At 41.8% G+C, this 450,398-nt stretch carries 459 protein-coding genes, 2 tRNA genes, 1 rRNA gene, 1 other RNA gene, 5 pseudogenes, 3 riboswitches and 1 other annotated feature (1 of these 472 only partly in view); of the genes and pseudogenes, 108 read left to right on the top strand and 360 right to left on the bottom strand.

Features of this window, described 5'->3' with window-relative positions:
* A 16S ribosomal RNA gene (locus EV579_RS14250) occupies window positions 1–98 on the bottom strand; the annotation flags it as partial.
* 434 nt (window positions 99–532) lie between these two features.
* A riboswitch (TPP riboswitch) is annotated at window positions 533–634 on the top strand.
* A gap of 97 nt (window positions 635–731) precedes the next feature.
* Here EV579_RS14250 and thiT point away from each other — a divergent pair.
* A complete protein-coding gene (gene thiT / locus EV579_RS14245) occupies window positions 732–1,307 on the top strand; it encodes an energy-coupled thiamine transporter ThiT (protein WP_024423228.1) in 576 nt (191 codons plus the stop codon).
* Window positions 1,308–1,399: 92 nt separating this feature from the next.
* A complete protein-coding gene (locus EV579_RS14240; protein WP_024423229.1) occupies window positions 1,400–1,588 on the top strand; it encodes a hypothetical protein in 189 nt (62 codons plus the stop codon).
* Here the strand turns inward: EV579_RS14240 and EV579_RS14235 are convergent.
* The 3 genes from EV579_RS14235 to EV579_RS14225 form a co-directional block, all read right to left on the bottom strand.
* Window positions 1,548–2,102, bottom strand: coding sequence for a GNAT family N-acetyltransferase (locus tag EV579_RS14235; RefSeq protein ID WP_133744661.1), 555 nt, complete (start codon window positions 2,100–2,102; stop codon window positions 1,548–1,550). The genes EV579_RS14240 and EV579_RS14235 overlap by 41 nt on opposite strands.
* A gap of 157 nt (window positions 2,103–2,259) precedes the next feature.
* Window positions 2,260–3,807, bottom strand: coding sequence for a flotillin family protein (locus EV579_RS14230; protein WP_024425881.1), 1,548 nt, complete (start codon window positions 3,805–3,807; stop codon window positions 2,260–2,262).
* A gap of 11 nt (window positions 3,808–3,818) precedes the next feature.
* A complete protein-coding gene (locus EV579_RS14225; protein WP_133744660.1) occupies window positions 3,819–4,349 on the bottom strand; it encodes an NfeD family membrane protein in 531 nt (176 codons plus the stop codon).
* A 207-nt stretch (window positions 4,350–4,556) separates the two neighbouring features.
* Between EV579_RS14225 and EV579_RS14220 the strand changes: the two genes are divergently transcribed.
* Window positions 4,557–5,036 carry a DinB family protein gene (locus EV579_RS14220; RefSeq protein WP_024423236.1) on the top strand — a complete coding sequence of 160 codons (480 nt, stop codon included), beginning with the start codon at window positions 4,557–4,559 and terminating at the stop codon, window positions 5,034–5,036.
* Window positions 5,037–5,075: 39 nt separating this feature from the next.
* Here EV579_RS14220 and EV579_RS14215 read toward each other — a convergent pair whose 3' ends face one another.
* Together EV579_RS14215 and betB are read right to left on the bottom strand one after the other, a co-directional pair.
* Window positions 5,076–6,284: an iron-containing alcohol dehydrogenase gene (locus EV579_RS14215; protein WP_133744659.1), complete on the bottom strand. Its 1,209-nt coding sequence runs from the start codon at window positions 6,282–6,284 to the stop codon at window positions 5,076–5,078.
* A 27-nt stretch (window positions 6,285–6,311) separates the two neighbouring features.
* Window positions 6,312–7,781 carry a betaine-aldehyde dehydrogenase gene (gene betB, locus EV579_RS14210; protein WP_133744658.1) on the bottom strand — a complete coding sequence of 490 codons (1,470 nt, stop codon included), beginning with the start codon at window positions 7,779–7,781 and terminating at the stop codon, window positions 6,312–6,314.
* Window positions 7,782–7,987: 206 nt separating this feature from the next.
* Here betB and cudC point away from each other — a divergent pair, with 206 nt between their 5' ends.
* Together cudC and EV579_RS14200 are read left to right on the top strand one after the other, a co-directional pair.
* Window positions 7,988–8,545: a choline uptake/conversion transcriptional regulator CudC gene (cudC, locus tag EV579_RS14205; protein ID WP_034284303.1), complete on the top strand. Its 558-nt coding sequence runs from the start codon at window positions 7,988–7,990 to the stop codon at window positions 8,543–8,545.
* Window positions 8,546–8,617: 72 nt separating this feature from the next.
* Window positions 8,618–8,689, top strand: a tRNA-Ala gene (locus EV579_RS14200).
* Between the two features lie 53 nt (window positions 8,690–8,742).
* On the opposite strand, the gene EV579_RS14195 is transcribed toward EV579_RS14200, so the two are convergent.
* The 21 genes from EV579_RS14195 to EV579_RS14095 form a co-directional block, all read right to left on the bottom strand.
* A complete protein-coding gene (locus EV579_RS14195; protein ID WP_024423240.1) occupies window positions 8,743–8,925 on the bottom strand; it encodes a hypothetical protein in 183 nt (60 codons plus the stop codon).
* 116 nt (window positions 8,926–9,041) lie between these two features.
* Window positions 9,042–9,845 (bottom strand): peptidoglycan recognition protein family protein, encoded by an 804-nt coding sequence (locus EV579_RS14190; protein WP_024423241.1) that lies wholly within the window; start codon window positions 9,843–9,845, stop codon window positions 9,042–9,044.
* 19 nt (window positions 9,846–9,864) lie between these two features.
* The gene (locus EV579_RS14185; RefSeq protein WP_019743388.1) at window positions 9,865–10,128 is read right to left on the bottom strand and encodes a phage holin; all 264 of its coding nucleotides are present in this window, start codon (window positions 10,126–10,128) and stop codon (window positions 9,865–9,867) included.
* 11 nt (window positions 10,129–10,139) lie between these two features.
* Window positions 10,140–10,352: a BhlA/UviB family holin-like peptide gene (locus EV579_RS14180; RefSeq protein WP_017367922.1), complete on the bottom strand. Its 213-nt coding sequence runs from the start codon at window positions 10,350–10,352 to the stop codon at window positions 10,140–10,142.
* Window positions 10,353–10,388: 36 nt separating this feature from the next.
* On the bottom strand, window positions 10,389–10,532 hold the full coding sequence (locus EV579_RS14175) for an XkdX family protein (RefSeq protein ID WP_034624530.1): 144 nt from the start codon (window positions 10,530–10,532) through the stop codon (window positions 10,389–10,391).
* Window positions 10,529–10,849, bottom strand: coding sequence for a hypothetical protein (locus EV579_RS14170; RefSeq protein WP_133744657.1), 321 nt, complete (start codon window positions 10,847–10,849; stop codon window positions 10,529–10,531). Before EV579_RS14170 ends, EV579_RS14175 begins: the two co-directional genes overlap by 4 nt.
* Before the next feature lie 12 nt (window positions 10,850–10,861).
* A complete protein-coding gene (locus EV579_RS14165; RefSeq protein ID WP_073207162.1) occupies window positions 10,862–12,247 on the bottom strand; it encodes a hypothetical protein in 1,386 nt (461 codons plus the stop codon).
* Window positions 12,248–12,295: 48 nt separating this feature from the next.
* On the bottom strand, window positions 12,296–13,423 hold the full coding sequence (locus EV579_RS14160) for a pyocin knob domain-containing protein (protein ID WP_073207165.1): 1,128 nt from the start codon (window positions 13,421–13,423) through the stop codon (window positions 12,296–12,298).
* Between the two features lie 7 nt (window positions 13,424–13,430).
* Window positions 13,431–13,604: a phage portal protein gene (locus EV579_RS14155; RefSeq protein WP_073207168.1), complete on the bottom strand. Its 174-nt coding sequence runs from the start codon at window positions 13,602–13,604 to the stop codon at window positions 13,431–13,433.
* Complete coding sequence (locus EV579_RS14150; RefSeq protein WP_073207171.1) at window positions 13,601–13,930, bottom strand: XkdW family protein; 330 nt, start codon at window positions 13,928–13,930, stop codon at window positions 13,601–13,603. Before EV579_RS14150 ends, EV579_RS14155 begins: the two co-directional genes overlap by 4 nt.
* Before the next feature lie 10 nt (window positions 13,931–13,940).
* Window positions 13,941–14,819: a hypothetical protein gene (locus EV579_RS14145; protein ID WP_076839872.1), complete on the bottom strand. Its 879-nt coding sequence runs from the start codon at window positions 14,817–14,819 to the stop codon at window positions 13,941–13,943.
* Between the two features lie 15 nt (window positions 14,820–14,834).
* Window positions 14,835–15,218: a phage tail-collar fiber domain-containing protein gene (locus EV579_RS14140; protein ID WP_024423249.1), complete on the bottom strand. Its 384-nt coding sequence runs from the start codon at window positions 15,216–15,218 to the stop codon at window positions 14,835–14,837.
* A gap of 11 nt (window positions 15,219–15,229) precedes the next feature.
* Window positions 15,230–16,153: a YmfQ family protein gene (locus EV579_RS14135; protein WP_133744656.1), complete on the bottom strand. Its 924-nt coding sequence runs from the start codon at window positions 16,151–16,153 to the stop codon at window positions 15,230–15,232.
* Window positions 16,137–17,186: a baseplate J/gp47 family protein gene (locus EV579_RS14130; protein WP_133744655.1), complete on the bottom strand. Its 1,050-nt coding sequence runs from the start codon at window positions 17,184–17,186 to the stop codon at window positions 16,137–16,139. Before EV579_RS14130 ends, EV579_RS14135 begins: the two co-directional genes overlap by 17 nt.
* Window positions 17,179–17,601 carry a DUF2634 domain-containing protein gene (locus tag EV579_RS14125; RefSeq protein WP_133744654.1) on the bottom strand — a complete coding sequence of 141 codons (423 nt, stop codon included), beginning with the start codon at window positions 17,599–17,601 and terminating at the stop codon, window positions 17,179–17,181. Before EV579_RS14125 ends, EV579_RS14130 begins: the two co-directional genes overlap by 8 nt.
* Before the next feature lie 14 nt (window positions 17,602–17,615).
* Entirely contained in the window at window positions 17,616–17,882 is a 267-nt protein-coding gene (locus tag EV579_RS14120) for a DUF2577 family protein (protein WP_024423253.1), read from the bottom strand.
* Window positions 17,879–18,889: an XkdQ/YqbQ family protein gene (locus tag EV579_RS14115; RefSeq protein ID WP_024423254.1), complete on the bottom strand. Its 1,011-nt coding sequence runs from the start codon at window positions 18,887–18,889 to the stop codon at window positions 17,879–17,881. The genes EV579_RS14120 and EV579_RS14115 overlap by 4 nt, the downstream gene beginning before the upstream one ends.
* Window positions 18,890–18,901: 12 nt before the next feature.
* Window positions 18,902–19,570, bottom strand: a complete 669-nt coding sequence (locus EV579_RS14110) for a LysM peptidoglycan-binding domain-containing protein (RefSeq protein WP_133744653.1) — start codon at window positions 19,568–19,570, stop codon at window positions 18,902–18,904.
* Window positions 19,563–23,690: a transglycosylase SLT domain-containing protein gene (locus EV579_RS14105; protein WP_133744652.1), complete on the bottom strand. Its 4,128-nt coding sequence runs from the start codon at window positions 23,688–23,690 to the stop codon at window positions 19,563–19,565. The genes EV579_RS14110 and EV579_RS14105 overlap by 8 nt, the downstream gene beginning before the upstream one ends.
* Complete coding sequence (locus EV579_RS14100; protein ID WP_095357030.1) at window positions 23,691–23,828, bottom strand: hypothetical protein; 138 nt, start codon at window positions 23,826–23,828, stop codon at window positions 23,691–23,693. It lies immediately after the preceding gene.
* 41 nt (window positions 23,829–23,869) lie between these two features.
* On the bottom strand, window positions 23,870–24,310 hold the full coding sequence (locus tag EV579_RS14095) for a phage tail assembly chaperone (RefSeq protein WP_012011040.1): 441 nt from the start codon (window positions 24,308–24,310) through the stop codon (window positions 23,870–23,872).
* A gap of 151 nt (window positions 24,311–24,461) precedes the next feature.
* Between EV579_RS14095 and EV579_RS19430 the strand changes: the two genes are divergently transcribed.
* Window positions 24,462–24,551: a putative holin-like toxin gene (locus EV579_RS19430; RefSeq protein ID WP_073207186.1), complete on the top strand. Its 90-nt coding sequence runs from the start codon at window positions 24,462–24,464 to the stop codon at window positions 24,549–24,551.
* Between the two features lie 283 nt (window positions 24,552–24,834).
* Here the strand turns inward: EV579_RS19430 and EV579_RS14085 are convergent, their stop codons facing one another.
* The 18 genes from EV579_RS14085 to EV579_RS14005 form a co-directional block, all read right to left on the bottom strand.
* Window positions 24,835–25,278, bottom strand: coding sequence for a phage tail tube protein (locus EV579_RS14085; protein WP_024423257.1), 444 nt, complete (start codon window positions 25,276–25,278; stop codon window positions 24,835–24,837).
* 1 nt (window position 25,279) lies between these two features.
* Window positions 25,280–26,626: a phage tail sheath family protein gene (locus tag EV579_RS14080; RefSeq protein WP_133744651.1), complete on the bottom strand. Its 1,347-nt coding sequence runs from the start codon at window positions 26,624–26,626 to the stop codon at window positions 25,280–25,282.
* A gap of 3 nt (window positions 26,627–26,629) precedes the next feature.
* The gene (locus EV579_RS14075; RefSeq protein WP_133744650.1) at window positions 26,630–26,842 is read right to left on the bottom strand and encodes a YqzN/YkzM domain-containing protein; all 213 of its coding nucleotides are present in this window, start codon (window positions 26,840–26,842) and stop codon (window positions 26,630–26,632) included.
* Window positions 26,829–27,284, bottom strand: a complete 456-nt coding sequence (locus tag EV579_RS14070; protein ID WP_039180991.1) for a phage tail terminator family protein — start codon at window positions 27,282–27,284, stop codon at window positions 26,829–26,831. Before EV579_RS14070 ends, EV579_RS14075 begins: the two co-directional genes overlap by 14 nt.
* Before the next feature lie 4 nt (window positions 27,285–27,288).
* Entirely contained in the window at window positions 27,289–27,786 is a 498-nt protein-coding gene (locus tag EV579_RS14065) for an HK97 gp10 family phage protein (protein ID WP_133744649.1), read from the bottom strand.
* Window positions 27,783–28,139 (bottom strand): YqbH/XkdH family protein, encoded by a 357-nt coding sequence (locus tag EV579_RS14060; RefSeq protein WP_133744648.1) that lies wholly within the window; start codon window positions 28,137–28,139, stop codon window positions 27,783–27,785. Before EV579_RS14060 ends, EV579_RS14065 begins: the two co-directional genes overlap by 4 nt.
* Window positions 28,136–28,519 carry a protein YqbG gene (gene yqbG, locus EV579_RS14055; protein WP_024423261.1) on the bottom strand — a complete coding sequence of 128 codons (384 nt, stop codon included), beginning with the start codon at window positions 28,517–28,519 and terminating at the stop codon, window positions 28,136–28,138. The genes EV579_RS14060 and yqbG overlap by 4 nt, the downstream gene beginning before the upstream one ends.
* A 13-nt stretch (window positions 28,520–28,532) precedes the next feature.
* The gene (locus EV579_RS14050) at window positions 28,533–29,456 is read right to left on the bottom strand and encodes a phage major capsid protein (RefSeq protein ID WP_024423262.1); all 924 of its coding nucleotides are present in this window, start codon (window positions 29,454–29,456) and stop codon (window positions 28,533–28,535) included.
* Between the two features lie 22 nt (window positions 29,457–29,478).
* Window positions 29,479–30,567 (bottom strand): XkdF-like putative serine protease domain-containing protein, encoded by a 1,089-nt coding sequence (locus EV579_RS14045; RefSeq protein WP_133744647.1) that lies wholly within the window; start codon window positions 30,565–30,567, stop codon window positions 29,479–29,481.
* 38 nt (window positions 30,568–30,605) lie between these two features.
* The gene (locus tag EV579_RS14040) at window positions 30,606–32,063 is read right to left on the bottom strand and encodes a phage portal protein (RefSeq protein ID WP_034624554.1); all 1,458 of its coding nucleotides are present in this window, start codon (window positions 32,061–32,063) and stop codon (window positions 30,606–30,608) included.
* On the bottom strand, window positions 32,060–33,361 hold the full coding sequence (locus EV579_RS14035) for a PBSX family phage terminase large subunit (protein WP_166644701.1): 1,302 nt from the start codon (window positions 33,359–33,361) through the stop codon (window positions 32,060–32,062). The genes EV579_RS14040 and EV579_RS14035 overlap by 4 nt, the downstream gene beginning before the upstream one ends.
* Window positions 33,362–33,369: 8 nt before the next feature.
* On the bottom strand, window positions 33,370–34,014 hold the full coding sequence (gene terS / locus EV579_RS14030; protein ID WP_024425907.1) for a phage terminase small subunit: 645 nt from the start codon (window positions 34,012–34,014) through the stop codon (window positions 33,370–33,372).
* A gap of 152 nt (window positions 34,015–34,166) precedes the next feature.
* Window positions 34,167–34,685 (bottom strand): sigma-70 family RNA polymerase sigma factor, encoded by a 519-nt coding sequence (locus tag EV579_RS14025; RefSeq protein ID WP_024423267.1) that lies wholly within the window; start codon window positions 34,683–34,685, stop codon window positions 34,167–34,169.
* Between the two features lie 127 nt (window positions 34,686–34,812).
* A complete protein-coding gene (locus EV579_RS14020; protein WP_024423268.1) occupies window positions 34,813–35,019 on the bottom strand; it encodes an XtrA/YqaO family protein in 207 nt (68 codons plus the stop codon).
* The gene (locus EV579_RS14015) at window positions 35,016–35,417 is read right to left on the bottom strand and encodes a RusA family crossover junction endodeoxyribonuclease (RefSeq protein WP_133744645.1); all 402 of its coding nucleotides are present in this window, start codon (window positions 35,415–35,417) and stop codon (window positions 35,016–35,018) included. The genes EV579_RS14020 and EV579_RS14015 overlap by 4 nt, the downstream gene beginning before the upstream one ends.
* Before the next feature lie 50 nt (window positions 35,418–35,467).
* Window positions 35,468–35,710, bottom strand: coding sequence for a hypothetical protein (locus tag EV579_RS14010; protein ID WP_103131536.1), 243 nt, complete (start codon window positions 35,708–35,710; stop codon window positions 35,468–35,470).
* Window positions 35,688–35,840: a hypothetical protein gene (locus tag EV579_RS19025; RefSeq protein ID WP_162860191.1), complete on the bottom strand. Its 153-nt coding sequence runs from the start codon at window positions 35,838–35,840 to the stop codon at window positions 35,688–35,690. The genes EV579_RS14010 and EV579_RS19025 overlap by 23 nt, the downstream gene beginning before the upstream one ends.
* Complete coding sequence (locus EV579_RS14005) at window positions 35,837–36,094, bottom strand: helix-turn-helix transcriptional regulator (protein ID WP_243837416.1); 258 nt, start codon at window positions 36,092–36,094, stop codon at window positions 35,837–35,839. Before EV579_RS14005 ends, EV579_RS19025 begins: the two co-directional genes overlap by 4 nt.
* Before the next feature lie 166 nt (window positions 36,095–36,260).
* Here EV579_RS14005 and EV579_RS14000 point away from each other — a divergent pair, with 166 nt between their 5' ends.
* From EV579_RS14000 to bioB, 3 genes are all read left to right on the top strand, one after another.
* Window positions 36,261–36,638 (top strand): helix-turn-helix domain-containing protein, encoded by a 378-nt coding sequence (locus EV579_RS14000; RefSeq protein WP_024423272.1) that lies wholly within the window; start codon window positions 36,261–36,263, stop codon window positions 36,636–36,638.
* A gap of 217 nt (window positions 36,639–36,855) precedes the next feature.
* A complete protein-coding gene (locus EV579_RS13995) occupies window positions 36,856–37,206 on the top strand; it encodes a hypothetical protein (protein WP_133744644.1) in 351 nt (116 codons plus the stop codon).
* Window positions 37,207–37,357: 151 nt separating this feature from the next.
* Entirely contained in the window at window positions 37,358–38,353 is a 996-nt protein-coding gene (gene bioB / locus EV579_RS13990) for a biotin synthase BioB (protein WP_133744643.1), read from the top strand.
* A gap of 34 nt (window positions 38,354–38,387) precedes the next feature.
* On the opposite strand, the gene EV579_RS13985 is transcribed toward bioB, so the two are convergent.
* From EV579_RS13985 to EV579_RS13970, 4 genes are all read right to left on the bottom strand, one after another.
* Window positions 38,388–38,861, bottom strand: a complete 474-nt coding sequence (locus EV579_RS13985; protein ID WP_024423274.1) for a hypothetical protein — start codon at window positions 38,859–38,861, stop codon at window positions 38,388–38,390.
* A 173-nt stretch (window positions 38,862–39,034) separates the two neighbouring features.
* A complete protein-coding gene (locus EV579_RS13980; RefSeq protein ID WP_025094210.1) occupies window positions 39,035–39,868 on the bottom strand; it encodes an undecaprenyl-diphosphate phosphatase in 834 nt (277 codons plus the stop codon).
* Between the two features lie 127 nt (window positions 39,869–39,995).
* Complete coding sequence (locus EV579_RS13975; protein ID WP_024423275.1) at window positions 39,996–41,138, bottom strand: AI-2E family transporter; 1,143 nt, start codon at window positions 41,136–41,138, stop codon at window positions 39,996–39,998.
* Window positions 41,139–41,203: 65 nt separating this feature from the next.
* Window positions 41,204–41,596 (bottom strand): DoxX family protein, encoded by a 393-nt coding sequence (locus EV579_RS13970; RefSeq protein WP_034622098.1) that lies wholly within the window; start codon window positions 41,594–41,596, stop codon window positions 41,204–41,206.
* Window positions 41,597–41,793: 197 nt separating this feature from the next.
* Here EV579_RS13970 and EV579_RS13965 point away from each other — a divergent pair, with 197 nt between their 5' ends.
* A complete protein-coding gene (locus tag EV579_RS13965) occupies window positions 41,794–42,786 on the top strand; it encodes a Gfo/Idh/MocA family protein (RefSeq protein WP_073207209.1) in 993 nt (330 codons plus the stop codon).
* Window positions 42,787–42,870: 84 nt separating this feature from the next.
* Here the strand turns inward: EV579_RS13965 and EV579_RS13960 are convergent, their stop codons facing one another.
* From EV579_RS13960 to EV579_RS19390, 9 genes and pseudogenes are all read right to left on the bottom strand, one after another.
* Window positions 42,871–43,395 carry a type 1 glutamine amidotransferase domain-containing protein gene (locus EV579_RS13960; protein ID WP_024423278.1) on the bottom strand — a complete coding sequence of 175 codons (525 nt, stop codon included), beginning with the start codon at window positions 43,393–43,395 and terminating at the stop codon, window positions 42,871–42,873.
* A 90-nt stretch (window positions 43,396–43,485) separates the two neighbouring features.
* A complete protein-coding gene (locus EV579_RS19425) occupies window positions 43,486–44,439 on the bottom strand; it encodes a methyl-accepting chemotaxis protein (protein ID WP_373393548.1) in 954 nt (317 codons plus the stop codon).
* A pseudogene (locus EV579_RS19420) lies at window positions 44,431–45,336 on the bottom strand (HAMP domain-containing protein); the annotation flags it as partial. The gene EV579_RS19425 and the pseudogene EV579_RS19420, both read right to left, overlap by 9 nt.
* A gap of 305 nt (window positions 45,337–45,641) precedes the next feature.
* Complete coding sequence (locus EV579_RS19415; protein WP_369880186.1) at window positions 45,642–46,589, bottom strand: methyl-accepting chemotaxis protein; 948 nt, start codon at window positions 46,587–46,589, stop codon at window positions 45,642–45,644.
* Window positions 46,581–47,477 (bottom strand): annotated as a pseudogene (locus EV579_RS19410) (HAMP domain-containing protein); the annotation flags it as partial. The pseudogene EV579_RS19410 and the gene EV579_RS19415, both read right to left, overlap by 9 nt.
* Window positions 47,478–47,791: 314 nt before the next feature.
* Complete coding sequence (locus EV579_RS19405) at window positions 47,792–48,742, bottom strand: methyl-accepting chemotaxis protein (RefSeq protein WP_370880890.1); 951 nt, start codon at window positions 48,740–48,742, stop codon at window positions 47,792–47,794.
* Window positions 48,737–49,627, bottom strand: a pseudogene (locus tag EV579_RS19400) (HAMP domain-containing protein); the annotation flags it as partial. The pseudogene EV579_RS19400 and the gene EV579_RS19405, both read right to left, overlap by 6 nt.
* Window positions 49,628–49,907: 280 nt before the next feature.
* On the bottom strand, window positions 49,908–50,735 hold the full coding sequence (locus tag EV579_RS19395) for a methyl-accepting chemotaxis protein (RefSeq protein WP_377923160.1): 828 nt from the start codon (window positions 50,733–50,735) through the stop codon (window positions 49,908–49,910).
* Window positions 50,736–50,849: 114 nt separating this feature from the next.
* Window positions 50,850–51,716 (bottom strand): annotated as a pseudogene (locus EV579_RS19390) (cache domain-containing protein); the annotation flags it as partial.
* 339 nt (window positions 51,717–52,055) lie between these two features.
* On the opposite strand from EV579_RS19390, the gene EV579_RS13935 reads away from it, so the two are divergent.
* Window positions 52,056–52,796 carry a protein-glutamine gamma-glutamyltransferase gene (locus EV579_RS13935; RefSeq protein ID WP_024423283.1) on the top strand — a complete coding sequence of 247 codons (741 nt, stop codon included), beginning with the start codon at window positions 52,056–52,058 and terminating at the stop codon, window positions 52,794–52,796.
* 21 nt (window positions 52,797–52,817) lie between these two features.
* On the opposite strand, the gene EV579_RS13930 is transcribed toward EV579_RS13935, so the two are convergent.
* The 6 genes from EV579_RS13930 to EV579_RS13905 form a co-directional block, all read right to left on the bottom strand.
* Window positions 52,818–53,066 (bottom strand): hypothetical protein, encoded by a 249-nt coding sequence (locus tag EV579_RS13930; RefSeq protein WP_024423284.1) that lies wholly within the window; start codon window positions 53,064–53,066, stop codon window positions 52,818–52,820.
* Between the two features lie 25 nt (window positions 53,067–53,091).
* Entirely contained in the window at window positions 53,092–54,120 is a 1,029-nt protein-coding gene (locus EV579_RS13925; RefSeq protein ID WP_133744641.1) for a nitronate monooxygenase, read from the bottom strand.
* 17 nt (window positions 54,121–54,137) lie between these two features.
* Window positions 54,138–54,539, bottom strand: coding sequence for a secondary thiamine-phosphate synthase enzyme YjbQ (locus tag EV579_RS13920; protein ID WP_133744640.1), 402 nt, complete (start codon window positions 54,537–54,539; stop codon window positions 54,138–54,140).
* Between the two features lie 113 nt (window positions 54,540–54,652).
* Window positions 54,653–55,945: a hemolysin family protein gene (locus tag EV579_RS13915; protein WP_024423287.1), complete on the bottom strand. Its 1,293-nt coding sequence runs from the start codon at window positions 55,943–55,945 to the stop codon at window positions 54,653–54,655.
* Window positions 55,946–55,994: 49 nt separating this feature from the next.
* Window positions 55,995–56,669 (bottom strand): zinc metallopeptidase, encoded by a 675-nt coding sequence (locus EV579_RS13910; protein ID WP_024423288.1) that lies wholly within the window; start codon window positions 56,667–56,669, stop codon window positions 55,995–55,997.
* Window positions 56,670–56,749: 80 nt separating this feature from the next.
* On the bottom strand, window positions 56,750–56,974 hold the full coding sequence (locus EV579_RS13905; RefSeq protein WP_024423289.1) for a YuzI family membrane protein: 225 nt from the start codon (window positions 56,972–56,974) through the stop codon (window positions 56,750–56,752).
* A 125-nt stretch (window positions 56,975–57,099) separates the two neighbouring features.
* Between EV579_RS13905 and EV579_RS13900 the strand changes: the two genes are divergently transcribed.
* The gene (locus EV579_RS13900; protein WP_024423290.1) at window positions 57,100–58,086 is read left to right on the top strand and encodes a potassium channel family protein; all 987 of its coding nucleotides are present in this window, start codon (window positions 57,100–57,102) and stop codon (window positions 58,084–58,086) included.
* Here EV579_RS13900 and EV579_RS13895 read toward each other — a convergent pair.
* The 5 genes from EV579_RS13895 to EV579_RS13875 all read right to left on the bottom strand — a co-directional run bounded on the left by EV579_RS13895 (window position 58,083) and on the right by EV579_RS13875 (window position 62,784).
* Entirely contained in the window at window positions 58,083–58,484 is a 402-nt protein-coding gene (locus EV579_RS13895; RefSeq protein WP_024423291.1) for a YugN-like family protein, read from the bottom strand. The genes EV579_RS13900 and EV579_RS13895 overlap by 4 nt on opposite strands.
* A gap of 30 nt (window positions 58,485–58,514) precedes the next feature.
* Window positions 58,515–58,733, bottom strand: a complete 219-nt coding sequence (locus EV579_RS13890; RefSeq protein ID WP_024423292.1) for a spore germination protein — start codon at window positions 58,731–58,733, stop codon at window positions 58,515–58,517.
* A gap of 111 nt (window positions 58,734–58,844) precedes the next feature.
* On the bottom strand, window positions 58,845–60,200 hold the full coding sequence (locus EV579_RS13885) for a glucose-6-phosphate isomerase (protein WP_103131545.1): 1,356 nt from the start codon (window positions 60,198–60,200) through the stop codon (window positions 58,845–58,847).
* A gap of 126 nt (window positions 60,201–60,326) precedes the next feature.
* Entirely contained in the window at window positions 60,327–61,499 is a 1,173-nt protein-coding gene (locus tag EV579_RS13880) for an iron-containing alcohol dehydrogenase (RefSeq protein WP_133744639.1), read from the bottom strand.
* Window positions 61,500–61,620: 121 nt separating this feature from the next.
* Window positions 61,621–62,784, bottom strand: coding sequence for an iron-containing alcohol dehydrogenase (locus EV579_RS13875; RefSeq protein ID WP_024423295.1), 1,164 nt, complete (start codon window positions 62,782–62,784; stop codon window positions 61,621–61,623).
* A gap of 144 nt (window positions 62,785–62,928) precedes the next feature.
* Between EV579_RS13875 and EV579_RS13870 the strand changes: the two genes are divergently transcribed.
* Complete coding sequence (locus EV579_RS13870; protein ID WP_003212952.1) at window positions 62,929–63,165, top strand: DUF378 domain-containing protein; 237 nt, start codon at window positions 62,929–62,931, stop codon at window positions 63,163–63,165.
* Window positions 63,166–63,405: 240 nt separating this feature from the next.
* On the opposite strand, the gene yugI is transcribed toward EV579_RS13870, so the two are convergent.
* The 3 genes from yugI to EV579_RS13850 all read right to left on the bottom strand — a co-directional run bounded on the left by yugI (window position 63,406) and on the right by EV579_RS13850 (window position 65,691).
* Complete coding sequence (yugI, locus tag EV579_RS13860; RefSeq protein ID WP_007500519.1) at window positions 63,406–63,798, bottom strand: S1 domain-containing post-transcriptional regulator GSP13; 393 nt, start codon at window positions 63,796–63,798, stop codon at window positions 63,406–63,408.
* 198 nt (window positions 63,799–63,996) lie between these two features.
* On the bottom strand, window positions 63,997–65,190 hold the full coding sequence (locus EV579_RS13855) for an aminotransferase (protein WP_133744638.1): 1,194 nt from the start codon (window positions 65,188–65,190) through the stop codon (window positions 63,997–63,999).
* Window positions 65,191–65,691, bottom strand: coding sequence for an Lrp/AsnC family transcriptional regulator (locus EV579_RS13850; RefSeq protein WP_003213765.1), 501 nt, complete (start codon window positions 65,689–65,691; stop codon window positions 65,191–65,193).
* Window positions 65,692–65,866: 175 nt separating this feature from the next.
* Here EV579_RS13850 and EV579_RS13845 point away from each other — a divergent pair, with 175 nt between their 5' ends.
* Window positions 65,867–66,691 (top strand): alpha/beta fold hydrolase, encoded by an 825-nt coding sequence (locus EV579_RS13845; RefSeq protein WP_044332465.1) that lies wholly within the window; start codon window positions 65,867–65,869, stop codon window positions 66,689–66,691.
* Here EV579_RS13845 and EV579_RS13840 read toward each other — a convergent pair.
* The gene (locus EV579_RS13840; protein ID WP_044332463.1) at window positions 66,688–66,948 is read right to left on the bottom strand and encodes a DUF1871 family protein; all 261 of its coding nucleotides are present in this window, start codon (window positions 66,946–66,948) and stop codon (window positions 66,688–66,690) included. The genes EV579_RS13845 and EV579_RS13840 overlap by 4 nt on opposite strands.
* Before the next feature lie 83 nt (window positions 66,949–67,031).
* On the opposite strand from EV579_RS13840, the gene EV579_RS13835 reads away from it, so the two are divergent.
* Complete coding sequence (locus EV579_RS13835; protein WP_133744637.1) at window positions 67,032–68,207, top strand: MalY/PatB family protein; 1,176 nt, start codon at window positions 67,032–67,034, stop codon at window positions 68,205–68,207.
* Between the two features lie 133 nt (window positions 68,208–68,340).
* A complete protein-coding gene (locus EV579_RS13830; RefSeq protein ID WP_034282546.1) occupies window positions 68,341–69,633 on the top strand; it encodes a sensor histidine kinase in 1,293 nt (430 codons plus the stop codon).
* Here the strand turns inward: EV579_RS13830 and EV579_RS19020 are convergent, their stop codons facing one another.
* Window positions 69,634–69,810 (bottom strand): hypothetical protein, encoded by a 177-nt coding sequence (locus EV579_RS19020; protein WP_162860193.1) that lies wholly within the window; start codon window positions 69,808–69,810, stop codon window positions 69,634–69,636.
* A gap of 91 nt (window positions 69,811–69,901) precedes the next feature.
* Here EV579_RS19020 and kapB point away from each other — a divergent pair, with 91 nt between their 5' ends.
* Window positions 69,902–70,297, top strand: a complete 396-nt coding sequence (gene kapB, locus EV579_RS13825; protein ID WP_133744636.1) for a kinase-associated lipoprotein KapB — start codon at window positions 69,902–69,904, stop codon at window positions 70,295–70,297.
* Here kapB and kapD read toward each other — a convergent pair.
* Window positions 70,294–70,911 (bottom strand): 3'-5' exonuclease KapD, encoded by a 618-nt coding sequence (kapD, locus tag EV579_RS13820; protein WP_133744635.1) that lies wholly within the window; start codon window positions 70,909–70,911, stop codon window positions 70,294–70,296. The genes kapB and kapD overlap by 4 nt on opposite strands.
* A gap of 218 nt (window positions 70,912–71,129) precedes the next feature.
* On the opposite strand from kapD, the gene EV579_RS13815 reads away from it, so the two are divergent.
* The 3 genes from EV579_RS13815 (at window position 71,130) to EV579_RS13805 (ending at window position 74,746) form a co-directional block, all read left to right on the top strand.
* A complete protein-coding gene (locus tag EV579_RS13815) occupies window positions 71,130–72,308 on the top strand; it encodes an MFS transporter (protein ID WP_279586126.1) in 1,179 nt (392 codons plus the stop codon).
* A 107-nt stretch (window positions 72,309–72,415) separates the two neighbouring features.
* On the top strand, window positions 72,416–74,317 hold the full coding sequence (locus EV579_RS13810; RefSeq protein WP_051170126.1) for a transglycosylase domain-containing protein: 1,902 nt from the start codon (window positions 72,416–72,418) through the stop codon (window positions 74,315–74,317).
* An 18-nt stretch (window positions 74,318–74,335) separates the two neighbouring features.
* Entirely contained in the window at window positions 74,336–74,746 is a 411-nt protein-coding gene (locus EV579_RS13805) for a thiol-disulfide oxidoreductase DCC family protein (RefSeq protein ID WP_024423304.1), read from the top strand.
* A gap of 247 nt (window positions 74,747–74,993) precedes the next feature.
* Here EV579_RS13805 and EV579_RS13795 read toward each other — a convergent pair whose 3' ends face one another.
* On the bottom strand, window positions 74,994–75,551 hold the full coding sequence (locus EV579_RS13795; protein WP_024423305.1) for a YufK family protein: 558 nt from the start codon (window positions 75,549–75,551) through the stop codon (window positions 74,994–74,996).
* A 185-nt stretch (window positions 75,552–75,736) separates the two neighbouring features.
* Between EV579_RS13795 and malK the strand changes: the two genes are divergently transcribed.
* From malK to EV579_RS13760, 7 genes are all read left to right on the top strand, one after another.
* Window positions 75,737–77,335 carry a malate sensor histidine kinase MalK gene (gene malK / locus EV579_RS13790; protein ID WP_024423306.1) on the top strand — a complete coding sequence of 533 codons (1,599 nt, stop codon included), beginning with the start codon at window positions 75,737–75,739 and terminating at the stop codon, window positions 77,333–77,335.
* Complete coding sequence (locus tag EV579_RS13785) at window positions 77,328–78,035, top strand: response regulator (RefSeq protein WP_024423307.1); 708 nt, start codon at window positions 77,328–77,330, stop codon at window positions 78,033–78,035. The genes malK and EV579_RS13785 overlap by 8 nt, the downstream gene beginning before the upstream one ends.
* Window positions 78,036–78,426: 391 nt before the next feature.
* Window positions 78,427–79,509, top strand: a complete 1,083-nt coding sequence (locus EV579_RS13780; protein ID WP_024423308.1) for a BMP family lipoprotein — start codon at window positions 78,427–78,429, stop codon at window positions 79,507–79,509.
* Window positions 79,510–79,668: 159 nt separating this feature from the next.
* Window positions 79,669–81,204 carry an ABC transporter ATP-binding protein gene (locus EV579_RS13775; protein ID WP_133744633.1) on the top strand — a complete coding sequence of 512 codons (1,536 nt, stop codon included), beginning with the start codon at window positions 79,669–79,671 and terminating at the stop codon, window positions 81,202–81,204.
* Window positions 81,197–82,243: an ABC transporter permease gene (locus EV579_RS13770; protein ID WP_025094189.1), complete on the top strand. Its 1,047-nt coding sequence runs from the start codon at window positions 81,197–81,199 to the stop codon at window positions 82,241–82,243. Before EV579_RS13775 ends, EV579_RS13770 begins: the two co-directional genes overlap by 8 nt.
* Window positions 82,244–83,203: an ABC transporter permease gene (locus EV579_RS13765; RefSeq protein WP_133744632.1), complete on the top strand. Its 960-nt coding sequence runs from the start codon at window positions 82,244–82,246 to the stop codon at window positions 83,201–83,203. It begins immediately after the preceding gene.
* 176 nt (window positions 83,204–83,379) lie between these two features.
* The gene (locus EV579_RS13760) at window positions 83,380–84,717 is read left to right on the top strand and encodes a 2-hydroxycarboxylate transporter family protein (RefSeq protein WP_024423312.1); all 1,338 of its coding nucleotides are present in this window, start codon (window positions 83,380–83,382) and stop codon (window positions 84,715–84,717) included.
* 74 nt (window positions 84,718–84,791) lie between these two features.
* On the opposite strand, the gene EV579_RS13755 is transcribed toward EV579_RS13760, so the two are convergent.
* Window positions 84,792–85,001 (bottom strand): hypothetical protein, encoded by a 210-nt coding sequence (locus tag EV579_RS13755; RefSeq protein WP_024423313.1) that lies wholly within the window; start codon window positions 84,999–85,001, stop codon window positions 84,792–84,794.
* Between the two features lie 219 nt (window positions 85,002–85,220).
* Between EV579_RS13755 and EV579_RS13750 the strand changes: the two genes are divergently transcribed.
* From EV579_RS13750 to mnhG, 7 genes are read left to right on the top strand one after another with little or no spacing between them, the layout of a single operon-like run.
* Complete coding sequence (locus tag EV579_RS13750) at window positions 85,221–87,626, top strand: Na+/H+ antiporter subunit A (RefSeq protein WP_103131552.1); 2,406 nt, start codon at window positions 85,221–85,223, stop codon at window positions 87,624–87,626.
* Window positions 87,623–88,054, top strand: a complete 432-nt coding sequence (locus EV579_RS13745) for a Na(+)/H(+) antiporter subunit B (protein ID WP_024423315.1) — start codon at window positions 87,623–87,625, stop codon at window positions 88,052–88,054. The genes EV579_RS13750 and EV579_RS13745 overlap by 4 nt, the downstream gene beginning before the upstream one ends.
* Window positions 88,054–88,395 carry a Na(+)/H(+) antiporter subunit C gene (locus tag EV579_RS13740; protein WP_024423316.1) on the top strand — a complete coding sequence of 114 codons (342 nt, stop codon included), beginning with the start codon at window positions 88,054–88,056 and terminating at the stop codon, window positions 88,393–88,395. The genes EV579_RS13745 and EV579_RS13740 overlap by 1 nt, the downstream gene beginning before the upstream one ends.
* Window positions 88,388–89,866: a Na+/H+ antiporter subunit D gene (locus EV579_RS13735; protein ID WP_024423317.1), complete on the top strand. Its 1,479-nt coding sequence runs from the start codon at window positions 88,388–88,390 to the stop codon at window positions 89,864–89,866. The genes EV579_RS13740 and EV579_RS13735 overlap by 8 nt, the downstream gene beginning before the upstream one ends.
* Before the next feature lie 6 nt (window positions 89,867–89,872).
* Window positions 89,873–90,352, top strand: coding sequence for a Na+/H+ antiporter subunit E (locus EV579_RS13730; protein ID WP_059375889.1), 480 nt, complete (start codon window positions 89,873–89,875; stop codon window positions 90,350–90,352).
* A complete protein-coding gene (locus EV579_RS13725; protein ID WP_024423319.1) occupies window positions 90,352–90,633 on the top strand; it encodes a Na(+)/H(+) antiporter subunit F1 in 282 nt (93 codons plus the stop codon). The genes EV579_RS13730 and EV579_RS13725 overlap by 1 nt, the downstream gene beginning before the upstream one ends.
* Window positions 90,617–90,991, top strand: coding sequence for a monovalent cation/H(+) antiporter subunit G (gene mnhG, locus EV579_RS13720; RefSeq protein WP_024423320.1), 375 nt, complete (start codon window positions 90,617–90,619; stop codon window positions 90,989–90,991). The genes EV579_RS13725 and mnhG overlap by 17 nt, the downstream gene beginning before the upstream one ends.
* A gap of 92 nt (window positions 90,992–91,083) precedes the next feature.
* Here mnhG and EV579_RS13715 read toward each other — a convergent pair whose 3' ends face one another.
* The 6 genes from EV579_RS13715 to degQ form a co-directional block, all read right to left on the bottom strand.
* Window positions 91,084–91,473: a hotdog fold thioesterase gene (locus EV579_RS13715; protein ID WP_024423321.1), complete on the bottom strand. Its 390-nt coding sequence runs from the start codon at window positions 91,471–91,473 to the stop codon at window positions 91,084–91,086.
* Between the two features lie 23 nt (window positions 91,474–91,496).
* On the bottom strand, window positions 91,497–92,138 hold the full coding sequence (gene comA, locus EV579_RS13710) for a two-component system response regulator ComA (protein ID WP_024423322.1): 642 nt from the start codon (window positions 92,136–92,138) through the stop codon (window positions 91,497–91,499).
* Between the two features lie 80 nt (window positions 92,139–92,218).
* On the bottom strand, window positions 92,219–94,510 hold the full coding sequence (locus tag EV579_RS13705) for an ATP-binding protein (RefSeq protein WP_133744631.1): 2,292 nt from the start codon (window positions 94,508–94,510) through the stop codon (window positions 92,219–92,221).
* 13 nt (window positions 94,511–94,523) lie between these two features.
* A complete protein-coding gene (locus EV579_RS13700; RefSeq protein WP_231730858.1) occupies window positions 94,524–94,655 on the bottom strand; it encodes a competence pheromone ComX in 132 nt (43 codons plus the stop codon).
* 19 nt (window positions 94,656–94,674) lie between these two features.
* Window positions 94,675–95,598, bottom strand: coding sequence for a polyprenyl synthetase family protein (locus EV579_RS13695; RefSeq protein ID WP_133744630.1), 924 nt, complete (start codon window positions 95,596–95,598; stop codon window positions 94,675–94,677).
* A 151-nt stretch (window positions 95,599–95,749) separates the two neighbouring features.
* Entirely contained in the window at window positions 95,750–95,890 is a 141-nt protein-coding gene (degQ, locus tag EV579_RS13690; protein WP_003213123.1) for a degradation enzyme regulation protein DegQ, read from the bottom strand.
* Between the two features lie 505 nt (window positions 95,891–96,395).
* On the opposite strand from degQ, the gene EV579_RS13685 reads away from it, so the two are divergent.
* Window positions 96,396–96,752 carry a YuzC family spore coat inner layer protein gene (locus EV579_RS13685; RefSeq protein ID WP_052503035.1) on the top strand — a complete coding sequence of 119 codons (357 nt, stop codon included), beginning with the start codon at window positions 96,396–96,398 and terminating at the stop codon, window positions 96,750–96,752.
* 35 nt (window positions 96,753–96,787) lie between these two features.
* Here the strand turns inward: EV579_RS13685 and EV579_RS13680 are convergent, their stop codons facing one another.
* From EV579_RS13680 to EV579_RS13640, 9 genes are all read right to left on the bottom strand, one after another.
* Window positions 96,788–98,014 carry an EAL and HDOD domain-containing protein gene (locus EV579_RS13680; RefSeq protein WP_073207248.1) on the bottom strand — a complete coding sequence of 409 codons (1,227 nt, stop codon included), beginning with the start codon at window positions 98,012–98,014 and terminating at the stop codon, window positions 96,788–96,790.
* Between the two features lie 137 nt (window positions 98,015–98,151).
* On the bottom strand, window positions 98,152–99,624 hold the full coding sequence (locus EV579_RS13675) for a nicotinate phosphoribosyltransferase (RefSeq protein WP_024423327.1): 1,473 nt from the start codon (window positions 99,622–99,624) through the stop codon (window positions 98,152–98,154).
* Between the two features lie 17 nt (window positions 99,625–99,641).
* Window positions 99,642–100,193 (bottom strand): cysteine hydrolase family protein, encoded by a 552-nt coding sequence (locus EV579_RS13670; protein ID WP_133744629.1) that lies wholly within the window; start codon window positions 100,191–100,193, stop codon window positions 99,642–99,644.
* Window positions 100,194–100,253: 60 nt separating this feature from the next.
* Entirely contained in the window at window positions 100,254–100,661 is a 408-nt protein-coding gene (locus tag EV579_RS13665; RefSeq protein ID WP_024423329.1) for a YueI family protein, read from the bottom strand.
* Between the two features lie 27 nt (window positions 100,662–100,688).
* Complete coding sequence (locus tag EV579_RS13660; RefSeq protein WP_024423330.1) at window positions 100,689–100,937, bottom strand: YueH family protein; 249 nt, start codon at window positions 100,935–100,937, stop codon at window positions 100,689–100,691.
* 96 nt (window positions 100,938–101,033) lie between these two features.
* Window positions 101,034–101,255 carry a spore germination protein gene (locus EV579_RS13655; protein WP_024425952.1) on the bottom strand — a complete coding sequence of 74 codons (222 nt, stop codon included), beginning with the start codon at window positions 101,253–101,255 and terminating at the stop codon, window positions 101,034–101,036.
* A 98-nt stretch (window positions 101,256–101,353) separates the two neighbouring features.
* Window positions 101,354–101,575 carry a spore germination protein gene (locus EV579_RS13650; protein ID WP_024423332.1) on the bottom strand — a complete coding sequence of 74 codons (222 nt, stop codon included), beginning with the start codon at window positions 101,573–101,575 and terminating at the stop codon, window positions 101,354–101,356.
* Between the two features lie 66 nt (window positions 101,576–101,641).
* Entirely contained in the window at window positions 101,642–102,745 is a 1,104-nt protein-coding gene (locus tag EV579_RS13645) for an AI-2E family transporter (RefSeq protein ID WP_024423333.1), read from the bottom strand.
* Window positions 102,746–102,928: 183 nt separating this feature from the next.
* Complete coding sequence (locus EV579_RS13640) at window positions 102,929–103,165, bottom strand: YuzF family protein (RefSeq protein ID WP_024423334.1); 237 nt, start codon at window positions 103,163–103,165, stop codon at window positions 102,929–102,931.
* 176 nt (window positions 103,166–103,341) lie between these two features.
* Here EV579_RS13640 and EV579_RS13635 point away from each other — a divergent pair, with 176 nt between their 5' ends.
* Window positions 103,342–104,829: an esterase/lipase family protein gene (locus EV579_RS13635; protein ID WP_243837414.1), complete on the top strand. Its 1,488-nt coding sequence runs from the start codon at window positions 103,342–103,344 to the stop codon at window positions 104,827–104,829.
* Here EV579_RS13635 and EV579_RS13630 read toward each other — a convergent pair.
* The 8 genes from EV579_RS13630 to EV579_RS13595 form a co-directional block, all read right to left on the bottom strand.
* Complete coding sequence (locus EV579_RS13630) at window positions 104,826–105,359, bottom strand: HD domain-containing protein (protein WP_044335785.1); 534 nt, start codon at window positions 105,357–105,359, stop codon at window positions 104,826–104,828. The two genes, EV579_RS13635 and EV579_RS13630, sit on opposite strands and share 4 nt — an antisense overlap.
* A 299-nt stretch (window positions 105,360–105,658) precedes the next feature.
* Window positions 105,659–106,402 carry a (S)-benzoin forming benzil reductase gene (locus EV579_RS13625; protein WP_243837426.1) on the bottom strand — a complete coding sequence of 248 codons (744 nt, stop codon included), beginning with the start codon at window positions 106,400–106,402 and terminating at the stop codon, window positions 105,659–105,661.
* A gap of 99 nt (window positions 106,403–106,501) precedes the next feature.
* Window positions 106,502–106,987, bottom strand: coding sequence for a type VII secretion protein EssA (essA, locus tag EV579_RS13620; protein WP_073207254.1), 486 nt, complete (start codon window positions 106,985–106,987; stop codon window positions 106,502–106,504).
* Window positions 106,977–109,871 (bottom strand): type VII secretion protein EsaA, encoded by a 2,895-nt coding sequence (gene esaA, locus EV579_RS13615; protein WP_133744626.1) that lies wholly within the window; start codon window positions 109,869–109,871, stop codon window positions 106,977–106,979. The genes essA and esaA overlap by 11 nt, the downstream gene beginning before the upstream one ends.
* On the bottom strand, window positions 109,868–114,343 hold the full coding sequence (essC, locus tag EV579_RS13610; RefSeq protein WP_133744625.1) for a type VII secretion protein EssC: 4,476 nt from the start codon (window positions 114,341–114,343) through the stop codon (window positions 109,868–109,870). The genes esaA and essC overlap by 4 nt, the downstream gene beginning before the upstream one ends.
* 51 nt (window positions 114,344–114,394) lie before the next feature.
* Window positions 114,395–115,708, bottom strand: a complete 1,314-nt coding sequence (gene essB, locus EV579_RS13605; RefSeq protein WP_133744624.1) for a type VII secretion protein EssB — start codon at window positions 115,706–115,708, stop codon at window positions 114,395–114,397.
* 14 nt (window positions 115,709–115,722) lie between these two features.
* On the bottom strand, window positions 115,723–115,962 hold the full coding sequence (gene yukD / locus EV579_RS13600) for an ESX secretion system protein YukD (protein ID WP_003213579.1): 240 nt from the start codon (window positions 115,960–115,962) through the stop codon (window positions 115,723–115,725).
* Window positions 115,963–116,057: 95 nt separating this feature from the next.
* Entirely contained in the window at window positions 116,058–116,351 is a 294-nt protein-coding gene (locus tag EV579_RS13595; protein WP_003213769.1) for a WXG100 family type VII secretion target, read from the bottom strand.
* Window positions 116,352–116,757: 406 nt separating this feature from the next.
* Between EV579_RS13595 and EV579_RS13590 the strand changes: the two genes are divergently transcribed.
* The 3 genes from EV579_RS13590 to EV579_RS13580 all read left to right on the top strand — a co-directional run bounded on the left by EV579_RS13590 (window position 116,758) and on the right by EV579_RS13580 (window position 119,948).
* The gene (locus tag EV579_RS13590; protein ID WP_039181162.1) at window positions 116,758–117,987 is read left to right on the top strand and encodes a PucR family transcriptional regulator; all 1,230 of its coding nucleotides are present in this window, start codon (window positions 116,758–116,760) and stop codon (window positions 117,985–117,987) included.
* Window positions 117,988–118,097: 110 nt separating this feature from the next.
* Complete coding sequence (gene ald, locus EV579_RS13585; protein WP_034282594.1) at window positions 118,098–119,234, top strand: alanine dehydrogenase; 1,137 nt, start codon at window positions 118,098–118,100, stop codon at window positions 119,232–119,234.
* A gap of 117 nt (window positions 119,235–119,351) precedes the next feature.
* Window positions 119,352–119,948, top strand: coding sequence for a biotin transporter BioY (locus EV579_RS13580; protein ID WP_133744623.1), 597 nt, complete (start codon window positions 119,352–119,354; stop codon window positions 119,946–119,948).
* A 39-nt stretch (window positions 119,949–119,987) separates the two neighbouring features.
* Here the strand turns inward: EV579_RS13580 and EV579_RS13575 are convergent, their stop codons facing one another.
* The 3 genes from EV579_RS13575 to EV579_RS13565 all read right to left on the bottom strand — a co-directional run bounded on the left by EV579_RS13575 (window position 119,988) and on the right by EV579_RS13565 (window position 123,883).
* A complete protein-coding gene (locus tag EV579_RS13575) occupies window positions 119,988–120,764 on the bottom strand; it encodes a sporulation protein (RefSeq protein WP_133744622.1) in 777 nt (258 codons plus the stop codon).
* 159 nt (window positions 120,765–120,923) lie between these two features.
* Window positions 120,924–122,252 (bottom strand): Na+/H+ antiporter family protein, encoded by a 1,329-nt coding sequence (locus EV579_RS13570; protein ID WP_133744621.1) that lies wholly within the window; start codon window positions 122,250–122,252, stop codon window positions 120,924–120,926.
* Between the two features lie 140 nt (window positions 122,253–122,392).
* Window positions 122,393–123,883 (bottom strand): leucyl aminopeptidase, encoded by a 1,491-nt coding sequence (locus EV579_RS13565; protein WP_133744620.1) that lies wholly within the window; start codon window positions 123,881–123,883, stop codon window positions 122,393–122,395.
* A gap of 324 nt (window positions 123,884–124,207) precedes the next feature.
* Here EV579_RS13565 and EV579_RS13560 point away from each other — a divergent pair, with 324 nt between their 5' ends.
* Window positions 124,208–124,684 (top strand): divergent PAP2 family protein, encoded by a 477-nt coding sequence (locus EV579_RS13560; protein ID WP_024423347.1) that lies wholly within the window; start codon window positions 124,208–124,210, stop codon window positions 124,682–124,684.
* 40 nt (window positions 124,685–124,724) lie between these two features.
* Here EV579_RS13560 and EV579_RS13555 read toward each other — a convergent pair whose 3' ends face one another.
* The 4 genes from EV579_RS13555 to EV579_RS13545 all read right to left on the bottom strand — a co-directional run bounded on the left by EV579_RS13555 (window position 124,725) and on the right by EV579_RS13545 (window position 127,337).
* A complete protein-coding gene (locus EV579_RS13555) occupies window positions 124,725–125,357 on the bottom strand; it encodes a 3D domain-containing protein (RefSeq protein WP_133744619.1) in 633 nt (210 codons plus the stop codon).
* A 99-nt stretch (window positions 125,358–125,456) separates the two neighbouring features.
* On the bottom strand, window positions 125,457–125,777 hold the full coding sequence (locus EV579_RS13550) for a YuiB family protein (protein WP_024423349.1): 321 nt from the start codon (window positions 125,775–125,777) through the stop codon (window positions 125,457–125,459).
* An 81-nt stretch (window positions 125,778–125,858) separates the two neighbouring features.
* On the bottom strand, window positions 125,859–125,984 hold the full coding sequence (locus EV579_RS19015; RefSeq protein ID WP_157840088.1) for a YuiA family protein: 126 nt from the start codon (window positions 125,982–125,984) through the stop codon (window positions 125,859–125,861).
* A 135-nt stretch (window positions 125,985–126,119) separates the two neighbouring features.
* Window positions 126,120–127,337, bottom strand: coding sequence for an NAD(P)/FAD-dependent oxidoreductase (locus EV579_RS13545; RefSeq protein ID WP_024423350.1), 1,218 nt, complete (start codon window positions 127,335–127,337; stop codon window positions 126,120–126,122).
* A gap of 391 nt (window positions 127,338–127,728) precedes the next feature.
* On the opposite strand from EV579_RS13545, the gene yumC reads away from it, so the two are divergent.
* Entirely contained in the window at window positions 127,729–128,727 is a 999-nt protein-coding gene (yumC, locus tag EV579_RS13540) for a ferredoxin--NADP reductase 2 (RefSeq protein WP_024423351.1), read from the top strand.
* A gap of 47 nt (window positions 128,728–128,774) precedes the next feature.
* Here yumC and EV579_RS13535 read toward each other — a convergent pair whose 3' ends face one another.
* Window positions 128,775–128,981: a hypothetical protein gene (locus tag EV579_RS13535; RefSeq protein WP_024423352.1), complete on the bottom strand. Its 207-nt coding sequence runs from the start codon at window positions 128,979–128,981 to the stop codon at window positions 128,775–128,777.
* 239 nt (window positions 128,982–129,220) lie between these two features.
* On the opposite strand from EV579_RS13535, the gene EV579_RS13530 reads away from it, so the two are divergent.
* Window positions 129,221–129,988: a MerR family transcriptional regulator gene (locus EV579_RS13530; protein ID WP_181950633.1), complete on the top strand. Its 768-nt coding sequence runs from the start codon at window positions 129,221–129,223 to the stop codon at window positions 129,986–129,988.
* Between the two features lie 297 nt (window positions 129,989–130,285).
* On the opposite strand, the gene EV579_RS13525 is transcribed toward EV579_RS13530, so the two are convergent.
* From EV579_RS13525 to EV579_RS13515, 3 genes are all read right to left on the bottom strand, one after another.
* Entirely contained in the window at window positions 130,286–130,648 is a 363-nt protein-coding gene (locus tag EV579_RS13525) for a HesB/IscA family protein (protein ID WP_024423354.1), read from the bottom strand.
* Between the two features lie 73 nt (window positions 130,649–130,721).
* Window positions 130,722–131,576: a diaminopimelate epimerase gene (gene dapF, locus EV579_RS13520; protein WP_024423355.1), complete on the bottom strand. Its 855-nt coding sequence runs from the start codon at window positions 131,574–131,576 to the stop codon at window positions 130,722–130,724.
* Window positions 131,577–131,846: 270 nt separating this feature from the next.
* Window positions 131,847–132,083, bottom strand: a complete 237-nt coding sequence (locus EV579_RS13515) for a YuzB family protein (RefSeq protein WP_008346813.1) — start codon at window positions 132,081–132,083, stop codon at window positions 131,847–131,849.
* A gap of 255 nt (window positions 132,084–132,338) precedes the next feature.
* Between EV579_RS13515 and EV579_RS13510 the strand changes: the two genes are divergently transcribed.
* Entirely contained in the window at window positions 132,339–133,406 is a 1,068-nt protein-coding gene (locus EV579_RS13510; protein ID WP_024423356.1) for an NAD(P)/FAD-dependent oxidoreductase, read from the top strand.
* Between the two features lie 50 nt (window positions 133,407–133,456).
* On the opposite strand, the gene EV579_RS13505 is transcribed toward EV579_RS13510, so the two are convergent.
* Together EV579_RS13505 and EV579_RS13500 are read right to left on the bottom strand one after the other, a co-directional pair.
* Window positions 133,457–133,687, bottom strand: a complete 231-nt coding sequence (locus EV579_RS13505) for a WYL domain-containing protein (protein WP_024423357.1) — start codon at window positions 133,685–133,687, stop codon at window positions 133,457–133,459.
* Between the two features lie 100 nt (window positions 133,688–133,787).
* Window positions 133,788–134,117, bottom strand: coding sequence for a YuzD family protein (locus EV579_RS13500; protein WP_024423358.1), 330 nt, complete (start codon window positions 134,115–134,117; stop codon window positions 133,788–133,790).
* A 121-nt stretch (window positions 134,118–134,238) separates the two neighbouring features.
* On the opposite strand from EV579_RS13500, the pseudogene EV579_RS13495 reads away from it, so the two are divergent.
* Window positions 134,239–134,538 (top strand): annotated as a pseudogene (locus EV579_RS13495) (NifU family protein).
* Between the two features lie 216 nt (window positions 134,539–134,754).
* Here EV579_RS13495 and EV579_RS13490 read toward each other — a convergent pair.
* From EV579_RS13490 to yutH, 6 genes are all read right to left on the bottom strand, one after another.
* Window positions 134,755–136,725, bottom strand: a complete 1,971-nt coding sequence (locus tag EV579_RS13490; protein WP_133744618.1) for a S9 family peptidase — start codon at window positions 136,723–136,725, stop codon at window positions 134,755–134,757.
* Between the two features lie 102 nt (window positions 136,726–136,827).
* Window positions 136,828–137,760 (bottom strand): homoserine kinase, encoded by a 933-nt coding sequence (gene thrB, locus EV579_RS13485; RefSeq protein WP_024423360.1) that lies wholly within the window; start codon window positions 137,758–137,760, stop codon window positions 136,828–136,830.
* Window positions 137,757–138,818, bottom strand: a complete 1,062-nt coding sequence (thrC, locus tag EV579_RS13480; protein ID WP_103131572.1) for a threonine synthase — start codon at window positions 138,816–138,818, stop codon at window positions 137,757–137,759. The genes thrB and thrC overlap by 4 nt, the downstream gene beginning before the upstream one ends.
* Window positions 138,818–140,119, bottom strand: coding sequence for a homoserine dehydrogenase (locus EV579_RS13475; protein WP_133744617.1), 1,302 nt, complete (start codon window positions 140,117–140,119; stop codon window positions 138,818–138,820). The genes thrC and EV579_RS13475 overlap by 1 nt, the downstream gene beginning before the upstream one ends.
* Window positions 140,120–140,342: 223 nt before the next feature.
* The gene (locus tag EV579_RS13470; RefSeq protein ID WP_133744616.1) at window positions 140,343–141,311 is read right to left on the bottom strand and encodes a 2-hydroxyacid dehydrogenase; all 969 of its coding nucleotides are present in this window, start codon (window positions 141,309–141,311) and stop codon (window positions 140,343–140,345) included.
* Window positions 141,312–141,385: 74 nt separating this feature from the next.
* Window positions 141,386–142,408 carry a spore coat putative kinase YutH gene (gene yutH / locus EV579_RS13465; RefSeq protein WP_133744615.1) on the bottom strand — a complete coding sequence of 341 codons (1,023 nt, stop codon included), beginning with the start codon at window positions 142,406–142,408 and terminating at the stop codon, window positions 141,386–141,388.
* A 132-nt stretch (window positions 142,409–142,540) separates the two neighbouring features.
* On the opposite strand from yutH, the gene EV579_RS13460 reads away from it, so the two are divergent.
* Complete coding sequence (locus EV579_RS13460; RefSeq protein ID WP_133744614.1) at window positions 142,541–143,041, top strand: phosphatidylglycerophosphatase A family protein; 501 nt, start codon at window positions 142,541–142,543, stop codon at window positions 143,039–143,041.
* A gap of 38 nt (window positions 143,042–143,079) precedes the next feature.
* Here the strand turns inward: EV579_RS13460 and EV579_RS13455 are convergent, their stop codons facing one another.
* Genes EV579_RS13455 through EV579_RS13445 form a run of 3 tightly spaced genes read right to left on the bottom strand, consistent with a single transcriptional unit; the run spans window position 143,080 to window position 144,601 of the window.
* Window positions 143,080–143,853 (bottom strand): TIGR01457 family HAD-type hydrolase, encoded by a 774-nt coding sequence (locus EV579_RS13455; RefSeq protein ID WP_122632077.1) that lies wholly within the window; start codon window positions 143,851–143,853, stop codon window positions 143,080–143,082.
* Between the two features lie 18 nt (window positions 143,854–143,871).
* The gene (locus EV579_RS13450) at window positions 143,872–144,306 is read right to left on the bottom strand and encodes a DUF86 domain-containing protein (protein WP_133744613.1); all 435 of its coding nucleotides are present in this window, start codon (window positions 144,304–144,306) and stop codon (window positions 143,872–143,874) included.
* Between the two features lie 19 nt (window positions 144,307–144,325).
* Window positions 144,326–144,601, bottom strand: coding sequence for a YutD family protein (locus tag EV579_RS13445; RefSeq protein WP_024423368.1), 276 nt, complete (start codon window positions 144,599–144,601; stop codon window positions 144,326–144,328).
* A gap of 120 nt (window positions 144,602–144,721) precedes the next feature.
* Between EV579_RS13445 and EV579_RS13440 the strand changes: the two genes are divergently transcribed.
* Window positions 144,722–145,357, top strand: coding sequence for a YhcN/YlaJ family sporulation lipoprotein (locus EV579_RS13440; RefSeq protein ID WP_133744612.1), 636 nt, complete (start codon window positions 144,722–144,724; stop codon window positions 145,355–145,357).
* Between the two features lie 39 nt (window positions 145,358–145,396).
* Here EV579_RS13440 and lipA read toward each other — a convergent pair whose 3' ends face one another.
* Window positions 145,397–146,293, bottom strand: a complete 897-nt coding sequence (gene lipA, locus EV579_RS13435) for a lipoyl synthase (protein ID WP_133744611.1) — start codon at window positions 146,291–146,293, stop codon at window positions 145,397–145,399.
* Between the two features lie 326 nt (window positions 146,294–146,619).
* Between lipA and EV579_RS13430 the strand changes: the two genes are divergently transcribed.
* Entirely contained in the window at window positions 146,620–147,564 is a 945-nt protein-coding gene (locus EV579_RS13430; RefSeq protein ID WP_243837425.1) for a M23 family metallopeptidase, read from the top strand.
* Window positions 147,565–147,590: 26 nt separating this feature from the next.
* Here the strand turns inward: EV579_RS13430 and yunB are convergent, their stop codons facing one another.
* From yunB to EV579_RS13410, 4 genes are all read right to left on the bottom strand, one after another.
* A complete protein-coding gene (gene yunB, locus EV579_RS13425; protein WP_024423371.1) occupies window positions 147,591–148,361 on the bottom strand; it encodes a sporulation protein YunB in 771 nt (256 codons plus the stop codon).
* 69 nt (window positions 148,362–148,430) lie between these two features.
* Window positions 148,431–148,736 carry a YunC family protein gene (locus EV579_RS13420; RefSeq protein ID WP_024425980.1) on the bottom strand — a complete coding sequence of 102 codons (306 nt, stop codon included), beginning with the start codon at window positions 148,734–148,736 and terminating at the stop codon, window positions 148,431–148,433.
* Between the two features lie 67 nt (window positions 148,737–148,803).
* Window positions 148,804–150,177, bottom strand: coding sequence for a bifunctional metallophosphatase/5'-nucleotidase (locus EV579_RS13415; RefSeq protein ID WP_073207289.1), 1,374 nt, complete (start codon window positions 150,175–150,177; stop codon window positions 148,804–148,806).
* 66 nt (window positions 150,178–150,243) lie between these two features.
* Entirely contained in the window at window positions 150,244–151,095 is an 852-nt protein-coding gene (locus EV579_RS13410; RefSeq protein WP_133744609.1) for a DUF72 domain-containing protein, read from the bottom strand.
* A 305-nt stretch (window positions 151,096–151,400) separates the two neighbouring features.
* Here EV579_RS13410 and EV579_RS13405 point away from each other — a divergent pair, with 305 nt between their 5' ends.
* Window positions 151,401–152,570 (top strand): PucR family transcriptional regulator, encoded by a 1,170-nt coding sequence (locus tag EV579_RS13405; protein ID WP_133744608.1) that lies wholly within the window; start codon window positions 151,401–151,403, stop codon window positions 152,568–152,570.
* A gap of 64 nt (window positions 152,571–152,634) precedes the next feature.
* The gene (locus tag EV579_RS13400; protein ID WP_133744607.1) at window positions 152,635–153,792 is read left to right on the top strand and encodes an oxalate decarboxylase family bicupin; all 1,158 of its coding nucleotides are present in this window, start codon (window positions 152,635–152,637) and stop codon (window positions 153,790–153,792) included.
* Between the two features lie 56 nt (window positions 153,793–153,848).
* Here the strand turns inward: EV579_RS13400 and EV579_RS13395 are convergent, their stop codons facing one another.
* Complete coding sequence (locus tag EV579_RS13395; protein ID WP_024423377.1) at window positions 153,849–155,039, bottom strand: tetracycline resistance MFS efflux pump; 1,191 nt, start codon at window positions 155,037–155,039, stop codon at window positions 153,849–153,851.
* A gap of 158 nt (window positions 155,040–155,197) precedes the next feature.
* Window positions 155,198–156,433: a pyridoxal-phosphate-dependent aminotransferase family protein gene (locus tag EV579_RS13390; protein ID WP_133744606.1), complete on the bottom strand. Its 1,236-nt coding sequence runs from the start codon at window positions 156,431–156,433 to the stop codon at window positions 155,198–155,200.
* A 171-nt stretch (window positions 156,434–156,604) separates the two neighbouring features.
* Between EV579_RS13390 and EV579_RS13385 the strand changes: the two genes are divergently transcribed.
* Entirely contained in the window at window positions 156,605–157,483 is an 879-nt protein-coding gene (locus tag EV579_RS13385) for an endonuclease I family protein (protein ID WP_133744605.1), read from the top strand.
* A 13-nt stretch (window positions 157,484–157,496) separates the two neighbouring features.
* On the opposite strand, the gene EV579_RS13380 is transcribed toward EV579_RS13385, so the two are convergent.
* The 4 genes from EV579_RS13380 to EV579_RS13365 form a co-directional block, all read right to left on the bottom strand.
* Window positions 157,497–158,240, bottom strand: coding sequence for an IucA/IucC family C-terminal-domain containing protein (locus tag EV579_RS13380; protein WP_133744604.1), 744 nt, complete (start codon window positions 158,238–158,240; stop codon window positions 157,497–157,499).
* A gap of 21 nt (window positions 158,241–158,261) precedes the next feature.
* Entirely contained in the window at window positions 158,262–159,299 is a 1,038-nt protein-coding gene (locus EV579_RS13375) for a FecCD family ABC transporter permease (RefSeq protein WP_103131581.1), read from the bottom strand.
* Window positions 159,292–160,308, bottom strand: a complete 1,017-nt coding sequence (locus EV579_RS13370) for a FecCD family ABC transporter permease (RefSeq protein ID WP_024423381.1) — start codon at window positions 160,306–160,308, stop codon at window positions 159,292–159,294. Before EV579_RS13370 ends, EV579_RS13375 begins: the two co-directional genes overlap by 8 nt.
* A 73-nt stretch (window positions 160,309–160,381) precedes the next feature.
* Window positions 160,382–161,335, bottom strand: coding sequence for an ABC transporter substrate-binding protein (locus EV579_RS13365; RefSeq protein ID WP_103131582.1), 954 nt, complete (start codon window positions 161,333–161,335; stop codon window positions 160,382–160,384).
* 242 nt (window positions 161,336–161,577) lie between these two features.
* Between EV579_RS13365 and EV579_RS19180 the strand changes: the two genes are divergently transcribed.
* Complete coding sequence (locus EV579_RS19180) at window positions 161,578–161,883, top strand: LCI fold-containing protein (RefSeq protein ID WP_243837413.1); 306 nt, start codon at window positions 161,578–161,580, stop codon at window positions 161,881–161,883.
* Window positions 161,884–162,151: 268 nt separating this feature from the next.
* Here EV579_RS19180 and psiE read toward each other — a convergent pair whose 3' ends face one another.
* The 3 genes from psiE to EV579_RS13345 are packed head-to-tail and all read right to left on the bottom strand — an operon-like array spanning window position 162,152 to window position 164,613.
* Window positions 162,152–162,580 (bottom strand): phosphate-starvation-inducible protein PsiE, encoded by a 429-nt coding sequence (psiE, locus tag EV579_RS13355; protein ID WP_133744603.1) that lies wholly within the window; start codon window positions 162,578–162,580, stop codon window positions 162,152–162,154.
* Between the two features lie 37 nt (window positions 162,581–162,617).
* Window positions 162,618–163,931 carry a HAMP domain-containing sensor histidine kinase gene (locus EV579_RS13350; protein WP_133744602.1) on the bottom strand — a complete coding sequence of 438 codons (1,314 nt, stop codon included), beginning with the start codon at window positions 163,929–163,931 and terminating at the stop codon, window positions 162,618–162,620.
* Window positions 163,912–164,613, bottom strand: coding sequence for a response regulator transcription factor (locus EV579_RS13345; RefSeq protein ID WP_133744601.1), 702 nt, complete (start codon window positions 164,611–164,613; stop codon window positions 163,912–163,914). The genes EV579_RS13350 and EV579_RS13345 overlap by 20 nt, the downstream gene beginning before the upstream one ends.
* Window positions 164,614–164,861: 248 nt before the next feature.
* Between EV579_RS13345 and EV579_RS13340 the strand changes: the two genes are divergently transcribed.
* Entirely contained in the window at window positions 164,862–166,067 is a 1,206-nt protein-coding gene (locus EV579_RS13340) for a DUF418 domain-containing protein (RefSeq protein ID WP_133744600.1), read from the top strand.
* A gap of 83 nt (window positions 166,068–166,150) precedes the next feature.
* Here EV579_RS13340 and EV579_RS13335 read toward each other — a convergent pair whose 3' ends face one another.
* On the bottom strand, window positions 166,151–167,083 hold the full coding sequence (locus EV579_RS13335) for a helix-turn-helix transcriptional regulator (protein WP_133744599.1): 933 nt from the start codon (window positions 167,081–167,083) through the stop codon (window positions 166,151–166,153).
* Window positions 167,084–167,165: 82 nt separating this feature from the next.
* Here EV579_RS13335 and EV579_RS13330 point away from each other — a divergent pair, with 82 nt between their 5' ends.
* Window positions 167,166–167,816: an FMN-dependent NADH-azoreductase gene (locus EV579_RS13330; protein WP_133744598.1), complete on the top strand. Its 651-nt coding sequence runs from the start codon at window positions 167,166–167,168 to the stop codon at window positions 167,814–167,816.
* Window positions 167,817–167,985: 169 nt separating this feature from the next.
* On the opposite strand, the gene EV579_RS13325 is transcribed toward EV579_RS13330, so the two are convergent.
* The 25 genes from EV579_RS13325 to EV579_RS13210 form a co-directional block, all read right to left on the bottom strand.
* On the bottom strand, window positions 167,986–169,602 hold the full coding sequence (locus EV579_RS13325) for a type I restriction-modification system subunit M (RefSeq protein WP_133744597.1): 1,617 nt from the start codon (window positions 169,600–169,602) through the stop codon (window positions 167,986–167,988).
* Window positions 169,603–169,620: 18 nt separating this feature from the next.
* Window positions 169,621–170,754, bottom strand: coding sequence for a restriction endonuclease subunit S (locus EV579_RS13320; protein ID WP_133744596.1), 1,134 nt, complete (start codon window positions 170,752–170,754; stop codon window positions 169,621–169,623).
* 42 nt (window positions 170,755–170,796) lie between these two features.
* The gene (locus tag EV579_RS13315; RefSeq protein WP_133744595.1) at window positions 170,797–173,853 is read right to left on the bottom strand and encodes a type I restriction endonuclease subunit R; all 3,057 of its coding nucleotides are present in this window, start codon (window positions 173,851–173,853) and stop codon (window positions 170,797–170,799) included.
* A gap of 4 nt (window positions 173,854–173,857) precedes the next feature.
* Window positions 173,858–174,436, bottom strand: a complete 579-nt coding sequence (locus EV579_RS13310) for a restriction endonuclease subunit S (protein WP_073979054.1) — start codon at window positions 174,434–174,436, stop codon at window positions 173,858–173,860.
* A gap of 647 nt (window positions 174,437–175,083) precedes the next feature.
* Complete coding sequence (locus EV579_RS13305; RefSeq protein ID WP_133744594.1) at window positions 175,084–176,946, bottom strand: alpha/beta fold hydrolase; 1,863 nt, start codon at window positions 176,944–176,946, stop codon at window positions 175,084–175,086.
* A gap of 57 nt (window positions 176,947–177,003) precedes the next feature.
* On the bottom strand, window positions 177,004–177,570 hold the full coding sequence (locus EV579_RS13300) for a TetR/AcrR family transcriptional regulator (protein WP_041115746.1): 567 nt from the start codon (window positions 177,568–177,570) through the stop codon (window positions 177,004–177,006).
* 326 nt (window positions 177,571–177,896) lie between these two features.
* Window positions 177,897–179,294 carry a Fe-S cluster assembly protein SufB gene (gene sufB / locus EV579_RS13295; protein WP_007500362.1) on the bottom strand — a complete coding sequence of 466 codons (1,398 nt, stop codon included), beginning with the start codon at window positions 179,292–179,294 and terminating at the stop codon, window positions 177,897–177,899.
* Window positions 179,295–179,311: 17 nt separating this feature from the next.
* Complete coding sequence (sufU, locus tag EV579_RS13290) at window positions 179,312–179,758, bottom strand: Fe-S cluster assembly sulfur transfer protein SufU (protein ID WP_012011181.1); 447 nt, start codon at window positions 179,756–179,758, stop codon at window positions 179,312–179,314.
* Window positions 179,748–180,968: a cysteine desulfurase gene (locus EV579_RS13285; protein ID WP_133744593.1), complete on the bottom strand. Its 1,221-nt coding sequence runs from the start codon at window positions 180,966–180,968 to the stop codon at window positions 179,748–179,750. Before EV579_RS13285 ends, sufU begins: the two co-directional genes overlap by 11 nt.
* Complete coding sequence (gene sufD, locus EV579_RS13280) at window positions 180,968–182,281, bottom strand: Fe-S cluster assembly protein SufD (RefSeq protein ID WP_024423399.1); 1,314 nt, start codon at window positions 182,279–182,281, stop codon at window positions 180,968–180,970. The genes EV579_RS13285 and sufD overlap by 1 nt, the downstream gene beginning before the upstream one ends.
* Window positions 182,282–182,299: 18 nt before the next feature.
* Window positions 182,300–183,085, bottom strand: a complete 786-nt coding sequence (gene sufC / locus EV579_RS13275) for a Fe-S cluster assembly ATPase SufC (protein ID WP_007500355.1) — start codon at window positions 183,083–183,085, stop codon at window positions 182,300–182,302.
* A 213-nt stretch (window positions 183,086–183,298) separates the two neighbouring features.
* Window positions 183,299–183,433 (bottom strand): YuzK family famiily protein, encoded by a 135-nt coding sequence (locus EV579_RS19295; RefSeq protein WP_254965641.1) that lies wholly within the window; start codon window positions 183,431–183,433, stop codon window positions 183,299–183,301.
* Window positions 183,434–183,648: 215 nt separating this feature from the next.
* Entirely contained in the window at window positions 183,649–184,017 is a 369-nt protein-coding gene (locus EV579_RS13270) for a carboxymuconolactone decarboxylase family protein (protein WP_003212803.1), read from the bottom strand.
* 111 nt (window positions 184,018–184,128) lie between these two features.
* The gene (gene metQ, locus EV579_RS13265) at window positions 184,129–184,950 is read right to left on the bottom strand and encodes a methionine ABC transporter substrate-binding lipoprotein MetQ (RefSeq protein ID WP_024423400.1); all 822 of its coding nucleotides are present in this window, start codon (window positions 184,948–184,950) and stop codon (window positions 184,129–184,131) included.
* Window positions 184,951–184,964: 14 nt separating this feature from the next.
* Window positions 184,965–185,633, bottom strand: coding sequence for a methionine ABC transporter permease (locus EV579_RS13260; RefSeq protein ID WP_024423401.1), 669 nt, complete (start codon window positions 185,631–185,633; stop codon window positions 184,965–184,967).
* Complete coding sequence (locus EV579_RS13255; protein ID WP_024426004.1) at window positions 185,626–186,651, bottom strand: methionine ABC transporter ATP-binding protein; 1,026 nt, start codon at window positions 186,649–186,651, stop codon at window positions 185,626–185,628. The genes EV579_RS13260 and EV579_RS13255 overlap by 8 nt, the downstream gene beginning before the upstream one ends.
* 154 nt (window positions 186,652–186,805) lie before the next feature.
* Window positions 186,806–186,914: riboswitch (SAM riboswitch) on the bottom strand.
* A 102-nt stretch (window positions 186,915–187,016) separates the two neighbouring features.
* A complete protein-coding gene (locus tag EV579_RS13250) occupies window positions 187,017–187,358 on the bottom strand; it encodes an SCP2 sterol-binding domain-containing protein (RefSeq protein ID WP_024423403.1) in 342 nt (113 codons plus the stop codon).
* 120 nt (window positions 187,359–187,478) lie between these two features.
* Complete coding sequence (locus EV579_RS13245; RefSeq protein ID WP_041088351.1) at window positions 187,479–187,781, bottom strand: thioredoxin family protein; 303 nt, start codon at window positions 187,779–187,781, stop codon at window positions 187,479–187,481.
* A gap of 12 nt (window positions 187,782–187,793) precedes the next feature.
* Window positions 187,794–188,138: a toprim domain-containing protein gene (locus EV579_RS13240; protein ID WP_024423404.1), complete on the bottom strand. Its 345-nt coding sequence runs from the start codon at window positions 188,136–188,138 to the stop codon at window positions 187,794–187,796.
* Window positions 188,139–188,269: 131 nt separating this feature from the next.
* Window positions 188,270–188,506, bottom strand: a complete 237-nt coding sequence (locus EV579_RS13235) for a YusG family protein (RefSeq protein WP_024423405.1) — start codon at window positions 188,504–188,506, stop codon at window positions 188,270–188,272.
* Window positions 188,507–188,550: 44 nt separating this feature from the next.
* Window positions 188,551–188,934 (bottom strand): glycine cleavage system protein GcvH, encoded by a 384-nt coding sequence (gene gcvH, locus EV579_RS13230; RefSeq protein ID WP_008347039.1) that lies wholly within the window; start codon window positions 188,932–188,934, stop codon window positions 188,551–188,553.
* Between the two features lie 66 nt (window positions 188,935–189,000).
* Window positions 189,001–189,357: an arsenate reductase family protein gene (locus tag EV579_RS13225; protein ID WP_024423406.1), complete on the bottom strand. Its 357-nt coding sequence runs from the start codon at window positions 189,355–189,357 to the stop codon at window positions 189,001–189,003.
* Between the two features lie 111 nt (window positions 189,358–189,468).
* Window positions 189,469–191,250 (bottom strand): acyl-CoA dehydrogenase family protein, encoded by a 1,782-nt coding sequence (locus EV579_RS13220; protein ID WP_025094137.1) that lies wholly within the window; start codon window positions 191,248–191,250, stop codon window positions 189,469–189,471.
* Between the two features lie 14 nt (window positions 191,251–191,264).
* A complete protein-coding gene (locus EV579_RS13215; RefSeq protein WP_024426007.1) occupies window positions 191,265–192,440 on the bottom strand; it encodes an acetyl-CoA C-acetyltransferase in 1,176 nt (391 codons plus the stop codon).
* 12 nt (window positions 192,441–192,452) lie between these two features.
* Window positions 192,453–194,840, bottom strand: coding sequence for a 3-hydroxyacyl-CoA dehydrogenase/enoyl-CoA hydratase family protein (locus tag EV579_RS13210; RefSeq protein WP_122632052.1), 2,388 nt, complete (start codon window positions 194,838–194,840; stop codon window positions 192,453–192,455).
* 199 nt (window positions 194,841–195,039) lie between these two features.
* Between EV579_RS13210 and EV579_RS13205 the strand changes: the two genes are divergently transcribed.
* The 3 genes from EV579_RS13205 to EV579_RS13195 are packed head-to-tail and all read left to right on the top strand — an operon-like array spanning window position 195,040 to window position 195,814.
* The gene (locus EV579_RS13205; RefSeq protein ID WP_003212904.1) at window positions 195,040–195,177 is read left to right on the top strand and encodes a YuzL family protein; all 138 of its coding nucleotides are present in this window, start codon (window positions 195,040–195,042) and stop codon (window positions 195,175–195,177) included.
* 44 nt (window positions 195,178–195,221) lie between these two features.
* Window positions 195,222–195,455, top strand: coding sequence for a hypothetical protein (locus EV579_RS13200; protein WP_224426662.1), 234 nt, complete (start codon window positions 195,222–195,224; stop codon window positions 195,453–195,455).
* A gap of 11 nt (window positions 195,456–195,466) precedes the next feature.
* Window positions 195,467–195,814, top strand: coding sequence for a spore coat protein (locus EV579_RS13195; RefSeq protein ID WP_024423410.1), 348 nt, complete (start codon window positions 195,467–195,469; stop codon window positions 195,812–195,814).
* A gap of 215 nt (window positions 195,815–196,029) precedes the next feature.
* Here EV579_RS13195 and EV579_RS13185 read toward each other — a convergent pair whose 3' ends face one another.
* The 3 genes from EV579_RS13185 to EV579_RS13175 form a co-directional block, all read right to left on the bottom strand.
* Window positions 196,030–196,281, bottom strand: a complete 252-nt coding sequence (locus EV579_RS13185) for a YusU family protein (protein WP_122632051.1) — start codon at window positions 196,279–196,281, stop codon at window positions 196,030–196,032.
* A 71-nt stretch (window positions 196,282–196,352) separates the two neighbouring features.
* The gene (locus tag EV579_RS13180; protein WP_008347057.1) at window positions 196,353–197,183 is read right to left on the bottom strand and encodes an ABC transporter ATP-binding protein; all 831 of its coding nucleotides are present in this window, start codon (window positions 197,181–197,183) and stop codon (window positions 196,353–196,355) included.
* A gap of 146 nt (window positions 197,184–197,329) precedes the next feature.
* The gene (locus EV579_RS13175; RefSeq protein ID WP_025094132.1) at window positions 197,330–197,776 is read right to left on the bottom strand and encodes a YusW family protein; all 447 of its coding nucleotides are present in this window, start codon (window positions 197,774–197,776) and stop codon (window positions 197,330–197,332) included.
* A 113-nt stretch (window positions 197,777–197,889) separates the two neighbouring features.
* Between EV579_RS13175 and EV579_RS13170 the strand changes: the two genes are divergently transcribed.
* A complete protein-coding gene (locus EV579_RS13170) occupies window positions 197,890–198,729 on the top strand; it encodes an oxidoreductase (protein WP_133744669.1) in 840 nt (279 codons plus the stop codon).
* Between the two features lie 46 nt (window positions 198,730–198,775).
* Here EV579_RS13170 and EV579_RS13165 read toward each other — a convergent pair whose 3' ends face one another.
* Window positions 198,776–200,176 (bottom strand): S1C family serine protease, encoded by a 1,401-nt coding sequence (locus tag EV579_RS13165; RefSeq protein WP_133744592.1) that lies wholly within the window; start codon window positions 200,174–200,176, stop codon window positions 198,776–198,778.
* A 326-nt stretch (window positions 200,177–200,502) separates the two neighbouring features.
* On the opposite strand from EV579_RS13165, the gene EV579_RS13160 reads away from it, so the two are divergent.
* Window positions 200,503–201,180, top strand: a complete 678-nt coding sequence (locus EV579_RS13160; protein ID WP_122632048.1) for a response regulator transcription factor — start codon at window positions 200,503–200,505, stop codon at window positions 201,178–201,180.
* Window positions 201,177–202,508 carry a HAMP domain-containing sensor histidine kinase gene (locus EV579_RS13155; protein WP_024423416.1) on the top strand — a complete coding sequence of 444 codons (1,332 nt, stop codon included), beginning with the start codon at window positions 201,177–201,179 and terminating at the stop codon, window positions 202,506–202,508. The genes EV579_RS13160 and EV579_RS13155 overlap by 4 nt, the downstream gene beginning before the upstream one ends.
* A 20-nt stretch (window positions 202,509–202,528) precedes the next feature.
* Here EV579_RS13155 and spxO read toward each other — a convergent pair whose 3' ends face one another.
* On the bottom strand, window positions 202,529–202,693 hold the full coding sequence (gene spxO, locus EV579_RS19010) for an anti-adapter protein SpxO (RefSeq protein WP_003212782.1): 165 nt from the start codon (window positions 202,691–202,693) through the stop codon (window positions 202,529–202,531).
* Window positions 202,694–202,886: 193 nt separating this feature from the next.
* On the opposite strand from spxO, the gene EV579_RS13150 reads away from it, so the two are divergent.
* Window positions 202,887–203,765: a TetR/AcrR family transcriptional regulator gene (locus EV579_RS13150; protein ID WP_133744591.1), complete on the top strand. Its 879-nt coding sequence runs from the start codon at window positions 202,887–202,889 to the stop codon at window positions 203,763–203,765.
* Window positions 203,766–203,812: 47 nt separating this feature from the next.
* Here the strand turns inward: EV579_RS13150 and fumC are convergent, their stop codons facing one another.
* The gene (gene fumC / locus EV579_RS13145) at window positions 203,813–205,207 is read right to left on the bottom strand and encodes a class II fumarate hydratase (RefSeq protein ID WP_024423418.1); all 1,395 of its coding nucleotides are present in this window, start codon (window positions 205,205–205,207) and stop codon (window positions 203,813–203,815) included.
* Window positions 205,208–205,296: 89 nt separating this feature from the next.
* Complete coding sequence (locus EV579_RS13140; protein ID WP_003213147.1) at window positions 205,297–205,464, bottom strand: YvzF family protein; 168 nt, start codon at window positions 205,462–205,464, stop codon at window positions 205,297–205,299.
* A 112-nt stretch (window positions 205,465–205,576) separates the two neighbouring features.
* On the opposite strand from EV579_RS13140, the gene EV579_RS13135 reads away from it, so the two are divergent.
* Genes EV579_RS13135 through EV579_RS13120 form a run of 4 tightly spaced genes read left to right on the top strand, consistent with a single transcriptional unit; the run spans window position 205,577 to window position 209,606 of the window.
* A complete protein-coding gene (locus tag EV579_RS13135; protein ID WP_133744590.1) occupies window positions 205,577–207,001 on the top strand; it encodes a spore germination protein in 1,425 nt (474 codons plus the stop codon).
* A complete protein-coding gene (locus tag EV579_RS13130) occupies window positions 206,988–208,082 on the top strand; it encodes a GerAB/ArcD/ProY family transporter (RefSeq protein ID WP_044331290.1) in 1,095 nt (364 codons plus the stop codon). The genes EV579_RS13135 and EV579_RS13130 overlap by 14 nt, the downstream gene beginning before the upstream one ends.
* Window positions 208,079–209,200 (top strand): Ger(x)C family spore germination protein, encoded by a 1,122-nt coding sequence (locus EV579_RS13125; RefSeq protein ID WP_133744589.1) that lies wholly within the window; start codon window positions 208,079–208,081, stop codon window positions 209,198–209,200. The genes EV579_RS13130 and EV579_RS13125 overlap by 4 nt, the downstream gene beginning before the upstream one ends.
* A 37-nt stretch (window positions 209,201–209,237) precedes the next feature.
* The gene (locus EV579_RS13120) at window positions 209,238–209,606 is read left to right on the top strand and encodes a hypothetical protein (RefSeq protein ID WP_041107739.1); all 369 of its coding nucleotides are present in this window, start codon (window positions 209,238–209,240) and stop codon (window positions 209,604–209,606) included.
* 42 nt (window positions 209,607–209,648) lie between these two features.
* Here the strand turns inward: EV579_RS13120 and liaR are convergent, their stop codons facing one another.
* The 7 genes from liaR to EV579_RS13085 all read right to left on the bottom strand — a co-directional run bounded on the left by liaR (window position 209,649) and on the right by EV579_RS13085 (window position 214,919).
* Window positions 209,649–210,284 (bottom strand): two-component system response regulator LiaR, encoded by a 636-nt coding sequence (gene liaR, locus EV579_RS13115; protein WP_024423423.1) that lies wholly within the window; start codon window positions 210,282–210,284, stop codon window positions 209,649–209,651.
* Window positions 210,281–211,345, bottom strand: coding sequence for a two-component system sensor histidine kinase LiaS (gene liaS, locus EV579_RS13110; RefSeq protein WP_024426016.1), 1,065 nt, complete (start codon window positions 211,343–211,345; stop codon window positions 210,281–210,283). Before liaS ends, liaR begins: the two co-directional genes overlap by 4 nt.
* Window positions 211,342–212,133 (bottom strand): cell wall-active antibiotics response protein LiaF, encoded by a 792-nt coding sequence (gene liaF / locus EV579_RS13105; RefSeq protein WP_185853824.1) that lies wholly within the window; start codon window positions 212,131–212,133, stop codon window positions 211,342–211,344. Before liaF ends, liaS begins: the two co-directional genes overlap by 4 nt.
* Before the next feature lie 3 nt (window positions 212,134–212,136).
* Window positions 212,137–213,006: a LiaG family protein gene (liaG, locus tag EV579_RS13100; RefSeq protein WP_024423426.1), complete on the bottom strand. Its 870-nt coding sequence runs from the start codon at window positions 213,004–213,006 to the stop codon at window positions 212,137–212,139.
* Window positions 213,007–213,110: 104 nt separating this feature from the next.
* The gene (gene liaH, locus EV579_RS13095; RefSeq protein ID WP_024423427.1) at window positions 213,111–213,779 is read right to left on the bottom strand and encodes a stress responsive protein LiaH; all 669 of its coding nucleotides are present in this window, start codon (window positions 213,777–213,779) and stop codon (window positions 213,111–213,113) included.
* Window positions 213,780–213,794: 15 nt separating this feature from the next.
* A complete protein-coding gene (locus EV579_RS13090) occupies window positions 213,795–214,187 on the bottom strand; it encodes a hypothetical protein (RefSeq protein WP_133744588.1) in 393 nt (130 codons plus the stop codon).
* A 162-nt stretch (window positions 214,188–214,349) separates the two neighbouring features.
* Window positions 214,350–214,919: a cob(I)yrinic acid a,c-diamide adenosyltransferase gene (locus EV579_RS13085; protein WP_133744587.1), complete on the bottom strand. Its 570-nt coding sequence runs from the start codon at window positions 214,917–214,919 to the stop codon at window positions 214,350–214,352.
* Window positions 214,920–215,108: 189 nt separating this feature from the next.
* On the opposite strand from EV579_RS13085, the gene EV579_RS13080 reads away from it, so the two are divergent.
* Complete coding sequence (locus EV579_RS13080; RefSeq protein ID WP_133744586.1) at window positions 215,109–215,855, top strand: SDR family NAD(P)-dependent oxidoreductase; 747 nt, start codon at window positions 215,109–215,111, stop codon at window positions 215,853–215,855.
* A 16-nt stretch (window positions 215,856–215,871) separates the two neighbouring features.
* Here the strand turns inward: EV579_RS13080 and pdxA are convergent, their stop codons facing one another.
* From pdxA to EV579_RS12980, 20 genes are all read right to left on the bottom strand, one after another.
* The gene (gene pdxA / locus EV579_RS13075; protein ID WP_025094125.1) at window positions 215,872–216,897 is read right to left on the bottom strand and encodes a 4-hydroxythreonine-4-phosphate dehydrogenase PdxA; all 1,026 of its coding nucleotides are present in this window, start codon (window positions 216,895–216,897) and stop codon (window positions 215,872–215,874) included.
* The gene (locus EV579_RS13070; RefSeq protein ID WP_133744585.1) at window positions 216,873–218,216 is read right to left on the bottom strand and encodes a four-carbon acid sugar kinase family protein; all 1,344 of its coding nucleotides are present in this window, start codon (window positions 218,214–218,216) and stop codon (window positions 216,873–216,875) included. The genes pdxA and EV579_RS13070 overlap by 25 nt, the downstream gene beginning before the upstream one ends.
* A 25-nt stretch (window positions 218,217–218,241) precedes the next feature.
* Window positions 218,242–220,023 carry a sigma-54-dependent Fis family transcriptional regulator gene (locus tag EV579_RS13065; RefSeq protein ID WP_181950627.1) on the bottom strand — a complete coding sequence of 594 codons (1,782 nt, stop codon included), beginning with the start codon at window positions 220,021–220,023 and terminating at the stop codon, window positions 218,242–218,244.
* A 147-nt stretch (window positions 220,024–220,170) separates the two neighbouring features.
* Window positions 220,171–221,346, bottom strand: coding sequence for a sialidase family protein (locus EV579_RS13060; RefSeq protein ID WP_133744584.1), 1,176 nt, complete (start codon window positions 221,344–221,346; stop codon window positions 220,171–220,173).
* Window positions 221,343–222,749, bottom strand: coding sequence for a sodium:solute symporter family protein (locus tag EV579_RS13055; protein ID WP_133744583.1), 1,407 nt, complete (start codon window positions 222,747–222,749; stop codon window positions 221,343–221,345). The genes EV579_RS13060 and EV579_RS13055 overlap by 4 nt, the downstream gene beginning before the upstream one ends.
* Before the next feature lie 64 nt (window positions 222,750–222,813).
* Window positions 222,814–223,986, bottom strand: coding sequence for an iron-containing alcohol dehydrogenase (locus EV579_RS13050; protein WP_133744582.1), 1,173 nt, complete (start codon window positions 223,984–223,986; stop codon window positions 222,814–222,816).
* 7 nt (window positions 223,987–223,993) lie between these two features.
* The gene (dapA, locus tag EV579_RS13045) at window positions 223,994–224,893 is read right to left on the bottom strand and encodes a 4-hydroxy-tetrahydrodipicolinate synthase (RefSeq protein WP_133744581.1); all 900 of its coding nucleotides are present in this window, start codon (window positions 224,891–224,893) and stop codon (window positions 223,994–223,996) included.
* Window positions 224,894–225,074: 181 nt separating this feature from the next.
* A complete protein-coding gene (locus EV579_RS13040; protein ID WP_133744580.1) occupies window positions 225,075–226,361 on the bottom strand; it encodes a heme ABC transporter ATP-binding protein in 1,287 nt (428 codons plus the stop codon).
* Window positions 226,358–227,416, bottom strand: coding sequence for a FecCD family ABC transporter permease (locus tag EV579_RS13035; protein WP_024423440.1), 1,059 nt, complete (start codon window positions 227,414–227,416; stop codon window positions 226,358–226,360). Before EV579_RS13035 ends, EV579_RS13040 begins: the two co-directional genes overlap by 4 nt.
* Complete coding sequence (locus EV579_RS13030; protein ID WP_024426031.1) at window positions 227,382–228,332, bottom strand: ABC transporter substrate-binding protein; 951 nt, start codon at window positions 228,330–228,332, stop codon at window positions 227,382–227,384. Before EV579_RS13030 ends, EV579_RS13035 begins: the two co-directional genes overlap by 35 nt.
* A gap of 147 nt (window positions 228,333–228,479) precedes the next feature.
* Window positions 228,480–229,895, bottom strand: coding sequence for a glycoside hydrolase family 28 protein (locus EV579_RS13025; protein ID WP_133744579.1), 1,416 nt, complete (start codon window positions 229,893–229,895; stop codon window positions 228,480–228,482).
* Between the two features lie 20 nt (window positions 229,896–229,915).
* Window positions 229,916–231,409, bottom strand: coding sequence for a UxaA family hydrolase (locus tag EV579_RS13020; protein WP_044331324.1), 1,494 nt, complete (start codon window positions 231,407–231,409; stop codon window positions 229,916–229,918).
* Entirely contained in the window at window positions 231,406–232,863 is a 1,458-nt protein-coding gene (locus tag EV579_RS13015) for a tagaturonate reductase (protein WP_044331326.1), read from the bottom strand. Before EV579_RS13015 ends, EV579_RS13020 begins: the two co-directional genes overlap by 4 nt.
* 58 nt (window positions 232,864–232,921) lie before the next feature.
* Complete coding sequence (locus tag EV579_RS13010) at window positions 232,922–233,932, bottom strand: LacI family DNA-binding transcriptional regulator (RefSeq protein WP_073207414.1); 1,011 nt, start codon at window positions 233,930–233,932, stop codon at window positions 232,922–232,924.
* A 66-nt stretch (window positions 233,933–233,998) separates the two neighbouring features.
* Window positions 233,999–235,426 carry a glucuronate isomerase gene (uxaC, locus tag EV579_RS13005; RefSeq protein ID WP_133744578.1) on the bottom strand — a complete coding sequence of 476 codons (1,428 nt, stop codon included), beginning with the start codon at window positions 235,424–235,426 and terminating at the stop codon, window positions 233,999–234,001.
* A 135-nt stretch (window positions 235,427–235,561) separates the two neighbouring features.
* Entirely contained in the window at window positions 235,562–237,316 is a 1,755-nt protein-coding gene (locus tag EV579_RS13000; RefSeq protein WP_133744577.1) for a HAMP domain-containing sensor histidine kinase, read from the bottom strand.
* 3 nt (window positions 237,317–237,319) lie between these two features.
* Window positions 237,320–238,042 (bottom strand): response regulator transcription factor, encoded by a 723-nt coding sequence (locus EV579_RS12995; protein ID WP_024423448.1) that lies wholly within the window; start codon window positions 238,040–238,042, stop codon window positions 237,320–237,322.
* Between the two features lie 174 nt (window positions 238,043–238,216).
* The gene (locus EV579_RS12990) at window positions 238,217–239,032 is read right to left on the bottom strand and encodes an ABC transporter ATP-binding protein (protein WP_103131611.1); all 816 of its coding nucleotides are present in this window, start codon (window positions 239,030–239,032) and stop codon (window positions 238,217–238,219) included.
* Window positions 239,033–239,052: 20 nt separating this feature from the next.
* A complete protein-coding gene (locus EV579_RS12985; RefSeq protein WP_048237425.1) occupies window positions 239,053–240,075 on the bottom strand; it encodes a FecCD family ABC transporter permease in 1,023 nt (340 codons plus the stop codon).
* Window positions 240,076–241,128, bottom strand: a complete 1,053-nt coding sequence (locus EV579_RS12980; RefSeq protein WP_133744576.1) for a FecCD family ABC transporter permease — start codon at window positions 241,126–241,128, stop codon at window positions 240,076–240,078. It lies immediately after the preceding gene.
* A gap of 259 nt (window positions 241,129–241,387) precedes the next feature.
* Here EV579_RS12980 and EV579_RS12975 point away from each other — a divergent pair, with 259 nt between their 5' ends.
* Window positions 241,388–242,326, top strand: coding sequence for an iron-hydroxamate ABC transporter substrate-binding protein (locus tag EV579_RS12975; protein WP_133744575.1), 939 nt, complete (start codon window positions 241,388–241,390; stop codon window positions 242,324–242,326).
* A gap of 250 nt (window positions 242,327–242,576) precedes the next feature.
* On the opposite strand, the gene EV579_RS12970 is transcribed toward EV579_RS12975, so the two are convergent.
* The 3 genes from EV579_RS12970 to EV579_RS12960 all read right to left on the bottom strand — a co-directional run bounded on the left by EV579_RS12970 (window position 242,577) and on the right by EV579_RS12960 (window position 245,128).
* Window positions 242,577–243,983, bottom strand: coding sequence for an amino acid permease (locus EV579_RS12970; protein WP_034623868.1), 1,407 nt, complete (start codon window positions 243,981–243,983; stop codon window positions 242,577–242,579).
* A gap of 191 nt (window positions 243,984–244,174) precedes the next feature.
* A riboswitch (Lysine riboswitch) is annotated at window positions 244,175–244,353 on the bottom strand.
* A gap of 121 nt (window positions 244,354–244,474) precedes the next feature.
* The gene (gene sspJ / locus EV579_RS12965) at window positions 244,475–244,618 is read right to left on the bottom strand and encodes a small acid-soluble spore protein SspJ (RefSeq protein WP_024423454.1); all 144 of its coding nucleotides are present in this window, start codon (window positions 244,616–244,618) and stop codon (window positions 244,475–244,477) included.
* Window positions 244,619–244,699: 81 nt separating this feature from the next.
* Window positions 244,700–245,128, bottom strand: coding sequence for a MarR family winged helix-turn-helix transcriptional regulator (locus tag EV579_RS12960; RefSeq protein ID WP_024423455.1), 429 nt, complete (start codon window positions 245,126–245,128; stop codon window positions 244,700–244,702).
* A gap of 171 nt (window positions 245,129–245,299) precedes the next feature.
* Here EV579_RS12960 and EV579_RS12955 point away from each other — a divergent pair, with 171 nt between their 5' ends.
* The 4 genes from EV579_RS12955 (at window position 245,300) to modB (ending at window position 249,316) form a co-directional block, all read left to right on the top strand.
* Complete coding sequence (locus EV579_RS12955; RefSeq protein WP_133744574.1) at window positions 245,300–245,785, top strand: metal-dependent hydrolase; 486 nt, start codon at window positions 245,300–245,302, stop codon at window positions 245,783–245,785.
* A 123-nt stretch (window positions 245,786–245,908) separates the two neighbouring features.
* Window positions 245,909–247,759, top strand: a complete 1,851-nt coding sequence (locus EV579_RS12950; RefSeq protein ID WP_133744573.1) for an LTA synthase family protein — start codon at window positions 245,909–245,911, stop codon at window positions 247,757–247,759.
* Window positions 247,760–247,874: 115 nt separating this feature from the next.
* Complete coding sequence (gene modA / locus EV579_RS12945) at window positions 247,875–248,651, top strand: molybdate ABC transporter substrate-binding protein (RefSeq protein ID WP_133744572.1); 777 nt, start codon at window positions 247,875–247,877, stop codon at window positions 248,649–248,651.
* Complete coding sequence (gene modB, locus EV579_RS12940) at window positions 248,651–249,316, top strand: molybdate ABC transporter permease subunit (protein ID WP_133744571.1); 666 nt, start codon at window positions 248,651–248,653, stop codon at window positions 249,314–249,316. Before modA ends, modB begins: the two co-directional genes overlap by 1 nt.
* A gap of 39 nt (window positions 249,317–249,355) precedes the next feature.
* On the opposite strand, the gene EV579_RS12935 is transcribed toward modB, so the two are convergent.
* The 7 genes from EV579_RS12935 to EV579_RS12905 form a co-directional block, all read right to left on the bottom strand.
* Window positions 249,356–250,201: an aldo/keto reductase gene (locus tag EV579_RS12935; protein WP_073207440.1), complete on the bottom strand. Its 846-nt coding sequence runs from the start codon at window positions 250,199–250,201 to the stop codon at window positions 249,356–249,358.
* A gap of 69 nt (window positions 250,202–250,270) precedes the next feature.
* The gene (locus EV579_RS12930; RefSeq protein WP_073208404.1) at window positions 250,271–251,140 is read right to left on the bottom strand and encodes an ROK family protein; all 870 of its coding nucleotides are present in this window, start codon (window positions 251,138–251,140) and stop codon (window positions 250,271–250,273) included.
* 64 nt (window positions 251,141–251,204) lie between these two features.
* On the bottom strand, window positions 251,205–253,220 hold the full coding sequence (locus EV579_RS12925; RefSeq protein ID WP_133744570.1) for a Na+/H+ antiporter: 2,016 nt from the start codon (window positions 253,218–253,220) through the stop codon (window positions 251,205–251,207).
* Between the two features lie 314 nt (window positions 253,221–253,534).
* Window positions 253,535–254,146 (bottom strand): trimeric intracellular cation channel family protein, encoded by a 612-nt coding sequence (locus EV579_RS12920; protein ID WP_024423463.1) that lies wholly within the window; start codon window positions 254,144–254,146, stop codon window positions 253,535–253,537.
* A gap of 149 nt (window positions 254,147–254,295) precedes the next feature.
* On the bottom strand, window positions 254,296–254,709 hold the full coding sequence (locus EV579_RS12915) for a disulfide oxidoreductase (RefSeq protein ID WP_133744569.1): 414 nt from the start codon (window positions 254,707–254,709) through the stop codon (window positions 254,296–254,298).
* Complete coding sequence (locus EV579_RS12910; protein ID WP_044331353.1) at window positions 254,706–255,392, bottom strand: DsbA family protein; 687 nt, start codon at window positions 255,390–255,392, stop codon at window positions 254,706–254,708. Before EV579_RS12910 ends, EV579_RS12915 begins: the two co-directional genes overlap by 4 nt.
* Before the next feature lie 141 nt (window positions 255,393–255,533).
* On the bottom strand, window positions 255,534–257,633 hold the full coding sequence (locus EV579_RS12905; RefSeq protein WP_133744568.1) for a heavy metal translocating P-type ATPase: 2,100 nt from the start codon (window positions 257,631–257,633) through the stop codon (window positions 255,534–255,536).
* A 412-nt stretch (window positions 257,634–258,045) separates the two neighbouring features.
* Here EV579_RS12905 and EV579_RS12900 point away from each other — a divergent pair, with 412 nt between their 5' ends.
* Genes EV579_RS12900 through EV579_RS12890 form a run of 3 tightly spaced genes read left to right on the top strand, consistent with a single transcriptional unit; the run spans window position 258,046 to window position 260,613 of the window.
* Window positions 258,046–258,789: a metal ABC transporter ATP-binding protein gene (locus EV579_RS12900; protein WP_024426045.1), complete on the top strand. Its 744-nt coding sequence runs from the start codon at window positions 258,046–258,048 to the stop codon at window positions 258,787–258,789.
* A complete protein-coding gene (locus EV579_RS12895) occupies window positions 258,789–259,661 on the top strand; it encodes a metal ABC transporter permease (RefSeq protein WP_024423468.1) in 873 nt (290 codons plus the stop codon). The genes EV579_RS12900 and EV579_RS12895 overlap by 1 nt, the downstream gene beginning before the upstream one ends.
* A gap of 13 nt (window positions 259,662–259,674) precedes the next feature.
* A complete protein-coding gene (locus EV579_RS12890; RefSeq protein ID WP_024423469.1) occupies window positions 259,675–260,613 on the top strand; it encodes a metal ABC transporter substrate-binding protein in 939 nt (312 codons plus the stop codon).
* 37 nt (window positions 260,614–260,650) lie between these two features.
* Here the strand turns inward: EV579_RS12890 and EV579_RS12885 are convergent, their stop codons facing one another.
* The gene (locus EV579_RS12885) at window positions 260,651–261,199 is read right to left on the bottom strand and encodes a hypothetical protein (RefSeq protein ID WP_041108485.1); all 549 of its coding nucleotides are present in this window, start codon (window positions 261,197–261,199) and stop codon (window positions 260,651–260,653) included.
* An 88-nt stretch (window positions 261,200–261,287) separates the two neighbouring features.
* Between EV579_RS12885 and EV579_RS12880 the strand changes: the two genes are divergently transcribed.
* Window positions 261,288–261,893, top strand: a complete 606-nt coding sequence (locus EV579_RS12880; RefSeq protein ID WP_133744567.1) for a TetR/AcrR family transcriptional regulator — start codon at window positions 261,288–261,290, stop codon at window positions 261,891–261,893.
* A 19-nt stretch (window positions 261,894–261,912) separates the two neighbouring features.
* Here EV579_RS12880 and EV579_RS12875 read toward each other — a convergent pair whose 3' ends face one another.
* From EV579_RS12875 to EV579_RS12835, 10 genes are all read right to left on the bottom strand, one after another.
* On the bottom strand, window positions 261,913–262,845 hold the full coding sequence (locus EV579_RS12875; protein ID WP_034280916.1) for a response regulator: 933 nt from the start codon (window positions 262,843–262,845) through the stop codon (window positions 261,913–261,915).
* A complete protein-coding gene (locus tag EV579_RS12870) occupies window positions 262,842–264,158 on the bottom strand; it encodes an ATP-binding protein (RefSeq protein WP_034623877.1) in 1,317 nt (438 codons plus the stop codon). Before EV579_RS12870 ends, EV579_RS12875 begins: the two co-directional genes overlap by 4 nt.
* A gap of 116 nt (window positions 264,159–264,274) precedes the next feature.
* Window positions 264,275–265,720 (bottom strand): aspartate ammonia-lyase, encoded by a 1,446-nt coding sequence (aspA, locus tag EV579_RS12865; protein ID WP_024426050.1) that lies wholly within the window; start codon window positions 265,718–265,720, stop codon window positions 264,275–264,277.
* Window positions 265,721–265,738: 18 nt separating this feature from the next.
* Window positions 265,739–267,016: a cation:dicarboxylate symporter family transporter gene (locus tag EV579_RS12860; protein ID WP_024423473.1), complete on the bottom strand. Its 1,278-nt coding sequence runs from the start codon at window positions 267,014–267,016 to the stop codon at window positions 265,739–265,741.
* 175 nt (window positions 267,017–267,191) lie between these two features.
* Window positions 267,192–267,326: a hypothetical protein gene (locus tag EV579_RS19290; protein WP_275426737.1), complete on the bottom strand. Its 135-nt coding sequence runs from the start codon at window positions 267,324–267,326 to the stop codon at window positions 267,192–267,194.
* Window positions 267,323–269,758: a heavy metal translocating P-type ATPase gene (locus tag EV579_RS12855; RefSeq protein ID WP_133744566.1), complete on the bottom strand. Its 2,436-nt coding sequence runs from the start codon at window positions 269,756–269,758 to the stop codon at window positions 267,323–267,325. Before EV579_RS12855 ends, EV579_RS19290 begins: the two co-directional genes overlap by 4 nt.
* Window positions 269,759–269,838: 80 nt before the next feature.
* Window positions 269,839–270,045, bottom strand: a complete 207-nt coding sequence (copZ, locus tag EV579_RS12850) for a copper chaperone CopZ (RefSeq protein ID WP_024423475.1) — start codon at window positions 270,043–270,045, stop codon at window positions 269,839–269,841.
* A gap of 72 nt (window positions 270,046–270,117) precedes the next feature.
* Window positions 270,118–270,423: a metal-sensing transcriptional repressor gene (locus tag EV579_RS12845; protein WP_012011272.1), complete on the bottom strand. Its 306-nt coding sequence runs from the start codon at window positions 270,421–270,423 to the stop codon at window positions 270,118–270,120.
* A gap of 106 nt (window positions 270,424–270,529) precedes the next feature.
* The gene (locus EV579_RS12840; protein ID WP_133744565.1) at window positions 270,530–270,985 is read right to left on the bottom strand and encodes a DUF6376 family protein; all 456 of its coding nucleotides are present in this window, start codon (window positions 270,983–270,985) and stop codon (window positions 270,530–270,532) included.
* A gap of 256 nt (window positions 270,986–271,241) precedes the next feature.
* Window positions 271,242–272,843: a histidine kinase N-terminal 7TM domain-containing diguanylate cyclase gene (locus EV579_RS12835; protein ID WP_133744564.1), complete on the bottom strand. Its 1,602-nt coding sequence runs from the start codon at window positions 272,841–272,843 to the stop codon at window positions 271,242–271,244.
* A 239-nt stretch (window positions 272,844–273,082) separates the two neighbouring features.
* Here EV579_RS12835 and EV579_RS12830 point away from each other — a divergent pair, with 239 nt between their 5' ends.
* The gene (locus EV579_RS12830) at window positions 273,083–273,322 is read left to right on the top strand and encodes a hypothetical protein (protein ID WP_133744563.1); all 240 of its coding nucleotides are present in this window, start codon (window positions 273,083–273,085) and stop codon (window positions 273,320–273,322) included.
* A gap of 60 nt (window positions 273,323–273,382) precedes the next feature.
* On the opposite strand, the gene ssrA is transcribed toward EV579_RS12830, so the two are convergent.
* From ssrA to EV579_RS12795, 7 genes are all read right to left on the bottom strand, one after another.
* Window positions 273,383–273,745: a transfer-messenger RNA gene (ssrA, locus tag EV579_RS12825) on the bottom strand.
* Window positions 273,746–273,919: 174 nt separating this feature from the next.
* On the bottom strand, window positions 273,920–274,390 hold the full coding sequence (gene smpB, locus EV579_RS12820) for an SsrA-binding protein SmpB (protein ID WP_012011279.1): 471 nt from the start codon (window positions 274,388–274,390) through the stop codon (window positions 273,920–273,922).
* 139 nt (window positions 274,391–274,529) lie between these two features.
* Window positions 274,530–276,872, bottom strand: coding sequence for a ribonuclease R (gene rnr, locus EV579_RS12815; protein WP_041107812.1), 2,343 nt, complete (start codon window positions 276,870–276,872; stop codon window positions 274,530–274,532).
* A 19-nt stretch (window positions 276,873–276,891) separates the two neighbouring features.
* The gene (locus EV579_RS12810; protein ID WP_133744562.1) at window positions 276,892–277,638 is read right to left on the bottom strand and encodes an alpha/beta hydrolase; all 747 of its coding nucleotides are present in this window, start codon (window positions 277,636–277,638) and stop codon (window positions 276,892–276,894) included.
* A 124-nt stretch (window positions 277,639–277,762) separates the two neighbouring features.
* Window positions 277,763–277,996, bottom strand: a complete 234-nt coding sequence (gene secG, locus EV579_RS12805) for a preprotein translocase subunit SecG (protein WP_003212746.1) — start codon at window positions 277,994–277,996, stop codon at window positions 277,763–277,765.
* Window positions 277,997–278,181: 185 nt separating this feature from the next.
* Complete coding sequence (locus EV579_RS12800; protein ID WP_024426058.1) at window positions 278,182–278,472, bottom strand: AbrB/MazE/SpoVT family DNA-binding domain-containing protein; 291 nt, start codon at window positions 278,470–278,472, stop codon at window positions 278,182–278,184.
* A 29-nt stretch (window positions 278,473–278,501) separates the two neighbouring features.
* A complete protein-coding gene (locus EV579_RS12795) occupies window positions 278,502–278,735 on the bottom strand; it encodes a helix-turn-helix domain-containing protein (protein WP_024426059.1) in 234 nt (77 codons plus the stop codon).
* Window positions 278,736–278,889: 154 nt separating this feature from the next.
* Here EV579_RS12795 and EV579_RS12790 point away from each other — a divergent pair, with 154 nt between their 5' ends.
* The 3 genes from EV579_RS12790 (at window position 278,890) to EV579_RS12780 (ending at window position 280,228) form a co-directional block, all read left to right on the top strand.
* Entirely contained in the window at window positions 278,890–279,294 is a 405-nt protein-coding gene (locus EV579_RS12790; protein ID WP_024426060.1) for a helix-turn-helix domain-containing protein, read from the top strand.
* A 130-nt stretch (window positions 279,295–279,424) separates the two neighbouring features.
* Window positions 279,425–279,826 (top strand): helix-turn-helix domain-containing protein, encoded by a 402-nt coding sequence (locus EV579_RS12785; RefSeq protein ID WP_133744668.1) that lies wholly within the window; start codon window positions 279,425–279,427, stop codon window positions 279,824–279,826.
* Between the two features lie 81 nt (window positions 279,827–279,907).
* On the top strand, window positions 279,908–280,228 hold the full coding sequence (locus EV579_RS12780; RefSeq protein ID WP_073207472.1) for a winged helix-turn-helix transcriptional regulator: 321 nt from the start codon (window positions 279,908–279,910) through the stop codon (window positions 280,226–280,228).
* A gap of 80 nt (window positions 280,229–280,308) precedes the next feature.
* On the opposite strand, the gene EV579_RS12775 is transcribed toward EV579_RS12780, so the two are convergent.
* From EV579_RS12775 to EV579_RS12760, 4 genes are read right to left on the bottom strand one after another with little or no spacing between them, the layout of a single operon-like run.
* Entirely contained in the window at window positions 280,309–280,998 is a 690-nt protein-coding gene (locus EV579_RS12775) for an ABC transporter permease (protein ID WP_024423486.1), read from the bottom strand.
* 21 nt (window positions 280,999–281,019) lie between these two features.
* The gene (locus EV579_RS12770) at window positions 281,020–281,937 is read right to left on the bottom strand and encodes an osmoprotectant ABC transporter substrate-binding protein (RefSeq protein ID WP_024423487.1); all 918 of its coding nucleotides are present in this window, start codon (window positions 281,935–281,937) and stop codon (window positions 281,020–281,022) included.
* 13 nt (window positions 281,938–281,950) lie between these two features.
* Window positions 281,951–282,604 carry an ABC transporter permease gene (locus EV579_RS12765; RefSeq protein ID WP_024423488.1) on the bottom strand — a complete coding sequence of 218 codons (654 nt, stop codon included), beginning with the start codon at window positions 282,602–282,604 and terminating at the stop codon, window positions 281,951–281,953.
* A 13-nt stretch (window positions 282,605–282,617) separates the two neighbouring features.
* Window positions 282,618–283,766 (bottom strand): betaine/proline/choline family ABC transporter ATP-binding protein, encoded by a 1,149-nt coding sequence (locus EV579_RS12760; protein WP_133744561.1) that lies wholly within the window; start codon window positions 283,764–283,766, stop codon window positions 282,618–282,620.
* A gap of 268 nt (window positions 283,767–284,034) precedes the next feature.
* On the opposite strand from EV579_RS12760, the gene EV579_RS12755 reads away from it, so the two are divergent.
* A complete protein-coding gene (locus EV579_RS12755) occupies window positions 284,035–284,571 on the top strand; it encodes a GbsR/MarR family transcriptional regulator (RefSeq protein ID WP_024423490.1) in 537 nt (178 codons plus the stop codon).
* A 55-nt stretch (window positions 284,572–284,626) separates the two neighbouring features.
* Here the strand turns inward: EV579_RS12755 and EV579_RS12750 are convergent, their stop codons facing one another.
* Window positions 284,627–285,259 carry a MarC family protein gene (locus EV579_RS12750; RefSeq protein ID WP_041107823.1) on the bottom strand — a complete coding sequence of 211 codons (633 nt, stop codon included), beginning with the start codon at window positions 285,257–285,259 and terminating at the stop codon, window positions 284,627–284,629.
* 118 nt (window positions 285,260–285,377) lie between these two features.
* Between EV579_RS12750 and EV579_RS12745 the strand changes: the two genes are divergently transcribed.
* Together EV579_RS12745 and EV579_RS12740 are read left to right on the top strand one after the other, a co-directional pair.
* Entirely contained in the window at window positions 285,378–285,842 is a 465-nt protein-coding gene (locus tag EV579_RS12745) for a hypothetical protein (RefSeq protein WP_133744560.1), read from the top strand.
* Between the two features lie 15 nt (window positions 285,843–285,857).
* Window positions 285,858–286,322 carry a GNAT family N-acetyltransferase gene (locus tag EV579_RS12740; RefSeq protein ID WP_133744559.1) on the top strand — a complete coding sequence of 155 codons (465 nt, stop codon included), beginning with the start codon at window positions 285,858–285,860 and terminating at the stop codon, window positions 286,320–286,322.
* A gap of 25 nt (window positions 286,323–286,347) precedes the next feature.
* On the opposite strand, the gene EV579_RS12735 is transcribed toward EV579_RS12740, so the two are convergent.
* The 13 genes from EV579_RS12735 to EV579_RS12675 all read right to left on the bottom strand — a co-directional run bounded on the left by EV579_RS12735 (window position 286,348) and on the right by EV579_RS12675 (window position 299,847).
* Window positions 286,348–286,629 (bottom strand): hypothetical protein, encoded by a 282-nt coding sequence (locus EV579_RS12735; RefSeq protein WP_024426069.1) that lies wholly within the window; start codon window positions 286,627–286,629, stop codon window positions 286,348–286,350.
* Window positions 286,626–286,994, bottom strand: coding sequence for a hypothetical protein (locus EV579_RS12730; protein ID WP_133744558.1), 369 nt, complete (start codon window positions 286,992–286,994; stop codon window positions 286,626–286,628). The genes EV579_RS12735 and EV579_RS12730 overlap by 4 nt, the downstream gene beginning before the upstream one ends.
* Entirely contained in the window at window positions 286,991–288,388 is a 1,398-nt protein-coding gene (locus tag EV579_RS12725) for a hypothetical protein (protein ID WP_133744557.1), read from the bottom strand. The genes EV579_RS12730 and EV579_RS12725 overlap by 4 nt, the downstream gene beginning before the upstream one ends.
* The gene (locus EV579_RS12720; RefSeq protein ID WP_025094039.1) at window positions 288,360–289,127 is read right to left on the bottom strand and encodes an ATP-binding cassette domain-containing protein; all 768 of its coding nucleotides are present in this window, start codon (window positions 289,125–289,127) and stop codon (window positions 288,360–288,362) included. The genes EV579_RS12725 and EV579_RS12720 overlap by 29 nt, the downstream gene beginning before the upstream one ends.
* Before the next feature lie 58 nt (window positions 289,128–289,185).
* Entirely contained in the window at window positions 289,186–289,455 is a 270-nt protein-coding gene (locus EV579_RS12715; RefSeq protein ID WP_024423498.1) for a hypothetical protein, read from the bottom strand.
* A gap of 258 nt (window positions 289,456–289,713) precedes the next feature.
* Window positions 289,714–291,006: a phosphopyruvate hydratase gene (gene eno / locus EV579_RS12710; RefSeq protein WP_003212752.1), complete on the bottom strand. Its 1,293-nt coding sequence runs from the start codon at window positions 291,004–291,006 to the stop codon at window positions 289,714–289,716.
* Between the two features lie 30 nt (window positions 291,007–291,036).
* On the bottom strand, window positions 291,037–292,572 hold the full coding sequence (gene gpmI / locus EV579_RS12705; RefSeq protein WP_024423499.1) for a 2,3-bisphosphoglycerate-independent phosphoglycerate mutase: 1,536 nt from the start codon (window positions 292,570–292,572) through the stop codon (window positions 291,037–291,039).
* On the bottom strand, window positions 292,565–293,326 hold the full coding sequence (tpiA, locus tag EV579_RS12700) for a triose-phosphate isomerase (protein ID WP_073207478.1): 762 nt from the start codon (window positions 293,324–293,326) through the stop codon (window positions 292,565–292,567). Before tpiA ends, gpmI begins: the two co-directional genes overlap by 8 nt.
* Window positions 293,327–293,356: 30 nt before the next feature.
* Window positions 293,357–294,541 carry a phosphoglycerate kinase gene (locus EV579_RS12695; RefSeq protein ID WP_024423500.1) on the bottom strand — a complete coding sequence of 395 codons (1,185 nt, stop codon included), beginning with the start codon at window positions 294,539–294,541 and terminating at the stop codon, window positions 293,357–293,359.
* 213 nt (window positions 294,542–294,754) lie between these two features.
* Complete coding sequence (gap, locus tag EV579_RS12690) at window positions 294,755–295,762, bottom strand: type I glyceraldehyde-3-phosphate dehydrogenase (RefSeq protein WP_024423501.1); 1,008 nt, start codon at window positions 295,760–295,762, stop codon at window positions 294,755–294,757.
* A 31-nt stretch (window positions 295,763–295,793) separates the two neighbouring features.
* Window positions 295,794–296,831, bottom strand: coding sequence for a sugar-binding transcriptional regulator (locus EV579_RS12685; protein ID WP_024423502.1), 1,038 nt, complete (start codon window positions 296,829–296,831; stop codon window positions 295,794–295,796).
* Window positions 296,832–297,140: 309 nt separating this feature from the next.
* Window positions 297,141–298,514, bottom strand: coding sequence for an amino acid permease (locus tag EV579_RS12680; protein ID WP_243837423.1), 1,374 nt, complete (start codon window positions 298,512–298,514; stop codon window positions 297,141–297,143).
* 139 nt (window positions 298,515–298,653) lie between these two features.
* Entirely contained in the window at window positions 298,654–299,847 is a 1,194-nt protein-coding gene (locus tag EV579_RS12675; RefSeq protein ID WP_133744555.1) for an ornithine--oxo-acid transaminase, read from the bottom strand.
* A gap of 209 nt (window positions 299,848–300,056) precedes the next feature.
* On the opposite strand from EV579_RS12675, the gene EV579_RS12670 reads away from it, so the two are divergent.
* On the top strand, window positions 300,057–301,493 hold the full coding sequence (locus tag EV579_RS12670; RefSeq protein WP_133744554.1) for a sigma-54 interaction domain-containing protein: 1,437 nt from the start codon (window positions 300,057–300,059) through the stop codon (window positions 301,491–301,493).
* Between the two features lie 30 nt (window positions 301,494–301,523).
* On the opposite strand, the gene EV579_RS12665 is transcribed toward EV579_RS12670, so the two are convergent.
* On the bottom strand, window positions 301,524–302,261 hold the full coding sequence (locus EV579_RS12665) for a FadR/GntR family transcriptional regulator (RefSeq protein ID WP_133744553.1): 738 nt from the start codon (window positions 302,259–302,261) through the stop codon (window positions 301,524–301,526).
* Window positions 302,262–302,432: 171 nt separating this feature from the next.
* Window positions 302,433–303,731: an RNA polymerase factor sigma-54 gene (gene rpoN, locus EV579_RS12660; protein WP_133744552.1), complete on the bottom strand. Its 1,299-nt coding sequence runs from the start codon at window positions 303,729–303,731 to the stop codon at window positions 302,433–302,435.
* A gap of 70 nt (window positions 303,732–303,801) precedes the next feature.
* Between rpoN and yvfG the strand changes: the two genes are divergently transcribed.
* Window positions 303,802–304,017: a protein YvfG gene (gene yvfG, locus EV579_RS12655; protein ID WP_024423509.1), complete on the top strand. Its 216-nt coding sequence runs from the start codon at window positions 303,802–303,804 to the stop codon at window positions 304,015–304,017.
* Window positions 304,018–304,038: 21 nt separating this feature from the next.
* Here yvfG and EV579_RS12650 read toward each other — a convergent pair whose 3' ends face one another.
* The 19 genes from EV579_RS12650 to EV579_RS12560 all read right to left on the bottom strand — a co-directional run bounded on the left by EV579_RS12650 (window position 304,039) and on the right by EV579_RS12560 (window position 324,413).
* Window positions 304,039–305,364, bottom strand: a complete 1,326-nt coding sequence (locus EV579_RS12650) for an MATE family efflux transporter (protein ID WP_133744551.1) — start codon at window positions 305,362–305,364, stop codon at window positions 304,039–304,041.
* 136 nt (window positions 305,365–305,500) lie between these two features.
* Window positions 305,501–306,316, bottom strand: coding sequence for a nickel import ATP-binding protein NikE (nikE, locus tag EV579_RS12645; RefSeq protein ID WP_044333927.1), 816 nt, complete (start codon window positions 306,314–306,316; stop codon window positions 305,501–305,503).
* Window positions 306,317–306,329: 13 nt separating this feature from the next.
* The gene (gene nikD / locus EV579_RS12640; protein WP_208300738.1) at window positions 306,330–307,145 is read right to left on the bottom strand and encodes a nickel import ATP-binding protein NikD; all 816 of its coding nucleotides are present in this window, start codon (window positions 307,143–307,145) and stop codon (window positions 306,330–306,332) included.
* 4 nt (window positions 307,146–307,149) lie between these two features.
* Window positions 307,150–307,983, bottom strand: coding sequence for a nickel ABC transporter permease subunit NikC (gene nikC, locus EV579_RS12635; protein ID WP_024423513.1), 834 nt, complete (start codon window positions 307,981–307,983; stop codon window positions 307,150–307,152).
* Window positions 307,980–308,924, bottom strand: a complete 945-nt coding sequence (gene nikB, locus EV579_RS12630) for a nickel ABC transporter permease subunit NikB (protein ID WP_024426083.1) — start codon at window positions 308,922–308,924, stop codon at window positions 307,980–307,982. Before nikB ends, nikC begins: the two co-directional genes overlap by 4 nt.
* An 18-nt stretch (window positions 308,925–308,942) precedes the next feature.
* Window positions 308,943–310,565 (bottom strand): nickel ABC transporter substrate-binding protein, encoded by a 1,623-nt coding sequence (gene nikA / locus EV579_RS12625; protein WP_034621455.1) that lies wholly within the window; start codon window positions 310,563–310,565, stop codon window positions 308,943–308,945.
* A gap of 149 nt (window positions 310,566–310,714) precedes the next feature.
* Window positions 310,715–311,893, bottom strand: coding sequence for an aminotransferase class I/II-fold pyridoxal phosphate-dependent enzyme (locus EV579_RS12620; protein ID WP_133744549.1), 1,179 nt, complete (start codon window positions 311,891–311,893; stop codon window positions 310,715–310,717).
* Window positions 311,893–312,579 carry an acetyltransferase gene (locus EV579_RS12615; protein ID WP_133744548.1) on the bottom strand — a complete coding sequence of 229 codons (687 nt, stop codon included), beginning with the start codon at window positions 312,577–312,579 and terminating at the stop codon, window positions 311,893–311,895. Before EV579_RS12615 ends, EV579_RS12620 begins: the two co-directional genes overlap by 1 nt.
* Entirely contained in the window at window positions 312,542–313,135 is a 594-nt protein-coding gene (locus tag EV579_RS12610) for a sugar transferase (RefSeq protein WP_133744547.1), read from the bottom strand. Before EV579_RS12610 ends, EV579_RS12615 begins: the two co-directional genes overlap by 38 nt.
* A 20-nt stretch (window positions 313,136–313,155) precedes the next feature.
* Window positions 313,156–314,670 (bottom strand): MATE family efflux transporter, encoded by a 1,515-nt coding sequence (locus EV579_RS12605; RefSeq protein ID WP_133744546.1) that lies wholly within the window; start codon window positions 314,668–314,670, stop codon window positions 313,156–313,158.
* Window positions 314,671–314,698: 28 nt separating this feature from the next.
* Window positions 314,699–315,727: a polysaccharide pyruvyl transferase family protein gene (locus tag EV579_RS12600; protein WP_133744545.1), complete on the bottom strand. Its 1,029-nt coding sequence runs from the start codon at window positions 315,725–315,727 to the stop codon at window positions 314,699–314,701.
* Between the two features lie 5 nt (window positions 315,728–315,732).
* Complete coding sequence (locus EV579_RS12595) at window positions 315,733–316,755, bottom strand: glycosyltransferase family 2 protein (RefSeq protein ID WP_133744544.1); 1,023 nt, start codon at window positions 316,753–316,755, stop codon at window positions 315,733–315,735.
* Window positions 316,756–316,782: 27 nt separating this feature from the next.
* Window positions 316,783–317,886 carry an EpsG family protein gene (locus EV579_RS12590; RefSeq protein ID WP_025094022.1) on the bottom strand — a complete coding sequence of 368 codons (1,104 nt, stop codon included), beginning with the start codon at window positions 317,884–317,886 and terminating at the stop codon, window positions 316,783–316,785.
* 14 nt (window positions 317,887–317,900) lie between these two features.
* Window positions 317,901–319,031, bottom strand: a complete 1,131-nt coding sequence (locus tag EV579_RS12585) for a glycosyltransferase family 1 protein (protein WP_133744543.1) — start codon at window positions 319,029–319,031, stop codon at window positions 317,901–317,903.
* On the bottom strand, window positions 319,024–319,863 hold the full coding sequence (epsE, locus tag EV579_RS12580) for a glycosyltransferase EpsE (protein ID WP_073207494.1): 840 nt from the start codon (window positions 319,861–319,863) through the stop codon (window positions 319,024–319,026). Before epsE ends, EV579_RS12585 begins: the two co-directional genes overlap by 8 nt.
* Window positions 319,856–321,004 (bottom strand): glycosyltransferase family 4 protein, encoded by a 1,149-nt coding sequence (locus tag EV579_RS12575; protein WP_133744542.1) that lies wholly within the window; start codon window positions 321,002–321,004, stop codon window positions 319,856–319,858. The genes epsE and EV579_RS12575 overlap by 8 nt, the downstream gene beginning before the upstream one ends.
* Window positions 320,970–322,844 carry a polysaccharide biosynthesis protein gene (locus tag EV579_RS12570; protein ID WP_044333948.1) on the bottom strand — a complete coding sequence of 625 codons (1,875 nt, stop codon included), beginning with the start codon at window positions 322,842–322,844 and terminating at the stop codon, window positions 320,970–320,972. Before EV579_RS12570 ends, EV579_RS12575 begins: the two co-directional genes overlap by 35 nt.
* A 164-nt stretch (window positions 322,845–323,008) precedes the next feature.
* Window positions 323,009–323,692 carry a CpsD/CapB family tyrosine-protein kinase gene (locus EV579_RS12565; protein ID WP_024423527.1) on the bottom strand — a complete coding sequence of 228 codons (684 nt, stop codon included), beginning with the start codon at window positions 323,690–323,692 and terminating at the stop codon, window positions 323,009–323,011.
* Window positions 323,682–324,413 (bottom strand): YveK family protein, encoded by a 732-nt coding sequence (locus tag EV579_RS12560; protein WP_024423528.1) that lies wholly within the window; start codon window positions 324,411–324,413, stop codon window positions 323,682–323,684. Before EV579_RS12560 ends, EV579_RS12565 begins: the two co-directional genes overlap by 11 nt.
* A gap of 257 nt (window positions 324,414–324,670) precedes the next feature.
* Here EV579_RS12560 and slrR point away from each other — a divergent pair, with 257 nt between their 5' ends.
* Window positions 324,671–325,141 (top strand): HTH-type transcriptional regulator SlrR, encoded by a 471-nt coding sequence (gene slrR, locus EV579_RS12555; protein ID WP_024426096.1) that lies wholly within the window; start codon window positions 324,671–324,673, stop codon window positions 325,139–325,141.
* A gap of 293 nt (window positions 325,142–325,434) precedes the next feature.
* Here slrR and EV579_RS12550 read toward each other — a convergent pair whose 3' ends face one another.
* The 4 genes from EV579_RS12550 to EV579_RS12535 form a co-directional block, all read right to left on the bottom strand.
* Window positions 325,435–325,659, bottom strand: a complete 225-nt coding sequence (locus EV579_RS12550; protein WP_024423530.1) for a phage holin — start codon at window positions 325,657–325,659, stop codon at window positions 325,435–325,437.
* Between the two features lie 144 nt (window positions 325,660–325,803).
* Complete coding sequence (locus EV579_RS12545; RefSeq protein WP_370880892.1) at window positions 325,804–326,703, bottom strand: iron-hydroxamate ABC transporter substrate-binding protein; 900 nt, start codon at window positions 326,701–326,703, stop codon at window positions 325,804–325,806.
* A 17-nt stretch (window positions 326,704–326,720) separates the two neighbouring features.
* A complete protein-coding gene (locus EV579_RS12540) occupies window positions 326,721–327,722 on the bottom strand; it encodes a FecCD family ABC transporter permease (protein ID WP_024423532.1) in 1,002 nt (333 codons plus the stop codon).
* Window positions 327,719–328,747 carry a FecCD family ABC transporter permease gene (locus EV579_RS12535; protein ID WP_197172951.1) on the bottom strand — a complete coding sequence of 343 codons (1,029 nt, stop codon included), beginning with the start codon at window positions 328,745–328,747 and terminating at the stop codon, window positions 327,719–327,721. The genes EV579_RS12540 and EV579_RS12535 overlap by 4 nt, the downstream gene beginning before the upstream one ends.
* Before the next feature lie 322 nt (window positions 328,748–329,069).
* Here EV579_RS12535 and EV579_RS12530 point away from each other — a divergent pair, with 322 nt between their 5' ends.
* Window positions 329,070–330,479, top strand: a complete 1,410-nt coding sequence (locus EV579_RS12530; RefSeq protein WP_133744539.1) for a polysaccharide deacetylase family protein — start codon at window positions 329,070–329,072, stop codon at window positions 330,477–330,479.
* A 216-nt stretch (window positions 330,480–330,695) separates the two neighbouring features.
* On the opposite strand, the gene abc-f is transcribed toward EV579_RS12530, so the two are convergent.
* From abc-f to EV579_RS12485, 8 genes are all read right to left on the bottom strand, one after another.
* Complete coding sequence (gene abc-f / locus EV579_RS12525) at window positions 330,696–332,255, bottom strand: ribosomal protection-like ABC-F family protein (RefSeq protein WP_208300741.1); 1,560 nt, start codon at window positions 332,253–332,255, stop codon at window positions 330,696–330,698.
* A gap of 332 nt (window positions 332,256–332,587) precedes the next feature.
* Entirely contained in the window at window positions 332,588–333,358 is a 771-nt protein-coding gene (locus tag EV579_RS12520; protein ID WP_024423536.1) for an ABC transporter ATP-binding protein, read from the bottom strand.
* The gene (locus EV579_RS12515) at window positions 333,352–334,170 is read right to left on the bottom strand and encodes an ABC transporter ATP-binding protein (RefSeq protein WP_024423537.1); all 819 of its coding nucleotides are present in this window, start codon (window positions 334,168–334,170) and stop codon (window positions 333,352–333,354) included. The genes EV579_RS12520 and EV579_RS12515 overlap by 7 nt, the downstream gene beginning before the upstream one ends.
* Window positions 334,133–335,020: a nickel/cobalt ABC transporter permease gene (opp1C, locus tag EV579_RS12510; RefSeq protein WP_024423538.1), complete on the bottom strand. Its 888-nt coding sequence runs from the start codon at window positions 335,018–335,020 to the stop codon at window positions 334,133–334,135. Before opp1C ends, EV579_RS12515 begins: the two co-directional genes overlap by 38 nt.
* A gap of 5 nt (window positions 335,021–335,025) precedes the next feature.
* A complete protein-coding gene (opp1B, locus tag EV579_RS12505; protein WP_024423539.1) occupies window positions 335,026–335,955 on the bottom strand; it encodes a nickel/cobalt ABC transporter permease in 930 nt (309 codons plus the stop codon).
* A 15-nt stretch (window positions 335,956–335,970) separates the two neighbouring features.
* The gene (nikA, locus tag EV579_RS12500; RefSeq protein WP_133744537.1) at window positions 335,971–337,611 is read right to left on the bottom strand and encodes a nickel ABC transporter substrate-binding protein; all 1,641 of its coding nucleotides are present in this window, start codon (window positions 337,609–337,611) and stop codon (window positions 335,971–335,973) included.
* Window positions 337,612–337,731: 120 nt separating this feature from the next.
* A complete protein-coding gene (locus EV579_RS12495) occupies window positions 337,732–338,901 on the bottom strand; it encodes a macrolide family glycosyltransferase (RefSeq protein ID WP_133744536.1) in 1,170 nt (389 codons plus the stop codon).
* A gap of 613 nt (window positions 338,902–339,514) precedes the next feature.
* A tRNA-Arg gene (locus EV579_RS12485) sits at window positions 339,515–339,590 on the bottom strand.
* 253 nt (window positions 339,591–339,843) lie between these two features.
* Here EV579_RS12485 and clpP point away from each other — a divergent pair.
* The gene (gene clpP, locus EV579_RS12480) at window positions 339,844–340,440 is read left to right on the top strand and encodes an ATP-dependent Clp endopeptidase proteolytic subunit ClpP (RefSeq protein ID WP_007500118.1); all 597 of its coding nucleotides are present in this window, start codon (window positions 339,844–339,846) and stop codon (window positions 340,438–340,440) included.
* Window positions 340,441–340,498: 58 nt separating this feature from the next.
* Here clpP and EV579_RS12475 read toward each other — a convergent pair whose 3' ends face one another.
* Window positions 340,499–341,077, bottom strand: coding sequence for an LOG family protein (locus EV579_RS12475; RefSeq protein ID WP_024423542.1), 579 nt, complete (start codon window positions 341,075–341,077; stop codon window positions 340,499–340,501).
* Between the two features lie 137 nt (window positions 341,078–341,214).
* Here EV579_RS12475 and EV579_RS12470 point away from each other — a divergent pair, with 137 nt between their 5' ends.
* Window positions 341,215–341,556 (top strand): MazG nucleotide pyrophosphohydrolase domain-containing protein, encoded by a 342-nt coding sequence (locus EV579_RS12470; RefSeq protein ID WP_024423543.1) that lies wholly within the window; start codon window positions 341,215–341,217, stop codon window positions 341,554–341,556.
* A 27-nt stretch (window positions 341,557–341,583) separates the two neighbouring features.
* Here EV579_RS12470 and EV579_RS12465 read toward each other — a convergent pair whose 3' ends face one another.
* Together EV579_RS12465 and EV579_RS12460 are read right to left on the bottom strand one after the other, a co-directional pair.
* Window positions 341,584–343,206 (bottom strand): SulP family inorganic anion transporter, encoded by a 1,623-nt coding sequence (locus EV579_RS12465; RefSeq protein ID WP_103131650.1) that lies wholly within the window; start codon window positions 343,204–343,206, stop codon window positions 341,584–341,586.
* 37 nt (window positions 343,207–343,243) lie between these two features.
* Window positions 343,244–343,825 carry a beta-class carbonic anhydrase gene (locus tag EV579_RS12460; protein WP_024423545.1) on the bottom strand — a complete coding sequence of 194 codons (582 nt, stop codon included), beginning with the start codon at window positions 343,823–343,825 and terminating at the stop codon, window positions 343,244–343,246.
* A 553-nt stretch (window positions 343,826–344,378) separates the two neighbouring features.
* Here EV579_RS12460 and EV579_RS12455 point away from each other — a divergent pair.
* A complete protein-coding gene (locus EV579_RS12455) occupies window positions 344,379–345,356 on the top strand; it encodes a 2-hydroxyacid dehydrogenase (RefSeq protein WP_133744534.1) in 978 nt (325 codons plus the stop codon).
* Window positions 345,357–345,533: 177 nt separating this feature from the next.
* A complete protein-coding gene (locus tag EV579_RS12450) occupies window positions 345,534–346,022 on the top strand; it encodes a ribonuclease (protein ID WP_044334262.1) in 489 nt (162 codons plus the stop codon).
* 53 nt (window positions 346,023–346,075) lie between these two features.
* Here EV579_RS12450 and EV579_RS12445 read toward each other — a convergent pair whose 3' ends face one another.
* From EV579_RS12445 to EV579_RS12365, 17 genes are all read right to left on the bottom strand, one after another.
* Complete coding sequence (locus EV579_RS12445; protein WP_044334260.1) at window positions 346,076–346,819, bottom strand: arylamine N-acetyltransferase family protein; 744 nt, start codon at window positions 346,817–346,819, stop codon at window positions 346,076–346,078.
* Window positions 346,820–346,857: 38 nt separating this feature from the next.
* Window positions 346,858–347,115: an HPr family phosphocarrier protein gene (locus tag EV579_RS12440; RefSeq protein ID WP_024423549.1), complete on the bottom strand. Its 258-nt coding sequence runs from the start codon at window positions 347,113–347,115 to the stop codon at window positions 346,858–346,860.
* 26 nt (window positions 347,116–347,141) lie between these two features.
* Entirely contained in the window at window positions 347,142–348,092 is a 951-nt protein-coding gene (gene whiA / locus EV579_RS12435; RefSeq protein WP_044334257.1) for a DNA-binding protein WhiA, read from the bottom strand.
* A 17-nt stretch (window positions 348,093–348,109) separates the two neighbouring features.
* Complete coding sequence (locus tag EV579_RS12430) at window positions 348,110–349,069, bottom strand: gluconeogenesis factor YvcK family protein (protein WP_024423551.1); 960 nt, start codon at window positions 349,067–349,069, stop codon at window positions 348,110–348,112.
* Complete coding sequence (gene rapZ / locus EV579_RS12425; RefSeq protein WP_024423552.1) at window positions 349,070–349,957, bottom strand: RNase adapter RapZ; 888 nt, start codon at window positions 349,955–349,957, stop codon at window positions 349,070–349,072.
* A gap of 39 nt (window positions 349,958–349,996) precedes the next feature.
* Complete coding sequence (locus EV579_RS12420) at window positions 349,997–350,461, bottom strand: 8-oxo-dGTP diphosphatase (protein WP_024423553.1); 465 nt, start codon at window positions 350,459–350,461, stop codon at window positions 349,997–349,999.
* Between the two features lie 357 nt (window positions 350,462–350,818).
* Window positions 350,819–351,769, bottom strand: a complete 951-nt coding sequence (trxB, locus tag EV579_RS12415; RefSeq protein WP_024427675.1) for a thioredoxin-disulfide reductase — start codon at window positions 351,767–351,769, stop codon at window positions 350,819–350,821.
* A 234-nt stretch (window positions 351,770–352,003) separates the two neighbouring features.
* Window positions 352,004–353,392: a C40 family peptidase gene (locus EV579_RS12410; RefSeq protein WP_024423554.1), complete on the bottom strand. Its 1,389-nt coding sequence runs from the start codon at window positions 353,390–353,392 to the stop codon at window positions 352,004–352,006.
* A 364-nt stretch (window positions 353,393–353,756) separates the two neighbouring features.
* Window positions 353,757–355,214: a tetratricopeptide repeat protein gene (locus EV579_RS12405; protein ID WP_133744533.1), complete on the bottom strand. Its 1,458-nt coding sequence runs from the start codon at window positions 355,212–355,214 to the stop codon at window positions 353,757–353,759.
* Window positions 355,215–355,345: 131 nt separating this feature from the next.
* Window positions 355,346–355,975, bottom strand: coding sequence for a bifunctional phosphoribosyl-AMP cyclohydrolase/phosphoribosyl-ATP diphosphatase HisIE (gene hisIE, locus EV579_RS12400; RefSeq protein WP_024423556.1), 630 nt, complete (start codon window positions 355,973–355,975; stop codon window positions 355,346–355,348).
* Window positions 355,972–356,730: an imidazole glycerol phosphate synthase subunit HisF gene (hisF, locus tag EV579_RS12395; protein ID WP_034281034.1), complete on the bottom strand. Its 759-nt coding sequence runs from the start codon at window positions 356,728–356,730 to the stop codon at window positions 355,972–355,974. The genes hisIE and hisF overlap by 4 nt, the downstream gene beginning before the upstream one ends.
* Entirely contained in the window at window positions 356,727–357,464 is a 738-nt protein-coding gene (gene hisA / locus EV579_RS12390) for a 1-(5-phosphoribosyl)-5-[(5-phosphoribosylamino)methylideneamino]imidazole-4-carboxamide isomerase (RefSeq protein ID WP_041107922.1), read from the bottom strand. The genes hisF and hisA overlap by 4 nt, the downstream gene beginning before the upstream one ends.
* Entirely contained in the window at window positions 357,461–358,099 is a 639-nt protein-coding gene (gene hisH, locus EV579_RS12385; RefSeq protein ID WP_122631965.1) for an imidazole glycerol phosphate synthase subunit HisH, read from the bottom strand. The genes hisA and hisH overlap by 4 nt, the downstream gene beginning before the upstream one ends.
* Window positions 358,099–358,683 (bottom strand): imidazoleglycerol-phosphate dehydratase HisB, encoded by a 585-nt coding sequence (hisB, locus tag EV579_RS12380; RefSeq protein WP_024423560.1) that lies wholly within the window; start codon window positions 358,681–358,683, stop codon window positions 358,099–358,101. The genes hisH and hisB overlap by 1 nt, the downstream gene beginning before the upstream one ends.
* Window positions 358,683–359,969 (bottom strand): histidinol dehydrogenase, encoded by a 1,287-nt coding sequence (hisD, locus tag EV579_RS12375; protein WP_133744532.1) that lies wholly within the window; start codon window positions 359,967–359,969, stop codon window positions 358,683–358,685. Before hisD ends, hisB begins: the two co-directional genes overlap by 1 nt.
* Complete coding sequence (gene hisG / locus EV579_RS12370; protein WP_024423562.1) at window positions 359,966–360,610, bottom strand: ATP phosphoribosyltransferase; 645 nt, start codon at window positions 360,608–360,610, stop codon at window positions 359,966–359,968. Before hisG ends, hisD begins: the two co-directional genes overlap by 4 nt.
* Window positions 360,603–361,778, bottom strand: coding sequence for an ATP phosphoribosyltransferase regulatory subunit (locus EV579_RS12365; RefSeq protein ID WP_133744531.1), 1,176 nt, complete (start codon window positions 361,776–361,778; stop codon window positions 360,603–360,605). Before EV579_RS12365 ends, hisG begins: the two co-directional genes overlap by 8 nt.
* Window positions 361,779–362,012: 234 nt before the next feature.
* Between EV579_RS12365 and EV579_RS12360 the strand changes: the two genes are divergently transcribed.
* The gene (locus tag EV579_RS12360) at window positions 362,013–362,801 is read left to right on the top strand and encodes a C39 family peptidase (RefSeq protein WP_133744530.1); all 789 of its coding nucleotides are present in this window, start codon (window positions 362,013–362,015) and stop codon (window positions 362,799–362,801) included.
* A gap of 15 nt (window positions 362,802–362,816) precedes the next feature.
* On the opposite strand, the gene EV579_RS12355 is transcribed toward EV579_RS12360, so the two are convergent.
* The 8 genes from EV579_RS12355 to hprK all read right to left on the bottom strand — a co-directional run bounded on the left by EV579_RS12355 (window position 362,817) and on the right by hprK (window position 368,643).
* Window positions 362,817–363,470, bottom strand: coding sequence for a DsbA family protein (locus tag EV579_RS12355; protein WP_133744529.1), 654 nt, complete (start codon window positions 363,468–363,470; stop codon window positions 362,817–362,819).
* Window positions 363,471–363,515: 45 nt separating this feature from the next.
* Window positions 363,516–364,157, bottom strand: coding sequence for an NAD(P)-dependent oxidoreductase (locus EV579_RS12350; protein WP_103131660.1), 642 nt, complete (start codon window positions 364,155–364,157; stop codon window positions 363,516–363,518).
* Window positions 364,158–364,244: 87 nt separating this feature from the next.
* Window positions 364,245–364,673, bottom strand: a complete 429-nt coding sequence (locus tag EV579_RS12345; protein ID WP_024423567.1) for an Rrf2 family transcriptional regulator — start codon at window positions 364,671–364,673, stop codon at window positions 364,245–364,247.
* Window positions 364,674–364,742: 69 nt separating this feature from the next.
* A complete protein-coding gene (locus tag EV579_RS12340; protein ID WP_024423568.1) occupies window positions 364,743–365,261 on the bottom strand; it encodes an acyltransferase in 519 nt (172 codons plus the stop codon).
* Between the two features lies 1 nt (window position 365,262).
* Window positions 365,263–365,913: a pyrophosphatase PpaX gene (ppaX, locus tag EV579_RS12335; protein WP_024427663.1), complete on the bottom strand. Its 651-nt coding sequence runs from the start codon at window positions 365,911–365,913 to the stop codon at window positions 365,263–365,265.
* Window positions 365,910–366,854 carry a nucleoside recognition domain-containing protein gene (locus EV579_RS12330; protein WP_133744528.1) on the bottom strand — a complete coding sequence of 315 codons (945 nt, stop codon included), beginning with the start codon at window positions 366,852–366,854 and terminating at the stop codon, window positions 365,910–365,912. The genes ppaX and EV579_RS12330 overlap by 4 nt, the downstream gene beginning before the upstream one ends.
* A 20-nt stretch (window positions 366,855–366,874) precedes the next feature.
* On the bottom strand, window positions 366,875–367,699 hold the full coding sequence (gene lgt, locus EV579_RS12325; protein ID WP_103131662.1) for a prolipoprotein diacylglyceryl transferase: 825 nt from the start codon (window positions 367,697–367,699) through the stop codon (window positions 366,875–366,877).
* Window positions 367,700–367,710: 11 nt separating this feature from the next.
* Window positions 367,711–368,643 (bottom strand): HPr(Ser) kinase/phosphatase, encoded by a 933-nt coding sequence (gene hprK / locus EV579_RS12320; RefSeq protein ID WP_024423572.1) that lies wholly within the window; start codon window positions 368,641–368,643, stop codon window positions 367,711–367,713.
* 177 nt (window positions 368,644–368,820) lie between these two features.
* Between hprK and nagA the strand changes: the two genes are divergently transcribed.
* Genes nagA through EV579_RS12305 form a run of 3 tightly spaced genes read left to right on the top strand, consistent with a single transcriptional unit; the run spans window position 368,821 to window position 371,480 of the window.
* Window positions 368,821–370,011 carry an N-acetylglucosamine-6-phosphate deacetylase gene (gene nagA, locus EV579_RS12315; RefSeq protein ID WP_133744527.1) on the top strand — a complete coding sequence of 397 codons (1,191 nt, stop codon included), beginning with the start codon at window positions 368,821–368,823 and terminating at the stop codon, window positions 370,009–370,011.
* Window positions 370,011–370,736 (top strand): glucosamine-6-phosphate deaminase, encoded by a 726-nt coding sequence (nagB, locus tag EV579_RS12310; protein ID WP_133744526.1) that lies wholly within the window; start codon window positions 370,011–370,013, stop codon window positions 370,734–370,736. Before nagA ends, nagB begins: the two co-directional genes overlap by 1 nt.
* Window positions 370,737–370,754: 18 nt before the next feature.
* Complete coding sequence (locus EV579_RS12305; RefSeq protein ID WP_133744525.1) at window positions 370,755–371,480, top strand: GntR family transcriptional regulator; 726 nt, start codon at window positions 370,755–370,757, stop codon at window positions 371,478–371,480.
* Window positions 371,481–371,509: 29 nt separating this feature from the next.
* Here the strand turns inward: EV579_RS12305 and EV579_RS12300 are convergent, their stop codons facing one another.
* The 5 genes from EV579_RS12300 to EV579_RS12280 form a co-directional block, all read right to left on the bottom strand.
* Window positions 371,510–375,364: a metallophosphoesterase gene (locus EV579_RS12300; RefSeq protein ID WP_133744524.1), complete on the bottom strand. Its 3,855-nt coding sequence runs from the start codon at window positions 375,362–375,364 to the stop codon at window positions 371,510–371,512.
* Between the two features lie 94 nt (window positions 375,365–375,458).
* Window positions 375,459–375,845, bottom strand: a complete 387-nt coding sequence (locus EV579_RS12295) for a phage holin family protein (RefSeq protein ID WP_024423577.1) — start codon at window positions 375,843–375,845, stop codon at window positions 375,459–375,461.
* Window positions 375,846–376,040 carry a PspC domain-containing protein gene (locus tag EV579_RS12290; RefSeq protein WP_024423578.1) on the bottom strand — a complete coding sequence of 65 codons (195 nt, stop codon included), beginning with the start codon at window positions 376,038–376,040 and terminating at the stop codon, window positions 375,846–375,848. It lies immediately after the preceding gene.
* 6 nt (window positions 376,041–376,046) lie between these two features.
* Window positions 376,047–377,138: a DUF4097 family beta strand repeat-containing protein gene (locus tag EV579_RS12285; protein ID WP_133744523.1), complete on the bottom strand. Its 1,092-nt coding sequence runs from the start codon at window positions 377,136–377,138 to the stop codon at window positions 376,047–376,049.
* Between the two features lie 11 nt (window positions 377,139–377,149).
* Window positions 377,150–377,485 (bottom strand): hypothetical protein, encoded by a 336-nt coding sequence (locus EV579_RS12280; RefSeq protein WP_024427655.1) that lies wholly within the window; start codon window positions 377,483–377,485, stop codon window positions 377,150–377,152.
* A gap of 197 nt (window positions 377,486–377,682) precedes the next feature.
* On the opposite strand from EV579_RS12280, the gene EV579_RS12275 reads away from it, so the two are divergent.
* Window positions 377,683–377,913, top strand: coding sequence for a hypothetical protein (locus tag EV579_RS12275; RefSeq protein ID WP_133744522.1), 231 nt, complete (start codon window positions 377,683–377,685; stop codon window positions 377,911–377,913).
* A gap of 30 nt (window positions 377,914–377,943) precedes the next feature.
* Here EV579_RS12275 and uvrA read toward each other — a convergent pair whose 3' ends face one another.
* The 3 genes from uvrA to EV579_RS12260 all read right to left on the bottom strand — a co-directional run bounded on the left by uvrA (window position 377,944) and on the right by EV579_RS12260 (window position 383,352).
* Entirely contained in the window at window positions 377,944–380,820 is a 2,877-nt protein-coding gene (uvrA, locus tag EV579_RS12270) for an excinuclease ABC subunit UvrA (RefSeq protein WP_133744521.1), read from the bottom strand.
* Between the two features lie 7 nt (window positions 380,821–380,827).
* The gene (gene uvrB / locus EV579_RS12265) at window positions 380,828–382,813 is read right to left on the bottom strand and encodes an excinuclease ABC subunit UvrB (protein ID WP_024423583.1); all 1,986 of its coding nucleotides are present in this window, start codon (window positions 382,811–382,813) and stop codon (window positions 380,828–380,830) included.
* Window positions 382,814–383,106: 293 nt separating this feature from the next.
* Window positions 383,107–383,352, bottom strand: a complete 246-nt coding sequence (locus EV579_RS12260) for a CsbA family protein (protein ID WP_044334235.1) — start codon at window positions 383,350–383,352, stop codon at window positions 383,107–383,109.
* A 281-nt stretch (window positions 383,353–383,633) separates the two neighbouring features.
* Between EV579_RS12260 and EV579_RS12255 the strand changes: the two genes are divergently transcribed.
* The 8 genes from EV579_RS12255 (at window position 383,634) to EV579_RS12220 (ending at window position 394,900) form a co-directional block, all read left to right on the top strand.
* Window positions 383,634–386,165 (top strand): PEP/pyruvate-binding domain-containing protein, encoded by a 2,532-nt coding sequence (locus tag EV579_RS12255; protein WP_133744520.1) that lies wholly within the window; start codon window positions 383,634–383,636, stop codon window positions 386,163–386,165.
* A 90-nt stretch (window positions 386,166–386,255) separates the two neighbouring features.
* Window positions 386,256–386,828: a TetR/AcrR family transcriptional regulator gene (locus EV579_RS12250; protein WP_103131667.1), complete on the top strand. Its 573-nt coding sequence runs from the start codon at window positions 386,256–386,258 to the stop codon at window positions 386,826–386,828.
* A 40-nt stretch (window positions 386,829–386,868) separates the two neighbouring features.
* Complete coding sequence (locus EV579_RS12245; RefSeq protein ID WP_133744519.1) at window positions 386,869–388,203, top strand: MFS transporter; 1,335 nt, start codon at window positions 386,869–386,871, stop codon at window positions 388,201–388,203.
* Window positions 388,204–388,476: 273 nt separating this feature from the next.
* Window positions 388,477–389,460 carry a YncE family protein gene (locus tag EV579_RS12240; RefSeq protein ID WP_103131669.1) on the top strand — a complete coding sequence of 328 codons (984 nt, stop codon included), beginning with the start codon at window positions 388,477–388,479 and terminating at the stop codon, window positions 389,458–389,460.
* Window positions 389,457–390,143 (top strand): response regulator transcription factor, encoded by a 687-nt coding sequence (locus EV579_RS12235; protein ID WP_103131670.1) that lies wholly within the window; start codon window positions 389,457–389,459, stop codon window positions 390,141–390,143. Before EV579_RS12240 ends, EV579_RS12235 begins: the two co-directional genes overlap by 4 nt.
* On the top strand, window positions 390,140–391,555 hold the full coding sequence (locus EV579_RS12230; RefSeq protein WP_133744518.1) for a HAMP domain-containing sensor histidine kinase: 1,416 nt from the start codon (window positions 390,140–390,142) through the stop codon (window positions 391,553–391,555). The genes EV579_RS12235 and EV579_RS12230 overlap by 4 nt, the downstream gene beginning before the upstream one ends.
* 206 nt (window positions 391,556–391,761) lie before the next feature.
* A complete protein-coding gene (locus tag EV579_RS12225; protein WP_133744517.1) occupies window positions 391,762–393,876 on the top strand; it encodes an ArnT family glycosyltransferase in 2,115 nt (704 codons plus the stop codon).
* A 31-nt stretch (window positions 393,877–393,907) separates the two neighbouring features.
* Window positions 393,908–394,900 (top strand): glycosyltransferase family 2 protein, encoded by a 993-nt coding sequence (locus tag EV579_RS12220; RefSeq protein ID WP_133744516.1) that lies wholly within the window; start codon window positions 393,908–393,910, stop codon window positions 394,898–394,900.
* Window positions 394,901–394,944: 44 nt separating this feature from the next.
* Here the strand turns inward: EV579_RS12220 and EV579_RS12215 are convergent, their stop codons facing one another.
* Together EV579_RS12215 and EV579_RS12210 are read right to left on the bottom strand one after the other, a co-directional pair.
* A complete protein-coding gene (locus EV579_RS12215) occupies window positions 394,945–396,294 on the bottom strand; it encodes an amino acid permease (RefSeq protein WP_133744515.1) in 1,350 nt (449 codons plus the stop codon).
* A 75-nt stretch (window positions 396,295–396,369) separates the two neighbouring features.
* Window positions 396,370–396,594: a binding site (T-box leader), on the bottom strand.
* Window positions 396,595–396,683: 89 nt separating this feature from the next.
* Complete coding sequence (locus EV579_RS12210) at window positions 396,684–397,358, bottom strand: NAD(P)H-dependent oxidoreductase (RefSeq protein ID WP_041115583.1); 675 nt, start codon at window positions 397,356–397,358, stop codon at window positions 396,684–396,686.
* Between the two features lie 227 nt (window positions 397,359–397,585).
* Here EV579_RS12210 and EV579_RS12205 point away from each other — a divergent pair, with 227 nt between their 5' ends.
* Complete coding sequence (locus EV579_RS12205; RefSeq protein WP_024423595.1) at window positions 397,586–397,951, top strand: winged helix-turn-helix transcriptional regulator; 366 nt, start codon at window positions 397,586–397,588, stop codon at window positions 397,949–397,951.
* Between the two features lie 10 nt (window positions 397,952–397,961).
* On the opposite strand, the gene EV579_RS12200 is transcribed toward EV579_RS12205, so the two are convergent.
* The 3 genes from EV579_RS12200 to ctpB all read right to left on the bottom strand — a co-directional run bounded on the left by EV579_RS12200 (window position 397,962) and on the right by ctpB (window position 401,364).
* Window positions 397,962–399,149: a PDZ domain-containing protein gene (locus tag EV579_RS12200; RefSeq protein ID WP_024423596.1), complete on the bottom strand. Its 1,188-nt coding sequence runs from the start codon at window positions 399,147–399,149 to the stop codon at window positions 397,962–397,964.
* Window positions 399,150–399,217: 68 nt separating this feature from the next.
* A complete protein-coding gene (locus EV579_RS12195; protein WP_007500014.1) occupies window positions 399,218–399,571 on the bottom strand; it encodes a swarming motility protein SwrAA in 354 nt (117 codons plus the stop codon).
* A 344-nt stretch (window positions 399,572–399,915) separates the two neighbouring features.
* Window positions 399,916–401,364: a carboxy-terminal processing protease CtpB gene (gene ctpB, locus EV579_RS12190; RefSeq protein ID WP_122631685.1), complete on the bottom strand. Its 1,449-nt coding sequence runs from the start codon at window positions 401,362–401,364 to the stop codon at window positions 399,916–399,918.
* 153 nt (window positions 401,365–401,517) lie between these two features.
* Here ctpB and EV579_RS12185 point away from each other — a divergent pair, with 153 nt between their 5' ends.
* Window positions 401,518–402,258, top strand: a complete 741-nt coding sequence (locus EV579_RS12185; protein ID WP_122631684.1) for a sulfite exporter TauE/SafE family protein — start codon at window positions 401,518–401,520, stop codon at window positions 402,256–402,258.
* A gap of 49 nt (window positions 402,259–402,307) precedes the next feature.
* Here EV579_RS12185 and EV579_RS12180 read toward each other — a convergent pair whose 3' ends face one another.
* The 5 genes from EV579_RS12180 to EV579_RS12160 all read right to left on the bottom strand — a co-directional run bounded on the left by EV579_RS12180 (window position 402,308) and on the right by EV579_RS12160 (window position 406,861).
* A complete protein-coding gene (locus EV579_RS12180) occupies window positions 402,308–403,570 on the bottom strand; it encodes a murein hydrolase activator EnvC family protein (protein WP_034623763.1) in 1,263 nt (420 codons plus the stop codon).
* A 110-nt stretch (window positions 403,571–403,680) separates the two neighbouring features.
* Window positions 403,681–404,571, bottom strand: coding sequence for a permease-like cell division protein FtsX (gene ftsX / locus EV579_RS12175; protein ID WP_024423600.1), 891 nt, complete (start codon window positions 404,569–404,571; stop codon window positions 403,681–403,683).
* Window positions 404,564–405,250, bottom strand: a complete 687-nt coding sequence (gene ftsE / locus EV579_RS12170; protein ID WP_024423601.1) for a cell division ATP-binding protein FtsE — start codon at window positions 405,248–405,250, stop codon at window positions 404,564–404,566. Before ftsE ends, ftsX begins: the two co-directional genes overlap by 8 nt.
* Window positions 405,251–405,634: 384 nt before the next feature.
* Window positions 405,635–405,964: a cytochrome c551 gene (gene cccB, locus EV579_RS12165; RefSeq protein WP_044335558.1), complete on the bottom strand. Its 330-nt coding sequence runs from the start codon at window positions 405,962–405,964 to the stop codon at window positions 405,635–405,637.
* A 48-nt stretch (window positions 405,965–406,012) separates the two neighbouring features.
* A complete protein-coding gene (locus tag EV579_RS12160) occupies window positions 406,013–406,861 on the bottom strand; it encodes a YitT family protein (RefSeq protein ID WP_024423603.1) in 849 nt (282 codons plus the stop codon).
* Window positions 406,862–407,050: 189 nt separating this feature from the next.
* Here EV579_RS12160 and EV579_RS12155 point away from each other — a divergent pair, with 189 nt between their 5' ends.
* On the top strand, window positions 407,051–407,785 hold the full coding sequence (locus tag EV579_RS12155; RefSeq protein ID WP_024423604.1) for an alpha/beta family hydrolase: 735 nt from the start codon (window positions 407,051–407,053) through the stop codon (window positions 407,783–407,785).
* Between the two features lie 216 nt (window positions 407,786–408,001).
* Here EV579_RS12155 and EV579_RS12150 read toward each other — a convergent pair whose 3' ends face one another.
* The 24 genes from EV579_RS12150 to degS all read right to left on the bottom strand — a co-directional run bounded on the left by EV579_RS12150 (window position 408,002) and on the right by degS (window position 430,101).
* Window positions 408,002–409,795: a M3 family oligoendopeptidase gene (locus tag EV579_RS12150; RefSeq protein ID WP_133744514.1), complete on the bottom strand. Its 1,794-nt coding sequence runs from the start codon at window positions 409,793–409,795 to the stop codon at window positions 408,002–408,004.
* A gap of 124 nt (window positions 409,796–409,919) precedes the next feature.
* A protein-coding gene (prfB, locus tag EV579_RS12145) for a peptide chain release factor 2 (protein WP_133744513.1) occupies window positions 409,920–411,021 on the bottom strand; the annotation gives its coding sequence in 2 pieces (ribosomal slippage) (window positions 409,920–410,948 and window positions 410,950–411,021; 1,101 coding nt in all).
* Between the two features lie 67 nt (window positions 411,022–411,088).
* Complete coding sequence (gene secA, locus EV579_RS12140; RefSeq protein ID WP_024423607.1) at window positions 411,089–413,614, bottom strand: preprotein translocase subunit SecA; 2,526 nt, start codon at window positions 413,612–413,614, stop codon at window positions 411,089–411,091.
* Window positions 413,615–413,812: 198 nt separating this feature from the next.
* Window positions 413,813–414,376 carry a ribosome hibernation-promoting factor, HPF/YfiA family gene (gene hpf / locus EV579_RS12135; protein WP_024423608.1) on the bottom strand — a complete coding sequence of 188 codons (564 nt, stop codon included), beginning with the start codon at window positions 414,374–414,376 and terminating at the stop codon, window positions 413,813–413,815.
* A gap of 188 nt (window positions 414,377–414,564) precedes the next feature.
* Window positions 414,565–416,250, bottom strand: coding sequence for a methyl-accepting chemotaxis protein (locus tag EV579_RS12130; RefSeq protein WP_133744512.1), 1,686 nt, complete (start codon window positions 416,248–416,250; stop codon window positions 414,565–414,567).
* Between the two features lie 33 nt (window positions 416,251–416,283).
* A complete protein-coding gene (locus EV579_RS12125) occupies window positions 416,284–416,664 on the bottom strand; it encodes a DUF8042 domain-containing protein (protein ID WP_024426250.1) in 381 nt (126 codons plus the stop codon).
* Window positions 416,665–416,677: 13 nt separating this feature from the next.
* On the bottom strand, window positions 416,678–417,019 hold the full coding sequence (gene fliT / locus EV579_RS12120) for a flagellar protein FliT (protein ID WP_133744511.1): 342 nt from the start codon (window positions 417,017–417,019) through the stop codon (window positions 416,678–416,680).
* The gene (fliS, locus tag EV579_RS12115; protein ID WP_024423612.1) at window positions 417,016–417,420 is read right to left on the bottom strand and encodes a flagellar export chaperone FliS; all 405 of its coding nucleotides are present in this window, start codon (window positions 417,418–417,420) and stop codon (window positions 417,016–417,018) included. Before fliS ends, fliT begins: the two co-directional genes overlap by 4 nt.
* Before the next feature lie 17 nt (window positions 417,421–417,437).
* Window positions 417,438–418,967: a flagellar hook-associated protein 2 gene (locus tag EV579_RS12110; protein ID WP_133744510.1), complete on the bottom strand. Its 1,530-nt coding sequence runs from the start codon at window positions 418,965–418,967 to the stop codon at window positions 417,438–417,440.
* Between the two features lie 20 nt (window positions 418,968–418,987).
* On the bottom strand, window positions 418,988–419,329 hold the full coding sequence (flaG, locus tag EV579_RS12105; RefSeq protein ID WP_024426252.1) for a flagellar protein FlaG: 342 nt from the start codon (window positions 419,327–419,329) through the stop codon (window positions 418,988–418,990).
* 161 nt (window positions 419,330–419,490) lie between these two features.
* The gene (csrA, locus tag EV579_RS12100; protein ID WP_008360181.1) at window positions 419,491–419,715 is read right to left on the bottom strand and encodes a carbon storage regulator CsrA; all 225 of its coding nucleotides are present in this window, start codon (window positions 419,713–419,715) and stop codon (window positions 419,491–419,493) included.
* Window positions 419,709–420,143: a flagellar assembly protein FliW gene (gene fliW, locus EV579_RS12095; RefSeq protein WP_024423615.1), complete on the bottom strand. Its 435-nt coding sequence runs from the start codon at window positions 420,141–420,143 to the stop codon at window positions 419,709–419,711. Before fliW ends, csrA begins: the two co-directional genes overlap by 7 nt.
* 28 nt (window positions 420,144–420,171) lie before the next feature.
* The gene (locus EV579_RS12090; RefSeq protein WP_024426253.1) at window positions 420,172–420,750 is read right to left on the bottom strand and encodes a DUF6470 family protein; all 579 of its coding nucleotides are present in this window, start codon (window positions 420,748–420,750) and stop codon (window positions 420,172–420,174) included.
* A gap of 46 nt (window positions 420,751–420,796) precedes the next feature.
* Entirely contained in the window at window positions 420,797–421,705 is a 909-nt protein-coding gene (gene flgL, locus EV579_RS12085) for a flagellar hook-associated protein FlgL (protein WP_024423617.1), read from the bottom strand.
* Window positions 421,706–421,714: 9 nt separating this feature from the next.
* The gene (gene flgK, locus EV579_RS12080; RefSeq protein ID WP_024423618.1) at window positions 421,715–423,235 is read right to left on the bottom strand and encodes a flagellar hook-associated protein FlgK; all 1,521 of its coding nucleotides are present in this window, start codon (window positions 423,233–423,235) and stop codon (window positions 421,715–421,717) included.
* A gap of 15 nt (window positions 423,236–423,250) precedes the next feature.
* Window positions 423,251–423,733, bottom strand: a complete 483-nt coding sequence (locus tag EV579_RS12075) for a flagellar protein FlgN (RefSeq protein ID WP_024423619.1) — start codon at window positions 423,731–423,733, stop codon at window positions 423,251–423,253.
* An 18-nt stretch (window positions 423,734–423,751) separates the two neighbouring features.
* The gene (gene flgM / locus EV579_RS12070; RefSeq protein WP_024423620.1) at window positions 423,752–424,015 is read right to left on the bottom strand and encodes a flagellar biosynthesis anti-sigma factor FlgM; all 264 of its coding nucleotides are present in this window, start codon (window positions 424,013–424,015) and stop codon (window positions 423,752–423,754) included.
* 79 nt (window positions 424,016–424,094) lie between these two features.
* Window positions 424,095–424,514 (bottom strand): TIGR03826 family flagellar region protein, encoded by a 420-nt coding sequence (locus EV579_RS12065; RefSeq protein ID WP_024423621.1) that lies wholly within the window; start codon window positions 424,512–424,514, stop codon window positions 424,095–424,097.
* A gap of 56 nt (window positions 424,515–424,570) precedes the next feature.
* Window positions 424,571–425,227 carry a ComF family protein gene (locus EV579_RS19070; protein ID WP_243837412.1) on the bottom strand — a complete coding sequence of 219 codons (657 nt, stop codon included), beginning with the start codon at window positions 425,225–425,227 and terminating at the stop codon, window positions 424,571–424,573.
* A gap of 26 nt (window positions 425,228–425,253) precedes the next feature.
* The gene (gene comFB, locus EV579_RS12055) at window positions 425,254–425,547 is read right to left on the bottom strand and encodes a late competence protein ComFB (protein WP_024423623.1); all 294 of its coding nucleotides are present in this window, start codon (window positions 425,545–425,547) and stop codon (window positions 425,254–425,256) included.
* A gap of 48 nt (window positions 425,548–425,595) precedes the next feature.
* Complete coding sequence (locus tag EV579_RS12050; protein WP_279586125.1) at window positions 425,596–426,993, bottom strand: ATP-dependent helicase ComFA; 1,398 nt, start codon at window positions 426,991–426,993, stop codon at window positions 425,596–425,598.
* 120 nt (window positions 426,994–427,113) lie between these two features.
* A complete protein-coding gene (locus tag EV579_RS12045) occupies window positions 427,114–427,956 on the bottom strand; it encodes a DegV family protein (protein WP_024423625.1) in 843 nt (280 codons plus the stop codon).
* Between the two features lie 215 nt (window positions 427,957–428,171).
* Complete coding sequence (degU, locus tag EV579_RS12040) at window positions 428,172–428,861, bottom strand: two-component system response regulator DegU (protein ID WP_008348273.1); 690 nt, start codon at window positions 428,859–428,861, stop codon at window positions 428,172–428,174.
* Window positions 428,862–428,925: 64 nt separating this feature from the next.
* Window positions 428,926–430,101, bottom strand: a complete 1,176-nt coding sequence (gene degS / locus EV579_RS12035; RefSeq protein WP_024719243.1) for a two-component sensor histidine kinase DegS — start codon at window positions 430,099–430,101, stop codon at window positions 428,926–428,928.
* 221 nt (window positions 430,102–430,322) lie between these two features.
* Between degS and EV579_RS12030 the strand changes: the two genes are divergently transcribed.
* Together EV579_RS12030 and EV579_RS12025 are read left to right on the top strand one after the other, a co-directional pair.
* Window positions 430,323–430,991: a YigZ family protein gene (locus EV579_RS12030; RefSeq protein ID WP_012011434.1), complete on the top strand. Its 669-nt coding sequence runs from the start codon at window positions 430,323–430,325 to the stop codon at window positions 430,989–430,991.
* On the top strand, window positions 430,976–432,067 hold the full coding sequence (locus tag EV579_RS12025) for an LCP family protein (RefSeq protein ID WP_024423626.1): 1,092 nt from the start codon (window positions 430,976–430,978) through the stop codon (window positions 432,065–432,067). Before EV579_RS12030 ends, EV579_RS12025 begins: the two co-directional genes overlap by 16 nt.
* 35 nt (window positions 432,068–432,102) lie before the next feature.
* Here EV579_RS12025 and EV579_RS12020 read toward each other — a convergent pair whose 3' ends face one another.
* The 15 genes from EV579_RS12020 to EV579_RS11950 form a co-directional block, all read right to left on the bottom strand.
* Window positions 432,103–433,170 carry a glycosyltransferase family 4 protein gene (locus EV579_RS12020; protein ID WP_024423627.1) on the bottom strand — a complete coding sequence of 356 codons (1,068 nt, stop codon included), beginning with the start codon at window positions 433,168–433,170 and terminating at the stop codon, window positions 432,103–432,105.
* A gap of 134 nt (window positions 433,171–433,304) precedes the next feature.
* Window positions 433,305–434,501: a teichuronic acid biosynthesis protein TuaH gene (gene tuaH / locus EV579_RS12015; protein WP_243837422.1), complete on the bottom strand. Its 1,197-nt coding sequence runs from the start codon at window positions 434,499–434,501 to the stop codon at window positions 433,305–433,307.
* Between the two features lie 19 nt (window positions 434,502–434,520).
* Complete coding sequence (tuaG, locus tag EV579_RS12010; RefSeq protein ID WP_133744508.1) at window positions 434,521–435,276, bottom strand: teichuronic acid biosynthesis protein TuaG; 756 nt, start codon at window positions 435,274–435,276, stop codon at window positions 434,521–434,523.
* Window positions 435,277–435,300: 24 nt separating this feature from the next.
* Window positions 435,301–435,978 carry a teichuronic acid biosynthesis protein TuaF gene (tuaF, locus tag EV579_RS12005; RefSeq protein WP_024426261.1) on the bottom strand — a complete coding sequence of 226 codons (678 nt, stop codon included), beginning with the start codon at window positions 435,976–435,978 and terminating at the stop codon, window positions 435,301–435,303.
* A 61-nt stretch (window positions 435,979–436,039) separates the two neighbouring features.
* Window positions 436,040–437,500 carry a teichuronic acid biosynthesis protein TuaE gene (gene tuaE / locus EV579_RS12000; RefSeq protein ID WP_133744507.1) on the bottom strand — a complete coding sequence of 487 codons (1,461 nt, stop codon included), beginning with the start codon at window positions 437,498–437,500 and terminating at the stop codon, window positions 436,040–436,042.
* Window positions 437,501–437,539: 39 nt separating this feature from the next.
* Window positions 437,540–438,469, bottom strand: a complete 930-nt coding sequence (locus EV579_RS11995; RefSeq protein WP_133744506.1) for an NAD-dependent epimerase/dehydratase family protein — start codon at window positions 438,467–438,469, stop codon at window positions 437,540–437,542.
* Between the two features lie 14 nt (window positions 438,470–438,483).
* Window positions 438,484–439,821, bottom strand: a complete 1,338-nt coding sequence (tuaD, locus tag EV579_RS11990; protein ID WP_044335396.1) for a UDP-glucose 6-dehydrogenase TuaD — start codon at window positions 439,819–439,821, stop codon at window positions 438,484–438,486.
* A gap of 79 nt (window positions 439,822–439,900) precedes the next feature.
* Complete coding sequence (tuaC, locus tag EV579_RS11985; RefSeq protein ID WP_133744505.1) at window positions 439,901–441,085, bottom strand: teichuronic acid biosynthesis protein TuaC; 1,185 nt, start codon at window positions 441,083–441,085, stop codon at window positions 439,901–439,903.
* Window positions 441,082–442,533: a teichuronic acid biosynthesis protein TuaB gene (gene tuaB, locus EV579_RS11980; protein ID WP_133744504.1), complete on the bottom strand. Its 1,452-nt coding sequence runs from the start codon at window positions 442,531–442,533 to the stop codon at window positions 441,082–441,084. The genes tuaC and tuaB overlap by 4 nt, the downstream gene beginning before the upstream one ends.
* A gap of 18 nt (window positions 442,534–442,551) precedes the next feature.
* Window positions 442,552–443,211 (bottom strand): sugar transferase, encoded by a 660-nt coding sequence (locus EV579_RS11975; protein ID WP_024423636.1) that lies wholly within the window; start codon window positions 443,209–443,211, stop codon window positions 442,552–442,554.
* A gap of 199 nt (window positions 443,212–443,410) precedes the next feature.
* Window positions 443,411–443,998: a prolipoprotein diacylglyceryl transferase gene (locus EV579_RS11970; RefSeq protein ID WP_133744503.1), complete on the bottom strand. Its 588-nt coding sequence runs from the start codon at window positions 443,996–443,998 to the stop codon at window positions 443,411–443,413.
* Window positions 443,999–444,136: 138 nt separating this feature from the next.
* Window positions 444,137–445,633, bottom strand: coding sequence for an N-acetylmuramoyl-L-alanine amidase (locus EV579_RS11965; RefSeq protein WP_133744502.1), 1,497 nt, complete (start codon window positions 445,631–445,633; stop codon window positions 444,137–444,139).
* Between the two features lie 127 nt (window positions 445,634–445,760).
* Window positions 445,761–447,251 (bottom strand): N-acetylmuramoyl-L-alanine amidase, encoded by a 1,491-nt coding sequence (locus EV579_RS11960; RefSeq protein WP_065214836.1) that lies wholly within the window; start codon window positions 447,249–447,251, stop codon window positions 445,761–445,763.
* Window positions 447,252–447,274: 23 nt separating this feature from the next.
* The gene (locus tag EV579_RS11955) at window positions 447,275–449,383 is read right to left on the bottom strand and encodes a SpoIID/LytB domain-containing protein (RefSeq protein WP_044335385.1); all 2,109 of its coding nucleotides are present in this window, start codon (window positions 449,381–449,383) and stop codon (window positions 447,275–447,277) included.
* Window positions 449,384–449,407: 24 nt separating this feature from the next.
* Window positions 449,408–449,731: a hypothetical protein gene (locus tag EV579_RS11950; RefSeq protein ID WP_024423640.1), complete on the bottom strand. Its 324-nt coding sequence runs from the start codon at window positions 449,729–449,731 to the stop codon at window positions 449,408–449,410.
* A gap of 182 nt (window positions 449,732–449,913) precedes the next feature.
* On the opposite strand from EV579_RS11950, the gene tagU reads away from it, so the two are divergent.
* Window positions 449,914–450,398, top strand: partial view of a polyisoprenyl-teichoic acid--peptidoglycan teichoic acid transferase TagU gene (gene tagU / locus EV579_RS11945; protein WP_133744501.1) — the 5' portion only. Its footprint extends 436 nt past the window's final position; only the first 485 of its 921 coding nucleotides appear in the window; it begins with the start codon at window positions 449,914–449,916; its stop codon lies beyond the right edge, outside the window.

Here is a 450,398-nt window from a genome sequence, read left to right as displayed (position 1 = left end):
CTAACATCCGGGAGCAAGCTCCCTTCTGTCCGCTCGACTTGCATGTATTAGGCACGCCGCCAGCGTTCGTCCTGAGCCAGGATCAAACTCTCCGAGGTATGCAGGATGCATATCACACATGCGTTGCTACACGATGTAGCGAACTTAGCATGTGATCACTTCCTGCCTCGCCAGTTTGACTGACTACCTATGAAGTATCATAGGATTTTTTATAAAAACTCGAATTAACAGGTACGTTTTGTCTTGTTTAGTTTTCAAAGATCATCTCCGCCGTCTCTCAGAGGCGACTTTATTAATATAACATTCTATCAAGATAAAGTCAACAACTTTTTTCTTAATGTTATTTATCAACCGCGCTGTTTCAGCGGCGAATACAAATATAACACCTTTTGAAAGAAGAAACAAGTATTTTTTCTAAATAATTTATTTTTCCTTATCTCTTCCTATATATTGATACAAATGCTGCTTATCTCGGGAATTATCTATTGTTGATCCTGCAGGTCTTTAGTATATTTATAATAGATTGAAACTAAATAACCGCAGGGGGAGCTTTGTGCTGAGAGTGAACATTCGTTGTTCTGACCCTTTGAACCTGTCAGTTAATACTGAAGTAGGAATGTGGAATCACTTGAATACATACGGTGTATTCAAATCGATATGTTTTCTATGAATAACATACTCATCCTTACACGGTCTCTCCTTGCTCAATTCATGAAAAAGGAGATTTTTTTATGCAGCAATCAAATCAATTGGTACGACTGATGGAAATCGCAATTATGACTTCACTTGCACTTGTATTAGATTACTTATCAGGTCTCTTTTTAAGAATGCCCAATGGCGGTTCTCTTGCGCTGATTATGATTCCCGTCATTCTCATGTCTATTAGATGGGGAATATCTACCGGATTTATCATCGGTGTGTTAATCGCAGGTCTTCAGCTGATGAATAGCCCGATCATCGCTACACCTGTTCAAGGATTCCTCGATTACTTCGTTGCATCTGTTGTCATTTCTTTAAGCGGCCTGTTTTCTGGACTGATCAAAAAAGCCATTCAGGATCAAAAGCGAAAACAGCAATTCTTCTATATTACCCTAGCTGTTTTTATTGCTAGTTTCTTCAGGCTGCTGACGTTCTTTATTTCTGGCGTCGTTTTCTTTTCTCAATATGCACCGAAAGGAACACCAGGATGGGTTTATTCTTTAGTTTATAACAGCACATATATGGTTCCTTCATTTATTATTTGCAGTATTGTTCTTTGTATACTTATCCCAAGTGCATCCCGTTTGGTTTTTCCTCATCAAAAATAACCGGCTGATTTCAGCTGGTTATTTTTTTATGCATAATTTGCTGCTCTATGGAATCTATTAATAGTAGAAGATTTCATGCTGGAGGTACGACAATGAGCCCTTACTCCATTATGCTGTGCTGTTATATTCTCAGTCTTGCTTATTTTTTGGCAGGCTTCTATGAAGCTTTAAAAATAGCAGGCGTGAAAGGAAAAGTAGAAGCTTCACCGTTTATTTCTTACATGTTGCTTGCTGTGCTCTTCACTTTTTTCTCTCATTATTACTGGAAGCTGACGATTTAATTCGCTGTACATGGTTATTCAATATAGACAGCTCCCATCCATACCCTATTTCATTATGGTTCTCGCCAGCCAGCTCGAACTGGCTGGTAACGACAAAACTAGGTTGAAGTTTTTGATAAAATTGTTTTGCCGAATTTTGTTCAAACACCCATAGCATCAACTTCTGATACCCTTTTTCTATTAAATAATCGACACCTTTAGCAATTAAGGCAATACCCGCACCTGATTTCTGTTTCTGTTGTAATAAATAGATGGCATATAGCTCTCCATCATATGTAGAATAACGTTCGTCACGTTGTTTTCCGAAAGAAGCAAAACCAAATACGCCATCCGCATCTTCTGCGACAAACGTCCCTTCAAGTGACCTTCTTCTCCAGCTCTCTTCTCGATCTTCTATATTTAAACCATCCAAATAATCCTGATTAATAATGCCTTGATAAGTCGTCTGCCAGCTCTTCACATGTATTTCGGCGATTTTAGGAATATCTTGATGTACAGCATGTCTCACCTTCATCCGCACCACTCCTTTTAGTTTTTTACACCCTATCTTCATTATCATAAATTCCTAATACGTAGAATTCAATGGCCTGTTTTTTGTGGGCATACCTTTCAATGGTTAAAACTTCTTCTATAAAAAATAGACACCTTCTGCTGGAAGGTGTCTTTTGATTTTATTCTTCTATTTGATGATTCGCTTTTTCGCTTTTTCTTGGTTGTTTGATCTCGTTTGTCAGCTCTTGAATGCTTTGCTTCACATTGCCTTTGCCAGAAAAGTTCTCAATAATTTCTTTCACATCTATTCCAGAGGATGCTTTCAGGCTTTCTTGCAGACTGGACATGAGGTTTGTGGCATAGCCAGTGACTTTATTAGCACCGCTGCCTTCCCCGTTACCGCCCGTATCCACAACAGTAATTTTATCAATGTTAGAAAGTGGTGCAGATACTTGCTTCGCATATTCAGGTAGCATTTTCACAATCATATCAAGAATGGCTGCCTGACCATACTGTTCGAACGCTTCCGCAATTTTCTCTTTCGCTTCCGCTTCCGCAAGTCCTTTTAGTCTAATGACTTCTGCTTCTGTTTCCCCTTTTGCACGATCCGCTTCCGCTTTGGCAAGCCCGTCAATACGGACTTTCTCAGCTTCTGCTTTGGCCATTGCTTCGATGCTGTATTTCTTCGCATCTGCTTCAGCGAGGCGTTTCGCTTTTTCCGCCGCAGCTGACTGCTCAACAGCATAACGGTCCGCATCTGCTTTCTTTTTCACTTCAGAATCGTATTGACGTTCACGACGCTGAATCTCTTTTTCTTCTAATTCAATTTGTTTCTGACGCTCAATGATTTTGACTTGCATTTCTTGTTCAGTTACGTGCTGTCGGTTACGAGCTGTTTCTAGATCGTACGCTTGGTCAGCACTTGCTTTCGCCGTATCCTGTTCACGTCTGAATTCTGCTCTTTTCAGCTCATTGATCTTTTCTGCTTCAGCGATTTCAGTAGCACGCTCAAGCTCAGATTTCTTCGCATCTTTATCTGCTTCCGCACGTTTGATACGTGTTTCTTTATCTGCTTCAGCTGTTGCAATATCTGCATCGCGTTTTACTTGGGCAATTCTTGGTTTACCTAGAGATTCTAAATAGCCATTTTTATCACGAACATCTTTGATCGTAAACGATACAATGACAAGACCCATTTTCGCTAAATCTTGAGAAGCGACACGTTGTACTTCTTGAGAGAATTTCTCTCTGTTTTTATAAATCTCTTCAACTGTCATTGATCCTAAGATGGATCGAAGGTGGCCTTCTAATACTTCTCTCGCTTCGTTTTCGCGGTCTTCTTTTGTTTTCCCTAAAAATTGCTCTGCAGCAGTCGCGATTTCTTCAATCGATCCGCCAATTTTAATGATGGCTGTTCCATCCGCCATGACTGGTACACCTTGTTCGGTATAGACTTCAGGTGTTGAAACGTCTAGCTTGCTAGATAGTAAGCTGAGCGGCTCTGCTTGTTGAAAGACTGGAAGTACAAAGGTACCGCCGCCTCTCACAATCTTAATCTTGTTTCCACCTTCATCCACGTGGACATTTTTACTTCCTAGGTAACTTCCTGTGACGATTAATGCTTCATCTGGACCTGCTGTCCGGTATTTAGAAACAAATACACCAATAAGTGCAATAAGAATCACAAGCACAATTCCAATGATCACTAAAATCGTTGTTCCTGGCATAGCATTCCCTCCTAGATTTCTTCATTTGGTATAACAGATAAGACGCCTTTGTTCACTTCGACAACTAGCACACGGGTTCCATATGGAATCTCCTCTTGGTCGAAACTGACAGCTGGCTTTGAGATTTTCCCGCTATTACTGATTAACAGCACTTCTCCAAATCCGTCTTTTGGAACAGATACAATGATCTCCCCAGTTCTTCCTTTTAAATCGGCCTCCGTATAAGAGAGAGATTCTTCAGCAGAGGAAAGCGGGACTAGTACAAATACATTCAAACAGGTCACAAGGATCACTGCGAGGATGGCAGATAATCCTGCGCCAAGTCCACTTCCTACAATTGCTGTTTTTTCAGAGATAAACCCTCCAGCCGAGAAAAAGGTAAGAAATGCGAGGATCAATGTTGGTTGAAGGAATGGAACAGGGAACGCTTCAAACAATCCATCAAATACATCGCCGAAAAAGACGAAAACAAGTGTCAGGATTCCTGATATCATTAATATGTATAAATACAGCGTCTGAAGAGGCAGCCCGAACACATCCATCTTCCTCACCCTTTCTTCATGAAATGAACATCTTTTGTTTCATTTAGACCTCACCCACCTCCAATGTATTCCTTCTAACAGGTAATACGAACCACTTTTGTAAAGGTTTCATATTTCATCACAATTCTTCAAAGGGATTTTCGGATAGCTCAAGAATGATTGTCATGTACCATTATGTTAAAATTTGATCTTGAGGTGATGAAGAAAATGAGTTTATTACATGAAGCGAGACAAGAATTGTGGCACGAGCTGCAAGGTTTGAGCGAAGAACAATTGAACCAAAAATTATCTGATGATACTTGGAGTATTCAAGAGGTAGCAGATCATTTAAAGAAAATGGACCTAGTTGCAGCAAAACATCTAGCAGCTGAGGGTAAAAAAGCACCAATTAAAGAATATGAACCAAAGCCGGTAGAAATGGCAGAGGACCGTTCGAAAAAAGCCACTGCGCCTAGTATTGTTGAGCCTGAGCGCAAGCATGTAACACCTACACATTTAAAGGATGAGCTCGATACTGCACGTGAGCAGCTCAATCAAATTTTATCAACATTTACTGAGGAAGATTTCAAACGCGTCATTGCACACCCTGTGTTTAAAGAGCTATCCCTTAAGCAATACCTTGATTTTATCGGTGCACACGAAAAACGCCATATTCATCAAATCAAAGAAATTAAAGAACAACTATAGACATAAAAAAGACTCCCTTTTGGGAGCCTTTTTTCATTGTTACACCGTTTTAGGTGTTAACTCAAAGCAGCGAGCATAAATCCATTTGTACGCTTTTTCGTTTAAATCTCTTGGGTTTCCAACTGTTTGCGGATCTTTCATCGCTTCTTTAGATAAACGATCAATCATATCTTTTGATACACCTTGTTCTTCTAATGAAGGAACTTCTAAATCCTCCACTAAATCATACATCCAGTTCACAGCTGCTTTGGCTGCTTCCTCTGTTGTCATTCTGCTTGTATCAATCCCAAACGCTTGCGCAATTCGAGCGAATTTTTCCGGATACCCTTTCCAGTTATACTCCATCACTGGTCCCATCAACGCTGCAACACACTGACCGTGAGCGACAGGAATAATACCTCCGAGTGTTTGACTCATCGCATGTGCAGCTCCAGCTGATTCACTTCCATAAGAAAGCCCGGCAAGCATCGCAGCTTGTGCCATTCCATATCTGGCTTCTAAGTCCTCGCCATCAGCAAAGGCACGGCGAATATAATGAGCAGCATATTCAATTGCCATGAGCGCTACCGCATCTGTAATCGGCTGAGCAAATTTCATCGTATAGCATTCAATCGCGTGAGCAAGCGCGTCAATTCCAGTCATTGCTGTCACATGAGGCGGCATGGACACATGAAGCTCTGGATCAATTACTGTTAGATGAGCTGCAATGAGAGGTCCACCAGTATTGAATTTGAATTCTCTTTCTTCATCAGTAATGACCGCCCACTGCGTTACCTCTGAACCTGTACCAGCTGTTGTCGGAATAGTGGTTAAAGGCGGGATTCTATTTTCAAGCGGTTTTTTCCCCTCTGCCGCTTCGTAATCAAGGACTGAGCCTTCATGGGTCGCTTCTACTCCGATTGCCTTTGCTGTATCCATTGAGCTGCCGCCGCCTACTGCGACTAATCCATTACAGCTTTCTTTTTCATATAAAGCAGATCCTTCGTTCACTAGACGGACTGGCGGATTTGGTTCTACTTTATCAAATAGTACGACATCGATTTGCGCTTCTTTTAATGAAGCAATGACTGGGTCCACCACGCCGGCTTGATAAATACCTGGGTCTGTTACAAGCAATACCTTTGAAACGCCGTATGCTTTCACTTCTTCCCCAACATGTTTCACTGCACCAATGCCGTGTTTGATAACAGTCGGAATTTCAAATGTGTGGAATTTCTGCATGCTTTCAATTTTCATATTTAGTGTCATAAAGAATCTCCTCCAAATGTTTAATTTTTATTTAAACCAATGAACCGCTTCAGGTTTTGTATTTCGATATAAATGCTTCAGCTCGGTATATTCTTCAAGTCCCGTGCGTCCTAATTCGCGCCCAATGCCTGATTGCTTGTAGCCACCCCAAGGTGCTTGAGCGAAATAAGGATGGAAGTCATTGATCCAAACCGTGCCCAATCTTAATTGTCGAGCCACTCTTTCGGCCTTGCTGATATCAGAAGACCACACAGCTCCTGCTAATCCATAAATCGTATCATTTGCCAGCTTGATGACTTCTTCCTCTGTACGGAAGGATTCGACTGTCAGGACAGGTCCAAAGACTTCTTCCTGTACAATCCGCATATCTGACGTGCAGCCTGAGAAAATGGTCGGCAAGTAGAAGAAGCCATTTTGCAGCTCCTCTGCGTCAGGTCTTTTTCCGCCTGTCTCTAACTTAGCGCCTTCTTCTAAACCGATGCTGACGTATTTTTCTACTTTTTCTCGATGCTCAGCTGAGATGAGCGGCCCGCTCTGGGTGTCTTCATCAAAGCCGTTGCCTAGCTTGATTTTTTTCGTACGCTTCACCAGTTCTTCTAAAAATTCATCATGAATAGATTCTTCCACCAGCAAACGTGAACCTGCTGAACACACTTGCCCTGCATGGAAAAATACAGCATTCATTGCCTGGTCAACCGCTACGTCTAAATCAGCATCTTGAAACACAATATTCGGATTCTTTCCGCCAAGCTCAAGGGCTATTTTTTTCACATTCCCGCTGGCTCCCTGCATAATTTTCTTTCCTGTTTCAATACCGCCTGTAAATGAAATCAGATCTACTTGATCATTTACAGCAAGCTCATCCCCAACGGTTGCCCCAGGTCCAAGCACTAGGTTTGCAACGCCTGCTGGAACGCCCGCTTCTTCCATGAGTTTAAATACTTTTATTGTGGTGAGTGGTGTGATTTCACTTGGCTTTAAAACGATTGTATTTCCCGCCGCAAGTGCAGGAGCGATTTTCCAGCTTGCTTGAAGCAATGGATAGTTCCAAGGAGTGATTTGTCCGCATACACCGACAGGCTCTCTGACTAATTCACTTTTCGAGTTTGAAATTGGTGATGCAATGATTTCCCCGCCATCTTTATCAGCCAGACCTGCGTAATATTGGAACACGTTCGCAATATCGTCCATATCTGCTTTGCTTTCCTCTAATGTTTTGCCTGTATCAAGCGATTCCAATTTGGCTAGTTCATCAAGATCACGTCTAATCAATTCAGCTATCTTAAACACAATATTTCCTCTTTCAAGTCCAGGCAGGTTTGCCCAGTCCCCTTGATCGAAGGCTTTTCTCGCTGCTTTAATGGCTAGCTGCGCGTCATTTCTAGATCCTTCGCTGACTGTCGCGATCACTTCTTGATTGAACGGATTGATGATATCCCGTGTGTCGGTACTTTTAGCGCCAACCCATTGTCCGTCTATAAATAGTGTTTGACTCATAGAAGGAACCTCCTCTGATTCTCTTTGGTAAGTTTGTTAAATAAAAATTTAACGTTTTGAACATAATTAACTTATCATGTTCAAATTTTTCTGTCAAAGGGAGATATGCTTCATTTATTTTGACATTTTGTATTCTTTCGTTAACATATAGTCCATAAAGATTTTTTTGAACGGATTGAATTTTCTTAATAGAAAGCAGGGACAAAATGAAAAAGCAGGAAAAACCGCAAGCAGAAGATCGTATTTTAGCTGCTAAAGATCTAGTCATTGATTCCATAGCTGAAACGATGGATCTCTACGGCATTACACGAAGTGCAGGTATTCTATATGGAACGATGTATTTAAATGAGGAAATGACACTGGATGAAATGCGTGAAGAGCTGCAAATGAGTAAGCCGAGTATGAGCACGGGTGTGAAAAAGTTGCAAGACATGAATATTGTCAAAAAGACGTTTCACCGTGGCCGAAGAAAACACAGCTTTGTTGCGGAAAAAGACTTTTTTAAGTTTTTCACGAATTTCTTTCCGCAAAAATGGGAACGTGAGGTCGAGGTCAATTTAGCGGCAATTGAAGAAGCGCAAGAGCGGCTTCAAGAGGTGTCGCGTGATGATCAGCTGGAGGAACATGTAAGAGAAGAAGCGCAGCAGCTCATTGAGCAGCTTGAAAGCTCAAAAGCCTATTATGACTGGCTGAGACGATTAGCCCATTCTGTTCATTCTGGTGAAATTTTTGACTATATTCCGATTGAACAGAAAGAAAAATAGACGATGTGATTACGTTTTACAGCTTGAATTCCACAGGAGGATTGATTATAATAAATTATGTCGTCATACCTCGGGGCGTTAGTTCAGTGGGAGAATATTTCGCTGGCAGCGAAAGGGTCAGGGGTTCGAATCCCCTACGCTCCATACGAAAACCCATTCTTGAGAAATCAAGGATGGGTTTTTTATGTACATATCTCTTACAGTTCTGTTTGTTCTTTGTTTTTTCTTAATACCTTTATGATGCGGTATGTAATCACAGAAAGATAAGTTAGGATGAGAATGATTGTGTAGGACACAGGGAAATCGCTCGTCATTCCGTGATAAATGAAATAGATGAGCAGCACTGACAGCATGATGATCTGGAACAGTTCCTTTTTCATTTTTCTCTCCTCTCATGATAGTGATTTGGTTGATTATATCACACATGATGTCATTTTTTGTTAGCTATCAGCAAGGAGGTATTTCCTCACTTGCTGATAGCTTTTTTTATAGATCATCACTTCTTCTGTAGTTGTTCGATTTTGTTCTTCGTCTTCGGTCCGTAAATTCCGTCTGCAGCTAAGCCGTTCATGAGCTGGAACCGCTTGACCGCATTCGCTGTTTTCGGTCCATAATAGCCGTCAATCCCGTTATTTTTTGCCCCTTTGTCTGGGTAAAAATAGAGAGAAGATAAGGCTTTTTGCACGGCTGTGACTTGAGGGCCTTTTGTTAAGGGCTTGGTGACTTTTAAAATGCCAGATGGCAGATTTGACGATTTCTTTTTGGAAATGGGTGCTTTGTGGCTCAAGCTTTCTGCCTGAACTGGTTTTCTTGTGCTTTTGCTGCCGGTATGCGCTGTGGCTATGCCAGCTTTAAACTGATCCCACCGTCCGAGAAGTTTCCTTGGACATTCTTTCCCGCTCCAATGTTTATGAGGCACTACATTTGATAAAGGAATCCCCAAATCTTCTATCAGCTTTCGAATGAGCCATTGGGCATTTTCAACTGCTTGTTCAAAATTGCCGTCTGCATTTTCACAAATTTCAATTCCAATTGATTTCATATTGCCGGTGCCTCTGCCATCCCCTGCGTGCCAACCGTTTTCGTTTAACGGTAAATGCTGATAAATCACCTGATCATCAACAGTGTAATGCCAGCTGACACCGGTACTTGAACGTGCAACAAACGCTGCATGACTGGCCGCATTAGCACCTTTTGCACTGTTTGAAGTATTATGCACCGTAATATAGAGCGGCTTCATCGTGTTTCCTGGTCTGTTGCGATGTTGTTTTGGGATCAATGCTTGAATGATTTTCACCATGTCGTTTCTCCTTCAAGTATTATTTTGTTAGCCCTCTTTGTTTCAGAGCATCTTTTTGTAATTGGCCTTTGTAGGTCACATAATTGTTTTTAAACCAAGCGATAACTGCTGTGACCATAGTAAAAATCGTAGAACCTGCCACATAAAGTGCTTCACCTGCGGTTTGTACTTGCTCCTCACTAATCGGCAGCACCGTCTGTCCAAACATGACAAGCGTTTGATTGATCAGAGCAATAAAAAGAAGCACTGTGCGAATCACAGTGCCTTTGTCGAATGTTTTCATGAGTTTTCCTCCTATTTTAAATTTCGTTCTATTTTGTCGAGTTTGTCGATCACGACGTCATACTTTTCACTAAACTTGGCTAGCACATCATTTTGCGCCTCGATTTGCTCATTGAGTTTGTTTTCTCGTTCCTTTGTGGTGTTGAGAACATAGAACAGAATCCAGCAAAAGAGAACGGCAAATGGGCCTTGGGTCATTAAGTTTTGAACAACATCTACTTCCATTGGAATCACCTTCTTTCCGACAAAAAAATAAAGCCATTAGGCTTCGTATTTGTCTCCTGTTATGTCTTGGTAGTCGTCTGCCGAGATCCAGCCGATGCTTACATAAAATGCAATGTCCTCTGGGCCGTAACATTGCCAGTCCCAAAATTGTTTGATATCTGCTACAGTTGGAAACATCATTCTGAAGTCCCCCCTGTCTGCATAGCCAATAGCTGCGTTAATTGTTTAGATAATAAAGCATTTTGTTTCTTTAACAGTTCTATATCACTTGGCGGGAGAGGGGCTGGTTTTAAGCTATCTATATACTCCTGTGTCGCTGATTCATACCATTGTTGTTTTTCCACATCAAAAGCTGCTTTATAAAAAGAGGGATTATTGGGTGGAGCAATTGTTGTGCATTGATCTGGAATGATATAATTTCCTTCATCATCCCTCTCAAACACTATTATAGGTCTGACCAATTCATTTTGATGATTGTACTCATAAACTTGTATCATACTATCACTTCCTTAATTTAATGGGACGACTGTGTCTAAATAGTAGCCAGTTACTGCACTTTCATTCGCTGCCAGTAAACCAGTTAGCTTTAGTTCTCCTGTCTTATATATAAGTAATTTACTATGACCCGTTGTACCTGATACGGGAACTGACACCACAAGACCTTTCTCTGGTAAACCTTCGGCTGGAATCCGTCCACAGATGATTTCTCTATTTGCTTTTAGATGACCTCTCAGCAACAACAAATTTCCCCATTTCACATATTCAACGGGTCTATCCCCTATAGATGAACTTTTGTCTAAGGTAACACTAAGCCACGTGACATGTTCAAACTCAGCATTTGTCACTAGCTGTTTCCAGCCCTTGAAGATTCCATCAGTATGAGTAGTTCCGTACCAATGGCTGTTATCATAGCTTCGACTCACATGAAAAGTTTTGCGGTTATTTCCCGTTTCTAAAATATCTACATTAAACCAAGAAGCATCGGTCGTTGATGGCATATTTACTGCATTCGTTCCAGAGACATAATAAAAACCAGAAGGCAGAGTGAGTATATCTGTACCAGTAGGAATAAGCATTCTATTTCCATTCGCTTTCAATAATGGGTGCTCGTTCAACCTCTTCCAGCCGCTCCATTCTTGCTGAGTACCGGTAACATCTGTCGTCGATCGATTGATGTATACATCGCCTGTATTATTCGCCCCAATGATCCAACCATAAGTATTTTCACTAAAGACTGATAAGGCCCTCATAGAACTTTTTGTAGGCAGATCGGGGTGTGCTTCATGAATATACCAAGAATGCACGCCCGGTAATTTGATAAGTTTATCTAAAATACTAGGATCGTTTGCATTAATTCTTTCATAAGCTTTTCCATCGTCAGCAGTGATTTTAGATAGTTGTCCTGCGTCCCATTTGTTTTTTTCATTTTGTGTCGGCAATTGGAGCCAGTTAATTACGACGTCATTCACATGATAGGAAAAACAAAATGCATTGCCTGATGTGTCAATCGCGATTCCTACGCCAATATTATTTTGACCTACAAGCTGAAAGCCTCTTAATGCAGCATTACCTATAGCAGGAGAATCGACTACTCCAGAACCTCCCGGAGCATAGAACGAGCAGGCACCTAACGATTTAATCCCGTTATAAATACTGCCGCCAGCAGGGATATTCACCAACTGGGACCCGTTATCATTTGTCATTTTATATAACTGAGATTGATCCCATTTCTGCTTTTCTGTTACAGATACATGAGATGTTGCATCATTTTTGTGTTGATTGATTTGATCCAAAAGTCCAACATCATTTTCAAGAATAACCTTGATCATGTCATTAAACAGATCTGCATGGGCTTTGTCACTGACTTTAAAAGAACGAGGTGTCTTTATCTCCATGAACATTCTCCTTTTATATTTCAGCTCTAAATATTGATTTTATTAGTTTCACCTTGTGCTGAACTTAAAACCAAATGTAATAAACTCAGTGGGATTGGCGTTATTTGAAGATGATTGTACACATACATTACCCTCTTTATCTATTAAGGTGCGATGGAATTGTGGTACTCCTGGAGTCCCTATACTAGAAGCGACTCCTACAAAATGCATTGCCTGTTTCGGCCGATATTCTTCAGGCAAATTAAACACTGCATTATTTCCTAATGTCCCACCTTTTACAGCTCCTACTATCTCAACTTCACCTAGGAGATTCTTGCGATATTTTACTGGTAAATTAATAGGGTCATATTCCTTCCAATTGCTTTTAATCTCTTTAGGTGTTTCCCAAGATCCTTCTAATAAATCTGATAGCGTGATTTGCTTCTCCCATGGTGTCCATGATTCTGCATTGTGTTTAAGAACTCTAAAGTATGTGTTCTTCCCATAAACAGATTCGTATGCTATTTGCACTAATGTACTGCCATAACTCATGACCAATAAAAACACTCGATTAAAGGATGATGGACCGTTTATACCTTGGTTATAAATGAGGTACATTCCTGTCTGAGTGAGGGTGTTATAGTCTGTTTCGCTAGCAAATCCATGATAAATGGGCTTTCCATTATCTTGTGTGATTTTTACTAATTGACCGTTATCCCATCTATTCATATCACTTTCTGTAGGCAGCTTTGTCCATGAAATCGAAGTATGTCCAGCATCATAATAGAAAAAATAAGCATTACCTGACATATCAATCGCAAAGCCAGATCCAATATTTTCTTGCCCTACTGTCTGCAGCCCTCTTATTGATAGATTCGGTAAGGCAGGTGAATCCTCCACGCCAGCAGCTGCATAAAATGTACATGTTCCTTTGTCTTTTATCGCATCAAATATGCTTTCCCCGGCTGACACATTGATAAGCTGTCTTCCACTATCAGCCGTGATCTTATAACTCTGGGATTCATTCCATTTTTTCTTTTCTGTTTCAGATGCATGTACTCCGCCATCATTTGTATGTTTTAAGAGATGCTCTAATAATCCAGTATCATTTTCAAGTAATACTCTGACCATGTCATTAAACAGATCTGCATGCGCTTTATCATTCACGTTAAATGGTTTTGGTTCTTTTATTTCCATTCGGTTTTCACTCCCTTGCCTTGAAATTTGGTTCTATCTCTTGCAGCTGCTCTATAGTGAGTATCCTTTGCTCGTATCCTTCATTTAGATCTTCCATTGAACAATCACCTAGTTCAATTGCCTGTTTGACCAATCCAGGTGTCACCCATTTGAAATATAATGCCATTACCCAATAATTCATGTTTCACTCTCTCCTTTAATGAAAAGGATGTCATTTTTTAGCGCTTTTAGTTCGTTTGATAGAAAATCACATTGATGTTCAAGCTGTTTTCTCATCAGTTTTTCTTTTGCTACTTCTTGTGCTAGATAATCTAGCGGGAGCGGTGGTTGATACCTTGGATTTGCTTGTGATTCCTCCCACCATTTTTTCAACTCTTTCTCTGTTGGTTTGGGCACATCCAGATACCATTCATCTATATACGAACCAGCACCGTCATTTCTTAGTTCAAAATCCTTTTGCGGATCCGCATCGGGATATTTATATTTAATGGCTTCATATAAAATCATTAAAACCCTCCTATACTCGCGGGAAATTTCGGCCGCCTACTTCTGTAATGTCAAAATAGTTGTACCAGCCTGAGTTATCTGATATATAACGACTAACGTCTCCGTCATATCCTGCGTACATGTAAATTTCTAAATAATCCCCTTTATTAGCCGGTACATTGGCAGAACCATAAAGTCCCATACTAAAACTCAACGTATCAGATGGGCTTGTCGGACTTTGTCTTTGATGTGAAATATTTTTATATCTTTTTCCATTTAAATAGATCGATAATTCAAAGTTTGCATACCGTTGAAAGCTTTCAATATACACACCAGCATTCACTGAATACATTCCGTTTTCAGGGCAGATGAAGCGATTATTTTTGATATCAAAATTGTTATGACTGTCTTTTATCTTTCGATTAAAAAGGACTTTTTGATACTCTCCCTTGGTTAATAACTGCTTCCCGGTTGTACCTATATTGGCATGACAGAACCCAGAGAGTTTATGCCACTCGGTCCACCCCGACCCAGTCCACCAATGACGGCACCACGTACCTGTGCTATCAAAATAGCTGCCTGCTTCGTTTCCAGTCCCATAATAATATTGAACAAATCGAAAGTTACTATATTTTTCATTTTTCACAAAGCCGAATCTTGTAGGGTATCCCGTATCATTGGCTTGACCAATATCCATGAATGTAATACCTATTGGATATTCCTCGCCGCTGACTGTTGCATCTTGAATGGCTTGATCCCCTGTTAGTTTGAATAAGCTTTCATTTGTGATCCCTGCTATTTGTTTACTAAGCGCATTGTCATTTTCCACAAGTGTGTCGACCATCCGGTTAAACAAATTGGCATGTGCTTTGTCAGAGGTTTCAAACGGTAAAGGTGATTTTATGTCCACTTCATTTCTCCTCCATTAATAAATATCATCAATCTCAAAAACAAATTCGATGTCGCCGTCTTTTTGTTTGTCTGTCATGGTGCGGATGGCGGTGAATTTACCGTCTTCGTCGACAAGTGCTAGTTCGTTGATCACTTCTCCTGCCAGTTCTCCCTCGGCGATCGTGCAGGTGTAGCGGATTTTTGCTGGTTCCATGAAAGTAAACGAATCAATATTTTTTTGAACTAGTTCTTTTTTGAGTTTTTGTTCAGTGCCGTCTAGAGAGATCGGTTTTCCATCCTTCGTTCCCCCATTTCCAAAGGCCATTTTGACGACTTTTGTGAGTTTTGTTCCTTCGGCTCTTGCCTTTGCCATTTGTTGACGTGCATACAGTGTTGTTACGGTTAATTGATCAGCCATTGTGATCCTCCTTATAAATCTATTTTTTTAGAAGTTGCTGCTAGCATTTTTGATCCGTCCAGCGGAACAGATCCATCGAGAATCCAGTAATGATCCTTGATCAGTAAGCTTCCATCCTGCTCAGTTTGGACATGTACTGGCAGACGGAACGTCATCTTCTTCTTTGTTTGATGCTGGAACTGATTTTTTGTGCGTAAAGTCAGTGCCTCTTTTTGCTTCGTTTCATGTACCGCTCCAGTCATGACATAGTTCATGCGATATGCTGTGTCTGACTGATGTTGAAGCGGCATTCTCATGTTTAATGAGTGCCGAAAACGAGCAGGCACATCCGTTGTCCCTCTTGTTCCGCTGAGATAAAACGTACCATTTAAGACAAATTCACCATTGAGTAAAATGGGAATATGATCGAAAAAACCCACTCTGCTGCGCAGTGTGAGCCTCCCGTGATGATCATTTTTTTCATGTACATCAGTATGATGAAAAGCCGTGAACGTATAAGCCAAGTGTGCGGGTTTTAACGTTTCAAGTATTTCTACAATATATCTCGTGTTTTGCAAATCATCTAGGTTCACACGTAAAGCGAAGTGATAGCGATTGGTTGTGAGACGGATGACAGCACTTGGATTCTTGAGAAAGCGATTCACTGATTTCTCTAATGAAAGGTACGTGATTGGGGGAATATTTGACATCATATTGAGTAAGCGTGCCCTGCGCAGTTCAATTGAATCATCTGATTCCCGCTGCACCTTCAGCATTCTTTCCCATCTATTCAATCCCCATGTCGCTGTTAAAGGAAAGAACTGATCCGTTAAGTCAAAAATAGATTCGTCCAATCCCTCAAATTCCGGTGCCTCTGTCTTGAGCAGGTGATCAACTTCATAAATCTCTGTAAAATATGGCGGCAGGTAGTTTTTCATTTCATCCTGTTTGCTCAATAACCTTCACCTGCCTAAGACGCGGAATCTCAATGTCCTGTAATACTAAGTTTTTCGACTCTCCATTCAATAACACATCTGCATAATCTGACACACTTTCTGAATGGTACAGAATATCATTTAAGGCGGACATTCGAATGGTACTCTTTTCAAATGCGATTGATTTCAACAGTGTCTTGACCTTTTCTTCTATTTCTTTCTGAGCGCCTTCAAGGGTCCAGTCCATTTGAAGTTCGACAGCCACTTCTATGTCGATATCCAGCCATTTGGCGCTTTCAACGGTTGCTTTCGAGCCTATAGGCGCTTGTCCTTCTCCTTCACCTGGCACTGGGTCGATATATTCCTGTACTCTTTTGACAAGAAGGTCTGATGCAACATCTAGATTGCCATCTGTGATGACAATTTTGACTGTCCCTTCTCCGTTCCAAAGCGGGAACACTTTCGCTCTGCCAACACCGGGCACTTCCTCAGCCCATTTTTTATAATGCGCCCTGTTGGCACTGACAGCCTCCCGCCTCGCACGTATTAAATATCGATCATATAAAGAAGCGTCATCTTCCTCCTCTTGACCTGGTATCACCAGTTCTTTCATCTTAATCGATTCAAGTCCTGGAATTGTATCAAGTGACAGCAGCGGCTGATCTGTTAATTGAACATTGCCGGCTTTACCAGGTGTCTCGCATTCTAGCGTACCATCCTTCGAATACTGGAAATAAACGTCTTCAATAAAAAAACGTGAGCCAGCTGGTATGTTGATATTGTCTGGCTGAATGACCGCTGACCAAACCGCTTTAGTGGCTGGTTTTCTTTCGATCCCTACTTCAGCAGCCCGCCGATCTAGAAACTCTCCTTGTGCTGTGTCTGCAAACACCAGCTCAAATACTTGGTCAAGCCAAATATAGGACTGGGCCAGTTCAGCGGCAGCAGGTGCCAAGGCATTCCAAATGACGCTGTTTTCTCTTTTATCTATATCATCTGGCAGTCTGTCCAGCATTCTTTCGATTAATGCTTCGTACGTCTGTTCCTCAAACATCGCCCTCCATCACCTCCTCTATTTCTAATGTGCCCTCATCTGTGACAATCGCTAGCTTGACATGAAACGAGTCATTTTGTTTTGTGACCTCTAACTCTTCAATATGATCAATCCGTTCGTCAACGAGCAGTGCTTCCTCTAGCAGCCTTGGAATCTCCATTTCTTTGTATTCATCCGTAGCTTCTGTATCCGTCAACAGCTCCTGAATTTCAGTGCCAATGTCGTGACTGTAGATAGGATGTGCATACCGCTCTGTCCTAAGTGTCATATAAATGAATTGCCGGATCGCCTCAATACCTGAAATGGTTTCGCCTGTCATTCTGCCAGTTTCAAAATCTATTCGATACGTCGTTGAGGTTTCGACCTCTTCATCTTCTTCTATTTCCTCGATTTCTTCCTCTGGTGAAAGTGCCACGTTCATCACCTCCCTTACAATTTGTCGATGATGTAAAAGGACTGGCCTCCTGCCATTGCAAGCACCATAATACTGTCTCCCCTTTTCAGCTCATCATCCTCACCCTTATTTAAGCGCTTCGGCCAAATCAGTAATTCTTCTGGAATGATCAGCTTATGATTTTCATTTAATCGGATGCTCAGAGGGGAAACTGCCGTGACTTCTCCGATAACAAGATCAATTGGCGATTCTGCGTCTACTGCATTCACTGCTAATCGTTTAATCGCTTCACTTAATCTCACGCTTGATCACCCTTTGGCATGGAATTTTTCTCAACAACATCAATGGTCATGGTGTGTTTCACCCCACTGAATTCATGTTTGTCTTGATCGATCCAGTAAGTTTTTTTTACGTTGATTTCAGGAATTTTCAAATAGATCGGGAGACCGCTTTGCAGCTCAGGAATTCCTAGGGCTTGGATGCTTTTGACTTCTTGTTTGACGCCTTTTTTCTCTGCCAGCCGTACTTTGGCTCTTTTTTGCAGCTGCGGCTGGTTGATTTGCCCAGTGACTGTCTCAACATGCTGTAAAATACCGTATTTATTCTGACCGGCTTTATCCTGTTCAATCACCACAATCTCGGATTTACTGCCTTTTTTCTTATTCTTCCCCTGTTCATCAGCAGACGTACGCATCTTGACACGAGTGGCTGTCTCTTCGATCGAGGTGCTGTATTGATAGCTGATGAGATTGACGCCTGATTCAATGACCCAGACGTCCTCTGGATCAGGCCAGGCTCTCAGTCCCATCTTGCCTTTAGCAGAATAGATTTGATAGTTTCTTCCTGTTTGCCGCTTCGTTTCTTTCAATGCTTTCAATATCATGTCATACAAGCTCGTATCATTTTTAAACACTAGTGATTTTATGACATGTCCTGTATTGGAGATGGAGGTCATCGGAATTTGAAAGTCAGCTCCAATCCGCCTTAAGATTTGATCTGCTCTTTGATTTGAAAAAACATAGACATCTTGGTTTTTCACCAAATATTGGAGCATATCGTATGCGGTAAAGGTCATCTTCCCTTCAACAGGTGTCCGGGAAAAAACGATGCCTCTAAACAGCTCTTTTCCTTTCCATTTAAAAAGAACCGTGTCCCCTTCTGAGACACGGTAATATGTTTGACTGCCTTGCTTTGTGATAATATTTGCCTGAATAGAGCGAGGGGCTTGATACCTTTGCCCCTGAAGTGTCACACTCTCTGTGACAAGCTCATACATGGTGCCGCTTCTGATGGCAAAAAGCTCAATCAATGCCAGCCCCCCTTATTGTGGTATTTTTAATTTTTGTCCAGGAAAAATCCAATGCCCTGGCTGCTTAATATTGCGTTTACTTCGTTTAATCATCGCTGCTTTATTGGCATTCCAAATACGCCGCCATTTTGTACTGTCGCCATAAAACCTGCCAGAAATGGCCCATAGCGTATCCCCTTTTTTGACGGTATACAATTTTGGTGGTGATTTTGATGGCCGTTTCTTTTTCGTTTGTTTTGCTTTTTTCTTCCGTTTGATTTTCCTAGGCGATGCAGTTTTGTATTCCTTTAACTCGATCATAAATTCACGATCTCCAATATCATATGACCCTTCCTTGTGGGTGAAGCTTTCAATGCTGCACGTCATATTGATTTTTGTCCCAGTTACAATCAACCGAACGGATTTCTTTGAACGCATCATTCGTTCAATTTTCGCGATCGCATTCTCTGGTGATGGAATGCTTTTATATTCAGCAATCGGCGAATATTTCTTAGGAAATAATGAGGTGAATGATACTTGTTTCGCCGATGGTACGTCAATAAAGGTCAGTTCTCCAAAAGAGGCGACCTTCACTGTTTCATTTTGTACGTTATTTGTGATTTCGAGTTCGGATGGAAGAACAGGGAATCGCAACTTGTCCTTTCCTTGGGAAATCCACAATTGATACACTGATTTACCCATCAATTACGACCCCCTTCGTTCCTGTATGAATCTCTACTTCTAGTTCATCAACAAGCATTTGTTTCATTTTTTCGACTAGCGATTGCTGATCTTGTCCATTATGGAAATGCTGATCTCCATTGAATTGAATCGTGATTTGTTTATTACCTGGCGATGTTGTACTGCCAGTAGACTGAACTGAGGTAACTTGCTGCATCTGTGCTTCTGGTAAAGGAGCAGATGCATTTGATGGATCATATACTTGCATCCCAAGTGCTTTAGCTGCCTGCGTCAATAAATACCTTCCGCGAATGCCTCTTTCCTCAGGAATAATCCATTCGCGTTTATTTCCTTCACCGACTCTAGCAACCTGCTCTTGAGTAATCAATCCGCCATTTGCATAGCCTTTATAAGGGCCGCCTCTTCTCATACTTCGTAATCCCGGCGTGTTGAAGACTGTTCCATATCTTCCCTTAATGTAGTTAATGGCTGCTACGGCATTATGAATTGGGTTCCAAATGTCATTCATGCCTTTGCCTTTATTGGAATTAAAAGTCGGTCCAATGGTTTGCATTAAGCCTTTAGAAGGTGTTCCCTTTTTGGCGTTGGAATCCCATAAGTTGATCGCTCTCGGGTTTCCATTTGATTCATGCTGCGCGATGGTCATCAAACCAGGTAGCCAGCTCATAGATGTGCCAGTTGCCATGAGAGCTGCCATGAGCCATTGCTGAACACTAAGACCTGAAGCTCCCATACCGCTGAAGGCACCGATTAATGAACCAGCCTGATTTTCAGCAAATTTTTTCACATCAACTGAGTCAAGCCCTTTGACAACACCGATTGACGCAAATTTCCCAAGACTCATCATGACGCGTGAAGGGGAATGAATGTCTAATTCCTCTCTAAACGCCTGTTCTACTTTCTTCGCCATTTCTTTGGCCGCTTGAGTAACTTCGCTTCCTTTGGAACGCATGCCGCTGTTAAAGGCGTCAATCATTCCTGAACCCCAGCCTGGTGATTCTTGTTTCGCTTGCAGGAATGGTTGTTTAATGTTTTGATCTACGTATTGGCTCGTGCCAATTGATGTAGCATTTTGACCTGCTGCAAAACCACTAACCGTTCCAGAACCCCAAGTGGGTGATGCTGTCATGACTTGTTGGTAGGGTGCTTTTACACGACTTTGTAAAAAGCTATCTGTTCCTGTTGGTGTCATCTGCTGGCCATTTGCAAAGGCAGAAACCGTTTGCTGACCATACTTTCCTGAATCTGATGTCAATTGACCAAAAGGCTGATGAATATTCTTTTGTTTCCATTGATCAAGAGAGATAACTTTACGATTTAACCCTTGTTCAAAATCGTTATTAAATTGCTCGCCAATGCTAGAGGCTTGAATGTCCCCAGTCATCGAGACCGATCCGTCTATTGAACCGACAGAAGATGATGCAGCTACAGCTGTAGGAGCTGGAGAGCTTGATACTTTATTTCCAGCTGCTCCGCTTGGCATAACAGACATTCCAAGTTGAGAAGCAGCCTGAGCAAGCAACATCTTTCCGCGTCCTCGGTTATTTTGAGTTGGAATAACAAATTCGTTACCTGCTTCACCGACCCATGATAAGGTTGGCTGGGTGATATAACCGCCTGTGGCGTTATTATCAGCACCTCCAAAGACATGTTTCAATACAAAATCAACCCCACTGCCAGCCTTATCAAAAATCTTTTTGACCCAGCCAAACGCTTTAGAAAACCCATCACCAATAGCTTCTGCTACTTTTACAATTGGCTTTTGAATGTTGTCCTCAAACCATTTGGATAATCCATCCCATATATCTGTCACGACTTTATACGCTTCTTCAAACTTTTTACCGAAACTGTCTTTAATGGTTCCTACCGTATCTACAAGTGGATTCCACACATTTTCCATAAACCATGTCGATACAACTCCAAAGATTGATTGTATCTTTTTCCATGCATTTGATAATGCTGTCCAAATTCCTGTAGCGACTGTAACAACTGTGCTGCTTAGTGGCGTCCAGACGTTCTCGATAAACCAGCCTGCGACTGCACTGAACGTTTCTTGAATCCATGTCCATGCATTGACTAGACTTGACCAAATGGTCGTGGCTACTGTAACGACTGTACCGCTTAACGGCGTCCAGACGTTCTCGATAAACCAGCCTGCGACTGTACTGAATGTTTCTTGGATCCATGTCCAGGCGTTGACTAGGCTTGACCAGATGGTCGTGGCTACCGTAACGACTGTACCGCTTAACGGTGTCCAGACGTTTTCGATAAACCAGCCTGCAACTGTACTGAATGTTTCTTGGATCCATGTCCAGGCATTGACTAGATTTGACCAGATGGATGATGCTACTGTGACAACCGTACTGCTTAATGGTGTCCAGACATTTTCTGTGAACCAAGTCGCAACTGTTGACCAAACTTCAACAATTTGGTCTTTGATTTCAATGGCTTTTTGACCAATCTTTTCAAATCCGCCGCCATCAAACCATTTTCCGATCGTTTCACCGATAGATTCGCCGCCCATACTTCCAGCGATGCCGCCTACTAGACCACCGATGGCTGTACCTACTCCTGGAACTACGCTTCCAATAGTTGCACCTGCTGCTGCACCTGCCATTCCGCCGGCAATACCGCCTCCAGTCGTACCGATCTTTTCACCAGCATTCTCTTTTTTCATACCGATTAAATTTGTTGCGCTAAGTAAACCACCTAGAATAGGTACTTTCTTTAATAATTTACCGCTCCCTTTACCGATATTTTTCACCGCATCTCCTAGTCCACTTAACCCCTTGCCACCTTTCATTAGACCCGTAAGTCCGCCAACTGAAGCTGCGATACCCGCACCTTTCTTTAGACCACTAGGGATTTTTCCAAATAATTTACCTGCATTTGATTTCAGTTTCCCTAATTTACTTGGAGGCCTTCTATTCATTTCGGTTCTTGATGTGGCATTTGGATTTGTTGATCGTCTCGATGAACGGCCATTTTTCGCTTTAGTAGATCCTCGGCTGCTTATACCTCTTGCACAACAAGGGCAACAACTACTGCGAAACAAACCTTTTCCACCTCGCGGCTTAGGCTGCGTTTTAGGAGCCGAATTAGATGGTGTTGATGTTGGTGCTGTTGTCGGTGCTGTTGTCGGTGCTGTTGTCGGTGCTGTTGTTGGTGCCGGAGTGGTACTGTTGTTTTCACTTGATGGATCACTTGTACCAAAGAGGCGATCTAATCCAGTCTTCACCAATTGATCTAGTTTTTTTTCAGGATTAAATTTGATCTTCTCTTTAATTCTTCCGATCACATCTTGTTTGTACTCTTCCATTTTATTTTCAACCCAAGGAAGTGCTTTTTCATCCCAAAACTTTCTAGGACTCAATTTTTCCTTTACTTTGTCTGCAACGTCACCTGCATATTTTTGAATTTCATTTAATCCTTTATTGGCAAAGTTTTGGATCCAACTCTGTTTAGGTTCATCCGTTTTAACTGACGGACTAGCAGTCTCAGGTTCTTTTTTTATGGTTTTTTCTTTCACTACAGACTCTGCCTGATCTCGTTTTTTCAACTTACTTTTTGCATTGTCTTGAACTGACACTCTGATTTCGTGTTTGGACATTGTCAAGCTTTTGAGTGTCTTTTTGATTCGTTGAATTGCAGCGGTGGCTTGGTCAACCATGTTTAATCTCATATAGTACGTTCTGTTGATGAGCTGAAGGATTGATTTTTTGATCGATGACATTTTCGCTGACAATTGATCGTTTAGTTTAAACGTCAGCATAATGGGACTTGTCCCCATTTGTTTCAAACGATCTATGTTGGATTTAATGACATTCATCCCCTTCGCTTGAAAGGATATGACCAGATGATTTGGAATCATATTTAACTGATTGTTCAATGCTTTTAGATCCCGATAGATTCCTTGATCCAGCCTCATAGAAAATACTGAAACTTTCCGCAGCGATAAAGTGAGGTTTCTTAATTTCTTTTCATCCATTTCCAGACTTATTTTCACTGGTTTTCTAAATGGTTTGAGCTGCTTCTCAAACGTTTGAAATCGTTTTTGAATGCGTAATAACTTCTTCGACACCCGGTCTTCTAATTCAAATCGTGCTGTAAGTTTCGCCATTTATTTACCTCCTTTCTTTGCTTCTTTTTCTAGCATGTCTAGCTTGTAGCTGATGAGTCCGAAAAGGAATGCTTTGAACGGTCTTGGTGATTCGTATAATTCCAGGAGTTCAGATGGGGAGTAGTGAAGCTCGTGCATCGCGTAATATAAAAACACCGCTTCTTTATCCCCATCTTTTATTAGTTTTTTGCTGCTTCTTCTAAATCTTCAATTTCATCTTCGAATCCGTTGATTTCGATCGCTTTATTTAACCAGTTCGCATATTCACCGCCGACTGACAGGACCCGTTTTGCTACTTCAACTGGATCTTGTGTGCTGTAGGCTTCTCTTAATTCCTTTGAGCGGAAATCTGGATAAATCGTCGATTCAATCGCAATACGTGCGTAGAAGCGCTGGCTGTCTAAGTCTTTCACACGTCCTCTGCCTTTGACATTTTTGAAGGTTGTGTTTTCTTTTTCCAGTTCATCAATACGTTCAGTTGTAATAGCTTTAAAGACAAAAGGAATGACATTCCCTTTTTTATCAACAAAACGCTTAGAAATCGGTACTTTGACTTCTTCCGCTTCTACTGTTTGTCCTGGCATAAAAAATGAAAGATCAAATGTTTGTTTTTCACTCATGTTTAAAAACTCCCTTTGTTATGTTTTTTTGAATGCAAAAAAGCACATCCATTTTTGAATGTGCTTTCCAATCTTTTCATGTATCATTTAAATTGTACAATTGAACGGCTTGCTCAAGGGCGTCTGGCTCATCCCCGATAGGAAGGGGGTGATGCATATGTCAACATTTGAAGCGATTTCCCTTATGCTTTTATTCGGGATGTTTATCTTTACTTTGTTGACGTATATAGACAAAAAATAGACTCCCCTTGAGCTGTGGAAGGTTAAAGGGAAGTCTACCTAAAGAACCTATTCGATAAGCCAGCCCCTTGAAGGGCCTCATTGTACATTGCCGGGATGTTAGAGCATCCTGGCTTCTTTTTATTTTATGCAAATTGCTTTGCATGTAAACATATTTTAATGAATCGAATACAAGACGTTACCAGACGAAATGAAGACGGCATCAAGACGGTTGTATTACAACTGCATTATAGCATATTCAGCTGTTATTTAGCTAATTAATTAGCTAATTTCCTCCACTTTTCTTAGAAAGTATTCTTTAACTTCTCAGGAAGATCAAAGTCTTCAAACGTGAAAGGAACTTCTTCTTCAAGTGCCTCTGAATCAACATCCAATCCAGCGATTTTAGCAGAATCAAAGTTGACATCAAATAATGTCACACGCTCAGTGCCACGGCCTGATGATTTATCGTCAATGACAGCTTGAAGAGTGAAATATGGATCTTCTCCTTTTTTCACATAATTGAGCATTAATTGAACGAAACGGGACGTAACTTTATAGAATGTTGCCGTTCCTGTTCCGTTTGCTCCCGTTGTTTTATGGCCAGTCATTCGGCGGCCCATGACGTTGACTTCTGATTTATTTTTCTCCACGTTTGCTTCGAAGGTTTTGATAAATGCAAGCTCCTCACCTTCTAAGAAAAGACGACCTTCTTTACCTGAAATTGTATTTTGCGCTTTAAAAGCCATCTTACTTCACCTCCACATTGAAATAGAATTTTTCTGCTGCATCTACTGGTTGAATCGCTAAATCGATGATAAATCCATCACGATCTTCATTGAGACCGATCACGATATCTGTTTCTGAATTAAAGCCTGTAATGCCGCTGCCATCTTGAAGCTGTGTGAGATACTGGGTAATCAGTGTTTTCACAAGCTGCACACCATCATCTGATGCTGGAATGTCATTGCCATTGGCTTTACGTAATTTAATCAGATTTTTTAATTCGAATGTTAAATCATTGTTGATCGCATCAAGCACACGAATGATTTTATTTTTCGCCAATTGCTGGCTCTTTTCAGCTGTAAAGCTTGTCAAGGAGTTAATATCTTTTTCAACACTCACGGTACGATCTCTCGCATCAAAGGTGAAAAGGAACTCCCCTTGTGATAATCGGTATTCTACTTGATCATTGTCAAGGCGTTCTAATGTATCGACTGCTCCTTCGTATTCAACAAAGGTCAATGACTGATTGAAATTTGCTCCAGCACTTGCACCTGCGACCCATGCTGTTGTTTGAGCAGGTGTTAGTTCGGTTCCATCTTCGAGTACAACACCGCTTGTCACATTGATGATTCCTTCTTGGTCAGCTGCATAATTCGCCACAACCCCTTGCACCTTACGTCCTTGCTTATCACGCAAACGCTCGATAAATGAAGCGAAGGTTGCTTTTAATTGCTCACTATTATCGACTGGAAGGGCAATGACATCGAAGTATTCTGTTTCTGCTGCTTCTAGGAAAGCTGTATAATCTGCGACACTTGCCACCCCGTTTTTACCGCCGCTTAGTGCCACACCAGCTGCGATAACAGCTTCACCTTCACCAGAAAATTGAACGTATTTGTTTTTCACAAGGTCTTTGACATCAGTGACGATTTGCTTATCCACAATATCCGTTCCAAGATAAGTGATCACATCGCGTTTTTTGCTATCAAGTACATTTTCGGCGACTTGTACTGTGATCTCATTTCCTTTTTGGCCGCCATAATTTGCTGTGACGACAAAATTTTCAGCAATTTCGGCTTTGGCCGGCTCTCCTTCATTGAGGCGGTAAAGCAAGACTGTTTGCGCTTTTTTCTTTGCTTCACGGAAAAGAAGAAGTGACTTATCATCAATGTTGAGTCCAACCTTTTTATTTAAATCTTCCATATTTGAAACGGAAATAAAGGTTTTTGGTTCTCCCCAGCTCATCACAAGGGGAAGTGCCACCGTACCTCGATCGCCTAAAGTAATTCGCTGCTCTGCTGTTGTTTTAAAATTAAAGTAAATGCCAGGACGCTTTTTCTCTGTACCTGGTGTAAAAGTGCCTCCGTTCATCCTTTAAACCTCCTTGGACAAAAAAGCATCAATGTGCTTTTTCGCTTCTGTTTTTGTAATTGGTTGATGTTTGATATAAAAAAGAGCACCTTCAAGGATTTCTGGTTTGACCCCAAAAAGATCCTTACTGTGCTCCTTTAAGGCTTCAAATGAAAAGCCAAATTCTTTTTCTTCGCCGGTTGTTTGAGCGGGCTGTGCATGTTTAGTCTTGCTCACGTTTAATCACCCCATCTGAAAAGTTGATATCTTCAAGGCTTGCCTGTTTGTCACGGTTGTACCAATAGCTGCTATCCCACGTCAGGACAATCGCTGCTACGCCTTGATCTATCATTCTTGTTTCCACTCTCTTTATGCGGACATAATCATCAAGCACCTCTCCGTCTTCACTCATCATCTGAATGATTTGACGATCAGCAAGCAATGCATCAACGATTGTTTCTGCCGCATCATGTGCTTTTTCTGTATCAATATGAAAGACTTTCACTTGCAGCGAATAAGATTTCATAAAGGTAGAGACCGTATCTGGACCACTGATCACTGTCACAGGCGGCACATAAACGGATGGCACTTGAAAGCGTTCTGGCAAAAGACGATCATACATTGTCACAGGAAAGTGTGTGTAGATATAATGCATGATTGCCCCGACTTCTTGATTCATTCCATCACCTCCCAAAATGTCGATCGAACCAGCTTTGCAGCTTTCGATCCAGCGACTGTTCAAACATTTGCTCATAGAGCATGACAGCATGATCCCAGTAGCCATTGCCATCAATCCATTGAGAGGCAAGCATCATTCCTGTACTTGCATTCGGATCATATTCAAAGCGGCTGCCAGTCCATCTGCCAGGCACCCATCTTCGCTCTCCACTTGAAGAAGTGGCATGTCCGTCATTGACATAGGAGGCATATTCAAGCTGCGTTCCCACTTCAAGTGTGAGACCGCCTTTTGACATGAGAAAATGATTCTCCTTATCGCCTTGTGTAAAGGATCTAAGAAGCCGGCCTGTATCGACAGCATTCTCCTTGATTAATTCATCCTGAATGATGTCTAAAAACTGCAGGCCCATGTCCTCCAGCCAATCTTGATATTCTGCCTTTAAGCCGCCATCACCCGCTGTCTGCAGCTGTGAAATCAGCCGGTCAAGTCCATCAATTTTCATAGATTTTCCTTCCTGACTGCTATCACTTCGATGTGATGATTTTTCACTTTTTTAGGCTGCTGTAATTTGAGTGGCACGCCATTCCACACCATTTTGTCATGCAAGCGAATATCACTTGCTAAAGGAAAATGGACAAGATAGGATTGATAAATGACTGTATTCGGCTCTTCTTGCACAAGTGACTGTTTTTTTTCTATGACATAACAAGCAAGATCGGTCAGGCTGGGAGCATCGGGATAGGAAAGTGTTATTTGTAAATCATCAGCTGGAATTCCAAATTTCCCGCGGACGGAATCCTGCTGTTCAAGGTGAAAAAGATCACAGCGATCTGTTAATAGAGATTGATAGCTCATAATGACCTCACCTTTAACTTGGCACTGCCGCCGGTCAATGTTGGTTCAATGTAATCTACAAGCAGGGCATATACATAGGGTCTGCCTTTCACTTGATCAGCTGCCTTCGCATATGAATAATCGCCCATTTTCTCTGACGTAAAGCCTTTCATCATAGATTCATCATCATTCAGCATGGCAAAATATTGGGCCATTTTTAATAATGCGATTCTTGCTTTTTCAGGGAGGGGCTGATATTTTTCGCTTGAGAAATCGTGACCTACGATCTGAAATACCGCAGCTTCTGCTTCGATAATATCTGCTGTCAGTCTTTCCACAGATCGATTTTTCACCCGATCAAACACAGAATAGGCTTGCAGTTCTTCAGCAGAAATGATCATGGCCTGCCGTCACCTACTCTTTCACTTTCATCACTTTTGCTACAGCATCCTCTTCCTCAAATTTGCTGTCTAGCTTCGCTGTGAGGACAATAATAAATTTACGGCTGCGAATATCTTTTTCTACTTCAATTCGAATATGACGAGAGAAACCTACGATAATATTTTTAGGGTGTGTCAGCAAAATATCTGATACGTCTGTTCCCGCTTCGTCATATGGCTGCATATTGGCAAGACCTTTGACCGGCACACCAAATGCAGAAGAAAGTCCGCCTTGAATGGCCGCATCTCCAAGGCCTGTCTGACGGTTTGCTACTTGATCCTTCCATTCAACTTCTAAGCTTGGGGATGTGTAGAAACGGAAATCCTGAGGTACACGTAAATATTTTGACGGCATCGCTTTATAGGCTTGCTTAAACATTTGGCGGCTGATTTCCGCTCCGTTTGCATCTACGATATGAGAGACTGCTTGTTTTCTCACGCCATCCATTTGAGCTAAAAATGGATCTGCTGAAGTCGTATCGCCATTGACAATGAGCTCTTCAATGTCAACGGCTGCTCGTTCAGCGAGCATTTGCATAATCGTCTGCTGAATTCCGTCTTTCTCAATATTGTTTTCAATGCTGTCATAGGTCATATGAATCTCTGCGATGACCTCTTTCGCATTTAGCTGGACAGTGCTTGTCGCTGGGACAACACGGTCTTTCGCATCAAGTGCTTTGCCTTCTTCTGCTGGGCGCAAAATACGCTGGCCAAAGCCGATTTTTTCGATTTTTTGTGAATCACTTTCCATTGGAATGATACGTGCATCATTTAAAACGGTTGGTGTATTTTGCATCATTCTAATGAATGTGTTAGATTGGGTTGCGTTCATGAGACCGCCGGTTTTTAAGCTGGCAAGTGTCATTTCGGCCTTGCGAATCAACTCTTGATTTCTCACACTGTTTCCTCCTTATTTAGGCTTATAGTAAGCCATCCCATATGGGCTTTGTACTGTCGTTTTGTGTATCGTGGATTGTTTGTTTTGACATGCCTCGTGCTTTTTCAAGCATGTGAATCCGCTCTGAAATAGGCAAAAGCTGCTGCTGAAGCACTTGTTCAAGTGCTGCTTTTTCTCTGCTGGCTGATTTCTCTAAGGAAGAAAGTTGATGACGAATCGGTGCAACGACTTGCTCAAGCACCTTTTGGACAGGTTCTTCCTCTGTTTGATCTGTTTCCTGCTGTTCAGCCTGCTGTAAGACATTTTCGATAGCCATTTTTGCTTTTTCAAGCTCTCGTACTTGCTCCGTCGTCAAAGCGGCATCTTGTTTTTGTACGGAGGCTGGCTTTTCACCAATCGTTTGAAGCACATCTTCTGTCTTCAAAATGTCCTGCACGATTGGCAGCAATTGCTCAAGCGCTGCTCTTACACCCGCCTCATCACCATCACTTGACTGTAAGGTTTCCAGCAGATGGTCTAAAACGCTCCAAAATTGTTGTGACATGTTTGCACCTTCCTCTTTCAAAAAGAAATTTTTCAGCAAAGAAAAAAGCCCTCTCTCATTCGTACTTTGAGATAGGAGCTGATCTTGTTCTTCTATTGCTACGATGTCCGCCGTTCCAGCCATTGAATACCCTGTAATGTGGCCTTTCTGAATTTGATCCCAAATCTCTTGGGAAGCCTTTGTCACAAGCACCCAAGATCCTTTTCGAATCAGCTCACCGCCTACCTCAAAATCAGCGGGGGCAATGTATGATTCAACAACCTCGCCCACACCATGTTGAAAATCATGCTGCTTGTCAATGTGGCGGGCATCCTTCATAAAACCATGTGCCGCTCTTTCAATTTCTTTTGCAGACATAAAGTCTTGGTGTGCATCAGGTGTATTCGGTTCATACACGACACCATACACAAGGCGATGAGCATCTTCTGCCTTTGTCAGCACACTAACCTCCTTTTGAAAGTCAGGCTGACTCTTCTTTGCCTTCATCAAAAAGAATTTCTTTTTGTTTGCGGCTCTATCCACATAGGAAACATGCGTAATTTTTGCGTTTTTTAATTCTCTTGGCATATGTTCACCCCCTTTCAAAAAAGCGCATGCGCTTCGGTTTATTTCTTCAGCTGATTCGCCTCTCGTTGAGGCTGTTGTTCGGCTGATGTCATGCGGCTTTCTAAAGGTCTGTGATAAAGATCCTCCGGCCATTCCTCTAACGTTTTCCCAAGGATACGTCCCGCTAGATCTCGCAAATCGTTTGGTGACACTGCCCCAGCCTGAATAAACGGTGTCAGAACCTTGGCAATCTCTAATGGATCTCTAAAGTCAGGACCATTTAATAGGAAACGAACATGCCAAATATCAAGATCCGGCAAGAAAAGGGTATTGAGCTTTCCTGTGATGAGATGCCGTTCAGGCTGAAATACCTGTTCTTCTGTTGTTTTTCGCGCCGTATCGGCTGTCGCTTTGTTATAGTCTTGAGACTCACCTGTGTAAATAGGCGGCAGGCGAAAAGCAGAGCGGATTTTGTTTCTTGTTTTTTCATCGTATTCTAAAAAGAGTGCATCTTCTTGCAAGATCTCTGCTAGGGATTTGAAGTTCACTTTGACATTTGAGACATCTTCTTCTCCAGTTAACCCTTTTTCCGTCGGGAGACCTTCTACTTCAAGCAATAGAAACTTATGTGCATGATCAGAGCCTTCAATATCGTCCATATAATCCTGAAGCTGCTGATAGGAAGACTCAGACAGCATTCCATTTTCGACAATGATGGCACCAGGTACATGCCGCCCTTGTTTAAAATAAAGATAGTTCAACTCTTCTGCCTTGCGTGCCCCATACATATTGACGATGTTGCCAATCCAGCGGGGAATCCCATACGTTCCACTGCCGATTTTAAAATGAATCACTTCTGTTGCGCGCAGCGGCTCTGGGGTGGTGTCATCGTATTTGCCTGTTTCACAATGTAAAATGCGCGGATCACCATACTCCTTGAAGAAGACTTTCTTTTCATTGATCACCTGCACATATTTACGGAATCGTTTCTTTCGATTCATTGTTTTCAATTCGCCGTTTTCTGTATACCGGAATTCAACGTCAACTGGCTCACTAAGCTTGCAAATACGGATATGGAGCGCATCTAAATACTCGATTCCTGCCGGCTTTCCCTGACCATCTCGGAGAACCTCTAAAAAACCATTCCCCGTTTTCTCCCGGTCTTCGATGACATAGCCAAGCACCACATCAGCAGACTCATCATAGTTCATGTATTTCGTAAACTCTTCAAGTCTTGTCCATTCCTTCTCTGCTGCTTTCTTTTTTGCCGGTTTCACACCTTCTGCATTAAAGTCAAAGGCATATTCTACACCAAAACCAAAGCCTAAAATATTGGTCTTATACGCATCAATACATTGCTGAAGAATGGTTGAATATTCTGCCATGCTTTTTAATTCATTGATATTGTAAGGCGGGGGAACAATGTCATCTTTTTCGTATGAAAATTCATCTGCATACATTTGTTTTGTATGATCAGACATGTTTGCCTTCATAATGGTTGCTTTCAATTGTTTCATTGTATGGACCTCCTCTCTCTGTTTGGACGGACACGCTCTGAGGCGGTCTGTTTCAAATTTGTCACTTCATAATCATCCAGCGCATACCAGATGGCTGATAAAGTGTGCGGATCGATTTGAAATTCATCTTCCTCTAGACGTCCATCCTTATCTGCCTTATAAGTTAGTGATTGAAGTTCATAGATGGTATATGGACAAGCATCAGAACAAATAATTTTCTTAAACCGTTTGATTTTTTTTGTATACTGCAAACGTGAGCCTTGGAACTTATGTGCCGCTACCATTTGAAAGCCGCGCTGCCGAAAATAGTGAATGGTTTTAGGTTCGGCTGCGTCGGCTTTAATCAGTTCCTTTGATTCAATGAACTCTTTCAAGTCAGTGGCTGTTTCATCATCTGTTTTCCCGCGGTCGTAATATTCCCAATAAATATATAAGTACTTTTTTTCATGATCGACAGCTAACCGAATGAGCGCATTGTATGATTCAACAAATCCAAAATCCATGCCTGCTCGTTTCAGCGGTCTGTCAATCTGCTGAATGGCTTCTAATACATCAGAATGGCTTCTCACCTCAAATTGAGGAAAAACCTTTGTGCCATTAATGCCGAAATATCCCTTCCTCGCAATGCGATAGAGATCTGGATCATACTCTTTCAGCTCATCCAGCTGCTTCACGTAGCTTTTAGGAAGGAATAGGTTATCTTCCGCCGTGGAGTGATGGTAATACGTATCCTTGATGACAACGGTTCGCTTTTTGTATAATGTTTCGTCATCTAAAACAAATCGCTTCAGCTGTTCATCTCGAAAAAAATGTCGGTACGTCCAATTATCCTGACCAACAGGATTCGTCGATAACATCATATAAAGCGGTAAGGATGGATGCCTCAGCCTTCCAAGCAGCTCTTTAAAGCCTTCATAAGAAACCTCTGAACATTCCTCAATCCAAATGATCGAGATATTATTGATCGATTTCAATTTTTCAGGCTTGTCCAGTCCTTTAAATAGGATGCTGCTGCCGTTTCGAAATGTTAGTGCAAGCGGCGAACTTCGGCACTTCACCACGTGGTCGATGCCGAGGTCGCTAACGATTTCTTGTAATAAAGAAAAGGTTGATTCGCGGTGCGTATCATACACTTCTCGAATGACAAGTGCTGTCCGCTTTTCTTCCAGCAGCTTTAAGACGAGCTTTAAAGCAATGTGATAGCTTTTAGAGGAGCCGTAGCCCCCTACTAAAAATTGAAACTTTTGATTCCAATCGAATAGAAAGTGTTCAAAATGAGGATTGACTTCTTTTTCAATCAATGGCGTCATGAGTCGTCCTCTTTTCGCTTGATCATGATTTGAAGATCTTCCTCTTTTTCTTCACGCACTGCTTTTTTCGTTTTTTCGATCGTCAGTTCAATTTGTTTCAGCCTTAATCTTCGTTCATCCTTCGCATGTGCGAGCTCTTCAAACTGTTTTATTAAACGCCTGAGTTCACCCATTGCACGGGATTGTGCATTTAAAAACGTCGCATGCCGATCCCATGAAAATTGAAACGAATATTCTTCTGAGGTGATGTCTAGTTCTGTCTGAATGCCTTCTCCTGTTTCTTCTAATGAAGAAGGCATGTATGCCGCCTTTTTCAGCTCTTTGATCATGTCCTCTTGATCTGCTACATACATGATTCGCTGCGCCCGAATAATGGCTGCATATTGAATTTGAATTTGATCCCAGATTAAATCAAGCGATGTACGTCCATCCATTTTCTCCATGATTTCAATCGTTTCATCTGAAAGAAATTGATTGAAAATCGAGTGTGCTTGCTTTGACGAAGTTTTTTGTCTTTGCCATCCGTATCGCCTTTTCCACGATTTGACGGTATGGATCGAGACATTGTAATGATCAGCAATTTGCTGGTACGTCATCCCCTTCATATAATCCTGCTTGGCCTCTATCCGTTTATCTTTCATTTACATTCACCTGCCGCCTCCTTTTAATTCGAATGATTCCCTCTGAAGGAATCATTTGTGTAGGGCTAGCAAACATCCGTTTGGTCTTTCTAACTATAGGTGGCAACTGTAAGACAAGCTTTCACTGATTTATTTTCGGATAGAAAAAACGCCTATTCAGCAGCTCTGAATAGGCGTTCTTGTACTTTTTTGGACATCTTCGTCCGCGCTCTTTCCATATGTTTTTGCACAGTTCCTTTTTTGACATCCAGCATAACCGCAATCTCGCTAAACGATAACCCTTGTGTTGTGTGCATAAAGAATACGTCCTTTTCTCGATCTGTTAAAACAGACAAAGCTTCATCAATTCGTCTTTTGTCTCTCTCACTCACTTCTCTTTCTTTCTCTTGAATAAGGGTATATTCATGTGATAAAGCCTCTAACACTTCTGGATTTGCAAGAATGGTACGCTGATAGACTGAACGTCTGTCTAATCCTCTGCGCGCACCTGGCTCTCTTCCGATTTGAAGCCATTCTACTACGTATTCCAGATCGCTTACCATACTGGCGATCATTTTTTTATCATGCTTGTCTTGAACGGACAGCTGATGTTCTTCTTTTTCTTTAAATGGTTCATATTGTTTTCTAGCATTCTTTAAAGCTCTTTTATATTCAATGAGTAAATCTTGCATATTGGCTCTCTCCCTTTTTTAAGAAAATAAAAAACGGACACCAATCAGGCCCCCTTTTATCAGGGTCTTGATCAGTGTCCGCAGGCTTTCCGTCTTGGACATATTGTGCTTTGATGTGTTCAGTCAGTTAACTGATTTTAAAACCAATCTCGTGGTCTACTCTTGCAAAATGACCTTTTGCCGTTTGAATAATGGTTTTTCCATGTTCAGGTACATCCATTTTATAAGCCGTTCCTACATTCCCATCTAACACGATGACTTGAATTTTTCCTTTTTCCATCTCACCGACAAATGTTTGGTTTTCTTGAATGAATAGTTGTTTTGGCTCGTTCATATGCTTGTCTCCTTTTTTGGTGATGGCCTCGTGCCACCACCTACCGTATTGATAATGATTTCAACTCTTGGACACATACTATAAAACTGGGAAACTCTTAAATCGACCATCTGCAGAGGGACTTCATCAGCTATAGAATGAAGTGCTTCTTGAATATGCTGTAGATTCGGCTGAAAGATGCTGACGTGTACTGGGCGTATCAACCCTTTTTCTGCGTATGTACGCTGTTTTTGGCAGTCAGCTATGTCAAACGGCATGTGATCAAATAAACGAATCTCAAGTGATAGTGCGCCTTTTAATTTTTGCGGGCATTGCCCTTTTGCAGCTGATTGTATTCTTTTCATCAATGTCTCTTTTGTTAACAAATGCTCATGTTCAATAATTAAATGGATGACCATGTTATGATCTCCCGTCATCCTTTGACCACTGGCGGATGTCTTGTTCGTTTTTACTCGCTTTGAGCAAGCATTTCAAAAATGTGATGATTTGCTTCCATCGTTTCACGTTGCCCTGATTCCTCCTTTTTTGTATCATCGACCTTAGCCTCCAGGAGGGTCATATATGTCTCTTTCTCTTCTGCTGTGGCAAAAACAAACATCGGTTTCTGACGATGAAAGGCGATCCAGCCGCCAGCTTGGTCTAAACAAAGCTGCGCTTCTTTTCTAGCATCAAACGTCAGCTGATGTCTCATCTTCTTCAGCTCCCTCCAAGCTGTCCTCAATTTCTGTTTGGTATCCATATCGTTTCATGTCATATAACCAATAGCTTTTTGGATAACCAAAGTCACTCATCTGAGTCACCATCGGATGTTCAATATTCATTCTGCTCGTCTCCCCTTTTCTAAGAACCGATCTTCTCTTAAACAATTACTCTTTTCGTGTAACTTTTGGCCAAAAAAAAGCTCTTGAACCCCGGTATTCAGCAGATCTGCAATATGCTTTGCTATTTCTAAGCTAGGCTTCGTTCTGCCCATTTCGATATTCGCATAGCCGCTTGTGTACTTATATCCCAATTTTTTCGCCATACTAGGTTTGTATTTTTCCTTGCAATATGCGCTCTTCTCGTAAATTTTCAAGTTTCATCTTTCCACCTCTTACTCAATATGTGTAAGTTATATTCATTATGATAATATACACGAAACGAGTAAGTCAATCACATTTTTATTCTTTTTGTGTATTTATTTATCTTTTCCGTGTAATTCATGATAAAATTTACTCATAACAAGAAAAAAGGTGTTTCTGATGGATAATTTGACTGGGAAGATTCTAACTGAATTAAGAGAGAAGCATGGATGGAGCAAGTCAACAGTTGCTAAAAAACTCGGATTAAAGGCAATGTCCACTTATGCAAACTGGGAATACGGCTTGAGAAAACCCGACGGTGAAATGATTGTGAAAATTGCCGAGTTATATGGGGTCTCAACCGATTATCTTCTCACAGGTAAGGACAAAGGCAGGCCCGATGACGATCTTGCAGACGATCCTGATTTGCAAATTGCGTTTAAAGCAGCCTCAGATTTTTCCGAAGAAGCACGAAGACAAACCATCGATTTTATTAACTACATTAGAGAAAAAGAGAAGCAAAAAGGTCGTCAGCCAAAAAAGCGTGACGACCATTGATCATCTCTTTTCATCTGCTTTACGCTGGGACGAACCCAGCTTTTTTTATACCTCTTTTTCCCTTAAAAAAGAAATAGCATATGAATAAAAAATCATATTTTTTCCAACAAATATGTGACAATTTTCGCCATAATTACTCTTTTTTTCATATATATTAATTGACAAATAATTCTATTATTATTAATATATGTATATACCAAAAAAAGGAGTGTTACCGATGAAAAAATTCATGAAAATCTGTACATTGTCTTTAGCTGCTGTAGGTGCTCTTACGTTCTCTCAAACTGAAGGTGCTCATGCAGCTGCACAGCCAAAAGAACCAGTCATAGCAAAAGCTCCTATTATGAATAAAGTAATTACGGTGAACCGTACACTTTCTGTAGGTTCTTCAATCGCCGTCTCTCTTCCAGCAAGCCAAATTTCTGTGTCGGGTGCAACGTATGCGATTCAATTAGATCAAACAGCTCCAAACTTTACTTGGATTCGCACTGTACAACGCGGTTCTGTAACAGTTTCCTACTATAATTCACTAGGCGAGCTTGTGATTAACTATATTACTGTTCGATAAACAATCTAGCTTTACATATCTAAAGGCGATGACATGAAGTCATCGCCTTTTGGTGTTTAGAGTCGGTTTCATCTGAATCATGATTGCCAACATCCGCCCAATATGTTAACTTTTAATAAAAATAAGTTAACATATTAAGGGGGCATTCATGATGAGAGAGCAGCTGTCTTTGTCTTGGGAAGCGATAGTAGAGAAAGCGCTGAAAAATGAACCGATCACGGCGCAAGAGGGTCTAGACATTCTAGAAGCTGACGATAGAGAATTGTTATCTATTATGCAAGCAGCCTATCAGGTACGATTTCATTTTTTTCAAAAAAAGGTGAAATTAAATATGATTTTTAACGCGAAAAGTGGATATTGCCCTGAGAACTGTGGATATTGTTCACAGTCGATGATTTCAAAAGCACCAGTTGAAAGATATACAATGCTTGATCAAAAGACCATTGTAGCTGGTGCGCGTGAAGCTCTTAAAAGAAAAGCCGGGACTTATTGTATTGTGGCAAGCGGGAGAGCGCCTTCTCATAGGGAATTAGATGAAGTCACAGCAGCAGTCAAGGAGATCACTGAAACGATGCCTTTGAAGGTGTGTGCCTGTCTTGGGTTATTAAATGAAGAAAAAGCGAAGCGGCTGAAGGAAGCGGGTGTTCATCGGTATAATCACAATATCAATACACATCATGATCATCATGCTCAAATTACGACAACTCATACATACGATGACCGCGTGTCGACCATTGAGCAGGTCAAACAGTCTGGCATGTCACCTTGCTCAGGGGTCATTATTGGAATGGGTGAGACCAATCAGCAGATCGTTGAAATGGCTTTTGCGCTTAGAGCACTTGATGCGGATTCAATTCCAGTCAACTTTCTTCATGCCATCGAGGGAACACCGCTTGAGCATCAAAAACGAACACATCCTATCAAAGCATTGAAAGTGCTGGCAATGATGAGATTTGTCAATCCAACAAAGGAAATTCGGGTATCCGGGGGCAGAGAATTTAATTTACGGACGCTCCAGCCGCTCGCACTTTATGCGGCAAATTCCATTTTCGTTGGTGATTATTTAACAACAAAAGGCCAGCAAGTCCAAATGGATCATCACATCATTGAAGATTTAGGGTTTGAAATAGAAGAATGTGCGTTATAAAAAAGTCTGCCGATTCACCGGCAGACTTTTAAGATTAGAATCTTTTATGAAAATCGACAGTTCCGCTTCCATCTTCTCGGTCAAAGCTGCCAACAAACGTCCAGTTAATATATCCACCGTCGCCATTATTGACAAACGTACCATCTTCAAATACCCAAATACCAAACGTAATACCGTCATATTCAACACTATCATAGTAAACAACATTGTTCAGACCGCTAAAGTCGTGGTCTTGGCTTAAGTTTTGGACAACTACGTTGTAGTTTTGACCTGCTTCATAGAACGCACTGTATGCTGCATTTTTTACGAATCCATCACGATTTTGAGATGACTTTACTGCTTGTTCAATTTTATCGGCAATAGCTACTGGATCAATAGAGACACTTCCATCAACCCCTGTTGTTGTAGCAGCTTCAGCCGTTTGACCAAAAGTCGTAAGAGATAGAGGGGCAGCAATCATTGATGTAGCGATGACAGAACCAACAAACATTTTGCTTGTTTTTCTCATTATTTCTAACTCCTCCTTTAATTGGTATGTTTATGTACTACCCCTTTATCTGTCTCTTAAACACTAATTTATGAAAAAAATTCTTATTCTACCAATTAAGAGGGTGTTTTTACTGTTTAATTAGGCGAAATAACAAAAAAACTACTCTTATAAAAGAGTAGTTTACAGCAGTATTACATGAACAGGATAAATAAAATCACACCTAGGATAATTCGGTATATCGCAAAAGGCACCAGTTTGATTTTATTGATCAGTTTTAGGAAGAATCGAACAACAAAGAGAGCCACAACAAACGCACTCACAAAGCCGACGATAAAGAATGGCAGCATGTCTGGTGTTAAATATTCGGCATTTTTCACAAGGGTTAACAAGCTTGCTCCTGCCATAATCGGCATCGCCATGATAAATGTAAAGTCTGCCGCAGCACGGTGATTCAAACCAAGAATAACCCCGCCTGCGATCGTCGAACCTGAGCGCGAAAAGCCTGGCCATAATGCTAAACATTGAAACAGTCCAATATAAAGCGCTTGTCTGTACGTCATGTTATCGACAGAGCTTGTTTCTGTTTTTCGTTTATTGATCCAGTCAGCGACAAGCATCAGCACTGCACCTAAAATCAAACCGACAGCGACCGTTCTGACGTCAAATAAGTATTTATCAATATAATCTTCAAATAAGAATCCTAAAATGACGGCTGGAACAAGTCCAACTGCAATTTGGGCGATGGTCAGTTTATGCCCGCTGCGCTTTTGCTCTTCGGTGATATTTTTCTTTAAGCCCAATAAGTTTAAAATACGATCTTTAAACACGATCATAACAGCTAAAATTGAGCCTAACTGAATCACCACTTTAAATGTGTTAGCCGCTTCTGGCGTAATAATTTCCTTTGATTTTAGCCAAAGATCATCGACAATGATCATGTGACCTGTAGATGAAACAGGTGCGTACTCTGTTAATCCTTCGACAATTCCTAAAACCAGTGCCACGAATAAATCCCATAGATTCATGATTTTCTTTCCTTTCAATTCTGATCTTTTGAACACGCCAAACATCTATGTCCACATAAAGACAAGCTTCCTTCATCGAAAGCTCGTCTTTATGATACTATATTTTTTTCAAAAAAAGATTATGACATCAAACCTTTTCTTCTTTATACAAATTGGACCGCATTTTGAACCAATCAAATAAGTGAGTCGTGATGACCTTCAGAACAGCATACGTCGGAATAGCGACAATGATGCCGACCACGTTGAACAATTTACCAGCTGTTAATATAACAAAAATAATCGTAATGGGATGAATATGAAGGTTTTTCCCCATCACCTGAGGAGAAATGAATTTCCCTTCAACTAGCTGAACCACTGTCCAGACTATAATGAGTTTTAACAGCATTACTGGTGACGTCACAAGTGCAATCACAATTGCTGGTGTAATCGCAATTGTTGGACCAAGGTAAGGCACTATGCTTGTACATGCAGCAATGATAGCGAGCAGCAGCGCATAGTCAAGTCCAATGATCATATAACCGATTAACAGAAGAACACCGATACAGAAGCTGACAATGATCTGTCCGCGAATATACGAGCTCAGACGGTGGTTCATTTCGTGAAGCATGATATGTGTATGTTCCCTCATTTTACTTGGGAAAAATTTCAATAGATAGTCAGGGAGCTTTTTGCCGTCTTTTAAGAGATAAAACAGAATAAACGGCACAGTCACGATCGAGATGATGACTTCTGTGAGCGCCCCTAAGAATGTTCCTACACCGGTAAAGGTGCTTTCCAAAATCTTCGTCGCTTGACTAGATGCTTTACTTACCAATTCAGACACGTTAAAGTTCATCGAGTTTTGCACTTGATTAATAAAGTTACTTCCTGTTAATTGTCTAATTTGATCTTCTACCGTATCGACGTATTTCGGAAGATTATGAAATAGGCTCATGGTTTGAGCTTGTAAAAAAGGAATAATGGACACGATGGTCACTGTAATAATCCCAATAATGACAATATATAAAAGCAAAATGGAATAGATCCGCTTGATTCTTGCTTTCTCTAACAAGTTGACAATTGGATTTAATAAATAATACACGACCCCCGTTAAAATAATCGGTAAGGCAATGGTTTTGACGAGTACAATGAGCGGTGTGAAAATAAATGATGTTTTCATGAAAACAAGGATATTCAATCCAATTAATAACAGGACGAGTAAAAAGAGAACAAACTTGTTATCAAGAAAAAATTTTCTAAATCGACTGCTCCACATTTGCATAGAGTTCATATCGTTCCTCCAAACACGGGCTATTTTATGAGTAAATTGTACACTACTTGATCATGTTATGGTGGTCATTGTTTCAGCTTTTTTTCCCATTTTGCAATAGACATCACCCATACAATGAGAATCGGCTGTCCAATAAGCCTTATCCATAGCAAGGCTTGTTCTGTATTTTCTTGACCTGGAAATGGTATTCCCTCACGAGCAGCAAATAAGTTTGCAGGGAAAATGAGTACAAGATAGACAGCAATGGATTTTGCCGCTGTAATCCTGACATTTGGCAAAAGCAGCAGCACGGCCAGCAGCCATTCAAAACATGCAGTCGCATAGACCATTACATATGGAAATGGCCAGCCTGGCATCATGCGGGCAAAGCCGCTCGGCTCTATCACATGAAAAATACCAGCCGCTATGAATAAAAGCGCAAAGGTGTATGTACTTCCTATATGCAGGACGCGCTTCATGTTTCCTCCTCTCCCTTCTATCCTGAGTATTACCCGAAGAAGGAAGAAACTACCCACTTTTCGTACATTTATATCCTTTATGTAAGACGCATCAGCCTATATAAAGGTTTCATCCGCTTATCAATAAAAAGAATATTCTTTCATACAAACGCTTTCAAAGCATGTATAATCAGAGAAAAGCAGAAGGAGGGAATCACATGATTCGATTTGCTGTCATCGGAACGAACTGGATTACAGATCGGTTCTTACAAGCTGGTGAAGAACTAGCTGATTTTACATGTACAGCCGTCTATTCACGGTCCGCTGAAAAAGGACAGGCCTTTGCCGAAAAATATGGGATTGATACGGTTTTTACGAACTTACAACAAATGGCGGAAAGTGATACGTTTGATGCCGTGTATATTGCGAGTCCAAATGCCCTTCATAAAGAGCAAGCCATGTTGATGATGGAGCATCAAAAGCATGTTTTATGCGAAAAACCATTCGCCTCTCATCGAAAAGAAGTGGAAGAAATGATTGCCGCAGCGAAAAAACATGACGTTTGTTTGATGGAAGCGATGAAAACGACATTTCTGCCTAATTTCCTTCAAATCAAACAGCATCTTGATCAGCTTGGACCTATCAGGCAAGTGGTCGCGCATTACTGTAAATATTCTTCAAGATACGATGCCTATCGAAGCGGCGAGCTTCCAAATGCCTTTAAGCCTGAGCTATCCAATGGTTCTTTAATGGATATCGGGGTGTACCTCGTTTACCCAGTCATATCCTTATTTGGTCTGCCGAATCAAATCACCGCGAGAGGCTATAAACTTTCTTCTGGTGTGGATGGGAACGGTTCAGTTCTTTTACAGTATGACGGGCATCAAGCACTTCTTTTTCATTCTAAAATTTCAACGTCTCATTTATCGGCTGAAATTCAAGGCGAGGATGCTACGATGGTGATTGATCAATTCCACCGTCCTTCACAAATTACGATATATGACCGTGACGGACATCAAACTGACATCTCTCTCAAAGATGATCAGCCAGCTATGTCTTATGAAATGAATCATTTTATTGAGTGTATTCAGCAGGGAATGGGGCAGTCTCCGGTCAATACATTTGCCTTATCTGTTCAAACCATGTCCGTCATGGACGAAGCGAGAAGACAAATGGGCGTGATGTATCCTGCCGACAGACAAAATGTATAGGGCATGGTAGGGCATGAAATGATGAACAAAGGGCGAATGATTGATTTGTTCGCCCTTTGTTTTTTTACGTTTTGTGTCAGTTATTTATTTTGCCGCTAACACATCCGCAAATGCTTTCACATACGGCGGAAGGTCAGGCGGGCGTCTGCTCGAGATGAGGTGGCCATCTGTGACGACTGCCTCATCGAACCAGTCCGCACCAGCATTTGTCATATCATCTTTAATACCAGGTGTACTTGTCACTTGTCTGCCTTTCAGGATTCCTGCTGATATCAGCACCCAGCCGGCATGACAAATCTGACCGATTGGTTTTGCCTTCGCATCAAATGTACGGACGATGTCTAATACTTCTGGATAACGGCGCAGTTTATCAGGCGCCCATCCACCAGGGACAAGCACAGCATCATAATCATCAGCTTGAATGGAATAAAAATCTGCATCGGATACCGCCGGCACACCATACTTCCCGATGTACTCATGATTTGCTTTTTCACCTACAAGATGGACAGTTGCTCCCTCTTCTCTTAATCGCAGAACCGGATACCACAGCTCTAAATCTTCAAAATCATCGCTGACAAACGCAATGACCTTCTTATCTGATAAACGCATACTATCTCTCCTCTTCTTTCGATTTCCTCTATTGTACGAGATGTCCTGTTAAAAAGAAAAGCGGTTCCCCTTGAGGAGAACCACTTAACCTTATTCACTAATCTTGAATTTTTTAATTAAATCACGTAATTCTTCCGCCATTTGGGAAAGAGTTGTGGATGAAGAACTAATCTCTTCCATAGAAGCAAGCTGCTCTTCAGCAGATGCTGCGATATCTTGGATACTTGCTGAACTCTCTCTTGATACATCTGCAATTTCATTCACTGCTTTAGAAATTTGCTCAGACCCTTTCGACAGCTCGCGCACCGTTGTATTCATTTCATTCATTCTTGCTGCGATTTCCGCTGTTTGTTCATTTATTTGTGAGAAGCTTTCTTTCGTTTGATCTGTAATTGTAAGACCATTCTTCACTTCTTCATTCACTGCTTTGAACATATTTTGAGATGTTTCAATTTCAGTGACGATTTCATTTACAAGCTTTTCAATCTCTTTTGCTGAATCCGATGATTGAACCGCTAGTTTACGCACTTCTTCAGCAACAACAGAGAATCCTCTGCCTGACTCGCCTGCGCGTGCTGCTTCAATGGCGGCATTTAGTGCAAGTAAATTCGTTTGATCCGCAATACCGTTAATCACGCCTAAGATGTTTGTGATATCTTTTGATTTATGCTCTAGCCCGTTGATCACGCCTTCAGCTTCTTTCACTGAATGGTCAATCGTCTTCATTTGGCCAACAGTTTGCTCTACAAGCTGTCCGCCTGTTTCCGCAACTGTTTTTGATTGAATAGATGACGCTGTGATGACATCAGACGTTTCGGCAACTTCGTTCAGACCCTCATTCATTTGTTTTAAATGAGCCGCGCTTTGCTCCACCATTTCGCTTTGATTTTCGTTGCCGTTTGAGAATGTTTCAATAGATGATGTAATATGTTCGGTTGCTTTTGTTGTTTGACCTGCGCTTGCCGTCAGTTCTTCAGATGATGAAGCGACATTCTCAACAGATGTTTGTACAGCTTGAATGACATCTCTTAGGGACTCACTCATTTCATTAAAGCTTGTGCCAAGCTGTCCAATTTCATCTTTTGAGCGGACATCAATTTTTTCTGTCAAATCTCCCTGACTGATCTTCTTCGAAGAAGAGACAAGAGTGGAAAGTGGTTTTGTAATGGAACGGATGATAAAGAAAATTAGAATCCCGCCAATGATAAGCGCGCCTGTTAAAATAATAGCAGCCATGTTAAAGACTGGCTGTGCAGCTTCTTCTACTTCACTGACAAACATCGTCCCGACAATCTTCCAGCCAGTCGCCTTGTTTGTGGTGAACTCCATTTGCTTTTCTTTTCCTTCAAACATATAACTCGTAGATCCTTGATCTTGTGAATACAGCTTTTCTAACCATTCACCACCAGATAATGTTGTTCCAGCTTTTTTCTTTGGATGTGCCACATATTTGCGATCTGGACTTGAAATAAAGGCATAGCCTTGTTTTCCAATATTAATACTATTTGATTCTTTTACAAGATTCGCAATGTCTAGGTTCATCGCAATAACGCCTGATCCATCCTCTAGTTTTTTAGAGATTGTGATTACAAGCGTACCAGTTGATGCCGTTGGATATGGTGCTGAAACAGACAGCTCACCGTTTTTCGCCCAGCCGTCTTTATACCAATCACGCTCAGTGGCGACATAATCGGCAGGCATTTTTTGATTAGGATATCTTGAAAACACTTTACCGTCACTTGAAGCGACAAAAATGCCTTCTGTGTCATCATTCATACTCATGAACTGCTCAAAGCGTTCTTGAATATCGGTCGTTCCTTTTTGCTTGAGCTTTTTCTCCGTGATCCATTTGCTAAAGAAATCGGCTGCGTCTGTTTTCACTTTTACAACCTTCGTAATATTTTTATCTAGCTGCTCTACGTTTTCCTTAGCACTTTGCATAATTTGATCATTTAAGGAAGTGCTTGCCGTATGGTATGAAGAGAATGCCAATACGATGATTGGACATAAAAGAATAAATAAGAAAGAGAATACGAGCTTTTTTGAAATAGATGGCTTTCTGAAATACTGTATGAATTTCATAAAAAAGAAAACTCCTTTTAGTAAGATAGTATATATATCGGAAGTACTACTAGGTTCTTTACTTTTTTAACTTATTAAAGTCTAAATAAGTCCAAATTACCCAATTTATATGCATCGAATGGAAAAACACCTGACGTTTTGGCGTCAGGTGCTTCGCTACTCTCTTACATTTTAAATTGTTTAATGAGCTCCCTTAGTTCTTCTGCCATCTGAGATAAAGTGGCAGAGGATGAACTGATCTCTTCCATAGATGCAAGCTGTTCTTCTGCTGATGCCGCGATATCTTGGAAGCCTGCTGAGCTTTCTCTTGAGAGCTCTTTGATTTGATTCACCGCATGAGAAATATCATTTGAGCCATGCGATAGCTCTTTGGCTGATCCGTTCATTTGTTTCATTTGTTCTGTCATTTCTGATGTTTTATCAGTGATTTTCTCAAAACTCACTTTCGTTTCATCTGTAATGTTTAATCCAGATTGTACTTCACCTGCTACTTGTTTAAACATTTTCTGCGATTTTTCTATTTCCTCCACAATTTCGTTCGTCAGGCTTTCAATTTCTTTTGAAGAGCTTCCTGACTGCTCTGCCAGCTTGCGGACTTCTTCTGCGACAACAGAGAAGCCTCTGCCTGCTTCACCTGCTCGTGCGGCTTCGATCGCAGCGTTTAAAGCAAGGAGATTCGTTTGATCCGCAATACCGTTGATGACCCCAAGAATGTTTGTAATATCCTTTGATTTTTGCTCCAAGCCTGCAATGACAAGCTCTGCTTCTTTTACTGCCTGCTCAATCGTTTGCATCTGACCTGCTGTTTTTTGAACGAGTTCTCCTCCAGCCTGAGCGGTTTTGCTCGATTCGATCGACGATTCCATCATATGAGAGGTTGTGTCGACCATATGCGATAAGCTCCGATCCATTTCGTTTAACTGGACTGAGCTTTTTTCGATCATATCATTTTGATGTTCAGTGCTGTTTGAGAACTGTTCAATAGATGATGTGATATGCTCAGTCGCTTGAGCTGTCTGTCCTGCACTTGCCGTTAACTCTTCAGACGAAGCAGCCACATTTTCAATGGAATTTTGGACAGCTTGAATGACTTGCTTCAGCTTTGCTGACATGTCGTTAAAGCTCTGCGCTAGCTTACCAATTTCATCGTGCGTACGAACTTCAATATGCTGGGTCAAATCACCTTGACTGATTTTCTCAGCCGATTCAGAGAGCTCTATCAGTGGCTTTCGAATCGATTTAATAATAAAATAAATCGCGATTCCGCCAATGGCAATCGCAGCCGCAAGGATAATCAATGTTAAGTCGAGCACTGGCTGTGCGGCTTCTTTTACTTCATTCACATACATCGTTCCAGCTAGCTTCCAGCCGGTTGCTTCATTTGTGGCAAAAAACATTTGCTTCGGCTGGCCATTGTATTCATATTCAAAGCTGCCTTCTTTTTTATCATATAGTTTTGAGATGAAGTCACCAGTCAGCTTTGTCCCCGCCTTATCGGTTTTATGGGCCACATAACGCTGATCTGATGTGGCGATAAACGCATAGCCTTCTTGGCCAATTTTGATGCTGTTTGTATCTTTTACAACCGTATTTAATCGAACATTCACCCCAATCACACCAGATCCATCTGCTAACTGTTCAGATATTGTGATAAGCAGGTCATCTGATGACTTGTCAGTGAAAGGATCTGAAATAATGAGTTTCTTCTCTCCCATCGATTGCTGAAACCATGGTTCATTTTTTGCGCTCTTTGCATTACCTTTGTGAATCTCGGAATATTCAGTTAGTTTACCATTTTGATCTGCAACAAATACTTCTACTACATCATCATCTGTTTCCGATAATTGCTCTAATTTCACTTTGAGTAAATCTTTGTTTTTAGCAGTCAATTCTTCCTTTTTGACCGATCTGGATAAATATGAAACAATGTCAATTTTAGGCTGTATATCTTTATTAATGAGTTCGTTTAATTGTTGAACACCATTTGCAGCACTAGACATAATCTCATCATTGAGAGACTTTGATGCCACTTCATAAGAAAATGCGGCCAATACGAGAATTGGCACTAGGAGAATCGCTAAGAATGCAGTAATTAATTTCTTCGACATCGTAAAGTGCTTAAAAAAGTTGAATTTTTTCATGACTCTACTCCTTTTGATTTATGATTTGTGGTCTTTCTCTTCTATTCTTAGGTAATATGAATTATTTTTCAAGGAATAATGTTCAATAAAAACAAAAAATAAGTATAATTGCCCATTTCTTTTGGTTTATCCAATAAAAAAGAGCCTCTAGCTAGAGGCTCTTTTCTTCCTGTCTACTCAACTTTAAATTTGCTAATTAAATCGCGTAATTCTTCTGCCATCGAAGAGAGTGTGGCAGAGGACGAGCTGATTTCTTCCATTGATGCCAGCTGTTCTTCAGCTGAAGCAGCAATGTCTTGAATATTTGCCGAGCTTTCACGTGATACGTCTGCAATCTCACGAACAGCCTCTGACACATGTGCAGAGCCTTTTGAAAGCTGAACAACGGTTTGATTCATTGTTTGAAGCTGGTTAGAAATTTCTTTTGTCATGTCAAAAATATTGTGGAAGCTTACTTTCGTTTGTTCAGTGAAGCTTAGGCCTGATTGAACTTCTCGATTCACCGCAGTGAATACTTCCTGGGATACGTCGATGTCTTGCACGATTTCTTTGATCAAATTCTCAATTTCTTTTGCCGAGTTGGCAGATTGAACCGCCAGTTTTCTTACTTCTTCTGCTACAACGGAGAAGCCTCTGCCAGATTCACCAGCTCTTGCTGCTTCAATCGCTGCATTTAGCGCAAGTAAATTCGTTTGATCGGCAATTCCATTGATGACACCGAGAATTTGGGTAATGTCTTTCGATTTACTTTCAAGTGCACTGATGACATTCTCTGCTTTTTTCACGGACTGATCAATGACATTCATTTGAGAAGCCGTTTTTTCAACAAGCTGGCCGCCTTCTCCTGCGATATCTGTTGACTTGATCGATGAAGCCGTAATAGATTCAGCCGATTCATTCATATGTTGAAGACCACGGTTCATTTCTTCTAACTCGACTGAGCTCAATTCGACTTTATCATTTTGGCTTTCATTTCCGCTGGAGAATTGTTCAATGGCTAGTGTAATATGCTCTGTTGCTTTACTTGTCTGTCCTGCGCTGGCAGTCAGTTCTTCTGATGAAGATGCGACATTTTCAACTGAAGTTTGAACGGCTCCAATGAGGGATCGCAATGAATCAATCATCGTATTAAAGCCTTTACCAACTTGTCCAATTTCGTCATCTGACTGAATCTGAAGCTTATCGCGTAAATCACCTTCGCTGACTTTTTTCGAGAAGCGGGCAAGATTGGATAATCTTTTTGAAATAGAGCGGACGATAAAGAAAATGAGGGTTCCTGCTACAATGAGTGTGACACTGAATACGATAATGGCAGTATTGAAAACGGGCTTTGCCGCTTCTTCTACTTCAGATACGAGCATCGTCCCACCAATTTTCCAGCCGGTTAATTCATTGGTGACATATGCAACCTTTTTATCTGTTCCTTTGAGGGTATAGCTGCCGCTTCCTTCTTTGTTTTTATAAATAATACTGGCCAGATTTTCATTGACCTGACTTCCTGACTTTTGGGTTGGATCTGCTAAAACCGTTTTATCTTTCTCCATCATGAAAGCATAGCCTTTTTGCCCAATTTTGATTTCTTTTAGTTTTTGGAGCAGGCTGTCAATTTCCATGTCAAGACCAATGACACCTGAACCATCTTTCGTTTTTTGGGCAATTGTGATCACCATTTTGCCTGTAGATGCTGCTACATATGGTTTTGTGATGACTTGTTTGCCGTTTTCTGCTTTCAATGCCTCTTGATACCATGGACGTTCTCTTGGATCGTAGCCATCTGGCATCTTTTGAACTGGGTATTGCATAAACAATCCCTTTTCAGAGCCTGCATAGATCGCGGATACATCCTTTTCATTAATTTTTCCAAATTGCTGTAATTCTTTAATGGTCGCATTTCTATTTTTTTCTTGAAGATTAGACGCTTTGAGCGAGTCTGAAAACAGTGTCACAGCATCTGATTTGTTGCCAATATTCTCATTGATTAAGGTATCAAATGCATTGACCTGACTCATCGCACTGCCCATAATCTGTTTGTCTAGTTCTGTCTTTGATGTAAAAAATGCACTAATTGTCAGTGCCACGGTCGGCAGGATAAGAACTACCAAGAAGGCAATGATTAATTTCTTTGAAATGGATGGTTTTTTGAACCATTGGATCATTTTTCCCATTTTACTTTCCCCCTTTACTTCTCTAAAGTTATTATCGGATGAAAGGTTTATTTTTAGAGGCTGGAAGTGACGTTTAAAAATAAAAAAAATATCCAGACAATTCTGGATATCTTTTCATCATCATTTAATTAATTTTAAATTGACTTGTGAGCTCTTTTAGTTCCTCTGCCATGTTGGCAAGTGTCACAGAAGAAGATGTGATTTCTTCCATAGATGCTAGCTGCTCTTCTGCAGAAGCCGCAATGTCCTGAATGTTTGCTGCGCTTTCTCTCGAGACTTGGCGCATCTCCTGCATCGCTTGTGAAACTAGCTTTGAACCGCTTGATAGGTCAATGGCTGTATCGTTTAATTGCGACAGTTTTTTCGACATTCCTTCTGCCGCCTCATAAATGTGCTGGAAGCTTTCTTTTGCTTCTTCTGTCATACCAAGCCCTGCGTTTACTTCTCGATTGACTGCTTTGAACATATCTTGAGATTTGGAAATTTCTAACACAATTTCTTGGATAAGCTTCTCAATTTCTTTCGCTGAATCTGCGGATTGGACAGCTAGTTTTCTCACTTCTTCTGCAACGACGGAGAAGCCGCGTCCTGATTCACCTGCTCTTGCTGCTTCAATTGCTGCATTAAGCGCAAGTAAGTTTGTTTGATCCGCGATGCCGTTAATGACATTTAAAATACTCGTAATATCTTTAGACTTGTATTCTAATTCTTTCATGACCTGTTCTGCTTCTTGTACAGATGTATCAATATGTTTCATTTGGCTTGCTGTGCTTTCAACAATTCGGCCGCCTTGACCAGCCGCCTCTGTTGATTGAAGTGAGACAGCAGCCACTTCAGATGAGGTTTGTGACATATCTTGTAATCCTTCGTTCATTGCCACAAGCTGATTCGTACTGGATTCGACTTTCTCGTTTTGTGCTTCATTTCCATTTGAAAATTGTTCAATTGACATCGTGATATGCTCTGTTGCTTGACTCGTTTGGCTGGCACTTGCCGTCAGCTCCTCTGAAGCCGAAGCGACGTTGTCGACAGATTGCTGTACAGCGCGAATGACGTCACGAAGAGATTCACTCATCTTGCTGAAGCTTCTTGTGAGATCTCCTATTTCATCCTTCGATTTGGTTTCGAGGGTTTCTGTTAAATCCCCTTCACTCACCTTTTCTGAGAAATCAACAAGCCTCCTCAATCCAATCGTGATCGAGCGAACGATGAAGAAGATAGCGACACCGCCAAGGATAAATGAAGAAATTAAAAGAATAATGGCAGAATTCCAAACTGGCTGTGCTGCTTCTTCTGTTTCTGATACAAACATCGTTCCAGCAATCTTCCAACCTGTTAAATCATTTGTGACAAAAACGATACGTTTTTTTTCTCCTTTATTCTCATAAGTTGATGTTCCTTCTTTGCCGCTGTAAAGGATTGATGAAATATTTCCTGTGACTTCAGATCCTGATTTTTCTTCTGGATGGGCTACAATTTGTTTGTTTTTATTTGCAATAATTGGATATCCTTCTCGTCCAATTTTAATATCTTTTATTTTATCTACAATGTCTTGCACATCAATGTCAATTCCGATCGCTCCCGACCCGTCCTTCAGGCGCTGGGCAATCGTGACTACCATGCCGTTTGTTGTAGCAGAGATGTATGGATTGGTGACAACCGGCTCTCCTTTTTCATTCTGCATTGCTTGCTGATACCAATCGCGTGTTGTTGGATCATAGCCTTTTGGCATGTCTACTTTAGGAAATTGAATGAAATCACGATTTTTACTTGCTGCATAAAAACCAACCACATCATCTTCATTGATTTTGCTGTATATCTCAAGATGCTCATACAGTTCGTCCTGGTTTTTCTTTTTAAAGTCTGCAGCAGTAGATGTTGCAGAAAAAAGTTTCACCGCATTTTCCTTATTCGAAAGCTTTTGCTCGATCATGTCATTCAGTTCATTGACTCTTGCATTTGCTCCGTACATGATTTCATGATCTAGTTCTTCTTTGGCAATCTGATATGAAATCGTACTGAGTGTAATAATGGGCAAGACGAGAACAAGTGTGAATGAAATAATCAGTCTTTTGGAAATCGATGGTTTTTTCAACCATTTTATTGCACTTTTCATGTTTTTCCTCCTTTTAAACGATATGTTTTATATCGGACATCTTCATAGTATTTTCATGTTTTTCAAATAAAAAGGATGCTATTTTGTTTATTTTCACAAATTGATTCCTTGCCCAAGCACCCTGCATACGCTAATACAAAAGGGGGCGCTTTTCATATGATTATCCTTTCAGGACAGCCAGTGACAAATGAACAGCTGGCATCGTTTCAGCTAGAGGGACAAAAGCGGAGCATTTTGATGCAGTTACAGGCCTCGAATGATACGTTCCGCTATAGGCAAGCATCTGATTTGCTATTTGAGGTCACTTTAAGATCAAACATTATGAATGCTGCAAGAGATTTGAATAAAAGTGGTGCCTCATTTGCCATCTTTCAAAGATCGCGTGCAAATGATGCGTTTTGGCGAGTATCGGAAGCAGGAGCACTAGAGCTGCGCTATCAAGTGGAGCCATCTAGAGGCATTAAAGACATTTTTGAAAATGGTTCAAAATATGCATTTGAATGTGCAACCGCAATTGTCATTGTGTTTTATATGGGGGTCTTGCAAACAGTAGGAGAGGAGAAGTTTAATCGAAGACTTCGCAGTTTAACATTGTATGACTGGCACTATGATACTTTGTCGATTTATACAGAGCGCGGGAATGATTTTATCTATGGGGATTGTCTATATTTCGAAAATCCAGAGTTTAGCTATCAGCAGTCGCAATGGCGCGGAGAAAATGTGATTTACTTAGGAGAAGATCAATATTACGGTCATGGGCTTGGAATTTTAACAGCGGCAGAAATTATCGACAAACTAAATAAGAGAAGACGGCCAGGTGCGGTTCAATCCGCTTATTTATTACCGCAGACTACACGGATGGATGTCATTTATCTCAGGCAAATGTTTGGCAGCTAAAAAAAGCCTCTTGTCTCTTGGTTATGACAAGGGGCTTTTGTATGCCTTGCGTTTACGATAATTTTGGAGTGTGCCAAGCATCGTGTTCGCGAGGACCTCCATTTCTTCTAAATCTTTTCTTGTAACCGGCGAGTCGTGCCGGCTCCATTTCACGTAGCGAACAAAATAGTAATGACGAATGGGCGTAAGGACAGCAGGAGAATGAGGGAAATCATCAAACCAAAATTCAATCTGGCCTTTTTTTCGGTAGGAATGTTTTAAGATGTCCATCCTGTCACACCACCCATCATGATTTTTATGTCTGCGTCAGTTCGTGCATGATGTCTTCAACGCTTAAAATCGAGTGAATACGTCCAATCCCCTGTCCTGCCCACAGAGCCATTTGATCAGGGTTACCGCCGGCAGCAGCTGCTTTTCGCATCGGTGTTGTGCATACATGCTGAACTGGATAAGGAAGAACCCGATCTTCATGCAGGCTTTCATCCTCCATCCACTGATTCACAATACCTCTCGCTCTTTTCCCAGAAAAAAGCCTGGTCACCTTTGTTTCACTGCCTTCTGCCTGTAAAATAGCCTTCTTATATACTTCTGCCGCAGCACTTTCCTTGCTGGCTAAAAACCGTGTACCGATTTGAACCGCATCTGCTCCAAGCGCTAGCGCTGCTTTGACACCTGATCGGTCCGCGATGCCTCCTGCGGCAATCAAAGGCACGCGGCAGACCAGTTTAACATCAGAGATCAGGCTGATGAGTCCCAGAAGAGCGTCTCCTTTTGTATGTAAAAATGTGCCGCGGTGCCCTCCTGCTTCACTTCCTTGCAGAACAATGGCATCCATTCCTTTTTCCTCTAAAAGCAGTGCTTCCTCTTTTGTTGTGGCCGTTCCGATTAAAAAGATCCCCTTTTGTTTTAGGCGGTGAATCGTTTGTTCTTTTGGACAGGCAAATGTAAAGGAAACAATCGGAACGTCTTCTTCCAGAAGAATGTTGATTTTCTGTTCAAAATCATCCCACAATTCTTCTTCGCTTGGCATCCTATGAGCTTCGGGCCATACAGGCAGTTTCCTCTCCCAAAATGCCACATCCTCTTTTTTCACATCAGGAATTGGCTCTGGTACAAACACATTGACCTGAAACAGGCGAGATGTCAGCTGTTTGACCTGTCTAATCTGCTGTCTCAAATCGTCAGGCTGCACATATCCACTTGCCAGGCTGCCAAGCCCTCCGTAATTTGAAACAGCGGCTGCCAGCTGCGGTGTCACAGCTCCTCCTGCCATTGGCGCTTGGATGATTCCATGTTCGATTTGCAACTTTTTGATATCCCCCATTTATTTCCCCCCATCTCTTACTCGTTTGACATCACTTGTACATAAAAATGACGCTGCCGCGGCCCGTCAAACTCACAGAAATAGATTCCCTGCCACGTGCCTAGCACAAGATCTCCATCATGAATGAGAACATGCTGAGACGCCCCCATATAACTCGCTTTCATATGTGCTGCCGTATTTCCTTCCATATGGCGATCCTTTGGATGTTTCCACGGAAAGACTTCATCCAGCCGGCGAAGCATATCCCGTTTCACATCTGGATCCGCATTTTCATTAATGATGATCCCAGCTGTCGTATGTGGACAATAGACGATGACAGTTCCGTTTTGTATGCCTGTTTCCCTGACATATTGGAGAACCTCGTGTGTGACGTCGATCATGTCATCGCGTCTGTCTGTTTGTACATTGATTTTTTTCATATGAGCTGCTCCTTTTTGACGTTTCTATAAAAACCATACCCTTTTTATGTGAAACAAATCTTCTTATCTAAAGTTTACCAAGCAAAAAAACCTCGTCAAGCAATGCGAGGTTTTTAAGAAAAGTGAACCTTTTTGACTTCAATGGTTCGAATATGGTGGTCTTCAGCATCAATGATCGTAAATTCACAGCCTTCAGCTTCAATCGTATCTCCAATGTCAAAATCAAATTTATGCGTCATCATCCAGCCTGCAATTGTATCAACATCATCATTTTCAATGGCTAAATCCAATAAATCATTTACTTCATCAATCAATGCTTTCCCATCCATCACATAATGAAAATCACCTTTTTTAACGATATGAGGTGTTTCATCCTGATCATATTCGTCTCGAATCTCTCCGACAATTTCCTCTAATATGTCCTCTACTGTGACAAGTCCCGCTGTACCTCCGTATTCGTCTACGAGCACTGACATATGGATTCGTTCCTTTTGCATCAAAATGAGCAATTCTTGAACAGGGGTGCTTTCAATCACTCGTATCACCGGACGCATTAAGTCTTCAATCGATACATCTTGATTTAGGAAGCTGGCCTTAAATACATCTTTGCTATTAATAACACCAATCACATGATCTTTGTCTTCTTTAATAACAGGGTAGCGTGTGTACCTTTCGTTCAGCATATAATGGGTCACGTCTTCTAAGGTCTGTTCAATCTCTATGGCTGAAATTTCTGTACGCGGGATCATGATCTCTCTCGCCACTCGGTTATCAAATTCAAAGATTTTATTCACGTATTTGTACTCAGATTGGTTAATCTCACCCTTCTCATAGCTTTCAGATAAAATGAGTCGCAATTCCTCCTCACTGATCGCCACTTCATGTTCTTTGACAGAATGATAACCAAATAATTTCACGATGCTTCGTGCAGCCCCATTTAATGCCTTAATAAACGGGTACATGACTTTATAGAAAAAGATGAGTGGTTTTGCTGTCACAAGGCTGACGGCCTCTGCCTTTTGAATGGCAATTGTTTTAGGCGCGAGTTCTCCCACCACGACATGTAAAAACGTAATGATCACAAATGCGATGATAAACGAAAGGATGTCAGTCAATGCAGAATGAAGCCCGATTTTTTCAAACAGCGGATGCAGAAAATGCTCCACCGTCGGTTCACCCAGCCACCCTAGACCTAAGGCCGTGATGGTAATGCCAAGTTGGCAGGCGGATAAATATTCGTCGAGATTTGATATCAGCTTTTGAACATGGATGGCTCTCTTATCACCGCTTTCGATCAGCTGGTTGATTTTAGAGCCCCTAATTTTCACAATCGCAAATTCAGTGACAACAAAAAATGCTGTCGCAGCAATGAGTAATATGACTAAAAATACGTTTAAAATATACAAAAAAAACCCTTACCTAACACTGGTAAGGGCTCACCTCCTCTGGCATCAATTAATCATTACGGCCATTTAGGAAGATCATTACAAAACGGAGCAATTCAAACAGGGAGACAAGGGCCGCTGCTACGTACGTCAGAGCTGCAGCATTTAACACCTTGTTCACGCCTCTTTCTTCACTGCTTCTAATGATTCCTTCTGAAACAATGATATCTTTTGCACGAGAACTTGCATTAAACTCGACAGGCAATGTCACAAGCTGAAAGAATACAGCTGCTGAGAACAAAATGATCCCAAGCCCGATTAAGTTAAGGCTGCTGAGCAAAATTCCACCAAGGAAAAGAAGCGGAGCAACACCAGATGCAAAGTTCACGACAGGAAAGATCTTATGTCTCAAAACAAGCGCACCATAGGATTCCTGATGCTGCAAGGCATGTCCAACCTCGTGTGATGCGACTGAAATGGCCGAAATGGAATGGCCGTAGTACACAGGTTCAGATAAACGAACCACACGCTGCGTCGGATCGTAATGATCAGTCAAAGTTCCTCTTACCGGTTCAACAGGCACGTCGTATAACCCGTTGCGATCTAAAATATATCGAGCGGTTTCAGCACCTGTTTTCATACTGGATGCTTCCACCTTTGAATACTTTTCAAAATTATTCTTCACTTTAAATTGTGCCCAAAATGATAATCCCAATGCGGCAAATGTTAAAAAATAAAAAAACAGCATGCTCATCAGCTTCCTTTTATTTTATATATTTATTTACAATTTTAATGACTTTTATGTACCATGTACAGCAAAAAGCACTAGGTCTTTTTCAGGGGGATAACCGCACCAATGAAAAAGAAGAACACACCTAAGCAAGCTGTATAAAAGGTTCCCGTACCATAAAGGTCTTGAAAAAAGTGCAGCCATGAAAAATCATTCATAAAATGATTCACAGCATTTAAATCAAACACGAGTAAGATGACAGCTGATGATAAAAAGTGCACACCAATAAAAAGAAGTACGGTCTTTTGAACAAACGACATTCGAATTCCCTCCTTCTTCTCCCTATTTTAAGATATGGGTTCTATTTCAATACATGACAAAGATGAAAAAATGTGTTCCCAATCGGGCATACTGACATTAGCAGTCTCCTGAAAGGAAGAGTCCGATGAAATCAAACCGTATCTTTATTGCTTGGCTAAGGTGGCCGCTTTATCTTCGAATTGCCATCATCATCTGTTTCTTGCTTCTCTTTTTTGGACAATTAATCGTTTTACTTGAACCGAAGCAGTATCATACGATCTTTGATGGAATCTGGTGGGCGCTCATTACAGTCTCTACGGTTGGTTACGGAGATTTTGTGCCGCAAACCATGCCAGGACAGGTGGCTGGTATGGCGCTCATCTTTATCGGAGCCAGCTTTGTCACCGCTTATTTCGCCACACTTGCCGCCGCTGTGTTCAGCAAGCAGCACCATTATGTTGAGGGCAAGGTAGCCTTTAAGGGAAAAGGACATCTCATTATCGTCGGCTGGAATGAGAAGACGAACAAACTTCTTCAGTCGTTTCAAACGATTGATCCAGCTATGCCGATTGTGCTGATTGATGATTCCTTGAAAGAGGGGCCTCTTTTAGAGAATGTTCATTTTATTAAAGGACACGGGACCGAAGACGTCACACTGCGTAAAGCCAACATTACCAGTGCAGATGCACTCATGATTACCGCGGATCAGCATGAAAATGAAGTGACAGCCGATATGCAGAGTGTTTTAACCTTACTTGCAGCAAAAGGATTAAACCCTTCGCTATATTGTTTAATTGAAATTTTAACAGATCGTTACGTGAAGAATGCCGAGCGTGCTGGTGCCAACCAAGTCATTCATACCTCTGATGCTGTCAATCATTTAATGGTTGAACATTTTCTGATAAAGGAACAACTCACAGCATTAACAAAAAAACGACAAATGACCTTGCATAAAAACGTTACCATCATACCTGTACCGGCTTCATTGGCTGGAGAAACCTTTTTAACAGCGCTGCATCATTTTTTAGAGCATCATGTGATCATCGTCGGCGTACAAAAAAAAGAAGGACCCATGATGAATCCTCCCTTTGGCTATGAGCTTCATCCAGAGGATGAACTGATCAGCCTTTAAAGCAGTGCGTCTTCTAATTCCTTGACGAGCGAAAAGCCAATCTCAGCATAAGCCTTTGATACATCCCCATCTTTCTCTTTTGGTTCTTGGAATTGGTTAAAGGATGCGCCCACATTTCCAACCATCGCATGATCATCTAACTTGTCTTGATATACATGCTTTAAGAGAAATGGATGTCCCATTTTCACCACAACACCAGGTTGATCGAGCTGGCCTTTCTCGGCTGTAAAAGGAACTCTGAGAAAGGTATAGCCATCACGGTTATCAATTTTATAATCAAAATACCCGTGATCATAATCCCAGTTCCCATTAATGACATAACCGAGCGGCTTCATCGTTTCTTCTAAATGGTAAAGTGAAAAGCTTTCACCAGGCAGCCTAGATGGTACATGAATCATACGAACCCCTCCTTTTTTTATTAGGGTTCGTTAAAGAGAGGAATTCATACATTTGCCTCTCGTGATTTGTACATTGTTTGTAAACGCGGCATCAAATAAGCTTTGATTGGTTGATTGATTCGTCTCGTTATCACTGCCGGAACCTGCTGTTTCCTTCGTAGCACTTTTAGAACAAATGCGTCCGACATTGCCAAAGTTCACGATTGCCTGGCCAGAAATATCATGAATATAAATATGATTCGTCCTCATTTTTCACCCTCCTCCATTCATTATTCTATGTACAGAACATAGGAAAGCTTGCACAGGAATCTGAAGAAAACAAAAAAGGCACACCTTTATGGGAAGGTGTGCTTTTTGTTCTTATGATTGTTTTAAACGGCTTTCAAGCTCTGCTTTTTTCTCTTCGAATCCTGGTTTTCCTAGTAAAGCAAACATATTCACTTTATAAGCTTCTACTCCAGGCTGATCAAATGGATTGACGCCTAGTAAATATCCAGACATCGCACATGCTTTCTCAAAGAAGTAAACAAGGTATCCGAATGTATAAGCATCCATCTCAGGAATTGTCACGATAAGGTTCGGTACTTTTCCATCTGTATGGGCAAGCATCGTTCCTTCAAATGCTTTTTTATTGACGAAATCAACCGTTTTTCCTGCTAGATAGTTCAAGCCATCAAGGTCTTGTTCTTCTGCTTCAATCATAAGCTCATGTCGAGGCTTCTCTACATTGACGATTGTTTCAAACAAGTCTCTTCTTCCTTCTTGAACATATTGGCCAAGTGAATGAAGATCTGTTGAGAAGTTAGCAGATGAAGGATAGATTCCTTTTTCATCTTTCCCTTCACTTTCACCAAATAATTGCTTCCACCATTCTGCGAAATATTGCAGGCCTGGCTCATAGTTAATCAGCATTTCAATCGTTCTGCCTTTATTGTAAAGGACATTGCGGACGACAGCATATTGATAAGCCGCATTTTCAGAAAGCTCAGATGAAGCGAAGTCTTCGCTTGCTTTTGCCGCACCTTCCATCATCTGATCAATGTCTGCACCGCTCACAGCGATTGGCAAAAGGCCGACTGCTGTTAATACAGAATAGCGTCCACCAACATCATCAGGGATGATAAATGATTCGTAGCCTTCTTCAGTTGCTAATGTTTTTAATGCACCGCGTGCCTTGTCAGTTGTCGCATAAATACGTTTTTTCGCTTCTTCAGCACCGTATTTTTCAATGAGGAGCTTTTTAAAGATGCGGAACGCAATGGCTGGCTCTGTTGTTGTACCAGATTTTGAAATCACATTAATGGAGAAATCTGCATCTTCCAATAGATCCATCACATCTGTTAAATAAGAAGAACTGATGTTGTTTCCAATAAAAATAATTTGCGGTGTCTTGCGCTTGCCTTTTGGCAAAGTGTTATAGAAAGAATGGTTCAAAAATTCAATCGCCGCACGTGCACCTAGATATGACCCGCCGATTCCCACAACGAGCAGGACGTCAGAGTCAGACTTAATTTTGTCTGCACTTTTTTTAATGCGGGCAAACTCTTCGCGGTCGTATTGCTTCGGCAAGTCCACCCAGCCTAAATAGTCACTGCCTGCACCCGTTTGTTCATGAATATTATGATGGGCTACCTTCACAAAATCTTTTAAATATGTAAGCTCATGTTCTTGAAAGAAAGGTAACGCTTTCGAGTAGTCAAATTGAATATGTGTCATCGCTTGTAAGCCCTCCATTACGTTAGTTCTGTCCCTTTCACTTTAGCGGAACTAGCTATTGAAATCAAGTGATCGTCACTGGCATAGCAAAAAGCCGCTTCTCTGGATGAAAAGCGGCAATCTGGATTATAAAGAAGCTTTCAAAATCGCTAGAATATCATCACGGTTAAGTTTCATAAAGTTTCCAAAACCACCGTATTCCATTTCTTTTGCTGCAATGTCGGCAATTTTGTCCAGCTGATCCTCACCAATGTCATAATCAGCTAAACGGCTTGGTGCACCAAGGCTAGTCCAGAAAGCTGACAGTTTGTCGATTCCTTCTAATGCGATGTCACGATCTGATTTTCCTTCAGTTTCGATGTCAAACATGTTCAGCATAAGGTTTTTAAAGCGTTCCACATTATGATCGAGCGTGTGGCGCATCCAGTTTGGGAAGAGAATAGCAAGCCCGCCTGCATGCGGAATGTCATAGACAGCCGATACAGCATGCTCAATCGTATGGGACGCCCAGTCGCCAAAGTAACCCATTTGCAGCGTGCCATTTAAAGCAATCGTTCCTGCATAGAGAATCGTTTCACGATGCTCATAGTTTTGTAAGTCCTCCAGCAGTTTTGGTGCTGTCTCGATGACTGTTTGAAGAACAGCAAAACACATCCGGTCCTGTAAAGGCGTGTTTTTTACATTATGGAAGTATTGCTCAAAAACGTGGCTCATCATATCGACCATACCATACACCGTCTGGTTTTCTGGCACAGAATACGTATGCTCAGGGTCTAGAATTGAAAAAGCAGGGTGAGTGACAGAGCTGCCCCACACATATTTTTCATTCGTTTCCCAGTTTGTGATGACTGAATCCGGGTTCATTTCTGAACCAGTTGCTGCAAGTGTCAGCACTGTGCCAAACGGCAGCGCTTTTTGAGCGGTTGTTTTCTTTGAAATAATATCCCACACATCACCGTCATACTCTGCTCCGGCTGCTATCGCTTTTGTACAGTCGATCACACTTCCGCCGCCAACGGCTAATAAGAAATCAATGCTCTCCTTTTGGCAGATATCGATTCCCTTCTTCACTGTTGTGAGGCGCGGGTTCGGTTCAACGCCAGACAGCTCAAATACTTCAGCATCTGCTTCTTTTAACGCACTGATGACTTTGTCATAAAGGCCATTTTTCTTAATGCTGCCGCCACCATATACAAGTAACACTCGTTTTCCATAACGAGCGAGTTCGCTTTTGAGTCCTTCTAGCTGTCCTTTTCCAAACATCAATTTAGTTGGATTATAGTAAATAAAATTCTCCATCTGTTGAAACATCTCCTTACAACGAATATATCCAAAAACATGAAAGACTACTGTAACATATGTACACGATGAACTCAAAAAAAGATAACTGCCCGCAAGCAGCTATCCCTTTGTTGTTCAATTATAAAGAAGCGTTCAAAATGGCTAAAACATCTTCTTTGTTCAGCTTTTTAAATTGACCAAATTCACCGCGTGCCATTGCACGGTCTGCAATTAAATCAATTTTCTCATCGTTGATGTCATAATCCGCCAAACGGCTTGGTGCACCAAGACTTGTCCAGAAAGCTGACAGCTTGTCGATTCCTTCTAAGCCAACTTCTTCGTCTGTTTTGCCCGCAGGATCTACATCGAATACACGCACCGCTAATTGTTTAAAACGGCCTGGGTTTTCTTGAATCACATGTTTCATCCAGTTCGGGAACAAGATCGCAAGACCGCCTGCATGAGGAATATCATAGACAGCAGATACTGCATGCTCAATGTTATGAGATGCCCAGTCACCACGTGCCCCCATTGAAAGCATGCCATTAAGTGCAATTGTGCCAGTGAATAAAATCGTTTCACGCAGCTCGTAGTTCTCTAGATCGTTGATCAGCTTCGGTGCCGTTTCAATGACAGTGCGAAGAAGTCCTTCACACATACGATCTTGATAAGGTGTATTTTCTGTGTGATGGAAATATTGCTCGAACACATGTGACATCATGTCAACCATGCCATAAATCGTATGATTTTTAGGCACAGTGAATGTGTTGACTGGATCAAGAATAGAGAATTTCGGGAAAACTGCTGGACTTCCCCAGCCATACTTCTCATTTGTTTCCCAGTTTGTGATAACTGATCCTGAGTTCATTTCAGAGCCTGTTGCGGCAAGTGTTAATACAGTACCGAACGGGATAGCTTCCATTGGGACGTGTTTGCGTGTCACGATATCCCAAGCATCTCCATCGTACTTCGCACCAGCTGCGATTGCTTTTGTGGCATCAATGACACTGCCGCCGCCAACTGCCAAAATAAAATCAATGTTGTTTTCTTTGCAAAGCTCTACCCCTTTTCTTACTGTTGTTAAGCGCGGGTTAGGCTCTACACCAGCAAGTTCAGTGATTGCAGCTCCTGATTCTTTTAGGATGCTGACAACTTGGTCATAAAGGCCGTTTCGTTTAATACTGCCTCCACCATATACAAGTAATACGTTTTTTCCGTAGTGTTTGAGTTCATCTGAAAGGGCTGATACTTCTCCCTTTCCAAAAATTAATTTCGTTGGGTTCCAATAAGTAAATCGATCCATGTGATCTCCTCCTCGCGCTACATTATGCGCCTCATTCATTCCAAAAGTAAAGTAATTTGCTTTCATCCATTTTCTTACGCATAGTTTGGCTAAAAATCTGCAAAATATAAATGTATTGATGCTGTAGCGAAAGGAGGAATCACGATGAGTGCTATTCAGCGTATTGCCCTCGTGCTCACGATTATCGGTGCTATTAACTGGGGACTAATCGGCTTTTTTCAATTTGACTTAGTAGCAGCGATCTTTGGCGGACAAGGTTCTGCATTATCACGTATTATTTATGGTCTTGTTGGAATTGCAGGTCTTGTCAACCTTGGTCTGTTGTTCAAACCAAGCGAAGAAGCTGTTCGCCGTGACGAGCCGAACCCAGAAGTTCGTTAAATAAAAGGACATAAAAAAAGGCTGCCTACATGAGGCAGCCTCAGCGTGTAGACAAACCCTCGCATTTTTTGTCAGGTCTGCGCGCTGGTGCTCACGAATTCTAAATTCGCTCCAGTGCCCGCCATTCCTAGACTTCAAAGGTTTTCTATTACGCTGAAAAAAAAGACAAAGGGCTAAAATAAAAATCATTTTAGCCCTTTGTCAACAATCTAAGGCACCGTTTGAAGCGGTGCTTTTTTATTATTTCTTGATAAGATCTTTACGGTTTGATTGCTCAATCCACTCTTCAAGTTTATCTTTAAGCGTATTGAAACCTTGTGGTGCAGCAGCTTCTTCTTTCACTTGCTGTGGTCTTTGTTTCTTTGGTTTGCTTTCTTTTCTTTCAGGTGCATCTTGTGTCGCACGGATAGAAAGGCTGATTTTACCTGCATTTTCATCAACAGAAAGAACTTTTACTTGTACTTCGTCACCAATTGAAAGGTGCTCGTTGATGTCTTTTACAAAGCCATGTGTTACTTCAGAAATATGCACAAGTCCTTGAGTTTCTTCATCTAATGCAACAAACGCACCATACGCTTGTAATCCTGTTACTTTACCAGTGTAAACACTGCCTACTTCAAACTTTGTCGCCATGATAACAACTCCTAAATAAATGTTTTAATATTCGTTTATACGCAATTAAAAACTATATCACAGAACGGGCAGTTACGCAAAATATTTTTTAAATGGGTTTAGATGAGATCAAAAGAGGGAATACCTGAAAACAAGAATGCTTTCTAGTATTCCCCCCTAATTTGTGAGGCATGAGTCCATTTGGATTGATGCCTTTTTTTATTTTAAGATGGCTGATGCTTCTTCCTTCACTTGTCGAGCCTGCAAAAAGCGCTGAATTCTTGAAAGTGATTCCTGAAGATGATCAAGTGACGAAGCATATGAACAGCGGATATGACCCTCACCGCTCGGTCCGAATACATTCCCAGGAACAACAGCGACTTTTTCACTTAGGAGCAGCTCCTCAGCAAATTGTTCTGATGTCATGCCTGTGCTTTTAATCGATGGGAACGCGTAAAACGCTCCGTTTGGCTGATGGCATGTCAGTCCTAGTTCATTTAAGGAGCCGACAAACAAATTACGGCGTCTTCTGTAGCTTTTCTTCATTTTCTCTACATCTTCAAGCCCATTTTTTAATGCTTCTTCTGCCGCATATTGTGCCATCGCCGGTGCGCACATCATAGAATATTGATGTATTTTCAGCATGGCATCCCGCAGTATAGGTGGTGCTGCCACATATCCTAAACGCCAGCCCGTCATGGCAAACCCTTTAGAAAAGCCTGAAATCAAGATCGTTCTTTCCTTCATATCTTGAATAGCCGCGACGCTTGTAAAAGCTTCATCGTACGTCAGCTCTGCATAAATCTCATCCGTAATAATAAGCAGGTCATGCTCTTTCGCAAATTGAGCAATATCTTCAAGCTCTTCCTTTGAATAAACAGACCCAGTCGGATTTGATGGCGAGCAAAGCAAAATGGCTTTTGTCTTCGGCGTCAGCTTTGTGCGAAGATCAGCAGAATCTGCTTTGAAATCTTTTTCAGCGGTTGTACTTAAATAGACAGGCACTCCGCCTGCTAGTGTCGTAAGGGCCCCGTATGCTACGAAACAAGGCTCTGGAATGATTACTTCATCCCCTCTGTTTAAAATCGCACGAAAGGCCAAATCAAGTGCCTGGCTTCCGCCAACTGTAATAATGAGTTCTTCTTCGGGACTGTAATCAATGTGAAACCGCTTATATAAATAGTGGCTTAGTTCTTTTCGCAAAGAAATTAAACCTGCATTCGCCGTATAAGAGGTCAGCCCTTGTTCTAATGACATAATACTTGCTTCTCTGACATTCCAAGCTGTCACGAAATCCGGCTCGCCGACACCAAGGGAGATAACCCCTTCCATTGTGGCAGCCAAATCAAAGAATTTCCGAATACCTGACGGCTGAATGCTTTGTACCGTTTCAGATAAATAAGACTTTTTCATTTACGGAGACACCACGATTCTTTTGTCATCGTCTCCTGTTTCAAACACTTTCCCATCATGTTTATATCTTTTCAAAATAAAGTGGGTAGTTGTTGAAACAACGGAATCAAGTGTCGATAATTTTTCAGATACGAAGCGGGCAATATCAGACATTGATCTTCCGCGGATCACAACGGAAAGATCGTAAACACCTGACATGAGATAGACAGACTCCACTTCCTGAAACCGATAAATCCGTTCAGCAATTTCATCAAATCCGACGCCTCTTTTTGGTGTCACTTTTACATCAATCATTGCTGTAACGCCTTCATGACCATCCACTTTTCGCCAGTCAATCATGGTTGAATAATCAATAATAACTTTTTGATCTTCAAGTTTTTGAATGATGGCTTCGGCTTCTTCTGTTGTCACGCCTGCCATTTTTGCAATTGTATTTAAATCGGCGCGGCTGTTTTCATCTAAAATCTCTAATATTTCAGTTTCTTTTTCTGTTAGTTTCATTTGATTTCACACCTCAGATTATAAAAGCTAGTTTTAAAAAATCTTCTGAACATTATAGCACGTTTTTCCCATTATGCTAAGCAGGGAAAAGATTCTAATGATAGCTTAAAATCCACTTTTTAGGGTACAATACAGTCACCTAACAGAGAGAGTATCAAGTATCGGAGTGAAGAATGTGGACATTGTTCAGCCAGCTTATATGAAAAGTGCATTCGGTTTAGATATCTATTACGAGCACTATCCAAATGAAGGCAAGAAGACATTGATCTTAATTCACGGTCTCTTCTCTTCTACCTTCAGCTATCGAAAGCTCATCCCGCTTCTGAAACAGGACTTCAATTTAATTGCGATTGATCTGCCGCCATTTGGACAGTCCGAGAAGTCGAATACGTTTATTTACAGCTATCGCAACATGGGGAAAATTATTATAGAGCTAGCTGGTTATTTACAGATTCAGCATGCAATTCTAGTGGGCCATTCAATGGGCGGACAAATCGCCTTATACGCTGCTACTGAACGGCCGGATCTATTTGAAAAGGCGGTTCTATTGTGCAGCTCAGGCTATTTGAATAAGTCAAAAAGATCACTTGTTTACAGCACATATATTCCTTATTTTTATCTGTATCTAAAAAGAAAGCTTTTAAAGCAGGGCATTATGAAAAATTTAACGGCTGTTGTGCATGATCATTCCATCATTGATCAAGAGATGGTCGACGGATATTTAAAGCCATTTTCAGATGATCAAATCTTTCGGGGGATATTTCGTTTGATTCGGCACCGGGAAGGAGATTTAACCTCGGACGTTTTAAAGAAAATGGAAACACCCGTGCTGCTCATTTGGGGCGAGGAAGATCGAATCGTTCCCATTCAAATAGGCGAAAGACTGCACAAAGATCTGCCAAATTCGACCTTACATGCATTAAAAAAAACCGGGCACCTCATTCCTGAGGAAAATCCGGTCTTTGTGTCTGATCAAATCGGACATTTCAGCCTGTCTTAGCGTGAACAGGAGCTGCTGTCTCGTATGACAAAAAGCTGATTTGCTATATGCTGACAGCTCTCTATCGGAAGAAGCTGTTCAAATGAGTGATGGTAGATGGCTTGAATCTCTTTTGCTAAAGAAAACGGGTCTTCTGCGTCGTATAATGCACTGATGACGTCAGCAGGCTCCGTTTCATAAAAATCCTCTCCATAATGAAAAGGGTCCCATGCCTTAATGAATTGAATCATCTCTTCTACAGCTTGACTATCTTTCATCGGTATCACCGCTTATAATAAATTTTGTGATGTTTATTTTAGCACAACCAAGAATGGTTGAAAAACAGCTAGAGGTGGGTTTCATGAATTTCGACGAACAGATCATACGTAAAGGTTCAAAATCAGTGAAATGGGATCAGGCAGAGTCTTTGTTCCTGACAACAGATGCCCTTCCGATGTGGGTGGCCGATATGGATTTTAAAGCACCGCAGGTCGTCCTTGATGCATTGAAAGAGCGATTAGATCACGGTGTATTTGGCTATGCATTTCAGGATCAGGATACGCAGCAGGCAGTCGCTGGCTGGCTCAAAAGAAGACATGGATGGACAATCCAGACAGATGCCGTCACCTTCACACCAGGAATCGTAACGGCACTTAGTTTTGCTGTTCAAGCCTTTACAGCACCGCACGACGAAGTAGTTATACAGTCACCAGTGTATACACCTTTTTATCAAATGATTGAGCGAAATGGACGTACAGTCTCAACCAATCCTTTAAAAATAGAAAACAACCGCTATATGATGGATTTTGATGATTTAGAGAAAAAACTGAGCAGACCACAAGCAAAGCTCATGTTCCTTTGCCATCCGCATAATCCGTCCGGAAGAGCATGGTCAAAAGAGGAATTAAAGCGAGTCGGAGACCTATGTGTAAAACATGGAGTCACAGTCGTTTCAGATGAGATTCACTCGGATTTGATGCTTTACGGGAAGCAGCATGTGCCCTTCGCCAGCCTTTCTGACGACATTGCACATATCACGGTAACGTGTATTGCGCCGAGTAAAACCTTTAATCTAGCGGGGCTTCAGGCATCTGCTATTATCATTTCAGATAAAGAAAAAAGAACCCTTTTCAACAATGAAGTGCAAAGAAACGGACTGTCCAAACTGAATGCCTTTGCGATTCCAGCGATGGAAGCAGCATACCGCCACGGGGATGAGTGGCTCGATGCCCTTGTTCTCTATCTCGAAGGCAATATGAAGACGGCGATGGACTATATCGACGAAAATCTTCCAAATATGCGTTATATGAAACCAGATGCTTCTTATTTATTGTGGCTGGACATTCGGGATTATCAATTCAGTCAAGCGGAATTGAAACGGAATCTGCTGAAAAAAGGGAAAGTGATCCTAGAGCTTGGCCACGTGTACGGACACGAAGGAGACGGCTTTATTCGGATGAATCTCGGCTGTCCTGCTGCAACAGTCAAAGAAGGACTGAAACGTCTCCACCAAGCGTTCACGCTATCAGCTGAATAAGACCTATACGATAGAAAGAACATCCTAACGGGTGTTCTTTTTAAAGAAAAAAACCCTCCTTTTATCATATCTACTTTGTACATGAAATGATATAATGAGAGGAATTACAATTATTTACGAGGAGAGCATTTAAATGGAAATGTTCAAGGATTTTCTGCTCCATGTATCTTTTATTCTATTTCCAATCTTTTTATATCATGCGCTATGGTTAAGCCGGACCCCTGCTCATTTCCCAAAAACGAATAAACTGCTCATCACAGTATTCGCATCCATCTCTTCAGCACTATGTATTATGTATCCAGTTGGTTCGATTTTAGATTTGCAGACTGGGCTTCAATCCATTCCCCTTGTACTTGCTATTTTATACGGAGGATATATGGCGGGGATCGTTGCCATCTTGATAAGCATCATTGTCAAATTCGTGATGTACGGCTCTTTCTTATGGATTGGACTTATCGTTGTCCCAATTTACTTTTTTATCCCATTCCTGTTCTACCGAAAATGGCATCAATATTCGAAGCCAAATAAGCTGTTTTACGGAGTGCTTATCGGTTTATCCAAAGGATTCTTTATTTACATTGGACTGCTTGCGGTCAGCTTAATGGCATACAGCCCAGCTTTTATTATGCAGCAAAAGCTCCTTGAGTTATTTTTCTCAACTCTTTACTACATATTCTTTCTTGTGCTCAGTATCTATTCCATTGAATTCGTTAAGGAAAATGCGGAAATGAGATCACAGCTTGTCCAGTCAGAAAAACTGACCATTGTAAGTGAACTTGCTGCAAGCGTTGCCCATGAAGTACGCAATCCGCTGACAGTTGTGAGAGGCTTTATTCAATTGCTCTTTTCGAGTGATAATACAAAAGAGCCACCTGCCAATAAAGATTATAAAAATCTCGTTCTGTCCGAATTAGACCGGGCGCAGGACATTATCACGAGTTATCTTGACATTGCAAAACAAAACTACTATCAAATTGAATCTCTCAATCTATCTAAATTACTTGAGGAATGTGCATCACTGATGACATCCTATGCGAATTTTAAATCGGTCACGATTCATCAATCCATTGAACCTGACTTATACATTCAAGGTGACGTAACGAAGATCAAGCAAGTCATGATTAATTTAATCAAAAATGCAATTGAAGCAGCTCCTGAACATGAAGGGAAAATTGAACTTTTTGCTTCAAAAGAAAATCATAAAATCTGCCTTTATTTCGTTGATAACGGTGTAGGTATGACAGAAAGTCAGATGAAAAAACTCGGCGAACCCTATTACACACTTAAAAATAAAGGAACTGGACTTGGGCTGACAGTGACTTTTTCAATTATTGAAAATCACCATGGAACGATTCGTTTCAAAAGCTCGCTGCAGTCTGGAACAACCGTCACCGTGAAATTTCCTGAAGATACAAGAAGAAAATGATTAATCCATTTTTTTTGTTCTTTTTTCATCTATCCGCTCCTGCTTCTTAGACGCACGAACGATGAGACGAAAACAAATAAACGCAGCAATAAAGAAAATCACCGTGGTGATAGCCGCTGGGATGTACTCCCTTTTATCTTCAGGAAAATATAGTAGAAAAAGTACGATGAATGACATCTCGCCATTCCCCCTTTTGCTCGTTTACTTCACTATATTGGCTAAAAGAAATGAAATACCTTCCTATGAGAAGGAAATGGAGGAATTTCACATGACAGACATTCAAATTGGACAAATTGTGAAAGGCTTTTATAAAACAGGTGTATACGTTGGGGAAGTGACAGCAGTGAAACCATCGACCTATCTCGTTCAAGTAAAAGCCGTTCTGACACATCCCACTCAAGGCGACCTGCATCATCCGAAAGAAGCAGACGTGCCTTTTTTCCAAGAGAGGCGGGCTTTGGCCTATAGAGAACAGACAAATATCCCTCATCATATGGTGAAGCCTTATGATGGCGATATCCCTGATTATGAAGAGTCACTGAAAGAAGCTGTAGATAAATTGAAACAAGCACTCCGTGCGGATGATTCCAAATGGGCTGAAAAATCAAGAGCATGCCTATCTTCTCTTGAGAAAGATTATTTTCCAGAAGACGTCCGCCGCTAATCAGCCGAATCAAAAAAATGTGAGAAATCGATCAGCTCACCAATTTTGGTTGTTTGCGGATTTTCCACATAGGCTCTGTCTTTTTCAAAAAGGGTGAACAGCTGATAAGTCGTCATGGCATCATCGAGTGCTTTATGATGCTTACCAGCTCCTTCACTGCCGTATTCCTTTGCTGCTTTTCGAAGCCCTGTCAGTGTGCGGTCACCAAAAAAGGTTTTATATTCAAAGGCCAGGTCCCTCAGCTTCCCCTTAAAAGGAAAGGCAATGTGATTGAGCATACAATTTTGCTTCAATACCTTCATGTCCATGTTGCCCCACGTAATAATTTCACAATTCTCTCCCCCATCAAGTGACACGAGCTTCTCGATAAATTCCTCAAATGAAATTCCGCTCTCTACATCCTCCTGCGTAATTCCGAGGAAAGATTTACAGCGCTTCGTCAGCTTCGGGAACTTTTTCGGTTTGACGTAGCTAGAGAATGAGTCTATGATCGTTTCATCTGCTGCTTTCACTACCCCAGCTTCAATAATTTCAGGAAAAAAATTTTGCGGATGATATTTTCCATCAGGCATCGTAAATTCAAAATCGACCACAAGCACCGTCTTCTGTTCCACCAGTTTCACCTCACTTTTTCGTCAGCTTTTCATTCTCATACCATTATATTAAGACGGACCTTGAAATCACTTCATTTTCGTGAAAATAATGCAGATTCACTATGCCCAACCTATTCATCTGATGAAAGATCGTTTATTTTCCTTTATAATTATTAAGGAACACGAAATAAATAAAGAAGGTGATCTCTATCACAAACAGGAAGAAAAACTTGTACATCATGTGGTTTGTGAACTTTTTTGTATCTGCGAGCATTACAATGATCGTCCCTTTTTTATCACTTTACATAGAATCTCTTGATAGCAGCTATTCAAATGAATTTGTTCAAAGATGGAGCGGCTATGTCTTTGGGGTCACGTTTTTAACGGCCTTCCTGATCTCTCCGATTTGGGGGCGGATTGGCGACCGGCATGGCTATAAAAAGATTTTATTAATTAACGGAATTGGCATCGCCACAAGTATTCTACTAATGGGGCTTGTGCACACTGTGTATCAGCTATTCGCACTAAGGCTCTTCATGGGGCTTGTCACAGGCTTTATCTCGACTTCAATGGCACTGATTTCTGCACAGACCGAAAAGGCAACTGCCGGTAAAACCCTTGGAACGATGCAGATGAGTAATGTTGCCGGAGGATTGTTTGGTCCATTAATGGGTGGATTCATGGCAGACAGCGTCGGATTTATTTATACGTTTTTCCTGACAGCGGCTGTCATTTATGTGTCAGCTATTGTGATTATCTTCGGAGTGAAAGAACAGCCGATCCGGTCAAAAGAAGCAAAGCGTGTTTCTTACTCACGGAAGGATGTACTCTTTCACATTTTCAAACAGCCTTTGCTTGTCGTCACGATGCTTTTAACATTTATTACACAAGTAGGGAACTTTAGCATTCAGCCGCTTTTGGCTTTATACATTCATGATTTACATGGTCCTGTCAATCTCGCTTTTTATGCGGGGCTTGCTTTTTCTGCAACTGGACTTGGCAATTTGCTGTTTACGCGAAAATGGGGAGATCTCGGAGATCGAATTGGTCATGACAAGGTGCTGCTTGCCCTTCTCATCCTCTCCTCTATTTTATTCATCCCGCAAGCGATGGCGGATTCGTACGTCATGTTAGTCATTTTCCGTTTCCTATACGGGATGGCACTTGGCGGAATTATTCCGTGTACGACGGCGTATATCCGGATTAAAGCACCTGCTTCTATGCAAGGAGAAGTGCTCGGATACAATGTCAGCTTCCGCTTTCTTGGGAATGTCGTCGGTCCGGTAATCGGCGGCATTGTGGCGAGTCATTACGGGATTCCAGCTGTCTTTTATGTCACTGCCGGCATTTTTCTGTTTGGCGCGTTATTTTTATGGGCGGTCCGCTCACATGCGAAAACAAAGGAAAGGAGTGGTTGATCATCTTCAGATACTCTTTTTTCTTGCGGAAAAGCCTGATTCACTAGACTTCACGCCCTTTCTTTTCTAAAAATAACCTTCTCGTATCCGCAAAAGAATGGTACGATATGGCTAGAAAATTGAAGAAAGTGAGTGACCTCATGTTTCGTGCAATCATTGGTTGGTTATTACTTGCTGCCCTCATCCCATTATTTGCTCTGACTTTTTATCTATCAAAGGAAGAAGCTGCAAGTGTAAAGCCTGTTAACGAAGTGCTTGATCAAAAAATCAAGCTGGAAAAGATAGATTTTTCCCAAAACAGTTATATGTATGACCGGGATGGTTCTCTTATCTCCGAGATCGTCTCAAACGATGAGAACCGAGTGTTCGTGAAATACGATAACATTCCTGAACCTGTGAAGGAGCTGTTCCTTCGTTCAGAGGACCGCAACTTCTATGACCATAAGGGAATTGACTTTATGGGAGTTGTTCGTGCCCTTGCTGCAAATGTCAAAAACCATGGCATCAGCCAAGGAGCGAGTACGATCACACAGCAGCTGTCCCGCAACTTATATTTAAGCCATGAACGTTCGTTCAGCCGAAAGTTTACGGAGCTGCTCTATTCCTATGAACTTGAGCGAAAATTCTCGAAGGATGAAATTCTCGAAAGCTATTTAAATACGATTTATTTCAGTAATGGTGTTTACGGTGTCGGTTCTGCGGCTAATTACTATTTTGATAAGCCACTTAGTTCTTTAACACTTGCCCAAATGGCATTTATCTCTGCTATTCCAAACAACCCAACACTGTATGACCCATTAAAACAGTTCAAGCACACAAAGAAACGCCAAGAACGACTGCTTGGTATTTTGAAGAAAGATGGCGTCATCACCAAAAAACAATACAAAAAAGCCGTCAAAGAAAAAATCAGCCTTTCTTTAAGTGAAAAGAAAAACCTATACCCTGACTATGTGACATATGCCAATGAAGAGTTTACAGATCTTGTGTCTGATCAGGAGGGCTTTACAAAACGATTGAAGAAAGCCAAAACAGCTGAAGCGAAAAAGGCGATTCAAAAGGAATTATCTGAAAAGGTCAGTGCCCTGCTCCAGGATGGTGTGAAAATTTATACGGCGCTTGATCCTTCCTTACAGCAAAGAGCCGTCTATCAGCTCAATGCTCAATTGCCTTATCAAGGTGTGGAAGGCGGATCAGCCGTCATTAATCATGAAACGCATCAAATTGTTGCACTTGCTGGCGGGAAAAACTATAAGAAATTTGATTTTAACTACGCTTATCAAGCGCAAAGACAGCCTGGTTCTGCGATTAAGCCGCTTTTAGACTATGCGCCTTATATTGATCAAACCGGTGCAACGGCTTCAAGCACCATCAGTGCCGGCAAGTTTTGCAGCAGTGGATACTGTCCGCAGAACTATAATCATAAAACGTATGGAACAGTCACACTTGAAACAGCCTTTAAAAATTCTTACAATACCCCTGCGATCCGAATGCTGGATACAGTAGGTGTCAAAAAAGGCTTCAGCTATTTAGAGAAGTTCTCATTCCAGCATATCGTAGCGGATGATTACCGCCTTCCTTCTGCACTTGGCGGATTTACGAAAGGCTTCTCACCGCTAGAAATAACAGATGCATATACCGTCTTTGGCAACCAAGGAGCCTACACACAAAGTCATTCGATCACAAAAGTGACAGACTTAAACGGTAAGACCCTTTACAAGTGGAAAGAGTCGCCAAAGCAAGTATATTCTCAGCGTACAAATGAAACGATGCGTAAGCTGCTTACCTCTGTTGTGAAGAGTGGGACAGGGAAAAAAGCGAATTTCAACGCCCCTTACATCGGTGGGAAAACAGGGACATCCAATGACTACAAAGATATTTGGTTTGTGGGACTGACAGATCAGTACACAATGGGTGTATGGGTTGGAAGAGATAGAGGAACGGTGGAATCGATTTATCATTCAAGCCCGCACTTACGTATTTGGAAAAATACGATGCAATACGCCAGATAAACAGGAGGTTTGATTGCGATGCATTCAACACATCCACCCCATTTAATCTTATTTGACGGTGTCTGCAACGTGTGCAGCGGCGCTGTTCAATTTGTGATTAAGCGCGATCCGAATGAACGGATGATGTTCGCTTCCTTACAATCAGATACAGGACAGCGTATTTTAAAGGAAAACGGTTTGCCTTTAGATGAGTTCAATTCATTCATTTATATCGAAAAAGGGACCCTTTATACGAAATCAACAGGCATCTTAAAAGCCGCGCGGCATTTAAAAGGGATATACAGATGGAGCTTTTTACTCCTTGCCATACCTCGCCCAATCCGTGATTGGTTTTATCAGTTGATAGCAAAAAATCGCTACAAATGGTTTGGTCAAAAAACATCTTGTATGATGCCTACACCCGATATTCAAAAACGGTTTCTTTCATAAAAAAAAGCATCCTCCATCATCGGAGGATGCTCAGATTGTTGAAAAAGAGCTAAAATGATCTTTATTTTAGCTCTTTTTCTTCTTTTCAGCGTGACCTGAAAACCTTTGCAGTCTAGGAAGGACGAGCACCGAAGCGGAGCGAATTTAACATTCGTGAGCATCGGCGCGCAGAACTGACAACGAATGCAAGGGTTTGTCTAAACGCTGAAAGCATCCTCCATCATCGGAGGATGCTTTCTTTGTCTGCTTATGAAGGCAGACTTGCCATCACACTGTTATAAAGCTTAATAAATAAGTACAAAATACCGATCAAAAACGTCGCCCAAAACAGCAGAATAAACATCATAAATCCAATCAAATTCAGCATAGAAAGCGATTGATAAATGCGAACCACAACCCAGATAAAATAGACAAGACTTGCTAATGCAAAAAGTCCGACTAGCAGAATGAGCTGCTGCGTCAACAGAAATGCAAGCAAGCTGGCAAATAAATAAACAACGGATGCAATCCGAATTTTCTTTAAGTTCTCCCCTTCAGGGTCCTTAGCGAAAAAGAGCAACGCCAGCTCTAATACCGTATCTGCAATCAGTTTTAAAGCAGATAAGATCATAAAATAAACAAGTGCAAAAGCAGCAAAGAGAGCAAGACGGATGCCCTGTTCTGAGAAAAATTCCAGCATTCCTTTTAAAATACCTGCTTGAGTCAAGAAATCAGTTGTGATACCTACTGTGAAAATCGAAAAAGCAGAGCTGAATAGTAAAATTGAAATCAGCGGAAAATATCCAGTCAAATATGTATTTTTCATAAATAGTTCCTTTCTCATAAGCTCACATTTATTATGGCTCACTTAAAACGGATTGACAAGATGCTTTCAAAGTAAACTGACAGCAAAATCAAATTTATGATTTTGCACGTACATTCCTTCACAAACTTACATTTTCCCGTTAAAGTATTACTGTTACGAAAAAATCGTGCGTTAGGGGTATACTCGTGAAAAAAACTTTAAGACTGCAAACACGACTGACGATCTTTGTGTGCATCGTTGTCCTGATCTCCCTTTGTATCACATTCTTTACGATATGGTCGGAAACAGCCAAGAACATCCATCAGCAGGAACGTGACATTGCTCTGTCTACTGCCAAAATGGTCGCAGAGGCACCGATCACAGCACAATCATTAGAAGATCATTCATATTCCGCATTACGAAAATATACAACAAGTGTTCAGCAAATCACCAAAACCGAATTCGTTGTCGTCATGGATATGAACGGTATCCGCAAAACACACCCGAATCCGCAGAAAATTGGAAAGCGGTTTGCCGGCGGTGATGAAAAAGCAGCATTACAGGGAAAAGAACATATTAGTACGGCTTCTGGAACACTCGGCAGATCCATGCGTGCTTTTGTTCCTGTTTATGATCAAAATGGAAAGCAGCTTGGGGCTGTGGCCGTAGGGATTACGTTAAAGGAAATTGACTTGATTATTCATCAAAGCTTACTTCCACTCTACTTCGTCACATCACTCAGCCTTCTATCTGGCATCATCGGAGCACTCATTGTGGCAAGAAAAGTGAAGAAGATTATGTTTGGACTTGAGCCGGATGAGATCGCCACATTGTTAAAAGAACGAAGTGCCATGCTAGAATCAACAAAAGAAGGGATTCTGGCCGTCGATCAGCACGGTAAAATCAAGCTGGCCAATGCAGAGGCCAAACGGCTCTTTCATAATATGGGCATTATGGTTGATCCTAGAGAACAAGATGTTCAAACTCTCCTCCCTTCAAGCGGCTTAAAACAGGTCATTGAAACACGCAAGCCGCTGCTTGATCGTGACGTGAGAATGAATGGACTGGAGCTCGTCTTTAATGAAGTGCCAATTACGGTAAAAGGTGAAATTGTCGGAGCCATCGCCACCTTCCGTGACAAAACAGAAGTGAAACATCTGGCTGAGCAGCTTAGCGGGGTCAAAATGTATGCGAATGCGCTCCGTGCCCAGTCCCATGAATTTATGAACAAGCTTCATGTCATTTTAGGTTTGGTCCAGCTCAAAAACTACGATGATCTTGGCACCTACATCAAAGATATTGCAATTTATCAGCAAACGGAAACAAATGAAATCATCAACCATGTGAAAAACTCTGTTTTAGCAGGATTTTTACTAGGAAAACAAAGCTATATCAGGGAACAAGGCGCTGCCTTAGAGGTTATTTGCAGCACACAAGTGCCAAATACGGAGGACCCGGCAGTGACGCATGATCTCATTACCGTGATTGGCAACTTGTTAAATAACGCACTCGATGCTGTTTCACATACTGATACGAAAAACATCTCAATCTCCTTCAGATATGTCCATGAGCAGCTTCACATTGAAATCACGGACACAGGTGTTGGTCTCACGAAAGAAGAACAAGACATCATGTTTGATCAAGGCTTTTCAACTAAAGGAGAAGACCGAGGGTTCGGACTCTACTTCGTTGACCAAAGCATCAAGAAATTGAACGGACATATGATTGTCACGAGTGAAAAAGGAGAAGGAACGACCTTTAGTCTCCGCATTCCGTATAAACAAAAGGAGGATTCACATGATTAATGTGTTAATAGTAGAAGATGATCCAATGGTTGGGGAGCTGAACAAACGCTACCTGACCCAAATCGACGGCTTTGAGTTAAAGGGGATTGCCACCTCCTTTCAGCAGGCACTTGAAGTGTTAAAAACAGAAGTCATACACCTCGTACTGCTCGATATTTATATGCCTGGACAAAATGGACTGGCATTACTAACAGAAATTCGCCAGCAAAATCATGCCGTTGATGTCATTGTCATTTCGGCTGCAAATGAAGTCGATGTTGTACAGCAAACGATGCGAAACGGAGCAGTTGATTATTTAATTAAGCCGTTTGAGTTCGAACGATTCCAATCAGCACTGGCAGAGTATAAACGGAAACACGCCCTGTATCAATCCATGAACAGCATTTCGCAAAATGATTTAGATGCGAAGCTTTTTCATAAAAAAGCAGAGGCGGAAAAAGTCCTCTTGCCAAAAGGACTGACCAAAAGCACACTTAAACTCATCTGGACAAGCATTCAATCATTTGGCCAGCAGGCTTTCACAACCGAAGACCTAGCCAACCATACAGAAATCTCTCAAGTCTCCATTAGAAAATACTTGAAATTCCTTGAGGATATCGAAGTGGTGGATGTTGAAATGGCATATGGGACAATAGGACGTCCTGTTTTCCAATATAAACTGAACACGAGCAATATGAATTTGATTCAGCAATATCTTTAAAATACTACATCTGACCTTTCACAAAGGCCAGATGTTTTTTTATGGCATACGATGTAACAAACCCCTTGATATCAGTGGTTCTGCTGTAGCGGAGCACATCACAAAAGCGGCATTATATCATATTTCAGCAGATAAAAAGACATCAAATAAAGCCATTTAACATTTTTTTAAAAATAAAACAAATTTCTATTTATTTATTCGATCGGAAATGATAAATTATGATTGATTAGTTCAACGAGATATAAGTCTGATGTCTTACATCTTCTCTCCTGCCCTCCATAAGTTTCATGAGAAAGCAGGATAAAATACCCTCTTTAGGGTGAGAAGAGATAGATCGGTCTTTTTTCGCGAGACTTTTCTGAAACTTTTAAATTTTATAGGGGGTTATGTTTTGAAGAAGCGCAAAATTGGACTAGCATTGTCCTTAGTCGTAGCAGCAGGAACCATCCTTGGAGCATGCGGCAACTCTGGCTCAAACAGCGGTGAAAGCAAAAAAGATAAAGATCAATTCACTGTTGCAATGGTAACTGATGTCGGTGGTGTCGATGACAAATCGTTTAACCAATCAGCTTGGGAAGGTTTACAAGCATTTGGGAAAGACAACAATCTAAAAAAAGGTAAAAACGGCTTTGATTACTTACAATCTAAATCAGATGCTGACTATACAACAAACTTAAATACACTTGCTCGTGAGAAATTCGACCTGATTTACGGAATTGGTTTCTTAATGGAAGATGCAATTTCTGAAATTGCGGATCAACGTAAGAAAAACCACTTTGCGATCGTTGATGCAGTCGTGAAAAAAGACAACGTAGCCAGCATTGTATTTAACGAAAACGAAGGATCATTCCTTGTGGGTGTTGCGGCTGCTCTTTCTACAAAATCAAACAAAATTGGATTCGTCGGCGGCGTTGATTCTGAATTAGTCAGAAAATTCGAAGTTGGCTTCCGCGCAGGTGTTGAAGCAGCTAACCCGAAAGCAAAAGTTGAAGTGAAATATGCCGGTGCATTCGATAAGGCTGACATCGGGAAAGCAACAGCTGAAAGCATGTACAAATCTGGCGTCGACATCATCTATCATGCTGCTGGCGGCACTGGAACTGGTGTCTTCACAGAAGCGAAAAACCTGAAAAAAGCGGATCCTAACCGTAAAGTTTGGGTTATCGGTGTAGATAAAGACCAGTATGACGAAGGAAAAGTACCTGGAACAAAACAAAGTGTCACCCTTACTTCTATGGTTAAGAAAGTAGACACAGCGGTACAAGACTTAACAACGAAAGCAAAAGATGGTAAGTTCCCTGGCGGCGAAGTGATCACATACGGTCTGAAAGAAGGCGCTCTTGACATTTCTCCATCTAAGGAAAACCTTGATAAAGATGTATTAAAGAAAGTTGAAGAATGGAAACAAAAAATCATCAAGGGTGAAGTGAAAATCCCTGCAACACGTGATGAACTAAAAGATTTTAAAGCTTAATTTGAGCAGCGGGATAAGCGCGCCTTATCCCCTTGCCTCTCCTTTACCTCCTCTTTATTCGTAAAAGGTGGTAAAAGAAAAGCTGCAGCCTCGTTTTGCAGCTTTTCTTTTGCTAGTTTTTATCTTCATCAGCACCCTAAAAAAGGAGCGGTTAAACCTGTGGATTATGTCATTGAAATGTTGAATATACGCAAAGAATTCCCTGGCATTGTAGCAAACGACAACATTACGCTGCAGCTAAAAAAGGGCGAAATTCATGCGCTGCTTGGTGAAAACGGCGCTGGAAAATCAACGCTCATGAACGTGCTTTTCGGACTGTACCAGCCTGAAAAAGGTGAAATCAAGGTACACGGAAAACCTGTGACCATCTCTAGTCCAAATGATGCTAGTGATTTAGGCATCGGAATGGTGCATCAGCACTTTATGCTTGTCGATACCTTCACTGTCGCTGAAAACATCATTTTAGGTAAAGAGCCCAAGAAGTTTGGAAAGATTGACAAAGAACAAGCCATACAGCAAGTACAAGAGCTTTCTGACCGCTATGGTTTGAAAATAGATCCTGCCGCAAAAGTATCTGACATCTCTGTCGGTATGCAGCAGCGTGCAGAAATCTTAAAAACACTTTACCGCGGCGCTGACATTTTGATCTTCGACGAACCAACGGCCGTTTTAACACCTCAAGAAATCAAAGAACTCATACAAATTATGAAAAACTTAATCAATGAAGGCAAATCCATTATTTTAATCACCCATAAGCTGAAAGAAATTATGGATGCCTGTCATCGCGTGACCATTATCCGAAAAGGCCAAGGCATTCGTACACTTGATGTGGAAAGCACAAATAAAGACGAACTTGCAAGCCTCATGGTTGGCCGTGAAGTGTCATTTAAAACAGACAAAAAAGCTGCTTCTCCTGCTGAGGAGGTTCTTCAAATTCAAGACCTCACAGTAAAAGACGCCAGAGGAATTGAAGCGGTCCAACAGTTGAACCTCTCAGTGAAGGCTGGCGAAATTGTCGGAATTGCTGGGGTAGATGGCAATGGCCAGTCTGAATTAATTGAAGCCATTACCGGTCTAAAAAAATCAGAATCTGGCACAATCATGCTAAACGGGAAAGCCATTCAAAATCTCCCGCCTCGCAAAGTGACCGAATCTGGGATTGGACATATTCCTCAGGATCGTCATAAACATGGACTTGTACTCGATTTTTCAATTGGAGAAAACATTTCCTTACAATCGTATTATCAGCGTCCTTATTCAAAATTCGGCTTATTGAATATGAAAAATATTTATCAAAAAGCAAAACGAATCATTGCGGAATATGACGTCAGAACACCGAGTGAATATACAGAAGCGCGCGCGCTGTCAGGCGGTAACCAGCAAAAAGCCATTATCGGCCGTGAAGTTGACCGCAATCCTGATTTATTAATTGCCGCTCAGCCGACACGAGGACTTGATGTTGGTGCGATTGAATTTGTTCATAAACGTCTAATCGAGCAAAGAGACGCAGGCAAAGCTGTTTTGCTCATCTCCTTTGAGCTTGATGAAATTATCAATGTCAGTGATAAGATCGCTGTTATTTTCGAAGGCAGCATTGTCGCCATTGTTGATCCAAAAGAAACAACAGAGCAAGAGCTTGGTCTATTAATGGCTGGAAGTACGCAACAGGAAGTGGGGAAAGAAGCAAATGTCTAATCGCTTAACAAATCTGCTGATTCCGCTTATAGCCATTGTACTTGGTCTTTTGGTTGGGGCCATTATTATGCTGGCAAGCGGTTATAGTGTCATCGAAGGCTATAGCGCCCTTTGGAATGGCGTTTTCGGTGAAACCTATTATATGGGAGAAACCATCAGGCAAGTGACACCTTATATATTATCAGGTCTTGCTGTTGCCTTTGCATTTCGGACAGGCCTGTTTAATATCGGTGTAGAAGGTCAAATGCTTGTTGGCTGGGTAGCTGCTGTATGGATTGGAACAACTGTCCATGCACCTATGTATATTCATCTGCCGCTTGCACTCATCACCGCTGCTGCTGCAGGTGCTTTATGGGGCTTTATTCCTGGTTTTTTAAAAGCTCGTTTTTATGTGCATGAGGTCATCGTTACTATCATGATGAACTACATTGCCCTTCATGTCACAAACTATTTAATCTCAAATGTCTTAACAGATAATAAAGATAAAACAGATAAAATCGATGCCACTGCCTCGCTCCGCTCTGGATTTTTTGAGCAGATCACTGATTTTTCCCGAATGCATAACGGTATTTTTGTTGCCATTATTGCTGCGGTCGTGATGTGGATCATTATTCAAAAAACGTCTAAAGGGTTTGAATTACGAGCAGTTGGAATGAACCAGCAGGCATCACAGTATGCTGGCATGAACGTTCGCCGCAATATCATTTATGCGATGCTTATTTCAGGTGCTTTTGCAGGTCTTGCAGGCGCTATGGAAGGTCTTGGTACATTTGAATATGCCTCTATTAAAGGCTCATTTACAGGCGTAGGTTTTGATGGAATTGCCGTCGCTTTATTAGGTGGAAATACGGCTGTTGGTGTTGTCCTTGCTGCATTATTGCTTGGTGGATTGAAGGTCGGTGCATTAAATATGCCGCTTGAATCAGGCGTACCGACTGAGGTTGTTGATATTGTCATTGCGATCATCATTCTTTTCGTCGCCTCAAGCTATATTATCCGTCTTGTGATTCAACAAATGAAGAAAAAGGGGGGAAAATAAGTGGGATTTCTGCAAATACTTGAAATCATCGTCCCAGCTACACTTGTTTATGCTGCACCACTTATTTTAACCGCTCTTGGAGGCGTCTTTTCAGAAAGATCAGGTGTTGTCAATATCGGTCTTGAAGGGTTGATGGTCGTCGGAGCATTTTCCAGTATTATCTTTAACTTATTTTTTGCTGATACGTTTGGAGCCTTGACCCCGTGGCTTGGGCTTCTCGTCGGAATGGCCGTTGGCGGATTGTTCTCACTGATTCATGCAGTGGCGACCATTACCTTCCGAGCTGATCAAACGGTCATTGGTGTGGCGATTAACATGCTGGCACTTGGCGCTACATTGTTTGTCGTCAAACTGATTTATGGGAAAGCACAAACTGATAAAATTACAGAGCCTTTCTATAAAGGAGATATCCCCCTTTTAAGTGACATTCCGATCATTGGTGATATTTTCTTTAAAGATGTTTATTATACGTCTATACTCGCCTTAGCTCTTGCGGTTGTTGCTTGGTTTGTTTTATTTAAAATGCCGTTTGGTCTTCGTCTTCGTGCAGTCGGAGAGCATCCAATGGCAGCTGATACAATGGGTATCAAAGTGTACCGTATGCGTTACATCGCTGTTTTCATTAGTGGACTGTTTGGCGGTCTTGGCGGAGCTGTTTATGCCTCAACGATCGCGCTAGATTTCTCACATGCCACCATTACTGGACAAGGCTTCATCGCACTAGCTGCGCTTGTATTCGGTAAATGGCATCCATTTGGCGCAATGGGCGCTGCTTTATTCTTTGGATTTGCTCAAAGTTTAAGCATCATTGGCTCTCTCCTGCCGCTGTTCCAAGATATACCGAATGTGTATATGCTCATAGCACCATATGTGCTCACCATTTTAGCACTTACTGGCTTCATCGGACGTGCCGATGCACCGAAAGCACTTGGTACGCCTTATCTAAAAGGAAAACGATAAATACGATGTATGATCAATCCCCTGAAGGACAAACTACCTTCAGGGGATTTTTGTATGATAAAAAACTCAAAAACTCCTGTTTATTTTACTTTTATTACACTTATTTTAGTTTAATAAATAGATGAGTGTCACAGAATCTTCTACAATTGAGACAAATAGCATTTGGGGGTGTTTATGTGGCTAATGCACAACAATTGAAATCGATTACAGACGATTCTGACAATAATAAAAGCGTTTTCCGTAAGATCATGTCTTGGAAAATTGGTGTTATTGATCTACCTGTGTATTTAGTACTTGCAGCGATTATTTTAACTGCCGCTTATTTTAATAAAATTCCAGCAAATATGCTTGGTGGTTTCGCTGTTATTATGATTTTGGGGATTTTCCTTGGAGATGTAGGACAACGTATTCCAATCTTAAAAGATATTGGTGGACCGGCGATTCTTTCTTTATTCGTACCATCGTTCCTGGTCTTTTTTAATGTTCTGAATCCGAACTCATTGGAAGCGGTTACGTCTCTTATGAAAACGTCGAACTTCCTTTACTTCTATATCTCTGCTCTTGTAGTAGGTAGTATTCTTGGGATGCAGCGAACTGTTTTAGTACAAGGCCTTATTCGTATGTTTGTTCCTCTCGTTGCAGGTACAATTGCAGCTGTGAGTGCTGGTATCCTTGTTGGCCTTTTAGTTGGTTACACACCGCATCATTCATTCTTCTTTATTATTGTACCGATTATTGCCGGTGGTGTTGGAGAAGGGATTTTGCCATTATCTATCGCTTATTCACAAATTCTTGATGTATCAGCAGAGTCATTAATTTCTCAATTAATTCCTGCGGCTGTCATTGGGAACGTCATTGCCATTATCTGTGCTGGCGCATTGAAGAAGCTTGGTGAAAAACGTCCTGAACTAAACGGAAATGGCCGTCTTGTGAAATCTAAAGAAGCAAACGAAATTTTCGAGCAGCCAGATTTGGATGCAAAAGTTGATTTCGGGTTAATGGGTGCTGGTGTACTTGTTGCTTGTACAACCTTCATCTTTGGTGGTTTGTTAGAAAGCTTTGTTCATATTCCAGGTCCAATCTTAATGATTGTTCTTGCCGCTTTAATCAAATACTTAAACGTGATGCCTCAACATCTTCAAAACGGCTCACAACAGTTCTACAAGTTTGTATCAAAAAGCTTTACATGGCCGCTAATGGTTGGTCTTGGTATTCTATACATTCCACTTGATGATGTAGCAACTGTCATCTCGATTCCATTCGTATGCGTATGTATCGCTGTTGTACTCGCAATGGTTGGTTCTGGTTACTTCGTTGGAAAACTAATGAACATGTATCCAGTAGAATCTGCTATTGTCACTGGCTGTCACAGCGGACTTGGCGGTACTGGTGACGTTGCAATTCTTTCAGCTTCTGGAAGAATGGGTCTTATGCCTTTCGCACAAGTATCTACACGACTTGGCGGAGCAGCAACTGTTATCTGTGCAACGATCTTACTCAGAGTGTTTAGTTAAACTACCACACATAAAAAGCATGGGCTCTCACATGGGCCCATGCTTTTTTTATATTTCTTTTCTCCTATAGGATCTTATTCATCAGCTAATACAATTCGTAAATATTCCCTGGGCTGAAAAGGATACAGCTTGGTTTCTTGATAGCTCATGTGAAGAAGATGCTCAGAAAACAGCGGCCATTCACTCCCGGCCTGCCACCTTTTTTGATCATTTCGGTCAATCAAGAATGCTCCTCCTAAAATCGTGCAGAATAGGCTTAAGCTGATGGCGATCTTTCGTTTCATTTGATCAGCTCCTTTAAGAAAAGCATGTACGAAAAACAAAACAATATACAATGAGTATCATTTTTGATAAAATTATTTTTGTGGTCAAAAGAACCTAAAACAAATACAGTTTGCTTGAAATCGTTTCAAACCAATGCACTATGGCTGTATTTACGCTATAATTTTAATTACCAGTTCTTTAGAACGTGAATTTATATTGATCAAAGGAGGTTCATTTTCTTGCAGCTTATTCACTTCGCCATCCTATCACCTTTTTTACTCGCTTTTGTTGTACCTTTCCTTTACAAATATGTGAGGCGTATACATACAGGATGGTTTGTTCTCATCTTGCCGATTCTTTTATTTACCTATTTCATCCAAATGTTACACATCACTTCGAATGGACGAACGCTTTTCTCACAGGCTGAATGGATTCCATCTTTAGGGATGAATTTCACTGTGTATGTCGATGGTCTCAGCCTGTTATTTGCTTTATTAATTACAGGTATCGGCTCACTAGTGGTGCTGTACAGTATTTTCTACTTATCAAAGGAAAAAGAACAGCTTGGCTCTTTCTACACGTATTTGCTCATGTTTATGACCGCGATGCTGGGTGTCGTTCTTTCTGACAACATGGTGGTTTTATACTTGTTTTGGGAGTTAACAAGTATCTCTTCCTTCCTCTTAATTGGGTATTGGTATAAGCGGGAGCGCTCTAGATATGGAGCAACGAAATCACTGCTTATTACTGTTTTTGGCGGATTAGCTATGCTTGGTGGCTTCATCCTCATTTACCTGATTACTGATTCATTCAGTATTCGTGAAGCAGTCAATCAGCTTCAGCTCATTATGGCATCACCTTACTTTATCCCTGCCATGATCCTAATCTTACTAGGTGCCTTTACGAAATCAGCGCAGTTCCCATTCTATATCTGGCTGCCTGATGCAATGGAAGCACCGACCCCTGTGAGCAGTTATCTGCATTCTGCTACGATGGTGAAAGCCGGTATTTATCTTGTTGCGCGCTTCAGTCCAATCTTTGCTATATCAGAGGTATGGTTCTGGACCATTTCCATCGTTGGGCTTGTCACATTATTCTGGGGATCATTCCACGCCGTCCGGCAAAACGATTTGAAAGCCATTCTGGCCTATTCGACAGTGAGTCAGCTCGGCATGATTATGCTCATGCTTGGCGTCGGTGCAGCTGCAATTCATGAAAACAATCCTGCCTTTTTTGGTGCAGCCGTTCTTGCAGCTATTTTTCACCTCATTAACCATGCTACGTTTAAAGGCAGTCTCTTTATGGCAGCTGGTATTATCGATCATGAAACAGGGACTCGTGACATTCGGAAATTAGGCGGATTAATGACGATCATGCCGATTACCTTCACAATTACGTTAATCGGTACATTTTCAATGGCCGGATTACCGCCATTTAACGGTTTCTTAAGTAAAGAGCTATTTTTCACAAGTATGATACGGATTTCTGATATCAGCTTTACAGACGTTTCAACATGGGGTGCCATCTTCCCAGCACTCGCTTGGCTCGCTAGTGTCTTTACGTTCATTTATAGTATGATGCTCCTCTTTAAAACGTTTAGAGGCCGTCTGAATATAGACCAATTGGAGAAAAAACCGCATGAAGCACCGATCGGCATGCTCATTCCGCCCATCATTCTAGCTGCACTTGTGGTCACCTTCTTCTTTTTCCCTAATATTCTTGCCTATTCTGTCATTGAACCTGCGATTGCGGCGATCATTCCTGAAGCGATTGAAACAGGAAGCCGTTTTTCTGTGAAAATTGAAGCATGGCATGGCTTCCAGCCAGAGCTCTATATGACAATAGGTGTTGTTGTACTCGGCACAATCGGCTACTTGACGCTTTCAAAATGGCGTCCAATGTACAACATCTTTAAGGAAAAGTGGTCATTTAACGCTTTATACGACCGCTCTCTTATCGGTTTAGAAAAAGGTTCATACCGCCTGACAAACAGTTATATGACTGGTTTTCTTCGTGACTATCTTGTCTATGTGTTTGGGTTCATGATTATTGTCATTGGCGGCGTGATGTTTTATCAGCAGGCCTTTTCATTTCAAACTGATCAGGCTGCCTCAATTGGCACGTATGAGGTGATTCTTTCACTTGTGATGGTGGCGGCGACGATTGCCACAGTATTCGCAAGTTCACGATTAACAGCTATTATTGCACTAGGTGTCATGGGCTACACGCTGTCATTATTCTTCGTGATTTTCAGAGCACCTGACCTTGCGCTAACGCAGCTGATTATTGAAACGATTTCTGTCGCACTGTTTTTGCTTTGCTTCTATCATTTGCCAAAGCTGAGCTTAAAACAAAAAACAAGAAGATTCAAAATGACCAATTTCATCATTTCATTAGGTGTTGGGGTTGTTGTCACTTGTCTAGCTTTCGCTTCCACAAGTCAGCAGTCACTTGACACCATCTCAACTTACTTTATTGAAAACAGCTACAAACTTGCTGGCGGTGACAATATTGTCAATGTCATTCTTGTAGATTTCAGGGGCTTTGATACCCTTTTTGAAATTACCGTGCTCGCCATTGCGGCACTTGGTATTTATGGGTTATTAAAAACCCAAGCAAAACGGAAGAGAGGTGTGCGGCGATGAGAAAGATTGATACGAATGATATGCTTTTGCAAGTCACCACAAAAATCACAGCATTCATCATCTTGCTTTTCTCCCTTCACCTATTTCTTGCGGGGCATAACAATCCTGGCGGCGGATTCATTGGCGGGCTGATGAGTGCTGCGGCTGTCGTTCTTCTGCTTTTAGCCTATGATCTGAAGACAGTAAGACGCATTTTGCCATTTGATTTTATTTATGTAACTGGAGCCGGTTTGCTTGTTGCAATCCTGACCGGTATGGGATCCTTTCTATTCGGTGCACCTTTTCTATCCCATGCATTTGATTATTTCCAATTACCGTTTTTAGGGAAAACAGAACTGGCGACAGCCGTCCTGTTTGATATCGGTGTGTATTTGGTTGTTGTCGGTGTCACCATGACCATTATTCAAATGATTGGAGAGAAGGAATAATGGAATTTCTAATGTCTATTATCGTCGGAATTATTTTTATGGCGGCGACCTATTTGATGCTGTCAAAGAGCCTTCTGCGGGTCATCGTCGGTACTGCTGTTTTGAGCCACGGCGTCCACTTGCTTCTTTTAACAATGGGCGGTTTAAAAAAAGGAGCGCCTCCAGTGCTAAAAGAGGGGCTCACATCCTATGTGGATCCATTGCCACAAGCATTAATTTTAACAGCCATTGTCATTGCTTTTGGTGTGACATCCTTATTACTTGTCATGGCCTTCCGTGCCTTCCAAGAGCTGCGAACAGATGACATGGATCAAATGAGAGGAAATGATCAGCATGAATAATCTCGTGATCCTGCCTATATTAATTCCATTACTAGCTGCTACACTATTGATCTTTATGAATAAAAACATCATGCTGTCAAGAGTCTTTAGTGTCTTGGCATCTCTTTCAGCCATTATATGTAATGCATATTTGGTTCAAACGATTTTCACAAATGGGATACAAACACTTTATTTGGGCGGCTGGAAAGCGCCATTTGGGATTGCCCTTGTGGCCGATCAATTTGCTGCACTCCTTGTACTGACCGCTTCCGTTGTCGGGCTTGTGACAGTCCTCTTCTCCTTTCAAACGATTGGGGAAGAAAGAGAGCGGCTCTTCTATTATTCTGGCGTACAGTTTTTGTTAGCTGGCGTGAGCGGAGCCTTTTTAACGGGAGATATTTTCAACCTGTTTGTATTCTTTGAGTTACTGCTGATGGCATCTTATATGCTTATTGTATTAGGCGGATCAAAGCCTCAGCTTCGTGAATCACTCAAATATATTGTGTTTAATATCATCTCGTCGGCCTTATTTATTGTTGGAGTCGCCTGTTTATATGCAGTGACGGGTACGCTCAATATGGCTGATTTAAGTGTGAAAATAGCTGAATCAGGACAAACAGGGCTAATCACTGTCATTTCCATCCTGTTCCTCATTGTATTCGGCTTAAAAGCTGGGATCTTCCCGCTTTATTTCTGGCTGCCAGGATCGTATCACGCGCCGCCAGCAGCGATTTCAGCTCTATTTGGTGCTTTGCTCACTAAGGTTGGCTTATATGCGATTGCCAGAGTCTTTACATTAATTTTTATACACGATACAGGCTTCACCCATACACTCATGGCGTGGCTTGCTGCACTGACGGTGATATTCGGTGTGATAGGCTCGATCGCCTATTCTGATGTGCAAAAGATTGTGATTTATAACATTGTCACAGCTGTTGGGGTCATTTTGTTTGGATTTGCAGCCAACACACCCGCATCACTCCAAGGTGCCATTTATTATCTCATTCACGACATGGTGATCAAAGGGGCATTATTTATGCTGGCAGGTGCCCTCTTTGTGTATGCTGGTACAAATCAACTGAAAAAAATGGGCGGACTGATTCAATCCCAGCCTCTATTAGGATGGATGTTTTTCATATCGGCTTTATCGCTTGCAGGAATTCCGCCGCTGAGTGGCTTTGTTGGAAAACTAAAAATTGTGGAAGGTGGATTTTCTGCTGGATACATGACGTTTTCTATCCTGGTCTTACTGTCCAGTCTCCTTGTCCTCTACTCTATTATGAAGATTTTCATGTCCGCATTTTGGGGCGAGGAACAGGATATGCGAAGAAGAAAGCCGTCAATTAAAGGAATGGTGTATCCTGGCGTACTGCTTGTCGTCTTATCGCTTGCCATTGGGTTAGGGACAGAGTTCATTGCCCCTTATATCAATCAAGCAGCGGAAATGCTCTCAACACCAGAAAAATATATTCAAGCTGTGCTGAAGGAGTAGATGAACATGGCCTTTCAAATATTACTAAACGCTCTCCTCGCCTTTACATGGATGTTTATGAATGATACATACAGAGCCGCAGACTTTGTATCAGGTTTTGCATTAGGAATGATCGCCATTTTTATGCTGCGTCGATTTTTCCCGCAGCGTTTTTACGGCTATGCCCTTTATGCAATTTTCAAGCTGATCATCATTTTCATTCGCGAGCTGCTTCTTGCCAATTTAAGTGTATTAAAGACTGTATTATCTCCAAAGCTCAAGATTAAGCCCGGTATTTTCGCCTTTCGTACGGACTTGAAAACAGATTGGGAAATCACCATACTGGCAAATATGATTACATTGACACCAGGTACACTAGTGATTGATATTTCCGATGATCGGTCCATTTTATACATTCATGCGATGGATATTGAAGATGCTGAAAAAGCCATTCACGATATCCGGGTTTCATTTGAAAAAGCGATTCAGGAGGTGAGCGGTAAGTAATGGAACTCATTTTGCAAATGTCACTTGGCATTCTGGCACTGTCTACCTTGCTTTTTGTGGTACGAGTGATCAAAGGCCCCTCTATTCCTGATCGTGTGAGTGCGCTTGATGCGATAGGAATCAATTTAATTGGGATGACAGCCATCGTTTCAATTTTACTGAAAACGACTGCATTCTTTGAAATTATTTTACTGCTCGGCATCCTTGCCTTTATCGGTACTGTCGCTTTTTCCAAATTCCTTGAGAAAGGGGAAGTGATTGAAAATGATCGTCATCGCTAAAGCCATCGTGATTTTCTTTATCCTGCTAGGCGCTATCCTTTGTTTGATTTCAGCCATTGGTGTCCTTCGCCTGCCGGATGTTTACACACGTATGCATGCTGCATCAAAAGCATCGACCCTTGGCGTTGTTCTGATTTTAGTAGGTGTGTTTTTTCACGAATGGTTTCTTGCAGGCGTTATTTCTGCAAAAATCCTTCTCGGCATCGTATTTATCTTCCTGACAGCACCAGTCGGCGCACACTTAATCGGAAGAGCCGCCTACAATACTGGTGTTAAGCTCGACAAACGCAGTGTCCAAGATGATTATGGCGGTTTCCGTAACTTTGTGATTAAGCGAAAAGAAGATTCTTATTTATAAAAAACAAAAAAGAATGGCCTGCCATGTTGGGCCATTCTTTTTTTACCGCACAACAGCATACAAAAAAAGCTTCCGCTGCACCGGGAGCTTTTTTATATGCGATCAATGACAGCAAGTGTGCATCTTGACGTACAGATGTGCCGGTCTCGATCATCTTTTATATCGATTTGAAATACCATTGTACGCCGTCCTACATGTACAGGAACAGCTGTCGCTGTCACAACTCCATCGCGTACAGATTTTAAATGATTGGCATTGATTTCAATACCTGAGCAAACTTGCTGCGTTAAGTCTAAATGAGCCGCAGCCCCCATGCTCGCCACTGTTTCTGCTAGAGCAGCAGATGCTCCTCCGTGCAGCAGTCCAAATGGCTGTTTTGTTCTGTGATCGACTGGCATTGTTGCAACGCATCGTGATTTATTGCACTCTACAATTTCAATGCCTAGTGCCTCAAGCAGTGTATTTGATCCGCTCACATCCATTAAGGCCCTCTCCCTTCACACGTTTACAGCACACTTTCAGACTTGGCAATTAACACCGCTTCTGTACGAGATCCAACATTCAGCTTATTAAAGATGGATGTCAAACTGTACTCAATTGACCGTTTGCTCAAATGAAGCACATCGGCTATTTCCTGGTTCGTGTATCCTTTTTCCACTTCTCTAAGAATCAAACACTCCCGTTCGGTTAAGAGATCGTGATCAGTCTGCTGCGCCTGTTCTGGCTTTTCTTGCTGCTGTGAAATTAATTTCTTTAAATAGGACAGCTGAATGACAACTTCCCCTTGCAATGTCCGGTGTATGTATTCAATAATTTTGTCTTTCGTCTCTGTTTTGCTAATTGCACCGTGTAATCCAGCCCGAATAGCCTCTTCAAAATAATCATCTACTTCATACCCTGTATAAATGATAATTTTCACTTGATGGTTGGTTTCTAAAATTTGTTTCGCAATGTCCATTCCATTGATATCCCCGAGATTTAAATCCATTAAAATCACATCATAGATGGAAAAGTCATGCGTCTTTAAAAAGGCGGCTTCTGCATCAGGACTTAAACAATCGACTGATAGCTGCTGGTCTGATTCTAATATGCTTTTTGTCCCTTCCATGACAGCCGGATGATCATCAATGACCAATATCTTCTTCATGTCTTCCTCCCTTTAAATCACTCACTTCCATTTTATATAAAAGACTTGGCTGATGCCAAGTCTTAATCCTTAATAAATCGTTACAATTCCATTTCAATTTTCACCTTAAGCCCTTTTTCCGGGGCTGTGTGAATTTGAAGCTTTCCATTTAACGCTTTCACTCGTTCTCTAATACCCGATAGCCCCATGCTCATCGTGTGCTGATCAAGATGACTGGCATCAAAACCGACTCCATCATCCTCATAGTGAAGAACAACCTGATCTTTAATACAAATCAGCATCACTAACACTTGAGTGGCTTTTGAGTGCTTCAGGGCGTTGGATAACAGCTCCTGAACAATTCGGTAAATATTCAGCTGTGAATCAATATCAATGTCCAATTCTTTATCAAAGCGTGTCGTATTCAGCCTAATATGAAACGGCGCTTCCTCCTGAATTTGAGAAGTCAGCTTCGATATCGCCTTTACTAAACCTAAATCATACAGCAGCTGCGGGCGAAGTTCATGACACGTTTCTCTCGTCGTTTGAATCACTTTGGACATTTGATCATTCCATGAGATAAGCGAATTTTCAATAGATGTCGGGCATTGGTTGTTTTGGAAATTCGTTAAAAACATCTCCGACTGCCTTTTTAGTGATATCAAGTCCTGCAGCACGGAATCATGAAGATCTCTCGCTAAATCTGAACGCTGCTTTTCTTCCATAGCAAACATGATTTTCTTCAGCCAGGCAGGATTGGCCTCACGCTGTTTCAAATCGTCAAGATGCTCCATCAATTCTTCGATTTTAACGACATTTTCTAAACTGACACTTGTATAAAAGGCCAATGTTTTTAGCCAAGAAATCTCATCACGCGACAATTTCGGTGTCCGTAAATTAGATAAACAGCAAATCACAAAAGAGTGACCGCCCCGCTCACCAATTTTCATCATGAATCCTTTATCAAGCGCAATGATTTTTCCAACTTCACCTAATAATTCTTGAAATTGGTCTACATACTTTTTCCATAGCTTACTGTCCTCTGTCGATTCATCAATCTCTTCAACCTGTCCATCTGCCTTCACTTCAAGCACAAAGGCTTTGTTCACAACAAGTACTTCTAAAATGGTGTATTTTAAATGATAGAACACTTGGTGAAGTGATGACGCCTCACGAATGAGCTGCGTGAATTTAAACACGCTATCTTGATAATTATGCTTCTCTGAAAAACGCTTCAGACGAAAACGGAAATCGATGATTTCTTTAAAATAGAAGACAGTGAGCATAAGAATATACGTGATAATCGTAAATTTCATTGTATAAAAGTTAGCACTTGGCTTCTGAATGAAATCAAAAATAACGACTACCACTATAGTAGGTGTGATGGCTAAAAGACTATAATATTTGATTCTCCCCAAGAAGAAATCAACATTATATAATTTATTTGTCATAAATTGATAGACTAAGAAAAACGGAATCAATAGAGCGAACGATGCAAGGATATAAGGTGAAATAAAATATTTATGAAACAAATAAGGAATAATAAAAAATAGCATAAATGGACTGAATGATGAGATCAAAATAAGTGCAAAGGCACTAAGGACATTTCCGATTTCAGTCCCTTTCAACTTTTTAGCAGCCTTTAAAGTGATAATAATCGTAATAAATGCAAGTGCAAAGAATGAAAGTAAGTTAAAAGCAGCTAAAACCATATCTTTAAACAGAATTTCTAATACAATATTTATAAAAGGGACGGCATACAAACAAAGAAGTACACGCCAACTAATAATTTCCGTTCCTAATTCCTTTATATATTGATACATAAAGTGCATATACAACGGCGGTACACAAGTCATAGTAGAAATGACGATAAAACCGCTAATATATTCCCCTTTACCAGAGCCGCCAGAACTTACATAGGCTACAGCAACAGCTAGCAAAAAGAGAGCAAGAATGTATGCAGACTCTTTTTTCCTAGATTTATTGATTTTTAAAATCATAAATATACAGAATAAACAAATCGAATAAAAAATGATAGGTATTAAATAAATAAACAGATTTTCTTGACTTAATAAGCTTACATTCTCTATTTCAATTTCATCACCATGTCTATCAACAACTAAGCTCTTGACATTCGCTAAATAACCTCGTCTTACTTCTTCGGTTGGTTCTTTATTACCGTTCACTTCAAGGATGATATCGCCTTTTCTCACACCAGCATAATAGCTGTCTGTAAAATCTACAACATCCTCTATTTCAAGTTGTCCGTCACTATTCACCGAAACGACTGCTCCTACAAAAATATTAAACACATTGATGTAGGAAATATAAATCACATAAATGAAGCTAAGGATCAGTAAAATAAAAGTTAATTTCGAGTAAAATTTTTGCATAGACCCTCTATACTCACCCAGCATCTCTCCATTTTTTTGATCTAATGGTGTCTTCTTTTTGAAAACCTTCAACAATAATGCTTGCAGTCACTTGATCAACGTGAAGTAACGATGCATTTCCATTTGCAACTTGCTTTAATGCCAAGGGATTCTCCACTAGATAACTAACTAGTTTCTGAATGTTCATCTTCTCCATCTCCAATTAAAAAGAGTATTAGCTTTTCCTTTTTAGAAGCATCTAAATGTAGTATTTTGAATGCTTCTTTAAACTTATTTCTGAGAAGGTTTCTCATAATAAATACATATTGTTGAACGCCAGATTCTTTTAATTTATCCTTTAATTCTTCAGAGCCAATGCTCTTATCCTCTGATTGATAATAACTGAGCAAGTCAGAACTGGATGGATTAAATTCATTTTTTAAATATACTAGCGGTAATGTTTGCATTCTTTTAAAATCAATATTTTTTTTATTAAAAAGAGCCACATAGTCATTTTCAAGCTGCTCTGCCATGCCTAGATAATAAGCATATTTTTCTACATTTTTTTCAAATGAACCTGTTGCCAAGATAACCCCTAACATACAGGGTAACACAAACAGTGATCCTGCCTTTAACTTCATGATATTTAAACAATCCTGCTCATTCTCCGGCTCCAGAGTCATATCCAAATGCTGTCCTTGCATTGACTGAATGGAATAGGAGTATACACTGTTTAAAAGCTCCGGTGCATGATCAAGCTTTGAAAAGACTCCAAAGCTCAATACAAAAAGAACATTTGCTGCATTCATTGCAATTCCGCTCTGACACTTCATCCAAGGATACGAATCTTTGTCCTGATCTTCAATATCATCTAATATATCGGCTGATAAGATGAGAAGTTCAATCCCTGCTGCCAGTTTTGTAATCGCTTGCTTGTCTTGACCGCCAAATGCCTCATAATGCTGGTAAGCCAATTGTCCAAAAGGGAATTCATTCTTTATATCTGTAAATTCCAGAAGCAGCTTTTGTAAATCATTCTGCCTGACTGCATGTTGAATAAAATCAGACATATTCTGCTTGATTTTTGTATTCTCTAGATAGTTTAGCATACTCGATCTTGTACCTCACCCTTTCGTCTTTTATTTTACTAAAAAGACATGAGCAAATGTCCACTGACATCACTATTTAACAATTATATAATAATATATCCTTTTTTTGTATGTATTTGGATAAAAAAAAGACTTGATGATTATCAAGTCTTTAAGAAATTTTCACATATTCATATTTGTCGTATTGATCAATGCTTTTGTTAATGTTATGAAGAGAAGCCGTTGTTTCTCTGATTTCGTTTTCAAGTTTCCATAATAATTGTTTAAGTTCTTCGATTTCATACTTTTCCATCGATTCCACTCTCCTTTTTTGGAAGATCAATGTATTTGTGTATGGTGATTGGGTCATAAGTATTTGATCTGTTACTAACAGTGTAAATGTAATTGAGTATTTTTTCACCGAAAAGTATGCACAAAACGTGTGCGTGATACCGCAAAATTCAATAGGTCTTTTTTCATCATTTTCTGACTTTTCAAATCATACTTTTATCTCAATTTCAAAGGAATTGCGTCATTTTTGCGACAGGAATAGGCATCATTCGTCACACTTCTCTCCCGATAGAACGTACGATCCCCTCTGTATCTTCGGTTTTGCGTGTCATAGGTCAGACGACAGACGCTATTGTGGACACCGCAATTTTTTGGCGACATTCACCGAAATTGACCGCAAAAGTACCTATTTTTATGCTGGAATTACAAAGATAGAAAGATCATTTTGATTCTTTATTCTGATTTTCTACATACATTTAGAACAGATATCCGTCCAATTTCACGTCAATGAGAGAAGAGGTGACCATGTGTTTTACTATGTTCCTTATCCTGCTTTGCAGGTTCCCGCAATGAGCCACGCATACCCGCCGCGCACGCCAATGACTTTTCCTCCAGTAGATGCCCACTCATTTCAACGAGCCGCAAAAGAATCAGCCCGCCTCGTTGCCGATGCTTCACTCATTACGCAACAAATTTCAAGCTCCCTTCCGTTTGCGCAGCGCATCATGGAGGCTGCTGAGCGCTCTGATTCCACAAGTGTGATCCGAATGCTGAAGCAAATCGGTGTGAAAAGTGGCATAGATATCCGCTTTAGTCCAGAAGGGATTCGAATCTACTTGTCTCTTGCCTCCAGCAGACTTTTTCTTCTTTTAAAATGGGCATGACAAAGAAAAAGCCGCTCTCACGCGAGCGGCTTTTCTTAAGATTCAAACATTTTATGACACCATTCAATGGCTTCTATATAACACCCATAGGCTTCCTGTTTCGGGAAATTTCCATCTAACATTTCATCATCCCATTCATTTCGTTCAATACGTTTGGCCACACCTAGCACAAAAGAATAATCATTTTCATAGCCAAGCAGTGCCTCACCAACTTCATCAGAAAGCGGCAGTTCCTTTACAAGTTCTGTGATATCTGCCCTGACAAGCGTATCAATGAGAGAAAACATACCTGTCAGCATATAAGAGGCGGGGTGCTCTCGTTCAGTACGAGAAGCAATCAGTTCACACGTTTTGGCACGAATGAATGACATTTTAATAATTTCTTTTTGGCTTGAGTTAGCTTGGACATTCAGTTCTTTAAATGAAAGGATAAAGATCCAGCGCCGAATTTCATTAAATCCAAGCAGGATAATCGCCTGCCGGATACTTTTAATTTGATAAAGACGTCTCATGCCGCCTGAATTCAGCATTTTTAATAATTGATATGATAGCGAAAGGTCACTTTCAATAAAATGGGTTACGGTCTGGATATTCGGCTGGTCCTTGCTTAACTCATTTAAAAGCTGATGGTACGCATGGAAGCTGGTCGATAATGCTCGTCCCGATATCACATGCGGCTCACTAAAGAAATACCCTTGAAACAAGTGGAAGCCCGCTTCTAGTGCCTCTTCATATTCTCTTCTCGTTTCTACCTTTTCTGCTAGGAATCGAAGGCGATACTTTTTATACGAATGCAGAATATCTCTTCGTTCTTGCGTTGTGGTTTTCAGAAAGTCAATTTTTAAAATATCTATGCAATAGAGGAGTTCCTCAAGCAGCTTGTCACTATAATGTGTTCCGTTTAGGAAGAAATCATCGAGTGCAATCGTATATCCCCATTTTTTTAACTGCTTACATCTCATAATAAGTGCCGGGGTAATCGGTACATTTTCTAATATCTCGATCACAAGCTGATGCGGATCAAAATAGGTGAGCAGATCAGATGAAAGCAAGCTTTCGGTGAAATTAATATAGCATCGTTTTCCTTCTGTCAGTGTTTCGATGCCGATATTTAGAAAACTATTGATAATGAGGTCCGTTGTCGCTTGATCACCGTCTTCAGCGCTATATGTATTGGTTTCACTATCTCTATAAAGCAGCTCATATGATACGACTTGTTCTTTTCTGTTAAAAATAGGCTGTCTCGCAACAAACACCCTCAACTGCTCCAATCCTCCTTTATGCCATGACAAACAAGATGTGCTTTCAGTATACCAAATGATTGCGCTTTTAGTTCAATTTCAATCGGTCAAAATAAAAAAAAGAGACCACCTGGCTTGATGGTCTCCCTTTCTTCAAATCATTCGCTTTCATAAAGCTCTTTTTTGATTTTATTTTTCACATCATGGATAAACTGCATTTTATTATCCCAGCATTTTTGACTCAAATCGACTGGATATTCTTCTGGTTTGCTGATTCGTTTGTATTCCTCCCAGAAGAGTCCAAGACTGTCCTGCACGTAGGCTTGAATCGTTTGAATATCTGGATTGTCATAGACAAGTTTTCCTTGCTCAAAAATCGGGACGTGAAGATCTTTCGCCACAAAGTTTGTCACGAATTTACTAATAAATGTATGCACAGGATGGAACATTTTTAGTTTATCCTCACTATGAACATCTTCCTCTTCAAGCGCAATGTAGTCACCCTCAGAATGATGATTCAATTGATTGATAATGCGGTACACACGTTTACGGCCTGGTGTTGTCACTTTCTCTGGATTGGATGAAATTTTGATGGTATCATTCATTTTGCCGTTTTCTTCAATGGACACCAGTTTATACACTGCACCGAGGGCTGGCTGATCGAATGCTGTGATCAGTTTTGTTCCAACACCCCACACATCAATTTTGGCGCCCTGTGCCTTTAAGTTCATAATGGTGTGTTCATCAAGATCGCTTGATGCAATGACTTTGGCATCATGGAATCCTGCTTCATCCAGCATTGTTCTAGCTTTTTTAGACAAGTATGCAAGGTCTCCGCTATCAAGTCTGACACCAATGAAGTTGATTTTGTCTCCAAATTCTTTCGCTACCTTAATCGCATTCGGAATACCTGATCTGACAGTATCATACGTATCGACTAAAAAGACACAGTCTGTATGTGTTTCAGCATATTTTTTAAATGCTGTATATTCATCGCGGTATGCTTGTACAAGTGCGTGGGCATGTGTTCCTGATACTGGAATGTTGAAGCGCTTCCCAGCACGAACATTACTTGTCGCCTGAAAGCCGCCGATGAGTGCCGCTCTTGCTCCCCACATCGCCGCATCCATTTCATGCGCACGTCTTGTTCCGAATTCTAATGCTGTCTCATCTTCAATGATTCCTTTAATTCGAGCCGCTTTTGTTGCAATCAGCGTCTGGAAATTCACGATATTGAGCAATGCCGTTTCAATTAACTGAGCTTCAACAAGCGTTGCCTCGATGCGCATAATCGGTTCATTCGCAAAGACAATTTCCCCTTCTCGCATTGAATGAAGTGTACCTGTAAAGGACAATCCGCTTAAATAGTCAATGAAATCGCTTTTATAACCGAGTTCATCTTTTAAATACGCCAGATCGCTTTCGGTGAAAGAAAAGTCCGATAAATATTCAATCGCTTTCTCTAAGCCAGCAAATACAGCGAAGCCATTGTCAAATGGAAGCTTTCTAAAGAAGAGTTCAAAGACTGCCTTCTTCTCATGAATGCCGTCTCTCCAATACGTTTCTGCCATGTTAATTTGATAAAGATCTGTATGCAGTGATAAACTGTCGTCATTAAACCGATGCTCCAACTTCCATTCTCCTTCCCTTACTTAACCACTTTCGCACCAAGCGACTGCTCAAAGTGAGAAAGTGCCCACTCGTGCCCCGCTTCATTAAAACTCGCCACAGCATTTTGGTGAATCACAAGTTCAAAGCCTTTATTGTACGCATCAACAGCTGTATGAAGTACACAAATATCGGTACATACGCCGGCTAAGTGAAGTTCCGTGATGCCGCGCTCGCGCAGTTTCATTTCTAATTGAGTGCCTGCAAAAGCAGAGTATCTTGTTTTTTCCATATAGTAGACATGTTTTATATGTTTTGACGTGTGAAATAGTGAACTTAGTTGTCCATAAAGTTCAATACCCTCTGTTCCGCGAATATTATGGGGCGGAAATAACTTTGTCTCTGGATGATAAGGGTCCTCTTCTTCATGATGATCGACAGCAAAGACGACAAAGTGGCCTTCATCAATAAATGAAGAAGTGATCTCTGTGATCTTAGACTCAATTGCCTGTCCAGGCTTTCCGCATGTCAGTTTTCCATCGTCTGCAACAAAATCAACTGTATAATCAATACAAATCAACGCTTTGCCCATCCGCATCTCTCCCATATGCTCTTTTGAATCATTATAGCTTATTCATTTCACTAGGGAAACCTATTCAACAGATTCATGAGAAAAAGCTTTTTGAAACAGCTCATCCTCTATATAGATATGCTCCTGATTGACCGCACCAGGCATCTCGATGACAAGACCAAAAGGAGAGTGTGCTTCGTGATGATTCACCACTTTAAAGGAACATCCAGCGGCATTTGCCATTTTCACATATTGAGAATAAGAAGCATAAGACAGTTCACCATTTAAAAGTAGGGAGGCCTGTCGATTGGCCTTCAATACTTGTTCCACCTCTTGATACGGTTTATTTCTTGATACCTGTCCCTTTGTCAGGGCGAGAAGCGCTCGTTCCCTTAATGAACCAAGAAACATCCTTCGTTCATCAGGTTTTGTTTCAGCATGTCCAAATATCCCTTGCTGCAAATAAAAGTCTACGGATTCTTCTTTCATCGCTGTTTTCACTCCTGGTTTCTAAATTTACATTTCTGTGACCCAGTGCACAATTTTGAGTGCGAGGTCACGGGCTTCGTCTGTTTCTACTCTTTCCATTAAGGATTGTTCAAGCGTATGGATGAGCTGCTCCTTTTCGTCCTCATACGCAATGGAAATACTCCATTCAATGTCAGGTACGGCTACAAGCGTTTTATATTCTTTTTTATTTTCATGTAAATATACATTGTAGGTCTTTGGTTGTCCGCTTGTGATGTGTGCTTTTCTAATTTTCATTTGACTCAGTTCACACCTCTTTTTTCTTCTTACATCCATATCTATTGTACCATAAAAAAAGACAGCTTCTGAAAAGGAATTCCCTTTCAAAGCTGGCTATGCATTAAAGCTCTTTTGCTGGCTGATCAGGTCTATATCCCACATAAACGTAACGTTTGGACTGCTAAAAAATTGGACAAAGTCCCCTGCATTATAGGTACCTGATCCACCGGCGGAGTGATCGACACTTTTTGGCGAAATGGCAAAAACATCACCGAAATGTGCAGAACCATTTCCAATCACACGGTCAATATGAATAGGTCCAACAATCGCTGGCATCTTTCCACCACCTTTTCTCCCCACATCATATGCCCAGCTCAAAAATACGTGTATGAAAAATAAAAAAGACAGCTGATCTGTGAGTATCAGCTGTCTTCCTATGCATTAAATGATTGAGGCTGGCCAAACAAAGTAAAGTCCCAAAGCATCGTGGCATTCGGATTACTTGTAAGCGACATATAATCACCTGAATTAAAGGCTCCCGCACCGCCAGTAGAGTGGTCTACAGCCAAAGGGGCAATGGCCAGGACATCACCGAAAGTAGCTGCACCGTTTCCTCCTAACGACTCGATATGAATAGGTCCAACGATTGCAGGCATCAGAATCTCCCCCTATCTGCTTATCTCAATCATCTTATGCAAGTAGGGAAAAGGTGTGCATCTGTCCTAGACGTTTAAATGCTGTTCTTTGCGAGAACGCTGACGCAGCTGCACCAATCTGACAATATTCAAGGTGATGGCTTTCAGCAGTGCATAGACAGGGACCGCAAAGATCATGCCAAGGATTCCGCCAAAGCTTCCTGCCCCAATTAATAGCAGGATAATGGTCAAAGGATGTGTATTGAGGCGTTTTCCAATGATCAATGGAGAAATGACATTTCCGTCAATTTGCTGAACGACAAGAATGACAATGACTGTCACCACCGCTTTTCCAGGCGAATCAAGAAACGCAATAAGCACAGCTGGTGCCGCGCCAAGATATGGCCCAAGGTACGGAATCACATTTGTGACCGCAATGATAATGCCGAGAATGAGCGCATATTTCACACCGATTAATAAGTATCCGATAAAACAAGCCACTCCAACAAATAAACAGACAACAATCTGCCCTTGTATGTAAGCCGCAAGTGTATCGTTTAATTCTTTAAAGATTTTCAATCCTTCCTTACGGTAAGGCATTGGCAAAAATTGAACGAGCTTGTCCGGAAACTTATGTCCGTCTTTCAACATATAAAACAAAATGAACGGAACTGTGATCACAGCTAAAGCAATATTGGCAATCACGCCAAACACAGCAGACATGCTTGAAGCAATATTTTCCGGCAAACCTTTTAATGTTGAAACAATTGTCTGTTCAAACTTCGAGACGGAGACATAATCTTGGTTCATCATCCAAGTAAATGTTTTAGAATGCGAGAAGTCGTTGATAAATTTCTGCATATCCGTCACATAACCAGGGAAGCTTTTGACAAGTCCACCGACCTGCGTGACAATAACCGGTCCCGCAGCATTCACAATGAACGTGATGAGTCCGATGAACAAAAGATAAATGATCAGGATAGCAAGTGTCCTAGGAATTTTCTTGGACAAAAATCGAACAATTGGATTAAAGATGAAAAAGAGAATCCCAGCCAGCAAGATGGGAACAAACAAGGTGGATGCAAATAAAATAATCGGCTGAAATAAAAACGAAACCTTTGTAGATACATAAACAATAAGTAAAACAAGTAATATTTGGAATGTCCAAAAATGAACTTTAGATTTTAACAAAGATGCTCCTCCTGTTACGTATTGATCTTATTAAAAAACTACTATTCAACCCACCTTCTGTCAACTGCTTCTTGTTTTAGAACCTCATTTTTTGTAAAAAAAAGAACAATTGGTATATCATGCACTTTTTCCAGATATACATTCTATAAGCGTGAAAAAAGCAGACACCTTTGCGTCTGCTTGTTACACTCTTTCACTGTGATCAGGCATCACCGATACAATTTGCTGGATCCGCACATAAAAAACTGATTTTGCCCCCGCCTCAATCACAATATGATCCGGCATGACTTCCTTCAATTTTCCGCGCACTGTATCTTTCACTGTTTGAACAATTAATCTCATACCGATCACTTTCTGCAATGTTTGATAAACATATGGATCAACTAATGAAACAAGCTGCGGACTTCCTTGTTGTGCCATCCTACCTGCCCCTTTACTTGTGTATTTACCCACAGCGTATGCAATGACCCATGTGAATGTCACTCAGGGCAAACCCACAACCTAAATACCATATTTTAACATTTTATGTAATTTTACATCTTTTGGAATTATAATAGATTGGTGCTGCCAACAATTTAAAACATTTGAAGAGGTGAATGATCTTGAAAAAACTCATCTGTCTCGCTGCTGTCATGCTCTTTTTTTCCTTTGCAAGTTATGCGTATGCAGGATCAATTGGGGATGCGCCTGGGACACCAGGGAAGTGGTTTAAAGGAGAAGAGCCGGTTCAAAAAGACGAGTCAAAACCGCCACTTGTTTTTGTTCACGGCATCAACAGCTCCTCCTCCACATGGTTCGACCGAAACGACATGGCAAAGCAAGCTGTTCTGAACGGATACGAAAGCGCATTCATAGATTTGTATCCAGATCAGGATACGAAAAAGAATGGCAAACTATTAGCAGAAAAGTTAAAAGAAATCTATGATGAGTTCGGTCGAAAACTCATTGTGATTGGTCATAGTAAAGGCGGGGTGGATACACAGTCCGCACTCGTGTATCACAATGCCCATCCATATGTAGAGAAGGTCATCACACTCGGCTCCCCTCATTACGGGACGCCGCTGGCAGATTTAGCGTATAGCAAGGGCGGAAGCTGGCTCGCGCAAATTCTTGGACAAAAAAGCGACGCGCTCTATTCTTTGCAAACGGGGCTCATGGCGGCTTTTCGAAGTGAAACCGACAAGCTGGAGAAGTTTCCTCATAAATACATCACGTATTCGGGATCGGAATGGGGAACATTTGGAGGGGTGCTGTACTTAGGAGGCATGTATTTAAAGAGCTTTGGCGCAAACGATGGCGCCGTCACGGTAAGCAGCACAAGACTATCATATGCAAACAATATTTTAACAGGGAAATGGGATCACAACTCAATTAAAAACGGCACAAGCATGTTCCCTGTGTTTCAGCATCAGCTGCTGGCAAATGCCGCAAGCGCTGAAAAAGAAAATATAGAGAGCCCGAACTCTACTGAGCTGAATACAGATGTTTATGTGAAAGGCGGTGAAAGTGAAAAGGAGAAAACAGAAGCGTTCTATGTAGAGGAAGGAACGAATGGCTTATCGATTCAGTGGTTAAATGAAAGTCATGAGGCGCGGCCGGAAATCATCGCCCCAAATGGAGACGTCTTAACAAATCTGAAGACATCGAAAGCATCTTTCCCATATGAAGGCGCATTTTCGCACCATGTACAAATCAATAAACCCGTTCCTGGAAAATGGACGATTCGATCAAATTCAGGAAAAAAGGCTCCTTATTTGCTGCTCGTATCCTTTGATTCACCATTAAATGACGAAATCAAAGCAGAGGCAGCGAAATCAGGGGATGATGCATCGACCCATTCAAGCGGTCTGATTAAACGATTAAGCAAGAAAGTAGAAACCTTTTACTTTAAGGATGCCCAAAAAGATCATCCTCTCAAAACAACTGCTTCATCCGCTGTTCAATTGAAAAAAGAAGGTGCTTATTCTGTCACGGTTCATTACACCGGACTCACTGCATCAGGTACATCCGCATTTAACCGTACCGTTATTCGCACATTGTATGTCGATCAGGATGGAAATATTCATGGAGACATTCCATACTAAACAGAACGTTTCATGGGCTGAAGTGCCTGCTCCACTTTCTGATCCAATTCCGTGATTTTTTTCATTGCAAGTGATTCGTCTATTTGTCTGTAATGGTGATGTCCGCCAGGCTCTTCATCCATTTCGTCTGCTTTCTTGACGATTTGCTGAAGTGTGTCCTTATGAAGGTCGCCCTCTGGCAAATATGAATCTGTATGAAGCAGAATCGCAAGCGCAATATCTTTGGCTGCCTTTGGTTCCTCACCGAGGCGTATGAGCAGTTTGTGAGCCCGCTCTGCGCCTTTAATGGCATGAATATCATTCCGTCTATATGTCTCGTAATCCCATTCTCCGCCAGCTGTATACCATTCATAGTGGCCGATGTCATGCAAGAGGGCTGCTTTCACAGCGAGATCTGGATTAATCCCAGCCTGCATCGCCAGTTTGAATGCGTGATAAGCACAAGCAATCGCATGGGCTTTTCCTGAACGATTTAAATATTTTTGAGCGACTGGATGGGTGTAAACATCCATTAATGTAACCTTTCTCATGGAAACCCCTCCTTATCTATATTTTTAGCATCCTAACATATTCTGAAAAGAAACTCAAATGTTCTGTTATATTTTCTATGAGTCTCAAGAATAGCTTATGTCAAATGAGCTGTTTTTGCTTGTACAATACGAAAAAAGCAGTCGCTATGACTGCTTTTTTTCCTCTTTTCAGCGTGTTATGAAAATCCTTGAAGTCTAGGAAGGCCGAGTACTGGTGCGGAGCGAATTTGAGATTCGTGAGCACCGGCACGCAGGCCTGACACCAAATGCGAGGGTTTTTCTTCACGCTGCAGCAGTCGTTATGACTGCTTTTTCCCATACTCACGTGCATCGTAGACACATCCGCCACCTGGATCATCCGCTAAAAGATCGAGCAAAATACTTGCGACTTCATCTGGACTCTTCAGTGTGCCTGTTTCATATAATTGCTGAAAACGGTCTATTTGTTCAAAGTCTTGTTTTGATGATTTCCGAATTTCCCCCTGCATATCTGTATCGATCGTGCCGGGTGAAAAAGAAAACGTGTTGATCGGATGCGCCTCGTCCTGTTGTTCCTCATGAAAAGTCCTCATAAACATATCGAGTCCTGCCTTTGAACTGCAATACGCACTCCAGCCTTTGTATGGGTTTTTCGCCGCTCCAGAAGAGAGATGAACGATCGTTTTCTTTCCGTTAAATGATTGAGTCTGCTTGGCAAACACATGGCTCAGCAAAACAGGAATGACAAGATTCAGCTTGTAATGCTGATGAAGTGTATCCTGTCCGCCTTGTCCAACACGCTTGATAGGTGTGACCATTCCTGCATTGTTGACAAGTAAGATGTCATCAGCATCTGCCAGAGTTTGCGGCGTAAGACTATGTTGAAGCCATTTGGCCGCTGCTTCTTCATCGGTCAGATCAACCTGGGTATGTGTAAGCTTCGGATGGGATATCGGCGATGCACTTCTTGCTGCCGTGTACACATGATCCCCGCGTGAAAGCAGCCTGTTCACAAGTGCTAAGCCAAAACCTTTTGATCCGCCTGTAACGATTGAAATTCGAATGACAATCTCCTCCCTTGATATCACTATTTTACGTAGTGAAACGGTATGACATCAAGCAATCTGCATAAAGAAAAGCCTGCCTCTATTAAAAGAGACAGACTATTTCTTTTCAGCCTTCACATTCACCTTTGGAATCAGGATGATCATCACAACGAGACCAAGGGCTATCAAGAAACCAAAGATCATCGGAAGCAGTGCCGATGTCTGCTTCTCATGTTCATCCTCAGAAGGTGCTGATACAGCCGAATCACTAAAAGAGATATTCATCTCTTTCATCATACGAGCTGGTGTTTTCGGCGGGTTCTCCTTTAGATCACTAAATAACTGCGGAGAAAGAGATCCCCCCGGGGCTTTAGGCGGTTTAGCAAAATGAATGTCTGTTTTGATTTTTGATGTCGTTTTGCTTTGTTCGTATTTCGTTTGATCCCTCAATATACTCGAGTTAATATTGAGTTCCTTTTCCTGATATTCATTCGGCTTGACATTCGTATCCGTATCTTCATCAGCAGCGAAAGCAGCAGGGATGAGGAGAAAAAGGGAAACGGCAACGAGTGCCGTCCCTTTCACGAATAGATTAAGCTTCATGAGTCACATCACGTTCCTCTGTTTTATCTTTCCATAGCTTTTTCACAAGGGGTACGACCATGAAAAGAACAGTTAAAATCACTAAACCTGTGACGCCCATTCCAAAGGTGTCTCCATTTCCATATTGAATCGACAGATACACGTCTGTCACTGGATTGGTAAAGTGGAAATTCGGCATCACCAAATCAATTAACGGTGCGACAAAGAAGAAAATCAGCGCTGTTGCTGCCATCCACCCGGCAATAGAACCGAATAGGAAGGCCGTGCGAATAAAGGCAGAGCACGCCACTAATAACAAAATGGTGAAGATCGACCATTGAATGGCTTGATCATCGGCAAGTTTGTAAATGTTCAGTCCAAACAAACTGATCATGAGTCCGACTAATAGATTCAAGATGCCAAACAGTGCACCTTTGACCAGCATCGGAGCTGACGCATAATACGAGCTGAAAAAGCCAATTAACAAACTGCTGATCATCACAATGACCAAAATGACGACCGGCGGTACAGTCTGCGTTTTTTCTTCCGGCACATCGCCGCTGATTTTCAGCGGATTGGCTAAATGGTTATACACATAGTTGCTGTTGCCTTGATCACTTAATGTATTTCCTAGAATCCCCTTTAAATCTTGCTGAACAAGCTTTGTAGAGTCGACATTCTTGCTCCAGTTTTCATTCAGCGTATCTGCTTTTTCTTGAACTGTTGTGACACTCTCTTCAATGTTATTCGTATAATCCGCCACCCCTTTTTGGCGGTCGGTTAACGAACTCATATTTTCAGAAAGACGAAGCACTTCCTGTCCAATTGAATCCTGTGCACTGACAACTATTGAACTGCCTGCAAGGTCTGCTGTATACACCGCATCTCCTTGATCAGCCATTTGCTCAGCTACATTGTCCGCACTTTCAGAAATTGTCTGTAATTCCTGTTCCATGCTTGCCTGCTGAGTCGTAATGTACTCCGCATAACCATCTGAAAACTTCTGCATCTCATCAATAAAAGTAGACACATCATCGTTTGATGTCAGCATCTGGTTTTTGAGCTTATCCCAGTTTTCTGTTTCTTCTTTTTTGATGGAGAGGATGGATTGGATATTCTCTTCTTTTGCGTCATATAGAGAAGAGTTATTAGATGGTTGATAGACATTTGCGATCATCAGCTCTAGCTGAGAGAGTTGATTTGAATAGTCCATTAATTTTTTAGTTCTTGTTGATTTTGTTTCGAACTTTTTCTCAAAAAGATGATCGCTAAAGGCATTACTAATCGGTGAGTTCCTGCGCTTCAGCTCTTTTACTTTGCTTACAATGGATGATTCTTGATTTTTGATTTCATTCGGAATGACGTTATATCGATCTTGTAACCGTAGGATAGTCTTTTCAAGCTTTTCTACTTTTTTCGTAAGGGTCTCAAGCTCTTTACTCATCTGACTCACTTTGTCTTTTAATTCGTCGTTATGAGCGTCCGCTTTTTCTTGTATTTTCTTTTTCACTTCATCTAAGCGAGTTGAGAGTGCTTTTAGATCATCCTTCGATGTATTCGTGCTGCCGGTATCTGGCTGAGCAGGATCATCACCGGTTTTATCATCATTGCCATCTCCAGTAGGCGGTGTCTCCTGTTCTACTAATTGATCCGCAAGGTCGTTCATTTCTATTGAAATCTGTGAGAGCTCATTTGTTTCTTCCTCTAGGTTAATCCCAATCTCTTGTGGGTTTTCATTATCTTGATCTGATGGCTCGTCTTCATCAGAGTCAGCTGGCGGTTCAGGCTCGTCCATTAACTCTTGCCTTTTTGCCAATAGCTTTGTCTGCAAGTCTGATATTTTATTTCGATAATCTTCTAAGTAACGATCTTCATAGTTTTTAATCAGTTCCTTCTGAGACGCTATCACAAGTTCCGTTAACCCCGTGGATTGCTTAGGAATAACGTCTTCTCTCGACTTTTGAACAGATTGGATGGCGCTGTCCGTTGTTTTCAGCTGACTTTGTACCCCGTTGATGTCTGTTTTGAGTCCGCCCATTTGATCACTAAAGCTGCGGGCATTTTGGTTTTGAATGTCAGCGAGTTGTTTGAGCCCTTGCTGGATTTGCTTTTGGCTTGTTGATTGCGCTTTGATCAAGAGATCCTTTTGTTTATCTTGATACTGCTGGTATTGATCGACTACTTTCACAAAGTCCTTTAATTGGTTCTTTGCTTCTTCTGTTGTACTCAAGCCGTCTTTATATTGTTTCTGTGAATCGGCCATCGCATTTTTTAATTCTTCTATTTGTTTCTTCTGCTGCTGGACGGCATCTGATAGTTTGTTTGAGTTCGGTTTATAGAAGTTGTACATCGTGTTTTGGAATTCAACTTCTTTGCCGACAATATGCTCAAATTCTTCTCTCACATTGCCAATTTCCTGTGATACAAAACTCCAGTATAGCGTCGACATCTGTTCATTCATTTTCTTTTGCGCATTTTCCAGCTCTCTCTGCACTTTCTCTTTATTGACTGCATTGAGCTGATCTTGAATTGAAAATTGAATGGACGCCTTTTCAGGATGGTCTTTATCATAGCTCAGCACATTTTTAGAGAAATCAGACGGAATATAAAGGACAGCGTCATATTTTCTGTTTTTCAGTCCATTTTCCGCCGCACTGCGATTCACTACAGTCCATGTATAATCAGGACGTTCTGACAATGCTGCCACAACATCCTGTCCGAAACGAGCCGTGTTTTCACTTTCGCTCGCTCCCATATCCTCATTGACCACTGCAATATTTCGTGTGGCATTCTTCTTCTGTTTTGCCGGGTCATCTCCAATCAGGTGGAAAAATAAAACCGGCAGCACAAGAATCAATATCATGGTGGATACGATTTTGATGGAGCTTTTTTGCTGCTCTGTCATTGAACACTCTTCCTTTCTACCGCACATAAAGGAACCTGGATTTTCTTCTCTTTTCCGTTTTCAACCAAATACCCGAAGCCTGGCTGAATCTCTGGTTCTTGTCTTGCATACGGAAGCGGTATGATGTTTTGCTCTGATTTTTTCATGAGTAACATAGCATGACGAACTTGTTTGATTTCGTTTGTGAGTGCATCATAGCCCTTACTGAACTCGGTATGATTCCCTGATGCAATCAGGCTGAAGCCTAAGTGTGCATATGACTTCATGAAATCAGCTAATTGATCTTGAAGACGCGGATCGATCGTCTGCTGAAAACGCGTAATGCCATCAATCACAAGCACAATTTGAGGAAATGACAGCTGATCGGTCTCCCCTTGGCGCACAGCTTCGACATACATTTCTTCCCGCACCTTGAATATGCGGTCCATTTCTTCTGCCCATTCGGTGATATCATCTTTTGTTTCAAGGTAATCAATGTTCTCTTCTTTTGCATAATGGGATAGACCTCGATCAATTGAATCAAAGACAGCCAGCTTTTCAGGCTTTGCCACTAAAAGCTGATCGAGCATCAGTTTTGTCACATTTGTTTTCCCTCGCTGCGTTTGACCGATAATGAGGCAATGTTTATTCTTTTTCAAGTCAAAATAAACAGGTGCCACAGATTCCTCATCTAATCCGACTGGAATGTCATAAGGCAGTTTTTGTTCATCTAAACGACTCTCAAGCTCCCAAACTGTCAGCTTATCAGGAAGCATTGGCACAGGCTTTGGTTTTTCGGATGCTTCAAAGCGGTCATGAAGAAGCTGTATCTCTTGTTTCAAATGCTCAAACAATTCGAGATCGTTCTCTCCTTCAACTGGCAGAAACATTTGCGCAAAATAAAGCTCTTCTTTGTTAATAATAACTCGGCCTGGGATCGGCTCTAAGCTGAATTTCGGTCTGCCAATAATCGAGTACGCCTCTCCTTGATCCATTAAGTAATGGACAATCTTTGTTTTCAGATTGTTCATCAGCGATTGACGCACTGCATTTACCCGGGTTGCTGTAATCAAGAAGTATATACCTAGTGATTGTCCGTCACGGCTCAGCTGAATAAACTCAGATTCGAGCTCATGCATTTCGTCTTTGACAATGTCAAAGTTGTCAATCACGATAAAAATGAATGGAAGCTTTTTCTCATTTAAGGCGTTGTACATTTTGATATGACTCATTTCTTGCTGTCTGAATAAGCGCTTGCGATATTCAACCTCTTCCCGCAGACGCTTCATTGATTTTTGAATCTTTCTCATCTGATCCATTAAGAAATAATCCGCCGTATGCGGCAGTTTAGCTAACGGAAGCAATGTTCCGTTTCCGAAATCATAAATATATGCGTGCCATTCTTCAGGTGAATACCTCTCCGCAAAGCTCATCAGCAGTGTTGTGGCAGCAAGTGATTTGCCGTAGCCGGAGGAACCGAAGATGCCAATGTTCCCATCTTCCATCATTTGATAAGAAAGTGGATGCTGGCTTTGCTGATCTGGTTCATCGACAAGCGCAAAATGGAAGACATGCTCTTCACTCGACGCATAACGTGTTTTTGGAATCCGCTCTTCAAGCGGTGGAAGCCATGGACTTGGCAGCTTCTCAATTCCAAACTCCTGCTGCATACGTTCAATTTCATCCACAACAGCGGAAATCTCCGTCACTGTCTCTTTTTTCACTGCCGGCTCTGTGCTTACCCCTGATAACGGAATAAGACCAGTATCTGTCACAATGGCAATGTCATCTTCTGAGCCGTAGCCATCTTCCATATATGGTGCACCGCTCCAAGCCGATTGGAACAATTCATAAATTTCATTGTTGCCCACTTGTAAATAGCCGCGGCCTGTGACGGTAATGGATGCTGCATCACTATTTTTCAAAATTTCCTTACTGTCTGACGCATCTTGCACTTTTAGTGCGACCTTAAAGCGGGAGTTACTCCAAATCTGATCATCAATGACCCCGCCTGGCTTTTGGGTAGCCAAAATGAGATGGACCCCTAGGCTTCGGCCGATACGTGCAGCACTGACAAGCTCCCTAATAAAGTCTGGCTCTTCACTTTTTAATTCAGCAAACTCATCAGAGATTAAGAACAAGTGAGGCATTGCCTGCTCAGCCTTTTTCTCCTTGTAGAGCTTTGTATAATCATTGATGTGATTCACATGATACTGATCAAACAGCCGCTGTCTTTTCTTCAATTCACTTTTAATTGAGGCAAGCGCTCTTTCACTAAAGTTCTTGCTGCCTTCAATATTGGTGATCGTTCCAAGTAAATGAGGAATATTTCGAAACGGCTGCGCCATTCCGCCGCCTTTATAGTCAATCAACAGAAAAGCAACTTCATGCGGGTGAAAATGTACAGCGAGCGATAAAATATACGTCTGTAAAAATTCACTTTTCCCTGATCCCGTTGTTCCCGCCAACAGTCCGTGCGGGCCATGTGCTTTTTCATGCAGGTTCAGATCGACAATGTCGTTTTTCCCTTTATAACCAATTGGAACTGATAATGATTTGGCCGTTTCTGAAGTCAGCCATTTTTCACGAATGCCAATGTCATCTACCTGTTTGGCATGGAAAAGATCAAGGAATGAGACCGTCTCAGGAATCGAATTGGTCATACCGACTTGATGATCTAATGTTCTCAGGGTTCTGGCAAACAGTTCATTGTCCCCGCGCTGATGTGTATCAAGCTGAAACGGAATTCTTACTGCCTTCTTGTGCTGAATGAGAATATCCCCTTCTTCTTCGTTAATATAACGGACAAGCGTCGAAATATTTTCAGCTAAGCTTTCCTTTGTTTCTGCTGCAAAGATGATGGAAATGCCAAGATCTGTCCGGCTGCCTTCTAAGTATTCTAAAATCACATGCTCGGCAATGAGCTCATGATTTGTCACGATGAACACAAAATGAGGCGTAAAGATTTTCTTCTCTTTTTCTTCTTCTAAATCACGCTCACGTAAAATTTCATAGATTGAGGACAACAGCTGATCGCGTGTTTGTTCGTTGTAAATAAACCCTTTGCCATATGTATGAGGCAGCTGGAAGTGCGGAAGCCATTTCATCCATTCCCAGTTCTCATACTCCTGCTCATGAAAGATAAAGACAAATCTCAAATCGTGATAGCTGTGCGAGAAAGCAAGCTGCCCGACAAGCTGATGAAGCTCATTTTTCACAATCGCAGGCTTCCCAATTAATCCTGTTGGACCATCCGCAAGACCGAATGTAATCGGGACATTCTTCACTTCACGATATACTTTTTGCATGTGCTGCGTTTGTTCCATTAAGTCATCAACATCCCGGTTGGCCATATCGCCGCCGCTCATCGATAATTCATAGCTTGATGGAACTGCGCCCGTTCCAAGACGCAGATGCAAGAAGTCGTCACTCACAAGCGTCTTTTCCCAAATGCGGCCGCTGATTTCTGATGTTAAATACTTCATTTGTTCAAATGACGGATAATGATACGTCAAAATATATTGCTGGCGGTCATACAGCTCCTGCAGCTCTTTCCGCTTATTTTCTAAATAAAGAGAATAGACTCGCTGCCGCTTCTCTTCTCGTCTTTTGCGCTGTGATTTTTCTTTAAAGTATTGAACGGACGATGTAATTAACGTCATGATAAACATCGCCATCGACACGACAATAAAGATTCCGCGCGGCTGGATAAGGGCGACAATCCCCATCACAAGGAGCATGACAAGCGGCGGAAGGACAACAAGCCAAAGCCCTCTGCTGTTATTTTCACTCTCCTGCGAAGGAAAGCTAAAGGATACCCGGTCATCTGGTAAATCATAAATCAAACGCGGTGTACGTCTGTATGAAGGGTATTTTTGTTTTGTTTCTGTGCTTGGAGGTCTTGTTTTTTCCAAACGCGTTTGAAAAGGTTCGTAAGCTGTCACCTGTAATAAATCATCATCTATAAATGTCACCGTCAGAAAGTTCCAGAACAGCTCATCTCCGGCATAAACCTTCTCTGGACCGTAGATTTTCTTTCCGTTCACGTAAATCGTCTCGTCCTGAGGCATGACATACCATGTTCCTTCGATTTTCTCTAAAGTGAACTGGCTGGCATCTTGAAACATGGAATGAGCTTGTTCTTTCCACACATCGATCTCATCTTTCTCTTCACGTGAAAAAGACAGCTCAACTCTATTTCCTAGGTAATAAATATGCTGATCATGATGTGCATCCATTAAAATAAATATGAGTGAACCAAGCTGATATGGTTCATGTGGAAGTAATTTGCCTTTCTTCTCATTCCCCTGATAAATAGTAAAACCATCATTCGGTTCATCAGGAGATAAACGAATTGTCCCTTCATCAAATGAAAGTGAAGGGATTGTCACCGTATGCTCTATTACAGGTCCAATCAGAGCTTCTCGATTGAACTGCTCATCTAAACGGACGGTTTGATAATCCTCCTCATAAAAAACCCAAAGAAGACTCAAACGCTCCACCTCCTCATCGGACAGCACCAACTGTCAGTTGTATCGAAAGAATTATTTTTTCTCATCTTTTTTTGTCTGAGAGGTTTTCTTTTTCGCTTCAGATTCTTTCTCATTTTTCTCTTGATCGGCTTTTGACTGCTCTTTTTGTTCAGCTGTTTCATCTGTTTGGCTTGCGCCCGAGGAGTCACTTGTGCTTGTCTCGGTTGTTTCTTTTTCTTCATATTTCGCCATTTCTTTAATGATTGGATCTAGTTGTTTTTGTTTTTCTTCAGCAGAAAGGCTGTCATCATTTTGAATTTCATTGCGGTAGGCGACGAGTGCCGTGAATATGTACCTGTCGTCTCCAAGCACCCGTGCAATATCAAGTGCTTCCTTGCTATTGCCTTGTCCAATATGAATCCAGAATAGGAAGTATTGTGGATCTGTCTGTAATGTGTACGTTTCTGTGATTTCTTTTTTATGCTGATCAAGTAAGAGGCTGCCTTGATTCGTTTGTACATACGAAATGGCCAGTTCATATTGAAGAGAGACTGGCATTTTATTGGCTGGATACTTCTCTAACGTATCCACCACTTGACTGTACTGCTTGTTGAGATAATATTTATTTGCCTCGACGTATGCTTCTTGTTTTGGCATGGCAAAAAAGAAGGTATAAATGGTGTACACCAATGCAGGGATTAACAGGACAAGCAGACCTAGTCCAATGTATCGCTCGATCTTCCATTTCTTTTTAGGAATGGTTAAGAGCGTTTTTTCTTTCGTATCGATTGCTTTGATCTTTTGCTCAATCAAAGCTGACAATTCTTCCAGCGACTTCGTTTCACTAATTTCTTTTGCCAGCTCAGATAATTTCAACGTTTCATTGTAAGCCACATATTCTTGAAATTGATATTCATGGTCAACCACTCGAAGAACGACGGCCTTGACCTCTTTTAACAGGCGAAGTTCATCAGTTTCATATGGCGGGATGCTTTCTTTGACTCCATAATGCAAAAATGCAGGAGCTAAGCCTTGATGAAAAACAATGTTTTCAGGAGAAACAATAGGATGCAGCCGCTTCACGTCGTGTTTAAGAACTGCATCGACAAGCTGGTATGAAAAAATCCATTTGCTTTTTTCATCCTTTGCATGGATGAAACGAAATTCCTGATAGGCAGGAGGCGGTTGAATAGAAATGATGACCTCATCTTCAGTTAATTGAATCTCTTTCTGAAATGAAGGATTGATGTCTTTGATCGGTGCCGCTTCTAAACCGTCTAAGAGTTTAATTGTCTCTTTTTGAAAAATAAAGGTATAGGTGCCTCCCTCTTTTTTCATGACTGCTTCTAATTGTTCTTCTAAATAGGAACTCTTTTTATCTGCCATTTACAAAAGTCCTTTCATAGTATTTCCAGCCTGTCTCCTGTGGTAATTCCACAGTCTGACAGCTTATATTCGCCTGAAAACACAGCTTTCTTATTGACTACTCGCACCCATCCGCCTTCCCGCTTTGGAAGCGAGATTTGTTTTGCCTGCCAGGCGATATGGATGACTTGTTTAATATGTAAATAATTTGATAGTCTCAAATCAAACACACTGCCATCATAATTTTTTAAGTCGATGGTAATATCGATATACACAAATTTCCACCTCACAAAATAGAAAGAGCGCCGGCATCCATTGACAGACTCGGCGCTGTTTCTGCTTTTCACACTTAGAAAGGAAATCCCCTTGATTAGCCGCGGATTTGGCTTGCGATGTCTTGGTCAGTGCTTTCAAGTGTATTTGCCGTTTGATCAAGCTGATTGCTGACATCTGTTAATAGATCAGACATTTTGATAAATGAAGGCTTAAGCTGTTCGTATTGATCAGCAAATGCTTCACTAGAAGCACCTTCCCACATTCCTTTTAAATCAGAGATCATTCTATTTAGACGATCAACTTGGTTTAACACTTCTTGACTTTCAACACCATATTGCTTAGCGGTCGCTCTTAGTTCTTCTGGGGTTACGCGAATAATTCCTGACATATTCCTCATTACCTCCCGTGCATAGCCGCCATATAATGGGCTAATCCACTTATTTTTTGACGTTATTATTATAAAAACAGAAATGATACACAGTCAAACAAATCTGTTTTTATTTTACAAAATGAGTCTATAGAATTACTGTTTTTTCGCTTTTTATCTAGTATTTAACAGTTTTTTGGTCATATATTCTTAATAAGTATCCACCGACTTCGGTGGACCTTTCCGCCTATTGATTTTTTACTACGTTATTATTGTACTATTTCTTTTTCATCGTGCTTCAACATCCACTTGCTTGCTTCTCACACTTTTTGTTTTTTTTAGTTTATGGCAGTTTTTTGTTGATTTACGTACCTCATTCTCTTCATAATGTAAGTACGTGAAATATTCGAAAAAGCAGGGGTTTTTTATGACAAAAAAGACAGATCCGTTTAAGTATAGTCTTGATCGTTTAGAGGATGTGGCAGACCAAATAAGTGATGTGCTCAATTGCCCTATTACTATAGAAGATACTCATCATCGATTATTGGCATATAGCACACACAATGATTTTACTGATCCCGCCAGAACTTCAACCATTATCTCCCGCCGGGTACCAGAAAAAGTCATCAATCGGCTTTGGAAGGACGGCATCATTCCTACACTCCTTAAAACAGACGAACCGCTTCGTGTCCCTCAAATTGCAGAGGTGGGTTTATCTAGCAGGGTCGCCATATCCATCTGGAAGGACAAAGAAGTGCTCGGATTTATTTGGGCGATTGAATCTACGCAGCCATTTTCAGAAGAAGAAATGGACCTTCTCAAAATGGCAGCACATGCCGTGAAAAACAAATTACTCAATTTACAAATTCGAAAAACAAAAACAGAGGAACGCAATCAGGAGCTTTTCTGGAAAATGCTCACGGGTCATATTCATGAAAAGGATGAGATGCTTGACCTATTTTTAAGACTTGGCATCAGATGTCCAGACACATATGCCATCATCATCTTCCGTCTTCGTGACGAACTCACAGAGGAGACAGAAAAAAAGCTGTCCTATCTGCTTGAAACAACACAGCAAGTACAGGTATTGTTAACGACTGTTGATTTTCACGAATTCATTATTCTTGTCTCACCAAAAACAGAACATCCACTTCAAGATATTAAACAATTCACAAGCGGCATGCTGCAGCAACTTGCGGACCGGTATCATATTCAGCATGTTCAGGCAGCAATTGGAGGAATTTACGATAACATCTCTCAAATTCAGCCTTCCTATAAAGAAGCACTGGCTGTATTAAAAACGAAAGAACGCTTTCCAGTTGAAACAGAACGTTTAAACAGCTTTTCTGAACTAGGCATTTATCAATACCTTGATGTGCTTGCTGAGAAGCGAAAGGGCTCTTCTTACTCCAGTTACTCTTTATCGAAGCTGGAGGATTACGACCTGAGGCATCATTCCAACCTCGTCGAAACACTTGAACGGTTTATTGACTGTGACAGCAATGCCAATATTGCCGCAAAGCAATTAAATATCCACATCAATACCTTAAATTATCGATTAAAACGGATTACAGACATCGCAGAAATTGATTTAAAAAACATGAATGAGAAAATGACCATATACCTTGATATGAAGCTAAAAAACGTCCATTTGTGAAATTTCACAAAGAGGCGTTTTTTTATTTTTTATTTCAACCGAAGAATTTTCTAAACTTTCAGGATACACTAGACATACAATATCAATAGATAAGCATAGGAGGAATAAACATGATCATCGGCATTCCGAAAGAAATTAAGAACAATGAAAACCGAGTGGCATTAACACCAGGAGCAGCTTCTCAATTGCTTTCAGCTGGACATCAGATTTTAATTGAAACAAACGCTGGTTTTGGAAGCGGATTCACTGATGACGATTATGTATCTGTTGGTGCAGAGATTCTTGATCAGGCGAAAGATGTATGGGCATCTTCTGATATGATCATGAAAGTAAAAGAACCATTACCTGAGGAATATCCTTATTTCAGAGAAGGACTCATCTTATTTACGTACCTGCATCTAGCCGCAGAGCCCTCCTTGGCTGAAGCATTAAAACAAAAAGGCGTTACAGCCATTGCTTATGAAACCGTAACGGACGGAAAATCACTCCCACTTCTCACACCTATGTCTGAAGTAGCAGGCAGAATGGCCGCTCAAATTGGTGCACAATTTTTAGAAAAGCCAAAAGGCGGAAAGGGTATTTTACTTGCAGGTGTACCAGGGGTATCAAGAGGAAAGGTCACCATTATTGGTGGCGGGGTTGTTGGAACAAACGCAGCGAAAATGGCTATTGGACTTGGCGCAGATGTCACCCTGATTGATGTAAACGCAGAACGCCTGCGTCAGCTGGACGACCAATTTGGCCATCAAATGAAAACGTTAATGTCCAATCCTGTCAACATTGCAGATTCAGTCAGTGAGGCAGACCTTCTCATTTGTGCTGTGCTGATTCCTGGTGCCAAAGCACCAACGCTTGTGACAGAAGAAATGGTGAAACAAATGAAGCCTGGTTCTGTCATTGTGGATGTAGCGATTGATCAAGGCGGTATTGTCGAAACCATTGATCACATCACAACCCATGATCAGCCTACTTATGAAAAACACGGCATTTTACATTATGCTGTCGCTAATATGCCAGGCGCGGTTCCGCGGACATCAACTGTTGCTCTAACGAATGTCACTGTTCCATATGCGCTGCAAATTGCGAATAAAGGCGCTGCAAAAGCTATTAGAGAAAACAATGCCATCGCAGAAGGTGTCAATGTGATGAACGGACATATCACGTACGAAGCGGTCGCTCGTGATCTCGGCTATGATTACGTACCTGTCAGCAAAGCCATCGATGCCACTTTTATGACTGAAGCTTAGTCAACTACCCGCCTTCTTGATGGGCGGGTTTTTATTGTTAACTTAAAATAAAAACAAGTTGACAAAATTTCTTCTTCCCCTTAATCTATTTGTACAGATAAGACAGGGGGAAACATCATGCAAAAGAAGACACGAACTGCTGACTTTGTGCTAGTCGGAATGTTTGCTGCACTCATGGCTATCGGGGCCAATATCACATCCATTGTGCCATTTTTACAGGTCGGCGGAATTCCACTTACGATGCAGCCGTTTTTTTGTGTGCTTGCTGGTCTCTTACTCGGCAGACAGCTTGGCGCATTAGCTATGATTGTCTATGCCTTGGTTGGAATTGCTGGTGCACCTGTATTCGCCCAGTTCTCTGCGGGCTTTGGGGTCATTTTAGGGAAAAGCGGCGGCTTTGTACTATCGTACATCCCTGCTGCCTGGCTTGCTGGATTCATTCTAGAGAAAAGAAAAAATCCTGGTTTTGGTCGCTTTTTGCTTGCAGCCATTGCTGGTACGACCGTGATGTATGTGATCGGAACGACCTATACATACCTCGCATTAAATGTATGGCTCAATGCACCGATTTCCTATCAAACCACGTGGTTCTTTATGATCTGGTTTATGGTAAAAGACTACGCATTGACCATATTACTTGCGATGCTGGCACCTAAAATTTATCGTTCTGTTTCCAAAGCCACATCCTTTCGAAAACAAGAAGCTGTATCATAGAAAAAAGAGCCAGTCTTCATTCAGGCTCTTTTTTCATCATTACTCAGCGTATTGATCTATGATTTCTTCTAGCATTCCTTCAAGCACTTCTACATCTTCAAGATCTGATGGACTGAAGCGGTAGCGTACAAGCTGTTCTCCATCATTATACATCTCCTCAAGCCAGCCTCTCAGGCCTCTTGCTCTACGGTCGACTTCGAAAACAATATCTAATCCGCCTTCATCTATCAGAAAAATCAGCTCTAACTCATCAAGCATATAGCGATAGTAGTCTGATGTCGGAATGAACTCGAATTCTTGGACGAATGGCAGGCGCCGCTGAAAGTAAGGTGCTTGCTCACAGTCTGCTTCATTCAGGTGGAAGCCAAGATTTCTAGTGGCCTCCAGTACATTTCTCACCCAAGGATGAGCTTCAACGAAAATGCGGTCATAGTCAGATTTATCGATTCCGCCTTGGATATCAAGGTCTGTCTCTACTGCAATTTCCACTTTTCCGATCGTCATCGGGGTATCAATAGGAAGAATAAATGAAAAAGGAAATTCATGCTTTTCTCCAGGCTGGATGGTAAAAGAATCCGTCACCCGTACAGAATGGATGTTTGCATATTTTCTACGCTCTTCATCATCTTTTACAATCACATACTGTGTTTCAATTTTAACATTGATATGGCGGATTTCCTGAGAGATTTTCCCGCCCTTTACATGGACAGTTCCCTTTACTTCTTGTCCTGGATAATAAGCGTTTTTCTCTAAAATGGTATCTACTTTTGCCGCACCAATTCCTGCACTTGCCGCTAGTTTTTTAAAAAATGACATGTCCCATCTTCCCCTTTTCACTTTTATCAGCATATATACGTAAGATAGAGGAAGAAAGATTCATTTAATTCATACTTTTGTCCTAATTATTTTTTCATCTGCAAACAACAAAAAAGCTTATAGAAAAAACATCATCGTTTTCTCTACAAGCTTTTCATTTTACAGAATAATCGCCGCCAGCCAGCCGAACAGAACAAGCGGAATATTATAATAGATAAAAGTCGGGACACAAGTTCCCCAAATATGGTGATGCTGTCCATCCATATTCAAACCAGATGTTGGTCCAAGCGTACTGTCACTTGCAGGTGAACCTGCATCTCCAACAGCCGCAGCAGAGCCAATAATGGCAATGGTAGCCATTGGACTAAATCCTAAGTGTAAGCAAAGTGGAACAAAGATGGTTGTAATAATCGGAATCGTTGCAAATGATGATCCGATCCCCATTGTCACAAGTAGACCAACGAGCAGCATTAAAATCGCCGCAAGACTCTGGCTGTTTCCGATAAATTGGGAAGATGCTTTGACAAGAGATTCAATATCTCCTGTTTTTGTTAAAACGTTGGCAAATCCAGCCGCAACAAGCATGACAAAACCGATAAATGCCATCATATTCATTCCAGATGTAATGAGTTCATCTGCTTCACCGCGTTTCATCATTCCAGTCACAAACAAGACAAGCAGTCCTGAGAGTGCACCGAAGATCATTCCTTCCACACCAAGGCTTTGCGATAGATAAAGCTGGACAATCAATGAAACGAGAATAGCAAGACCGGCAAAGAATAAGCTTTTTTTCGTATAAGCCGATTTTTCTACGTCTGTAATTTCACGATCCTCATATACCTTCGGCTTTCGATACACAAAAATGGAAACGATCAATCCAAGAACCATACCCGCAACTGGAATCAGCATGGCATAGGGAATATCTGCTAAGTTTACAGTCAGACCCGCTTCCTTCATATTGTCACGAAGCATTCCGTGGAAAATCTGTCCAAAACCGACTGGAAGTAATATATATGGTGCAGTGAGTCCGAAGGTCATGACACACGCTAGCAGTCTGCGGTCAATCTGAAGCTCGTTAAACACCTTTAATAACGGCGGAATTAAGACTGGGATAAAGGCAATATGAACAGGAACGACGTTCTGTGAAAAACAAGACACGATCAAAATGACAAGAACGATGAGCACTTTTGATAGTGTTTTCCGTCTTGAATCGCCTTCTTTTCCTAGAAGCTTCACTGCTCCTTCAACCATGGCATCTGGAAGACCTGTTTTCGTCAGTGCCGCAGCAAATGCTCCTAATAACGCATAACTAATCGCCACGGTTGCATTTCCTCCGAGTCCGTCCGTAAAGGCGTCCACTGTTCCTCCCAAGCCTAATCCACCTGCAAGTCCGCCAGCTAAAGCGCCTATGGCCAGCGCAATCACAACATTGACCCGCAGCAAGCTTAATATCAACATTAAAACAACCGCTAAAACAACTGCATTCATGGTGAAACCCCCGAAATCCTTTAGTTTACTAATGTAGTAGATAATTAAAGTACCAACGTATGTTACCATAGAAAAAAAACTTCGTCAAATGGCGTATGTCCTACATAAAAAAGCCCTGCCACTCGGCAGAGCCTTATCCTTTATTTTGTTCCTTCAAATCGTTCCACAAATGTTGCGAGTGATCTCACCATCACCCCTGTTGCCCCTGTTGGTCCAAAGCATGAAGGTTTTTCTGTTGTTGCAGTTCCTGCAATATCTAAGTGAACCCAAGGCGTCTCCTCTGCGAATTCGCCAATGAAAGCACCTGCCATGATCGCATGACCATCACGGCCTGGTGAGTTATTGAGATCCGCCATTTTGCTGTTTCGTACTCGTTTCTTATCTTTTTCCGTGATTGGCAGCTGCCAGATCATTTCACCGCATTCTTCTGATGCTTCTTTAAACTGAGCGTACAGCTCATCGTTATTGGTCATCGCTCCTGTTGTCTCATTTCCAAGCGCCACAATGACACCGCCTGTTAATGTGGCCACATCTACAAGGACAGAGGCACCGTGCTGCTTCGCATATGTCACCCCATCTGCTAAAACAAGACGGCCTTCTGCATCCGTATTGAGCACTTCGATTGTTTTACCGCTTAGTGACACAATCACGTCGTCCGGCTTCATAGCGTCTGCCGAGATCATATTATCGGTTGAGGCGATGACCGCAATGACATTTTGCTCTGGGCGAAGTTCGCCGATGATTTCCATTGCGCCTAGAACAGAGGCTGAGCCGCCCATATCTGTTTTCATGCCAACCATACTCGCTCTTGGCTTTAAAGAATAGCCGCCAGTATCATACGTGATGCCTTTACCGACAAGGCCGATGACGTCTATCCATTCTTCCTTGCCTTGATATTTCAATACGATGAGTTTTGGAGGTTCTGTTGAGCCTCTATTGACGGCTAAAATACCGCCCATTCCGAGCTCTTCCATTTGTTCTTTATCTAAAATTTCAATCTCAAATTCATATTTATATGCAAGCTCTGCCGCATACGAAGCCAGATCAGAGGATGTGAGCATGTTCGGTGGCATATTCACAAGGGTACGAGCCGAATTAACTGACTGTCCGTACACTTCGCCGACTTTCAAACTCGCCTGAATTTCAGCTTGATCATGCTCTGTCGTTGCATAAACAAACTCGATAAAACGATCCGGTTCATTTGTTTTATGTTTAAAATCCTGTAATTCATATGTAGCTAAAAGGCAGCTTTCAGAAAGGGCATGGGCTGCATCTTGAGCAGGCAGATCCTTTCCAATAAACGTATCCAGCAAGACAGAAACCGCTTGCTTTTTATCTTGATGAAGCTTTTTGAATAAATGGGCAAACACTTCTTTTGCCTCTTCAAACGTGTAATCTGATTCCTTCCCAAGCCCGACAAAATAAATGCGTTTGATGCCTGTTTCAGGGGATGGGAAAAATTTCGAAAGCTGATTTCGTTTGGATGAAATGTCGCCTTCTTTTAATAATTCAGTGATTCTTCCTTCAAGTAATTCATCCATTTCTTTTGCTTTTCCTGATAATTGGCTCTTTTGAAAAAGTCCGATCGCCAGTGTATCTTTATGCTGCAATTCATTTGTCGAGAAAAACATATTTATCACACGCTCCTTAATGAACTCCATTTTTCACATTGGAACTTCTATTATATCAAAATTTGCGTGCCTATACGATCATTGCCAGTCTGTCTTTCCTTGATGAACATTTATATTTTCACACGCGGAAGGGCATCATGAAAAAGCGGCGAAAACTCGAGCAGCCTGTCTTTGTTCTCCTCGTTCCACATCTACTTTCTTTAATGTTATAATGAACATGGACTTGGCAGCTTTTTTTACTGCTATCATTTTTTCATCATACTAGGATTTTTAGTCCATCATTTCGCACAATATTTTTTCTTAAAGAGAGGATGTTTCTTGTTCATGAGCGTACTGACGAATTTTCCGCTGCTTGCCAGCCTTGCAGCCATCTTTTTTGCTCAATTTGTAAAAGTACCGATTCAATTTATCATTTCTAGACGACTAGATTGGTCGCTCATTACAAGCACAGGCGGAATGCCAAGTTCACACTCCGCAGCAGTAACAGCACTCTCAACAGCAGTGGCTTTAGAGCACGGGCTAGATACATCTATCTTTGCCATTTCCGCCATCTTTGCCATTATTACGATGTTTGATGCGACAGGCGTTCGCAGACAGGCAGGAGAACAGGCGACTGTTCTCAACAAGCTCGTAACAGATTTTAACCGATTTGTTTCCGAAGCAAAGAATTTCCCGAATGCGGAAGAAAAAGAAAAGCAAAAGAAATTAAAAGAGCTTCTTGGTCATAAGCCGATTGAAGTCTTCTTCGGCGGTTTAACAGGGATCTTGCTGACACTCATCTTAGATTATTACTTCATGTAGAAGCGAAAAAGCTTTGGACCTTAAACGGCCCAAAGCTTTTTTATTCTTTATTGGCTTGAAACTGCTGACGGAATACCTGCATCGATTCTGCTTCATTAAGCTGATTTAAGTCTTTTTCCGTTAACGTCCCTTCACCCTTTTTGATGATATACACATCGAGCACTTTTTTACCCCATTCTCTATACACATCATCAACGGTTTCATAGTATAAATCAAGCTTATGGCCTTTAATGGCTTTCCCGGTATCTGCAACCACACCGTAGCCATAGTTCGGGATAAACAGCACCGTTCCAATCGGAAAAACAGATGGGTCGGCTGCCACTGTTGAGTATAAATCACGTTTCACTTTGACGCCTGAATATGTAATGCCATATGCATGATGTTCCTTCGTTTTGCCTGTTGATTCCACACCTGCTGTATAGCCGGTTGCCACAACTTTCTGTTTCGGGTAATCGTTCCAATTAAAGGCTTCTTCGAGAGAAACAGCCCGCGAATCTTCACTTTTAAGTGCGATCGTTTCCCTTTTTGGCTGCTGAAAAAAAGAAGATACTTGCTTGCCCGCATCGGTTTTTTTCACCCATACAGCTAAATCACTTGGTTCGACTCCAGATATGCCCGTAAAGCTTGTCAAAAGTGCAAGCATGAATAGGGCGGTCATGAACAATCGTTTCATCTCTATTTGTCACTCCTCTACCCATCTATTTGTTTCCAAACAAAATGGAAACTATGCAAAGGAGAAACAAAAAAACCCACTTGCGTGTCCACAAGTGAGTTAAAACATTTGATACCCTCTTTTTCGAAGTGCATTAATGACAAAACCTGATGTGATTGCACCGATCAGGCCGCTTAATAAGATGATGATATCTGCCGCAGCGAGTGAGACAATCCGGTCTCCTATTCCTGAAAAAGCAGTGCCAGGCTCTCTTACATAAGCGATCATCTTTTGATTGTTGATAATGAAAAGGCATACAATTGGATATAAAATAGCCATAATCCATGACATTCTCAGCAACATATTGAGCAAAAAGCCAATGCCGAAGAATAACACGAAAAATAAAATAACTGAAATGATAACGACTGGTAAACTGATCACTTCATCTCCACCCCCAAATATCCCATCATTAGTTTAACTTGGAAATAGAGATGAAGTCAATCAATGGAAAAAGCAGATCGATTAACGCTTCTTTCCTGTCCCTTTACATTCCTCACACGTTTCAGATCCGCCGAGCAATAGCTGAAAATACCCTTTTCCTGAACAATATTGACAGGTTGATGTTTTTTCCTTTGTTTGTGCATTCATATTGCTCACTCCTTAATCTAAATTTTCTGATAATTCATCATAACATATTTTGCCGTCAATGACCAAGTGAGAAAATATACCACAACTTATAAAAAAACGTGTATCACGAGGATACACGTTTTTGTCTATGATGGTTTAGAAGAACTTGAATTTTCCTTTTTTCAGAACAAGTCCTGGTCCGCCAACCATGAATAAAGAACGGTTGTCGATGATTTTCTTCATTGCAGAAGCTTTTGTTCCTTGAAGTTTTTTACCAAACGCAACACCTACAGCGTCGTGTTCACCAAGAGAAGCAACTGTTCCTTTGATGTCTGGCTTAAAGCTTTCAAGAGAACCGCCTTTTACTAGTGCTGCAAGGTTTTTCGCTACTGTTTCACCTTGCTGCATAGCGATTTGTGCAGTTGGTGGGTATGGACGGTTGATTTCTTCATTGATAATCAATGAACAGTCACCAATGATGAAGACATCATCATTTTCTGGTACACGAAGATCTGGAGAAACTTTTACGCGGCCGCGCATGTTTTCAAAACCAGCTTCTTCAACGATTGGGTTACCGCGTACACCTGCTGCCCAAACAACAGTTGCAGCTTTGATTTCTTCTGTATCATCGTCTTTTCCAACAATGATCCCCTCAGGCGTACATTCTTTGATCGCTGTACCAATTTTGAACTCAACACCTTTACCTTGAAGGTAGTTCATCGCATAGTCGATCAATTCTGGATCGAATCCAGGAAGAGCTGTTGGCGCAGCTTCTACACAGATGATACGCACGTCTTTTTGATCAATGTCATACTCTTTGCAAAGCTCAGGCACACGGTTTCCAAGCTCACCAAGGAACTCAATACCTGTGAATCCTGCGCCGCCGACAACGATTGTCAAACGCTCTGGACGTTTTTCAGCATCCGTATTATACGTCGCAAATTGAAGCTCAATGTGCTCACGAAGCTGACGAGCAGAGTTGATGTTAGAGATTGAGAATGCGTATTCTTTCAGTCCTGCAATACCAAATGTTTCAGGAACAGCACCAAGTGCAACAACAAGGTAGTCATAAGAAAGTTCGCCATCTGATGTCACAACTTTCTTCGCTTCCTTATCAATGCTTTCAACTGTTGCTTGTACAAAGTTGACACGGGAACTGTTAATCACATCTTTGATTTGATAACGACAGCGGTCATGATGAAGAGTACCTGCACTTGCTTCATGAAGCCATGTTGTTTCGTAATGATAATTATGCTTGTTCACAAGAGTAATGTCCGCATCATTTGTGCCAAGCTGTTTTGTTAATCTTGTTACAGTCATTAATCCGCCATAACCTGCACCTAATACAACGATTTTCGGTTTATTCACTGGAATCACATCCACCTTTTTTAAATTTGCTGTAAAACGGATAAAGAATTACATATCGTTATTCTCAACCGCTTTGCGGCATTTTATGAAATTTAAACAAAAAAATAAGTATGTGAAAATCTGAACTTTCACCTACATAAAACGAAAGCATTTGACCGTATCCGACAAAAATTCATAAAAAATTAATATTTAGTTCCCTTAACAATAATAGCGAGTTCTGCTCCAATTTTCAAGGCTTTAAACTGAAAATCCTTATGATAAACGGTCTTTCTCACTTTTTCCTCCTTTTCAAAGCTTCGGCATCAAAAAACGACAAGTTTTTCAAAACAAGTCAAAGGGCGATATGTGGTATGATATGATATAGTGATAACAATTTTCATTTGGGAGGATTAAAGGAATGCAAGAAGATTCTAAGGTATATGACATTACCGTTATCGGGGGCGGCCCAGTTGGATTGTTTACTGCGTTTTACGGAGGCATGAGACAGGCAAGTGTGAAAATCATTGAAAGCCTTCCTCAGCTCGGCGGTCAACTATCCGCTCTTTACCCTGAAAAATATATTTATGATGTGGCTGGATTTCCAAAAATCCGCGCACAAGAATTAGTTGATAACTTAAAGGAACAAATGGATAAATTTGATCAAACCATTTGCTTAGAGCAGGCAGTTGAAACGGTTGAAAAGCAAGCAGATGGGATCTTTAAACTTGTGACAAATCAAGAGATTCATTATTCTAAAACAATCATCATCACAGCTGGTAACGGTGCATTCCAACCGAGAAAGCTTGAACTTGATTCAGCAGAATCATTTGAAGGAAGCAACCTGCATTACTTCATTAATGACTTGAACCAATTTGCCGGCAGACGTGTTGCCGTTCTTGGGGGCGGAGACTCTGCGGTGGACTGGGCACTTATGCTTGAACCAATCGCAAAAGAAGTATCTATTATTCACCGCCGCGATAAATTCCGCGCACATGAGCACAGTGTAGAAAACCTGCACAACTCGAAAGTCAATGTACTAACACCATTTGTACCAACTGAGCTCATTGGTGAAGACCGCATTGAACAAATCGTGCTCGAAGAAGTCAAAGGCGACAAAAAACAAGTGCTTGATGTGGACGACGTGATCGTCAACTTCGGTTTTGTTTCCTCCCTTGGACCAATCAAACAATGGGGCCTTGAAATCGAAAAGAACTCCATCGTGGTGAAATCTACAATGGAAACAAACATTGAAGGCTTCTATGCGGCAGGAGACATCTGTACGTATGAAGGAAAAGTCAAATTGATTGCAAGCGGATTTGGTGAAGCACCAACTGCTGTCAACAATGCGAAAGCTTACATGGACCCGAAAGCCCGTGTACAGCCTCTCCATTCCACAAGCTTATTTGAAAACAAATAAGAACGGATCAAAAAAGGAGTTCCCACTCGCGGAACTCCTTTTTTCGTTTATTTAAAAACCCCAATATAGGCATTTGCCATTCCAAGTACCATTGCAGCAAGCAGCACCACAACAATCCCTGCCACAACCAAAATCACCCGATCCTTCACACGTTCCTTTTTCGGAAGCGGCTTCTCAATCCCGCAAGATGGACACGTTTTGGAACGATAAGGAATCAGTTCATGACAGTTCCTGCAATTGATTTGTTCACTCAAACCTCAGCAACCTCTTTTCTCACTACAGTTTATGTTTGGTTCTCATGATACTCTTTTCGAGTGGAAATAGCCAGTTGTTCGGGCCAGCTGTAACAAAATTGAGCGATTTGCGAAAAAAAACATAGCTCCTTGAATCCGCTGCTTCAAACAAGATCAACAATGATATAAATTTTTAAAAAGATGATTGACCCTAACGCAACGTCATATTTTATAGTGGATATCAAGAGAGGTGAATTGAAATGAAAGTAAAAGAAGTGGCTGAATTATTTGGTATTAGCATTCGTACACTTCATCATTACGACAAGATTGGTTTATTGACTCCAAGTGAAGTCACAGATAATCGTTATCGGCTCTATTCAGAAGAAAACCTTGAAACATTGCAGCAAATATTATTTTTCAGGGAACTTGGATTTCCATTGAAGGAAATCCAAAAGATGATGCACAATCCTTCATTTAATAAGAAAGAAGCATTTATGCTACAAAGAAAAATGTTAGTAGAGAAACGAAATAATCTCGATAAAATGATCGGAAATATTGATAAGACGCTACAGCATTTAACGGGAGAAACTCAATACACCTATAAAGAAAGGTTTGAGAATATGAATATGAATTTTAGCCAATATGAAGAAGAAGCTCGTCACCGTTGGGGAAATCAAGCTGTTGATGAAGTCAGCGCAAAACTAAATCATTTGTCTAAAGATGAACAAATTAAATTATCTGATAGCTGGGATAGCATATTGAATAAACTAGCCTCTCTTCGCAGCCAATCCCCTAAATCCAAAGAGGTGCAAATCGTCATCAAACAATGGTACGACTTTTTAAACGAAAACTTTCGTTATTACTCTCTTGATGCTTTTTACGGTTTAGGCCAACTCTATATTCAAGATGAACGTTTCACAAAGAATATAGATCGTTATGGTGAGGGCTTGGCATCATTTATGAGCGAAGCGATGAAAGTCTTTACTACTCTTCATAAAAGAGGGAACAGCTTTGAAAATGATGATTGAGAATACAATCGATTAATACGAAATGTTATTCTCAACGAAACACAACAAAGAACATTTTTTCCGACACACCATGATGAAACCTTTTGAAAAGATGTGGAAGATGAACAGAGGAAATACTAAGAAACTGCGAGCTTTTTTCTAATTAAATATCTTTATAAAGAGGACGTGCTGAGTGATTGAAGTCATGTCCTTTTTATGCATCTTCAAAAACAACACAAAAAACCTCCTCAAGAAAATGATTAATATGAGGAGGTCTTCATTATACAAATGGTTTTACAGAATGAATCGTTTTAACCCTTAACACTCTTCCGGCGTACCGGTATTCGTTGCTGTTCTGAACGAAGAACCGCATCCGCATGACGCGATAGCGTTCGGATTGTCAATCGTGAAACCGCCACCCATTAGTGATTGTTTGAAATCAATGATGGTTCCGTTCATGATATCAAGGCTTTCGGAATCGACAAGGACATTGATGCCGTGCTGCTCGAACTGCGTGTCTTTCTCTGAGACTTCATGGTCAAAGCCCATGCCGTATGAGAGACCGCTGCAGCCGCCGCCTTTTACGCCCACTCGAAGGAACGCATTTTCTTCTTCATGTTCTTTCATCATATCTTTAATCTGCAGTGCAGCAGCTTCTGTAATGGTTACTGGTGTACTCATGATCATCCCTCCTTTTGACTGGATGTTTCTTTTCAATTATAAACGTGATGATGCCTTTTCTCAAATAAATGGTTTAGAGATAAAATGTGCCGTCACAAATCGTTTCAGCAGGTCCTGTCATGAGCACGTGGTCATTGTCTTTCCAACGAATGATGAGGTCTCCGCCTGCTAAATGAACGGTCATGTCTGTTTCTTTTTTTGCCTGACCATTCACAATTGTGGATACAGCCGCAGCACAGGCCCCAGTTCCGCAAGCCTGGGTAATTCCTGAACCTCTTTCCCACACGCGAAAATGAAGTTCTGTTTCACTGACAACTTCAACAAATTCTACATTGACGCCTTCAGGGAACATGTCGTGTTTTTCGATGATCGGCCCAAGTGTATGAAGCGGCGCTTTTTCAATGTCCTCTAAATAAAAAACGATGTGCGGGTTTCCCATCGAAACGGCCGTTCCATTTAATTTCGCAGTACCAAAATCAAGCAGCTCATTAACCGTTGTGCTAGCCGGTTCACCAAGCATCGGCATTGCTTCTTTTTCAAAACGTGGTTTTCCCATATCTACTGTGACTAGCTGAACGTGACCATCCTGAGCGTGAACGGTCGCTTCAACGAGTCCTGACAATGTCTCAATCTGGAACGTTGTGTCCGTTACAATTTGATGCTCATACACATACTTTGCAACGCAGCGCAGCCCATTACCACAGTTTTTGCCCTCTGATCCATCATTGTTGAAAATGCGCATCTTCACAGGTGCAACATCTGATGGGCAAATCAGGATCATCCCGTCAGAACCGATTCCTGTATAAACAGAAGAAACGCGGATCGCTATCTCTGATAGCTGCTCTTCTGGAAGCTGTTCCTTCATCTGATTGACGTAAATATAATTATTTCCTAATCCGTGCATTTTCGTGAATTGAAATGATGTCATGAGCTTCCTCCAAAAATGTTGTTTCTTTTTAGTATAAAAGGAGTCGATTCAGGAGACAATCTTATCATCCCCCGTTTTTCATACATAGAAGCTCTTTGCTGCCATGGCAAAGGGCTTTTATTATGCATATGCCTCTTTTTCTCTCGTGTGATATTTCATATTGATGATATTTTATTAGCATAACATATTGGATGCGCTTTCTATTGATTCTCCTTAAAAATGGAAGATGAAAATGTGAAAAAAATGCACCTCATGACCCATGTGGTGCATTTAAAACATGTCGTTTTCCTCTATAAAAGCATAAATACGCTCGACTAGCTGCTCTGCATTTTCTCCTGAAACAAATTCTCCATTCACAAGTGCAAATGGGGAGTCCATACATTTGCCGCAATAGCTTAAACAGCCGTATTCCATTACGTCTAGGTTTGGGTCTTTTTCAAGCTTCTCTTTTGCTTCTTGAGACCCTTGTGCAAGATTACTTACACAAAATTCGATCAGTGGAAACACTGTGCTTCACCTCACATTGCCTTACCATCCTACCGAAATTCCTTGTATTAGTCAAAATATGAGCTTCGTCTGTATCGTTACGCCTATTCCTCTTAAAATGTTTTACTATTTGGGACTAACTGATGAATATGTAGGTTATTTTGAAACAATTATTGTGGTTTCACAGTAAATTCGATATAATTTTATTTGGTATTTTAACTTAAAGTTTTTTAGTATAAGTGTTTTTCAATGTCTACGGGGAAAAGGAGAATCGTCATGAAAAATTTAGTCTTGATCGGCGGAGGTTACGGGAATATGCGGGTTCTCCACCGCTTATTGCCAAATCAATTACCTGATGATGTCACTATCACATTAATTGATCGAAATCCTTACCACTGTTTAAAAACAGAATATTATGCACTTGCTGCTGGAACGATCTCTGATCATCACATTCGAGTATCTTTTCCAGAGCATCCGAAGCTGGATATTCAATACGGGGAAGTAGAAAAAATTGATATTGAAAACAAACAGATCTTATTCAGCGACCGTGAACCGATTCCGTATGATGATACGGTGATTGGACTCGGCTGTGAGGACAAGTATCATAATGTCCCTGGTGCGAAAGAACATACATACAGCATTCAAACCATTGATCAGTCAAGACATGCGTATAACAAATTAAACAATTTGAGCGCAGGTGCAACGGTTGGCATCGTCGGTGCTGGACTTAGCGGGGTAGAGCTGGCCAGTGAATTAAGAGAAAGCCGTGCTGATTTAAACATTATTCTTTTTGACCGCGGAGAGCTGATTCTATCAAGCTTCCCAAAAAGATTAAGTTTGTATGTGCAAAAGTGGTTTGAAGAAAATGACGTAAAGATTATTAACTGTGCCAATATTACAAAGGTTGAAGAAGGTCTTGTTTATAACCATGATGACGCGATTGAAGCTGATGTCATCGTGTGGACAGCAGGAATACAGCCAAGCAAAGTGGTACGAGAGATGGATGTTGAAAAAGACGCACAAGGCCGTGTCGTATTAACTCCTCATCACAATCTCCCAGGGGATGAGCATGTATATGTCGTAGGTGACTGCGCAAGTCTGCCGCATGCCCCAAGTGCACAGCTTGCTGAGGCGCAGGCAGAACAAATTGTCCAATCTCTGCAAAAACGCTGGAAAAATGAGCCGCTTCCTGAGGCTTATCCACAGTTTAAGCTAAAAGGTGTTTTAGGTTCATTAGGGAAAAAAGCCGGATTTGGCTTAGTGGCAGATCGTCCACTTGTTGGCAGGGTGCCAAGACTTCTGAAATCTGGACTGCTTTGGATGTATAAGCATCACAACGGCTAAAATTATGTGAATTTTTTCTCAAAGCTCCTTCGTGACGAGGGAGCTTTTTTCTATGAAACGGCATGTGCCGATGAGTTGGTCCATTTGATCGGAGCAAGGGCAAGAATGCAGTCTTTACGAAAGGTTCTCATCGTTTTCTTCGATAAACAATACGCTTGGATAAACTGATCCGTCTCACGGTGGACAATGATTTTTCTCTTCGTGCACTCTCCATTTTTCTTCATATAAATCATCTCAATCGGTGTTTGCTGATGAAGAGATTGTTTCAGTAAATAATTCATGATGCTCACGCTCCTTTCATTTCATTATAAACGAACAAACGTTCTTTTTCAACCTAAAAAGGAACACTTGTTCGTTTATATTTCTCAAAAAAAGAACAGCTTATTCACTGCTCTCCCTGTACCCGTATTTCTCCATTTCTTGATAAATGTCTTTTAATTTCGGATTGCCCTCTCCAACGATTTGATCCTCTACTAAGACAAGCGGATAAAAGAATTCATCATCAAGGATTCGTTCAGACAATTCCTTTTGTTGTTCATTTTCTGGCGGGTGCTCAATATCAATATATGTGATGCGAAAAGGCTGATTCGGATATTTTCGTTTTAATGCTGCATCTAACCATTCAAACGTATCTTTTGAAGAAGGCAGATTCACGCAGCTAGCGCACAAGACATCTCTTCCATATACATAAAGATCGACGGTTTTGTTCATTTGACAAGCCCCCTATTCTTTCTTCATTTTAGCTGAATTTTCTGGATGAAAAAAGTCAAAATCACTTTTTGTTTCAAGATGAGATTGTGCTATAATGAGAAGGAAACTTTGAAACCAATCAATAGATTTTTATCGTCCAGATGAATATAATGGTGATATGTTGTGAAAGGAGCGATTATATCTAATGACTGAAGTCGAAATGAAAGACCAAGTACAGGAAGTACTGGACAAACTTCGTCCATTTCTATTACGTGATGGTGGAGACTGTGAGCTTGTAGACATTGAAGATGGCATTGTGAAATTACGTCTTCTTGGTGCATGCGGCAGCTGCCCAAGTTCAACCATTACATTGAAAGCCGGTATTGAGCGCGCATTATTAGAAGAAGTGCCTGGCGTTGTAGAAGTTGAACAGGTTTTCTAATTCATATATGACATGAAAACGACCCAATTAGGGTCGTTTTTTTCATGATTGACAAAGGCTTTAGCCCTTTGTCTTCTTTTCAGCGTGATATGAAAATCCTTGAAGTCTAGGAAGGACGAGTATTGGCGCGGAGCGAATTTTCTATTCGTGAGCACCAGCACGCAGAACTGACACCTAATGCGAGGATTTGTCAGCACGCTGAAGGGTCGTTTTTTATTAGGCTAGCTTTTCTCTAAACCATTCCTTTATAAAAGTCAGTCTTTGAATACGCTGTCCCGGGTGGCCGCTTCTGGATAAATCATGAGATGCCTTCGGGAATTTGACCAATCTTGTGTCTTTCCCAAGCTCCTTCAATGCCACAAAAAGCTGCTCTGCTTGATCAACTGGGCAACGATAATCTTCATCACTGTGCAAGATGAGCAGCGGCGTGTTCATCTGCTTCACATATTTTAGCGGCGAACGATCCCATAGCTTATCGACAGAATCATAAATATCCCCATCAATCTGCCACCTTGTAAAGAAATAACCGATATCACTGATGCCATAAAAGCTAATCCAGTTGGAAATGGAACGCTGTGTGACAGCTGCCCGAAAGCGGTCAGTTTGACCAACAATCCAGTTGGTCATAAAACCGCCATAGCTGCCGCCTGTCACGCCAAGCCTTGTTTCATCAAGGAAATCATAGGCTTTGAGCACATGATCAACAGCCTGCATGACATCGTCATAATCAACGTCACCATAGTTTCCTCTCACACGGTCAGTAAACATCTGTCCATACCCATGACTGCCGTGCGGGTTGATATACACGATGGCGTAGCCTTCAGAAGCGAGCATTTGAAATTCATGAAAATACGTATGACCATACATCGCATGCGGTCCGCCATGAACCTCTAGAATGAGCGGATATTTCTTTCCCTCTTCCATCTTGGAAGGCTTCATAAACCAGCCATGCACCTCGTCACCATCTTTTGACTGAAAAGAAAATGGTTCAGGTTCGGATACGACATGCTCCTTTAGAAAATCATGATGCTCGAATGTGATTTGCTTTAGTTCTGTCTCCCCTAATGTCATCTCATACAGCTCACTTGGTGAGACAGGTGAAAGCCGGCTGAGCAGCAGTTTGGATTCATCTGGATGAAGGCTGAAATTGGTGATATGTTCCGCCTCTAGTCGAACAGGATAGGCTAAACCTTCAATAGAGAAATAATAAATCCCTGTACTGCCTTGATCAGAAACAAGCGCATAAAACCCTTGGCTGTCTTTTGTCCACTGCGGAAGCTGATAGACCTCTCCCATCACGCTATCTCCTGCCATACAGTTCCCAACATACATATCGAGCATTTCTGACAGTTGAACCGTCTTTTCTTCCTTCAGATCATACAGCCATAGTGATGGGAAGGTGGCATTTTGAAATTCGCGCTCATGTCCAATATACAAAAGACTCTCTCCATTTGGAGAAAAAGATACGGTGGAATAAGCGCCGTTTGCTTGTGTGATCTTTTTTGTCTGACCATCTTCTAATGACAGAAGACACACGTCACTTATGTAAGGTATCTGTGGATTTAATTGAATAAAGGCAAGCCATTTGCCGCAAGGAGAAATCGTATGATTCATATGATGAACCTGCTCGCTCGTGACAGGCTCTATTTCTCCTGAATCGATATCTACCTTCACGATCTGCGTGACACGCCCATCTAAAAAGCCTCTTCCATCTGCTTTATAGGTCAAATCATCATATACCGCTGGAGCAAAGTCATCTTGCTCTTCCTTTTTTTCATCATGAACAGATTCTGATTGTTTCAATGACACAGCCGCATAAAGAAAAGCACCATCTGGAGAAAAAACAGGATGAGATACTCCGTAAGGAATCGTCGTTAAGGTTCGCACGCCGCCTCCTTCGCTCTTCATGAGCGCCAGCTGAGGGACTTCCTTTGGCTTTTGTAAAATAAAAGCAAGCTGCCTGCCGTCTTTTGACCAAACTGGCTGATGATGCTTTCCATCCTCAAATGTCCATTGTGCCAGCTCCTCTGTCTCTTCATCTCGAACCCATAAGTGGATGTTGTAATCGTCTTTTTTCTCATTCACAGTGACTTTTGTAAAGACTGCCTTTTGTCCATCTGGTGAATAAACCGGATGGGAAACAGAAACAATCTTTGTTAAATCTTCTGCCGTCATCAATTTCTTCATGAACGTATCTCCCCCTTTTATGCTTAAAAAATAGTTCGATCCTCTAAATAATAATCCCTGCTTCTTCCCATAAAAACAAGCATAAAAAAAGAACGTGCAGATTCACAGCACGTTCTTTACTTGATTAACAGGATGATGCTGCACGACAACCCCTTCTACTGGCACCGTCAGCAGATCAACTTCGCAATGCGGGAAATTTTGGGCTAGCTGCTCTTTCAGCGCTTCTCCCTTCCCTTTTTCCACTAAGGTGAGGATCGTCGGTCCAGCACCGCTCAAAGCCGTTCCATACGCTCCTTTAAGCGAAGCGACATGCTCTACCTTCGACAGCTCTGGCACGAGCATTGTGCGGTAAGGCTGATGAAATAAATCCTTATTCATCATTTCTCCAACAAGCGGCCAGTTCTGCGTCATTAAGGCGGCTACAAGGACGTTGCTCACAGCACTCGCACTGACAGCATGTTTATAGGAGAAATCCTCTGGCAGGACATCACGGGCATCCTTTGTGAGCACTTCATAAAAAGGAATCACCACGACGACATCTACATCCACATGCTGCACTTTAACGGCATGTGTTTTGTCTTCTTCATGGAGACCAATCAGTAAACCACCGAATAAAGAGGCACCCGCATTATCTGGATGACCTTCTACCTCACTTGCATAAAAGAGCTTCTGATCATCTGTCATGTTTAATTCAAGAAGCTGATTGGCGAGTTCAATGGCGGCCACGATGGCAGCAGCACTGCTGCCAAGCCCCCGTGCCAATGGAATGTCACTCCACACTTTGACATGAACAGGCGGGAGTGTTTTTCCAAAGTCATCTGCGACCTTTTTGGCTGTTTGATAAATCAGGTTGTCGGTGCCTGATGGAATCCCAGACACGACATCTGTTTCTGCTTCAAACAGCCAGCTATCATGGTCATAGACCGATAGCTTTAAATAGCGGCTGAGCGCCATTCCAACTGAATCAAAGCCTGGTCCTAAATTGGCAGTGCTTCCCGGTACTGTGATTGAAAAAAGCATGGAGGCTTCACTCATACGCGTGCGGCCTTTTCTAAGTGTTCAAGAATTTGATCTTCATCTGCATCGAGTGTGACCGGCTTGATTTGAGAAATATCGATAGCCGTATTTGGATCTTTCAGTCCGTTGCCTGTTAGTACCGCAACAACTTTACTGCCTGGCTTGATTTCTCCAGATTTCACCTGCTTTAACACGCCCGCAATCGACGCACATGAGCCCGGTTCTGCAAACACGCCTTCTTCACGTGCAATCAATTGATACGCATGTAGAATTTCCTCATCTGTTACTTCATCAATCTTTCCATTTGATTCCTCTGCGGCTGCCACAGCTTGTTTCCAGCTCGCTGGATTTCCGATACGGATAGCCGTTGCCACTGTTTCTGGCTGCTCAATCACTTCATTTCGAACGATTGCCGCTGCACCTTCTGCTTCAAAACCACGCATGACAGGCAGTCCAGTTCCTTTTTTCTCGTGATATTCCTTGAAGCCTTTCCAGTAGGCCGTGATGTTCCCTGCATTACCAACAGGAATCGCCAGTACGTCCGGGGCAGAGCCTAGCTGCTCACAGATTTCAAATGCTGCTGTCTTTTGTCCTTCAATTCGATAAGGATTGACCGAGTTAACAAGGGCAATCGGTGCTTTTTCACAGATGCTGCGGACGATTTTCAGTGCATCATCAAAGTTGCCGTCAATGGCAATGATCTCTGCTCCGTACATGACGGCCTGTGCAAGCTTACCGAAGGCAATTTTCCCGTCTGGAATGATGACAATACATTTCATATCAGCACGGGCTGCATAAGCTGCTGCTGCTGCAGAGGTATTCCCCGTTGAGGCGCACATGATTGTATCGTTGCCTTCTTCTTTAGCCTTTGCAACAGCCATGACCATTCCTCGATCCTTGAAAGAGCCTGTTGGATTAACGCCTTCTGTTTTCACATGAAGCTCGATTCCCAGCTTTTCTGAAAGCTTGGCAAGATGGATCAGCGGTGTATTCCCTTCATTTAATGTTAGTTTAGGTGTAGATTCGTTTACTGGTAAGAATTCTTGAAATTCTTCAATGAGTCCATTCCATTTCATCAGCTTAAACCGTTCCCTTCTACTCGGTACGTGCTCTTCACTTGAACCACCACGTCGAGGTCGTTTAATTTTTGCAGGATATTTGAGAAATCTTCTTCTGAAGTCTGATGTGTAATAATCACAATTTCAGCCAGCTCATCATGTCCTTTCACAGGAAGCTGAAGGATCTTTTCAAAGCTGATGCCTCTTTCAGAAAAAATAGATGTAATGCGGGAGAATGCCCCGACTTGATCTCTAACATGAATTCTTAAAAATTGCTGAGCAAATATTTCTGATGACGATTTGATCTTCTTCTCAAACTGCGGTGCGATAAATCCGCTTCCGTTCACGCCAAGGCGCATGTTTTTCATCACAGCCACTAAGTCTGATACAACAGCTGTTGCTGTCGGCAGACTTCCTGCTCCAGGTCCGTAAAACATCGTTTCTCCTACAGCACTTCCGTAGACATATACCGCATTAAATTCATTGTTGACGGATGATAATGGATGATGATCAGGAAGTAAGGTTGGCTGAACGCTGACCTCCACTTTCTCTCCGTCCCTCTGAGCAATGCCGATCAGCTTCATTGTATAGCCAAACCGCTTACTGAAATTAATATCCTCATCAGAGATATCAGAAATACCTTTCACCTTGACGTCCTCTAAATCTACATTCATAGAAAAGCCGAGTCTTGCAAGAATCGCCATTTTCCTTGCTGCATCCAGTCCTTCTACATCAGCTGTCGGATCTGCTTCTGCAAAGCCTAGATCCTGTGCTTCTTTTAAGACATCCTCATATGCGCTTTTATCGACATTCATTTTCGTTAAAATAAAATTCGTTGTACCGTTCACAATCCCCATCATCTTGGTGATTCGGTCTGAGGCCAATCCTTCCTCCAGCGTGCGCAGAATCGGAATTCCTCCGGCGACACTTGCTTCATAATAAAGATCACAGCTATTTTCTTTCGCTACATGTAAAAGCTCCGTACCGTAAAGCGCCATTAAATCTTTATTGGCTGTAATGACATGCTTCTTCTCACTTAACGCATCTATTAAATATTGTTTTGTCTCTTCAATGCCGCCCATCACTTCAATGATGACATCGACCTCTGGATCTCTAATCACATCGTATACTTCAGTTGTGAAGACCTCTCTTGCGACATCCACATCTCTTTTTTTATCGGGATTGCTCACAAGCACTTTTTGTATTAATACCGGACAGCCGATTTGGTGCATTAATTTATCCTGATGGTCTTGGATAATTTTTACGACACCGCTTCCCACTGTTCCTAATCCTAATAGCCCAACTCGAATTGCCTTCACCTGAAATTCCACCTTTCTCCGTAAATGTCCTCTCTAAAAAGACATTTGTTAACCTTACACAGACATTCAATGTACACACATTATAAAGGGGTATCCTCATTTTGACAAGGTAATAAAATAAGAGATTGTCAGAATGAAACCGCTTAACAGCTATTTATATCAAGATTCTATATTTTCAAAATATTTTTGTTAGAAAAGCTCCCGAACACCGGGAAGCCTTATATTATAAACGAACCGGCGTTTTGGCTGGCTCGTCTTGTAAGACAAGCGCAATATTTTCAGCACATAAACGCATCATCGTTTTTCTTGTTTCAACACTAGCACTTCCAATATGAGGAAGGACTGTGACGTTAGGTAATGTCGTTAACGGATGAGACGGGCTGACAGGTTCCTCTCTAAATACATCCAGACCAGCGCCGGCAATTTTTCCTGTTGTGACAGCCTCGTATAAAGCATCCTCATCCACAGTCTGTCCTCTTGATACGTTAATGAAATAAGCAGAGTTCTTCATCAGGTCAAATGCTTTTTCATTAAACATGTCTTTCGTTTCCGGGGTTAACGGCGTCAGACAGACGATGAAATCAGACTGCTTGAGCAGTTCCTCAAAAGCCGCATAGGTCACGCCAAGCTGCGCTTCTGCCTCGGATTTTCTTGAACGATTATGATAAAGGACATTCATATTAAAGCCTTTGGCCCGCTTGGCAAGTGCTGTTCCAATGCTGCCCATTCCGACAATCCCGAGTGTTTTGTGATGAACATCAGCACCGGCAAGAAGAAGCGGCCCCCAGCCTGTCCAGTTTCCATCCTTAATCCAATCACTCGCCTCGACAATGCGTCTAGCTGACGCCATCAGAAGAGCAAAGGCTAAATCCGCCGTCGATTCTGTTAAGACGTCTGGTGTATGACATACGGTGATTCCGTGCTTTTTGGCTGCTTCAAGATCAATATTGTCATAGCCAACAGCAAGGTTTGCAACCACCTTGATATTCGGAGCCTTTGATAAAAGCGGCTCATCTATTTGATCTGACAGCATGGTGAGAAGCGCATCCGCTTTAGCAGCTTGTGTTTCTAACTCTTCTCTTGGACACGGCTCATCCTCTCTTGGCCACATCTCAACATGAGCGACTTCTTTTAATGGTGTAAGTGATGCTTCATCCAGTTTTCTTGTGATATAGACGTAAGGTTTCGTCAAGAAGAACACTCCTTTTATCGATTTCTTTAAGCATAACGAAAAACGTCTCAAGAGAAAAGAGACGTTTCGTCTGTTCACTGAAACTTCAAATCAGCTGCAGGCTGAAGCCAGCCAACAGCCGGAATGGGGCTCCCGCCGCTTCGCATGGCACTCATTTCTTGAAAGACCTTCAGAAAGTATTCATAACGATTGGCATCATTTAAGACGTAATCTAACCGCTCTTCATAATATGACTTTTCATTTTCTCCCGACATATAGTAGCCTTCTACAATTTCAAAGTAATGAAGCGGGAACAGCAGGCGGCTGTATAACAAACGCTTTGAAAAGGAGGAAAGAGGTGTCACCTGTTCATATTGCTGTAGAAAGGAAAAACCCTCTTCAATTAAATCCTCCTTATGCTGTACAAAGGTCTCTCTTAAGTATTCGGCAATATCACGGGTTGGATGATCAAAGACCCAATCCACAGGTAAACGAAGCGGCTGCTCATGCGGCCATGTCATACGTGAAAAGCGCTGATGACAGACAGTGCCTGAGTCACCTTCTTTTGGTTCATCATCAAGTTCAGTATCAACTAAATATTGAATGGCATTCTCCGTTAATCCAAGATAATACGGAAACGATTCAATGAATTTTTGTTCAAACCGTTGCAGCGGTTTTTGATGCATTTGCTGCATCCAAAAGCCTTCGAGCTGATCTAATCGTTTTGCCCATAATTCCTTCCAGGCACCGACACGTTTTGTTTCGGATACTTCATATGGAAAGCCTCTTCCCCTGACATGGAAGGCTGCCAGCTCTGACGCTTGCTGAAACGAGCGGCTTGAGATCGGAGGCGATGCTTTTAATAAAGCATACTGCTCCTTCCCATGAGTAAAGGTGGGTTTCTCTTCATTTGTTAATTCAAACACAGCGACGTATGGGTCTCCTGCATTCAGTAAATACTGACTGATATGATACAACTCCGAGAGTTCTTCTTCTCGCAAATGAGACACAGGAACAATGAGGAAGAGAGCCTCCGCCGTTTGAAAGCTCTGATAACTGCCATATGGCGTAAATTGACGAACATCAATACCAAATGTGTGATAAATGGTTTCTTTCATGTTTTCACCTGCGTTCCTATGATCAATCTCTTATCATATCGTAGTCGCAGGTTGAGGGATTTATGAATACTATTTACTATCCGAAGCTTTTTACACGTTGTGGACAAATTACGAGGATTGGGTGAGGAATACATGCCGCATCATCATGAGATGAACGAAGTAGAAAAAACAGCAAGACGCCGTTTACAAGAACGAGGCGTAACCATTCAAGATATAGCAGACCTTGTCTACTTTTTACAGGAAAAATATCATCCTGGCTTAGACATGACAGAGTGCATCCACAATGTGGAGCGTGTCATCGCAAAACGTGAAGTCCAAAATGCGATATTAACGGGCATCGAATTAGACGTACTCGCCGAGCAAAAGAAGCTGACTGAGCCGCTTCAATCAATACTTGAAACGGACGAGAGCCTGTATGGCGTTGATGAAATTTTATCCTTTGCTATCGTCAATATTTATGGTTCAATCGGCTTTACGAATTACGGATATATCGATAAAGAAAAACCAGGAATTCTCGGGAAACTCAACGATAAATCCACGGGCGAATGCCACACCTTTTTAGATGACATTGTCGGCGCTATTGCTGCCGCCGCATCAAGCAGGCTGGCACATAGTGCAAGAAATACGGAATAAAGAAAAAGAGGACGCGCGCGAACGCTTGTCCTCTTTTTCTATGATAATCGCTCAATCCACTCGGATAAGGATTCAATGACATAGGTTGGCTGCTTTTCATACTGCTGAAGCAGCTCTTTTGTTGTCACACCTGTGTGGACGAGTAATGTGTCCATTCCTGCATTCATTCCTGCCATAATATCCGTATCGTAGTTATCCCCCACCATGAGCGTCTCAGACACATCTGTCCCAAGTACACGCATCGCTTGTTCCATAATAATGGATTCCGGCTTTCCGATAAATGTCGGCTGAACCGTTGTCGTCACGGTCAGTACAGATGTTAACGAGCCGTTCCCTGGCAAAAGCCCTCTTTCTGTTGGAATGGCAATATCTCCATTTGTTGAGACAAATTGTGCGCCTTGACGGATGGCAATCGCACCTACTGCTAATTTTTCATATGTAATGCCACGATCAATTCCAACAACAACGAAATCTGCGTCTTCCTGACCAAACGTCAGCCCTTTTTCTTCAATGGCCTGCTTGATTCCTTCTTCACCGATCACGTAAACTGATGCATCTTTCTTTTGCTCAGCAATATAATTGGCCGTCGCCATACTTGTTGTAAAAACTTGTTCTTCTGTTGCTGGGATATCAAATGAAACGAGTTTTTCCGCTACCTGCTTTGGCGTACGTGATGAGTTATTCGTGACAAACAAGTAAGGGATGTTCAACTCATTTAACTTTTGAACAAATTGACCTGCTTCTTCGATCTTTTCTGTTCCTTTATACATTGTCCCGTCTAAATCAATTAAATAGCCTTTGTATTTCATGATGCTCACAACTCCAATGGTTTATTTAAACGCTGATACTGGGCCAAGCTCCTGTTCCAAGTAGATACGGATGCGACTTGGAAAGACCTCTAGCGCCTGCTCTACTTCGCTGATCACCTGCAATAAGTCATGATGATTTACTTCCTGATATTGCTGCACAAGTGTTTTGCGGGATGAGACAAGCTTTTTCAGCTGACTTCCTTCTCCTTCTGGTACAACCTTTTCATCAACAAGTATATCCATGATGTCATCATAGCTTCCTGGGTCACGCATAATAAAGCCATCAATCATGTCATTTCCGGTATCAAGAATACATTCGACGAGCAAATGAACAATTCGTTCCAGCGCTTTTTTCTCTAGAGGACTTGTCCATGTTTGTTGACTCTGCAACAACTCATATTGCTCCTCGAAAAAACGTAATGTCTCTTCAATCTTTTTTCTGTCTACGAAATACATTATGACGCTCCCCTTTGCGTTATTTTCTAATTCGCTTTAAGACAAAATAGGCACAGCCAAAATTACAGTATTCATAAATGTATTCATCGAGTGTGCTGATTTTAGTATCAAATGTGGCCTTTTGGTTTTGGTCATCAAAGAACCCTTTCAGCCTGAGCTGATTGTAGCCCCAGTCCCCCACAATATAATCATACTTATTTAAAATATCTGAGTACCTTGCTTTAAACGCTTCTTCATTAAAGCCGTCTTTGATATCTCTTACAAGATCAAAGGTAGCATTCTGAACGACGATCATCTTCTCACCTCTTTTTAAACGATCCATCTTTAATGATAATTCATTGGAAGAACTCCATCAATTGCTAAAGCATGTTTTTTCCGATTTAGCCGAAGCTAAAGGAAAAAGGAGGTCACATTTATGAAGAAACAACTGACTGCCGCGATTCTCCTCAGCATGGTTTTAGGCGGGTGCGGCTTTCAATCAGGTATGAACCGGCAAGTGGATGAAGATTCTTCAAGTAAAACCATCCGTCTGTCGGATCGTCATGAAGGAAATAATTCCAATATGCCAGAAGCAGATACAAACAAAGCAGGATATGTTCGTTATCAGCGCCAGCAAGTAACGGATCAGAAAGAAAGAACCCCTGCTTTAAATCGTGAGCATCTTGCCCACGTGATTACAAGTCTAACGGTGCAGCTGCCAAACATCAAAGATGCAGCCACACTTGTGACAGATGAGGATGCACTCATCGTGTATCGAACAGGAAACAAAAACCGTGATGAATCTGCCGATCAAGTAAAGAAAACGGCGGTTTCTGTTCTCCCTCGTTATTATCATGTATACGTCTCTGATAATCCAGAGCACTTTCAATCCATTGCCAATTTTTCACGTCTTCAAACCAATTCACGTGATTTTGACCAAATTTTAACCAAAACGATTCAGCAAATGAAGTATTCCCCTCAAGGCGGGAACATATCGAATCAAGAAGATGCAAATGGGATGACGAATTCAGACCGTACAATGAGAAGAAACGCCCCTTACGGCCAAAATTAATACGAGAAAAAACGCCAGAGAGCTCTGGCGTTTTCTTTGTTACGCTTGCGCCTGACGCTTTTTAGACGCTTCGTTTACTTGTTCATCTGCATGGTAGGAAGAGCGCACAAGCGGCCCAGCTTCACAGTGGCTAAAGCCTTTTGACATCGCAATTTCCTTCAGCTCTGCAAACTCATCCGGATGGTAGTATTTTTGAACTTTCAAATGCTTTTTCGAAGGCTGTAAGTACTGGCCAATCGCCATAATATCCACGTTATTGGTAAGAAGATCATCCATGACTTCAATGATTTCTTCCTTCGTTTCACCAAGTCCAATCATAATGCTTGATTTTGTTGGAATATCGGGCTGCATTTCTTTTGCACGACGCAAGAATTCTAATGAACGATCATATGTAGCACGCGCACGAACTCTTGGCGTTAATCTGCGAACTGTTTCAATGTTGTGATTTAAAATGTCAGGACGCGTGTCCATTAACGTCTTCAAGTTATCATAATTGCCGCCCATGTCTGAAGGGAGAACTTCAATGGTCGTGAATGGGCTTTTTCTTCTAATCGCACGAACGGTTTCAGCGAACACACCTGCGCCGCCATCTTTTTGATCATCCCTTGCAACCGCTGTTATAACAGCGTGCTTTAAGTTCATTAAGGCTACTGAATCTGCCACGCGTTCTGGCTCTTGCAGATCAAGCTCAGTTGGAAGTCCAGTTTTCACCGCACAGAAACGGCATGCGCGCGTACAAACAGATCCAAGGATCATAAATGTAGCGGTTCTTCTCACTGCCCAGCATTCATGAATATTCGGACATTTTGCTTCCTCACAAACGGTATGCAGGTTGTTTTCCCGCATCATTTTCTTCAAACCGGTATAGTTTTCATTCGTATTCAGCTTAATTTTAAGCCAGTCCGGTTTTCTTACGTGCTCTTCCTTCTTTGCCAATTCCATCATCTCCATATGAATTCGTTAAAGGTGCATCTACAAAAATCTTCCTGCTATATACGATGGATGCAGCCAAGAAGCTGCAAAAAATTGAATCTTCGGCCTAAAGCCTTTTCTTTAGACACTTTAACATAGTACAGATTGAACAACAAGGGAATGAGCTGCAAAAATACCCAAAAGCCTCCTAAAAAAACAGAAGAAAATTACTAACATTTTCTTCTTATGAAATAGAGTGTTCTAACCACACTAAACGGTAGAAGACGATGCTCGATGAAAGGAGATGGACGTTTGTGAAAGTGGTTTTAGCCATCATGATTGCTCTTTCAATGCTCCCTTTACCTGTTCATGCAAAAGGGACGGGCAAACAGCCAGATGAATTGAAGCAAAGAATGGCCCTATATGAAAAAGTCTCCATCACAACACAGGTTCCATGGTATGTACTTGCTGCAGTTGATCAGTATGAACACAATATTCGAAAAAGCAGAAGAGATTTACCGAAACAAAAAGGCGTCATTGGCATCTACATTCCCCGGGAAATGTGGATTGGACCAGAAAACCCGAATAAACAGGATACCTCTCCTTTAAGCATTAAAGTGTTTGACGGAATTGGTCTTGATGGGAATGGGGATGGCAAAGCAAGCAGCGATGACGATGAGGATGTATTATTCACTTTTGCACAATACTTGCTTCACTACGGCAGCAGCATTGATCAATTAAAAATTGGCTTATGGGACTATTATGGACGTGATCAAACCGTTGGAATCATTTCATCTTTTATGAAGCTATATAAGCACTACGGCCATCTTGATCTTGGAAAGCATGCTTTTCCTCTTCCGGTTGGAGCTGACTACAGCTACCGGAGTACATGGGGAGATGCGAGAGGATTTGGAGGAAGGAGAATTCATGAGGGAACCGATTTATTTGCCCATTATGGTCTTCCCGTTCGTGCGACATCGTATGGCGTGATTGAAATGAAAGGCTGGAACCGTTTTGGCGGCTGGCGGATAGGCATTCGAGATATTCATAATCAATATCATTACTTTGCTCACTTAAATGGCTTTGCGAAAGGACTCAAGACAGGTCAAATTGTTGAACCTGGCCAGGTGATTGGATCTGTCGGAAGCTCCGGTTACGGTCCTCCAGGCACCGCAGGAAAGTTTCCGCCGCATCTTCACTATGGCATGTACAAAGATAACGGCAGAACGGAATGGTCATTTGACCCATACCCTCATTTGAGGGCGTGGGAAAGAGCTGAACGGAAACGAAAGTAAATAACAGCCCAATCATTGTTGGGCTGTTATTCCTTTTTCTTCTTTTTTTCTGGAAGAACAATTGATGGAGCACCTGAGTTTGTTCCGCTGCCATTATAATAATCTGGCACGTCTCCTTGAACGGCTTGTATGGAGACAGGAACAGAGTTTTTCACTACGATTGTTTCAGAAGCAAATGGGATAATGACTCTTACCTTGACCTCGATCAGAACACTAATATCAATCAAGGCATTGTTGATGCCATAAGGCTTAATATTTTTTTCAACGTCCGTATGCGGATCACCAATCACACTAAAACGTACAGGCACTTTGGGTCCGAGGTTGGCAATGAGTGCATTTCCGGATGCTTGCCCAAGCGGAATGTTATATATAATGCCGTCATGTCCATCTGTTTGATCCTTTAATGCTTCTTTTGCCTCTTTTTGAAAGTTCCCCTTTTCAATGTCCTCTAAATTTTTTTGAAGATGACGCGAGAGGTCAGCCATTGCTTTCGATGTTGCTTGCGCATTAAAATCGATGGTCGTCACTTTTCCGTTCTCACTTGTATTCATGACCACCATATCCTTCATATTCTCCTGATCGTCTGCAAAGTCTTGAACTGAATATTGTATGAGGTGATTGGCGATGCGCTCTGTTTCTAGTTCAGCAATATGAATAAGGGTAGGTTTAATTGATCGGTTGATAAAAAATAAACTAATTACGGTTGAGAGCACAAAGAATAAAATCGCAAGCAGCATAACGTAACGAAATGGCAAAGGGCCCTTCTTGTAGGGGCGATAACGGCGGTTCATTCTCAATAAAAAATCCCCCCTTCTCCATTACATGTGTATGCAGACAGGCGGGGGGATAGGAATCATCTCTCTATTTTATTTCACCATTTTTAATAATGCATCTCTTCCAATTGTTCCAGCTGAGATGCCCAGCGCTTCTGCGGCGTATGTCACAGATTCTAAAGGAGCATCGAGCAATTGCTCAATGGTTCTTACACCAACTGCTCTTCCTGCAATAATTCCTCTATCTGCAAGCTTTTCATTCAAGAGCCCGACATCCAGTGCACCGCACATGATATACCCATGTTCATTTGTTACTGCCATGAAATTTGTCTTCGGCAGCTTGACGGTGACCGCTGTAAAGGAATGGCCATCAATTGTAATAGGTGTTAAATTCACCAAATCCCTTCACTCCTCTCATCACAATCTATGTGAAAAGAGGGCGCGTGTTGTTAGGCTGAAGCGGATTTCATGTTGCTTCCTTCAAGCGCCATGTCAGAACATCACGTAAAAATTCAGGCATAAAATATTCAATGTGTTCGTGATCACGGATATGAGGAAAAAGAGAGCCTAATGTATACATATCGACTGTGCCAACAGTATAGGAGGCGTCTTTTTTGATTAATTGACCATGTACAAAGACATCCTTCACCCGTTTGGCCTCGCCTTCTTCTAATGTATAGCTGAGGCCGCTATATAGCATTTTCCCCATCAGCTCACCTCTAAAGCCGAAGCCCTTGATGCGCAGCTGTTCCATTTTTTCTTCACAGCCTCGCTGAACTGTTTCGATGAGCTGTTGACCGGTAAGCGTCACCCGAATAGGATTAATGGGATGCGGACATATCCGGTGGATTTCTTCTCTTGTGACGATCCCTGCCTCTAATGAATCAAGCACCATACCTGCATTCATCATGCCAATATCTGCTCCGCACCAATCTTTAATGGCATCTGTTAAGAGCTGCGGAAGCGGAGAATCGTCGAACCACTTCGTTTCTAGCTTCGACTCAATCGTTGTCACTTTTTCCTGCATGAGTGCCTTCGCTCTTCTTTCTGCCTGCTGCAAGGTGGTGATGGCTTCATCTGATTCACTGATGAGCTGATCCACTGACTGTACTGTCGCTTTTTTCTCTATCAGCTCTTTGCGCGCTGTATCGATCGTCAGCTCAACGCAGCCAATATAATGCCCGTACTTTTCAGCGCATGCAAGCAGCACACCATTGTCCATTTCACCTTGTTCTAACAGATGATGCGTGTGTGAACCTAGGATGATGTCGATTTCAGGGAAATCACGGGCGACCTCTCGATCATGGATGATACCGAGATGAGATAAAAGCACAATGACATCTGCCTGTCCCTTCACTTCCTGCAGCATGTCCCGTATGCTGTCAAACGGATCAGTAATGTTCCAGCCCAGCTTTTCATATACGGGTGTATACGCAATGGTCACACCTAAGAGACAGAGCTTCAGTCCGTTTTCCATTGTGATCATATGATAGGGCTTTGCCCACGAAGGCCTTTTGCCTTTCTCAAATAAATTAGACAGCACCACTGGAAATTGTGCATTCTCATACAAGTGATCCAGCTGATCATGGGGCAGCGTAATGCCTTCATTATTCCCGATTGTGACTCCATCATAGCCAAGCTGATTGAGGAGCTTGACGTTTACCTTTCCATAATCCGCTTCGGATACGAGGTTCACTCGATCCATATGGTCGCCAATATCAAACAAGAGCATCTGATCGTGAACTTGACGCTTTTCTTCAATATAAGCTGCAATTTTTGGCCAGTTCTCAAAGTGGCTGTGCAAGTCGTTTGTATGATATAACCATAGCTTCTGCAGCATGTTGATCTCTCCCTCAAGTTGTCACTGACCGTCTCATTCAGGTTGAAAGCTTCAGTCAGCTCTCGGTTAACTAAATAAATCTAACTGCTTCGGAGACAGGTTTGAATAGGTGATATCCAGCAAATCAATCATCTGCTGGCCATTTGCCGCTGCATCTCCGCCGGAGTTATTATTAAACACGACATAGACATCTTTCGATTGCTGATGCAGAATGTCGAGATTCTTTTTCCACTCTTTTAATTCAGCTTCATTATATAAATATAAGTATCTCACTTCACGCCAATTCTCATGGTCTGCCGGGTGAAGCCAGCCCTGTTTATTCCTTCCATGAAACCGGACCAATGTTTTATCACGGTGTGTAGCTTGTATGACCGGCGGAATGGAGCCTTCTCCGACTTGCGGTTCATCACAGACGGAATGAATCCATCCTTCCTTTTCCATAAAGGACAAAGTCTGCTCATAAAATTCATCTGAAAACCATGTACGGTTTCGGAATTCGAGGGCACATGGAATATCGCCCATCTTCTCCTTACACCATCTTAAATAGTGGACGTGCTCTTTTTTGCAATCAAACCAAGGTGGAAATTGAAAGAGCACCATGGCTAGTTTCCCTTCACGAATAAGCGGAGTCAGCGAAAGAATAAACGCTTCAAACATGTCTTCCTTCGAAGCAAACGGAATCTCGCCCCTTTGATGTCCAGTCATTCCTTGATATGCTTTCACAACAAATTGAAAGTCATCTGGCGTATCCTTTATCCACTTTTCATGATTACGCTCAGGCTGAACCGCATAAAAGCTGGCATCCAGTTCCACAATCGGAAACGTTGACGCGTAGTAAAACAGCTTTTGCGCGCTGCCGATTCTTGGCGGATAAAGACTGTCATGATCTCCCCAGCCAGTTAATCCGATATAAATCATGTTCCTCACCTCTTGCCACTCTCATGTATAGACGGCTTCCTCATTCGAAGCCTTTGTTTCTTGTGATACCCATATTTTCTGAAAGAAATTCTTCTGTCTACAACATATCATATTTGCTCGTAATTCTGAATGAAGATGACTGGCGGCACGTGATTTTGTCCTGACGCTCTGTTTGTTTGTTATATTAATTGACAACTTTCTATCTATAATGATTTTAGCTGATAACATAAAATGCATATCAGAGATGCTGACAGTGATTGTCCATTTTTTTATTCATCTTCACCAATAAAGGAGACCCCGTGGATATGAACATAGACGATAACCAGTTTGAAATTTTACAAAAAATGGCCAAAAAGATTCACAAGCCCATCTATTTGTTTAACCAGCATGGACGTATTCTCTATACCTCGCACCCCATGATCACAAGCTCAGAATGGATGAACATTCTCCCCTTTTTTCAAAGCAGGACAACTCATTCTTTTTCAATGATACATGCAAAACAAACCTTTTCCATCTTTCCAATTGATCTAAACGAACAAACATGTGATTATCTGGTCATTCTTTCTTTCCTTCACCCGCAGAATAAAACTTTGCATGGGATCATTGCAAAAGCAGTAAACGAAATGTCGATTGCACGTATGAGACAATATGCCACCCTGCAAACGGCCAAGCGTGCTAGAAATGAGGGCTTTCGCAAATGGATAGAGAGGGCATCTTCTTCCCAGCAAGATCCCTTACATTTCGCTCAGGCATTTGGATTAAACGCCGAATGCCGCTATCTATGTATGATCTGTCAGCTTGACGAGCGCAGTGATACCACATGTTTTATGAAGCAGCAAATGGTTTTAGATCAAATGGTTGATCTGCTCGAAAGTGCACTTCCAAGCTGCCCATTTCCTGCCTTTCTATTTTTAAAAGGGGATATGGGTGTTGTATTGATGGAGGAGACTGGCAGTTGGCCGGAGGTTAGCGGCAGGCTCAGCTCTTTTTTAAAACAGTTGCAGATGCTTGTTAAACTGCAAGTGAATCATACTATTTCTTTTGGGGTGAGCTTGACGGGCTGCCACATCTCCCATCTGTCTGAAGGCTACAATGAAGCATTAGAGGCTCTTCAAACCGGACATCTCTCATCGCGGACTGAATATATTCAATTTTATCAAGCAAAGGATGTGCCAGATTTACTAAGGCTCATTCCAAGAAAGGATATGATCACGTTTCACCAGCTGCACCTTCACCCGTTATCTGAACCATCACAAGTCGATCAAAGCCTTCTTCACACCTTATCTGTTTATTTAGAAACCCATTGCCACATTTCAGAAACAGCCAAACGCTTGTCCATTCATCGCAACACGGTCATTTATCGCCTCGAGAAGTGTGAAGAATTGCTTCGAATCAGCTTAAAAGATTCTGACGCAACATTGCGGCTGCGCTTAGCCTTCCGTATTCAAATGTTTCTCTCATCCCATCCTGATTGAATTTTTTCTTCTGAAACCTCATATAGTTTGGAGGAGAAAAATGAGACTCAAGGAGGGATGATAAATGGATGATGAGCTCCGTCACATCCCGCAGCCCATTCGAAAGGATGGCGCGGGTGCCACCGACTTAGGCCCGCGCGATGTCCTTCGAGATATAGAGAACCCAGATATGCTCGTTCCCCCTAAAACCGATGCCGGGACCATCCCAAATTTAAAATTTTCATTTTCTGATACACACATGCATTTGAATCACGGCGGCTGGTCGAGGGAAATTACAAAGCGGGAGCTGCCTGTTTCAACAACGATTGCAGGTGTCAACATGCGGCTCACACGCGGAGGTGTTCGTGAGCTTCATTGGCATAAGCAGGCGGAATGGGCGTATATGATTTTAGGCAAAGCCCGCATCACATCTGTAGATGCAGAAGGGCGAAATATGATTGCTGATCTAGAAGAAGGCGATTTGTGGTATTTCCCGCCTGGTATCCCGCACTCCATTCAAGGACTTGAGGATGGTTGTGAGTTCCTTCTTGTATTTGATGATGGCGATTTTTCTGAATTTGATACATTCACGATCACAGACTGGTTTGCCCATACACCGAAAGAGATTCTCTCCGCCAATTTTGGTGTTCCTAAGAAATTGTTTGACCATATTCCGAATAAGCAGCGCTATATGTTTCAAGGCTCGCCGCCGTCATCCTTAGAAAGCCAAATGGTATCTGATCCATACGGGAGCATTAAGCCGCCATTTACGCACCAGCTCCTTCGTCAAAACCCGATAACGACCTCTGGCGGAACCGTCCGAATTGTCGATTCACGGAATTTCCCGATTTCAAAAACGATTGCGGCTGCACTTGTTGAAGTAAAACCTGGCGGCATGAGAGAAATGCACTGGCACCCTAATAATGATGAGTGGCAATACTATTTAACAGGTACAGCTAAAATGACGGTCTTTGGAGCAGGAGGTACTGCCCGCACCTTTAATTACAGAGCAGGTGATGTTGGATATGTTCCTTTTGGCATGGGGCATTACATCCAAAATATCGGCCAAACGAGCCTTTGGTTTTTAGAGATTTTTAAAAGTGACCGGTTTGCAGATATTTCGTTGAATCAGTGGATGGCCTTAACCCCGCCTCAATTAGTGAAAGAGCATTTACACGTAGATGAAGCGATGATTCATGCGCTTCATAAAGAAAAATCACCTGTCGTGAAATATGAGAGATGATGCCCATCATAAAAAACCGATCAATTCGTTCTGATCGGTTTTTTTATCAGCAAATTTTAAGAAGCTGCCGAAGCATGCTGCACTTTTTTCCCCCACACGATGGATGCAGCGAAGCTTACGCAAAGCACCAGTGTTCCAAACATAAAAGGAAACTCAATATTCACATCAAATAATATACCCGCAAGACTCGGTCCGACGATATTGGCAAGGCTCATAAAGGATGTATTGAGACCGCCTGCTACCCCTTGCTGATTGCCTGCCATCTTGGACAGCAATGTATTGAGGGCTGGTCGGACAAATGACGTAGCCGATAAAAATAAAATCGAACCCGTAAAAATCAACCAAAAGGACGGCGCAAAACGGCAGGCGATCAGCATGAAAGCCGCACCTAACAGCGCATAACGCACGACTCTCATCTCTCCAAATCGTTTCACACAGGCATTCACTAACACCCCTTGAACAAGCACCCCGGCAAGACCCGCAACCGTAATCACAAACGCAATATCCTTCGGGGAAAATCCGTGTTTTTGGTCTACATATAAGCCGAAAATCGATTCAAAATGAATGATTCCGAAATTGAGGACAAAGGCCAATATAAACAAAAAGCCGTACGATGTCCTTAGAGCCTCGATCATTTGTACAAAAGGATTGAAATGAATATCCTTGTTAAGCCGCGCCTCTTCCTGTTTTTCCTTTGTTAAAGTTTCAGGTAAGAAGAGGATGGATAACAAAGTAGAAAGAGCCGCAAAGGAACCGGCAATCAGAAATGGAAATGCGATCCCGTACTCAACCAAATAGCCGCCTACGCCCGGCCCAATGACAAAACCTAGTGTCATCGCTGCACTGAATAGACCCATTCCTTTCCCTCGGTCCTTTTCACTTGTGATATCAGCGATGTATGCAAACATGGCCGGCATAAGCAAAGCACCGGCAGCACCGCCTAAAAATCGAGACACGAACAGCATCCAAAGCTGATCAGCAAAAGCAAAAATAAACTGAGCAATCGTAAAACCCGCAATCCCGGCAATGATCAATTTTCTTCGTCCAAATCGATCGGTCAGTGCCCCGGCAACCGGCGATAACGCAAATTGTGTAAAACCTGTTGCAGCGACAAGAAAACCGAGTGTTTTTCCTGTTGCACCAAAGGCTTCGATGTAACTCGGCATAACAGGTACAATAAGGCCAAAGCCAAGCATGGCAATAAAAATATTGAGCATCAAAATGTATAATCTGCCCATCTTCTTCATACAAAAAACCTCTTTCTGCAAATAAATGAAAATGATGACAAAAATGATAAGAACTTCTCCAGTATAGCGATAACCTCATCTATAAGTCTAGTTTTTCAAAAATTAGTGTTCTTTTCCAAATAAAAAATACCCGCCAATGGCGAGTATGTTGGAGCTCGTTATTCAGCTTGTTCATAGATAGAAAGAGCCGCCTGAAGCCCTGCTCCGCAATGGATAGACGCACCGTGTTTGATGAGAATCGCTTCCAGCCCTGCTAACACAAACAGCACATTTTCCTTTCGGCAGCTGTAGCCCATTGTCCCAATTCTCCATATACGGCCGGCAAGCGGTCCAAAGGAGCTTGCAATCTCAATCCCAAAATGATGGAGCAGATCGGCACGGACCGCTTCTCCGTCAATACCACTTGGAATGACAATACAGGTCACAACCGGCATTTTACAATCTGGATCACCAAACAATTCAAGCCCCATTGCTTCAAGACCTTTCATCAAGGCTTTCTCATGAAATGCGTGCCTTTGAAAACGTTCAGACATCCCTTCTTCCAGCACAAGACGAACCCCTTCTCGCAGTGCATAAAGCATCGTTGTCGCTTCTGTATGATGATTTAATCGTCTTGGGCTCCAATAATCCTGAAGCTGGCTTAAATCAAAATAATTGCTTTTGATTGGAGAAATGTCCATTTGTTTTTGTAATTCATCCTGTGTCGCAATGCCTTTTTCTACTTTCTTTCTCGATTCAATGACAGCTGCGACTCGGTCATTATACGTAATAGGTGACATACCTGATGGAACAGATAAACATTTCTGCGTGCCGCCAATCGCCGCATCTATTTTCCATTCGTCCACTTTTACCTCGACACCGCCAATAGTCGCCACAGCGTCTACAATAAACAGTGCATCAAGAGCCCGGCATGCTTGCCCGATTTGCTTGAGCGGCTGTAATCGTCCGGTGGATGTTTCACCATGAACCATGGCAACGATTTTAGGCTTGACCCGCTTTATTTCTTGGGTGATGTCTTCAGGATCAAAAACCGTCCCCCATTCACATTCCATTGTATGTACCTCAGCACCGTAACGCTGCCCTATTTCAATGAGCAGGTGACCGAAGCGGCCAAAGACAGGCACAAGCATTGAATCTCCCGGTTCAATCACACTGGCGAGCACAGCTTCAAGCCCTGAACGGGACGTACCGTCAATTGGATAAGCCCATTTGTTTTCTGTTTGAAAAAGTGACCGCAATAAGGTCATTGTTTCATTCATAATGTGTGTAAATGCTGGATCAAATTGACCGAGAATTGGCGTGCTCATCACACGGAGCACTCTCGGGTCTACTTCAACGGGTCCCGGTGTCATAATCGTTCTTGAAGGTGTTTGCAGTTCTTTCACGTGATCCATCCTCTCCCTTGCTGTCCATCCTTATAAGCCCACTTATACAGGAATGCGCCTAAAATAGCAATCTCTTTTCCTATAAACTTATTACATAAAATTTACGATAAATCCATTTATTTCTTCATGGCAATATGATAGAAATAAAGGGAATACATTCCCTTTCAAGGAGGAAATCGAATGAAAAGAACTTTATTTGGAACTGTGGCCGCCGGAATCATGATATTCGGCACATTCGCCGCCCCGCTGCCTCCAGCTGCAAATGCTCAAGGTTTCAATCTGAGTGAACCTAGTCAAACGATCACCTTTTCCCCGTTACAGCTTCAAAACGAAACATCTGCACAACAATTTCAAACTGCCGCCACAAGTCAAATCGATTCCTATTACCAATCTGCTGCTGGCAAATCAGGACCCGCTCTTAAGAAAGCCTTACACGATATTATTGATGATCATACGCAGCTATCCTACAGCCAGGTGTGGGATGCCTTAAAGAAAACAGATGAAGACCCCAATAACCCAAACAATGTGCTGCTTCTTTATAGTGGTGTCTCCCGCTCAAAACAAGCGAATGGCGGAAATGTGGGCCAGTGGAACCGGGAGCATGTCTGGGCCAAGTCTCACGGCAATTTTGGGACGAGCCAAGGGCCTGGGACGGATCTCCACCACCTTCGTGCGACAGATGTGCAAACGAACAGCACACGCGGAAATTTAGATTTTGACACGGGCGGTAATGAATACAAAGGAGCGCCAGGCAACTTCTACGACAGCGACTCATTCGAACCTCACAACCGGGTCAAAGGAGATGTTGCGAGAATGCTCTTTTATATGGCGGTTCGCTACGAAGGCGATGACCGCTTTCCAGATTTAGAATTGAACGACAAAGTAAATAATGGAAGCTCTCCTCTTCACGGCAAAATGTCTGTACTTCTCAAATGGCACAAACAGGACCCAGTCGATCAAATCGAACGGAACCGCAATGAGATCATATATCAAACGTATCAGCACAACCGCAACCCTTTTATTGATCACCCTGAATGGGCAAGTGAGATTTGGGAATAAAAAAAGGGCACTGCTACGAGCAAGCAGTGCCTTTCTTTTTTTCAAGCGGACAAACAAGACAATAATCGAGACTCTCCGATTTTTTCTCAAGCTTATAATACATACAGCAGGTTTTCCGGTTGGATGTTTCAAGTAAACTGTCGTCTAGGTTTAGGCTGTGCTGAAATAGATTTTGCTGAGCTCCAAAAACATCTCCAGCCGCCTGCTTCAGATACAGATAATCCTCCCGCACGCGCTGCTTCACCGCAGGCTCTTCCGCTTCCCGCATCATGCTTCGATAAAGAGAGTTGATTCGAACCGCTACATTTTCCCATAAAATACGATAAGAAAGTTTTGATGTGCGGTTCAGCACGTCTAAAAGAGGCGTGACACACTCCGTAAACAGCGCACGCACGACCTTCTCTCTCCACTCCTGCCTGTCTCCTTCTAGTGGAACAAACGAACACGCCGCCTCATCCATTTCAATTTTCCGATCCTCTCTAAATACACATGCTGCTGGTGGAAACTGATAGACACCGTCATACAGCGTCATCAAGTATAAAGAGGAACTGACGGCTAAGTAGGCGTAACGCTTTGAAAACATAGAGGCTGCTACCGCAAGATTCGGTGCATACATCGCTTCCTTTTCAGCTTCTAATAAACGTATGACGGCTGCTTCTGAAAAAAGCGCAGCAAGTGTGCGATCAGATGTCATAGGTCCATTTGTGATGTGTACCCCGAAATCAAGTAATTCTCTCTCAACCCACTCTGGCCTCATATCAAAACCCCCATCTTCTGTTTATCGATTACGCTGTTGATATAACAAATAAATAAAGAACGGTGCACCAATGGCCGCCGTAAATACACCTGCTGGAACATCTAACGGTAGAAATGCGGTTCTAGCCACAAGATCAGCCAGCATCACGAGAATACTTCCAACAAGCGCAGATGCTGGGACAAGCGCTATGAATGAACGTCCAATAATCATCCGTGCAACGTGCGGCGCCATGAGTCCAACAAATTCAATGCCGCCTGCAAATGCGACTGCAACACCAGCCAATGTCACACTCATCAGGAGAAAGAATAATCGTTTCGCCTGCACTTTTACCCCGAGACCTGTTGCAAGATCATCGCCAAGTTCTTTTACATTCATCGTTCTTGCTAACACCATGACAATCGGTAAAATGATCATCACCCAAGGAAGCATCGCAGTGACGTCTTTCATCGTCGAACCATATAAGCTCCCCGTCAGCCAGATGTAAGACTTTGTCGTTGTCATCGTATCACTAAGAACAAGCGTAAACGTCACACAAGCCTTCATAATGGCAGAAATCCCAATTCCCATTAGGACAAGTGTGATCGGCTTGACCCCTTTTTTCCATGAAAGCAAATAGATCAGACACGATACCGCAAAAGCACCTGCAATCGCCCATAAGGATTGATAAGCAATAGGCACAGTGCCCATCCAAAAGACGATGAACATAATCGCACCAAACGAAGCACCACTTGTAATTCCAATGATATCAGGTGATGCCAGCGGGTTGCGGATCAACCCTTGCAAAATAAGCCCTGATACCGCAAGTGCGGATCCAACTAAGACAGCCAGCAGCGTTCGTGGAATCCTCAGTGTATTTAACACAAAGGAATTCCCCTCTCCCTGACCGATTAAATGAAGCAGCACATCGACCGGCTGAATGAACCGGCTTCCCATACTGAGACTGAGAATAAATAAGCCAAAGGCAATGGCCGTCAATAAAAGTAAAATCAAAAACGTCCGCTTTGAAAATTGAAATGAAATGCGCCCGCCTTTAGAACGCACTGTATATGTTTTAGCCACCTGTCTTCAACCCCTTGCGCACGAGATAAACAAATAGAGGCGCTCCTGCTACCGCAGTCATGACACCAATCGGCACTTCCTGCGGCATGATCAGAAAACGAGCCGCCAGATCCGCGGCAAGTAAAAGCGACGCCCCCACAACGGCACAATACGGCAGTACCCAGCGGTGGTCAGGCCCGACGAGCTTTTTCACAATATGCGGCACAAGAAAACCAACAAAACCAATTGAACCAGCAACAGCGACGGAACCACCTGCTAAAAAGACAACGAGTACACCCATCGTGATTTTCAGCAGCAGTGTACGCTGGCCAAGTCCTTTGGCAATATCATCTCCCGACAAAAGAACATTAATAGAACGTCCAAGAAGCAGCGCCACTACAGTCGCACCTAAAATATAAGGCAAAACAGGGATTAACATATCAATGCTTCTTCCAGACACTGACCCAGCCATCCAGAACAAAATGCTTTGAATCGACTGTTCATTCACGATTAAAAGACCTTGTGTAAAAGACGCAAACAGTGCAGATATCGCCGCACCTGCAAGGACTATTTTGACCGGCGTCAATCCATCTCTTCCAATAGAACCCAATAGAAAAACGAGCATCCCTGCAATCGCTGCGCCTAGAAAGGCTGTCCACATATAGCTTGTTAAAGACTCTGTTGAAAAGAAAACAATCGAAATCACGATAAAAAATAGTCCACCTGCATTAATTCCTAATAAATCAGGCGCCGCAAGCGGATTTCTCGTCAATGCCTGCATGAGTGCACCTGAAATCGCCAGGCTTGAGCCAACGACTGTTGCAATTAAAGCTCTTGATAATCTGGATGTCATGACAATGACACTGTTTGGATCCGATTCATCAAATTGAAGAAAAGCATGGATGGTGGCTTTGAGGGAAATTGAGGTTTGCCCAAGGGAAATACTGAGCATAAAAAAGACCAACATCAACACAATGAATCCAGCAAAAAGCAGTGCCTTGCTTGAATCCTTTTTTATTAAACTTCTCATCTGATTCCCGCTTTCAATCTGTTATGGAAAAAAGGAGAAAATGGTATATTCACATTTTCTCCTCTGTTACGACTTATTTATCAATTCCTAAACGATCGTAAATATCATCAAGCATCATGTTTGCAGCGATAATACCGCCGCCCATGTTCCAAGTGATTTCATCTACTTTATGCACCTGTTTCGCTTTCACTGCGTCAAGCTGCTTCCATAAAGGATGACTCGTCCACTCTTTATATGCTTTTTCAACCGCTTTATCCTTTTCATCCATAAAGTAATAGATCACATCTGCATCCATTTGCGGAATGCTCTCTTTGTCTGTCAGTGTAATGATGTCTTGCTTTTTATCTTTGACATTCTTAGGTCCTTCAAAGCCTAGCTCTGTTAAAATGGATCCTGCGAAACCAGTTTGATAGATTCTAGCATGATCTGCACGGAAGTTCACCACAGATACACTCATTGGCCAGTTTTTGATGTCTTTTTTCGCTTTTTCTTTGAAATCAGCGACGCGGTCATCCCACTTTGTCAGCAATTCTTTTGATTTGTCTTCCTGGTTTAACGCTTCACCCATCAACTTCACTGTATCTTTAAATGTGAACACAGTTTCAGTTGCAACAGTTGGAGCGATTTCTTTCAGCTGATCAAAAATTTGCTCGTGACGGATTTTCGATGCAATGATCAAATCAGGCTTGAGCTTTTCAATTTCCTCTAAGTTTGGCTGTGTTTCCTGCCCAACAATTTTAACATCCTTTAAGTCATTTCTTAAATATTTATACGTAGGTGCTTCAAGCCATGATTCAACAACACCTACTGGTTTAATGCCCATAGCGACTGCTGCATCCGTTGCTCCTTGGTACAGTGTCACCACACGTTTAGGCGATCCTTGAATTTCAGTTGAACCGATAGCGCTTTCAACGGTTCTTGTTTTCTCTTTACTATCTGACTTGCCGTTACTGCTATTGCTGCCGCAAGCTGCAAGTAAAACGATGGAGAGCACAACTAATAGCGACCAAAAAGATTTCTTGAACATGTACCTCACCTATCCATTCTATATGTAGTCATATCGTTTGATAACGATTCTCATTATCACAATTTGATTTTATCATAGAAAAAGATGGTGTCAATGTAAAATATAAAAATAACAGATGATAATCTCCTAATCACAAAATAACATATTGTGGAAAATATAATTCTTTCGTCTCTTTTTTGACGCTATCTATTTTCCTATAATGAAGTTGTAACAATACAATTTTTGGAAGGGGAATGATCATAATGAATTGGAAAAAAACAATGACTGGTGTCGCTCTTTCTTTTGGGTTACTTCTTTCTTCTTATGTTCCAGCAGCAAATGCTACTTCATCTTCACCAGCAAAAAGTTCAGATGGAGTTGCTCGTACAAGCAATTTCGAGACGCCCTGTCCCGCAGATATCTTACGGAAATTTCGCAACTCAGACAAGCCTTTCTTATGTATGTACTCCGACACAGCTATTTTTGCAAACTCTTTCACAGCATACGGAATGAAATGGTATTTTAAAGGAAGCTCTGGACTCTATGCTTATTATGAGGGTACTATATAATCGATAAAGTAAAAAACACCGATAAGTGAATGTTGTGATCTTTAGCAGCATTTCATTTATCGGTGTTTCTTTTATATAGGAATTATTATGTGACTGATATCCCGCAAAAATCTGGCTTGTCTGCTATCTCTTTGAATTAGCAGACAAAGGTGTGTAGGAGAAAGAATTCATGATTTGCTCACTCCATATATCGGACTGATCAAATACAGATAGACCATGATCAATTATTTAACGAAAAAGACGAACGTCCATCGTTCGCCCTCTTTCCTTACTTCACTTCCTCATGCTCTTGAGCAGCATCTCTTTTGCTCGCGATAAAGAGTGCACAGGTCATAGCAAGTATGGTCAGCGCCCACCAGAAGGTCGATTCAGCCTCTTTATGATCGATGATAATCAAACGAATAACGGCTGTGATGCCAATATAAATAAAATAGCGAAGCGGAAAATGAAAGTTTGATTTAAAGTACTTAATAATTAAGGCAATAAACTCAAAGTACATAAAGAAGATCAGCAACTCACCAAGCATTTCATAATAACTGTCTTCTTTGCTGAGCAAATTCTTGTAAACGAATTGGACAATATACCAAGTTTCACTAATTAAGAGGACGCTTAAAGCAATGGCCAGAAAGAATAAACAAATATTCAGAAGGCCTTGCAAGAGATCCGGTACCTTTTGGAAGTTGTTGAATCGTTTCATTAGATTGTCTCTCCATTCCATGTTATTCATTTGTCAGCTATATTTTAATATGCCAGAATCGCAGCACGATGTAGTAAACGCCGTTCTTTTCCATCCTTTCAAACTGCCCGTGCATGCGGGACATCATTCGTTTTATGCTTCGTTCACCAAGTCCAGTGCTTTCCTGGGTGTTATCTGTCTCGTTTATCGCATTGCTGATATGGATCTCAAAGATTTCTTGGTCGGATAGAAACGTGAGATTGATATCTTTTTTCGGGTCAGCGTATTTCAGTATGTTCGACATCAGATTATCAAACACTCGGCCAAGCTCCTCGACATTCACATTGATATAGCTGTCTGGCAGCTCTCCTAAAAGATGAACCTTAAATGTCTCTTGCTGCAAAATCGCCACCTGATCTGATAAGAGATCGTAAATGACCTCTTTGACTGCAACTGTCTCAAGCTCAGGTTCATGTTCTTTATCAAGTAGAAAATAGGCGAACAGATTATCAGATAGATTTTTCAATTGCAGTGCTTTTTCATAAGCACTTGCTATATAATGATCCTTACGGGTATCCGCTCCAGCCTCCTCTTTTTTCGCAAACTCCAAATTCATCATCAGCGACGTCAGCGGTGTTCTCATATCGTGTGACATTTCAGTAACCAAGCTGCGGCTCTCTTCTTGCAGCTCATCAATGGCTTGAAGCTTGTCCAAAAAAGCTTTACGAAGGTCCTCAATACTTTTGGCAATCATCGCTAATTCGTCATGCCCTTTCACCGTCATCTCATAGTCCAGCTCTCCGCCTTCAAGAATATGTATCTCTTGGTGAATCGTTTGCAGGTAGCGCAGACTTTTGCGAATACCGAGAAGAACCATGAGGAGAAAAATAAGCGTTGCTCCGAGCAGCTCGAGTGTAAACGCAAGATCGTGGTAACGAGACGAATAGAAACCATCCACCATGACCCGACCTTCACCGTCGCTAAACTGAACAGGAAACGAATGTTGCTCAGCGTACTGGGTCACCTTTTCTTTTCCGTACGCCGATTCATCGGCAGCGGAATAAATAGAGTCATATTGCAGCACTTGATCCTTGAAGATGGTCAAATTAATGTAATTCTCTTTTTTCACCCACTCGCCAAACGCTTTTCGATCCGTTGAAGACAGCTCATTCTCAGACACATAGCGGCTGAATTTTTGAATGTACTTGGCTGATTCCTGATCGTAATACTCGTCCGAACTCAAATATCCATCGATCAAATCATTGGTGATCTTTTGCAGCGTCAAAAAGACAATACCACTCACAATTGCAGCCACCAAAATCAGCAGTGCAAGCTTTTTGGCCAGTGTATATTTACGATGTGGATGTGCCAAATCGATATCCTCTTCCCCATTCAGTTTTGATATATACAGGACGCGCAGGATCATCCTCAATTTTGGCACGCAGCTTTCGAATATGCACCATCACCGTATTGTTGGAACAATAGAAATAAGGCTGTCCCCACACGCTTTCATAAATATTTTGGGCTGAAAAGATTTTGTTTCGCCTGCTCATAAGCAGTTTTAACATCCGATATTCTAGATCAGACAGCTTAATTTGCTGGTTTTCTTTCCATACTTCATTAAATTCTTCACTTACCTTCAGTTTGCCCCCAACAAGAAAGGTCTCTTCCTGTTCCTTCTTTTCCTGATAGACAGTATACCTGCGTAATTGTGCAATCACTCTAGCATGAAGCTCCTCTTGTGAAAAAGGTTTTGTCATATAATCATCCCCGCCGGCAAGTAAGCCTTCGGTTTTATCGAATGTACTTGATTTGGCTGTTAGAAATAGAATCGGGACATTGGAAGAGGCTCTTATCTGCTGGCACGTTTCGATGCCTGAGAGCCCCGGCATCATCACATCCAAAATCACCAAATCGAGCGAATCGTCCACAAACTTCAATGCTTGCTCGCCATTCATCGCTTTTAGCACCTCATATCCTGCACGTGAAAGGGATTCCTGCAGAAGGTCCCCAATATCCTGATCATCTTCTACGACTAATATTCGATGGGTCATGCCTCTCACCTCATGTAATGTGTTGCTCTTTCTTTTATGTCTTTACTATATATCATCTAGTTATGTGAAAAGATACAGCATAAACCTTAACAGTTTATGAATTTGACCATCTGCCATCAATTTGTCACATTTATTTTCAAAAAAATGGATCTTCATAAATTGTTAAGAATTGGGCCGTATATTGATTCATTGTAGGATCAATGAATTGATCCGAATCACATTATCATAACAAGAAAAGGAGCATGGATATGAATGCAAACAAAGTAGCACACGGACAACCGATGAGTCTGCGGGAACGGGTTCATTTCTTGGACATTGTACGAGGGTTCGCCTTAATGGGGATTATTCTAGTCAATTACTTTTTGATCGTGGATTCGGCCAAGGGATTTGACATGCTGTCAAATGATGTCTTTCACAATGTGGTGAATTGGTTTGCCTCAGGGAAATTCATTACGTTGTTCTCCTTTCTATTCGGCGTTGGTTTTATGATTTTTATGGATCGAGCTGCTCAGAAGGTGGACAGTCCGAATAAGCTGTTTGCCCGCAGATTAACCATTCTCTTAGGATTTGGCCTTCTGCATTTAACTTTTGTTTGGATTGGTGACATTTTGGCCTATTATGCAGTCGCTGGCTTTTTATTGCTTTTCTTTTACAAACGCACAGCCAAAACCATCCTATACTGGCTCATCACACTTTTTGTGATTCAATTGCTCACACCTATTTTCACGATGCTGTTCAATACTGTCAGTTCAGGATCATCAGGCAAGCCGGACTTTGCTGATTTTGAATTAATCAGCCACAACAGTCTGACTTATTTAGCATCTATTGGTGACCGGTGGACAGATATGGTGACAATGGCTTCAAGTTCTTTTTCCACCGTCTATTCTATGTTTTTCATGTTTTTACTTGGTGTGTATTTTGTGAAAATGGAGTTTTTCAAAAACATGGAGGCGAAAAAAACGATTTGGAATCGCATTTGGATCATTTTTGCCATCGCTTTTCTCATCACCCAAGGCAGTACGATCATAGCAGCGGTCAATCCTTTTGAAAATACACTCTGGATGAACATTGCCACTGCTCTGGAACAAAACGGGGGATTAACTGGCAGTATGTTTTATATGAGTACACTTGCGATGCTGTTTCTTCACGTCCCTCAGCTGCGAGGTGCTTTGATGGTCTTTACCAAAGTCGGACGCATGTCACTGACCTGCTATTTGCTTCACTCCATCATTGGCACAATGCTATTTCTGAAATACGGAGCCGGACTTGCCGATCATCTTCACCCTGTTGGCACGTTCATGATTGGGCTGGGGGTTTATGTCTTCCTAGTGCTCTTCAGTACACTATGGTTAAAGCGGTTCAAATATGGCCCGATGGAGTTTATTTGGCGTCAGCTGACATATGGGAAGGTTGATGATCAACCGAAAACAAATACAATGGATATGGCGAAGTAACTGAAATAATAGTAGTTAAAAAGAGTGGGAAAAGGCGAACTTTAGTGGTTCGCCTTTTCTGTAGTATATTCATTTTTTTTGATTCAATACTTGTCAATCACTTCTCGTAATTGATTCAAATAACTTTCTTTCAATTCATCTGGGTATTCAATTTTCACATGTTTCCCAAATGACATCAAATAATGAGTCATATACGATAATTCTTCTTGGTTGTATCCACCCACAATATAAGGGATCTGATCAATGATCTCCAATCTCATATTTGGGTAATGATGCTTTAAAAACTTTTCTTTTCCTTGTTCCGTTAATCGACATTTAAATGAGATATCATGATAAGTTTTTTCGTATTCGAGCTGCAGTTCTTTTAATTCTTCCTTTGTAAATGTGTCTCTGATTTCTTCTTCAATCACCATGTCCTTCATAAAGTCACATCTATAGATGCCCCACTTTTTATTTTGAACATCATATGCTTGAGAAAACCAAATGCCATTTCGATAAAACAACTCAAGAAATTGCAGCCTGATCCATTTATTTTCATATTGAGTGTACGTCATCTTCACGATTTGATCTTTCATCATTGCCTGTAAAATCAATTCCAAATGATTTTGTTCACTAACTGGTGCGACATTATAGTAATGAATCACATCCAAAGTCTCCGTAATCATTTGCTTTTTCTCATCAGACATTGTGGCAAACAACTTTTGCCGAATTTGTGAGTAAGATTTTTTAAATGGTGTTGCTGACACCAGGTCTAGAGCTTTTAGAGCGAAAAAAATAGCTTGGACTTCTTCTATATTGAAATAAATAGGAACCAATGGAGATTGATTCACCAGTCGATATCCTCCGTGTCTGCCAGGTTCAACGTAAAAAGCTAAGCCCATGGACTCTAGTTCTTCTATATCTCTTAAAGCCGTCCTTTTAGAAATGTCAAATTCGGATTGTAAGTCCTTTAACTGAAAAGAGTGTTTATCGCTTAAAAAAATAAGTTCTTGGTTTAATCGTTCTGATTTTTTCATTTGTTTTCCCTCTTAAAAAGGTGACTTCTTTTGTCACCTTTATCATTTATACTCAGCTTATCAAAAGAAAAGGAGCATGTACATGCAAACATTAATCATTAACGCACACCCAGATTTTACTCAACAAGAAAGTTATTCAAACAAACTGCAAACTCTTTTTTTAAAACAGTTTAAAGAAAGGTTTCCTCATGAAGAACCAACCATTTTACATTTATATGGAACTGAAATTCCTCGTATCGAAAAAGAACAGCTGCTAGGAATTTGGGATAAGCAAGCATCCGAACAAGCATTAACGGCTGACGAGGAAAAAATCGCCGCTGCTTCATCTGCTTTATTGGCTCAATTCAAAGCACATCATCGAATTGTGATCGTGTCACCTGTTCATAATTTCAATGTGACTTCACGAATGAAAGATTATATAGATAATATCTTTATTGCGAGAGAAACGTTCAAATATACAGAAAATGGTTCTGTTGGTCTGATGACTGACGATTATCGTGTACTTTTACTTCAAGCAAGCGGCTCAATTTTCACAAATAACGATCGATATACACCTCTGGAATTTTCACATCATTACCTAAAAGAAATATTTCAAAACTTGATGGGGTTTCATCAATTTCATATTGTCCGAGCACAAGGAACAGCGATTTTAGAAGAAGAAACGATCTTGTCATCTGCAGCTGACGATTTGTCTAAAGCTTTTGATGAGTTTTACTCACCTAGCGGGATGTAAGTTGTATTTTTTCAAAAACAAAAAGACCAAAAACGTTTGATATCACGTTTTTGGTCTTTTATTATTAGCCGATAGAAACTTCCATTTCGAACTTGATTAATACGGAAATAAAGAAATTTTCAAGCCAAAAAGAGACATGAATTAAATCCAATACTCTTTTTTAAGACTATTATTTACCTAAAAGACGGATAAATTTACTTAGTTCTTCTTTTGCTTCATCTGTTGTCCCTTCCAGCTCATTCAATAGCCCAAACAAATTATCATATGAACTCGCAATTTCCGCTTTAACTTCTGCCAACTCTTGAGCCACTTGTGAAAGGGGAATAACTTCTTCTTCTTCAAACGTGTCAACATAACGTGGAATGTTTAAATTGTAATCATTTTCTTTGATTTCTTCCAAAGATGCCACATGAGCATATTTTTCAACGTCTTTACGGTTACTGTATGTTTCAATAATTTTGTTGATGTTTTCAGGGGAGAGTTTGTTTTGGTTCTTTCCTTTTACAAACTCGTTTGAAGCATCAATAAACAAAACATCTTTACTCTTTCGAGCTTCACGACCTTTGAATACCAAGACACAGGTTGGGATGCTTGTGCCATAAAACAAGTTAGCTGGCAATCCAATCACAGTATCTAATAGATTATTATCTATGATATTTTTGCGGATTTTACCTTCAGAAGCACCTCGGAATAGTACCCCGTGCGGCAATACGATAGCCATTGTTCCAGTTTTATCTAAATGGTAAAGTCCATGCAGTACAAAAGCATAATCAGCCTTAGATGCAGGTGCTACACCATAACCCTTGAAACGTGTATCTTTTTCTCGATCAACATCTTTTGTATCCCATTTATGAGAATATGGTGGGTTTGATACGACGGCGTCGAACTTCAAAGGAATTTGTGTTCCATCTTTTTCGGCAAATGGCCAGTCAGCATCCAGTGTGTCTGCACGTTTCAACTCCATATTGCGATAATTTACCCCATGCATCATCAAGTTCATGCGAGCTAAGTTATAAGTCGTCGTATTCAACTCTTGCCCGTAAAACTCAACACTTCCTTCTTCATCACCATTTGGTAATTCTTTTTGGACTGTTAAAAGAAGTGAACCTGATCCCATTGTAGGGTCATAAACACGGAATTGACCGCCAGTACCATCTGCATCATTCGTGACGATTTTCGCTAAGATTTGACTAACTTCATGTGGTGTATAAAATTCCCCTCCTTTTTTACCAGCATTTGCAGCAAATTGTCCAATTAAGTATTCATAAACATCACCCAAAATGTCGTGCCCTGAATCGTCTTTGAAAGTGAACTCGTTTATTATCAACACGATATCATTCAAAGCCTTTGCACGTTCGTTTGTACTTGAACCTAGACGTGTGTCCCCAAAGTTAACATCTGAAAATACATTAGCAAAATCAGCTTCGGCAATCGCGTTACGTTTTGCATTTGTATTGAATGAGTCAAACATATCTTGGAAGTCACTAGCTTTGATTTTATGATTTTCAATTTTTGATACGATTTTGTCCCAAGTGTAGGCAGGATCAATCGCATATCCGATACCTTTACTAATTTCCTCAAGATAATCTTCTTTTTCAGTTTCATCTGTCACTTCGTAGAACTCTTCCAAACCATTGATTTTTAAGTATTCATCTTGATTTTCTGATAAGTATCGATAGAACATAAATGGCAAAATATAGTTCTTGTACTCACTTGCATCCATAGTCCCACGCAGTTTGTTAGCCATTTCCCATAGCTTTGATGTAATTTTTGTTGCATTACTCATTTGTGTAATCTCCTTTTCTTATACAAACATTTGTTGAAGCAGTGATTGCTTTAAATTTTTAAGCGAACTTAACTCACGCTGATGAAGGGTGATGAGGTGGTCAAGGTTGGCAAAAATTGAGCCAATATGCTTTTGTTCTGCCAATTCAGGTACTCGAAAACTAATTTTCATCATCACATCTGCATTAAGTTTTGCACGTCCACCACCAACTAAATAAGGTTCAATATTCGTGTGTTTCATCGCATTCATTAGAAATTTATTATCTGCAATTTCTGATTTTGCTTGTAAGACATGAGCATGATTATTTACCCAAACCTTGCCGTTGACGTACTGGACAGGATAGTTCTGCAAATCATTGGCCCCATCTTCCGCAACTAAAATAAACTCACCATCATGAGTAAATCCTTCTACATAATCTTGAATACCGTTTGCTCCATAATACGGAGTGCTACCAGACACACGGTCAGATGCAGTAATTGGGACTCGTAAATTATCATATCTATCAGCCAATTCACTAACAGTACGCTGTTCCCAAGCATCAGTAAATCCTTCAAAGCGAATTTCAGGAACATTGGCTCCATCTTTCGGAAACATTTTTTGAAGCAGACTCTTTTTCGTATCCTTAAGCAGTTCCAGCTTGCGCTGATGAAGGGTGATAGTATTGTCAAGATCATCAAATAAGTCCACAATCTTTTTTTGTTCCTGTTCATTTGGAAATGTAATATCCATATCAGCAATCATTTCCATACGTACAGAATCAACAGATGTTTTGGCAGTCATTGCCATAACCCTTCGATAAAAGTTTTTAGAAAAGTAATAGTAAAAATATTTTGCTGAGACAGCACTATTGAAATCGTACATCCTATACACTCTTTGATGTAAATTGTATTTTCCATTTACATAATGAAATACTTTTCCTGTTCCAACTCCATCTCCAACTGTCAATACTGCTTCTTGATCATAAAGAAAATCGTTGCTTCTCTCAATAGTTGCCGAACGAACGTAAAATGGATATTTACCATATTCAACCTTATCCTGGGTATTTCCCTTTCCTGTAGAAATTGTGCATAATTCTTTAGCCTTACGCTGTTCCCAAGCATCTGTAAATCCTGTGAATCTGATTTGAGGTGATTTTGTTATTTTATCGCTCATTTCTGATCTCCTTTTTGTAGTCTGCATAATTTTATCACTTGACTATTCTCCCTTCTTAATTTCGTCGGCCATTTCGTAAAATGCCTTACGAAATTCAATGCGATATCGTACCCAAGTTAATTCTGCAATCTTTTCAGCTGCGATTTCTTTATAATCAGCTCTTGCGTCATTCATGATTGCTGTTAACTCACCTTGTTTATCCATATCCTCTTGACCTAATCGGTGTTTCTTAATCAAGTTTTCAAGTTCCTTAGGCTTTGTGCTGTTATCAAGTCCCCAAGTACGGATGAAGTTCGTTACAAGTTGGATATTCGTATCCTTTTGTGCTTGATCCATTGCTTGGTTCATTTTTTCAACACTTCGAGGTGCTGGATAATGATCAAATTCAAATTCTTTTGAGAAAATTTTAGATACAAAATGACTCACCTTAGATTTTTCTTTTTCATTGTCAGACTTGGCGATTTCAACTTGGATTTCATCACGTGTACTTTCCGCTTTTGACATTTCGTTCGCGTGAACTTCGTCAGCCATTCGGGCGATCAAATCAATCAAATAATCGTAGTTGATGGTCACATCGTGAATATGAACCATCGAGAGATTGACTTGCGAAATATCAATGTCTTCTCGCTTTGCACGTCGTTCTTTCAACTCACCTGCGATTACAGTTGTTAAAATGACTTCCTGCTCTTCAGTAATACCTAGACGTTCATAGAACTCTTCAGGATTATCATAGGCTGATATAGGATTTTTGTCATCGTCTTCGGTATATTGTTTCAACTGACTCAATAAACGATTATACTCTTTCAGATTCTCAAAGACTTCATCCTGTGCTTTTTCACTTGGTGGTAATTGTATAAAATCATCTGTGAGTGTGGAAAGCTTGTTGATGACTTGTTGCATCTCAGCTTGGACCTTGCTAAATGGTTTGGAAGTGATACCAGACTCTTCGTTGCCTTTCTTCAATTCTTCAAGTGAAAGCTGTTCGTCGGCAGATGCACGATTTGAATAAATAGCAAAAGCTTTATTCATTTCATACTCGTTTTGCTCCGGCCAACGATAATTCACGACATTTCCCCAAGGCTTATCGACAAGGTTATGTATTCTATTTGTACGTGAGTATGCCTGAATCAAGTTACCACCTTTAAGTGTTCGATCAATATAGAGCGTATTCATCTCAGGCGCATCAAAACCGGTCAAAAGTTGATCCACAACAATGACCAAATCTAAATAGTTGCCATCATCAGCTGTCTTGTTCAAACGTCGTGCTAAGTCTTCTGTGTAGGCTTTAACTGTCGTCATATCAAAAGCTGTGCCAAACATTGCATTATAGGCTTTGATGGCTCTGTGCAAGTTTTCGTTCGTTTTCAGCTGATGAACACTATTGGATGTATCTGCCGAGAAACTCACCGCAACTTTTAATCGTTGATCTACTGGACGACTCGCATTCTCTTCTGCAAACTTATCGAAATATTCCATCGCTCTTGGTGTACTTGCTTTGTTACCTCCTACATGAACTGTAAACAAGGCATTATATTTGCGCTCATTTGAACGTTTCTTCCAATTATCAAAGATGTCTTTCACTACTAACTTCACATGTTCTGGACTATAGTCGTAAACACTTCCACGAACATTATCATCAATATCATCTTCGGTAGGATCTTCGGGAGCCTCGATCGTTTCCTTAAATTCAACGTTAAACCCTAATACGTTTTTATCTGCAATCGCTTCTTTAATGGTATATGCATGTAATAGTTCACCAAAGATTTCTCGTGTTTCGGGGAATTTTGGTGTACCAGTATAACCAATCCAAGCAGAATTAGGAATTGCTTTTCGAATTGTTTCAAGCATCCCTTCATTTTCAGTACCACTGCCAGTTGAACGGTGGGCTTCATCCACGATAAAAAGAATATTTTCATTAAGTGGCTTGAAACTGTCCCGCCCTACATAACGCGACATTTTTTGGATACTTGTTACTATGATGTTCTTATCGCTTTTCTTCGTTAGTTTGCGATGAAGGTCTGAGATATTGGCTGTGTCACCCACCACACCAGTTTTCCCTTCAAAACCAGCAACAGGATCATAGGCTTTATAAGCATCTGCTGTTTGGTTGGTAAGTGCGATCCGGTCAACCAAGAAGATCACTTTATCTACATTTGATAGACGGCTTGCCAGCCACGCCGTCTTAAAACTTGTGATTGTTTTACCTGAGCCTGTCGTGTGCCAAATGTATCCTAATTTACCACCATCATATTTAAAGTCAAACTTTCTAACTTTATCAAGTACACGCTTTGTGGCATAGACTTGATACGGACGCATGACTTTGATACTTTCTTTGTTTTTTGTACCATCTAGTACCATGTAACGTGTTGCCAAATCATGAGCCATTGGAATGGACAACACTTTATCCGCAAATGTCTTCCATGATCGAATAGGGCGAGCATCATCTTCGTTTTGCCAGTTGAAAGCAAAAGCTCGGTTAAAATTTTCGAGTGGGGTATTTGCCATATAACGAATATCAAACGGTGTCATCGCGATTAAAATCTGCAAAGTTGAAAAGATACCGCTGAATTGTTTTTCAGCTATATACTGTTCCATCTGATTTATAGATTCCGTAGCGCTATGAAGTGCTTTCTTTAATTCAATTTGAATAATCGGCAAACCATTAATGAGCAAAGTCACATCAAATCTGCGAGTCGTTTTACCATCAACAACTTTTGGCCGTTTAATTTGATTTACTACTTGATAAACGGTATTCCCGCCACCGACTTGGGCTTGATCGAATACTGTCAAGAACACATGTCTACCATTATCAAGGTCAACTTCAATTTCAGAAACACCATTAACGCCATACAAAAACTGTCCGGCCTGGTAAGGTGATTCGATACTAGTGATGATTTTCTTCACTTGGTTAAATTCAGTAACAGACAAGGGCTCATCTAATCGTGCGCTATTGTTTTGTTCTAGGATTATTTTAAAGTTATCCCAAAGTTGTTCAGTTGTTTTAATGTCTTTTTTGTATTCCCATTGTTTTACTCCACCGATTTTGGTCAAATAATCGATAACTTCATTTTCAAATGCTAATTCCGATTGACTTTTCATTTCATTACTCCCCCTTTAATGTTTCTTCTATTACCGAGCTCGTAAACTGCCATATCAAGTCTGCGTATTGGCTTAACTTATTTTGTAACTTCATTGTTTCTACGTATATAGTGCCTATTTTCTTCTGTTCCTCGATCGGAACAACTGGAACGATCATTTCTCCAAGGGCACGAATCGGAATTCTTAGAATAGAGCCAGTCCCCTGTGACCCCCTTTCTTTTTGCTGCTTCACATCTTTATGAGCATTAAACAAGTAAAGAAAATATCTCTTATCAAGTTGTTCGCTATCAAACTCTATTTTCGTAAAGTTGAGGGACAACACTTTACCAACATTATTTTCACCAACAATTGTGGCCAGCTGCAATGAGTTACTGATAACAACATCACCTTCATTTAACGATAGGTTATTTTGAGATAAAGGTTTTTCCTTTTCTTCAACAGCTACGTCCTCACGATGATAATCAGCTTCAAAAGACGCTTGGTCATAATAATTTATTTTTTGAGTTTCAAACTGCTTTTGTGCTCTTGTTGGATTAATACCAGGAACGAATGTTACGAATTCATTTAATTTACTTTTCTTCAAATAAATCGCCCCTAATCACATATATGATTTTTTGAAATATTTCTATATTACAAATTAAAACATACCAGAGTTGCTTCGTCAACGATAATATGAAATATTTATATATTTCATATTATCGTCTTTGAAAAAGCCTACTGAAACTATTTTGCAATTCCCATTTATACTCTACCGCGCCAATTTGTTAAAGCAGTATTGCGAAAATGTATCCCTATTCAATGTCATTTTTGTTACCACCAACGGCCTCAAACCGCTAATACCAAATTGCTCTTGCACAATTTTAAAATCCCAAAAAAACAAACAAAACCCCGGTGCGCTTAAGGAAAAAAATTGAAATTTATTTCTAAGCGCTCTGGGGCATAAATCGATCAAAACAACAGCCGACATTTATCTAGTTATTACTGAAAAATAGAAGAAGACGAACTTCAAAAGTTCGCCTTCTACACTATTCAAATCCTTGATAAATAAAAGGTTTTTAAAATTTAACCGAGTGAACCTTCCATCTCAATCTTAAGTTATCTTGTTGTCATGATCCCCACGTTTTATATTTTTTATACTTCATATAAAATAATTAGCGTTGCCATCTAATTTTAAGGGTGTTTTGTAGGTGTGCCCACATCACAGTCAAGGCTAAGAAAATACAACTCTTTTTATCTCTCATCTGCTAGTATACTATTTTTTATGATCAATGCTGCCGTTTCACTCGGATGGCTAATAGGAAAATGATGGCCATACGGAACTAAATCAACCTGACCAAGATACAATGGAGCAGAATAGCCTTTGTCATACTCCCCCCAAATCATGTGAAGATTATGCTTTGTTGCTTTATTGAAATCATCTTGATCGTTTTTCAACAGTAACTGGTTAAGCTGAACCGTCGTATTTAAAATCCTAGGAGACGTAAAACTGTGTCTGATTTTTTCAATATAATGTTCAGGGATGTTCTCCGTCCTTTCAAACAAACCATTACTTAATAAATAACGCTCTATCATTTTAGGAGTTGCTAATTTTAATGACCATTTGTTCATCCATTGTGGAACATTTAGCGATTTAGCATTTCTTTTGACAACTGGCGGCTGAAGTAAAGTGATTGAATACTTCTTATCTATGTACCCTTGTCCTAGCGCTTTCAGTAGAATAAACGCACCGAATGAATGGCCGATTAGATGTGCACCATGAGCCGCTTTCTCTAATACCTTTTTCACTACATTCAAATAGATATCTAGAAGATGTTTCTCTCGTTTAAAAGGAGAACGCCCCAAACCTGGAAGATCCAAGATCCATACAGGCTGACCCGTTTTTTCATGAAGCTCTTGTGCTAAAGGAAATAAATCCTCTCCATCACTCAATAAACCATGTAATAAAATAAACGGCTTCCCCTCTCCTTGTAATTGGTAAAGGGTATTGTTATCGCATAATGTTCGCTCAAATACATGATGATGCTCACCATGTTGATCCATCATGCGATAATCCAGATCAGCTACTACGGCAGGGAAAAAGTTCATGACACTCGTCCTCTTAAACCAATCTCCCCCCATCATTTTTTTCACTGAAGCATTTGAAAATGTTCGTTTAGTCATAAAATTGAGTCCATCAGAAGGAATGTTTGTTATTTTACTTACTCCACTTTTCATTATTGCTTTCATAAACGGCATTGGGACAGAGATTTTTGGTGCTCTCATATTCATACTTTCCGACATCATACTTAATAATTCAGCAATGTTCTGATCTTGCTCTTTGTCTTCAACAAGTGTATATGTTTGAATAGCCGGCTGCTCCATCTTGAAAACCTGCACAATAAACTTCGCAAACTCATCGTTTGAAATCAGTGGCAGCCTATATCCTTTACCTCCAGGAATCACTGGCATAAGCCCTCTTCGCATACTTGTCACAAGCAATCCTAATCCTGCTATCTGCTCTGTACTCCCTGTTTTACTACTGCCGACCACAGTTGGCGGATTAATGACAGACAGCGGATAACCGACAGCTGATGCTTGTTGACGGATATAAAGATCTGCTAAAAATTTTGTTCTCTCATATGGATTTTTGATTTTCAAATAATCGTTTCCTTCTTTAAACACATCAATTGCAATCTTGCTATTTTCATCATCAAAGGGGCTCATATAACCGACAACATGAATAAAATGCTGCAAGCCCTTCAATTGATGAATATTTTTAGCCAATTCACCAATATATTTGGCGCCATTTAAAAAGACGGAAGCTGCCTTTTTACTTGTCGCTTGAATATCCATAGGGCCTCCTGCGTGAATCATCACATCCGTCTTCAATACGCTCTCTTTATCTTCAGGACTTAGACCTAAATCTATTTTCGTCAAATCACCTTCAACAAAGTGCATCACTTCCTGTTGTAAGATGCCTCTTTCTTGAAACTTACGTGCTGCTTTACTTTTCGACCTCACTAAAAGAAGAATGTTCACATCCTCTTTCACTAGTTCTTCAACTAATTGCTTTCCAATAAAGCCTGTTCCACCTGTTAAAAATACTGTTTTCATATGAAATCTCCTTTTTAGTACTAAACAGTACTAATTTGATGTAAAAAAAATGCTTCTTTATCGAAGCAAGTTAAATAAATGATCTGCTGTTTTTGTGATGACAGTGGCATCCTTCAATGTTTCTGAAATAAATAACGCTCCTTCAAGATTTGTAATAAAAAGTGATGCCACCTCATCAATCTGAATCGTATCTCTGAATTCCCCGTTCTCTACACCTTGTTTCAGTAATAGAGAAACTTTCTTTTGTAATCCTGTAAAAAATAAACCTATTTTTTCTTTTATTTGCGTGGCCTGTGCAGGACTTTGAATATAAAGAGTAATAAATGGACAGCCTCCCTGATACTCTCTCGACTGAACGCCTTGTGATAATTGCTTTAAAAACATTTGGATACGATCTTCAACTGAAAATTGGGTCTGAGACATTACGTCGTCTATTGCAGCTTGATACATATCAATCCAATAATCAACGACCCCTTCTAATAATTCCTCCTTATTAGAAAAGTGATAATACACATTAGACTTTGATACTTTGCTTACACGTACCAATTCATCCATACTTGTATAAGCAAACCCTTTTTCCAAAAATAATGTTGCAGCTACTTCAAGTACACGTTTTTGATTCATTAATTTTACCTTTGTCATAATTAGAACTATACAGTACTAATTTGAATGTTGCAAGTATTTATGTTCGTTTAGAAAAAAGTTAATTCAACAGAAAAATATGATGGCTTTAATGATGATGATATTGGAGGGGTGGACCTGGTTTCACGAATTAAATACATCTGTCGTTTCACCATGAATGTGAGTAAGAGCCATTTGTTGAGGATGATGAACACTGTATGCTTCTCCACATTCACATAAAAAAACACAACGCCATGAAGGCTTAATTAACAAGTGGTATCACTCGAAATTAAATGCCTTCAAAAAGCGTTGTGTATCAATGTTTTTTATTAACCAATAGAACCTTCCATCTCAAACTTAATCAAACGGTTCATTTCAACTGCGTATTCCATTGGCAATTCTTTTGTGAATGGCTCGATGAAGCCCATGACGATCATTTCTGTTGCTTCTTCTTCAGAAATTCCGCGGCTCATCAAGTAGAATAGCTGTTCTTCTGATACTTTTGATACTTTCGCTTCGTGCTCTAATGAAATGTTGTCGTTTAAGATTTCATTGTAAGGGATCGTATCAGACGTTGATTTGTTATCCATGATGAGTGTATCACACTCGATGTTTGAGCGTGCACCCTCTGCTTTGCGTCCGAAGTGAACGATTCCGCGGTATGTTACTTTACCGCCTTGTTTGGAAATCGATTTCGATACGATTGTTGAAGATGTGTTTGGTGCAAGGTGAATCATCTTCGCACCTGCATCTTGGTGCTGACCTTTACCTGCTAGGGCAATACTTAATGTCATACCACGAGCACCTTCACCTTTTAGGATGACCGCTGGGTATTTCATTGTCAGCTTAGAACCGATGTTTCCATCAATCCATTCCATTGTTGCATTCTCTTCACATACTGTACGTTTTGTCACAAGGTTGAAGACGTTGTTTGCCCAGTTTTGAATCGTTGTATAACGGCAGTAGCCGCCTTTTTTGACGATGATTTCAACAACCGCACTGTGAAGTGAGTTTGTTGTGTAAACTGGAGCTGTACAGCCTTCTACGTAATGCACATGTGCGCCTTCGTCAACGATGATCAGTGTACGTTCGAACTGACCCATGTTTTCAGAGTTGATACGGAAGTATGCTTGAAGTGGAGTATCTACTTTTACGCCTTTTGGTACGTAGATAAATGAACCACCAGACCATACAGCCGAGTTAAGCGCAGCAAATTTGTTGTCAGTCGGAGGAATGACTTTTGCCCAGTGCTCACGGAAGATGTCTTCGTTCTCTTTTAATGCGCTGTCTGTATCTTTAAACACAATTCCTAGATCTTCAAGGTCTTGCTTCATGTTGTGATACACAACTTCAGATTCATACTGAGCAGATACACCAGCTAAATATTTTTGCTCTGCTTCTGGGATACCAAGCTTATCAAAGGTTTGTTTGATTTCTTCTGGTACTTCATCCCAAGAACGCTCAGAGCGCTCTGATGGCTTTACGTAGTACGTAATTTCATCAAAATTTAATGCATTTAAATCTCCGCCCCATTGTGGCATCGGCATGTTGTAAAAGTGCTCAAGAGATTTCAAACGGAAGTCGAGCATCCACTGAGGCTCTTCTTTCATACGAGAAATTTCTTCAACGATCTCTTTTGTCAGTCCGCGCTCTGAACGGAAAATGGAAACGTCTTTATCAGAAAAGCCGTATTTATATTCACCAACATCTGGCATTTTTTTAGCCATCCATTTTCACTCCAATCTTATGATTTGCCGTTATCTTCGGCAGATGCGCCTTTTTCAAGCGCCTTCCAGGATAATGTTGCACATTTGATGCGGGCAGGGAATTTTGCCACTCCCTGCAGCGCCTCAATGTCACCAAGATCAATGGAATCGTCGTATTCTTTTCCTAGCATCATATCGGAGAAAATCTGAGACATTTTCAAAGCTGTTTCAATATCTTTCCCTTTAATCGCCTGCGTCATCATAGAGGCAGATGCCATCGAAATCGAGCATCCTTCTCCTTCAAATTTCGCATCCGTGACTTTTTCGTCTTCGATTTTCATCGTAAGACGAATACGGTCACCACACGTTGGGTTGTTCATATCGACGACAATGCTGTCGTTTAGTACACCTTTGTTTCTCGGATTTTTATAATGATCCATAATCACTTGTCTGTACAGTGTGTCTAAATTTACATTAAAAGACATTCGTAAAATACTCCTTTGTCTTACGGAGCGCTGCAATAAGTTGGTCAATCTCTTCTTCTGTATTATACAGATAAAAGCTTGCTCTTGCAGTCGCTGATACACCAAGCCATTTCATGAGCGGCTGTGCACAGTGGTGTCCAGCACGAATGGCGACACCTTCCGTATCCAGAACAGTTGACGCATCATGCGGATGGACGTCGTCTAAGTTAAACGTCACAAGCCCAGCTCGGTGCTGCGGTCCATAAACAGTCGCACCGTCAAGCTCTTTAAAGCGCTCAAGCGCGTAAGTCGCAAGCTGATGCTCGTAACGGCTGACTTCCTCCATACCAATGTCATTTAAGAAGTCAATTGCTTTTCCTAGTCCAACTGCTCCAGCAATAATCGGTGTTCCCGCTTCAAATTTCCACGGCAGCTCTTTCCATGTAGAATCATATAGATCCACAAAGTCGATCATTTCACCGCCAAACTCAGCAGGCTCCATATTATTCAAAAGGTCCTTCTTCCCGTAAAGCACACCGATGCCAGTCGGTCCACACATTTTATGCCCAGAGAATGCGAAAAAGTCACAATCTAGATCCTGAACATCAATTTGCATGTGCGGGGTGCTTTGCGCACCGTCGACGACAATGATTGCCCCATGATCGTGGGCAATTTTGGCGATCTCTTTAATCGGGTTGATGGTTCCTAATACGTTTGAGACATGTGTGACTGCGACAATTTTCGTTTGATGTGTGATCGTTTGCTTCACATCTTCAAGCGATAGCGTGCCGTCTTCCTGTAACGGAATGTATTTCAATGTGGCGCCAGTTGCTTTTGCCGCTTGCTGCCAAGGGATGATATTCGCATGATGCTCCATATGCGTAATGACAATCTCATCGCCTTCTTTGAGGTTGGCTCTAGCATAGCTGATCGCCACTGTGTTTAGTGCAGTTGTTGTACCTCTAGTAAAAATAATCTCCTGGACAGATGAAGCACAGATGAATGCACGAACTTTCTCTCTCGCACCCTCGTATGCGTCCGTTGCTTTTGTGCCAAGGGTATGAACACCCCGGTGGACGTTCGAGTTGTAAGACCGGTAATACTCATTCATTGCATCAATGACCACTCTTGGTTTTTGAGAAGTCGCTGCACTGTCCAAATACACCAAATCATGTCCGTTCACTTGCTGATGAAGGATTGGAAATTGCTCACGAACGTCTTTGATATTCATTATTTTACTTTCCTTTCAATCACAGAAATCAGCTGCTTTTTAACTCCTTCAATCGGCAGTTCTTTCACAACTGGATTTAAGAAGCCATAAATCACAAGTCTTTCTGCATCTTCTTTGGAAATCCCGCGGCTCATGAGGTAGTACAATTGAATTGGATCAACACGTCCAACAGAAGCGGCGTGCCCTGCTGTCACATCATCTTCATCAATTAAAAGAATTGGGTTTGCGTCACCGCGTGCTTTCTCACTCAGCATGAGGACACGTGATTCCTGCTCTGCATTTGACTTTGTTGCGCCATGCTCGATTTTACCAATTCCGTTAAAGATAGAGGATGCTTGATCCTTCATCACACCATGCTTCAAGATATACCCTTCAGAGTTTTTACCGAAGTGGATGATGCTTGTTGTAAAGTTTTCTGTTTGGTTTCCTCGGCCGACAACAACTGATTTCGTATCACCGAATGTACCGTCGCCCATCAGTTTTGTGATGTTTTCAGACACGACGTCTCCATCATTCATCAGGCCAAGCGCCCATTCGATTTTACTGTCACGGCCATTTGCCATACCGCGTCTGTTCACATATACTGTGACACCTTCTGCAAGGTTATCTACAGCACCGTATGTGACGCGGGCGTTAGCGCCTGTGAACACTTCAGAAACGATATTGAAGATCGCTTCTTCCGGTTTTGCTGTACTGATGTAGTTTTCTACATATGTCACAGCACTATGATCGTCTGCTACGACGATGACATGGTTGAACAAAGTCGTTTCATCATTTTCATGAAGATAAACAGCTTGAATTGGTGCTTCAAGCTCTACGTTTTTCGGTACATAGAGGAAAGCTCCGCCATTCACTAAAGCAGCATGTAAAGCTGTTAGTTTATGCTCATCCACTTTCACTGCATCTGTCATGAAGTATTGTTTCACTAAATCTCCATGCTCACGAATCGCTGTATGAAGATCAGTGAAGATCACACCTTTGTCTTTTGCTTCAGCTGAAAGAGACAAATAGGCCGGCGTTTGATCACGCTGAATGTAAACTGTCTTATCTGTGTCCTCTAAATCAATCAGAGATTTCACTTCTTCTGGAAGCTCTTCTAATGATCCAAATGGCGCACTTTCGACTGTATGCTGTTTGAAATTCGTTAAATTCCATTTTGAAATATTCGTTTTGTCAGGCTTTGGCATTGGGAGGTCTTCTGCTTTTTCAAGAGCCTGTAAGCGAAGGGAGCTCATCCATGCCGGTTCCTGATGCTTCTCGGAGAAGCTTTTGACATAATCTTGATCTACTGATAATTTCGTTTCTAATGTCATCAATAATCCTCCTAACGCTTACGCTTCTTGACCAACAGTTTCGTCTTCAATTCCTAACTCTTTTTTAATCCAGTCATAGCCTTCTGCTTCTAGACGCTGCGCGAGTTCTGGTCCGCCAGATTTCACGATACGACCTTGCATCATGACATGAACGTGATCTGGTGTGATGTAGTTCAGTAGACGCTGATAGTGAGTGATCATTAAGCAGCCGAAGCTTTCGCCGCGCATTTTGTTAATTCCTTTAGAAACAACTTTCAAGGCATCGATATCAAGACCAGAATCGATTTCGTCAAGGATGGCGATCTTTGGTTCAATCATCATTAATTGAAGAATTTCGTTGCGTTTTTTCTCCCCGCCTGAGAAACCTTCGTTTAGGTAGCGCTGTGCCATATCTGGGTCCATTTCAAGGAACTCCATGTTTTCGTCCATTTTGCGGATGAATTTCATAAGAGAGATTTCATCGCCTTCTTCTCTGCGTGCGTTAATTGCAGAACGAAGGAAGTCAGCATTTGTAACACCGCTGATTTCAGATGGGTATTGCATCGCAAGGAAAAGACCAGCTTGAGCGCGCTCATCTACTTCCATTTCAAGGACATCTTCGCCATCAAGCAAGATGCTGCCTTTTGTTACTTCATATTTAGGGTGACCCATAATGGCAGCAGATAAAGTAGATTTACCTGTTCCGTTTGGTCCCATTACTGCGTGGAATTCTCCACCTTTTATCTCGAGGTTTACACCCTTTAAGATTTCTTTCCCTTCAATCTCAACGTGCAAGTCCTTAATTGTTAATGTCGAAGCAGTCATATATCGATACCTCCAAAATAATCATTATTCTCAATTTATTCTCATTCTAATTTTATAACAAATTAAAACTGAATACAACACATTCACGATAAGCGTGAGAGGATGCTCTCAAAATTCTAACAAAAAAAGCAGGTAGATAAAAGGATTTATGTCGAAAAGACTGTTTTCATAAAGAAAGGGCGGGAAACTGTTCTCCCCGCCCCTCAGCTATTATTAGCCTCGTATATTCATTTTTGCGAGCTGTCTTTTCTCATCTCGATAGGACTGCTCTCGTTTATATTCCACTTTCATCCTTAAGTCATGGTCTCTTTCGTACTCTGCATAGCTCATGCCATGAGCTTGATGCATGGCCTTTTCCATCTCGGCGGTATAATCCAATCCCAGTGTACTATGGTCCGAACAAATAATAAACCATTCCCTTCCTTGAGTGTAGCTTTATTGTAGCAAACGTATGCGGCTTCACTCAAAAGGGGTATGACACCTTATGATGGCATATTTTCTCACACAATCGGATGAGAAGCGCTCAACTCCCTGAGATGGAAAAATACCGTGTTTTGCTTCCCTTAATGCGTCTGTCCTCCAAATTCATCAATACATTGCTGAACGACAGTGATTCCTTGGCTTAGTGCTGCCCCGCCGCCAAAAGCTGCCGCCACGCTGACAACCTCCAGCAAATTCTCTTCTGTCGCCCCTTGATCGAGCGCTCCTTTTGTATGATAAATCATGCAGTATTCATCCTGCGCATGAATACTGATACCGAGGGCAATCATTTGTTTTTCCTTTTGCGTTAATGAATCGCTTTGGAAGCACTGCTCCGTAAATTCATTGAATTTCTTTCCAAACACCGGCATTTTCTTCTGGAATTCACCCATTGCGGTTTTATAATCAGTCAGTGATTGCTGCATGGATCCGCTCATATGCTGTTCATTCATCTTGATTCCATCCCTTCAGGTCTTTAGGTCTTTTGTACGTTTTTATTATGAGCGAGATTTGAAAAAATACACAAAAAACCTCGCTTTGATAGAAGCGAGGTTGAAATGTTGTTATTCAGATACAGGCAATACTGCACCGTCATATTTTTTGTCGATGAATTCTTTGATTTTATCAGAGTGAAGAACTTCCATTAGTGCCTTGATCTTATCTGATTTTTCGTCACCTTTGCGAACCGCAACGATGTTTGCATATGGGTTGTTCTTTGTTTGCTCAAGTTCGATTGAATCTTTTTTCGGATTCAATTTATTTTGGATCGCATAGTTGACGTTGATAAATACAGCATCGCCTTCACTGTTTTCATAAGCTTTTGCAGTTAATTCAGGCGCAATTTTTTTGAATTTTAGGTTCTTTGGGTTTTCTTTAATGTTCTTTACTGTTGCGTTAATTGTATCAACCTTCGGATCAAGCTTGATGACACCAGCATTTTGCAGCAGGGCAAGCATACGGCCTTGTTCAGCTACGTTGTTTGTCATGATGATTGTGCCGCCGTTTGGAATATCTTTTACTGATTTGTATTTCTTAGAGTAGATACCGAAAGGCTCAAGGTGAACCGCACCAGCACTCACTAGGTTATAATCTTTGTTTGATTTATTTTCTTCGTTTAAGTAAGGGATATGTTGGAAAAAGTTCGCATCCACTTCTTTTTCAGCTAACGCTTTGTTGTACATTTTATAATCGCTAAGCACTTTCACTTTTAAATCGTAGCCTTTTTCTTTTAGAAGTGGTTTTGCTTCTTCAAGAATTTCGGCATGCGGCGTTTTTGAAGCGGCAACCGTTATGGTTTTGCTTTCACTTGCGTTATTAGATGAACCGCACGCAGCTAAAATACCTGCAAATGCTAGAAATAGTGCACTTAAAATCAATTTCTTCATGAATAAATCCTCCCTTAACGTTTATCAATTTTATTTGTAATCAAATCACCGATTATTTGAATAATAAAGACGATGATGAGAATAAACACAGTAGCTACAAGTGTGACATCTGTATTACCAGATTGGTACCCTTCCACATAGGCGAGGTCACCAAGTCCGCCTGCTCCAATTGCACCTGCAATCGCAGTAGAGCCAATCAGAGCAATTGCTGTTACGGTAATACCTGAAATAAGGGCTGGCAATGATTCTGGCAGCAATACTTTGAAAATGATTGTCGACGTTTTTGCTCCCATTGATCGTGCTGCTTCAATGACTCCTTTATCTACCTCACGCAGTGCAATTTCGACAAGACGTGCATAGAATGGAGCTGACCCTATGACAAGGGCAGGGAGTGCTGCATTTGGGCCAAGAATCGTATGCATTAAGAATTTCGTAAACCCTAGTAATAAAATAATTAAAATGATAAAAGGAATCGATCTGAAAATATTGACGACAGCGCCGATGACAGCATTTATCGGTTTATTTTCCCAAAGACCGCCTTTTCCTGTAAGGAAGAGCAGGAGCCCTAAGATAATCCCGATTGCAAAGGCAAATGCCAATGAAATCAGTGTCATATACACCGTTTCACCTGTTGCACTCCAGATGACGTCTAAATCAACGTTCGGAAACCATTTCTCAAACATGTGTCATCACCTCGATTTCAACCTGTTTGCTTTGGATATAGGCGATGGCTTTTTCTACCTCAGTCTCTTCTCCATTAATGTGGATAAAGAGTGTTCCAAACGCGCCTTCCTGCGTTTGAGAAATCTTCCCTTGAAGGATATTCACATTGACATTGAAGGATCGAATGATTTCAGTGATCAGCGGCTGCTCGGCAGAGTCTCCAATAAAGGACAACCGTACGACCTGACCTTCTTTTACTCGTTCTAAGACGTGCTCGATTGTTTCTTTCGCTTCCTCTGGTTCTGCAAGCTGTTTCACAAATCGTTTCGTCATTTCTTCCTTCGGTTGTCTGAAGACGCGTAATACTTCGCCTTCTTCGACAATGCGTCCATTTTCCATGACCGCGACGCGATGACAAATTTTGCGAATGACGTGCATTTCGTGTGTAATGAGCACAATCGTGAGCCCTAACCGTTTATTGATATCCGCCAAAAGCTCAAGGATCGAATCAGTCGTTTGCGGATCTAGCGCAGATGTCGCTTCGTCACATAGAAGAACCTTTGGATCATTCGCTAATGCTCTCGCAATGCCGACACGCTGTTTTTGCCCGCCACTTAGCTGAGACGGGTATGCATTTTCTTTTCCTTCTAAACCGACCAATTTAATCAGTTCATTCGCACGCTCTCTCCGTTTAGATGTCGGTACACCTGCGATCTCAAGCGGGAACATAATGTTTTGTCTCACCGTTCTTGACCAAAGTAAATTAAAGTGCTGGAAGATCATGCTGATTTCTTGTCTTGCTTTCCGAAGTTTCGCATTCGATACTTCATTGATCCGGTTGCCTGCCACTTCAACAATTCCTTCTGTTGGCAGCTCCAGACCGTTTAATAGGCGAATAAGCGAGCTTTTCCCTGCACCGCTATACCCGATAATTCCGAATATTTCACCTTTATCAATATCCAAGTTGACGTCTTTCACGGCATCAACATTTCCGCTTTTTGAATGGTACGTTTTTGATACATTCTGTAAATGGATCACAGTCTGATCACCTGCTTTCTTGCTGAATCTATAGGTTTCCATCACATACGTTATTTATTCTTCTTTCTGTCATGACTCTAGCCTGGCGCCAGGTCAGTAAAAAAGACCTAACTGCAACGCAAGCAGAAAGGCCTTTTATGTCAATTACGCCTTTCTCTCATCTTTCAAAGCGCTGCGGCTTTGAGTGAATTGGCACCAATTTCAGCTATGCTGACGGTTGCCGGGTTTCATAGGGCACGTCCCTCCACCTCTCTTAATAAGAGAAAATATGTTGTTTTATGTGATGTTCATGTTTTTACTAACGTAGGATATCATGCTACCCGAGATATGTCAACGCTGTAAATCGCTAATTTCCAAGTAAACAACTACGTTATCATTTTTCGAAAAAAACCGTTCGTCAGCCAAAGCACTGCCTCTAGTCTAAGGAGCGCACGGAATGACCCTTTCACTTTGACTTGTCCCCTGCTGATTAACTGCTGTAAGGACATATCTCCATCTAATAATTGAAGAATCTCTTTCCTCTCACCATAAAAGATGAGATCCGATAACTCAATTGCAGGTAGTTTCTTCACTTCACCACGTTCATCCACAATCAATGTACAAGAGTCAGTTTCCGCCTCAAATGTAATCTTCAAGGATGATGATGAGAGCAGCGGCTTTAATAATAAACGCTGCCCTGTGTTACCATGGGCTTTCACATTTTCCACATGTATAACCTCCCTGTCATTTGGTTATACATAACATTTCTCTACAAACATCGGCTTGTCCTTTATAAATAACTCGACAAATTTTCAAATGAATTTCTTGAAATATGACAAAAAACCGCTTTATTTAGCGGTTTCAATCATTTCATGAAGATATGGAACTGAGTGAAAGGCATAGCCTTTTTGCACCAATTCACCTTTTTTAAACATGAGAAAGCAAGGAACACTCTCGATTTCAAATGCTTTCGCAAAGCCTGGTGAATAGTTTAAATTGTTTTCGTAAAATGGTACATCCGGCTGCATGGCGTCTACGACTGCCAGCATTTTCTTTGCCAGCTGGCATGTTCCGCAAAACGGTGTATATAAGTATAAAAGAAATAAATCGTCCTCTATCTCCTTGAATTCGTGTTCTTCAATCTCTTTCATATACGTCCACCCTCATAAATATTTCGAATGAACATCAATGTTTGCAGCTAATAGGATAGATGCAATGTGGGCTGACGGTGAAGCGGCCACTTCGCGGTACGTTCTGTCGACAAAAAGATGAAGTGCTTCAGGGAATTCTTTTCGAAATTGCTTCCGCAGTTTGTCGCCTGCATCGTCACTGTCAGCTAATATGTAAACGTCTTTCCCCACTAAATCGTCCACAAGCTGATCCAGCTTCGATGTACTGATCGTGCCATTGGTGCAAATGATGGTAACAGGTTCACTTATGACTTCTTTTAGCTTTTGTTTGTCTGTTTTACCTTCTACAATGATGACCTTTTCTATCTCGACATTCATCACGATCACCCGGCCCTTTTGACGTTGATTCACTTCTTCCTTAGATTACAATCTTTCATTCAGGTTGTAAAGATTGAGCGCCTCGTCATCAAAAAGACTGCAGCTTCTGTTCACTGCAGTCTCATCTGTGATTAGCACCAGCCATTTTCATCGTCACAGTCAACATATTTTTCTGTCCCATCGGTCAATGTATCCGTTAAACGATAAAAACGATTTTGATCATAGGAATATCCCGATTTCAGCTCATATTGGTTTTCACTAATCATCGTACCAATCTCTTCATTTTGATGATAAAGCACCATGCCGCTTTCTTTGAATCGTCCAGTGACATGCTCTGTTATATCCACGTGTTCTTTTTGAAAAGACAAATTGGACACCCCCCATAAAGGTAGAGTGTCCAATTTCTCATGAATTAGTCTTCTTTTGTCATTTCTTCATATTGCTCAGCCGTCATTAAGTTCTCAATTTCAGAAGCATCAGCTGGTTCTACCACGATCATCCATGCTTTTTCGTATGGAGAGTCGTTGACGAATTCTGGGCTGTCATCCAGCTCATCGTTCACTTCAACGATTGTGCCATTGATCGGTGCATAAAGTTCAGAAACGGTTTTCACTGATTCTACACTTCCGAAAGGCTCGTCCGCTGTGATTTTGTCTCCTACTTCAGGAAGCTCAACGAACACGATATCGCCCAGCTCAGATTGAGCAAAATGCGTAATACCGATACGCACCTTATCTCCTTCTACTTTGACCCATTCATGTTCTTCTGAATAACGTAAATCTTTTGGTGTGCTCATTCAATACCCCTCCAGTCTTTTCTTACAATCTATATTGAAGATACCACAATCTGAATGAAAGTTACATCATTTCCAGACGCTTTTAAATGTATCTTCGTTAAATCCTACCGTGACTCGTTTTCCGTCTGTTGTAATCGGGCGCTTAATCAGCATTCCGTTAGACGCGAGTAATTCTAGCTGCTCGTCCTCTGACATTGCAGGAAGTTGATCTTTCAGCTGCAGCTCCCGGTATTTTTGTCCGCTTGTATTAAAGAATTTCTTCAGCTCTAAACCGCTTTTTTCGTAAAGGGCTTTTAATGTTTCTTTATCAGGCGTCTCTTCGACGATATGTATGCTGTTGATGTCTTTATTGTGTGCTTCCAGCCACTTTTTTGCTTTTCGGCATGTACCGCAAGATGGGTATTCGTAAAAATCTAAAGCCACCATTTTCACCTCCTGCAAATTGTGACAACATTTTATCACAAAATATTTTAAAAACCTAAATGTATGCTTACAAAAAGGTGCGGAGTGATATCCGCACCTTTTCAGCCGTCCTTATACAATATATTTCTCTGCTTCAAAGATTCGTTTTGCCACTTCGCGCTTTTTGGCGATGACATTGATCGGCGTAAATCGTGTCAGCTTGCGAAGGGCTGACAGGCTCATACGGAGTGAATCTCCTTCCTCCATCGCAATCAAGGATTCTTTTGCATGGGCTTCAATCTTTAAGAAAGCTTCCTGCGTGAAAATTTGTGTGTAAGCAAGCTTTTGTTCATTCTTTTCTGCCCCTGTTGCAGCGATTGCCTTTTCTGTACGCAGAATCGCTGATTCAGCAGCAAAAATTTCATTGACGATATCGGCTATGTTCACAAGAATTTCTTGCTCTTTGTCTAAGGCTTTCCCGTATTTCATAGCTGCCATACCAGCCACCATTAAGGCGATCTTTTTCGCATGGGCGAGCAAATATTTTTCTTGATCGAGCGGCTGATCGCCTGGCTCTTCCGGCATCATCATCATTAGCTCTTCCTGTAAGGTTTGCGCTTTTTGAAGCAGCGGAAGCTCTCCTTTCATCGCTTTCTTCAAGAATGTACCTGGTACAAGCAAACGGTTGATTTCGTTTGTCCCTTCAAAAATCCGGTTAATTCGCGAGTCGCGATAGGCTCTTTCGACCTCGTATTCTTGCATGAATCCATATCCGCCGTGAATCTGCACGCCTTCATCCACAATATAATCCAACGTTTCAGAGCCAAGCACTTTACAGAGAGAACATTCAATCGCATATTCCGCAATGGATTGGGCAATTTGTTTGCCGTCTTTTTGCTCTTCATCACTTAAGAGCCCCATCCGTTGTTCAAATAATCCAACCGTACGGTAAACAGCACTTTCCATCGCATAGAGCTTTGCTGACATATTGGCTGCTTTTTCACCAATTAAGCTGAATCGAGAAATTGGTGTTTTGAACTGCTTACGCTGGTTCGCATATTCTGCCGACAATTGAATGACGCGCTTGGATGCACCGATTGTGCCGACTGCCAGCTTATAGCGCCCAATATTCAAAATGTTAAACGCAATCACATGACCTCTGCCGGCTTCACCGAGCAAATTCTCCTTCGGTACTTGGGCATCTTCAAGAATCAACGTTCTTGTCGATGATCCTTTAATACCCATCTTTTTCTCTTCAGGCCCCGTTTTGACACCTGGAAAATCCTTTTCGACGATAAAAGCAGAGAAGTGTTCACCATCAATCTTCGCATACACAACAAAGACATCGGCAAATGCGGAGTTTGTGATCCACTGCTTTTCTCCATTGAGGACATAATGGGTACCTGCTTCATTCAGAACTGCCGTTGTTTTTGCTCCAAGAGCGTCAGAACCTGATCCAGGCTCAGTAAGTGCGTACGCCGCAATGGTTTCACCAGAGGCGAGTCCAGGCAGGTACGCTTCCTTTTGCGCTTGATTCCCGAAGAGCACGATCGGCAGAGAACCAATACCGACATGAGCACCATAGGAAAGTGAGAAGCTTCCTGCTCTAGCGAATTTTTCAGTAATGATAGCTGAACTGATTTTATCTAATCCAAGCCCGCCGAATTCCTCAGGCACATCGGCTCCTAAAAGTCCAAGCTCACCAGCCTTTTTGAGAAGCCTAACCGAATGCTCGAACTCATGGTTTTCAATTTGATCTATATGCGGAACCACATCTTGTAAAATATAATCCTCTGTTGTTTTTCCAATCATTTGATGTTCATCAGAGAAATCCTCCGGTGTAAAAATATGCTCATAATTCGTCTCATCAATTAAAAAGCTTCCACCCTTTTTTACATCTTCCAATGCTTTCATCCTGATTTCCCCCTTTAGATCAATTCAAAAATGCCTGCTGCTCCCATGCCCCCGCCGATACACATTGTGACAATGCCAAATTGCTCGTTTCGCCGTTTCATTTCATGAATCAGTGACAGCGTTAGTTTCGTTCCTGTACAGCCGAGCGGATGTCCGAGCGCAATTGCCCCGCCATTGACATTTACCTTTTCTTCATCAATTCCTAAATGACGAATGACTTGAATTGCCTGAGAGGCAAACGCTTCGTTTAATTCAAACAGGCCAATATCCTTCAGTTCAAGTCCAGCGATTTTCAGCGCACGCGGAATGGCTTCAACCGGACCGATCCCCATCACTTCAGGCGGTACACCGCCAACAGCAAATGCTCTGAATTTAGCGAGCGGCTGAAGAGAAAGTGAGGATGCTTTCTCGCGGTCCATCATCATCACACACGCAGCCCCGTCACTTGTTTGAGACGAGTTCCCTGCGGTCACCGTGCCTTTTGTTGAGAAAGCCGGACGCAAAGTGGAAAGAATCTCCTCCGTTGTGCCTGCTCTCACACCTTCATCCTGTGAGAACGTGAATTGATGCTCTTCTAATTGATATTGCTCACCTACCCGTCGCTCTGTTACATCAACAGGCACAATTTCATCTGAAAATTTTCCTTCTTGAAGTGCCTTTGCTGCCTTTTGATGACTCCTCACCGCAAAGGCGTCCTGATCTTGACGTGTGACCTGATACTTTTGCGCCACTTGCTCTGCCGTGTGCCCCATGCTCATGTAGTATTCAGGTGCTTGCTCTGCCAAGAGAGCATTTGGACGAATGGAATGCCCCATCATCGGCACCTGTGACATCGATTCGACTCCTCCGGCTAAAATCGTGTCTGCCTGCCCGAGCATAATACGTTCACCCGCATAAGCTATAGATTGAAGTCCAGACGAGCAGTAACGGTTTATGGTGATGGCAGGTACCGTATAAGGCAATCCTGCTAATGCCCCAATATTCCGGGCCACATTTAACCCCTGCTCTGCTTCTGGCGTTGCACAGCCAATGATCAAATCATCTATTTGACCGTCGTATTCACCGGCACGCTTTAACGTTTCTTTTACACATAATGCGCCCATATCATCAGGCCGGACATGTTTTAACGATCCTTTTTTCGCCTTCCCTACTGGTGTTCTTGCGCCAGCGACAATGACTGCTTCTCTCATTTTGACTCCCCCTTAGTTACGTAAAGGTTTTCCTTTGACGAGCATGTGCTGCATACGTGCCTGTGATTTCACTTCTCCTACAAGACTTAAAAAGGCTTCTCTTTCAAGCTCTAATAAGTATTGCTCCTCTACCTCTGTTCCAAATGGCAGTTTCCCGCCGGAAATGACATGAGCTAATTTTTTTACAATGGTCATGTCATGCTCTGAAATGTATCCTGACAGTCTCATATTTTCAGCAGCCAAAATCATCGCTGCATAGCCTGTTTCTCCCATGACCGGCACCTTTTGCTTGAGCGGCGCACGATAACCGGCTTCATCAAGAGAGAGCACCAGTTGTTTTGCATCATAGATCAGGTGATCCCCGTTCATACTGATCCGGTCACTCACGCGGAGCATGTTCATATCCCGCGCATCCTCAGCTGAAGTTGATACTTTTGCCATTGCAATTGTTTCAAATGTTTTCAGCGTGGCATCCTGTATAGCCGTCTGCGACGGCTTCGCTGATCCTTGCAGGTGACGAAGATATAACTCTTTGTTTCCGCCGCCTCCTGGAATCAGTCCAACTCCCGCTTCCACAAGTCCCATGTAAGTTTCGCTGGACGCCTGAATAGCTGCTGCCGGCAGACAAACTTCTGTTCCGCCTCCTAATGTCATCCCAAATGGTGCGGCTACGACTGGGCGATTGCTATATTTCACCTTCATCATTGCCTGCTGGAAGCGTCTGATCACAAAGTCAATTTCAAAGAAATTGTCGTCCTGTGCCTCCATTAAAATCAGGGCAAGGTTTGCGCCAACACAGAAGTTCTTCCCTTGGTTTCCGATGACAAGCCCTTTATAATTCTTTTCCGTCTCATCAACAGCGCGATTGATCATATCAATGACATCTAGTCCAATGGCATTGCTTTTAGAATGAAATTCGAGCAAGGCGACATCATCACCAATATCGATCAGGCTCGCACCAGAATTTTTGAAGATGACGTCGTGCTTCTTTTTCAATCTAGCTAAAGATATATGTTTGTCGTTCCCTTTTTCCTGTTCATAAGCCCCATTATGATAAAACGCACGCTCTCCATCAGCATTCTCTTGATAGAATGTCTCGTGTCCTTCTGACAGCATGTCTTGCACCCATGTTGGAATACTGTGGCCTTCTGCTTCCATGCGTTCAGCGGCTTTTTTGACACCTATTGCATCCCACAGCTCAAATGGGCCGTGCTGCCAGCCGAATCCCCATTTCATGGCGTTATCAATAGACTGAATATCATCCGCAATTTCACCTTTTAGATGAGCTGAATAAAGAAGTACGGGAGCTGTCATATTCCAAAGTAGTTGCCCTGCACGGCCATCCTGATAAATAAGCGCTTTCAACTTTGCTTTTGCACCCTTTTGCTGTTTCGCCATTTCAATGCCTGGATCATTTAGCTTTGTGCGTTCTCCATATGTGAGCGTCACTGGGTCAAGCTCTAAAATGACCTTCCCATTTTTTTGATAAAAACCTTGGCCTGCCTTGCTGCCAATCCATCCTTTTTCGAGCATTCTTTCAATAAACTCAGGCAGCTGAAAAATCTCTTTTTCCTTTCCTTCTACCTGTTCATATACGTTTCGTGCCACATGAGAAAACGTGTCGAGTCCCACTACATCCAGTGTACGGAAGGTCGCACTTTTCGGTCTTCCAATGAGAGGTCCTGTGACAGAATCCACTTCTCCGATGGTGTATTTGTTCTCAAGCATTTCACGCACTGTGACAAGAAGTCCATAAGTGCCAATGCGGTTTGCAATAAAGTTCGGTGTGTCCTTTGCTTCAACCACACCTTTGCCGAGTACATCCTCGCCAAATGTTTTCATAAATGACAGTACTTCTGGATCGGTTTCTTGAATAGGAATGATTTCTAAGAGCTTTAAATAACGAGCTGGGTTAAAAAAATGTGTGCCTAAAAAATGGCGTTTAAAATCATCTGATCGGCCTTCTGCCATTTTTTCAACTGAAATACCGGATGTATTGCTTGATACGATGCTTCCTTCTTTGCGGTGTTCGTCGATGAGAGAGAATACGTGTTGTTTGATGCTGAGCTTTTCAGTGACGACTTCAATGATCCAGTCAGCATCGTGTAATAAGGAAAGGTGGTCTGTGAGATTTCCCGGTGTGATGTATGATAGGTTTTTTGCTGAAGTAAGAGGTGCTGGCTTTTGCTTTAACAATTTTTTCATCGCTTCTTGACTTAATCGATTCCGAACACTAGGGTGATCAAGCGTCCGCTTTTTCGCCATTTCTTCCTTTGTCAGTTCATTTGGCACAATATCTAGCAGTGTAACTGGTATCCCAATATTGGCTAAATGTGCAGCAATGCCTGAGCCCATGACACCTGAACCAATGACAGCCGCCTTGCGAATATGTTTGCCCATAAATATCCCCCTAAACGTTTTGAATGAACAGTCATTCATTTTTTGTCCAAAAAAAAGCAATGCCTCTTTCTTTATCTTAAAAGATTTTCCGAAACAGTTCAATAGCAGATTTCAAAAATTTACACATTCTCGTGTGCCTTATTTTGCGGCGTATGAATTAAAGATGAGAGGGAATTGTAAGAATGGAGGTGATGTCCACATGTCTCGTTTGAAGAAAAACCCATCGAAAGCAGGCGTTAGTGCTGCAAGTGTAAAAGGAAACGCAGGTCCATCACAGGAAGCAGACCTAGGCGGGAAAAAAACCAGTCAAAATCAGCAATATAAAAAGAATCAGTAAGGAAACAAATTCGTAAGGAGGAACACAAGTTGAACAATCAGCAAATGAATATGCCCCCAGAAGTCATTTCAGTGAAGGATTCCTTGTACTTAGAGGATATGCTCAACTGGAATTTGATCGCCATGAAAAAGGCTCATTTTATGGCCGAGCATTGCCAGGACCAAACATTGAAACAAGAATTAAATCAAGTTGGGCAAATGCATCATCAGCATTACACACAAATTCTTCAGCATTTAGGCAGCTCAGGGCAAGGCCAGTCTACTGGCTTTATGCAATAGGAGGAAAAAACATGGAACAGCAAAACCAACAAAAAATCGGGAATCCACAAACTCCGGTTCCCACAACAACCAACATGAACGATCGTGATTTTGTCACAGACCTCTTGTCGACTGAAAAATATATGACAAGTGGATACAACACAGCGCTCAATGAATTCAGTCATGAATCTCTTTATCAGGATATTCAGCGAATTGCACTGGAAACACAGAAAACACAAAGACATTTATATGATGTCATGTTCCGATATGGCTGGTATTCTGTTGAAGCCGCTGATCAGCAAAAGCTCCAGCAGGCACACCAAAAATTCCAGCAAACACTGACAGATCAATCCCCGTACGGTTCATCACAAATGTCATAAGAAAAAAACTGCCAGTCTAGTGCTGGCAGTCAATTGTTGATAAAGGGCTAAAATGATTTTTATTTTAGCCCTTTGTCTTCTTTTCAGCGTGATAGAAAACCTTTGCAGTCTAGGAAGGACGAGCACTGGCGCGGAGCGAATTGAACATTCGTGAGCACCAGCGCACAGGACTGACAAAGAATGCGAGGGTTTGTCTACACGCTGCTGGCAGTTTTTTAACGGTCTTTATTGGCGCGATGAGCCTCGTTCAACTGTTTGATTCGTTGAATCGTGTGTTTGATTTCTTCTTTTGCTTCTGGATACATTTCATTGAAATGCTTTGCTAGCGGCGGCATGCTTTTTGCGATATGGGAGTAGATCACCCATTGTTTCACATCTTGTTTCAGCTCGTCTGTTGATTCACCGAGCAGCAGCTCTGTATATTTATCAAGCAAGCCTTCCAGCTTTTCATCTAATTCATTTCCCATTGATATTCCGCTCCTTTTTCAGAAAAAAGCCTGACTCTGTGAGACACAGATGTCAGGCTTTTGACATACGATTATCTTGCAGCAAGAAACGTTTCAGCTTGCGCTTGCTGCACAATACAGCGTCCTCTACCGTGCGGAATACATAATGGTGTTCCAAATAAAGGATCTGTTGTCACTTGGCAATTCATATCAAAGACATTTTTCACGAGATCACAATTAATCACTGTTTCTGGTCTACCTTCTGCATAGATTGACTTGTCTTTAATCGCGACAAGATGATGAGCATATCTGCATGCAAGATTGAGGTCATGAAGAACCATCACAATCGTGCGCTGCTCTTTCTCATTTAAATCAAACAGGAGGTCCAAAATTTCGATTTGATGCGTCATATCTAAATATGTCGTCGGCTCATCTAACAAAATAATATCGGTCTCTTGGGCCAGCGTCATCGCAATCCATGCACGCTGCCTTTGTCCACCTGATAATGAATCAACAGTCCGATCAGCAAGATCTTCCATCTTTGTTGACTTCAATGCGCGGTTCACAGCTTCTTCATCTTGCTTCGACCACTGCTTCAGCCAATTTTGATAAGGATATCTGCCTTGCTTCACTAACTGATGCACGGTTAATCCTTCTGGCGCTTCTGGTCCTTGTGGAAGAATGGCGAGCTGTTTCGCTACTTCTTTTGTTGGTAATTTTGCAATGGAATGACCTTCAAGCAGGACAGAACCACCCATTGGCTTCATGAGCCGGGCCAAAGAGCGCAGTAGCGTGGATTTACCACATCCATTACTGCCAATAAATACTGTGATTTCACCCTTAGGGATTGATACATTTAGTTCATCGATGATCATTGTTTCTCCGTAGCCTAAGCTTAAACCTTCAGTAGAAATGGCACTCATTCCGCTCAAACGCTCCTTTTCTCATCCAAATTTTTATATGAAATATCGTCTATGTACAGACGTAAAAGATCACTTATCTCAATTTAGTGTATCAGATTTAAGTGATCTTGAAAATCATTTTCAATTAAAAAATGAGAAAGTCTCGTTTATTTCTTCCTTTGGAATGTACGTTTGGTCCCATCCTCGAGCTTTAAATCGATCTGAATCCGCTGATAATCATCATCTAAATTAAAAGCAGTTAATAGTTCATTTACATACGCTTCATTGATCTTTGCACTAGGAATCGACATATCATTCAGCTTCATCTTCATCTCGCGCAAAGCTTCTTCTCCTTCATAGCGGGCCCCATTCATATGATCACGAATGATTGCTTCCTCTTTGCCTCTTGCCTGACGGTAGGTCGCTTCGTATAATTCGTTTTTCTGTCCATATTGGACAAGCAGATGCACATGCTGAAATGGCAGTTCCTTCATTTGAACAGCTGATAGACTTTCTGCTTCTGCTTCATGTGTTTGTTGTAACGGTTCAACTGATTGACAGCCGGACAGCATAAAGAGCAGCACTCCTATTCGTCCCGCCTTCTTCCAACACATCATGTGTTTCCTCCTATTTCACAGCATCGCTTTTTATTCTTCTCCAGGCTCCTTTTTGTTATTCAATAAAACAGCCCACTATGATAAATTGAAACAAAAAGGAGGACCGGATGATGAAAAGAACAGCCATTGTAACTGGTGCCAATAGCGGCTTTGGCAAGCTCATCACGATGTGTCTCGCAAAGCGGGGCTATACAGTGATTGCCGGCGTCAGACAGGAAACCAATGCCAAAAAGCTCGCTGAAGAAATCGAGGAAGCCTCTTTATCTGGCATGATACATATTGAAGCGTTAGATGTGACCGATACGCAGTCGATTCAAGCATTTCAGAAGAAGCTTCATACCTATGCACCCATTACCCTGCTTGTGAACAATGCGGGAACAGCCTTTGCTGGTTTTGCAGAGGAGGTTCCTGTCGACACATACCGCCAACAATTTGAAGTGAATGTCTTCGGTGTGATGGAAATGACCCAAGCAGTGCTGCCGTTTATGACGAGTGGCGCAAAAATTTTCAATATGAGCAGTATCAGTGGATTAATGGGAATGCCTGCACTTTCTCCATATGTATCGTCTAAGTTTGCGTTGGAAGGCTATACAGAAAGCTTGCGGATTGAACTGGCTTCGTTCGGTATACAGGCGGCCTTGATCGAGCCAGGCTCTTTCCAGACGAATATTTGGAACACCTCCATGAACGAACAAATGATTCAGCCAGCAGAAGGATCGAAATACACAAAACTCTATCAAAAGATGATGGCCCATATTGATGCCCAGAAATCCAACTATGGAGATCCTCGTGAAGTGGCAGAGCTTGTTGTACGATTAGCAGAAAAGAGGCGGCTGAAACGGCTGAGATATCTTGTTGGAAAAGGTGTACGACTTTCATTCACAGCAAAGCAGCTTCTGCCGTGGAACATGTGGGAACAGATCATACTACGTACACTTTCAAAAAAATAAGCACAAAAAAACAGGCGGACATGTTGACATCCACCTGTTTTTTCATTTATTCGCTATCTGACTGTCCAAGAGTAATATCTAGATTTTTATTCTTTCCTTCACGGATGACAGTCATTGTGGTTTTATCGCCGACTTTTGTTTCTTTGTAAAGAATTTCTTTCAGCTGAGAGCTGTTCACTACGTCTTTTCCTTTGAACTTAATGATGACATCTCCAGATTTCAAGCCTGCTTTTTGAGCAGGTGAACCTTTTGAAACATCCTTTACGTAAATGCCTTTGCCGATTTGTTTATCAAATAAGCCGAGCGTATTTTCCTGATACGTCTCAGGCACTTGCTCAAGGTCAATCATTTGTACGCCAAGGTATGGACGTTCGACTTTTCCATTTTTCAACAGCTCATCTACAATCGGTTTGACATCGTTACTTGGGATCGCAAATCCGAGTGATTCCACACCGCTTTCGCTGATTTTCAAGCTGTTAATGCCAATGACTTGACCATCTGTATTGATCAGTGGCCCCCCGCTGTTTCCTGGGTTAATGGCTGCATCTGTTTGCAGTACATTCATCTCCACCGTACCAGATGACGTATTTGCTTCTACGGTACGATCAAGACCACTAATGATTCCTTCTGTCACAGTACCTGAGAACTGTGCACCGAGCGGATTCCCAATGGCAATGACTTTATCTCCAGCACGAAGCTTAGAAGAATCACCAAAGCTCGCCACTTTATCAATGCCGTCTGCGTTCATTTCAACAACGGCTAAGTCGGTCATGACATCACTGCCGACAAGCTTTGCGTCTTTTGTTTTTCCATCATAAAGGGTGACCTTGATTTTATTGGCCCCTTCGACAACGTGGTTATTTGTAATAATGTACGCTTTTTTGCCATCTTTTTTGAAGATGACACCAGAGCCTGTTCCAGCTTCAGCTTCTGTTTGATCACCGCTCAAGCCAAACGAATTTTGTGTAGATTGATAGTTTGAGACCCCTACAATAGTGGGCTCTAAATCTTCTACCATATCAGCCACATTTGTGGCATTGGTGATTTGTTTTGTCGAGAAATTATCTGAGGCTGCCGGCTCGCTTGATGCGGTCTGCGTTTGCGTGTTGGCAGCTGTATCCTGTGACTGCGGCAAAAGCGGTGTAATGCCAAGTACAAGACCCCCGCCAATAATCCCTCCAAGAATTGGACTGAGCCATGCCGCCTTCCGCTTTTTCTCTTTTTTCGACGCACGGTCATCCACCATTTGAGGAGAATGATTTGTCACACTCTCCTGCGAGGCAGATGCTTCATTTTCATGCTGGTGAAAAACAAGTTCCTTCTCTTTTTCTGGTGCGTCTATTTGTTTCTCATTCTCTTGTTGGGTATCTTTTTGATGATTCATTTCATTGTCTTGATTTTCTGGATGATTCATCTTATTCTCTTCATCTTCTCTTCGGAAATCCATCGCTTGCACTCCTTTACATCATGTTTCATTCATATGTCTAGATAGGACTCAGGTCCTCTTAATGGAAAGATCATTGAAAAATACTTTATGGCAATATGTCAAATTATATAATACTTATTCATAGAAAAAAAGCAAGGTGCGCACATTGATGAAAAGCACCTATTCATCCGCCTTTTGTCTATGCCCTTTTTTCCCTTGACCTTATCATAATCAAACATTATGGGATAATGATGAGAAGAATATGTGAAATTGTGAAAAAAGCGTGTGATTGTTGACATGCCGCCTTCGTATCCCGTTATAATGACGTTGAGAGGATGTGGAAGACTTTGTCGTACACCATTTATTTAGTTGAAGATGAACAAAATTTAAATGAACTGTTAACCAAATATTTAGAGAGTGAAGATTGGAATGTCTCCTCTTTTTTAACCGGAGAAGCGGCACGCGAGGCCATAAACAAGCCGCCGCATCTATGGATTTTAGATATCATGCTGCCTGATACAGACGGCTATACCCTCATAAAAGAAATTAAAGCCGCATCACCTGACGTACCGGTCATTTTCATTTCAGCACGTGATGCAGATATCGACCGTGTCCTCGGTTTAGAGCTGGGAAGCAGTGATTATATTGCGAAGCCGTTTCTTCCTCGTGAGCTGATCATTCGGGTTCAAAAGCTGCTGGAGCTTGTGTATAAAAACAGCGATAGCCCGCAGCAGCAAAGCGTCACTTCAGTTTCTTCTTATGTCATTCATGAGGATGTAAGAGAGGTCTATGAAGAGGGGCAGCTCATTAACTTAACGTCTAAGGAATTTGACTTGCTGCTTTTATTTACACATCACCAGGGACATGCTTTTTCTCGTGAAGATATCCTCGTCAAGATTTGGGGACACGATTACTTCGGGACAGATCGTGTGGTGGATGACCTTGTCAGACGGCTGCGCAAAAAAATGCCCGACTTAAAGGTCGAGACCATCTATGGATTTGGCTATAGGATGCTGAAAGGATGAAGAACAAACCGCTCGCTTTTCAAATTTGGGCTGTGATCTCTGGCATTTTGCTCACCATTTCCATTGTCCTGATTATTCTATTTTCCAATACATTACGTGACTTTTTCACAAATGAAATTTATAAAAATATCGAAAATGAACAGCAAGTGCTGACAGAATATCCATTGAACCGAGACGGCTCGCCAAAATCGACACCGGAAAACCGCTCCGTGCAGCACATTTTGATCCCGTCAGATGAATTAGATCAAATGGCGCAGTTTTTTCCGCATGCTTTTATTGAGAAAATCCAATCGTTTGTGAAAAAACAAAAAAGCGCAACGAAACGGTATTCTGAAGAGGTGAACGGCCAGCATATCTTTTTTGTCATCAAAAAAGTATCATCAGGCAATACACAATATATTCTTCTGTCCTATGCACCAGATTCTTATCGAGATGACCTATCCTTTACGCTGTTTAAACAGCTGATCTTCATCTTAGGCACTGTTATTTTACTAAGCTGGATTCCATCGATTTGGCTTGCCCGCTATCTATCCCGACCAATCGTTGCGTTTGAAAAGCACGTCAAACGGATTGCCCAAGAGGACTGGGACGATCCTGTCATCGTTGACCGGCAAGATGAAATTGGCAAACTTGGTCATACCATTGAAGAAATGAGACAAAAACTCATTCAAAAAGATGAAACAGAACGGACACTTTTGCAGAATATTTCACATGACTTAAAGACACCTGTCATGGTCATCCGCGGCTACACGCAGTCCATTAAAGATGGTATTTTTCCTAAGGGAGATCTTGAACAAACGGTGGAAGTCATTGAAGGTGAAGCGGAAAAGCTTGAGAAGAAAATCAAGGATCTGCTGTACTTAACAAAGCTTGATTATTTATCTAAACAACATCCCGCACATTCTTCCTTCCTACTCAGTAATACGATGCTGGAAGTGGTCGACCGAATACGGTGGTCGAAAAATGAATTGCAGTGGAACGTGGACTTAGATGATGAGGCTGCTCTTGAAGGCGATCCAGAACAATGGAGCAAATTATTTGAGAATGTACTAGAAAATCAACTTCGCTACGCAAAAAGTAAGATTGATATTCAGATGAAACAAGAAGAGGATCAAATCCGCATTGTCATTCGTAATGACGGTCCTCCAATTGAAGAACATATGCTGTCCAACCTATACGAACCTTTTAGTAAGGGAAAAAAGGGCGAATTCGGTATTGGATTAAGCATTGTCAAAAGAATCCTTTCAATGCATCAAGCGTCCATATCTATTGAAAATGATGATCTAGGTGTACGTTATACAATCATGGTTCCAAAGAAGAGACTGTAGGTTTTTGACCGCAGTCTTTTTTAAATGAATGAATACCCATTGAAATCACGGTATGTGGCTTTGATCTTTTTGCCAGCTTGATACATCCATTTCTTTTCAATGGTTGTCTCTTTCGGCATTTTGACTTTTTCTACTTGAATCCCTTTTGTTCGCAAGCGTCTAATCATATCATCAATTTCTCTCATGGAACATCATCCTTTCGCATATTTTGACCAGTTGGTCACCTTACTTTATAATATAAAGAATTACACTGTAAAAAACAAGTTACAATCTGATTAATTTTTGAAAACTTTCGTCGTTTATGACCAATAAGTCACATGCTCTTTGCGCACGTTTCCTAAGACATTTGTCTCTCGGTAAGAAAGGATGACATTCATATTGAAAAAGAAAGAAAAAATGATCATTGAGGCTGGCATGAAATTATTTGCCAGCAAAGGCTACAACACAACGTCTGTTCAGGAAATTGCGGATGAATGCCACATGTCAAAGGGTGCTTTTTATCTTTATTTTAAATCAAAGGAAGCATTGCTCATTTCAATCCTTCATTACTATTACGATAAGGTATTTACCCGGATTCATGAGGTTCAAACAGAGGGCGGCACACCAAAAGAAGCCTACCGTAAACAGCTCACTGTCTATTACGATAATATTTTGCAGCAAAAGGATTTTATTAAAATGCAGCTGAGCGATCGAGCGCTTCCTATGACTCAAGAAACGCAGCAGCTCGCAAAACAAATTAGGCTTGCGACGATTCAGCTTCATATCGATAATATTAAACAAGTGTATGGAGACGCTGCCATTCCTTATATGGCTGATTTATGTTTGACGATTGAGGGCATGAGCCACGTTTATTTCGAGCTTGCGATTTTATATGATTTTGAGCTGGAAGCAGAAGAGCTTGCCACAACCATGATTCACCGTATCGATGATTTGATGGGCGGTATGATGAAGCGAAATGATCTTCCTCTCATTTCTGTAGATCAAGCGAGCGATTGGTTTGGTCCGATTTATGAACGGTCATTCGATCCGCTCACAGAATCTCTTTTACAGGAATTAAGAGAGATGGCTGAAGCACACTATGAAGTGAAAGACGAGCCTGAATTATTTGAAGCGCTTGGCATTCTGGAAAATGAATTAAACAAACAAAAACCAAGACAAGTCATCGTGAAAGGCATGCTGTACCAATTGAAATTATACGCACCGCTTCAAACCAACTCCGAATCTCTTTTGCGTATTTTGAAAGAGGATCATTTGTAAACACATATTTTCAATGAAAAAAACCAGGGGCAGCCGCCCCTGGTTTCTTATTTTGCTTTCGGTGTCACCATTTCCTCTGGTTTCACAAATTGCTCGAACTGCTCTTCTGTTAACAGCTCTAATTGAAGTGCTGCTTCTTTTAGTGTTAATCCTTCTTTGTGCGCAAGCTTCGCAATTTTCGCTGCATTTTCATATCCGATGTGCGGGTTTAGTGCCGTCACAAGCATCAATGAATTGTTCAAGTTTTTCTCAATCGTTTCAAGGTTTGGTTCGATTCCAACTGCACACTTGTCATGGAATGAGTTCATGCCGTCAGCAAGTAGTTCAACTGATTGCAAGAAGTTATAAATGATGACTGGCTTAAATACGTTCAGCTCAAAGTTTCCTTGGCTTGCCGCAAAACCGATTGTGGCATCATTCCCCATGATTTGTGCTGCAATCATGGTTAAAGCTTCACTTTGGGTTGGGTTGACTTTTCCTGGCATAATGGAGCTTCCCGGCTCATTTTCAGGAATGATCAATTCACCAATTCCGCAGCGAGGACCACTTGCAAGCCATCTCACATCATTGGCAATTTTCATTAAATCAGCTGCAAGTGCTTTTAAGGCTCCGTGTGCATACGTAATTTCATCATGGCTTGTCAGCGCATGGAACTTGTTTGGTGAAGAATTGAATGTTTGACCTGTCAGCTGGCTGATTTCCTCAGCAACATATTGACCGAACTCAGGATGTGCGTTAATACCTGTACCAACAGCCGTTCCGCCAATGGCCAATTCTCTCATTTTTTCAGTTGATTCTAGAATCATTTCTTTTGAACGGTCCAGCATGTATACCCAGCCGCTAATCTCTTGGCCAACTGTCAGCGGTGTTGCATCCTGCAAGTGCGTACGGCCGATTTTCACAATCTCTTGATACGCTTTTGCTTTCTCATCAAGAGTTGTTCTTAACTGGTCAATAGCAGGCAGCAATTTTTTGTACACAGCTAAAACAGCTGCCACGTGCATAGCCGTTGGGAATGTATCATTTGAGCTTTGGCTGCGGTTAACGTCATCATTCGGGTGAATGCTGAACTCGCTATTTTTATCTTTCAAATAAGCAGTTGCTCTGTTTGCAACGACTTCGTTCATGTTCATGTTACTTTGTGTTCCACTGCCTGTCTGCCAAACAACAAGCGGGAAATGCTCGTCATACTTTCCGCTGATGATGTCATCACATACAGCAGCAATTGCTTCTGCTTTTTCGCTTTCAAGGTTGCCAAGACGCTCGTTCGCAATCGCTGTGCTACGTTTCAAAATTGCAAACGCATTCACAACTTCCTTTGGCATTTTCTCAGAACCGATTTTGAAATTTTCTTTGCTTCGTTGTGTTTGTGCACCCCAGAACTTGTCCTTCGGCACTTTGATTTCGCCCATTGTGTCTTTTTCGATTCTAAATTCTGTCATTATGTATCCCTCCATAGCTTCTCATCACTCAACTCTATTCTATACAAAAAACGAAAATCCTTTAAGCGTTTTCAATTAAAATTTTATCTTTATTTTAATTTTAGTTCAATATAAACGCGAACATCCTTCGAATATTTGTATTTTGGGTTCGTTTTTCCGTAATCCTTTGATGTATATGTCACCTCATAATGCTTGTCAAACGACTGTAGAATACGGTCGATCTCCTCTTTTGTTCCTGCTAAACGAATCTGTGCCATCTTGTTTCCTCCAAAACCCTCATTCTTTCTTTTACCACAAAATAATGTAACACAGAATATTGTTTTTTCAAGCAGGTAATGCTAAGAAAAAGATTTGAGGCGGGTGATCCGAATGAATCAGACTCCATTAAAAGAGCACTTATACGATAATCTCTCCGTCATTCTTCCGCAATTAAAGGAAATGGACGATTTGGTCCATGAGAAAAAAACGCTGCCTCACGGACAGGTGGTTTACTATTTATACATAAAAGAAATGAACGAAAAGATGGAGATTCAAACCTTTTTAAAGCTGCTTCTCCAAGATCATACGTCTCTCACAAAAGAGAAGCTAGAATCCAATTTATCAATGATGACCACTCGTTCGGTGAAAACCTCTGAGGAATTGGTCGATGCGATTTTTGATGGGCATTGTGTTGTTCTGATTAACGGATTTCAGCATGCGTATATTTTAGAAACGCATGGAACGAAGAAACGCAGTATAGGGGATGCTACCTCTGAAACAGTTGTGAGAGGACCGAAAATTGGCTTTATTGAAGATTTAGATACGAACTTAGCTCTTGTGAGGCAGCGCTTGAAAAACCCCAATCTTAAAACCGTCGACATGAAGATTGGTCAAAAAAAATACACCCAAGTGACCATCATGTACATTGACGGTATGGCTCAATCGTCTGTTTTAAAAGAAGTGAAAAAACGGCTCAAGCAAGTCACCATTGATGATATACAAGACTCCGGTGTTCTTGAGGAACTGATTGAAGACAATGTGTACTCGCCTTTCCCGCAAGTCCAAAACACAGAACGGCCGGATAAAGTGGCCTCTGCTTTAAATAATGGACGTGTCGCCATTTTTGTTGATCATTCTCCTTTTGTGTTAATTGTACCTGCTTCTCTCGCGACGATTATGCAATCACCTGATGATTATTATGAAAGGTGGATCGCTGCCTCTCTCATTCGGATGCTGCGGTTTACCTCTATTTTTCTGACATTATTTTTATCAGCCATTTATATTGCACTTGTGTCCTTCCACCAAGGACTTTTACCAACAACACTGGCTATTTCGATCTCAAGTACAAGAGAAAATGTCCCCTTTCCGCCTATTGTGGAGGCACTCATCATGGAGATAACGATTGAGCTGCTGCGGGAAGCCGGTTTAAGACTGCCAAATCCGCTCGGTCAAACGATTGGACTTGTAGGCGGAGTTGTCATTGGGCAGGCGGCCGTTCAGGCTCATATTGTGAGCTCGATCATGGTGATTATCGTCAGTGTGATTGCCCTTGCATCATTTACTGTCCCGCAATATGGGATGGGCATGTCGTTCCGCGTGCTCCGGTTTGTGTCCATGTTTACAGCAGCTACCTTTGGTTTATATGGGATTGTGCTGTTCATGCTCGTTCTCCTTACTCATTTAACACGGCAAAAAAGTTTTGGGACGCCTTATTTCTCACCAGATTTTGTGTTCAGCTATAAAAACGAAGACAATTCCATCATTCGATTGCCTTTAAAAAATCAAAAGAAAGGAGAACGATATGGTCAATCATAAAGAGTCGATCACCAGCTATCAGGCAAGTGCCATCATTGCCAATACAACATTAGGTGCAAGTATGATGATTCTGCCAAGAGCAATGGCTCAGGCTGCAGCTACACCTGACGGCTGGATTGCGCTCTTACTCATGAGTGGGATTTACATTGTATTTATTTTTGCGAATGTCCTTATGATGAAAAAAGTCCCCTTCTCCTCTTACTATGATTATACGAACGAGGGGCTTGGCAAGTGGATCGGTGCCCTTGCTAACCTGCTCATTATTATTTATTTTCTCGGCGTTGCCAGCTATGAAGTGCGTGCTATGTCGGAAATGGTGAAGTTCTTTTTGCTTCAAAACACTCCTGTAGCGGTGACAATGATCAGCTTTATTTTGGTCGGTCTTTATCTTGTCGTCGGCGGGATTGGTGATTTTGCCAGACTGTGCCCTTTTTTCCTCATTGTCACCCTGATTATCTTATTTATTGCTTACGGACTCAGTGTTCAAGAGTTTAAGTTAGATAACCTCCGGCCTGTTTTAGGCGAGGGCTTCTCCCCTGTCTTCAAATCCTTTAATGCATCAGCTATTTCGTTTGTCGGCATTGAAATGATGCTGTTTATGCCTGTCTATATGAACACGCAAAAACACACCTTTGCTTATGGCGCAATCGGCTTTTTGATTCCTGCGATCATTTATATATTCACCTATATTCTTGTCGTTGGTGCGTTCACTGTGAAAGAAACTGCGACGTTGACTTGGCCGACGATTGCTTTATTTCAATCGTTCGATATACAGGGGATCTTTATTGAGCGGATTGAATCTTTTTTGCTTATCGTTTGGCTTGTTCAGCTTTATACGAGCTTTGTAGGATATACGTTTTTTGCTGCAATGGGGGTATCCAAACTAACAAAATTACCCAAAAAAGTCGTACTCACGTTGATGGGAATTGTCATCTACTTTGCCGCCGTTTTCCCAAAGGATGTTGATACAGTGCGTGATTATTTAACCTATGTGAACAATTTATTTTTCCTTTTATTCGGCATTCTCCCGTTTCTCTTATTTATCATCGTATTTTTGAAAAGGAGGCGGAAAGCGGCATGAAAAAGAAAGTGGTTTTTGCATTAATGACCCTTGTTCTATTAAGTGGATGCTGGGATAGTACCAATATTGAGGAACTCAACATGGCGATTGGTTATGGCTTAGATAAAGGAGATGACGGTCATAAGCTTAAAATATCAATGCAAGTCCTTGTTCCTCAAAAAATTGAACAAGAATCCAGCGTAAAAGACCCAACAAAGATTATAGAAACGAGTGGTGATTCCGTACATCAAATATTCCGAACAACGACGCTCAAAAGTCACCGGATTTTCGCCCAGCAGCTGAGGGTGTATTTATTTTCTGAGGAACTTATCAATGAGAATAATTTCGACCTCGTCATTAATCAATTTATTCGCGACAATGAAACGCGGAGAGGAAGCCTCGTCTTTATGACCTCAGAAAAGCCTGGGGACTTGCTGAAAATCAATGACGATGGGCAGCCAGCTTCTTCTACATTATATGATATTTCTGGGAATACAAAATCGACCATACGTATGTTCAAGCCCGTTTCATTAGGAGATATTTCTTCTGCTATGCAAAACAACGTATCTTTTGCTGTTCCGAAAGTCGGTGTGGATCAAGGGAAATTAATACTCGATGGAGCCTCTATTATTAAGAACAGACGATTTCTCACCAGCATCTCTCCGTTAGCCGTGCAGTCATACAATCTGTTGACTGGGGACGGAAAAGGCGGAGTCATTGAATTTGAATATGATCACAGCATCTATTCGTTTGAGATTTTTAAACTGAAACATAACATTGAAACGAATAAAACAGCGAGCGGAAAATATCAATTTAATGTGTCAGTGGCGCTTGAAGGAAGGTTGTCTGAGGATTGGAATGAGCGTGAAAACTCATTTAATGAAAAGTATCTTCAAGAGATTGAGGGTGCAGTGGAGCGTCAATTAGAGAAAAACGTAAAAGATTTCATTGGGGAATTACAACATGAGATCAAAGCAGATATTTGCGGGTTTTCTCAAAAAGCGAGTATTGCGTATCCGAAGGACTTTCGAAAAGAAGCGAAGCATTGGGATGAAATTTTTAGTGAATCGGACATTCGTTACAAGGCAAATGTGAAAATCCGTGACTTCGGGACTAAGGGCGCAACACAATCTTTATAGAGTGTGTTAAAATGGTAAGAAAAAAAGGGTGTCAATCATGAAACGAGCTTTACTTTCGGCCGGCATTCTATTTTTGATTCTAGGGATACTTCTGTTAATCGTTGTATTCACGCAATCAAAAGAAGATTTCTTCATTGAAGCCGACAGCTTTTCAAGCACATTTTTGATCGTGGTTTATTATGGACAAACCCCTGCGCTCCTTCTGTTGGGAGGCGGTTTATTCGTCGGACTTTCACAGATCATTGATTTGCAGGAAAAAAAAGCGGCAGCAGCAAAGGAGAGCGTAAAGCTTTTATCCGAAATGAAGAAAACCCTGGAAGAAAAATCGGCCAAGGAGCAGGAGGCTTTTCCAGTTCCTGAGCTCCATCAACTATCCGAACGTCCGATCACAGGACAGAAGGACTAATTTTACGCATGTTCTAGCAGCTTTCACTTGAAAGCTGTTTTTTTATTGAATCAGCTTATGACGGTGCGCATACACAGCCGCTTGCGTTCGATCTTCCACATCAAGTTTGGAAAGAATGTTGGTAATATGGGTCTTCACCGTCTTAATTGTAATAAATAATTCCTCGGCAATGACCTTATTCGATTTCCCATCCGCAATCAGCTTCAAGATCTCCATTTCTCTTGCTGTTAATGAATCGTGAAGGATGGACCCATTTGATGAATGACGGAGTTTATTCATGACCTTTCCAGCCACTTTCGATTCAAGTCTTGGTTCACCGATACTTGCTGATCTGATGGCATCAGCAATTTCTCCTGCCTTGGATGTTTTTAATAAATAGCTTAGAGCACCCGCCTCAATCACCGGATAGACTTTATCATCGTCAATAAAGCTCGTCAGAACGATAATCTTGGCATCTTCAATTTCCTGACAAATTCTTTTCGTTGCTTCGATGCCATCCATCCCTTCCATGACAAGATCCATTAAAATCACATCTGGCTTTAACTCAACGGCTAGCTCTACACCTTTTTGTCCATCTGACGCTTCACCAATGACTTCAATATCAGCCTGCGCCTCTAAAAAGGCCGCAAGACCCATTCTCACCATTTCGTGATCGTCGATTAAAAGCACTCGAATCATCGAACGTTCTCTCCTTTTCCTTCATCAAAAATGGGGACCTTCACATCAATTTGTGTGCCTTTTCCCTCAAATGACATAATCTCTGCGACACCGCCTACTTCACTTGTTCTCTCTCGAATCGATTCAAGTCCGTAGGAGGCTGTCTTCACATGATCTGTTTGAAAGCCGATACCATTATCAATAATCTTTAGCTGCACTTGCCGGTTTCTTATGAGCAGGCGCACAGTTACCTTTGTCGCCTTTGCATGCCTAAATACATTAGACAGGGCTTCTTGCACAATTCGGAAGAGGTGGTCCTCTACTCCTTTAGATAACGGAACATCATCTTCGATTTCCCAATCAATATCAATCGGCTGCTTTGCTTGGAATTCATTTAGCAGCTCAATTAAGCCTTTTTTCAGGTCTTTTCCTTCTAGCGTGATCGGTCTTAGGTGAAGCAGAAGAGCACGCATCTCATTTTGTGCATCGCCAGCCATTCGTTCGACAAGCTGCATTTGCTTTAATATCTTTTCGTCCTTTTCCTTCATGCCTTCAAGAATAGCTGAAGTCATCATTGAAATCGCAAATAACTGCTGACTGACCGCATCATGGAGCTCTCGTGCAAGCCGCTGCCGCTCTTCTGAGACGACCGATTTCTTCATTTGAACCTGCCATTCAGCCCGTTCATTTGAAAGCTTTTGCAAAGAGGCTACTTGCCCTTCGACCCGCTTCGCCATTTCATTTAATTGATCGGCGGCTAAGCCAATTTCATCGTCGCCAAGAGACGGCAGTCTATATGCAAAGTTTCCATTTTCAAATTTCAAAATCGACTCAACAAGCTGATCGAGGCGTTTCTTATGCTGATAGCCAAATACACTCCCGGCAGAAATCCCAATCGCAAGACTAACGATGAGTAAAATACAAAAAAACGGTATGCCAAACCAGCGGGTAGAAAGCAGGATCATTGGATCAAGCTGATAATAAAAAAACATCGGCAGGGTCGTCATCGTCACAACACCGAGCGAGATACCGACGCCAAGACGAACAGATTGCCACTGGAGACCTAAATGCAATTTCCTCATAAGTATCTCACATCCACATCTCCGATCAGCAGAGAGATGGAGATTTTCACTTTTCGTTTGCTCTCATCGTAATCGTTGGTCATCACGTACACTTTACTGCCGAACCCGCTTCTTTTTTCATCTATGATTTTCATATCACCAATCGCGGCGGAAGCACTCACACATACTTCAATATCCTGCGGTACGTAAATATCCACATCTCCAATCAGCCCGCTAATCACGATCGTACTCTCTTCTTCTGCGATGATCGCCTTTGATAAATCGATTTTAACATCGCCAATAAAACCTGAAATCGTCAAATCACTTAATTGAAACGGCTTTTTCATCAGCCTGACTTCACCAATAAAAAAGTCATGCTCTTTGCGCGGCTTTGTCTGGCTTTTTGTTTTCTTCTGATCGCTCTTTTTTTCAAGATTGACTTTCAGTGAAGGCTTCCCGTCGTCTGATGTTTCCTTTTTATCGACATCAAAAACAGGTTTATTTTTCAATAAGCGGTAGCCGGCATAAATCAAAAAGGCCGCAAATAGGTAACCTGTTAAACTAAATGTAATATTGAGCAGAAATTTTAAGAAGAGAAAGCCGGCAAAAATATAGGAAACTGAACCGAGCCAACGTTTGGATCGTGAGTGCAGCCAATAACCCGCCAGCGCAAAAAACACAGGCCAAAACAAATCTGCTCCGATCCCAATAATTTTGAGAAATAAATTAATACCAAATATCACAACAATGATGCCTAAAATTTGATTCCTTGTAAAACGCAGTTGACTCGCCTCCTTCCTTTCTTTCATTCATTACCGCAGCTTGAGGTTACCACTTGTCATTTCAATATCGACTACATGTGTCCCTTTTCCCCGCGTACCTGTAAAGCCTCGACCTTCACTATCCACTTGATCAAAGTCATACGAGTGATCGACGCTTCCACTTGTTTTTTTCACCTGAACGTTGAAATCTCCGTCATCTGGCAAATTAAATTTCGCACTCCCTGATGTCATATGAAAGGAGACAGGTGACTCAATTGTATCAAAACTTGCTGTCAATCGGCCGCTTGTCATGCCCAATTGCAGCTCGCCTTTGACATCATTAATATCGGCACGCCCTGAAGTTGCCCCAATATCACTATCCTTCGCATCAATGTGCGACACTGCCAGTCTGCCAGAGGTTGCTTTGATTTCTACATTTTTTGCTGAGAAATTCTCAGCTGTAAGATTTCCACTCGTTGATTTAAGTATCACATCTTGAAGGGACAGCTTTCCTTCTCCGTCAATCTCACTGACGCCGCTTCCACCCGTAATCTTCACATTTTTATGATAATCTGTTGGAATTTTAACTAAAAGCTCTCCTTTTTCAAATTGAGTAAAAAACAAGAAGCTTTTATTTTCAGCACGAATTTTGAACGTACCGCCTGTTTGCTCCGCATACATTTTCCCTTTTCCATTGACAGCAGTCACCGAGATATCGGAACGATTTTCAGGTTTTACCTTCACGCGAAACCCAGAAAGAGAAATATCTAATTGATCAATCTCCTCTTTTTTCGCTGAAGCTGTTGTCACTGGTTTTTCACGGGAAAAACTTAAATGAAAGAGATTTTCATTTTTGAAAAGCATGCCAATCATTAAAAAGATACCTACAAGTATACAAATTAGACCGATTAATCGCTTCATTTATACCATCCCTTTATCTTCTGACCTTTTCATTATAAGGAAAAGCGAAACAGAAAGAAATCAAATATCGGAAGAAAAAGCCTGCTTTTCTTCCGATTTGACCTTTATACGTTTGCTTGCTGCTGTTCAGGCTTTTTCTCAAGCTTCAGCTTCTGCCATTCTTTTTCAACCTCATCGGCGTAGTCTAAATGAGCATATGCCCCTTGATCTGCAAATTGTGCATAGCTGCCTGCTTTGGTTTCCATTTCTTCAATACGGTTCTCCATTCGAAGAAACTCTTTATATGCACTTTCACTGTCTACTTTATTGATGGAATCATTCATATGCTGCTTTGCCTGTGCGGCATTGGCTCTTGCAATCAGTGCCTGCTTCTTGTCTTTTATATCACGCAGCTTCGTTTCTAAGTGCTGCAATTGCTCTTTCAGCTCTTTCAATTGTTTCACAGATTGCTGGTAGGCTTCCTGATATTCGTTGTGCTTTTCTTCAAAATACTTCATTTCGGTGAGCGCTTTTCGTGCAAGCTCCTCTTCTCCCGCATGATATGCCAGCTCGGCCTGTTTCTTTCGCTTTTCAGCAAATGCTTCCGTCTCTTCTGCTTTTCGCAGGAAGCCTTGCTGAATCGTTTGCTGTTTGATGATGGCATGTTTCGCTTTCGCAACATCATCCTCCATATCACGAACGTATTGATTCAGCATGACACGCGGATTCTCCAATTTATCTAAACCTTCATTGACAGTTGCAACAAACATATCTCTTACTCTTCTTAATACCATTTGATATTCCTCCCTTTATTTTTTCTTTAAAAAGTCTTCCCATTCTTGATCAAAAGACGTATGAATCGGTTCTTCCGTATTAGGTGCCGTGTTTGGCTCCATATAGGCTCTGCTTGATGATTTTTCGGTAGATTCACCATTGATCATCGACCAGCCAAAATAAAGAAGTACCCCTGCAAATGCGATGCCGAGTATAAACGGCAGAAATTGCACGACGATCAGTACACCAATGACTGCTAGAATGACACCTAAGGTTTTACTGCTTTTTTCGTATTTTTTAACACCTACATAGATGAGCCCTGCACCAATCAAAACCGGGATCAGCCCACCTAATGAACCACCAAAGAAGATGGATAAACCGACAAACAATAAAATTGAACCGATAATGGTTTTACTTGTTATTTTCATCTTCATGCCTCCTTTCTTGCTCCTTGCTTTAACTATAGTCAAAAAAGAAAGCCGGCAAAACGTGTCACAGATTGATCTTTGATTGCGACTAGAGTCGTAACAATGCTCAGACTAAGCGGCAGAACCTAATAAAAAAGCACTCTTCTATGAAGAGTGCTTTCCTTATTTAGAACGAAACACATCGGCACTTCGTTCATATTCAACATCAGCTTCACCAAGCCGATAATTCACGATTCGAGCGGCTGCAAATAAATAATCGGATAGACGGTTTACGTATGAGAGCACAACGGCTGGAATCTCCCCCTGTTTTGCAAGCGCCACAATATGCCTCTCGGCTCTTCTGACGACTGTCCGCGCTACATGTAAGAGAGCAGCGCCTTCCTGACCACCCGGTAAAATAAACTTGGTAAGCGGCTCAGCCTCTTCTACATAGACATCCATTCTTTCCTCAAGGACTGTCACAGAGGGTTCTGTTAATTTGCCTTCTTTACGTGGTTTGACTGCTGCCAAATCACCCCCGCAGTCAAACAGCTCATGCTGTATAACGATCAGCTCTGACAAAAGGTCCGGAAACAATTCGCCATGCTGCCGTAATTTTGCATGCGCGAGTCCAATAAAGCTATTCGCCTCATCTAACGTACCATACGCCTCTACTCTCACATCATCTTTATCGGCTCTTCCTCCGATCAAGCCTGTTTGGCCCTGATCCCCGGTTTTCGTATAAAGTTTCAACGGTTTGCCCCCTTTTCTACTGCTTTGTCCTTTTAGTATAACCTGAAGTTAAAAAGATGTATTTGTTTTATTATGAAACACTTTTACTGAAAATCACTCCAAACCCCTTATATATGTTGAATGATGAAACACCACGTTTTATAATGAATGAAAGCGCTTTTTAATTATGAGAGATGGGGTGGGATGTACGTGAGTTTACAAAATAAAGTAGCAATCATTACAGGTGCAAGCAGAGGAATTGGCCGCGCCATTGCGGAGGCACTTGCCTGCGAAGGAGCGCGCGTCGTTCTCAATGGAACGAACGACATGCTGCTGCAAGAGGTTTGCTCCTCACTGAATAAAAAAGAGAAACGAGCCGTTTATGTTGCTGGTGATGCTAGTTTACCAGAGACAGCCTCTTCACTCGTGGAGCAAGCGAAAACACATTTTGGACAGATTGATCTGCTGGTCAACAATGCTGGGATCAATTTACGAAAATCAACAGTCGAGACATCCCTTGATGAGTGGAAACGATTGATTGATATTAATTTGACCGGCACGTTCCTCATGTGCCAAGCGGTCATTCCTGACATGATCAAACAACAAGGCGGAAAGATTATTAATATGAGTTCTACAACTGGCAAAACCCCTCATCACAATGCATCACCTGCATACGGTGCATCAAAGGCAGGCATCAATTATTTAACCATGCATCTTGCCAAAGAATTAGCAGAGCACCACATTCATGTGAATGCTGTCTGCCCTGGTCCAATTGAAACAGACATGAGCAAACAGTGGAGCGATGAATACCGGCGTTCGGTTTTAGATAGAATTCCTTTGAAAACGATTGGGACACCAGAACAAGTCGCAAATGTTGTGACATTTTTAGCTTCTGACCAGTCGGATTTTATCACAGGAGAAACCATCAATATGAATGGCGGAACGTATATGAACTAGAAAAAAAGAGCCTCTCTTAAAGGCTCTTTTTCTTTTCATATTGATTTTCTCTCGTACCAGAAAGCATGATGGCCTGTCTAATAGCTTCTTCCATGCTCGCAGAATCAGCTTTTCCTGTTCCTGCGATATCAAATGCCGTCCCATGATCGACACTTGTACGGATAATCGGCAGCCCAACTGTAATGTTTACACCCGACTCTAAACCAAGCACCTTAATCGGTCCGTGCCCTTGATCATGATACATCGCCACAACGATGTCAAAGTCACCTCTTACTGCCCTAAAGAACAAGGTATCAGCAGGCAGCGGCCCAAATACTTGAATCCCTTCTTCCTGCGCTAGTTCAACCGCTGGGATGATCTTCTCCTCTTCTTCTCCGTTCCCAAACAACCCATTCTCTCCAGCATGCGGGTTAATCCCGCATACAGCGATTTTAGGAGCAGAGATCCCAGAACGGACGAGTGTATCATGTGCCAGCTTAATCGTCGTGTATACACGCTCAGGATTAATCTTTAAAATGGCATCCATTAATCCAATATGTGTGGTGACATGAACTACCTTTAAGTTAGGGGCCGCCAGCATCATCGCATAATCTTCTGTACCTGTCAGGTCAGCTAAAATTTCTGTATGTCCTGGATACATATGACCTGCCTTATGAAGTGCTTCTTTGTTTAGCGGCGCTGTGCAAATGCCGTCAATTCTACGGTCATTTGCAAGACTAATGGCTTTTTCAAGATATCGGAAAGCAGCATTTCCTGCTTCTTTTGATATGTCCCCAATTGGAATCTCGTTCGTTAAGAGCTTAAGGTCTAAGCACGGAACTGCTCCGGCTTTCACCTGCTCCGCTTCCTCTGGTTCTTTGATACTTACAATCTCCACATCTGTATTCACAAAGTCTTTTGCCCTATTTAATATACTGGTATCTCCGATCACAAATAGAACGGCTTCTTCATGTAAACGCGTTTGCTGAAAAGCTTTTAAAATAATTTCAGGACCAACACCAGCCGCATCTCCCATCGTTACAGCAATGATTGGTTTTGACATTCGACTTCCCCCTCTATCTTTTTCAGCACTTCTACCGCGTGGAGTACTGAATTTTTTTGACCGTAAGCTCCTGCTTTCGTAACCGCATATAAATTCGTATCAACAAGCTGACCGAGCGGGATGCCAGGTTCAATTTCTTTCAGCAGCCGAATACCTCCTGCTCCAAGCTCCTGGCAAATCGCCCGCGCTGTATCTCCGCCAGTTAGGAAAAGTCGTCTCATTCCTGATAATGTGACAATGTCTTTTGTGATCATTCCAAGAAAGACGGACAAAGCACTTCCAACCTCTTGTCTTGACAGCCCTTTCTTTTCTCCGTAAACCAGCATCTTTTCAACCATCTCTGGCCGTGCATCTGTGTAAAGGAGAATATCTTCGTTCTGACGCTTACGCAGTTGATCGAGAACTGATTTTCGTTCCCATGCTTCACGGCCGTTTAATACATTCAGCGGGTTCACTTTTATCTCAAAACAATCGTGAGTTTCTCTTAAATAAGCAAACTGCTCATTTGTTTTTTGAGAGGCACTTCCAGATACGATGAGGACAGGTCTCTGTTTTTTAAGGCAAGAAGTATTTCTATGTTTAGCGACATATGCCGATAATGCACCAGCTAGTCCCGCTGAACCGACCCATAGTATTCTTTTATCCATCTTCATAAACACTTCCACAATCCGCCCTAAATCATCACTTGTTTCTGCATCACACACAAACCATTGGTGACCATGCTTCAATAAGGATGATACCTCATCATTCATTCCTTTGAGCTCTTCACCGATTGTTTGTTGAGAAAGGTTTTTTGGTCTGACGTTCGTCTGCTCCTCAATTAAATCTGGTATGCTGGATGTCAAAACTGGTGTTTTCGGATCCTTTGCTGCCTCTGACAGATGAACAGGCACTCCTTCCACATAATGTATGCCATTTTTGGTTGCTCTTTGTGCATCTGGGTAGGCAGGTGCGATAACCGCCGCATCAAATGGGCCAATATCCATTAGTGCTTGCAGTTCAATTCCTATATTGCCTCTTAATGTTGAATCTATTTTTTTTAAGAAAAGGTGCGATTCATCTTGGAGAAATGGCTGCACCATTTGGCTGACCTCATGGTAGGCGTTCTCTGAAGACATACTTCGTGAATCGGTATCCACTATCAGCACATCCTCTTTATACCTGTCAATGCCTTCAAATGACGGCTGAAACAGGACAGAGGCTGTGAAGCCCGCTTTGACAAATTGAACACCTGTATCGTTGGCACCTGTCAAATCATCCGCCACAATGATTACCTTTTGCTCTAGTTTCGCTCCTTTTTTTAATAGATCGTTTGTCATTTAGACACCTCGGCCTCATTACATATTATTCCTTTAGCTTTCTCCATAGCGTCGTACGATTGATATTCAACCGCTTTGCCGCCTTTGATTGATTCATATTTTCTTCTTCCAGCACCGTTTTGATAATCCGTCTTTCAATTTCATCAAGCGTTCCATTCAAATAGCTGGACAGCTGTTTTTCTTCATTTTCAAAAGCAAGCTGATCAATTGCTGCCTTTGCCTTATTCAACGTGATATATCCACTTTTTGTCGTCAGCACAAGCTCCTCAATGATCCGCTTGAACTGCCTGACATTTTCTCTGAATTTCTGGTGTTGAAAGGCTTCAATCACATCTGCTGACAGCCCAACCACCTGCGTCCCGTAAAGAGAATTTAGTTCCGCAATAAATAACCTGCTCATGTCCTCAATATCTTCTGGCCGTTCAGATAACGGAGGGACATGAATTGTGAGCTCCTGTAAGCCTGTATATAATTCCTCACAAAACGCTCCAGATTGCATCAATTTGAACAAATCCACTTGAGACGCAGCCATCCAGCGAATATTCTGATGATGATGCATCTGCTCAGCAATGAGCTGCTGTATATCCATTGGAACGCTCTCAATATCCTTTAGAAACATCGTCCCTTTTTGATGCAGAGGGATTGATTTTAAATCTTCCGGTTCTATCAAACGTCTGCAATGTACCGTCGTAAAGCTCTCATCTTTCCTCTCGCTCATTTGATGGATGGCAAATGCAAGGCTTGATTTACCAGTTCCTTGTTCACCATACAGGCAAATCGAGCGCTCCGTTTGGCTAAACGCTTTTGCCCTTTTGATCACATCTTTCATTTTCGGGCTCTGTTCTGTAAAAAGAGCAAATGGATGTTCTGAATGAATAGGCGACGCAAGCGTCCAAATACGATGACCTTCTTGATTCATCACAGCCGAAGGCCTTTCAATCGTGACAAGCAACTCGCCTTTCGATAGCATGCTTCCTTTGACATGCCACACTTGTTGCTGATGAGATATTTGAGAATATCCATTTTGTTTCCCTTCTCGAATCGCCTTTAGTGCCGGTTCAAGTGCTGGACACCATGTAATCACATCGGCATGAGAAGTAGACGGTGCAAATAATCCTTTTTCTGTCCATTGTTTCATTTGTTGATTCATAAAATGAAGTTTGTTGTGTGGATCGACGATCAGCATGCCTTTTGGCTCTTGATCAATCATTTCACGAAAAAGACGCTGTTCAGCTGTCGCCTCTTTATATAAACGATACATTTGTTTTGCTTGATGAAATGCTTCTTTGACCGATTCACGACCTGATGTAATGAGCATACTCTGCATTCCCAGCTCTTTAGCCGCTTTATCTGTAATGACATCTCCAAGCACAACCTGTGTCCCTTGATCTTGTAATTGTTTTAAGAGATCCCATACCTCTTCCTCTTGCTGCACTGTGTAAATATCAATTTTAATTCCGTATAATTCCCCAATGGTGCGGACACCTTGAGTGATATTTTCAAAACCCACGACCGCTTTTTTACCTTGATAATCTTTTATCAGCGTTAAGGCACGAAGCAAGTCGTACCCTGACACAGGGATATCCACTACTGGGATGTTCACATGTTTTTGAATGAGCGCAGCTGTTCCGCCCCGGCTCATAATGATATCCATCCCTTGAGCTTCTGCTTGTTCTGCGAGAGCAACACCAGACCTAAGATCTCCGACTACAAGCTGGAATGTGATATTTTTTTCTTCTTTGGCAAGGTCGATTAACACATCTCCCAACCCTTTATACGGCGCAACACCTAACACTTTGATATTCATGAAAAGGACCCCCATTTTTTATCTCTTCATCATGAGACATACCTTGAGGGAGTCCAGCCGATAGAAAATGGGGACAACCCTCCAAACATCAATTATAAATGAAGCAAATGAGGGTTACAATTCACCAGAAGCAGGGCCCTCTTGCAGTTAAGAAGTGCGATTGACCCATTCTTCTGTCACACACACATATTTGATCGCCTGCCGATAATACGTAAACGCAATATGCAGCTTCCCGTCTTTTCCTTCCGTGATGGATGGATAAGAATACTCTCGATTTAGTTTATCCTTTGAATTGTTTGTCATCGCATATCCATCACCCACTTCAAGGTTACGTCTGATAGGCCATGTATTACCATTATCCTCAGAGAGCGCCAAAGTCATTGGTGCACGCGGTGTTCCCCAAAACGCTGGACGTGCTTCTGTATCAACCGCCGTGCGCGTATCGCCTTCATCCTCAATTTCATCGTATAAAGAAGCTCTTCTTTCTGTTTGCTCATCCGCATTGATATGATTATAGACAAGGGCAAAATGCCCATTTTGGAGCACTGTAAATTGAATGGATGAATTATTATTGGGCAGCTCCGTCGCCTTTGGCTCAGACCATGTCCGTCCATGATCGACGGAACGGCTGATATAAATCGAATCAGCAAACCGGCTTCTAAAGAGGGCTATGAGGGACCCGTCTGCACACTTTCCAATATTCATATGAACACAGCCCGTGCTGTTTGGTACAATGACCTCATCCCATGTCTTTCCTTGGTCGGATGAAATTTTCACAGCACTGACATCCCGGTTCCCTGTCCATTTGACGCCTGGAATGGTCTTACAATAGAAGACGGGCAGCAGCCAATCTTGATTATCCAGTACAACAATCGGCTGCCGTATAAACGTACCCGGCTGTTCAAACAAAGTATCAATCTCACCCCATGTCTCACCTCTATCCTCTGATAGCCGGTATCTCACGATGGCGGTATCTTGATTCCCAGCTAGCTGCGCGGTATACAGCAGCCACAGTCTGCCATTTTCCTCTTGAAACAGAACTGGATTTTGTTCAGAGCGTGCAGGATCGTTAGATAACTTCACTGCCTCTGTCCACTTGTTACTTCCCCGTTTGAGTCTCGACGTATAGATTGAGATATCAGGTATTCCCTCCTGCGTTCCACCAAACCAAACACATAATACATCTCCATTATCCAGCTCAAGTAAATTGGCCGCATGATTTTGCACACAGTCTGTTGGCAGAAAGGCTTCTTTTCTCTCTGTATCTTGTTCATTTTGTCGCAAAATTCCATCTATTTTCATCACAGTCTCTTCATTTGTCATGACAATTCTCCTTTCAATGATTGATCCTTTTTAGCAGGCGGACTGATAAGTCGATCGATTACCAACACAAGGAAAGGAATGATAATGGCAATGTACATATTATCGATACCGAACGGATTATCGAGTAAATACCAAACCGTCGTGGTAACACCTGAAGCAGCAAGGCCAATGGTCGCCCCTCTATTTGAATTAAAGTATGGCAAGTAAAAGCCCATTGCTGCTACAACGGCAATCGATGTTCGAAGCGCCCTTGTAAAAAAGGAAAGGGACAGCAGCTCCGGCGCAAGTGCCACTCCGACAAGAGGCACAATTCCAACGAGTACAGCCACATACCTCGTGATTTTCATTCTCTGCTCTGGTGTTGGATTCATTTTCGGTACATAAAAATCATCGATAATTAAGGTTGTCGTCGCAAGCGCGACCGTCGACACACCGACAAAGATGGATGCCACAAGCGATGTTGCCACAATGGCACTCAAAATTGGATTCATATGCTGTAAAAAGACAGGGAAGGCATAAATAGGATCAATGTCTGGATACAAATAATGTGCAGCTACACCGATCACACCAATCGCAACGGCGAGCGGCAAACAAAGCAGAGCTGCATAAAGTGTCGATTTCTTTGCCTCACGCTCACTTTTCGACGAGGTGATTGCTTGAATAATAAACTGCGTAGCAAAGATGGCGCCCATGTTTCCTATAAACCAAGCTCCAATTGTCCCCCAACCAATTGTCCCGTCCCATGTAAAGAAATGATCAGGCATCGTTTGTTTCATCGGTTCAAAGCCTTTTGTTAAATAAAGGGCTACCCCTAGTGTAATTAAAATTCCCGCATACTTCACGATCGAATGAAGGATCGTGACCCATGCTACCCCTTTCATTCCTCCGAATGTAAAATAAAATGTACTCACAACGGCCGTAATGATCGCACAGGTCATTAAAGGAAGCCCTAAAATGGATGCAATAGCAGCTGACCCACTTAAATAGTTTCCTAGATTCACAAGTAGTAATGCAGCAATCATAATAACAGAAACAACTAGCTTCGTTGATTTCCCAAACTTCTGATCGATAATACCTGAAATGGTGTACTGCCCTGTTCGATAAAACTTGCCTACTAAGAAAAATGAAAAGATAAAAAAGGCGATAGCGACGGTCACAATAGACCATGAAGCAGAAAGCCCATGCGTAAAGGCAAATTCTGCTGTTCCAACAGTGGATTTCGTTCCAATGAATTCACTCATGAGCAAAATACCGACTACAATGGCTGGAAGTGACTTAGCAGCATTGTTAAATTCTGAATTGGATTTACTGCGGAAACGCATCGTCAGCCAAGTGGTAAATAGTATATAGAGAATAATGACGATCAAAATAAATGTGATGACAGAACTGCTTAAGACATTCATTTAAAATCCCCCTTTGTGTGCAAGCCGTGTGAAGCAACTTCTCATGTCCCATCCCAATAAAGCATTAAGCGTCAAGCAGTTTCATGTATACCTGTTCAATTTCGGAAACAGACATTGGCTTTGGATTGTTGTCCATTAATCTCTTCACCTCTGAAGCTGCTTGAGCAAGTGCCGGTACATCCTCCTTCGACACGCCAAAAGCTTTGAGCTGCTGTGGAATGTGTAAATCCGCTGTCCATTCTTCAATTTGATGAATCACACGCTCTGCAAGATCCTGCTTTGTGTGAGCTCCCGCTAGTCCTATTACTCTTGCCACATGTTCAAGCCGATCAATGATATGATCTGCATTAAAAGCAGTGACATGCGGAAGCAGCATGGAATTAGCAACACCATGAGAAATCTTGTATTTCCCCCCTAATGGATAAGCCATGGCGTGAACAGCCGCAGTTCCGGCACTTGTGAGCGCCATTCCCCCATACATTGCACCAACAAGCATATTTTCTCTTGCCTTCATATGATCCCCGTGATGATACGCTTCCTGAATACTTCCTGAAATCAGCCGCATCGATTCCAAGGCAAACATGTCACTGAATGGATTGGCTTTATTTGAAATATAAGATTCAAGCGCATGCGTAAAAGCATCCATACCTGTAGCTGCGGTAATAGATTTCGGCAAGTTGAGAGTAAGTGCAGGATCTAAGATGACAAGGTCTGGCAAAAGATGCGGACTAACCATTCCAATTTTCAGTTCCTTTTCTGGAAAAGTCACAATTGCATTTGGTGTCACCTCAGATCCCGTACCAGAGGTTGTCGGAATTAGAATCGTCGGCACTCCCCTTTTTTCCACAAGGTTTGTGCCAACGAGAGCAGAAATCGGCTGATCGTTTGTCTTAAGAACAGCTAGAATTTTTGCAGCATCAAGGACACTCCCGCCACCAATGCCAATAATGGCGTCATGCTCTCCTTTTAAAAAGGTGTGGAATACGCCCTCGATATTTTCTTCTGTTGGTTCAGGTTTGATTTCTGTACTTATCTCACTTGCTATCCCCTTTTTCGCAAGTTCTCTTTTGATGTGATCTGCATAACCAAGTGATACGATAGATGGCTGCGTTAATATAAAAATGGATGTGAGTCCGCTAAGCCCTAAACTATCTAATTTCTCCCCAAGAAGGTCTAAAGAACCTGCGCCAGATACAATGTGTGATGCCGTCTGAAAGTGATAATGCGTGATCGTCATCTCTTCACTACTCCTTTGCCGCTTTTCCTTGTTTGCGATAGTGCTCAACCATTTGTGCCACAGCTTCCAATGCCTCGCCTGACAGCTCTTTTACAGGTCTTCTGGGCGGGCCAACCGGAATTCCATAAAGCTCTGCTGCCTTTTTCAAAGGTGCTGGTAATGTCCCTAAACCGAATGTTGCTCTTAATGGCTGCAGCTGCTTCTGGAAGTGCTCACTTTCGTCAAGCTTCCCTTTTTGAAAAGATTCATAGAGTCCAACGACAGTTTCAGGCAGTACATTTGCAGTTGCTGCGACCGCCCCTGCTCCGCCGAGTTTCAAGGTATCCAAAATGAGTGAGTCTGTACCTGCAAGGACAACAAAATCTTCATCTTTTGTGACATCCAAATATGCCTTGATATTTTCAATGTTTCCACTGCTATCTTTAATACCTAGCACATTCGGAAGTGCACTGAGCCGCGCAACCGTCTCTGGTGCTAGAGATACGCCTGTTCTCGATGGAATGTTATAAAGCAGAATCGGGATATTCACATTCTCAGATATGTGGCGAAAGTGCTCATACAGCTCTTCTTGGGTTGGTGCAACAAAATAAGGTGTAATGATAGACAGAACATCTACCCCTAGATCTGCCAGTTTATTTGACAGCCTGATGGTTGCCTCCGTACTATTTTCACCTGCTCCAATGAATACCGGCACTCGTCTGCCAACAGCATTCACGACAGTTTCAGCAATTTGAAGCTTTTCTTCCTCTGAAAACAGATGAAACTCTCCATTTGTGCCTAAAGCAAAGATGCCGTGTACACCTGAGTCGATCAAACGATTCACTATTTGCGTTGCCACTTCGGGATGAAAATGTTCTTCCTCAGTAAGCGGTGTCAAAATAGCTGGTATAATCCCTTGAATGTTCAAATGATCCTCCCTTTCTTATATGTTGTATTTTTAAACACATTATAAATTAAGCGCTTTCACATTATTTATTATAAAATTATTTTGATTTATTTAGCAACACTTTTTTTGATTTTTCACTATAATCTGTCCATATCTTATACAGCTGTTGATGTTTTCAACAAAAAAAGCGAACCATTTTGGTTCACTTTTGAATGTCTTTCAACGTATGAAGAAGCCCTTGCACCTTTTGTCCTAATCTTTCGTGTAAATGGTCAGCATCTTCCGTTTCTTGCGTATTTGGTGCAGCGATGCACAGATGATGGATCGGATAACTTGTTTCTTGCTTAATGATGTGCATAAGCTGCCCCATGAGCTGAACAACTGCGCCATCTGCTAAAGATCGTTTTAGGATAAGCCAAATGGTCAACGCTTCCTGCTGAAGCATGCCGTAAAGGATCATATCGTCTTCAGCGTCTTCTGCGGTAAATTGTGCTAATCTGTTAGCTTGCTCGAAAAACAGCATTTCTTCAGCTGACTCTAGCTGCTCATGAAGCGTCTTCGTCCCCGTTCCAATAGACCTTTTCCAAAAGAACCCGCCGTTTTTCTTATGTGAGGAAAGGATGCGAAGAGGCTGATTAATGGAAAACGTCATTCCTTCTGAACCATATGTCCTCCAACCATCCGCTATGTTTACAATTGATGCTTTAGAAAGGGCTGCAGGCTCAACCATCAGCTGAGGGTTTGCCCTAAATGGATGCTGGAGCGGTGTCACATTTGTTTCATACACACGGTTGATTCGTTCAGTGGTCAAGACGTGATGCGGCATTCCTAACATGTCAGTCTTTCCTTCATGAAGCAGCAGCAGCCGATCACAATATAAACTGGCGATGTTCACATCATGGAATACGCCAATGACCGTTAACCTAGAGGAAGCAGTTTCTTCTTTAATTAAATCAAGCAAATCTTTTTGATAGGCTAAATCAAGGAAACTCGTTGGTTCATCCAGCAATAAATATTCAGGCTGCTGCGCCAATGCCTGTGCTAAATACACCCGCTGCTGTTCTCCTCCGCTTAACTCATGGATGGATTGATTCTTAAACTGTGCAACACCCGTTTGTTCCATGACTTTGCTGACGACCTGTACATCTTCTTGCGTGACAGATTGCAGCCACCCTTTTTGATATGGATAACGACCGAATTGGACGGTTTCTTCCACCGTAAATGAAAAAGCTTGGTCCGTTTTCTGCGGCAGAACTGCCATCTTTTGCGCAAGCGCCTTTGGCTGATAGGATTGAATAAGGTGACCGCTGAGACGTACTTCACCGCTCATAGGTGCTAAAATCCCTGCCATCATTTTAAGAAGGGTCGTCTTACCGCTTCCGTTTGGACCGAGTATACCGAGAAATTCTCCTTGCTTTACTTCAAGATTAATGCCACGAATGACCTCTTTCTCTCCATATCCACCTCTGATTTCTTTCACTTGAATCATATGTGCGTCCCCCCTCTATATTTACGAATGAGGATGATGCCAAATACAGGTGCACCAATTAACGCAGTAATGATGCCAATCGGTAATTCAGTCGGCTCGATGATGGTACGGGATAACACATCTGCTAATACAAGAAAGGAAGCACCGTTCAGCATAGACAAAGGCAGCAGATGTCGATGGTCCGTGATAGTTAAGAGGCGGATAAAATGCGGAATCACAAGTCCTACAAAACCGATCGTCCCTGATACCGCTACTGCGCTTCCGGTCAGGATCGAGCCCGCCAGCAGCACAATATATTTGCTCCTTTTCACATGTACACCTAATAACTTTGCCTTCTCTTCGCCATACGTCATCACATTCAAATCTCGCCCCATCAACATTAACGCAAAGGTCCCAATAAGAAAGAAAGGAAGAAAAAGCACAATATAACGCCAACCCCTCATGGACACACTGCCAAGCAGCCAATGAATGATCTCTTTTAGATCATCACCTGTTAAAGCAATCATCAATGAAATGAGCGCACCCAAAAAAGAGCTAAAAATTACTCCTGTCAAAATTAAAGAAGAAATGCTCATCCCCCGATGAACAAGACGCGCAAAAAAGAGAACGAGACAGAGGGTCACAAGCGCTGTTGTCATACTGAATAATGGCAGTGTGAAACTACCAAAAAGCGGGAGCTGCAAGCTGAAAAACAGGGTCGCTACGGCTCCAACTGATGCCCCTTGAGATACCCCCAGCGTATAAGGGTCAGCAAGAGGATTTTTTAATAAACCTTGAAAAGCTGCACCAGATAACGCAAGTGCTGCTCCGACTAATGCCGCTAATATGACTCTTGGCAGCCGAATGTTCATCATAATATTGCGATCGATAGAATCAATGGTTCCAAACTGCACGCCGAATAGTTCATGAACAAATATACGAAGAATAGAAGGAATGGGAATCCCTAAGCTTCCAAAGGAGATTCCCATTCCAATGCTCATCACAAGAAGTAAAACACTTAGTGTATATGCGATGGTCAATTTATTTGAACGTATCAGGATAGACGTTTTTCGCAAGAGCCTCGACTCCTTCAACCAATCGCGGTCCCGGTCTTGATGCGAGATCCGTATTCAATTGAAAGACTTGTTTTTCTTTCACTGCTTTCATTGCATTCCAGCCGTCTCTTTTCTTCAAGTCAGCTAAGCTGGAACCATCAATTGTCACGATAACATCAGGATTTCGCTTGATGATCGATTCTTCTGTCATTTGCACCCACCCAGTTTGATCGCCTGCAGCATTTTTGGCATGGATAACAGAAAGCATTTCATCCATAAATGTATTTTTACCAGTTGTATAGATTTCAGGTGCACCTGACACTTCGACAAAGACTGTTTTTTGCTTGTCTTTCGAAATCCCCTCTGCTTGTTTCTTGATATCATTCAGCTTTGTTTTCATTTCGTCTACAAGCTTTGTTGATGCTTCTTTCACGCCAGCTGCTTCACCGATCATATTGATTGATTTGTACACATCCTTAAAGGACGTTGCATCATTTACAGTCAGCACTTGGATCCCTGCATCTTCAAGCTGTTTAAATCCATCTTTTGATCCCATCTGAGATGCATGTGCTAAGACAAGATCTGGCTTTAAGGAAATGACCTTCTCGACATTGAATTCAAGTCCGCCAATCTTCTCTACCTTTTCGACTTCCTTTGGATAATTGTCAAAGTCTGATCGTCCAACCATTTTATCTCCAAGACCGAGTGCATAAGCAACTTCCGTATTACTTGGAATTAACGAAACAATTCGTTTAGGCTGTTCTTTGATTTCAACTGTTTTGCCAGCTGCATCTTTTATTGATACTGGAAATGCCGCAGTGGCCGTTTCTTTATTTTGTGACCCTTTTGCTTTGTGATCTGTCTCAGCGCCTGCACATCCTGCTAAAACACCCATCACAAGCAATAACGATAGCCAAATAGCTGTTAACTTTTTCATGAGTGAACCCCCTGTTTATGTACTGCTTAACGAAATCTCTTTCGTCAATTCTTTTCTAATTTCGGGAATATTATACTACAGTGCAGATAGGTTGTATATGTGATTTCTAAAAGCATCTTTTCTGTTCCTAAAACAAAAAAACAGCCTCTAAAAAGACTGTTTTTCACTCTTCAATGAATTGATTTGTTCTCCATTGATGACGACTTTCTGAAAAGCAGGAGAAACGGCATGCTCTAAAGATAAGGGATACGCCACATCATCTATGACACAATCTTTCATTTTAAAATGTGTCACAGGAGAATGTGCGTATGCGGCTATTTTCACACCATATCGCCCGCCGCTGCTTTTGAGTCCTTCCACTTCAATATGACGTACAACAGGACGGTGCGGACCAGCATCTCCTTCCTCATACATCATGTCGATACAGACCACTTCATGCTTTAGACTTTTCACTGTATTGTTTTTAAAATAAATATGTTCAATGGTGCCGCCTCGGACAGAGTTGGTTTTAATACGTAGTGCCCTGTCAAGGTTCGGACTGTCCATGACATTATCTTCAGCATAAACATACTTTACCCCGCCAGAGATCTCGCTCCCGATCGTCACACCGCCATGTCCATCCCGCATCTCATTTCTACGAATAACGATGTTTTCAGATGGAATTCCTATTCTTCGTCCATCCTCGTTTCTGCCCGATTTGATAGCAATACAATCATCCCCGTTATCAAAATAACAATCTTCAATGAGTAGATTCCGGCAAGACTCCGGATTGACACCATCTGTGTTTGGTCCATGCCCAATGATTTTAACGCCGCGGACGATGACGTTATCACTTAACACAGGATGAATTTGCCACATCGGTGAATCCTTCACTGTCACTCCTTCGATTAGCACATGCTGACATTGGTATGGCTGAATAAAGCTTGACCTTAAATAATGACCTTCTCCAAATACCCTTTCTTCTACCGGTATTCTCTTTTCCGCCATTTCAAACAAAAGCTGGCGATCCCGATCCTGAGAGGGCTGGCCATTTGTCCCATACTTCCAAGGCCACCAATGATGCTCATCCCCTCTGCCATCAAGCGTTCCTGCTCCCGTAATAGCGATATTTTCTGCATGGTGTGCATAAATGAGAGGTGAATAATTATAAAGTTCAACCCCTTCATATCTTGTCAGTACAAGAGGCAAGTAATCCTTTGGGTCTTGGCTGAATGTCACATAGGCTTTCTCATGCAGATGAAGTTCTACATTGCTTTTCAATTCTAAAGCACCTGTCATAAATCTCCCTGCTGGGATCAGCACCCGCCCCCCTTTCAACCGGTGCGCATCATCAATGGCAGACTGAATAGCATTTGTTGAAAGCTCTTGCCCTTCCGCATCTGCTCCATAATGCACCACATTCAATTCACGATCTGGGAACTGCGGTGCTTTTATCTGCTTTAGCACTTGATCGATTCCGTTTGCTTTCTTATTTTTCTTCCCTTGCTTTGCTAAACGAGCAATTCCGACTCCAGTTAGTACCGTTCCTGCTGTGATATACATCAAATCCCATTTTTTAGACACTTCCTCATCCCCCAGTCGACTTAGAGTGTGACACCTGTTTTGAAAATAGCCAGCTCTCTAAAATTGTTTTTTTCATGATTTAGCAGCTTCCCGCTCGCCACATCAATGACAGTTGAAATGAATTTTTCTAATACAATATCTTCCGGTACATCTTCAAGCAGTTCTCCAGCATTAAAGTCAATCCAGTGCTTTTTTGTTTCATATAAGGCTGTGTTGGTTGAGATCTTCATTGTTGGCACAAACGTACCAAATGGTGTCCCCCGGCCTGTTGTAAACAGGACCATTTGACAACCGGAAGCAGCCAGTGCAGATGAAGCAACCAAATCATTACCAGGTGCACTTAATAGGTTCAATCCCTTTTGTTTCAGCAGCTCTCCATATTTCAATACATCTTTAATATCAGAAGTACCTGCTTTTTGTGTACAGCCAAGAGATTTATCCTCTAATGTCGAAATTCCACCTGCTTTATTTCCCGGGGAAGGATTTTCATATACCGGCTGGCGATGATCCATGAAGTATTGTTTAAAGTCATTGATCATTTGCACAATATTGTCGAAAGTCTTTTCTGATTCCGCTCTCTCCATTAAAATCGTTTCAGCACCAAACATTTCGGGCACTTCTGTTAACACTGTCGTGCCGCCTTGAGCAACAATAAAATCGGACAGTCTGCCTAAAAGCGGATTTGCGGTAATACCAGAGAATCCATCTGATCCTCCGCACTTCAAGCCAATTTTCAGCTCAGATAACGGAATGTCTTCACGATGATCTTCTTTCGCCGCATCATAAATTTCCTTGAGTAAAGCGACTCCCGTTTCTATCTCATCTCCTACTTCTTGGCTTCTTAAAAATTTCACTCTCGTACGGTCATATTCACCTAAAGTGGACTGAAAATCCTCAATGTCATTGTTTTCACAGCCAAGTCCAAGAACGAGTACTCCTCCAGCGTTAGGGTGCTTCACCGCATTTTGTAAAATGATTTTGGTATTTTCATGATCGTCCCCAAGCTGTGAGCATCCATAATTGTGCTTTAATACGAGGGCTGTTTCAAAAGGATGGATGTTTCCACCCATTTCAGCGGTGAATATTTGGATCATTTGATCGGCGATACCATTTACGCATCCAACGGTAGGAACAATCCAAAGCTCATTGCGGATTCCGCTTCCGCCATTTTTTCGTTTATATCCTTTAAATGTAAGATTCGTTTTTTCATATGGGTTTTCTGATAATGAAGGCTGGTATTCGTATTCTAGCTTGCCAGATAGATTGGTTTTGATATTATGCGTATGCACCCATTCTCCAGCAGAAATGGCAGTCACTGCATGACCAATGGGATAGCCATATTTGATAATATTCTCTCTTTGCTTGATTTCAGCCAATGCAAACTTATGACCTTTGACGACGGCCTCTTTTAAGATAATCGTATGTCCTTGATGCTGCAGCTCCTCCCCTTGCTCAAGCTCTTTTAAAGCAATACCGACATTATCTGAAGGGTGGATGACAATAAAGTCTTTCATGCTTTCTCCCCCTGACTTTCATATTGATGAAGCATCATTCGATGAACAGCTGCTCTCATCCCATGCGTCTGTATGAGGGTAAGCTGATCAGCTACAGCTTGACTCAATCCATTTATATCTGTTAAATCTCTGCCCCATAATGACTCGCATGAAAGAATTTTCGCTGCAACTCCTTCATTAGAATGGTTTTCCTCTTCCCATGCTTCCTTCATGAGCGTTAGCACAGTTTCATCATCCTTTACCCTTCCTGCATGTGCTTTGTAGAAATAAATGAGACTGCTAAGTGAAAACACAAGTTTCATTGGCAGCTGTTTCTTTCGTTCAACATAATCAAGCAATGACGGAAGATTACGGGTTCGGAATTTGGATACCCCATTCAGTGCAATATCCAGCAATTGATGCTTTACAAATGGATTGCAAAAACGATCCCAAACGGATTGTGTATAAAGAAGAAGCTCATCTTCAGGGAGTTCAAGCCCTGGAAGTACTTCCTCCTCCAGCATACGCCGGACGAACGGACCAACATGCTCATCATCCACAGCTTCTTTTACAGTTTCTAAACCGCATGAGTAAGCAATCGGCACCATCGCTGTATGTGCACCATTTAAGATTCGTACCTTGCTCATACGATAAGGCGCAATATCCTCTACAAAAAGTACATTTAATCCTGCTTCTTGAAAGGGGAGCTCCTTTTGTACAAAGGGAGGCGCTTCAATGACAAAAAGATGATAATATTCTGCCGTGACAAGCAATTCGTCGATATACCCTTCCTCCTTTTGTACAATTTCAGCCGCTTCCTTAGAGAATCCAGGGACAATCCGGTCCACAAGTGTATTACAAAACGTGTTGGCTTCCTTAATCCATGTAATAAACGCAGGCGGCAGTTCCCACTCATCTGCCATACTGATCACATATTCCTTCAATCGATCACCATTTTGTTCAACCAATTCACAAGGCAGAATGATCAGTCCTTTCTGCTCATCTCCAGCAAATGCTTTAAACCGGTGATACAAGAACGCTGTCAGCTTTCCTGGAAAACTGGCTTGCGGCCGATCCTCCAAACGATCCTCTTTTCTAAACACAAGTCCTGCCTCTGTCGTGTTTGAGAAGACAAAGCGAAGATTCGGGTTTTCCGCTACGTGTAAAAACTCCTCGTAATCCGTATACGTACTAATTCCTCTGCTAATCGATTGGATGATCATACGTTCATTCATTTCTTGCTGGTCATGATATCCCTGAATACATAATGTGTACAAGCCATCTTGTTCATTTAAGGCTGCTACCGATCCTTTTCGGGGAGGTACAACAACCGCTCTTCCTTTAAAATCTGTGCAGTCGTTCAGCTTCTGGATGTGCCAATTGATAAATCCTCGCATAAAATTTCCTTCGCCAATCTGCAAAATCGTTTCCGGATACTCAGCCGCCGGGTATATGGCTTTTGATAATCGTTTCAAATGGATTCCCCTCTCCAAGAAATATGCACACGTGAACATTTCTTTAAGAAGGTGCTGATTACTGCACCTTTTTAACTGAATCTCTGATCATCAGCTCTGTGTGGACATACACTTTTTCCATATGATCCTCTTCTTGCTCTTCACCGTTTATTACTGAAAGGATAGCTTCTGCTCCAAGTGCACACATTTTTTCAATCGGTTTTTTCACCGTTGTCAATGCAGGTGTAGTATAGGACGAAAAAGCAATATCATCAAATCCAATAATAGAAATATCACCTGGACACGTTTTGCCTTTTGCAAATAATGCATTCATTGCACCAATCGCCATGTCATCGTTTGAGCAAAAGAGCGCTGTTGGCGGTTCATCAAGGGCCAGCAGCGATTCCATTGATTCATAGCCGCTTTTCATATGATAATCGCCTTTCATCATATATTCTTTCTTCATAGGTATTTGGTGATCAATTAGCGCTTGCAGGAAACCAGCTTTTCTTTCTTGAGTTGATTTAAAGCCTTCTTTCCCTTCAATGATGGCGATTTGTTCATGACCTTGCTGAATGAAATGGTGTGCAGCCTGGTAAGCTCCTTGACTATCATCTGCTAATATATTCATAACCTCATGACTTTCTACACGGCGATTCAGCACAATGATGGGTATGCCCTGTTTTTTCACATGATGAATAAATGCTTCATCGTGTTCGCTTTGACTCATGAGCAAAATGCCATCGTAGCGTTGTTTATGAATGGTTGTGTAATCGTGAAAGTCGTCAATTCCTCTTACAAAGAGATTATAATGCTCTGTCATGACGCTATTGACACCTTTTAACGCATCCACAAAGAAGCTTGAAGATGTGCCTTCTGTTAAACTCGTAAAAAACAGACCAATTGTGAATGATTTTTGTGATACTAGGCCTCTCGCATGGACATTCGGTGAATAATTCAGCTGTTTTGCAATCGACAAAATCTTTTGTTTTGTCTTCTCTTTAATAAAAGGACTGTTATTCAAAGCCCTTGATACCGTGGTATGAGAGACGTTTGCCAATTTTGCTATGTCTTTAATTGTGACTGTCATGCTATTCCGCCTTTTATGATTTTTTACCATCTTATCATAAAACCGCTTTCATTTTCTTCATGTCATTCAGTTTGGATGCTGGAGCTGCTTTGCCCGGTCAAATTGAAAATACTGCCTGGCATTTTTATAGCTGATTCCTTTCACGATTCCCCCTAACAGTTCAAGATCATAAGGGGCTTCTCCTTTTTCTACCCAATCTCCGATGATATCGCATAGCAGTCTTCGAAAATATTCATGCCTTGTATACGACAAAAAGCTTCGTGAATCTGTCAGCATCCCAATGAAACGGCTGATCAGTCCAATACTGGATAGTGCCATCATCTGCTCTGTCATCCCTTGTTTCGTATCATTAAACCACCAAGCTGTGCCGTGCTGGATCTTCCCAGGTGTCGTCCCGTCTTGAAAGCTTCCAGCCAATGTGGAAATCACAACATTGTCCCGAGGATTCAAGGAATAGAGAATGGTTTTTGGCAGTGCCTGTTCTTGTTCTAAACGGTCTAATATTCTGCAAAGCGGCTTGGCAATGTCTTCATCATTCATCGCATCATACCCTGTATCTGGCCCAAGCCGCTCAAACATTTTCGTATTGTTGTTCCTAAGCGCATTGATATGCAGCTGCATTGCCCAGCCCCGCTCATAGTAAGCCTGACCTAGCTGAATGAAAGTTTGTGTTTTAAATTTGATCTTCTCTTTTTCCGTCAATGAATGACCAGACATTCTTTTATGAAAGATGGCTTCCACTTCTTCTTCCGTCGTTTCTTCAAACGTCATTTCGTTAATAGCATGATCTGAGATCAAGCAGCCTTGTTCATGGAAAAAATCAATTCTTGCGAGGAGAGCTGTCAAAAAGTCTTGATAGGATTGTATTGAAGTAGATGAAGCCTCTGCCAGTTCGTGAACATACACTGTAAATAGGTGATTCGTTATATCTAGAGCCTTGTCAGGCCGAAATCCGGGCAGTACTTGCACAGTGAATCCTTCTTCCCGCAGTTTTTGATGATAACAAAGCGAATCGACTGGATCATCTGTTGTCACGACTGTTTCAACGTTCGATTTCAGAATGAAGTCTCTTGCACCAAAACCCTCTCCTTGCAGCTTTTCATTTACTTTTTGCCAGATGATGTGTGCGGTTTTTTCGTTTAAAAGTTCTTCAACTCCAAAATATCGTCTCAGCTCTAAATGAGTCCAGTGATAGAGCGGGTTACCAATGGTCATGGGAACAGTCTTCGCCCACGCCAGAAATTTCTCATAGTCTGAGGCATCCCCTGTGATGTGCGATTCGGGTATGCCATTTGCTCTCATGGCACGCCATTTATAATGATCTCCGTAAAGCCATGCTTCGGTGATATTATGGAAGGTTTTATTCTCATAGATTTCTTTGGGGCTTAAATGACAATGGTAATCTATAATTGGAAGGTCCTTTGCAAACTCATGGTATAGCTTTTCCGCCGTTTGACTGTTGAGTAAAAAATGCTCATCTAAAAAGGCTTTCATCAAACTCCCCCATCTCTCTTATAGATAAAATCGATTTGTTCACGTTAACAATTTTATTGTAATCGTTTACAAAATTGATTTCAATCCTAAAACAGGAAAAAACGATCTCCTTTAGAAAAGAAAATCGTTTTTTGGCTATTTTACAGGTGATGATTTTTTTAGGATAATCGCAATAGTTGTTCCAATGCCTAGTTCACTTTCAACTTGAATATCACCGTCATGCAGCAAGACGAGCTCTTTTGCTATCGCAAGCCCGAGACCTGTTCCGTTCGTTGGATCGTTTGTATTTGTCCCTCTGTAATAGCGGTTAAATAGGTGATCCACCGTTTCCTGTGCCATTCCGCGGCCATTGTCTTTCATTTCGATTCGAACTTCTTCATTTGTTTCAGATAAAACAGCTGTAATATGTGTGCCTTTTTCGTTATGCTTCACTGCATTCGCCAGCAGGTTCTCAATCACTCGTCTGAACCATGCTTTATCGATCTCAAATATGACACCATCTGTTTGATCTTCAAAGGAGGATGGATAATCCTCAGAAAAAGAGCTTCTTGAAAACTCGTCCATAATGGAAGCTAAAAATTCACTGAGTTCAACCGGTTTCCGATTAATAGGCAGGGCACCATTCTTCAATCGGTACGTGAGGTTTAAATCCTCAATCAGTGTCGACATGTATTCTGATTTCTCACGAATCACCTGTCCCATTTCCATGACTTCTTCCTTGGACCATTGATATTGATCGGATTCAAGCATGAGTCCATAGCCGTAAATCGTACTTAGAGGCGTTTTCAAATCATGAGACAATCCTGCAATCCATTCTTCCCTTGTGGTTTGAATTTTTCTTCGGTTTGCTTCATTCTCTTTTAATGTAAGTGTAAGCTGCTCCATTGTTTTTAGGATATCCTCAAATAATCGGTATTCCCGCTTAATACGGCCTTTTTTATTTTTACTGACTGGAATTCCCTTTCTATTTGTTGGTTCCTGCAATTTATTTTTTGATAAGAAAATCAGCCAGCGAATAATGTGATAAATTGGCAGCCCATAACGATACGAATACCATAATGTCATGACAATAATAATAGTAAGTGCAAGACCTGCAATTAAGATGGTTGTATATTGATTTAAAGCGTCTCTCTCTTTATCGTAAAGCTCGTCCGGGCTGTATACTTTATTTGGTACCGAAACAATAATATACAGGTTTTTATTCACTTTCATATAAGACAGATCACTTCTAAACTCCCAAGGCTTCGATTGATACTTGAGCAGTTCAACATCTGTTACGTTATGTTTCAAATCGGTGTTGGCTCGAATGCCTTTTAAATATTTTCCTTCGTCATTGAACAAATGAACCGATCCATTCATTCTCTTCAAGAATTCTTTCGTTTCAACCGAATATTGAGATAATGCAGCCAAATTTTTCTCGTGCTGTTTCAGATAATTGGCTACCTTCGTGCTGTTCGTTTTGAACCCATATAACACAGTAAAACTTTCTTGATCAATCTCAATTGGCCAGAAGTACATCTTGTAATCTTTAAATTGTCTTTTTTCAAAGATCTTGATCATTTCATCCTTTTGATAAGACGTTGGAATTGATTTAGGGCGGTGATAGCTATAAACGGTATTCTTCTTTGAATCAATCACTTGCAGCCAGCCGTCTCTTTTTTCCACTGCTTGCTTGAGCTGATCGTCGGCTTCCATTTTTCCATCCTCGTTAAAATAAAGCCAGCTCATGAGTGTATCTCCATCAGCTTTTGTTAAACCAGTTTCGGTCATGTTCTCATAGTATTTATTTAAATATAAGTTCTCAGAGAACGTATTCCCGATCGTCAGAATGGCAATCACAATAAACATTTGTCCGACAAAGTGAAAGAAAAGTTTTGCTCGTAAATTCATAAATTATTGAAGGACCTTTGCAGGGTGCGGTATAAATTTATATCCCATACCACGGATCGTCACAATATATTCTGGCTGACTCGGATCTAATTCAATCTTTTCTCTCAGCTTTCGAATATGAACCATGACAGTGTTGTTATCACCATATGATGGGACGCCCCATACTTTCTCATAGATTTGATCTTTTGAGAGTACCACATTCGGATGGTCACAAAAGTACTTCAGCAAAGAAAGAAGCTGAGCAGAACATGCCGTCACCTCTCCTCTTACTTTCAATTCGGCTGCATGAGGATGATAGGAGAAATGGGCATAATGATATTGGCTTTGAGTGTCTTCTTGCTCCTCCTGTAAGGAGATATATGTTCGATTTAGGTGAGCCTTAATTCTAGCCACTAGCTCAAGCGGGTTAAATGGCTTCGTGATGTAATCATCTGCCCCCTGTGCAAAGCCCGTCAGTTTATCGACATCAGACGTTCTTGCAGTTAAATAGAAAATAGGCACTTTCGTTAACTTTCTGATTTCAGGCAGAACGTCAAAACCAGACTTACCGGGCATCATTACATCTAGAAGTAAGAGGTGGATGTCCTCGTTTTTGACAATATCTAATGCTTCATCTGCATGGTAGGCTTTATAAATATGCTTGAATCCTTCTTTTTTTAATACGCGTTCAACCATTTTCACAATTGCTTCTTCGTCATCTGCAATCAATATTTTTGCTGTTTCCACGCATCTCTTTCCTTTCTAGCATGATCTCTAACCGTATATTACCATTGTCTAAAGTAAAAAAGTACCTCTTTTCTGCATAAAAGCGAAAAAATATCAACTGGAGAAAATGGAAGGACTAGGAAGTTTCAAACATGCAAAAAAACCCGGCAGCTGCACCGGGTTCCTATACATCTATTATCCATTCACAGCTTCTAGCTTTCGTTCATGATTCATTAAGTCATATGTTAAACAGATCGGCTTATTCGTTCTAGGATCAAGCACAATTTCTGCATCAATATGGAATACCCGACTGAGTACATCTTTGGTCATGACCTCATGAGGCGTACCATCTTTTATGACTTTCCCTTGATTGAGGGCAATCATGTAATGTGAAAAACGCGCCGCATGATTCAAATCATGGATGACCATCAACACAGTTCGGCCCTGCTCCCTATTTAAGCGTTCTAACAGCTGAAGAATCTCGAGCTGATGTGCAAGATCCAAATACGTCGTAGGTTCATCTAATAGGAGCAGCTCTGTTTCTTGGGCAAGTGCCATCGCAATCCATACACGCTGACGCTGTCCGCCGGAAAGTGCTTCAATTGGCCGATCATGAAAAGCAATCATTCCCGTTTCCTCAAGTGCCCACCTAATGATTCGTTTATCTTCATTTGATAAGCGGCCAAACCCATTTTGATGCGGGAAACGTCCATATGACACGAGCTCATACACTGTCAATCCACTTGGTGCTTCGGGCGTTTGCGGTAAGATCGCCATTTGTTTTGAAATTTCTTTTGTCGGCGTCTCATGGATAGCCTTGCCATTTAAGTAAACAGCTCCTCGATTGGATTTCATTATACGAGACATCGTTTTTAAAATGGTTGATTTCCCGCAGCCATTCGGTCCAATCAGTGTTGTCACCTTGCCTTTTGGGATACTGACATTCAAATCTTCTACAATCAAACGGTCTTGATAACCGATACAAAGCTTTTTTGTTTCGAGTGATTTCATATGTTGTCTCTCCTTCCTCATTAGTTCGATTTCATCAATAAGTAAATGAAGTAAGGTGCGCCTAAAGCAGAAACGACAAGGCCAACTGGCACTTCTGATGGTGCAAGGATGACGCGGCCAATTGTATCTGCCAGTAATAATAACAGCGCGCCAATCAGCGCGGAGGCCGGTATCATTCCTTGATGCTTTGGCCCAACAAGCTTTCTAGCCAAGTGCGGTGCGGCTAATCCTAGGAAAGAGATACTTCCTGCAACAGCAACACTCGCACCTGCTAATGCAACGGCAATCAGCATGAGAAGGCTTCTTTCTTTATGAACAGAAATGCCCAATCCATAGGACAGCTGATCACCTAAATTCATAATGTTTAAGTAGCGTGATCTGACAAGCGCTAATATAAGGAAAATCAGCATCCATGGCAGAACAGATAAGACGTACGTCCAGCTCGAGCCATAAATGCTTCCAGATAACCACACGATAGCTTGGTTAAAATCATTTGGGCTCATTTTCAACTGGATGACCACAATTGCTGCTGAAAACGCAGCATTCACACCAATACCAGTTAAAATCAATCGAACAGGTGTGATGCCTTTTTTCCACGCTAACACATAGATGAGAAATGCAGCAAAGCCTGCACCTACGAACGCGAAAAGCGGCAGTACAAAAATCGTAAAATCACCTAAATTTGTCATCGTGCCTTGAAATGCAAAGATAAATAGCACAACGGCAAAACCAGCACCGGCATTGACACCGAGAATACCCGGGTCAGCTAAACCATTTTGAGAAACACCTTGCCAAATCGCTCCTGATACAGCGATAGAAGCGCCGACAAGTAAAGCGATGACCATTCTTGGAAGCCTGAACTCGAATAATACGAGTTCATCCATTTCACTTCCGAATCCAAAAAGTGTTTTCAATGTATCCATCGGAGAGATTCGAATTTCTCCGGTATTTAAACTAATGAGAAACACAGCTACGATCGCGAAAAAGATCATGAGCATCGTTCGTTGATATTTCTTTTTCTTTGCTTGCTGCACCATTTCCATTTAAATCCCGCTCCTTTCACGTCTAGCTAAGTATAAGAAGAAAGGAACGCCTATAATCGCTGTAATGGCACCGACTGGCGTTTCAAACGGAGCGTTGACCAGTCTTGCAGCAATGTCTGCATAAATTAACAAAGTGGCCCCTAAAATAGCGGAGCATGGGATAATCCAGCGGTAGTCCACTCCAACCAAGAATCGAGTGACATGAGGGATCACAAGCCCAATAAAACCAATAGAGCCTGCTACCGACACGGCAGCACCCGTTAAAAGAATTACAACCAATATACCAAGCACCTTGACCGATTTTGTATATTGTCCAAGTCCTTTCGCCAGTTCTTCACCTAAGCTCAAAACCGTGATCGAACGGGCAAGGATCATTGCAATGATTAGTCCTGCAATGGCAACTGGAATGATGATATGAATGTTACTCCAATTCACACCTGCTACTCCGCCAGCATACCAAAAGCTCATATCTTGAGCGACGTCAAAACGGATGGCAATGGCTGAGGAGATGGAGCTCAAAAGTGCTCCAACCGCTGTACCAGCTAGTGCGAGCTTTACAGGAGTCAGCCCCCCTTTTGACATAGTACCGACACCAAATACAATAGAGGCACCGAGTGCGGCTCCAACAAATGACCAAAGAATTAATGTAAAAGAAGATTGGCCAGGGAAAAATGCTAATGCAATGGCAATCGCAAATGCGGAGCCATTTGTCACACCCATAATCTCAGGTGACGCAAGCGCGTTTCTTGTCATTCCTTGCATAATGGCACCTGATACGGCTAAAAAGGCACCGACGAGGGCAGCTCCAGCTGTACGCGGCAGCCTCAATTCCCGAATAATTTGATGTGAAGTTTGATGTGGATCAAAATGAAAAACGGCTTCCCATACAGTCTGTAGATGAATGTTTGCCGCTCCTAATGATACTGATAAAAAAAGACCAAATGCTAAAGCGATCATTCCTATGATGATAACAGCTGCTGTTCCAAAAGGCTTCGTGACAATATCGATCGTATCATCGCTGGCTGGCAGCTGTTTATTCGATTGTGAGCCCAAAACCAGTCTCTTCCTTTCCGTTCATGTCTATTCTGTATTAGTGATAATGATTATCAATCTCGAAATCTAGTATATCACTTTCTTTTCTTTTTGAAATCACTGTTCTGATAAATTTCTTTATTTTCGGCAAAAAACTGTGAGAAATTCATCATTTTTCTTTTGGTTCTAAATTAGCCGATGCATTTTTGTTCCTACCATGTTACGATAAAATTGAAAATGAGAATCATTATCAAAGGAAAGTGAATAGGAGAGAACTTTTGTGAAAAAACGAACTGGATTTCTTTTGATTTCTTTATCCATCCTTATGATCTTTACAGCCGCTTGCGGCAGCACTTCAAATAAACAATCTGCAGAGAAAAAGAATGACATGATCACCTATCAGGATGCCAAAGGTGAAGTGAAGCTACCGAAAAATCCGAAACGAATAGTGCTTCTTGCAGAAAGCTATTACGGGGACCTCGTCACGCTCGGCAAGACGCCGGTTGCTACAACATCCCCCATCTTTAAAAACCCTTTTTATAAAGGGAAAACAGATGGAGTGGAAAATCTCGGAAGGACCCCATCAGTCGAAAAGGTAGCCGCTTTGAAGCCAGATATGATTATTGCATGGGGAGAAGACGAGAAGTTTGATCAATACAAAAAAATCGCCCCAACTGTAGCGGTTAAATACAACCAATATTCCTTCAAAGACCAGCTAAAAGAATTCGGTAAAATGACAGGTACACCAAAAAGAGCAACAGAATGGATCACGAAATGGGATACCAAAATTGCTGAGGTGAAACCAAAGGTAACAAAAGCGGTCGGCAACAAAACGGTTTCGATCGTATCGCCATTTGATAAAGGTATTTATATTTTTGGAAACACCTTCGGCCGCGGGGGCGAAATCATTTATGACGAGCTGAAATTAAAAGCACCGAAGGACGTCAAAAAAGAAGCGATCGACAGCGGTGTCGGCTATGCAAACATTTCTCTTGAGAAGCTGCCAGAATTCGCAGGCGACTATATTTTCACAGGTCCATGGAGCGGCTCAAAAAGTAATGGTGACCAAGTGTATCAAAGCAGCATTTGGACATCACTTCCTGCCGTCAAAAATAAACGTGTATTTGAAATAGATCCCGTCGGTTACTTCTTTAATGACCCAGTGTCACTAGAAGGTCAGCTAGAGTTCATTGTAGACCGATTGACATCTGCATCATAAAAAAACGTTTCTCCAGAGATGGAGAAACGTCCAAATTATTGACAAAGGGATAAAATGAGCTTTATTTTAGCCCTTTGTCTTCTTTTCAGCGTGATAGAAAACCTTTGCAGCCCTAGGAAGGACGAGCACCGGAGCGGAGCGAATTGAACATTCGTGAGCACCGAAGCGCAGACCTGACAACGAATGCGAGGGTTTGTCTACACGCTGAACGTTTCTCCAGAAATGGAGAAACGTCTTCCTTATCCTAATCCTATACCGTTTCTTTGGCAAATCCTTTTGACATAAGTGGATAAAGCAAAATCCCCACTAAGAATAGACCGATTCCAAGACCAAAAGTTTTCAAGTCGGCTGTTCCTGAAATAATGACCCAAGCTGAATATCCCATCGCAACAAGTGAAATGATACCGTCTCTTGTTCGATTTCCTTTTTGAAGCTCATATGTGTCACCTTGCATGATGACCTTAAAGCTGTAGATGGAAGACACAATATACGGAATAAGATACGCAAGTGTCGCTGATGTGGTTAAAAAGGTAAAAGCTTCATTAATCGTACGTGACATCACAGAGAAGATAAACAGCTGTGACATAATATTTGTAACAGTCAAAGCGAAAGCAGGGCTTCCTTTTTTGTTTGTTTTTGCAAATACTGCTGGAAAATCACCAGCCTTTGCTGCTTGATACGGTACTTCTGAACCAAGTAAAATCCAGCCAAGCATCGAACCAAACAAACAAATAATCGCCAGCAGCGCCATGACAATTCCGCCAGCTGGCCCAATAATAAGCTGAAGCACATCCACGAATGGTTTGTCAGAGCCTTGCAATTGATCATGCGGCAGAACGCCCATTGTAATCAATGTGATAATCATGTAGATCGAAAGTGCGATTAAAAGACCTGTAATCGTCGCACGTTTCACATCACGCTGTGAGGATGCTCTTCCTGATAAAATGACAGCTGATTCAATCCCAATAAATGCCCATAGTGTGGAAATAGCTGCATGATGAATTTGGCCGCCAAGTCCGAGCACTCCTTCTCCGCCTGTTTCAACTGGGAAGTAATAATGTTCAAATAATGCCGTTTGAAATGCAAATAATCCCGCCACAATAAAAAGGACGAATCCAAGCACCTTCGAAAAGGTCGTAATAAAATTCAATTTACTTGCAGCACTTAAGCTAGTGATTAAAATGGTATGTGTTCCCCATAGAAGAAGGGTACATACGATAAACGTCATGAGCTGGCCAAGTGTGACCGCTTCTTTTCCAAAGGTAAAAACTTCAGTCTTTACGGTGAGAATAGGGAAAAAAGTCGTTAAATAACCAGCAAGGCTTGTAATAATTGCGACATTACTAATCCAGCTTGCCACCCAATATCCCCAAACCATTGTAAAACCGGCCGCTTTCCCTTTTTTCGGATCTTTAAAAAGCGCCCTTGCATAACTTTGTGGTCCAGCCGTCAGCTGCGGCTTATGAATGGACAAATGCCCAAATACAAGCGCAATCATCAGCACACCGCCGCCTGTGACAAGCCATGCCATCGTCACACCTAAAGGACTGGCGTGCTGGGCAAGCGTACTTGGCAGCATAAAGATGCCTGAACCTACCATATTTCCGACGACAAAAGCCGTCAATAACCAAAAACCCCATTTTTTTGTCTGTTCCATTTCCGTACCTCCGTTTTATTCACTTTGGACCAGACCCGGCAGTATCTTCATTGATATATTTGTGAAGCAATGACTTGCATTCTTTATGTTCATCATGGATTACTTATTCACAGCATACCCTTATTTTTGTTACTCAGAACATAAAAAAAAGCCTGAACAAAAGTCCATGCTTTTCAAAACATACACCTTGATCTCCGGATAGCCCTCCACGCTTCAAAGACGTGGCAGTCCTGCATTTATTCAATGCAGACCCAGCATAAAGAAAGTTGGAGCTCTCTTTACACTTCGGCGCTGATGCCTTTTTTCTCATGATCTACGATTCCATCTCTCCTATGAGTGACTCATCATCCGCGCAACCTCTACCTCACTGAGACATAGCGTGAGGATTTCTATTCATTTTTACTACACGAAGGTTATCAAACATTCTCACATCTGTCAAAGGGAAAAACATAGAAAAAAGGCAGAGAACGATTTCTCTGCCCTTTACCTGCTTATTGTTGGTTGTTTTTCTTCTTTTGTACAGCTTCCTGAAGCGGATCGCCTGCTAGCTCTTTACTTGCTTCCTCTAACAGCTGATCTACCTGCTGATGGTTTTTCTCACTTTTCGCCTTTTTATCCTTTTGGAAAAATGACATCGCTGTTTCCTCCCTTTTCATAAAATGCGGTTGCCTGTTTAATTTGCGCTACAGCGCTCAGCATTATACAAGGGAAGAGGCTCAATCATCATGAAAGGTCTGTCTCATTTTTTGCAAGTACGACAGAAAGGTTTTTAAATCATCCTTTGTGAAGTCTGACATCATATGCTGAATCACTTTTCCGAAAAGACGTGTATGCTTTTCATAAATCGCCATCCCTTTTTCCGTGACTTCTAAACGAACAAGTGATGAATCGTCCTTGTCCCGTTCTCTTTGAATATAACCCTGCTCACATAATTTATTGAGTGCAATAGAGGCTGCACCAGGGTTTAAAGAGAGTCTTTGCTTCAGCTCTTCGGCATGTGATACTTTGCCTTGTATCAAAATAGAAAGAGCATATATCTGCGGGGGCGTGATGTCTTTCTCTAACTCAAGTAACTTGCGGTTTAATTTACGGCTGACTTCATAATGTACAAGAACAATTTCTTTTAAAATGTCTGCATTACCCATCCGAATCGCATCCTTATCGTTAGTATCAACATGACTTCTCCCTTATTATAGAATGTTTTTCCATTCAGCCAACCATTTTGGCCTCTTTTTCTTTAGAAATAAGCCTTGCTGAATAAATCCACCCTTGATATAGTGAGTACTTGAACTAAAGATAGAACAGGAGTACGCATCATGACAGGAAAAACACACATCATGGGCGGAGTTGCCGCCTCTACAGCCGTTGCCTACTATTATGGATTAGACCCAGTGACGATGGCTGCTGCTGGATCAGTTGGTGCCCTGATCCCTGATCTTTGCCATACAAAAAGTAAAATCGGCAGAAAATTCCCGCTGCTCTCAGCACTGATCAGCAGTGTATTCGGTCATCGCACGTTTACACACAGTTTATTATTTTTGCTGATCATTTATTTTCTAGCGACAACATACATTCCAAATGACAGCCTAAGTATCGGTTTACTAGTCGGGATGGCAAGTCATCTCATCCTAGATGCAGGAACAGTGAGCGGGATTAAATTTTTATTTCCAGCTTCCATTAAAGTGCGTCTTCCCTTCTATGTCAAAACAGGCAGCACAGGAGAACAAGTCGTACTAGCTGCTCTTACCGTCGTTACCTGCTATTACATCGCCGTCATCTGCGGCATATCCATCCCATTCTAATGAATCAAAAAGAGTTTTTCCGAAAAAACAGGATATGAATTGATCATTCCTCATTTTTTTAGTAGGTTTAAGATAAGTGTTTTTGCCTTGCAGCTGAATACAGAATGATGAGGAGCTACATAAATGAAAGCGTTCTTCAAAAATCACTGGTTTTTAGTGTATTCCATCCTCTTCATGTGGATGAAAACATACATCATATATCAATTCGGGTTTCACATAAGAACGGCCAATCTGTTTCATGAATGGCTGCTTTTGATCAATCCACTTAGCTTTTTGCTCCCATTGTTTGGGATTGCTCTTTTTTTAAATGAAAAGAAGCAAAAGATTTTTTTATTGACCGCAAATTTTATTTTGACGGCGATTCTCATAGCGAATACGATCTTTTATGGATTTTATATTGATTTCATTACGATCCCTGTATTATTCCAAGCGAAAAATATGGGGGATATGGGCAGCAGTATGACAGAATTGTTCCACCCGCTGTTTTTGCTGATGCTCATTGATTTCGTGGTACTGGCATGGCTGTTAAAGCGTAAACCTTTAGCACCAAAAGCCTCCTTCAAGACGATCAAAACATATTATGCCGTGTGCTGCAGCTTTCTATTGTTTCATGTCAGTTCAGCCATGATGGATCACCCTCGTTTTCTGACAAGCTCTTATGATCGAGAAGTGATTGTACGAAACCTTGGGCTGTTCCAGTTCCACCTGTATGACGGCGCTGCTCAAACAGCGCGAATTGGACAAAAAGCCTTTGCAGATGAAGATACACTTTCAACCGTAGCAAACTACACAAAGGCTGATTACAGTGCACCAAACGAAGAGTACTTTGGACTTGCTAAAGGCAAGAACGTGGTGTTCATTTCACTCGAATCAACCCAGCAATTTGTCGTTGATCAAAAGGTGAATGGACAATACATCACCCCCTTTTTAAATCAACTCGCTAAAAAGAGTTTTTATTTTGATGAATTTTATCAGCAGACTGAGCAAGGAAAGACGTCGGATTCAGAGTTTATTGTCGCAAATTCCCTCTATCCATCTAGCAGCGGCGCTGTCTTTTTCACAGCGAGTGACAACGAATACGACACGTTATACAAGCAGCTGAAAAAAAAGAACTATCAATCCGTCCAATTTCATGCGAATAATAAAACGTTTTGGAATCGTGATGTGATGTATGAATCGTTTGGGATTGACCGCTTTTATGATGTCGATTCGTATCAAGTCAATGAACAGAATTCAACTGGCTGGGGCTTAAAGGATATCGACTTCTTTGACCAATCCATTGATTATTTAAAAAAGTTGAAGGCACCTTATTACAGCACGTTCATTACCTTGACCAATCACTTTCCATTTGAAATCGATCCAAACGATCAATTGATTGATGAATATGATTCGTCCAGCGCCATTTTAAACCGCTATGTGACGACCGTCCGCTATCAGGATGAAGCCATTAAGACATTTTTTGACCGTATGAAAGAAGAAGGACTGTATGACAATACAATGTTTGTTCTCATGGGGGATCACTATGGCATCTCCGAGGCACATCATCAGGCAATGGCAGAGCTGCTCAATAAAGATGAAATCACACCGTTTGATGCTGTGAAATTGCAGCGGGTTCCCTTTTTGATTTACATTCCGGGAGTCACAGATCAAGCACCGCAGACAATTTCTGAAACAGCTGGGCAAATCGACGTGAAGCCGACCCTCCTGCACTTACTCGGTATTGAAACGAAGGATGCCATTCAATTTGGCAATGACTTATTTTCAAACGAACGGACGCCTTTTGCTGTTTTGAGAAACGGGAACTTTATTACAGATGATTATCTCTATACAAAGAACACCTGCTATGACCAAAAAACAAAAGAACCTGTTGAACAGGATGAGGTGTGTCAGCCTTATATCGAAAAAGCCAATAAAGAGCTTTCCTTATCAGACAAAGTGATCAATGGGAATTTGCTCCGTTTTTATCAGCATTAAAAGTCGCCTTCTGGCGGCTTTTTCTTTTCTCTTTTTACTTAAAGCCTATGAATGGTCAAATAAGTTTGCTTATAATAAAGGATACAGATGATATTGAATAATAAGAGGTGTAAACATGAAGTATGCGTTCTTCGCCTTCATCGCCATCTGTTTACTCCTGAGCGGGTGTCAAACAGAGATGAAGTCATCGGATACAACCAAAAAAACTGAGCTTGTCATTTCAGCTGCGGCAAGTCTTCAGGATGCACTAAAGGAAATTGAATCCACCTATAATGATGAGCATCCGAATGTGACATTAACAAATAATTTCGGGTCATCCGGCGCATTGAAGCAGCAAATTGCGCAAGGGGCAAAGGCCGATCTCTTTTTCTCTGCAGCTGAAGCGCCCTTTGATGAACTTGTGAAATCTGGAGACATCGATCAACATTTTATCAAGGATGCTATCCAAAATGAGCTTGTACTCATTGTGCCAAAAGATCACTCTTCCTCTATTAAAAGCTTTCAAGACGCCCAGCACATAAAAGGAAAGGTTGCTCTTGGCACACCTGAATCCGTTCCTGCTGGTACATACGGCAAAGAGATTTTCACAAAGCTGAACATCTGGGATCAAGTGAAAAAGAACGCTGTGTACGGCAAGGATGTGCGGCAGGTTTTAAGCTACGTAGAAACAGGAAATGTGGAAGCAGGTGTTGTGTATAAAACAGATGCCCTCGTTTCCAAAAAAGTAAAGATTGCAGCTGAAGCCAATCAGGACATGCACTCCCCGATCATTTACCCAGTAGGGATCATAAAAGGGACAGAACATTTAGAGGAAGCCAAGTCCTTTTTTGAATTTCTTCAATCAAAAGCAGCCAAATCCATTTTTAAAAAATACGGCTTTCAAGTAACATAATGCCCATGCTCACTGAAGAATTCCTATCTCCCATTTGGCTGTCTGTGCAAGTTGCCGTTGTGAGCGGACTGCTGGCAACTGTTTTTGGTACATTGATTGGTTATTGGATGGCGCGAACATCATTTAAAGGGAAAATGATCGTAGAAACGTTCTTGATGATGCCGCTTGTCCTTCCGCCAACGGTTGTAGGGTTTTTATTGCTCGTCATATTCGGAAGGCATAGCATGATAGGAGACGTGATTGAATGGATCTTCCACCAACCTGTCATTTTTACATGGTGGGCGGCGGTAATTGCATCAACGGTTGTGGCATTCCCGCTTATGTATCAATCAGCAAAAGCCGGATTTTCAACCATTGAGTCAGATATTGAAGGGGCTGCAAAAGTAGATGGTGCTCATTCATTCCAAGTCTTTGCCTATATAACAGTACCACTTGCCCTGCCTTCTCTATTGTCAGGCAGCGTCCTCAGCTTTGCTAGAGCCCTTGGAGAATTCGGGGCGACCTTAATGTTTGCCGGCAACATCCCAGGAAAAACGCAAACACTCCCAACCGCTATCTATGTGGCAATTGATTCTGGACGAATGGAGCTTGCTTGGGCTTGGACGATTTGTATTGTGATCCTATCTTTTATCATGCTCTTGGCTGTGCGCCGAAGCAGTACGTAAAAAATCCTCTTTCTCATATAAGAAAGAGGATTTTATTATTTATTCAAACCCAACCGTCATCGTCTCTGGATTTGAGCCGACGCGTTCGTTATTGTTTAATGCATCGATTTTTTCCATGTCTTCTTTGGAAAGCTCGAAGTCAAAGATGTCTGCATTTTGTTTAATGCGTTCTTCATTGATTGATTTTGGAATTGTCACGACACCGCTTTGCAGATCCCAGCGCAAGATGACTTGAGCAACAGATTTGTTGTAGCGTGCAGCAATGTCTTTCAATACGTCATGATCTAATAGCTTCCCTTGCATCAGCGGAGACCATGCCTCAATCTGAATGCCTTTTTCCTTTGCATATTGACGCAGTTCAACAAGTGTCAGTTTCGGATGAAATTCAACTTGGTTCACAGCTGGAACAACCTCAGCATCTTTTAACAGCTCTTCTAAATGCTGAATGTAGAAGTTGCTGACTCCAATGGCTCTGACTTTCCCATCTTTATAAAGCTTCTCAAGTGCACGCCATGTGTCTTTAAATGTATCTGCATTTGGTCCAGGCCAATGAATCAAATAGAGGTCTAAGTAATCAAGACCTAATCGGTTTAAGCTTGCGTCAAACGCTTCAAGCGCTTTTTCATAGCCTTGATCTGTGTTCCATACTTTAGATGTGATAAATAAGTCTTCTCGTTTCACGCCAGATTCTTTAATCGCTTTTCCTACGCCTGTCTCATTTTTATAAACAGCTGCCGTATCAATGCTGCGATATCCGTTTAGTATGGCTGCTTTTACGGCATCTACCACTTGATTGCCGTCCTCCACTTTGAATACACCTAAACCAAACCAAGGCATTTCGACTCCGTTATTCAATGTTACGGTATCATTCAAGCTTTTGACCATTTTAACAACCACCTTTTTTATAGATTCCATCTCTTTCATTATCTCATGTTGTGTTTCAAAACTCTATTATCAGGCGTTTCTCTTCGCTTCGACGGCTAAGAGCAGTGCACCTGTCATGCCAGCCTTGTCCTCAAGCCCGGGGGAGACAATGTATGTATCAAGCGGCGGCAGATCCACATAATCATTGACATAAGCAGCCAGCTTCTCTCGAATGAGTGGGAATAGCTGCTTTTGCTTCATGACGCCTCCGCCCATGATGATGCGCTCTGGGCTTAAAATGAGTGAGTACTGCATAAGCGCCTGCGCTAAATAATCCGCTTCAAGTGCCCAAACCGCTTCTTCCTGCGTAAGCTCTTTGGCGGGTTTTCCCCACCTTTTCTCAATCGCTGGTCCAGCTGCCAGCCCTTCTAAGCAATTTCCATGTGCCGGACAGACACCTGCAAACGGATCTGATTCATCCTGTCTGATAAGGATATGTCCCATCTCAGGATGTGAATGGCCGTGTAGAAGCTCATTTTTCACGACAGCTCCCGCACCAATGCCTGTACCGACCGTGATATACAAACAGCTGCTTAGCCCTTTGGCTGCCCCTTTTGTTAATTCACCTAGTGCTGCGGCATTGACATCTGTTGTAAAGGATACTGGAACACCTAATTGCTTCTCAAGCTCAGGAATGAACGGATAATGCTTCCACTCCACTTTCGGCGTGTTCATGATATAACCGTATGAAGGATCATCCTTTTGAACACAAATGGGTCCAAAGGAGCCAACCCCTAATGCTAAAATGTCATGCTGCTTAAAAAATGGAATAAGCTGCTGTATTGTTTTCTCTGGGTGCTCTGTTGGAATCGTCATTTCCTCTAAGATGTCTCCACGCTCATTGCCGATTGCACAACAAAATTTTGTACCTCCAGCTTCAATTGCTCCATAATAGGCCATCATTGATCTCCCCTCTGTTCGTTCTCTTTCTTCATCATAAAACACGAGGGAGAAGATGACAACATCACGTATTGGTGAGCAGAACAGCTTCCATGTCATTGATATACTCCCTTAAATGATGGGCAATATCACGGTTGATCTCACCATCTTCATATAAGGTTTGAATTTCATTTCGAATCGACTGTACAGCTTGGAAGTTAAGCTCTTTTTTCTTCCGATCAAATGAACGGTCTTTTTGCTGGAAGAAGCTTGGACCGTGTTCACAGCGGTAAATCACTTGATTGTAAAAACCAATCACTTGGTGGCACGTTTGCTGGTTTTCATCTGTCATATGCTGTTTGATCGAGTCTACCGCAGCCTCAGCCGTTTTCTTACGGATTTGTTTGTACGCGTCCTCTTTTTCTAAAATACCGCTTGAAATGTGCTGATTCGGCCGCCATAATTGTAGCCATTGAAGCAAGCGGAGAAACTTCACCTTTGAAAAACGAATTTTGAAGGAGTTTGAGTACAGCATTTCCAGCTCATGAAATCTCTCTTGTAGCTCATAGGCTTCTTCCTTGTCAATTTTCTCTTCATCAATTAATTGTTGAAGTTTCATCTGTTCTGCTTTGATGCCGTGCAGTCTGATTTTTCGCTCTTGTTTTCTCATCCCGAATTGGTATGGTTCACGCTGGATATTTCTCAGCTTCATTCGGTAATCATTGATGAGTGCAAGGGATACTTCCCTATTGTCCTCATTCATCCCTTCTTTTAACGTTTTAATAGCGCTTCTCAGCAGCTTCCGTTTCGCATGCTGAATCTTTGTATCCAAGTCCACGTCGACTTGTTTGTCTTTTTTCTCAGATAAAAGAGGCAGTAACACACTGGCTAAAATGAGTGTACATAAGATGACGCCTGCTGCGAGGAAGATAATCAAATGCCGCTCTGGAAATGGTGATCCGTCCGCGAGCGTAAATGGGATAGAGAAGGCACCGGCTAATGTCACAGCCCCGCGGACACCAGAGAATGTCATGAGCATCGAGGCGCGAAACTTCGGCTTTTTCACATTCTGCTTTTTAGTTGCACTCCATTTTCCTGCCCAGAACAGCCATACCCATAAGAACCGCAGCACCATGAGACATAGCGTAATAATTAAGATGTAGCTAATGACCTGCATGTTGTTAAAGGATTCATCTTGGAAAATAACTGTAGATACATCTGGAATCTGCAATCCAAGTATGACGAAAACAAGTCCGTTTAAAATAAATAAAATAATATTCCATGTGTTTGATGAAGCAATTTGCAGTTTGGCTAAATTCGCTTCCATTCGGTCTTGCTCAATGGCATGTGTCACACCGCCAGCTACAACGGCTAAAATTCCGGATACACCGATTTCTTCCGCTGCTAAATAAATCACAAATGGTGTAAGGATTTGCAGGATGATATGCATTGTGACATCGTCCATTCCTAAACGGCGGAGAAAATAGCGAAAACGAATGATAAAAAAGGATAGAATAAATCCAGTCAATAACCCGCCTGCTGCAATCAGTACAAAACTAAAGGATGCCTGAGCAATTGAAAATGCTCCCGTCACCGTTGCGGCAATGGCAAATTTAAAGGCGACAAGTCCTGATGCATCGTTCATCAGCCCTTCGCCTTCCAGCAGTCTCATGATGCCCTTTGGCATATTCACACGGCTGGATAAAGCACTTACTGCCACCACATCTGTCGGTGATAAAATTGCAGCAAGCGCAAATGCGGCTGGAAGCGGTATGCTTGGAATCATCCAATGAATGGTATATCCCGCTACAATGACGGTCGCAAACACTAGACCAAGCGCTAAAAGAAGAATCGGTGCTCTTAATTTCCATAGCTCATCCCTTGGGGTACGCTTCCCGTCATTAAATAACAGCGGCGCAATAAATAGCACGAAGAAGAGTTCAGGATTTAAAGAAATATGTAAACCTGAAGGAAAAGCTGCCACCAATATTCCTAAGCCCACTTGAATTAACGGAACGGGAATAAAGGGGACAAAACGATTGATAATATTAGATACTGCAATGAGTGCCAGTAGTACGAGCACTGCCAAAAAAATCTCCACTAGTACATGTCCCTCCTATGTATATTTTTCGTCAAGTTTTGCTTACATGCAAAGATGTGTTCATTTCATCCATCCGTCCGCTCAGAAGTGCTTCTTTAGTATTCCGCAAAAAGTGAAACCAACACATAACAATCCATCTAGGCAAAAAAAGGCTGAATCTAGATATTCAGCCAGCTGACAAAATTTTCATCATATGTATTGTTCAAATGATGAACAAAAGACCCTGCTTTTATTTTACACGAAAACTCCATCATCTGCTGATATTCAGCTCTTATTAAACACAAAAAAAAGAGCGGAATCGCCCTTTTTTCGTTTTACCCTTTATTTAAAAAATAAGACCTGGCGGGAAGACGCCATTTGAATAAGTAGGAACAAACTCTGCATACGACGAGGATGACAAACAGCAGATATAAAGCAAGCTCTCCTTGTGCTAAGCCGAGTCCGACGAATAAGCCGCCAAGGGCTGCCCATACGGCGTAAATCTCTGCTTTTAGCACAAGCGGCTTTCGCCCTGCTAATAAATCACGCACAATTCCGCCGCCGCTTCCAGTCAAAATGGCTGCCACAATAACTGCACTGAGCGGGAGTTCTCTTTGCACAGCAAATAATGCGCCTTGAATCGCAAACGCTGCTAAACCGATCGCATCCGAGAAATTCCCCCATGTGCTCCAATGCTTGAGCAAAAGCTTTGGAAAAAGAAACACAATCGTAATGGATACAAGGGCAATCGTAAACATTTTGCCCTGTGACCATAAAGCAGACACCGGCAGACCAATTAATAGATTCCGAATCGCTCCACCGCCAAATGCTGTCACAATCCCTAAAATGTACACACCAAGAATATCGTACTCTTCCTCCATTGCCACAATCGCACCACTAATAGCGAATGCGACAATGCCAATGATACTTAAGACTTCCCATGCCATTTTCCGCTTATCTCCTTACCTTTATCTGATCATCTAACACTACTCCCTTAATGTATATCTGACACAGGTGAAAAGCAATACAAATTTTCTTTAAATTTTATCTTTTTGCAAAAATAAAAAATAGCCCGCTTATAAGCAGGCTATCTCTTTCAATCTTCTTTTGCATTTAACAGCAGCATACTAATGATGATGAGAATAAATGCAATAAGGGCTAGTAGTGGAATGGTGATAAAACCAAACCAGTTTAAATAATCAACGGAACAAGGAACACCGCTCAGGCAAGGGCGAATCGATGCAAAGCCAGGTATCTTTTGTTCCATATAATGATAGATAGAAAAACAAGCGCCAATCACAGCCAAAGGCAGAACGTAATATTTCACTTTCACATCGCCTCTGAATGTCGCAATTCCAAGTAAAAGCACGAGCGGGTACATGAAAATGCGCTGAAACCAGCACATATCGCATGGGATAAACTTCTTTACTTCACTTAAATACAGGCTGCTCATCGTCGCAACGATAGAAACGATCCAAGCACTGTATAAGTAAACAAGCTTATTCTTCATGATTTTTTCCCTTTGAGCTCTTGATCAATTAATTCTTTGATTTCATCATAGTCATAAAAGTTTTCGACTTGTTTATTGTTAATGAAAAGAGTTGGTGTTGCATTCACTTTATATTGGTTCACAAGCTGATCGTCTGTGTTCAGCTGCGGCTGATATGTTTTCTTTGATAGGTTATCTTTAAGCTTGTCCGTATCTATTTTTGTTGTCTTTTTCGCTAGCTCTGTCAGCTTAGCAGGCGTGACCCATTCTGCTTCACTATCTGGCTGTGCTTGATAGACAGCTTCATGAAATGCCCAAAAGTTTTTCGGATCTTCTTTCCACACTTCTTCAGAAGCTAGTGCTGCCAGCACTGCGCCATCTCCATGAACAGGAAGTGGCAAGTTAATAAACGAAAATGATACATCGCCTTTATCTATGTAGTCCGCTTTCAGTTTTGGGAAAATGTCTGTTTCAAATGATTTACATGACGGACATTTATAATCCCCAAACTCGACGATTTGCACCGCTGCGTTTTTATCCCCCATAACAGGCTGTCCTTTAATAGAAGGCTTACTGTCAACCGTTTGTGCTTCTTTGCTGTTGTTATTTCCAATGACGACGAATAATCCGATGAGAAGAGCTGCGATAATGGTTAAAATGACAGCAAATTTAATGGATGATGATTGATTATTTTTTTTACTCACATAAGCACCTACCTTATCTTTTTCATTCCTTCAAAAGAAAAAGGATAATAGCTTAGAATAATGCCATTATCCAACTTCTTCTATTTTAACAAGAGGGGATTCATTATGAAAGATGGTATTCATGAATTTTTCCTAACAATTTTATTTCATTACCCTCATGGCATTTAAAACAGCGAGTACAGTCACACCGACATCCGAGAAGACGGCTTCCCACATGGTCGCAATACCAAATGCTCCGAGTAATAGGAAAACCCCTTTAACCCCAAGAGCAAATGCAATGTTCTGCCATACAATTCTTCTTGTTCGTTTAGCGACAGCGATGGCTTCTGCTACTTTTGACGGCTGGTCTGTCATAATGACGATATCAGCCGCTTCTACCGCTGCATCTGAACCAAGTCCGCCCATCGCAATTCCTATGTCTGCTCTTGCTAATACCGGTGTATCATTAATGCCGTCCCCAACAAATAATAATTTTTCTTGAGGCGCTTTTTTCTGATCAATTTCTTCTAATTTCGTTACTTTATCCTGCGGTAATAATTCGGCATGTACTTCATCAATGCCAATTTGCTGGGCGACCGCTGTTCCAACCTGCTTGGCATCACCAGTCAGCATGACTGTTTGAATGCCAGATGCTTTTAGAGCTGAGACGGCTTCAATTGCATCATCCTTTAATTCATCTGCAATCAAGATCGATCCGGCAAACTCACCGTTAATGGCCATGTACACAACCGTTCCGCTTCGTTTTTCTTTTTCATATGAAATGCCTTCTCGTTCCATCAAGCGATGATTACCCGCTAACACTTGGGAACCACTGATGGTTGCTTTAATTCCATGTCCCGCAATATCTTCATATGCTTCGATCTTGCTTTCATCAAGCGGCGAACCATATGCCGCTTTAATTGATTCAGCAATCGGATGTGAGGAGTGGGCTTCTGCTAAAGCTGCAAAAGAAAGAAGCTCTTCTTCTGACCACTTGTTGCTCGTTGTCACGATATTGGTCACCGTAAAGTTCCCTTTTGTGAGTGTGCCCGTCTTATCAAATACAGCATAGCTCACAGAGTTTAGTGCTTCTAGATAGTTACTGCCTTTTACAAGGATGCCTCGTTTAGAAGCTGCCCCAATTCCCCCGAAGAACCCTAATGGGATGGACACGACAAGCGCACAAGGACAAGAAATCACAAGGAAAACGAGTGCCCGGTAAACCCAGTCAGACAATTGAGCTGATGGAATGAGAAGCGGCGGCACAAAGGCAAGCAGCAATGCCAATACTACGACAGCCGGTGTATAGTATTTTGCAAACTTTGTGATAAAGTTTTCTGTCTGTGCTTTTCGGCTGCTCGCATTTTCAACCAAATCTAAAATTTTCGTCACTGCCGATTCGCTTAGCCCTTTTTGCACTTCAATTTCAAGAATACCGTTTTGATTCACAAATCCTGCAAGAACTTCTTTCCCTGCTTCTACATCCCGCGGCACAGACTCACCTGTTAATGCAGAGGTATCCACGAGTGAAAAGCCTTCAATGACGAGACCATCAAGTGGAATTTTTTCGCCCGGTTTTACGACGATACGGTCACCGACTTTTACTTCTTCCGGCTTCACTTTTTTCGTTTCATTTCCTACTTTGAGATTCGCATATTCAGGGCGAATATTCATTAGTTCACTAATGGATCGTCTTGAACGATTCACTGCTGCTCCTTGGAACAGCTCTCCAATTTGGTAAAACAGCATCACTGCCAGTGCCTCTGGATATTGCTGAATGACAAAAGCGCCAGCTGTTGCAATGGTCATTAAGAAGTTTTCATCAAATACTTGGCCGCGCACGATATTTTTCAGCGCTTTAAAAACCACATCGCCCCCGACTAGTAAATACGCTGCGAAAAACGTAATAAATTTCAGTAAGCCATCTTCTGGTATAAAATAAGCTGCTGTTCCAATGACTGCACCGCCAATTAATTTGAGCACAATCGCTTTTAAATTTTTTGTCCCATGATCATGATCGTGGTGATGTCCTTCTTCTTTTGGTGATACACTCACATGAGGTTCGATGGACTGAACCGTTTTTTCAATACGTTTTGACATCGTTTCTTGCTTATCTGCATGTGTGACAGTTAATGTCCCTGTCGCAAAATTAACAGAACAAGCTTCAACGCCATCCATTTTGCTGACACCTGTTTCAATTTTACGTGCACAGTTTCCACAATCAAGACCGCTTAATACGTATTCATCCTTCATTTTTTTCATGTTCTCACCTTTTTTCTATATGATAAGTAACGTTCCCTGGATCGATGAAACCTATTAAAAATCAAAAACTTTATATATGAGCATATATTCATATATTGGATTACCTTTATTATATGAGGAGTTCTTGTCTTCTGTCAATCATTTCTGAAGAAATCATTGGTTTTTTGTGTTCAATTCTGTCACACGGATTTTCAATAAACCAAGCTCATGTCCCCCGCTCCCCGCATAACATAAAAACGATCGTTTGCAGTTTTTCTCTTTACAAAAGAAGGACAGACGCTTAGAATAAAATAAAAGTTTCCCTAAGGAAACAAATTAGCATTAGAGAATCATTTCATCCTTTAGTCAAAATTATTTAATGTATGCATATATCTTTAGGAAGTGCAATGATGATTGAAAGGGGCCGCAAGAGATGTCAAATGCTTTAACAATCGACCGTCTTCATGTCTCATATCACGGACAGGATGCATTAGAAAATGTCTCTCTTTCCATACAGGAAGGGACAATGACAGGAATCATCGGTCCAAATGGTGCTGGTAAATCGACGTTACTCAAGGCATGTTTGGATCTCATTGAAAAAGACCAAGGGGATATTCGTTTTTTTGAACAGCCCTTTAAACACGTCAGAAAACAGATCGCCTATGTACCGCAGAGAAATGATTTAGATTGGACGTTTCCGATTCATGTACTGGATACCGTACTACTTGGAACATATCCGAAGCTCGGACTAATCAAACGTCCAAAAAAAGAAGACCGGGCATATGCGTATCACTGTTTAGAAAAAGTCGGGATGCAGGACTTTGCCAAAAGACAAATCGGTGAGTTATCCGGCGGACAGCAGCAGCGTGTCTTCCTTGCAAGGGCACTTGCTCAAAACGCACAGCTCTTCTGTTTGGATGAACCATTTGTCGGGATTGATATGGCAAGTGAAGAAACAATGGTTCGCATTTTGAAGGAATTACGAGATGAAGGGAAAACCATTTTGGTTGTCCATCATGATTTGAGTAAGGCAGATGATTATTTCAGCCATCTTGTTCTGTTAAATAAAAAGCTCATCAAAGCAGGGCCTGTACACGACATCCTTCGCCCAGAGATCATGCTGGAAGCATATGAAACACAGCTGCCATTCTTAAAATCAGCAGGAGGAGACGTGTAATGGAATTTTTAACCGGACTCTTTGAATATGCTTTTTTACAAAAAGCGCTATTTACATCCGTCATGGTAGGCATCATTTGCGGCGTTATCGGCTGCTTTATCATTTTACGCGGCATGGCCCTGATGGGAGACGCCATTTCTCATGCCGTACTGCCAGGGGTCGCCATCTCTTATATGCTTGGAATTAACTTTTTCTTCGGGGCCGTTTTAACTGGCGTGTTAACAGCGATTGGGATCGGTTATGTGAGTCAAAACAGCCGCATAAAAAATGATTCTGCTATCGGCATTGTCTTTACAGCCTTTTTCTCAATCGGAATTATTTTGATCACATTTTTGAAAAGTTCAAGTGATCTATATCATATTCTATTTGGAAACGTTCTAGCTGTTCGATCATCTGATATGTGGATTACACTGGGAATCGGTATTTTTATTTTGCTAGCCGTCATTGTTTTCTACAAGGAACTGCTCATTAGTTCATTTGATCCGGTGATTTCTTCGGTTTACGGTTTGCCGAATCGTATGATTCATTATTTTCTCATGACCTTATTGACCCTTGTGACCGTTGCATCACTGCAAACCGTTGGGATTATTCTTGTCGTTGCCATGTTGATTACGCCGGCAGCCACCGCTTATCTCTTAACGGACCGGCTATGGATCATGATTTATTTATCTGCTTTTTTCGGTGCTGTTTCTGCTGTCGTAGGTCTTGGGCTTAGTTTTACGTATAATTTGTCATCTGGCGCTTCCATCGTGCTGGTCGCGACTATTTTATTCGGCAGTGCCTTTATCTTTTCACCAAAGCAAGGCATTCTATGGAGATCATTAAAATCTAAACGAAAACGAACGCACTTAAAAAAGGAAGCGTCTATGTAAAAGGAGGACATATATGAAGAAGGTATTTGCTATCCGTTTGACCGCAGTATTCATTGCCCTTATGATCATCGCAGGCTGTTCGACCAAGCAAAGTAATTCCGGTAAAGATGACGGCACATTAAAAGTTGTCACGACCTACTCCATTCTTTATGACATTGTGAAGGAAGTAGGCGGGCAGCATGTTTCTATTCACAGCATTGTTCCCATTGGTACAGATCCACACGAATTTGACCCACTGCCAAAGGATGTTCAGTATACGACGGATGCAGACCTTGTTCTATATAATGGCTTGAACCTTGAAACAGGGAACGGCTGGTTTCAAAAGCTGCTTGAATCGAGCGGCAAGGACGGGGATGATGCACCTGTAGCCGAGCTGAGTAAAGGCGTGAAAGTGAAGCATTTGTCCTCAAAAGGCCTTGAAAGCCAGCAGGACCCTCACGCATGGCTGAATGTTGAGAATGGGATCCTTTATGCCCAAAATGCCCGAGATGCGCTTATTCAGGCGGACCCTGAACATAAAGAGGATTACGAAAAAAATGCAGAAGCCTATATCAAAAAGCTTCAAGCTCTTCACGATGAAGCAAAAGACAAGTTTGATCAGCTGCCAAAAGATAAAAAACTCCTTGTCACAAGTGAAGGGGCATTCAAATATTTTGCAGAGGCGTATGGATTGAAAGCCGGCTATATTTGGGAGATCAACACAGAAAGTGAAGGAACACCAGGACAAATGAAGCGCATTATTCATTTTGTCAAAGATCATCAAGTTCCTGCGCTCTTTCTTGAAACAAGTGTTGATAAACGCAGCCTTGAAAGCCTCTCTGAGGAAACCGGGGTTCCGATCAAAGGAAAAGTCTTCACTGACTCTATTGGAAAAGAAGGCGAAGATGGAGACAGCTACTATAAGATGATGAAATGGAATATCGACACCATTTACAAAGGGCTGTCATCATAAGAAAAGACAGGTGGAGTGAATCCGCCTGTCTTTTTTGTCAGCCTGTTATATTTTCTGGATGTTTTTTCGGCCAAATGACGTAGCTGATGCTAATGATGAAATCAATCGTTAAGATCATCCCCCATGTATTGACAAGCTGCATCAGCGCTTCCGTCCGCTCTGGTGCTTGGATGAGATAGGTTAATCCATATAACAGCCCCGCTCCAATAACATAAGAAATGAAATGCCGCGCCCAGCCGACCATTTCATACACAGACCGCTCTTTCCCGTACTTTGGTTTTCCCTTTGGCTTAGGGCCTCCTGCAAATCGATAAGCAAACCTAGCATCTGCCCATTTCACCATTTGATGTCCGAAGGCAAGGCTCACACCAATATAAACAGCCGCCAGCCCGTGGATGACACTCGCCACAGCCCCTTGCCTTAAATCTATATAAGTAGCCGCAAGAAGGATGAGATCTAAAACTGGCGTACAGACAAGAAAAAAAGCACCCCACTTTTTCTGTTTAAACACATAACGAAGCGTTAAGCCCATTAGAATAAACAGCCAAAAACCAATTTCACATGCCACAATCAATAACCCGACCAATTTCTCCACATCCTTTTTAATACAATTGTATTAAATAAAAAATAACACATCTGTGTTAAAAAAACAACAGCTATGCTAAAATCAATGTATGCCAAAAATCGTCGATCACCATAAACAAAAACAAAAGGTCGCTCAAGCTGCAATGAGAGTGATTAAACAAGAGGGATTGGAAAACGCTTCTGTACGAAAAATAGCAGTCGAAGCTGGAATTTCAGCCGGCTCTATGCGTCATTATTTTTCCACACAGCAAGAGTTATTTCTCTTCTCTATGAGTTTAATTCAGGAAAGAGTCAAGGAGCGGATTACAGGGCTTGCATTAAACTGTTCAACGGCGGAAAATGTTCTCACTTTATTGGAGCAGCTTCTTCCACTTGATGAAGAGCGAAAATTTGAAATGGAGGTGTGGCAGGCTTTTACAGTCAAGGCGCTGACTGAACCAGATCTACAGCCGCTCAATGCAAAGATGTATGACGAGCTTTTCCAAACGGTCCAATATTGTTTAATGAAATTGAAAGAGGATGGGCTGCTGCTAACTGATATCGATCTTTTATTAGAAACTGAGCGGCTTTATGCAGTCATCAATGGGCTTGCATTGAATGGAATCGTACAGCCCGAACGTATACCGCCTCAGCTCATACGCTCCGTACTGCAGATGCACCTGCAATCCATCACAAAAAAAGACATGTCTCCTTAATTGGAGAGCATGTCTTTTTTTAATCTTCCATAAAAATACGTTTCGCTTCGTAGTAAAGCACCTGCACAAATTTCTTCACATTGATGCGGGTGTGTTCTTCTCTTCCGCTCATCTCTTTCGTCAATTCACTCATTTTCTTTCGTACGATGGTGAAATCGAAAAATTTAGATGCGTAATTTTCAAACGTTGGATGAGAAAAATCGGTTAGCCCAAGTGATGCGATGTGCTTTAATGATTGGTTGATCGCACGTCTTACCCGCTGTTCGGCTGCCTTTGCTTCTCTTGCGATGTCTGCCGATGTGTAGGGCTCACTTAGCTTATCCTCTGTAATCCCAGTGAAAATGATCTTTAAAGAAGGAAAGGAATCATGATGATCAGCATGCAGCGCTAAATACTGGTCTGTAAACAGAATCATATCTAATAAATCTTTAGACCCCTTCTCCCCAACAATACCAAGCTCCGCCAGCAAAAACTGCCCCGCCTCTGCAAGACTTTTCCCCCGCTGCTTCGTTTTCGTCTGACCGCGCTGCTGAAATTGCATGACCGATTTGAGTGAGTGCTGAATATTTTCAATTGAATGCTCTAAATGAAGACGTTCAATCATGAGATGGAGGACACTTAAGACCTCTACACGATTGATCGGCTTTGTCACATAATATTCGACGCCAAGCGTATACGCCTGTCCGATTAATTCCTTTGTTTCAACCTGTGACAGCATTAAGTATTTCCCATGAAACTCATCCTTGATCGCTCGAATCGTTTCAAGCCCGTCCCTTTCCGGCATCAATAGATCAATACATAAGATATCAATGTGCAAATCATTTAAGTAGCTGGCTGTTAACTCTGCGCCATCCTCTGCTTCCCCGGCCACAATGCCAAGCTCTTCATCTTCAATGAGCTGAGCCAGTGAAGAACGAACGGCTTCATCATCATCAACAATAAAAAATCTCATCTCCCAATCCCCTCTTTTCTACTGACTTGATCTACTGGTATCGTTAATGTGAAAATCGTTTGTTCATTTGGGATACTCTTCATCTCAACACTTCCGCCAAGCTTCTCCGCTGTATCCTTTACATAGGCAAGCCCGATACCGCTCGATGGATTCCCAGCCTGATCGTATTTTAAAGTGAAGCCCGGTTTAAAAATCACATGATGATTACGTTCTTTTATGCCAGGCCCGTTGTCGCTGATTTGAAAAATCACGTGGTTTTCTTTCTGTGAAATAGAAAGTGACACCTCTCCTTCTACAGGAATGGCTTCAACAGCGTTGGATACGATGTTATTTAACAAAGATAGAATGGTATACACGTGATAGGCGGGATGCTTTCCATCTTCATCATAATGAAAGACGATGTTTTTTTTAAGAGATTCTGCATAATTTTCATGAATGCGAATGACAAGCCCAGCGATATGAGAAGGACTCTCATAAGCCTGGAAGTTTTCCTCATGAATCAGCTTTGATAAGGCAGAAAAAATCCGCTGGTTATCCTTTTTGATTTCATGCACCTCTCCTGCAATCTGCAAGGCGGTTTTACCGAGCTTTTTCAAATCCAATGATTCCGCATCCTTTGCGTGGTGAAGGGATTGATACAATTGATAGGATGTAGCCGTAATATGCTCAGCATGTGCGAGTGTTTTATGAAAATATGTAGATTCTGTGTAAAGGTTAGACAGAAGCATCAGCAGATGTTCCTTTTCCTTTTTCATCTGACGCTCTCTCGCCTGCTCTTCATATAAGCGAATCATTGTATAACAAGCCAACACGAAAAAGCTTCTGAAAATCGCCAAAACAAATAATTGGAACAGCGTCCTCACCGTTAAAATTTCATCCATCGTGCCTCGAAGTGCGATGATTTCAACAACGCTTGCGCACAGCTCCATGACGATGCCTGTTGCTCCAATAAGCCATGGCTGATCGCGGAAACGTCTGACCTTCAATAAGTAAAAGAGTGTGCCATAGACAACATAATAAAGCAGGGAAGGAAATCTTAATGAAACTGCCTCTTCAAGCGGAAGATGCCCTGTCACAGCTGTATCAAGCAGCACACGAAACACAAAAACAGATATCCCAGCGATGATGCCGCTTGCCCATGCAGGAAATCTTTTCATTTGAAGCAGGATAAAGAAAAAGACAACGGTTCCAAAGCTGACCCGAAAGCTGTCCTCAAATGGATAAAATTTAAACTCTCCGCCAATCGGCGTCAGTACAATGAGCAGCACAATTAAATAAGGCTCTGTATTCAGCCATTTTTTCAGTAGATTCAAACGCAGTCACATCCCTAATAATTGACGATAGTATACTATGTGAGCTAAAGAAAAACAAACCTCCATGAAAAAGCGCACACCGGAACTTTGCCGGTGTGCGCTTCTCATGATGCCGCTTAATCTTCTAAACGATCCTTTTCTAAAAGTGATGCACCAGCAATACCTGGTTTTGTCATTTCAAAAGGATTTAAGATGACATCAAGCTCTTCCTCTGTTAACACATCATTTTGCAGACATAGCTCACGTACAGATGCGCCTGTAAGGATGGCTTCTCTTGCAATTCGTGCAGCCGCTTCATAACCAATGTGCGGATTCACCGCCGTCATGACACCGGCACTCTTTTCTACATATTCTTTTAATCTAGATTCATCTGCTTTTAAGTCACGCAAGCAGTTGTCCACGAAGGACTCGAATACATTTTTCATCATGCTGAGAGATTGAAGCAGGTTGAACACTAACACTGGTTCCATAACGTTTAGTTCAAGCTGGCCAGCCTCTGATGCAAGACAGATTGTGTGATCGTTCCCAATGACTTGGAATGCCACTTGGTTCATGACCTCAGGCATAACTGGGTTGACTTTCCCTGGCATGATGGATGAACCTGGCTGTCTCGGCGGCAGGTGCAGCTCACCAAAGCCTGCTCTTGGACCTGAAGCCATCAGACGAATATCGTTCGCCATTTTGGACATGTTCATCATACATACTTTAAGTGCAGCCGATACTTCTGTATAAGCATCCGTATTTTGCGTTGCATCGACTAAGTCTTCAGCGCCAACTAACGGTAATCCGCTAATGTCAGATAGGTAGCCAACCACTTGGCGAATATATTTAGGATCTGCATTCAATCCAGTTCCGACTGCTGTTGCACCCATATTGACTTCATATAAATGCTGTCTAGACTGTTTGATACGTTTAATATCACGAGCAAGAACTTTTGCATAAGCACTAAACTCTTGTCCAAGTCTGATTGGAACAGCGTCCTGAAGATGCGTGCGTCCCATTTTGATGACATGATCGAATTCCTGCGCTTTTTCGGTCATGACTTGATGCATGTTTTCCATCGTATAAAGTAGTTTTTCAATCATATTCAATGTTGAAATATGAATCGCTGTTGGGAAAACGTCGTTTGTTGACTGCGACATGTTCACATGCGTGTTTGGACTTAGCTCAGTATAAGCGCCTTTTTCCTTTCCTAGTAGTTCAAGCGCTCTGTTTGCAATGACTTCATTGGCATTCATATTCATTGAAGTGCCAGCCCCGCCTTGAATTGGATCGACAATAAATTGATTGTTCCATTTTCCTTCGATGACCTCATCTGCGGCTTGAACAATTTTTTCTCCAAGACCAGAATATAGTCGCTGTGTATCCATATTTGCAAGTGCGGCTGCCTTTTTGACAATCCCTAATGCTTTGATGAGTTCCTCATGAATACGGTAGCCTGTAATTGGAAAGTTCTCCACTGCACGTAATGTTTGAATTCCATAATATGCTTGAGTGTCTACTTCCTTTTCACCTAGAAAGTCACGTTCGATTCGAACTTGCTTGTCCTGTAGCTTCGTCATTTGAAAAGATCTCCTTTTTTACGCTGCTTTTGTTTGTTGTTTTAATTCCTCAATATACTTCTTCGATTTCTCTTGATCAAATACTTTTTCCCACTTAGACATGACAATGGCTGCAAGTGAGTTACCAAATACGTTCACTGTTGTACGAACCATGTCAAGAAGTCGGTCGATCCCAACGATGAAGGCAAGTCCTTCAAGCGGCAGTCCCATAGCACCAAGAGTTGTGATGACAACAACGATCGATGCACCTGGTACACCAGCCATTCCTTTAGATGTCAGCATTAAAATTAATAGTAACGTAATTTGCTCATAGATGGAAAGCGGCATGCCGTACATTTGTGCAACAAATATCGCAGCAATGGATTGATAGATGGCACTTCCATCTAAGTTAAAGGTGTAGCCTGTTGGAATAACGAACGACGTGATCGCTTTCGGGCAGCCGAACTTCTCCATTTTGTCCATTAATCTAGGCAGTACAGCTTCTGAACTTGCTGTTGAGAATGCAAGAATGATTTCTTCTTTTAATACTTTAAATAGTGTAAAGACGCTTGTTCCAGCCATTTTCGCAATAATTCCAAGTACAACAATGACGAAGAATGCCATTGTACCGTAAACAACAAGTACCAGTTTACCTAGCGGGAGAAGCGCTCCGACCCCGAATTTGATCACCGTCACACTGATGAGCGCGAATACACCAAATGGTGCAAACTTCATCACTTTATTGGTCACCCAGAACATCGCTTCGAGTATCCCCTCAAAGAATCCTAATACTGGTTTTCCTTTGTCTCCTACTGCGGCAATTCCTAATCCGAATAAGACTGTAAAGAAGATGGTTGGTAATAGATCACCTTCTGCAATAGATTGGAAAACGTTTGTTGGTACAAGATGCACCAACGTTTCAGAGAAAGTCGCTTTTTCAGAAGAAGCCTTAGATGTCTCTTCATATTTAGAGATATCGCCTTTCTCCATGTTGCTCATATCAATTCCTGTACCAGGATGGAAGACGTTTGCTGCAAGCAGTCCAACTGCTAATGCAATCGTTGTCACAATCTCGAAGTAAAGAATGGTTTTTCCGCCGAGTCTTCCGATTGTTTTCATATCTCCTACACCTGCAACTGCTACAATCAATGCAGCAATAACAATTGGAAGAACGATCATTTTAATTAAATGGATAAATATATCGCCAATCGGCGTTAACACATTAATAACGGTTTCATTTTGATAAAACAGCGCTCCCACGACAACACCCAGAACAAGTGCAATGAGTATTTGAGAAGCTAACCCTAACTTTTTCATACGTGAACCCCCTTTTTTTGATAACGCTTTCTTTGTTGCTTAATCGCATCTTAACGACGAACCTACAAAAAACGACAAAAAGGAACAAAAAGAAGTGAATTTTTTATGAAAAATCTTTAAAAAGGTGGGTTTTTCCACAATATTGTAAAAAAAAGACTTCGCTTTTGGCGAAGTCTTAATGATTTTGCATCTGTTCACTTGGTGTATGTTGATTTGGAAAAAATTCATCATAAATCTTATATCCAATGAGCACAAGAGCAACGTAGAACAATGCACTAACGGTCCAAATCCATTTGACATTCAGCTTCATTCTGCCACTCCCTCTCTAACTGGCTTCAATCGCTGCAATCTGAGCGCATTCAGCACAACGGACACGGAACTAAAGGCCATTGCTGCTCCTGCAAGCCATGGCGCAAGGAAACCAAATGCAGCAATCGGTATCCCGATACAGTTATAGGCAAGCGCCCAAAATAGGTTTTGTTTAATGTTTCTCATTGTTTTTTTACTAAATTCCAGCGCATCTGCAATGGCATGGAGATCTCCCGTCATGAGCGTAATATCTGCTGCTTCCATGGCAACGTCTGTCCCTGTTCCCACAGCCATCCCAATATTCGCTGTTGCAAGAGCTGGGGCATCATTGATACCGTCTCCGACCATGGCGACTTTCTTTCCCTGTTCCTGAAGCGCTGCAATGTGAGCCGCTTTTTCTTCAGGCAGCACTTCAGCAATGACATGATCAATGCCCGCCTGTTTCGCAATCGCCTCTGCTGTTAGTTTATTATCACCTGTCATCATCACAACGTGAATCCCCTGCTCTTTTAGACGAGCGATGGCTTGTGGAGAGGATGATTTGATTGTATCTGCGACCGCGACAATGCCGGCGACTTCGCCGTCAATCGCAACAAGCATAGCCGTTTTCCCTTGCTCCTCCAGCGTTGTGACAGATGCTTCAATTTGCTCATATTGGATATGATGTTTCTGTAATAGCTTACGCGTTCCAATCAAAAGCTTGTGTCCTGCTGCCTTTGCTTCAACTCCATGACCTGGATCTGCTTGGAACGCTTCAACCTCGACCGCTTCAAGACCTCGTTCCTTCATACCGTCTGTTATCGCCCGGGCAAGCGGGTGTTCCGACTGCTGTTCTGCCGATCCTGCTAGCTGCAGCAGCATATCTTCTGTCCAGTTGGCATATGCCAGTACATCTGTCAGACTAGGCTCTCCTTTTGTCACAGTCCCTGTTTTATCTAACACGACCGTGTCGAGTGATTGAGTCACTTCTAAATGCTCTCCGCCTTTAAACAGAATGCCTGATTCAGCCGCACGGCCGCTGCCAGCCATAATAGAGGTTGGTGTCGCAAGGCCGAGCGCACACGGACATGCGATGACAATGACGGCTATAAAGGTTTCAAGTGCTGACGTCACATTTCCTGGATCAACAAAGAAAAACCATATGAGGAATGTGAGCACAGCAATTCCTACAACAATAGGAACAAATATCCCTGATATTTGATCTGCCATTCTTTGAATCGGTGCCTTTGAGCCCTGCGCTTGTTCTACGACTCGGATAATCTGTGAAAGAGCGGTCTCTTTCCCGACTTTAGTCGCTTTTATTTTGATGAATCCATTTTTATTGATCGTTGCCCCAATGACCATATCTCCTGCTGTTTTATCAACAGGCAGACTTTCTCCTGTAATCATGGACTCATCTATTGCGGTTGTCCCCTCTATGATTTCTCCATCTACCGGCACTTTTTCCCCGGGTTTGACAAACACAAGATCATTCACTTTCACGTCAGAAATAGGCACAGTCATCTGTTTGCCATCTCGCTCGATAACCGCTTCTTTCGCCTGTAAGCCCATCAGCTTTTGAATCGCTTCTGATGATCTTCCTTTTGCTCTTGCTTCCATTAATTTTCCGAGCACGATCAACGTAATGAGGACAGCACTTGTTTCATAATAGAGGGCTGCCTCATGTGTGCCTCTAATCGCTGACTGAATGCTTTCATATAAACTATAGAAAAACGCGGCAGATGTCCCAAGTGCGACAAGAACATCCATGTTGGCACTTTTATTTCTTAAAGCCTTATATGCACCTACATAAAAGGGCCAGCCGACAATGAACTGCACCGGCGCTGCTAACGCCAGCTGTACCCATGGATTCATAAAAGCTTCTGGCAGCCAAATAAAGAACGTAAAAGAAAAATGGCTGACCATTGCCCAAAGTAGCGGCAGTGATAAAATCATCGAGAATAAAAAGCGTGCCGTTTGCTTTTCTATTGCAGCTTGCCGGTGATCTTTTTTTCCTTCCTCCGCTTGATCTGCAGCTGGTTCTATTAAAGAATACCCAATAGACTGCACCGCATCTTTTATGTCATTTGTAGACGTTTGGCCCGGATGATATGTGACCTGAAGTGTCTCAAGGGCAAAGTTTACAGACCCGTGATCGACACCGTCCATTCGGTTAATTTTTTTCTCGATTCGGTTTGCACAAGCTGCACAGGTCATTCCCTCTATATCAAATTCTGCTTGCTCCATCACCACATCATAACCAAGAGATTGAACTTTTCGCTTCAAATCATCTGGTGTTAGCTGCTCTGTTTCATAAATGATATGAGAAGTTTCAAGCGCCAAATTCACACTGGCATCCTCCACACCCTCCAGCCTGTTCAATCCCTTTTCGATGCGGCCTGCACAGGCAGCACAGGTCATCCCCGTAATTTGAAAATCAATTTCCTTTTTCATTGATCTCACCTCTCCACATACTCCATGGGGGTATTATATTTTGAAAAAAATACGTGCTGTTTTGCAGCACGTCTACTTATTTATACAACATCATATCCCTGTTCCTCAATCACATCGGAGATACGGTGTAACGTGACTTGATCTGGGTGAAATGAAACCTCCACCTGTCCTTTGTCTAAATGGACTTTCACAGATTCAACACCTGCTAATTCTCCTACATTTCCTTCGACTGCTTTCACGCAATGTCCGCAAGACATGCCCTGCACTTGAAGTGTTGCTTGTTCCACTTCTCATCGCCTCCATCAATCATTTTCTACAATTTACTATACCCTAGTAGGGTATCAATGTAAACATAAATGCTACGATTTTGTTAGTTTCGTAAAGACCGTCATTAACTCTTCAATGGCTTCATCCCCATTGCCGCTCTTGATAGCATCTGCAACACAATGATGTGTATGCTTTTCCATCAAATGAAGACTGACTTTTTTCAAAGCCGCATTGACTGCGGAGATTTGATTCACAACATCTATACAGTAACGATCGTTTTCAATCATTTGCTGAATCCCGCGAACTTGTCCTTCCACTCGTTTCAAGCGATTGATCAATTGGTCCTTTTCCTTTTCGGCTCTAGGCGAAGCCATATGTCTTTCTTCATGTTCTGTCATGTGATCACCTTTTTTCCATTATGACTTGTCTTTACCTAAATTAAAGCATATCTCCACCGGAAAAGGCAAAGATATGCTGAGCACCGCATATAAAGCTGTGTTTGTCCTAATTTGTTAATTGTTCGATATCCTGCAAAAGATTGACGGATTGCTGAAGCTTTTTCATCAATCCCTGCTGATCCTCCAGTATGGCGGCAACATCGATATCGCCTGCTTTCAATTGCTGTAAATACGTTTGGATTTCCTCTGACAGCACTTTATTTTTTTCAATGATTTGCGCATGCAGGTCTTCTGCCATTTTTGGCGCTGTGACGTCATTAAAATCTTGAATGTCTGCCTTCAATGATTCAAGCTGCTGCGTTAATTCTGCTTTTTTGGCGGCATTTTGCACAGCTTCTTCAGCGAGTTTTGGAAAATCCTCTGTAAATTGCTGAATGTCTGTCACATAGTCATTTGCCTCAGTGACATATGTCGTTGTATCGTTGACCTGATCAAGCAAGCCGGAGCACCCGCTTAATACAAGCGTTCCGGAAAATAGGCAAGCCATCACATATTTTTTCAAGATCGATCATCCTTTCATCTGTAGGATTAAAAGCATCATTTGTTCCGCTTCTCTATCACTCAGATGCAAAAAGACCTTAAAAATAGCCAGACCTTTGCCTCATGTGTGATAAGCAAAGGTCTGGCTAACATTGTTCATGCCGGAATGGCCGAGAAACAACGAATGTTTCTGTAATGACGACCAAACCGTAAAAGCTACTCCCCTTTAGGAAACCGTTCAAATGTTATGTTTATCATATCGAATGTCAGGACAACAGTCAATTCGGAAGATCCTGCTCTTGATACAGCACATGGCCCTTACCAGTGGATGCATAAATCCGGTTCCGTCCTTGGCGTTTTGACATATACAAGGCCTGATCCGCTTCAAATAGAAGTGTTTCTAATACACAAGGATCATTGGCTGTATGAGCAATTCCAAAGCTCGCTGTCACTCGCACTTTTTCCTCATCATTCTGAAAGAAGCTCACTTCAAACGAATGTCTTATTTGTTCCGCGATATGACAGGCCTCTTTAAATGACTGATGCGGCAGACAAATGGCAAACTCTTCTCCCCCATATCGTCCAAATAAATCATCCATTTGTAAATGCTGCTGACAAATAGAAACAACATGACGCAGCGCTTCATCCCCGATATGATGTCCGTGTGTGTCATTGATTTGTTTAAAAAAATCAATATCAAACAGCATAACAGCCGTATCCTGCGCATCCTCTTCCAAGATCATCTGCGTTCGTTCGATGAAAGAAGAACGATTGTAAATATTCGTCAAACCATCGATATACGCACGACGCTCCAGCTCTTCCTGCAGCAAACGCTGCTCTGTTACATCACTGATCACGATTTGCCTGCCCTCGATTTCTCCTCTTCTATTAAATAGAGACGAAGCGGTCAAATGATAATAGCAGGACTGGTCTTTTTCCTTTTTCCACATTAAATCATATTGCGAATGATCCTGCGGAGAGCGCAGCCATTGAATGAACGCTGAATCTTTGATGATTGCTGAGAAAATATCGTCGATTTTATGGCCAATTCCCTTTTTATTCGCAAGTGCTGGAATGATCGATGCAGCAGCGGGATTGTAGTCAATGAGTGTCCGATATCGATCTAAAATCAGAACCCCTTCAGACATATGCTCAAACACACGCTCCATTGCAATGGGAGAGATTTTAAAGAGCTGGAACGACATAATCGCCCATAAATAGAGTGCGTTGGTTAAAAACATCACCACTGGGACTGGATCAATATGTAGGGGTGTAACACCTAATAAATAAATAAAAGAAGTCAAAATTGGTAATGACATTCCCACTAACAGTATGAGAATCTGCTTTAAATATTCTTTTTTTGTGACACGTAAAAACCAAAGCAGCATAAAGATAGCAAGCATCGAACAGCCAAACGTATAAACGCCATGAATGACATACCAATAGCCAATCGTAAAATCAGCCAATAAAAACCCATCTACTGGATTCATCGTGATGCTTCGATAAAAGAGTGAATGTAAAGAGTTGGTGAACACCAAAATGGTTGTGAGAGTTGGAATCAATAAGATGAGAAGCACGCGGCGCTTTGTGAAATATTGATGGAACCCCGTAAATTGCAGCACAATCAGCAGACTGAGCGGTGCGATAAACGGAAGACCTATGTATTGAAAACAAACCCAAAACATGATTTCTCCAGGAGTACGAGCCAATAATTCAAACGTATGCCCAAAGATATAAATCGCAGTTGCTCCAGACATGTACATAAACAATTGACAGCCAATATATCGATGGCGGTTTGCATGAGCAATGATTGATAATATCACGGACAGAATGCCAGAAACACTCATGATCACAATAAAATGTAAAACAATCGAATCCATGTAAACGCCCCAATTTCAGTTATTTAGAACTAGTCTAATCTTACTATATATGAGGACGTCTCAAATGGGAAGATGTGATTTTGAATTGGTTGGAGATTTTTTGTAAAATTTCAGGCGTCATCGGTTCGTGATTCCTTATATTTTCACTACTTTTTGCTTAATTTGAGGGAGAAGTATGTTGCGTTCGGAGAAATATATGTACAATGTGGGGATGAATGGAGAGGAGACTCGAAAGGAATATGACTTTTTGGATGATTATGACGGGGCTGTTTATGCTGATTCTTTTGGAAAAACCGTTTAAAAAGAGAAGTTCTGGATTGTTATTTTTGATCAGTTATTTACTGCTGATTGCGGTTTATGTGATTCAGACAACGTTTGTAGAACTTGTGCCAGATGGATTTTTGTTGATGATTGCGGTGGTTGTCGTTTTTCCTTTGTTTGTTCGGTTGGTGCAGTCTTCTTTGAGAAACCGTACATAAGTTTCTTAAATTAGATAAAAAAAGCCCCTTTATAGAAAGGGCCTTTTTAAATATTTAAAATTATGGAGACGGTGGGAGTCGAACCCACGTCCAGAGACATCGATTACTTAAGCGTCTACGAGCGTAGTCAACATATTTCGTGTTCACTCATCCGCATGCCTGCTGACGGGCGCTTGGAGAGCTAGTCTGATGGATCTCTTCTTACGTCCTCAGACGGAAACGTAAGCGTAGCCTACTTCATTGGGCTCCTCACAGACACATAGGCGATGTCAGGAAGAGCTCGCTGCGCTTATTAGGCAGCTAGTGCTAAGTTTTGGTTAAAACTTTTAGTTTTGCCAGTTACATTTAAGTGCGTGTTAACGAGATCGCCTCTCGGCTCGCAGCCTAAGCTCGAACCATCCCTGTCGAATCCGTAACGTCCCCTTGTAAAAGGGATATACGGGATGGAAGTTCAGCTTCACTGCTTCCGTATATAACTATTATAACAATCTCATCGCTCGAAACAACTGGTGGTTTCTGTAAAAATAGCGGTGATTGTTTACTGCATAACATATTGTAGCATAATGCTTCCGCTCTCAGCAAGCCATCAGCATCAGGCTAGAATTGCTTTTGACGATCGCGGAAGGCACGTTCGATTTCACGTTTTGCATCTTTTTTCTTCAAGTCTTCACGTTTATCGTATTTCTTCTTCCCTTTTCCGATTCCAATCAGCACTTTGGCAAAGCCATTTTTCAAATAGAGTTTCAGAGGCACAAGTGAGTAGCCTTCTTCCTTCGTCGCACCAATCAATTTGCTGATTTGCTTGCGATGAAGAAGCAGCTTTCTCGTTCTCAGCGGATCATGGTTATAACGGTTCCCCTGCTCGTATGGGCTCACATGCATGTTGTGAAGGAACACTTCTCCTCGCTCGATTTTGGCAAAGGAATCTTTTAAATTCACTTTTCCAGCACGAATCGATTTGATTTCAGTTCCTTGTAATACTAGGCCGGCTTCGTATGTTTCTTCTATAAAGTAATCATGATTTGCTTTTTTGTTTTGGGAAACAACCTTTCCCTCTCCCTTTGGCATTGGCGTACACCCTCCTTTTGACACAAACACGGTCCAAATCGTACGGATTATTTTATCAAACAATCCAGCTTTCGACAATGCTGACGCCATGTGGTCAAAAAGCAAATAGAGCGTGATGCCCTATTTGCTTTTTGACACGTTACTTTTTCTTTTTGCGTTTTTGTTTCGGTGCGTTTTCAAATACGCGTTTTTTCTTTTTCTTCTTTTTACGGTTTGTGAACCAGTCACTTCCGCTTTTATCCTCTTTGCCTTTTTCCCCAGAGGCTTTTTGACCTCCACGCCCTTTTTTCGCTGGTGGATCTGTTCGTTTTTTGAACTTGAAATCTTTTGGTGATTTACGGCGAGTGCCCTTCATACCGACAATTTCAAAATCAATTGAGTGCTCATCTTTATTGACATTCACGACTTTGACAGTGATTTCGTCACCGATACGGTAGACATTCCCTGTACGTTCACCGATCATGGCAAAGTGCTGTTCATCAAAGCGATAGTAGTCGTCAGTCATATAGCTGACATGGACAAGACCTTCTATCGTATTCGGCAGTTCAACGAATAGTCCGAAGTTCGTCACGGAACTAATCATACCATCGAACTCTTCACCGATTTTATCTAGCATAAACTCTGCCTTTTTCAGGTCATCTGTTTCACGCTCTGCATCGACTGAGCGGCGCTCCATCGTGGAGGCATGATCTGCGATTTCAGGCAGCAGCTGACCCCACTTCTCTAGGGTTGCTTCATCTGTCTTTTTCTGAATCAAATAGGTTCTAATCAGTCTATGCACGATTAAATCCGGATAACGGCGGATCGGTGATGTGAAGTGTGTATAGAATTCCGTTGATAATCCAAAATGGCCAATGCTTTCTGGATCATACTTCGCCTGTTTCATAGAACGAAGCATCACAGTTTGAATGACGACTTCTTCCGGTTGATCCCTGACAGCATCGAGGACACTTTGAAGTGCACGCGGGTGAATGTTCGTTGACGTCCCTTTCACAATGTAGCCAAACGTCGTCACGAACTCTAAAAAGCGCTGAAGTTTCTCAGGATTTGGTTCTTCGTGAATTCGGTAAATGAACGGAACATTCATCCAGTGGAAATGCTCGGCAACCGTTTCGTTTGCAACAAGCATGAATTCTTCAATTAATTTCTCTGCAACGGAACGCTCACGAATGACAACGTCTTTCGCAGCGCCTTCATCATCTACAAGTACTTTTGCTTCCTTGAAGTCAAAGTCTACAGCTCCACGCTCCATTCGTTTGTCACGAAGAATCTCTGCAAGCTTCTCCATCTCTTGGAACATCGGCACTAGTGGCTCATATTTATTTAGAAGCTCTTCATCTTGGTCGACTAAAATCTTATTCACATCGGAATAGGTCATTCTCTCTGTCGTTTTGATCACACTTTGGAAAATCTCATGTTTGACGACTTTCCCGTTACGATCAATAACCATTTCACAAGACAGGGTGAGACGATCGACCTTTGGATTTAATGAACAAATACCGTTTGACAAACGATGCGGAATCATCGGAATGACGCGGTCGACGAGATACACACTCGTTCCACGTTCATAAGCTTCCTGATCAATCGGAGAATTCTCTGTGACATAATGAGAAACGTCTGCAATGTGCACGCCAAGCTTATATTTGCCATCATCCAGCTTTTGCACAGTTACGGCATCATCTAAGTCCTTTGCATCTGCACCGTCAATCGTCACAATCGTTTCATTGCGCAAGTCGCGTCTTCCTTCAAGGTCTTTTTCATCAATCGTTTCCGGTGTGTCTACTGCCTGCTGAAGTGCTTCTTCTGGGAACTCACCTGGCAGACCGTGTTTATGAATGATCGACAAAATGTCAATGCCAGGGTCATTTTTATGACCGAGGATTTCAGTCACTTCACCCTCTGCACTCATTCTTCCTTCAGGGTAGCTTGTCAGCGTCACAACGACTTTATGACCTTCGACCGCACCGTTTTTAGCGGATTTCGGAATGAAGATATCGTTTGTGATTTTTTTATCATCAGGAATGACAAAGCCAAAGCTTTTCGTTTCTGTATAGGTACCGACAACCGTCTGAGTATTACGCTCGAGAATACGGATGACCGTTCCTTCTTTTTTCGTGCCGTTTGATTTGTGGCTGACACGAACCATGACGGTATCGCCATTCATCGCTGTACCTAATTCATTTGGCGGAATGAAAATATCATCCTGTCCAAACTCTTCAGGCGTTACAAATGCAAATCCTTTTGCATGAGCAGACAGCTTTCCTTTTACCAAATTCATTTTTTCTGGTACACCGTAACGGTCGCTGCGCGTGCGAACGATGAGTCCTTGATCCTCCAGCGTCACAAGTGCTTTGACGAGCTCTTTATAATCATCAGGATTGGTAATCTCCATCATGACTTCCAGCTCTTGAACAGTTAACGGTTTATATGCTTCTTCTTTCATAAAAGCGAGTAATTCATCCATAAATTCTTCTTTTTGCACACTCTAACCCCCTATATATTTAAATTGACCAATCAAGTGATTCTAAGAATGCATAGACATCCTGATGAACCTTCTCCCGCTCTTTATCAAGCGTGATGACATGGCCTGATTCTTCATACCATTTCAAATGCTTATCATCTGTCTCTACTTCGTTATAAATGATATTCGCACTGTCTGTATTAATCATATGATCGTGACGTGCCTGCACAACAAAAGTAGGTGAATAGATCATGTCGACATTGTTTCTGACATCTGCAATCAGTTCTTGCAGGCTCCTCAGTGTATCCATTGGTGTTTTCTTGAACGTTTCCATTTCTTGTTCAATTTGGTCCTCTGACTTACCCTCAAATTTCTTATAGTTACGGGCATAATCTAGTACACCCTGGTACATGACTTCTTCACTTTTTATGTACATAGGTGCACACATAGGTACAATTCCCTTTACAGGTACAGTGTAACCTAATTTCAATGAAAAAACTCCTCCGAGGGATAGTCCGCAAACTGCAATCTCCTCATAGCCCTCATCTTTTAAGAATTGATAGCCTTCTTCTACATCTTTCCACCAGTCAGCCGGGCCTGTATGGACAAGCTCTTCTGGCGGCACACCGTGTCCTTTATATTGAGGTGCATGGCATGTATATCCTCTTTCGTTCAAATAACGGCCAAGCATTCGAACATCGGCTGTATTCCCAGTAAAACCGTGAAGAAGAAGCACCGCCTTTTCTCCACCTTTAAACGTAAATGGTTTTGGTGTAACAACTTTCATGATGTGACTTCCTTTCCTTCTGATATGGTTTATATTTTCCACTTGTATGTATGAAACAAACACAAAAGAGTGCTGATAATAAAAAAAGGTCTGAAAAAAGATCAGACCTTCTGTTACCCGCGCTTTACACGCCTAAATATGCCAATGCAAGTGTTAAGATGAAGAAAAGCACTGACAAAATAACCGTTAATCGGTGAAGAATCAAGTCAAGGCCTCTCGCTTTTTGCTTACCGAAAAGCTGCTCGGCTCCACCTGAAATAGCGCCTGACAGTCCAGCACTTTTACTTGATTGTAGTAATACAACGATGATAAGTGCGATACTGACAATTACGAGTAATGTGATAACAAATGCGTGCATGAAAACACCTCCAGACAAACTGGTACACATAACTTTATTTTACATGAAAACAAGGTGCATGTCACGAAACATCAAAATAAAGATTTCCTATATATTGTCGACTTGATTCGTTATTTTGATACAATTTCGTTCCAAAGTGCTGGCTGCAGCATTTTTATATGCAATTTTTCGGTTAAAAACACATTTTAATGAGTTGCTTCTTCCTTCAATAGCTGTTTTAATTCTACTAACAAGCGTTCAGCTCCTTCAGGACTCAGCATCACGCTCCCATTTCCATAGCTTTTGTTGTACTTCGTCACTTGTCCTGTTAACAGGCAGCTCTTATCTGCATCATATTTTTTCAGCATAATGGTTTGATCTTCAATGAATATTTCTAACAGCTGCTCTTCTTTAATATTGAGTACCTTGCGCATTTCTGAGGGCAGAACAATTCTGCCGAGAGAATCAATGTGTCTGACCATCCCAGTCCTTTTCAATGACATTTCCTCCTTGATGATGATATCATTTATTGACTTTTGTCAATATCTTCATAGTAAAATAGATCTTCAAATTTTTTATCAAAGTAATGAATCATTTTGCCAATGACAAGCTGTCCTGGTTTTCGGTGACCATTTAATACCCTGCTAAGTGTGGCAGGAGAGATGCCAATTTCATCAGCGAGCTGATTTAACGACATATCGTTCTCGATCATATACTGCATGACAAAAGCCCGCCTGATCTGAATTTTTTCGACCATCATTACAACCTCCTATGGAATCATTATGTACAACATGTAAGGCTCTCACATCAAGCAGATCCATTAACTTATGTCAACACTTTTACCCCTCTGCTATTTCCTTTGGTCAATGATCATACTAAAATAAGTCATATACTGAAATGTGAGGTTCGATGTCATGAATCACTTTGGTGAACAATTACGCATTTTAAGAGAAAATAGAAAAATGTCGGTCAATCAGCTTGCCATGTATTCAGGTGTAAGCGCTGCTGGTATTTCTCGTATTGAAAATGGAAAGCGCGGTGTGCCAAAGCCTTTAACCATAAAAAAATTAGCACACGCCTTGAAGGTGCCTTATGAGGATTTAATGCTGCTTGCCGGTCATATTGAACAGGAACAAGTTCATGAAATGAAACCGAAATATGAGTCCATGTTAAAAATCTATCAAACGGCGCTTCAAAAGGATGTAGAACATCTCCCCATTTTTGACGGAGACAAATGGGAAAGGCTCTCCGCACAAGACATCAGCCAGCTGAATGAATACTTTCTCACGCTCATCGACCAAAAAAAGGCGAACAAATAGCGGGGCATAAACCTAATGTACATCCACCATTAACTAATGTCAATATTTTCATGGTGTGCTTATTGCCAATAGTCAACAAATCAAGTAAAATAGACATATCGAATCTATAACCATGTGAGGTTTTGCGTTGATGAACTTTGGTGCATATTTAAGAGCATTACGTGAGGAAAAGAAGCTGTCGGTGAACCAATTAGCGATGTATTCTGAGGTCAGCGCTGCCGGTATATCTCGTATTGAAAACGGGAAACGCGGCATTCCGAAACCTCCTACGATTAAAAAGCTAGCTGGTGCGTTAAAGGTACCGTATGAAGACATGATGCAGGCTGCGGGCTATATTGAGGAGGCCTCTTCTGTCCATCAGCACGAGGAAGATGATCTTGCTTTATCCAAAATAAAGGAAGCCGCAGCGCAATATGAACTTGATGATCTCGAAATATTTGATGGTGACATATGGTCAACCCTTTCGAAAAAAGAAATAGAGGACCTCAACCGCTATTTGTTATTTATGTTAAACAGCCGTTCATCCTCGTAAATGTTTTCATCATTGACAAGCTTTTTGCGCCGATTTATGACAGATTTACGGTATAATGGGTTCAGATTGGAGTGAAGAAAGATGAATCAATCTGACATGTGCCCGCGGTTTGAAAAAGCAGTTGAGTTATTGAGTAAACGCTGGGTGGCACTGATTGTTTTTCAGCTTCTCTCAGGTCAGCAGCGCTTTAGTGAAATTGAGGCGGCTCTGACAAATTTAAGTGGAAGAGTTTTATCTGAGAGATTAAAAGAGCTGGAGGCAGCAGGTATTGTAAAACGGGAGGTTTTTGCTGAAACACCCGTGCGCATTGAGTATTCTTTAACAGATATGGGGCGTTCACTTGCACCCGTTTTTGAGGAAATTGCGAAGTGGTCTTCTGACTGGATCACGCTTGAATCATAAAATACCAGCATGCGAACCGCCTGATCATCATAAAACAACCTCCCTTACAGATGTAAGGGAGGTTGTGTCTTTTCAACCGCTTAAGCAGATGTGATGTTTTTTTCAGCTAACGCTTTTCTTTCCTTTTTCTTGTTTGTCGGGCTTAAATAGCGTTCGAGCCAGCCCATGACAAGGTCAGCCATAATAGCCATGAGTGCAGTTGGAATCGCACCTGCTAAAATGATAGCTGTTCCGTTTGTGGCGTTTGATCCTCTGATGATGATATCACCAAGTCCTCCCGCGCCCACAAATGTTCCAATCGCTGTAATACCGATGGCAATGACCAGTGCGGTTCTTAAACCAGCCATAATGACTGATAAAGCAAGCGGTAATTCAACCATTCTCAGCACTTGCCATTTCGTCATGCCCATCGCTTTACCTGATTCTAAATAAGCATGTTCAATGCTGACAATGCCTGTATACGTGTTTCTGATGATCGGCAGAAGCGAATACAGAAAGAGTGATAGGATGACTGTATTTGCGCCAAGTCCTAATACAAGCATCAATACGGAAAGCATCGCTAATGCCGGTATCGTTTGAATGACGTTGGTAACGGCGAAGATCCAATTGCTCAGCTTGCGGTAATGCGCCACAAAGATGCCTACTGGAATCCCGACAATTGCCGCAAACAACACCCCATACGCCGACATGAGAAAATGCCGATAAAATTCTTCTAACACATATGACCCGTTCTGCTGATAATACGTCCATAATTGCTGCAGTGTGTCCATCAGCCGTGACACCTCCCCATCTTACTCAAAGTAATTGTGTTTTTTCAGGAAATTCTTCGCAACGGTTGCTGGTTCTTGAAGCTCCCCATCGACTTGATAGTTCAGCTCTTGCATTTGTTCTGTATCGATTTTTCCGATCAGCCTGTTGATCACCTTATCAAGCCCTGGATTTTCTTTTAAGACTTTCTCCGGGACTACTGGTGATGCATCATACGGCGGGAAGAACCGTTTATCATCTTTTAAAATTTTGAGGTTATAGGCTTTGATCCGTCCATCTGTTGAATAGGCAAGCACAATATCCATTTTTTCATTCTTTAGAGCATCATAGACTAAACCAATCTGCATCGGATACGTGCTGCCAAATTTGATTCCGTATGTTTTCACGAACCCGTCATAGCCGTCGCCTTTCTTTTTGAGCCAAATATTATCGACACCAAATCGGTAATTGTTCGCATTCTTTTTCAAATCAGAGACCTTTTCTAGCTTGTTTTCCTTCGCCATCTTCTGCGTCACAGCAAAGGCATACGTATTATCAAATCCATAAGAATCAAACCATTTGTAATCATATCGCTTTTTAAATTCTTTTTGGACGATGTCCATCGCACGCTCCGGGTCTTTTTCCGCATCCATTCCAAGCGTGCTTGTTAAATCCGTGCCTGAATATCTTGTCGCAGAAATGTCGACATCTCCGTTTTCCATTGCTTTCTGCTGCACAGTATTGGAGCCTAGGTTTTTCACAATGGTCGTCTTTTTATCTGTGTAATGTTCGATCATATCGCCAACCATATAGGCCATAATTTCTGATTCGGTAAAGTTTTGTGCTCCAATTCGCAGCGTGCCCCCTGAGGAGCCGGCTAGTCCAGGAAGTGAACAGCCGCTTATCAATAGCAAGCATCCGGCAAGCAGTGCACTGATCCATGTTGTTTTTCGATTCTTCACATAAGCCAACTCCTTATGAAACTTCCTTCAATCCTTTTAAGCCTTCTGGTGTTACTTTTTTCTCCAGCTTCATTAATGATAGGTCGATGATGACTGCTAAAATTGTGACTGGTATCGCACCCGCAATAATAAATTCCGGCTGATACAGCTGAAGTCCAATCAAAATGTAGTCACCTAGACCGCCTCCACCGATAAAGGCTGCAAGTGTTGTCCAGCCAATCAAATATATCGTTGACGTTCTGACACCTGCCATAATGACCGGTACAGCAAGCGGGAGTTCAACAAGACGAATTTGTTCCCATGTTGTCATCCCGATTCCTTTACCGGATTCAAGCAAGTTTTTGTTCACACCTTGGACCCCGGCATACGTATTTCTTAAAATAGGTAAAACCGAATAGAAAAAGAGAGCAACGATTGCAGGTATTTTCCCAACCCCCAAAATAGGAATAAAAAAGGCAAGAATCGCTAAACTAGGGAGTGTTTGAAAGATATTCACAACACCGATGATAAAACCTGCGCCTCGCTTCATTCGTGTGAGGACCACACCTAAAGGAACGGCAACAAGAATACCGAGTACGACAGCAATTAAGGAAATATATAAATGCTCCCACATTTTTGTGAGGAGTTCCCCACCATTTTTCTCTAGAAAGTCGATGATTTGATCCATGTGTACACCTCCCTTAATTCATTTCAGTGACAGCCGCCGGCGTATCGTCTCCCCAAATGGAGTCGTATACAACATCTACAAGACTTGCACGTGTCACAATGCCTTTTAAGTGCCCTTCTGCATCCACAACCGGTACATATTTAATGCCGCGTATTAAGATTTTCCGGACAGTGTCTCTTAGAAGTGCGCCTTCTTGTACGGTATAGAACTCTGTATTTAAAATATCACCAACGAAAGCTGCTTTTCTGCGGTTCGCATCGATTGTTTCAATATCGATATAGCCTTTTAGCACATGATGTTCATCTACTACAAGCAAGGAATCGACCCGCTTTTCTCTCATGATGTAGATGGCATCTGTTAATGTTTTTTCAACTGTAATGGTGACTGGTGACGTGTTCATCATTTGTTCTACACGTTCCATATTCGGATTCGATTGAAGCAGACGTTCTTTCCCGATGAATTCTTCTACGAATTCGTTGGCTGGGTTCCGCAGAATATCGTCAGGCGTACCTACTTGGACAATCTCTCCATCTTTTAAAATCACAATTCGATCAGCTAGTTTAATGGCTTCATCCATGTCATGTGTGACGAATACGATGGTTTTATTTAACGTTTTTTGCAGTTTCTTAAATTCTTCCTGCAATGAATCTCGTGTGATTGGATCAAGTGCGCCAAACGGTTCATCCATGAGGATCAGAGGGGGTTCCGCTGCTAGTGCGCGAAGAACACCGATGCGCTGCTGCTGTCCTCCGCTGAGTTCATGAGGGTAGCGCTCTAAATATTCCGGTCCCATGTCTACAAGCTTCAGCAGTTCACGTGCCCGTTCTTTTCGTTTTTCTTCCGGCCATTTTAACAGCTTCGGAACAAGTGAAATGTTTTGTGCGATGGTCATATGGGGGAACAGTCCAATTTGCTGAATCACGTAGCCAATTTCTCTTCTTAATTGAACTGGATCTTTTTTCATAATGTTTTCTCCCTCGATGAAGATTTTTCCTGAGGAAGGTTCGATGAGTCGGTTAATCATCTTCATGGTTGTTGTCTTACCACAGCCACTCGGTCCAATAAAACAAATAAATTCTCCTTTTGCTATTTCTAAATCAATATTTTTGACAGCTTTTTTTCCGCCTTTATACGTCTTAGATACATTCTCTAGTTTCAGCAAATGAGACACCTCCATTAGTCGGATCAATATTTTCAGAAAATTTACACCTTATTTATTATAGTGCAAACTTTATAAAATAAAAAGTTTATGATGTGTTTGTATTGCATAACATTTATTTAAAATTTTCAGTTAACGGCCTGCTAGATAGAGATCTCTCCTTTTTCCTCCAAATTACGAGCAAATACTCAATATTTATTGTTTTCATCAACAAACAGGTATATGATATATTGTGTTACAAATTGTCAGTCGTGAAGGGATGAATCGGGGAGTGGACAAGCAAGCGTTAGGTGCCATTCAAAAAGCACAGGATCATTATATTGAAAAAGCTGCCGAGAACATGAATGCCTTTGGTCTTTCTTCTACAGTGGGTAGAGTGCTTGGTATCATTCACATGAACCGTAAACCAATGACGCTTGGAGAGCTATCAGAGGCGACAGGCATGAGCAAAACGAGAATGAGTCAAGTCGTTCGAGAAATGCTTGATTTGAATATTGCGGAAAAGGTTTATGAAAAAGGAATACGTAAAGATCTATATGACGTTGAGCAAGATCAATACCAAACGTTTATTTCCTTGTTTGCAGCCAATTGGTCCCGAGTTGTCAGCAAAAACCGCAAGGCACATAAGAAAACGTGCAAGGAATTGCTGGAGCTGCTTGAACAGGACGACCTGCCAGAAGAGACAGAGAATAAAATCAATCTGCTTCTTTCAGAAATCAAGGAAAGTCTTGATTACTATGATTGGATTAGCCGCTTAATTGAATTCTTTGAAAGTGAAGAAGTGTTTAAGCATGTGCCGAAACCTTAAAAAAAGCTGTTTTATTTTACATCATTGTAGAAAAAAACAGCTTTTTTATATACACTTATTGCATAAACATTGGAAACATCCCTTTTAAGCCTGCACCGATCATCTCAACTGCCACTACAGCAAGAATTAATCCCATTAACCGCGTCACGACATTCATCTCTGTTTTCCCCATTTTCCGCATAATGAAACTTGAATAATGAAAGGCATAAAAGGTCATTGCCAGAACGATGACAATGCCGATTAAAATCGCAAACATGTGAAGCATCCCTTGACTTCCCGGGGTTAAACTCATCACTGTAGCGATTGTACCGGGACCAGCGATGATCGGAATCGCCAGCGGCGTAACGGAGACATCCGCCTTTTCTTTGCTTTCTGCCTTTTCCTCAGAATGAGGATTTTGGACATGTGACTCCTTTGCATTCAGCAAATTGTAAGCGATACCAAAAATAAAAATACCTCCGGCGATACGGAGTGCATGAATATCGATCCCAAACAATTTGAAAATGAGCCTCCCTGCCAATAGAAAGGCAACCAGAATAATGAAAGAGACCACAATGGCTTTTTTGGCTGTCTGGGAACGTTCTTTCTCTGTATATCCCTCTGTTAAAGTGATGAAAAGAGGCACGTTTCCAATAGGGTTTGATACAGCAAATAATGAGACCACAACATGAATCATAAAGGAAATCAACAGACACCCTCCTTTTTTCATAGTGTCTGCCAATCTGATGTGAATATTCCCTTGTGATGTTAAAACCTGTATATATTTAACCGATGATAATAAAGGTTTAAAGAAAGGGGAATGACACATGAAGAAAACGATCACCATCATCCTTCTATCTGTTGCGGTTTTAGGAGCAGCCGGCTGGATGGTTTGGCAGCAGCAGACCATCAAAGCAGCTGAGGAAAAACATCAGCAAGAAAGCAAAACGAACGACGAGAAGCTTTCGAAGTTAACATCAGTTCAAGCGGATATGAAGCATGAAAACGAAGATCAAAAAAAGAAACTGTCTACCATCACCAAAAAGCTCAAAAACGAAAAGAAAGCCTATCAAAAAGAAGTCAAGCAGCGTAAAATACTTGAGTCAAAAATTGACCAGCTTCAAAAAGAGCTGACAGCAGCGAAAGCCACTGCTCAAGCGAATAAACAGAGCGCACAGGCTGCAAGGCAACCAACTGTTAAAAAAGACCCAAATGTCACTCACAATCCGCCCTCACAATGGGTACAGGATCAATATGATTGGGGTGTGAAACAAGGATATATTAAAGAATAGAAAGGATGAAAAAATATGATACACATTCGGCCATTGTCAGGTGATCAATCCGTCCCTATGGATCTTTTACTCTTAGCTGATCCTTCAAAGGAAAAGGTTCTTACTTATGTGCAATCCGGCTCTTGTTATGCCGCGTATCATGATCAGGACGTGATTGGTGTCTATGTGCTTTTATCTCTGTCTCAGCAGACAGTTGAAATCATCAATGTCGCCGTGAAGGAATCATGGCAAGGGAAAGGAATTGGGAAGCAGCTGATCCGCCATGCCATTGCTGAAGCGAAAGCCGCAGGTTTTCACACGGTTGAAATTGGCACAGGCAACTCGAGCATTCAGCAGCTCGCACTTTATCAGAAATGCGGCTTCCGCATGACATCTATTGACCACGATTTCTTTCTTAAGCATTATGATGAACCGATTTTTGAAAATGGCATTCAGTGTATGGATATGGTACGGCTGTCACTCACTTTGCAAGCAGACTGATGTTTTGTTCCGTCCGTCTGCTTTTTTATGTTCTGCGTTTTTTTACCACATGCTTCACATATTGAATGAAGAAATAAAGCACGGCGCCAGCTAAAAAGCAGACCACACACCCAAAGAGCGTCGCCTCTGAGCTGAATTGATACTCTTCAATTTTCATGATATAAAATGGCATGCCAAACAATGTTGGGCTTGATTCAACATGATTGACCTCTAGCAGCAGTAAAAAAACAGGGGTCATAAACACAGCAAATACATACAGCATCGCAAGTGTTATACCGCTGGAAAACGAATGAAATACTTTGATCATCTCTTTCTCTCCTTCATCTCTTTTAAACTGGCTGTGATATTTTTTCCGTCAGGGCAAGCTGGATGCAGCATCACCGAATTCAGTAAAGAAAAAAACAGCAGCTGATGACTTACAGGATGCTTCCATATCATAAAAAGCACAAGCGAACAAAGCACCGGAAAGAGCGGGCCTGCAAGTGCCACCATCATATTGAAGCTCGGCCGGACAAATTTCTCATGGACGACCGCCACATGCTTCCAATCAATCGTGATCACAAAATCAAAGAGCGGCCTTTTTTCGATTTTGTTACACAACATGATCATCAGCATATGACCGAGTTCATGTATCAGCACAACCGCTAGGAAACTACACACAAGTTCTATCATCGCAAGACAGGCCTCTTTAACATGACCGTATATATACAGCTATAAAATGCAAGTGAACCTAGCAGATAAGCAGTAGCGAGAAGATACACATCTGCTGAAAGCCACTTCAATAAAAGCATATCGATGAAGCTGAATACAGCAATCATCATCACGATGACAAACAGTTTATTAAACTCACTGATCTTCACGATAAACCCTGTACAGGCCGCCATGGCAGTGATCAACAAAATGGACAAACTTGCGAGGCCATGACCTTCACTTTCAATACCTATCACCATAGATGCAAGCCCAATAAACACAAAATATATCAACAAATTAATAGCGTAATAAAATAAAATTCTCGACAATAAATAAGCACCCTTTGATGTATTTAACATAAAGATGGCCCTTTGATTCATATGATATTCTCTGCCAATCATCAGTGGAAGCATGATCAATATTTCCTTTAATGCATACTGCACAATAAAGGCATACATCCAGCCGGTTTCTACAGGTGTAAAAACAAATGGCAGCCCTGCCGTCAAACAAATGAGAAATAGAAACAAAATGCCCTGTTCTTTAAAAACAGCTGACCGGCTGAAATAGACCAATTCCTGCCGCAGGTGCGACAGAAAGGAAGATTGCGTTCTGATTTTCTTGTAAGAAAACGACTTTACCTCTGTTTTCAGCTGCAAAAACATCTGATGGACATAAGAAGCCGCTAACCCCTTCAGCCAGAGCCAGCCAGCGCTTAGAAGGATCACGAGAAATATGAGATAGACTGATGGCCATACTCGGATCATCTCCATTGCTTTTTTCAAAAGGAGAAACACCAATAGATTCAGCACCGCAAAGCCGAGCGTTTGCAGCAGCAAATGCTCTTTTGTTTTTGATACGAAATGGCTCACAGCAATCCGCATCATCATCCAAGAAGCAAGTGCAAGCAGCGCCAGTACACAGCAAGTCATGCATACAGCCGTTATCCAATACAAAGATGGCGTAACACCGCTGATCAAAAGGCCTAAGACAATCGGTAAAAAAAGCAGTCCTACCATGAGAAAACAAAAGAGCATCGGAAAGAAATACACACAAAGGACAAATGGCACACTTTGTATCGCACTATTCAAAAAGTAGAATTGATATTCCTGGCGCTTTAATTTATTGCGGGATAACACAATACCTGCGCCTAAAAGTAAAAGCGTCATTTTTATCAATTGGAGATAAATAGCAGCCGGTTCACTTTCTCCCGCCTGCATGAAAAAGCGCAGACTGATAACGACATATATCGCATACATGAGCAAGAAAAAAACCACGGCTGCGAGAAGCTGTATAGGGTACTTTTTTGCGAGCTGCTTTCCTTTCGTTGTCAGCATTCCCCATTCTATTTTATGAAGAACGTGTCGTGTCCAGATCATTGAGCAACCTCTCCACCTGCATATAGTAATCTCGATTTACTTCTTTATAAATTTCTTCAAGTGCCTGATGAGGAAATGTCTGAGTCGTTTCTTGGCGGGACATATCCAGCTTGACGTCCCCATTTCTTAAGATCATGAGATGGTCATAAAGCGTATCACCAAAGCTCAAATGATGGGTTGAAATGAGAATGCCAGCGCCTTGATCTCTCAGCTTCATGAGCACCTTTTTTAAGATGATCATCATATCTGGATCAAGACCGTTCGTTGGCTCATCAAACACATAATAATCACATGGCCTGAGGAGCTGTGAAATGATCTGCGTTTTCTTTTGATTGCCATGAGACAGCTGAGCGATAGGCTGATCCATATACGAACCCAGCTCAAACAGATCGATGAACGTCTCTTCCCGTGTGACATCTTGCTCATTTGGCAGTTGAAGTAATTGAAAGTATTCCCTCGGTGATAAATAATCGAACAACGAATGCTCGTCAGGAATATAGGACACATGTTTTTTCAACAAGGAGATATGTTCTGAGGATTGAAGATTCAGCTGTTTACCATGTAAAGTGACGCATCCTTTAAATGGCGTCAGCCCAAACATGGATTGGATTATCGTCGTCTTTCCCGCACCATTATGCCCCAAAAGCAACAGCATCTGCCCTTTCTCGACATTCATTTGAATATTGCGGAGAGAGAAGGTGCGGCTATATGTTTTTTCTTTTAATCGTAATGTCAGCATCATATCCCTCCGTTTGTTTCAGATAGAACAGATGCCCTTGCATCTGTTCTCATCCCTGTTAAAAACCGCACTGGATTTTAACGTACATGCCTAATAATTTGAACTCACCTAAAAATTTGGAGCCTCGTCCAAAGGTCTTGCATGCCCAAATCAATGCTCCAAGTGAAATAATGCCCAATATAGCGGCAAGGACATAAATCCAAAATGCGTTTTTCTGTACATTCTTAGAAGTTAGAATTCGTTGCTTCCTTTCATCATATGCCGCCAATAGGTGAAGAACATACATATATACACCTACTGGAAAACGAAGGCTAAAAGGATTCAGCATCTCATCACCCCCTAATATATGTAAAATGATACCACCCCCTTACAGAAAGCATAAGTTCATTTCAGATCATATTTTTAGTCGATTTTTCATGATTTAGTGCTTATAAATGGAGGGGATTTTGCCTTCTTCTCTAACTGAAGAAGGATTTTTTACAGAAATAGGATAAGTCAAATGAATCAGCCAGCGGATTTCGCTTAACACAAAAAAAACGCTGCGCCCCGCTCTCATGAAAGAGCGGAACGCAGCGCATAGCTGACATTATTTATTCAAGTTATAGAATGTTGCAATGCCGTGATATTGTGCTGTTTCAGCCAATTGATCTTCGATGCGAAGTAATTGGTTGTATTTCGCCACACGGTCCGTACGAGACGGAGCACCTGTTTTGATTTGTCCAGCGTTTGTTGCAACAGCGATGTCTGCAATCGTGCTGTCTTCAGTTTCACCAGAACGGTGAGAGATAACAGCTGTGTATCCTGCGCGTTTCGCCATTTCGATTGCATCAAATGTTTCAGTTAATGTACCGATTTGGTTTACTTTGATCAGGATTGAGTTACCAACGCCGTTTTTGATTCCTTCAGATAGCTTCTTCGTATTTGTAACGAACAAGTCGTCTCCTACTAGCTGAACCTTGCTGCCAAGGCGCTCAGTTAATAGTTTGTGACCTTCCCAGTCGTTTTCATCAAGGCCGTCTTCAATAGAGATGATTGGGTATTTCGATACCATATCTTCATACCAGTCAACCATTTCAGCAGATGTTTTCACAACACCTTCGCCTGATAAATGATATTTACCGTCTTCTTTGTTGTAGAACTCAGAAGATGCAGCATCCATAGCAAGCTTCACTTCTTCACCTGGTTTGAAGCCAGCTTTTTCGATCGCTTCAACGATTGTTTGAAGTGCTTCTTCGTTAGAACCAAGGTTTGGAGCGAATCCACCTTCATCACCTACAGCTGTGTTTAAGCCTTTTGCGCTTAATACAGATTTCAGGCTATGGAAGATTTGAGCGCCCATGCGAAGTGCTTCACGGAAGTTTGGAGCACCTACAGGCATAATCATGAATTCTTGAATGTCTACGTTGTTATCCGCATGCTCTCCGCCGTTGACGATGTTCATCATTGGTACTGGAAGCGTTTTGGAGTTGAATCCACCAAGGTATTGATAAAGTGGAATTTGTAAGAAATCAGCAGCCGCACGTGCTACAGCGATAGATACGCCAAGGATTGCGTTTGCGCCTAATTTCCCTTTGTTTTCTGTTCCGTCAAGTTCGATTAACATTTTGTCAATCGCTACTTGTTCTGTTACATCAAAGCCTAAAAGCTCTGGTGCAATGATTTCGTTTACGTTGTTTACAGCTGTCAGAACACCTTTTCCAAGGTAACGGTCTTTGTCTCCGTCACGTAGTTCTACTGCTTCATATTCACCAGTAGAAGCACCACTTGGAACAAGCGCACGGCCAAAGCCGCCAGATTCTGTGTAAACTTCTACTTCAACTGTTGGGTTACCGCGAGAGTCTAATACTTCGCGTGCATATACGTCAACAATGTATGGCATCGTTATTTCTCTCCTTTTGAATCAATTTTTTTATTTCTGAATTAATGATGTTCCTGTCATCTCTTTTGGTTTTTCAAGACCAAGTAAGTCTAAAAGCGTTGGAGATAGATCAGCTAAAATGCCGCCTTCTCTAAGCGTCGCACCTTTTTTCGTCACGATGACTGGTACAGGATTCGTTGTATGTGCAGTATGCGGCTTTCCTTCTTCGGTAATCAGCACGTCTGCGTTACCGTGGTCTGCCGTAATGATGGCATGTCCGCCTTTTGCCAGGATTGCGTCGACTACAGCTCCTAAGCACTCATCTACTGCTTCAATGGCTTTGATTGTTGGCTCGAGCATACCTGAATGACCAACCATATCCGGGTTAGCAAAGTTCAGAATGATCGCATCATGCTTGTCAGCATTGATGTCTGCAACAAGTGCATCCTTTACCTCATAAGCACTCATTTCCGGCTTGAGGTCATAGGTTGCTACATCTGGTGAATTGATTAAGATGCGGTCTTCACCAGGAAATTCTTCTTCACGTCCACCGCTCATAAAGAACGTGACATGAGGATATTTCTCTGTTTCAGCAATCCGCAGCTGTTTCAATCCGTTTTGAGAAAGCACTTCTCCTACTGTGTTATCCAAATTCACTGGTTTGAAGGCAACATAGCCATCAACCGTTTCACTGAAGTGTGTGAAGCAGACGAAGTGTAAATTCTTCGGATGAGCTTCTCCGCGGTCAAACGAGCGGAAATCTGCATTTGTGAAAGTGTTCGAGATTTGGATGGCACGGTCTGGACGGAAGTTATAGAAAATCACAGAGTCGCCGTCGTTTACTTTGGCAACCGGCTCACCATTTTCTCTCGTAATGACAGATGGAATAACGAATTCATCGTAGATTCCATTTTCATAGGAGTCATCAACGACATCATAGATGTTTTGATAACTTGGCCCTTCACCATATGCCATCGCGCGGTACGCTTTCTCCACACGATCCCAGCGTTTGTCACGGTCCATTGAGTAATAGCGTCCTGAAAGTGTTGCCACTTCACCGACACCGATTTCTTTGATTTGTTCTTCCAGCTGTTTTAAGTACACTTTGGCTGTCTTCTGACCAACATCACGTCCGTCCAAGAAACCATGAATGTATACCTTTGTTAAGCCTTCTTTTTTCGCCAGCTTCAGCAGGGCAAAAAGATGCTGGATGTGACTGTGCACACCACCGTCTGACAAGAGTCCAAATAAATGAAGCGCCTTGTCATTCTCTTTTGCATACGTCATTGCATCTAGGAACGTTTCGTTTTTCTCAAATTCCCCTTCACGAATGGCAACATTCACCCTTGTTAAGCTTTGATACACAATGCGTCCTGCACCGATGTTCAAATGCCCAACTTCAGAGTTCCCCATTTGACCTTCCGGTAGACCTACTGCCTCACCTGAAGCCGTTAAGGTTTGATGCGGAAATTCGTTCCAGTAGCGGTCAAAGTTCGGCTTTTTTGCTTGTGCGACAGCGTTACCGACTGTTTCGCCTCTTAAACCGAACCCGTCTAAGATGATTAATGCAGCTGGTTTCTTACTCATATTGACCTTCCTCCAATAATTGAACGAAAGACTGAGGTTCTAAGCTTGCGCCGCCTACCAAAGCACCGTCAATATCGGATTCTGCCATATATTCTTTAATATTTGCCGGCTTCACGCTTCCGCCATATTGAATGCGAAGGCTGTCTGCCGCTTCTTGACCAAATTCGCTTGCAACGGTTTGGCGGATGTGTGCGCAAACGTCGTTTGCATCTTTCGCTGTAGAAGATTTTCCTGTACCGATAGCCCAGATTGGCTCATATGCAATCACAGATTCAGCAACTTGCTGCTTCGTTAAACCAGCTAGTGCTTTCTTCACTTGATCAGCGACAAGTTCATTTGTTTTGCCAGCTTCACGCTCTTCAAGCGTTTCACCTACACAAATGATTGGAACGATGCCATGCTTGAATGCAGCATGTGCTTTTTTGTTCACTGTTTCATCTGTTTCAGCAAACAATTCACGGCGCTCTGAATGCCCAATCACTGAATAGCCGATGCCTAAATCTTTTAGAGCAGCAGGGCTGATTTCACCAGTGAATGCACCATTTTCTTCAAAGTGCATGTTTTGTGCACCAATTTTAAGGTCTGTTCCATTTGATAGGCTGTTTAGCTTTTCAAGGAAAAGAGCTGGCGCACAGACAATGGATTCCACTTTGTCAGGAGATGGAATAGATGACTTGACTTCTTCAACGAAGCTGACTGCTTCGCCAAGTGTTTTGTTCATTTTCCAGTTCCCAGCTATAATTGGTTTTCTCATGATTGACACTTCCTTATAGCAGTTTTGGTCTTATTTATCGTTTAATGCAGTAACACCAGGAAGTTCTTTGCCTTCCATAAATTCAAGTGAAGCGCCGCCGCCTGTAGAAATATGGCTCATCTGATCGGCAAGACCAAATTTCTCAACAGCTGCTGCTGAATCTCCACCACCAATGACAGAATATGTATCTTTTGCTTCTGCCAGTGCTTCTGCGATAGCTTTTGTTCCTTTAGCGAATGCATCGATTTCAAATACACCCATTGGTCCGTTCCAGACAACAAGTTTGCTGTTTTTAATAACGTCAGCATACTTTTCTCTTGTCTCTGTTCCAATATCAAGTGCTTCTAGATCACTTGGAATTTCAGAGATTGGCACAATGCTTGTATTCGCATCATTTGAAAAGTCGTCGGCTACCAGAACATCTGTTGGAATCAGGAAGTTCACGCCTTTTTCTTTTGCACGGTCCATAAAGGATTTCGCTAAATCGACTTTGTCTTCTTCTAATAGAGATTTCCCTACCTCGTGGCCAAGTGCTTTCACAAATGTGTAAGCAAGTCCGCCGCCGATGATGAGGTTGTCCACTTTATCAAGAAGACTTTCAATTACACCGATTTTATCCTTTACCTTTGCGCCGCCGATAATCGCTGTAAATGGGCGATCAGGATTTGAAATGGCTTTCCCTAGAACCTCAAGCTCTTTTTGCATGAGGAAGCCTGAAACAGCCGGAAGATAAGCTGCAATACCAGCTGTCGATGCATGTGCACGGTGTGCAGCACCGAACGCATCATTGACATACACATCGGCTAAATCAGCAAATGCTTTTGATAATTCAGGATCGTTCTTTTCTTCACCAGGATAGAAACGAACGTTTTCAAGCACTAGCACATCTCCATCTTTTAAGTCAGAGATTTGCTTTTTCACGTTGTCGCCGTAAGCTTCATCTGCCTTTTTCACTTCTTTTCCAAGAAGCTCTTGCAGACGTTTTGCCACAGGTGTCAGACGCAGTTCTTCAGTAACTTGACCCTTCGGACGACCCAAATGACTAGCTAGCAGTACCTTTGCGCCTTGTCCTGTTAAATACTCAATTGTTGGTAATGCTGCGCGGATACGAGTATCATCCGTCACTTCTCCGTCCTTCATCGGAACGTTAAAATCTACGCGGCAGAACACAACTTTACCTTTTACGTCAATGTCTTTTACTGATTTCTTATTCATGCTCGTCAGGAGATCCTCCTTTATTCTGGTTTCCTTACGCATTGGACAAGACTCTCTTTATCCTTTTCCCATTTTGCCCTCATCAAAACGAGAAATCGTGCAGAACGGATAAAAACAGAGAAAAAGGGAAAGGGATGCTTCCCCTTCCCTTGTCCGTCTTCATTATATCGTGTCTCTAGGAAAGAACCAAGTGAGTTCCTTCAGTGTGAGAAATTAAAGACCTTGTTTTGCAATGTAAGCTGCAAGGTCAACAACGCGGTGAGAATATCCGCTCTCGTTATCGTACCAAGAGATTACTTTCACCATGCTGCCTTCCATTACCATTGTAGAAAGAGCATCGATTGTTGAAGAGTTTGGATTACCATTGTAGTCACCAGATACTAATGGCTCTTCGCTGTAGCCAAGGATTCCTTTAAGTTCTCCTTCAGCTGCTTCTTTAAGTGCTGCATTTACGTCTTCAGCTGTTACATCTTGGTTTAATTCAGCAACAAGGTCAACTAAAGAAACGTTAGGTGTTGGAACACGCATAGCGCCACCGTTTAATTTACCTTTAAGTTCAGGCAATACAAGTGAAACAGCTTTCGCAGCACCTGTAGAAGTTGGGATGATGTTTTCCGCAGCTGCACGAGCACGACGGTAGTCTTTGTGCGGAAGATCAAGAATTTGCTGGTCATTTGTGTATGAGTGAACAGTTGTCATCATACCGCGTTTGATACCAAATTTATCGTTAAGTACTTTTGCAAATGGAGCTAAGCAGTTTGTCGTACAAGATGCATTAGAGATGACATCGTGGCTAGCTGCATCGTATTTGTCTTCGTTTACACCCATAACGATTGTGATATCTTCTTCGTTAGCAGGAGCAGAGATGATGACTTTTTTAGCGCCAGCTTCTAAGTGTTTCGCAGCGTCTGCACGTTTTGTGAAGAATCCAGTAGATTCAACAACGATTTCTACGCCTTGTTTACCCCAGCTTAATTTCGCAGGGTCACGCTCAGCTGATACTTCGATTGTTTTACCGTTCACTACTAAGTTTGTACCGTCTACAGAAACCTCTGCATCTAGTTTTCCGTGAACAGAGTCATATTGTAAAAGGTGTGCAAGCATGTTAGCATCTGTTAGATCGTTAACCGCTACTACCTCAACTTCAGGATTATTTAATGCTGCACGAAATACGTTACGTCCAATACGTCCAAATCCGTTAATACCGACTTTTACTGCCATGATGTTTCCTCCTTTTATAGGTCACAATGTTTTATATTGAGGGATCAATTGACTCCCTTAATAACTCTTTTGCGGCTCCTTCGTCTGTGACGAGAACCGTTCGGCGCGGTTTTTTGAAATAAGCTTCAATCGCCCCCGCCTTTGATGATCCACCTGCAACAGCAATGATGTGTGGAATGCTTTCTAGATCATCTAGCTGCATGCCGACGGAGTGCACTTTGTGTACGACCTCACCATCACGATTAAAGTAATAGCCAAAGGCCTCTGTCACTGCGTCATGCTCATCAATCTTTTTTAAATCTTCAGCTGGTGTATTTCGTCTCATCGCCATTGTCTTTGCTTCACCAATACCATGAATGAGCATCGTGGACGATTTAATCGTTTGAAGCACTTCTTTGACGGACGGCTCTTCAATAATGGAAGAGTAAGCACCTTCTGACAGCTGCCCTGGAACAAACAGCAGTTTGTAAGTACCGGAAGCTTTTTCAGCCATGTGGGCACAAATGGTGTTTGCCTGATTTTTTACATTCTCCCCAAGACCGCCTCTCGCAGGGACAAACATCGTATCGCGGTTTTTGGCATCAGGGGTCATCATTTCGGCAACGGCTTCCATCGTCGTTCCGCCAGTGACGGCGACGATATTATTTCCAGTAAACCTTTTTTTCATGCATTGGACAGCAGCTCTTCCCATTTCTTGCTTCACCCACGGGGATTCGTCACTGTCTCCAGAAACGATCATGACTTCTTCCAGGCCTAACTTTCTCTTTAATGTATTTTCCAAAAAGGTTAAACCTAAAACGTCCTTCATCATTCCTTCAAGCATTTCAAGCAAAGCGTGACCCTCACTCGTTAGCATCATACCGCTCGTTTTCACATCCAGCAGATTTTGTTCTTTTAAAAACTGAACTTCAGCACGTAAGATGCGCTCACTGAGACCAAGACTTGTCGCAAGACTTCTGCGGCCAATCGGTTCAGCTAATCTGATGTACTGCAAAATGTCGTAGCGTTTTTGCATAACAATGAGAAGATCTGGCAATAATTTTTTTTGAGCTTCCAATAAACGATTCATGGCTAACGACCCTTCCTTTTCACGTTGGACTAAAAACGTCCCACTGTGACAAAAAACGTCCCGCCACAGCCAAAAAAAATCAATCCCTGCTTTCTTTAATTATTTTAACAGGATAATCTTGCATTTTCAACTCTTACAAACACATTTAGACAAAAAATAGACACATTTTCACCGATAGCCTGCTTGTCATCAAGGTTCTTGCGATGATATTTCTTTTCAAAATATTTATTTTCTTTTATATAGAATGTATTCACGATGGAAAATGTGCATGCTGGTGATATGAGCATGCACATTTTTTTCAGGACCTGCTTATGTTTTTGTGATGCTTCCAAACTGTTTTGCCTCTTCCTTCGGTTTGATTTTGAGATAATAAATAATGTAGCAGGCAGCCATGAACGGGATTCCGCAATAAAGGCCGATCCGCTGATCCTCGATAAAAAATAAGCTGATGAGGACAATGCCAAATGCGATAAAGCCTGCTAGTGGAACAAATGGATAAAGCGGTGTTCGGAAGACGAGATCCTTTACATCTCCGCCCGCCTTTATGAATTGTTTTCTAAAGAAATACTGAGACAAGCAAATAGACATCCATACCACAACAAGAACCATACCAGAAATAGAAATGAGCCACACATACACCGTTTTTGGTGCCACAACACTTGTCAGCAGAGATAGTGCAGATACGCCCATTGTCACCAATAGTGCATTGATCGGAATTTTACGCTTGGACAGCTTTTTCGTAAAGTCAGGTCCTTTCCCGTCTTTCGACAGCGCCCAAAGCATACGTGATGATGCATATAATCCAGAGTTTGCTACAGATAAGACGGCTGTGATAATGATAAAATTCATGATATCTGCCGCATATGGTATACCGACCTTGTCCAGCACGACGACAAACGGGCTGTCGACAGTGCCTGCTGTCTGCCACGGAAGAAGCGCGGCCAGAACCGCAATGGATAAAACGAAAAAGACCATCGTTCTCCAAATAATATTTCGTATAGAACGAGGCAATGTTTTTTCAGGGCTTTCACTCTCTCCTGCTGCAATCCCTACAAGTTCTGTTCCTTGAAAGGAGAAATTGACCGTGACCATGGTTAATAAAATAGCAAAAACGCCGTTAGGAAATAGTCCGCCATGATCCGTCAAATGACGAAATAGAGGGGCTGGTTCTCCATCTTTCAGATGAATCATTCCGAAAATTGCGCCAATTCCAATGATAATAAATAATAGGATGGCAGCGACCTTAATGGCTGAAAACCAAAACTCGGTTTCAGCAAAGCTGCGAGCTGAGATGGCATTCACGGCAAATAAAATCACGCTAAATGCAAGACACCAAAGCCAAACAGGGATATCTGGGAACCACCTTTGGAGCAAAATGCCTGCTGACGTAAACTCCAGTCCTATTGTACATGCCCAGCTAAACCAATAAAGCCAGCCGATCATAAAGCCTGTGGACGGACCTATATATTTGGTTGCATACTCCTGAAAGGAACCCGCTGTAGGCATCGCCACCGCTAATTCTCCAAGACAGAGCATCACCAAATACATTAACAATCCGCCAATGATAAAGGATAGAATGGCTCCCCCGGGTCCAGCCTGATGGATAATGAGTCCTGACCCAAGGAAAAGACCAGTACCAATGACGCCGCCTAAGGCAATCATAAAGAGATGCCTGCTTTTCATGGAACGTTCTAGTTCATTATGCTGTTCTTGGTTCAAATCCGTTTCCCCACTTTCACTCTTCTATTCATCATCCTTTGACAAAATTCGCTGTTCGTTGAAAGAGAAAGGGAGAAAGTGAAGGTTTCTCCCCCTTTGACATTTATGCTTGAAATAATGCTTCAATATGACCAATCGCCCAGTCTAAATCTTCTTTAGATATCGTGAGAGGCGGTGCAAAGCGGATGACGGTCTCATGGGTTTCCTTACATAACAGCCCTGCTTGTTTCAGCTTCTCACAATAAGGTCTCGCTGCCTCTGTCAGCTCCATGCCGATAAATAATCCGCGGCCGCGCACTTCCTTGATGACAGGACTTTGAATGCGCGTGAGTTTGTCTTTTAAGTATTCGCCAAGCTCCATAGAACGCGCTGCAAGGTTTTCGTCGATTAAGACATCCAGTGCAGCCAGCGACACCGCACACGCAAGAGGATTTCCGCCGAAGGTAGAGCCGTGAGATCCAGGGTTAAACACACCTAATATATCGCGGTTTGCGACCACACACGAGATTGGGAATACACCGCCGCCTAAAGCTTTCCCAAGAATCAGCATATCTGGCTCAATGTCTTCCCAGTCGCATGCAAACATCTTGCCTGTTCGCGCTAATCCGACCTGAATTTCATCCGCAATGAACAGCACATGTTCCTTTTCACAAAGCGCTTTCGCTTCCTTCAAGAAGCCTTCTGGCGGCATGACAATTCCCGCTTCTCCTTGAATAGGTTCGATCAGAAAAGCCGCTGTTTGTGGTGTAATGGCTTCACGTAACGCTTCAATATCTCCGTAAGGAATCAGTTTAATGCCTGGAAGCATTGGACCGAAACCTCTTTGATATTCTGCTTCAGAAGAAAGGGAAACAGCCGTCATCGTTCTGCCATGGAAGTTACCGACGCACGCAATGATTTCTGCGCGATTGTCTTCGATTCCCTTGACGTCATAGCCCCAGCGTCTTGCTGCTTTTACAGCTGTTTCTACAGCCTCAGCGCCAGTATTCATCGGGAGTGCCATCTCTTTATTCGTCATTTGACAAATTTTCTCATACCAAGGGCCAAGCTGATCATTGTGAAAAGCTCTTGAAGTCAGTGTCACACGGTCTGCCTGTTTTTTGAGCGCCTCAATAATGCGGGGATGGCGATGGCCTTGGTTCACTGCGGAATACGCACTCAGCATATCCATATATCGATTGCCTTCAGGGTCTGTCACCCAAACTCCTTCAGCCTCTGAAATCACAATTGGCAGCGGATGATAATTTGCCGCACCGTATTGTTCGGTTTGTTGAATCAATTCATTTGTCTGTGTCATCGTCTATTCCTCCTTCTATAAGCTAGCCTCTTTTTCATTAGGTTCATCTTCACACATATGATATGCAAGGATCGTGCCAACTTTCTGCCCGCATTGTGGCAGTGATTGATCTGGTTCTTTGTGCAAAATATCTTTGCACCTGCTAAATTTTTTAGAGGAAAACGCAAAATTTTTCATGTAAAATAGAGGTAACGTCTGGAGGTGCTTCAATGAAAGAAGATCAGTATACTGCAAAGCTGGAAAATGAGATTGATCTGTATAAACAAATGCTTGATTTAATAGATGTCGGGGTTCATGCAATTGACGATAATGGCAATACTGTTGTTTATAATAAAAAAATGATGGAGATTGAGTCTTTGAAACGCTCTGATGTTCTCCATAAAAATGTATTAGATCTCTTCGTCTTCCAAGACGAAATGCACAGTACGCTTGTCCAAGCGCTGCGTACCGGGAAACAAACCGTTCATGCAAAGCAGACGTATCATAATTACAATGGAAAAGAAATCACAACGATTAATCATACATACCCGCTCGTTCGAGACGGCCTCATCCAAGGAGCGGTTGAAATTTCGAATGATGTGACGAAGCTGGAACGGCTGATTCATCACAATATGAAGAAAAAAGGAAGCACGCGCTTTACCTTTGATTCCATTATTGGACAAAGCCCTGCGTTTTTAGAGGTGATTGAGCATGCAAAACGAGCGACACGCACCTCTTCCTATGTGCTCATTGTTGGAGAAACAGGGACAGGAAAAGAACTATTTGCACAAAGTATTCATAACGGCAGCAGCCGGTCATCTGGACCATTTATTACCCAAAATTGCGCGGCACTGCCTGATAATCTCATTGAAAGTCTGCTTTTTGGTACACAAAAAGGGGCTTTTACAGGCGCAACTGATCAGCCCGGCTTATTTGAACAGGCGCAGGGAGGTACACTGCTGCTTGATGAGATCAACTCATTAAATCCTGGTCTTCAAGCAAAACTGCTGCGTGTATTACAGGAGAAACGTGTGAGAAGGCTTGGCAGCACAAAAGAAATCGCTGTTGATGTAAGAGTCATTGCCAATATGAATGAGGATCCTGTAGATGCAATCGCAGGCGGACGCATGCGCAAGGATTTATTTTACCGGCTGGGTATTGTCACCCTATTTATTCCGCCGCTTTCTGAACGAAAAGAAGACATTCCTACGTTTGTCAGTCATTTTATTCAAAAATATAATGAGCTGTTTCAAATGAAGGTGAAGGCGGCTGACGAAGAGGTACTAGCCCTTTTTCAAGCGTATGATTGGCCGGGTAATGTACGAGAACTGGAGCATGTGATTGAAGCGGGGATGAATATGATGATGGATGAGGATTACTTATGCATGCATCACCTTCCATATCATTTTAGATTTAAACATAGGGAAGGCCGTCCTGCAGCGCAATTACAGACGAACCCTTTGCAGCATACCGCAGCTGACACGTTTATTTATACAAGCCCAGAACATACGACTGATTTTCAAACCCAAATGGAACGATTCGAAAAACAATACATCGTCCATTACTTAGAAAAAATGGACGATAATATTTCACAGACTGCAAAGTTATTGGGCATGAGCAGGCAAAGTCTGCAATATCGCATGAAAAAACTGCATATTTCTCGTTAATAATAGAGCTGTGCCCTCATTCGGCACAGCTTACTGTGGTTCTGACTGTCCTGCCGGTTCTTGACTCACATCACTCAGCAGTTTTTCTACATTTTTTAAATGCGTGAGCATCGCTCTTTCTGCTTCTTCTGGCTGTCTTGCCATGACGGCTTTGTAAATGTGTTCATGTTCTTTGTAAAGCTGCCGAATGGAGCCTTTCCTTGAAAATAAGACGACTTTTCTCGTCTCCCGCATCGTTTCTACCAGCAAGGTGGAGACCTGATTCATTAACGCTTTTAATAAATCATTCTTTGAGGCTTTGGCTAAAGCGAGATGGAATGCGAGGTCTGCCTCTTCACCAGTTTCTTTATGTGCTTCTGCGAGTTTCATTTGTTCAAGTGCCTCACGCAGCTGATGAAGGTCATCGTCCGTTCGCAAGAGCGCTGCCTTTTTGACAGCACCCGTCTCAATTATGGTTCTTAATTCAAGGAGCTGTGTGACATCATGCTGCTTCATCAAAAATGCAGGAGACAGACTAAATGTGAGCTGCTCAGGATCAAACTGCTTCACATATGTGCCTTCCCCTTGCTTCATCTCTATTAATCCGATCGCTTTGAGAGCAGACAGTGCCTCTCTTACAGCGGAACGGCTGACTTGAAAGCTTTCTGAAAGCGCTTGAACCGAATCTAATTTTTCCCCTGGAAGAAGCTCACCTGTACGAATGGATTCAATTAATGCATCCGCAATTTCTTCATATATTTTTTTCGTTTTGATTTGTTTATATTTCAATTGGTCTCACCTCATCACTGTTGTCTATCCCTATCGGCTCATGCCCTATCTTATACTTTACCCCAAAATTTCCGATCACACGTCTCCCCTCTTTAATTTTCAAGAAATCTTCGAGCTGCCTTGCTTTCAACAAAAAAGAAGCACGTGCCATGTTCTGGCAAGTACTTCTTTTTAATCGTATCGCTTCCGCAGCGTAGAGGACGGAAGATTCATTTGTTCACGATATTTTGCAATGGTTCTGCGCGACGCGCGGATGCCAAAGGTTTGCTGAAGCAGTGTCATAATTTGCTGATCTGAATACGGTTTTTTCTTATTTTCCGTTTGGATGAGCTCTGCAATGTGCGTTTTGACTGTGTAGCTGGACGCCTCTTCTAGCGAATGCCCTTCTAATTTCGCTTGGAAAAATTGTTTCATTTCCATAAGACCATAAGGGGTTTGCACCATTTTCCCTTTTACAGTCCGGCTGACTGTTGACTCATGGACTTGCAGTATATCTGCAATCCGCTTCATCGTAAGCGGTTTCATTTTATGTTTCCCCGTTAGAAAAAAATCGGTCTGATGTGAGATAATCTCACGAACGACATGAGTCATCGTTTGCTTTCTTTGCTTCAGCGCTTGGACAAGCCAATTGTACTGCTGCTCTTTTTCCTTTAAATACGCATATGCTTCATGCCGCTTTTGGTCTTGAATCATGGCGAAGTAGCCTTCATTCATTTCTACGTCTGGAAAAGCGCGCTGATTCAGCTCAAATGTGATGTGATCCTGCACCACAGTAATTGTCACATCAGGCTCTATATACACATGCTCTTCATCATATGAGAAATGAAGGCCTGGTCTTGGTTCAAGCTGAGACACTTCATCTTGTACCGCCTGGAGTGTTTTCATTGAAACACCTGTTTTGGCCGCAATTTCCTTCCAAGCCTTTCTCGCAAAAAGAAAGAAATACTCTTCGATGATCAGCTCGGCTTCATACCAGCGCTTCTTTTTCCTTCTCAGCTGAAGGAGGATGCATTCCTGCAATGATTTTGCGCCAATCCCGGCAGGCTCCAGCGATTGCAGCTGATGAAGGACAGCTTCTACTTCTTCAGCTGGCACCTCTAAGACAGCTGCCATTGCGTCAATCGGTTCATTTAGATAGCCATTGGAATCAATGGAGTCAATCATAAAGTGAAAGATTCTTTGATTCTTTTCACTTAAATTCAAATCAATCGCCTGTCTTTTTAAAAACATTTGCAGGCTTTCTTTTTGATGCGTTCGATACGGCTCTGTCATTCGATCTTGTGATTTTTTATGATAAACTGGTTGATAGCTGTCCGTGTCTTTCCGCTCAATCAGAGGGTTCTCAAGCGCTAACTGGTCAAGATACTCGCCGAGCTCTGCGCAATTCAGCTGCAGCAGCGTAATGGCCTGCCTAAGTTCTTGTGTGAGCACCTGCTTTAATACCTGTTCTTGTTGCAGTTTAAGGCTCATTGTCTCCCCTCCCTCTCATCATTTTACATGAAGATTGACGGACCGTATATACGAAATAGGAGTGATTTCTATGTCTGAACTTTTTTCCGTTCCATACTTTGTCGACAACTTGAAACAGCACATCGCCATGAACCAAAATGAAGACAAAGTTCATGCGATGAATGCCTATTACCGCTCAGTGGTGTCAACGCTTGTTCAAGACCAGCTGACCAAAAATGCGGTTGTATTGAAGCGAATTCAGCATCTTGATGAAGCCTATCAAAAGGTGAAAAAAGAAAGCGAATGAACGAAAAAGAACACCCTTTTGTCAAGATGACAAAGGGTGTTTATCATATGCAAAAAGCTTCTGATCCAGCCTCGATTTATACATCATTAAAAAGCCAGACCGCCCTACAGTATAGATAATAAAGGCAAACCATAGGCCATGATTGTGCCAAATGGGCGTGACCACGGTTTGAACGACGATAAACAAAATCATCGCAAACAGCATCGAATTTCTAACAGGGGCAATTTCTGTCGCACCTGTAAATACGCCGTAAATGACCAAACCGAAGCAAGCCGCAAATGGATAAAGAACAAGCCAGTCTGCATAGCGTAATGTCACATCTAGCAGCTGAGGGAGATTTGTAAACAAGCTCAATATCGGCTCTTTTAATAAAAAATAAACCGCCGCAATGACACATGCCATCACAAGTGCCCACTGCCTCGAAAGGGTTAAGGTTCTTTCATAGAGGGTGCGGTCATTTGCACCAACTGACCTGCCAACAAGGATGCTGGACGCATTGGCAAAACCATCGAACAAATAAGCCATGATGTAGTGAATTTGAAATAAGATGGCATTGGCTGCCAGCAGCTCTGTACCAAAAGAAGCACCTTTTGCCGTAAACATGTTGATGACCACTAGCAGACAGATCGTCCTGATAAACAAATCTTTATTCACATGAAACATTTTCTTCACTGCCTGAGTATCCATGATTTTCTTGATGGAAGGCGTCTGGAATCCGTTTGACGAATGCTTCAGAATAATCCATGCCCCCAACACAAAAGCGGTTAGTTCAGATATCAATGTCGCCGCCGCAACTCCTTTGACCGCAAACGAAAACACATGAACAAGCAGAAATGCGAGCGCCATATTCATAACATTGATCAAGATTTGTAATGAAAGAGCTTCTTTCATTTTAGCCATCCCCATCAGCCACCCCAATATAACATAATTCATTAAAGTAAATGGCGCTCCCCAAATGCGAATATGAAAATAGTCTGCGGCAAATTGACGGACATCAGCATCAGGAGAGATCACTAGAAAAGCAGATTGAATAATCGGCCATTGCAGGGCAATAAAACAAAGTCCGACGATGATGGCGACGAAAAAAGGTCTTAGAAAAGCAAGAACGCCCTGCTCCTCATTCTGCGCACCGTTTGCCTGGGCGGCAAAAGCAGATGTACTTACCCGCAAAAAACCAAACAGCCAATATAATGTACTGAAAATGAGACTGCCGACCGCAACGCCTCCAATATAAGCGGGATTTGCGAGCTGACCGACAACCGCTGTATCAACAGCTCCCAGTAATGGAGTGGTCATCGTTGAAATTGTTAAAGGAATGGCTAAAGCTAAATACGCTCGATGGTTCACGATGCCACCTGCCTTTCATGAAAAATAGCCTCTTTCCTAAAAGAGGCGCAGATTGCCTGCAAAGGGGCTTTCGCTCTTTGCTTTTTACCGAATGCGACGCTTTGGCTGCACGCTGAGGCATTGATAAAATGAAGAATTACCGAACCGGTCTGCCAATCGTTCGTGACAAAGGATGGTCTGCGAGCATTGCATCTCTCATTTTCCGCACAGCTTCCTCTTCTGATGAAAAGAAGTCATCCTTTGATTGAAATTGGGCAGCAAGCTCTCCTTGATCAAGAATCGCCAATTGATCACATAAGTGATAGGCTGCTGTTATATCATGTGTAATAAATAAGTAAGCCACACCCAGCTCCTTCTTTAATTCTACTAATAAATCTAAAATGACAGCCTGCGTCACCATGTCTAAGCTGCTGACAGATTCATCCAGTACAATGAGCTTTGGCTGGAGCAATAAGGCTCTAGCGATGTTGATCCTTTGGAGCTGGCCGCCGCTGAATTGGTGCGGATATTTACACAAATCCTTTTCACCGAGCCCGACTCTTTCCAGCCAGTGAATTAATACATTTTTACGTTCCTTTCGGCTCATGGTTTCATAGTTTTCAAGCGGTTCAGATAAAATTTGTTCGACTGTCCATCTTGGATTTACCGCGGAATAGGAATCCTGAAACACCGCTTGCACATGCCGGCGAAAATGCTTACGTGTTTGCTGATCTGCATGATAGACATCCTGACCTTCAAAAAGCACCTGCCCAGCTTTTGGTTTCTCTAAACCAAGTATGATGCGGCCAAGTGTACTTTTCCCTGCGCCGCTTTGTCCCAGCAGCCCAAGGCATGTGCCTTCTTCAATATTCAAATCGACGCTTTTCAGGACAGGGGCTGCGCCTTTTTTTCTCATTAGAAACGACCGGTTCGTGTATGCATGACTGACTGCTTTCACTTCTAATAAATACAAGGGCCTTCTCACCTCAAATCGGGCAAACAGCTGGGATGGATGGACGAGCTGCTAATAGTTTTTTTGTATAATCATGCTTTGGTTGTTCAAAAAGTTCAAGAACTCCTGCCTTTTCAACAATTTCTCCTTGTTTCATGACGACAACTTGATCTGCCATTTCAGCAATGACACCAAGATCGTGGGTAATCAGTAAAATGGCCGTTCCATAGTCATGACGAATTTGGTTCAGATGCTGAAGGACCCGTTTCTGATTGTGTACATCTAATGCAGTTGTCGGCTCATCTGCAATGATGAGGGGCGGGTGCATACAGGCAGCCATGGCGATCATGACACGCTGCAGCATGCCTCCGCTTAATTCAAAAGGATACTTATTGAACAGCTGGTCTGGCTGGGGCAGATTCATTTTCGCTAACGCATCTATTGCCTGTGATCGTGCCTGCCTTTTACTGACAGCCGTATGCCGGCGGATCGTTTCAACCAGCTGATGGCCGATTGTCCATACCGGCGTAAAGCTGTTCATTGGATTTTGCATAATATACGAGATGTCTTTGCCCCGAATGGAACGCATATCCTTTTCACTTATACCGATCAATTCTCGTCCCTGTAATGTGATACTGCCAGTGACTTCCGTTGTTTTTCGATCAAGCATATGCAAGATCGACATACTTGTCACTGTTTTCCCGCAGCCGCTCTCACCAATTAATCCAAGGATTTGACCGCGCCCTATTTCAAACGAGACTTCTTGAATAAGAGGGGTTGTCCCTTGAGGTGTTTTCGTCTGCACATGCAGGTTCTCTACTTGTAAAATGGACTCTTGCACATTGATCATTCCTTTACACACGGCGTTTGATGCCATATTTCTCTGAAAGGGCTTCTCCTAGTAAATTAAACAGAACCACCACAGCCATGATCACAAGACCTGGGTACAGCATTAACTGAGGATTCGTTTGAATGTAAGATTTCCCTTCATGAATCATCGCTCCCCATTCAGGCATAGGAGGCTGAACCCCTAATCCGAGGAAAGACATCGCAGAAATGTCCATAATCGCCCAGCCCATTTCAAGTGTTCCAATGACTGCTAATGGCGGCAGGACATTGGGAATCATATGCTTTCTCATAATGTTCCAATGCGAGGTCCCACTGATTTTTGCAGCTGCAATAAAGTTCTGTTCTTTTAAACTGAGCACCATTCCTCGGAAGACGCGGGCATAATATACCCATTGCACAAGCATCAAGGCAAGTACGACTTGAGGAAGTCCCGGACCGAAGATGCCGACTAATCCAAGGATCAGCACCAGGTTGGGAAATGCCATGACGCCGTCACAGATTCTCATCAAAACATGATCGATCCAGCCGCCTTTGTATCCTGAAAAGAGGCCGACAATTAAACCAATGAATAACGAAGAAAGAAAGATTAATAACGCACAGCCGAGCGAAACACGCGCACCATATAAAATACGAGATAAATTGCATCGTCCTAATTGATCTGTTCCAAGAGGATACTCCCATGAAGATCCCTTTAGCTTCATTGCTAGATTGACAGCAGCCGGATCATGCGGAGCGATCCATGGTGCACATATTGTGACAATGAGCAGGAGACCGAGCAGCAAAGCGCAGATCGAGATCATCTTTTGATGAACGAAGAGATGTTTTACTTTTGTCATCATTGCTGGCGGCCTTCCTTTCTAGAAATACGGGGGTCTATGATCAGCTGAACTAAGTCAACGATCAAGCTGCTCAAGATAAAAATACATGCCGACATGAGGACATAAAATTGAATGACAGGCAGATCTCTGTTAAAGATCGCTTCAATAAAAAAGCGGCCAAACCCTGGCCATGAGAAAACGGCCTCTACAATAATGGTTCCGGTTAACAGCTTGCCAAGGTTCACCCCTAGTCCGGTCAGCATCGGCGATATCGCAATTCTGAACACATGCTTGAACATGATCGATTGTTCCTTCAAACCTCTGATTCTCGCATATTGAACGAAAGGCTCTTGAAGCGCCTCACTCACACTTGACCGTAACAGCCTTGTATACGTAGCAATTAAAGGGACTGCAAGTGTGATCGAGGGCAGAATGAGATGCTCCCATGTTCCAATCCCTTCAACTGGTAAGAGGTCAAGTTTCACTGAAAAAAAGAAGATGAGCAAATACCCCAAGACAAACGTCGGGATAGATGCTCCTAAGAAAGAAATGAGCCGGCTCACATGATCAACGGCACCATTTTTCCTCATGCCGCTGAAAAAGCCGAGCGGAATGCTGACACAAATAGCGATCAGCAGACTGGTAAGCGCCAATTGAATTGTCGCCGGTATTCGATAAACCACCTCATCAACGACAGGCTGATTGGACATATACGACCGGCCGAAATCAAGATGAATGACTTTTTCAATGGTATGAAGATACTGCATATAAAACGGCTCATCTAAGCCGAATTCACTTCGTTTTTGCGCTAATATTTCATCCGTAGGCTGGATATGAGCCGCTGCTAAATATGCCTCTGCCGGGTCAACTGGCGAGAGGTGAATCATACCAGTTGTGAGCAGTGTGGCTAATAAAAATACAGGAATAATTGATAGCACTCGTTTGACGATATAGCGGCCCATTTCCTTACCTTCCTTCTGTTACTTCAGCTTAATGCCTGTGAAAGGATGTTCATCACGATTTGCAGGGAATTCAAAGTCCTTCACAGCTTTTTGATAAACGGCTGTCTTTTTAAAATAAGAGATTGGCACAATTGCCCCTTGATCCTGTAAAGAGGATAAGACAGACGAATACAGTGCTTTGCGTTTCTTTTCATTTGTTGTGGATGGAATTTCCGTCATTTCTTTGATCAGCTTTTCCTTATTTGGATAGGCTGAGATAGCTTCTTTAAATCCAAAACCATCTGATGAGAGAACGTTCATAAATGTATGCGGATCATACGGCGCTCCGTAGTTGCTAAAGAAGTTCATATCAAACTTATTGGCTTTAAAGCGTTGAACCTGTGTGGCCAAATCCACACCCTCAAGCTTGACACCGACACCAACGGCTGCCCATTCTGCTTGCAGCGTTTCCGCCATCGCTTTTTGAATCGATTCCGCTGAGTCATACATCATACTAAACTCAAGCTTTTTCCCATCTTTTTCACGAACGGATTTTCCTTTTGGAAGTGTCCAGCCCGCTTCATCCAGCAATGCTTTGGCTTTGTCCACATCATATTTGAAAGACTTCACTTGAATGTGTGACGTATACGGCATGTTAGTCGGCAGGATGTGATCTGCTTCATCCTCTAAACCTGAGGTGACCCCTTCTACCATTGATTTTTTATTGAAGGCATATTGAAGGGCATGACGCACTTTCTCATCTGACAGCTGATCCACTTTTGTGTTCATAACAAGCTGTCTCGTTGCAACAGGCTCTGACATTTTCGTTTCATACTTGCCGCTTGCTTCCAGCTGTTTGTAGGAATCAAGGCTAATGGTTCCTTCTCCGTAAAGTAAATCCACATCACCTTTTTCAAATGCCATGACTCTCGTTTCCGCATCTGGGATGACCTTTACCTTGATTTCTTTTACCTTTGGTTCTTCTCCCCAATAATGATCGTTTCGTTCGAAAATGGCATAATCATCTTTCTTATATGTTTTTAAAACCCAAGGGCCTGTCCCCACTGGTTTTTCAATTCCTTTTGACGTATCTCCGTTTTTAGGGAAACCTGCTTCACCTAAGAAACGAACTGGACGAACAACGGCTAATTCTTGCACAGTTGGATAGTATGGTGCTGTTAAAGTGAGTTTAAATGTCTTTTTATCAACGGCTTCTGTCTTTTTGATTTTCTTAATGACACCTAACCAGCTATGTAAATCTTTATTTTTTAAAATTGTATCGAAGTTCTTTTTGACAATGTCCGCATTAAATTCAGAGCCGTCTGAGAAAGTCACTCCGTCTCTTAAATGGAACGTATACACCTTGCCATCCTTTGAAACATCCCATGATTTCGCTAATTCAGGTTTCAGCTTACCATTCTTTTGATAGCTGACCAATGGCTCATAAATCATTGATTGCGCAAATAATTGTGATGGGTTGTATACGTGTGGATTCATTTCACCAATATCTCTTGGCCACGCCATTGTGATCATATCAGGATGATCCTTATTGCCTTCTGCTCCATTGTTTGTTTGAGAGCATCCTACTAGTAAAAAGAAAATAAGCAGGAATGGTAATACTGAATTTATTTTAATTTTCGGAAAATTCCTCCAAATAGACATAAGTTGCTCCTCCTAATTGATGCTGATAATCATTTTCATTTTAAGGAGGAAGGAAGCCGTTGTCAATATCATATTTGAAACGAAATGACAATAATTATTCCTATTTATTCCATAAATTGAGGAATTTGATAGAAAGAGAGGCAGGCTGCTTATGAATGAGCAGCCTGTGAAGAGGTAAATGTTTTTTCTCGCAGCATGTCATGGAGTATATGGATGATACGTTCCTGATCTGCATCTGTCATGCTCGTTCCAGACGGAAGACAAAGCCCCCGCTCAAATAACAGCTCAGATACAGGAGTGCCTTTTTCCGCAGTATAAAAAGGGCAATGACGAAAGAGCGGCTGCTGGTGCAGCGGCTTCCAAACATGCCTTGCTTCGATTTGTTCTTTTTCTAAAGCACCAATGATATCTGCTGGAGACAATTGTTTATCACGATCAATGGTCAATGCCGTCAGCCAGCGGTTGGATTTCGTTTCTTGATATTCTGGCATCAAATGAAGTCCCTCTGCTTCTGATAAAGCGTCCTGATAACGCTGGAAAATGCGGCGCTTTTGTTCAACACGCTCGTCCAGCACTTCCATTTGAGCAATCCCGACTCCTGCTAAGAGGTTGCTCATGCGATAGTTGTATCCCATCTCTTGATGCTCATAGTGCATCGCTTGTTCTCTGGCCTGTGAAGCAAGAAAGCGGCATCGTTCAATCGCAGCTTCATCATCACTCACAAGCATTCCGCCCCCTGATGTTGTAATGATTTTATTTCCATTAAAAGAATAGATACCGAACCTGCCCATTGAGCCGCTTTTTCTTCCTTTATAAAGCGCACCTAACGATTCAGCCGCATCCTCAATGACTGGTACATCATATGCTTCACACAGAGCCATGATCTCGTCCATTTTTGCGCTTTGCCCATATAAATGGACAACGATGACCGCACGAGGTTTTTTCCCAAGACGTTTTGATTCAAGCAAGGCTTTCTCTAAAGCAAGCGGGCACATATTCCATGTCTCCCTTTCAGAATCAATAAAAACGGGCTCCGCTTGTTCATATAAAATCGGATTTGCCGTTGCAACAAACGTGAGAGTGGAACAAAAGACAATGTCTCCTTTTTGCACACCTATCAGCTTTAAAGCAAGGTGAATCGCTGCTGTTCCTGAAGATAAAGCCGCTCCTGTCTTCACTCCTGCATAGTCCGCCACCGCCTGTTCAAATTCATTCACAAGCGGTCCAAGCGGCGCAATCCAGTTGCTCTTGAAGGCTTCCTCTATTTTGAGATACTCTTTTCCGCTCATATGCGGAGGAGATAAGTAAATTCGCTTCCTTTCTTTCATCACTTCCCACCTTCTCTCCGATCTTTGATTTCTACTGCAGGAATTCCTACAGCGACCTTCTGATCATGTATATCTCTTGTCACTGCTGCTCCAGCACCAATGACGGACCAGCTTCCAATCGTTATACCCGGTGTCACCACGGCACCAGCCCCAATATGGGCACCTTCCCGCACGGATACACCGCCAGTCAGCACCGCGCCTGGTGACAGGTGCACAAACGATTCGAGTATACAGTCATGCTCGGCGATAGACCCTGTATTTATAATCGTATGCTCACCGATGGCTGCATCTGCTTGAACCACTGCCCTTGCCATCACAACAGTCCCCCTTCCAATGACAGATGACGGACTCATGACCGCCTCTGGGTGAATGAGTGTGGCATATGCTGTGTCTTCAAATGAGAGGCGTTCCTTGATGAGCTGTCTGATCTCATTTTGTCCGATCGCAATCAGCCATTTCATATGAGGCATTGTCTCTCTCAGCTGCTCACTCATGGAGATCGGTCCATACAAAATCCCGCTTTGAGTGACCGTCTCTTCAAATTGATCATCTAATACTGCACATAATGAGTAATCGGCATGTGCAAAAATGAGATCTTGGATGACTTTGCTATGTCTTCCGGCCCCAATTAAACCAATGGTTTGCTTCTTACATATTGGTTCCTTTAAATTTTTCAGCTGTGGCATGATCCGGCTGCTGCACCCCCTCTGTTTTCATGACTTTCAGCAAGGTCATCCATAAAATTTTCATATCGAGCCAAAACGATTGATGCTCGACATACCACAGGTCATAGGTGAATTTCTCTTCCCATGAAAGCGTGTTCCGTCCGTTCACCTGTGCCCATCCTGTTATGCCGGGCTTTACAAGATGACGCCTTGCTTGTTCTTCTGTATACATAGGCAAATACTCCATTAAAAGCGGTCTTGGCCCGACAAGACTAAGCTCTCCTTTGAGTACATTGACAAGCTGCGGCAATTCATCAAGACTAAGCTTTCGAATCAAGGCACCGGTTTTTGTTAATCGCAAATGATCTGGCAGCAGCACCCCATGTTCGTCTCGTTCATCTGTCATCGTCCGAAATTTATATAGCATAAAAGGCCGGCCATACAGACCAGGCCGCTTCTGCCGAAACACCACAGGCGTTCCAATTTTCCATCTAATCAGTCCATAGATGAGAAGTAAAAGAAGACTGCCTGCGATGAGCAGCGTCAATGCCACCATCACATCTATCATTCTTTTCATCATTGCATCTCCTTTTCATATTAGCGGGAGACCGCATGTTTTACCTTACGCATCAGCTGCATCCGCTCTCGTTTCGTTCCTGCAAACACATACAAGTAGCCCATATAGAGAATGAAACAAAGCCCTCCAATACAAAACAGCTCCCACCATGAAGTCACGTTATATACCGCCTGAATCCCCGCACAGATGCCCCAAATAAATAGCCCTCCAGCAAGTGGAACCAGTGTATGTTTATAAAAGATAGTGCGTTTCTGATTCGTGATCCTGGCCGTATAAAATGGCAGAAACACAATATTTTTAATCAATAAAACCATTGCCCCCGCTGATGCAATGCCATATAAACCAAGCTGCAGCATATGAGTCAATCCATAGGCAAAAAGCACATTAGATACACCTAATATAAGGGTGACAACTGCAGGAACTTTCAATCGATTAAACACGGTCGGCACATATGTGAGCGGTAAAAACATCAAGGTCAAACATAAATAAGCCGCATGAATCATGAGAAGCCATTTCAGCTCCTCAAAAGCAGGCCCAAGCCATAAAAGCATGAGTGGACCAGCGAGACCTCCTAGAAGTGCGGCTGGGAACGCAACAAATAAGCCGCTCCACTTAATGGCGTTTGCAGCATATTGAATGAGTCCCTCTTTGTCCTGATTCGAATAAAATTTCGTGATCGTTGGTGCAAACACAACGGCCAGTGTCCCTGCCAGTGTGCGTAATAATAATGGAAACTGTAAAATTGCCGCATATTGGCCCGTTGCTTCCGCTCCAATGAGCAAGTTGGTCATCAATAAATCAATTTGTAAAAACAACAAAATCCCCATTTGCTCAAATGAATGCCAGATCCCTGATCGAACAAGTGTGAGACTAGACGATAATGAGACGTGCCGCCACTTAAATGAAAACCAAGGGATGAGTTTCTTAAAATAATAGATACCGATTCCCATAGCCGCTAAGCTTCCTATGACGGCCGCAAGCGGGATATGCCAAATGGCTGGTGTCGTCCATGTAAACAGGATGACAATCATCAGCGCCCTCAAAAACATTTGAATCGCCTGTCCAATACTTGATACATAGAGCTTATTCGCATAAAACGGTGCAGCCCCAATGCCAGACATGACGAAATTGAGCATAAATAAAAGACCCCCTAAAATAAAGGCGGTCTGTGTGTCTTTTGCGAGATGAACAGGTACATGAAGCCATTCAACCAGCTGATGAGACACGAAAAGACAAAGCAAAAAGAGACTAATAGATAGTAAAAACGAACTGACGAAATAGGAAGCGAGATAGCGCTGCGCCTTCTCCATCTCTCCTTTATGAGCCGCCACAGAAAAAAATCGCACAACAACCGCACTTAACGAAGCCGTAATGACCGATAAATAGTTGATCATATTTTGCGTCAGATGGATTAAGCCGAATGCTTCCACTCCAAGCGTATGAACAATATAAGGTGTTAAACAAACAGACATAAGCATCATCAGGACAAACGTGATTAAGTTCGCACTGGCATTATAAAGAAACGCTCGATTCATTGTGCTTTCACGCAGCGTTTAAGAGCCCTCATCCAGCTTCCTCTCCCTTTTGACCGCTTGTTTTCATCAGCTGATGAACGGCCTCTTTCACAGCGGCCTCATTTGGTTCTTTTAAAAGGGTCATAAACGGAAGATGAGCCACCCACTCAAAACCCTCCATCACCTTATGATCAAAAGATCTAAGGACAACACACGGTGTATGAGTGATCGCACAAAAGATCATACCATGCAGACGATCTGTCACGACGACTTGCGCTTGTTTTAACTCCGTCCACAAAGACGTTAACTCCTCTAAGCGAGTTGTTCGATCGACTCGTTTGCCAATTGTCGTTGTGATCAAACCGACTTGATCATATGTCTCTTGGATATGCTGCTGCAGCTGCTGGCGCTCCTCCTTTGTGAGATATGCTTCTTGATCCTCACGCAGACAAAGCAGAACCCCTTTACGTGTTTCATCCTTTGATGATTCGTCTAATGACAGCACCATATCAGGCTGTTTCCACACATCTTGATCAGGAAAATGCTGCTTCATCCATTCATAGGTTGTTTGATCTCTTGCCATGAGGAGCAGTCTTGGATGCTGACTATACGTGTGAATGGCGCGGCGTTCCTCTCGTTTCCCTCTCTTTGTTTCTGTAAAATGTACAGTAGCAGGCAGCTGGATCATGGGATAGGACTTGAAGGTCTTGATGATAAATTGTCTCGTCCATTCTTCGTACCGGTATAAATCCCCCATATTGCCCCCACCGATCATACAGACGATGTCTTCTGGATGCCGGCTGCGCTTTAGTGGACGGGCAAGGCGATAGATCTCTTTCATGTCCACTTCTATGATGTCATAGGCTGGAAAGTGTTTCTTTAAAAAACAATAACTCGCATAGGCAATCGCATGATCCCCTAAATTATCATGGCCCGGCAGCAGCGTGAGAATGATTTTCTTCTGATGACTCAGCTCTGGCAGCCTTTGGCGGCTCAGTCTATACTCAAGCGGATATTTGACCTTTAAGAGCAGCCACTCTGCGGTTTTTGCCTTCAATTGCTGCACTGTCAATCCCATCACCCCTATTTCCTTGTCTGATATTCGATCCATTTTTGATAGCTAGAAGCCGCGGCAGAAAGCGGATAAACCAATCGGCACTTAGCAAGAAATAAAATCATTCGCTTTCGTACTGTGAGCTTCGATGGTTCCACTTGTTTGACGGCATGCTGAAAAGCATCATGTGTGACCATTTCACGCATGTGATCAAGCTTTTCCTGAATAGAGAGATCATTTTGGCTCTTCCATTCGTTGAGCATACAATGAAGCGTATGATTGACGATAAAAAAGTCTAATGCTTTCTCATACAGAGAGATGTCATCATGCTCTTTTAAAAAAGAGCGCTGTGCATGATAAAAGGTCAGTCCATGATGAAAATACTGCTTCTGATATCGCTGTACAATAGATGACAGATGAACCCTGTAATAATAAAGAGGCTCATGAACAAAAGCGATACTGCGTGCTAAAGAAAAACAGCGCAGCGTCACATATTGATCTTCAATGTTCTCTAGCTCACCCCGCAGCGGAAATCGAATGTGGTGATTTTCCATAAAGGCACGCCGATACAGCTTATTCCATGAGAATCCAGTCAAGTCTCCGTGTAATAACGCTTTGATTACATCCGTTTTTTCGGCTGAGCGCTTGTCTAACAGCGTCGTTGCTATCGTTCGCTTTGACTGTTCAAATTGAATCCAATACTCGCTCACAACAAGATCTGCCCCGGTCATTTCGGCTTTTTTATACATAGCTTCACAGTAATGAGGAGCGAGAATATCATCTGAATCCACAAAGGCGAGATACGTCCCTTTCGCTTCCTCGATGCCCCGGTTTCTCACAGCGCCTAACCCTTGATTGGATTGATGGATTACCCGGAATCGCTCATCACGCTCAGCAAATGTTTCAAGCCATTCACCGCTGCGGTCGGTCGATCCATCATTGATAAGAATGACTTCTATATCGGAAAAACTTTGATCTGCAATTGATTGAAGACATTGCTCCACATATTGACTCGTATTATAAACTGCGACCAATAGACTGATAGCTGGCATTACAGCATGCCCCACCTTTCTTCAAATCTACTTATTAAATATCGTTCTATACGGCAAAACCGAAGAATCGAACGGCATCAGCATGATGCTGTACAGAATATAGCAAACAGCAATCCCTACATACATAAACACATTAGACCGCTGATCAAAAATGCGTGTGAAATATGGCAGTAAAATGAGCTGATACAAGCCAAAATAAATATGAAATCTTGCATAAATGACATCCTTCGTTGCAAGGATGCCAAACAAGAAACCAAGCAAACAAAAATTCACAATGTAATCACTCTCAGGCGTCAGTTCACGAAGTCGTTTTCGATAAAAGAAAGCAAGCAGAAGCGGCAAAATCAAGACACCAATTTTTGTCACATTCATTCCATTCGTATTCGTTGTGAGCCATTCCTCGTAATGACCATATGAACTGCCTTGCAGCATCACGACAAACACTGAGACAAAACGGTCATAAAGAGCGGTTAAGCCTAAGAACACCAGGCATAAGACTAGCATCATCCAAGACCAAGCCTTTGTTCTCACAATAAAATACACAGGAATCATGATGAGAGCGGATGAATGAAACAATGAACATACAAGGACGAGCGGAAAATACAATTTCCACTGACCATTGATCACCAACCGAATGGCATAAAAAAGAATCGCTGCCACCATATACTGGCGCATGCCATTAAATGACGCATAATAATGAAAGGTCCCAAGAAAAAGCAGCATACTCAGCTCAAATGGACGGCCATATTGAATAAGCGTCTTGATGATAAAAAAATAAGTAATGGCTCCGACTGAGATATACATGATTTGCGGATCATGAGACAGTTGATTAAGCATCCATAAAATAAACGTAAACCCCGGATCCGTTGCGGCCTTATCCACACCGAAGCCGAATATATGCCAAGGCTTTTCGTAGTTGATGGAGAACTCATACATCTGGCCATATGTGACAAAATCGGTTCCTACTTTATACCGAATACCAGCTACGATACAAAGAAACAGAAACGGAAAAAACACCAGAAGCTTATTAGGCCGCCATCCGCTTTGAATGGTATCATCACGCCTGCCGTAAAATGCGGCAAAGCTCGACCATAAATAGACCATGATCATGTTCACCAAATAAACCGCCATCTGCCCTTCCTTCCTTACAGTCCATATAGATTCATCACACGTGTAATATTCTGTTTCACATCAAATCCTCTTTGTTCAAGCTGAGAGGTAATGGTCTCTTGAAGAGGAGGTTCTGCATGATATGCTTCAAGCACCGCCTTCATCCATTCATGCGCGGACTCTCGCAGGGACATCCTTTTCACAAGCCCGCAGCCTAAATCTACTTCCTCTGTAATATGATCTGAAATCACACAAGGCAGACCAGACGCCTGTGCTTCCACTAATACAAGCGGAAGACCTTCAAACAAGGAAGGCATCACAAATACATCAAATGCTTTCATATACTGTGGAACGTCTGATACGACGCCTGTAAAGACAATGTCCTCCATCAAGCCTGCCTTCTCTGCATACGATTCGACTACTTGCTTCAGCGGTCCATCTCCTACGAGGACAAGCTGAAATGAAACCCCTTGCTTCTTTAAGGTCTGTGCCAGCTCCATAAAAAAAACATGATTTTTTTGCTCATGGAACCGCCCAATATGACCGATGACCATGTTTTTTTCGCGAAGATGGAGCTGCTTTTTCATCTCTGCCTTTTCGTCTGGATCAGGCTGAAAAAAAAGGGATAAATCTATCCCATTTGGAAGCACCTCAACTTGCCCGTTCTGCATTTTTTTCTGTCCAAATAAAAAGACACCGGCATCCTCGCCGCATGCAACAAGCTGTGTAGAGAATGCAAAAATCAGCTGGCGAAATCCTTTGAGCATCATATGATCCAGCCAGTTTGGCGACTGCTTCCACGCTGTATTATGTGAATGGCAAATGCGCACCTTTACACCCGCTAGTTTTGCAGCAAGTGCGGAAAAACCCGTCTGAAAATCCGTATGTGCATGCACTGCCTGATAGGGCCCTGTTTGCCTAATTGTCTTGGTCAATGTTTTCACAAAAGCAACCGGAGAGGACGCCCCAATACTTGGGACGTAAAAGATGCGCCCCCCAAGCCGGCGAATTTCCTCATCATAATCACAGACGTCCTGCCGGTGAGTAATGAAATCAAATTGAAGGACATTTCTGTTGAGTGCACGATAGATGTTCATAATCATCGTTTCAGCTCCGCCGCGGTTCATTCCGCCCACAATATGAAGCACGCGCTTTGGCTCACTCATCTTGAACCGCCCTCCTCTTCAGCATAGACGCCGACAGCTTCCGGCGATGATAAAGCTTCATGATCTTCGGTGACAAGCAGGCACGGACCACCGGCTTTAGAGCAAATAAATAGTCAAGCGGCGACAGCTTTAATAGCCAGCATGCTTTCAAAACGAGCCAGGCATTATCCATCGAATATCGAAACTTTCGCCGCTGAAAGGCCGCTTCATCCTCTCTCACCAAATATAACGGCTCTTGTAAATTAAAACCTTTCCTCCCAGCAGCAAAAAAGCGGATCCAAAGATCGATATCTTCCATCCGCCTTGTTGTTTTTACAGAACGATAGCCTTGTAAAGCCTTGTAAGCAGAAGCCCTCATCATAATGGTCCCATGACAAAAAGGAGTCCCTCTTGCCAACACCTTCCGATCAGGCTCTGAAACAAGTGCCCGCACACCCTTTGTTCCCGTTTCATCAAAAACCGTCATTGCCGTACCGACCACATCATATTCAGGATATGTATCGAGGAAATGAACCTGTTTTTCTAAACGAACAGGCACTGATAGATCGTCGCCATCCTGCCTTGCAATCAACTCTCCCCTCGCTTCAGCCAGGCAGCGATTGAGACTGGCAGCGAGTCTTTGATTTTGTTGATTGCGGATCAGGCGAATTCTTTCAGGATGTCGTTTTGTATAAGACAGCACTTTCTCATAAGTGCCATCTGTTGATGCGTCATCACATATGATGAGCTCCCAGTTTTCATATGTTTGATGAAGAATAGATTCAATGCTTTCTTCTACTGTCTCTTGGCAATTGTAGACGCCCATGATCATAGATACCTTTGGTTTATGCATGCTGTATCACCTTCTCTGCTTGATCCATATAGATTGTATAAATTTCTTCCATTGCACTGACCGTCTGCTCCTGTGCAAATGCATGAGCCATAGAACGTCCCGCTTTTCCCATGAGAAGCAGCTGATCTTTTTTGTCATAGAGCTGCTGCAAGTAATCAGCTAAACTATTCACATCTTGCGGTTTAACTAAAAAACCATTGACGCCATGTTTGACAAGCTCACAATGTCCTCTATTCTCCGTTGCAACCACAGGTTTTTCTGCCGACATCGCTTCAAGCAGGTTCATGCCGAGCCCTTCTCTCAAGCTGGTGGAAACACATACATCGCTCATATGCATCCATTCCTCCATTTGTTTGCAAAACCCAGCAAAGTGGACATGATTTTCAAGATGGAGCTGGCGGGTAAGCTTTTCATAGTTCGGCCTCATTGTCCCTTCCCCGGCAAATACGATCTTTATATTTGGTATTTTCCTAGACAGCTGTGCACATGCTTTGATGAGCATCCCTTGATTTTTATTCGTATTTAATTCACCAGCACACAGCACGATAAAATCTTCCGAGGAAAAGCCATAGGCTGCGCGAAGGCTCTGCTTCTCTTTTTCATCGACAGGTGCGAACCGCTTCATATCCACACCCATACCGGGCACATAATAAACAGATGTCCGCTCTTTTGATAGACGGTCGGCTCTTTTAAAATCTTCTCCATTAATGGTGATCAGAGCGTCTGTATAGCGGGCGAGAAATCTCTCTATTGGATAATAGAGCAGCCAGTTTTGAAGCGGCGCCCCCTGCCAAAAGTGAAAGCCATGTGCCGTGTAAAGAACCTTCGTTCCTTTTTTGCGCGTACCTTTGGCTGCGAGCCTGCCAATGACACTTCCCATTGGTGTGTGGCAATGGATGAAATCATAGTGCTCTTTCGCTAACAGCTTCTTCAGTTCTACATACGCAAGCCGGTTGCGTACATGAAAAGGAGAGCGCTGAATCGGAATAGAGTGAGCTTGATTCACATAGGGCAGCTTCAGCTGGCCGTTTGCCGCTGTATGCACTTCCCATCCTTGTTCCTGAAACCACCGGAAATACGGAAGATGAAAGGCCTTAAAGTGATAATCAACCGTTGCGCAAAACAAGACTTTTTTCTTCATTGGCAAGCGCTTCCTCCTCTCGTGTCATCTGATCGGACAACATATCATGCGACTCAATGGCAGCAAATAATGCTTGTCTCATTTGCTCTTCATTCATCATGTCAAATTCATGGATAAAGCGGTTCAGCACATATGGGTCACCATCCAGCGCATGGCCGATGTGAATTTTCGGGAAGATTTGCTCCTGTGCTTTTTCATGCTGGTTGAGTAATTCCTCGTACATTTTCTCTCCAGGACGAATGCCTGTGAAAGTGATTGGAATCTGGTCTGTGGTGTAGCCTGAGAGGTGAATGAGGTTTTCTGCGAGGTCCACGATTTTCACTGGCTCCCCCATATCTAAAACAAAAATCTGTCTTCCTTCTGCCAGTGCACCTGCCTGAATCACAAGCCTTGATGCTTCTGGGATGGTCATAAAATATCTTGTCATGGCTGGGTGTGTGACCGTCACCGGCCCGCCTTGCTCGATTTGTTTCTTAAAAATAGGGATGACGCTCCCTCTGCTTCCGAGCACATTTCCAAATCGTACAGCGACAAATTTTGTTTCGCTGCTTGCCCCCATTTGCATGATCAGCATTTCAGCAAACCGCTTTGTGGCTCCCATCACATTGGCAGGGTTGACCGCTTTGTCAGATGAGATGAGGACGAATGTTTCAATGCCGTGCTCGTGTGCGGCTTCTGCGACATTTTTTGTCCCGATAATATTGTTTTTCACAGCTTCTTTCGGACTGATCTCCATGAGCGGGACATGCTTATGTGCCGCAGCATGATAAATCATATCCGGCTGAAATTGACCAACGATTTCACTCATTTTCTGTTTATCTTGAATATCCGCAATTTGTGGATAGAGTCTGATGCTGCCTCCATATAATTCTTTCAGCTCTAGTAAAATAGAATGAATGCTAAATTCTCCATGTCCCACAAGTACAATCGCTTGAGGAGCAAACACACAAATTTGACGGCAGATTTCTGATCCAATTGATCCGCCTGCCCCTGTGACCATGATTGTTTTTCCCTTTAAATGAGCAGATAGACGGCTCGTATCTAATTGAATCGGTTCTCTCCCTAGTAAATCCTCTGGCTGTACATCCCGTAATTGATTCAGCGCATGGGTTCCTTTTAAAATCTGCTCCATTTCCGGCATGATCTGTGTTTTGACTCCGGTCGCGACACATTCCTTATACAGCCCTTTTAAGGTGTGGCTGCTTTTGGACGGAATGGCGATGATGATCTTCTGAATATCCATCATCACGACAGCTGTTTGAATTTGTTCTTTTCCTCCTATAACAGGCAGACCCATAATTTCAAGCCGATGTTTCGTCTTGTCATCATCGATGAAGGCGACTGGCTCAATATGTACATCACTCGATTGCTGAAGCTGACGAACGAGCATGGTTCCCGCTGATCCGGCGCCAATGATTAACGCCCGCTCCTTTTCTGCCTGAAGCCGCTTTGCCCCGTCATGAAATAGCCTGGAAGCCATACGAGAGGCACCGATGAATAAGATATGAAAAAGCCACACGATGAATAAAAACCGAAATGGCCATGTCTGCACGAAAAGGTACAGCATCGTCATCGAAAATAAAAAAGAACACACAAAGGTCTTCATTAAAGAGAATAACTCTCTTACTCCTGTATAAGCCCATACTTGCTTGTACACATGAAACATGCAGGCAAATATATGGTGCCCAATGAGCAGACTGAGTGAAGAAATGGCGAGCATTTCAAATGTATAAACGGTTAAAGCCGCCTCTTGGACAAATTGAAAACCAAAAAAGACGGCAACTAAGATGAGATATGAATCTAGTGCTACGATGATTGATAATCTTTGGGCGTAAGTCAACGCTCCTCCCCCTTTTTAAAGCATCACTATTCTTACGTAACATGGGCATCAAACCCGTCCTCACATCCCACTACTGATGACGAGCATCTAAGGCACGGTTATGCCCACAGCAGGATCGAGTGCCTCCATTGTTAAAGATTAGGAGACATCACCTATCAATCTTTTTAATACATATACAGCCTGCCCTTTTTCTCTTTCTTGCCATTTAGCATAGCTCCAAGCAGTTTACTTGTTGTTCCTTCTAATACTTCTTTTGATTTCTTCACAGCAGCAATCTTTGTTTTGCCGCTTAAGACAACGAGAATGCTCCCATCCGTCCGGTTCGCCAAAATCTTTGCATCTGCAACTGGCAGAAGCGGTGTGGAATCAACAATCACCATGTCATATTGCTGTTCAATCTCATAAAATAACTGCTTCATTACAGAAGAGGAGAGCAGCTCAGCTGGATTCGGCGGAATGGTTCCGCTCGGAAGCAGCTCTAAATGCTCAATCGGTGTCGGTAAAATAGCTTCTTCCAAGCTGCAATTATTTAATAGCACATTCGTCAAACCGGTATGATGACTCAAGTCAAAATATTCATGGACGGCCGGCTTTCGCAAGTCAGCATCCATGAGCAGCACCCGCTTGTTCTGCTGTGCAAAAACAGCTGCTAAGTTTGCAGCCGTAAATGATTTCCCTTCCTTCGGTAAGGAGGAGGTCACTAATATCGATTTCAGCCTTGTTTGGATCGATGTGAATTCGATGTTTGTTCGGATCGTACGGAATTGTTCCGCAATGACAGAGTGAGGATTTAATACAGAAATACAGGATAAATCTCTCTTTTCTCTTTTCTTCCTCTTAAAGATCAATGTTCTGTCCTCCCGTTATGACGGACTGCTTGTCTTTTTTGGCCCTCCTGTCTGCCTGCATCTGATAGACACTGCCAAGCGACGGCAATCCGATCTCTTCTCTTATTTGATGTGTTCGTTTTACAGTATCATCGAGTAAATTCATTAAGAAAATGAGTGTCATGCCCCCTAATAAAGAGGCGCCTAGTGCCAGAACGATATGAACGAACTTCCTTGAATTCATCAGAATCGTGTTGGACAGCTTGGCTTCAGACAAAACATTAATGCGATCCATATTCATTGTTTTTTTGATTTCTTCTTGCAGCACCTCTGTTGCGGTATTCGCAATGGCGACTGCCTTCGCGCGATCCTCATCTTGTACAGAAATATTGATGACCTCAGACTCATTTTCTGTACTTGTGGCAATTTTGTGTTTTAGTCCTTCTGCTGATTCTGTGAGATGAAGTGTTTCTTTTACTTTTTCAATGACGATTGGGCTTTTTAATAAAACTTGAAAGGTACGTGTATATTGAAGGTTCATCTGAATATCGTTTAAATCTGCTTGTGCGTCATTGCTGCGTTTATGAACAAGAATTTGAGTGGTTGCCTGATATACAGGAGTCGAGACATAGAACTGATAATAGGCTGAAATGCCCGTTACGATCAGGACAATCAGGATCAGAAGGGCCATTTTCTCTTTAATGACAGAAAACAGCTGCTTAAAACCTATATTCTCATTCATAGATACCTCCCGATTTCATCATAAAAAGGTTATATATGGTTTCTTTTTGTTAATGATTGGATTATAAAAGATAATACCCGCAAAGAAAAATGTCATAATAGGTCTTATAGTTCTTTTTAAAGAACGAAATCGTTCGTTTTCTTTTGTTTACTTCCTGATTCTTACGTTTTTGAATTTTATAAAGAACAATTTATTTCTTATAATGAACGAAAAGGTCGCAGAACTATTCGCCGGTGAGAAGGGAGATCATTGATCGAATGATAGGCAAGGTGATACGCATTTACCGAAAGAGAAAAGGATACTCGATTCAGCAACTGGCTGAGGATGCTCATGTCTCTAAGTCATATTTGAGCAAAATTGAGCGTGGTGTCCACAGAAATCCATCTGTCCAGTTCTTAAAAAAGGTATCTTCTTCACTAGAGATTGATTTACAAGAGCTGTTTGATGCAGAGACAATGATGTTTCATTACGCTGAGGGTGGTGAACACGAATGGCGGGAGCATATCGTAAGTGCCGTCCAATCAGGCATGCCTAAAGAAGAGCTCTATCAGCTGCTCCAAACGTACCGAAAGGAGCAGGAAGAGAAGTCGTTACATGTCACCCATAGAAAGCTGACTGATTCAAATATCGCAGAGTGGAAGCGTCTAATGAGTGAAGCAAAGGCAATTGGCTTAAGCATTGAGGAAGTAAAAGCTTTCCTCAACAACATGGGAGAACGCCGGGCGTAAGCCTTTCAGGAAGAATGATTGCGGGGAGAGGCGTTTGACGCTTCGATGAAAAAGAGCCTTTGATTCATGAAAGGCTCTTTCAGACTGTTGACAAAGGGCTAAAATGATTTTTATTTTAGCCCTTTGTCTTCTTTTCAGCGTGATAGAAAACCTTTGCAGCCCTAGGAAGGGCGAGTACCGGAGCGGAGCGAATTGAAACATTCGTGAGCACCGGAGCGCAGACCTGCGGGCGAATGCGAGGGTTTGTCTACACGCTGAAAGAGCCTTTGATTCATGAAAGGCTCTTTCTTCTGTTATTCTTCTTTTTTTGTTCGTGCTTTTTTCGTTATATCATTGTTTTTCCAATAGGCCCATAGTGATGTAATTCCCAGAAAGGCCAGTGTGATGAATTGCTGAACACCTTCTTCATCAATAGGAATTGGGCTTTTTCCCGCAGCAGTTAGCGCACTGTTAACAAGCGCCAGTAAAAGCAGTACAAGCCTTGCAATTGTACCTGCACTAATTTTTTGAACCTCCAACTGTAACCCCTCCCTTTCCTCTTCTCACGGGCGGTATTGCTCGTTCTCTCTCATATGTATGCATCAGCCGAATGAATAGAAGAACGAATCAAAAAAAGAGACATCATTCCTATATGCGGAATGATGCCTGATTTCATTTGCTATTTATTTAGAAAACATCTCTTTTGCTTCATCCAATGCCATTTTATTGCCTAGAGCTGAGTAATCGAGCCAAGGCTGATCGGCAATCGGATAGACTTGGTTTTTCTTCACTGCTTTTAGACCCTTCCAAATCGGAGTCTTTTCTAATTGCTTGAATGCCTGCTGCGCTTTATCATCACGGTTGACAACGACAAAAATCGCATCAGCATCATAATCAGGAAGAACCTCTTGAGAAATCACTTCAAATGGGCGCTTGCTGTCCAGCTTTTTCACACCATCGACAGGTGTCAGGCCTAAATCCTCGTATAAAATAGGACCCATTGGGCGCTTCATGCTAAATACGCGAAGCTCCTTTGCTGTCACACGGATCGCCATGACTTTTCCGTTTCCAATCTTTTTCTTGATGAGCGATTTGACCTCTTTTGCTTCTTGATTGTAATTCTTAATATATTGATCCGCTTCTTTTTCTTTATTGACGTGTTTGGCGATTTTTTTCAAATGATCCCGCCATGTGCCATCATTTAAATTAAACACTTCTGTTTTGGCGATCTTCTTATATTTCGATAGGTCTTGTCCGGCTAATTCTTCATCAACATAAATGACATCTGGTTGTAACGCAAGCAGTGATTCCATATCTGGATCAGATGCAATGCCGAGCTTCTTCGTCTGACTCAGCTGCTTTTTCGCATGTGGAAGGAAATCTTTTAAGTCTCCTCCTACAACAGAGCCCGCCGGTTTGATACCGAGTGCTAACAAGTCATTTGTTAAATGAATAGACAAGGAAGCAATCTTTGGTGTGCCATTGGTCTTTTCATTTGTTGTATTTTTTGTTTCCTGTTGTCCGCAAGCGGCAAGCAGCAAGAAACAGAGCGTTAATCCAAATACTAGTAGTTTTTTCATGATGAGTTCCTCTTTCATATTTATTTCGTTTTAGTTAATAAATAGAGAAAATACGGGGCACCGATAAAGGCCACGACCACACCCGCCGGTATGGCATTTGGAGCAAAGATAGAACGTCCGATTGTATCGGCACTGACCAAAATCAACAAGCCAAGCAGCGCACTAACTGGTAAAAAATACTGATGCAGTGAACCGACAAGCCTCCTAGCCAAATGCGGGGCGACGAGGCCAATAAAGCCAATACCACCTGTCATTGAAACACTTGCACTCGCGAGGCCTACCGCTAAGGTCAAAAGGAGAAGACGTTTACGCTGGACACGTACACCTACACTTGAGGCGACAGCATCTCCTAATGTCAATGCATTGAGCGTGTTCGTCTGCATTAGCGTAAGCGGCACAAGGCATACAATCCAAGGCAGAAGCGCCAGCACATGAATCCAGTCTCTCCCCCATACATTGCCCACAAGCCACCTTGAAGCAAACGTGTATGTATCTTCATCCAGCTTCAATGACAAATATAAGGTGAGTGCACTAAATCCCGCAGCAACCGCAATGCCAACTAAGATCAGCCGGATAGGAACAAGCCCTTCATGCCGGTCATATGCAAGAAGCACGATGACAGCTGCCGCAAGCAGTCCGCCGCCAAACGTAAAGAGCGGAATAAGAAGAGACGGATTGCCTTCAAGTGCGTGAAAATATGTCACAAACACAATTAAGCCAAAGGCTGCCCCTGCATTCAATCCAATAATCCCAGGATCGGCCAGCGGGTTACGGGATAAGCTCTGCAAAATGCCGCCAGCAATGCCAAGACCAATACCAGCTAACATCGTCACCACAATTCGAGGCAGACGATAGTCAAACAGCACCGTTTCACTTTGGAAATCTCCAAAGCCAAATAACGTCTTGACGACCATGACAGGGCTTAGTTTCAGCGTACCGGTATTTAAACTATACAGCACAACAGCCGCACTCAGGCAAAGCAAAACGAGTGTCACGACAAGAGCACGCTGTTTCTCTCTCATGACAGGTTCCTCCCTTCTTTTCTGGCAATGTATAAGAAGAAAGGAACACCAACAAGTGCCACCATCACGCCAATGGCAAGCTCTCTTGGCGGATTGACTGTACGGCTGGCAAGGTCTGCAAAGACAAGCAGCATTGCGCCTAACATCGCTGACATCGGAATAACGAAACGATAGTCTACACCAACCAGCTTTCGTGCAATATGCGGGATGACGAGACCGACAAACCCAATCGACCCGACTGCTGATACAGAAACCCCTGCTAATAACACAGCAGCGGTCATGCCTAGTATTCGCACTTGTCGGGTTTTCACCCCTAAATTCGCCGCTGTATCTTCACCGAGCGATAGTAAGGAAAGTGACCGGCCCAATAGCATTGCCCATACGATCACAATCAGAATGACGGGGGCAAGAATCATCAGCTGCGGCCATTTCACACCAGCTACCCCGCCTGCATACCAAAAAGCCAGATCCTGACTCAGGTCAAAATAAATCGCAACCCCAGAGCTGAGCGCATGAAGCAATGCGGCTACAACCGCTCCTGCTACAGTGAGGCGCAGCGGTGTCAATACGCCGCCAGCCGCCCCAATCGCAAAGATCAGCAGCGTACTGAGCACAGCACCAATAAAGGAAAAAAACATCAGTGCTGAATAAGGCATTCCTGGGAAAAAAGCAAAACAGAGAGCGACCACAAACATCGCACCGCCATTAATGCCCAAAATCCCCGCATCTGCCAGTGGATTTCTTGTGATGCCCTGCATAAGAGCACCCGCTACGGCAAACGCCGCTCCCACTAGAGCTGCCCCTAAAACCCGAGGAAGTCTTAATTCATGGATGATCTGCTGCTCTGTAATATTTGACTGGTAGTCAAATACAGCTGTCCAAACCGTTTGCAGAGACAATGTTTTCGCACCGTATGACACAGCAAAAAACATGGCAGCCGCTAAACCAATGACGGCGAGGAAAAATATCAAAAAGAACAGAATATGTGATGATCGTTTTTGTTGAGGTTTTCGCTTATCCTGCAAAATCGGTGTCATCCTTTTCTTCATTAAAAGTCAGTTTGAAAATGAGAATCATAATCAACAAAATTATAGCCGCCAGCCTCTAAAAAATCAATGTACACCCTATTTTTTAATTAATGAAGGTATGTGCAGGGCAGAGAGGGGAGATTTCTTTTTGCCGCTCAGAACGGCCTATCATTTTTTCTCATAGTTTAATAGGAAAATAGTTGACATTTCGCATGAATATCCCCTAAAATTACAAAAGTAAGTCAAATGTTATAAAAATATTACAAACAGATGTCAAACTAATAAAGAATGACCCGTCATGAGAGGAGATTTGAAAGTTGTGTCAGTAAAGGGAAAATGGAGTATCGTCCTATTTGCGCTTGCAGTCGTCATTGGAGCAGTTGCTTTCTTTCAAAATCAACAAGCAAGCGGTACAGAGAAGAAAAATGTAAAGCAGGATACGAACTATAAAAACGTAGAAATTGTCACTCTCGTAAATGACGGGAAATTTATGAGATATGCAGTCAACTATCCTCTTTTTCATCAAAAAGAGCTAGATGACAAGATTCAAAGCTATGCCAATTCGGCATTAGAGCATTTCAAAAAAACATTCAGTGAAGCAAAGGATATCGATGAACATAAACGCTATGAACTGAATATTGATTATGAAATGGTGCACTATGCAAAGCAGTCTGCTGCCATTCGTTTTACGACCTATACGTATACTGGCCAGCAAAATGGAACCACCAATCATCTCACGATTAACTTTGATTTTCAGAAAAAAACCTTTCTTGACACAAAAGATCTATTTCTGTCTAAAACCAATTATTTAAAGAAATTATCCTATATTACATATACAGAGCTTCGGAAGGACAAAACCTTATCTAAGGATCAGCCTCTCCTTCAAAAAGGAACAGCCCCTGATGCTCAAAACTTCAGTCAATTTGCCTTAAAAGACAAATATGTAGAATTTTATTTCCCTGCATCTCAAGTAGCCGCAGAGGATCTTGGTCCGCAAACACTAGCGATCAAAAAGACATTGCTGAAGGACATATTAAAGCCAGAATATATGGATAAACTGAAAAATAAAAATGAAATGAAAGAACCGAATCCAAAAAGAAAAGCCGTCAAGCTGCCGCAAAAATCAAAGCTTGACCCGAATAAAAAAGCCATCGCACTCACATTTGATGATGGACCGAATCCAGCGACAACCTCAAAAATTTTAGATGCGCTGAAGGCAAATAAAGGACATGCTACCTTTTTCGTATTAGGCAGCAGGGTGCAATATTACCCTGGAATGCTTGCCGATATTTTAAAAGGCGGGAATGAGATCGGAAACCATTCCTACAATCACCCTTTATTAACAAGACTGCCTTTAGATGAAGCGGTCAAACAAGTGAAGGACACCCAGCAGCTGATTGAGAAAGCGAGCGGATATACACCTACGCACTTTAGACCGCCATATGGCGGTACAAATCAAGATATCAATCATGCAATTGGGATGAAGGTCACTTTGTGGGATGTTGATCCAGAGGATTGGAAAATCCGCAACAGCCAGCAAATCACAAACCGCGTTCTCTCACATGCAGCCGATGGCAGAACAGTGTTAATGCACGATATTTATGAAAGCTCAGCCCAAGCTGCCGTAAAGATCATTCATGAACTCACCAAACAAGGCTACCAGCTCGTCACAGTGAGTGAACTTGAACAATTAAAAAAAGAACGACATGAACAAACCCCTGTCGAGTAAACAGGGGTTTTAGATTGTTGACAAAGGGGTAAAATGATCTTTATTTTAGCTCTTTGTCTTCTTTTCAGCGTGATAGAAAACCTTTGAAGTCTAGGAAGGACGAGTACCGGAGCGGAGCGAATTGAGCATTCGTGAGCACCGGCACGCAGGACTGACAACGAATGCGAGGGTTTGTCTACACGCTGAAACCCCTGTAGAGTAAACAGGGGTTTTCTTTTACGACTCCAAAGACTTTTTTTGTTTCAATAATGCTTGAAATGTCTCTTCAAGCTCTTGCGACGGCTCAATACTTAAACGGCTGAGCACTTCAGACAGCTGCATATCAATTAACAGAAGCTCCTCTTCTCTATTTGTCACAGCTGGTTTTTCTTCCTTTTGTTTATAGGCTTCATATGTGCCGTCAAATCCTTCAATACGTTCCTCATGAATATGGAAAATACGAGTGGCAACCTCTTCAATCAGCCTGCGATCGTGGGAAACAAACACAACGGTACCTGGGTAATCCTTCAATAGACCTTCAAGTGCTTCAACTGCCGCCAGATCTAAAAAGTTCGTCGGTTCATCCAGCATGAGAACATTGGCATCACTGACGAGTAAGGACGCAAGCATCGTCTTCACCCGTTCTCCCCCGCTTAAAACCTCAACAGGCTTGTGCACATCATCCCCTCTAAATCCTAGTCTCGCCAAAACCGTTCGAACCACTGTCTCATCTTGAACTGCCTCTTTCAGCGCATTTTGTAAAATCGATTCATCTACCTTCAATCCTGACAGATCCTGACGAAAATAGGCTAGCTTGACAGCCTCTGAACGAGTAACGCCGGGGTCTCCATTCACTAACATACGGAGAAATGTCGTTTTGCCGCTCCCGTTTTTTCCGATAATGGCAACCTTGTCTCCGCCCCTCACTTCCACATTCGCCTGCCTCCAAAGCACTTTATCTCCCGCCTTGCCATCTACATTTTCCACTCTCAAAATGGTACGGCTTGCTGTTTCCTTCATCGTATGCTGAGTCATTTGAATGGGCTGAATGTCCTTTACCTTCTCAACCTTTTCTAATTTCTCCATCCTTGTTTCAATGGATTTGGCTGTTTTTTGCAGTTTTTTTTGCTTATTTGCATAGTAGGGCTTTGCAATTTTAGGTCCTGAGGATTTCACCTTTTGGGAGGGCTTTGTCGCTTTGTCCGCCTTTTTCTTTTTCTTTTCAAGTGCATGCTCTAACTGTTTTTTCTTTTGTGTATAGGCTTCATACGCTTCCACCTGCTGACGATGCGCCAGCTCTTTTTGCTGTGCAAAATGTGTGTAATTGCCTTTGTAATGATGAAGCTTCCCATGATCCAGTTCCCAAATCTCCGTACATATTGCATCTAAAAAAGCACGATCATGTGAAACAACAATGAGAGCTCCTTGATAATGACGCAGCTTATCTTCCAGCCACTCAATATGCTCTGTATCCAAATGAGTGGTCGGTTCATCTGCTAATAAAAGGGCAGACGGCCGGCTTAATGCTCTTTCAATATAAGTTTGGGTCATTTCACCGCCACTCTGTCTGCCGTCTCCTTGTTTCAATTGAGGAAGCAGCGTACAGACCGCTGTGGCGGCAACCGTGCCGCTGTCTGGTGTTTCCTGTCCTGCCAGCACATGCAATAAAGTCGTTTTTCCGCTGCCATTTGTCCCTACAAGACCAATGCGATCACCTTGATGGATGGCTAGCTCCTCAATATCAAATAACAAGCGATCTTTTCGAAATACCTTTAACTGATTGGCTTTTAGTAACATCCAATCCTCTCCTTTCGTATCAGGAGACATGAAAAAGCCTCCCATTCTCAGAATAGGAGGCAAAATGGTGTACAAAAATAAGCGGATTGATCCAGTATGGTGTGCCGTTCCTATTTGAACGCACACATCCCACGTATCAATCATCTCATTCTTTGATTCCCAAGCTGTACCATCCTATTCCGAAGCTAAAAAATGAAAACGCAGCAAACATGGCAAACTGATCGTTTGCTCACTGCCTTCGTTCGTTCATTTTGCTTACAGGTCATAGGATTAGTACTTCATTGCATTGGGTCACCCTTCCGTCGTTTGTTACGTATACGATAAAAGATTGGTTATTTTTTGTCAAGCTGAAATGGCATAAGTGAGTCGATTAACTGGAGTGTAAATGGATGGGACACTTCAAACAGTTCGTCCTTTTTGCATTCTTCCACTAGGCTTCCTTCATGTAAAAATAGAAGGTGGTCACATAGATACACCGCTGCTTCTACATCATGAGTAATGAGAAGCATGGTCATGTCTAGCTCTTGTTTTAATGTCATAAGCAGATCCAATATTTGTACTTGAACAGAGACATCCAGTGAACTCAAGACTTCATCTAGTATAAGAATGGCTGGGTGCGTTGATATAGCTCGTGCGATGCACACTCGCTGGAGCTGACCGCCGCTTAGCTGATGAGCATATTGATTCAGCACAGACGAGGGCAGTCTGACTTGCTCAAGTAATGACAAAACCTTCTGATCCATATTCTGATTCTGCTTTAACAAACGCATCGGTTCTGCTATGATCTCTTTCACCGTAAAGGAGGGATGAACAGAAGATAGATAATCTTGAAAGACAACACTCATTTTCCCCCGATTCACCCTCCGCCATTTGTCAGCTGTCATACCATCAATTTGTACCTCGCCTCCATCTATTTTTTCTAAACCGAGCAGGATACGTGCCAATGTACTTTTGCCACTGCCGCTCTCACCGACTAATCCGGCACATTGTCCTTTTTCGATTTGAAACGAAACATTTGATATGCGGTCTTTTGGTTTCTTTTGTTTTGAAAAAAGACCTTTCTTCTCACCGTGTTTGACTAGATCGAAAGCTGTGATCAACATGGAAACGCCTCCACTCTCTTCTGCTGCCGCAGTGCTTCAGCAGGGGCAGATAATCGAAGCCTCGTCTCAAGTAATTGCTTTGTTTGGGGATGCTCGGGTGATGTGAACAATTCCTTGGCTGACCCATGCTCAAGCATTACTCCTTGGTGCATAACCATCAATTCATCAGCGATTTCCTGAACGACGCCTAGATCATGCGTTATGACGATTAAGGTAACACCCGTTTCTTCCTTTAGACTGTGTAATTGTCTGATGACTTCACGCCGATTAAAGGCATCAAGCGATGCAGTTGGCTCGTCTGCAATGATCATGTCTGGAGAAAGCATCATCGTGATGCCAATCATCACACGCTGAAGCATTCCTCCAGACAGTTCATACGGATATTTTTTCATCAAATCATATGGATTTTTTAAATGAACACGTGTAAGCCCAGCCATAGCATGTGCTTTCCCTTCTTTCCCTCGTAAGCCCAAATGCTGCTGAAATGTTTCCACCATTTGATGACCTATCGTTTCGATAGGATTGAATGCATTCATGACATCCTGTGAGATGAAACCTATTCGTTTCCCCCGCCATTGGTGCGCTTCTTGATTTGTTAATGTTTTGCCGTCAAAAATAATCGTTCCTTCCACTTCTAGCGAAGGGGCGACAAGATCAATTAACGCTTTGGCGACAGTTGATTTTCCACTGCCACTTTCTCCAATGACGGCTAAACAGCGTTGTTGATGTAAAGAAAATGTGATATTCGTCACTATATTCTTTTGCTGCTGTGGATCATGTACGGACAGATTTTTTACGTCGATTAAAGGCAAATGGCCTCACCCCTTTCTTTCTGGTATGATGCATGGCAGGATTCGCGGCATGCTGAAGGCTGTCTCCTAAAAAGCTCAATGCCATGACCACAAACAAGATGGCAAGTCCAGGCGCAAGCATATGGGCTGGATGTGTCACCATGACATTCTTCGCCTCATTGAGCATCATGCCCCATTCTGGTGTAGGTGCACTCACACCTAATCCAAGAAAAGACAGTGCTGATATATTTAAGATCACCCAGCCCGCATCAAGTGTCGCAAAAACAGCAATTTCTCCTGAGATGCGAGGAAATAGATGTCTCCTCAATATGTAAAAGGGTTTGCCGCCAGTCACCTTTGCAAATTGAACAGAAGGTTCATTCGCATATTGAAGGACAGACGAACGAATCATTCTTGTATACCAGGCCCATTTCGCTAGGACATTGGCCAAAATAATATTGAATAGTCCAGGTCCGAGTATTCCCACAACCGCAAGAATCATCACCTCTGCTGGAAAGGACAGCATGACATCACACAGCCTCATCAAAACCCCATCCACCTTTCCTCGAAAGAAGCCTGCCATGAGTCCAAGTGCGCTGCCAATGAGCATCGTGATACACATCGTCAGCATAGCTGCAAGCATTGTTGTCCGAATGCCATATAAAAGCCTCGATAATACACATCTCCCTAGATGATCCGTTCCGAGTGGGTAAGTAAGACTGATACCGGCATATTTTTGAAGAATGTTCGTATTTGTTGGGTCATGTGGTGCTAACATTGGAGCAAACAGTCCAGCTAATGCGACAAGCGCTAACAGCCAGATTGAAAGAATCGCCATACGGTCTTTTCTTAATTGATGCCACCCTATCATTGTTGTCATACCTCCTTTCGCAATTGCGGATTCATGGTCATTTGCAGCATATCAGCGATGAGATTGCACATAACAAACAGGAACCCCATCACAAACAAATAGGCTTGAATAATAGGGAAGTCAGCATGGAAAATAGCAGTTATACACAACCGGCCAACCCCTGGCCAAGCAAAAAGGTTCTCAATAATGACAGTTCCCGCAATGAGCTTTGGAATAGACATGCCAAGTGCTGTTACCGCTAATTGCAGGGCATGCCTCATGACTTTCAGTTGAACAGTTCGTTCCTTTAAACCACGTGCTCTTGCATAAAAAACAAAGGGCTCGTGCTGAAATTTTAGAATTTGATTACGTATGAGTCTCACATAGGTCGATAAGTAGCCTAATGATAATGTGACAGCTGGAAGAAGAATCGATTTGAACCCTTCCATTCCACTCGTATTAACCCAATTGAATTTGACAGAAAAAAGCCAAATCAACAAAATCCCCAGCCAAAAACTAGGCATTGAAGCGGCGATAAACACAAAGGCTCTCAATAAACGATCCACCCAAGTGTGAGCAGCATATGCACAGATCACCCCGAACAATAAACTGAGCACTATGATAAAAAAGAGCGCTGCTCCTGCAAGCTGCAATGTCGCAGGCAGCGCCTCCATGATAAGATCAAAAACGGGCTCCTGAGTGACATAGCTCCTGCCAAAATCACCTGTTAATCCATTTTTAAGCCATGTGGCATAGCGGATGAAAAATGGCTGGTCTAAGCCTAACTCCTGCCGCATCGATTCAATCATTTCTTCTGTTGGAGTGACTTGATTCACCCGCAAAGCGACCTCTGCTGGATCACTTGCCCGCATCGTCAGCAGTACAAAAGCAAAGAAGGTGATAAAGATCATAAGCGGAAAAAGCATCAGTATTCGTTTTAAGAGATAGCGAGTCATGTCTCTGCCTCCGTTTTATGACGCAAAATACATACGGTCAAATGGGATTTCATACTGAGACACATGAAAACCTACGCCTTTCAGGCGCTTATTATAAACAGCCTTTGTCACAGAATAAGAGATTGGGAGGTAAACATTTTCATCATGGATATACGTCAATATTTCTTGATACATTTGTTTCCGCTTTTGCTCATCTGGTTCTACTAATACTTCCGTAATCGTCTCGTCCAGCCACTTTTTCTTTTTCAGTCCTAATTGAGCTTGATAATCAGCATGGGATGCTACACGGAATGAAGAGACATAAGTTTGTGGATCATAAGGAAGCCCCCAAGACAGCGAGTACATCAGATCGAACTTTCCTGTTTTTTGGCGATCTAAGAATGCCTGTTTTTCTTCTCCTCTAATATCCAGCTTGATCCCCACCTGCTTGAAATCTTGTTGAATCGATTCACTGATCGTTCTTTCCCCTGCATTATCGGAATTATAGTAAATAGCCACACTCAGCAGTTTGCCATTTTGATAGCGATACCCGTCTTCTTTCATCCTCCAGCCTGCCTCATCCAATATTTCCTCTGCTTTCTTCTTTTGATAAGTTTTCTTTTTCAGTGGAATATCTGCGTATGGGACAGAAGGAGCAAGCAATGTGTGTGCCACCTTTTCCGTTCCATTTAAAATGCCTTCAGTGATCATGTCCTTTTGAATGGCGTATTGAAAAGCTTCTCTTATTTTCGGATCTTTTGTGATTGGCTGGTTTGAATTAATCACAATCGATCTTGAACCAACAGGAGGGCTCACGGTGACACCATATTGCCCTGCTTCTTTTAAAGCCTGGAATGAGTCTCCATCAATCATGTCACCATCTGCTCCAAATAAAAGATCAATCTCTCCTTTTTGAAGCGCAAGTAAGATGGTTTGGTGATCCGGCATGACTTTCCATTTCACAGTTGAAATTTTCGGCTTTTGCCCCCAATAGTGATCATTCATTTCAAAAACGGCATATTGATTTTTCTTATGTTCCTTTAGCACATAAGGACCTGTACCTGCATAGCTTTTAACTCCTTTTGCAGTCGTTCCATCAATGAAGCTTTTTGGAGAAATAAAACGGAAGGGGCGTGTTAAGCCCAGCTCTTCTAACGTAGGATAATAAGGCTCTTTCAACGTGAGAACAAATGTATCGTCATCTACCGCCTTTGTGGATTTGATTTCAGATACGAGATTAAGCCAAGCGTTCTTTTCAATATTTTTGACAACAGCATCAATATTCAATTTCACTGCCTTTGCATTAAAAGGCTCACCATCTGAAAAAGTCACACCTTTTCGAAGATGAAAGGTATAGGTCCTTCCATCATTTGATATGTCCCAGCTTTTCGCTAAGGCAGGCTGAACGCCCTTCTCTGTATTGACGACAAGCGATTCAAACACCATATTTTGAGCAGCCATCTCTCCACCGTATAGATGAGGATTGATGTCCCTGATATCTTTTGTACTTGCATACACGAGCTCATCTTCTTCTCTATCATTGCTGGAGGATGCTTTGTTTTCAGAGCATGAGGCCAATAAAAAACAAGCCATCACTGAAAACAGCATCAAGGTGTATGACACGTAGGGATGCCTTTTCTCATATTTCTTCTTTATGTAAACAGGTTGATCACTCATATGTACTTCCCCCAATTCAACATTATCGTAATCATTACGATTATTAATCGAAATGATTACGAATTGAATATTAGCATACAGAAATGGGAAATACAACGTCTTTTCATAAAAAAAACAGACTCATGATTGAGTCTGTTTCGCTTGTATAAATTGGTCAATCACCTTTAATGCTTTTTCTGTTCCACCTGCTGCTTGGAAGCTTTCTTCAATTTTCTCAATCCCCGCACGGTACGTGTCACTGCCTAAAACCTTCTCAACAGTTTCTCTTAGCTGCTTTGGTGTCAGCTGATCTTTATCAAGTGTACAGGCAGCAGATAATTCGGTCAGTCTTTGTGCCACCATCGGCTGATCTTTATCGACTGGAATGACGACCATCGGAACGTGGTAATGAATACCTTCATTGACACTATTCATCCCGCCGTGCGTTACAAATACATCTGTCAGTTCGAGCACTTCAAGCTGCGGCACATAAGGCTCAATCAGAAAATGAGCAGGCGCCTCTTTTAAGAGAGAACGATTTACTTTTTCACCTGTTGCGATAATCACTTTTCCGTCAAAGTCTTCGAAAGCATCTATACACATATTAAAAAATGCTTCTGTATCCCCAAGAACGGTGCCCATGGAAATAAAAACGACTTTTTCTTGCTCAAGTGCTTCCAGCGGGAAATCATGCTGGTCGGCTCTTTTTAAAAAGCTCGGTCCAATGAAAACAAACGAATCGTTTAATGAATCAACAGAAGGCTGGAAATATTCACTTGTATAGACGATATTCAGTTCTCCACGGTTTTTCATAAATTGCATCAAACGCGTTGGCTGAACGCCAAAACGCTCTTGTATTTTTTCTAACAGATGATCGGCTTTCTCATCCTTTCTGTATAGCGGTGTATCAAAATGCGCCTCTTGCAGCACAAAAGATGGGTTGGACCCAATGCTCGGAATGTGCAAATAATCTCGAACAAGCTCCCCTGCCCCAAACATATCAAAGTAAACCAATTCAAATGAATGATTCTCGGAAAGTGTTTCCACCACCTCTAAAATATCATATGATGTTTGCAGCATGGCATGAAAGAACGGCTGCATAGAATCTAAATCTCCTTCTTCCACATGTAATGTCCGAATATAGTCTGGATGTATATGTACGTGAGCGCCTAAGCGTTTGATCCGTTCCTCATAATGTACAGTTGTGACCGCATGCACTTCATCGCCTCGCTCCGCCCATGCTTTGATCATTCCTAACATAGGGTTCACATGTCCTTCAGCTGGAAATGTAATCAATAAAATCTTCGCCACAAGAAATCCCTCCTCATTGTCAATTCCCTTCCATGTTAATCATATACAGCGAACTGGCTCAACAAATACGCCTGAAAAGGGAAGAAATGAGTCTTACGTCCAGTATTTCATGGAGGGACATGAACATAACGCCTTCTACGAGCAAACATCCAATATAACCCTTTATTATTTATTCTTGTATAATTAGTCATAATATTATTTTCAGCTTCATATTGGAGGGATATTTTGTGAAATTCTTGGAGAAATACAGTTATTTAATTATCATTCTTTGTCTAGCGGCAATGATCGTGACAAACTTCACTGTGAATGACAATACAATAAAAAATACTGTATCCGTGATTGGATTTATCATTGTTCTCCTTACAATTATACCTGCGGCTATTTACAGGAAAGGCCAGAAAGGCAGATAACTCCTTTATAGCAATAACCCCACTCTTATGTTAAGAATGGGGGTTATTTTATTATATTCGGATAGATGTTGCTGGCTTGCAACCAGATCATTTTTTCACTTCCCTCACCCTAGTGAACGATAAACCCGAATGAACACAAAAACCCCTCTCCATATGAAGAGGGGTTCATGACAGACCTTTAACATCGTAAGCAAGGTCAGATACGCGCTCGGAGGGATTCGAACCCCCGGCAGACGTGGTACCGGAAACCACCGCTCTATCCAACTGAGCTACGAGCGCACGATATGTTTTTTGAACGTCAGCATATCAAATTATAAGGGAAATGCTGCAAGAAAGCAATGATTAATCATTCGTCTTGATGATGTATTTTCTTCTTTTGGATACATAGAATAATATGCTGGTTTGAAGTGGAATGATTTTGGGGAAAATGGATACGGGTATTTGAATTTAGGTCAGCGTTTTGTTTGACCTTTATTGACCAAAAATGTATCATTGAATTACATACTTACCTAAAAGGTGAAGGAGGAACATTATGAATTTAATACCTACAGTCATTGAGCAAACAAATCGTGGGGAAAGAGCTTACGACATTTATTCTCGTCTTTTAAAAGACCGTATTATCATGCTTGGTTCTGCGATCGATGACAATGTTGCCAACTCCATCGTGTCACAGCTGCTTTTCTTAGAAGCTGAAGATCCAGAAAAAGATATTTCTATCTACATTAACAGCCCTGGCGGTTCAATCACAGCTGGTATGGCCATTTACGATACGATGCAATTTATTAAACCAAAGGTATCAACTATTTGTATTGGTATGGCTGCATCTATGGGTGCGTTCCTGCTTGCTGCTGGTGAAAAAGGTAAGCGTTATGCTCTTCCAAACAGTGAAGTCATGATTCACCAACCACTAGGCGGTGCCCAAGGTCAAGCAACAGAAATTGAAATTGCGGCAAAACGAATCCTTTCTTTACGCGATAAACTGAACCAAGTACTTGCTGAACGTACTGGTCAGCCAATTGAAGTCATTGAGCGCGATACAGATCGTGACAACTTCAAAACAGCGGAAGAAGCACTTCAATACGGACTCATTGACAAAGTCTTGACCCGTAATACAGAAGAACAAAAATAATGATCACAACACAAACCGTCTGCTCCTTGAACAGACGGTTTTTTGTTTTAATCCTACTTTAAGACAGCTCCGTCCATTTCTGCTGAAGAGACGGTGTTTGATAAGAAGCCATCTGCGTGATTAATTCCTCCGGTTCACACGAAGCATGTAACAATTGAAGATGTGATTCATTCGAAAAACCTTCATGTACACTGAATTTCACCATGTCTATGAGCGGATTGAAGTAGTCATTTACTTGATACAATCCAATCGGCTTTTGATGGATGCCGATTTGTGCCCAGCACAGCACCTCAAATAATTCTTCATATGTACCAAAGCCGCCTGGCATCGCAATAAACCCATCGGCCAGCTCGCTCATTTTCGCTTTTCGTTCATGCATGCCTGTTACCTCAATTAGCTCTGTCAGCTCTTGATGCACGACTTCTCCTCTAAAAAGCCCCTTAGGCATGACTCCGATCACTTGCCCGCCATGTCTCATGACCTCATCGGCAATCGCGCCCATTAACCCAATACGCGACCCGCCATAAACAAGACGAATGCCCTGCTTCGCCATATAAGCACCCAGCTCTACAGCCTTTTGTTTGTAGACATCATTTACACCTGGATTCGAACCAGCAAACACACAAATCGTTTTCATCAAAACAGCCCCATCTCTCTCTATGATTTCTTCACCCACTCATTCTACTATAATGATTTGTAAAGAAACAGCCGTTTCTTCTATATATAGTGTAAAATCAAAAGAGTGAACACCATATAAGGAGCTGTATAGAGAGAATGCAAACAACTGAGATGGAGAAGTGGATCAAGTATTTTTATCAAACGAGAAATTGGACAGAATACGGACCGTTTATCCGGTTAGGCTTCTTAATGGAAGAAACGGGAGAACTCGCTCGCGCTGTTAGAGCAATAGAAATCGGAAGAGACCGGCCTGATGAGCAGAGACAGGAATCATCTGAGCTGAAGAAAGAACTCATTGAAGAAATGGGAGATGTTTTAGCAAATCTCCTCATTTTAGCGGATCAATATGATGTCACAGTAGAAGAGGTCTTCAACGCTCATCAACAAAAACTCACAAAGCGTTTTTCTGGAGAAAAAGAGCCAGTAAAAAACACGTGACCAAGCTGTCACGTGTTTTTTTACGCCTTAAAGATGCTGTGGTGAGATGTCATCCGTTCGTTCAAAGAAATGCTGTTTTCCAATATGATGGAATAGACCTGTTCGATGCAAAAGCTCCTTAGGCTGTGATTGAAGTCCAACGATCATCAGCTTTCCATTATGATGCTTTAACCGATTGGAGATATTCATGAGAACCGCTTCTGCCGATGTGTCCATATAATTGACTTTATTCATAAGCAGAATGAGCGTTTTCGGTTTTGTTTGAACATGATCCAATATCGAATTTTCTAATGAATCTGTTGTTCCGAAAAAGAGCGGCCCTTCAATGGAATACATACTGATCCCTTTCTCCTCTGTCTGTTTTTCTAAAGCAGCTGCTGTTTCCATTTGAGGAACGGCGACATTTGTATGGATATTGGTCGTCTGGCTCATTTTTTTGATAAAGGCGATAAATGCTAAAATGAGACCAGCAGTGACGCCAATAATCAGATCACCGATCACTGTGAGCAGGAAGGTCACGACCAGTACAAGCGAATCAGCATTTTTCACTTTCAAAATATTGATAAACTCTTTTCTCTCACTCATATTCCAAGCAACAAACATTAAAATCGGTGCCATTGCAGCAAGTGGAATCATCGACGCATACGGCGCAAATACCATTAAGATCAGCAAGACGACAACGCCATGCACCACACCAGAAATCGGACTTGCCCCGCCATTTTTTATGTTCGTGGCCGTTCGGGCAATAGCTCCCGTCGCTGGAATTCCTCCGAAAAGCGGTGCCGCCATATTGGCAATTCCTTGCCCCACAAGCTCTTTATTGCTGTCATGCTTAGAGCCTTTCATATGATCAGCGACCATTGCGGATAAAATCGATTCCACGCCGCCTAAAAGCGCAATGACAATTGCTGGAGGCAGGAGGTATATCATTTTTTCAATCGTCAATTCAGGAAAAGCGAAGGTTGGCAGCTGACGAGGGATTTCACCATATGCAGAGCCAATCGTTTCAACTTGTCCTTGAAAAAAGAGAACGGCTAGAAACGTAGAAGCCAATAAACCTAATAGAGCACCAGGTATTTTGGGAATGTATTTTTGTGCCGCCAAAATCACGATGAGCCCGATGACGGCTGTGATAATGGCGAGACTGTTTGTGGTACCAAGATGGACCACGATTTCTCTCATATTGAGGAAAAAGCTTTCATGTTTTTCAACACCCTTTAATCCGAGGAAGTTGGCAATCTGTCCTGAAAAAATAATGACAGCAATGCCAGCAGTAAAACCGATGATAACCGGACGAGGAATAAATTTCATGAGCTTTCCTAGTTTGAATATTCCGAATAATACAAGCATACAGCCTGCCATAAAACCGGCAATGAGCAAGTTTTCAATACCGTACTGGCTGACGATTCCGAATAAAATTGGAACAAACGCCCCGGTCGGCCCGCCGATCTGATACTTTGAACCACCAAACAATGAAATCAAAATGCCGGCAACGATGACTGTGTATAATCCATATTCTGGTCCGACACCAGATGCAATGGCAAATGCCATGCCTAAAGGAATTGCCACAACGCCCACGACAAGCCCAGCGATTAAATCGCGTCTAAACTTTGATGAATTGTACCCTTCAAATCTTCCATAAAAACGCATGGTATGTGTTGGCCTCCTTCAAGTATGTGTAGATGATTTAGGTATACTGTGGGTCAATTTGTTTGTCTTTCACTACGACATCCAGCTTTCCTGTCGCTGGGTGAATCACCAGTCCATGAACTGCCACATCACTTGGCATCAGTGGATGCTCTTTCACTAATTTCACACTTTGGGCCACGCTTTCTTCAACTGAATCAAAGCCTGTCAGCCAGCCCTTTAAATCAACTCCTGAGTTTTTCACAATGCTTAAGCATTTCTCTTCGATTCCGCGTGCTTTCGCCTTTTCAAGTAAAGGGTCCGCCGCAAGACCTGCCATTCCGCATTCATGATGCCCTACAATGCATACTTCCTCTGCCTTTAGTTCATAGATAGCTAGCAGGATACTCCGCATCACACTGCCGAACGGATGTGTCACGATGGCGCCTGCATTCTTAATGATTTTTGCATCCCCGTTGCGCAGACCCATAGATTGCGGCAATAATTCCAAAAGACGGGTATCCATGCACGTTAAAATAACCAGTTTTTTCTCAGGAAATTTTCCCGCTTTGTAAGGCTCATAATGTCTCTCATTCACAAACTCTGAATTGTGCTGAAGAATCTGTTCTAATTTTGACTCCATTTTGCCATCTCCCATCTTTTTTTAAGTAATGTAAGCTCGTGCCTGTCCTCCTTTTCTTTCTTGTGTTCTCAAGAATAGAGAAGAAAAATGATAGAAAAAAAAGAAAAAAATGAGAAAACGATGAGAAGAAATATCATCATTTTCTCTATTTTACGCTGCATCCCAATGGCTTCGCGGGTTTGTTTTCCATCTATTGTTCTCATCACACCAAAAGACAATAAAATGGTTTAGTAGAAAATGATCATCCCGTTTAATACATTTCAAATATAATAAATTTTCTATCAAAAAGTCTCGATCTATTTTCCAGTTTGTCAGATAATCTCTCGTAAATTTTTGCAATTTCACATGTCTCATCTACTATCAGCTTATTTTTATATAGATAAAAAATGCATCAGATGGCATAAGAATCTACTTTTTCACTAAGAAAATGTCTTTCTTTACCGTTATTTCAGTATATTAAATATTGAGCTGCTAACATTCAAACGTGTTCTGCCGAAATCGTTGCTTTATAATAAAAGGAGCAAGATGACCATGTGAAAGGAGCGAATTGACTGTGACACCACACATTTTTGCCACCAAACCCTTACCTGCCTCTTTTGAGGAAATGCTAAAGGAACATTGTACATACGAGGTTTGGCAATCCAAAGACCCTATTCCAAGAGACATTTTGTTTGAGAAGCTGCAGCACGCTGATGGTCTTTTAACGTCTGGAACAAAAATCGATCAAGAGCTGTTAGATCACGCACCAAAACTCAAGGTGGTGAGCAATAACTCTGTCGGCTATGACAATTTTGATATAGAAGCGATGAGGCAAAGAGGCGTGATTGGTACGCATACTCCTTATACGCTCGATCATACCGTGGCTGACCTTGCCTTTTCGCTCATTCTCTCCTCTGCACGAAGAATCGCCGAGCTTGACCGTTTTATCCGTGAAGGAAAATGGACGAAATTCGTACAGGAAGAAGAGATCTTTGGCATCGACGTACATCACCAAACGCTCGGTATTATTGGCATGGGACGTATCGGAGAACAAGTGGCCAAACGGGCAGCACATGGTTTTGATATGAATGTTCTTTATCATAACCGAAGCCGGAATGAAAAGGCTGAATCGGCGTATGGCGCTGTCTATTGTGCACTTGATGATCTTTTAAAACAAGCTGATATCATCGTGTTGATTACACCGCTGACCGAGGAAACATATCATATGATTGGGGAACGAGAATTGAAGTTAATGAAGCAAACGGCTTTATTTGTAAACATTTCCCGCGGGAAAACAGTGGATGAAAAAAGCCTCATTCAAGCACTTCAGGAAGGATGGATCAAAGGTGCTGGTCTTGATGTGTATGAGCAGGAACCGCTTCAAGAGGATCATCCTTTCAAAGAGATGAACAATGTCACCCTAGCTCCTCACATCGGTTCCGCTACTGAAACAACAAGGGATCTCATGCTGAAACGAGCCATTCATAATGTGATTCATGGAATAGATGGGAAGGCGCCTGTTGATGTTGTGAAGGAGCTTGCTTCATCTTGAACTGAAAAGACGCAGAAACTGCGTCTTTTTATTTATTTCTTTAGGAGACATCAGGAGAAAAGACTCATTTTAGCAAAGATCCTGATTCTTTACATTTCCTTCATGTTCGGGTGCTATAATATGAGCTAGACAAGCATCAAGAGGACGGCATCCGATTTCCTTAATAGGAGGATGAAGATGAAAAGATTGAGTTCGGTTTTTACTATGTTCGCTCTGATCGCTACTATTCTGTTTTCTGGATTTGTCCCGCAGCAAGCTCATGCAGAAACACCTCTTACACCAACAGCCACAACTGAAACTGCTTCTATTCAGCTCACGCCAGATGTGCGTACCCTTGCCGTCATTAATACGTTTGATGGTGTAGCAGATTATTTAATTCGCTACAAACGACTGCCTGATAACTACATTACAAAATCACAAGCAAGTGCTCTCGGATGGGTGGCATCAAAGGGAAATCTAGCAGAAGTGGCGCCAGGTAAAAGCATTGGTGGAGATATTTTCTCAAACCGGGAGGGACGTCTTCCTTCAGCAAGCGGCCGAACATGGCGTGAGGCAGACATCAACTACGTTTCAGGCTTCCGCAATGCAGACCGTCTTGTGTATTCAAGCGACTGGCTCATTTACAAAACAACAGACCATTATGCGACTTTCACACGTATTCGATAATCAATAAAAAAGACAGCCCTATTTGATCTGGGGCTGTCTTTTCATATGGTGGTTTACGGTATAAGCTTTTTTACGTAATCCTCAAAAGGAATCGGCAGCGGCTTTTTCGACACTTCTTCGTGTTCATGTGTGGTGACATGATCCTCAGTAACGATCACACGTCCTGTTGGCGTGAGCTTTGACGCAAGCGGTCTTTTGTTAAATGGAGAGGATTCATTTTCATAAATCTCGTGTCTCATTTGGGCTAATACAGACTCGTCCACCTCGTTCAATGTGAAAGCATAGCCTGTTTCAGCGCCATCTCCCTTATCTAATTGGAGCAGATGTGTCCCTTTTTCGGTTTCCTCAGCTTTGACGCGAAACCTCATTGACGCTCCTTCCACCCAATCTCCTGTAAAAGGCACAGGCTGAAGAGGTAAATTCACACCAAATCCCGCATCAATGAGGAAGCGTTCGTTGTGATGCTTCAACATGATGGCTACGTGCGTGCCATCAATTGCCCACGTATCCGCTTCTTTGTTATACACTGTGCCTTGAAGAAGCTGTACAGAGAGCCCTGCCTCTTTTAACACATAGTATAAGAGAGGATTGAGATCATAACAAAGACCTCCTCTGTTTTCTTCAAGAAGATGCTGCTTCAATCCTTCTTGATTCAAAGCGTAGGATTGTTTGTTCAAAACAGATCTATTTTCGAATGGAAAGGTATAGGCCATTTTTTTTAATAATACAGGCAAGTCTTTAAAGGTGATGGACTGGCCTTCATATCCGATCTTCTGTAAAAAAGCTGATTGAATCATGACATTCCCTCCTAAAAAAACTGAGCCTTTGAAGAGACTCAGTTTTCTTGATTGATAAAATCTGTTAACGCCTCAATGGCTTCTTGTTCATCTGCACCATCTGCAATCAGTGTGACAGTAACCCCAGAGCTGATCGCAAGACTCATGAGACCCATAATGCTTTTCGCATTGACTTTTTTCCCATCTTTCTCTAGAAAAATATCAGCACCAAAGCGATTGGCTTCTTGTACGAACAAAGCAGCTGGACGTGCCTGCAAGCCTGTTTTCAGCTGGATGGTGACCGTTTTTTCCACCATATGATCTGCCTCCCTTTTTCATTCTCCTATTTGAGTGTAACAGCTTGTCCGTTTCGTAATTGTTCTGCGATTTGATCTAGCTTTCTTAAACGGTGGTTAATCCCTGACTTGCTGATCTTGCCGCTTTCCACCATTTCTCCAAGTTCCTTCAGCGTGACCTCTTGATAGTCGACTCGCAGTTTGGCAATTTCACGAAGCTTTTCCGGCAGGGCGTCAAGTCCAATTTTTTCATCAATGAATTGAATGTTCTCGACCTGACGCAGTGATGCACCAATCGTTTTATTCAAGTTTGCTGTTTCACAATTGACGAGCCGGTTGACGGAGTTCCTCATATCTCGGACGATCCGCACATCTTCAAAGCGGAGCAGTGAGTTATGAGCACCCACAACGCTTAAGAATTCCGTGATTTTTTCTGCTTCCTTCATGTACGTAATGTACCCTTTTTTGCGCTCAAGTGTTTTACTATTGAGATAAAATTGATTCATCAGCTCACAAAGGGCATCATTATGTTCTTTATATAGTGAAAAAATCTCAAGGTGATAGGAGGACGTTTCTGGGTTATTCACAGAACCGCCTGCTAAAAAAGCACCTCTCATATAGGAGCGCTTGCAGCATCTTTTCTTCACAAGTTCTTCTGAAATATTGCGCTCAAATACAAATTGCTCACCTAATATTTTCAAATCCTCTAAAATGGTTTTCGCTCGTTCTACCAGTCTGACAATATACACGTTATTCTTTTTCAATCTCATTTTTTTACGGACGAGCAGTTCGACTGTCACATCGTATTTCTTTTTGAGCAGCGTATAAATCCGTCTTGCAATGGCTGCGTTCTCTGTCTGTATATCTAAAATCAATTTTCGATTAGAGAAAGATAATGAACCGTTCATACGGATGAGGGCAGAAAGCTCTGCTTTTGTGCAGCAGTCCTTCACGTCCAGATTAGTCAGCTCTTTTTTTGTTTCGGATGCAAATGACATCCTTGCCACCCCCATTCCTATTTTTTCTGTTGCAGCAGATCGACAAGCAGCGAGGCTACTTTCAGCGTGTCATGACGAATGACATGCTGGTCATATGTAATGATTTCTCCAGGAATCACTTCTAGTCCCATTGCTTTCAGTGCATCTGTGTCGAATTGGACAGGCTGTGCCTGTTCTTCTGCATATTTTGCTTTGATTTCTTCTGGAATTTCTTTATTGTTCACAAAAATCGTATCGATAAATGGACGATCCATATGATCATTTAATGCCTGAACATGATCAGCTGCACTGTAGGAAAGCGTTTCCCCCGGCTGCGTCATGACATTGCATATATACACTTTTTTCGCCTTAGAGCGAATCACTTCTTCTCCAATATGCGGGACAAGCAAGTTTGGCAAAATACTCGTATACAGGCTGCCAGGCCCAATGACGATTAAATCCGCCTCACGAATGACTTGAATGGATTCTGGCAGTGGTTCAATCGTATCGGGTGTGAGGAACACTCGTTTAATTCGCTCACCATAGGTGGGAATTTTCGATTCTCCTGTCACCATTTGTCCATTTTCTAATTCCGCATGAAGAACAACACTTGAGTTCGCTGCTGGCAATACTTTTCCTCTCACATTTAAAACCTTGCTCATTTCAGTGACGGCATGAAAAAAATCACCGGTTATATTTGTCATGGCCGCAAGAATGAGGTTGCCAAGTGAGTGGCCTGTTAAGTCATTCCCTTTGTTAAAACGGTGCTGAAATAAATCTTCTACAAGCGGTTCAACATCAGAGAGAGCCGCAAGGACATTTCGAATATCACCTGGAGGGGGAATATTCAAATCATGCCGCAGTCTGCCTGAGCTGCCTCCGTCGTCAGCAACCGTTACTATAGCGGTAATGTCCACCGGCTTCGTTTTAAGCCCTCTGAGCAAAACAGATAAGCCAGTGCCGCCGCCAAGAATGACCACCTTTGGTAATGTCGTCATCTATTTTCTGCTTCTCTTTTCAATGTCCCGGTGAGTGACATGTGTATAGTAATCGTTTTTAAAATACTCCGATAAATAGTTGGCCAGTGTCACAGATCGATGCTGTCCGCCTGTACAGCCGATGGCAATCACAAGCTGGCTTTTTCCTTCCCGTTTATAGGACGGAAGCATAAAGCTGAGGAGATCGATTAATTTCTCTGTGAATTTTTGCGTTTCAGTCCATTTCATCACATAGGAGCGCACTTCTTCATCGTTTCCAGTCTGTGGACGCATGCTCTCAATATAGTAAGGATTCGGCAGGAATCTTACGTCAAAGACAAGATCAGCATCAATTGGCAGACCGTATTTAAAGCCAAAGGACATCACGTTTACTGTAAACACCTGCCCTTGATTCGTGGCAAAGTGCGTGACAATTTTTTCTCGCAGCTGTTTTGGTTTTAAATCCGATGTATCAAAAATCATTTGAGACCGGCCTTTTAACTCCTCTAACAGCTCGCGCTCCATTGCAATTCCTTCAAGCGGCAAACCTGTTGTCGCAAGGGGATGCGAGCGTCTCGTTTCTTTGTATCTTGAGACAAGTACCTTATCATTTGCATCTAAAAATAGAATCCTTGGCGTGATCCAGTCAAGATCACTCATTTCATCTAACGCGGCAATTAAACTGTCAAAAAATTCGCGTCCACGCAAATCCATCACAAGAGCGACCTTGCTCATCTTGGAATTCGATTCCTTCATGAGCTCTAAGAACTTCGGTAAAAGTGATGGCGGCAGGTTATCAACACAAAAGTAGCCTAAATCTTCAAAGCTTTGAATGGCGACGGTTTTCCCCGCACCTGACATTCCTGTAATAATCACAAGCTGAATATCTTCTTGTTTGTGTGTATTCATGCCTGCTTCCTCTCCTTCTTTATGAAAACGGTTCATGTATTATTCTCCCTGAGGATCTAACCGATAAGCAATCAGCTCAAAATCGGGTGTATACGTAAAAGTGCCGTGCAGAAGTCCTTTTCCTTTAAGCATAAAATCAAGAATATGGGAATCTCCTGGGGCCATCGGCAAATGAGGCACATCCTTTACGTCATGCCACTTTAAAATACCTTCCTCTGACTCTGTTACGTTTTTTCCGGTAAATGAATCTGCCATAAAGGTGAACATCATCCACTCTTGAACGATTTGATCGCCTTCTTTTATGATAAAGGTAAAAACACCTTTTAGCTGCGGATTTAAAATATAAATACCTGTTTCTTCTCTATATTCTCGAACGACTGAATCCTTGACCGATTCTCCGCTTTCCATTTTGCCGCCCGGTGCTACCCACCAGCCCCGTCTTGGCTTTTGCAGCAAGAGAACTTGATCTTCGTGATGCAGCACACAATTCGTTACTCGTTGCATCAGCTGTCACCTACTCTTTTATGTCTTTAACTTATTATACAGGTTCAACCTGACTCCCACAATGAACATGCCCGTTCTTCCCCGAAAACAGACCGGTTTTCGTTTGAATAGTGTAATGGGCCATTTCTCTACTCTTTATTTTACAGCATCTAACGGTTCTCCATGCGTCATTTGTGAACATCTCGTGAATTTCTGATTTTAGGCAAAAAAAAGGACACGGATTCACATCCGTGCCAAACATGTATTCCTTATAAAAGGGGGTCAATTACTAGCTTTATCATAACGGAAAATTATTTCACCCGTGTTACATTCCAGTTAAAAGCCCATGACGCTATATTAAGGATTTACGACAGCCTTTTATTTCGTTGCTTTGAGTTTTTCAGCAAGCTCTTCTACATAATGCTGTGCGCTTTGTGCTGCAATACTTCCGTCACCTGTTGCTGTCACAATTTGACGAAGTGTTTTTTCTCGAATGTCACCAGCGGCGAAAATACCTTCCACTCTCGTTTCCATTCTTTCGTTTGTCTCGATGTAGCCTTCTTTATTTGTAATGCCGAGATTTTCAAATGGTTTAGACAGTGGCAGCATGCCGATATAGATAAAGGCGCCGTCTGTTTTAAAGTCTTCTTCTTCACCAGTCACCGTATCAACCAATGTCACACTGCCGACTTTCCCGTTTTCTTCATTGATCTGTTTGACGGTTTTGTTCCACTTGAAGTCAATTTTTTCATTATCAAAGGCGCGTGCTTGTAAAATGCTTTGTGCACGAAGTTTATCGCGTCTATGGATAATCGTTACTTTAGAAGCGAAGCGTGTGAGATACACACCCTCTTCTACCGCAGAATCACCACCGCCGATGACGACAAGCTCTTTGTTTTTAAAGAAAGCCCCGTCACATACTGCACAATATGATACGCCGCGGCCGCCAAGTTCTTTTTCACCTGGTGCACCGATTTTTTTGTATTCAGCCCCTGCCGCGATAATGACAGAGCGTCCTTTGTATTCTTTTGAGCCGGCTTTGACGATTTTATATTCTTCACCGTTCACGATTTCTTTGATATCGCCATATGCATACTCTGCACCGAATTTCTTCGCATGCTCAAACATTTTATTTGAAAGTTCCGGCCCTAAAATACTTTCAAAGCCAGGATAGTTCTCGACATCTTCCGTATTCGCCATTTGTCCGCCTGGAATTCCTCTTTCAATCATTAATGTTGAAAGATTTCCCCGTGATGTATAAACAGCGGCTGTCATTCCGGCAGGACCCGCTCCAATGATGATCGTATCGTAGATTTTTTCTTCTGACACAACTGTCACTCCCTCTTCAATTGCTGCTCGCATTTCTTATTAGAATGCCCTTGGGTGATGCTTCCATTCATGACAGAGAGCATCATTTCCACTCTTAGCTTTTATTCCTTACCCATATCCTATTAAATCTGCGGGGAATAAGCGAATCATTTGCTCATATCTTCAAAAAAAGAAAAAGCTTCCTTAAACTGCTGTTTAAGGAAGCCTGTTTACGGTTATATACAAAGTAATGATTTATTCAACGACTCTTCTTACAACGCCATTGAAAGCTTTTTTCCAGTATACGTTGTTCATTGAGTCAACTGAAACACCGCGAGAGCTGTTATCGTTCAAGAATGAACCGTTTCCTAAGTAAATACCAACGTGCCCATTTACTTTATACGTATCAAAGAACACAAGGTCTCCGCGTTTCATGTCAGATGCACTTACAGCTCTTCCTTTACCTACAAGCGTATCTGTTGTTGTACCGCCAACTGGTCCAAGGTTGATACCTGCTGATGCAAATGCCCAGCGAACGAATGAAGAACAGTCAAAACGACGTGCGTCAATATCGGCTTGTGATCTGCCGCCGCCCCATTTATATGGAGATTGTCCAACAATCGTAGAACCTGTGCTGATCGCACCTTCAATTCCGCCTACGTTACTGCTGACAGGTGATCCACCGCCAGAAGATGGCTTCTTGCTTGGTGCACTGCTGTTGCTGTTATTGTTGTCATTAGAAGATGATCCACTATTACTTGAAGACGGGCTGCTATCGTTATTTGAGCTGTTGTCTTCCGCTTGGACACTAGCTTGACGCTGCTGCTGTTGTCTTTGCGCTTTTTCTTCTTTTGCTTTTTGAGCTGCTTCCCTTGCTTCTTTTTCAGCTTGTTTTTGTGCAGCGATTGTTGCGTCTTTTTCAGATGCAATGCTGTTAGCCTCACTGTTTAACTCGCTGATTTCAGAAAAAGCACTTCCTTTTTGCTTTTTCACTTGCTTGAATAGCTTGTCTTTTTCATCAAGCTGTTTATTCAAGTCTGATTGAAGCGTTTCAAGCTTTGCAAGTGTGTTTTGCACATTTTCAAGCTTTGTGTTTAATTCGTTTTCAGACTTTTGAAGTTCTGCTTTGTCTTTTTCCTGCTCTTTAATGATTTCACTGTCTGCGTTGATCAGTGTCGATACTGCCCCTGCACGGCTGATGAAATCGCTAAAGCTTTTTGCTCCCAGTAATACATCTATGTATTTCGTAGAACCGCCGCTCTCTTGTAGGGCACGTACACGCTTTTTCAAGAACTCGTTTCTTTCTTCAATACGTTTTTCTGTATCAGCAATTTCTTTTTTCAGTGCTTTGATTTCTTTTTTTGTTTTTTCATTTTCTTTTTGTTTTTCTTCGATTTGATCACTTGTTTTTAAAGCTTTCTCATCAATATCTTTAAGCTTTTGTGCAAGTGCCTCTTGTTTTGCTTCAAGCTTTGAAAGCTCTTCTTTTTTCTTTTGAAGATTCTTGTTTACCTCAGATTGCTTGCTGTCTAGTTCTTGTTTCTTTTGTTCAAAGTTCTGTGCGTTTGCTTCATGCGTAAATGGAATAAATAAACCGCTCGCTCCGATCACCGAAGCTAAACCAAAAGTAATAAACTTTTTCACGAATAGTTCCTCCTTTGACAATTTCCCAAGCGACATTAGAAAGCAGCAAATTCTCTGCGATCAATCTGTGCTCTCTATGTCTTTTTTCCTGATTGTTCAGTCAGATGTTGACCAGATTGTTTCTATCACTAGGTGTTTCATTATGTATAGTAAAATATTTAAATATCTATCTTTGTTTTAATCCACGAGTTTCATTATACATGAGACATCGACAAAATGAGCTAATATTTTTATTACATTTATGTTTCAAAAACATGTCGTGATTGTCATACTTCGCCAATTCCTTGCAAATCCCACCTTTTTATCCAAGAAAAAAGCATGACCTTTTCGGCCATGCTGGGAGGTTCTGAATCTATTTACCTATTTAATCGATTAACGTACAGATCTCTCGTTCGTATTTAGACAGTGTTTGAACACTGATCTGAAACGCGGACGCAACATCTTTTTTACTGACAGCTGCTTCTTGTTCATTCATCCATAGATAATAAGATGCTGCTGCCCAGGCAGGTGCATTTTTCTTATCAATACCAGAAGCACGTGCCTGCTGAATAATATGGAATAACCAAAAATAAGGCATATGGCTGTCAGGCTGAACCGCTTCCTCCAGACTGGATGCCGCCTGTTTTGCAAAAACTGCATCTTCTGAAAAAGACTTTTCTTTCATTTCATCTTCATATAAAAGCAGTTCTATGAATTGCTGTTCAAACGCCGTTTTCGCTGCGCGTGCATCAAGGACAGACTGCAGAACGTCACGTTCCCCTTTTTGTTTACTGACATAGTACGCAGTCAGCCGTTCCTCAATCGAGACCATTGGCTCATTCACCTCAGGTTTATCCTGCCACGGCTTGATTTCATCTGCATCGATATCTTCTTCGACCATCTTATCCCAAACCGTTTGGGCGAGCGTCTTGTGGCCTGTATGATAGGCTGCGCTTGCAAGCCAGTATAAAAATGTACTATCTCCTTGAAAACCTGTTTTGTATAAAGAATAAAGCCATTTAAAGGCCCATTCAAATTCTCCCACAAGGGCAAATGTTGCACCAAGCTTATAACGCTGTTCACTTAGTATTGGATACACGTGCGTTAATTGCTTTGCTAACACGTTGACCTTTTCTTCTTCTTTTTCATAATGGTAGAAGACTAGCTGATTGCAAAGGGCGTGCAGATTACCGGGATTTTCATGAAGGACCCGGTTCAACATTTCTTTCGCCTGATGGATTCGGCCAGAATAAAAATAGGCCAAAGCGAGATTATTATACGCCGACCAAAATTCTGGATACTCAACAATCATCTGTTCCAGCATCTCAATGGCTTCATCGAGTCTGCCGCTTTCTAGCAAATGGTTTGCTTGATCCTGCTTCACAATCAGGTCATCCTGATCATAAGGAAAATCTTCGTCCTCTTCGTCGCTCATGTCGAGCAGGTCAAGAAGGTCGTCATTTTCATCCGCAAATTCCCCGTTCTCTTCCAGCGCGGCATAAGCAGTAGCTGATTTATATGCCTCTTGAAACAGTCCGAGATTCGCATAATTATTGGCTTTAAAATAGTGGCACTCAGACATGTTTTCATCGATGTGTTCAAGAATAAAATCAAGCAGTTCGTTTGATTGCTGGTAATGACCCATTTCAGTATAAATAATGGCAAGCTGTGACAGCATTTCTACATTTTCAGGCTCAAGTACGATGGCCCGCTGTATCAGCTTACTTGCCCTAGACAGATTTCTTTCTCTATATGCTTTAAGACCTTTATGAAAAAAGTAATGCCCATCTTGAAATAGCTGGACGACTTGTGTGTGATTATTTTGAGAAGTGTATTTACTCACCGATACCCTCCATTTCGAACAGTGTACCGTGTGTAGTATAACATACTTCACTAGTCGTCACATAGAACAAAAGGAAAGGAAGGATTTGTTTTTCATTTAAAAGTAAAAAGCCTGGGATATCCCCCGGCTTTTCATTCACCTTGATGACGTTTTTTTAATACCTTTAATACATCATCAAGCGGCAATTGCTGTTCACGTAATAATACAAGAAGATGATAGAGGAGGTCAGCAGTTTCCCATTTCAATTCTTCTTGATCCCGGTTTTTCGCTGCAATGATCACCTCAGACGCCTCTTCCCCTACCTTTTTCAGGATTTTATCGACCCCTTTTTCAAATAGATAGGTTGTATAAGCCCCTTCTGGCATTTCCGCCTGACGCTTTGCAATGACCTGTTCAAGTTCATTTAATATCGCAAAACGTTCCTGCTCTTCGCTAAGGCGTTTCACGCCTTCTTCCGAGAAACAGCTATAGCTGCCAGTATGGCAGGCTGGGCCGCTTGGCGCGACAAGGACAAGCAGAGCGTCCTTGTCACAGTCATATCGAATAGAAATCACTTGCTGGGTATGTCCAGAGGTGGCGCCTTTATGCCAAAGCTCGTTTCTCGACCGGCTATAAAACCATGTTTCACCTGTCTCCAGCGTTTTTTCATAGGATTCTTGATTCATATATGCAAGCGTCAATACTTCCTTACTTTGAGCATCCTGTACAATCGCAGGAATCAGGCCTGCTTCATTAAAGGTTAATTCATTTGCCTGTTTCATCTGACCTTCACCCCGTGTTCTCTCAAATATGTCTTCACCTCATGAATGGAGGTTTCTTTATAATGGAAAATGGAGGCTGCTAATGCTGCATCAGCTTCTCCTTTTGTAAAGGCCTCGAGCATATGCTGAGCATTGCCAGCGCCGCCAGAAGCGATCACTGGCACATTGACCGCCTCTGATACAAGCTTTGTCAATCGATGATCAAAGCCTGTCTTTTCACCATCAGCATCCATACTTGTCAGCAAAATCTCTCCTGCCCCTCTCTGCACAGCTTCCTTCGCCCAGTCGCTGACCTCTAAATCAGTTTGACGGCGTCCTCCGTGTGTATAGACCATATATGCTTTTTTCTCTTCATCGTATTTTGCATCAATTGCGACAACGATACACTGGGAGCCAAAAAAGTCAGCACCTTCTGAAATCAGTTCCGGTCTTAACACAGCTGCTGTGTTGACAGATACTTTGTCTGCACCCGCTCTTAATATACGCTTCATGTCATCAAGGTGGTTAATCCCGCCACCCACCGTAAATGGTATCGCAAGCGTAGACGCGACTTGTTTGACCACATCCACCATCGTTTTCCGGCCTTCATGAGAAGCAGAAATATCAAGAAAGACGAGTTCATCCGCCCCTTCCTCATCATAGATCTGCGCCAACTCAACCGGATCACCAGCATCTTTTAAGCCAAGGAATTGCACCCCTTTGACAACACGCCCTTCCTTCACATCAAGACATGGAATGATTCGTTTTGTCATCATATGCGGTCAAGCCCTTCAAATGCTTCTGCTAAAGTAAACTGCTTTGTGTAAAGTGCCTTTCCAACGATCGCACCAGACACACCAGACTGTTTTTGCGCTGACAGCTTTTGAAGATCAGCTACTGCGCTGACACCACCTGAAGCAATCACTTGTTTGCCGGTTGCTTCTGCTAAGCGAACCGTGCTTTCTACATTGGGACCAGACAGCATGCCATCCATTTGAATATCGGTGAAAATAAAGACCTCTGCGCCTTCCTTTGCCAATTCCCTGCCGAGTTCCTCTGCCTTCACTTTAGACGTTTCAAGCCATCCTTCAGTCGATACAAAGCCATTTCGCGCATCAATCCCAATTGCGATTTTCTCTCCATATTGCGCCAGCATTTTTTTCACAAAGGCTGGGTTCGAAACAGCTGAGCTGCCGAGAATCACTCTATCTACGCCGCTCTTTAAATAAAAGGCAACGTCTTCTTCTGTCCGAATACCGCCGCCGATTTGTACCTTCACATCTAAGGAAGAAGCAATCGCCAGCACATGCTCATGATTGACCCGTTTCCCTGCTTTTGCACCATCTAAATCGACAAGATGAATCCATGCTGCTCCATCCTTCGCAAATTGCGCGGCCATGTCGAGCGGTGAATCTCCATAAATGGTTTCTTGATCATAATCTCCTTGCACAAGACGTACACATTTGCCATTTCTCATATCAATCGCCGGATATAATGTAAACTCACTCATTTGCTCACCCTCTGTTCGTTTGCTAATTGAATAAATTGTTTGAGCAGCGCCATTCCCGTTGTACTGCTTTTTTCAGGGTGAAACTGTGCTCCAAGCACATTCCCCTTGCCAACAACAGCTGGTACTTGAACACCATAGTCCGCGCTTGCTAATTGCTCATGTGGATTCATATCGCTCACATAATACGAGTGAACAAAGTACGCAAATCCTTCTGGTACACCGTCAAACAATGGGGAGGGCTGATGAAATGTGAGCTCATTCCAGCCCATATGAGGTACCTTCAGCCTTTGCCCGTCCTGATCACGATCCTTTAAAAGAACGACACGCCCTTTTAACAACCCCAATCCTTTTGTGCGGCCTGCCTCTTCACTTTCTTCAAATAACAGCTGCATGCCAAGGCAAATGCCGAATAACAGCTTTCCTTCCTGCACAACTTGGTGAATAAACGCCTCAAGTCCTGTCTGTTTTAACAGCTGCATTGCATCACGAAACGAACCGACCCCGGGCAAAATATAAGCATCTGCTTTTTTCAGCTCCTCCACATCAGAGGAGACGATATAGCGGGCACCTGCTCGTTCCAGTGCTTTTGATACGCTGAACAAATTTCCCATTCCGTAATCAATGACTCCGATCATTAGAGCATCCCCTTTGTTGAAGGAATTCCTTTCACACGTGGATCAATGGTTGTTGCTTCATCTAAGGCACGTGCCATCGCTTTAAAAATGGCTTCAATCATATGGTGTGTATTGGTTCCGTAGTGAACAATGACATGAAGGTTGATCCGGGCTTCAAGTGCAAATTTCCACAGAAACTCATGTACTAGCTCTGTATCAAAGGTACCAACCTTTTGACTTGGAAAAGCCGCTCTCATTTCCAAATGAGGACGGTTGCTTAAATCGACCACGACCTGGGCAAGTGTTTCATCCATCGGAACAAAGCTGGAACCATACCGCTTAATCCCTTTTTTATCGCCTAACGCTTCCTTAAACATTTGCCCAAGTACAATGCCGATATCTTCTGTTGTGTGGTGATCATCAACATCCGTATCTCCTTTCGCATCGACGGTCAAATTAAAGTGTCCATGCTTCGTAAATAAATCAAGCATGTGCGTCATGAAAGGGACATCTGTTTGAATATCCGCTTTTCCTTCTCCATCAATTTCTAGCGCTAATGAAATGTTCGTTTCATTTGTTTTTCTCGCTGTTTTCGCCTGTCTCATTACGATTCCTCCCGCTTTCTCGCTTCAATCGACCTTGCATGTGCTTCAAGCCCTTCTAATCTGGCAAATGCCGCAATGCTTTCCCGGTGTGTTTCAAAGGCTTCTTGACTATATGAAATAATGCTCGTTTTCTTTTGAAAATCAGTCACACCAAGCGGGCTGGAGAATCGAGCTGTTCCGTTTGTTGGCAGCACGTGATTCGGCCCTGCAAAATAATCGCCCACCGGCTCTGGACTATAGCGTCCCAAGAAAATTGCGCCAGCATGCTTGATTTGACCAAGAAGTGATTCTGGGTATGCTGTCAGCACCTCTAAGTGCTCTGGTGCTAATTGATTGATGACGTCTACTGCACGATCGATTGATTCTGTCACGTAAATACGGCCATGATCTTGTATAGATTGTGCTGCGATTGATTTTCTCGGCAAAGTATCCAGCTGCTTTCGAACTTCAGCCTGCACACTTTCAGCAAGTGTCTTAGACGGTGTCACCAAAATACTAGATGCCAGCGCATCATGCTCTGCCTGCGAAAGTAAATCCGCCGCTACCTCATGCGCGACTGCTGTTTCGTCTGCTAGAACTGCAATTTCACTTGGACCTGCAATCATATCAATATCTACCTGACCAAATACTTCCCGCTTTGCCAGCGCGACATAAATGTTGCCTGGACCTGTGATTTTATCAACAGGCTTGATGCTTTCCGTTCCATAGGCAAGTGCCGCAACCGCCTGTGCTCCGCCCATTTTATACATTTCTGAAACACCAAGCTCCTTCGCCGCAGCCAAGACTGCGTCAGAGAGACAGCCATCTTTCCCAGGGGGTGTCACAAGTACGATTCGTTCAACGCCAGCGACTAGCGCAGGGATCACATTCATTAATACAGATGATGGATAGGCAGCTGTTCCACCAGGGACATACACACCTACTGCATCAAGCGGTGTTACCTTTTGTCCAAGCATTGAGCCGTCCTTTTGGTGATAAAACCAAGAGGACGTCAGCTGACGCTCGTGGTATGTGCGAATATGCTTCATAGCCGTTTGAATAATTTGAACCATCTCTTTGTCCAAGCGGTCGCAGGCTTTTGCCATTTCATCCTCTGTGACAAGTGAATCTTCAATCAACACCCCGTCAAATTGCTTTGTAAAAGACCGTACAGCTTCATCACCACTTGTTCTTACTTCTTGTATAATGCGCTGAACAGCCTGACGCTGCTCTTCTGTTCCTGTATCTAAAGACCGTTTGAGTGAGAGAGTATCTGTCTCACCTTCTTGTAGATAGGTGATGTTCACGATGTTTCCTCCCCTTCTCCAATAATTCTTGCAAGACGCTGCGCCATTTCATCGATCACCGTATCCTTCATCCTATAGCTCACAGGATTAACAATGAAGCGTGACGTGATATCACAAATATGCTCCGTTTCCACAAGTCCATTTTCTTTTAATGTTTGACCTGTAGAGACAATGTCTACAATGCGATCGGCAAGCCCAATGAGCGGTGCTAATTCTATGGAACCATTCAGCTTAATGATCTCCACCTGTTCTCCTTGCTCTCTAAAATAGGATGATGCGACATTGGGGTACTTTGTTGCCACACGCGGTGCGACACCACCCCAGCTCGCTCCTGGCAAGCCAGCAACAGCTAAATGACATTTACTGATGTTTAAATCGAGCACTTCGTACACATCACGAGCTTCTTCGAGCATGACATCCTTCCCTGCAATGCCAACATCCGCCACGCCGTGCTCTACGTAGGTGGTCACATCCATTGGCTTGGCTAAAATAAAGCGGAGGTTTTCTTCTGGTACATCAATGATTAATTTTCTTGAATCCTCGAATTCCTCTGGCAGCTGGTACCCCGCCTGTCTTAACAGCCCTGCTGCTTCTTCAAATATCCGGCCCTTTGGCATCGCCATCGTCAACACTTTACCCATTCCGCTCTTCCTTTCTAGCGCCGATAAAATAAGTCACCTGTTCAAATGCCTTGGTCATCGCGTCAATATTTTCAATCCCCGCTAAGTCTTGCAGAACGATCTTTTTCCCTTTTGACCGCTCCTTTTCTGCAAAAGCAAAAGCTTCCAGTCTTTGTTCTTTACTAAAAATCACAGCCTCCTGCGACTCAATGATTTCTTTTGCATCGAGCGCTTCAAGAAGACGGTCTAGTCGAAGTCCGAACCCTGTAGCTGGCGCGGGTGCATCAAAATGAGCAAGCAATTGATCATATCTCCCGCCGCTTCCGATGACCGACCCAACATGATCTGCAAATACTTCAAACAAAATACCCGTATAATAGCTCATATGACTCACCATGCTTAAATCTAAACGGATATATTCTGTACAGCCGTAATCTTCAAGTGTCTCCCAAAGCGACTTTAACTGTGCGAGCACCTCTTTTCCTTCTTGTGAAACGACGATTTCCTCTGCCCGCTCTGTAACCTCTTGGCCGCCTCTTAACTCTAAAAGCTGTAACAGCCTCGTTTTATCGATGGAGGAAAGCGGTAATTGTTTCACATGCTGACGGTATCCCACATAATTCTTTTCATATAAGAAGCGGCGAAGGACGTTTGCACGCTCTGTATTTCCGAGTACATCAACAAATAACGTTTCTGCTAAAGCGACATGCCCGATCGCGATTTTGAAGGACCTTAGCCCGGCATTTTTTAAGGCAAATACGGCAAGCGCGATGACTTCAGCATCTGCACTAATCGAACCATCACCAATCAATTCAATTCCGACCTGCTCAAATTCTGACGGTCTTCCGCCTTCTCTCTCCTGAGCACGGAACACATTGGCTGCATACCCAACACGAAGCGGATACGCCTGTTCATGAAGCTTAGAAGCCGCCACTCTTGCAATCGGACCTGTCATATCAGGTCTCAGCACTAGAGTTTGCCCGTTTTGATCAAGAAGCTTAAAAAGCTGTGTATCAGTAATCGCCGATTGAACACCGACTGTATCGTAAAATTCAAGCGTTGGTGTCTCCATCAAACGGAAACCCCAACCAGTCATGACCTCTGTTAAGGAATGCCTCACTTTTTTTTTCGTCTCATACAATCCAGGTAATGAATCCCGCATACCATATGGTTTCTCAAACATAAACATGTTTCTTCCGCACCTCCAACACATTAAAACAAAAAATTCCGAATCCTTTAGTTCGCTAATATGATAATATGCTAACAAAATAAAGTGATTAAATCAATCATTTTTATTTCTCTCTATTTTCATCAACATATTCTGGAATTATTACATTCAAGTGACACCTGTGCCTTTTCTGTATGTTCGATGAAGGAACGTGCTATAATACTTAAAAATATTGAATAACACAGGAGATTAACAGTGAAGTTCATCCAGACATTCATCTTAACTTTGTTGTGCGCATGTCTTGTTTATTTCGGCTTTATATACGTTTCACAAATCGATCAAGTCAAGAAAACAGCTTCGCCGCAAAAAGCAGCAAAAGAAAACGATACAGCACTTGCGGCTGAAGAAACTCGTTCAACGAAAAAAGCAGAAACCACACATCATTCATTAAAAGGAAGCAAAAAAGCCATGGACGTCATCCTCTACAATCAAATGGATGCGCCAAGGCTTTATAACGGATGTGAAGTCACGAGCTTAGCGATGCTGCTTCATTACAGCGGCTATGAGCAAGTAACGAAAAACACATTGGCAAATGAAATCAAACGCGTTCCGCTCAATTATGAAAATGGCTTAAAAGGAGACCCTCATGATGGGTTTGTAGGCGATATGGAGAATGGGCCGGGTCTTGGTGTTTACCATGAACCTATCTATCAGCTTGCGAAAAAATACGCGGGCGATCAAGTTGTCGACTTAACCGGAAAGCCTGTTAAAAAGGCCATCTATCAATCACTTGAAAAGGGCTATCCTGTCTGGGTGATTACGACATCCACTTTTGACAAAACAAATAACATCGAAACTTGGAATACCCCAAATGGCAAAATAAATGTAAGCTTTGATGTGCATAGCGTGGTCATCACAGGCTATGACAAGGAGCATGTCTACTTGAATAATCCATACGGAGAAAAGAATCAAAAAGTCGACCGTGATCAGTTTGAAGATTCTTGGGAACAGATGGGCAGTCAGGCGATTATCATTAAAGCGTAAAAAAACAACCTCTATTCACGTAGAGGTTGTTTTTATTGCTTCATTTAGTAATTCCTTCAGGCGGTCTTCAAGCTTTTCAGCTGTCATCGCACCTCCGCCCAGGCTGAAGGATTCATCCCCTCTTTTTAATAAAAGTGTAGGATAGCCGTTCACATGAAGTTGATGAACCTTCGCAAAGTCGGCATACGCATCATTCATCGCTTCTTTTGTTTTCATGCGATCTATGACTGCGTCAGGATCAAGATGATGCGCCAAAGCGATCTCCCGATACGTTTCTTCATCACTCAGGCTTTTTCCGTCTTGATAAAAAGCCTTTTGCATCGATGAAGCCAAGTACAATGCGCGCTCAGGTGCGATGGATCTTAATGCAGAAAAACCAATGGCCGCAGCCTCAGAGTCTAAAAGAAACGTCCCGTTTGCTAACAGCTCCTGATAACGTTCTCCAAACTCGACACCAGTCAGCTGACTAATACGCTGATTTGCTTCTGGAATGTGTGGATAATCCTTTATTGGAAGACTTCTTTCCCCTACAAATAAACCGCCCGACACAAGTGTTAGTGATATCTCCGGATGATTTTCATGCAAAGAACGCATACTGTTTGAAAATCCATAACACCAGCCACAATACGCATCCCATACATAGATGAAAGACAATTCTTGCTCATTCATACGTTAGACTCCCTATTTACCATTTTTAGGCGGCCATGAAACTGCTTATTCAGCTTCAGATACAACGGTAAAACGTTCTCCAACATGGGCTGCCTGCTCCACCTCATCAACCAGCGCAATGGCGTAGTCAGCATAGCTCACATAGCTGTCACCTTTAGAATTGACAATCAGATGGTCTTTCCCTTTCACGTAAGAACCTGTACGTTTGCCAGCTGGATTAAAGAATGCAGCTGGGCTGAGGAAGGTCCATTTTAATCCCTCTGTCTGTTGAAGATCTTTTAGGTTTTCTCCTTGCTGTGAAGCCGTAGCAACAAATTCTTTAGGAAACTCTGGTGTGTCCACTAGTCTTGTTGTTTTCGCCTCATCTACAAATAGACTTCCTGCTCCGCCCACAACGATCAAACGAGTCTCAGGTGCCTCTTTTAAAATATCGATCAGCTTTTTCCCAGCTTCTACGTGAAGATGCTCTTTTCCAGCAGGTGCGCCAAATGCATTTACAATCACATCAAAGCCTTTGATGTCTTCTGCTTGCAAGTGAAACACATCCTTCTCAAGAACAGTTAGAGATGAATCTGTCACCTTTTGTGCATCACGGACGATTGCCGTTACTTCATGTCCTCTTGATTGGGCCTCTTTCACAATTTCTTGTCCTGCTTTACCTGTTGCGCCAATAATTCCAATTTTCATGTTAACTCCTCCTGCAATATGATTTTATGTTGATAAAGAAAGGTGTAACTAATACGGTTACAACAGAGGTAAAAAAAATTGAATAGATCATCCAATTTTTTTGATTAGCACATGCGTTAGTTCACTTAATTTGATCTCAGCAAGCACTTGCTCCATCGCACTTTGAGCGCGGCATAAAATTAATTCTAGCACCGCTTGAATATTTGCACCGATCGGACAGTCAGGATTTGGGCTTTCATGAATTTGAAACAATTCTCCCTCATCTACGACTTCAACCGCTTTATACACATCGAGCAGTGTGATGTCGTCTTCACTGCGGTTCAGCTGAGAACCACCTTTGCCAAGACTCGTTGAGATTAGACCTGCTTTTTTTAATTTACTCATAATGCGGCGGATGACCACTGGGTTTGTATTCACACTTCCCGCGATATCCTCCGATGTCTGTAATGATCCTTTTTCAAGTGATAGCAAGGCCAGAATATGGACAGCGACAGTAAATCTGCTGCTGATTTTCATGTTTTCTCACCTCTGTTGTAATCATTATAGTTACACCATGTCACATTGTCAACAAAAAAGTCTGCCGAGCTACTCAGCAGACGTAGATTGACGTGCTTCCATTTCTTCTTTCGTATAAATCATGCGCATTGGATTTCCTCCAACAAATGAGCCTGCTGGCACATCCTTATGAACAAGTGTACCAGCCGATACGATCGCTCCATCCCCAATGGTCACACCAGGTAAAATAGTTGAATTAGCTCCAATTAAGACTTCATCACCAATATAGACTTCCCCAAGTCTGTACTCTTTAATCAAATACTCATGGGACAAGATGGTTGTGTTATAGCCGATCACACTATTTCGACCGACAGTGATTTTCTCAGGAAACATCAGATCAACCATCACCATTAAGGCGAACGCCGTATCCTCGCCGACCTTCATACGAAGAAAGGTTCGGTAAATCCAATTTTTCATTCCCATAAAAGGCGTGTACCTTGCCATTTGAATAAAAATGAAGTTTTTCACCACTTTGAAAAAGGGAACTGTCCGATAGACTTGCCGCAGCGAATTGACCCCTTTTACAGGATAACGATCTGTTTTTCTCAACTTAATCAGCTCCAACAATCGCCAGGAGATCACTCATTTTCTTCAGCATGAAATCAGGGCGATGCTTTAAAAGGGCCTCTTCTCCCTTAATCGACCAAGCAACACCTGCCGTCTTTGTCCCTGCCGCTTGACCAGACAAAATGTCGTGATAATTATCACCGACCATCACTGCTTCATGCGGATCACTGCCAAGCTTTGATAATGCCAGCTGAACAGGCTCCGGATGCGGCTTCTCATTTTGTACATCATCGAGCGTCACAATGACCTCAAAGAACGGCTCTAAACCGGTCAGCTTCAATCCCATTAAAACCGTATCCCGTATCTTCGTTGTGACAATACCGAGCTTAAATCCTCGATCCTGCAGGACTTTCAATGTGTCGATAACGGTCTCATATTCAGTCACAAGCAGATCATGCTGCTGATGATTAAACGTGCGGTACATCTGAATCATGTCATCTGTCAAATCAGGGTCCATCGCAGAAAATGTATCAAACAAGGACGGACCAATGAAATGAAGAATATCCTCACGGCTGTACTGACCAGGGTAATAATGATCCAGCGTATGCTGAAATGAAGCAATAATTAATTCATTTGTATTGATTAATGTGCCATCTAAATCAAATAGCACTGTGTTGATCGTTGATTCGTTCATATGGCTTCCTTTCTAACAGCTGCATGTTCCCGCTTCCGCCAAATATAGCTAATGGCAGCTGTCAATAAAATTGCAGAAATCAGGCGGATCACAAGAAGCGGCCATACTGGAATACCAAGTGGAATAAAAACCAGCGTATCTTCGACCACCGCATGGCAGGCAACAAGGAAAATAAAGGCAAGGGTTAAGTCCTTTTTACTCACACCGTCCTCTTCCACTGCCTTCATCATCACACCGGCTCCATAAGCGAGACCAATTGTTAATCCAGCCACCATCGTCATAGACGTATTTTCTTTCATCCCAAGCATTCTAGTAAAAGGTGACAGCCACTTAGACAGTGTATGAAGCCAGCCTAAATCTCTCATGAATTGAATGATGATCATGAGCGGGATAACGATACAGGCAAGCTGCAGCACACCGAGTACTGCTTTTTGTATAGCAAGAAGGACGATCATGTACCAGCTGGAAGGCACATCAGCCGCCTGAGCTGCACTAAGCAGTCCATATTGCGCCGGCTCCTCGCCTCCCTGCCAAACGAGATGAATGACAATCGCAGAAATAACAGCAAGACTGATTCTAACCAGCAAAATCACAGATACTCTCAGTCCAACCTTTGCTGCCACTGTTGATTCGATGATCAAGTTATGGCAAAAGGACAGCATCACTGCCAAAATAAACACTTCCTTCACAGGAAGCTCTAATGTCAAAATGGCAGCAATCCCCGCATACAAATTCAGCATATTTCCTAATACAAGCGGAATAGCCGCTTCCCCCGAAAGACCAAACAGCCCCATAAATGGCTGAATGAATCGGATGATCCAATCCATGACAGGCGTATGCTGCAAGATACTGACGAGAATGGTCACTGGAAAGATGACTTTACCAAGTGTCCAAGTTGTCGACAGCCCTGCTTTCAAGCCGTTTTTCCATGTCTCTCCCATCTTCTTCTGATCCCCCCTGCTTAATTCGATGAGTTGTTCTCTTTATACGGAATCGATGCGTATCCTTTCATTCTTCTAAAGAAAATCAGTAGAACAGCCACTGCGAATATCGCAATCGAAATCATCTGTGCGATTCGAAGATGCTCTGTCAGCATTAAGCTGTCTGTTCTCATCCCTTCAATGAAGAAACGGCCGATTGAATACCAAATTAAATAAGACAAGAAGATTTCGCCTCTGCGCAGCGAGGTTCTGCGTAATAAAATCAAGATGACAACACCAACAAGATTCCATAATGATTCGTATAAGAACGTCGGGTGATAATAGGTACCATCAATATACATTTGATTAATGATAAACTCAGGCAGATGCAAATTTTCTAAAAAGGTTCTTGAAACCGCCTCACCATGCGCTTCTTGGTTAATAAAGTTCCCCCAGCGTCCAATTGCCTGCCCTAGTAAAATACTAGGTGCTGCGACGTCAGCTATTTTCCAAAAGGATACCTTTCTCACTTTTGTAAAAATGATGGCTGTCAGCACGGCACCGATCAGCCCGCCGTGAATCGCAATTCCACCATTCCAAATCTTAATGATTTCGTTTGGGTGCTGTTGATAGTAATCCCATTCGAAGGATACATAATAAATTCGGGCACAAATAATCGCTATTGGAATGGCAAATAAGATTAAGTCAATAAACAGATCTTTATTGATTCCTCTTTTTTCACATTCTCTCAAGGCGAGCCAAAGTCCAAGCAAGGCCCCGACCCCAATAATCACACCATACCAATGAACCGAAATAGGTCCGAGGTGAAAAGCAATCGGATCAATTGGCTGAATTGCTTCGTTCATATAGTCAACTCCTATTCATCCTGGCCATTGTCTTCAATGACATCAGCAAGTTTACTTGTAAATTGTTCTGCTGCATTATGTCCCATACGTTTCAGCCTGAAGTTCATCGCAGCCACCTCAATGATGACCGCTAAGTTTCGTCCTGGCCGCACAGGGATCGTCAGCTTCGGCACATCTGTATCGATGATGCGCATTTTCTCTTCTTCAAGTCCTAAACGATCATACTGTTTGCCTTGTTCCCAAAGCTCAAGGTTCATTACAATCGTAATTCTCTTATAGCTTCTGACAGCGCCTGCTCCAAATAAGGTCATCACATTAATAATGCCTAACCCGCGGATTTCTAAAAGATGTTCAATCAGCTCAGGTGCGCTCCCGACTAACGTATCCTGATCCTCTTGACGGATTTCCACGCAATCGTCTGCGACCAGCCGATGTCCCCTCTTCACTAATTCTAAGGCTGTTTCACTTTTTCCTACTCCGCTTTTCCCAATTAACAACACACCTACACCATATACATCTACGAGCACACCATGAATAGCAGTCGTTGGTGCAAGCTTACTTTCTAAAAAGTTGGTCAATCGACTCGAAAGTCTTGTCGTTTTTAGGCTAGATCGTAAAACGGGCACGCCATTTTCATTTGATGCTTCGATTAATTCCTTCGGGACATCACGATCTCGTGACAAAATAATGGCAGGGGTAATATCTGTACAAAGAGACATCATTCTCTGCTTTCGTTCGCGTTCTGGGAGCTGTTCAAAAAAAGAAAGCTCAGTTTTCCCTAAAAGTTGAACTCTTTCTTTTGGGTAATATGTAAAATAACCAGCCATTTCAATACCTGGTCTGGAAAGATCACTGATTGTAATGGGACGATTAATCCCTTCTTCCCCACTTACCAGTTCAAGATGAAATTGTTCCATTATGTCCTTCGTACGAACTTTCGGCACGTTTCTTCCTCCTTTTATCACAGGCGATTCAGAAATACAGCTCTATTTTATCACTTTCAATGATGAACCCAAAACAGTATTTTATCCTGTTCCTGTTTCACCGCCCTAACTGGTATAGACAACTATACTTAAAAAGAGTAAACTTAAATGAAAGATAACGAATAAGGGGGCTCAAACATGAGCGGTTCTTTATTGCTCTCCAACATTCATATTGTGACAAAGACAAAGGTCATTGAAAACGGTTTTGTCGGTTTACGCGATGGCAAGATTGACTATATTTCAACATCACCACCGACAGGAAATTATGAAAAAGTATATATTTCCCGGGAAAACTTTTATTTACTCCCTGGAATGATTGATATTCACATCCATGGCGGATATGGTGCAGACATGATGGATGCGACAGCAGAAGCAATGAATACGCTCGCTGACAACCTTCCGTCCGAAGGAACGACAAGTTTTTTAGCGACAACCATCACACAAAACCATCATGAGATTGAGCATGCACTTAAAAATGTCGCTCAGTGGAAACAAAGTAATGAAGCACAAGCAGGAAATCAGGCACAATGTATAGGAATCCACCTCGAAGGTCCATTTATTTCTAAAGATAAGGCAGGGGCACAGCCTGTTCAATGGATTACAGAGCCTGATATTCCGCTTTTTAAAAAATGGCTGGATGCTTCTGATCAGCTCATTCGAATTGTCACGTTTGCACCTGAGGAAGACACAGATTTTGCATTTCTTTCCCTGTTACAGGAAAAGAACATCATCCCTTCTATTGGACACACGAATGCCCATCATGACATGATCAATTTAGCAGCTAAGCATGGTGCACGCCATGTAACGCACCTTTATAATGCACTGAGTTCCTTTCAGCATCGTGAACCGAACGCTGTAGGTGCTGCTCTTACGAATGAGAACCTTTATACCGAACTGATCACAGATGGGATTCACTCCCATCCTCTTTCCATCAAGCTTGCGTATTTGGCAAAAGGAAGTGATCGTTTAATCATGATCACAGACTCGATGCGTGCAAAAGGGCTTGGGAATGGAACGTATGAATTTGGTGGTCAGACGGTCACAGTTAGCGGCGAAAAAGCATTGCTGGACGATGGTACACTTGCAGGATCGATTTTGCGAATGAAAGACGGCGTCAAAAGGATAAAACAGCTCACAAATTGTGAGTGGACAGAGATTGCGAAGATGACCTCAACCAATGCGGCCGCTCAGCTGGGACTTGATCAACAGCTCGGTTCCATCGAAGTGGGAAAACTAGCAGATCTGGTGATTTGGGATGAATCTGGTGAACTGATGATGACGATCTGCCGTGGACAAATCGTCTTTGAAAAAAAGGAGGCCAACCACTAATGAACATCATCGAATTTGAAAGCAAAGATCAATTAGGAAAAGAAGCAGCTGCCATTATTGCAAGGACAATAGCTGCTAAACCCGATGCCGTACTCGGCCTAGCAACAGGCGGTACACCTATTGAAACTTACAAAGAGTTAATTCAACTTCATCAAGAGCATCAATTGTCTTTCAAGCAAACAAAAACAATCAATTTAGATGAATATGCAGGACTTGATCCAGAACACGAAAATAGTTATATGACCTACATGAAACGTCATTTATTTGACCATATTGATCTCCCTCACGATCAGTATTTTCTTCCAAATGGCAATGCAGCTCATTTAGGAAAGGAATGCTTAAGATATGACCAGCTCATTGAGGATGTAGGCGGCATCGATCTTCAGCTCCTTGGGATCGGTCAAAATGGGCATATCGGTTTTAACGAACCAGGTACCCCTTTCAACTCAAAAACTCATGTCGTGCAGTTAGATGAAAACACGAGACAGGCTAACGCAAGATACTTTTCTTCTATTGATGAGGTACCTACACATGCCATCACAATGGGAATCGCGAGCATTCTTTCAAGTAAAAAGATTCTCCTTCTTGCTTCAGGAAAATCAAAAGCGAAAGTGATACAATATTTAGAACAGGCAGAGATTCATCCGGACTTTCCAGCATCAGCACTGAAACTTCATGAAGATGTAACGGTCTTGATTGATCGAGAAGCTGGATCACTACGCTAAAAACGAGAGGATTTTCACATGTTTATTGATAAGCAGTCACCTATTCCGATGTACCATCAGATTATGGAGAACTTGAAAAAGCAAATTGAGGATGGAACATTAGCACCTGATACAATCATTCCTTCTGAAAGAGAATATGCCGAACGCTTTGGTATTAGTCGAATGACTGTCAGACAAGCCTTATCGAATCTTGTGAACGAAGGATATTTGTATCGACAAAAAGGAAAAGGCACTTTTGTTAGCCGGAAAAAATTTGAACAGCCGCTTCAAGGCTTAACAAGCTTTTCAGAGGATATGCGCCAGCGAGGGCTCAAAGCATCAAGCCAGCTGATTGACTTTAAAAAAACCGCATGTCCAGAGCACTTGCTGCCAGTCTTACATCTGTCAAATCGTGATGCTGTATTTGAGCTCAAACGGATACGCCTTGCAAATGATGAACCGATGGCGATTGAAACGAGCTATATACCTGAAAGATTTGCCGGAGATTTAACAAAGAAACATTTAACTGGCTCTTTATATGAATATATAGAAACTCACACTGGACATGTCATTGCTCATGCCAAACAGGAACTTGAAGCCAATGTTGCCTCAAAGGAAGAAGCAAACTTGCTGTCTATTTCAGCAGGCGATCCTGTGCTGTCCATAACAAGAACGACTTTTTTTCAACAAGACATTCCATTTGAGTATGTCGTTTCTGTTTATAGAGGGGATCGTTACAAGCTCATTCATACAATGGAAAGATAAACAGTGCCCCTGACACGGAGCACTGTTTTTTATTTCCTAAGAAATTTTGTTTCGTCATCATCTTTTGTATGAATTTTCCATATTGGTGAAATGGCTTTTCCTTGAAAACGGTCTTTTGCTACAGTGTACCAATAATAATCTTCATTTGGCTTTAAGCCCTTCCACTCAAAGCTTGCTTTTTTGCCGCTTTTTACGCCGCGCGCTTCTCCTAGAAGAACATTCGTATACACATTGAGTTCAAAATAATTGGTTTTGACAGATTTCATTTTCGGTGTCAAATCTACATCGATTGAAAATTCATCCTGATCTCCATACGTTTTAGGATCATAAAAATGCTCTTGATTCAAGTAAGGAGAGTATGTCGTAAAATGAAGTTGATTTTTTTCTTGATCGGCTGTTATGACCCTCATAAACCCTTGACCACCTTCAGGTCCTGACTGATAATCGGCGAGTATTTGATATACTTTCCTGTCGACTTTTCCATCATGGTCATCATCAAGCTCATCTACTTTCCTGCTTGCTCCATGGTAATGGCCGCTAAATACGGCCACAATATTAGGATGGCGTTTCACCACTTGGTGGAAGATGAGGTCGCCAATCGGGCTTCGGTTGCCGCTCACTAACAAATACTCATGGAAATTTAAAATGACGATACGATCTGGATGCTCAGAAATTACACGGTTTAACCAATCAATTTCATCTTGCTTAATCCCCCAGCCCATGTACACCATCATATAATCATTGCCACCGGCAGAGATGAGATCATAATGACCTTTATTGTTTCGATAGGATTCACCATAGTAAGGCTTATCAGCAAAGCGTTTTTCCCCGAAATATTTCCCGTATTCCGCATATAAACCGTCCTTGTGTCTAACATCATGATTTCCTGCTAAAACACCATAGGGAATGTGATTCTCATCTAATACACGCATAAATGTATCAGCACGCTGCCATTGCTTATCCTTTGAATCATCCACAATATCGCCTGTATGGAACACATATTGAATGTTTAATTTTTCCCTCTGATCTCTGATCCATTCGACCATTTGTTTAAAGATATGGGGATAGCTCTTTGCATAATATTGAGTGTCAGACATCCATACCATCTTATATGGCTTTTGCGATTTGCTGATTTCATCCTGTACTAGCAAATCAAACGTTTGATTCTTCATGTACTGTCTCACTGACAGTAGCCCTTTCAGATAAAATTCCTTTTGATCCTTGGCAAAGTGATGAGTGATTTTATCCCACTTTTCCTGCTGGTGATTCCACGCGTACATTGTCACCTTTCTCCCTGACAATGAACTCCCTTTCCATACAGCTTCGACGACATCCTTTTCACGTACACTATGATGAACCTTAATTTGAAAACGATGATAAGGAAAACGCTGTAAATCCTTCGTTTCAACTGACTTTCCATCAACAAATGCAATGCGGTTCCTTTCTTGATCAGAAAAAATCATTTCTCCTTTTTGGAGATAACTCTTAGGCGGTTCTGTCTCTGCTGCATACTTAAAAATCTTCATTGAAGGATGCAGCGATGTATATTGATAGGCACGATAAAAAGAGTAATCTAACTTATCATTCGTTGGATCCTTGGTTAGCACAGTTTGTTTTGATGATTTCATATTCGTCTTATCTGCCACCCGCTCTGGTGTTTCTGGATGCTCATGTACCGTCTTGAACTCTTTTTTTAACGTCGACATGTTACCAGCTGCGTCTTTTGCTTTGATCGTAAACGTGTGCTTCCCAGGCTTTAATTCACTAGAGGACGTCTGATATGGCAAAGAAACTGGTTTGCCATCCACATATGCCTTCAACTCCTCTATGTCACTCCAGCGATCCGTAACTTTTGCTTTTAATGTAAAGGCGCCTTTATATTGATCCTTTACTTGTACGTTGGTCTTAATTCTCGGCCCAGTGTTATCAACTTTCACACGTACTGAAGCGTGCTCGTCTGAGGTTTTGGCCTCAATCAGGTGCGGCCCTTCTTTCAGCCTTTTTGTGTCCCACTTTATATAGGTTGAAACATACGCCTCTTTTGGAATCTCAAATTGAAACGTTCTCACCTTTTTTGCGTTCCCGCTGTCTCCCATTCTCCATTCTTTTAGCGGCTTCGCATTGATTGGCGGAATTTGTGTTCCATTTGATAAGATCATCCTGACGTTTTTCAATTCAAAATCATCATGATTCTCTCCAGGCAGCCGGTCCACCGGAGAAGACTTTGTGCCAGCGTGAAAAGAGATCGTTTGGAGACCTGCCTTTTTTATCTCTTCTTCGGGTATTGGCATTGTATAGGTACGGTACACTTTTGTCGAATCATCAAAAATAGAAAGTAAACGCCTACCTATAGACACACCATTTTTAAAATATAAATTTGTTCCTTTGACATCAAATGCGATATATGGATCTGCTTCAAGGGCAGAGGATACTTGCTGATTCCGTTTTCCATCTATCCGCAATTCGATGCTTTTTTTCTGATCAGACGTTGCCTTTAATGAAAATAAACCTGATACCGTATCTCCCTCTTCCACATTGAATCGTAGACCGTGGGCTTTGCTGACCTGCTCCACATCAATCGTTTTTTTCAACGTCTTGGCTTCATTTTCGCCGTCTGACGCTTCAAGCTGATATTCCAATTGTTCTTTCCCAATCAACTCAGGTGAATAAATAATATGATGAAATAACCGGTCATTATGGTCTTTTTGCAGCAGGATTTCCTTAAACGGATCTTTTCGATTCGTTCGATAGCGCAGCTTGACGGTTTTCACGGCCTGATCATCTTGGACATCTGCTTTAATCTCTACACTTTCAGTTGGTTTCACCGGCTTCCTTACCGTCATATCTTCAATCACAGGTTTATGGATATCTTGAGAAATTTCCTTTTTTTCAGATGGAATTTGTGCTTTTAGCACTTTACCTGGAGTGGGTTCTTCCTCAATTTTCGAAATCAGCTTCGTCTGCGTCGTACCATCCATTGGATACTTAAACAGCAAGGATTTATGCTCGCTAAACCATGATGGCTTCAAACGAAAAGCGGCAGAAGAAATTTCTTCACCTATATTTGTTGTGATCGAAACAAGACGAGATTTAGAGTTGGACAGCCCTTTGCTCTCGATAATAGATAGATGCTCGCCCTCTTTTAATTGGCTTTTGTACATGGCATTAAAGTCCGCTGTCGTTAAATGCTCCTGCCCTTTTTTTCTCAGCCAGAATACATAAGGTTTTCCAGGTGAAATGGTGACTGGATTTGTGTGAAAGGAATATACATCATCCATTTCAATGCCCTGTGCAGGATTGCGGTAGCGGAGCTGATAATGTTTAAGAGAGATAGGCGCATGTGTCGTGTTATACACTTCGATAAACTCAAAAGCATCTTTGCCTTTTCGGTTTTTTGAATTGACGACAATTTCTGTGATGAATAAATCCGGAATATGTGAAAGATCTTCTTCAAATCCATTTAAATGAACCGATTTCTCTGCCGTTTTGATTACTGATTTTTGCGTAAGGAACTCTGTATAGTAACGAACGGTTGGATTCCATAATTGATCTGGCGGAATTTTCGCTGTAAATTCTGGCTTCATCCCTGGCAGCCGTTCCATTGGAATCAAGCGGTACCCCAGTTCATCACTTTGTTTATAATACAAGTTCGCAGACAAAATCTGTTCTTGGTCACTAATGGACGCACGAAACTGTAGATCATGGCTTTTTCCTAGAACCGGGCGGACGTCCACATGAAATTGGTCAAAGATAAAAGGCGAAAAAGGCTTGTCCGGTACATTCACTTCTGTTTGAAGAAAAGGTCCTGCTGAAGCAGGCTGACTGAAACAAAAAAGAATGATAAAAAAACATAAAAGCATGATTTGTCTGCTCACGTTCACCATCTTGCACCGCCTCCCTTCGGATATTGTGTCTCCTGAAGGTCGTTTTTATGTCAGATGGAACGGAGAAACGATGCAAATTTGCACAAAAAAACCGTTAGCTTTTTTTCGCTAACGGCTCTACAATTCCTTTTTGTATCAACAGATGGAAAATGGATAAAATGACAGCCATCCAAATGGCCGTTCCGAATCCATCAATGTTAAAGCTATCTCCCATAAAGCTCGATGTCATCATGAGTGTAATCGCATTGATGACAAATAAGAACAATCCTAGTGAAAGGACGGTCACTGGAAGCGTTAAAATGATCAAAAACGGCTTCACTAAAATATTGAGCAAGGACAAAATGATACTTGCCACAATGGCTGCGCCAAAACCTTCAATATACACGCTCCCGAGCCCAGGCAGAATGCCCGAATCAAAATATCCAGCAATGACGATTAAAAGTAATGCATTTACTAAAATACTGACGATCCATCTAAGCATTTACTTAGTGCCTTCTTCCGGAACAACAAAATACCAGATGAAGTAGATCAGGAAGATCGGCATAAATGCTGTCAAAAATCCGATGATGACGGTTAAAATGCGAAGCAGCGATGCATCCACACTTAAATATTCCGCAAGTCCACCAACAACACCCGCTATTTTTTTATCTGTTGCTGAACGATAAAGCTTCTTCATGTAGAATCACTCCTTGTCTGATTGGTGCTTTACTTGTATTGATCCTGTTTTTGTTTCTGCAAAAATGGATATACTGTGCACCGCTTGTTGATTGGCTTTGATCATTTTCTCTTTTTGTAATGTTTCATTTTTTTCTTTAATCATCTCTGCTTCAAGTAAATCGTGAGAGATAGACCCAAGATTGCTTTTCAGCTCAGCGGTCACTGCACATGCACGCGGAATCTGAACGTCCACACTGCCTGTTGTCGTTTTCGCATAGATGGAACGGCACTTTTCATCTGACAGCTGAACAGCAATATTTCCATTAAAGCTTTGAGCATCAATTGATTCACTTTTCCCGCGCAGGTCTATGAGCCCATTGATGGTTTCTACTTCAATCATACCACACTCGTGATCTGCCAGTTTGATTTGTCCGTTTGCTGTTTCTATTCCGACTTTTTCTGCTTGTAACGAAGCAAAAGAGACAACACCATTTGTCGTTTTCGCGGCAAGTTCTTTTGTCTTTAGCTTTTCCCCGCGAATCGGTCCATTAAACAGCTTGACCTTGATCTTATCGTATTGGATACGCGGTACGTATAATGTAACATTGACTTTCATCGTCTTCTTTTCGGTTCGAATAAAAAATTTATCTCCTTCAAGCCCGCAGTCCAATTGATTGAGAAATTGCTGTCTTGCCTGCTCTCCATCCTCTGCACGGTAAATTTTTGCATGACACTCTGCTCGAATATCTCGATCGTCCCAAGGCATCACGTTGAGGCTGCCGTTCGCCAATTGAATATCTAAATGGGAAAGCGATGCGTCCTTGAACTGAAAAATGTGCTCAACATCAACGGACTGTCCAAAGTTCAAATCAAGATCCACGTCTTTTACCTTTTTCACCGCAGAGTCTAACCAGCCAAACAGCTTTGCCCCAAGATTTTCGGTGCCGTTTCCTTTGCTCTCTGCTCCAGCTTTTTCTTCATGAAAGGTGTGATCAGCCGTAGACTTTTCTAATGAGACTGACTGACCTTCTTCTAGTTTTTCCAGCAGCGTAATTGCTTCTTTTGCTGATAATACTCCGTCTTCTACTAATTTTAAAATTCGTTCTTTTTCATTCATACAAAGCCCTCCTAAGATTTGATGGATTGAAGTACTTTAATACCTTGAATGATATTCCAAATGACAGAGATCAAAAAGCCAATGACTACTAAAAAAGACAAGATGAACACCGTCATGACTGGAATGAGCGAGTCACCTGCCTGTGTCGTCAATAAAAATGGGATAGACCCAAAAATCAACAGAATGCACGCTGCGACCGGCAAAAGATGTGACCATAATGCCCGCAATGCGTGCCGCTTCGTTTCCTTTTGATCTACTACAAAAAACGCCACGATCGGTACGATAAACGGCATAAATAATACACTAAAATAACAAATAGAAGCAATAATCGACTGATCTCTATTCATATATATTCGCTCCTTCATAACGAAAATCCCTTTCTAACTCATACGTTTATTGCGTATAAAAAGTTTCAAAATCATTCGATTTACATATGACCTTAGACACAAATTATTTCTTTTTGCACCTAAGAGTAGATTCTTCACAGATTACCCTTTAAAATATGTTGAAAAGATGGTGATTATCATTATAGGGGGTAATTATTTTGACAGATCATCATAATTCAAAACATACGGCTCAAACGCTTTTAGACCTTATACAGAAACAGAAAAGCATGAACAGCGATATGATCAAGGAACTTGAGACCATTCATCCGTCTCATCCAAAGTATGGTGATATCCGTTATTTAAAGGTACTGCTCGACAGCAGCAGCACCCATATTTTAAAGGATTTAACGCACCTCAGTAATTTAATGCCGAAGGAAGATATGCAGTAAAAGAAAACCCCTCTTATCGAGGGGTTTTCTTTATGAAGAAGTCACACTTTCCGTTTCTTTAACCAACTGTTTCATGCGTTTACGGTCACGCTCTAAAATAGGCTTCAAGTATTTTCCTGTGTAAGATGCTTCTTCTTTTGCAATGTGCTCAGGAGTGCCAGAGGCAATGATCGTTCCGCCGCCTGCACCACCTTCTGGTCCGAGATCAACGAGATAATCAGCAGCCTTGATAATATCAAGGTTGTGCTCAATGACCAACACCGTATCTCCGTTTTCAACCAAACGCTGAAGCACTTTTAATAAACGGGCAATATCATCCACATGCAGTCCTGTTGTCGGCTCGTCCAAAATATAAAGAGACCTTCCGTTTGAACGGCGGTGAAGCTCAGATGCCAATTTCACGCGCTGCGCCTCTCCTCCGGACAATGTCGTTGCAGGCTGTCCAAGAGTAATGTATCCAAGCCCCACATCATAAATCGTTTGAAGCTTCCGCTTAATTTTCGGGATATTCTCGAAAAATTGGAGTGCGTCCTCCACGGTCATTTCAAGCACGTCAGCAATGTTTTTTCCCTTATATGTGACCTCGAGTGTTTCGCGGTTATAACGTTTCCCGTGACACACTTCACAAGGCACATACACATCTGGCAAAAAGTGCATTTCAATTTTGATGATGCCATCCCCGCGGCACGCCTCACAGCGGCCGCCTTTGACGTTAAAGCTGAATCTGCCTTTTTTATAGCCTCGTACCTTTGCTTCGTTGGTTTGTGCAAACACCTCCCGCACATCATCAAAGACACCTGTATAGGTGGCAGGGTTGGATCTTGGTGTACGGCCAATTGGAGATTGATCAATATCAATGACCTTATCCAAATGATCCATTCCTTTGATTTCTTTGTGCTGCCCTGGCTTCGCCTTCGCTCTGTGCAATTTTTGTGAAAGTGATTTTAATAGAATTTCATTCACAAGCGTACTTTTTCCTGAGCCGGATACTCCGGTCACAGCTGTAAAGACGCCAAGAGGAAACTTCGCATTCACGTTTTTCAGGTTGTTTTCTTTTGCACCTTTTATCTCAATATAGCGGCCGTCAGGCTTTCTTCTCTCAATTGGCAGCGGAATAAATTTCTCACCAGATAAATATTGTCCTGTTAAGGATTTCGGGTCCTTCATGACTTCTTCTGGCGTTCCAGCTGAAATCACTTCTCCTCCATGAACTCCTGCTCCAGGTCCAATATCTATTAAATAATCAGCGGCTAGCATGGTATCTTCATCATGCTCCACGACAATCAGTGTGTTCCCGATGTCACGCATATTTTTCAACGTCCCGATCAACCGGTCATTATCGCGCTGATGCAGACCAATGGATGGTTCATCTAATATATAAAGAACACCTGTCAGCCTTGACCCGATTTGAGTCGCCAGGCGAATCCGCTGCGCCTCTCCGCCTGATAGTGTGCCAGCCGACCGGCTCAAATTCAGATAATCTAATCCCACATTATTTAAGAAGGACAAACGCTCTTTGATTTCACGTAAAATGAGCTGGGCAATCTGCAAATCTTTCTCAGATAACTCAATTTTTTCATAGAAATCAAGGGCATCAGAGACAGACAAATCGGTGATTTCTCCGATATGCTTGCCATTGATGAGAACCGCCAGCGTTTCTTTTTTCAGACGATATCCTTTACATGTCGGACATGGCTGATTGGCCATATATTTTTCCATTTGTTCACGAATATAATCTGAGCTTGTTTCCTTATAACGCCGTTCAATATTACGAAGAACGCCTTCAAACTCAATTTCATTTTCACGTACCTGACCAAAATCATTTTCATATTTAAAATAAATCCGTTCAGATCCGCTTCCATATAAAATTTTATCAAATAAATGCGATGGGATATCTTTCACTGGAATGTCCATGTCGATGCCATAATGTGTACAAACAGCCTCAAGAAGCTGCGGATAGTATTGCGAGCTTTGCGGCTCCCATGGTGCAATGGCATGCTGCCGTAAAGTCAGATCCTTATTAGGAATGACAAGCTCAGGGTCGACTTCCAGTTTTGAACCGAGCCCATCACAGCTCGGGCAGGCACCAAAAGGACTATTAAATGAAAACATTCTCGGCTCAAGTTCACCAATAGAGAACCCGCAATGCGGACAAGCATGATGTTCGCTGAATAACAGCTCTTCTTGTCCAATCACATCAATCATCACTCGGCCTTCTCCCAGCCGCAGCGCCGTTTCAAGGGAGTCAGACAGCCGAGCAGCAACGCCTTCCTTCACGACAATTCGATCAATGACTACTTCAATGGAATGCTTCTTGTTCTTTTCAAGCTCGATATCTTCTGAAAGATCCTCCATCTCTCCATCGACTCTCACTCGTACATAGCCCTGCTTCCGAATTTGATCAAGCACTTTCACATGTGTTCCTTTGCGGCCGGATACAACTGGCGCAAGCACTTGTAATTTCGTTCTTTCAGGATACTCTAAAATACGATCTGTCATCTGCTCAATCGTTTGTGACGTAATTTCAATTCCATGTATAGGACAAATCGGTTTTCCGACTCGAGCATACAAGAGACGCAAGTAATCATAAATCTCAGTGACAGTACCAACTGTTGATCTAGGGTTTCGGCTCGTCGTTTTCTGGTCAATACTAATCGCCGGAGAAAGACCTTCAATGGCATCTACATCCGGTTTATCCATCTGCCCAAGAAATTGGCGTGCATACGCTGAAAGAGATTCAACGTACCTGCGCTGACCTTCTGCATAAATCGTATCAAAGGCAAGCGACGATTTTCCTGAACCAGATAATCCCGTAATGACCACTAGCTGGTCACGCGGGATATTGACATCAATATTTTTAAGGTTGTGGGCTCTAGCACCTTTCACCTCTATTCGTTCCATAGCCATCAGGCAATCATCCTTCCGCTTTTAGCTCTAGCAATAGATCTCTTAATTCTGCTGCTTTTTCAAAATCAAGCGCTTTTGCTGCATCTTTCATTTCCATCTCGACTTTTTCGATCACTTTTTCTCGTTCTTTTTTGCTCATTTTCGAAAGCTTTGGTGCTGCTTTTGTTTCGTATTCTTCTGAATCCTCATGTATCTTTGTTGCCTTAATGACATCTCGAATTTTCTTATGGATCGTTTGCGGGGTAATCCCGAATTTCTCGTTATATGCTTCTTGCTGTTCCCGTCTTCGCTTCGTTTCTTGAATCGCAATGTCCATCGATTTCGTCATATTATCTGCATACATAATGACTCGGCCTTCTGCATTTCTCGCTGCTCGGCCAATCGTCTGGATGAGGGATCTTTCAGAGCGCAAAAAGCCTTCTTTATCCGCATCTAAAATGGCCACGAGCGACACTTCTGGAATATCCAGTCCTTCACGAAGAAGGTTGATTCCAACAAGCACATCATATTTACCGAGACGCAGATCACGGATAATCTCAATCCGCTCAAGGGTCTTAATCTCTGAATGCAGGTAATTCACCTTGATTCCGATTTCTTTTAAGTAATCTGTGAGATCCTCAGACATTTTCTTCGTCAGCGTGGTCACGAGTACACGCTCATTTTTCTCAACTCGTGCATGAATTTCTCCAATTAAGTCATCAATTTGTCCTTCAATCGGACGCACTTCAATAATTGGATCAAGTAAACCTGTTGGGCGGATAATTTGCTCCACGACCTCTGGCGTTTTCTCAAGCTCGTACGGGCCAGGCGTTGCTGATACATGCACAATATGGTTGATATGCTTTTCAAACTCATCAAAGGTGAGCGGTCTGTTATCAAGTGCTGATGGCAGGCGGAATCCGTGATCAACCAACACTTGCTTTCTCGCTTGGTCCCCGTTGTACATGGCGCGGATTTGCGGAATCGTCACATGCGACTCATCGACCACAATCATAAAATCATCTGGGAAATAATCAAGCAGTGTGTAAGGTGTTGAACCAGGCGGACGCAAGGTCAGATGTCTTGAATAGTTCTCAATTCCTGAACAAAAGCCCATCTCTCTCATCATCTCAAGGTCATATCTTGTCCGCTGCTCAAGACGCTGCGCTTCAAGCAATTTTCCATTTTCGCGAAGCTTTTCAAGCTGTTCTTCTAGCTCTTGTTCAATATTGATAATGGCTTTTTCCATTTTTTCTTCTCTTGTGACGAAGTGAGATGCTGGGAAAATCGCCACATGATCACGATCACCAAGTATTTCTCCAGTCAGCGCATCCACTTCACGAATACGTTCAATTTCATCACCGAAAAACTCCACTCTGATACAATGCTCATCTCGTGAAGCAGGAAAAATCTCAACGACGTCTCCTCGGACTCGGAAGGTTCCGCGCTGAAAATCTATATCATTACGAGAATACTGAATATCCACCAGCTTACGAAGAAGCTGATTGCGTTCAATCTCCATTTCAGTACGCAAAGACAGCACAAGCTCTCTGTATTCCTCTGGCGAACCTAAGCCATAAATACAGGACACACTGGCAATGATGATGACATCTCTTCTCTCAAATAACGAGGACGTAGCCGAGTGTCTCAGCTTATCAATCTCATCATTGATGCTGGCATCCTTCTCAATAAATGTATCGGTCTGAGGTACATATGCCTCTGGCTGATAATAATCATAGTAACTCACAAAATATTCAACAGCGTTATTCGGAAAAAATTCCTTGAATTCGCTGTATAACTGACCGGCAAGTGTCTTATTATGCGCAATGACAAGTGTCGGTTTGTTCACTTCTTTGATCAGGTTGGAGACAGTAAAGGTCTTTCCCGTACCTGTAGCACCTAACAGCGTTTGATGCTGTTTCCCCTGATGGATCCCCTCAACAAGCTTTTCAATCGCCTTTGGCTGATCTCCTTGGGGCTGATAGTTAGAAACTAATTCAAAGCGGTCACTCACATCAAAGCCTCCGTTTCGTTTACGAAATCTATCTAATGAATATATTATCATAAAAGAACACAAAAATACGAACTAAAGTTCGGCTCTTACTTGATTTTTATTTCCAATACAGTCATACCCTCTCTCCCATGGCAAATAACCCTCTTAAGAAAACCTTCCTTTCAGTATGGAACATTTTGGAGTGAGATATTCGATGAGCAGAAAAAGAAAGCTGCGCTTACTAGAAATCGTAAGCACAGCTCTTGTTTAAAACATGTCAGTTTTCAGCCATCATGCTCTTGATGGCGATGACATCACTGATTTTCTTCAGCTTTTTCTTTTTTTTCGATTTCTTTCTTAGCCATAAACAAAGCCCCAGCTATTAAAGAAATAATATCTAATCCCACAATAAAGTAGGTTTCTGTATAGCCCTTCATGTACGAAGCAAATAAAAGCGCTGCTGTTAACGCAATGCCCACGTAATGATTGTAAGTAACCTTTGAAAATAAAATAACGAGCAAGAAAGGAAAAACTAGTGCAAATATGGCTTTTGTAATCACAAAAACCCTCCCTCTTCATGGTCTACTTCCTTGATTATAGTAAAGATTGGCATATTGAACAATTCACAGTTTTCAATTTCGCCTTTTTTCTCCATGTTCGGAGACTTTTGTTTTAGAAATAGCAGGAAATTAGTGAGATTGTCCCCTTTGTAAAGATAGGTCTTTCCGTCTTTGACAATAACATCCAATCAATCCTATGATTAAAATGATAGTGCGCACTATCATTTTAAAAAATAGAGAGACATACAAACCATTGGCTATTTGGATAAGGGGGCATTCCCATGTATTCAGTTTTATTTCATGCGGCTGAAGAATCCGCATCACTCGCAGGGGCAAAAGGCCTGAATTTAATCAAATTAAACAATCACGGCCTGCCAGTCCCAGATGGATTTATTATTAAAACCAACAGCTTTGAGAGCTTTCTTTCATATCACAATCTGCAGCCAGCAGAACAAAACCTTTCTCAAAAAATCAAAGAAGCATCGTTTCCTTTACAAATGGAAGCAGAGCTGCTTTCGTCCTTTCAATCCTTGCGGAAGACTTACCCCTCAGTTGCAGTCAGGTCCTCTTCTGTTGCTGAAGATCTCGAAGGCGCCTCATTTGCAGGACAGTACGAGACTTATTTAAATATCAAAACAAATGAAGAGTTTTTACAGGCAGTCAAAGAATGCTGGTCTTCTTATTTTGCAGCGAGAGTCACAGAATATAAGGAAGAGATGAATGAAAATGAGGAAGATATGCCGCTCATGGCCGTTGTCGTTCAAGGATTGATCCATTCTGACGTCTCCGGTGTCATCTTTAGTGAGAATCCCGTATCGGGGAAAACAAATGAAATGATGCTGACCGCAAGCTACGGATTGGGAGAAGCAATTGTCTCCGGCCTTGTGACACCAGACACGTTTATTGTAGATAAAGAGAACTTTTCGATTGAAAAAACACTTGGGGCGAAAGAGCTACAAATTGTTCCTTTCCAAGAGGGTGTCATCGAGGAGCCAGTATCGGAGGAAATGGCTGGCCAGTTTTGCCTGAACGATGATCAATTGAAGGAAATCACACAAATCACGAAACAAGTAGAAGAACTTTACGGACATGGAGTCGATATCGAATTTGGAATTGCAGATGGGTCGTTTTATTTACTTCAAGCAAGGCCGATTACTACAGCTCTTCCAAAAGCAGTAAATGAAACAGCAGGTGCTTCTTTTCAAATGAAGCCAGAAGAGCTGCAGGATTTCTGGATTTCAATGGATGATCATATGCCTGGTCCAACGAGCCCTCTTTTCTCAAGCCTGATCATACCAGCCTTAAAAAGCGGGATGAAGAAAAATGGAGAAAAGTATCAAGTACCTGATATGAACATCAAAGATATTAAGCTTTACAGAGGCCACCTATACTCAGCACCGGATCTGCCAGAAGCGCAAGAGGGAGCTGCACCCGTTTTTGATGAAAGTATATTTGAGTTATTTCCTCATTTAAGTGAACGGATGTATGAGATTCTAGAGAAAAATTTCTTTCCATTTTACGAAAAACTCGATCGCCAAATGAAGGAACCTATGACCATTGAAAAAGCCATCATTGGTTTTGAAGAATTAAAGGATTTTTATATTCAAGCATATGATGATCATTTTGATATCGTCATACCACAAGTCATTCTATCAGCCATCATTGAAGACATGCTTGTAACGTATACTGGTGATCAAACCCAAGTCGTCTTGCTGCACGAAATGATGATAGGCGTGATGAACAAATCTCTTGAAACAGACAAGGTGCTATCTGATATCGCAAAAGATGTCCTTCAAGATCCAGAACTTCATCAAGCATTTATTCAACATGAAAAGAACTCGGAGCTGTTACATGCACTCAATCACTCGGAAAAAGGAAGGCATTTCATTTCGAAATTGGAGGATTTTCTCCAAGTTTACGGCTGGCGATCTATTAAAAGTCATGACCTTACAGATGAGACTTGGGCAGAAAACCCGAAGTTTATATTAGATATCATCAGAAATAACATCCATTGCCATTGTGATTTTGATGAAGAATTTGCAAAAGCAGTGATCAAAAGACAAGAGACATATAAACATTTTATGAATCAAGTGAAGGATGAATCGTTTAAAACAAAATTTGAGACGCTGTATCAATTTGCCCTTCGAGCAGCGAATATCCGAGATGACCACCACTTCTATATTGATGCCATGTTAGATGCAAAGGCCCGGGTATATCTATTAAAAATAGGTGAACTTCTTGTACAAAAAGGATCCATTCCTCATCAAGAAGATCTTTGGTATCTCTACGAGGAAGAGGTACAAAAAGCGCTCACAACGTCTATCTCATTTGATTCGGTTATCCAGCAAAGAAAGATAGAAATGAAGGAAAATGAAGATATTCAACCACCGGCTTACATTGGTACACCAACTGAAGCGGAACTGCAGCAAGTAGAAAGAATGCTTGGTTCATTAAGAGAAAATGAAAACAACACACACGATGTGATCCATGGAATTGGCGCATCCAGCGGTATTGTTTCTGGAAGAGTAAAAGTCATTACATGTGCTGACGAATTCTCACAATTTCAAAAGGATGATATTTTAGTTTGTAAAACGACCACACCTTTATGGACGAGCTTATTTAGAGATGCGAAAGCAGTTATCACCGATGCTGGAGGCATTTTATCTCATTCAGCTATTATCGCAAGAGAGTATATGATGCCAGCTGTCTTAGGTACTAGAATAGCAACTGAAACACTTCAATCCGGTGACCTTGTGACAGTAGATGGCAGCAATGGACGCATTCAGATATTAAAACAGTACTCGCGTGCATAAACTTATCTTTTTGGATGATATTGGCGGTCATAGGTTTTATCGGTATACTTACTTTGTTGCAAACACATTCATAACCTGAGGTGAGTATGCTTGTTAAAATCTACAAATCAACGAATCATTCGCGCAACAATGGATTTATTAACTGAAAAGGGCTATCAAAAAACAACAACCAAAGAAATAGCGACAAAAGCGAATGTGAGTGAAGCAACTATTTTTCGCAACTTTAAAAACAAACGCGGCGTGATTGCTGCCATTATGAAAATGAAATCAACACCGACAAAAACCCTAGAAGCAGAATTCAAAGGCGATTTATACACCGATTTGAAGTTTCTCGGTACCTATTTCCTTGAAGATTTGACTGCCAAAAAAGAATTTATTTATATCAGCATGCGAGAACCGGCTATGTTTAAGGATTTAACCAGTCACGAAAAAATATATCCTCAAGAACTAAGAGAAATGCTCATACAATATTTCAAAAAGATGGGTGCCCAGCATCATGTATTAAAAGGAAATGAAGACATTTATGCAGACATTTTCATTAGTACGTATTTCGGATTTTTCATTCAGCAGCTAGAGCAAGATTTTCAACTCGTTCTCACACAAAAAGAAGATTTTATTGAAACATGCACACACATTTTCATGAGAGGAATTTCTCCCGCTTAAAGGGTGAAATTCTTCTTTTTTACAAAAGGTGGTATACACATTGAAGTTAAAAAAAGAGAGTTTCGTCATCTATTCTTTGTTGCTTGGAGCTATACTAGTTCCAGTCAATTCAACGATGATCGCTGTCGCTCTATCATCCATATCAACTTATTATGATCAATCCCTTGCAAACATCACTTGGGTTGTCACAATTTATCTTATTGTCATGGCAGTCACTCAGCCTATCGCTGGTAAGTTAGGAGATATATACGGACACAGGCGAATGTATTTAATTGGGGTCATGCTCTTTTTAATTGGCTCAATTGGATGTGCTTTAGCTCCTAATCTAGCTTTTCTCATCACTTTTCGTTCCATTCAAGCAGCTGGCGGTGCTATTTTAACACCGAATAGCATTGCATTAATTCGTGCAACAGTATCCCCCGAAAAACTGTCTAAAACAATGGGGTATTTTGGGTTTGGAGCCGGTATTGGTGCCGCACTTGGACCTTTTATTGGTTCGATTCTTATTCAGAGTTTTGATTGGCATTCTATATTCTTTGTCAATATCCCATTCTTGTTCCTTACACTTGTTACCGGCGTATTACTCATTCCAAAAACAAAGCATACACGCTTACAAGCAAATGTAGACATCACTGGTTCACTATACTTAACCATCGGGATTGCCACACTCATTCTATGCACTAAAAGCCAATTGCTAAATGAATACTTGATCTATGGAATTCTAGCGTTGATCGTCATTCCTTTATTCTTTAAACATGTACGAAAAGTAAAGAATCCGATTATCGATTTGTCGCTTTTTAAAAACAGTTCATTTACAAACGCAAACCTGTCGATCATGCTAAGTAATTTTGTGATGTATGCCATTCTTCTAATTATGCCGCTGTTTATGGAACAACAACTTGCACTTTCTCATACACAAAGCGGTATTATTCTATCAGTATTTTCTCTTTGCATGTCTATTAGCGGCTTGTTAGGGGCAAGACTCCATCCGAAAAAAGGCGCGAAAAAAATGATTGGCTTTTCATTTCTCTGTCTCACTTTATCAGGCATCATGTTAATCACACTCAGTCAGTTCCCTACCTTACCACTGCTTATCGTGACACTTGTCGCAGGCGGAATTTCATCAGGTATTGGAATGACCAGTATGCAGATGGCTTCTTTAACGTCTGTTGATCAAAGCTTATCTGGTTCAGCATCTGGTATTTTCTCTACCTTTCGATATTTTGGCAGTATCATTTCGTCTACATTGATTGGGATCATGAGTGGTTTTCAATCTTTATTTATTGTATTAATGGGTGCAGGCATTCTTGGTTTCCTTTTATCTCAACGTGTAAAAACCAAATCAACCTCCCCATCATCTGAACATTCCGCCTAATGACTCCCTTGCTCTATGTTTAGTTAGAGCGGGGAGTTTTCATCATTTGTATCACTGTAAACTATAGCGAGTGCATCCATCAAATCCTGAAAATCATCTTTTAAAGAAGAAAAAATGGTATATGTCCAGACAAAAAAGGAACTTCAGGTACAAATGGACTCCCTCACTTACCTAAAAGCTTTTTTTTCATTCTTTCAGCATGGATAACTTCAATTTTTTTTCACAATTTTTGTGGTATGATTTTGAAAATAGAGAACGCAAAGGAGCGGAAGAATGGAACGTGTGAAATATGTTTTGATCTGTTTATCAGCTCTACTTTTATTCCTGACAGGCTGTGGAAAAGAACAGCAATTTACGCCGCCAGGCAGCTCTCAATCCATCGCTGTCATCTCTCAATTAAAAAAAGCCTCCTTTTCAATAGTTGATATACAAAAAAATAAAATGCTCTCTTCTGTGGATTTAAAACACCCACTCACTGATCTAATTCAAATCAATAAAGACGTCATCATCGCTACAAGTAAAGAGGGAGAATCCCTTATCGAAATTAATCTAAAACAAGGTACAGCGACAGATTATATGAATGTGGATAAAGGACTGACTTCCCTTACATATGATGCAGCTTCTCATACATTAATCGCTGCCAACTCACAGAAAAATGTCGTTTATTTTATTGATACGGAGCGCAAAAAAATAAAATCGACTGTGAAAACTGGAACATTACCTTCTTCTATGACTCTTTCTTCATCAGGTATTTTATTTGTTTTAAATGCAGAAAGTCATACTGTCTCCGTCATAGATATTGAAAAGGAAAAAAATATACGTACGTTTTCTGTACTTGAACGGCCTTCTGGGATTCATTTTGATGGACAGTCCATTTGGATCGGCGGTCACGGTAAACCAGGCACCTTAAATAAGAGTATTTTTGCTTATGACCCTAAAACTGGAAAAAAACAGCGAGAAATAAAGCTAGGCGTTATGCCTGTTGCATTTTTTCCAGAGAAAAATTCTTCTATTTTATATGTACTATGTCATGGAGATCATACGCTATACAAAGTAGATACCAAAACAAATAAACAGCTTGCTTCTGTTGAAACTGGTCAAAATCCGAATTATATCACCGCTGATACGACATCAATTTATGTGAGTAACTTGGATGACAACTCAGTATCCATCATCGATAAACACTCACTTATCATGAAAAATCAACTGAATGTCCCATCAGGACCTTATGCTATCGTGTTGGAGGAAAAGAAATGAAGGAACAAATGCGTATTTTAATCGTAGATGATGAGCTTGATATGCTTGAGTTAATCGGGTCTTTTTTAAACAGACATGGCTTTCACATTATCACTGCGAATAATGGAAAAGATGCCTTGCATCAGCTTGAAAAGGAATCTGTTGATCTTGTTGTATTAGATATCATGATGCCTGACATGGATGGATTTGAAGTCTGTCAGCGTATTCGACAAACATCTCAAATACCGATTTTATTTTTAACAGCGAGGAGTTATGAAGAGGACCGAATTAGAGGACTTGAAATTGGAGCGGATGACTACATCATGAAGCCTTTCAGTCTGCGTGAGCTTGCAGCAAGAATCGAAACCACTCTGAGACGAATTAGAGGTCTTTCGCTAAAGCGCACCCGAATACAGATTGGTGACATGGAGATTGATCAAGATGGCAGACAAGTTTACCTCCATCAACAGCCCGTTAATTTAACAAGAAGAGAATTTGATTTACTCATGTTTCTTTTGCTCAACCAAGGACAAGTGTTTTCACGAGAACACCTTTATCAAAAATTGTGGGAATCACATTCAACGAGCGGCTCTTTAAGAACTGTCGATACACATATCAAAACGCTGCGACTGAAATTAAAGGAAGCCGAACGATATATTAAAACCGTTTGGGGTGTCGGCTATAAGTTTGAGGAGGAAGAATGAAGCCATTATCGATTAAAAAGAAAGTACTCTTCTTAATCCTTGCAGTGATCGGAATCGTTGCAGCCTCAGCGCTTGCCCTTACCTTTTACTTATACCAGCACTTATATATTGATAAACAGATCGATTCCTTAAGTTTGCAAGGTAAGAAGCTGGCAGAAATCTATCACACACACGGGAAAGACAAGTATTTTAACGACAGAATGAAGTGGGCAAATGACTCAAGTCAGGCGAACGTTATTTTTACAGATGATCCAATGGAGCTTTCAAGTGGTCTTCCTTTTGATACGGACACAAATGATAATCTCATTACGTTCAAGGAACGCCAAAAGCTCCTTCAAGGTGAAACCGTCGTGTTAATTAGAGAACACCCAAAGTTTCACCAAGATATTCTTGGCATCGCCATCCCTGTTTTCTCAAGCAATGATGATCTATCGGGAACTATTTTCCTCTCCATGCCCTTATCAGATGTATATGAACCCTTTGTCCAAATTAGATTGACGCTTGGCATATCCATCTTAATGATTCTGCTCCTGATATTCGTGATTGGATATAAGAGCTCCAATAAAGTAGTGCAGACAATTAATAAAATGAAAGAAATTGCAATGGAAATGGAATCTGGTGACTTCTCAAAACGAATGGCCGTAACCAAAAAAGGAGATGAGTTAAACCAGCTTAGCCGCTCCTTTAATAAACTGTCTTCAACCCTCGAAAAAGTTGAACAGCACCGCAGGGAATTTCTTGCGAATGTCTCTCACGAACTTAGAACGCCTTTAAGTTATATGAAAGGCTATGCAGAAGGAATTGAAGAAGGGATCATTGATCAAAAAAAGGGAATGCAAATCATCCAAGATGAGGCCACACGTTTAAGCCGGCTTGTGCACGACCTTTTAGATCTTGCACAGTTAGAAGGTGACTCTTATCCACTTACGATGGAGCCAATCGTTTTTGCACAGCTCATCCACGATGTTCTTGATCAAATGGCATTCATCGCTGACAAAAAAAGCATTACTTTCAAACGAACGCTTGAAGAGGATTGTATTGTTTATGGTGATAGCGACCGTCTCCAACAAGTAATACGTAATTTACTCGATAATGCCATTCATTACACACCATCTGGAAAATCAATATCGATTGAATTACAAGTTCACCAAGGTGTTGCTGAATTGAAAGTGACTGACGAAGGCAGCGGTATTCCAAAAGAAGATCTCCCACATGTTTCTGAGCGATTTTATCGTGTAAATAAAGCACGAACAAGAAAGGATGGCGGCTCTGGCCTTGGGCTAGCCATTGTCTATCAAATCATCAAAAAACATCATGGAACATTCGGCATTCAATCTGAACCTGGCTTTGGTACGACAGCCATCATTCAACTTCCCAATGCTTCATTCAATGAGAGCTCACCTACTCTATAGCTACTCACATATTTTAAAATATCATTTGGAATTACTACTTTATCAATAAATTAAGCATCCATAGGATTTTCTACAACTTGAACAGCTCTTTTCACCAAGAGCTGTTTTTATTTCTAAAAAATAAAAAAATGGTCTTTTTTTATTAACATTTTATTCATATTTGCTTGTTACACTTTTTTCAAGTGAAAAAAAGGAGTGACTTGCTTTTGATCAGACGTTTTCAGAAATTTGATATTTATTTATTTTTCATATTGATCTTATCTGCCATCTTAAACATTTATAACATTTGGGAAGATGACACGGTGAATGCGTATTATACTGCGGCTGTCACAAGTATGATGCAAAGCTGGCATCATTTCTTCTTTGCTTCATTTGATCCAGCAGGATATGTCACGGTGGATAAACCCCCGCTCACCTTCTGGCTGCAAACGATCAGTGCCAAAATTTTTGGTCTGCATGGATGGAGCGTCATCTTGCCTCAAGCTTTAGCAGGCATTGGATCTGTTTATCTGATCTACCGTCTTGTCAAACCAACTTTTGGTCAAGCAGCGGCGAGATTAGCGGCACTTATCATGGCGTGTACACCTATTGCGGTTGCTGTATCTCGCACAAATAATATTGACAGCTTACTTGTCTTTATACTTTTACTAGCAACAGGAATGATGTTCAAGGCTGTAAAACAGCAAAAGGTGCTTTGGGCGATTGCTTCGTTTGCGATGATTGGCGTCGGCTTTAATACAAAAATGCTGCAAGCCTATATGATCGTACCAGCACTCATTCTTTTTTACATCATTGCCTACCGAACGACATGGAAGAAAAAATTGTTATCACTGATGATTTCAATGATTGTTCTTTTAGGTGTATCTGTTTCTTGGTCTATAGCAGTTGATCTCACTTCCAAAAACAATCGCCCTTATATGGGATCAAGTCAATCGAACTCAGCACTAGAATTAGCCTTTGGTTACAACGGTCTTCAGCGGTTGACTGGTCAACAGTCTGGCGGGGGCGGCGGCACAAATCAGGGTGAGGGACAGCCGCCTTCACAGCAGGGTGATCAGCAAAATGACAATGATTCATCCACCATGCCTCAGCCGCCATCTCATGGAAATCAAAACAACTCAGACAATTCAAACCAATCATCCAGTCAGAAACAGCCTTCAATGCAAGGACCACCAAGCAATGCAAACGGCACAACACCACCTGATATGCCTTCAGGCGGTAATGGTGATGGACCGCCAAATGGCGGGGGCGGAAAAATGGGAAATGGCTCCGGCATGTTTGGTACAGGAACCAAGGGACCGTTACGTCTGTTCCAATCTGAACTGTCCGATCAAATCAGCTGGCTGCTTCCATTTGCAATCTTCGGTGCGATTGGTATCTTCTTCTCGACTGCCTTTGAAAGAAGACGTCTCAATACAAAACAAAAAGAAACACTATTTTGGTTAGCATGGCTTATACCTGTTGCTGCATTTTTCAGTGTAGCAGGATTTTTCCATCATTATTATTTGATCATGCTGGCACCGCCAATTGCTGTATTAGCAGGAGCCGGATGGGTTTCTATGACACAATTATTTCAAACAGGAACTGGCTTTAAGAAATGGCTGCTTCCAATTGCGATATTCGTCACAACCGCATTTGAAATCTTTATCCTATCTACTTTTACAAGCACGATCGGTCTTGGACTAAGCATTGCAATCGGTATCATTGGTGCTGGAACAATCCTTTCTTTGCTTTTGATGAAAGGAAAAGAAAAACTAAAACAATTCGTGTCTCTCATCGCCATCCTTGGCATGCTGATTGCACCACTATACTGGGCAAGCACACCTCTTCTTTATGGGGGAAACAGTATGCTTCCAGAGGCTGGTCCTCAGCTTGCAACTTCAAGTGGCAGCATGAGTTCACAAGTCAATGAAAAGTTGATCAGCTATCTTGAGAAAAACAATACGGGAGAAGAATTCCTATTCGGAACAACAGATGCAACCACTGCTTCACCTTACATTATTAAAACAGGAAAAGCTGTTATGGCATTAGGTGGATTTAGTGGATCTGATAACATTCTCACGCTTAGTGAATTCAAACAGCTCGTCAAAGACGGCAAAATCAAGTACTTCTATCTTTCTGGTATGAGAGGCGGCAGCTCTGACATTCTCACTTGGATTCAAAAAAATGGCAAAGAAGTATCTGCTTCTAAATGGCAGAACAGCTCTACATCCAAAACGAACCAGCAAACAGACAGCCAACAATCAGAACAAAATGATCAGTCAAATGGAAGAATGGGCGGAATGGAAAGCGGCACTCTTTATGAACTATCCGTTGATTAATTCATCTATTAAAAGGGAGGAAGGATGACTGATGGAAAAGAACATACGATATTCTATTGTAGTCCCAGTCTATAATGAAGAACTTGTGATCCATGAATCCTATCAGCGACTGAAAACAGTCATGGATTCGACGGGAGAAGCATATGAGCTTCTCTTCGTCAATGACGGTAGTATGGATCGTACAGCTGAACTAATTAAAGGGTATTCCCAAAACGATCCGAATGTAAGACTCATTGATTTCTCACGTAACTTCGGACACCAAATTGCCATTACAGCTGGGATGGATTATGCAAAGGGAGAAGCGGTCATCGTGATAGATGCAGACCTACAAGATCCGCCTGAATTGATATTAGAGATGATCGCAAAATGGAAAGAAGGCTATGAAGTCGTATACGCCGTGCGCACCAAACGAAAAGGCGAAACTTTTTTCAAAAAGCAAACCGCTTCCCTTTTCTATCGCATTTTACGTCAAATCACCGAAGTAGATATCCCAATCGACACCGGTGACTTCAGGTTAATGGATCGTAGAGTGTGCCATGAAATGAGAAAAATACGAGAAAAAAATCCATTTGTTCGCGGCCTAGTCAGCTGGGTAGGTTTCAAACAAATTGCAGTAGAGTACGTTCGAGATGAACGTCTAGCAGGAGAAACAAAATACCCGCTCAAAAAGATGCTCAAGCTCTCGATGGATGGAATCACTTCCTTTTCCTATAAACCTTTGAAGCTAGCGAGTATAGCAGGAATTGCCCTTTCCGCTATCGGATTCATTTCAATGTTTCTTGTACTTTACTTAAAGCTTTTTACAAACAGCACCATTACAGGATGGAGTTCATTAATTGTCATACAGCTGTTCTTTAGCGGCATCATCCTCTTTATGCTGGGAATGATTGGAGAATACATCGGCCGAATCTACGACGAGGCAAAAGATCGACCACTTTACATCGTAAGAGAGAGCTACGGGCTTCAGTCAAAGCCCCAGCCTGTTCAACCCCCTGTTCATTTCAAGCAATACAAACAGCATTAAAAAAGCGTGTGAGACCTCTTTAAAGGTCCCTCACGCTTTTTGTATTAAGCGGCTGTGTCAAACCGCTTTCTATTGATGAAGAAAGAAAGAGTAATTATTAAATAAATGCCCATTGTGACCATCGTTTGGATAATTGGAGTTGTTGACACAACGCCAATGAAAATGGCAATGATCGCAATCACAGAAAACCATGTTGTGAAAGGATACAGCTTCACGCGATATCCTCCTGGTTCTGTTACACTTCGAGATTTTAAATGCCCGACAGCAATAATAAACCAGATGAATAAGACCGTATAGCTTAAAGATCCCATTAAATAATTAAAGGTTTGACTTCCTACAAAAAGAGAAATCAATACAGCGGCATACAATGTAGATGTACACACTAGGATCGCTCTAACAGGCACCTGCTGCTTTGATAGCTTTGAGAAGCCCTTCCATACACGCCCATCCATCGCTTGCGTGTAAAGTACCCTTGAGGATGCGTACAGCCCAGAGTTCATAGAAGACAAGATCGCTAATAAAATGATACCGTTCATGATGTCACTTGCATATGGCACGCCAATCGTTGCAAACACGGTGACGAATGGACTCACTTGCTCATTGTTTACTTGATTCCAAGGAATCAAGCTGACGATGATGAAGAACGGCAGTACATAGAAACCGATGATTCGTACAAATGTACTTTGAATGGCCTTTGGGATGACTTTTTCAGGGTTTTTTGTTTCTGCTAATGTGACCCCGATCATTTCAGTCCCGCCATATGAATACACCACAACAAGCATGGCCGCAATTAAGCCGCCTGTTCCATTCGGGAAAAATCCTCCGTGGTCGGTTAAGTTGGATAATCCCGGTGCTGCATGCTGACCAAATGAGACAAACAACATGGTTAACCCAATGATAATAAATAAAAGAATGACAGCAATTTTAATAGAAGCTAACCAGTACTCCGTCTCAGCAAACATTTTAACAGAACAAACATTGATCAATGTCACAACAAGTGAAATGATTAACACAAGTATCCAAATCGGCACTTGTGGGAACCAGTACTGAATAAAGATCGCAGATACGATTGCTTCTGCTGCAATGTTCAGCACCCACATTTTCCAGTATATCCAGTCTAAGAAATAAGCCGGATATTTGCCTAACACCGGTTCAATTAAATCACGGAATGTTCTTGCGCCAGGTCGTGCAACCGTCATTTCGGCAAGTCCTTGCATAATAAATAATAAAATAAGACCACCAATCATATATGCCAAAATGACAGCAGGACCTGCGATATCAATAGCAGAGCTGCTTCCTTTAAACAGACCAGCACCAATTGCTCCGCCAAGTGCGAGCATCATAATATGCCTTGACGTCATTGTTCGTTTTAACTGCACATGTTCCTTTTCCATTTTCTATAGCTCCTTTAAATTTGAATCTTCAGACAAATATAGGATAAAAGCATATAAAAAGGCCAGTCATCTCCTTGAAGAGACGACTGACCTTGCAACCGCGTTACCACTCTAATTGATTCAGCCATAGCTAAATCCAACTTAAAACCCGTTAACGGAGGTCACACGTAAAGACTTACTATTCATTCAGTCTTACCGCTCTTTGAGCGAGTTCAATGATTCGTTTTACTGCGTTGCACCACCCCGCAGCTCTCTAAAAAAACGGATGTTCATCTACTATTCTCAAGTCAAAGCGTTTATAGTCAATTTGTATATTCATCAAAGATTTTATTTTTTAAATATACTGACTAACCACGCAATTGTCAACATCCTTTTTCAGACATTCTCTTTTAACGAATCCAAACAGCGACTTCATCCATCGGACGGCGCGTTTTGCCGCGCTTCGGCTCAGTCACACGATAACCAAAGGCTGCCATGACAGAAATATCATACTGACCATCCTCAAGCAGCCCTTCTTCATCTAGAATGCGATGAATCTCATCGTAGCTGAATCCCTCGACCGGGCATGAATCAATGCCAATTTGTGCAGCGGCTGTCATCATGTTTCCAAGAGCAATATACGTTTGTTTTGAAGCCCAATCAAAGAGCGTGCGTTCATTTTCTAACAAATGAAGATCATTCTCTTGGAATTCTTGGTAGCGTCCCTTCACCATCTCGAACGTTTCGTCTGACATTCCTTTGATTTGCTTGTTGATATATTCTGCATATGCTGAATCATAACGGGCGTCTGTTCTTGCCAAGATGATCACAAAATGGCTGGCAGTAGGAAGCTGCTTTTGCGCTCCCCATGTATACTCTTTTAATTTTTCTCTCAATGCTTCATTTTGAACAACGAGGAACTTCCAAGGCTCAAACCCTACAGAGCTTGGGGAAAGTCTTCCTGTTTCTAAAATAAATGCAAAATCATCCTCTGGTATTTTTTTCGTTGGATCAAACTCTTTTGTCGCATGGCGGAACTCATACGCCTCAATGATTTCTTTTTTTAATTGCTCTTTGTCTCGCATTGTCTTCATCCTTTCTATTAACCAATTAGGGCGTTAGTTTCATCAATCCAATTTCTTTCCATTCCCATATAGAAATTGTTATGATAAAAAAACAACAGCCCGAATGTGTGATGTGATATCTCTATGGTATAAGAAAAGCTTCGAGTGATTCAAGTACGCACATTTTTGTTCGTTAGTTACCATCTTGTTCGTATATCACCAAATTTGTCTAAGAAAGGCGTGTTAAGATGAGTGCACCATCCAACCCAGTCAGTATTGTCAATCATGGCTGTCCCGTTTCAGTGACGACAAGTGTCATAGGAGGGAAATGGAAAGGAGTGATCCTTTATCATTTGACTTGCGGACCAAAACGCTACAATGAATTGCGCCGGCTGCTGCCAAGAATTTCTCAGCGTGTCCTCACACTGCAATTGCGTGAGCTTGAACAAGACGGCGTTGTCCATAGAGAAGTCTATGAGGAGGTCCCCCCTCGTGTCGAATATTCCCTCACTTCTCTCGGAAATACATTAAAGCCTATCATCTTCGCCATGCGTGAATGGGGCGAATCCTACGGGAAAGAAGCGCGCCCAAAAGAAAAAAGCTGCCATCTCTAGCAGCTTTTTTTTAAGATGAAATTGCCGTTGGTTTTTGCTGTGGATCATCCTTCACAAACAGGATGCCAAGCTGATGATGCTCCCCTTCGTAAGAAGCACGTTTCTCAAATCTTGTCTGACCATTTAAGCCAATGATCTCGAGCTTTGTTAGAGCACGATTGGTTTGAAGGGCTTCATAAAATTCCGAAACGGTTTTGACTTCAATTCCATTCACTTTTGTGATGACTTCTCCGATCTCAAGCTTTAAATCAGCCGCTGGTGTATTTGGAATAATCCCCAGCACCATCAGCCCTTGATTACGCTTAGAGAAGTAGAACGGGGCAGCATTGTCATTGACCCTCTGCTTCCATGAGAGAAAGGCTCTTCCTATCACCGCAATCAATACAGCTCCCCAAGCAATCGGTTCAAACCAAATACTTGCAGCACCTAATAAGGCGACAGCGAGTCCGAGCATGAGAATACGCCGCGCTGTAATTTGAATACTAACAATTGGCAGTGAGCCTTGAATTCTCTGACCGAATCCGATGATATATGGAATCAAAATAAATGAAAAGCTTTGATCATGCACTTGAAGCACCGGCCACCATGGCAGAGAAGAAGTGAATTCACCTGCCGGCATTAGCAAAACAAGCGGTAAAAGCCACAGACGGTTTGCCCGCTGCTGACCAATTAAAAGTCCTCTCGCACTCATCACCATAGCAGGCGATGTACGTAAATGCGCCGTTCGATAGGCTAGAATTCCCTCGGTCATTAATAGAAGTCCTAGCAGAATGACAACGGCTGATGCATTCATCATTGAGAGCTGCGGCAGCCAAGAATGACTCACTTGGAAATGCATCAGTCCAAGTGCCGCAATAAAACTGAAACCGAGTGTGTATGCAGACGAAAGCGCACTCGCCTTAAAGAATAAAGAGAAAACGATGGTCATCGCTGCAATCAGCACGATGAATCCAGGGGGGAGGGCAATCCCTAAGCCTACTGAAATAACGGATAGGCAAATCCCTAGAATCCATCCCTTTGAATATGTAAATTTAAGTTCATCGTATACATCTTCTATTCTTGTTTGAAACGCTTTTCTCTCCCGCTTTACGCGGATGTAGCCATGCAATAGGCTGATTAATATCATGAAATAAAAAAGAGGATGGATTAAAAACAGACCGACCGCTTTTAATCCGGCTCCCATCCACTCCGAGCTCATTATCGTTCACCGCCCAAGTCAAGCATTTTCTCTTATTCTATCAAATAAATCGATGCTTGACATCAGGTTTATTTCTCCTGATTCATCCAAAGTGTGACATTCGACAGTGAAAAATCTTTTAAGTAGTGATTGACATCTACATCTAGTATGCCGCCGAGCAGCTGCATCGACCTCTTGATGTCGGTTAAGTTTATACCAAGTCTCTTATGATTATCCATTAAATAATTGAAGTATATCTCAGCACAGTCTTCATCGATTTCATCGACTGATTCTACCGTTGTGTAATTGACCAAGTACCTGCTTAACAGCATGAGCAGACTTAATGCCTTTGTAGCGGAAAACGTCACATCTTTCGTACGACTCTTAAGTTCCTCTACCAACTCGTAATATTTTTTCTCTCTCACAATACTTGCCCTTTTCAATTGTGTACCCCCATTTACTAGTTCTTTTAAGAAAAGCGCAAACCTCGGTACAGCTTAATGCTCAAGCTGAATATCCGCAAAAAATAAAATATTTAAAATGAGTGCTACTTTTTATTGTAAGAATTATTTATGTAACATACAACTTTCAAAAGTTTCATTTTCATGACATGTTTAAATCAACAGAAAGTCTCTTATATACATATGTTATCGGGTAAAATTGAAGGAATGTTATGTTTTTTGTAAAATAAATGAATATATTTCTCGATATAATTTATTTTTAATCATAAATTATTACATGTTCATGACACTTATGAACCAAAAAAAAGAGGCTATTATTCGCCTCTTTATTTTTTAAGATATAGTGCTTTTAGTGCAGTCTGTAATTGAAGGTCATTTTTTTCGTATGATTTCACTTCATCCACCATTTTGTTCATCATTTCTGCGGTTTTTAAATCAATGACACCTGATTTATTGAGATTGTATGTGCTTTGGAAGGCAAGTACGGCCTTTTTCGTTTCTTCATCAAAGTATCCATCTACTCTGCCAGGGTCAAATGACAATCCCTTTAACAGCGTCTGCGCTTGTCTCACTTCTTCATTGTTCATATCAAGCTGAAGGGGTTCTTTCAGCTGAAGCGGACCTGCGGTAAAGTAATCCGGCTGATGAATCGCAATTGTCGGTACGACGCCTTTTTTGTGAATCCAATTGCCTTTTGGCGTGAGCCATTTATACAGCGTTAATTTAATATTACTTCCATCTCCCATCGGAACCGCCTGCTGCACAGTTCCTTTTCCAAAGGAGACATCACCGACAACTTCATACTTTCCAGCTTCTTTCATGGCTCCAGCAAGTATTTCCGAAGCGGAAGCACTGCCTTTATCAATTAAGACGTTGACTGGGTAAGGCTTTTGTTCTTTTAGTTTTGAAAAATATCGTTTCCGGTCGCCATTCCGTTCTGCGATTTGAATATAGGGCTGATCCTTCGTAATAAAATGTTTCAAAATATCTTCCACACTTTGCAGATAGCCGCCAGGGTTTCCTCTCACATCCAGTACAAGACCTTCTATGCCCTTTTTCTCGAGCTGTTTCAGGCTTGACGTGAAATCCTTCGCCGTATCTTCAGAGAAGCTGGAGATCGCAATATAGCCTGTTTTATGACCATTGACCTCTTTTACAGAGGAAGTCACTGTTTCAAGCGGGATTTCTTCTCGTTTGATATGGAACGTCAGCTCTTTTTCAATCCCGTTTCGTTTGATTGTTAAGGCGACAGACGTTCCTTTTTTTCCTCTTATTTTCAGTACAGCATCGTTTAAGCTTTTTTCTTTCATCGGCTCACCGTCAATGCTGATGACCTCATCTTTTGGCTTTAGACCTGCTTTTGCCGCAGGGGATTTTTTAAAGGCGGAGACGATAATGATCTTTCCTTCATCCATCCCCACTTCTGCACCAATTCCCTCAAAGGAAGAATCAAGCGAATCAGAAAATTGTTTTGCGGTCTGCTTGTCCATGTATACTGAATACGGATCGTTTAACGTCGAAAGCATTCCTTGGATCGCGCCTTCAAGCAGCTTTTGCCGATCCACTTCCTCTACATATTCATTTGAAATAAGGTCATAGGCTTTCTCAATCTTTTCCATCCCATTCTCTTTCGCCTTATCACTTGATTGAGCTTGTCCAGCCATTGCAGCGGCTGCTTGCGGTGACTCAGCATGAGTTCCTTCTTTATGCGTCATCACACCTGCACTTAATAAGAGAACGACACTTGCCATAATAGATGCGATTTGTTTTTTCATATTTGGCCTCCTTCTTCAACTCTTCCTGATGACCTGAGTTATTATATGCCAGAAGAAGGGATTTCATGTAAAGACATTCTCCCGTGAAGGCTTGACGAATCATTTTATTAGGTGTAATTTTTATTTTGTTATGATTGAGAAGGAGTCTTCGCTATGTATATTATCTTGACGATGCTTTTATTAGGAATTTTATTAGGTTTTGTAGGAGCAGGCGGGGCAGGATTTGTCATCGCATTGCTAACGTTAATTTTTGATATCCCTATCCATACAGCACTCGGGACGTCATTAGCCGCCATGGCATTTACGACACTATCAGGTGCATACAGCCACTACCGGGAAGGAAATATTCAGCTGAAATCTGGTTTGATTGTCGGGGGTCTTGCTTGTATCGCTTCTTTTGCTGGGGCTAAGGTTGCTCCTTTTATTCCAGAAGAGAGTCTGCACTATTTAACAGCAGGAATGCTTTTTTTATCCGCTGTTTTTATGATGATCAAACTATTTGTTCTTAATGAAGAGGCTGAACAGCAGCCGCTTTCTTCACGCCAGCTGATGACAAGAGGCATTATTTTAGGCCTTGTATCTGGGATGCTGTCAGGCATGTTTGGTATCGGGTCTGCCCCATTCATTCAAGTAGGGCTTTTGATTTTACTGAAGCTGTCGATTAGGCAAGCCGTTGGCACGACCATGCTTGTCATTATTCCGATTTCCATCGGCGGTGGAATTGGATATATTTCAGAGGGTTATGTTGATTTTATCTTGCTGATCCAGATATTAATTGGAACCGTATTAGGCGCATTTATCGGCGCGAAATTTACACGCCTTGCACCGAAGCTCTTATTGAAATCAGCTGTTCTGTTAACACCTATTATTGCCGGATTACTGCTGCTGTTTTAATTCTATTTAGACCAAAAAAGCCGATAACATCATGTTATCGGCTTTTTGATTAGCGGATATATTGCGCTGGATTGACTGCATTTGATTTTGCGCCATTCCATAATCCTTTATGAATTTCAAAATGAAGATGCTGACCATGCGATTGGCCAGTATTTCCCATATAGCCAAGGAATTGTCCTTGTTCAACTCTCTGTCCTGTTGACACACTTCTTGTAGACAGGTGGGCGTATACAGTTTGATATGTCTGTCCATTGATATTGTGCGTAATGAACACAACATTTCCATAGCTCGATGAGTAGCTTGAGTTTGTGACGGTTCCAGATGCTGCTGCATAGACAGGAACTGTGCCCTTTGCTGCAATATCTAATCCGAAGTGGTTTCCGCCAGAACGCCCGCCAAAACCAGATGAGAATCGGCCAGCAGCTGGTTTAATAAAGCCTGAGCTGCTTGCTGGTGTATCAGATACTTGATCTGAGCCGCCGCTGTGAGGTGCAGGTGCATTTTTTTCAGCTGCTTGTTTTGCTTTCTCCGCTTCTTCTTTTTGTCGGTGTGCTTCCTCAGATTTCACTGCCGCTTTTTGATTCGCTAGGATTTCTTGTTCATTCTCAAGCTTGCCTAGTTCATCATGTGCATGATTTTTTTTATCTGTCACATCACCTAAAATGTGTTCTTTTTCTTTGTGCTTCTTAGATAAATCTTTTTTCAGTGCTTCTAGCTCTTTCAGAGATGTTTCAAGTCCGCTTAGCTGATTATTTAGCTCTGCTTCTTTTTGCTCCACCAGCTTTAAATCATTTTCATGTTCTGTAATCATGTCTTTGTCTGCTTCGACAATCGTTGTGACAGCCCCAACACGACCGACAAAATCACTAAAGCTGCGAGCACCTAGCAGCACATCTAAATAGTTGATCGTACCGCCGCTTTTTTGCATGGAACGAATTCGGTCTTTGAAAATGGCTTTTCTTTTTTCAATTCGCTCATTGATGACTTGAATGTCTTTTTTTAGCTTCTTGATCTCTTGCTTCGTTTTTTTAACTTCTTTCTCTTTTTCAGCGACTTTTTCAGTTGCAGTACTTACCTTTTGGTCAATTTGTTCAATTTCTTTCTTGAGCTTTGATTCTTTCTTTTCAAGCTTTGCCAGCTCTGACTTCTTCTTCTTCAAGCTTGATTCAGTCTTCGATGTTTTCTCTTCGATTTGTTGACGTTTTTGATCTAGGTCTTCGTATGCGAATGCACGATTCTCGTTACCTGGAATGTATAGCCACGTTGTTCCAATAAACGCTGCCATTCCAGCCATCATCAGCTTTCTTTTCAAAACGATATTCCCCTCCCATGACAACTGTCGACATGAAGAGCCGACCGGATGAATCAGATCAACCGGTCACATCTTCTATAGAATCCTCGAATGCTGCCATCAAAATATATTTATACTTTTAAGAATTTACGGATAGACGTTAAGCTTCCCCATACCCCAATGATTGCACCGATCACTAGCAGGATCAGTGATACTTGATAGACAAACGGGTTGTATGGAAGCATTGAAATAAATGAGCCTTGTACTCTCGGTGCGACCCAGCCTACTGCATATTGATACGTGCCAAGCAATAGGGCAATTGGTATAATGGAACCAAATACACCAAGCAATAATCCTTCAATGAAGAATGGCCAGCGGATAAACCAGTTCGTTGCACCTACCAGCTTCATAATCTCAATTTCTTTACGTCTAGCAAAAATCGTAATTTTGATCGTATTGGAGATTAAGAACATAGCTGTAAATAACAGCCCAATAATGAGCACAATACCGACATTACGCGCTACTCCGACTACATTAAAGAGTCGGCTGACCTCTTCTTTTCCATAGGTTACTTTATATGTACCCTTTAGTTTTTCTAATTTCTTCGCTACTTTTGGTGTATCGTGAGGATCTGTTGTTTTCACAATAAACGCATCGTTTAATGGATTTTCTTGATCAACAAGTCCCATGGATTGTCCATTTTCTCCAAAGCTTTTAATCAGTGCTTTCAGTTCGTCATCCTTAGATGAGTACTTCACATCACTGATTTCAGGAATCTTTTCAATTTCTGCTTTTAATTCATCCTGCTGCTTTTGATTCGCCGTTAATTCGATTAATACTTTTACTTCTACTTCTTTTTCAGCGTTCGATGCCATGTTATTCAAGTTGAGCATAATCACAAGGAAAACCCCAACTAAAATCAATGTGACAGTAACCGCACTAATTGATGCAAATGTCATCCACGTGTTTCTTCCAAGTGAACGGAAGCTCTCACGTAAATGCCGCGAGAGAGTTTTAATCATAAATTCCGTACTCCCCTCTTGCTTCGTCACGCACAATCATTCCATCTTCGATTGCAATGACGCGTTTCTTCATGGTGTTTACAATTTCTTTGTTGTGTGTCGCCATAACCACTGTTGTCCCGCGGTTATTAATCTCTTCGAGCGTCTTCATGATTTCCCAAGAAGTGTCTGGATCAAGGTTTCCTGTCGGCTCATCTGCAATGACGACCTCAGGGCTATTGACAATCGAGCGGGCAATAGACACACGCTGCTGTTCACCGCCGGACAGCTGGTCAGGAAATTGACGCGCTCTGTGCTTTAGCTGAACCAGATCGAGAACATCAAGCACTTTTTTCTTAATGATATGAGGCTGTTCACCAATCACTTCAAGAGCAAATGCTACGTTCTCAAACACAGTAAGAGTTGGAAGCAGCTTGAAATCTTGGAATACTACGCCAATTTCTCTTCTTACGTAAGGAATTTCTTTTTCCTTCATTGATCCTAAATCTTTGTTATTAATTAAGATTTGCCCTTTGGTTGGCTTCTCTTCACGATACATCATTTTGATGAAAGTGGATTTACCAGCACCACTGGGACCAACAACATACACAAACTCTCCTGGATGGATAGAGACATTGATTCCATTGATCGCCTTTACGCCATTAGGATAGATCTTGTAGACTTCCTTCATTTGAATCATGTAATCACCTAATCTTTTCTTATTCGCTGACTAACAGCTTATCATGATGTTTTGACACTTCTCGTCAAAAAACGTTATGTATGGTCACGCACATACCCTTCGATACTTACTAACAATTTATGTCCTTTTCATCCAAAAAGATGAAAAAATTGAATCGTCTCATTTTCAACAACTCCAATTATACGTCATGAATCGACGCAATGGTATTACATTTATATTTCAAAACTTATAAATAAAAGGTAAATAGAATAATCAAAACCGAAAAACGTGCCTTTATACCCTTATTTTTTAAATAAAATTTAATATAATGCGTTATCATACTATCTAAAAGTCTTTTTCTACATATAAAAAAAACAAAAAAACCTTGTCGATTAGACAAAGGTTTTATTTTTTCTCTGCAAGCCATTTTGCTACTTCTTTTGCTTGCTTCTCATCTACCATTCCACTTGGCATAGAGCCTTTACCGTTTTGCGCAATATCTGCGATTTGGCTCTCATTATATTTCTTCCCTACTTCTTTCAGGCTTGGTCCGCCTCCGCCAGATAAGTCTTTCCCATGACAGCCAATACAGTTTTGCTGATAGATCTCCTCACCACTGCTCACAGTTGAAGCACTTTTGCTGCCTTCTTTGTCACTGCTGCTTGAATTTCCTCCACAAGCCGCGAGAACAAGAAGCATCGCTGCAAACAGCATCGTTAATCCGCTTTTTTTCATCTATTTCCCTCCCTTACAATCATTTGGTCAACGCTATTATATCCTTGTTTATGCCCTTTTAAAACCCTCACCAAGCACCTCTTTTGCATCCATCACGATGACAAATGCTGATGCATCGATTGCTTTCACCACTTGTTTCAACTTTGTGAATTGTGACTGCCCAACGACACACATCAAAATTGGGCGGTCATGATCGGTATATCCTCCGACTGCTGAGATCTTCGTCACACCGCGGTCAATTTGATCAAAAACCGCCTGTCTGACCTCATCTTCATGCCCTGTAATGATCATTGCCATTTTTGAATGACTGAAGCCAGCCTGTACCACATCAATCGTTTTACTAGAAATAAACACACCAATGACAGCGTATAGCCCCTCTTCAATTCCAAAGACCGTCATCGCAGCCAGAACAATCAAGCCATCCATCATCGCTAAACAGGTGCCTAGCGTGAGTCCTGTGTACTTATTGATGATTTTGGCAGCGAGTGCCGTTCCACCCGTTGATCCATTCCCAAGGAACACGAGCCCTATTCCGATCCCAATGACCACACCGCCAAAAATAGCCGCCAGCAGTGCTTCATGTGTGACAGGTGCAATATGTCTTGTGACAAACACCATGAAAGGTAAAAAAATCGAGCCGACGAGTGTTTTCACTCCAAATGTACCGCCTAATAAATAAAAGCCAGCGATAAACAGGGGAATATTGAGCCCCCATTGCACATAAGCCGCTTCAAAGCCGAATGACTGCATAATGGTACTAATGCCGCTCACACCGCCTGCTGCGATCTGATTCGGTAATAATAACGTATTAAATCCAATCGCCACGATGGCTGATCCGATTAAAATGAACAAATAATTTTTCACTTCGATCCAAAATTGTGAATGTTCCTGCTTCATGTCTTTCTTCCTCCGTTACTTCTGAATGCACACCTATTTTAAGCCCTCTTAAAACGATTGTAAATAACAGCCAAATGCAGTGCTAATGGATTAATACTTTATCACACAGACGGATCAGCGTACTTACCGGTTGGCATAGGAGTAAATGATGGTATATTTAATATGTACATGAGAAAGAAGGGGCATGCGATGAAGAAAATACTGAAGATAACAGGTATGACATTACTTGCACTGATCATCTTAGCTTTTGGTGCTTTCTATACATGGAGCCGCTTTACATATGGACCATCAGAAGCATTAAAAAAACAAGTGAACATTGAGCAAGTGGAACATAAAAACAATGTTTATACATTTGAAGCACCAAAAAGTGATACTGGCATCATTCTCTATCCTGGGGCAAAGGTGGAACCACTTGCGTATGCCTATATCGGGGATACGCTGATGAAAAAAGGCTACTCTGTCTTTATCCCTGACATGCCATTTTCCTTTGCGATTTTCAATCCAAACAAAGCGCAGGACATCATCAAAGATCACCAAACGATCAAACACTGGTATATTGGCGGACATTCACTTGGCGGGGCAGCTGCCGCTATGTTTGCAGAAAAAAATCAGAGCAAGCTCGATGGACTCTTTTTCCTAGCATCTTATCCAGCATCAGATGATCTGAAACAATCTTCATTGAAAATCCTTTCTATTTCAGGTGAAAAGGATGGGCTGGCAACACAAGAGAAAATCAAGAAATCGAAAACAAATCTGCCGTCTCAAACTGTTTATCATGAAATAAAAGGCGGGAATCATGCGCAGTTTGGCATGTACGGCAAACAAAAAGGGGATCAGCCAGCGGACATTCCAGCCCTGTCGCAGCAAAATGATCTTATTCAGACAATGCTTGACTGGCTTAAGCCAGCAAAAAAGCTCCCGTAATGGGAGCTTCAGCGTGTAGACAAACCCTCGCATTCTTTGTCAGTCCTGCGCGTTGGTGCTCACGAATGTTCGATTCGCTCCGCGCCAATGCTCGTCCTTCCTAGACTTCAAAGGTTTTCTATCACGCTGAAAAAAAGAAGACAAAGAGCTAAAATAAAGATCATTTTAGCCCTTTGTCAACAGTCTGAAAGCTCCCGTAATGGGAGCTTTTCATTATTATTTTTTTGTCACTTCTAAAAATTCTTCAGCATCTGCTACAGCCAAACGAATGGCTTCTTCCCAAAATGCTTTTTGAGTAAGGTCAACGCCTAGATGCTTTTTGGCTAAATCTTCTACTGTCATTGAAGCAGTATCCTTTAATAATGCAATGTATTTCTCTTCAAAAGATGTACCAGCCTGCAATGCTTTTGCATAAATTCCTAACGAGAACATGTATCCAAAGGTGTATGGGAAATTATAAAATGGAACATTCGTGATATGAAAATGCAGCTTAGACGCCCAGAAATGTGGATGGTATTCATCTAATGAGTCACCGAACGCTTCCTTCTGTGCTTCAACCATCAATTCATTCAACCGATCAGCCGGCACTTCTCCTTGTTTACGCTCTTCATAAAAGCGCTGTTCAAATAAGAAACGAGATTGAATGTTCATGAAGAAAGCTACACTGCGCTGCAGCTTATCCTCTAACAGGCTGAGACGCTCCTCTTCATTTGCCGCTTCTTTTAATGAAGCATCAGCTACAATCATTTCTGCAAAGGTCGACGCTGTTTCAGCTACATTCATTGCGTATTTGCGATTCAGAATGCGAACATCCTGCATCACTTCCTGATGGAACGAATGACCAAGTTCATGCGCTAGTGTCGCCACATTGGATGGACTTCCTGAGAAAGTCATAAAAATACGTGATTCTCCGCTGTCAGGGAAATTTGTGCAAAAGCCGCCTACCCGTTTGTTTGGACGGTCCTCAGCTTCTACCCAGCGTTCATTAAAGGCTTTTTCTGTAAAAGCAGCGAGCTCTTCTCCAAATCCAGCGAAATGTTTCACAATAAAAGCAGCTGCTTCTTGATAAGGATAGATTTTGGTCTCACTCCCGATAGGAGCCCCAACATCGAACCAGCTCAGCTTATCCACTCCAAGCATGTCAGCTTTTCGGTGTAAATAATCAATGAATGGCTGCTTATGTTCATCAATCACAGACCACATTGCATCAAGGGTTTCTTGTTTCATACGGCAAATTTCTAGCGGCTCTTTTAAAATGTGCTCCCAGCCTCTTGCTTCATACACTTGCAAACGAAAACCAGCAAGGTGATTGAGCGTACTAGCAAATAAATGTTCATCCTGCGTCCATGCATGCTCTAGGTTGTGGTAAACGGCCTTTCTGACTTCACGATCTGAATCATCCATCGCATTTTCTGCTTGGCCTACAGAGATCATCTGTGTTTCTCCATGCTGTTCAAACGGAATGGTAATTTTATTCACTAAGCTGGAATAAAGCTCATCCCACGCATGGTACCCATCTACAGCCAGCTTTTGAATCAGCGTTTCTTGTTCAACAGGTAATTGATCCTTCACACGGTCTCTCCGCTCATTTAATATGTAGCGGACATCTGAAAAGGCTGTTGAATTCATCAGTTCTTCCCACTTGTTTGCTGGGATAGCAGCAAGCGCTTGATCAAACAGTGCAAGGATGGTTCCTAAATCAGCTTCCAGCTTGGCAATCGTACCTCGAAGGCTGCCTGCTTTCATATCCTTCGTATTTTGAGCTTGGAGGCAGGTTACAAATGAACCTGCTTGAGATAATTTTTTATATGTAGTTTCATACGTGTCAAGGACAGACGTTAATTTGCTTTCAATGTGTGTATCTTCTTTTGAAAAGGCATTCACCTTTTGTCGTAATTCATCTAATAGCTGCTGAATATTTTGCAGGTATGTCTTAAATTCTGGTGAAGAACTGCCTCCTTTAAAAAAGGTATCTAAATCCCACGTTTCTTGCAATGGTGTTAATCCCAAAATATTTCCCCCTTTATTTGCTAATTTCATCATACAAAGGATATAGAATCAGTATGTCGTATGTATTCCTTTATATTCATTATATTTTCTCACAATTAAAAAAACCCGGCAAGAAGCCGAGTTTTTATGATAATTTCGAACGTAGGTATGCATCGATAAATGAATCTAAATCTCCATCCATCACCGCTTGAACATTTCCCATCTCCGTATTGGTTCGATGGTCTTTCACAAGAGAATAAGGGTGGAATACATAAGAGCGAATCTGGCTTCCCCAGCCAATTTCTTTCTGCTCTCCTCTGATTTCATCCAATTCTGCCTGCTGTTCTTCGATCCGTTTTTGATAAAGTTTCGATTTCAGCATTTTCATCGCACGTTCTCTGTTTTTAATTTGTGATCTTTCTGTTTGGCACGTCACGACGACATTCGTTGGAATATGTGTGATACGAACGGCAGAGTCCGTCGTATTCACGTGCTGCCCGCCTGCACCGCTTGCACGATACGTATCTACCTTGATATCCTCTGTCCGAATATCAATATCAATTTCTTCATTGAATTCCGGCATGACATCACAGGAAACGAAGGATGTATGTCTGCGGCCAGAAGAATCAAAAGGAGAAATACGAACCAAACGATGGACACCTTTTTCAGCTTTTAAGTAACCGTACGCGTTATGCCCTTTGATGAGCAAAGTCACAGACTTAATTCCTGCCTCATCACCTGGAAGGTAATCAAGCGTTTCGACCTTAAAGCCTCTGCGCTCTGCCCAGCGAGTATACATTCGCAGAAGCATAGAACCCCAGTCCTGTGATTCAGTTCCGCCTGCACCTGGGTGAAGCTCCAGAATGGCATTGTTTTTATCATAAGGTTCGCTTAAGAGAAGCTGCAGCTCAAATTCGTTAAACTGCTTCGTTAAGTTCTTCAGCTCTTTTTCAAGCTCTGCATGAAGCTCCTCGTCATAATCTTCCTTTAATAAGTCATGCGTCATTTGCAGCTCTTCATGTGATTCACTGAGCTCATGGTAGGAATTCACAGAATCCTTCAGTGCATTGGCTTCATTGATAACGCCTTGAGCCTTTTGCTGATCATTCCAAAAATCAGCCTCTGACATCGTCGCTTCAAGATCTGCGATTTTGGCCTCTTTTGTTTCTAAGTCAAAGAGACCCCCTAAAATCAGCTAGCCTGCTAGCCATATTTTCAAGCTCTTGTCTAATTTCTACTAATTCCATATCCTTCACCTCATAGATGTATGGGGGCTGACATGAATAGAAAGAGGTTTTCACCTCTTTCCATTACTTATTCTGTCTTCCCATGACAATTTTTATATTTCTTGCCGCTTCCGCAGTGACATGGGGAGTTTCGTCCAATGTCTACGACTTTACGTACCGGCTTCTTCTTCACTGTCTTCTCCTCATCGCCCTCTTGCGGCTGATGAGCCGTTGTTTGACCTTGAACCACTTCTTCACGTTCTAGGTTGTTTTGGATTTCTGATTTCAAGACATACTTGGCCACGTCATCTTCAATTGAAGCAACCATATGCTCAAACATCGCAAATCCTTCCATTTGGTATTCACGAAGCGGATTCGTTTGTGCGTACGCACGTAAATGAATACCTTGACGCAGCTGATCCATTGCATCGATATGGTCCATCCACTTCGAATCCACCGCTCGAAGAACGATGACTTTTTCAAATTCACGCATTTGTTCTTCGCCAAATGTTTCTTCTTTTGCATCGTATTTTTCTTTAATACGATCCATGATGAAGCTTGTGATTTCATCTGCTTCTTTACCGAAGATATCTTTGACTGTAATGGCACCTTCGTCTAAATAGTTCGTGTTGATTAATTCAACAAGACCATCTAGTTTCCATTCTTCAGGCAGCTCTTCTTTTGGCGTATAAGATCCCACAGCACGCTCAATTGAAGATTGGATCATATTGATGACAATTGATTTTAAGTTGTCAGAATCGATGACTTCAAAACGCTGTTTGTAGATTACTTCACGCTGTTGACGAAGCACATCGTCGTATTGCAGAAGCTGCTTACGGGAATCAAAGTTGTTCCCCTCTACACGTTTTTGAGATGATTCAACGGCTTTAGACACCATTTTACTTTGGATTGGTGTAGAGTCATCCATGCCAAAGCGGTCAAGCATCGCCATCGTCCGCTCTGCACCAAATCGGCGCATCAATTCATCTTCCATGGAGAGATAGAATTGGGTAATCCCTGGGTCTCCTTGACGTCCAGAACGTCCGCGAAGCTGGTTATCAATACGACGGGATTCATGACGCTCTGTCCCGATAACAGCCAGACCACCAAGTTCTTTTACACCTTCGCCAAGCTTGATGTCTGTACCACGTCCTGCCATGTTTGTTGCAATGGTCACAGCACCTTTTTGACCAGCCTCTTCAATAATTTGTGCTTCACGCTCATGGTTTTTTGCGTTTAACACTTGATGAGGAATGCCTTTATTTTTAAGCAGCTTAGAAATAAGCTCAGATGTCTCAACTGCTACTGTTCCGACAAGAACTGGCTGCCCTGTCATATAGCGCTGCGCAACATCCTCAGCCACTGCTTTAAATTTACCATCCATTGTGCGGTAAATTAAATCAGGTCTGTCATCACGAACCACTGGTTGGTTGGTCGGGATTGACACAACCTGCATGTTGTAAATGTTACGGAATTCTTCTTCTTCCGTTTTTGCTGTACCAGTCATACCAGATAATTTTTCATACATACGGAAGTAGTTCTGGAACGTAATTGTTGCCAGTGTCATGCTTTCGTTCTGCACTTCAAGACCTTCTTTTGCCTCGATGGCTTGATGCAGACCTTCACTATAACGGCGTCCTTTCATTAAACGTCCTGTGAAGGAGTCAACGATGACTACTTGGCCTTCTTCTACCACATAATCCACGTCTTTTTGCATCGCAACATGTGCCTTCAGCGCCTGAGCGATATGATGGTTCAGCGCGACATGTTTGACATCAAACAGGTTCTCAATGCCAAATGCTTTTTCCGCCTTCGTCATTCCGCTTTCAGTCAGCTGCACACTTTTTGTTTTAATATCATACGTGAAATCATCTTCGATTTTTAATGTGCGGACAAATGCATTGGCTTGTACATAAAGCTTTGTTGATTTCGCAGCTTGTCCTGAAATAATAAGAGGTGTTCTCGCTTCATCAATTAAAATGGAGTCAACCTCATCGATCACGGCATAATGAAGCGGTCTCTGAACCATTTGCTCTTTGTAAAGCACCATGTTATCTCGTAAATAGTCAAAGCCGAGTTCATTGTTTGTTGAATACGTGATATCAGCGGCGTACGCTTCTCTTTTTTCATCTTTGTCTAAGCTGTTTAAGTTTAAGCCGACTGTTAAACCAAGAAACTCAAAAATTTTGCCCATTTCCTGCGCATCACGGCTTGCCAAGTATTCGTTGACTGTCACGATGTGGACGCCTTTTCCAGAAAGAGCATTTAAATAAACAGGCATTGTTGATGTCAATGTTTTACCTTCACCTGTTTTCATCTCAGCGATGTTACCTTCGTGAAGCGCGATGCCCCCCATGAGCTGCACCTTAAACGGGAACATTCCTGTTACGCGGCGGGATGCTTCGCGAACCGTTGCAAATGCTTCAACCAGCAAGTCATCCACGGATTGTCCTTTTTCAAGTTTTTCTTTAAATTCAATCGTTTTATTTCGTAAAGCCTCGTCAGATAATTTTTCAAAATCTTGAGCGAGAGCTTCGATTTCATTTGCCTTTTTTTCATATCGGCTGATCGTACGTTTCGTAGGATCAAACACTTTGTTTAAGATTCCAAGCATATAATAACGCTCCTCTATTTCATGCAATTTTTCGGCATGTCCAAAAGTTTGACAGGTCCATATTTACCTGCATTTATCATACCATACCTTCTTTCATTTCCAAAGAATTTGCCATAATTTCGCACAAAAAACCCGCCCCTAATGAAGGGAACGGGTTTACTTTATTTAGGTTGTTTTTAAATCAGCATCCACTGATATTTAAGCGTTTGGCTCAATGAGTCCATATTTACCGTCATTTCGGCGATAAACCACATTGGTCAAATTTGTCTCAGCATTTGTGAAAACGAAGAAACTATGACCTAACATGTTCATTTGGAGAATGGCCTCTTCACTATCCATCGGCTTTAAGTTGAAACGTTTTTGTCTGACGATTTCTGTTTCATCAATCTCTTCGTCATCTTGAACTGCTACTTCAGCCGTACCATTTCCTCCAGCAAATAAGTGCTTTTTGGCACCTTGCTCGCGGAATTTACGGTTTACTTTTGTTTTGTGCTTTCTAATTTGACGTTCTAATTTACTGGCTGCTAGGTCTACTGCATTGTACATATCCTCATTATGCACCTCAGCTCGAAGTGCTAGATCAGTCATTGGAATGGTAACCTCAACTTTAGATTCTTGATCGTTGTAAAACTTCAAGTTCACGTTGACTGAAGCATCTACATCTGTCTCAAAATAACGCTCCAGCTTTCCAATTTTTTTCTCGACATGATCTCTTAGTGCAGGTGTTACGTCGATGTTTTCTCCTCTGACATTGTAATTCATGTAAAGAACGCCTCCTTTAAAATTAAGGATATGTAAACCTATTTCTACTTTTCCCTCCTTTTCTCCTGCTCAAACGTAAAAAAAATGTGAATATTTATTGAAATTTGTCGAATTTTGCGGTGCTTCAACTGTTGCTTGATAGGTGATGAATATATATTCGGCTGATTCTTGAAAAAGACCAGCGCACATTAAATGGTAAAAGATGAAATCGATGTTTTCAGCGATTGAGATAAGGATTTTAAATCCTCCGCAGCGGCTTTCATCTCTTCATTGGCCGCTAATGATTCTTCAACAGCAGCTGACATGTACTCTGTTTCTTCTGAGTTTCGTTTCGCACCTTCTTCAATGACACCAACTGTTTGAGAAATTTCCTCTGTACTAGCAGAAATTTGTTCTGCAGTGGCTGACAGCTCTTCTGCTTTCATTGAAATATCACGAATAGATTCCAAGATTTCATGGAAGCTCTGTTCAGATAATTGTGATACTTTTACACCCTCTGCTACATCCCGCTCGACCTTCGTCATCGATTGTGATGATTTTTCTGTATCTTTGTTCACGTTTTCGAGTAATTGACTAATTTGATCTGTGAGCTGACTAGATTCTTCTGCCAGTTTTCTCACTTCATCTGCTACAACTGCAAAGCCTCTTCCATGCTCTCCTGCCCTTGCTGCTTCTATAGCTGCGTTTAAAGCAAGCAAATTCGTCTGGTCAGCAATGGCATGGATATGACCTAACAGATCTTGAATGCCTGTAAACTGCACTTGCACATGGGTCATTGTAGAATGGTGTTCATTCACAGACTCTTTTATAGAACTCATTTGTTTCACAAACTGTTGAATAAGGGCCGCGCCCTCTTCAGCCTTTTCAGTCACTGAAATTGAGTGACCCGAAACATCGGATGTGTGTACAGCTGCATTTTGCATGCCAGTCGACACTTCCTGAATGGCGGATGCTACTTTTCCGACCGCATCTGATTGTTCACGTGAAGCTTCACTGACCTGTTCAATCGAGCTAGATGTCTGCTCACTAGCCGATAACGTTTGACTGATGGTTTCCTCAAATTGAGCAGCAGAATCAGCAAGCTGTCTTGATCCGCTTTGCACCTGCAAAATAAGCTGACGCAAATGAGCCGTCATTTGATTAAAGGCTGTGCCGAGTTGACCAATCTCATTTTTAGAGGTCACTTCAATCTCTTCAAGGGTTAGATCACCATCTGCCATCCTTTTTGCGGCATTTGTGACAGAAACAATTGGTTTTGTCATGCGATGAACAAATCTGATCCCAATCACCAAAAGGCCAACAATAATCGCTGCACTGACCAAAATGAGTGTAAGCAATAATTGATTACTATCTTGATTGAGCTGATTGATTTTTTGATCACGTTGTTTTAGCTGATTTTGAGCGAACTCTTTTGTAAAGGTATGTATTTCTTGTTCGATAGGTTGTAATTCTTGACTGAGGCGGGTGTTGAATTCTTTTTGATTTTGCATATTTAATGAATTAAATAATCGATTTGTTGAGGTGTAGTAGAGATAATTTTTTTCTGAGATTTGATCTAATAGATTTTGTGCTTGTTTGACCGTAATCATTTTCGAAGCTTCTGCTGTTTTCTTATTAATATCTTCATATGTTTGCTCAATTTTCTGCAAATTTTCAGCATCTTGCACGACGACATATGTTTTAATCTGTGCTTCCTGCTTTTGAAGAAGCGCTTCTAATTCCAGCGAGGTCTGATAAAGCTTCACTTCCTTGCTTAATAGCGCTTTATAGGATTGATCTGTTTTGTAATAGAGAAAGCTTGAGAATCCTAACATACTGACAAACAATACACATATGACAATAAGCCCAAATAAAAATTGATTTTTTAGTCTCATAATTTCCTCCGAATGGTCTGAATTGGACAAAAATTAATGAATGACATACGGCCTCATACAGGCATGTATTTCATCCATCCACTTTCTATATTCAGGTATAAAGTATGTTTTCAGGAATGATTGGAAGTGATTTGAAGGGAATGTATAGAAAGCTAGTATATCAAAACTTAAAAATATTTGATCAAACGAACGAATCGTTTTGGCAAAGTGTTCATTTTCAATAATTGAAAGCAGAAGAGGATGTGTTGTGTCTAAATGAAAGAAGGCATGGATCAGATCATTAAAGATCCGATCCCCTTCTGTTTTGTCAAAATCCTTCTCAATTTCATCTAAATAGTTTAGACTCTCTTCTATCGTGTATAGAAGTTCATAATATGTGGTTAATAAAATATAGTCATTTGAACGATACGCCACAGGTCTCACCTATTTATTTCCGTTTATCGTAGTATACGCCGTCACTCGTTATGGGCTGGTATGGATTTTGATAATTCAGCTGTTTTGTTTTCTTTTTTTGAATGGCTTGAATATCTGCTTTTATCCCATTTTGGATAACCGTTAATTGTTGCGCCATCTGTTGATCTGTTTGGATGATTTCTCGAATTTTCTCTTTTTCTTGATCCGTCAATTCATGCTGTATTTCTCTCATTAATTCGTCTCTCTCAATTAAAAAGGCATCAAAGTCTTCAACAAGTGTCTCACTTTGCGGATTTTCCGCTATTTCGGCTGCCATTTTTAATGTTTGATCATGCAGCTGGTCCACAATACTCATAGAGAACCCCCGATAGAGTGGTGACGGCCTTTACGATCGGTTTGAATGACTTCCTTCCACGCATCACGGAAGTCAGTTACGTACTCTTCTACTTCATTCAAAATCTCTTCGTCATTTTGAAGATTGGCTTCTATCAGTCTGCGATAAATGTAATCATACATACTTGCCATACTCTTTGATACGTCATAGGAACGATTTAAGGTGACATTTAATTCTTGAATGATGTTTTGAGCCTTTTTTAGGTTCAAGTTTCTCGTTTCTGCATCTTCTTTTTGAATGGCATGCTTCGCTATTCTGATGAACTTTAAGCAGCCTTCATAAAGCATAAGCGTCAACTCGGCAGGTGTTGCGGTCTCAATAGAATTTTTCTGATAGGCGGCATAAGGGTTCTGTATTGCCATATGTTATAAACCTCCAATTATTGTCCAAGCAGTTGAGAAAGGTAGCCAGATTGGTTGTTTAGCTTTTGAATTGCACTATCCATGGCGTTAAACTTCGTATAGTAACGGGCTTCAACCATCTTCAAACGGTCTTGGAACGTACTCATTCGTTTGGTCAAAGAGTCAAGGTCCTTACCAAGTCCGTATTCCTTTAATTCCATAGTTGTGCTGCCAGCCTTTTTTTGAATGCTCTTCGTGAAGGCAGATAAGGAATTTTTGACACGATAGATAATTCCTTGTTCTTGATATTGCTGCTGCGCTTTGTCTTTATCCTTTGAATCCACATTTAAACTACCCGATATAAACATTTGTCTGACCTTCTCCGGGTCTTCTTCAATGGCTTTCTTTAATTTCTCTACTCCATTACTATCCTTAATAAATTCAAGCTTTCCGCCATCTTTATAGCTGGATGATGTCGAAATACCGATTTGTGTGAGTTGAATTTTATTCCCATCACTTGTCGTAATATTAGCATACAAATCACTTCTTATTTTAGAGGCACCAGATCGTAAAATGGAATCACTTCTCAGCAAGCCAGACTTCGCGGTCGTTTCCCATAGCTCTATTTCTTTTTCAGACATCGCTTTTTTCTCTTCAGCCGTTAATGGATGATAGTCTCTGTTTTTCTTTTCATTGACTTTACCATTAATCTGTTCAACAAGCTCATTGTATTTATCAACAAATTGCTTAATTTTATCATAGATTGCATCCACATCTGTTGAAACGTTTAAGCTGACGGGCTGATCCGTTGTTGCTTTAAGCTCGTACGTAATATCAGCCTGTGTGAATGTATTGTTGTTATTTTCCATTTTCAGACCATTAATCTCGTATTGCGCCTTCTGTCCTTGAGTAGTCGCAACTAATTTGTTATCTCCATCTACTTGGAAGCCTAATTGCGTTAAAAATGAAGCCGAATTGCCATCAGCTGCTTTAATACTGACGCCTTCACCCGTTGTCCGAGAAGTAAGAGCAATTGTATCCACGTAGTTAGTGCCATCAGAGATTTGGCCTTTGTAAGCCGTCACACCTAATTGAGCGTTGTTTAGCTTTTTCACGATGTCATCGATTGTATCGGAATCAGAGGTATTGATCGTCACCATTTTCGGTTTTGTTGAATCTGGTGTCGTCACTTCAAACGTAAACGTGCCATTTGCTGGTGTAAATCCAGATGTACCAGAGGATTTGAAGACAGAAGCTGTCGCTAGTTGAGTGACATGAATAGAGCCAGAGGTCGCATTTGTTGATCCAGTTGCTGTGACAGCAGATTCATTAGAGCTTGTCACCTTTTTGGCGCCATATGTACTTGGACGCGTTAAGTTTAAACTGTTGATCAAATCATCTAATTCTTTAATTTTCGAGTTAACCTCGCGATAGCTGTCTCTTTGCCATTCAAGTGTTTGTTTCTGACGCGTCATTGTATCAAGTGGTGCTTGCTCCGTTTTCATCAGCTTTGATACGATTTCATCAATATCGAACACATTTGAAAATCCAGTAATACGATTGACCATTATTTATGTTCTCCCTTCATTTACATTCTTTTATCTACAAATAGACCGACAATTTCTGTCATTGCTGCATAGAAATCAAGCCATTCCTTGGAAGGAATTTCTCTAATCACTTCTTCTGTTTGGTTATCTACGACTTTGACATAATATTCATTGAGTTTTTCATGTAATTCGAATTGAAGATGAAATTGAGTAGGTTCAATCAGCTTGTTTGCGCCTTGAAGCGTTTTTTCAATTTCTTCTTTTGAAACAGTCCTGCCATTTGCTTGTGAGTCAGAGTTTACATTGTCATTCTGGTTATTAGAAACACGGGTTTGAAATGCATCGATAATTGGCTCTAATGATGTCAACTTACCAACAGACATAGTTATTCAGCTCCTGTGCTTTAATCTATCTTTTATATCGGCTTTGAATTTGTAAATTAAATATAGATGGACCGATTTGTTAAAGTTTCCTATAGATCATGAACATTTGTATCGAAACGCTTTCACACGGAGAAGGACAGCTGAATGCGATAAAAAAATCCTCACTTTTTTTGTGAGGATAATTGAGAGAGAAGATCTAAGGATAAACTCGCTGCACGATTGTTCTCTTCTTGAATAGACAGGTACACTTCTTTCCTGTGAATATCGATGTGCTTAGGAGCCTCAATCCCGACTTTCACTTGATCGCCTTCGATTGAAATAATCTTGACTTCAATATCATCGCCTATTTGAATCGACTGGTTTAATTTACGAGACAGCACTAACATGAGGATGCCACCTCTAACAAATGTTTTGTATGATAGGCTGAATCATGCAAAATCACCTGCTTGGCTTTCATGTTTTTCCGGTTCACAATAATAGGCGCTCTTAAATTGGCTGTTGTTTTTTCAATAGAAGATTCCATTGTTAAAATAACCATTACTTCCACATCATTGGCATCTTCTACTTCCAGAATGTCTACAACCGTTTCGTCTAAATCAAATTCGTATTGATTGAAGAATAAAAACGGGCTACTGACGATAAAACCTAATGCCGAGTTATTTAATGATTGAAGAACTAAAAATGGAGACTCTTCTGATAAAGGCAAAATGACAAACTGTTTTTGATCCAGAAATCCTGGTATCCCGTTAGAGAAGTGAATGATTTGCTCCTCTTTGATTGTCACTTCACCATGGTATTTTGTTTGAATGATCATAATTCACGACCTTTTTCGTTTTTCTTAACTATACCTTATCACCATTTTGGCCCGTTTCGTCAACTTCTATTTTTAATTCTGGATATTGTAACATATCAATATTGACCTTACCTGGCTGGTAGTTAACGATTGGTTTATGAGGTGTGGCCTCTATGATAGCTTTTTGCGGCTCCACATCAATTTGAAGCTCAGAAGGCTGATAGTGAATTTTCACACTAAAGAATGAAGGTATCACACCAATGGTAAATTGTTTTGCTGGGGGACTGCCATTGATTTTGGCAAACTCAGCAATCGCATTCCCACCATTCTCGATCTTGATGAGTTCACTTCCTTCTTCCGCTCTGCGACCCATTCCTTCTCCAACAGCACGCTTCCCCTCAGCTGCCCATTCCTCAGAACGTCTAAAAATTGACTTGATGTCCATATCGGCAAACGCCTCGGTTTGATCAATGGTTAATTTCGACGGTGTCCTTTTGATATTCATTACAGCTCGTGGCTGCTGAATCTCAAGATCAGCTTGTGGCTGCTCTACTTCTTGCCGAGAAGGAGTTGTCGACATTTGAAGCTTTGCATAGGTTTGCTGCATTAACAATCTAGGGATTTGCATATGTTCACCTCCATGATGCAAAAAAGCACCCATCGGATGCTTTTTATTATCTTAAGAAATCTACAAGGGATGGCTGAATGACTTTAGCTGTTGTCGCTAAAGCAGCTCTATTCACTGTCTCTTGTTGAAGAAGATCAAGAATTGCCTTTTCACTTTCAACATCTTCATTATCTGATTTAGCATTTTTCAGTACTTGGTATTGTGAAGTCAAACGACTGCCTACTAAGTCAACACGATTCGAACGCGCTCCTAGATCGGATCGCTCAGCACTCATCACTTCTTTGAACTGATCGATACTTCCTAGTGCATCATCAGAATTCGCAAACGTTCCATTTTTCAATGAGTTTTCTAAATCAGTCAGCATTTCAATGACATTTTGACCGTTAGCCTGTCCGCCAAACGCTGAGATTGGATTTGAGTTTACATTTAAAGTGATACCATCAGAAATATTCGCTTGAACAGCATTCGCATCTGTATAATTTTCGAAGTTAAATGTATACGTTCCGTCTGCATTCTCAACAACTGGTTTAACATTTGTATTTGTCCCATTAAATACGAACTTACCTAGCATTTGAGTGTTCATTGCATCAATGATTTGATTCTTCATCTGGCCAATTTCCACTCCGATAGCTGCTAAATCTTCGGGCTGCTTTGTTCCATTTGCCGCATCAAGCACTTTATCTCGTATATTTGACATAATATCAATGATTTCAGTGACACTTGTTTCAGATGTATCAATCCAGTTTTGTGCTTCATTTAAGTTATTTTTATATTGTTCATTTCGAAACAAGGCAGTACTATATTGAAGGCTTTTTACGGCTGCAACAGGATCATCAGACGTTTTCGTAAAGCGTTTGCCTGTTTGTGCCTGTTCATTAATTTTAGAAAGTTTTTCATAACTTTTACTAATATTTCGAAGTGAGTTTTGAGAAATCATACCTTGTGTGACTCGCATCCGTTATCCCTACCTTCCTACGACACCCATGCCGTTTATGACCTTATCCAATACTTCATCTTGTAATGTCATAATTCTCGCAGCCGCATTATATGCATGCTGGAATTGGATCATATTCGTCATTTCTTCATCAATGGAGACAGCGCTAGTCGACATTCTACGTTCATTGGCTGAATTGACAAGAGCAGCTGAACTGCTTTCAAGCGTCATGTTCTTTTTCCCTTGTACCCCCATCTCAGCAATAACATTTTGGTAATAATCCTGAATTGTCGTTGTATTGCCGCCGATTGGTAACTTTAAGTCTTGTATATTAGCTAATTTCGTAGCATTCGAACCGTCACCTTGTGTTTGATTGAGAGATGCAGCAATATTATCTGTTGATGCTAAAATGACATCGCTCACTTTAATACGAGCTGCCAAACCTTTATTCAACTCATTGTTATTTTCGATATCAAAAAAGTCTTGTCCACTTGCACCATTTAACGTGTACCCCTGCTTATGTACATCGTTAAATGTATCCATGAATACTTTTGCTACTTCATCCAGCTCTGCAAGCATATCTGGATACATGCCTTTTTCAGCACCGTTTGACATGTAGCCATAAGCCTCAACAAGTGCTTTTACTTTACCATTCACTTGTAATTGATCCGCTGCAATGGTTGTTGTTCCGAATTGAAGTGAGTTAACAAGTCCCGTTGTATTATCATAAGAGATTTGCAGTTCAGACTTTTCGTTCGTAATACCATTCAAAATGTTTCCAGCTGATTGTCCATTTGCACCGATAATGTCGATGTTGACAGTTCCTTCAGCAATTTTGAGCGCATTACCGCCAGGTGGATTGTAACTGACCTTAATATCAACAAGTGAGGATAATTGATCGACCAAAGTATCACGTGTATCATAAAGATCATTTGGAAGATATCCATTTGGCTCAACTGCTGCAATCTGTTTGTTCACTTCATCTATTTGAGATAAAAGAGTGTTTACATCTTTGGCCGTTGAATCGAGTTCGGTTTTCAAATTCTTTTGTATCGTTGTTAAAGAGGAATTGAGCAGACGGAATTGGTCTACTAAAGCCTGTGCACTTGTTTTAACAACTGTACGTGCAGAAGCCGTATCAGCATTCTTTGATTCCGATAAGACCTGTAATGATTTCCATAGGTTATCAAAAGCTCTGTTCAAGCCTTCATCCGTCAAATCATTCATAACCCCTTCCATCTGTGAAAGGGCATCTGACTTCGTTGAGTAGTAAGATAAGTTATTATTATGATCTCTGTATTGTAGATCTAAAAAGCTGTCTCGAATTCTTTCAACCGTTCCAACTTGTACGCCAGTCCCCATTTGGCCATACGTCTTGCCGTCATAAACCGAAATGACTGGATAAGGATTTTCTGCTTTAAAGGTCACTCTTTGTCTTGAGTAGCCCTCCGTATTTGCATTGGAGACGTTGTTTGATGTGACATAAAGCCCTGCACGCTGGGCTGTGATTCCTCTTTTTGCCGTTTCTAGTCCCATGAATGTAGAACCCATTGGTATCCTCCTTGTTTACGCCTTTGAATCAAACAAAGCCCTTTGCTGTTTAGGCTTTGAACTCTCAAGACCATTTTGTCCGTAATTCATATTTTCTTTATTAGGGTTAACGAGATCGAATGTCAGTGAAATAAATTGAAGTGACTGCTGAATAAGCTGCTTGTTCAGTTCATTTACATCTTTTAGTTCCACCATGATGTCATTTAGTTTCTCATATAATGAAATGAGCTCTTCTTGATCTGTACCTTCAGCCTTTTCGATACATGCAGTGATGGTTGGTGATTGATCACTTTGTAAAAATTGAACGGTCGCTTCAATTCGTTTTTCTTCTAATTGAGAAATGGCCTGAATATACTTTTGCTCTAAATTCAGGACCTCTGAAAGAGCATCAATCTCATTGCTTTTCAGCATTTCTGTTTTATCCTTAGACAACTTTAAAAGCTGTTCATGCAATCCATAGAGACGATGCAGTTCTTCAATAATTATTTTAACTGACATTCACGCTGCTCCCTTTTGTTATTGTTGTTTATAGAAATTCAGCATTTTATCTGCAATGCCTTTTGTATCTACTTGATATGTTCCGGCTTCAATGCTTTTTTTAATTTGGTCAATTTTATCTTGGCGTTCTCTCATAATATTCGGCACCTTTTGCATTTCGATTGCCTTTTTAGAAATTTCGACTTTATCAGTTGATTTAGCTTGATTCGATTGCAACGTTTGTTTCTCATATGTTTTCTTGTAAGGATTTACTGGTTGTGTTCCATATCGATTAATTTTCACGGGATTCCTCTCGCTTTCCGTTACAGTCTGTCTTGATTCTATCCATTTTATCGACCAAACTGCAACTTAGTTTAGGGAATCAGTCGTTTTTAGGATTAATGGCATAATAGGTGTCTTTTTTCCTAGATTCAATCTCCCTTTTACGCTCCTCTTCTTGGTTCATTTGGCTGATTTGCGAATGAATATCCTGTTCACATTGGCTGCATAGCTTGTTTTTCCTGATCGCTTTGCCACATCTTTCACAAGGATAATTAATATTTGGAAATTGACTAATTTGCAGTCTTTTCAAACGAATAAATTTCAAGATTAATTCTTCATCAACTTCTGTTGCTTCTACTATTTCAGCGATGGTTGATTGTCTATTACTTTGTTTTCTCAAGAATTTATATACGATATCAAAAGAACGTTCTTCTTCTTCAAAGCATTTGTTACAAACCGTTTGGATGGTGGTTTTTAAAAATAGCTGATTACATTGTGGACAGTTTGCCAATTGATTCATAACCAAAACCCCTTACGTTATTTTCTTTTCTTATTATCGGTTAATTATCATGATTTTTAACTACGTATCAACGTAAAAGAAGAAACACTTTTAGCACCTGCGTCTTTCAAAATTCTTGCCGCATCATAGATGGTTGCTCCCGTTGTATAGATATCATCAACTAATATAATATCCCTTTGAACAATCGCATCTGTTTGCTTTATTTGAAACAATCCTTTTTGATCTAGGCGTTCATTTTTCTTTTTTTTAGACTGCTTACTTTGATGTATTTTCACGAGTGGCTGCAATATTGGCTTATCTAGCAAAGAAGCGATTATCACGGACTGATTAAATCCTCTTTCTTTTAGTCTTTCATGACTTAAAGGAATCGGTATCAGCAATGGGTCTTTTATGCAGAAGGAATGTTTAAATGCTGCTTGTACATCTTTTTTAAACAGCTCAGCTAAAGCCGTATCACCCCGAAATTTAAAGCGGGCAAGGACATCTTTCATCAACTCGTTGTAAGTATAAACTGACCTATTTTTCACAAGGATTTTAATAGAATCAGAGCGTTCATTCCATCTGTTACAGTCCTGGCACAATTGGTCATTTGACTGCTCCCTTCCGCATGTTGGACAAATAGGACGCTCAATCTTTACTAAGTGATTCTTACATGCTACACAAAGGCGATCATCATTTAATAGTAGGAATGATTTCCATGTAAAAGCAGGCACAAAATGTCCCTCGCAAATTTGGCAAATCAATTGGTTTCCTTGTTCAGCAGCAGACGATTTTCACATCTTGGAAATGCAGAGACCTTGGAAGCTGCTTCTGTCAGAATGACCAGCATCGCAGTATTCTTCTGTTTATCCACCATCTCAGATTTACTGTAAGATATTTTATCGATATCTGTTATATATTGTGGTTTCACTTGATTCAGTGAAATCGCTAATACATCTTCCATACACTTTTCACAATGACAAATCATGTTTAATTGGTTGAGATATTGATTGAGAATTTCCTTGAGTAGTATTTCTTTTGCATTGAGTAGCATATTTGTCTCTCCTGCCATTTGTGTATTGTGAATATAATGTACCATGATTTAGTTGAACCCACACTGTTTTTCAGAAAACTCTTTTGCAGCCGTATCATTCATTTTTGCGATATGCTTCTTTGCTTGTTTCATACTTCTCGTTAAACCAAAATGAAAAAGGAAAACATCTCCTGTACAATAATCCGGGTGTCTGCCTACCCGCCCAGAAATCTGAACAAGTGCACTCTCTGTAAAAATAGTAGATTCCGAACCTAGTACCCCCACTTGAACATTCGGAATCGTTACGCCTCTTTCTAGAATAGTGGTTGTAACTAGTACATCGTATACGTAATCTCTAAAGTGCTGAACCTTTTGTTTTCTATCCGGATCATCGGCAGATACCCCCTCCACGTTCAAGGATTGTTCTCGAAGAATCTTCGTTACCTTCTTCATGGTAGCAATTGAAGGAACAAAAAGTAATATTCTTCTCTTATTTGCAATATGTCTCTGCATCCAATTCATCACTTTAGGGGGCAGCTGGTTCTTTTTTAATTTCTTTTTCCAATGACCGATCCAATGAAAGGTCGGTACGGGTAATGGTTGCTCGTGAAAACGCAAAGGAATTTTTATCGCTTCCAGTTTTCCACGAGAAACCTCTCTCGTCATTTTTTTAGAGGGTGTCGCACTTAAATAAATCCTGACCCCTCTGTTCTTTCTCATCGCCTTTAGAACAGCAAATTGGAGACGCTCATCCATTGAATAAGGGAAGGCATCGACTTCATCTACAATGAGCACATCAAAAGCATTTTTGTATCTCATCAGCTGGTGGGTTGTGGTGATCACAAGCGGTGTTATTTGAAACCTTTGAGAACTACCTCCGTAAAGTACGGTAATTGTCACCCCTTGAAATGCTTTTCTAAGCCGTGGTTCGAGTTCAAGCACTACATCTGTTCTAGGTGTCGCAATACAGACATTCATTCCTTGATTTAACGCATATTCGATTCCGTGAAAAAGTACTTCCGTTTTCCCTGCTCCGCAAACCGCCCAAACAAGTAGATCAAATTTGTTTTTAATAGCTTCAATCATTCTTTCTGACGCTCTTTTTTGTCCTTTAGACAGCTCTCCCTGCCATGTTAATTCGGCTCGACATGTTTCTACCATTTGTGGACCTGTCCATTCATAAAGAAACCCACATTCTGCTACTTTTCCCATCATGATGCATGATCTACAGTACACACAATCCTTTTGACACACTTCACATGGAGAATGAGCGAAATACCGCTTGTGTGATACACCGCACCGGCAGCATGTAAAACCATTTACTTTCCTCTCAATGGCTGGAGACCGATTGACTAAGCCCTTCTCCTCCAGCCAATCTAAATTGGACTGTGGGCACTTTGTTTCAACGGTGAGCAGATGGCGTGAATGCAGCTGCCGCATTAGTTCCATTGCTTTGTCCATATTCAACATTACCAAACACCTTTCAATTGATGTTTGGCTATTATGCGCAAAGACATGACATTTCGTCCAACAGGTAAAATAGAAAAACAAAACCCCTTTTCCATAAGAAAAGAGGTTTTTTAGGAATTATCTAATCACCCAGCCAAGGGCTAAAGAGCCTTCACCTAGATGGGTGCCGATTACGGCACCAAAGTAGCTTTTATAAAATTCAACATGAGGATATTTTTCTGATAAGTGCGCAATTAATTCTTCTGCTTCTTCTTCTCTATTACCATGTATCAGTGTTGCTCTCATCGGAACACCACGTGATGCATCTTCATCAAATAATTCAAAAATACGTGAAATGGCTTTTTTACGTGTGCGGATCTTCTCAAAAGGAACAATTAGCTTGTTGTCAAAATGCAAAATAGGCTTTACCTTTAAGAGGCTTCCAATAAAAGCCTGAGCACCATTTAATCTGCCGCCTCTTTGCAAATGAGTTAAATCGTCTACCATAAAATACGCCCGCTGACTTTCTTTCAGGTAATTTAGATGTGCTAACACTTCTTCTAAAGAAGCACCTTCTTGGATTTTTTCAGCAGCTTCTAACACATAAAAACCTTGTGCCATACAGCTTGTTTCTGTATCAAACGGGTAAATATCAATCCCGTCAACTAGATCATTCGCTGAGACCGCACTATTATACGTTCCACTAATTCCACTTGAAAGGTGGATACTAATCACGGCGTCGTATGTTTCACTTAGTTTTTCATATAAGGCTATTAATTCACCGAAAGCAGGCTGAGAGGTTGTTGGAAGATCTTTGTGTTTTTTGATTTCTTCATAATATGTCTTCCAGTCCATTTCTATTTCTTCACGGTATGATTCACTGCCAAAGATGACGTTAAGGGGGATCATATGAATATTATGTTTATCACGCAGCTCTTGTGGTAGATAAGCAGTACTGTCTGTTACAACGGCTATTTTCATTCTTAAATACCTTCCTTATTCGTTAAGTTACTCTTTTTTATTTTAAAAGAATGATCATTTTTTCATTAGATTTATAATAGTAATCAAAAAAGCCTGCCTAATCAATAGGCAAGCCCGCTATATCCGAAAAAGACTCCTTACCCTGTCTATCATTTCCCTCCACCTAAAATGTGAGAGAATAAAAACAGGCGAAAAAGGAGTACTTGTCCGGAACATTATCTCATTTCTACCCAGCCGTTTTTAATAGCTACAACAACAGCTTGTGTACGATCGTTTACATTCATTTTTTGCAAAATGTTACTCACGTGGTTTTTAACTGTTTTCTCACTAATAAAGAGCGATTCACCGATTCCTCTGTTGCTCTTTCCGTCAGCTAACATTTGAAGAACTTCACATTCACGTCTAGTTAAGATATGAAGTGGTCTGCGAATTTCAGGATATACCTCATGCTGTGGATGTGCTGAAACGCCGCTAGTTGCCAAGCGTCGGAATTCATTTACTAAATTATGAGTGACTTTCGGATGTAAATAAGAGCCTCCGTCAGCTACAACTTTCACTGCTTCGATGAGTGTGTCTGCATCCATTTCTTTTAGCAGGTAGCCTCTCGCCCCTGTTTTCAATGCATGTGTTACATAGTTTTCATCGTCATGAATAGATAGAATAATGACTTTTGATTCGGGATAAAGCTCAACAAGCTGCTTTGTAGCCTCAACACCATTTACATTCGGCATATTAATGTCCATAATGACAACATCCGGATGATAGTGTTCTACGATACGTGCAGCTTCGTCACCGTCGTCTCCTTCTGCAACTACTTCAAAAGTAGGTTCAAAATCTAAAATCCGTTTGACACCTTCACGGAATAATTGGTGGTCATCAATAATTACAATATTTACTTTAGTCACAAGCTACGCCTCCCCATGTTTATTGTTCTACACCTGAACTTTATGGTCAATATGTCTTTTGACTCTATTTTACAATTTTATTTTGCAATGTTAGTGGCACGCGAATCATGATGAATGTCCCTAGACCTATTTTTGAGTCTATGGTCATTTTACCTTCCAGTAAGTCTACGCGTTCTTTCATGCCAAGTAAACCGAAGGATTTGTTTTTGTTTGTTTTCACATCTTTCATATCAAAGCCTTTTCCATCGTCTTTAATAATTAAGGTCACAAAGTCTTTCGTTACTTCTACTTTGACAGAGATTTCTTCAGCTTCAGAATGTTTTAATGAATTTGTGACAGCTTCTTGGGCTAGTCTAAACAGTGCTACTTCAAATTGAGAAGCAATTCTTTCGTTTTCTGTATCACCTAGGCATTGGAACGTAATTTTGGTTTTTCCATCATATTCTTCAATTGTGTTTAAGTATTTTCTCAGTGTTGGAATCAGACCCAAATCATCTAAAGCCATCGGTCTTAAATCATAAATGATTCTTCTCACTTCGTACAGTGCATTTCGCACATTCTGTCTGAGACTTCTAATTTCTTTAAAGCCTTCTTCTGTACCGCGGTCTCTAAAAATCCGTTCAATTAATTCGGAACGCATCATCACGTTTGCCAGCATTTGAGCAGGGCCGTCATGAATTTCCCGAGACACTCTTTTGCGTTCTTCTTCTTGGGCTTCAATAATTCTCAGCCCAAAATCTTGTTTTGCCTGAGCATCTTCAAGTAAAACGCCAACCTGCCGTAAATCCTGGTTAAGATAGTTGAGAACAACTGTAATCTGACTCACAAGCGTTTCAGAGCGTTCAATGACGTCTTGTAAGCTTAATAATCGTCTTTCCAGATCGTCTCTTCTTTCTCTCAGCTGCTTCTCGCGCTGCTGAATCATGGTGAGTTCCACTTGCAAGTTATGTGCTTTTTCGTAGGCCTCACGTATTTCTTCTTCGCTGAATTTGTTGAAGTTTCTGCTGACCTCAGATAAGCGGTTTCTAGCATGTCTTGTATGGACTTCCAGCTTATCCCCAAAATCAATTACTTCGTTTACTTGCTGTTTGATTTGCTTCAGCTCTTCTACTAGGCTTTCATATTGTTGACGGGACTGTTCGCCTATTCTAAATACTTCGTCCTTGCTGCCATCAACTGTACTTAGCATTTTCATGATGATTGAATCCAATAATTTCGGATCCATTTTGGGTGTTGTCATGGCTTTTCCCTCCCGTAACAGTGATGTCATCTTTTTTTATTATAAATGTCATTGATCTGCATTTTATGTCGAATTATAATGAAAGAATGCGTATAAATCTTGAAGTTTTTATGACGACCCTTTTTCCGCTCCTATCATCATAACAAAATACGCTGTAAAATTCTAAAACCAATGCAAATTTTCACTAGTCTTACAATTTGCTTGTCAGGAGGGTATGTCTTTTGCTGAATCGCTATCTTACAGTAAAAAGTCGTGGCGAGCATGAGATCGTCATTGAAAAATCACGTTTTATTTGTCATATACAGCGTGCTGTCTCAGAAGAAGAAGCACAAGCATTTATACAATCCATTAAAAAACAACATTGGAATGCCACACATAATTGTTCAGCCTATCTCATTGGTGAACATGACCTGATTCAAAAAGCGAATGATGATGGTGAACCAAGCGGTACAGCAGGTGTGCCAATGCTTGAAGTGCTAAAAAAACGGAAGCTGAAAGATACAGTCGTTGTGGTCACTCGTTATTTCGGCGGTATCAAGCTAGGTGCCGGTGGATTGATTCGTGCCTACGGAAAATCTGTATCAGAAGCTATCAACCATGTTGGAATGGTAGAGCGCTGTTTAATGCGTACAATGCACACAACAATAGATTATACATGGCTTGGAAAGGTAGAGAATGAGCTTAGAGCCTCATCTTTTCAGCTAAAAGAAATCCATTATGCAGAAGATGTTATTTTTGAGACATATGTCGAAGAAACACAAACAGAGCAGTTCATTGAGTGGATGACTGAGCTGACAAATGGAAAGAGTGTTACAAAAGAAGGCGAATTGATTTATTTAGAAAAGGACATTGGTCCGATAAAGGAGACAGATGAATGGCACAACGAGTAAAAGTGCGTGTACGAAAGAAAAAGAGTAAGAAGAAGAGAATTATCAAACGTATTCTGGTCTTATTTTTGCTACTTATCATCTGCATGGGCGGATTCGCAGTATATAAAATCGTCAATACTCTTCAAGCTGCTGACAAAACATATGATGAACTAAACCGTGGAGAGAAATCGAATCTTCGTGATGCTGTCATTGATATTAAGAAAAAACCTTTCTCTGTATTATTTGTCGGAATTGAGGATTATGCCACAAAGGGTGATCATGGGCGTTCAGATTCACTCATTGTCGCAACGATTAACCCTCAAGACAAAACGATGAAAATGGTTAGTATTCCTCGTGACACACGCGTACAGCTTGCAAGTGATACAACAGGAAGTAAAGAAAAGATCAATGCAGCATTTGCTAAAGGCGGTAAAGATGAAACGATTGAAACTGTCGAACAATTCTTGCATATTCCGATTGATAAGTATGCAACCGTTGATTTTGACGGATTCAAGGATGTCATTGATGAAGTCGGCGGAATTGATATCGATGTTCCATTTGACTTCAATGAAAAAAGTGATGTTAAAAAATCGAAAAAGATTTACTTTAAAAAAGGCAATATGCATTTAAACGGGGAAGAAGCACTTGCTTACGCACGGATGAGAAAACAAGATCCACGCGGTGATTTCGGACGTAACGATCGTCAGAAACAAATTTTACGTGCAATGATTGATCAAATGGCGAAGCCAAATAACATTGCGAACGTCGATAACATTGCTAAAGAAGTCAGTGATCACATTACGACCAATTTCCGTATCACAGAAGGTCTTGCGCTTCAGCAAATCTACAGCGGATTTAAAGGAGACGACACAGAAACTCTTTCTATTAAGGGATCAGACCTTTATTTAGGGCCAAATCGCACGTATTACTTTGAGCCAGATCCGACCAATTTAGCTAACGTGCAAAATGAATTACGGACGCATTTAAAGCTTCCTACTGAATCTTCAACTGAAACAGATTCACAAACCAATCCGTCTTCTGGTGAAACAGGGTCAACTGATACAACTAACTCATCGACCAGCACACCTGGACAATAATAAAAACAGCCCAGTTCCTAGGAACGGGCTGTTTTTTATTGTCTTTTGACCATTCGTTTATAAAATTTCGTAAATGGTTTAAACTCTTCATTCACCAAGCCTGTGACTTCTGCAATCACCTGCATGAACATGACCAGTAAAAAGATAATAATCAGTGATAACCAAATGGTGGCGCTTGTCAGCAAAATCGCACTTAAGCTAAAGACTAAGCCAATCATATAAATCACGATGACAGCCATGCGATGTGACAAGCCAAAGGCCATCAGTCTATGATGAATATGAGACTTGTCAGGTGCTGAGATCGGCTGTTTGTTTAATATTCGTCTAATGATGGCAAAGGTGGTATCGAAAATTGGGACACCTAAGATGATCACTGGGACAACTACACTAAACAAAGTGACACTTTTGTACAGCCCTAATAGTGACAACACCGAAATCATGTAGCCTAAAAAAAGCGAACCGGTGTCACCCATAAAAATCTTCGCTGGATGAAAGTTGTAAAAGAGAAAGCCGATGGTACTGCCAATGACAACAAGTGATAAAGAAAGAATCAAAATTTTGTCAGCTGAAAATGCCATCACGGCAATGGTCGATAAACCGATGACAGAAATACCGGCAGCCAGTCCATCAAGGCCGTCAATTAAATTAATGGCATTTGTAATTCCGACAATCCATAACACGGTTAGGGGATATGCCATCCAACCTAACTCAATTCGATCTGTTAAGAAAGGAACAGAGAAAAAGTCCATTTTTAAGCCTGTGCTTACAATCAGACAAGCAACAAGAACTTGTACGAGAAATTTAAACCTTGCACTTAAATTATATTTATCATCAAATATACCTAGAATGACGATAAGTACGGCACCAACTGAAATTGCTGTAATTTTATTATGTAGAAACAGCCCGCCTGCTAATGCTCCAGCCGCTACCCCAATAAAAATTGCCAAACCGCCCATTCGAGGCATTACTTTATCATGAACTTTTCGTTTATTCGGCTGGTCCACTGCACCAATCTTAATTGCAAACTTTTTGACGATTGGTGTCACAATTAAAACTGTAGCCAGAGAGACAAAAAACGCTAATAAGGCGCGTTCGTAATCCATAGGTCAGTCTCCTTCTAAATTGAAATCTGTATTTTGTATATTGGCCGCTCTTTCCATTATACAATTGAATAGAGGATGATCACAAGCTCCCCCTGTGAAGAAGAAACAAATAAAAACGCACAATCCCTGATGAATTATGCGTTTTCTTTAATATTCGTTAGTTCCACCATATTTGTGAACAGCGCGTGCCAATCTTTTTTCTTCGCACGGCTTTGTCTTAGATGTCTATAGGTCATGTCGTCTTTTTTGCTGATCACTTTTTGGCAGGCTTCTACGAAGAGCGCAGGATCCTCGCCTTCTAAATATTCATACACATCATTCTCTTTTAGCCTTTCCGTTGACGGAAGATTTAAACCAACAACCGGTATTCCTGCGGCTAAAAATTCATATAGCTTGAGCGGAAACACGGCTTGATTGTAAGGAGATTGTTTGTATGGCATCATGCCTACATCAATCAGCTTCATATACGCAGGCACTTCTTCTGGTGCAACAGCACCTGTCCAAATCACATTCGGCAGTTTAAGTGCATGCTGAAAAGATGGATCACCATTTGTTCCATCCGGACCGACAAATAAAAATGTCCAATCAGGCTGCATGCGGGCAGCTTCTGCTATCATGTCAAAATCCAGCTTCGGCTTGATGCCTCCAATAAAACCAAGAACAGTTCCTTCTCTACCTTGCAGCACATCCTCCTTACACGGAAGATTGTTTTTTGCAAACACATCGTACTCAACGCCATTTTCCACTGTAAACACATCTTTTGGTTCGCCCATAAGACGCTTTTTGATTTGATCGTGTAAGTATTGAGAAGAGCATGTAATGCTGTGTGCGTATTTGATGATTCGATTTTCTGCTTTCACAATGACACGCTGCCTCATATAAGAAAGCAAATTATTTTTGCCGCTTATCGGCTCTCCCCACAGGTCACTGCAGTCATAGACAATATGTTTCCATTCAAATAAAGAAGATAAGAGCGGAAAGCCCGGAAACGTATACCATAAGCAAACAGCGCTTCCCTTCTTTTCCTCCTGCCGCAAATGCTCAAGAAGAGGGGACAATTTATGAATATAGAACATGTCTTGATATCGGCCAAAGCGGAAAAATTTGCTCTTGAGCACATCAGGAATGGTCAATTGCTTCATTCGATCGGTTATGGGCTGAAAGGGAGCTGTATGACGGGATGCAGATGGGCATACCCAGATGACCTCTTTCGTTTCTGGATCAGATGCTAGAAATTCCGCCAGTCGATGCCGTCTGTACCTCAAGCCGTCCTGTCCCCATTCTCCCGTCGCTACGATAACATGTATGATCGAGTCTGCTTTCACCTTTATCACCTTTTTTCCCTTCTGTTTATAAGCGCTTCTTCACAGCATTTGTCGCATAGTGCATAAAACACCAAGATGCTTTGACAAAATGAAGCTGCTCAATTTCTCTGTAGACGAACCACGTTTTTTTCGCTGCTTTCCACTTGTTACTAGAGATCGAGTTTCCAACGATGCGGTATTCACTGAGCGGTTCACTCATTCCATAGGCTGTAAATCCTCTTTTTAATATGGACAGCCACGTAGCTAAATCCTGTCTTGTGCGGATGTTCGGCATTTCTACATGTCCTATCTTCTCTACATCAAGCATCACCGTTAAACAGCCGATAATGGTATTTTTCAAAGCTTCATCATAAGTTAATCTTGCTGGTGCAGTGACAGTTTTTTCCAAAGGCTCTCCATTTTCTGCAATGATGTCATATGCCGTGAATGTAAAGGCATAATCGTTTGTCAGCATGAAGTCTACCTGCTTTTCGAGCTTCGTCTCTTTCCACTTATCATCACTGTCTAAAAAAGCGATGAAGCGGCCTTTTGCCTGTTTGATGGCTGCGTTTCTGGCGATGGCGGCTCCCCCATTTTGCTCTAAATAAATGACGTTGATTCTGTCGTCTGCTTCACTTAAGTCCCCAAGCAGCTTCCTTGTTCCATCTGTTGAACAATCATCTGCGATGATCAGTTCCCAATTAGAATAGGTTTGGGCAAGGACGGAATGAACTGTATCCGTTAAATAACGTTCCGCATTATAGGCCGGTGTAATGATTGATACTAACGGTTGATTGTTCACCTAAGACTCATCTCCAGTTCATCATTAAGATTCTTTGAACACTTCGGGTAAGACCACAAACATGAGCGAGATGCTAAAGCCAATGACAAGTCCAAGCAGTGCCCGCTTTTTCGCTGACATGCCTTTATTGCCTTCATCAAGAACTTGGGCAGGATCAACAATCTTCGCCTGCTTCATTCCAAGCTTTGTAGACTCCAATTCATATAAAAATCGTTCTTTATCGACTTTGGAATCATTGCTGACAGATTCGTCTTCTAAAGCAGATAGTCTACTTTCAATCACCTGCTGCCTTTTTGTAAATAATGCTTTGTCTTGCTTCAGAAATGTATCTGACACCTGCTTCACGACAGCTAAAGCATGATCCTTATCAGCATCTGTGAAGGACAGCTGTAATTGAGTATCTGATTGATTGGTGAGGATGAGGCGGCTTTTCACATCCTGCCTTTCTTCTTCTTTCACATCACTGAGTGCTTCATTTAAAAATGCATCGCTTTTTAATAGAGATGTCACTTCTGCGATATTGTTATACACTCCGTCATCATATTTACCAAGTGTAAGCGTAACGGCAGCTGTGTAACTAGACTGCTGCACTGTTCCTTTGGCAAAAAAGAATCCAAAAGCGCCTAATACGACAGGCAGCAGCACAAGCCATACAATATACTTTTTGATTCGCTTCCCTATTCTAGATATGAAACCAGACATGTTCATTCTCCCAACATTGACGTATTTGCTTTTTCATTAGTGTAGCCATACCAGCGCAGCATCACACACGGTTTACCAAGCGCTGTTTGTTTTTCAACATATTCACCGCTGCGATCACGAGTCCTAAAAAGACCCAGTGGAAATATAAATTCGAGACAGAACTAGGACTGATACTTGAAACGAGAAAGCTCAGCATGGCAGCAAACAAACCTTCAATGATCATTTTTGCTGATCTTGTGTCAGCCCATTGGTATTGTTTATACAGCGTGAACATGAGATAAGCGTAGACGGAGATATAGCCCAGCATGACCGCAAACCCAAAGTTCGTCATCACTTCCAGCAGCCAATTGTGCACTTCAACGACTTGATCTGTATCAAAGATGGAAAAGTGGGCTAAGTAGTAAGACACATTACCCGCTCCGACACCGAACCCGTATGAATCCGTAAAGAAATGCCATGCATTTTTGATCAAATTCGCTCTCGCAATGTTGGATGGGAGTGGTTCACTAAAAGAATGCGTGACCTGAGAAGCGAGAAACAAGTCATAAAAGACTGAATAAATCTTGCCTGAAAAAACAGCGATACAGATAACACCAAGTCCGCCTGCTGCGATGAGTGACCACTTTTTGAGAAAGCGCGGCATGAGCAGCCACACATAGATGACCACTCCTGCAAATATACCAAGCAGGCTGGCGCGGGATTCTGTTAACAAAATGAGATACAGTGCTGCGATGGCGCCAAATAATCCAAAGGCTTTGATATAACCATTTTTCATTTGCCGCATACACGCTAAATACAAGAAAAAGCTAATGGATAAAAACGTCGCAAAGTCATTTTGATTAAAAAAGACAGCTGTAGGATAGTGCTGTTTATACGCCGGCCCAAGATACAATGAAGTATTCGGTAAATGGTTTAAAGTAAAGTGATTATAAAACCCTATCCCCATGACAAATACAGTCATGACGAGCCAAATGCTATAAAAGGTGACCACTTGATCCATTCGCTGAATGTACATGACCACAAGAAAGACAAATCCCATCCCCATCGCAAGCAGGGACATATATTTGAGACCGTCTGTGACCGAATGAGCCCACAGCAGTGAGATGAGCCCGTAAAGAAACCATGCAGCGAAAAAACCAAGAATCCCTTTTACACGAATCTGCTGCCACTGCGATATGTACGTCCCCTTATCTCTCATCCGCCAAATGAATAAAGCAAAGGCGGCAATGAGCATGATACGGTAGAGAAAAAGACTAAAGAACCCAGCACTAATAGAAAAGAAAGCGTTGTTGAGAAAGGTCAATGCAATTAAAAGATAAATGACTGACATGAACACTTGCTCACCGTTCATATATAGCTTCATCAACACGAGAAAAGCTGTCAGGACCAAAAGCAGGACTGGAATGGCGACGATCTTTTTTAACCCGACGGGCTGCGCAGACGCCATTTGTACAAGTCCTAGCCCTGCTGCAAACAATATACATCCGATCATGATTTGCCATGCTGTTTGTTTCACACTCATACCCATTTTCCTCCTAAGCAACCCATCCGATTTGAGGGATTAAGCCTTGACTCCCTGTTTATAGTAGGAAATGGTACGAGCCAAACCTTCCTGTAAACTCACAACAGGCTCCCATGCTAAGACTTGTTTCGTTTCCTCATTTGCCAATGTACTATGCACGATATCTCCTGCACGCTGCGGCTTGTAAATCGGTTCAAGCTGTGAACTCGTTACCCGTTTCATCGTTTGAAACAGCTCATTTACAGTGATGGAATCACCACACGAGATATTTAAACAAACGTTTGATTGGGCTGTTAAAGCCGCAACATTCGCCGCCGCTAGATCACCCACATAGATGAAGTCTCTTGTTTGTTCCCCATCTCCAAAGATGAAAGGAGCCTCATCCTTTGCAAACTTATCAGAGAAAATAGAGACAACTCCGCCTTCGCCAAGTGCGTCTTGGCGCGGACCATATACATTGCTGTACCTGAGAATACAATAGTCCACATCATAGAGTGATTTTGCCATTTCTAAATACCGCTCTACTGTCAGTTTTGCTAAGCCATATGGTGAACCAGGCTTCAACCGGTGAGCGGTGTCTACTGGCAGATACACCGGGTCTCCATAGACAGCTGCTGATGAGGCAAAGATGACTTTTTCCACTCCTGCTTCAGCCGCAGCTTTCATGACGTGCAGAGATCCTTTGATATTGACCTCTTCGTCATATACGAAATCCTGAACGGAAACGGCTACACTTACTTGTGCTGCAAGATGAATGATATAATCCGGTGCGATTTGTTTAATCAGATCAATCGTCGCTGGCTTTGTGACATCTGCCTCCATGCATTGCACGGAAAGATGGGCAATATTTTCTCGAGATCCCGTTGAAAAGTTATCAAGAACGATGGGCTCATAGCCTTTTTCTAGTAAAGCCTCTACCGTATGTGATCCAATAAATCCGCTTCCCCCAGTAACCAATACTTTCTTCATCCAAGCTCCCCCTGTTATTGTGCCTTCGATACCAATTCTGCTTCCCATACACTTGGGCGGCCGATAGACTGGTAAATAAATCCTCTCTCTTTCATTTCTGCTGGATCAAACAAATTCCTTCCATCAATTACAATCGGCGAACGAAGCAGCTGCTTGATCTGATCTTTATCCATCTTCTGTACGTCATCCCATTCTGTTAGGATGAGACAGGCATCTGTATCTTTTACTGTTTCGTACAGGTCGTTGCTGAAAACCGCCTGCGGACCAAGCTCACGTTCAGCTTCTACATAAGCAATCGGATCATAGGCTTTCACAAAAGCCCCCAGCTCTCTCAGCATTGGGATAATATCTAGTGCAGGCGCTGAACGCATATCATTCGTATTCGGTTTAAAGGCAAGGCCTAAGACAGAAATGGTTTTTCCTTTAATATCACCGAACACACTCATCAATTTGCTGACCAGGTGGGCTCTTTGGTTGTTGTTCGTTTCAATGACAGATTCGATCAGCTTGAACCGGTACCCAGATGTTTCGGCAATTTTGAGAAGAGCCATCGTGTCTTTCGGGAAACAAGAACCTCCAAATCCAATGCCTGCTTTTAAAAATTTATGCCCGATTCGGCTGTCTAACCCAACTCCTTCACTGACTTTTTCAACGTCAGCGCCTACCCTTTCGCAAATATTTGCAATGTCATTAATAAATGAGATTTTTGTGGCAAGCATGGCATTTGCAGCATACTTAATCATTTCTGCACTTTCTAAGTTGGTCTCTACAACCTCTGTTTGAAACGGATCATGCAGTCTTTTGATGATGCTAGAGGCATGAGTGCTAGTCGAACCAATGACCGCCCGCTCCATATTCATCGTATCTTGAATCGCTGAGCCTTCTCGGAGAAACTCTGGATTGGATACGACATCAAAAGGATATTTACTGCGCGATGCCTTTTCCACAATGGCTTGAACGAGACGGCCTGTTCCAACGGGCACTGTGCTTTTATTGACGATGATTTTATAGCCATTCATGTGTTCACCGATCGTTTGAGCGACAGCCTTCACATATGTTAAATCTGCTTCCCCCTGTGGTGTCATCGGTGTCCCTACGGCAATATAGATAATCTCTGATTCCCTAATAGCAGCAGGAATATTCGTTGTAAAAAACAGTCTTCCTTCTTCTGTATTCTTTTCAATCAATTCTTTTAAACCTGGTTCATAAATGGGAACGACACCACTTTTTAAGCTGTTGATTTTTGATTCATCGATGTCACAGCAGATGACACGATTTCCGATATCAGCAAAACAAGTACCCGATACTAACCCGACATAACCTGTTCCAATCACAGCAATTTTCTTCAACATTTTTCATCCTCTCAGTAAAAGCATATTGTCCGTTCCAAGCTGTTTATCTATCTATCATTCTTTGCACATTTCATCTTGTTTAAACGATGGATGTTGATTGATTGAGCACCTTCTCATATTGCTGAATGAGATGTTTCGCATTATGTTCTGATGAATATTCTGTATGAACCATTTCATAAAGATCGTTCTTCACTTCTTCATTCCATCTGTTTTCATAAAGACAGGCGTGAATCGCCTCTTTCAGCTGACGCGTCGAACGCGGTTCAACGAGCAGGTGTTGATAGGTTGAAAATAAGGATGGGAGACCACCAACCCGGGTTGCAATGACAGGTACTTTTAAAGCGAGCGCTTCTAGAACGACGGTTGGCATTCCTTCACTGTAGGAAGGGAGTGCAAACAGATCAGCTGCCATTAAGTAGTCTCTCACCTGCTCATTCGGCACCTGCCCTGGGAGTATAATAGATGCTCCCGCCCGATCCTTGAGTTCGTTTGTAAGGGGGCCTTTTCCAACAAAGACTGCTTTCACTCCATCCATGCTGATGACAGCATCAGCTAATTCAAGCAAGCCCTTCTCTTTCACTAAACGCCCGACGAAAACAACGAGCTTATCTTGAAGCGGTAAACCTAAGTGCTTTCTGATGCCTTCTTGACCTTCTTCCGTTCTGGAAAATGATCGGAGCGGAATACCAAGCGGAAGACATTTTGCTTCTACCTTCGTCATCTCATTTGTCTTTTTAGCCAGCTCCTCACTCACTGTCAGAACAGCAGATGCCTGCCTCACCGCCGTTTCAAAGGCTGCCTTCGCCCCTTTGCTATAGTTCGGATATACGTTCACATCACTGCCGTGCAAGGTCAGAAGATAAGGGATTTTCGTTTCTTTCTGAATAACAGCCGCCGCTCCGCCAGACGGCATGGCAAAGTGCGCATGGATAAAATCTGGTGACAGCTGATGACGCTGCATTGCTCTGAAAACGGAAGCCGCTATTCGTTTACTCGGCTGCGCCCATTTCAGCTGTCCAGGGAGCGCTGGATAAGACGGTCTGTAAACCTTCACTCCGTTCCGCACTTCCTGTTCAGGCAGATCCCTTTTCTGCCGATAGGATGCCTTGAGCATCCGTAAAACCGGCGGATTCACTGGATTAGGACAAATGACAGTCACTTCTATTCCTTGTTTGAGCAGCTCCTGTACTTGCGTTTCATGAAATACGCCTTCACTCGGATGTTTTTCACTAGGATATACACTTGTCAGCCATAGTACCTTCATGACGAACGACCTCTTCTCAATAATTTGCCTGCAGCCTGCGGATACATTTTGATGAGCAGCAAGCCATACAATGCAGCACTGACACAAACAGTCAGTAGTAATTGAAGTGAAATATCTGCTGATGTCAGCTTCATCCCTTGATGTAAAACTACCGCACAGACCGCCATGAGCAGCGTCATGACAGCAGGCCTTCCAAGTGATTTTAAATACACCTTCATATCAAGCTGAATGACATATGCCATAAGCCATCTGCCGACAATAAAGTTGAGCAGACTGACACCTGAGTAGATCCAAGCTACTGTGAGCAGACTGCCTGTAGTGACACCTGCATATAATGCGCAGCCATACACGATAAGCATCCCCGTATCCCAATAAAAGGCTAAGTCCGCTCTCCCTTTTGCAAGAAGGATTGAACCATTTGGATTCATCAGCACACGCAGAAGGCCAACAATGCACAATATATTTAAAACCGGGACCGCTACTAGCCATTTCTCTCCAAACACGACTTCTATAAAGCTATCTGATACGGCAGCAAGGCCGATTAATAATGGAAAACTAACCAATGCGAGCATATTCGTCATACTTAGGAAGCCCTCTCGCAGCATGGAGTGATCCCGCTGACTTTTTGCGAAAACCGGGAAAGCCACTCTCGTCACAATCGGATTTATCTTCAGCACGGGTATTGTTACAATTTGATACGCCAAGCTGTAAATACCTAACGCTTCCGCTCCAAGAAACCGGCCGATTAAAATCATGTCGATGTTTGATCCTGCTCGGTTAACCAGTCTGGATGCGAGCTGGAATGCACCGAATGAGAAAAATTCCTTTACTTCTCCTAATGCAAAAACAGGTGCTGGACGCCACTTCTTCCAATAAGCCGCTGCATACATGAGACCTTTTCCTGATTGCAGCAGCACTTGAGAAATGACATAGGCGACAATCGGATTCATGAAGAAGGCGAAAACGAGTAAAACGAGCAGCGATATGATGGTCGCAATGGCTTCAATGGTGCTTAATGTTTTAAAGGCTAAGTCTTTTTGCATCATATACTGGTACTGCTGGCCAATCGGTGCGATCAGAAACATAATCGATAATAGCTTGAGCAGACCCTCTAGCTCTGGCCGGTTATAAAAAGCGGCTATCATTGGGCTTAACAGGATGAGCAGACAAAACAAGAGAATCCCTGTGAGCAGGTTGATCCAATATAATGTAGATAATTGACGTTCTGTCGTTTGTTCCTTTTGAATGATTGCTGCCCCAATTCCTAGATCAAGTAAAATCTGCGTAAATATTGTGACAGTTGTGATCATGCCAACGAGTCCAAACTCCTTGAGTGACATCACGTTCCCTAAAAAGGCGAACTGCGCAATTTGGATGATGGTGATGATCAATGCGGACAAGCTTGTCCATTTTGCCCCGCCTAGCATGCTTTTTTTCATACTTGCCATTTCTCTTCCCTACTTTACTTATCTGGCTCCGTCACCAGTCATGATGACTTTTAACGTTTTTACCATAATCTTCGTGTCGAGAGAAAATGTCAAGTTTTGAATATACTGTAAGTCATGTGTTAATTTTTCACTTGGACTCATTTCATATCCGCCATTTACTTGAGCAAGACCTGTTAGCCCCGGCTTTACCGCCAATCTTTTTGTGAAGCCTGGAATCGTCCGATTAAATTCTGCGGTAAACATCGGTCTTTCTGGACGAGGACCTACGATACTCATTTCTCCTTTTAACACGTTGATAAATTGCGGAAGTTCATCAATTCTTGTTTTACGGATGAATGCCCCCACTTTGGTGATACGCGGGTCGTTTTTTTGCGCCCATTTCGCTCCTCCGCTTTCTGCGTCAATTCTCATCGATCTGAGCTTCCATAACTTAAAGTAAACACCGTCTTTCCCGACCCTTTCCTGCATATAAAAGGCTGGCCCTGGTGTTTCCAGCTTAATCAAAAGAGCAAACAGCAAAATGATTGGCGTACTCAACATCAATCCGATGAACGAGAACATTAAATCTATGAAACGTTTTGCAAATAAATAACGAACCATATGTTCTGTTAAGGCAAAAGAGTGATTTCGTCTCACTTCATATTCTCTGTAAAGATTCATCGCTTTCTCTGCACTCACTGACCTGCACCTCACCATTCAAAGTAGTTGTTGTGTAAAGAGATGTTCTATGAAAGTCAGTTTAGCAGAGCAACATTAAGCAAATGTAAATGCGCTGTTAAGTCTTGTAAAACTGTGTTAAGAATGTGCACTTATATCAAGTTATGCCCTTTTGAACGTAAAAAAGACCCGCAATTCTGCGGGTCTCCGGGTCTTTTCTTTATTTTGCTTTTACAGATTCGATCGTTTTTAATCGAAGTGTTCCGTTTGCATCTTTTGTATAGGTTACTTTTACTTTTGATTCTTCTTTTAAGCTGTTCACTTGTTTAGAAAATGTATTTCCGAATTGAATAGCTACTTCTTTTCCATCAATGTTGACAGCAATTGTATGTCCATCAGCCAAACCGACATATGTGCCTTCTTTGGTGACTTCATTTTTCTTATTAGTCGTTGATTCTTTCTTTGTTTTAGAGTCACCTTTAGAGTCAGCTTTTGATTGGTCTTTAGCAGGTTCTTCTTTTGTAATTTCTTTGCTTGAGCTGTCTTTTGCCTCTTCATCAGATTGACTTGCTGGCTCTTCTGTTTGAGCAGCTGTTTCTTTACTTTGATCATCTGATTTTTCATTTTTTGATGATTGATCTTCTGATTTTTTGTCCGCAGCCTTATCTTTGTTTTGATCGGCTGCTTCGGTTGTTTCTTTTTTGCTGTCATCCTTTTTGTTATCGCTTGATTGATTTGTTGTGCCGCACGCTGTGAGCAATACACCTAGAAGCAATACTAGAAACGGCATTGTGATTAATTTTTTCAAAATCGTCACCTCTTCATGATTTGTCGGTTTGCTGTCGTTTGAAGATTTATGTGTAAACCATTCACCTTCTATGTTTCAATTATAACAAACATAACCAAAAATGAAATGTATTTTTAACTTGACACTTCTTTTATCGGTTCATTTTGCGTCAAAGTAATTGGACACACCAGTTGTAATTCCAGAAGCCAGCCGATCCTTTGCAGTGGTAGATTTTAAAATACTCGCATCGATTGGACTTGTTACAAAGCCGGTTTCTAGCAAAATACTCGGCATTCTAGAATATTTGATGACGTAGAACCCTGCTGTTTTCACTCCGCGATCTTTTGTTCCAAGGGCACTGACCATTCGAGGCTGAACCTGTTGTGCCAGCTTGACACTATGAGCAGCCGCATATGTCGTATCATAATACGTCTCTGTTCCATTTGCACCGCTGTTATCATTTGCGTTGGCGTGGATACTGATGAAAATATCAGCATTGGCCTGCGCTCCTTTACTGACACGTGTCTGCAAGGAGTCAAATGTATCAGAAGTTCTCGACATGACAATAAGGGCACCTGCTTGGTGAAGCCTTGACCGCAGCTTTAATGCTACTTCTAAATTGATGTTCTTTTCAAGCAGCCCATTCCCTATCGCTCCCGCATCCTGCGCACCATGACCTGGATCAATAAAAATTGTTTCGCCTAACACCGCATTTTTCAACTGCGTGATGACATTCGTTTGAACGGTTGATGTTCCGCCTACCACAGAAAAAGCTGACATCTGTTTGGCTCCGATGACTTTTCTGATAGCATCCGGCACCGTTTGAGCGTCTGTAGGAAGAAGGGTTTGGCCCTGTTTCGCTGCTATACTTGCCGCAGCGGCTGCATCTGCATAGGCATACCCATAACTCATAAATGTTTGGCTTGTCTTCATTGGATACGTTTTAGCAATTTGGGCAGCCACCTCATACCGATTGGCTCCGCTTATTCTGACTGGTGATGGAAGCTTTTGAAAAGCCGTTTTATTGACACTTGCTTCTCCGCCGATCACAATGGTCCGCTTGACTGCTTTGTTTTTTAATAGATTGGCTGTTTCCTCTCGCAGTCCTTTCGCATCTGTTAATAAAATGGGATAGCCTTGTTTGGCAGCGTATGGAGCAATCGCGACAGCATCAGCATAAGCAGAACCATTCACGACGACTGCCGCACTAGCACTCTTCATGTGCTTCGCCACATTTGCTGCCAATTCATAGCGGTTCTTTCCTTGAATACGGGATACGGATAGATTCATCGCTTTTAACTGCTTCACGACTTTTTCAGAAATACTCGCAGTCCCGCCAAGTATCGTTACCCGCTTCGTTTTCAGCTGCTGCAACCCTGTCTTTACAGCACCTGAAAGACTGTCAGCATTCGTTAACAGGACTGGGGCCCCTTGCTGGTATGCATAAGGCACAGCACTCAGGGCATCTGCATAAGCATCACCGCCCACAAGAACAACGGCAGGCGCTTCCTGCCAGCCCCTTTTCGCGGCATTTACCGCCACCTCATACCGATTGCTTCCTTCTATCCTCGATACAGTGTGCTGGGCAAAAACGGATGGTGTATATAAACATAGTGAAATAGCAATCAGTAACATACATTTGTTATCAACACGCATGAAGTCAACCTCCTTGGTTTGAACCCTTCACCAAAGATGCTTCATGGACTTTTGAAAAAAGGCTGCCGAGTACGTTCTCGAGCAGCCTAAGAGGAGTATCTGAGGCACCCCTCAGGTTTGTGTTTTCTTATCTAAAATAACCTGACACACCGCTTGAAATGCCTGACGCTAATCGATCTTTATACGTAGCAGATTTCAAGATGTTTGAATCTACTGGACTGGAAACAAAACCAGTTTCCAAAAGAACGCTCGGCATCTTAGAATATTTAATGACGTAGAAGCCAGCTGTTTTCACACCACGGTCTCTTGTGCCTAGTGCACTGACCATTTTAGGCTGGATGTTTTGCGCCAGCTTCAGGCTGTTTGCAGCCGCATAGGTTTTGTCATAATACGTTTCTGTTCCATTTGCACTGCTGTTATCGTTTGAGTTTGCATGGACACTGATAAAGATATCTGCATTTGCTGACGCACCTTTGCTCACTCGTGTTTGAAGACTATCAAATGTGTCTGATGTTCTTGACATGGTCACAAGTGCACCAGCGTTGTTTAATTTCGTATTTAAACGCTTTGCTACATCTAAATTCAAATTCTTTTCATATAATCCGTATCCTACAGCTCCTGAATCATGCGCACCATGACCTGGATCAATGAATACTTTTTTCCCAACAGCCGGGTTTTTCAGCTGGTTCACAACAGTTGGTGTCACTGTATTGGTACTGCCTACGACAGTAAATTTGGTGATTTTCTTACTGCTCACTGTTGCTCTTGTTACTTTTGGCAGTGTCTTTTCATTCGTTAGAAGCAATGCTTTGTTTTGCTTCGCTGCAATGCCTGCAGCAGAAGATGAAGTGGCATAACCAAATCCTCTTCCTACATAGGTATTATTGACACTCATATTGTACTTTTTCACAATATTGGCCGCGACATCATAACGAGTCGAGCCTTTGATCCGTGTTGGTGATTTCAATTGGTTATAAGCTGCTTTTGTGACGTAATTCTCTCCGCCGACTACAATGGTTTGTTTCACATTGCTTGCTTTTGCAACAGAAGCGATTTCAGAACGAAGTCCCTTTTTATCTGTATATAGAATTGGGAATCCTTTTTGAGCTGCTACAGGTGCAATCGCAATCCCATGTGCATAGAAAGAACCCTCAACGACAACGACGCCTGCTGGCTTTTTCATTTTTTTCGCGATATTGGCAGATAGCTCATATCGGTTTTTTCCTGAAATACGCTGTGTGGAGATGCCCATTTTCTTCACTTGGTTGACCACGTTGTTTGACACACTTGATGTGCTGCCTAAAACGATCACCGTCTTTGTTTTTAATGAAGTTAAGGCTTTCTTTGTATCACCAGAAAGGCTTTTACTGTTAGTGTAAAGAACTGGTCCATTTTTTTGGTGTGCAAGTGGAATTCCTGCTGTTGCATCTGCATACGCAGTTTTCCCTACTAAAACGACTGTACTTGCAGTTCCCCATCCTTTTTTCGCTACGTTTGCCGCTACAGCATATCTGCTCCCGCCATCAATTCGTGAGACTGAATTGTCTGCCAAAGCTGTTGGAACGATAACGAAAATAGCGATGAGGCTGAGGATGGCTGTTTTCATCAATGAGCGCATCTTCTATGTCCTCCTTTTACCCTTTAATAGTTTGTTAGTTTTGTTCCTGGATAGTAGAACGAGAGTATGGAAGAATATGAGTTTCCAGATTCGGCTCTCGCTTTGGCTCCGTATTGGCTCATACCAATGCCGTGGCCATACCCTTTTCCTGAAATCGTGAAATCATTTGTATTGTTTTTGACTGACGCAAACGTGCTTTTCACCTTTGTTGCGCCCATAACTGATCGAAACTCGGTCATCTTCATACTTGCCGTTGTGCTTTTGTTTACCGAATATGTGCCTGTTTTGTTTTTCAGATGGTATGTCAGTTTGATCGATACCGTCTTCGCACGCTGGCCTTTTGTTTTCCCTGAGAACGTCAGGCTTGAGATCGATGCGATTTTCATATCAGATGCAGCAGTTTCTTTGTTTTTGAGCAGCCATGATTTCAGGCCGGCAAGGTCAGCTGCATTTGTCTCTTTTGCTTTAGACCATTGAGAAGCTGCTGTGCTAGCAGTCCATGTCGTGCCTAGTTGTTTTTTAGAGAGTTTCAGTGTCCATGGATTGACTGGATCTTTTGGATCCTTTTTGGCCACTAAGTATGGCAGTGCATTTCCCCATACTTCTTCACTTGCCTCTGTATAACCGCCATTGCTAGAGTAATAGGTTGCTGAAATGAGCTGATTGTTGTATTTCAGAACCTTTCCTTTTGTGGCATCGACCGCTTTTGTCGAATTTGTATACCAGTTATATCCTCCATATACTTGGAAGGCTGTTGTATCAGGGACGACTTTTCCAATACTTTTCACCGAATACGTTCTAGCAGCAACCGCCTGTGCTTTTAACGCTTCAACATTCCAGCTTGCAGGCATTTCATTTGGCACTACACCTTTTAAATAGTCTTCAAATGGAATATTTTCGAGAGTCGGCCTGATATACCCTGATTCAATTGCAAAGTTTACGCTGCCTAAATACGGCTTTCCTGCAATTTGAAGGACATTTTTTGTTGAATATTTCTCAGGAACAACTCTTACTGTGTTATACGTCTTTATGCCTTTTAATGAAATTTTTCCGTTAGAAATATTCAATTGGTAGTTTTGATTTTTTTTCAGATAGACTTGTTTGGCTAATGAGTTTTTCAAGCTATCTTTAATTGCACTTGTGCTGCCAGCAAGATGATAAGCATATGTACCTTTTTCCTTCAGCAGTGCTTTTAAAGACGCTGTGACAGAATCGGGCTTTACATACACAACCGTACTGTTAGATTTTGCAGCCAATTGAGACAGCGGCATCGCATAAATATAGCTAGAGGCTTTTGCCAAATAAACTTTATCTGCATTAATATTTAATTTCTTTATAATATTCACAGATAATTCATAGCGATTGGCACCGCTGATTCTTGTCACCTGTGAGGTTTTTTTGATTTGATTTTCAACTTTTTGTCCAGTACTTTTCGTACTGCCGATGATGATCACTTTACTTGGCATTCTATAAGACGGAATGGAATCTTTTTTTGTTAACAGGATAGGGTATCCCTTTCTCGATGCGTAGGATGCAATGGCAATCCCATTCATAAATGAGTTCCCGCCGACAACGACAGCTTGCTTATAGTTACCCATTTCTTTAGCGATTTTTTGGGAGATTTCAAACTTATCTTTTCCACTAATACGTCTGACTTTGCCATACTTTTTAATAGACTTCTCAGCAGCTGTTGAAATGCTTTTCGTATTTCCGACAATCAGAATATTATCCGGCTTCATTTTCTTGAGCTGGTTTTCTGTTGTTTTCGTCAGTTTTTCAATATTCGTATACAAAATAGGTGCGCCCAGTTTGTATGCTAACGGTGATACAGAAATTGCATGATCAAATGCATCACGACTGACAATGACAACAGTTGATGGGTTTTTCCAGCCAGCAGATGCGATGCTGTTGGCTACTTCGTATCTATTTTTGCCGTCATATCTTTTTGTCACAGCAACATTTGATCCTGATAGCTTGTATTCCCCAGTTGTTGAGATATCCATGCTTGTTTTGTTTCCGATATAATTAGACAATTTCACTGAAATTGCCGAGCTTGCCATGGCAGACTGAAAGGGTGCAACTAGTAGAGTCAGTATCATGAGAACGATTAGTGTAACGCCTGTTTTCTTCAATTTTGTTCATCCCGCCCATCTTTTTTACTTCTGTTTTTCAATCTTCTGGATTTCCTTTTGACCACTGTCATTAATAAAGTAAGAGATTTCTACTGTGTCTCCTGGTTTAAATTCATTTAACACATCTTTAAAATTATCCGTAAATTCATAGCTTAGGGTCGTATTCACTTTTTTCACTTCGACTGTATGTGCATCAGCCATTCCAATAAATTCAGCTTTCTCTTCCAGTACCTGAGGAGTTGAACTGCTTGTCTTGTTTTCTCCTGAGGACTGCTCAGCCGTTCCACATGCTGTGAGCACGATACCTAGTAGCAGTATTAAGAACGGTAAAACGACGATTTTCTTCATTTTTTTCACCTCATGTCTTTGTATCGTCTTATAAGTTATTATTTTAAGGTAAATTTAAGGTTTTTTGAAACCTTTTTTTTGTTACAACGTCTATATCTAGGTTCAGAGTAAAAAAATAACTTGTTTATCAAGATTCGTAAACCTATAATCATGGAAGAATCATAGAAAAGGTGAGGGACATTATGAGAGCTGAAAGAAAAAGAAAGAAGAAAAAGGTTCTTTGGATTGTTTTATCGATTATTGGCTTATTCGTATTATCAACTGGCGGATACGCATATCATCTTTGGAACACAGCAGCATCGACCGTCGCAGGCATTCAGGAGAATTTAAAGAAGTCAGATAAGCGTGACAAAGATGTCGATTTAAGTAAGAAAGACCCGATTTCTATTTTAGTCATGGGTGTCGATGAACGAAAAAATGACCGAGGCCGTGCAGATACATTAATATACATGACAGTAAATCCAAAAACGAAAACGACCGAGATGGTGAGCATCCCGCGTGATACGTATACGAAGATTGTCGGAAAAGGCACAATGGATAAAATCAACCACTCCTATGCATTCGGCGGTACACAAATGGCAGCAGATACTGTAGAGGAACTGCTTGATGTACCTGTTGATTACTTTGTCAAAGTGAACATGGAAAGCTTCAAAGATATTGTTGATAC

The sequence above is a fragment of the Bacillus sp. BK450 genome, assembly GCF_004364885.1.
GTDB lineage: Bacteria > Bacillota > Bacilli > Bacillales > Bacillaceae > Bacillus > Bacillus safensis.
Note: the sequence above shows the minus strand (reverse complement) of the source record. Positions and strands in the feature narration are given on the sequence as shown.

Bases quoted from the DNA above. Each gene is read 5' to 3' on its own strand.
- thiT (WP_024423228.1), top strand. From the start codon at position 732: ATGCAGCAATCAAATCAATTGGTACGACTGATGGAAATCGCAATTATG.
- EV579_RS14240 (WP_024423229.1), top strand. From the start codon at position 1,400: ATGAGCCCTTACTCCATTATGCTGTGCTGTTATATTCTCAGTCTTGCT.
- EV579_RS14235 (WP_133744661.1), bottom strand. From the start codon at position 2,102: ATGAAGGTGAGACATGCTGTACATCAAGATATTCCTAAAATCGCCGAA.
- EV579_RS14230 (WP_024425881.1), bottom strand. From the start codon at position 3,807: ATGCCAGGAACAACGATTTTAGTGATCATTGGAATTGTGCTTGTGATT.
- EV579_RS14225 (WP_133744660.1), bottom strand. From the start codon at position 4,349: ATGGATGTGTTCGGGCTGCCTCTTCAGACGCTGTATTTATACATATTA.
- EV579_RS14220 (WP_024423236.1), top strand. From the start codon at position 4,557: ATGAGTTTATTACATGAAGCGAGACAAGAATTGTGGCACGAGCTGCAA.
- EV579_RS14215 (WP_133744659.1), bottom strand. From the start codon at position 6,284: ATGACACTAAATATGAAAATTGAAAGCATGCAGAAATTCCACACATTT.
- betB (WP_133744658.1), bottom strand. From the start codon at position 7,781: ATGAGTCAAACACTATTTATAGACGGACAATGGGTTGGCGCTAAAAGT.
- cudC (WP_034284303.1), top strand. From the start codon at position 7,988: ATGAAAAAGCAGGAAAAACCGCAAGCAGAAGATCGTATTTTAGCTGCT.
- EV579_RS14195 (WP_024423240.1), bottom strand. From the start codon at position 8,925: ATGAAAAAGGAACTGTTCCAGATCATCATGCTGTCAGTGCTGCTCATC.
- EV579_RS14190 (WP_024423241.1), bottom strand. From the start codon at position 9,845: ATGGTGAAAATCATTCAAGCATTGATCCCAAAACAACATCGCAACAGA.
- EV579_RS14185 (WP_019743388.1), bottom strand. From the start codon at position 10,128: ATGAAAACATTCGACAAAGGCACTGTGATTCGCACAGTGCTTCTTTTT.
- EV579_RS14180 (WP_017367922.1), bottom strand. From the start codon at position 10,352: ATGGAAGTAGATGTTGTTCAAAACTTAATGACCCAAGGCCCATTTGCC.
- EV579_RS14175 (WP_034624530.1), bottom strand. From the start codon at position 10,532: ATGATGTTTCCAACTGTAGCAGATATCAAACAATTTTGGGACTGGCAA.
- EV579_RS14170 (WP_133744657.1), bottom strand. From the start codon at position 10,849: ATGATACAAGTTTATGAGTACAATCATCAAAATGAATTGGTCAGACCT.
- EV579_RS14165 (WP_073207162.1), bottom strand. From the start codon at position 12,247: ATGGAGATAAAGACACCTCGTTCTTTTAAAGTCAGTGACAAAGCCCAT.
- EV579_RS14160 (WP_073207165.1), bottom strand. From the start codon at position 13,423: ATGGAAATAAAAGAACCAAAACCATTTAACGTGAATGATAAAGCGCAT.
- EV579_RS14155 (WP_073207168.1), bottom strand. From the start codon at position 13,604: ATGAATTATTGGGTAATGGCATTATATTTCAAATGGGTGACACCTGGA.
- EV579_RS14150 (WP_073207171.1), bottom strand. From the start codon at position 13,930: ATGATTTTATATGAAGCCATTAAATATAAATATCCCGATGCGGATCCG.
- EV579_RS14140 (WP_024423249.1), bottom strand. From the start codon at position 15,218: ATGGCTGATCAATTAACCGTAACAACACTGTATGCACGTCAACAAATG.
- EV579_RS14130 (WP_133744655.1), bottom strand. From the start codon at position 17,186: ATGTTTGAGGAACAGACGTACGAAGCATTAATCGAAAGAATGCTGGAC.
- EV579_RS14110 (WP_133744653.1), bottom strand. From the start codon at position 19,570: ATGGGTAAATCAGTGTATCAATTGTGGATTTCCCAAGGAAAGGACAAG.
- EV579_RS14105 (WP_133744652.1), bottom strand. From the start codon at position 23,690: ATGGCGAAACTTACAGCACGATTTGAATTAGAAGACCGGGTGTCGAAG.
- EV579_RS14100 (WP_095357030.1), bottom strand. From the start codon at position 23,828: ATGCACGAGCTTCACTACTCCCCATCTGAACTCCTGGAATTATACGAA.
- EV579_RS14095 (WP_012011040.1), bottom strand. From the start codon at position 24,310: ATGAGTGAAAAACAAACATTTGATCTTTCATTTTTTATGCCAGGACAA.
- EV579_RS19430 (WP_073207186.1), top strand. From the start codon at position 24,462: ATGCATATGTCAACATTTGAAGCGATTTCCCTTATGCTTTTATTCGGG.
- EV579_RS14085 (WP_024423257.1), bottom strand. From the start codon at position 25,278: ATGGCTTTTAAAGCGCAAAATACAATTTCAGGTAAAGAAGGTCGTCTT.
- EV579_RS14080 (WP_133744651.1), bottom strand. From the start codon at position 26,626: ATGAACGGAGGCACTTTTACACCAGGTACAGAGAAAAAGCGTCCTGGC.
- EV579_RS14070 (WP_039180991.1), bottom strand. From the start codon at position 27,284: ATGAATCAAGAAGTCGGGGCAATCATGCATTATATCTACACACACTTT.
- EV579_RS14065 (WP_133744649.1), bottom strand. From the start codon at position 27,786: ATGAAAATTGATGGACTTGACCGGCTGATTTCACAGCTGCAGACAGCG.
- EV579_RS14060 (WP_133744648.1), bottom strand. From the start codon at position 28,139: ATGAGCTATCAATCTCTATTAACAGATCGCTGTGATCTTTTTCACCTT.
- yqbG (WP_024423261.1), bottom strand. From the start codon at position 28,519: ATGATCATTTCTGCTGAAGAACTGCAAGCCTATTCTGTGTTTGATCGG.
- EV579_RS14045 (WP_133744647.1), bottom strand. From the start codon at position 30,567: ATGCCAAGAGAATTAAAAAACGCAAAAATTACGCATGTTTCCTATGTG.
- EV579_RS14040 (WP_034624554.1), bottom strand. From the start codon at position 32,063: ATGAAACAATTGAAAGCAACCATTATGAAGGCAAACATGTCTGATCAT.
- terS (WP_024425907.1), bottom strand. From the start codon at position 34,014: ATGAAAGATAAACGGATAGAGGCCAAGCAGGATTATATGAAGGGGATG.
- EV579_RS14025 (WP_024423267.1), bottom strand. From the start codon at position 34,685: ATGCAAGATTTACTCATTGAATATAAAAGAGCTTTAAAGAATGCTAGA.
- EV579_RS14020 (WP_024423268.1), bottom strand. From the start codon at position 35,019: ATGAACGAGCCAAAACAACTATTCATTCAAGAAAACCAAACATTTGTC.
- EV579_RS14015 (WP_133744645.1), bottom strand. From the start codon at position 35,417: ATGGTCATCCATTTAATTATTGAACATGAGCATTTGTTAACAAAAGAG.
- EV579_RS14010 (WP_103131536.1), bottom strand. From the start codon at position 35,710: ATGAGACATCAGCTGACGTTTGATGCTAGAAAAGAAGCGCAGCTTTGT.
- EV579_RS19025 (WP_162860191.1), bottom strand. From the start codon at position 35,840: ATGAATATTGAACATCCGATGGTGACTCAGATGAGTGACTTTGGTTAT.
- EV579_RS14000 (WP_024423272.1), top strand. From the start codon at position 36,261: ATGGATAATTTGACTGGGAAGATTCTAACTGAATTAAGAGAGAAGCAT.
- EV579_RS13995 (WP_133744644.1), top strand. From the start codon at position 36,856: ATGAAAAAATTCATGAAAATCTGTACATTGTCTTTAGCTGCTGTAGGT.
- bioB (WP_133744643.1), top strand. From the start codon at position 37,358: ATGAGAGAGCAGCTGTCTTTGTCTTGGGAAGCGATAGTAGAGAAAGCG.
- EV579_RS13985 (WP_024423274.1), bottom strand. From the start codon at position 38,861: ATGAGAAAAACAAGCAAAATGTTTGTTGGTTCTGTCATCGCTACATCA.
- EV579_RS13980 (WP_025094210.1), bottom strand. From the start codon at position 39,868: ATGAATCTATGGGATTTATTCGTGGCACTGGTTTTAGGAATTGTCGAA.
- EV579_RS13975 (WP_024423275.1), bottom strand. From the start codon at position 41,138: ATGAACTCTATGCAAATGTGGAGCAGTCGATTTAGAAAATTTTTTCTT.
- EV579_RS13970 (WP_034622098.1), bottom strand. From the start codon at position 41,596: ATGAAGCGCGTCCTGCATATAGGAAGTACATACACCTTTGCGCTTTTA.
- EV579_RS13965 (WP_073207209.1), top strand. From the start codon at position 41,794: ATGATTCGATTTGCTGTCATCGGAACGAACTGGATTACAGATCGGTTC.
- EV579_RS13960 (WP_024423278.1), bottom strand. From the start codon at position 43,395: ATGCGTTTATCAGATAAGAAGGTCATTGCGTTTGTCAGCGATGATTTT.
- EV579_RS19425 (WP_373393548.1), bottom strand. From the start codon at position 44,439: ATGAGTGAGTCCCTAAGAGATGTCATTCAAGCTGTACAAACATCTGTT.
- EV579_RS19415 (WP_369880186.1), bottom strand. From the start codon at position 46,589: ATGTCAGCAAAGCTGAAGCAAGTCATTCAAGCTGTCCAAAATTCCATT.
- EV579_RS19405 (WP_370880890.1), bottom strand. From the start codon at position 48,742: ATGATTGATTCATTGCGATCCCTCATTGGAGCCGTTCAAACTTCAGTT.
- EV579_RS19395 (WP_377923160.1), bottom strand. From the start codon at position 50,735: ATGTCAATTGAACAATTTTCAAATGGAAATGAAGCACAAAACGAGAAA.
- EV579_RS13935 (WP_024423283.1), top strand. From the start codon at position 52,056: ATGATTATCCTTTCAGGACAGCCAGTGACAAATGAACAGCTGGCATCG.
- EV579_RS13930 (WP_024423284.1), bottom strand. From the start codon at position 53,066: ATGGACATCTTAAAACATTCCTACCGAAAAAAAGGCCAGATTGAATTT.
- EV579_RS13925 (WP_133744641.1), bottom strand. From the start codon at position 54,120: ATGGGGGATATCAAAAAGTTGCAAATCGAACATGGAATCATCCAAGCG.
- EV579_RS13920 (WP_133744640.1), bottom strand. From the start codon at position 54,539: ATGAAAAAAATCAATGTACAAACAGACAGACGCGATGACATGATCGAC.
- EV579_RS13905 (WP_024423289.1), bottom strand. From the start codon at position 56,974: ATGTCGTTTGTTCAAAAGACCGTACTTCTTTTTATTGGTGTGCACTTT.
- EV579_RS13900 (WP_024423290.1), top strand. From the start codon at position 57,100: ATGAAATCAAACCGTATCTTTATTGCTTGGCTAAGGTGGCCGCTTTAT.
- EV579_RS13895 (WP_024423291.1), bottom strand. From the start codon at position 58,484: ATGATTCATGTACCATCTAGGCTGCCTGGTGAAAGCTTTTCACTTTAC.
- EV579_RS13890 (WP_024423292.1), bottom strand. From the start codon at position 58,733: ATGAGGACGAATCATATTTATATTCATGATATTTCTGGCCAGGCAATC.
- EV579_RS13885 (WP_103131545.1), bottom strand. From the start codon at position 60,200: ATGACACATATTCAATTTGACTACTCGAAAGCGTTACCTTTCTTTCAA.
- EV579_RS13880 (WP_133744639.1), bottom strand. From the start codon at position 61,499: ATGGAGAATTTTATTTACTATAATCCAACTAAATTGATGTTTGGAAAA.
- EV579_RS13875 (WP_024423295.1), bottom strand. From the start codon at position 62,784: ATGGATCGATTTACTTATTGGAACCCAACGAAATTAATTTTTGGAAAG.
- EV579_RS13870 (WP_003212952.1), top strand. From the start codon at position 62,929: ATGAGTGCTATTCAGCGTATTGCCCTCGTGCTCACGATTATCGGTGCT.
- yugI (WP_007500519.1), bottom strand. From the start codon at position 63,798: ATGGCGACAAAGTTTGAAGTAGGCAGTGTTTACACTGGTAAAGTAACA.
- EV579_RS13855 (WP_133744638.1), bottom strand. From the start codon at position 65,190: ATGAAAAAGTCTTATTTATCTGAAACGGTACAAAGCATTCAGCCGTCA.
- EV579_RS13850 (WP_003213765.1), bottom strand. From the start codon at position 65,691: ATGAAACTAACAGAAAAAGAAACTGAAATATTAGAGATTTTAGATGAA.
- EV579_RS13840 (WP_044332463.1), bottom strand. From the start codon at position 66,948: ATGAAAGATAGTCAAGCTGTAGAAGAGATGATTCAATTCATTAAGGCA.
- EV579_RS13835 (WP_133744637.1), top strand. From the start codon at position 67,032: ATGAATTTCGACGAACAGATCATACGTAAAGGTTCAAAATCAGTGAAA.
- EV579_RS13830 (WP_034282546.1), top strand. From the start codon at position 68,341: ATGGAAATGTTCAAGGATTTTCTGCTCCATGTATCTTTTATTCTATTT.
- EV579_RS19020 (WP_162860193.1), bottom strand. From the start codon at position 69,810: ATGTCATTCATCGTACTTTTTCTACTATATTTTCCTGAAGATAAAAGG.
- kapB (WP_133744636.1), top strand. From the start codon at position 69,902: ATGACAGACATTCAAATTGGACAAATTGTGAAAGGCTTTTATAAAACA.
- EV579_RS13815 (WP_279586126.1), top strand. From the start codon at position 71,130: ATGTGGTTTGTGAACTTTTTTGTATCTGCGAGCATTACAATGATCGTC.
- EV579_RS13810 (WP_051170126.1), top strand. From the start codon at position 72,416: ATGGCTAGAAAATTGAAGAAAGTGAGTGACCTCATGTTTCGTGCAATC.
- EV579_RS13805 (WP_024423304.1), top strand. From the start codon at position 74,336: ATGCATTCAACACATCCACCCCATTTAATCTTATTTGACGGTGTCTGC.
- EV579_RS13795 (WP_024423305.1), bottom strand. From the start codon at position 75,551: ATGAAAAATACATATTTGACTGGATATTTTCCGCTGATTTCAATTTTA.
- EV579_RS13785 (WP_024423307.1), top strand. From the start codon at position 77,328: ATGATTAATGTGTTAATAGTAGAAGATGATCCAATGGTTGGGGAGCTG.
- EV579_RS13770 (WP_025094189.1), top strand. From the start codon at position 81,197: ATGTCTAATCGCTTAACAAATCTGCTGATTCCGCTTATAGCCATTGTA.
- EV579_RS13755 (WP_024423313.1), bottom strand. From the start codon at position 85,001: ATGAAACGAAAGATCGCCATCAGCTTAAGCCTATTCTGCACGATTTTA.
- EV579_RS13745 (WP_024423315.1), top strand. From the start codon at position 87,623: ATGAGAAAGATTGATACGAATGATATGCTTTTGCAAGTCACCACAAAA.
- EV579_RS13740 (WP_024423316.1), top strand. From the start codon at position 88,054: ATGGAATTTCTAATGTCTATTATCGTCGGAATTATTTTTATGGCGGCG.
- EV579_RS13735 (WP_024423317.1), top strand. From the start codon at position 88,388: ATGAATAATCTCGTGATCCTGCCTATATTAATTCCATTACTAGCTGCT.
- EV579_RS13730 (WP_059375889.1), top strand. From the start codon at position 89,873: ATGGCCTTTCAAATATTACTAAACGCTCTCCTCGCCTTTACATGGATG.
- EV579_RS13725 (WP_024423319.1), top strand. From the start codon at position 90,352: ATGGAACTCATTTTGCAAATGTCACTTGGCATTCTGGCACTGTCTACC.
- mnhG (WP_024423320.1), top strand. From the start codon at position 90,617: ATGATCGTCATCGCTAAAGCCATCGTGATTTTCTTTATCCTGCTAGGC.
- EV579_RS13715 (WP_024423321.1), bottom strand. From the start codon at position 91,473: ATGGATGTGAGCGGATCAAATACACTGCTTGAGGCACTAGGCATTGAA.
- comA (WP_024423322.1), bottom strand. From the start codon at position 92,138: ATGAAGAAGATATTGGTCATTGATGATCATCCGGCTGTCATGGAAGGG.
- EV579_RS13705 (WP_133744631.1), bottom strand. From the start codon at position 94,510: ATGCAAAAATTTTACTCGAAATTAACTTTTATTTTACTGATCCTTAGC.
- EV579_RS13695 (WP_133744630.1), bottom strand. From the start codon at position 95,598: ATGCTAAACTATCTAGAGAATACAAAAATCAAGCAGAATATGTCTGAT.
- degQ (WP_003213123.1), bottom strand. From the start codon at position 95,890: ATGGAAAAGTATGAAATCGAAGAACTTAAACAATTATTATGGAAACTT.
- EV579_RS13670 (WP_133744629.1), bottom strand. From the start codon at position 100,193: ATGGGCAAAGCGTTGATTTGTATTGATTATACAGTTGATTTTGTTGCA.
- EV579_RS13665 (WP_024423329.1), bottom strand. From the start codon at position 100,661: ATGAAAGAAGAATCCGTAGACTTTTATTTGCAGCAAGGGATATTTGGA.
- EV579_RS13660 (WP_024423330.1), bottom strand. From the start codon at position 100,937: ATGAAAATTAGAAAAGCACACATCACAAGCGGACAACCAAAGACCTAC.
- EV579_RS13655 (WP_024425952.1), bottom strand. From the start codon at position 101,255: ATGCCAGCGATTGTTGGACCTATTCATATTGACCGTGTGATTGGAAAT.
- EV579_RS13650 (WP_024423332.1), bottom strand. From the start codon at position 101,575: ATGCCTGCAATCGTTGGACCTATTCATATCGAGTCGTTAGGAGGAAAC.
- EV579_RS13640 (WP_024423334.1), bottom strand. From the start codon at position 103,165: ATGGCACAACAAGGAAGTCCGCAGCTTGTTTCATTAGTTGATCCATAT.
- EV579_RS13635 (WP_243837414.1), top strand. From the start codon at position 103,342: ATGATCTTGAAAAAACTCATCTGTCTCGCTGCTGTCATGCTCTTTTTT.
- EV579_RS13630 (WP_044335785.1), bottom strand. From the start codon at position 105,359: ATGAGAAAGGTTACATTAATGGATGTTTACACCCATCCAGTCGCTCAA.
- essA (WP_073207254.1), bottom strand. From the start codon at position 106,987: ATGAAGCTTAATCTATTCGTGAAAGGGACGGCACTCGTTGCCGTTTCC.
- esaA (WP_133744626.1), bottom strand. From the start codon at position 109,871: ATGACAGAGCAGCAAAAAAGCTCCATCAAAATCGTATCCACCATGATA.
- essB (WP_133744624.1), bottom strand. From the start codon at position 115,708: ATGGCAGATAAAAAGAGTTCCTATTTAGAAGAACAATTAGAAGCAGTC.
- EV579_RS13595 (WP_003213769.1), bottom strand. From the start codon at position 116,351: ATGTCAGGAATTATTCGCGTAACCCCAGAAGAACTAAGAGCGACCGCT.
- EV579_RS13590 (WP_039181162.1), top strand. From the start codon at position 116,758: ATGACAAAAAAGACAGATCCGTTTAAGTATAGTCTTGATCGTTTAGAG.
- ald (WP_034282594.1), top strand. From the start codon at position 118,098: ATGATCATCGGCATTCCGAAAGAAATTAAGAACAATGAAAACCGAGTG.
- EV579_RS13580 (WP_133744623.1), top strand. From the start codon at position 119,352: ATGCAAAAGAAGACACGAACTGCTGACTTTGTGCTAGTCGGAATGTTT.
- EV579_RS13575 (WP_133744622.1), bottom strand. From the start codon at position 120,764: ATGTCATTTTTTAAAAAACTAGCGGCAAGTGCAGGAATTGGTGCGGCA.
- EV579_RS13570 (WP_133744621.1), bottom strand. From the start codon at position 122,252: ATGAATGCAGTTGTTTTAGCGGTTGTTTTAATGTTGATATTAAGCTTG.
- EV579_RS13565 (WP_133744620.1), bottom strand. From the start codon at position 123,883: ATGTTTTTCTCGACAAATGAATTGCAGCATAAAGATACACTGGCGATC.
- EV579_RS13560 (WP_024423347.1), top strand. From the start codon at position 124,208: ATGAGCGTACTGACGAATTTTCCGCTGCTTGCCAGCCTTGCAGCCATC.
- EV579_RS13555 (WP_133744619.1), bottom strand. From the start codon at position 125,357: ATGAAACGATTGTTCATGACCGCCCTATTCATGCTTGCACTTTTGACA.
- EV579_RS19015 (WP_157840088.1), bottom strand. From the start codon at position 125,984: ATGAATGCACAAACAAAGGAAAAAACATCAACCTGTCAATATTGTTCA.
- yumC (WP_024423351.1), top strand. From the start codon at position 127,729: ATGCAAGAAGATTCTAAGGTATATGACATTACCGTTATCGGGGGCGGC.
- EV579_RS13530 (WP_181950633.1), top strand. From the start codon at position 129,221: ATGAAAGTAAAAGAAGTGGCTGAATTATTTGGTATTAGCATTCGTACA.
- EV579_RS13525 (WP_024423354.1), bottom strand. From the start codon at position 130,648: ATGAGTACACCAGTAACCATTACAGAAGCTGCTGCACTGCAGATTAAA.
- dapF (WP_024423355.1), bottom strand. From the start codon at position 131,576: ATGACATCATTTCAATTCACGAAAATGCACGGATTAGGAAATAATTAT.
- EV579_RS13510 (WP_024423356.1), top strand. From the start codon at position 132,339: ATGAAAAATTTAGTCTTGATCGGCGGAGGTTACGGGAATATGCGGGTT.
- EV579_RS13505 (WP_024423357.1), bottom strand. From the start codon at position 133,687: ATGAATTATTTACTGAAACAATCTCTTCATCAGCAAACACCGATTGAG.
- EV579_RS13500 (WP_024423358.1), bottom strand. From the start codon at position 134,117: ATGAACAAAACCGTCGATCTTTATGTATATGGAAGAGATGTCTTGTGC.
- EV579_RS13490 (WP_133744618.1), bottom strand. From the start codon at position 136,725: ATGAAGAAATTGATGACGGCAGAAGATTTAACAAAGATTGTTTCTGTT.
- thrB (WP_024423360.1), bottom strand. From the start codon at position 137,760: ATGAGTGAAGCCTCCATGCTTTTTTCAATCACAGTACCGGGAAGCACT.
- thrC (WP_103131572.1), bottom strand. From the start codon at position 138,818: ATGAAATGGAATGGACTCATTGAAGAATTTCAAGAATTCTTACCAGTA.
- yutH (WP_133744615.1), bottom strand. From the start codon at position 142,408: ATGAAAGAAACCATTTATCACACATTTGGTATTGATGTTCGTCAATTT.
- EV579_RS13460 (WP_133744614.1), top strand. From the start codon at position 142,541: ATGCCGCATCATCATGAGATGAACGAAGTAGAAAAAACAGCAAGACGC.
- EV579_RS13450 (WP_133744613.1), bottom strand. From the start codon at position 144,306: ATGTATTTCGTAGACAGAAAAAAGATTGAAGAGACATTACGTTTTTTC.
- EV579_RS13445 (WP_024423368.1), bottom strand. From the start codon at position 144,601: ATGATCGTCGTTCAGAATGCTACCTTTGATCTTGTAAGAGATATCAAA.
- EV579_RS13440 (WP_133744612.1), top strand. From the start codon at position 144,722: ATGAAGAAACAACTGACTGCCGCGATTCTCCTCAGCATGGTTTTAGGC.
- EV579_RS13430 (WP_243837425.1), top strand. From the start codon at position 146,620: ATGCTCCCTTTACCTGTTCATGCAAAAGGGACGGGCAAACAGCCAGAT.
- EV579_RS13415 (WP_073207289.1), bottom strand. From the start codon at position 150,177: ATGCTGCAGAAGCTATGGTTATATCATACAAACGACTTGCACAGCCAC.
- EV579_RS13410 (WP_133744609.1), bottom strand. From the start codon at position 151,095: ATGATTTATATCGGATTAACTGGCTGGGGAGATCATGACAGTCTTTAT.
- EV579_RS13405 (WP_133744608.1), top strand. From the start codon at position 151,401: ATGAACATAGACGATAACCAGTTTGAAATTTTACAAAAAATGGCCAAA.
- EV579_RS13400 (WP_133744607.1), top strand. From the start codon at position 152,635: ATGGATGATGAGCTCCGTCACATCCCGCAGCCCATTCGAAAGGATGGC.
- EV579_RS13395 (WP_024423377.1), bottom strand. From the start codon at position 155,039: ATGAAGAAGATGGGCAGATTATACATTTTGATGCTCAATATTTTTATT.
- EV579_RS13390 (WP_133744606.1), bottom strand. From the start codon at position 156,433: ATGGATCACGTGAAAGAACTGCAAACACCTTCAAGAACGATTATGACA.
- EV579_RS13385 (WP_133744605.1), top strand. From the start codon at position 156,605: ATGAAAAGAACTTTATTTGGAACTGTGGCCGCCGGAATCATGATATTC.
- EV579_RS13380 (WP_133744604.1), bottom strand. From the start codon at position 158,240: ATGAGGCCAGAGTGGGTTGAGAGAGAATTACTTGATTTCGGGGTACAC.
- EV579_RS13370 (WP_024423381.1), bottom strand. From the start codon at position 160,308: ATGAGAAGTTTAATAAAAAAGGATTCAAGCAAGGCACTGCTTTTTGCT.
- EV579_RS13365 (WP_103131582.1), bottom strand. From the start codon at position 161,335: ATGTTCAAGAAATCTTTTTGGTCGCTATTAGTTGTGCTCTCCATCGTT.
- EV579_RS19180 (WP_243837413.1), top strand. From the start codon at position 161,578: ATGAATTGGAAAAAAACAATGACTGGTGTCGCTCTTTCTTTTGGGTTA.
- psiE (WP_133744603.1), bottom strand. From the start codon at position 162,580: ATGAAACGATTCAACAACTTCCAAAAGGTACCGGATCTCTTGCAAGGC.
- EV579_RS13345 (WP_133744601.1), bottom strand. From the start codon at position 164,613: ATGACCCATCGAATATTAGTCGTAGAAGATGATCAGGATATTGGGGAC.
- EV579_RS13340 (WP_133744600.1), top strand. From the start codon at position 164,862: ATGAATGCAAACAAAGTAGCACACGGACAACCGATGAGTCTGCGGGAA.
- EV579_RS13335 (WP_133744599.1), bottom strand. From the start codon at position 167,083: ATGAAAAAATCAGAACGATTAAACCAAGAACTTATTTTTTTAAGCGAT.
- EV579_RS13330 (WP_133744598.1), top strand. From the start codon at position 167,166: ATGCAAACATTAATCATTAACGCACACCCAGATTTTACTCAACAAGAA.
- EV579_RS13325 (WP_133744597.1), bottom strand. From the start codon at position 169,602: ATGAGTAATGCAACAAAAATTACATCAAAGCTATGGGAAATGGCTAAC.
- EV579_RS13320 (WP_133744596.1), bottom strand. From the start codon at position 170,754: ATGAGCGATAAAATAACAAAATCACCTCAAATCAGATTCACAGGATTT.
- EV579_RS13315 (WP_133744595.1), bottom strand. From the start codon at position 173,853: ATGAAAAGTCAATCGGAATTAGCATTTGAAAATGAAGTTATCGATTAT.
- EV579_RS13305 (WP_133744594.1), bottom strand. From the start codon at position 176,946: ATGAAAACAGTATTTTTAACAGGTGGAACAGGCTTTATTGGAAAGCAA.
- EV579_RS13300 (WP_041115746.1), bottom strand. From the start codon at position 177,570: ATGAATCAAAAACGTGTACTTGAAGTAGCTGCAACATTATTTTTGGAA.
- sufB (WP_007500362.1), bottom strand. From the start codon at position 179,294: ATGGCTAAAAAAATGCCAGATGTTGGTGAATATAAATACGGCTTTTCT.
- sufU (WP_012011181.1), bottom strand. From the start codon at position 179,758: ATGTCTTTTAATGTAAATTTAGACACACTGTACAGACAAGTGATTATG.
- EV579_RS13285 (WP_133744593.1), bottom strand. From the start codon at position 180,968: ATGAATATCAAAGACGTTCGTGAGCAATTTCCAATCCTTCATCAGCAA.
- sufD (WP_024423399.1), bottom strand. From the start codon at position 182,281: ATGACATTAGAAACGAAATTATCAGTAGATCAAGATTATGTCAAAAGC.
- sufC (WP_007500355.1), bottom strand. From the start codon at position 183,085: ATGACTGCTTCGACATTAACAATTAAGGACTTGCACGTTGAGATTGAA.
- EV579_RS19295 (WP_254965641.1), bottom strand. From the start codon at position 183,433: ATGCATCAAGCTCATGGCATGAGCTATGCAGAGTACGAAAGAGACCAT.
- EV579_RS13270 (WP_003212803.1), bottom strand. From the start codon at position 184,017: ATGAATGAACAGCATATGAGCGGATCCATGCAGCAATCACTGACTGAT.
- metQ (WP_024423400.1), bottom strand. From the start codon at position 184,950: ATGAAGAAATTGATTTTAAGTGCACTATTTCTAGCATTTGCAGGTATT.
- EV579_RS13260 (WP_024423401.1), bottom strand. From the start codon at position 185,633: ATGTTTGAGAAATGGTTTCCGAACGTTGATTTAGACGTCATCTGGAGT.
- EV579_RS13245 (WP_041088351.1), bottom strand. From the start codon at position 187,781: ATGAAAGAGATTGAAGAACACGAATTCAAGGAGATAGAGGACGATTTA.
- EV579_RS13240 (WP_024423404.1), bottom strand. From the start codon at position 188,138: ATGAATGTCGAGATAGAAAAGGTCATCATTGTAGAAGGTAAAACAGAC.
- gcvH (WP_008347039.1), bottom strand. From the start codon at position 188,934: ATGAGCACACCAAAAGATTTACGTTATTCAGAAGAACATGAATGGGTC.
- EV579_RS13220 (WP_025094137.1), bottom strand. From the start codon at position 191,250: ATGAAAGCATTGGAAGATGTAAAAAAGGGTGGAAGCTTTTTAATTGAT.
- EV579_RS13215 (WP_024426007.1), bottom strand. From the start codon at position 192,440: ATGAGAGAAGCAGTCATTGTCGCTGGCGCAAGAACACCAGTAGGGAAG.
- EV579_RS13210 (WP_122632052.1), bottom strand. From the start codon at position 194,840: ATGGGCAAACATATTCGCAAGGCGGCTGTCATTGGTTCAGGTGTCATG.
- EV579_RS13205 (WP_003212904.1), top strand. From the start codon at position 195,040: ATGTCTCGTTTGAAGAAAAACCCATCGAAAGCAGGCGTTAGTGCTGCA.
- EV579_RS13200 (WP_224426662.1), top strand. From the start codon at position 195,222: ATGAATATGCCCCCAGAAGTCATTTCAGTGAAGGATTCCTTGTACTTA.
- EV579_RS13195 (WP_024423410.1), top strand. From the start codon at position 195,467: ATGGAACAGCAAAACCAACAAAAAATCGGGAATCCACAAACTCCGGTT.
- EV579_RS13185 (WP_122632051.1), bottom strand. From the start codon at position 196,281: ATGGGAAATGAATTAGATGAAAAGCTGGAAGGCTTGCTTGATAAATAT.
- EV579_RS13180 (WP_008347057.1), bottom strand. From the start codon at position 197,183: ATGAGTGCCATTTCTACTGAAGGTTTAAGCTTAGGCTACGGAGAAACA.
- EV579_RS13175 (WP_025094132.1), bottom strand. From the start codon at position 197,776: ATGTGTTGGAAGAAGGCGGGACGAATAGGAGTGCTGCTCTTTATGCTG.
- EV579_RS13170 (WP_133744669.1), top strand. From the start codon at position 197,890: ATGAAAAGAACAGCCATTGTAACTGGTGCCAATAGCGGCTTTGGCAAG.
- EV579_RS13165 (WP_133744592.1), bottom strand. From the start codon at position 200,176: ATGGATTTCCGAAGAGAAGATGAAGAGAATAAGATGAATCATCCAGAA.
- EV579_RS13155 (WP_024423416.1), top strand. From the start codon at position 201,177: ATGAAGAACAAACCGCTCGCTTTTCAAATTTGGGCTGTGATCTCTGGC.
- spxO (WP_003212782.1), bottom strand. From the start codon at position 202,693: ATGAGAGAAATTGATGATATGATTAGACGCTTGCGAACAAAAGGGATT.
- fumC (WP_024423418.1), bottom strand. From the start codon at position 205,207: ATGACAGAATTTAGAATCGAAAAAGACACAATGGGCGAAATCAAAGTG.
- EV579_RS13140 (WP_003213147.1), bottom strand. From the start codon at position 205,464: ATGGCACAGATTCGTTTAGCAGGAACAAAAGAGGAGATCGACCGTATT.
- EV579_RS13135 (WP_133744590.1), top strand. From the start codon at position 205,577: ATGAATCAGACTCCATTAAAAGAGCACTTATACGATAATCTCTCCGTC.
- EV579_RS13130 (WP_044331290.1), top strand. From the start codon at position 206,988: ATGGTCAATCATAAAGAGTCGATCACCAGCTATCAGGCAAGTGCCATC.
- EV579_RS13125 (WP_133744589.1), top strand. From the start codon at position 208,079: ATGAAAAAGAAAGTGGTTTTTGCATTAATGACCCTTGTTCTATTAAGT.
- EV579_RS13120 (WP_041107739.1), top strand. From the start codon at position 209,238: ATGAAACGAGCTTTACTTTCGGCCGGCATTCTATTTTTGATTCTAGGG.
- liaR (WP_024423423.1), bottom strand. From the start codon at position 210,284: ATGATTCGAGTGCTTTTAATCGACGATCACGAAATGGTGAGAATGGGT.
- liaS (WP_024426016.1), bottom strand. From the start codon at position 211,345: ATGAGGAAATTGCATTTAGGTCTCCAGTGGCAATCTGTTCGTCTTGGC.
- liaF (WP_185853824.1), bottom strand. From the start codon at position 212,133: ATGAAAGAAAGGAAGGAGGCGAGTCAACTGCGTTTTACAAGGAATCAA.
- liaG (WP_024423426.1), bottom strand. From the start codon at position 213,006: ATGAAGCGATTAATCGGTCTAATTTGTATACTTGTAGGTATCTTTTTA.
- liaH (WP_024423427.1), bottom strand. From the start codon at position 213,779: ATGGTATTAAGAAGAGTAAGAGATATGTTTGTTGCAACTGTCAATGAA.
- EV579_RS13090 (WP_133744588.1), bottom strand. From the start codon at position 214,187: ATGAAAATAACAAGTAAAACCATTATCGGTTCAATTTTATTGTTTGTC.
- pdxA (WP_025094125.1), bottom strand. From the start codon at position 216,897: ATGTCAAAACCAATCATTGCTGTAACGATGGGAGATGCGGCTGGTGTT.
- EV579_RS13070 (WP_133744585.1), bottom strand. From the start codon at position 218,216: ATGACAAACGATCTATTAAAAAAAGGAGCGAAACTAGAGCAAAAGGTA.
- EV579_RS13065 (WP_181950627.1), bottom strand. From the start codon at position 220,023: ATGAATATCAAAGTGTTAGGTGTTGCGCCGTATAAAGGGTTGGGAGAT.
- EV579_RS13060 (WP_133744584.1), bottom strand. From the start codon at position 221,346: ATGACAAATGAAGAGACTGTGATGAAAATAGATGGAATTTTGCGACAA.
- EV579_RS13055 (WP_133744583.1), bottom strand. From the start codon at position 222,749: ATGAATGTCTTAAGCAGTTCTGTCATCACATTTATTTTGATCGTCATT.
- EV579_RS13050 (WP_133744582.1), bottom strand. From the start codon at position 223,986: ATGACGATCACGCATTATCACTTTCAGACGGCATCACACATTGTATCT.
- EV579_RS13040 (WP_133744580.1), bottom strand. From the start codon at position 226,361: ATGATTCAAGTGAAAGAAATCAGAGGTGGATATGGAGAGAAAGAGGTC.
- EV579_RS13030 (WP_024426031.1), bottom strand. From the start codon at position 228,332: ATGAAAAAGTTAACAGCTATTTGGCTATCGTTATTGCTTGTGATGGGT.
- EV579_RS13020 (WP_044331324.1), bottom strand. From the start codon at position 231,409: ATGAAAGACTTTATTGTCATCCACCCTTCAGATAATGTCGGTATTGCT.
- EV579_RS13010 (WP_073207414.1), bottom strand. From the start codon at position 233,932: ATGACAGTCACAATTAAAGACATAGCAAAATTGGCAAACGTCTCTCAT.
- uxaC (WP_133744578.1), bottom strand. From the start codon at position 235,426: ATGAAAGCCTTTTTAGATGAGCATTTTTTACTCAACAGTCAAACGGCG.
- EV579_RS13000 (WP_133744577.1), bottom strand. From the start codon at position 237,316: ATGAATTTACGAGCAAAACTTTTCTTTCACTTTGTCGGACAAATGTTT.
- EV579_RS12990 (WP_103131611.1), bottom strand. From the start codon at position 239,032: ATGAAATCACTCGAAACAAAAAAGCTTTGTATCGGTTATCAAGACCGT.
- EV579_RS12985 (WP_048237425.1), bottom strand. From the start codon at position 240,075: ATGGAAATGGTGCAGCAAGCAAAGAAAAAGAAATATCAACGAACGATG.
- EV579_RS12970 (WP_034623868.1), bottom strand. From the start codon at position 243,983: ATGGAACAGACAAAAAAATGGGGTTTTTGGTTATTGACGGCTTTTGTC.
- sspJ (WP_024423454.1), bottom strand. From the start codon at position 244,618: ATGTCATTTTTCCAAAAGGATAAAAAGGCGAAAAGTGAGAAAAACCAT.
- EV579_RS12960 (WP_024423455.1), bottom strand. From the start codon at position 245,128: ATGGGTAATGCAGACATTTTAAAAGAAATTGTTCTTGTACATTATGAA.
- EV579_RS12955 (WP_133744574.1), top strand. From the start codon at position 245,300: ATGACAGGAAAAACACACATCATGGGCGGAGTTGCCGCCTCTACAGCC.
- EV579_RS12950 (WP_133744573.1), top strand. From the start codon at position 245,909: ATGAAAGCGTTCTTCAAAAATCACTGGTTTTTAGTGTATTCCATCCTC.
- modA (WP_133744572.1), top strand. From the start codon at position 247,875: ATGAAGTATGCGTTCTTCGCCTTCATCGCCATCTGTTTACTCCTGAGC.
- modB (WP_133744571.1), top strand. From the start codon at position 248,651: ATGCCCATGCTCACTGAAGAATTCCTATCTCCCATTTGGCTGTCTGTG.
- EV579_RS12935 (WP_073207440.1), bottom strand. From the start codon at position 250,201: ATGGTCAAAAGCTTGAATGATACCGTAACATTGAATAACGGAGTCGAA.
- EV579_RS12930 (WP_073208404.1), bottom strand. From the start codon at position 251,140: ATGGCCTATTATGGAGCAATTGAAGCTGGAGGTACAAAATTTTGTTGT.
- EV579_RS12920 (WP_024423463.1), bottom strand. From the start codon at position 254,146: ATGGCATGGGAAGTCTTAAGTATCATTGGCATTGTCGCATTCGCTATT.
- EV579_RS12915 (WP_133744569.1), bottom strand. From the start codon at position 254,709: ATGAAGAATAAGCTTGTTTACTTATACAGTGCTTGGATCGTTTCTATC.
- EV579_RS12905 (WP_133744568.1), bottom strand. From the start codon at position 257,633: ATGAAAAAAATGAAGGATGAATACGTATTAAGCGGTCTTGATTGTGGA.
- EV579_RS12900 (WP_024426045.1), top strand. From the start codon at position 258,046: ATGTCAAATGCTTTAACAATCGACCGTCTTCATGTCTCATATCACGGA.
- EV579_RS12895 (WP_024423468.1), top strand. From the start codon at position 258,789: ATGGAATTTTTAACCGGACTCTTTGAATATGCTTTTTTACAAAAAGCG.
- EV579_RS12890 (WP_024423469.1), top strand. From the start codon at position 259,675: ATGAAGAAGGTATTTGCTATCCGTTTGACCGCAGTATTCATTGCCCTT.
- EV579_RS12880 (WP_133744567.1), top strand. From the start codon at position 261,288: ATGCCAAAAATCGTCGATCACCATAAACAAAAACAAAAGGTCGCTCAA.
- EV579_RS12875 (WP_034280916.1), bottom strand. From the start codon at position 262,845: ATGAGATTTTTTATTGTTGATGATGATGAAGCCGTTCGTTCTTCACTG.
- aspA (WP_024426050.1), bottom strand. From the start codon at position 265,720: ATGACGAAGCTACAGGACAAGCAAGTTCGAATCGAACGTGACTTTCTA.
- EV579_RS12860 (WP_024423473.1), bottom strand. From the start codon at position 267,016: ATGAAAAAGTTAGGGTTAGCTTCTCAAATACTCATTGCACTTGTTCTG.
- EV579_RS19290 (WP_275426737.1), bottom strand. From the start codon at position 267,326: ATGAAGCTGAATGTCAAATGGATTTGGACCGTTAGTGCATTGTTCTAC.
- EV579_RS12855 (WP_133744566.1), bottom strand. From the start codon at position 269,758: ATGAAAAAGGAAATTGATTTTCAAATTACGGGGATGACCTGTGCTGCC.
- EV579_RS12845 (WP_012011272.1), bottom strand. From the start codon at position 270,423: ATGACAGAACATGAAGAAAGACATATGGCTTCGCCTAGAGCCGAAAAG.
- EV579_RS12835 (WP_133744564.1), bottom strand. From the start codon at position 272,843: ATGGATTCGATTGTTTTACATTTTATTGTGATCATGAGTGTTTCTGGC.
- EV579_RS12830 (WP_133744563.1), top strand. From the start codon at position 273,083: ATGACTTTTTGGATGATTATGACGGGGCTGTTTATGCTGATTCTTTTG.
- smpB (WP_012011279.1), bottom strand. From the start codon at position 274,390: ATGCCAAAGGGAGAGGGAAAGGTTGTTTCCCAAAACAAAAAAGCAAAT.
- EV579_RS12810 (WP_133744562.1), bottom strand. From the start codon at position 277,638: ATGAAAGTTGTTACACCAAAACCATTTACGTTTAAAGGTGGAGAAAAG.
- secG (WP_003212746.1), bottom strand. From the start codon at position 277,996: ATGCACGCATTTGTTATCACATTACTCGTAATTGTCAGTATCGCACTT.
- EV579_RS12795 (WP_024426059.1), bottom strand. From the start codon at position 278,735: ATGATGGTCGAAAAAATTCAGATCAGGCGGGCTTTTGTCATGCAGTAT.
- EV579_RS12790 (WP_024426060.1), top strand. From the start codon at position 278,890: ATGAATCACTTTGGTGAACAATTACGCATTTTAAGAGAAAATAGAAAA.
- EV579_RS12785 (WP_133744668.1), top strand. From the start codon at position 279,425: ATGAACTTTGGTGCATATTTAAGAGCATTACGTGAGGAAAAGAAGCTG.
- EV579_RS12780 (WP_073207472.1), top strand. From the start codon at position 279,908: ATGAATCAATCTGACATGTGCCCGCGGTTTGAAAAAGCAGTTGAGTTA.
- EV579_RS12775 (WP_024423486.1), bottom strand. From the start codon at position 280,998: ATGGACACACTGCAGCAATTATGGACGTATTATCAGCAGAACGGGTCA.
- EV579_RS12765 (WP_024423488.1), bottom strand. From the start codon at position 282,604: ATGGATCAAATCATCGACTTTCTAGAGAAAAATGGTGGGGAACTCCTC.
- EV579_RS12745 (WP_133744560.1), top strand. From the start codon at position 285,378: ATGAAGAAAACGATCACCATCATCCTTCTATCTGTTGCGGTTTTAGGA.
- EV579_RS12740 (WP_133744559.1), top strand. From the start codon at position 285,858: ATGATACACATTCGGCCATTGTCAGGTGATCAATCCGTCCCTATGGAT.
- EV579_RS12735 (WP_024426069.1), bottom strand. From the start codon at position 286,629: ATGATCAAAGTATTTCATTCGTTTTCCAGCGGTATAACACTTGCGATG.
- EV579_RS12730 (WP_133744558.1), bottom strand. From the start codon at position 286,994: ATGATAGAACTTGTGTGTAGTTTCCTAGCGGTTGTGCTGATACATGAA.
- EV579_RS12725 (WP_133744557.1), bottom strand. From the start codon at position 288,388: ATGATCTGGACACGACACGTTCTTCATAAAATAGAATGGGGAATGCTG.
- EV579_RS12720 (WP_025094039.1), bottom strand. From the start codon at position 289,127: ATGCTGACATTACGATTAAAAGAAAAAACATATAGCCGCACCTTCTCT.
- EV579_RS12715 (WP_024423498.1), bottom strand. From the start codon at position 289,455: ATGCTGAATCCTTTTAGCCTTCGTTTTCCAGTAGGTGTATATATGTAT.
- eno (WP_003212752.1), bottom strand. From the start codon at position 291,006: ATGCCATACATTGTTGACGTATATGCACGCGAAGTATTAGACTCTCGC.
- gpmI (WP_024423499.1), bottom strand. From the start codon at position 292,572: ATGAGTAAGAAACCAGCTGCATTAATCATCTTAGACGGGTTCGGTTTA.
- tpiA (WP_073207478.1), bottom strand. From the start codon at position 293,326: ATGAGAAAACCAATTATAGCTGGGAACTGGAAAATGAACAAAACACTT.
- EV579_RS12695 (WP_024423500.1), bottom strand. From the start codon at position 294,541: ATGAATAAGAAATCAGTAAAAGACATTGACGTAAAAGGTAAAGTTGTG.
- gap (WP_024423501.1), bottom strand. From the start codon at position 295,762: ATGGCAGTAAAAGTCGGTATTAACGGATTTGGACGTATTGGACGTAAC.
- EV579_RS12685 (WP_024423502.1), bottom strand. From the start codon at position 296,831: ATGAATCGTTTATTGGAAGCTCAAAAAAAATTATTGCCAGATCTTCTC.
- EV579_RS12680 (WP_243837423.1), bottom strand. From the start codon at position 298,514: ATGAAAAGCAGGCATCTCTTTATGATTGCCTTAGGCGGCGTCATTGGT.
- EV579_RS12675 (WP_133744555.1), bottom strand. From the start codon at position 299,847: ATGACACAGACAAATGAATTGATTCAACAAACCGAACAATACGGTGCG.
- EV579_RS12670 (WP_133744554.1), top strand. From the start codon at position 300,057: ATGAAAGAAGATCAGTATACTGCAAAGCTGGAAAATGAGATTGATCTG.
- rpoN (WP_133744552.1), bottom strand. From the start codon at position 303,731: ATGAGCCTTAAACTGCAACAAGAACAGGTATTAAAGCAGGTGCTCACA.
- yvfG (WP_024423509.1), top strand. From the start codon at position 303,802: ATGTCTGAACTTTTTTCCGTTCCATACTTTGTCGACAACTTGAAACAG.
- nikD (WP_208300738.1), bottom strand. From the start codon at position 307,145: ATGATCAATGTGCAAGAGTCCATTTTACAAGTAGAGAACCTGCATGTG.
- nikC (WP_024423513.1), bottom strand. From the start codon at position 307,983: ATGATGACAAAAGTAAAACATCTCTTCGTTCATCAAAAGATGATCTCG.
- nikB (WP_024426083.1), bottom strand. From the start codon at position 308,924: ATGGGCCGCTATATCGTCAAACGAGTGCTATCAATTATTCCTGTATTT.
- nikA (WP_034621455.1), bottom strand. From the start codon at position 310,565: ATGTCTATTTGGAGGAATTTTCCGAAAATTAAAATAAATTCAGTATTA.
- EV579_RS12620 (WP_133744549.1), bottom strand. From the start codon at position 311,893: ATGAAAGAAAGGAAGCGAATTTACTTATCTCCTCCGCATATGAGCGGA.
- EV579_RS12615 (WP_133744548.1), bottom strand. From the start codon at position 312,579: ATGCCACAGCTGAAAAATTTAAAGGAACCAATATGTAAGAAGCAAACC.
- EV579_RS12610 (WP_133744547.1), bottom strand. From the start codon at position 313,135: ATGAAAAGAATGATAGATGTGATGGTGGCATTGACGCTGCTCATCGCA.
- EV579_RS12605 (WP_133744546.1), bottom strand. From the start codon at position 314,670: ATGAATCGAGCGTTTCTTTATAATGCCAGTGCGAACTTAATCACGTTT.
- EV579_RS12600 (WP_133744545.1), bottom strand. From the start codon at position 315,727: ATGGGATTGACAGTGCAGCAATTGAAGGCAAAAACCGCAGAGTGGCTG.
- EV579_RS12595 (WP_133744544.1), bottom strand. From the start codon at position 316,755: ATGCCAGCTATCAGTCTATTGGTCGCAGTTTATAATACGAGTCAATAT.
- EV579_RS12590 (WP_025094022.1), bottom strand. From the start codon at position 317,886: ATGGCGGTTTATTTGGTGAACATGATCATGGTCTATTTATGGTCGAGC.
- EV579_RS12585 (WP_133744543.1), bottom strand. From the start codon at position 319,031: ATGAGTGAGCCAAAGCGCGTGCTTCATATTGTGGGCGGAATGAACCGC.
- epsE (WP_073207494.1), bottom strand. From the start codon at position 319,863: ATGCATAAACCAAAGGTATCTATGATCATGGGCGTCTACAATTGCCAA.
- EV579_RS12575 (WP_133744542.1), bottom strand. From the start codon at position 321,004: ATGAAGAAAAAAGTCTTGTTTTGCGCAACGGTTGATTATCACTTTAAG.
- EV579_RS12560 (WP_024423528.1), bottom strand. From the start codon at position 324,413: ATGAATGAGAATATAGGTTTTAAGCAGCTGTTTTCTGTCATTAAAGAG.
- slrR (WP_024426096.1), top strand. From the start codon at position 324,671: ATGATAGGCAAGGTGATACGCATTTACCGAAAGAGAAAAGGATACTCG.
- EV579_RS12540 (WP_024423532.1), bottom strand. From the start codon at position 327,722: ATGAGAGAGAAACAGCGTGCTCTTGTCGTGACACTCGTTTTGCTTTGC.
- abc-f (WP_208300741.1), bottom strand. From the start codon at position 332,255: ATGTTACTAAAAGCCAATCAGTTAAAGGTATTTCGAAAAGATCGCTTG.
- EV579_RS12520 (WP_024423536.1), bottom strand. From the start codon at position 333,358: ATGTTGATCACAGCTTTCGATCTAGTCAAACACGGTGAGAAGAAAGGT.
- opp1C (WP_024423538.1), bottom strand. From the start codon at position 335,020: ATGATAGGGTGGCATCAATTAAGAAAAGACCGTATGGCGATTCTTTCA.
- opp1B (WP_024423539.1), bottom strand. From the start codon at position 335,955: ATGACTCGCTATCTCTTAAAACGAATACTGATGCTTTTTCCGCTTATG.
- nikA (WP_133744537.1), bottom strand. From the start codon at position 337,611: ATGAGTGATCAACCTGTTTACATAAAGAAGAAATATGAGAAAAGGCAT.
- clpP (WP_007500118.1), top strand. From the start codon at position 339,844: ATGAATTTAATACCTACAGTCATTGAGCAAACAAATCGTGGGGAAAGA.
- EV579_RS12475 (WP_024423542.1), bottom strand. From the start codon at position 341,077: ATGAAAACGATTTGTGTGTTTGCTGGTTCGAATCCAGGTGTAAATGAT.
- EV579_RS12470 (WP_024423543.1), top strand. From the start codon at position 341,215: ATGCAAACAACTGAGATGGAGAAGTGGATCAAGTATTTTTATCAAACG.
- EV579_RS12465 (WP_103131650.1), bottom strand. From the start codon at position 343,206: ATGCGTTTTTATGGAAGATTTGAAGGGTACAATTCATCAAAGTTTAGA.
- EV579_RS12460 (WP_024423545.1), bottom strand. From the start codon at position 343,825: ATGGAGTCAAAATTAGAACAGATTCTTCAGCACAATTCAGAGTTTGTG.
- EV579_RS12450 (WP_044334262.1), top strand. From the start codon at position 345,534: ATGAAAAGATTGAGTTCGGTTTTTACTATGTTCGCTCTGATCGCTACT.
- EV579_RS12445 (WP_044334260.1), bottom strand. From the start codon at position 346,819: ATGATTCAATCAGCTTTTTTACAGAAGATCGGATATGAAGGCCAGTCC.
- EV579_RS12440 (WP_024423549.1), bottom strand. From the start codon at position 347,115: ATGGTGGAAAAAACGGTCACCATCCAGCTGAAAACAGGCTTGCAGGCA.
- whiA (WP_044334257.1), bottom strand. From the start codon at position 348,092: ATGTCATTTGCATCCGAAACAAAAAAAGAGCTGACTAATCTGGACGTG.
- EV579_RS12430 (WP_024423551.1), bottom strand. From the start codon at position 349,069: ATGACGACATTACCAAAGGTGGTCATTCTTGGCGGCGGCACTGGCTTA.
- rapZ (WP_024423552.1), bottom strand. From the start codon at position 349,957: ATGAATACACACAAACAAGAAGATATTCAGCTTGTGATTATTACAGGA.
- EV579_RS12420 (WP_024423553.1), bottom strand. From the start codon at position 350,461: ATGCAACGAGTAACGAATTGTGTGCTGCATCACGAAGATCAAGTTCTC.
- hisIE (WP_024423556.1), bottom strand. From the start codon at position 355,975: ATGAAACAGGCAAATGAATTAACCTTTAATGAAGCAGGCCTGATTCCT.
- hisF (WP_034281034.1), bottom strand. From the start codon at position 356,730: ATGATGACAAAACGAATCATTCCATGTCTTGATGTGAAGGAAGGGCGT.
- hisA (WP_041107922.1), bottom strand. From the start codon at position 357,464: ATGAGTGAGTTTACATTATATCCGGCGATTGATATGAGAAATGGCAAA.
- hisH (WP_122631965.1), bottom strand. From the start codon at position 358,099: ATGATCGGAGTCATTGATTACGGAATGGGAAATTTGTTCAGCGTATCA.
- hisB (WP_024423560.1), bottom strand. From the start codon at position 358,683: ATGAGACAGGCGAAAACAGCGAGAAAAACAAATGAAACGAACATTTCA.
- hisG (WP_024423562.1), bottom strand. From the start codon at position 360,610: ATGGGTAAAGTGTTGACGATGGCGATGCCAAAGGGCCGGATATTTGAA.
- EV579_RS12365 (WP_133744531.1), bottom strand. From the start codon at position 361,778: ATGTTTATGTTTGAGAAACCATATGGTATGCGGGATTCATTACCTGGA.
- EV579_RS12355 (WP_133744529.1), bottom strand. From the start codon at position 363,470: ATGAATGAGCAAGAATTGTCTTTCATCTATGTATGGGATGCGTATTGT.
- EV579_RS12350 (WP_103131660.1), bottom strand. From the start codon at position 364,157: ATGAAAATTGGAATTATTGGCGCAACAGGTAAAGCAGGACAAGAAATT.
- EV579_RS12345 (WP_024423567.1), bottom strand. From the start codon at position 364,673: ATGAAAATCAGCAGCAGATTTACTGTCGCTGTCCATATTCTGGCCTTG.
- ppaX (WP_024427663.1), bottom strand. From the start codon at position 365,913: ATGAACGAATCAACGATCAACACAGTGCTATTTGATTTAGATGGCACA.
- EV579_RS12330 (WP_133744528.1), bottom strand. From the start codon at position 366,854: ATGGGAGAGACATGGAAAAACGGCTTGAAAGCAGGGCTGTCGACAACT.
- lgt (WP_103131662.1), bottom strand. From the start codon at position 367,699: ATGAACGAAGCAATTCAGCCAATTGATCCGATTGCTTTTCACCTCGGA.
- nagA (WP_133744527.1), top strand. From the start codon at position 368,821: ATGAGCGGTTCTTTATTGCTCTCCAACATTCATATTGTGACAAAGACA.
- nagB (WP_133744526.1), top strand. From the start codon at position 370,011: ATGAACATCATCGAATTTGAAAGCAAAGATCAATTAGGAAAAGAAGCA.
- EV579_RS12305 (WP_133744525.1), top strand. From the start codon at position 370,755: ATGTTTATTGATAAGCAGTCACCTATTCCGATGTACCATCAGATTATG.
- EV579_RS12300 (WP_133744524.1), bottom strand. From the start codon at position 375,364: ATGGTGAACGTGAGCAGACAAATCATGCTTTTATGTTTTTTTATCATT.
- EV579_RS12295 (WP_024423577.1), bottom strand. From the start codon at position 375,845: ATGCTTAGATGGATCGTCAGTATTTTAGTAAATGCATTACTTTTAATC.
- EV579_RS12290 (WP_024423578.1), bottom strand. From the start codon at position 376,040: ATGAAGAAGCTTTATCGTTCAGCAACAGATAAAAAAATAGCGGGTGTT.
- EV579_RS12285 (WP_133744523.1), bottom strand. From the start codon at position 377,138: ATGAATGAAAAAGAACGAATTTTAAAATTAGTAGAAGACGGAGTATTA.
- EV579_RS12280 (WP_024427655.1), bottom strand. From the start codon at position 377,485: ATGAATAGAGATCAGTCGATTATTGCTTCTATTTGTTATTTTAGTGTA.
- uvrA (WP_133744521.1), bottom strand. From the start codon at position 380,820: ATGGCTATGGAACGAATAGAGGTGAAAGGTGCTAGAGCCCACAACCTT.
- EV579_RS12255 (WP_133744520.1), top strand. From the start codon at position 383,634: ATGTATTCAGTTTTATTTCATGCGGCTGAAGAATCCGCATCACTCGCA.
- EV579_RS12240 (WP_103131669.1), top strand. From the start codon at position 388,477: ATGGAACGTGTGAAATATGTTTTGATCTGTTTATCAGCTCTACTTTTA.
- EV579_RS12235 (WP_103131670.1), top strand. From the start codon at position 389,457: ATGAAGGAACAAATGCGTATTTTAATCGTAGATGATGAGCTTGATATG.
- EV579_RS12230 (WP_133744518.1), top strand. From the start codon at position 390,140: ATGAAGCCATTATCGATTAAAAAGAAAGTACTCTTCTTAATCCTTGCA.
- EV579_RS12220 (WP_133744516.1), top strand. From the start codon at position 393,908: ATGGAAAAGAACATACGATATTCTATTGTAGTCCCAGTCTATAATGAA.
- EV579_RS12215 (WP_133744515.1), bottom strand. From the start codon at position 396,294: ATGGAAAAGGAACATGTGCAGTTAAAACGAACAATGACGTCAAGGCAT.
- EV579_RS12210 (WP_041115583.1), bottom strand. From the start codon at position 397,358: ATGCGAGACAAAGAGCAATTAAAAAAAGAAATCATTGAGGCGTATGAG.
- EV579_RS12205 (WP_024423595.1), top strand. From the start codon at position 397,586: ATGAGTGCACCATCCAACCCAGTCAGTATTGTCAATCATGGCTGTCCC.
- EV579_RS12200 (WP_024423596.1), bottom strand. From the start codon at position 399,149: ATGAGCTCGGAGTGGATGGGAGCCGGATTAAAAGCGGTCGGTCTGTTT.
- ctpB (WP_122631685.1), bottom strand. From the start codon at position 401,364: ATGAAAAAACAAATCGCATCTATTATGGCAAGTGTCGTTCTCTTATTA.
- EV579_RS12185 (WP_122631684.1), top strand. From the start codon at position 401,518: ATGTATATTATCTTGACGATGCTTTTATTAGGAATTTTATTAGGTTTT.
- ftsX (WP_024423600.1), bottom strand. From the start codon at position 404,571: ATGATTAAAACTCTCTCGCGGCATTTACGTGAGAGCTTCCGTTCACTT.
- ftsE (WP_024423601.1), bottom strand. From the start codon at position 405,250: ATGATTCAAATGAAGGAAGTCTACAAGATCTATCCTAATGGCGTAAAG.
- cccB (WP_044335558.1), bottom strand. From the start codon at position 405,964: ATGAAAAAAAGCGGATTAACGATGCTGTTTGCAGCGATGCTTCTTGTT.
- EV579_RS12160 (WP_024423603.1), bottom strand. From the start codon at position 406,861: ATGAAGCAGGAACATTCACAATTTTGGATCGAAGTGAAAAATTATTTG.
- EV579_RS12155 (WP_024423604.1), top strand. From the start codon at position 407,051: ATGAAGAAAATACTGAAGATAACAGGTATGACATTACTTGCACTGATC.
- secA (WP_024423607.1), bottom strand. From the start codon at position 413,614: ATGCTTGGAATCTTAAACAAAGTGTTTGATCCTACGAAACGTACGATC.
- hpf (WP_024423608.1), bottom strand. From the start codon at position 414,376: ATGAATTACAATGTCAGAGGAGAAAACATCGACGTAACACCTGCACTA.
- EV579_RS12130 (WP_133744512.1), bottom strand. From the start codon at position 416,250: ATGAGACTAAAAAATCAATTTTTATTTGGGCTTATTGTCATATGTGTA.
- fliT (WP_133744511.1), bottom strand. From the start codon at position 417,019: ATGAGTATTGTGGACCAGCTGCATGATCAAACATTAAAAATGGCAGCC.
- fliS (WP_024423612.1), bottom strand. From the start codon at position 417,420: ATGGCAATACAGAACCCTTATGCCGCCTATCAGAAAAATTCTATTGAG.
- EV579_RS12110 (WP_133744510.1), bottom strand. From the start codon at position 418,967: ATGGTCAATCGTATTACTGGATTTTCAAATGTGTTCGATATTGATGAA.
- flaG (WP_024426252.1), bottom strand. From the start codon at position 419,329: ATGTCTGTTGGTAAGTTGACATCATTAGAGCCAATTATCGATGCATTT.
- csrA (WP_008360181.1), bottom strand. From the start codon at position 419,715: ATGTTAGTGCTGTCTCGTAAATTAAACCAGTCGATTCAAATAGGCGAT.
- fliW (WP_024423615.1), bottom strand. From the start codon at position 420,143: ATGATCATTCAAACAAAATACCATGGTGAAGTGACAATCAAAGAGGAG.
- EV579_RS12090 (WP_024426253.1), bottom strand. From the start codon at position 420,750: ATGCAAATCCCTAGATTGTTAATGCAGCAAACCTATGCAAAGCTTCAA.
- flgL (WP_024423617.1), bottom strand. From the start codon at position 421,705: ATGCGAGTCACACAAGGTATGATTTCTCAAAACTCACTTCGAAATATT.
- flgK (WP_024423618.1), bottom strand. From the start codon at position 423,235: ATGGGTTCTACATTCATGGGACTAGAAACGGCAAAAAGAGGAATCACA.
- EV579_RS12075 (WP_024423619.1), bottom strand. From the start codon at position 423,733: ATGTCAGTTAAAATAATTATTGAAGAACTGCATCGTCTCTATGGATTG.
- EV579_RS12065 (WP_024423621.1), bottom strand. From the start codon at position 424,514: ATGAATCAATTGGCAAACTGTCCACAATGTAATCAGCTATTTTTAAAA.
- comFB (WP_024423623.1), bottom strand. From the start codon at position 425,547: ATGCTACTCAATGCAAAAGAAATACTACTCAAGGAAATTCTCAATCAA.
- EV579_RS12045 (WP_024423625.1), bottom strand. From the start codon at position 427,956: ATGAAAATAGCCGTTGTAACAGACAGTACTGCTTATCTACCACAAGAG.
- degS (WP_024719243.1), bottom strand. From the start codon at position 430,101: ATGACAACACCCAAAATGGATCCGAAATTATTGGATTCAATCATCATG.
- EV579_RS12025 (WP_024423626.1), top strand. From the start codon at position 430,976: ATGGCACAACGAGTAAAAGTGCGTGTACGAAAGAAAAAGAGTAAGAAG.
- EV579_RS12020 (WP_024423627.1), bottom strand. From the start codon at position 433,170: ATGGATTACGAACGCGCCTTATTAGCGTTTTTTGTCTCTCTGGCTACA.
- tuaF (WP_024426261.1), bottom strand. From the start codon at position 435,978: ATGTCTGGTTTCATATCTAGAATAGGGAAGCGAATCAAAAAGTATATT.
- tuaE (WP_133744507.1), bottom strand. From the start codon at position 437,500: ATGAGTGTGAAACAAACAGCATGGCAAATCATGATCGGATGTATATTG.
- EV579_RS11995 (WP_133744506.1), bottom strand. From the start codon at position 438,469: ATGAAGAAAGTATTGGTTACTGGGGGAAGCGGATTTATTGGATCACAT.
- tuaD (WP_044335396.1), bottom strand. From the start codon at position 439,821: ATGTTGAAGAAAATTGCTGTGATTGGAACAGGTTATGTCGGGTTAGTA.
- tuaC (WP_133744505.1), bottom strand. From the start codon at position 441,085: ATGAAGGTACTATGGCTGACAAGTGTATATCCTAGTGAAAAACATCCG.
- tuaB (WP_133744504.1), bottom strand. From the start codon at position 442,533: ATGGCAAGTATGAAAAAAAGCATGCTAGGCGGGGCAAAATGGACAAGC.
- EV579_RS11965 (WP_133744502.1), bottom strand. From the start codon at position 445,633: ATGCGTGTTGATAACAAATGTATGTTACTGATTGCTATTTCACTATGT.
- EV579_RS11960 (WP_065214836.1), bottom strand. From the start codon at position 447,251: ATGCGCTCATTGATGAAAACAGCCATCCTCAGCCTCATCGCTATTTTC.
- EV579_RS11950 (WP_024423640.1), bottom strand. From the start codon at position 449,731: ATGAAGAAAATCGTCGTTTTACCGTTCTTAATACTGCTACTAGGTATC.